The sequence below is a fragment of the Nocardia rosealba genome (assembly GCF_020216065.1).
Classification (GTDB): Bacteria; Actinomycetota; Actinomycetes; order Mycobacteriales; family Mycobacteriaceae; genus Nocardia; species Nocardia rosealba.
This window is the reverse complement of record NZ_JAIWNA010000002.1, coordinates 398,885-846,866: the sequence shown is the minus strand read 5'-3', so window position 1 is coordinate 846,866 and position 447,982 is coordinate 398,885. Positions and strand designations below refer to the sequence as shown.

The following is a 447,982-nucleotide window of genomic DNA, read 5'->3' as shown; positions in this document are numbered from 1 at the left end:
AGCCGAAACTGGGATCGTCCACAGTCCTGGACGCTCGACACCTATTCCAGCACAGGCGGTTACGAAGGTCTGCGGGCCGCGCTGCGGATGCAGCCCGACGACGTTATCCAAACGGTCAAGGACGCGGGTCTGCGCGGACGCGGAGGTGCGGGCTTCCCCACCGGGATGAAGTGGTCGTTCATCCCGCAGGGTCCGGGCCCCGACGGCACGACCAAACCGCACTACCTCGTCGTCAACGCCGACGAGTCCGAACCGGGCACCTGCAAAGACATTCCACTTATGCTCGCCACCCCGCACACTCTGATCGAGGGAGTGGTGATCGCCGCCTACGCCATCCGGGCGAACACCGCCTTCATCTACGTGCGTGGTGAAGTGGTTCCGGTGCTGCGCCGCCTGCAGGCCGCCGTCGCCGAGGCCTACGCCGTCGGCTTCCTCGGCAACAACATCCTCGGCTCGGATTTCGACCTGGAACTGATCGTGCACGCAGGTGCGGGCGCCTACATCTGCGGCGAGGAAACCGCCCTGCTCGATTCCCTCGAGGGCCGCCGCGGGCAGCCACGGTTGCGGCCACCGTTCCCCGCCGTCGCCGGTCTCTACGCCTGCCCGACGGTGGTCAACAATGTGGAATCGATCGCGTCGGTGCCCTCGATCCTGCGCAACGGCACCGATTGGTTCCGCTCGATGGGCAGTGAGAAGTCGCCCGGCTTCACCCTGTACTCGCTCTCGGGCCATGTCGCCCGCCCCGGCCAGTACGAGGCACCGCTCGGCATCACCCTGCGCGAACTGCTCGACTACGCAGGCGGTGTGCGCGCCGGGCACACCCTGAAGTTCTGGACACCGGGCGGTTCGTCGACACCGCTGTTCACCGCCGACCACCTCGATGTCGCCCTCGACTACGAAGGTGTCGCCGCCGCCGGTTCCATGTTGGGCACCAAGGCATTGCAGATCTTCGACGACACGACCTGTGTGGTGCGGGCGGTGCTGCGCTGGACCGAGTTCTATGCCCACGAGTCCTGCGGCAAATGCACACCGTGCCGCGAGGGCACCTACTGGTTGGTGCAACTGCTGCACCGACTCGAGGCGGGTCAGGGCACCGAGGCCGACCTCGACAAGCTCGCCGACATCGCCGACAACATCAACGGCAAATCGTTCTGCGCGCTCGGTGACGGCGCGGCCAGCCCGATCTTCTCCTCGCTGAAGTACTTCCGCGAGGAATACCTCGAGCATCAGCGTCGCGGCGGCTGCCCGTTCGACCCGGCTCGCGCCACGGCGTGGGCCTCAGGAAAGGCGACCCGATGACAGCGATCGCACCCGGCAACAACTCCGGCGTGGTACCCGCCGATCTGGTGAGCGTCACCATCGACGACACCACCATCCAGGTCCCCGCGGGCACCCTGGTGATCCGCGCGGCCGAACTGATCGGCGTGCAGATCCCCCGCTTCTGCGACCACCCACTGCTCGACCCCGTCGGCGCCTGCCGCCAGTGCATCGTCGAGGTCGAAGGCCAGCGGAAACCGGTGGCCTCCTGCACGATTCCGGTCACCGACGGCATGGTGGTGCGCACCCAGCTCAGCTCACCGGTCGCCGAGAAGGCTCAGCGCGGGGTGATGGAACTGCTGCTGATCAACCATCCGCTGGATTGCCCGGTGTGCGACAAGGGCGGCGAATGCCCGTTGCAGAACCAGGCCATGTCCACCGGCAGCGCCGAGTCCCGCTTCGAAGGTGAGAAACGCACCTACCCCAAGCCCATACCGCTGTCCTCGGCGGTGCTGCTCGACCGGGAACGGTGCGTGCTGTGCGCCCGGTGCACCCGGTTCTCCCAGCAGGTGGCCGGTGACCCGTTCATCGAACTGATGGATCGTGGTGCGCTGCAACAGGTCGGTATCGCCCAGGCCGAACCGCTCGACTCGTACTTCTCCGGCAACACCGTGCAGATCTGCCCGGTCGGCGCGCTCACCGGCACCTCCTACCGGTTCCGTGCCCGCCCCTTCGACCTGGTCTCCACACCCAGTGTGTGCGAGCACTGCGCGTCGGGCTGCGCGCAACGCACCGATCACCGGCGCGGGAAAGTGCTGCGGCGCTTGGCCGGTGACGACCCGCAGGTCAACGAGGAATGGAACTGCGACAAGGGCCGCTGGGCCTTCGCCTACGCCACCGAACGCGACCGCCTCACCACCCCACTCGTGCGTGGCTGGGACGGCGTGCTCGCCCCCGCCTCCTGGCCCCAGGCCCTGGCCGCCGCCGCGACCGGATTGCAGGCCGCCATCGGCAACGCCGGTGTGCTGGTCGGTGGGCGCGTCACCGAGGAAGAGGCCTACGCGTACAGCAAGTTCGCGCGAATGGTGCTGTCCACCAACGACATCGACTTCCGCGCGCGCGTGCACTCCGAGGAGGAGGAACGGTTCCTCGCCGCGTGCGTCGCCGGACGTGGCATCGACGTGGACTACACGGCACTGAGCAAAGCTCCCGCGGTGCTGCTGGTCGGTTTCGAACCCGAAGAGGAATCGCCGATCGTCTACCTGCGCCTGCGTAAAGCGGTGCGCAACCGAGGTCTGCGGGTGGTGTCGTTGGCGCCGTTCGCTGCTCGAGGGCTCGAACGACTCTCCGGTGCACTCATCCAGACCCCGCCGTGCGCCGAAGCCGATGTTCTCGATGCCGTGCGTACCGAAACCTCCCCGGACGCCGCCGAACTCATGGACCTGCTTCGGTCCCCCGGCGCGGTCATCATGGCAGGCGAACGGCTCGCCGGTAGCCCGGGCGCGTTGTCGGCGGTGGTCCGGTTGGCCGAGGCCACCGGCGCCGCGCTCGCCTGGGTGCCACGCCGAGCCGGTGAGCGCGGAGCGCTCGAAGCCGGCGCATTGCCCAGTCTGCTGCCCGGTGGCAGGCCCGTCATCGATCCGACCGCGCGCCAGCAGGTTCGTCACCGCTGGCAGAGTGGCGAACTGCCCGTCGGTCCCGGCCGCGACACCTCGGCGATCCTCGCGGGCGCGGCCCAGTTCGGCGCACTGGTGATCGGCGGCGTGGACCCCGCCGACCTGCCCGACCCGGCCGCGGCCCTGGCCGCGATCGACGCCGCCCGGTTCGTGGTGAGCCTCGAACAACGCCACAGCAGCGTCACCGAACGCGCCGACGTCGTGTTCCCCGTCGCCACCGTCGTCGAGAAGACGGGCACCTTCCGCACCTGGGAAGGCAGGCCGCGCCCGTTCGCGGCCACACCTCTGGACACCACCCGCCGCGTCGCCGCACCCCTGTCGGACCTGCGCGTATTACATTCTCTGGCCGCCGAAATGGGTGTCCCGATCGCACTGCCCGATGCCGCTGCGGCCCGGGCCGAACTCGACGCTCTCGGTGGTTGGAGCGGTGAGCCGATCACCGCGCCCGAATTCTCGAGCCGGACCAGACCCACACCCGGTCCCGGTACGGCGGTGCTGGCCGGGTGGCGGATGCTGCTCGACGCCGGTCGCCTGCAGGACGGCGAACCCCACCTCGCCGGGGTCGCGCGTCCACCGGTCGCCCGGCTCTCGGCCGCCACCGCCGCCGAGATCGAAGCCGACGAGGCCGACCACATCATCGTCGCCACCGACCGTGGCGAGATCACCGTGCCGCTGATGATCACCGACCTGCCCGACCGGGTGGTGTGGCTGCCGCTGCACTCACCCGGTTGCACGGTCGGTACCACCCTCGGCGTGACGCCCGGCGCCGTGGTGCGCCTGCGCCGCGCCGACGACAGGATGAAGGAACACCGCCATGAGTGATCGTGTGCTACTCCTCGCGGCCGACGCCGGGCCGGTCTTCGGCACCGACCCACTGTGGCTGGTCGTGGTCAAGGCGCTGGCGGTGTTCGTCTACCTGATGCTCGTGCCGCTGGTCGCGGTGTACGCCGAACGCAAGGTCGTCGCCTGGATGCAGATGCGGGTCGGCCCCAACCGGGTCGGGCCGGGCGGGATGTTCCAGTCGATCGCCGACGGCGTGAAGATGGCGCTCAAGGAAGACATCATCCCCGCCATCGTCGACAAGCCGATCTACGTGCTCGCGCCGATCATCTCGGTGATCCCGGCGTTCATGGCGTTCGCGGTGATCCCGTTCGGACCGGAGGTGTCGATCTTCGGCACCCGCACCGCGTTGCAGCTCACCGACATGCCCGTCGGTGTGCTCTACATCCTGGCCATCACCTCCATCGGCGTGTACGGCATCGTGCTGGCCGGCTGGTCGTCGAACTCGACGTATCCGCTGCTCGGCGGGCTGCGTTCGACCGCACAGGTCATCTCCTACGAGATCGCGATGGCACTGACCTTCGCCACGGTGTTCCTGCTCTCGGGCACCATGGCGACCTCCGGCATCGTCACCGCCCAGGAGGGCACCTGGTATGTCTTCCTGTTGCTGCCGTCGTTCCTGATCTACTGCGTGGCGATGGTCGGTGAGACCAACCGGGCACCGTTCGACCTGCCCGAAGCCGAGGGTGAGCTCGTCGGTGGCTTCCACACCGAGTACTCCTCGCTGAAGTTCGCGATGTTCATGCTCGCCGAATACGTCAACATGGCAACGGTTTCCGCGCTCGCCACCACCCTGTTCCTCGGTGGGTGGCGCGCACCGTTCCCGATCAGCCTGTGGGAGGGCGCCAACTCCGGGTGGTGGCCGGTGCTGTGGTTCACCGCCAAGGTGTGGACGTTCCTGTTCGTGTTCGTCTGGTTGCGCGGCACCCTGCCCCGTCTGCGCTACGACCAGTTCATGAACCTCGGCTGGAAACTGCTCATCCCCACCTCGCTGGTGTGGGTCATGGTCGTAGCCGGTGCGCGGGTGCTCGACATCGAGGGCATTCCCGGGCAGACACCCATCCTGGTCGGCACCGGCATCGTCGTCACCGTCGGGTTGATCGGCATGTTCGTGCGGGCAGGCCGGACGAAGGGGTTGCCGCCGCTGCCGGAGGAACCCGCGAGTTCGCCCGTGTTCCTCGGTTTCCCGGTGCCGCCGATTCCACCACGCACCGCCGACGCCGAACCGCGGATCGGTCTGCTCGATCCCTTCGCCGGGTTCGCCGTCACCGGGGCGACCATGTTCAAGAAGCCCAACACCGAGTTCTACCCCGAACAGAAGGTGCCGACCGCGCCGCGCTATCACGGCCGCCACCAGCTCAACCGCTACGCCGACGGCCTCGAGAAGTGCATCGGCTGCGAACTGTGCGCCTGGGCGTGCCCGGCCGACGCCATCTACGTCGAAGGCGGCGACAACACCGAGGACGAACGCTTCTCCCCCGGTGAACGCTACGGGCGGGTGTACCAGATCAACTACCTGCGCTGCATCGGCTGCGGCCTGTGCATCGAGGCCTGCCCCACCCGGGCGCTCACCATGACCAACGAATACGAACTCACCGACGACAACCGCGCCGACCTCATCTACGAGAAGGACCGGCTGCTTGCGCCGATGGAGCCCGGCATGGTCGCTCCGCCGCACGCGATGGCGCCCGGCACCGACGCCGCCGACTACTACCTCGGTCGCGTCGGACCCGCGGCGTCCGAAGAGGAGGTCCTGCGATGAGCACCCTGCTGGCCGCCGACATCGCCGCCACCTCCACCGGGGAAGCCGTGCTGTTCTGGGTGCTCGCCCCCATCGCCGTGCTCGGCGCGCTCGGCATGGTGACCGCGGCCAAGGCCGTGCACTCGGCACTGTGCCTGGCCGCGACCATGATCGCGCTCGCCGTGTTCTACATCGCCCAGGACGCCCTGTTCCTCGGTGTGGTGCAGATCGTGGTGTACACGGGCGCGGTGATGATGCTGTTCCTGTTCGTGCTGATGCTCGTCGGTGTCGACTCGGCCGAATCGCTGCGCGAAACCCTGCGCGGGCAACGCATCGCGGCCGCGATCGTCGGCCTCGGATTCGGTTTGCTGCTCATCGGCGGCATCGGGTCAGCGCTGAGCGGAGACGGTACCCGCTTCGCGGGCAACGGTTTCGGCGAACGAGATGTGATCGCCGAACTCGCCGAGCTGATCTTCCTGCGCTACGTCTGGGCGTTCGAACTCACCGGCGCCCTGCTGATCACCGCCACCATCGGCGCCATGGTGCTGGCCCACCGCGAACACTTCACGCCGCGCCGCGGTCAGCGCGAGATGTCACGTGACCGTTTCCGTACCGGCGGTGAACGCGCCACCCCGCAGCCGACACCGGGCGTCTTCGCCCGGCACAACGCCGTCGACAGCCCGGCCCTGCTGCCCGACGGCTCCTACGCCGAACACTCGGTGAGCACCATCCTGCGCCACCGCCGCACCCGCGCCCACGAAGAAGCGCTGTTCCTGGCGGCGGGCGCGGCACGCGGCGACAACCCGACGGCCGACGAGGAAGGCAAGCGGTGAACCCCCAGAACTACCTGTTCCTGTCCGCGCTGTTGTTCACCATCGGCGCCGCCGGAGTCCTGTTGCGGCGCAACGCGATCGTGGTGTTCATGTGCGTGGAGCTCATGCTCAACGCGGTGAACCTGGCCTTCGTCACCTTCGCCCGGCTGCACAGCGACCTCGACGGTCAGGTGATCGCTTTCTTCACCATGGTCGTGGCCGCCGCCGAGGTCGTCGTCGGTCTGGCGATCATCATGACGATCTTCCGTGCCCGCCGGTCGACCTCGGTCGACGCCGCCAACCTGCTGAAGTTCTGACATGGGTACCGCAACGTTGTGGCTGCTGCCCGCGATCCCCCTGGTCGGCGCGATCGTTCTGCTGTTGCTCGGGCGCCGCGCCGACGGCTGGGGGCACTACCTCGGTACGGCCGCCGCGCTCGCTTCGTTCGTCGTCGCGGTCGTCGCGTTCGTCGCCATGCTCGGTCGCGCCGACGCCGATCGCGCCCAGCATCTGGAGCTGTTCACCTGGGTGCCGGTGGCGCAGATGCAGGTCGCCTTCGGGCTGCAACTCGATCAGCTGTCGATCTGCTTCGCGCTGCTCATCACCGGCGTCGGCTCCCTGATCCACCTCTATTCGATCGGCTACATGAGCCACGATCCGGGCAGGCGCCGCTTCTTCGGCTACCTCAACCTGTTCCTGGCCGCCATGCTGGTGCTCGTCCTGGCCGACAACTTCCTCGTGCTGTACCTCGGCTGGGAAGGCGTGGGTCTCGCGTCGTACCTGCTGATCGGGTTCTGGTACGAGAAGCCCTCCGCCGCAACAGCCGCCAAGAAGGCGTTCGTGGTGAACCGAGTCGGAGACATGGGTCTGGCCATCGCCATGATGGTCATGTTCGCGACCTTCGGTTCCTTCGACTTCCGCACCGTGTTCGCGGCCGCACCGGGCGCGAGCGAGGGCACGCTCACCGTGATCGGGTTGATGTTGCTGCTCGCCGCGTGCGGTAAATCCGCGCAGGTGCCGCTGCAGTCCTGGCTCGGTGACGCGATGGAAGGCCCGACGCCGGTGTCGGCGCTCATCCACGCCGCGACCATGGTCACCGCCGGTGTGTACCTGATCGCGCGCGCCAACCCGGTCTACGATCTGGCCCCCGGCGCGCAGGCAGCGGTGCTCGCCGTCGGTGCGGTGACGTTGCTGTTCGGCGCGATCATCGGCTGCGCCAAAGACGACATCAAGAAGGCCCTGGCCGCCTCGACGATGAGCCAGATCGGCTACATGATCCTCGCCGTCGGTCTCGGCCCCGCCGGCTATGCCTTCGCGATCATGCACCTGCTCACCCACGGCTTCTTCAAAGCCGGGTTGTTCCTCGGTGCCGGCTCGGTGATGCACGCGATGAACGACGAAACCGATATGCGCCGCTACGGCGGCCTTCGCACCCTGATGCCGATCACCTTCGTCACCTTCGGGCTCGGCTACCTGGCGATCATCGGCGTGCCACCACTGTCGGGCTTCTTCTCCAAGGACAAGATCATCGAGGCCGCCTTCGACCACGGCGGCACCACCGGTGTTCTGCTCGGGGTGGTCACCCTGCTCGGCGCCGGGCTCACCGCGTTCTACATGACCCGCGTCATGCTGATGACGTTCTTCGGTGAACGCCGTTGGAAACCCGACACCCACCCGCACGAATCCCCCGCGGTGATGACCGGGCCGATGATCCTGCTCGCCCTCGGATCCGTGTTCGCCGGTGGACTGTTCGTATGGGGTTCGTCGCTGGTGCACTGGCTCGAACCCGTCGTCGGCTCGCACCACGCCGAACCCGTCGTCCCACCCATCGTCGTCACCGGGCTCGCGTTGACGGTGGTCGCGATCGGTGTCGCCGTGGCCTACCGCAAGTACGCCGAGTCGGCGGTACCCGAGGTCGCGCCGGAGCCGGTCACCGTGCTCACCCGCGCCGCACGCAAGGATCTCTACGGTGATGCCGTCAACGAAGCGGCGTTCGAACGTCCCGGCCGCTACCTCACCCGGGCGCTGGTATTCGTCGACGCCAAGGGTGTCGACGGGATCGTCAACGGCACGGCCGCCGCCATCGGTGGGCTGTCGGCCCGGACCCGGCGCGTGCAAACAGGTTTCGTCCGCTCGTATGCCCTGTCCATGTTCACCGGCGCGGCCCTGGTGGCCGCTGCCCTGCTCGCGGTGAGGTTCTGGTGAACTCGTTTCCCTGGCTGACGACGCTCTGGCTCGCCCCCGCGATCGGTGCCGTCGCGGTGCTCGCGGTCCCCGCCGCCCAGCGCACCCTGGCCCGCGCACTCGCCTTCGCGGTGTCGTTCGGTGTGTTCGTGCTCGCCGTCGTACTGACCGTGAAGTTCCAGCCCGGCGGTGAGCAGTACCAATTCGTCGAATCCCACGAGTGGATCCCGGCGTTCGGCGTGGGTTACACCCTCGGCCTCGACGGCATCGCCACCGCCCTGGTACTGCTCACCGCACTGCTCGTGCCGCTGCTGATCCTGGCGGGCTGGAACGACGACAGCGGCGACGGCCGCAAGAACGCCCACCTGTACATGGCGTTGATGCTGCTGGTCGAGTCGATGGTGCTGATCTCGTTCCTCGCCCTCGACATCCTGCTGTTCTACATCTTCTTCGAAGCCATGCTGATCCCGATGTACTTCCTCATCGGCGGCTTCGGCGCCCGGACCACCGACGCCGCCGTGCGCGCGCAACGCTCGCGCGCGGCGGTGAAGTTCCTGCTGTACAACCTGTTCGGTGGGTTGATCATGCTGGCCGCGGTGATCGGGTTGTACGTGCTCACCGCCCGCGCCGGTCTCGGTGAGGGCTCGGCGGGCACCTTCGATCTGCGGGTGGTGGTCGAAGCGGCCAACAACGGCGAGCTCGGCGGTAGTACGGCGGTCTTGAACGCCCTGTTCCTCGGGTTCATGTTCGCCTTCGCGGTGAAGGCTCCCCTGTGGCCGCTGCATACCTGGCTGCCCGATGCCGCCGTGTCGGCCACTCCCTCGAGTGCGGTGCTGATGATGGCGGTGGTCGACAAGGTCGGCACCTTCGGCATGCTGCGCTACTGCCTGCTGCTGTTCCCCCTCGCCTCCGACACCTTCGCCCCGCTCGTCATCACCCTCGCGGTGATCGGTGTGCTCTACGGTGCGCTGCTCGCGATCGGGCAGACCGACGTGATGCGCCTGATCGCCTACACCTCCATCTCGCACTTCGGGTTCATCATCCTCGGCATCTTCGCCATGACCTCCCAGGCCCAGTCCGGTGCCACGCTATACATGGTGAACCACGGATTGTCCACGGCCGCACTGTTTCTCATCGCCGGATTCCTCGTCAGCAGGCGTGGCAGCCGTATGATCGCCGATTTCGGCGGCGTGCAGAAGGTCGCCCCCGTGCTGGCGGGCACGTTCTTCATCGCCGGACTCGCGACGCTGTCGCTGCCCGGACTCGCTCCGTTCGTCAGCGAATTCCTGGTGCTGGTCGGCACATTCAGCCGGTACGAAGTGGCCGCGGTCGTGGCGACCGGTGCGCTGGTCCTCGCCGCGATCTACGTGCTGTGGCTCTACCAGCGACTGATGACCGGCCCGCTGCGGGAGGGCAACGAGAACCTGCGCGATCTGGTGCCGCGCGAACTCGCCGTGGTCGTCCCACTGCTCGTCGCCCTGCTGGTGCTCGGCCTGTACCCGAAGCCGATGCTCGATCTGGTGAATCCCGCAGTGGGACAGACCTTGTCGACCATCGGTAAGCAGGATCCGGCGCCGAAGGTCCCCGCTCCCGAAGCAGCCCCCACCGGCGGACACAAATGAGGACGGACTCCGTGACCATCAACGAGCTCGCGGCCCCGCTGACCGCGCCGAGCATCGAATACCACCTGCTCGCACCGATGCTGATCGTGTTCGCCGTCGGCGTCGTCGGTGTGCTGGTCGAGGCGTTCGCGCCCCGCGCCTACCGGTACGGCACCCATGTGGTGCTCGGCATCGCCGGTGTGCTCGCCGCACTGGTCGCCGTGGTGCTGCTGGCCGGCACCGAGGCCACCGCCGTGGTCGGCGCCGTCGCGATCGACGGCGTCACCTTGTATCTACAGGGCACCATTCTCGTGATCGGTCTGCTCGGACTGCTGCTGATCGCCGAGCGCGGTGCGGTACGGCGCGTGCGCAGCGGACCGGGCACCTGGAGCCGGGCCGCCGCCGTCCTCGAACGCGGCGTCGACGCCTTCACCCCCCAGGCATCGTCGGTGCCGGGCAGCGCCAACGAACTCGCCGCCGTGCGGGCGGGCGTCTCGACCACCGAGGTCTTCCCGCTGACCATGCTCGCCCTCGGCGGGTTGCTGCTGTTTCCCGCGTCCAACGATCTGCTCACCATGTTCGTCGCGCTCGAGGTGCTGTCGCTGCCGCTGTATCTGCTGTGCGGACTCGCCCGGCGCAGGCGGTTGCTGTCGCAGGAAGCGGCGCTGAAGTACTTCCTGCTCGGCGCCTTCTCCTCCGCGTTCTTCCTCTACGGTGTCGCCCTGCTCTACGGGCAGACCGGCACCGTCTCGCTGCCGGAAATCGGTGCGGCACTGGACAAGCAGGGCGACGATGCCACTCTCGCCCTGCTCGGTATCGCGATGCTGGCCGTTGGTCTGCTGTTCAAGATCGGTGCCGTGCCGTTCCAGGCGTGGGTGCCCGACGTGTATCAGGGCGCGCCGACCCCGATCACCGCGTTCATGGCGGCGGCGACCAAGATCGCCGCGGTCGGGGCGACCATGCGGGTGCTGATGGTGGGAACCGGTGCGCTCAGCGATGATTGGCGGCCCGTGCTCGCCGCCGTCGCGGTGGCGACGATGGTGGTCGGCGCGGTCATGGCGGTCACCCAGACCGATGTGAAGCGGATGCTCGCCTACTCCTCCATCGCGCACGCCGGGTTCCTGCTCGTCGGCATGACCGCCGCCGATTCCGCGGGCCTGGCGGCGGTGATGTTCTATCTGCTGGCCTACGGTCTCGGCACCGTCGGTGCGTTCGCGGTGGTCAGTCTGGTGCGCGACGGTTCCGGTGACGAGGCGACCGCCATGTCGCAGTGGGCCGGTCTCGGTAAGCGGTCCCCCTGGCTGGCCTCGGTTTTCGCGCTGCTGCTGCTCTCGTTCGCAGGTCTTCCGTTGACCAGCGGATTCGTCAGCAAGTTCGCGGTATTCGCCGCCGCATCCGGTGCCGGTTACATCTTCCTGGTCATCATCGGTGTCGTGTGCAGCGCCATCGCGGCGTTCTTCTACGTCCGCGTCATCGTGCTGATGTTTTTCACCGACCCGCCCGCCGACGCCCCGACCGCGACCTCGCCGTTCGCGACCGTCCTCGTCGTCGCCTTCACCGCGGGCGCGACCGTGCTCCTCGGCCTGTTCCCCCAGCCCGTTCTCGACCTGGCAGAACGGGCAGCCCACTTCATCCGCTGAGAGCGGATCGAAGCGTGCTTCACTCGGGAGTGGTCACCTCTCAGCGGGTGAGTTTGTGCAAGTGGGTGAGCTTTTCGGGGTTGGTGACCGAATAGATCCCGATCACGGTGTCGTCGGTGGCGACATCCAGTACCACCACCGCCAGGGGTGCGTCACCGTCGAAGACGACGGCGCACGGGTCACCGCTGACCGTGCGCCAACCCACGCGATAGCCGTCGAGCCCGGCCGCGGCGACGGCCATGAAGACCGCGGCGACGGCGGTCTTGCCGTGCACCGGCCGCAAGCTCGTCGCCGGTCCGGTGCCGCCGCCGTCGGTCCACAAGGTGACCTCCGGTGAGAGGATCGCCAGGAGCTCTTCGAGGTCACCGCCCATGGCCGCGGCAACGAAACGTTCGGTGACCGCCCGGCAGACGCGCGGGTCGACCTGGGTTCGGGGACGCCGCGCCCGAACGTGCGCGCGAGCGCGATGAGCGATCTGCCGGACGGCGGCGGGTGAACGGTCGACCATCTCGGCGATCTCGGTGTGCGGATAGGCGAAGACCTCGTTGAGGACGAAGACGGCCCGCTCGAGCGGAGTCAGCGATTCCAGGACGACAAGCATCGCCATCGAGAACGCTTCGGTGCGTTCCACGGTTGTCGCCCCGTCGGGCTCACCGTCGAGCAACGGTTCCGGAAGCCATTGCCCCACATAGTCTTCGCGGCGCCGGCTCAGCGTGGCGCGGCGGGCGAGGGCCTGGTTCACCGCCATCCGTGTGAGGTAGGCGCGGGGGTTGTCGACGGGTTCGCTGCTGCCGACCGACCGGGACTGCCAGGCCAACCACACTTCCTGCAGCACGTCCTCGGTGTCGGCGACACTGCCGAGCATGTTGTAGACCACCGAGAACAGCAGTTCGCGGTAGCCGACGAACAGCTCGGTGGCGTTGTCGATGTCAGCGGTCATGGTGTCCTCCGGTCCAACGGAAACAGGTCCTCCCACGAAGAGGCGGCCGGACCGCCTAAGTGTGACAGCCGCCTCGGAATCTGTGATCCATCGCACAGAAGGCTGGCGTGCTCGTCACATTCGGCGGCACGGCTGCCTCTTCGTCGGCGAATCCGTTTTCCACCAAGGAGGTTCCATGCGTACTCGAATCAGTGATGTCCGGGTTTTCGACGGCGAGCGGAGCGTCGATCGCACCAGCGTGCTCATCGAGGACGACCACATCGTGGTCGACGATCACGCCCCGGCCGAGGTGGAGGTCGACGGCACAGGTCGCACCTTGCTTCCGGGTTTGATCGACTGCCACACCCACATCTTCGACGGAGACCTGGCCCGCGCGCTCACCTTCGGAGTGACGACCGAACTCGACATGTTCTGCCTGCCCGAGGTGCTGCCCACCCAACGCGCGCTGGCCACCACCCGTGACGATGTGGCCGACTTCCTCAGCGCAGGCACACTGGCCACCGCGCCGGGTGGTCACCCCAGTCAGCTGCTCGCCGCGCCCGGTGTCGCCGAACTCGGACTCGCACCGTTCGACACCATCTCCGGCCCCGAACAGGCCGCGGACTTTGTGGGGGCCAGGCTGGCGGAAGGCGCGGACTACCTGAAGATCGTCGTCGACGACGGCGCCGTGCACGGGGCCGAGCTGCCGGTGCTGTCCGCCGCGACCGCGACCGCCCTGACCGAGGAGGCGCATCGGGCGGGTTTGCGGGTCATCGCGCACGCGATCACCGAGGGTGAGGTGCGCATCGCACTCGACGCGGGAGTCGACGGGCTGGCTCACGTCTGGACCGACATCTCGCCGCACACCGCCGACCTGGTCGAGCGGGTGGCCGCCGAGAACGTCTTCGTGGTGAGCACACTGGTCTACTTCGAAGCCCTCGGCGACCAGCACGAGAACGCGGCGGATTGTGCGCGTCCTGGTTCTTTCGAGGACGCTCTGCGGGTGGCCCGGGCGCTGTATCGCGCAGGTGCGCCGCTGCTTGCGGGCACCGATGCCAATCCGTTCGCGCCCACTCATGGTGCGAGCTTGCATCGGGAACTGGTCTTGCTGAGCGAGATCGGGTTGTCTCCGCTGGAGGTGCTGGCGGCGGCGACCAGCGGACCGGCGGATCGGTTCGGGTTGGCCGATCGTGGTCGGATCGTGCCCGGTTCGCGGGCCGACCTGCTGCTCGTCGAGGGCGACCCGACCGCCGATATCACCGCCACCGGCGCCATCGCCGACGTGTGGCGCCGTGGTGTGAGGCAGGTGCGCCGATGACCGCGGCGCACCCTCGGTGGCCGCTGCCGGTGTTCCGGGCGACGGTGACCGTCGCCGCCGCGCTGGTGTTCGCCCAGGCGGCACTGGCCGGCGGGTTTCTGGCCGGGCATTTCGAGGCCTTGGCGATGCACAGCCGCAACGGTGGGCTGGTCGGGGTGGTGTTCCTGGTGCAGGTGGTCGCATCGGTGTTGTTGTGGCGCAAGGGCAGTGGCCCGGCTTGGCCGGTGCGCACCGCGGTGATCCAGTTGCTGATCGCGGCGGCGCTGATCCCGCTCGGTGAGGAACGGGTGCTCGCCGTGCACATTCCCCTCGCCGTCGCCTTGTCGATCGGCACCGCGTTGCAGGTGAGCTGGGCGTGGCGGTGGCGGCGATGAGCATCAGCAGACGCGGGTTCCTGCGCGCGGGAATCGGGGTCGGCGCTGCCGTCGCCGTCGGGGCGGCGGTGCCACGGATCGCGCGACCTGGTCAGCCGGGACTGCTGCTACCGAGCGCGGCTCCGTTGCCCGTGCCGTTCCGGGCGCGGCTCCCGATTCCCCCGGAACTGGCGCCGATCCGGTCCGACGCGAACACCGACTACTACGAGATCACCCAGCGCACAGCGCAACTCGACATCCTGCCCGGCGTACGCACCGAGGCATGGACCTATCACGGCAGTTTCCCCGGACCGACGATCCGGGCACGGTCGGGTCGGGCGACCTCGGTGCGGCACCGCAATGAACTGCCGCACCCGACGGTGGTGCACCTGCACGGCGGACACACCCCCGCCGACAGCGACGGGTACCCGATGGATGTGATCCTGCCGGTCGGGGCAACAGCGGCGCCGCAGCACAGTGCCCACGGCCACGGTGCCGCGGCGACCACCGGCAACCTTGCCTACGGGGAACGCACCTACCTGTATCCGAACCGGCAACGCGCCGCGTCGCTGTGGTACCACGATCACCGGCACAGTTTCACCGGTCCCGCCGTGTGGCGGGGCTTGGCCGGTTTCCACCTCGTCGGCGACGAGATCGAGGATTCCTTGCCGCTGCCCCGCGGCGACCGTGACATTCCGCTGTTCATCTGCGACCGTTCTTTCGCCGAAGACGGTTCGTTCGCCTATCCGCTGATCGACCCCGCCCTGCACACCCCCGGGGTCACCGATCGCTACATGAACGGTGTGCTCGGCGATGTGGTCCTGGTCAACGGTGCACCGTGGCCACGGCTCGAGGTGTCACCGGTGCGATACCGGTTCCGGCTGCTCAACGGATCGAACGCGCGCCGCTACCGGCTGACACTCGAACCCGGTTCCAGCGCAGAGCCTTTCGTGCAGATCGGCAGCGACGGTGGCCTTTTGGATCGTCCACTGCCGCACGACCACATCGACATCTCCCCCGGCGAACGTTTCGATGTGGTCATCGATTTCGCCGCGTACCCGCCCGGCACGTCGGTGCGTCTCCGCAACATTTTCGGCACCGGCCCGGCCGCCGACATCCTCCGCTTCGACATCACCGGCCCGACCCTGCACGACGACACCGCCGTCCCGGACCGCCTGGCCCCGATCGAACGCCTCGACCCGGCGACCGCAGTCGCCGAGCGCACCTTCCTGTTCCAGCTCGGCCCGGGCGGCTGGTCCGTCAACGGCAGGCCTTACGAACCCGGCCGCGCACTGGCGGATCCGCGTCTCGGCACCGTCGAGATCTGGCGTTTCATCACCGATGTCCACCATCCCGTCCATGTCCATCTCGACCCGTTCCAGGTCGTCTCCCGTAACAACCGCCCGCCTGGGCCCTTCGATGCGGGCTGGAAGGACACCGTCGACGTCCGTCCCGCAGAGGCCGTGGAAGTCGCGGTCCGCTTCACCGACTATCCGGGCCCGTTCATGCTGCACTGCCACAACCTCGAACACGAGGACATGGCGATGATGGGAGATTTCGTGGTCAGGTAGGACGCGGCGCGTACATGATGATCGCGACGCCGAGCAGGCAGATGGCCGCCCCGATCGTGTCCCAGCGGTCGGGGCGGAAGCCGTCCAATGCCATGCCCCACAGCAGGGATCCGGCGACGAACACCCCGCCGTAGGCGGCCAGGATCCGTCCGAAATCGGCGTCGGGTTGCAGTGTGGCGACGAAACCGTAGAGGCCGAGGGCGATGACTCCGGCGCCGATCCATGCCACACCCTTGTGTTCGCGCACGCCCTGCCAGACCAGCCAGGCGCCGCCGATCTCGGCAACGGCGGCCAGGGCGAACAGCAGGATGGAACGCAACACGGTCATGGGCGCACATCCCGAATACCGATCCGCGACGGTGGCGAGGTTGCAGCGAATGCGAGTAAGCCGGTCCGCGCAGAGCTCACCCGGCCGCCCCGATCGCGGCCGAGGCGCGTGAGGCGAAGGCGTCGAGTACATCGACGTGGTTCGCCGGAACACCGACTCCCATCATCAAACCCTCCTCCTCGGCAGCGAAGTCGAAGGTGAAGAACGAGCAGCAGCGGCTCTCACGCCCGGCCAGCTCGCGCGCCACCGCCTCGGCACCCGGATCGAGGGCCACGTCGAGCCGCGTCCGATCGCGACGTCGGATTGTGCGTGCAGAGCTGTGAAAGAGCTGGTCGAACTCGGCGACCCGGATCGGTTGCTCCGCCGTGGGCAGGGTGCACGCCGGAGACACCCACTCGCCCTGATCTGGTTGAAGCTGCATTCTTCGACGGTAACCCGGTACCGCGGTACCGGAAACAACCTTCGCCGAGCGTTGCGAGTGGTCAGCCGCAGAGCCCGCTGGTGAGCCAGGCGCCCATGCCCGTGGCGGCCGGGGTGCCGGTGTAGGAGTAGGTGAAGGCGCGGCCCGCGGTGGTGGCGCCTGCGAGGGCGCTGAAGCCGCGGACGTTGCCGTTATGGCCGACGAAGCGGGTGCCGCAAGGGAGCTGGGCGTAGCCGATGCCGAGTCCGTAGGACATTCCGTTGCCTTCGCCCATGTCGACGCCGTCGAGCATGTCGCGCAACTGGGCGGGCGGAACCACCTGGCCCGACACCAGTGCGAGGTAGAAGCGGTTCAGGTCGGCGCCGGTACTGACCAGGGCGCCCGAGGCCCACGGCAGGGACGGTTCCATGAGGGTTTCGTCGGTGACGTTTCCGTCGACCGTGGTGTAGCCGGACAGGTGGGGTCGGCGCAGACCGGTTTCGCCGGTGGCGGGCAGGTAGGTGTGCGTCAGGCCGAGCGGGGTGATGATGCGGTCGGCGAGCTCGGTGGCGTACGAGCGTCCGGTGACGGCCTCGATCAACATCCCCGCCACCAGGTAGTTGGTGTTGTTGTACTGGAAGCGGGTGCCGGGGGCCGACTCGGCGGGCGACTGCAGGATGATCGCCATCTCCTCCTCCGGTGTGAAGGTGCGGCCGACGACGGCCGCCTGGTGCTCCGTCAGTTCGAACGAACGCGGAACCGGCAATCCGCTGCGGTGACCGAGGAGCTGACGAACCGTGATCGCCTGCCCGTCCACGCCGTCACCACGAAGCAAACCCGGCAGGTACTTCTCCACCTGCGCATCAAGCACCACCCACCCCTCGGCGACCAACTGCAACACCACCGCCGCCGTGAACGTCTTGGTGATGCTGCCGACCCGCACGTAATGCGGTCGATCATCAGGAATCGGTGCGCCCTCGACGAGATCGGCGACCCCGGCGCTCATCACCGCCGTCGCACCGTTGTCGGTCAGGGTCGCGACGGCGCCGACGGCTCCGGACTGCACCAATCCGGCAAGGTCGGCCCGCACCGAGTCCAGCCGTGCGGGCGCGACTGAGGGCACCTCCGCGGAGCTCGTAGTACAGCTCGTCAGCAACAAGGCGATGGTGCAGATCGGCAGGATCAACGTACGTGTCAGCATGAGCAGACAGTAGAAAGCCGTGGCACACAGGGACATTGGACTGCGGTACTACCCAGCTGTCAGACTGCCGTACCCCCGGGGAGGTGTCAGCAGGCGGTATAGACGAAGACCCGTGTTCCCGGCGGATACGGTGGGCGGCATGAAGGGTAAGGGGAGAATCTTGGCGGACGAAGTTGCGGGGATGTCCGTGCGGCAGCGGATGCGGACGTTGGCGGTCGAAGCTCGACGCTCGGCCGGGACCGCCGAGTCGACGAGGCTGCTCGACGAGATGGCGGCGCGGGGTCGTGCCGGGGCGCGGACGGCGAGTCTTCTGGCGGTCGTCGGTGAGCAGCGCGATTATCTTCTGGCACAGCTTGATTCGGCGGATCAGGAGATCGCGTCCCGCGCTCTGACGGGATTGATCCGCCTCGGGGTCGATCCCGAGGCGGTCGTCGACAGATTGCCGGAAGCCTCACAACGAACCCGCAAGAGCATCCGCCGGGCGCTCGCGCGCGGTGACCGCCGGGAAATCGCGGATGCGCTGATTCCCAGCGCTACGGACGTTGTACGGGGACGCGGAGGCGGCGCGGGTCCTGCCTTCGTGTTCGTCCGCTGTGGTCACCGAATGGCTGCGACGCTCGCGTACGCGGTAGCGAGCCGGACTACCTTGTCCGGCAAGCACATCGGTGTAGTCTTCGATTTCGTCGAGGCCCGGTCGGGGAAAGCAGACCGCGCCGAGTGGCGAGAACTGTGGGCATGGGTCACCGCGAGCCCGGTCGCCGCGGCAGATTACGCACCGGACCGATTGCTCGCCCTGGCCGCGGCAGCCATCGATTTCGTCCCGGTGACGACACTGAACCCGGTCGTCGGAAAACTCGCACGCCACGACCCGCGCGCAGTTCATCGACTGATGCTGCATCCGAGCGGGAACGGCCGCGCGCTGGCGGGCCCCGCGTTGTGGCGAGCAATGCGATCGCTGTCCGACGACGAACTGCGCCAGGCATATCTCGGCACCCGGTCGAAGCGCGAATTCCTGCGCGCACTTCCACCGTCGCGACGCGCCGCGATCGCCGGAGCCGACCTCGCGCGGCCGGGCTCGGCGCCCGCCGCGGTGGATCTCGCTCTGCTCGACATGATTCCCGGTCCAGCTCGGGCAGCGATCGCCCGCGAACTCCTGTCCCGGCCCGGCGGCACCGACATACCGGATGTCACCGACAGGCTCACCGCACGACTCACCTGGGCGGAAGCCGAACCGCCGCTGACCGCAGCCATCCGGCGCCCGACCGCCGACGAGCGTGCCACCGCCTACCCGCAACTCGTCACGGCGGCGGTGGGAAGTCGCGATCCATCGGTGATCACCGAACTGCTGTCTCTGTTGACGCGGTTGCGCAACGAACAGGATCCGGTCCGAACCAGCGCACTCGGCGCGGTCGCCGACATCCCGATGTCGCTGTTCACCACCGACCACCTGCCAGGCATCGAGCGACTCGCCACCGACGCACTGCAAGCACGCGACCGATCGTGGAATACCTCGAACGCGGTCGGCACCCTCGCACGCACACTGCTGCTGCACGGCGGTATCACCTCCGAACCGGCGTTCACCGAGGCCGCGCTCCGCATCATAGGCAGTCTCGCCGACCTGTCGATCGACCCGAATCTGTCCGGATTGCACCGCAATCTGCCCCGCGGGGCCGAACAGCGGATTCTCACGACGCTGCTCCCCCGGCTCGAATCCGAGGCGGAGCGGGAACGCTGGGGACTGTGCCTGAGTTTGGCCGACGGACTCGGACACCGCGCCTTCGACCTGCCCGAACTCCAACGGCTGATCCTGCGCGCCTGTTCCGCGTCCTCGGACACGACTGTCCGCCAGGCTGTTCGGCTCGCACTCGCCGCACCGGCCACCCGCGACAACCACCTCGACGAACTGCTCGCCCGCGATCGTTCCCTGATCACGCTGCCGCTGGTCCAGTCGCTGATCGGCGAGCGCCGCACCGATCTGCTCGACACCCTGCTCAACACCAGGACACCTGGCCGGTTCCTGTCGGGGAAAGTGGTGTTCGTGCCGATGTTCCTCACCGGGTTCCACCGGTGGTCACCGCACCACATCGACCGCTACGCCCGACTGCTCTACGACTACGCACGCGGCCGCAAGACCACGCCGTACGAGCGAGCCTCGGCGATCCGCCAGCTCGGCCGTCTGCCCGGCAGTCTCGCTCGGGTGACGTGGTTCGTCGACAACGGCGAACTCGTCGATGCCGAGGCCGCGCTCACCGCACTCGGCACCAGCGACGAGCCGGCAGCCGCCATCAGCGTCCTGGCCCGGCATGTGGGCGACGATCGCGCCCGCGTCGCGGTGAGCAGTATCGCGACCTGTGCGAAGTGGATAGCACCGGCTCGGTTGTCGAGCACCGTCGCACCGCTGCTCGAGTCGCCGAAGATCACCGCGCGCAAGGAAGCGATCAGGCTCCTCGCCGAATTGCGGGCCCCTGACGCGTTGCCGATCATCGCCGGGCTCGTTACCCGTCCCGATGCGCACCGCGACGTGCGACGCGCGGCCGTGTTCGCCACCCGATTCCTCCTCGACAACGACCAGACCTGGGCGCTGCTCGACGACGCCGCAGCCGATCCGGAGGTAGCAGGCGCCATACTCGACATCGGCCCCGCGGTGCTACCGGTCCCGCAGCGGCAACGGTTCGCCGCGCTCGTACGCGACCTGGCCGCCGCTGACGACCCTCGCGTGGCCGCCGCCGCGCTCAACGCACTGGGTTCGTGGCAGCGTTGGTGGGCGTCAGGCACCCGGGAGGTGATCGTCGACCGGCTTACCGACCTCGAAACGATCGGCACCTGGGTAGCCGCGATGCGCGCACTGATGGCTGGTGTCCGAACCGACGGCGACCCGGCAGCAGTGATCGAGACCGTCCACAGGCTGCGTAGCTCCGATTTCAGTGCCGTCGACCGGGATATTCCCGCGCACCAACGTCTTTCGAAGTTGCTGCACTGGTTCATGACGGTCGTCCGCAACCACCCCACGAGCCCGCGTGCGTTCTCCGCGCCGGTCGTCGCCGCATTGGCCGACGACCCGATCTGGCACGACCAGGTCATCGAACTGACCGTGGTGGCAATCCGCTGGACCGACCCCGCCGGTGTCCTCACGACCCTCGACGAGGTCGCCCGCTACGCCACCGGGGCCCTGGTCACCCGACCGGCCCATCACCTCGGCCAACGGCTCAACTCCGAACTCGACACCACTCCACCGACGACGTTTCTCACGATCAGCACCGAACCCGCCCGCAGCCAAGCACCTTCCATCGCATTGGCCGCACTCGCCATCGTCGACCGCTACGCAGGAAAGTTCGGCTGGTCACCGGAGTGGGCTCGATTGCTGACAGCATTGCGCGCCCACCCCGACCCCGATGTCCGTCGTACCGCCCACACTGTCTTCATGGCTCCGGAGTAGCCACGAAGCGAGGCTCATTCGGGTGAACAACCGTGCTCACGGCTCGTCGAGCACTTCTTGCAGGCGGGCGGCGAAAGTGGCTGGTTCGTTGACGAATCCGGTGTGGTCGCCGGGGAACAGGACCGGGTCGACGCCGAGCGCCGAGGCCAGTTGGCGGGCGGTGCGGTCGCAGAGCTGGCCGGTGGAGTCGGTGCCGATACCGACGATGGCGCGGGTGGGGATCGTGCGGAGCAGGGGCGGATCGGGCACCCATGCGGTGGTGTGGCGCAGTTCGTGGATGAGCCAGTAGCGTTCGCTCGCCACCTGGCGCGGGTCGCGCTCGGTACCGAACATCTGCTCGAGGACCGGGTCGGGAATCGGAATGTCGGCTTGGGCGAAGAACTTCCGCCACGCGCCGAGCACATCGCCGTCGGTGTAGGTGGCGATGATGTCGTCGGTACGGGCGCGCTGAGCGTCGGCGTCGGGGAGCAGTTCGCGCAGCGGGGGTTCGTGGGCGACGACCGTGGTGACCAGGTCGGGGTAGTTCTGGGCCAGGGCGAGCGCGGACACGGCGCCGCCGCTGGAACCGAACACCACCGCCGGGCCCGCGTCGAGATGGGTGACGAGCCGGGCCAGGTCGTCGGCGCGGGCCGCGACGGTGGAGTCCTGATCCGGGTTGTTCAGGACGCTGGCGTTGTGGCCGCGCGGGTCGGTGGTGAGGACCGTGTTGGTGGTGGCGAGCTGCTCGGCCAGCGGGGCGAACGCGGCGGCGTTCATCGGTGCGCCGACGAGCACCATCAGCGGTCCCGACCCCCTGACCTCGTAGTACAAGCGGGCATCAGGCACCACGAGGGTGCCGGTGGTGACGGCGGAACTGGCGGTCATGAGCCTCTCCCGGATCTCGGCCTACAGGTAGCACCCATAAAGACGGTGCCCACCGCCAGAACTCATCGCTGCCCGCGAAAAACTTTTTGTGAACTCAGTTGTAGGACTTCGCCACCCCGTCGAGCAGGTTCTCGAGCGTCTCGTACGCGGGGACGTCGACCACGTCGATCAGGTCGGCGGGAACCGGCACCTTGCGCTCGGCGGCCACGGCGGTGAACTGCGCGTTGTCGCCTGTGCGGAAACCGTGTTCGGCGGCGAGACGGCGCAGTTCGGCGTTCTCGGTGAGCAGCTTGCCGATACGGTCGCCGGTATCGGTGAACGGGACCAGCGTGTGGCTCGACAGCACGGTCGGTGTCGGATAGGCGAGAACCATGTCGTCGGTGATGCGTCCCTGCCCCGCGGCCTCGACGAACTGGGCCTCGTAGATGCACACCATGGGCGTCGGACCCATCCCGTTGGTCAGGTACTGGGTGAAGGGCCCTTCGCTGCTGTTATCGGTGTAGCCCTGGGCGAGGAACAGTTTCGACAGCGTCGGCAGCACATGCTGTTCGGCGGTGCCGCCGCGCACGATGGTGTGATCGTTGGCCACATAGCCGGCGATCGCCATGTACATCGCGGCGGAGTTCGAGGTACGCGGATCGGTGGTGGAGACCAGGATGTTCTTGGCCACCGGGTAGGTCGTGTTGCCGGGCAGGTCGTCCCACTGCACACCCTGGGCGGTGAGCTCGAGGTAGCGCTGCATGTCGAAGGTCGCAACGGGGCCGGGCTTGATCACGCCTGCCGCGGTGAGCAGGTCGGCGATCGGCCGGTAGGTGGCGATCGCGATCGGTGAGGAGAACGGCGTGTACCCGGCGGTGACGTTGCGCAACCGCTGAATGCGTTCGGCGGCGGGCTTGCTCGACGGAAACGCGAAATCGAAGCTCTCGAGGTTCACCTCGGTGGCGATCTGCCGCGATCCCGCGGGCTGCACCTCCACCCGGATCCCGTTGTCGGTGAGCACCTTGACGACCCGCTCGTCGGCGAAGAACGACATCTTCTCCGACCCGACCACACCGCGCACCACCGTGACCGCGCCGACCGGTGCGGCGGCCGGGCTTTCGGCGCTGCTGGGCCACAGCGTCATCCCGGCGGCCACGATCGCCACCGCCCCGACCGCACCGACCGACAGCGAAACGAGCTTCCGCCTGCTCACCGACGGCGCCGCGGGCTCCTCCTCGGCGACGACCGGTTCGGCCGGCTGCTCGGTGGCGGCAGGGCGCGCGGTGGGCGCGGGCACGCGCACGGTCGGGTCGGAATCGGCGAGTTCGTTGCGCACGATCCGCTCCACCAGGATCGGCACGAACTCACGGATCGGCTTGCCCTCGAAGCGGGTGTGCGCGGCACCGACGGCCGAGGTCACCTGCTCGACGGGCACATTGTCCGACAGATCTTCGACCAGGCTTTCGGTCATGCGCCGCATGGCCTGCTTCTCACGTTCGACGGCATCGGCAGCTACGCCGGGGATTACGCGCGACACCACAATTCTCCTGGTCATACTTCGGGCTGCGGACGCGGCGCGCGGCGACCTGCGCACGCCGCGGGCCACGCTACCGGCGCGCAGCACAGTTACCCCAGCTGTGAACGGCCCGGCACGCAGAGTTCAGCACCCGCTCCGCTTCCGGCAACGTCATGTTGTCCGGATGTTCGTCCACCGCCGCGAAAAGTGCACTGCGGGTGTGGGATTCGGGGTCAGCGGTCGGCGACGGCCTGTGTGTTCACCGTCGGTGCGGGCGCGGTGGCGGTGTGTGTGGCCCGCACGATACCGGCGGCGAGCAGGTCGAGCACGCCGATCACGATCAGTCCGCCGCCTGCCATCGTCGCCAGGCCGGTGACGGTCTTGAAGGTCATGGCGATGATCGTGATGCCGATCGCGAGGGTGCCGAGCCCGCAGAGCTCGGCCGTCCAGCTGTCGGCGCGATCGTCGTCCCACACCGCGACGAGTGCGAGCACGATCCCCCGCACCGTCCACCCGAGCCCGATCCACAGCGCGAGCAGTTCGATGTTTCCACCACTGAACGCCAGCACGGCCAGCACCGACGTGAGGGCGGCACTCACCAGTACCAGCACCCGAAGCAGGAACCCGATCCGCGCCCACAGTGCCAGGAACCCTTGCACGAGCGCGCTGATCACCAGGGCGATCCCGAAAATCAGTGCCAGCGTCGATTCGTCGCGCCCGGGCCACAGCAACGTCACCACCCCGAGCACGAACGACGCCCCGCCCGCGATCACCATCGCCTGCCGGGTCCCCCCGCTGTGCTGCCCCTCCCCGTCGGTCAAGGACATGCCGCCCACCCTATGCCCGTTGAGCCCCGGTGCGGCTCAACCACCGTGGCGTGGCGCCGCCTACGGGCGTCGTGCGTACTGATCCACCAGCGCGGCGCACCGACAACGCCCGTCACCTCGGACCGGCGTCCTGAACTATCGCTTCCTCGAGACGTGCATGGTGATCCTCGCGGTGACGAAGGCGTTGGCGTCGGCATCGAGGACGTCGACCGGGACGACGAGTTCGGTGGGGTCGTCGCCGAATTCGGGGATCGGGTCGAGGTGGGCGACGGCGGTGACGCCTGTGGTGGCCTTGGATTTGTATTCCACGGTCATCCCGACCGGGATCCAGCGGTGGGTGGCCGGAATGGTCGCGTCGGTCATCATGCCGCCGGCGAGTTCGGCCATATTGCAGGACGCGATGGCGTGGTAGGTGCCCAGGTGGTTGTGGACGCTGCGACGGTTGGGTGCGGTGACCCGGCACAGTCCGGGACGCAACTCCTGGATCAGGGGGTGCACGCTGCGGAAGTAGGGCGCTTTGAAACACAGCGCCTGCGTGAACAGCCAGTTGCCGAAAGGCAGGCGTCGCAGCGTGTTCCAGAGCGCGAGGTTGGTACTGGCCGCCTCGGTGGTCATGGTCGGCATCCTCCGGTCTCGTCTCAGCGCAGGGCCGCGGTGACGGCGGCGTACATGGTGTTCTTGATGGCGGCGAGAGTGCCGGGATTCTTGCCGAGGATCGGGGTGAGCTTGGCGGCGGAGTCGGCGACGAGCTCGGCTTCGGTGGCCGTGGCGTCGACGAGCCCGGCGGCGAGGGCATCCGGACCAGAGAAGCGGTGACCGGTGGTCATCGCCGTGACCGCGGCCTGCGGGCCGAGTTTGGCCTGGATGAGAGCGGCCATGCCGGGGGTGAAGGGGATGTTGATGTCGACCTCGGGGAAGCAGTAGTAGCCGCGGTCCGCACGCATGATCCGGAAGTCGTGGGCGATGGCCACCATGGCGCCCGCGCCGAAGGCATGGCCGTTGACGGCGGCGACGGTCGGCAGCGGGAACGTGAGGATGCGGGCGAACAGTTCCTGAACTCGGCCGACGTACCATTCGCCTCGGTCGCCGTTGGCCATCAGCCATTCCAGGTCGAGCCCGTTGGAGTAGAACTTGCCGCTGCCGACGGTGATCAGGCCCTGCGCTTCCTGCTCGATGGTGTCGAGCTGGGCGTTCACGCTGTCGATCCAGTCCGGGGAGAACCGGTTTTCGTTGTCACCGAGGGTGAGCACGGCGATCTTGTCCTCGTAATGCACTGTCGCGGTCATGGTGTTGCCTCTCATTTCTTGGGGGTGGAATCGTCAAGGGGCAGGGCGAGAACGGCGCGGACGGCGGCGGCAAGCCGTTGGCGCACTGCGGTTTCGGGTTCACGACGGCCACGCAGCAGCAGGGCGGTCGGCAGTTCGACCACGCAATCGCGGACAACGGTCACCGCTTCCCGATCACCTCGCCCGTAGACGCCGCGCGCCAAGTCGACCAGCAGTCCGGTGAGCAGGTCGTCGAGCCGTTGCAGTTCTTCGGCGATGTCGCCGGGGATCTCGCTCGATCCGAGCAGTTCCTGCCTGGACACGGTCAGCAGGAAACGCCCCGACACCGGGTGCTCGAGCAGGAATTCAGCCGGTGTATCGGCGGCCGCAACCACCGCTTCGATCGCATGTTCCGGCGCGGAACTGGTCGCCAACGCCCGGTCGACAGCTCGACGTTGCAGCTCGAGGAACCGTTGCGCGGCGCGCAGCCAGGTGCGGCCCAGCAGTCCGGCGCGCGACCCGAAGGCGTGATAGATCGCCCCGTTCGACACGCCGGTCGCCTCCGACAGTGCCCGCACAGTGACAGCAGTGGGACCGGAGTCGACGGCCATTGCTTCGGCGGCATCGAGCAGGTGATCGAGATCGTGTATCCGGGGGCGCGGCATGAACCGAGATTAACAGAGCATGCGCTCTGTAACAATCCACAAGGCAGTGGCCCCAAAGCTCCTTACGTGACAAAGACAAGGGGGCGGATAGAGAGCGATCACTCCGATATGGCCACTATCGACGCCTCGGCGTCGTTCTGATACATTTTGTTTCATAGTTGTGAAACAGCTTGTATCGAAAAACGGAGACGAATGAGACCACCCGATCCGCGCGTCGAGCGCAGCCGCAGTTCCGCCCTCGCGTCAGCGCGCGAACTGCTGGTGGAACAGGGCCTGGCGGGGCTCACTCACGGCGCGGTCGCGGCCCACAGCGGAGTCAGCCGCGCCACGCTGTACCGGCACTGGCCCGAACCGGCCGATCTCGTCCGCGATGCGGTTGCCGGGCATATCGCGGCGGTGCGGCCCGAACCGACCGGCGACCTACGCGCAGATCTGCTCGCCGTGCTTTCCGTGACGCGCGCGATGCTCCACGAACCGGTGATGGAACAGGCCATGCGCGTCATCATCGAAAGAGCCGGAGTGGACCCGCGTTTCGCGGAGGTCAAGGTGAGGCTGTACCGGTCCGGAACCGGAGCGGTTCGCGCGATCCTGGCCGATGCCATCGCTCGCGCCGAACTACCGGCGGGACTGGACATCGACCTCGCCGTCGATCAATTGCACGGCCCGTTGTTCTTCCGTCGGCTCGTAGCCCATCGAACGTTCGATCTCGATTACGTGCGTCGTGTCGTCGACGAATTCCTGCGCTCTCACCAGCCCCAAAGCCCACGCCTGCAAGGACACTCATGATCCCGCTCGGAAACGCCGCCCGCCTGCTCGCCGGAGTCGTCGCGCTCGCCACGATATTCGGGGCGCTACTCGCTGATTTCCTGATCCCGGCCGGCGCGGCACAACACCTGCGAAACGACGCCTGGCCCCCACACGCGAAGTTCCACGATGCCCAATACATCGTCATGTCGCTGTTGCTCGGCGTCATCGCACTGGTTCTGCTGATGCGACGGGGCGGCGACCGATTTCCCACGCTCGGCTGGGCCTGCGCGGTCCTCGCCGTTCCGTGGCTCGCGCTCCTCGGCGCACTGCTCTTCCCCGGCACGGCCATCCAGGACCCTGAGTTCGACAATCCGTCGGCACTCGGCCTGCACCCCCAGATACTCCTGTCGCTGATCCTGCTGGCCCTCCTGCTTGCTGCCGTTGCGCTCGCCGCCAGGCAACGACCGGGCGCGGCAGCGGAACCGAGGCGCGCTGACTCCGATCGAGGCGGATTCGGGGCGTGAGGGTTCAGAAGAACCAGCCCAGTTCGGGCGCGCGCGGTGTCGTGAAGGCTTCGGTGAAAGCGGCTAGGGCGGAGAGGTTTTCGGAGTGTAGGCGATGGGCGATGGCATAGGCGGTGGCTCGGTGGGCGCCGAAGTAGAGGCCGGCGAGAACGTTGATGTCGCACGTCAGGACGGGGCGGCGCGTGGTCGGGGCGCATTCGGCGTGACCGTCGCGGATGTGCAGGGCGAAGGTGCCGCCCGCGTCGCGGAAAGGATCGTGGACCGCGATGACCGTGTCGAGGTCGTGGCGGTAGGTGCGCGCGGTGAGGGCCGCGGGGATATCCATGAGGCGGGCCCACAGGGAATCGCCACGGCTGGTCAGCTGGACGGCGCGCGGGTTCGTCAAGAAATAGGGCAGCGGGTCGTCGTCGGCGACGTTGGCTTCGACGGTGTCGACGAGATCCATGCCGAGCAGGACCCGCCACAGTGCGATGTGGGCCTCCGTAGTGACGGCGCGCCATTCGGCGACGACGACGGCCGATTTGCCGTCGTCGTAGCGGCGGCGATACAGGACGTAGCCATCGGCGTGGAGCAGCACGAACAGGGAAGTGGCGTTCCCGCGATGGCGTTGCGGATCGGTGAAGACGAGGTCCCATTTCGCGTCGGGACGCCGCTGGGCACCGGGTGTGCGGGCTTGCCATCGGTCGTAGACGGCACGGATGTGGTCGGCGGCCTCGGCGAGGGTGCTGAGCACGACGCCACCGGGATCCGGTGTGCCGGGGCGGAACTCCGCCTTGCGCCGATCCACGACCACCGTGTTGTCGAAAATCGCCGTCTCGTACCCGAACCGGCCGTAGATCGAGCCTTCACTGGCCGTGAAGATCGTCAGCGGCAGCCCGTCCGCCTCGGTGCGTTCGTGTTGCGCCGCATACAGGGCGCGCAGGATGCCGCGCCGCCGATGCGTCGGCGCCACCGCCACGCCCGACACGCCGCAAGCCCGCACGCTGCGCTCCCCCGGCACCGTGACGCTCATGGTGATGTCGACCGTGTGCCCGACGATCCGATCGCCGTCGACCGCCACCAACGACCTTTCCGCCGGGAAGATCCGCAGCTTGTGCTCGAGCTCGGCCTCCTCGTACCGCATCCCGAACCCGGTCTCCTGCAACAGCACGATCGCCTCCGCGTCCGCGCGAGTAGCTTCCCGTACCCGAATCGTCTGCACCGAAGTCATGCACCGCACCCTCCCACGCCGGGCCGCCGATCACACCTGATTTTCCTCCGGCGCCGTTGCGCGCGTCCGCACGCTGACAACTTCCACCACCGAGCGACGCACTCCCGCAAGCACATACGGTGCGGCGACCGCACCCACCGCATCGGGCAGCGGGTCAACGGGGAGGCGATGGATGCGTAGCGTCAGGTCAGAAGACACCGGCAGGTCGGTGTGGGTGTCGGTGTCGATCGGCTGTACCGAGTTGTCCGGCAAGTCGACCCGACGCACCTGCACCGCGGAGTCGACGGTATCGCTGTAGTTCTGGGCCTGAGCGGTCGCCCGACCGGCGAGGAGGTCGACGACGGCGTTCACCGCCACCGGATCCCGGGTGGCGTCGTAAGCCCATCGCCGCCCGAGGACACCGTGTTCCATGGTGCCGACCAAGGCTTCGTCGGCGCCGTGCAGTGGCGCACCTCGGTACGTCAGCGGGACATGGTAGAGCTGCGGGCCGGTGGCCGAGTCGTCGATCAGGAGCAGGAATTCGATGCCGACCACGCCGTCGGGATCGTCGAGCCGGAAACCGCCCGCCTTGCTCAGGCGCGGGGTGGTGCCGCGATACCACCGTCGTGTCGGCAACCATGCTTCGAGCAGCTCGAGCTTGCTCGGGGTCAGGGTGGTCTGGTGAACGATCGCCATATCGCAGGCTACATCCGAGCCGTCATCGCGCGCAGGTCCGGCAGCGAGCCGATGCGCTGGGTGACAGGACGGCCGGGGGCCGCGGCCTGGGGTGAGCCGGTCGTGCGCAGCAGGGTGCGAACAGATTCCGGGGTGGCGCGGCCGGGGCCTGCGGACCGGATGCCCTGATAGGCGGCGATCGCGCCGACGACGATCGGTGACGCGCTCGAGGTGCCGCTGAACTCGTCGGTGTACCAGAGGTCTTCGTCGTCCCCGCCCTGCAGGTCCCCGTAGCCGGTGGTGGTCACCTCACGCCCCCAGCCCTGCACGTCGAGGCGGGCGCCGTAGTTGGAGAAGCCCAGGCGGGAGCGCGCCGGGCCGTGGTCGCGGCCGTGCAGTCCGGGCGGTGGTGCGCCGGCACCGACGATGATCGCGCCGGAATCGTTGTTACGGAACGGGTTTCGCCAATCGGTGGGAAAGTCGGCCGGTCGGGTGTCGTAGATCGGCGCGTCCAGGTCCTCCGCACCGTTGCCCGCCGCTTCCACCACGATCACGCCGCGCCCGACCGCGTAGTGAACGGCGGCGAAATCGTCGGGCCACCACTCGACGGCGATGTAGCCGCGCTGATCGGGGGTTGCCCGGTAGTCGAATCGGGGTCCTGGCCGGTGCAGTTCGATGAGCAGCACGTCACCGGGGTCGAGTGCGTCGGCGGCGGAACGGATGGCCGTCGCCGAACCGATCCCGAAGATCGAGATCGCCCGGATGTGCGCCTCGGGCGCGATACCGGTGATGCCGAACGGATTCAGATCGCCGCTGATCTCGCCTGCCACCGCCGTGCCGTGGTCGCGCCAACCCCGGTCCGTCGACGCCGTTCCGCCGATGATCCCGCCCTGGTTGTGGCGCAGATCCTCGTGGGTGAATCGCCACGCGCCCTCGATGTCGATGACCCGCACGCCGGTGCCGAGACCACCGGGGCGGGTATGCGCCCAGGTCGCGTCGATCCCGTTCGGCGCCGCGTCCAGGTACGCCTGCCTGCTGCGGAAGTCCGGAGTCACCGATGGTGCCTCCGTGGCGCGGGCAACGGTTGCGCCGGGTGCGAGCGGCGGTTCGGCGGCGGGTTTGACGTACGCCGCGGTGACGGTGTCTTCGGCGCGCAACCGGTCGGCCACCTCGGTCAAATCCCCGACCGCACCGACGACCCGGTGATAGCCGAGGTAGGAACCGGCCTGCGCGGCCTGCGGTGTATCGGCGAGTTTGCCCGCGAGCCGGTTGCCCGGCCCGAAGATCGGCACCAGATGCGCGTCGCCGGGCAGCAGGCCGTCGACGTGACCGCGTACCGCACTGGTCTCACGCAGAGCGGCCGGTGTCAGATCGGGCCCGGTCGGGGTGGTGACGACGATCAGTTCCGCAGGCGACACGGCGGGCGCGGGTGTCCCCGAGTTCCGCTGCCTACTGGATCGGGTGGAGGCCATGGCTACCAGTGAACAGGGCGTGCGCGCACACCGCCACCGTTGTGCCGCATCAACTTTCGCGACACGCCGATCACATGACCACGGCCACCGCTCCGGCCACCGCGATCGCACCCACATACAGCAGCACCAGGCGGGTATCGCGCAACCAGCACCGGCTGCGCCGCAGTCCGGCCCGCCATGCCCGCCAGTAACCGGCGAACGCCAGCGCACCGAACGCGGCGACCGCCCAGGGACCGAACAACCAGGTGAGCAGTGCGGCGGTCGCCACCACACACAGGGTCAGCGGGTCGTGCGGTGGACGCGCGCGCACCGCCTCGTCGTAGTAGACGCCACGCTGCGAGCTCACCGCACCTCCATCGGCAGCAGTTTGCGCCCGGCCGGGGCCGCCACCGGCAACCGCTGCCGGGACAGCGCAGGCCATGCCTGCACCGCGCAGAACGGGGCGCACTGGTCGGCCTCGGAACGGGTGCCGACGTGCACACAGCACTGGGTGAGCCGTTCCTCGATCATCGTCGAGATGTCCATGAACGGTTTCACCGTCACCCGCACGACTCGCTCCCCCAACAGCTTCCGCAGCCGTGCGCGCCGACCGGGCAGCGCCGAGGACGCCAGCGTCAGCAACGTCGACATCCCCAGGTCGCAGTGCTGACAGATGTTCTCCCACACCTTCCCGATCTCCGGATGCGACAGCGACGACTGCTCCGACAACAGCCCGAGCAGCGACTCACGCACCGCTACCCGCAGCTCGGCGGGCAGATCCGTATCGGCGATGCGGTTCGACACCAGTCCCAGTTGCGACTTCAACCTGTCGTGGCCGATCAGCGACACCAGCGAGCGCCACTGTCCGGCGTCGTCGCGCAGCAGGTAGCCGACCGAGCAGCAGTGCGGATGCGAACACGGCAGGGCGGTGAGGTCGCGCCAGGTGACCTGACCGCCGGTTTGCGGACCGAGCCTGCGCAACACACCGGTATGGGTTAGGCGGCGCAGCGGGTCGATGTCTCCGGAACGGCCGGAACCGAATTGGGGCTGGATCGACACGCCACCGACGAACGGGGTGTCCATCGCCGTACGCAGCACCGCACCGATCTCGTCGTCGTTCACGTCGAGCGCCACAGTCATCACCAGGGTCGTGAACACACCTGCTTCCGAAAGGCGGTCCAGTGCCTGCTGTTTACGCAGCCGCAGATCACCACCGCGATGATGACGTGAGGCCTGCGCCGATTCGCCGTCGTACTGCAAGTACACCTCGACCCGGTCGCGATGCGCACCGACCAGGGCGAGCAGCTCGTCGTCCACGGCCAGGCGAACACCGTTGGTATTGAGCAGGATCCGGGTGATCGGCCGGGCGGTCAGCTCGGCGAACAACCGGGGCAGCTCGGGATGCAGGGTGGGTTCGCCGCCGCTGAGCATCAGGACGTCCAGGCGCCCGTCTTCCCTGGCCAACCGCTGGTCGACATTGGCGAGGACATCCTCGACCGCGACGACTCCGCGCAGTTCCGGCGACGAATCGGCGAAACAGGTCGGGCAGCGCAGGTTGCAGCTGTCGATGATGTCCTCGAGCAGGATGCAGGTGTGCTGGGTCTGCATCTCGGGCAGACCGCGCAGATACGCCGCGGGCACCGGGTCGAAATTGCCCGGCACATCGGGACGGTGGGCCTTGGTCGGTGCGGTCCACTCCTCGAGATAGGCCAGGATCTCGGGATCTTCGTCGTAGAGAGTGCGCACCATGCCGTGACGCGGGCAACCGCGTTCGAGCCACACCTGGCCGTCGCGCTCGGCCAACCACCCCGACAACCGTGCGACCTCCGCCAGCGGACGGTCGTCGTGGCAGTGCGGGCAGAACGCGGTGACGTAGCGCAGGATGCGGTCGCCGCGCAGCGGCATCCCGGTCACGGCGCCATCCCGAACGTGTCGGTGTACAGGTAGGGATTGACCGCGGTGCAGAACCCGGCGGTGCACACTGTCGTCAACGCCCAGCCGATCATCAAGCCGAGCCCGAAGCCTTTCCACACGGGCTTACGCAATCGGATCAGCGCCCACCCGCCGCCGAACGCCGCCCCGGCACTCACCAGGGCGGCGAGGCCGAACAGCACGCGGGCGGCGGTGGCGTCGGCGGTCGAGGCGGCCAGCATCAGCACGACGAAGCCCGCCATGGCGTTGACACCGATGAACGACAGCGCACCGGCGGCCGCCATCGCGGCGACCTGGCCACCCTGTCCCGGCGGATTCGCCCCGGGCGGTGGCGGTGGTGGTGCGGGCGGATAGTTCATACCGCGACCTTTCGTCGGAGAACGCCCTCGTAGTACCCGCGCCGACAGCCGATGCTCAGACGCACCGCGACCAGGACGAGACCAGGGAGCAGAAACCATTGCGGGCGAGTCAGATCCAGCCACACCGTATCGTTGGCGCGGGTGAACTCGACGAGGAACCGGAAGACGGCATACGCGCCCACATAGAGCGTGAACAGCTCACCGGGCGTGGTGATGCGGTCACGTAGCCACCACAGCGTCACGAACGCGGTGAGCTGGAACAGGATTTCGTAGACGAAGCTCGGATGCATCGCCACGCCGGCCGCGCAGCCGGGACATTGCGGCACGGTGCCCGGAGCGTGGATGCCCCACGGCAATCGGGTCGGGCGACCGGGTGCCTCGGTGAGCAGGCAGCCCACACGCCCGACAGCCATCCCGAGCGCCACAGCGGGGGCGAACAGGTCTCCGGTGCGTTCGCGGTAGCCGATGATCCGTTTGGCGACGAGCACACCCACATAGGCGCCGAGCAGGCCACCGAGCACACTGCGCGCACCGAAGAGCCAGCTCTCGAGCGGATCGAGCGTTTCGGCCAGACTCGACAACCGCATGCCGATCGCCCCACCGACGAGCGCACCGGTCACCGCCACCAGTGATTCCTCGCGCAGCGCGTCACGGCGTCGGCATTCGGCGACGAAAACCACGGCCGCGACAGCGACGCCGAGCGCGACGAAGAACCCGTGCGTCGGGATCCCCCAGTACAGCTCTGGCACCATGGCGAAAGGTTAGCCGTCCGGTAGCGCAGCGTGGATGAGTGAAACTACGCGCGTCTAATCGGACCCGGATCTGGGTACTCCCCCGGCATCGGTGAATGAGGATGCCGCAGTGAGTGTTTCGATTAGAATCATTCCAGGGTGAGTTCCTCGGTCACCCCGTGCCGGTTGTCGGTACAAGCGTGAATCATCTCGGTAGTTCCACCATTTCCCGGAATTCCATCGGATACGCAGTCATGCAGGGGGTCATCATGTCTACCGCTGTCGATTTCGCGGCGCGGCTCATCAACCCGGCGGCCATCGCCGAAGCAGGTCATTCGGCTGTGCTCGCCTACGTGTCGCCGAGCAGACCCGGTGCGAATTTCGGGGCCAAACCGATCACCGCCGACTACGCCCGGGCCCTCGCGGCGGCGGGACTCGACATCGTGTCGATCTGGCAGTACGGCAAACCGGGTGACCCGACCCCCTCGGACTGGACCACCGGGTTCGACGGTGGCAGGCGCATGGCCGAACAGGCCCTTGCCACCCATCTGAGTCTCGGTGCACCACGCGAGGCACCGATCTTCTTCGCCGTCGACGAGGACATCTCGCTGGCGCAGTGGAACAACACCGCCGTCGAATTCTTCCGCGGGGTCAACGCGGTGCTCGGCGTGGCGTGGACCGGAATCTACGGGCACTCGCGGGTGTGCGCGTGGGCCGTCGAGGACGGGGTGATCGGCACCCGCGGCGAATTCAGCTGGGCCTGGCAGACGCGGGCGTGGTCGGGAACCGAACGCGAACCACGCGCGGTGCTGTACCAGCGGGTGATCGACACCCCGAGCAATCCCGGGCCGCTCATCGACGGCACCCACGTCGACGTCAACGACATTCTCGCCCCCGATTTCGGCCAGTGGAGTAAGGACCGTTCCGTGACGATTCCGCAGTTCACCGAGCTCGACCGCCTCGGCCCGTCGCACTCACCGCGCGACGGCGCACGCATCACCAACTTCCTGTTGCACACCCAGGAAGGCAACGGCACCGCCGAATCCCTTGCCGCCTATCTCAACAACCCGTCCAACGGGGTGTCGTACCACTACACGCTGCGCGACGGTGTGGTGGCGCGGGTGGTGCCCGAGGAGCTGGCCGCGTGGTCGGTGTTGTCGGCCAATCCGTTCACGGTGAATCTGTGTTTCGCGGGGAGCCGCGTCGCCTGGTCGCGCGAGCAGTGGCTGGCCATCGACGGTGACCTGCGGATCGCGGCCTACCTCGCCGTTCACAGCGCCCACCGCCACGGGTACTCCACTCAGGTGATCGCGCCGCCGTATCACGTGGCCGAGGGCATCAGCGACCACAACTATGTGACGAGGGCCCTCGGCATCGGCTCGCACACCGATGTGGGGCCGAACTTTCCGTGGGACGTCTTCGCCTCGCACGTGGCGGGTTTCGCGGGGGCGCGCCCCAATGCCATCGATGATCGAGCGGCGGCCTCGCCGTGGCTGGGTGCCCGGCGCACGGACGGCGAGATCGCCACACCGGACGGGCTCGGCCGCTTCGCGGAGTTCGAACACGGCTACGTGTACTGGCACCCGTCCACCGGCGCCTTCGCCATCCCGACCGCGATCATGACCAGATACGCCGAATCAGGCTGGGAGGCCGGGGTGCTCGGTTACCCGATCGCCGAACACGCTCAGTTGCCCGATCCGCGTGGCACGGGACCCGCTGTGGCACAGGCATTTCAGGGCGGCGCGATCTACCGGCGCGCCGGGCAGCCCGCCTACCGGGTGCACGGCGCGATCGGTGAACGCTGGCGGGCATCGGGTTTCGAGAACGGTGAACTCGGCTGGCCGGCGTCCGACGAGGTCACCCACGACGACGGCCGGTATCAGGAGTTCGAGTTCGGGCGCATCTATTGGGCGCCGCAGCAGATCATCGCGCTGCGGCACTCGGGGGATCCGGACACGCCGCTGGACCGGCCCGCGTAGCGCGGGCCGAGGTGTCGGCGGGGTCAGGCCAGAAGTAGCGCGAGGGTGGTGGCCGCGGCGCCGAGCAGTAGGGCCGCGACCACCACGATCGCGATGATTCTGGTGCGGGACGACGGTCCGGTGTAGGTGTCGTCGTCGTTCAACATGTCGGCGAGGTCGACGGCCGCGAATTCGCGGGTCGTCTCCAAGGGTCCGGGCTGCTCGGTCATGTGCGCTGACGCTAGTCGAGTGTGCTGATCGCCGCTGCCGATACCCCGGCCGTATCCGTGGACCGGGTGGCGGCGAGGAGTTCGTCGAGTTGGCGTTCGGCGCGTTCGGCGCGGGCCAGGGTTTGCGCGCGGGCGGCGTCGAGGGCGGCGAGGCGTTCGGCGGTTTCGGCTCTGACCCGCTCGAGTGCCGCTTCGGATTCGACGCGGCGGGCCTCGGCCTCGGTGGCGGTGGTGCGTCGCAGCTCCGCCAATTCGCTTCGGGTGCGGTCGAGTTCGGTACGGGTCGTCTCCAATTCCGCGCGGGCTCGACGCCACTCCTCACGGGCCTCGTTGGCGGCTTCGACCCGTTCGGCGGCGGCGAGTTCGGCCCGCTGGGTCGCCCGGTCGGCATCGGCGGCCCGCTGCACGGCGAGATCGCGTTCGGCATGGGCGGCGTTGATCCGGGCTTCGGCGTCGCGGCGCACCTGAGTGATCTCGGTGTCGGCGCGTTGCTCGGCGCGCGCCACCTCCTCGGCAGCTTCTTCGCGGATGCGTTCGATTCTTTCGGCAGCCTCGCGTTCGGCCTGACGCACCTGTGCTTCGGCGGCGCTGCGGGCGGCGAACACGTCGTCGGCGGCCTGCTTGGTGAGACGCTCCAGCTCGGCCAGCGCTTCGTCGCGAGCGGTCTGCGCGGCGGTGATGAGCTGCTCGGCTTGCTCGGCCACACTTGCCGCGTCCTCGGCGGCCGATTCCGCGGACGCCCGCGCTTCCTCCGCCTCCCGCCGCGCCTGTTCGGCGGCAACCACTTTCACGTCCGCCTCGGCAATCCGCTGCGCGGCATCCGCCTGCACTGCCTGGACCTGCGCCTCGGCGACCGACGGATCGCCGATCGTCGCCAGTTCCGCAACCGCGGCGTTCAGCGTGGTTCCCAGTTGCTCGGTCAACCCACGGAACTGTCCGAGCAACTCGTCGGCCCGCAACCGCGCGACGGTCACCGGCCCCTGCACAGCCGTCACAGTGACGGTTTCTCCCCCACCCATCGACTCTTGTTGCTGTCGTTGCCTTTCCCGCCACGCACGCCACCGGGTGTGGTCGGGGTGGTCGCAGTATTCCGACGGTCGGCCGGGGCCACCGTTGCGGGTGATGGGACGGGCACATCCTGGGTAGTTGCAGACGCTCGACACGAGAGAATCGTAGCGTTTGTTTCGTTGTTTAGTTACGTATTGCACGAAACGGAAACCGTGTCGTCCCGGGAAGACTCCGTTCTCCTGGCCGCCGTTCTGACCACCGATAAGTGAACATTATCGGCGGTCAGGAATCCGGTCCGCCCCTCGCGAGCTCGACTTTATTCCGTTTACGTTTGGTAGCAGTTGACGATACGTAACTGCGACGAAAGCGGCCGAAAACTGTGCGCGGTTGTACGGAGGTACCAATCGCGGCCATGTGCGGCGATTTTGGCGGCTCGGCATTTGAAGTGGCACACCGGTGGCGAGTTTCCGCCGACTGCCGGCAGCCTCGCGGATCGGCCGACGAGATTGTGGTTGCGCCTGCGGGCCACCACGGTGTAAGGTCCTGAACATGTTCAGTGAACATGTTCAGTCGCGGTCGGCGCAACAAGCAGCGACGCGTCAGAAGGTCTTGGCGGCAGCCGAACGGCTGTTCCGCGCCCAGGGCTTCAAGGCAACCACCATCCGACAGATCGCCGCCGAGGCGAACGTCAGTACCGGGACCGTTATGGCGGCCGGCGAAAAGGACGCGCTGCTCGTCTCGATCTTCGAGAACTGGATCACCTCGGTGCACACCAGCAGGCACACCGAACCCGCCCCGTCACCGACGACCGCGACCACCGAGGACGTGCTGAGGCTCTTCGAGCCCTTCGTCGGATACTTCGCGCTCGATTCCGAGCTCTCACGCGAGTATCTGGCGATCCTCGTCCGTGGAACCCACGAGTCGGTGATCTTCCGGGACCTCGCGCTGGCTCTGCTGGGTGAACTCGAAACCGTGCTCGCTCGGTCGGCGCTGCCCAGCAGCCAGGTCGGTCAGGGCGCCCGGACCATCTACCTCGCCTACCTCGGCTTGCTGATGACCGCTGCCAGCGGTGCCATCGCGATGCAAGAGGCGGCCGAGCAACTACGACAGACCATCGAATTCGTCATCACACACCCGCAAGGAAACCGATGATCCACGCTCCCCAACCATGGTGGCTACCAGCACTACTCGCGCTTTCCCTGTTCTCGGACGCGCTCATGTCCGTGCGTCCACCGATGTTCATCCAGCGATGCCTCGACGGCGTCCGCTTTCCCCGCGACTGGTGGTGGACGCTGATCACCATCAAGCTCGCGGCCACAGCCGGGCTCCTTGTCGGATTGAAGTATCCCGGTGCCGGGTTCGCCACCGCGGTCGCCGTGGTCGGCTATTTCGTGTGCGCCGCAATCGCCCACTACCGGGCCAGGTTCCTCGGATCGGAGTTCTGGATCAACTGCCTCGGCATGCTGGCCCTGTCGGTGGCGGCGGCGATCACATACGTGGTGTGAGGTGAAATCGAGGAATGAACAACCCCACCCGTTACGGCGCCATCGCATTCTCCGAGGCCAGCGCGCAACGCCAAAGCGCTACCGGCAGTATCAATTGGTACCGCGACCAGATGGCCGTCGGTGACAACACGGGCGAGCCCGAGGAATTGGACGGGCCGACGGCTGCGCTGATCCGGTCCACCGACTCGCTGTTCATCGCGACCGTCACGCCGTCGGGCTGGCCTTACCTGCAGCACCGGGGTGGCCCGCCCGGTTTCGTGAAGGTTCTCGATTCGTGGACGATCGCCTTGGGCGACTACTCCGGTAATCAGCAGTTCGTCACCCTCGGCAATCTCGATCACGACGACCGGGTGGCGCTGTTCTTCATCGACTACCCGACCCGCACCCGGGTGAAGGTGTTCGGTCGTGCCGAGATCATCGAGCGTGCCGACGATCCCGGGTTCATCGAACAGATGCTCACCACCGACGAGGGTGTCATCCGCACACGCTGTGACCGGGCGTTCCGGATCCGCGTCGAAGCCCTCGACCGCAACTGCATCAAGAACATCCCGGTGAAATACAGCAGTGAACGCATGGCCGAATCACTTCGCCTCGCCCGCGCACCACTGACCGAGGAGATCGAGCAGCTACGTCGGCGAAACCAGGAACTCGAGGACGAGATCGCACGCCTGCGCGAGCAATAACAGGGTCCAGAACAGAAGCCGCACCGCCACCTTCGTCCGCGCGCCGGTGTCACCGCAGCGGGCGTGTAACGCCTGTGAGCGTTCGCCGCTACAGCTTGGCGTTTCGCCCCTTCCACAGGGAATAGAGCGCCATTGTTGCCGAGGCCACCGGCACCAATGCCGTGGCCCCGGCGACCAGGTAGATCACCGAGAAGCCGATCATGATCGACATCAGCGCACCAAGGTCCAACATATGCGCTCCGTTTCCGAATCGGTTGCGGCGCTGCCGGATCGAGGATGCTGGGGACCTTCCCGGCCGGTTCGAACTCATGATCGACACAATGCCACCAGCTCTTCGATATGACCACCAAATTGAACGAGATTGAACACCACTGCAGAACCGGTTAGCCTGTGCATCAGCCTCCATCCGGGGGCAGCGCGAAGCGAGGAGCGGCAGTGGCCCGAACACCCCATCCAGCTCTCCAGCAGTTCAGCAGAGAGGTGAAGGAACGGTGGATCGAGGCGGGCAGTCCGGCCTATGCGCGGATCGCCAAGCTCACAGCCGAAGACGGAACCGCCATCTCCCAAGGCAGCATCAGTAACCTTCTGAGCGGCAAGAGCCGGCCGCGATGGGACACCGTCAGAGTTTTCGTACGCGCACTATCGCGATACGAGAACCCGCACTGCAATCCAGCTCTGCTCATGGCGGTGGTCCAGCGGTGGCGTACGCGGTGGGCGCAGTTGCAGAACGAACTGGCCAGCACTGTCGATCACCAACCCACCCACCCGACCCCGCCCACACGTCCCACCGACGAGCGGGCGCGCGATGGGAATTCGGTGATCGACCGAACTGACTCCGCTGATGCGGTCAGTGTCGAAGCGGCTCTGCGGCAGAAAATCTTCCGCCGTCTAAGAGAAACTGTTGACCAGCGGGGCGCTCTGAATCGGGCCGACTTGATAAATTTCACCATCGACGGCACTTCGCTCCCCCTCGTCGACCGCAATCGTGGAATCCGCAATCCACGCGGAATGCTCGCCACCCTGTCGGTGATGTCCCGCGGGGGCCGAGACTCCAGCGACGAGGAGTATGGCGACTCGGGGTTCGGTTACGCCTATCGGTCCGGAACGATCCACGGCGACAACCAGAAGCTGCGCAAGGCACTGGAACTGAAACTTCCGTTGATCCTGTTCCGGATGATCGGCCACGGGGCCTACGTGCCGATCTTTCCCGTCTATGTCGTCGCCGACGACATAGAACGTCGTCGATTCATGCTCGCCATCGACAACGACCTGCCGGATCAGATCGGTGCGCGGCTCCCCGACCGTGCCGAGTACACCCGAAATCGCGTTCACTCGGCCGAGTTCCGCGCGCGGTTGCTCCACGCGTACGGCATCCGTTGTGCCGTATGCGGTCTCGGTGTCGCACAACTGCTCGATGCCGTCCACATCGTCGGTGACGCACAGTCCGTTGACGACGGATCCGGTAGGAACCGCACCACATCGAGCCTCGAGAACGGACTGCTTCTCTGCAGCAACCACCACCGCGCTTTCGCTGCGAAACTCTTCGGAATCACTCCGGACTACACGATCCGCGTCGCCGATCGGCTGATGGCAGAAGGCGACGACGGGGCGCTGGGAGAACTTCGCGGTTTGAACGGACGCTCGTTGCTTCTACCGGACAATCGCGAAAGTCGGCCTTCCCCCGATCTGCTCGCCGTGGCGTTTGCGGCCTTTATCCGTGACGGCGCGGGCTAGTTCGAGATCGGTGGCATCCTCGCTGCCCTTGGGGTAGGAGTGGAGGTGAACAGAGGGGGAAGCCGTGGGGGAACGGATCAGTTCGTCGGAGGCACGTTCGCGGGTAGGCACGCGCCGGGTGCGATCGAGCCGGGAGTGGTTGGACCACTTCCACAGCAATGCCGCCAGGCAGCGGACGATTCCGTGGCAGGAGAACGGTATCGGTGCCGATGCTGCCGAGCTCGCGCCGATTCGCCGCTCATTACAGGGCTGGCAGCTCGGCGAGACTTCCGACGGCCGGCATCTGGCCGCGGCGGCCGATCGATTCGCCACCGAGACCGACGACCCTGCCTACCGTGAGGTCATCGCGCTGTTCATCCGTGAAGAGCAACGCCACGGCGCTCTGCTCGGGCGCATCCTCGACGACGCGGGAATCCCTCGCCGACAGGCCGACTGGGGCGACAGCCTGTTTCGTCGCCTGCGGTACAGCATCACGAATATCGAGGTGTGGACGACACCGGTCGTCATGGTCGAAACCCTCGCGATGATCTACTACAGCGCGATCCGGCGGGCTACCACGTCACCGGTTATCCGCGCGGTGTGCGCCCAGATCCTGGCCGACGAGGTGCCCCACGTCCAACTGCAATGCGAACGCCTGGCTATTTTGCTGGTCGAGCGCTCACGCACCCGGTTCCACCTCACCATGATCGGCCACCGCATCCTGTTCGCCGTCGTCATGGCGCTGGTGTGGGCCGGTCATCACCGCGCGCTGCGGGCCGGTGGATTCACCTGGAACTACTACCGCAAGGCGGCCTACGCCAAAATGAACCGCGCCTGGCATCGCATGGATCCCGAGCACTACGCATGGCCTGCGGAGACTCGGCCGTGAACCCGTCACCGATGAGTACGCGGCTCCCGTGTCGTCAATACCGACATGACGACACACAAGCTCGAACTCCCCGACGCAACACTCACCTACGACGTCCAGGGTCCACTGCCCACCGCTGATGGGCGGCCGCCGCTGCTGATGACCGGTCTCCCGATGGCCGCCGACGGTTTCACCGCGCTCGCCGCGCACTTCCCCGATCGCACGGTCGTCACCTACGACCCGCGCGGGCTGGGGCGCAGTGTGCGGTCCGACGGTGAGGTCGACAATGTGCCGACCGTGCATGCCGAGGACGTGCACGCCGTGATCGAGGCGCTCGGTGCCGGGCCGGTCGAGCTCTTCGCCAGCAGTGGCGGCGCGATCGTCGCGTTGGCGCTGGTGACCGCGCATCCCGAGGACGTGACCACTTTGATTGCGCACGAACCGCCGCTGCTGACCGTGCTGCCCGATGCCGCGGCTGCCGGGCGTGCGGCCGACGGGTATCGCGCTGCCTACGGGGCGAAAGGGTTCGGTGCGGGCATGGCGACCTTCATCGCGATGACCTCCTGGGAGGGCGAATTCACCGACGACTATTTCGCCGCGCCGGACGCCGATCCCGCGATGTTCGGCCTGCCGGTCGAGGACGACGGTGCCCGCGACCACCCGCTGTTGTCGGAGCGTTCCCGGCCGACCCTCGCCTACCGCGCCGATATCGCCGCGCTCACCGCGGCACCGACCCGCATCGTCATCGGCTACGGCGAGGAATCGTCGGGCACGGTCACCGAACGCACCTCGTCGGCGCTGGCCGACCAGCTCGGTGTGCAGCCGGTTGTCTTCCCCAGTCATCACGGCGGTTTCACCGGCCCCGAGTCCGGTTATCCGGGCCAGCCGGAGGCTTTCGCCCGAATTCTCCGGGAAGTCATCGACCCGCTCGGCTGAGCGGCGACGTGACTCACCGCAGCGGGCCGATACCCAACGACCCCTTCGACCAGGTCGCCGACTGTTCCTCCACCGCCTCCACATAACCTTCGGGGTCCTTGTCGACGGGGCGCACGCCCGCATAGTGGCGCGCCTCGTACGCGGCGAATTCGACGGCGAGCCGGTGACGTTCGCCGAGGCCGGCGAGGCGGCGGAAATCGGTGAGTCCCTCGCGTTCCTCCTCGGCCATGTGGTCGCCGTTCGCGGTGTTCGCCGCAGCGACAGCGGCGAACCACTCGGGTGATCCGACCTTGTGACGTGCCACCTCCCCCACCGCATCGCGGATGTCGTTGTGGTCACCGATCGCGTCGAGCGTCTCGTCCTCCACCCGGCGGGTACGGCGTGCGGAAATTCCGACCCGCAGCAGTTCCGGGTAGAAGATCTCCTCCTCGGCTTGGGCATGTAGTTCGAGAAAGGCCGCGAGCCGTTCCCAGATCGCCGCGAGAACATCGACCTCCTTGGGGTCGATCTGCTCGAGAATCGCGAACAACCGTCGTTGCTCACGATGGTCGTCGAGGATCAATTCGGTGATATCCACGCATTCCTCCTGGCTCGAATCAGGCAGTCATCGCAGGTCACTGGGCAATCGAACGCGGAGGCGGTCAAGGACCGCCGCTGTCGCCAACAATAGCCAGGTTGTCTGCGTTCGGTGTCGGATAGCGTGGCAGCGACCGTCCGGCGCGGACGTGCGCGATTTCTGGAGAGCTGTGCTGTGGTGTCCTTTTCCTTGCTCGTGGTCGCGGGTATCGAATTGCTGTGCGTCGGACTGCTGTGGATGCGGGCTGCGCGACGAATGCGCGTGCTCGTACTCGGCGTGGTCGGTGTCGGAATCGCTTATGATTCGGCCGTTTTCGGGATCGGTGTGCTGGTCGGTGAAGGAGCGGTGCTGCACGGGCTGAGTGTCGGCCGGTTCATCGGTCACGCGCTGCTCACACCGCTGCTGGTGTTGTGGGCCGTCGTCCGGGTGGGTGCCGGGGGCTGGTGGCGACGTGCCGCGTTTGTCCTCACCGGAGTACTGGTGGTGTGGGGTGTTTTCGGTGAGTTGGCTCATGTGCGGCTCGTGCCACGGACATTCGCCGACACCCTGCGCTACGGCTCGGAACAACCGGCGATACCGATCCCCGCGCTCGTGGTCTCCGCCGTGCTGTTCGCCGCGACGGTGTCGTTGTGGCGCGACGAGCGGTTGCGTTTCCCCCTGATCGGCATCGTCTTGCTGGTCGTGGCTTCCGGCGCGGCCGCGGCATGTCCCCCGCTGGGGAACGTCGGCGAGGCGATCATGATCGCGGCACTGACCGGAACCGAGTTGGTGCTGGTCGGCAGGGCAGTCGCCGACAGTCGGGCCATCGGCGGTTCCGCGCCGATTCAGGCTGGGCGGTGACGTGCTCTACACCTACCGGGTCAGCAAATACGACCCCGACGATAGAGACGAGCACGGCCGCTATCTCGGCGCCTAGGACACGGACAGCGACCACGGTGCGGTCGAATCCGCCTATCTCCGGGCAGTAGCCGCCTTCGCCGACGACACCGAGTCCGACGAGCTCGCAGCCCAGGTCGCCCGAGTACGGGCGGCGACTGCTTCTCGCACGCCGACGTGGTGAGCCCGCCGGTTGTGTCGGCTTGCGGCGCCTCGATACCCGCACGATGGAGCTCACGCGGATGTTCGTGCGCCCGGATGCGCGCGGAGAGGGCGGTGCCGTGGTGCTGCTCGACGTTGCCGAGGACACTGCTCGCCGTCTCGGCGCGCACAGGATTCGGCTCAATACGCGTGAAGATCTGGTCGAGGCCCGCAGGCTGTATGCCGCGCGCGGATACGCCGAAATTGCGGCTTATGGCGACGATCCGCTGGCGGACCACTGGTTCGAGAAGCGAATCCGAATAGATCCGCCAGGGCTGACGAACACCGGCATTGTGCTTGTCTGAGAGCGAACCGGGACGGTGGCGGCCTCTTTGCACTGGATGCATCGATACGCGCAGTGCAGGCCGCCACCGGGGTCAGCGAATGGACTGATCCTCCAAGGAGGTCGGCAGGGTGACGTCGAGGATCGACTCCTGCTTCGCCTCGCCCAGGGTTTTCACCACGGATGGCACAGGACTGACGAACACCTGCGGGTAGTCGATCTCGCCGAGCGTCGGATCGACGGGCCAGGCCAGTCGTTCCTCGGTGAGGGAGAACTCGGCGGTGATGCCCTCCTTGTTGCCCCGGGGGTCCTGACGGTGCCAACCACCCTCGAGGTAGACGGCGACCAGGCCGTGGAGAACGTGGCCGTCGTCGTCCGCGAGCTTTTGGTAGCACAGCCCGGTGGGGATGCCCGCGCTGCGCAGGATGGCGGTGAGGAGGTGGGACTTCGCGTAGCAGAGGCCGACTCGCTCGCGGGCGACCTCCCCGGCGGTCAGGGTCACCCGGGGGTCCTGGACGTCGTAGGAGTGGTCGACTTCGTCGCGGACCCAGTCGAAGGCCGCGCGGGCGAAGTCGACGTCTTCGGGGGCGTTTCGCCGCAGGTCGCGCACGATGGCAGTCACCGCGTCGTCGTCGAGTTGGATGATGGAGTCACCGTCGAGGTAGGCCTGCGGGTTCTGCGCCTCAGGAACCCAGGTTTGTTGTGTCACAGCGGAAATCTACTGCCCGCCGTTGTCTGTCGGCACCCCCATTTCGCGGCGGCGGGGATGGCGGTCGAGGTCGAGCGGGGTGGTCAGCGACGCCGCAGGGTGGCGTCGAGGATCGACGGTGGCGTGTCGTACTTCTCCTCGGCCGCGAGATCGACTCCCGGAGACACGATTTCGTCGATCTCGTCGAGGACCTCGGCCGGCAGGACGGTATCGGCGGCAGCGAGCTGCGAATGCAGATGCTCCATGGTTCGCGGGCCGATGATCGCGCTGGTCACCGCCCGGTGGGCGGTGACGAATCCGAGCGCCAGTTGAATCATGGTCAACCCGGCCCGGTCGGCGACCTTCGCCAGCTGCTCGACAGCCTCGAGTTTGGCCCGGTTGGCGGGCACATCGAGATCGAAACGATGGGGCATGAATCCGGAACGGTTGGTGGTTATCTCGCGGCCGGCGCGGATGGCGCCCGACAACCAACCCGAGGCCAGCGGGCTCCAGGCGAGCACACCGAGGCCGTATTCCTCGGTCACCGGAAGCACATGGGATTCGATACCGCGTTGCAGGATCGAATAGCAGGGTTGTTCGGTGACGTAGCGGCTGAGGTGATGCTCGCGGGCAGACCATTGCGCCTGCACGATGCGGTAGGCGGGGAAGGTCGAGGAGCCGAAATAGCGGATCTTCCCGGCCCGCTGCAGGTCGGTGAGTGCCGAGAGCGTCTCCTCGTCACTGGTGTTCGGATCCCACCGGTGAATCTGATAGAGGTCCACGTGATCGACGTCGAGGCGGCGCAGGCTGTCTTCCAGCGCGGTCACCAGCCAGCGGCGTGAGCTTCCCCGCCGGTTGGGGTCCCCGCCCATCGGCAGGTAGGCCTTGGTCGCGATGACCAGGTCGTCGCGGCGACCGGCGATGGCCTTACCGACCATTTCCTCGGATCGGCCGTCGCTGTAGGCGTCGGCGGTGTCGATCAGGTTGATTCCGGCCTCGATCGCGGCACCGATGATCGCGGTGGCCTCGTCCTGGCCGGTGTTGCCGATCCGGCCGAAGTTCATTGCGCCGAGCGCCAGGGTGCTGACCTGCACGCCGGTGCGGCCCAAGGTGCGGTACTGCATGGGTTTTCCTCTCCCGGAGGTATCCTGCACGAAGCGGAACATTGTTCCGATAATCAACATACGGAACAGTGTTCCGTTTTTCAAGCGATCCGATGGAGGGAACGCCAAGTGGCAGGCAAGGACACCGGAACGGCGAAGACTCCGCGCAAGCGCGCCGATGCCGAGCGAAACGAACGAACCCTGCTCGACGCGGCCGCCGCGACCTTCGTCGCCTCCGGAGTCGACGCCCCGGTGCGCGAGATCGCCGCCGCGGCCGGTGTCGGGGTCGGCACGATCTATCGGCACTTCCCGACCCGAGCCGACCTCATCGTCGCGGTCTATCGACATCAGGTCGAGGCCTGCGCACAGGCCGCACCGCAGCTCCTGGCGAGCACCGAGCCCTATGACGCGTTGACCAGGTGGATCGACCTGTTCACCGACTTCCTCGTCACCAAGCACGGTCTCGCCGCGGCATTGCAGTCCGACGACCCGACCTTCCAGGCCCTGCACGCCAATTTCCTCGACCGGCTCCTCCCCGCGTGCGGCGAGTTGCTCGATGCCGCCGCGGCGGCCGGTGAGATCCGCACCGACATCGACCCCTACCTGTTGCTGCGCGGCATCGGCAATGTGTGCATCGGCGCGGAAAGCGACCGGCGCTATGACGCGCGGCGCGTCGTCGAGTTCATTGTCGCCGGATTACGCCAGCGCAACTGAACCCGTTGCCCCGGGCAGCCCCGAGACATGACAAAGCCCGTGTGGGCCGCCGGATTCGGCGCCCCATACGGGCTTCGAGCAACTAGCGCGACAACGCGACTCGGTGCGCCTCACCCATCAGGGTGGCCAGCTCGGCACTCTCGGCCTCGGTGAGGACCGCGAAGAACGGAGAAACCAGTTCGTCGGTGAGCTTCTCGGCCGCCGCCCAGCGCTGCCGCATGTCGTCGGTGATCGGCTCGAAGGGTTCGGTCCAGCCGAGCCGCTGCGCATGAGTGGGGCCGTCGGCGATCGGGGAACCGGCGATCAGGACGGCCTGCAGCGGGGTGAGGCCCTGGGCGAGGACGGCGACCAGGTGCAGGCCGCCCCGCAGTTCACGCAGGACGTGGGTGAGCTGCAGGACCGCCGCGCGACCGTCGTCGGGCAGTGGCATGGCCCGCCAGCCCGCGAACAGGGGAACGGCGGTGGGCTCGGCCGCATCGGCGACCTTGCCGAGCAGTTCGGCGAGACGTTCGGATCGGTCGAAGCCGGCGAGTCTGCGGCGGCCGAATTCGTGACAGGCGGCGAGATAGCCGGCGGCCGCTTCGGCAGCGGGCAGGGGAACGGATTTCCATGCGGCACGGATACATTCGGGTTCGAAGAAGCCGAACGCGCCGATCACGACATCGGCGTCGACCTCCCCGAGCACCCCGCCGCGGCCGCGCGTGTAGGGGCCGTGGAACCCGGGCACCCCGACATCGGTCCCGAACTGGCGCGCCTCGCGCGACATCATGAACGCCCCACCGAGTTCGAGGACCTGCTGCTTGACTGCCGACATGATCTGACACCTTCCGCTGTTTCTGCTATCGCAGCAGACTTTAGTCTGCAATAGTCAGCGAGGGAAGGGATTTCGGGCGATGAGTTCGGCGTCCGGCTGCCGTCTGCATTGATAAAGCCGACACGACCCGAGGAGCCCACCATGAGCGCCACCTACACCTACGACGTGTTCTCCACCCTGGACGGCTTCGCCTCCACCAGCGGCGACTGGGGCGGATACTGGGGCAAACAGGGCCCCGAACTGCTCGATCACCGCCTCGACCTCTACCGCGACGAGCAGCGGATGATCTTCGGCGCCAACACCTATCGCGAGTTCACCGAACTGGTGGCCGGCGCCTCGGAGAACCCGGAGATCTTCGACCCGTGGGTCGTCCGGATGATGAACATGCCGCTGACCGTGGTGTCGAGCACGCTGCGCGAACCTCTCGACTGGCACGACGCGAACGTCGCCGCGGGCGATGCCGTCGATGTCGTCGCCCGGCTCAAAGCCGAATCCGACATCCCGCTGCGCTCGCACGGCAGCCTCTCGCTGAACCGGACGCTGATGGCAGCGGGCTTGGTCGACCGGGTTCAGGTGACGGTGTTCCCGGTCATCACCGGCAAGACCGGGCAGCGACCCATCTTCCAGAACGCCGCCGACTTCGACCTCGAACTGCTCGAGAGCCGCACCCTCGACGGCAACACCCAGGAACTCGTCTACGCGCCGACCCTGCACTCCTGAGCGGTGCACGACACCGCTCCCCCAGCAGCCGCTCGGCGCCGTCGATTGCACCGGCGTCCGGTGACGAGTTTGCTCGAATCGCGGTGCGAAGTGGCCGCGCGCTTCATGATCGAAGTCATCATCTCGTAGTTCGGCGGCCGATGTGAGCAGGCCCTCATCGGTTGCTGATTGGTTCCCTGCCGACGGGGCATTCGGCCCTCAGGACTGTGTTGTCCCTGCGAAAGGATGCGCTCGATGAACCAGCCAGACCACGAGTTCCCGGATGACTCACGCACCATCAGGCCGCACGCGGGCGAATCTATCGAGGACACGAGGAACTGGCCCGGCCTGATCTTGATCGGGGTCGGATTGGCACTGCTCGGCATCACCCTCACCGCCGCCGGCTACGGATTCGGCGGTTGGGCGATCATCGGCGGCGTAGCCTGCGTGGCCTGCCTGCTCGCGGGGACCGCGCTGGTCGTGGCCGAGCACCGGCGGGTGAAGGCGCAGAAATGATGATTCTCCGGGCGCCGGGTGTGTACCGACCCCAGGCCGATACATGGATGCTTGCCGAGGCGCTGCGCGCGGTCCCCCACCTGCGCAACGGCCGGGTACTCGAACTGTGCGCGGGCACCGGCGTCGTCACGCTGGCCGCGGCGAAAGCGGGGGCCGCGAGTGTGACGGCCGTCGACCTGTCGCGACGGGCGCTGATCTCGACCTGGCTGAACTGCCGCTTGCGCGGCGTGGCCGTGCAGTTGCTGCACGGTGACTTCTCGGCCGCGGCACGACTGCCGCGCTTCGACGTGGTGCTGGCGAACCCACCGTACGTGCCCGCCGAGCGCGAGGTCGGCCGCGGCCGGGCGCTGGCCTGGGACGCGGGCCCCACCGGGCGCAGCGTGCTCGACCGGCTGTGCACGACGCTGCCCGATCTGCTCACCGACAACGGGGTCGGCTTGATCGTGCACTCGGCGATCAGCGACCCCGACCGCAGCCTGGACCAGTTGCGGGCGGTCGGCGCCGAGGCGCAGGTGGTGGCCGTGGACAAGGTGCCGTTCGGACCGGTGTTGCGGTCGCGGGCGCGGCGGTTGGCGGCGCGTGGATTGATCGCGAAGGACCAGCGTGACGAGGAATTGGTGGTGATCCGTGTCGAACGAAACTACTGCCCCGCCGTCGGGGAGCCCGCCTGACCGCAGGCGGGTGGTCCTCACCGACGGGCCGGCCCTGATCGAAGGTCCGGTCGACCTGGTGACCCGTGAGGGAACAGTGCTGCACTGTGACCGTTTCCAGGTCGCGCTGTGCCTGTGCAAGCGCTCGGCCACCTACCCGCTGTGCGATACCAGCCACCGGCGCCGCCGCCGACGTAACAACGAAAGCAGCACCTGATGACCAGCACTGTCACCCTCGGGCGCGCCCTGCCTGCGCCCCGCGGCGAATTGTCGGCCGCCCTGGTCGAAACCCTCACGCACGCACCGGGTTCGGCTGTTCCGCCGGACCCCGGCACCGATCCCTACGGTGAGGACGCCGCGCTGGCGTTGCACACCTGCTACGAACTGCACTACCAAGGTTTCGCCGGTGTGGACGAGGACTGGGAGTGGGATCCGGGGCTGTTGGGCCTGCGCCGAGGTCTCGAACAGCGGTTCCTCGCTGCCATGCGGGCCGATGTGCCCGGCGGCGACGACGTGGACGCCGAACTCGACCGGTTGCTCGAGCCGTCGGCGCCCGGCGGTATCGCGGCCTACCTCGCCGAGCAGGGCACTGCCGAGCAGTTGCGCGAGTACTTCGTGCACCGCTCGATCTATCATCACATCGAGGCCGACCCCTACGCCTGGGTGATCCCACGCCTGCGTGGGCAGGCGAAAGCCGCGCTGGTCGCTGTCGAATTCGACGAATACGGTAGCGGCCACGGCGACCGTGTGCACGCGCGCCTCTACGCGGATCTGCTCGCGGGCGCCGGTCTGGAACCCGGCTATCTGCACTATCTCGACGAGGTGCCCGCTCCCATGCTGGTGCTGGTGAACATGATGTCGCTGTTCGGTCTGCACCGTGGTCTGCGTGCCGCGTCGGTGGGCCATTTCGCGGCCAACGAGATCACCTCCTCACCGGCGTCGGCCCGCCTGGCCGAGCTGGCCCGCACCCTGCTCCCCCACCCCGCCTGTATCGGCTTCTACACCGAGCACGTCGAAGCCGACGCCGTGCACGAGCAGGTGATGCGGCGCGATGTGATCGCCGAATTGCTGCGCACCGAACCCGATTCGGCGGCGAGCATCGTTTTCGGGATCCAGGCCACCGACCTGCTCGAGGACCGTTTCGCCGATCAGGTGCTCGAGTGCTGGCGAGCCGGGCGCAGTTCACTGCTCAGTGAATTGCGGGCACCCGCCGTACCCGGGTGAAGGTGATGGTGACCGGGAACCCGTCGAGCTCACCGCGATCGCGGTCCGAGCCGGTGCTCAGGTGATCGGTGATGCTGTGTAGCACGTTCCAGCCGAAGGCGTTCTCGTCGACCGGGTCGGGCTCCCCGCACAGTGCCTGCACGGCGATCCGCAGGCGGAAACCGTCGGCGTTGACATCGCAGTGCAGGCGGGTGTCGGGCACGGCGGCGAGGATCAGGCTGGTCGCCGCTTCGTCGACCGCGACCCGGATATCGGCGATTTCGTCGGGCGTGAACCCGGCCAGGTGGGCGGCCGTCTCGGCGACGGCCCGCACCATGACCAGTTGTCCGAGGTCGGCGTCGATCCGCAGGTGGGTCGAGGTCGCGTGGGCCGAATCCGCGACGGTCCGCTCGCTCGAAGCCACGACGTAGCCTCCTCACCGATGTCGGGTGGTACCGGGTGGGTCGATCCCACTGCGCCTACCCGCCGGTCGGCCGGTCAAACATCGACGGGGTGGTCGGAGGCATCGTCGACGCAGCTGTAGTGGCGGAACAACGGCCGCACGCCCGCCAGTTCGAGCGCGCGTTCCACCTCCAGCCCGCCGACGAGCAGTCGCAGCTCGACCCCGTGTTTCCAGGCGTTGGCTTTGGCCGGTCCGAGCAGCGCGGCCAGCCGGATACTGAGGAAATCGGTGCCGCGCAGGTCGAGCACCACCACTCGGGCTCCCGATCGCACCGCACGGTCGAGGAGTGCGCAGAATTGCGGCTGCCGGGCCGCGTCCAGTTCGCTTCCCGCCCGCAGTACCCAGCAGCCATGTCTGCCGGGATCGACGCGAAGCAGGGCTTCGTCGTGCGCCGCGGAGCCGCGGTACCAACGCAACCTGCTCGAGCGTCGCGGATCCGTGACGACAGACATAGAACCTCCTGGACGACAGGGGATTCCGGTTTCATGCCACCGCGCAACCGACGTTCCGGGTGTGGATAGCACAAAGACCGGGGTCGGCTGGAAGTCTCAACCTAAGGCAATTCTGGCACGCTCGGCCGCTGCTGTCACGGCACAGGTGTCTGCTCCGTGAGCGCCTGTTCGCGCAGCGAGCTCAAGGTGCGCGACAGGATGCGAGAGACCTGCATCTGGGAGACGCCGAGGTACTCGGCGATCTGGTTCTGGGTCTTGCACTCGAAGAACCGCATGATGAGCACGTCGCGTTCTTCCTCGGGCAGAGCCGCGATCAGCGGGCGCACCGCCATCGCGTCCTCGGTGAGCTCGTAGCAGTGTTCCTCGGCGCCGAGGGTCTCGGTGATCGGCTGCGAGGAGTTGTCGCGGTCGTCCTGGGTGACCCCGTCGATGGAGTTGGTCTGGTAGCCGTTGCCCGCGACCAGCGCGCGGGTGACCTCGACCAGTTCGACCTCGAGTTCGTCGGCGAGTTCGCGGGCGTTGGGCACGCGGCCGAGTCGCTGCGACAGTTCCTCGGTGGCCGGACCGATCCGCAGCTGGATCTCCTTGAGCCTGCGCGGGACGCGCACCGCCCAGGTGTGGTCGCGGAAATGCCTGCGAACCTCGCCCATGATGGTGGGGATCGCGAAGGAAAGGAACGAGGAGCCGCGGCTGACGTCATAGCGGTCGACCGCGAGCACCAGCCCTACGCGGGCGGTCTGCTCGAGGTCGTCGAAGAGTTCACCGCGCCCGGCGAATTTGCGGGCGATATGGTCGGCCAGGGGAAGGCACAGCCTGATCACCTCTTCGCGGAGGGGTTCACGCTGGGGGTCGTTCGGGGAAAGTGCCTGCAGCTTCTCGAACCACGGTTCGATGTTGTCGTAGCTGTCACCTTTTGAGTGGGAGCGTCGGACGGTCGAGTCGTTGGCTGTTGTCGCTTGAGCAGTCGTCATCACATGTGCCTCCGATTCCGTGGGGTCGGATGCTTCTGGATTACCCGATCTGTATGCGAAATAAGCCTACGCTTTCGATCCCGGTGTCCGCATCACCCCCCGACCGGCCCGTGCGAGCGGCGGATCCAGCCGAATTCGACGGTGGTCGGATAGCCGTTACGGGCCGCGTCGAACGGGCCGTATTCGGTGCGCAGCGCGTCGGTGAGGGTGGCCACGACATGCCAGCCGAAGGCATCCTCATCGATCGCTTCGTCGCTGCGCGCCACGGTCGAGACCCGCGCTCCGAGTGCCCCGCCGCCACCGGTGAACGCGCAATCGATCAGGGCCTCCGGTGCGGCGGCGAGGACGAGGGCGGTCACCACCTCGTCGAGCGCCAGCAGCAGATCAGTGACCTCGTCGAGCGCGAAACCGCCTACCAGCAGGACTGTTTCGGCCAGCGCGTGGACCATGGTGAGCTGCTCGAGCTCCGCCGGTACCTGAAACCCGACCGTTGTCGACCGGGGCGCGGTCTCGCGATCCTCCGCTCGCATGCCGCCTCCCTGTGTTGCCTGTCGTGGTCGCAGGTTACCCGACCGTGACGTCGTCTAGTCCGTGCCCTTCTCGCGCTGTTCGGCCCGTTCGTGGACGGTGAGCAGCAGATGATCGAAGCGGGTGCGCAGAACGCCGGACACATCGGTGAGCGAACCGAGTTCGGCGACCAGGCGCCCGGCCAGCGCACGGAGCTTGGTGTTGGTCTCCTGTGAGCGCCAGGTGAGTACGTCGAATGCCTGCTCGGCGCTGATCCCGTAGACGAGCATCACCGCGCCCTTGGCCTGTTCGATCACCGCTCGGGCCGCGTAGAGACTCGGCAGTTCGTCGTCGAGGGTTTCCTTGCGGCGCCGCTCGAGGGTGTCGGTGACATCGATGTAGTAGCCGGTGGTGCCGATGACGCTGCCCGCGTCGTCGACCATCTGATCGGCCACGACGATCACGTCGTGCACGACGCCTGCGGTGTCGAGGATGCGGTGGGTACTGCAGAACGGTTCGCCCTCGGTGACCGACTTCTCGATCATGGTGGCGACGTGGGCGCGGTCGTCGGGGTGCTTGTGCGACAACAACAGTGCGGTCGTGGGGTGGACGGTGCCCGGTTCGTATCCGTGGATGCGGGCGACCTCGTCGGACCACTCCCAGCGCTGATCGGCGAACCAGAACTTGAATCCGCCCGCGTCCTGCGCCCTGCCCTCGCCGAGCACGCGCCGCAGTGACTGCGCACCGCCCGTCGATAGACCCTCACTGTGCTTCATCCCTGAAGTATCTCGCGACCGGGACCCGGGTACGCACACAGTGCCCGATCGCGTCCGCTCACCCGGCGCGGCGCTCAACACGGCGCCGCCGCGCCCGGTTCGGGCAGTGGCTCCCCCGGTGTCGGAATCGGAGGAAACGGGTCGGGAACATCCGGGGGCGGTGGCTGTCCGGGGCCCGGCCCGGGTGGTGGGTCACCGGGCAGCGGGTGGCCCGGCTCCGGTGGCGGTGGCGGCCGACCGGGATCCGGCGGTGGTGCCGGATCGGGGGTGGGCGGAATCGGGTCTCGCGGTTCGGGAATGGGTGGGCTGGTCCACATCGGGGTGGTCATCGCAGCCTCCTCACGGGGTCGGAAACGCCGGTCGTCGGGCAGGTACCCCGTGCCGGGGCACCTACACAGCGTCGTTTCGGCCGCAACCGATCGGCTATTACCCCGGCATGGACCACAGCACAGCCCCGCTCGTCGCCGCGGTCGCCGACTACCGCAACAAACACCGGTACGGGTTCACCCCGCCCGGGCACCGACAGGGTCGCGGGGTGGACGACCGGGTTCTCGCGGCGCTCGGTGCCGATGCCTTCGCCGCCGATCTGCTGGCCAACGGCGGACTCGACGACCGGCTCGCACGCAACGGCTACCTCACCGAGGCCGAGGACCTGATGGCCGACGCCGTCGGCGCCGAGACGGCGTTCTTCTCCACCTGCGGCAGCTCGCTGTCGGTCAAGGCCGCGATGATGGCGGTGGCCGGCGGCAACGACGGCGGCCTGCTGGTGGCGCGCGACAGCCACAAGTCGATCGTCGCCGGCCTGATCTTCTCCGGCGTCCAGCCGCATTGGATCAGCCCGCGCTGGGACGCCGAACGCCACTTCTCCCATCCGCCGTCACCGGAGCAGGTGGAACAGGCGTGGCAGGAGCATCCGGACGCGGCGGGCGCGGTGATCGTGTGCCCGAGTCCGTATGGAACCTGTGCGGATCTGCGTGGCATCACCGAGGTGTGCCATGCGCGCGGCAAACCGGTCATCGTCGACGAGGCTTGGGGTGCGCACCTGCCGTTCCATCCCGAATTGCCCACGTGGGCGATGGATGTGGGCGCCGATGTGTGCGTGGTGAGCGTGCACAAGATGGGCATGGGTTTCGAACAGGGTTCGGTGTTCCACCTGCAGGGCGATCTCGTGGATCCGGGCCGTTTGCGCCGCTGCGCGGATCTGCTGATGACCACCAGCCCGAACGTCCTGATCTACGCCGCGCTCGACGGATGGCGAAGACAGATGGTCGAATTCGGGCACGACCTGCTGGGGCAGGCACTCGACCTGGCCAAACGCACCCGCGCCGAGATCGACCGGATCAGCGGCCTGACGGTGATGCACGACGAGCTGCTCGGCGTGGAGGCCTCGCACGATCTGGATCTGCTGCAGGTGCTCGTCGATGTCTCCGAGACCGGCGCCACCGGGTACGAGGCGGCGGACTGGTTGCGCGAGCATCACCACCTCGATGTGGGCCTCAGCGATCACCGCCGGATTCTGGCGACGATGTCGATGGCCGACGACGACACCTCCGCGGAGGCACTCATCGACGCGCTCGCGCTGTGGCGCCGGGCCGGTCTGGACCCCGCACCGCACCACATCACGCTGCCGTCCCCGCAGGATCTGCAGCTCGACACGGTGATGCTGCCGCGTGATGCCTTCTTCGCCCCCACCGAGATGGTGCCCATCGACAAGGCGCCGGGCCGGATCGCGGCCGAACAGCTCACGCCGTACCCGCCGGGCATTCCCGCGATCGTGCCGGGTGAGCGGATCGGTGACACGGTCGTGGAGTACCTGCGTTCCGGTGTCGAGGCGGGGATGAATGTGTCCGATGCCAGCGATCCGCAGTTGCACAACATCCGGGTTGTCCGCCAGTCCTGATCGTCGAGCGAGAGGAAGTGTTGTCGTGGCCGCCGAACAGTTGCGCGCAGTGGCGCTGGTCTGCACGTTGAAGCCGTCGCCCGCCGAATCCAGCAGTCAGCTCATGGCCGATCAGGTGCTGGCCGAGCTGGCCGCCAACGATGTGGCCGGGTCGACGGTGCGTATCGCCGATTTCGAGGTGCGACCGGGGGTGAGTGCCGACGAGGGCGAGGGCGACGAGTGGCCGCAGATCCGGCACCGCATCATCGACGCCGATATCGTCCTGATCGCGACGCCCACCTGGTTGGGTCATCTGTCCTCGGTGGCCCAGCGCGCGCTGGAACGTCTGGATGCCGAGCTGTCCGACACCGACGACGCGGGCAGGCCCGTCATGCTGGGCAAGGTCGGGATCGCGGCCGTCGTCGGGAACGAGGACGGTGCGCACAAGATCGTGGCCGACACCTTCCAGGCTCTCGACGACATCGGATTCACCATTCCGGCTCAGGGCTGCACCTACTGGAACGGGGAAGCGATGGGCGGCACCGATTTCAAGGATCTGCCCGACACCCCGGAGGCGGTGCGCACGACCACGGCGGCGATGGCGCGTAATGCCGCGCATCTGGCCCGGTTGCTGCGGGCGAACCAGTACCCGGCCTACCAGTGAGCCACCGGTAGGCCGGGCGAGGGGTCAGAGGATCGGGCGTCCGCCGGTGACAGCGAGGCGGGCGCCGGAGATGTAGCTGCCGTCGTCGGCGGCGAGCAGCACATAGGCGGGGGCCAGCTCCGCGGGTTGACCGGCCCGGCCGAGTGGGGTGTCGTCACCGAACTTGCTCACCTTCTCCGTGGGGAAGGTCGACGGGATCAGCGGTGTCCAGATCGGGCCCGGAGCCACGCTGTTGACCCGGATTCCCTTCTCCCCCAGCATCTGCGCCAGGCTGGCCGAGAAATTCGCGATGGCGGCCTTGGTGGCGGCATACGGTGCCAGCGTCGGGGAGGGCATGTCGGAGTTCACCGACGAGCTGCCGATGATCGACGAACCGGGACCCATATGGGGCAGCGCCGCCTTCACCAGGTGGAAGTAGGCACCGACATTGAGGGCGAACGTGTAGGCGAATTCCTCGTCGCTGATCTCGGTGATGTCGTCGTGCGACATCTGGAAGGCGGCATTGCTCACCAGCACATCGACTCGACCGAATTCCTCGACGGCCTTGTCGATCACCGCACGGCAGTGCGCGGCGTCCGACAGGTCACCGGCCATCAGCACGGCACGGCGGCCGGCCTTGGTCACCAGGTCGGCTACTTCTTTCGCGTCGTCGTGTTCGTCGAGATAGGAGATGAGGACATCGGCGCCTTCACGGGCGTACGCGATGGCGACCGCACGTCCGATTCCGCTGTCGGCACCGGTGACGACAGCGGCTTTGCCCGTCAATTTGCCCGATCCCTGGTAACTGTTCTCCCCACAATCGGGCACGGGGTCCATTTTCGATTGGATGCCGGGAACCTGCTGCTGCTGTTCGGGAAATCCCATGATCGAAGTCCTCCTCGCCGGGAACGGGGTCTCCGATCGGACTACCTCCCATCGGCATCGGCAAACAGGTCAGTGCCCGCACGGGTCGCGTAATCGCAACCCTTCGTGGGCTTTGATCCGGCGGTGTTCGGCGAGCACGATACCCACGCCGCCGAGCAGACACACCACGCACAGAATTCCGGCTATCACGGCCCAACCTTCGAAGCCGTATCCGGCTGCGGTGAGGGTGAGCGCCAGCAACACGACGCCGACGCCGATCAGGATCAACCCGGGCCAGTTCCAAGCGTCTTCGATGGATTCGCCGACATGCGAGCGGGTAGTGCGTTCGGTGTCGGGAAATTTGTGATGATGAGGGAGAGCGGCATCGTTCATGGCCGGGCCGTCCTTTCGATGGGATCCGCTGGTCTGCGCGTACCCCTGATCCGACAGCCCAATCGTGTGGTTTGCCGACTCCTCGAGGCGGTATCCGCCAGTAGGTGTTTTCCCGATGCGAGCACGTCGATCCAGGACAGAAGGGTTGCGCATAGATGACAGAGCAGCAGCACATTCCCCCGGAGTTCACGCGCCCGCCGGTGCCGCCGGACGAAGACGGCGGGCAGTGCGAGCCGCCCGGTCCGAAACCGGACCAACAGGGGCCGGAGCTGCGCAGTCCCACCGGCGCACCCATTGCGGGTGAGGCGAATATCCGGGCCCAGCAGGGTGACGCGCTCACCACTCCGCAAGGGCTGCGCCAAGCCGATACCGATCATCAGCTCAAAGCCGGGCCTCGTGGTCCGGTGCTGCTGCAGGATTTCCACCTGCGCGAGAAGATCACCCATTTCGACCACGAACGCATTCCGGAGCGGGCCGTGCACGCGCGCGGTGTCGGCGCGCACGGTGTCTTCGTGTCCAACGGTGCCGCCGCCTCGCTGACCCGGGCCAAATTCCTCGCCGCCGACGTTCGCACGCCGGTGTTCGTGCGATTCTCCACGGTGCTCGGTTCGCGTGGTTCGGCCGACACCGTGCGCGATACACGCGGTTTCGCGACGAAGTTCTACACCGAGGAAGGCGTATACGACCTCGTCGGCAACAACATTCCGGTGTTCTTCATCCAGGAGGCGATCAAGTTTCCCGATGTGGTGCACGCGGCCAAACCGCATCCGGACCGGGAGATCCCGCAGGCACAATCCGCGCACGACACGTTCTGGGATTTCGTCTCCCTGCACACCGAGGCCACCGCGCACACCTTCTGGAATATGTCCGACCGTGGGTTGCCGCGGTCGCTGCGGATGATGGAGGGATTCGGTGTCCACACCTTCCGGTTGGTCGCCGCCGACGGTGCCACGAGCCTGGTGAAGTTCCATTGGAAGCCGCGCCTGGGTGTGCATTCGATGTTGTGGGAGGAAACGCAGCTCACCGCCGGGTTCGACCCCGATTTCCATCGCCGCGATCTGGCGGACGCCATCGAGGCGGGCTATTTCCCGGAGTGGGATCTGGGTGTCCAGGTCTTTCCCGACACCCCCGAGCAGGTGTTCGAGGACATCGATCTGCTCGATCCGACCAAGCTCGTGCCGGAGGAATTGGTGCCGGTGCAGGTGATCGGCACCTTGCGGCTGACGGCGAATCCAGTGAATTTCTTCGCCGAGACCGAACAGGTGGCGTTCTGCCCGAGTCATCTGGTGCCCGGTATCGAGGTCACCGACGACCCGCTGTTGCAGGGCCGGTTGTTCTCCTACCTCGACACCCAGCTCAGCCGGCTCGGCGGACCGAATTTCGCGCAGTTGCCGATCAATACCCCCCACACCGCTGTCAACGACATGTTCCGCGACGGCATGCACCAGACCGCGGTGCACACCGGTCTGGCACCTTACAAACCGAATTCGCTCGACGGCGGGTGCCCGTACGCGGCCAGTTTCGCCGGTGAGGCGTATGTCGAATCGCCGACTCCGATTCCGCCGCCGCAGGCGAAGCTGCGCACCTCGGCGAACACCGACAAGGCGCAGGTGTCGTTCGCCGATCATTTCTCCCAGCCGCGCATGTTCTATCGCAGCCTCACCCCCGGTGAGCAGCACCGCCTGGCCGATGCCTTCTCGTTCGAGCTGGGCAAGTGCACGTCGGTGACGGTGCGCGAGCGCGCGGTGCAGATGCTGGTCAATGTCGACGAACAGCTGGCCGGGTATGTGGCGAATCAGCTGGGTGTCGATGTGCCCGCGCCGACGGCGAACACCGTCGATCTGGCGCCGAGTCCGGCGTTGTCGCAGAAGCGCGGTGCGTTCCCGGTCGACGGACGGACCGTGGCGGTGCTGGTGGACGAGACCAGTGCCGGTGGGGCGGTGCAGCAGGTGTGCGCCGATCTGGAACAGGCCAAGGTGCGGCCGTTGCTGGTCGCCGCACACGGCGGCGAGGTGGAGGGCCGCAAGGTCGACCGCACGTTCGCCACGATGCGCTCGATCGAGTTCGACGGGTTGATCGCGTTGGGCGCGCCGATCGATCCGCGGGTGGATGTGCTGGTCAACGAGATGTGGCGGCACGGGAAGGCGATCGCGGCGGTCGGTGCGGCGGCGAGTCTGCTGCAGCGCAACGGTGTCGATGCCGATGCGCCGGGTGTCGCGGTGGCCGAGGCGCCGCAGACCGTGACGCAGGTGGTCACCGATCTGGGTGAGCACCGCGCCTGGGATCGGATCGAACCGCGCGGATGAACCTGTCGTGCCCGGTCCGCGGTGCGGGCCGGGCGCGCTGGTGTCAGTCTCCGGGCACCTCGGTCTGCCGCTCGGGTGGGACGAGATAGGCGCGCAGATCGTCGATCTTGGATTCGATGCGTTCGGCGTTCTCGGCGTCGACCCGGAATATCCAATGTTTGGCCCCGAGCAGTAGCACGGCCTGGAAGACCAGCTGGAACCATTCGCTCTGCCAGTTCTCGAAGGTGCTGGCCAGGAACTCCGGCCAATACCCCGACCACTGGAATGGTTGCCCCTGCTGTTGCTGAGTGTTGCGATACTCGATGAGCTGGAACACGAACTGCGCGCCCCACGAGCCGATGAACAGCAACATCAGCAGGTAGACAGCTCCCCAGCGACGAAAATGTGCCATAAACGGCAGATACCCGGCAAACCGGTAGCGACACAACCAGGCCGTCCGCCCCCGGATGTCGTTCCCGATCCGCGCCGTCAGGGACTGCGCGCTGTTAGGTTCGGATGATGGTGCCGATCCCCCATGTGATCGCCTTCGCCGGTGCGGCGTTGCTCATCATCGTGATCCCCGGCCCGAATGTGCTGTTCGCGATCGGGCGCGCGCTGACGCTGGGGCGCAGACAGGCGCTGCTGTCGGTTCTCGGCTCGGTCGCCGGTTCCGTCATCCCCCTGGCCGTCGTGGCGCTCGGGCTCGGCGCTGTGCTGATGACCTCGACGATCCTGTTCACGGCGGTCAAGGTGATCGGCGCGCTCTATCTGATCTACCTGGGTGTCACGGCGATTCGTGACCGCAAGAAGCTGGTGCTCACCGCGAGCGCCGCCGGCGGTGGCCGGTCGATGCGGCAGGGGTTCATCGTCGGTGCCACCAACCCGAAGACGGCGGTGTTCTTCGGCGCGGTCCTGCCGCAGTTCACCGCCCCCGAGGCGGGACCGCTGCCGGTGCAGATGCTGATTCTCGGCGCGATCTTCCTGCTCATCCAGATGACCTGCGACGGTGTGTGGGCCGTCGCCGCGGCGACCGCGCGGGGGTGGTTCGCGCGGTCACCGCGACGGCTCGAGGCTGTGGGCGGTGTCGGTGGGGCGATGGTCGTCGGTGTCGGGGCCGGTGTCGCGTTCGCGCGCTGACCTGCGCGGTCAGTCGCGGGTGAGGATGAAGAAGTAGGGGTCGGGGAGGCGCCGGTAGTCCATGATGCCAAGGACCGTGGTGGGGTCGACACGTCGGAAGGTGTCGATGATGGGCAGATGGTCGTAGATCATCGCGGTGGTGACGGTGCCCCGGTGGTTGATCTCCCGCAGGCGGGCGCGATGCCGGGCGGTGCGCAGCGTGGGCGCGAACAGGTCGAGGCGTTTGCGGGTCTGCTCGACGAGTGCGGTGGGGATCTTGTCGACCAGTCCCAGGGGGATGCGTTTCGGGTCGACCGGGAAGATGTCGCCCTTGGGGGTCGCGAACAGCAGCGGGTGAACGTTGTCGGGGCCGTCGAATTGTTTGCCGTACCAACCGGAGGCCGCGAGCAGGCCGTCGAGCCGGTGGCCGGTGGCCAGTTCGCGGCCGTGCCAACGGCCGGTGAGGTCGGTGGGCGCGACGGGTGGGAGGCTGTCGAACAGGGCGAGCGCGTCGTCGCGGCGGCAGGCGGGTTCGAGTGCTGCCAGACGGTCGGCGGCGGACATGCGGGTTCCTCTCAGACGGGCAGGCGAAGGGCGCCGGGCGCATCCGCCGGTACGGCGGGACGGCTCGGCGCGACGGGGGCGATGCGCCGGTAGGCGGTCCCGAGCTCGGGGCGTGGATCGGGCTCACCCTTGTTGGGCCAGAACGCCATGGCGCGTTCGGCCTGGGCGGTGATGGTCAGTGACGGGTTCACGCCGAGGTTGGCGGTGATGGCGCTGCCGTCGGCGATGTGCAGCCCCGGGTACCCGTACACCCGCTGATAGGGGTCGATGACCCCGGTGTCGCGGGAATCGCCGATGGTGCAGCCGCCGATGTAGTGGGCGGTGGCGGGGATATTGAAGATGTCGGTGGCGATATTGCCCGTGATGGCATCGGATTTGCCGGCGTAACGGCGGGCGATGTCATGGGCGAGCGGTATCCATTCCGGATTGGGTTCTCCCGCACCCTGTTTGGTGACCAGCCGTCGCCCCTTCAGATACGAGGTGAGCGAGTTGTCCAGCGATTGCATCACCAGCAGGATCACCGACCGCTCCGAGGCACCGCGCGCGTTCTGTGAGCGCAGGAACTGCACCGGATGCAGCAGCATGGTCAGCAGCAATCGCAGGAACCGGAATGCCCCGCCGTCGACCATCGGCACAGTCTGCACGAACAGCGCGTTCTGCCCCTTGCCGTAGGTGCAGACCTCGACGTGGGTCTGAGGTTCGGGGTGGATCGAGGACGTGATGGCCACACCCTGGGCGAAGTCGCGCCGGGTCTTGCTGGTGACGCCGATGATCGCCTCGGAATTGCTGCGCGTCAGTTCACCGAGCCGCGAAGACAATTCGGGCAGGGCACCATTGCGGCGCAGGGTGTGCAGCAGCTTCTGGGTGCCGAGCGCGGCGGCCGCGAACACCACCTGTTCGGCGGTGAAGGTGCGGCGGTCCTTGCGCAGCAGGCCGTTGGAGCGCACGGTCTCCACCCGGTATCCGCCGGTGCCGTCGGGGGTCACCGAGGTGACCGTCGTCAGCGGATGCACCTGCGCGCCCTGGCTTTCGGCCAGGTGCAGGTAGTTCAGGGTGGTGGTGTTCTTGGCGTTGTGTTTGCAGCCGGTGAAGCATTCCGAGCAGTGGATGCAGCCCGCGCGGCGCGGTCCGGCACCACCGAAGTAGGGGTCCTCGACCTCGACCCCTTCGGCGCCTTCGTTGAAGAACACGCCCACGTGGGTGCGGTGGAAGGTCTCGGCCACCCCGAGATCGGTGGCGACCTGCAGCAGCACGTCGTCCTTGGGGCCCAGTTTCGGGTTCTCGACCACGCCGAGCATCCGTTTGGCCTGGTCGTAGTAGGGGGCGAGTTCGGATTTCCAGTCGGTGATGTGGGACCAGGCGCGGTCGCGGTAGAACTCGGGCAGCGGCTCGTAGAGGGTGTTGCCGTAGATGAGCGACCCACCGCCGACACCGGAACCGCTGAACACCAGGCACTTGCCGAGCGCACTGATGCGCTGTGGGCCGGTCAGCCCCAGGCGTGGTGCCCAGATCGCTTTGGGCACATTCCAGTTCGTCTTCGGGTAGTCCTCGGCGTTCCAGCGGCGCCCGGATTCGAGCACACCCACCCGGTAGCCCTTCTCGGTCAGGCGCAGGGCGGTCACGCTGCCGCCGAATCCGGAGCCGACGACGATCACGTCGTAGTCGTAGCTGGTCATGGAACCATCACCTCGTAATCGGCGGGATCGAACCGCGCCTGTTTGCGGTATTGGACTCCCAGCAGGGGCCAGTTGGTGGTGATGCGGCCGTCGGCCTGGCGGTACCAGGACGAACACCGGCTCCACACACTGTCTGCCAGGAGTTCCTGGATGCGAGCGTCGTAGGCCTTCTCCACCTCGGGGCGCACGGCGAGGGGCCGGCCGGTCGCCGCGAGATGGGCGACGTAGCGGCCCAGGTATTTCGCCTGTGCCTCGAGGAAGTAGATGATCGAGCCGCCACCGGTGTTGGTGTTGGGCCCGTACATGATGAACAGATTCGGGAACCGGGGCACGGTGACGCCGTAGTAGGCGCGCGCACCCGCCTGCCACTCCTGGCCGAGCGTGCGGCCGCCCGCTCCGGTGATCGTCATAGGTGCGAGGAACTCGGTGGTCTTGAACCCGGTCCCCCAGATGATGACGTCCACCGCGTGCTCACGTCCGTCGACGGTGCGGACGCCGGTGGGCGTGATCTCGCTGATCGTCTCGGTGCACAGTTCCACGTTCGGCTCGGTGAGCGCGGGAAGGTAGCTGTCGGAGAACAGGATTCGCTTGCATCCGACGTCGTAGCCGGGCCACACCTTCTCGAACAAGCCCGGCACCGCGCGGGTCTGGCGGCGCATGTGCCACTTCGACCAGGCTCGGATGGCGCGGGCCAGGGGCCGGGCGTAGACCCAGGCCAGGCTGAGCCCTTCGACGACGCCGTACCAGGTGCCGCGTTCGGCCAGCTCCGTGGCGGGCACCTTCTCGAACATCCGGTGGTGCAGGCGCCCGAATTCGCGGTCCGGTCGCGGGATGATGTAGGGCGCGGTGCGCTGGAAGACGGTCAGACTGCCCACGCGTGGCTGGATCTCGGGGACGAATTGGATCGCGCTGGCACCGGTACCGATCACCGCGACCCGTTTCCCGGTGAGGTCAACGTCGTGGTTCCACTGGGCGGAGTGGAAACTGCTGCCTGCGAAGGTCTCGCGGCCCGGGATGTCGGGCAGGGCCGGGCGCGAGAGCTGCCCGACGGCGGAGACCACGACGTCGACGATCACCGTTTCACCGCCGGCCAGCGACACCGTCCATTTGCCGGTCGCGTCGTCGTAGGCGGCGCCGAGCACCTCGGTGCCCAGGCGCAGGTGGCGGCGCACATCGTAGGTGTCCACGAGCCCGCGGATGTAGTCGAGGATCGCGGGTTGGCGCGAGAACCGGTGCGGCCAGCGCGGATTGGGCGCGAAGGAGAACGAGTAGAACGGCGAGGGCACGTCACAGGCGGCACCGGGATAGGTGTTGTCGCGCCAGACCCCGCCCACCTCGTCGGCTTTCTCGAAGACGACGATGTCGTCGAAGCCCCGCTTCTTCAGTTCGATGACGGCGGCCAGGCCGCCGAAACCGCTGCCGATGACCGCGATGGACGGTGTCATGCGTTCCTCTCGAGGATCAGACGCGCGCATTCGCGCGGCGCGTCGCTGAACGGCAGGTGCCCGCAGCCGGGCAGGTCGATGTGCCGGGCGAACGGGAGCACGGTGCGGGCGTGGGCGCTCTGGGTGCGGTGCACGAGGACCACATCGCGGGTACCCCAGGCGACCGTCACCGGGATGTCGGTGAGTGCGCCGAAGTCCTGGTCCGGTGACAGCACGTAGTTGTCGAAGTCGTCGCGGGCGGCGGTGAACGCGTCGGCTCCGGCGAGTCCGGCCAGGTCGAGCCGCGCGGCGGTCGGGGTGACCAGCGTCGGGCGGCCGAACATGGCCGAGAGCAGCAGCACCCGTCCGGCCCGGTGATCCACCGATCGGGCCAGGACCGGGCCCGCTGCCCGCGCGGCGCCGCGCATGCCGGTGAGCAGTGTCTTGGTCCATCGCAGTCCGGCTCGGTCGTAGAAACCGATCGGGGAGAACGCGGTGACCGCCGAGGCGATTCCGGTGCGACCCAGTTCCAGCGCGATACCGCCGCCCATCGAACTGCCCACCAAGTGGGGGCGTTCGATCTGGTTGTCGGACAGCCACTGCGTGAGCCAGGTCGCGTAGCCGCGTGGTCCCGGTGCCACGCCGGGAACGAGCGGCGACTCGCCGAAGCCGGGCAGGTCGAGCGCGATCACCTCGTGTTCGGCGGCCAGCGCGTCGATGATCGGGGCGAATACCTGCCATCGACTGCCGAGACCGTGCACCAGCACGATCGGTGTGCCGGTTCCGCGGCGGTGGTGGGAGATCTGCGTCATCGCAGCCCTTCGTGCAGGAAACAGTTACTGCGTACGGTTTCTTGATTTCACCAGCCCGGGACTCCCCCGTCAATAGCGAGTTATCGCCGGGTGTGTCGGAGACCGCGCTCACAGTATCGCGCAACTATTCGTCAGGGCGTACGATTTCTTGCGTGACCGAGCAACGCCCCCGCCGCACCCAGGCGCAACGCCGCGCCTCGACCCGGGCTCGCATTCTGGCCTGCACCGCCGAGTGCCTGCTCGAAAGCGGCTACGCGGCAACGACGGTGAGCGCCGTGCAGGAACGCGCCGGATTGGCGCGCGGCACCGTGCAGCACCACTTCCCCACCCGCGCCGAGCTGCTCGTCGCCGCCACCACCCAGGTGGTCGACCAGCGGCTCGAGCAGTTCCGTCGCGAGGCCGAACTGCTCCCGCCGGGCCGCGACCGGCTGCAGTCGGTGGTCGACCTGGCCTGGCGCGACCTGAACAGCCCGGCCTTCTTCACCGCCCTGGACCTGTGGGTGGCCGCGCGCACCGACGCCGAACTGCGCGACCGGCTCGTGCACGAGGAACAGCGGGTGTTCACCGAGATGCGCAGGCTCTACCTGGAGGTACTCGGCGAGCCCTATGCCGCCGACCCTCGCGCCGAGCTGCTGGTGGAGTTCACCATCGACCTACTCACCGGGCTGTCGATGACGGCCATGCTCACCGGCACCCTCGGCGAACGCGAAGCCGTGGTCCGTCGCTGGAAACGCGCACTCGCGGTGCTGGTCGGTCAGCTGCCCAGCGACGAACTGCTCGACGGCAGCCCGTTGCCGCTCACCGCGTCAGCGGGCTGAGCCCTTGGTGTCGCGGTTGACGACACCCACCGACGACAACCCGTGCCAGCACAGGGTCACGGTCATCTCGACGGCCTCGTGCTTGGGGATCGGGCGGCCCGCGTCGAGCCAGTGCCGTGCCGTGGAGTGGCTGGCGCCTACGAGGCTGAACGCGCAGGCGAAAGCGCGCACGTCGTCCATGCCCGCGGCGCGCAGCTCGGCGCTGACCAGGACCGCGCAGGTGTTCATGGCGTCGCGCACCCGCCACTGCACGCACGGTTCGCTCGGCACCGGTGATTCGAAGACCAGCGTGTGCCCGCCCGCGTCCTCGTCGACGAAATCGAAGTAGGCGCCGACCGCGCGGCGCACCTTCTGTTCGCCCTTGGTGCCTGCCAGTGCGTTGCGCACACCCTCGACCATGCGGTCGAGGTAGCGCTGCAGGACCGCCAGGTAGAGGTCGAGTTTGCTCGCGTAATGGGTGTAGAGGACCGGTTTGCTCATGCCCGCGCGGCTGCCGATGTCCTCCATGCTCGTGCCGTGGTAACCGTAGGCGACGAACACGTCACGGGCGGCGGCGAGCACCACCTGGCGCCGTTGGGCACGGGCGGCGTCCACACTCGCTGCGGGTTCGGTCGCGAGGTCTTCGCTGTGGAGAATCGTCATGCGTTGTCCTCGGTCTCGCGGGTCGGGCCGTTCACCATGTCAGCACCGGCTTGATGACCTTACCGGTGCGCTGATCGTGCAGAGCGGCGGCGATGTCGGAAGCGGGGTAGCGGCTGACGAGTCGATCGACCGGGAACCGGCCCTGCGCGTGCAGGTCCAGCAGGTGGGGAATGAAGGTGGCGGCGACGCTGTCGCCTTCGAGGCAGCCGCGAATCGCCTTGCCCTGCAAGACGATATCGCCGACATCGATGGGTGGGGCACCGCGGCCGAGACCGACGGCGACCACGGTGGCGCCGATACCGAGGGCGGCGACCGCGTCGCCGAGCACGGCCGGTATTCCCGTGGTGTCCACGGCGTGGGTCGCGCCGCCGCCGGTGAGCTCACGCACCCGCGCCGCCGTCGCTTCCCCCGCGGGGTCGACGGCGGCGCGCGCACCGAGCTCGAGGGCGAGTTCCCTGCGCGAGGAGGATGTTTCGACGACGACCACCTCGACGTCGGGCACCGTGCGCGCGGCGAGCAGGGCGGCCATGCCGACCGCGCCCGCACCGTAGACGACGAGGCGGGCGCCGGGTTCGGGGCGAAGCACGTTGAGGACCGCGCCCGCTCCGGTCTGGAATCCACACCCGAACGGCGCGGCCAGGGCCGGGTCGACGGCGGGGTCGACGACCACGGTGTTGTCCTCGCTGCTCAGCGCGTAGCCGGCCAGACTGGATTGGCCGAAGAACCCGGACATCACCGGTGACCCGTCGACCAGCACCCGAGGGGTGTCGTGCGCGCGGCGACCGAAGTTGTTCAGCGTGGTCGCGTGCAGGCAGTAGGCGGGTCGGCCCGCGCCACAGTTGGCGCAGTCGCCGCAGTGGCGGAAGGTGAGCACGACGTGGTCTCCGGGCCGGACGGCGCGCACTCCCGGCCCGACGGCCTCGACGACCCCGGCACCTTCGTGCCCGAGCAGGATCGGCCGGTCGGCCGCACCGGCGCGCCGGGTGGCCAGGTCGGTGTGGCAGATGCCGGTGGCGGCCATCCGGACCAGGATCTCCCCGGCGCGCGGCTCGTCGATCTCGACCGTCTCGACGGAGAAGTCCGCCGACGGATCGCGCGAGAGCACGGCCGTGGTGCGCATCAGCTGTCCCGTTCCAGCAGGAAGTAGAAGTACTGCCCGCCCGCGAGGACCAGTTCGGGGCGGCCGTTCATGATGCCCATCAGGGTGTTGTCGTCGAGCCATTTGAAGTGGTCGAACACCGGGCGACCGTCGTAGACCATCGTGGCGGTGACCTCACCGCGGAACTCGATGTTCCACAGCGTCGCCTCGCCCTGCCCCATCTCGACATTGGAGAACAGGGTGCCGTCCTCGGCGCGGCAGATCAGCGGTTTGGCGTCGTCGAGGGCCAGGAAGGTCTTGCCGTACCAGCGGCTGGCGGGCAGCGCTTTGCACAGCCGGTGACCGGTCTGGAAGGCGTCGCCGCGCCACTGCCCGAGGATGTCCTCGGCGCGCGCCGGGCGTAGCCGCGTCCAGATCTCGTCGAGTTCGGCGGTGGACACACCTTCGTTCTGTGCCCGGAGTTGTTGCCAGCGTGGCTGTTCGGCCATGGGTGTCCTCGTCTCGCCGTTACCCGAACCAGGTGGTTCGGGATTGACCATAGTTCCGAACCAGATGGTTCGGCAAGGGGTAACATCCAGCGCATGCGAGCGGCAGGTGAGGCAACCAGGGAGCGAATTCTCGCCGCGGCCAAGGCGGAATTCGCCGAATTCGGCATCGCGGGCGCGCGGATCAACCGGATCGCCGAGGCCGCACATGCCAGCAAGGACCGCCTCTACGCCTATTTCCCCGGCAAGAAGGAGCTCTACGCCGCCGTCACCGAACGCTGGGCCAGCGAAGCCTCCGCCCGCACCGCCATGCGCGCCGAGGATCTGCCCGGGTACGTCGGACGCCTCTTCGACCATTTCCTCGCCAATCCCGACGATGCCCGCTTGCAGGCCTGGGCGGATCTGGAACCGGCCGAGGAGGAGGTGGCGCGCGCGTTGCGCGAGATGGTTGCGAGCAAGCTGGCCGAGCTGCGGCGCGGGCAGCGCGAGGGGCTCGTGACCTCCGATATCCCGGCGGCGCTGCTGCTGCGCATGCTCACCGACCTGGCCCGCACCACCGCCGTCCATGCCGCCCAAGCCGGTGGTGAGCACGTGGCGACCCAGCGCGCGGCGACCGTGCTGGCGGCCGCGCGCATGGTGGCCCCCTAGACGCCGGGGACGGTTTCGACCTGCAGCAATTGACGGGCGATCAGGTCGGTGAGATGAGCTCGGGTGGTGTCGAATTCCCCGCGTAACCAGGCCGCGACGAGTTCGAGCGTTCCGCTGACCACCGTGTAGGCGGCCATGTCGGTGTCCAGCGGCGTCGAAATCGGTGACGGGTGCAGCTCGCGGCTGACCGCGGCCATGGCCCGGGCGATGGCGTGCTGGGTGGCGAGCCGGGCCCGCTGTAGAGCTTCGGTGCTGTGGGCGTTGAGCAGCAGCGCGTGGCGGCGTGGGTCGTCGAGCAGGAAGCCGAGCGCGGCATCGGCGGCGGCATGGACCTGGCTGTGGATGTCGGGTTCGGCCGCGTGGGTGGCCGCGACGACGGCGGCGATGCCCTCGGCGGTGAGCTCTTCGACGAGGGTGGTGAGCACGGCGTCACGATCGGCGAACTGTTCGTAGAAGTAGCGGTCGTTGAGCTTGGCTCGTGCGCAGACCGCGCGCTTGGTGACGGCGGGCGCACCCTCGGCGGCGAGCAGGTCGAGGGCGGCGTCGAGCAGGGCCGCGCGCCGGCGGGCGCGGCGTTCGTCGGCCGTCACTCCCCCGTAGGCGCGGGGGGACGTCGCGGTGTCCTCGCTCTTGACCATGACCCCATTGTGGTGCACGCTGACACCACACGAGTTTCTGGTGTCGCATGGCACCAGAATTGCGGAGGGGTGCCGACCGGGCCCATGCGGTCGCGGCGCCGGAACAAAGGAGTTCACCGATGACCTGTCCCGTGTCTCATCAGTCCGTGTCCACCGACGGTGTGCCGCACGATGTTTCGGCCGCTGTCGAGAGATTCGAGCGGGTGGGCGGTTCGGTGCTGTTCGGGCTGTTCGCCGTCGGGCTGTTCGACCAGCCGATGCTGCCACCGGTGTCGGCGGCGCTCGAGGCGACGGGACGGTCCAGGTATCAGCCGTGGGCGCGTGCGGTGCGCACCGCCGCCGCCGACCAGCTCATCTACCACGGCACCGAGGCCGACGCGGCCGCCGAGGCCGAGCGCCTGATGCTGCTGCACCGTGCGGTCAAGGGCGTCGCCCCCGACGGGCAACGTTATTCGGCATTCGAACCGCAGGCCTGGAACTGGATTCTGTACTCGACGTTCTTCGTTCAGCGCGGCGCCTATATCGCGTTGACCGGCACCGAGCCGACGGCCGCGCAGAACCAGGCCCTCTGGGATCACTACCGGCGCAAGACAACCGGACTGCACCTGCGCGGCCGCAACGCCCCGATCGAGGACTACCGCGAGCTGGTCGCCCACTACGAACGGATGGCCGCCGAGGAACTGCGGGTGACCCCGGCCCTCGAAGCGGCCACCGCGTCGGTGCGCCACGCACCGCGCCCGGACTTCCTGCCCGCGCTCACCGGTCCACTGTGGCGGGTGGGTTCGCCGGTGCTGAGCCATGTGGTGATGCTGCTCGGGTGCGGCATCATGCACCCGAAGGTGCGGGCCCGCATGCCGATCACCTGGACAGCCCGCCACGACACCGAGTTCCGGATGCTCACCGCGCTGCTGCGGACCGCGTTCGACCGGCTGCCCGCCACCGTCACCGATTCACCGATGGCTCGCAACCGCCGCCGCTACGAACGGCTGGTCGGCAAGTACCGCCGGGTCGGGCTCACCTCGTTCGCCCCCGACCCGGCGTTGCGGCCCGTCGGCTACGCCGAGACCGAGCCGGTGTCGAGCAGTCCGAGCTGAACCAGGTCGCGCACATACTTGCCGATCAGGTCGCGTCCCAGCTGCGGAATGTCCGGGACTCCGGCGATCTCGGCAGCCCGCACGGCGGCGCGGAAGCCGTCGGCGGGCAGCGCCGAGCCGGCCAGCGGGCGGGCCGGATGCCGGTAGGCGTGCAGCAACGGCAGCAGGGTGTGTTTACGTCGCGGTTCGGGCAGGGCGCGCAGGGCGGTGCTGAAGCGGTCGAACCATTCGTCGTAGTCGTCGATACGGTCGATGTGATGCCCGGCCTCGATCAGCCAGTCGACGAAGTCGTCGAGGCAGATGCCGTCGTCGTGGGGGTTCACGACATCGTAGGTGCGGTATCCGGCTGTCGGGGCCAGAGCGGTGACGGCGGCGGCGACGAAGTCGGCGGGCAGCCCGTCGTAGTGCGCACGACGGCGCCGCCCCTCGGAATCGGTGCGGTAGAACGACTTCGGTGCCAGGCCGGTGACGAGCACACTGAGCAGCAATCGGGTGAACACGTCGGGCACGTTGAGCTGACCACGGTAGCGGCGGTGGGCCAGGATCATGTCCGACCGGAACACCGCGACAGCCAGCCCGAACCGGTCGGCGGCTTCGCGCAGCAGCACCTCACCGGCCCATTTGCTGTTGCCGTAGCCGTTGGCGTAGCCGGTGTCGAGGCGGCGCACAGGGCTCATCGTCCGCACGTCACCGTCTTCGGCGAAGTCGGTGATCTGGGCGGCGACGGCCACCGTCGACAGGTAGCCGACCGGCTTGCGGGTGGTGGTCGCGGCCAACCGGATGATCTCGGCGGTGCCGACCACATTGGGTCCGAACAGCTGGTGGTAGGGCAGCATGTGGTTGACCAGCGCCGCCGAATGCACGATCAGGTCCACGTCGCGGGCCAGCCGCTGCCATACCTGTTGGGGCAGACAGAGTTCCGGTGCACCGATGTCACCGGGCAGTACCTCGAGGGCGCGGTCGGCCAGCGCCCGGAAGTGTTCGGTGAGGGTGGGGTCGCTGTCGTAGGCCGCGCCGAGTCGGGCGCGCGCCGAGTCGGCGTCGGCGCCGCGCACCACGCAGATCACGGTGCCACCGAGCGGGGCCACGCGTTCGAGCAGTTCCAGTAGCAGGAATCGGCCGAGGTAGCCGTTGGCGCCGGTGAGCAGCACGGTCCGCGCGGGCGTCGCGGCCCTCGGCAGGTCGGGGGCGGCGGCGATGGTGCCGGTGTCGAGGAATTTGTCCAGGGTCAGATCCGCTGCCCGGATCTCGGTGGCGCCGCGACCGTGGATCGCCTCGGCGTCGAGGGTCGCTGAGCCCGCGGTGATGTAGCCGGTGAGGGCGGCCAGAGTGCTGTCGGGGCCGAGTAGGACGTTGACGGGGAGGTCGACGTCGAGGAGTTCGCGCAGCAGTGTCGAATACGACAGCGCCGCAAGCGAATCACCGCCCAGGTCGGAGAATCGGGTGTCGGCGCGCAGGTCGGCGGGATCGCAGCCGAGTATCGCGCCCGCTGCCCGTGTGACGACCTCGGACACGGCGAGGCCGGGGGCGTCGGCACGTAACCGGCGCAGTTCGTCGTCTTGGCGTCCGGCCAGCTCGTCGTAGAGCTGTTCCAGGCGCTGCCCGTAGCGCTGTTTCAGCTTGGGGCGCAACAGCTTTCCCACCCCGGAGAGCAGTCCGTTGTCGACGGTGAACGGTTCGGGTTCGACGAGGAAGGCGCGCGGAATCTCGTACGGTTCCAGCTGTGCCCGCACTGCGGCCCGGTGCAGTGCGTCGCTGATCGCGGCCTTGGCCTGTTCGGCGGGCAGCGGGCGGGCGGGGACGACGACGGCGAGCAGGAACGCGCGGTCACTGCTGCCGTAGACATAGATCTGATGGATCGGATCCTCGCCGGCGAACACCGCTTCCAGACGCGAGACCGTCACGAACTCACCCTGCGACAGCTTGATGACGTTGTTGCGCCGGTCCACATAGGTCAGCCGGTCCGGGCCGAGTTCGGCGACGATGTCGCCGGTGCGGCAGAAACCGTCGGCGTCGAACACCTCGGCGGTGACCTCGGGGCGCCGGTAGTAACCGGCGATCATGGTCGTGGTCTTGAGCAGCAGTTCGCCACGCGGGTACGGCTTGTCGGTGCCGAAGTAGCCGAGTTCGGGGACGTCGACGAGCTTGTAGTCCAGCACCGGCGGACGCATGACCCGGGTGTCGAAGATGACGCCACCACCGGTCTCGGTCGACCCGTAGCCGTCGTGCAGACGCAGCTCGAGCACCGATTCGACGAACGCGCGCAGTTCCGGTGCGATGGGGGCGCTGCCACACGACACCGTCAGCAGGCGACCACCCAGCTGTTGTTCGCGCAGTGACGTTTTCACCTGGTCGTCGGTGAGTTCGGGGTGGTGTTCGCGGGTGCGGCGGTAGTGCTGCTGGATCATCTCGCACACGCGCGGGACGAGGAAGATCTCGGTGGGCCGCACCAGGGCGATGTCGTCGAACAGTGTCGAAGTATCCGGTGCCGCGGTGAAATAGGCGGTGCCACCCCGGGCGAGGGCAGCGTTGAGGGTGAGCCTGGCCGCGATGTGGCTCATCGGCAGGAAGTTCAGGTTGATGACCGCGTACGGGCGCACCGGCTGCCACCCCGCGGCGACGAGGCGGCGGGTGTACATCGCGCCCTTGGGTGTTCCGGTGCTGCCGGAGGTGTAGATCAGCAGAGCCAGCGCGTCGTCGTCGGGTTCCACGCGGGGGGCAGGCGCGGCGGCCAGCCCTTGTTCGACAGTGTCCGCGAGAGTGCGTATTCCGGGGAAGTCGTGGCGCGCTTCGTCGAGTAGCTCGCGATGCCGGTGGTCGTCGGCGAAGAAGTCGAACACCACGAGTGTCGGCGAGGCGGCACCCGGGGAGACCACCTCGACAGCTGTCCCGAGATACGCGATGTCGACCGCGAGGACCTTCGGTGTGGTCTCGTCGAGAATCGAACGCAGCTGGGTCGAGCTCGCCCCCGACTGCAGTGGCACGGCAACCGCTCCGAGGTGGATCACGGCCAGGTCGAGCACCGTGTAGTCGACCCCGGTGAATCCGAGCATCGCCACGAAGTCCCCGGCTCGCACCCCGTCGGCGTACCACGCCGCCGCCACCGCCCGCGCCCGGTCCCAGAGGGTGCGATAGGTGATCGTCTCGAAGTCGGGGACGATCCGCCGCACCGCTCCCCCGCAGGCGTCGGGCACGAGTTCGGTGCGCCGGAACCCGAGCGCGGGCCGGTCGGCGTACCCGGTCATCGCCGCCTCGACGATCTCACCGAGCGGCAATCCGGGTGTGGTGACGGTGGCGTGCACCTCGTCGGAGGGGCGCGCGGCCCTGACCTGCGGGTCCTCGGTGAGCAGTGCGGTGAGGCGCCGCGCACCGGTGTCCTGGTCGAGGGTCATCCGGCGTTCTCCGTCCTGGTCTGCCCGTCGGTCGGGGCGGCGATGCGCACGCCTTGCCACGCGCGGCGGATGGCCGGGTCGGGATCGATGAGGACGCGGGTGGGGTGGTCGAAGATCTGGGTGGCACGGTGGTCGGCGGTGTAGGCGGGCCAGGCGGGCAGGGGGCTGCCGGTGCGGGCGAAGCTGAGCCAGTTGTCCTGCATGGCGCGCTGGACGGCGAGGAACGCCCGGTACCCGCCTGCCGCGGTCATCATGCGCCCGACCGGGGTGTTCACCCAGCCGAAGACGGGGATCAGGTCGAGGGCGTGGGTGGCGCCGAAACCGGCCAATCGCAGTGCGCGCGGGGCGAAGTCGAAACGGTAGGCGTAGGTGGGTGCGTGGGGGCTGTGTCCTTCGAGGACCTCGAGGGTGGGGCGCAGGAACATGAAGTCCCCGCCGATGCGGACGGCGGTCGCCGGGCTCGGGTAGCCGGGGTAGCAGGCGGCGACACGTTCGAGGGCACCGGCTTCGCAGCGGGCGAAGGTTGTGGCCAGCTGGTCCTCGGTGTGCGGTACCGCTTTCACGAAACGCTGGAACAGGGTCGCCTCGTCGCGGTTGGTTCCGACGATCAGCGGCACCCGGTGGGCGCGGCCCGCGACGATCGCGTCCAGCGGCGCCTCGGGCAGGAACTCGCCGTCGGCGACCGGGGCGTAGGCGAAGCTGCCGGGTTCCCCGCGCATGGCCCGACCCAGGGCACGATCGGTGGCCCGGCACAGCGCGCTCGCCGAGGTGGTGGTGAGGGCGGCGACGGCGTCGGCCGGGTCGGCACCCAGTCGTTCGAGGCAGCGTCGGGCGAAACGGTGCGCGTCCTGGCGGGTCATCGTCCAGTCGGCGGGGGCGCTCTGGGCGATGGCGCGGTGGAACAGGCCGCGCGCGGCGGGGGTGGCCATCAGGCTCACCACGGCGTGCGCACCCGCCGATTCACCGAAGATGGTCACATTGGCGGGGTCGCCACCGAAGGCGGCGATATTGCGCTGCACCCATTCCAGCGCGGCCACCTGGTCGCGAAGTCCGAGGTTCGCGTCGAAAGGGCGCTCCGGCGTGGAGAATTCGCTGAAGTCGACATAGCCGAGACCACCGAGCCGGTAGTTCACCGATACCACGATCACGTCGCCACGGACCGCGAGGCGGGCGCCGGAGTACATGCTCGAGGTGCCGATGACATATCCGCCGCCGTGGATGAACACCATCACCGGACGCGGCGTGTCCGACGATGCCGCCGGGGCGGTGACGTTCAGGGTGAGACAGTCCTCGCCCACCGGTTGCCAGGTGCGCGGGCCGATGCGGGCCCCGCTGGGGTGCTGGGTCGCCGCGAAACGGAAGCGGTCGGCCGCGCGCACGCCGGTCCAGGGACGCACCGGCTGGGGTGCGCGCAGGCGCAGGTCGCCGACAGGAGGGGCCGCGTACGGTAGGGCGCGCCAGCGCACGACGCTGCGGCCCGCTCGACCGCGCACGACTCCGTCGGCGGTCACGATCTCGATGGGCATCATCCCTTCACAGTACGTGGTACCGCCGGTACCGCGTGGGTGGTTCGGTAGGACGGGTTACCGGATTTCCCACGACCTAGGATGGGACGATGGCCGCCGAACCGAGCGACCCGGAGCAGGCGCCGCTCGCGGCGGGCAATGCGGGCACCCTCGCCGAACTCGATGTGCTGGTGTCCTCGTGCCGGGCTTGTCCCCGCCTGGTGGCGTGGCGTGAGCAAGTGGCGCGCGAGAAACGGGCCGCGTTCCGCGACGAGGACTACTGGGGCAGGCCGGTGCCCGGTTTCGGCCCCGACGACGCCCGGATCCTGGTGGTCGGGTTGGCCCCGGCCGCGCACGGCGGCAACCGGACCGGGCGCATGTTCACCGGCGATGAGAGCGGCAATGTCCTGTTCGCGGCCCTGCACGCGGTCGGCCTGTCGACCGGTTCGCACCCGGTCCGCGCCGACGACGGCATCGAACTCATCGACCTGCGCGTCACCGCGCCCGTGCACTGCGCGCCGCCGCAGAACAAGCCGACCCGCGACGAAACGCTGCGCTGCGCACCGTATCTGAGCCGGGAGATGGAACTGCTCGCCACCACCTTGAAGGTGATCGTGGTCCTCGGCGCCTTCGGGTGGCAGGCGTTGTTCACCGTCCTCGCCGAAGGCGGCTGGACCATCCCCCGCCCGCGCCCCCGCTTCGGCCACGGCGCGCAGGTGGTCCTCACCCACCCGGACGGGCGAACGGTGACAGTACTCGGCTGCTACCACGTGAGCCAGCGCAACACCTTCACCGGCATGCTCACCCCCGCCATGGTGCGGGACGTGCTGCGGCAGGCCAAGGCGATCGCCGGCTCCTGACCGGCCACGACGCGAAATCCGGGCGGGGTGGTTCGGGTGGGGAAGCTCGGGTATGCGCGCGGTGTGAACAGCATTCGAGAGATCGCGGAAAGGCGCGGGCCCTTCGCTGTCGTGTACATGGATGCCTCACACGACACCGAGGACGCCGCGCATCAACTGGAGCTGCGTCGACGGTCCATCAGCGGTCGCCTGCGGGAAGCGGGAGCCAGCGCGGAGATGATCGCGCTGTTCGACCGGGCCGTCGCCGAGGGTCCGCCCGGGCGTGGGCGGGCCGGACGGGTGTTGATCATCGACGATCACACCGTCCATGCCGACGAGCTGCTGCCCGAACCACCGGCTCGAGAGGTCGTTCGGGTGTCACCGCTGCCCTATCTGCTGCCGTTGCTGCGCCACCACGAGGAACTGGTCCCGCATGTGGTCGCCGTGGTCGACAAGGTCGGCTGCGACCTGACCGTCGTCGACGAGAACGGGTCGGTCACCGAACGCAGCGTCGATCAGGACCCGTATCCGGTGCACAAAACCGGTGGTGGGGCATGGGCACACCGGTCCATGCAGCAGCGCGTCGAGGAAACGACCCGGCGGACCATCGACGAACTCGCCGAGCAGGTGAGCACCGAGGCCGAACAGGTGCATGCCGAGGTGATCGTGGTCGCCGGTGAGGTGAGCGCGCGCAACGCCCTGCATCACGCGCTGCCCGAACACGGGCCGACGGTGGTCGAGGTCGAGGCGGGCGCCCGCGCACGGGGCAGCGACCCGGGCGAACTGGAGAGCGCCGTCCACCGGGTGGTCGCCGAACAGGCCCGCCACGACATCGAGGAGGTCCTCGACACCGTCGCCGCCGAGATAGCCCGCCCCGAGGGGCTGGCCGTGTCCGGTCTGGACGCGACCGCCGAGGCGTTACGGATGGCGCGCGTGGACCGGTTGCTCATCGACCCGGACCGGCTCGGTGACCGCACCGTGCTGGTCGGCGCCGACCGGGCACAGGTGAGCGTGGACCTGCACGCCCCGGCCGGCTGGACCGGCAGCACCGCCCCACGACAGTCCTGCCGCGCCGACGAGGCACTGCCCGTCGCGGCGATCCTGACCGGTGCCGAGGTCATCGTCACCGGCGGTGTGCCGTCCGAGGACGGTGTCGCCGCCCTGGTCCGGCACCGCTGAAACGCACAAGGAGGCACGATGGTCATCGAACGAGGCAACACCAAGCACGGTCCGGCCCACGACGAGGAACTCGCGCACGAGCTGGACGGCACGATCAAGGGCAACCGGTCGAGCCGGGCCGAGGAGTGGCGCGACCCCGAGCCACCCGCCGACGACGATCCGGAAACCGGCATCCGCCCCGACACCCGAAACCGGTGACCTGGTTCGAGGACCGGATCGGGCAGCTGCTGCACAAGGTCGCGCCCACGGCGGGGGCCAGCGTGCACGCGGTGACGATCGCGCGCCCCCGCGCGGACGTCGAACAGTTCTGGCTCGATCCGGCGAACCTGTCCGCGGCGCTGGACGGCATCGCCCACGTGGAATCGACCGCCCCGGACCGGTTGACGTGGTCGTTCGTCGAGAACACCGCCGCTGCCGCGCAATGGGTGAGCCGCACCGTGCGCGCCCCCGGCGAGATCCGCTTCGTCGGCGGCCGCGACCCGGCCGGCCGTTCCCAGATCCGGCTGACCTTCGCCGACGCCCCCGGCGATCTGGGCACGGAGGTGACGATCCGGGTCACCAGTCCACTGCCAAAACAGCTCACCGGGCATGCCGCGTTCACCGCCCTCTACCGGGCGCGCGCGATTCTGCAGACCGGGGAGGCGCCGACCCTGACCCACAATCCGAGCGGACGCGAGCAGGAGGACTGATGCGAGCACTGTGCTGGAACGGCGTGAACGATCTGGCCGTGGAGACGGTGCCCGATCCGCGCCTGGTCAACCCGCACGATGTGATCGTCGCGGTCCGGTTGAGCACCACCTGCGGTTCGGATCTGCATTTCATCGACGGCTACCTGCCCGGTATGCGCGAAGGTGACGTGATCGGGCACGAATTCATGGGTGAGGTGCTCGAGGTCGGCGGCGCGGTGGAGCGGATCGCCGTCGGTGACCGGGTGGTCGTGCCGTCGTTCATCGGGTGCGGCGCGTGCTGGTACTGCGGGGCGCAGCGGTATTCGGCCTGTGACACCACCAACCCGAATGCCGCGGTGCAACAACCGATCCTGGGTTTCCCGTCCGGCGGGATCTACGGCTACACCCATCCCTTCGGCGGCTATCAGGGCTCGCACGCCGAATACATCCGTGTGCCTTTCGGCGATGTGAACTGTTTCCCGATTCCGGAGTCGATCACCGACGAGCAGGCCCTGTTCTGTTCCGACGCGCTGCCGACCGGGCTGATGGGCGCCGAATTCTGCGACATCTCCCCCGGTGACACCGTCGCGGTCTGGGGCAGCGGCGGCGTCGGGTTGATGGCCGCTCACACCAGCCGTCTGCTCGGCGCGGGCAGGGTGATCGTGATCGACCGCGTCCCCGAACGCCTCGAGCTGGCGCGCCGGCACGCGGGCGCCGACACCATCGACTACACCAGTGTCGACAGCGTCCCCGCGACCCTGCGCGAGATGACGGGCGGGCGCGGGCCCGACGCCTGCATCGACGCGGTCGGGATGGAAGCGCACGGCACCGGCGTGCAGCACCTCTACGACCGGGCCAAGCAGTTGCTGCGACTGGAAACCGATCGGGCCACCGCGTTGCGCGAGGCGATCATGTCGTGCCGCAAGACCGGGGTGGTGTCGGTGCTCGGCGTGTACGGCGTGACCGACAAATTCCCGATGGGTGTGCTCACCAACAAGGGGCTGACCCTGCGCACCGCCCAGCAGTCCGGTCAGCGCGATGTCTCACGCATGTTCGAGTTCATCACCACCGGGCAACTCGACCCGTCGTATCTGATCACCCATGATCTGCCGCTGTCGGACGCGGTCGCCGGATACGACATCTTCAAGAACGACAAGAGCGAATGCGTGCGCGCGGTCTTCCGGCCGTGACGTTCAGCGGTGGGCGTGGCGGGTGAGCTGGTCGACCGGGTCGTGTCCGCCGACGCCGGAGGCGAATTCGCGGTAGCGCAAGGCGCCGCCGGCGTCGGCGGCCAGCGGTGGGGTGTCACCGCCCGCGCCGTCGCCGAATCCGTGCAGCACCTCGGTGAGCGCGTCGGCGGCGCTGATCCTCGGTGTCCAGCCGAGTTCGGTACGGGCGCGGGTGGTGTCGAGCAGCGGTAGATGCATCATCGCGTCGAACAGTTCCGGAGTGGCCGGGACCAGCCGCAACCACCAGCCCACCGTGAGCGCGGCCTTCACCGCGCGGGGCGGGACGGGAAACGTCCTGGTGCGCAGGATGCGGGTGATGGCGTCGCGGTCGATGACGTCGTCGGCGGCGAGATTGAACGCACCGCGCACCTGCTTGGTCACCGCCATCGCGTAGGCGCGTCCCACATCGCTGCTGTGCAACGCCTGGAACCGCATTCCCCACGGATACGGCAGCACGGGCAGCACTCCGGGCCGGATCAACCGGTTGGGCAGCAGCGGTCCGACGAACAGGCGGCGCTGTTCGCTGGCCGAGTCGTACTGGAAGGTGAACGCCGGACGCATCCGCACCACCCGGATATCGGGATTGTCGCGTTCGAAGATGTCGAGAAGCCGCTCCACATAGGACTTCTCGGCCATATAGGCGGCGGCGGGCCAGCCCTCGGTCGGCCAGCTCTCGGTGACGGGTTCGTCGTCCTCGCGCGGTGCGTACGCCCCGACCGAGGACGCGTAGATCAGCGCGGGCACCTCCGCCTCGGCGACAGCGGCCAGCACCCGTTCGGTGCCGTCGACATTGGTGTGCCAGGTGTCGAGCGGCCGGTGCGTGGGCTGGAACACCCAGGCCAGGTGCACCACCGCGTCCGCACCGCGGAACAGCGAGACCAGATCGGCGTCGCGCACGTCTGCGCCGACCCAGTCCACCCCGGCGAGCCCACGGTCGGGTCTGCGCCGCGCCACTCCCAGCACCGACGTCACCGCCGGTGTGGTGGTCAGTGCGTCGACCACCGCCGTGCCGACATTGCCTGTCGCTCCCACCACGACCACACGCATCGCACACCTCCTCGGCTCGGTTCGCATCCTCGCCATACCCGCGCCGGTGCCGCCGACACCGATCCGCACCGATCTGTTTGACCCGCCGCGCACGTGGAATCGCTTCGACGACGACCACCGCCCGAGGGAGGACGCCCATGCCGTTCGACCGGACCGATCTAGGCTTCCGCGGACCAGGCCCCGAATCCGTCGATCACGTCGCCGCGCGCCGCCCGCGTGTCGTCGTCCTGGGTGATGCCGTCCTCGACGTGTGGAAATGGGGACGCTGCCACCGGTTGTGCCGGGAGGGCCCGGTGCCGGTGGTCGATGTGGCCGACACCGCGAAAGTGCCTGGGGCGGCGGCGAATACGGCGGCCAACCTGGCCGCGCTCGGCGCGCAGGTGCAGATGGTCGCCACGGTCGGTGACGACGACGCCGGCCACGACCTGCGCGACTCGTTGCGCCGCGCGGGAGTGGGTACCGACACCGTGGTCGCCGACCCGACCCGGAACACCGAGGTGAAGGTGCGGGTGATGGCCGACGAACAGATCCTGCTGCGCTACGACGAGGACTGTGCCCCGGTGCACACCGACACGACCGCACTGCTCGCCGCGCTCGACACCGCCCTCGCCGATGCCGACGCATTGCTGATCTGCGATTACGGCGTCACCCTCGACGACACGATCCGCGACGCCCTGTGCGCGCGCCGCGACAGCCTCCCGCTGCTGGTCCTCGACGCGCACGAACCGGCCCGCTGGCAGGCGCTGCGGCCCGACCTGGTGACACCCAACGCCGAGGAGGCCGCGGCCCTGCTCGACACGACGGCACACACCGATCACGCGCAACTGTTCATCGACCGCCGCGACGAACTGATGACCCGCACCGGGGCGGCCGCGGTGGTGGTCACCCTCGACAAGGACGGCACCGTTCTGCTGGTGGACGGCAAGCCCGCGCACCGGACCTGGGCGGTTGCGGTGCCGGAGAACCGGTCGGCCGGTGCCGGTGACACCTTCGTCGCCGCCCTCACCGCCGCGGTACTCGACGCGATGCCGCTGACGGGTGCGGTCGAATTCGCCCAGGCCGCCGCCGATGTGGTGTTGCGCAGCCCCGGTACCTCGGTGTGCCGGTGTCCCGATCTGCGTGCCCGCCTCGGTGGCGAGGGCTCCGGAGTCCTCTCGCGAGACCGGTTCATCGCGACCGTGCGCCGCGAGCGAGCCGAGGGCGCGCGGGTGGTGTTCACCAACGGCTGCTTCGATGTGCTGCACGCAGGTCACATCGCCTGCCTCAACGAGGCCAAGAGCCTGGGCGACATCCTGGTGGTCGCCGTGAACTCCGACAGCAGTGTGCGCCGCCTCAAGGGCCCCGAGCGGCCCGTGAACACCGCGGGCGACCGGTGCGCGGTACTGGCCGCCCTGAGCTGTGTGGACCATGTGACCGTCTTCGACGAGGACACCCCCGCCGAGTTGCTGCGCGCCACCGAGCCCCAGCTGTATGTCAAAGGCGGCGACTACAGACCCGACATGCTGCCCGAGACCGCTGTCGTCACCGAATACGGCGGTCAGGTCCGGGTTCTGAACTACCTCGCCGACCACTCCACGACGACGATGATCGACCGCATCCGCGGCCGCGTGGGAGATCGATGAGCGATGCCGGTACGGATCCACACCCGGCGCGCGGTACACCTGGAGTCATCGACGACGGTCCCCGACCGGGGCGTCGAGGCCTACGGTGTCGTGCCACCGCCGTTCCGGCCGCAGTGCGGTGACAATGCCGGCGGGGCCGAGGAATTCGTCGATCTCACGGCACACCTCCTCAACGGTGACCGTGGCGACGATCGAGTTGTCGTGTTCGCAGCGTGGGGCGCCTTCGTCGGTGAGGGTGGCACCGCAGAGCTGGCAGTGCGTGGTCCACGCGGTCAGCACCCGGTCGTTGGCGCGGTTGAGTGGTCCGGCGTTGACGAGGTTGCCGATCCAGAAGATCCCGACCGTCGGGATGCCGAGCGCTTTGGCCAGATGCCGTGGCCCGCTGTCGTTGCCCACGAAAACCGTTGTCCGCGTAATTAACCCGCAGAGCTCGGTCATGTCGGCATCGACGAGGCAGTGCACGTGGCGGGTGTCGCAACCGCCCACCCGGTCGAGGATTTCGCGCAGCAGCGGACGGTCGTCGTGGGTGCCGATCACATGAACGGTTGCCCCGCCGCGCACACAATGCTCGATGACCTCCGCGAATTTGCGCACGGGCCACCGCCTTCGGGGATCGGTCGCCGAGGGGTGAACCGTGACCACGGGCCTCGTCGCCTGCCCGACGAGCCGTTCGGCGGCGGCCTCGTCGTCGGGGGTGACGGCGATCCTCGGTTCGAGAGTGACCGGTGCCGCCCCGGCCAACCCGACCACCTCGAGCGCACGGATCATCTCGTGCTGGTAGTACCGGAACGGGATGGTCCTGGTGAGCTCGATGGCGCCGCCGGCGCGGGAACCGACCGTCCACCGAGCTCCCGTGCGGCGCAGGAACCGGTTCGACCAGGCGCCACCGCCGTGCAGTTGGATACCCAGATCGACACGCTCCCTTGTTGTTTCGTCGAGCAACGCGTCCTCGGCAGGTGAGTTCTTCGGTGGGAGCACCCGCACGTCGCGCACCGGTCCCGGCCGTGATCGGAGCAGCGCGGCATGCAGTGCCGAACCGAACAGGGTGATCCGCGCCGTCGGGTAGGTCGCGACCAGCGCCTCGATCGCCGGCAGGGCGAGCAACAAGTCGCCCAGGCCACCACCGCGCAACACCACGATGCGTTCGACATCGGGGAACGGCCGCGCGATCGGCCCGAAAACACTGTCGCCGGACGCGGTCGTCATCTCGGCACTCCTTACCCGATGTTCTGTGGTGGCGGTGATCGGCACCGCCGCAGTACCCCACCGGCGCACACCGAAACAGTCGGGCGAAACCGGCACGCCGCTGTTTGACCCACTTCTCCCCGGGCATAGCGCCCAGCGAGAACCGGTCCGCCCGCAGCGGTGCGTTCCACTGGCCACCGCTTGTCACGACGAACGGAGTCAGTCGTGAAGATCGCTATGGTTTCCGAACACGCGAGCCCGCTGGCCCCGCTCGGAGGCACCGACGCCGGGGGACAGAACGTCCACGTCGCAGCCCTCTCGGCCACCCTCGCCCAGCGCGGGCACGAGGTGATCGTCTACACCAGACACGACGGAACCCACTCCGAACGCACGATCCACACCGACGACGGCTACCGCGTCGTGCACGTCCCCGCCGGCCCACCGCGCCCCATCCCCAAGGACGAAATCCTCCCTCACCTGGGCGAATTCGCCGCGTTCCTGCGCGACGACTGGGCCCGCGAGCATCCCGATGTGATACACGCGCACTTCTGGATGTCGGGCATGGCCGCCGAGCTGGCCGCCCACGGCACCGGCATACCCGTCCTGGTCACCTTCCACGCGCTCGGCACCGTCAAACACCGATACCAGGGCCGCGCCGACACCAGCCCGCCCGCCCGCATCCGCATCGAACGCCTGGTCGCGTCGCGGGCGGCGCGGGTCATCGCCACCTGCTCCGACGAGGTCGGCGAACTCACCAAGATGGGGGTGCCACCGCATCACGTGTCGGTGGTTCCGTGCGGTGTGGACCTCGACCTGTTCACCCCCGACGGCCCGGTCGCCGAACGTGGCGCACCGCACCGCATCCTGTCGGTCGGGCGGATGGTGCCACGCAAAGGCTACGACCTGGCCATCGCCGCACTACGCGAGTTACCCGGCACCTACCTGGTCATCGCGGGCGGCGCCGACGACAAGGGCAAAACCCATGCCGAGGCGCGACGGCTGCGCGGTTGTGCGCAACGCATCGGCGTCGGCGACCGGGTGCACCTGCTCGGGTCGGTCGAGCACACCGCCATGCCCGAATTGATCCGCTCCGCCGATGTCGTGGCCTGCACACCCTGGTACGAGCCGTTCGGCATCGTGCCGCTCGAGGCGATGGGCTGCGCGCGACCCGTGGTCGCCACCGCTGTCGGCGGCATGCTCGACACCGTCGTCGACGGTGTCACCGGCGCCCTGGTGCCACCGAACTCCCCCGAGGCGCTGGCCGCCGCGATCCGCCCGCTGCTCGACAACCCGCACCTGGCCGCCTCCCGCGGCGCGGCCGGGCGACGTCGAGCCGAGAACTCCTACTCCTGGGAGCGGGTCGGCACCCGAACCCTCACCGCTTACCGCAAGGTATCCGCGCGCCGCGTCGACCGGGCCGCGATGTCGGCATGACCCCGCTGAAAGGAGTCCCATCCTCGTGAACCCGTCAACACGCCCGCTCGGCACCGTCCTCGTCACCGGCGGATCCTCAGGTCTCGGCGCCGCGACCGTCGCCGCGATCCGCGCCGCGGGCGGCACGCCCGTGGTGCTCGACCGCAATACCCCAGCCGACGGAATCGACTGGGAGCAAACAGATCTCGCCGACACCGCCGCCGCGACGGCCGCGGTCGAACGGGTACTCGACCGCACCGGTGGTCACCTCGACGCAGTGTTCACCGCCGCGGGTACCGACGCCTGCGGCCCGCTCGACGGCGTGTCGGCCGAGAAGTGGGAAAACGTGGTCAAGGTGAATCTGTTCGGCACCGCCGCCGTCGTCCGCGCGGCACTGCCCGCCCTGCGCGCGAGCAAGGGCACTGTCGTCACCTGCGCCTCCACTCTCGGCATGCGCGCGCTGCCCGACGCCACCGCCTACTGCGCGTCGAAATTCGGCGTCGTCGGCTTCACCCGCGCCCTGGCCGCCGAGACAGCGGGCGAGGTCGGAGTGACCCTGCTGGTGCCCGGCGGCATGGACACCGCGTTCTTCGACGACCGGACCCCGCAGTACCAGCCGCCGGCCGACGCGAAACTCAACCGGCCCGAAGACGTCGCCGCCGCAGTCGTTTTCGCGCTCTCCCAACCACCGGGCTGTCAGGTGCGCGAACTGATGGTGTGCCCGTCGACGGAGCCGTCGTGGCCATGACGACGATCCTCGCCTGGCATGTGCACGGGTCCTGGATGAGTTCGTTCGTCCAGGGACCCCACCGCTACCTGATCCCGCACGACCCACGCTGGGGCGGGTGGGCGCTCGGCCGGTGCGGGCGACCGTGGCCGGCAGGCGCCGAGGAGATCGCCCCCGAGGCGCTCGGCGACGAACACGTGGATGTCGTTGTGGCCCAACGCCCCCGCGAACTGGAACTGGCCCAACGCTGGCTCGGTCGCACCCCCGGCGTCGACGTCCCCCTGATCTACGTCGAACACAACACCCCGTCCGGGCACGCCGCGACCACCCGGCACCCCATGGCCGACCGCGACGACCTCACCCTGGTCCACGTCACCGAGTTCAACCGGTTGATGTGGGACAACGGGCACACCAGGGTGCGCGTCGTCCCCCACGGAGTCCTCGATCCCGGCCCCCTCTACACCGGCGAACTCGAGCGGGCCGCCACCATCGTCAACGAACCGGTGCGCCGCTGGCGCGTCACCGGCACCGACCTGCTCGCCGAACTCTGCGATACCACCCCGATCGATGTGTTCGGGATGGAAACCGACCACGTCCACACCGCCGTCGACCGGCCGAAAGATCGTGTGTGCGGGCACGGCGACCTGCGCCAGGACCGCCTGCACGCCGAAGTCTCGCGGCGGCGCGTATTCGTCCACACCCCACGCTGGACCTCGCTCGGCCTGTCGGTGCTCGAGGCCATGCATCTGGGGATGCCGGTTGTCGCCGTCGCCACCACCGAGGCGGCGGCCGCGATCCCGCCGGAGGCCGGAGTGGTCTCCACCGATGTGTCGGTCCTGGCCCGAGCGCTGCAGCGTTTCGTGGCCGAACCCGATCTGGCCCAGCTCGCCGGCAAGGCCGCACGGCAGTGGGCGCAGACCAATTTCGGCATCGACCAGTTCGTCGAACGCTGGAACGAACTGCTCACCGACACCGTGGACGGTGGGCGGCGGTGAGGCATGTGCTGGTGGCCCGACTCGACAGCGCGGGCGACGTGCTGCTCACCGGGCCCGCCGTCCGGGCGGTCGCGGCGGGGTCCGACAAGGTCACCTTCCTCGCCGGGCCACGCGGTGCGGCAGCGGCCCGCCTGCTGCCAGGAGTGGACGAGGTCGTCGAATTCCACGCCGGGTGGGTCGATTTCGACGCACCACCGGTCACCCAGGACGCCATCGACGCACTGCTCGAAACTCTGCGCGCCCTGGCACCGACCGAGGCCGTCATCTTCACCTCGTTCCACCAGTCGCCGCTGCCGTTGGCGCTGGTGCTGCGCATGGCCGGGGTCGGTCGTATCGCGGGCATCAGCATCGACTACCCGGGCTCACTGCTCGATCTGCGCGACACGCGCGACGAGGACCGGCCCGAACAGATCCGCAATCTGGCCCTGGCCGAAGCCGCCGGGTTCCCCGGTGACTCCGACGGGCTCCGGATCCGCGAGGACCTGCTGCCCGATGTCGGTACCCGCACCGGCGGACCCGGCTACATCGTCGTCCACCCCGGCGCCGCCGTACCCGCCCGCCGCCCGGCACCGGAACGTATGAGAACCCATGTGGCAGCCCTGGTCCGGGCCGGATACCGGGTGCTGGTCACCGGTGGTCCCGACGAGCACACCGCCTTCGTCGCCGACGGGCTGGCCACCGACCTCGGCGGCCGCACCGACCTCGCCACGCTGGCAGCGATCCTGCGCGACGCCGATGTCGTCATCGCCCCCAACACCGGGCCCGCGCACCTGGCCGTCGCGGTCGGCACACCCGTGGTCTCGCTGTTCGCACCGGTCGTCCCGGCCGCGCGATGGGCGCCCCACGGTGTGCCGGTCGTGGTGCTCGGCCGGCCCGCGGCGTGCGAGGGCACCAGAGCCCGCACCTGCCCGGTACCGGGACACCCGTGCCTCGACACCATCACCTCCGAAGAGATCGTCAACGCGGTGGACACACTGTGCGCCCGACCCGCCGACACGAGGCGGCCCGCATGAACACTCGGTCACTACCCACCACACGAACGAACGGATCCGGTCGAAACGGTCGATCGCGTTCCTGCGCTCCTGCAGCGGTGCTCTTCGATCGCGATGCGACGCTGATCGAGGACGTCCCCTACCTCGGCGACCCGGCACTGGTGCGCCCCGTGCCCGGTGCCGCCGACGCACTGGCCCGGCTACGCGCCGAAGGGATCCCGATCGGTGTGGTGAGCAACCAGTCCGGCATCGCCCGTGGCCTCATCACCCGCGCCCAGGTCCGTGCGGTCAACACCGCCGTCGAACAGCTACTCGGCCCGTTCGGCACCTGGCAGATCTGCCCGCACGGACCCGACGACGGCTGCGCCTGCCGCAAACCCGCCCCGGGCATGGTCTTTCGCGCCACCGAAGAACTCGGCGTCGCGCCCGCCGACTGTGTCCTGATCGGTGATATCGGCGCCGATATCGAGGCCGCTCAGGCCGCCGGATGCGCCGCGATCCTGGTGCCGACCCCCATCACCCGGCGTGCGGAGATCGACCACGCCCGCGCCACCGCCCTCCTCGCCCGGGACCTGCCGACCGCCGTCGCCCTCGCCATGACGGGCGCCGCACGAAAGGAATTCGCGCCATGAACAATCCACCCGGCACCCAGCACCTGGTCGCCGAGACCGGTGCGAACCTGGAACACCACTTCGGTGCGCTCGGCGCCGCCCTGGAACGCAACCGGACCGCCTCGATCCGGCGCATCTGGCCCTGGGGCGAACAACTCGCCGACATCTACCAACGCAACGGTCGACTGTTCACCTGCGGAAACGGTGGCAGCGCCGCCGAAGCCCAGCATCTCAGCGCCGAACTCACCGGCCGGTTCCGCACCGAACGCCGACCGTTGGCCGCGATCGCCCTGCACTGCGACACCTCCGCGACCACCGCCATCGTCAACGACTACGGCATCGAGGAGATGTTCGCCCGCCAGCTGCGCGCCCACGGCCGCCCCGGCGACGCCCTCGTCGTGCTCTCCACCAGCGGCAGCAGCCCCAACGTCGTCGCCACCGCCAAAGCCGCCCACGAAATGGGCATCACCACCTGGGCGCTGACCGGCCCACCACCGAACACCCTCGCCTCGGTCTGCGACGACGCGATCGCCGTCGAAGCCGACAGCGTCGCCACCGTGCAGGAAATGCATCTCGTGCTCGTCCACGCCCTGTGCACCGCCCTCGATGCCGCATTGGAGGCACTGTGACCGCCCATCCAGGACCGATCGTCGTGCTCGGTGACGTCTTCCTCGACATCGACGTCGACGGTCACTGCGAACGCTACAGCCAGGACGACGCCCCGATCGTCGATGTCACCACCACCCGCTACCGCCCCGGCGGTGCGGGTCTGGCCGCCCGCCTCGCCGCGGGCGACGCCGACGAGGTCGTCCTCGTCGGCGGTTTCGCCAACGACCACGCCGGGCAGCAGTTGCGCGCGCTGCTCGAACCGTACGTGCAGGTCATCGGTGTGCCGTTGCACGGGTCGACGGTGTGCAAGCAGCGGGTGCGCGCCGACGGACGCTGCACCGACGGCGAAGAGCCCGTCGTGATCGCCCGCTGCGATTCGGGCACCGGCAAGGTGGCACCGGGGCCGATCCCCACCGATATCGACAGCGTCCTTGCCCGCGCCTCGGGTGTACTGGTGTCGGACTACGGCCGCGGCATGACCTCGCACCCGCAGATCCGTGGTCTGCTGCGCACTCTCGCCCCACGGATCCCGGTGGTGTGGGACCCGCACCCACTGGGCTCGCTGCCGATTCCCGACACCGCCATCGTCACCCCGAACCGCAGCGAGGCATTGCGATTGCTCGATTCGGCCTCCTCGATCCGCGACACGAGCACCCTGGCCCGCCTGTGGTCGGCGCGCGCGGTCGCGGTCACCCTCGGGCCCGAGGGCGCCTACCTGTGCGGTACGGAATTCCCGGCCGGGATGCGGATCCAAGTGCCGCCGGGGCGCCGCGCACCCGAGGGCGCCGATATCTGCGGCGCCGGTGACCGATTCGCCGCGGCAGTCACCGTGGTGCTGGCCGAAGGCGAGTCGACCGAGCCCGCGGTACGCCACGCCGTGAGCGCGGCCGCCGAATTCGTGTGCAACGGTGCGGCGTCCTCGCTCGCCGAGTCCGAACCGGCCGTGGCCGACGCGATGGCGGATGTGGTCGGGTGGCGGTGACCCTCCCCCCACCGCTCAGGTCATCGAGGCCCTCGCCCCGCAACTCACCGAAACCTCAACGCGGGTTTACCACCGACACCAGCGGGCATGCGCCCGTCGTCCAGGCAAGCGGGCCGGGGACACCCGGCTCATCCGAAAGGAGCACGCCGTGTCCACACGTGTAGGCAGAACGGGTTCGGCCCGGTCACCGATCCAGCTGGCTTCGCTGGCCGTCGGCGCGGTCTTCCTGCTGGTCGGTGTCCTCGGCTTCATCCCCGGCATCACCACCGACTACGACCACCTGCAGTGGGCAGGCCACGAATCGCACGCGAAGCTGTTCGGCGTGTTCGCCGTGTCGGTTCTGCACAACATCGTGCACCTCGTCTTCGGTGTCCTCGGCCTGCTCGCCGCCGCGAGCGCCGCGACCGCGCGGACGTTCCTGATCGGCGGCGGTGTCGTCTATCTGGTCCTGTGGCTCTACGGGTTGCTGGTCGACGAGCACAGCGACGCCAACTTCGTCCCGCTCAACGACGCCGACAACTGGCTGCACCTCGGCCTCGGGCTCGGCATGATCGCCCTGGGCGCCCTGCTGCCCCGCACCGTCGCGACCACTGTGGACCGCCGCCGATGATCGACAAAGCGACCCTCACCGACATCCCGAACACCGTGGTACGCACCGCTTTCCAGGCCGGTGCCAAGGTCAGGCACGCGCGGGTGTTCCATCCGCGCGGCCTGCGCCTGGCCGGACGCTTCCACGCCGCCGCCGACTTCGTGCCCTGGTTCGGGCCGGGCGAACGCGCCGTCATCGGCAGACTCTCCAAAGGTATCGGCACCCCGACCGGCATCCCCGACGTACTCGGCCTGGCCTTCCGTGTCCTCGACCGCGACGATCACCCCTGGGACTTCGCCCTCGCCACCACCGGACGCGGCACACTCGGCCGATTCGTCATCACCGCCGCACGCGGCTGGGACCGCGCCTGCTTCGGTTCGTTGATGCCCTACCGCTTCGGCGACGACTCCCCGGTCTGGTTGTTCGCCGAACCCCTCGACGACCTGCCCGGCACCGCTTCCCTGCAAGCACTGCGCGACCACCTCGACAGCGATCACCTCCTGCGGTTCTCCCTCACCGCCGAACCTCTCGGCGGCGAACCGATCCCCGTCGGCGAACTCGACCTGCGCCGCGCCGAACCCGGCGAATACCGCACCGACTTCTTCGATCCGATCCTCAACCGCCCGTCCGGTGTCGCCCTGGTCCCGCACGCGCTCGACCGATTCCGCGAAAGCGCCTACACCGGAAGCCGGCGCGGCCGAACCGACGAAACCAGCCATCCCCCAACATGATTCCTGTTTCCCCGCCACCTACCGGGTATGCCGACCACATGACCACAACCACCGCACCCCCCACGACCTCCCCCGAGGACATCGCCGATGCGGTGCGCTCCGCGCGCGCCGCCCAACTCGGCTGGGCAAGCGTCCCACCCGCCGACCGCGCCGAGATGCTCCGCGCCGCGGCAGCGGCCGTGCGCGCCCACGCCGACGACCTCGCCACCACCCTCGAATCCGAAACCGGGCGCCCCGCCGCCTCCGGACGCGAGGGAGTCCTCGCGGGTGCCTCCACCCTCGACCAGTACGCGGAACTGGGCCCCCTGCATCGCGGCAAATCGCTGCAGGGCTCCCCCGAGGCCACCGACTTCATGATCCCGGAACCCCGCGGTGTGGTCGTCGCTCTCACCCCGTGGAACGACCCGGTCGCCATCGCCTGCGGGCTGCTCGGCGCCGCCGTCGTCACCGGAAACACGGTGCTGCACAAGCCGAGCGAACGGTGTCCCCGCACCGGCGAACTCCTCGGGCAGATCATGTCGCCCCACTTCCCCGACGCGGTCCTCGCCACGATCACCGGCGGCGCCGACATCGGTGCCCTGCTCGCGTCCTCCCCCGAGGCCGACGTGATCGCCCATGTCGGCAGCAGCGAGACCGGGCAGCGCATCGCCGCCGCGGCCGCCCGCACCGGCGCCAAGGTGCTGCTAGAGAACGGCGGCAACGACCCACTGCTCATCGACGCCGACGTCGACCCCGAATGGGCCGCCGAACAGGCCGCGCTCGGTGCCTTCGCCAACGCGGGCCAGATCTGCACCTCGGTCGAACGCATCTACGTCCACACCGCCGTCGCCCCCCGCTTCCTCGAGGCACTGTGCGCCCGCGCCGCCGCATGGAACGAAAACCCGCAACCACTCGTCGACGCCCGCCAACGCGCCCATGTGCACGATCACGTCGCCGACGCCGTCGACCACGGTGCGCGCGTCCTCATCGGCGGCCACATCCCCGACGGGCCCGGCGCGACCTACCCGGCCACCGTCCTCACCGACTGCCTGCCCCAGATGCGGGTGCTGCGCGAGGAAACCTTCGGCCCGGTCGCCCCGGTCCGGGTGGTCCCCGACTTCGACACCGGCCTCGACGAAGCCGCCACCGGTGAATACGGCCTCGCCGCCACCGTCCTGACAGGTTCCATGGACCACGCCCAAAGAGCCTGGCGCACTTTGCCTGTCGCGACCGTGAAGATCAACGCCGTCTTCGGCGGCGCGCCCGGCGGCGCCGCCCAACCTCGCGGCCGTTCCGGCAACGGCTTCGGCTACGGCCCCGAACTGCTCGACGAAATGACCACCGTGAAAGTCGTCCACGTGAGGAGTGCACCATGCCCCAGCAGCCACTGACCGGTAAGCGCGTCGCCATCCTGGCCACCGACGGCGTCGAACAGGTCGAACTCGTGCAACCCCGCGCCGCCGTCGAAGACGCGGGCGCCACCACCACCCTGCTCTCCCTGGAATCGGGCAGCATCCAGGCCATGAACCACGACGTGGAGAAGGGCGACACCTTCACCGTGGACCAGGTCGTGAGCCAGGCCAGCCCCGACGACTACGACGCCCTCATCCTGCCCGGCGGCACCACCAACCCCGACAAACTCCGCCAGGACTCCTCGGCCGTCGGCTTCGTGAAACAGTTCGCCGCGACCGGCAAACCGATCGGCGTCATCTGCCACGGCCCCTGGACCCTCGTCGAAGCCGACGCGGTACGCGGCCGCACCCTCACCGGCTACCCCAGTGTGCGCACCGACATCCGCAACGCGGGCGGCACCGTCGTCGACGAGGAGGTCGTCACCGACAACGGACTCGTCTCGAGCCGCAACCCCGACGACCTGCCCGCCTTCTGCGCCAAAATCGTCGAGGAATTCGCCGAAGGAAGACACTGACCCGTCTAGTCCTTCAGAGAGTCGGGCATGTGCGCGGTGAGCAGCACATAGTCCAGCCTGCTGCGCAGCTTCACCTCGTCACCGGCCACTTTCGGCAGCTCGGCGACCACCCGCTCGGCGATCGTGCGCAACTTGACATTGGTTTCCTGCGACCGCCACCGCAACACCCTGAACGCCTGGTCGGCACTGATCGCGTACACCAGCATCAACGCGCCCTTGGCCTGCTCGATCACCGTCCGCGCTTCGAGCACACCCGGTAACGTCGTGTCGAGAGCTTCCCGCCGGAACACCTCGGCAGTCTCGGTGACATCGATGTAATAGCCCGAGGTACCGATCACCGCCCCGCGCTCGTCGCGCCAGGGTTCGGACACCACGAGCACATCCCTGACCTGACCGTGAGTGTCGACGATGCGGTGATGACTCGAGTACGCGGCTGCGTCCCGAATTTCGGCATCGAGTCGGTCACAGTCCATGACAGCGGCGTACCGACGTGCTCAAATGGGTAGTACCAGCCGATCTTGAGGATCCAGGACCGGTCGGCGCAGCGCGCGAGGCCTGCCGGTGCCGAGGAAATCGAGTACTCGTGAACACCCATTCCAGCCACGTAGGACGATACGAACTACCCGCCTTCGACGGCGAACCACCCGATGTGTCGGCGCGCGTGAGTGCCGACCTCGAGACCCGATCGAACGCGATCGTCCTGTACGTGCGCGGCGACATCGACGCCTACACCATCACCCGCTGGCGCCGCGTCCTCGACGACGCCTTCCAGCGAGCATCGGGTGGCAGGCAACTGGTCGTCGACCTCGACGAAGTCACCTTCATGTCGTGCCGATCGATCCTCGACCTGGCGTCTCGCGCCCAGCAGCACGACACCATCCGGGTCAGCGTGGTCAAGGCCGCCCCCTCGGTCGTCGACCGCATCATCACCGCCGCCGGACTCGCCAAGTGGCTGACCCTGCACACAGACCTGGCCGACGTCATCCCGACGACGACCGATCCGCCCCGACCGCACCTGCGCGTGTGGACACACCGCGAACCCGGCCGGGGCACCCCAACACATCAGTGAAGAAGCAGTTCAGTTCTCTCGAGGAAGTTGTGCAATGCGCTATTCCGATCATCCTGTCTTCGACACCACCGAACCGGCGACCGAGCCGGACACCACCGTTGTCAGCTGGCCCGAACCCAGCCCACTGCAGTCGTGGTGGAACGACATCATGCAGGGCGTGAAGCCGCCGCGCACCCGAACCGGCGGCCAGAAATCCTCACGTCTGCCACAGAACTAGCCCGATCGGTGCCGCAGGGCCATCCGCCCTGCGGTGCCGTCCGGACTGGTCACCCGGTCACCGTGGTACCGGCGGAAATCATCAGATACGCGGTCATGAGGATGAACAGGAACCATCCGGCCCCCTGCCACACCCGCCACGATCGCCCGTCGCGATAACGCTGATAGGTGTGCACGAAAGCACCGATCCCACCGGCCAGCAGCACCAGCGACGGACCGATCATCACGGCAGCCTGTGCCGGGGTGTCACACAGATGTGTCTGCGCGCCCGCGCAATTCGTGCGCGTCGCGGCCCAGAAATTCACCGCGGCGAACACGAGCGCCGAGACGCCGATCACGCACACGCCGTAGAGCACAGCGCGGCTGTACGCGCGGTCGTCACCGCCGCCGGCGGTCATCTCAGGATCGAGCCCGCGCGGTCGCACGGCGGTTCGCCTTCTCGATCGCCTCGACCAGTTCCTCCTTGGTCATCCGCCACCTTCCGGTGATCGACAACCGCCCGGCGACATCGATGAGGTGACTCTTGGTCGCATTCGCGTTCACCCCTTCGGCGCTCTCGCCGCGCGGCGTCCGACCGCCGGAAGCAGCCCGCGAATCCGACGGCCCCCGGGTACCTTTCGGCTCCCAGTGATCACCGACCTTCTCGAAACTGTGCTTCAAAGCGCTGTAGGCGACACGATTGGCGCGTTCCTCGGTGCCGTACTCGTCCAGTGCCGCGTCGTGCGCCTTGGCGAACGTCCGCTGTGCCTTGGCGCTGGAACGCTGCAACGTACTCGGCAGCTCCGATGTCCGCGCCCGGCCCGAGCTCGTGGTCTTCGGCATCTCGACAGCCTTTCTCTCGCGGTCACTGTCGCGCTACCCAGGCCGGAGCAGCCCAAACCCGCACATCGAACCGAAAATAACGGTTTAGTAACCGCGGTTCCTGGCAACTATGAAGATATGACCCACTCACGTAATCGGACACCGAATACGACGAGTACGGATCTGACCAGCACCGCCATCATGTTGGCCACCTGCGTGTTCTTCTTGTTCGGTCTCACGACCCTCACCGGATCCCTAGCCATCGCCGTCCTCGGCGCACTCGGCCTGGCCGCCGCCATGGCCACCGCGACCAAGATGGTCGGCCTCAACCACCTCTGACCGACGTCTACTCGATCAGGTTCGCGCTCTTCAACCACTCGTAGGCGACATCGGCCGGGTCTTCCCCGTCGATGTCCACGCGACCGTTGAGCTCACGCATCAGATCGTCGGTCAGGCGCTCGGAGATAGCGCCGAGCAGCGGACGAAGCTGCGGATGCGCCTCGATCACCGCACCACGCACCACAGCGGTCCCGCTGTAGGGCAGAAAGAACTTCTTGTCGTCTTCCAGCACCACCAGACTCAGGTTCTTCACCCGGCCGTCAGTGGTGTAGACCATGCCGAACCGGCACGGCTCACCCTTGGCGGTCGCGGTGTAGACCACCCCCGCGTCCATCCTGGTGACATTGCCCGCGGGCACCCCGTTGGGATCGTTGTAGGGAATGCCGTACTTCGCCAGCATCGGAATGAAACCGTCCGAGCGACTGAAGAATTCGTCGTCGACACAGAATGTCCGCTCCGCCACCGGCAGCTGCGCCACCTCCGACAACGACCGCACCCCGAGCCGTTCGGCCGTCGGTGCCGAGGCCGCGAAAGCATAGGTGTCGTTGAAATTGGCAGGCGCCAACCACTCCAGATCGTGGTCGCGCTTCTCCACATCGTGCACCCGCTGCCACAACTCCTGCGGGTCGACGATCGTCTCGGTCTCGTTGTGGTAGTTCACCCACCCCGTACCCGTGTACTCCCACAGCACGTCCGCGTCGCCGTTGAGCTGCGCCTGCCGCGACGACGCCGACCCCGGCGCACCCGTCAGATCCGTGATCGACGCCCCCGCCGCGGCCAGATACGTGGCGGTGATCTTGCCCAGCAGCACACCCTCGGTGAAACTCTTCGACGTCACCGTCAGCTTCGCACCCTCGAGCGGCCGATCACCACCGGGCAGACTCGCGTCGTGGAACGTCCCCGACGAGCTCACCAACCCACACCCGGCGAGCAGCGAAACACTCGCCACCAGCGCGCACACCAGCCGTCTCATGAGATACCTCGCGGGGTCGCGGCCAGCTCCACGAGCCGACCGAGCCAGTCGATGATCAAGGCGAGCAACCCGACGAGCACCGCACCGGAGATGAGCAATTTCGGCAGGAACAAGGTGACACCGGTCGTGATGAGCGTCCCGAGACTGGTCGCACCGATGAACGTGCTCAAGGTCGCGGTACCGACCAGGATCACCAGCGCCGTGCGCACCCCGTTCAGGATCACCGGCACCGCCAGCGGCAACTCCACCTGCACCAATGTCCGCAGCCCGGAGAACCCGATCCCCCGCGACGCCTCGATCGTGCGCTGATCCACCTGTCGCAACCCGACGATCGTGTTCTGCAGAATCGGCAGGATCGCGTAGACCACCAAACCGACCACCGCCGTGCGGAACCCGGTCCCCAACCAGAACGTGAAGAGCACGAGCAGACCCACCGCCGGGGCGGCCTGCCCGATATTGGCGATGTTCACCGCCAACGGCTCGAGCCTGCGCAACGCAGGCCGGGTCAGCGCGATGCCGAGCGGAATCGCGACCACGACCACGATCAGCGTCGCCACCACGGTGAGCCGCACGTGTTCGACGATCGTCGTCCGCAGATTCGCCCAGCCCAGCGACGCCTGCTCGGTCGCGGTGAACGTCGACGCCCGGTACCACAGCAGGTACCCGATGCCGATCACCGCGATGATCAACGGTTCGAACCACACGTCGATCGGCAACGCGCGCAGCCGCTTCACGCCGGATCACCCGGCCCCGGCTCGGCGGCGACCACCGGTGTCGGCGTCGGATCCGAACCATCGACATAGGTCTCGTAGGACGTCTCGCCCTCAGCATTGTGCGCCTCGGCCAGCTTGGTCTGGATCACGTCGGTCACCGCACCGATACTGAGCGAACCGACCACCCTGCCCCGCCCGTCGGTCACCAGCGTGGCGCCCTGGCTCGCCGCGAGCATCGCATCGAGGGCGTCGTTGAGCGTGGAAGACTGCGCGACCACCGGCAGCCGCCGATCCAGGTAGTCCGACACCTCCGGCTTGCTCGACACCTCACGCAGCGACGGCCAGGAACGCGGCCGCCCAGCCGAATCGACCACGACCACCCAGGTATGGCCGGCACGGGTCGCGCGGCCGATCACCTCTTTGGCGGGCTCACCGATCCGCGCGGTGGTCACCGGATCGACCTCCACATCACCCACCCGGGACACCGTCAGGTACGCCAGTTTCGCGCCCGATCCGACGAACTCCTCCACGAACGGTGTCGCCGGATCGGTGAGGATCTCCTCGGGCCGCGCGTACTGCTCCACATGCCCACCCTCGGACAGGATCAGCACCCGGTCGCCGAGCTTGGTCGCCTCCTCGAAATCGTGGGTGACGACGACGATGGTCTTACCCAGCTCGTGCTGGATCGCGATCAGGCTGTCCTGCAGGCGAACTCGCGTGATCGGGTCGACGGCGCCGAACGGTTCGTCCATCAGCAGCACCGGCGGATCCGCGGCCAGCGCCCGCGCCACACCCACGCGCTGCTGCTGGCCGCCGGACATGTCCTTGGGCAGCCGGTCGGCGAAGGTCGCCGAGTCCAAACCCACCAGATCCAGCAGATATTCGGTGCGCTCGGCGATGCGCTTCTTGTCCCAGCCGAGCACCCGGGGAATCGCCCCGATATTCTTGGCCACCGACCAGTGCGGGAACAACCCACCGGACTGGATGACGTAACCGATGGACTGACGGAGCTTGTCCGGGTCCTCCCTGGTCACATCGCGTCCACCGATGAAGATCCGGCCCTCCGTCGGCTCGATCAACCGATTGATCATCTTCAGAGTCGTCGTCTTCCCGCATCCCGACGGCCCGACGAACGCGACGATCTCGCCCGCCTCGATCTCGAGGTCCAGCCGCTCGACGGCCGGCTTGTCCTGCCCCTTGTACCGCTTCACGACCGAGTCGAGGACAATGGACGCGCCGGTCACGTCACGTTCGGACGGGGTGGTCACCGTGGTCATGAGAGCCCCTTGGCAATGGTGAGTCGTCCGAGCAGGACGAGGAGCGCGTCGAACACCAACGCGACGACAACGATGAGAATGGTTCCGGTGAGCGCCATTTCGAGCGCGTTCGCACCGCCCAGCCGCGACAGCCCGTTGAAGATGAGCGACCCGAGTCCCGGACCGAGCACATAGGCGACGATGGCGGCGACGCCCACGATCATCTGCGTGGACACCCTGATGCCGGTGAGGATCACCGGCCAGGCGATCGGCAGCTCGACGGTGAGCAGAATCCGCCACCGCGACAACCCGATCCCCCGCGCCGACTCCACCACCGAGGCAGGCACCGAGCGCAGCCCGACGATCGCGTTACCGATCACCGGCAGCGCCGCGAAGAACGCCAGCATCAGAAACGACGGAACGACACCGAGCCCGAACGGCACCAGCAGCAGGGCCAACAGCGCCAGCGACGGAATCGTCAACGCCACCCGGCTCGACGTGAGCGTCAATGCCGACGCCAGCGGCAGCCGGTACACCGCCACCGCGATCAGCACCGCGACAACGGTTCCCACCAGCACGGTCTGGAAAGCCAGCGACGCGTGCTGATAGGTGAGAAAGGTCAGCACCTCGCCCCGACCCTGGACATAGCTCCACAAATTCACGGCATTCCCATCGTCGGGCTGGACCGATTCGCGCGCGATCGCCGGATATACCTGCGGTCGCAGACTAACCGATACCGCTCGCTCGACGGTGGATTCGCGTCAGGCCGCACGGTGTGACGCAGTGACATAGTCGCGCGCGTCGCCCGCGATCACCGTGCTCGGCCGCCCGTCGACACCGACCGGAACCGGCCCGCCGAGCGTGATCCGGGTGAGCCTGCGATGCGCGCCGTCGTAATCGTCCACGGCGTAGTGCTGGGTGGCCCGGTTGTCCCAGATCGCGACATCACCGAGCGACCAATCCCAGCGTGTCGTGTGCTCGAGGCGCGTCACCCGATCCTGGAACAGCCGGAACAACGCCCGCGATTCGCTACTGGAAAGGCCGACGATCTCCTTCACGAAGCAACCGAGCAGCAGGGCACGCTCACCGGTTTCCGGGTGCACCTCCACCACCGGATGCTCGGTCTCGAAATACGTCGACTCGAATTCGCGCCGATACGCGCGTTCGAAATCATCGGATCGGTCCACGACGTCGGCCGCGTAGTCGTAACGATTGGTGTGCCTGGCGCGCAGATTCTCCGCGAGCAATTTCAGCGAGGCAGGCAGCGAGTTGTACGCCGCGACGGTGGACGCCCAGGTGGTCGTGCCGCCGTACTCAGGCAGCGTCACCGCCCGCAGGATCGAGGCCTTCGGCACCCGGTCGACGAACGTGACATCGGTGTGCCACACATTCGACCTGGTCTGATGCGAATCGATCGCCAGGCTCTTCGCCCCCGCCGAGGTTACCGTGGGGTGCGGGGTGGTCGGCGCACCGAGTAGCTCGGCGAATTCGTACTGCCCGTCCTCGCTCAGATGCTCCTGACCACGGAAGAAGATCACCTTGTGTTCGGCGAGCGCGGCGCGAATGGTGTCGACCGAACGCACGTCGAGGTCACCACCGAGGCGGATACCGTCGACGCGGGCACCGATGTGGGCGCCGAGCTTCACCACACGCACGGCGTCGGCTGGAACAGACATTCGAGGGCCTTTCGATCGAACCTGCGCGAACAGGACCTACGAAACCAGTCGGCGGATACAGCGAACAGCATTCTGTTCATGCTGAGCCGAAGGTGGCTTGCGCCCCTCTCGTCCTGAGAAGGCCGGCGTAGCCGGTCGTTTTGTTAGGACAGTAGGGTGATTTATAAATAGATGCGCATATCTCGCTATCGGCATGTTATTTACCGAACCCAAGCCTGGTCCGAGGCGTGCACTGCTCCGGCAAGCACATCGACCGTCGGCCTAGGCCGCCCGAATCAACTTGCCTCCCAGACGAATAGATCGGGGCCGCGATAACCACTCCCCTCCCCCACCGCATGACTGGCAGGATCGGGACGTGACTACCGCCAACCTGACCCGCTCCGAGACCGCCGCGCGATCCGCCACGGTCACAGTGCGTGACTATCGTGTCGAACTCGATCTGTCCGGCGCACCCGACCACACTCGCCCGGGGTTCACCACCACGACGACGGTCACCTTCGACGCCACGGCGACCGAGACGTGGCTCGATTTCATCGGTCTCGCAGTCGAATCAGTCACCGTGAACGGGCAGGAGGTGGCGGTCGACTACGACGGCGCACGGATTGCCGTGACCGGGCTGTCCGCATCGAACGTCGTCGTTGTGCGGGCTGTCGGGGAGTACAGCCGGTCGGGTGAGGGTCTGCACCGGTTCCTCGATCCGGTCGACGGCAACACCTACCTCTACACCCAGTACGAGCCGGCAGACGCGCGCCGGGTTTTCGCCTGCTTCGAGCAGCCCGATATGAAGGCGCCGTTCACCTTTGCCGTCACGGCGCCCGACCGCTGGGAGGTGGTGTCGAACCGGCCCGCCGATACCGTGACGGTCGACGGCTCGAATCAGACGGTGGCGTTCTCACCGACCCTGCCGATTTCCACCTACATCACCGCGGTCGCGGCCGGTCCATATCACCGCGTCGAATCCTCCTGGAGCCGTGGGGAACTCACGATCCCGCTCGGTGTCCTGTGCCGCGCGTCGCTGGCCCACCACCTGGACGCGGACACAATTCTCGAGGTGACCCGCCAGGGGCTCGACTTCTTCGCCGCGCATTTCGCCTACCCGTACCCGTGGGGCAAATACGACCAGGTTTTCGTGCCCGAATACAACCTCGGCGCCATGGAGAACCCGGGGCTGGTCACCTTCACCGAGGCCTACGTGTTTCGTGGTGCGGCGACGGCGGCGCAGTACGAGGGCCGTGCGAATACGATCCTGCACGAGATGGCGCACATGTGGTTCGGCGATCTCGTCACCATGGTGTGGTGGGACGACCTGTGGCTCAAGGAGTCCTTCGCCGACTACATGGGCGCGCTGGCCAGTGCGGAGGCCACCGAGTGGGCCGACGCCTGGGTGGCGTTCGCCAACCGCCGTAAGGCGTGGGCATACCTGCAGGATCAGTTGCCGACCACGCATCCGATCGTCGCCGACATCACCGATCTCGAGGCTGCCAAACTCAATTTCGACGGCATCACCTACGCCAAGGGCGCGAGCGTGCTCAAGCAGCTCGTCGCCTATGTCGGCCGGGAGGCGTTCTTCGCGGGCGCCCGCCGCTATTTCCGGGCCCACGCGTTCGGCAACACGACCCTGGACGACCTGCTGACGGAGTTGTCCGCCGAGTCCGGCCGTGACCTGAACGAGTGGGCGCGGGCCTGGTTGCAGACCACCGGCGTCTCCACCGTGACGCTCGACGACGGCCACATCGTGCAGACCGACCCGCGTCCGCACCGGCTCGCGATCGGTCTCTACGACTTCGACGCCGACGGCGACCTCGTCCGCCGTGACCGGGTGGAAGTCGATATCGTCGAGGCACGCACTCCCGTCACCCTCTCCCCCGCTCCCCTGCGGCTGCTCAACGACGGCGATCTCACCTATGCGAAGGTGCGTCTCGACGCCGATTCCCTTGAAACCGTGCAGCGATCACTCGACCGCGTGGTCGATCCGCTGGCGCGCGGGCTGATCTGGTCGGCCCTGTGGAATGCCACGCGCGACGGCGAGCTCGCCGTCGGCCGCTACCTGACTATGGCCCGCGACTTCGCCCCCGCCGAGTCCAACATGGCCCTGCTCACGGCGGTGCTCGCGAACGCGTCCTTCGCCATCGGCCACTACCTGCCGACCGCCGAGCGCGACAGGTGGCGACGGGAGTGGCTCGAATCATGCTGGACGGCAATGTATTCCGCTGCGCCCGGTTCCGGCGAGCAGCTGGCGTTCGCCCGCGCGACCGCGGCCGCCGCCACCGCCGATGCGGCACGGACGGCCGATATCCGTGCCCTGTTGCTCGGCGAAACTCCCGCTCCGAAGGGCTTGGCCCTCGACCCTGATCTGCGGTGGGCCTTCTGGACGGCGCTGGCCGCGACCGGCGCCGCGACCGCCGACGACCTGACCGCCGAACTCACCCGCGACGACACCGCCTCGGGCCGCACTGCCCACCTGCACGCGCTGGCCGCCCGCCCGGACCGGGACGTGAAAGCCGCCGCGTGGACGCGCATCTTCGACGACACCGCGCTCACCAACGACCACCTCGACGCTGTGATCGACGGCTTCCGCGCAGGCGAGCGCCGCGATCTGATCGGCTCCTACGACGACGAGTACTTCACCCGACTGCGCCCGACCTGGGTGCAGCGCAGCATCGAGCTCGCCCGCCGCATCGTCGTCGGTCTCTTTCCCGCCACTGATTCCCTGGCAGCGGTGGACAACTGGCTCGCGACGAACACCGACGCCCCCGCCGCCCTGCGCCGCCTGGTCGTCGAGCAACGCGATCATCTCGCCCGCGCACTGCGGGTCCGCAACCTCGGGTGAGATCGACCGTCGGGATTGCCGTGTGGTCGAACCCGCCCGCGCAGCGAAGTCGTCGGTATACGGCATAGCTAGCCGTCGAGGAACTGGTCGGCGTTGGCTTTCACCCAGTCGCGGAAGGTGGTGGCCGGGCGGCCGGTGATGTCCTGGACGCTGGTGATCGGGAGGGAATCGGTCGGCGGGCTGTAGCCGAGCAGGACGTTGTCGACGTACCACTCGGTGTTGTCGCCCATGCTCGGCGCGAGGGCGGCAATGGTTTCGGCCCGATCGGAGCGGAGGAAGGTGATCTCGCGGCCGATGGCGTCGGCGATCTGGGCGACCTGCTCGGCGCGGGTGAGGACTTCGGGTCCTGCCAGTGGGTAGGCACGCCCGAGGTGGTCGTCGTCGAGCAGGGCGGTAGCGGCTACCGCGGCGATATCGTCCATCGCGACGGGTGCGGTGGCCATCTCGGGTCGCGGTTCGCGAACCGTACTCGTCGCGCGGATCTGCTGGGACCAGCTGACGCTGTTCTCCATGAAGTCGGCGGGCCACAGATGCGTCCACGCCAGCCCGCTTTCCTCGACGGCGTTGCTCACGGTCCCCCACCAGCTGTCGGGTTCGCCGGACAGATCGACGACGTGGCGGACGCCGGCCGCTGCCGCGCGCTCGAGTACCTCGCCGACAACTTCGGGTGCCGGGGCGAGATAGATCCGGTCCACGCCGTCGAATACCCCGTCCAGGCTGTCCGGCTTACGCAGGTTGCCCCGCACCGGCACCACCCCGGCGGGCAGCGCCGCCCGGTCCGGATTCACCGTCAACGCCCGGATATCGGAGACCCGGCGCGCGACCAACTGGTCCACGACCTTGCGTCCGACACTGCCCGTTGCTCCTGTCACCAGGATCGTCATGACGTTCCTTCCGCTCGATTCCCTGAATCCTCATCCTGCCGAGAAAATCCGGATCCGGCACATAGGAATTTCGACGGCATAGCGAAACCTACGGTGTGGCAATCTCATTCGGTGAATGCGCCCATTCGGTGATGTTTTTCCGGTATGACCGCTGGTGGGTTCACATCCGGTGGGGACAGTGTGAAGATGATCTCGGGCCGAGATCCGGTCCGGCAGAGGATGTTCCGCCGGACTCCGGCGGGCAGACTGGAGGGGCAAGATGAAGAAATTCTGCGCGGTCGCTGTCCTCGCGGTCGGGGCTGTCGGCCTCACCGCCACCACCAACGCTCACGCCGCACCGACGGCGGCCCCGGTCGTCCAGGGCACCGAGAACGGGGTGGCGTTCACCGCGGGCCCCTCGGCCGACGGTGCAGGGCTCACCACCTCGGTGGTCGACGGCACCTTCACCCTCGCGGGCGGCACCGTGACCCTTACCGATCGCGAGGGCCGTGCGGTCGCGTCCATTCCGACCCGAATCGCCTCGACCGCGGGCACCTTCGACCTGGCAGCGGCGATCGCAGCCGACGGCCGCTCGCTCACCCTGACTCCGGTGGGCGCACCGGCCGCCGTCACCGCCAATACGGCCGAGTTCGTCGACGAGGCCGCCGAGACCCAGGCCCGTAAGCAGCACAATGCGGGGATCGGCGCGCTCATCGGCGCCGGAATCGGTGCTGTTCTCGGCTTCTTCCTCGGCGGTGTCGGTGCGCTGGTGACCATCCCGATCGGTGCGGGCATCGGCGCACTGATCGGCTACTCGACGCCGTAGCGAGGCGGTGGTGGCCGGCCGGCGGGTCGGCCACCACGCTCAGCGGCGCAGTTCCTGCGCCTTCGACTTCACTCCCTGCACCAGCAGCCGCCACGCGCCCGGATCACCTTGCAGCACCGCGCGTCCCAGGTCCTTGACCTGGTCGGCGGTCGCGTGCGGCGGCAGGGGCGGCACCTCGGGATCGCAGCGGATGTCGAGCAGCACCGGGCGATCCGCCGCCAGCGCACGGTCCCAGGCCGGGCCGATGTCCTCGGACCTGTCCACGCTGATGCCGACCATGCCCGCGCAGCGCGCGATATCGGCGTAAGAGACGTCCGGAAGTGTTTGCGATTCCTCGAATTTCGGCGCACCACCCATGGCGCGAAGTTCCCAGGTGACCATATTGAGGTCGTTGTTGTGGAACACGCACACGATCAGCCGCTGATCGGGCCACAGATCCTGGTAGCGCTGGATGGTGAGCAGTTCGTTCAGACCGTTCATCTGCATGGCACCGTCACCGACGATGGCGATCACCGGCCGGTCCGGGTGCGCGAATTTGGCGCCGATCGCGTACGGCACGCCCGCGCCCATGCTCGCCAGCGTGCCCGACAGCGATCCGCGCATGGTGCCGCGCATGCGAAGGCAACGGGCGTACCAGGTGGTGGAGGAACCCGAGTCGGCGGTGACGATCGCGTCGTCGGGGATGCGCTGCGAGAGTTCCCATACGATCCGCATGGGATTGGCCGGTTCGGCATCGAGCATGGACTGGTTCTCCACGGTCTGCCACCATTGCGCCACATTCGCTTCGACCGTCTCGCGCCAGGAGCGGTCGTCCTTGCGTTGTAGTAGTGGGATGAGTTGGCGCAGTGTGGCTTTCGCGTCGCCGACCAGGTTCACCTCGGTCGGGTACCGCATTCCGATCAGGGCGCCGTCGAGGTCGATCTGCACCGCGCGGGCCTGATCGTATTCGGGCAGGAACTGGCTGTAGGGGAAGTTGGAGCCGACGATGAGCAGGGTGTCGCAGTCGCGCATCAGTTCGTAGCTGGGGCGGGTGCCGAGCAAGCCGATCGAGCCGGTGACGAACGGCAATTCGTCGCTGAGTACGTCTTTGCCGAGCAGTGCTTTGGCGATGCCCGCACCGGTCAGTTCCGCGATCTCGAGTACCTCGTCCGCCGCGTCGCGCGCGCCCTGCCCGATCAGCATGGCCACCTTGGTGCCCGCGTCGAGCACGGCCGCCGCCCGCTCCAGCTCGGATCGCGCCGGTACCGAGGTGGTCCGCGGTGCGCTCGGCGGACTGGACGGCACCTCCTTGAAAGCATGCGCAGGTGGTTCGTAGGGTTCCTCCTGCAGATCGGCCGGAATGATGACGGCTGTCGGCGCGCGGCGGGCGAGGGCAGTGCGAAATGCTCGATCCAAGGCGTTGGGCAGCTGATCGGCGACATTGACCTCGACCAGGTATTCGGATGCCACGTCCTTGAACAGCGCCTGCAGATCCACTTCCTGCTGATAGTTGCCGCCCATGGCGCTGCGCGCGGTCTGCCCGACGATCGCCACCACCGGCACGTGGTCGAGCTTGGCGTCGTAGAGACCGTTGAGCAGATGGATGGCGCCGGGGCCCGACGTCGCCGCGCACACGCCGACCCGGCCGCTGAACTTGGCATAACCCACCGCCTGGAACGCCGACATCTCCTCATGCCTGCTCTGCACGAAACGCGGTGTGTTGTCGGCCCGTCCGAAGGCGGCGATCAGGCCGTTGATGCCGTCGCCGGGGTATCCGAAGACCTGTTCGACGCCCCATTCCCGCAGCCGGCGCAGCAAGTAGTCGCCTACCTGTTCCGACATGGTTCTCCTGTCCTCGTCAGTCGGGCCACGTTCCGGTGAGCGACTTGTAGCCCGTGGCGCCTGCCCGGTCGACGGCGGCTTTCACGAGGCCGAAGATGGCGCCCTGGAGCGCGGCGGCCAGCAGCACTTCCCGCCAGGTCGCGTTGCGTGTGGTCGAGGTGGGCGGGTCGCCACCGTCGGCCACGGCGCCCCAGACGCGATTGAACACCGCGCTCGCGGCGATCCCGCCGACCACGCCGACGACCATGCCGAGCGGTTTGTACAGCGTCTTCATGCGCGCCGCCGCCGGGCGAGGAACCAGACCAGCAGCGCGGCGAACACCGCGGCCGCCGCGACCGGAACCTGGGGTTTGCGGGCGGCCAGGTCCGCGGCCTGCCTGCCTCGGTCGACCACGGGGTCGGGGACCGAGGACTCGACCTTGCCAACCACCTGTCCTGCTTTGTCCCGGGCCTTGTCGGCGGTGTAGAGCGCCTGGTATTTGGCGTCGGTGACGCGGTGTTTGGCCGCTTCGGTGGTCTCGTGGACCTTGTCCTTGGTGCGGGCGGGGACGTCGAATTTGTCGGTCAGCTCGGCGACGGTCTCGCCGAGCTCCCGGCGGGCCTGGTCACGGTCCCGGCGCAGTGCCTCCGGGTCGTCGGTCATCGTCTGCTCCCGTCCTTGATGATGTCGATGTCGTCCTTGATGCCGTGCACGGCTTCCTGCGGTACGGGCGGTGCGGCCGAACTGACGTTCTTCTTCCCGACGAGCGCCAGGATCGCGCCGATCACGACCAGGGCGGCGCCGACGATCAGCGCCGCCGCCCATTCGGGCAGTACCAGCGCCAGCGCGAAGATCGCCGCGACGGTCAGCGCGATGCCGCCGTAGAACGCGACGAGTCCGCCCGCTCCGGCGATACCGGCTCCGCGGGCGATTCCTTTTGTGCGGTCCTGCATTTCGACGCGGGCCAGCTGCAGTTCGTCGCGCACCAGGCGGGTGATCTGTTTCGTGGCGTCGTCGACGAGTTCGGTGACCGACCGGGTGTGCTGCGTGGGCGGGCCGGTCTGCGTGTGCGCCATCGCGTTACCTCCTGTCCGGGTTCTCCCGATCGTGGGCCGCTTACCCGGCACCGGAGCCGGTAAACAGTGGTTGTCGGACCCTGCTGACAGACTCTTCGCATGCGGTGGGCGGTGGTGGAGACGGGTGACGGTGGCGCTCGCCTGTGCCCGCTCGACCAGGACGGGCATCCGGCCGGTCCGGTGGTCACGGAGCCGTCGCTGGTCGAGGCGATCCGCGCACGTCCGCACGTGGGGCGGTGGGTGTGGCGGTCCACCGCCGAGATCTACCGGCCGCTGCTCGCCGCCGGCGTGCGCGTGGAACGCTGCTACGACGTGCAGGCGGCCGAGGCATTGCTGATCGGGTACGAGCAGGGGCAATCCGGTCAGCCTAGGTCGTTGGCGGCGGCTTGGGCGCGGTTGCGGAACCTGCCCGTTCCACCCGACGCACCCGCGCGCAGCGCCGAGACGCAACCCTCGCTGTTCGATTCGGGTCCGGTGCCGTTGCCGCCCGGCACCGACGAGCTCACCGCGCTGGTCGAGGTGTACGCGGGACAGCTCGCAAGGACCGAGCGGACCGAACATCCCGATCGAATGCGCTTGCTGATCGCGGCGGAATCGGCGGGCATGCTGGTGGCCAGCGAGATGTCGCGCGCCGGCATTCCCTGGCGAGCCGACGTGCACCGCGAACTGCTCGACACCATGCTCGGTGAACGATTTCCCGGTGGGGCGGAACCCCGGCGGATGGCAGAGCTCGCCGACGAAGTGTCGCGCGCCTTCGGCACCCGTGTGCGGCCCGATCTTCCCCAGGACATCATCCGGGCGTTCGCGCGGGCGGGAGTCGCACTGTCCTCCACGCGCAAATGGGAATTGCAGCGCGTCGACCATCCGGCTGTCGCACCCCTGCTGGCGTACAAGACGCTCTACCGCCTGCACACCGCGCACGGTTGGGCCTGGCTCGAGCAGTGGGTGCACGGTGGCCGATTCCGGCCCGAGTATCTGCCGGGCGGCACGGTGTCGGGCCGATGGACAACCAATGGTGGTGGCGCCCTGCAGATTCCGAAGGTGATCCGGCAGGCGATCCGCGCCGATCCCGGTTGGTGTCTGGTCGTGGCCGACGCCGATCAGATGGAGCCGCGCGTGCTGGCCGCCATCTCCCGTGATCGCGGCCTGATGGAGGTGGCCGGTCGCGGCGAGGACCTGTACGCGGATCTGGCGGCGCGTGGTTTCGGTGGCGACCGGGCCCAGGCCAAGCTCGCGCTGCTCGGCGCCATCTACGGCCAGACCTCCGGCGACGCGCTCACCCATCTCGCCGGTCTGCGGCGCCGATATCCGGCCGCGGTGGCCTATGTGGACGACGCGGCCTACGCCGGGGAAGAGGGTCGGCTGGTCCGTACCTGGTTGGGCCGGACCTGCCCGCCGGTGTCGGCCACTCCGGAAGAGGTCGATGTGCCACCTGCCGAGCGCAGCGGTTCGGCGGCGCGCGCCAGGGGCCGTTTCACCCGCAATTTCGTGGTGCAGGGCAGCGCGGCCGACTGGGCCCTGCTCGTGCTGGCCGCGTTACGGCAGGCGATCGCGCAGATGCGCGCCGAGCTGGTGTTCTTCCAGCACGACGAGGTGATCGTGCACTGCCCGGCCGAGGAGGCGCCGGTGGTGGCCGAGGCGATCGCGGCGGCGGCCGACCTCGCGGGCAGGCTCACGTTCGGGGAGACTCCGGTGCGTTTCCCCTTCACCACGGCGGTGGTGCAGTGCTACGGGGATGCCAAATAGTCAGGTCATTGGCTCGGTTCGGGCAGTTGGCATTCGCCGACTTTGGGGTTCATGCCGAGATAGTTCAGCGGACCCGCCGCCACGGTGAGCGCGATGGTCCCCCAGTCGCCGCAGTTGGTGGGTGTGTCGGTGAAGTAGTCCCGCTGGAACGCCGCGACCAGCCCGGCCAGCAGCCAGGCGAGTACCAGCAGCGAGAACAGTGACTTGACGGTCTGATGAGGTGGTCGGGCCTGGATTTCTCGTACTTCGCGTACTTCTCGATCACGGCGGTTACGTCGTCCGCGCATCGTCATCGCATCCTTCCCACTCAGGGGTACCACGCGGATACCCGGTGTGATCAGCGCCAACCCTGCACGTCACACCCGATCGCAGGCCTGGCGGAAGAACTCGATCTGATCGGCGACGACGCGGGTGCGCAGCGCCGGTTCGGTGTAGAAGGTGAAGTGAGTACCAGGGTAGACGCGCAACCTGCCGTCGGGTGCTCGTTCTGCCAGCTCGCGGCTGGTGTCGAGGGGTGTCTCCCGGTCGTCGGCGGCGGCGCACACGAGCAGCGGGCAGGTGAGGCGCGCGGCGGACTCGGCCGGGCGGTATCGCATCATCGACAGCAGGGCGCGCGGAGCGATGCTGTTGCGCCAGAGCGTTTCGCCGCCGCCGGTGAGGGTGGCGATGTGCCGCTCGGCGTCGGCGGAGGCGGTGACGGCGAGTTCGCCCGGTGCGCCGACCATCCGGATGTAGTAGGGCCGCATGCGGAGTTTGCCGCGCACGGTGTCCCAGATGATGGCGGCGAGCAGTGCCAGGTTGTCGGCGACCGTGCGGCCCTCGACCTTTTCGGGAAATCCGTTGAACGGGATCTGCGCGACCACTGCGGCGATGCGCGGGTCGGTGGCGGCGACGGTGATCGCGTGGGCGCCGCCGAGCGAGTTGCCCCACAGCAGGATGCGCTCGGGGTCGACGCGGTCGTGCGCGCGGGCGAAGGCGACCGCGGCGCGCAGATCGTCGAGTTGTCCGCCGATGTCGGGGACCTGCCGCGGCTCACCCTCGCTCTCGCCGAAGCTGCGGTAGTCGAAAACCAGTGTGGCCCAACCCGCTTCGGCGAAGTGTCGCGCGTGGTCGAACAGGCGGTCCATCGTCCCACTGAAACCGTGACACAGGACGACACAGGGCAGCGATCTCCCGCCCTCGGGGAGCTCCAGGTAGCCGACGCACCGGCTGTTTCCGGATGGGAAGGACACTCGTGTTCGCACAGGACTTGCTCCCGCCTCGCTAGACTGACTCTCGGTAAGTAATCGTAGCGTCCGGACTGACCCGAGGTAAGTGGTGCGATGACATCCGAGCGAATTCTGGCTGCCGCGCGTTCCCTGTTCGCCGCGCGCGGTTACCGGGCGACCTCGATGCAGGCCATCGCCGACGAGGTCGGCATCACCAAGGCCGCCCTCTACTACCACTTCGACTCCAAAGAGGCGATCCTGCACCAGCTCACCGTTCCCCTGCTGGACGAGTTGGAAGCGACCCTGGCCCAGGCGGAGGCCGGCACCGACCCCGAGGACGTACGGTGGCGGACCATCGAGGGGTATGTCGATGTGCATCTGCGGCACCGCCAGACACTCACCATGCTCGTCAAAGACATGAGCCTGCTCGTCCAGGCGCCGATCGCCGACCGTTTCCGGGCGGCGATCGCGCTGGCCAACGACCTCGTGGCGGGACCGGGAGCCGGGCTGGAACAGCGCGTGCGGGCATGTCAGGTCGTCGCCGGGCTCGCCGATCCGGTGGTGCTGTTCCGCGACGCACCGATCGAACGGCTGCGTGCCCTGATCCTGGACGGCGCGCGGGCCCTGCTCGGCGACAGGGATGTTCGGACGGCACGTGGCCCGGCACGTGGTCGCAACGGTGGGCGACCGGCGGCGCTCACGGCGGAACAGGCCGAGCAGGCGCGGCGGGCGCATGATTCCGGAGTCGGCGCCGAGGAACTCGCCCGACGTTTCGGGGTGTCGCGAGCAACTGTCTATCGCGTTCTCAGAAACTAATATTCTGAGACTAGATTCTGCGACTGCGAGCTTCTGGTGCACCGCTCGCTAGGCTGTCGGCGCCCCCGCGCGAAACCCGTGCGCGATCCACCCCGAGGAGCACCATGTGGCCGTCCGATTGGCCGTCGACTGCCCGCGCCATCGCGACCACTGTCGCGGCATCCGTCGCCGCCACGCGCACTCGCGACGTATCAGCCTTCCTCGAACACGCGGCCGATCTGGCCGACCTGCCCGCCGATCAGGTGACCATCGTCTTGTCGGCCGTCATCCGTGAACTCCTCGAGGCCGCCCATCCCGACGGCCTCGACGCCGACGACATCCGCGCCGTCCTCACAGACGTCCTCCGCCACTCGCTCCCCTGGCTTCCCACTCTCGACCCGACCACCGTAGCCACCGCCCTCACCGGCGCCCTCGGCATCGACGAACATCCCGACCGCCCACCGACGAACCCCTACCCCGCCGCCATCCTCCTGATCGCCCACCTCACCGATGCAACCCGGATCCCCACCGAAGCTGGCATCACCCGCGCCATCAATGAAGTCGCCCGCGCCGAAACCATCGAAATGCCCTGAGCCCCAATAGCTCTGGGCGATACTTCGCGCCTTCAGCGGCTGCGGATCAGGCGGGCGAGTTGGTCTCGGTCGGCTACGTCGAGTTTTATGCAGGCGCGGTAGATGTGGCCTTCGACGGTGCGGATGGAGACGCACAGGCGTTCGGCGATGGCTCGGTTCGACAGGCCTCGGGCGATCAGGGCGGCGATTTCGCGTTCGCGTTCGGTGATGGGGAGCGGGCGGGCGGCGGCGGTGACGGCGGGGGTTCCCGCGTCGTCGCAGCGGGCGGCGAGAGCCGAGGCGCGGGCGGCGGCCTCGGCGCTGGGGTGGCGTCGTCCGGCGTGGTCGTAGATGGGGACGGCTTGGGCGGCGGCGTCGGCGGCCGACAACAACAGGCCGGCGGCCTCGAGTTCCTCGCTCACCTCGGTGAGGGCGCCGGGGTCGGCCTTGGCCAGCGCGGTCGCGTGTCGCGCGTAGATGCCGGCGATCGGGCCCTGGACGCGGGCGGCTAGAGCCGTGAGCCGGGTGGCCACCGTACGGTCACCGAAGCGCGCCGCGTGGTGCAGTGCCTCGGCCTCCACGGCGAATTGGCCTGCGCGATGGGCGATATCGGCCGCCGTGCGGGCCAGCTCTACCGCCGCGTGGGGTCGGTGTTCGCCGGCCGCGAGCCAGGCGCGGGCGATGACGCGCTGCGGTTCGTGCAAGGCCATATGTGGCCCCCGGTGTTCATCGGCGTCACCGAGCACGCGCTCGGCGTTCTCCACCTCCCCCAGTGCCGCGTAGGCGCGGGCCAGCAGCAATCGCGCGGGCAGTTTCCACGGCAGCGAAGCCTCGGCATTGAGCGCGGCCAATGCCTGTTCGAAGGCGGTGATCGCGTCCCGGAACCGGCCGCGATAGGTGGCGACCACCCCGGCGGCGATGCGGGCCACCGCCCAGCCGGCGAATTGCCCGGCCGAGGAGAACTCCCGGTATTCGGTGGCCCGCTGTTCGGCGAGATCGAGGTCGCCGATGGTGGTGAGGGCGAGCACGTCGCCGTAGCGGACCATCACCCGGATGAGCCCGTCGGTCGCCTTCTGCTGAGCGCGGCTGCGAGCCGCGATGGTCGCGAAGTCGGCGCCCCGACCGGCGACCGGCAGGGCGAGGCCGAGCGCGAAGGCAGCGAAATCGACCGCCTGGCGCGGTGATTCGGGATCGGCGAGTACCCGCTGCGCGGCGTCGATGCCTTCGGCGATGTGGTTCTCGTGGACGGCCATCGCCGCCGCCGCGGCGTCGACGGTCAATCGCAGCGCGGGGTATTCGACCCGGGTTCGCAGTAGGTCGACGAGTTCGCGGGCGTGTTCGACATCGCCGAGCGACCAGAAGCGCAAGCTCGCTCGCAGCACTCCCCACTGGACCAGTTGCAGGGGGTCGAGCCGGTCGGGGTCGAAGCGGGCCAGGATCCGATCGGCCTCGCGTGGCCTGCCCTCCCACAGCAGCGCACGCGAGTGCAGTTCAGCGGCACGCAGCCCGCCGCCGCGTTCACAGGCGGCCCGGGCGAGCTGCTCGCCGAGCGGCAGATTCGCCAGGGCCACAGCGTCTTTGGCCGCGTCGACGAGCAGGTCGACGTCGATGGGCCGGTCGCTGTCGACACACAATCTGGCCAACCGGATGCGATGCGCGGGTGTGCTCAGATCCCGGTCGCGCAGCGTATCGACGAGGCGTCCGCGGCGGGCACGCGCGGCTGCGGTGCCGACGCGGCGGCGCACCACCTCGCCGAGCAGGGGGTGACTGAACCGCACATCGACGGCACCGTTGTGCCTGCACACCCGGATCAGCGCGGTCGATTCGGCCGCGTCGACCGCCTCGACACCCACCAGTTCGCTGAGGATGTCGATGTCGAGCGGCTCGTAGACGGCCAGCATCTCCAACACGTCGAGCACCGGTTTGCCTGCCCTGGTGAGTCGTTCGTCGAGCAACGCGACGAGCCCGGAGGGCACCGCGGTCGGCCCGCGCAGCTGCCAGACCCCGTTGACGTCGGTGAGGGTGCTCGCCTCGACCGCGCCCTCGACCATATTGCGCAGGAACAGCGGATTACCGCCGGACGACTCCCACATCACATCGGCGCTGAGCCCCTCGAGGGTTCCGCCGAGCACGGTCTGCACCAGGTCGGTGCACTGCTGTTTGGTGAACGGCGCCAGCTCGATTCGCTCGAGGTAGCCGTCTTTCCACAGCGAGGTGATCGCGTCGGGTACCGGTTCACCGCTGCGGACCGTGGCGACGACGCGCGCACCCCGGTCGACGGCGATCTGGTGCACGAGGGTGGCCGACAACGTGTCGAGCAGGTGGGCATCGTCCACGCCGAGCACGGTGCCGGGCCTGGTCAGCAGGTTCTCGCGCGCGGAATGCAGGAGTGCGAGCGGGTCGCGTGACGCCGAGGCGGCGATCCAGGGCGCGAAGGCGCCGAGTGGGATGGCTTGTGAGGAGGCGGTGCACGCCGCCCAGCGCACGGGGTCGGGAAGAGCGGCGGTGACGAGCCGGGCGAGGGTGGTCTTGCCGACGCCCGCCGCGCCGACGAGAACCACGCCACCGGTTTCGCCGCTCGTCAGCGCGCGGTGGACAGCCTCGTACTCGTTGGGGCGATCGAGCAGCTGCCACAGTCCGCCCATGGGCGAAAAGTGTAGTTGTCCTGCGACGACGCCACAACGAAACGCGCCGGGCGGTGACGCGGAACGGGTGGGAGCGGCGCTGCTCACGGCGGCAGCTCGGTGGCGTCGCGTGGTTCGATGCGTGGTGCGTTGCCCACGTCGTGGCGGTAGTTGCTCGATGCCTCGTATACCCGCTTCTTGAGCCGGTTGATCGAGCCGAGGGGCCGGTGCGCGTCGAGCCCGCGCCAGGAGTTGAACGAGAGCACCTCGTCGCCGTAGGCGCGGCGTTGCGGTGTGTAGGGATCCTGTCGATCGAAGCGCAGGGTCGCCACCGTTTCGTGCGCGGATTCGGTTTCGGGCCAGTCGACGGTGGCGTCTTCGATGGGCATGCTGGTGATGTTCGTGCACAGCTGGGCGCGTAGTTCGTAGGTGGCGCCGTGATTGGCGAAGAAGTCGATCACCGAGTTCTGGTGGGCATTCACGCCCGCCGATGTCGCGATCGGGCGGCCTTGCAGTGCAACGACTTCCGGCGACACCGGAGTGTAGAGCAGTTTGGCGACGTAGTCGCCGTGACGCAGCGGTGCCGAGGTGTAGAACGTCTCGCCGAGGATATGGGTGTTCGGGGCGACGAAGACGGCGAGGTTGGGCGGCACGCCCTTGCCGACGCGGCGCAGCACGTGGGTGTCGAGCGCGGCCATCAGGTCGCTGCCCGCCCGCAGAGCGGTATCGGGCAGCCGGGCGAGCACCCAGGCCGTCGGCATTCCCTTGGTGAGGTAGGCGTGCGCGTCGGCGAAGAGGAACTCCCGATGGGTGACCATGATGAAATCCTGGGTGGTGGCATCGTCGTCGGGCAGTGCGCGTGGGCCGTGCACACCGAGCACCTTGATGCCGAGCCCGCGTACGCCGCGCAACTGGTCGCTGCGGATGGCTCCGGAGGTGCTCGACAACCGGGCGATCACCGGATAGGTGGCGGGTCGGGCGAACATGCCCTGGGCCAGTTCGGATCGCAGGCCGGCATGGACGGTGAGTTCGCCGCGCAGGATGCCGTGGCTTTTGGCGTGCGCGTCGCGCAGGCCCCGCTTGTACTTGCGGAAAGCGCGTTCGTTGTTGGTGCGCAGTACCGCGATGATCCGGTCGATATCGCGTTCCTCGTCGGCACGTGGGTGTTCGAGATCGTCGCGGTAGCGCAGGTAGGTCGTCATCGGGACCTCCACGGGGCGAAGGGGTTCGCGACGCCGGTCAGGGCAGGGGCGAGGGTGGGGAAATGGCGCAGCAGCACGGTGCGCATCGTGTTGTCGCGCACCCAGGCCATGCCTGCCTCGGTGTAGATCTCGGGCCGGAAGTCGGTGGTGAAGAACCGGTCGGCCGAGAGCCTGCGCGAGGCCATCAGCACGAAGATCCGGAACGCGGTGTCGCCGAAGCCGAAGCCGGGTGGTTTGGGCTCGGCGTAGAGGCCGATCAGCAGGTCGACATCGTCGACGGTGTCGTACACCTCGGCGAGTTCACGCACCCAGCGCGGATCATCGGTGAGATCGTCGAACGAGCGCGCGGGGGTCAGGCGCAGGTGGCGCCGGAACTCGTTGTAGCGCGGCACGCCTCGTTCCCGGATACGGAGGATGTCGATCGTCGCAAGGTCCAGTGGCTGGTCCTCGCCCCGATCGAGGCGCCGCAGGTGCTCGGGGTAGTTGTGCAGGGTGAGCGCACCCGGGTTGGCCCGGCCGAAGGAATACAGCAACGTGTCCATCGGGGTTTCCGCGAGGCGCTGACGGATGTGGCGCACTCCGAGTGCGGGGAAGGGAAAGCGGGCGAGTTCCCTGTCGTCGGCGAGGCTGCGCACGGTCAGTTCGTCGGGGATCAGCGGATGCATCCGGTACACGGCGACGAATTCCTCGGTCAGCGAGTACGGGACGCCGTGGTCCTCGCGGGCCGAACCCGGTATGCCGCAGAGGACTTCGTTGTCGACGAGCCTGCCGAAGCGGCGCGCTATCCGTTCCCCGAGCAATCCGAACCAGTTGGCGCGCAGGGCCGCGACCGTGGTGGGGTGGGCGATCACGGCCGGTGTCCAGTCGACGGTGTGGATCTTGGCGATCAGGGCGGCATTGATGAGACGGGCCGTGTCGTAGAGCCACTGGTCGTCGCGGCGGTCCGGATAGCGGGCGACCAGGCGCTCACAGATCGCGTTGTGCTCGCGCAGGAACAGCGAATGCAGCAGCGCGAGCCCCACCCAGGCATTGGCGGCGGCGGGCGATCTGGCCACCAGGTTCTCCGCGTCCAGCGGTGGCAGTCCGAGTTCGTCGATGATGACCTGACCGAGTTTGCCCGAGCGCAGACGGACCGCCGCTTCGGCTGTGCCGCCGTAGATCTGGGAGGCGTCCCACCAGTGCGATTCGCCGGTGACGAAGGTCGGTGGGCCGGTGGGATCGGGTGCGGGCACGGTTGCGGTGCGCGCGATGGTCATCGTGGGTTCGGGCCGATCACCGTCGGCCACAGTGACCGTGAACGGTTCGGCATCGGCGGGTCGGTGGCTGAACCAGTCGTGTACTTCGAACTGGATCCACGCCGCGGCAAGCAGGTTCAAGGTAGTTGCGGGCCGGAACTCGTCGCGGGCGAGCAGCGCGGTGCTGACCGTGCGGGGGTTGGGGTCGAGGATCCGGGCGCTGTCCTCGGGGCGGGTGTGATCGAGGGGAATGTTGCGGCCGAATCGGCAGCCGATCGAACCCGCGCGCGGGTCGCCAGGGGTGTTGTAGGTGCCGTCCAGGGTGCGCGTGCGGTGCTCGTCGGGCCTGCCGGGTGGGAGGGGACCGTCGGGGTGCGGGCCGGTGTCGAAGAGGTTGCGAGCCCGCAGTCCGGCCCGCAATCCGACGAGCACGGCAAGACCGAGTGGTGTCGGCAAACGGGACCAGCCGACGCGGCGATCGAGGGCCTCTGCCGCCGCGACCAGGGCGTTCGTGATGCGTGACCGGCCGAGCGCGGTGTCACGCGCGCTGGTCTGGTGAGTGGCGTCGACCATCGGGAACCTCCACGAACTCCACGCGTACGGGACCGGATCGACCCAGTGTCCGCCGCACCCACCGGGCTGTCACGAGTAGTCGACTACTTCAGCGTTATGGGTGAGCGGAGCGCGCCGTGATGGGGTAGCGGACTACGCGCGCGCGGCCCGGCCGGGGTGGGCGACGCTGATCCGTGGACATCGCGTCGTGTCCGCTACCAGCGACCGAAGGGGCTCCGGGTGATCACGCCGATCGAAATCAAGGTCAACCTCGACACCGATGTCGCGCTTGCGCTGCGACACCTCGGCTGTGATTCGGCGGCGGCCGCTGTCCGCGACATCTGGTTCGCCGAACCCACCCTGGCCGGCTCACCGGACCTGTTGACCGGGCGGATGGTCATCCGGTTACGCAGCGGCGCCGACGACGACCTCACCGTGAAGCTGCGCCCGTGTTCGCCCGCCCAGTTGACCGGCCGCTGGGCACGCCCGTTCCTCGACGACGGGGTGCGGTACCGCATCGAACGCGATTGGTGCGGTACCCGGCGCATGTTGTCGGCGTCGGCGATCAGTGGGTGGCCTGCCGGTTCCGTCGGTGCTTTCGTGGATCGCAGGGTGGATGTCACCGAGGCCCTCGCCTCCGCGCAGCGACAGTTCCTGGTGAGTTGCACGCCACCGGGTGTCGCGGTCGACCGGCTGCGCGCGCGGGGCCCGGTGACCGCTCTGCGGTGGACCGGTGTCGCGCTGGGCGCCCTGTACGCCGATGTCGAGCGTTGGCAGACGGGTGACCTCGACCTGCTCGAGCTCGCGATGAAAATCAGCGCGGCACCCGGAGATTCGCCCGTCGACCTGCATCTGCGCGCCGCCGCCGCGCAACAGGCACTCGAGGACGCCGTACACGGGCTCGGCCTGGCGATCGCGACCGGCGCCACCAAGACCGAGCAGGTTCTCGCCGCATCGGCCCGAACACGACCGAGGTCCTAGACGGCAGGACGTCGTGGCCCGCCTGCGATCGACCTCGTTGTCGGCTACAAGCGCTGGCGCGACTGCCGCAGAACACCGGTGACCCGAAACCGACCACGCTGTCGGCCCGGCCCGGTGGACCGCGACACTGCCGGGTGTTCAATTCACGATGATGAAATTGAACAGCACCCTGATATTGCTGCTCCAGCCGACGTGATATCGCACCGAAATGGTGCCGTCGGCGTGCGGGACCACATTCAGCACCTGTGTGGTCGCCAATCCGAGAAACGGGGTGCCGTTGTTGTCCCGCTCGGTGAGGCTCACCGAGACCTGACTGTCGGCCCGTACCGTCGCATTCGGGAAACCGAATACCCAGGCGCCGGTGCCGTGGGTGAGCAACCCCTGTTGCGCCCAGAAGATCGAGGTGATGTTCGTTTCCCCGATGGCCCGGGTGCCCATCGCCTCGACGGCGGAGTATCCCGCTTTGGTCGACTCGAAATCCGCGTCTTCCACGGTGTCCGCGCTCGCCGCGACGACCGCGTCACTGCTGTCTTCCTGCAACATTTCTCTGCCCTTTCTCGGCGGGAAAATCTCTGTGCCTCAATGGTCGCGCGCGGACCCGGCCCGCCGAATGCGTAATCCACTACCCCACTGCGTCCCGCCGCATTCGGGTAGTCCGCCACGCTATCGGTGGCGGCGCCGCATCCCGAGGATGAGAAGCGCCGAATAATTCGGCGACTTTCGACAATTCCGGCTCGGATGGAGGAACGGCAGTGAGCGGATATTCGTTGCACATCGGTTTGAATCGGGTCGATCCCGCCGCCTATGGCGGTTGGGACGGCGCACTCGCGGGTTGCGTGAACGACGCGAATTCCATGGCGGCACTGGCCGCCGCACAAGGCTTCGCCACTTCGGTGACCTTGCTCGACAGCGCGGCCACCTCGTTCGCGATCATCGGCGAGATCGGTCAGCTCGCGACCAACGCGCAGCCGGGTGATCTCGTGCTGATCACCTATTCCGGGCACGGCGGTCAGGCGTGGGACGTCGACGGCGAGGAGGACGACAATCAGGACGAGACCTGGGTGGCCTTCGACCGCCAGATCGTCGACGACGAACTGTTCCAGATGTGGCGTCAGTTCGCGGCGGGTGTGCGGGTGGTGGTGTGCTCGGACAGCTGTCACAGCGGCACCGTGGTGCGCGACGCCTTCACCCGTGACAGCCGTGCGGCCATCGCCGACGTGGCCGAGCGCGCTTACGCCGACGCACCGGCCGCGCCCACGGTGGTGCAGGGCAGTCCGAAGGCGATGCCGCGAGAGGTGCAGTCCGAGGACAACAAGCGGCGCAGGCAGCTGTACTCGTTCGTGCAGCGTTTGAGCGGCCCGCAGTCACGCTCGGACCTGCGCGCGAGCGTGGTGCTGTTGTCGGGCTGCCAGGATTCGCAGCTGTCCTACGACGGGCCGGTCAACGGCCAGTTCACGGGGTCGCTGCTCGAGGTGTGGGCCAACGGTGCTTTCGCCGGCGGGTACACCCAGTTCCATCGGCAGATCATGAACATCATGCCGCCGGATCAGGTGCCGAACCTGTACCCGCTCAACGCGGGTGCCGATTTCCTCGAACAACGTCCGTTCACGCCGTGAGAAGTGGGAGGTGCGGGGTGGCGTCCGCACCCCTCTCACACTCGATACCACTCCGGGGGGATCATCATCGTGGCGACGAAGACTGTGCGCCTCCGCAATTCAGCGGGCACTTCCGCGGCTTCCGGTCCCACGAGGTTCTCGGTTTCCCACAGGCGAAGGCGCAGATGATCGGCGGTCGGGGGCAGCATCAGGGCCGCGATGCCGCCGTCCTCGGCCCGTTCGACCGACGAGCCGACCGGCCGCCACACCGCCAGGCCCTGCTGGTCGGCCGGATCGTCGACGACGAGGTCGACCGCCTCCGGTGTGAGGCCCGCTGGGCAGGATTCCAGGCGCAGCTCCAACCGGTTCAGCGGATTCGGTGACGTACCCGCCACACCGACGCGTAATTCGTTCCCCGACCGATCGACGACCACATGCCGGTCGGGCAGCAACGGCACCGTGTCGGTGACCACGACCGGTGACAAGCTCATTCCGTCGAGGCTGTGTCGCTGGTAGCGGGCGACCGCGAGCCGGATGAACGGGTGATAGGACTGATGTTCCTGTGGCACAGCGATCTCCACGTCGGCAAACCACCGGTCACCTCCGGGTGACACCGAATGTGGTGCGACAGCGACGAACTCACCGAGCTCGGGGATGATCACCTCCCCCGGTTCGACGGCCGCCGGGAACCACGAGAGCTGCGGGAACGAGGGCAGATCCGGTGTACCGAACAGCGGGTCGCGGCCGGCCCGGCTCACGGTGGCGGCCACCGTCGGAGTCGGATCCGTGGTCGGCGCGAGCACCACTGCCACTTGTTCCTCCTCGCCGGTTTCGTACCAGGGGCGAGCGAGCTCGACCCGGATGCGGCCGCTGTCCCTGCTGAATTCGAGTCGATCGGCGCCGGTCCTGGCGACGCGCGTCGCGAAGGCGGGGACGACCCCGAGCACCACCGGTGCCGTCGGTCGGGCGCTGGAGGCGACGACGACCGGGGCCTGCGCGCGGGCGACGGCGAAGTCGGCTTCGGGATCGGTGGCCGCGAAGTACTGCCGGTAACGGCTCACCGCCTCGAGGGTGTAGGTGATGGTGCGGTGGCGCGTGTCGCCGAATTCGTGCCGGAACCGCACCGTCGGCATCTCACCGGGCTCGACGACCTGGCTGTGGACATCGGTGAGTGTGGTCGGGGTGTGTGCGGTGGTTGCGAGGGTTCCGGCGTCGGTGACGTCGGTCCAGGCGGCGGAGAACCGGAGGCGGCCGGTGCTGTGCGGATCGAGACCGGTGTCGGTGAACATCGGGGTGAGCAACGCTGTCGGGTCGTTCGGTTCCCGATGGACCGCCTCCTCCGGCAGCTCCCAGACAGGCTCGCGCAGTGGACGTTTCACCGCGTGTACCACTTCGATGCGCACCGGGGGCGTGACGGCGGGATTGCGGCCGAGCTTGGTGCTGTCGGGCGAGATCGTCGGTTCCCCCGCACCGCCGGCGAGGGCGTCGCTGATGGCCAGATGATTGGACAGTTCGCCGTCCAGAGTGGAGCTCAGCTCGATCCTGGCCTGTTTGCCTTGGGCGAGCCCGACACTCAGCACGTCACCGTTCCAGCGCACGGTGATCGGTTCGGCACCCGGGTTGTCGTGCAGTTCCACTGTTTTGGGTGCGTACTGTGGCCATGCGGGCGACCAGGCGCTGTGGTCGCCGATGGGTGCGACCAGTCCCGCCTCGCCTGCCCGGACCTGGGCACGCACCCCGCTGGCGACCGGGTCGGGCAGGCCCGCGCCGCTACCGTCGGTGTCCATGGCCCGCTGGGCGAGCTGGAAGGACTCCTCGTCGGTGCGTTCGTCGAGCATGCGGTGCTGTTCGACCAGCGACAGCGCGGCGGTGGGTGCGCGCAGGACACGCGTGTCGCGGACCGGGTAGTCCGGGTTCTCGGCGTGCAGGTCGGCGACGCCGCGATCCGCATCGCTGCGGATGACCAGCCGGGTGACCGCCGCGCCTGCCGCGAGCGCGGCGGGCCCGTGCACCTGAGGCGGCGGCACCGGGTCGTGCCGCAGATAGCTCACCGCCGTGCTCGCCACGGTGGCGTCGTCCAGTTCGGCGGTGGTCAGCCCGCCACCGGCCATGTCGGCGATGCGCACCCGCACCTGGTACAGGTCGGCGAAACGCAGCGCGGGCATGCTGCGCGGCGGCACCGTGTAGTTCCAGGTGAAGTCGAAAGGCAAGGGCTGCGCGGGGTTACGCGCGGGCCCGCTCGTATCGCCGCGCAGGTTCGGCGACGGAAGCGCGAGGCTCCATCCGTCCCAACGCAACACCACCTCGTCGGCGCGCAGTTGCCCGTCCGCGCCGCGAACGGCGGCGAACGGTTTCACATGCCCCTCCTCGCGGCCCGCGACGATATCGACACCGTTCACGCGGTAGCCGGCATCGCGGGCGCACACCGACAGCCACGGGGCGCCCTCGCGCCGGATGTCGACGCGGTAGCCGAGCACGAGGTCCTCGGCGGTGAACACGGCGTCACCGAGGTCGCGGGATCGTCGCGCACCGGCGCCGCTACGAGCGCGGTACGCCCGGCCGCGGCCGGGCTGGAGCAGGGTGATGCCGCTGGAGCGGACCGGGGGCAACACCGGATTCGCCGGGGTGTTGGCGGCGAAGTCGTGGGCGGCCTGGCGGAAACCGTCGGCACCACCGTCGATGTCGAAAGTCGCGATGGCCCAGCCACGCTGCGTGGCGGGCGCGGCGGGGTCGGTGAGCGAGACCGAGTCCGACAGGTCGAGCATGCCCGCGCGGATGCCGGAGGACGCCGCGGGATCGGGCGCGGGCCGGAAGTCGGTCGCGGTGAGTTCGTATCGGGTCCACGGGGTGGTGACCAGGTTGCGCAGGAACGGCGGGTCGACGCAGCGCACACTCAGCAGCGCGCTGCCCTCGGGCAGGTCGGTCGCGGAACAGCGAAGTTCGAAGACGAGGCCGAGCTCGAGCAGTACCGCCGGGTGTTCGCGCAGGTTGGCGACCGTGCGGTGGAAGTCGGCGACGAGCGGCGGGGGCGGTTCGTTGTCGTCGGGGACGGGTGGGGTGGTGGTGCCGTCCCAGGTGGCGATCTGCTCGCGCACCGCCGCCTCGGTCTCCTCCGGTGGGCGTTCGGCGCCGGCGCGGGTGACGGTGCGCAAGGTCGCGGCGACCTTCGTCGCGGTCGCCGCCGTGTCGGACACCTGGGGCGGGCGCACCGTGCGCTCCTCCCACTGGCGCACGAAACCCGCTTCGCCACCGAAGAATTCGTGCCACAGCTCCGAACGGGCCCGCACGACCAGGCGCGGCGTCGCGGCGACGACCCGCTCCCCCGCATCGGTGCGCACGCGCAGTTCGAAACCGGTCTGATCGTTGAGCAGTGACGGCCAGTCCGCGAGTCCGAAGTCGACCAGGGTGCCTTCGGCGAGCCTCGGGACGACCAGTACCCGCAAGGCCAGTTCGGCGCCGTCCCGTCCGGAAGGCACTGCCACCCAGAGCATTTCACTCATGGTCCACCTCGTACACGCGCGCGACGTTGTCGGTACAGGCGCCGACGACCACCCGGCCGTCGGCACCTGCGGCCAGCCGGCTCATCGGCATGGGCTGCAGGAAACGGTCGATTTCTTGTCCACCGACCGGGTCGATCACGGCGACGACCGGGTCGTCGGCGGACACGATCAGGGTGCCGTTCGCCGCGAAGACCAGGTCGTTGACGGTGGCCCGCGCGGTGAGCCGGTGCACCAGGACCTCCCGCTCACCGTCGATACGCCACAGGTCGAGGACTTGCCCGCGCGCCGTGGCGAGCAGACCGGCATCGGGTGCGAGGGCGAGCACCGTCACCGGTCCCGGGTGCTCGATCCGCAGGCGCCGCACCCCAGTCGACACATCGATCACCAGGGTGCTGCCGTCCTCGCTCGCGGTGACGAGCGTGTTCGCGCGGGCACACAACCCCCGGATCTTGGCGTCGTGTTCGAACGGTGGATGTGCTTCGGTTCCGGTGGTCCCGGCCAGGAGTCGCACTTTGCGATCCAGGGCCACCGTGGCGACCCAGGCGGCCGCCGGACCGATCACCACATGGGTGACGGCGAGTGGATGCTGATGCGACCACAGCTCGGTGACATTCTCCGGGTCGGCACCCGGTACCCGGTCGAACAAGCGGGCCGTGCGGTCGGCGCTCGCGGTGGCGATTCGGGTTCCGTCGTCGCTGAAGGCCACCGCGTTGACCGCCCCGTTGTGGCGCGCGGTCCACCGGGCGCCGGTCAGGGTGTCGAAGTGTCTGCACCGGCCGTCGCTGCTGCCGGTGACTACACCGTGTCCGTCGGGACTCACCGCCACGGCGCCGATCGGACCGGGGTGGACCCGTTCGAGCATCAGCTCACCGGTCGCGGCGCGGAAGACGACGAGTTTCGCTTCGGCCGCGGCGGCGACGATTCCGGCCGCACCCGCACTGGCGGCCACGGCGCCGATGCGGGCGCCGCAGTCACGCCGGGACCGCGCCGGGGTGCCCAATTCGTAGACACGGACCGAACTCTCACCGCCGGTGACGAGCCCGGTGCCGTCACCGGTGACCGCGAGGTGCCACACGGTGCGCCCCGGATCCGACCAGATCACCGACTCGCCGGTGGTCTCGATGACGCTGACCCCGGCCGGGTCCGTCGCGGGCGGGATCGCGACGTTCACCGCGAGCCGCTCGCCGCGCGGCAGGAACGCACCGGCGAACGGACCGTTCCCCGGAACCGGCAGCGTCCTGCGCACGCCACCGTCGATCACCGACAGCAGAGCGATGTCGTTGTTGCCCACGCGCACAAGGGTTTCGCGACCGGGGCTGTAGAACAGGCTCTCGAACCAGGTGTTGATGTTCGCCAGTTCCGGTGCGTCGACGGCGCCGCGCGCGACAGCGGCGCCGGTCGCGTCGACCTCGAGTTCGTAGGTGGTGATGGTGCCCCAGGTGGCGCTCGCGAAGATCACGCCGTCACCGCCGGGGGTGAAGTCGGCGGCCGACGGAATGTTCGTGTGATCGCCGAGCTGCCACCGCGGCGTTGCCGTCGCCAGGTCGACCAGCGAGGGGCATCCTGTGCACAGCAGCGTCGAATCGGACCGGAATCGGGGCCGAGTCATGGAGTTTCCCTGCCGGTAGAGCACCGCGCCGCTCGCCGCGTCGAACACGATGTTCTGTGCGAACTCGCCGCCCGCGCCGTCGTCGAGTATCCCGATGAGGGCGAGTCGGGTGCCGTCCGGACTGAGTTCGAGGAAACCGCCACCCCGGTGCGACCACACCTCCTCGCCGCTCGCGGTGCGCAACAGCGACACCCACCGCTCCTCGGCGTCGTTCACACCCGTGAACACGAAGGACTCGCCGTCGGGTGTGAAGACCACATCGAAGCATCTGGCCCCCGCATTGCTCCAGAGCACCTGTCCCGTGGTTCCGTCGACCATGCTCGATCCCGGTGTGCCGCCGCCGTCGTTCCCGAACAGCGACCACCCTGTGCCCGCGAATACCCGCCGGCCGTCGCGGCTCACCGCAACCCGGCTCACCGGGTGGTTCAATGCCACATCGGCGACTACCCGGAAGTGCTCGGCTTCGTTCATTGCCCTACTCCTGCGAAGGCGGCCCGGTATTCGAGCCACTGAGCCAGTGCGGTGTCACGGTCGCGCAGTGCAGGCCTACGAGCCGCCCCGCCCGCGAGCACCCATTCGCCGCTGTCGATTTCCACGCTGTCGGACCAGAGGGTGAGGTCGACCTCGATCACCAGGGTGGCGCGGCCGACGAGGGCGTTGCGTTCGGATCGGTAGGTCAGCGACAGGCACAGTTCGATCGAGACGCTGATCAGCCCGAGGACCTCGACACAGCCGCCGATGCGCAGGTACCCGCACAGGGTGACCGCGCCGTCGGATTCGAGGGTGAACCGCACGCCGCCGAGCGCGTGCACCTCACCGGAGGCGACGACGAAGTCGACGGCGACGAACGCCCCGAATTCCAGGGCCGCCTCGAAGCGGCGCAGCCCGTCGCCGTCGAGCTGCATCTCGAGGTAGCCGCCACCACCGAACATCATCACCGCGAGCTGGAAGGGGTTCGCCCGGCTGGCGAACCCGAAGGTGAACCCGACCGGTCTGCCGTCGAACGGGATGTCGACGGCCGAGGTGAGGGCGATATTGCGCATCACGAACGCCCCGGCGGTGACCGGTGGCAACGGCAGGGCGTAGCGGACGGTGATGCCACGGGCGCTGACGTCGAGCATCTTGCCGGTGTCCCCCAGCTGCACCAGATCCTGGAGTTCCTTCAGCAGATTCAGGGCGCCGACGAACTCGACCCGGAGGCCGTCGACGGCGACCTCGGGTGCGGCGCCGCCGCGCTGGGTGAAGGTCAGAGCCGCGAAGCTCAGGCGCAGCACCCGCTTGGGGCCCGGCGGTAGTTCGAGGGCGAATTCCTTGACCGTGCACCGGGTTTCGTTTCGATCGGACGCTGCGACGATGGTCAGGTCAAGCCGGGTGCCCGGTCCGGCGACGAACGTGCCGACCGACCGGAGGGCGATATCGCGCCAGTTCATGTGGACTTCCGGTGGTGCGCCGACGCGTGGTACGGCGGTGATCTCTGGTGGTAGTCGCAGCTGGGTCACCAGGGTGCGTAACGGAAAGCCCAGCAGCTGGGCCTGATCCGAGGGGAACAGGGCAACCGGGTCGATGAGTCCGGTCGCCGGGTTGGGCAGTGCCCGCAGGTTCACCGGGCCGAGCGTGCGAGAGATAGCGTCGGCGACGTACTTGGGGGTGAGCAGACCACCCGAGCGTGCGGCGTCGCCGGCGAAGTCGATATCGCGGGCCTGGTCCGGCAGCATTTCCATGAGCACGTCGGCGGTGCCGTCGCGTAGGTAGTTCTCCGCCAGGCGAACCGACGTGCGGCGGTCGTCTCCGCGCAGCACCCGCAGGGCAGGCAGCGCGATGTCGAGCTGGGTGAGCCCGGCGCGGTACCCGGCGGCCGGGGAATGCTCGGCCAGGCCTGCGAGGGTCAAGCCGTGAACCTCGTGGATGTCGCCGCGACCACGGCCACCGGCCCCGGCCAGATCCAGCGGTGTCGGTGCGATCGACACCGAGACGGTGCCGTAGTCGTCATGAAGCCGTTGTGCGAGACCGGGATCGGTGAGCGAGGTGCCGGTACCCAGGTCGATCTCGGCGACGAACAGCAGCGGTACCCCGAACGTCACCACGCCCGTCGCGGTGACACACCGGATCGGGAACCGCACCGGCAACCCGGCCATCGTGGTCGGCAGGAAGTGCGTGGCCTGTTCACCCACCCCGGGCAGCCCCGTGAACTGCCAGCCCCCGGCATTCGGCGATTCGAGGTCGGTGAAGGTCGTCTGTGTTATCTCCACGGCGCCGAGCGGGAACCGGCGGCGCAGGGCAGGGTCGTCGGGCGGGTGACGTACCGGTTCGAGAACGGTGAGCACCCCGATCCGCCGCAGCACCGCCGCCCCACCGGTCGACGCGTCGAACTCCCTGGTCACGATCTCGAGGTACTCGGCACGATGCCCCAGCGGGTACAGCGCTCCTTCGAATCGGGTGCGCACCAGCATGTCCCGGCCGAGCACCGCGCGCTGCTCCCATTCGAACGCCGCCCAGGTGCCCTTGACGTGCAGGGTGGCACCGAGGGAGCTCAGTTCCAGGCGGGAGGCGTCGGCTGGGCTGGTCGCGGTCTCGGCCACCAGGCGGGTGCGCGTCGCGCGCGGGGTGCCGAGGGAGTTGTCGGGCCCGAAGTCGGGATCGAGGGTGTTCGCGATGTCGTGGTCGACCACGCGCACCGACAACCGGGCATCCGAAGGAGTCACTGCCTCTGTTGCTTCCGCGGCTACCAGCCTGGTGCGCCAGAGCCCACGCACTCCGTTCGGCGCGGTGGCACCGGTGTGTCTGCAGACGACCGAGTCGTCACCGGACCTACTCGGGCCACGACCGGCGAGCCCGGCGCTGCCTCTGTCTGGAGCGGTCGGGGAAGTTTCCGGCAGCGACCCCGTACTGGGTAGCGCCCCATCAGCTGGGGTCGCACGGCTGCGCGAAACCTCTCGCGCCATCCTGCCACCAGGCACGAGGACGGTGCGCCAGGGAACCTCTATGGCGGTTGCGCCCGGGTCGACGACCAAGGGCACGGTGGCCACCGCATCCAGAATCCCCTGGACAGTCAAGGGGATTCGTTGCCCCGATGGCACCCCCACGACGATCCGGCTCGGACCGGCGAGCACCCCGCGCCAACCGGGTACCGACGCCCCGGTCGTCCCCGCCGCCAGCACCAGTGGTGCGTCCGAGAACGGTGGCGAGCACTCCTCCCCCACGTGTTGCGGCGGGAACAGCACGGTCAGCCGGGCGTTGTCCCCGGCGGTGAGCATGCCGGTGCCGTCGGGGACGCATCCGGTCCAGCTCACCCCGAGCACCAGGTGATCCTCGGGACGGATCAGCAGCACGTATCGCATCGGTCGTCCCTTCGCAGACCCGTGCGCTAGCCGACCGGCACGGATTCGGCGGGGCCGGCCCTCATACCCTCGCCCGGCGCCGATCCGTCCTGGGAGAAGGTCACCGTCACCACCGACCCCGGCTCGGAAGTCTCGAGCGCGAGAAAGGTCTGGTACAGATCGACGCCGACATACTGGCCGCCGGGCGCACCGCCGATGATCTCCACCAGCGCGAGATGCAGATGCGGCGGAATACCGCCGAATCCGAGCACCGTGCCGAGGAAGTCGCCGCGCGAGATCGTCGAACCCGGTCCGAGACCCGCTGGCACATCGGTGAGGTGGGTGTAGAAACCACCCATCATGTCGTTGGGTGCACGCACGAAAATCTGTGCGCCGTAGACCTTTCCGCTGTCGGCGGCCGGGTTGTGCGGGGTGAAGCGGGTGATGTGACCGTCGAAGGCCGCGAACACCGGCGTGCCTGCCACGCCACCGAGGTCCATGCCGTACTCGATGTACCAGTTCGGTCCCTGATGCCCGCCCTGATGGGGGCCGCCGTGCGCCTGCGTGTACCCCGACGGGTCGACCGGGGCGGAGATGTCGACGGTGAACGCCCCGCGGGCGAGCGCACGGGGACGGCGGACCCGCCGGAACGCCGGCAACTCGGCGGCGATCTCGGGTGGTACCTCTTCCGAATCCCAGGCCAGGCTGGCACCGGGCACCGCGCCCTCGATCTCCTGGATCTTGTCCTGCACCACCCGCATCTGATCGTCGTCGAGATCTCCGAGGCGGGTGTCGACGGAGATGCCGAGCGCGTTCGCGACCGCTTGGGCGTAGGTGGCGGGATCGTTGCCGTCGGAGGCGGGAGCATAGCGGGCGAAACCGTCGAGGATCGACAGGTCGCGATACGACGCCGATCGCAGCAGCTGCGCGATCGCGAAATACCCGGCGCCCCAGGAGGGGAAGACCAGGAAATTGTGCCAGTTGAACTTGCCGGGATACTGGCCGTAGTCGGGGCCGCCCGGCGCACCGGTGATATTGCCGGGATTGTTGTTCAGCCAGGCGAAACTGCCCTCGTGATTACGCATATGTGGTCGGCCACGGGCGATTTCGTCGGCATGGATCACGTAGTGGAAGATCTCCTTGCCGTGCCCGCCGTAGTCGGTGGGGTCGTGCGGGTTCGTGCCGGGAAACCATTGCGCCCGCGGAATGTTCTTGTCCGTCGACATCCGGCCGTTCCAGTACCAGACGTGGTCGCCGAGTTCGAGTGTCATGGTGCACCTGCCTTCGTGAGAGTTATGCGGACAGCGCGCCGCCGATGGTGGCGGCGACGGCGGCGTGCGCGAGATATTCCGCGATGTCGTGCGCGCGTTCCTTGGGGTTCTCGACCGGAACCTCGCGCAGCCCGGCTCCCCACGCCCGGCTCAGCGGGCAGCCGATGGCGATGGGGTCGCCCGCGTACCAGGTGTTGAGCCACTCGCCGACGCGCTCGGGCCGGTTCGCCCCACCGGTGAGCAGCTTGCGGTACACCCCGTCGAGGCCGAGCGGGCTGCCCGCGGTGACCAGCATGCGCACGTTCACTTCCTGCGGCAGCTGGGTGAGCAGATCGAGGGCGACCACGGTACCGAGGCTGTGGCTCACCAGGACCAGCTCACCACCGCTCGGCACGTCGGCCAGCACCGCGTCGAGCACACTCTTGCGGACCCGTTCGTCGTCGAGATAGGCGGCGACGTCCTTGAAGATGGCGCCGATGAGCGCCGAATCGAGTCCGCTGCGGGCGGCGATCCAGCCGAGCTGGTCGTGCAAGCGGTCCAGCAGTACCGCACCGAAACCGCCGAACAGTTCACGGGTCTGCGGGTCGGCGGGCAGGTCGGTCGGCATCCCCGCGCGCTGGGCGGCCTCGGCGACCAGTTCTTCGTAGAGAGCGGGGCCGGTGTCGACGGCTTCGCGGGTGTCCATGCTCTCGACGAGCCGGTCACCGTAGAACGGAAAGTACGCGTCGGCGGGGTCGAGCGGGCCGAGGCCGGCGAGGGTGAGTCCCTTGTTCAGCCCGGCGGTCCAGGTGCGGCGCAGTTCGGCCGGGTCACGACCCTGCTGACCGCGACCGTGCAGGAACAGCACGCTGCGGCCGGCCGCCCCGACCGGTCGTCCGCGCAGCCCGCGAACGGTGCTCTCCCGTACCAGAACAGGCTGTGGCACAGACCTTGTCACGGTCTCGACGACAGGCAGAGCGGCGGTCGGCCCGAGTTCGTCGAGGAGGGCGCGCTGCGCGGGGTCGAAGCTGCGGGAGCCCAGGTCGCGCAGCAGCACGCTCACCCGGGTGCCCTCGTTGGCGATCCACTCGATGGCGTCGTCACCGTCGCCGCGCTGCCACAGCTTGCCGTCCTTGCGCAGCACGCGGCCCTTGTCGTCCTTCTTCGGCACGCCGGCGTGATGCAGGGCGACGATCTCCCACTGGTCGTTGAAGACCGGCGAACCGGAATTACCCGGTTCGGTGTCGGAGTGGTAGTGCAGGAAATGCTCGAGCTGCAGGTCGAGGCGGTTGTCGCGGATCGAGATCTCCTTGAGCCTGCCCGAGGGATGCCCGACGACGTTCATCGCCTCACCGATCACGATCTTGCCCGGCTCGGCGATCAACTTGTTCCAGCCGAACTCCCCACCCGCGAACGAACCGTCGGCATTCGGTGCGACCCGCACCAGGGTGTAGTCCAGGTGCTCGCTCGTGACGAACAGGTCCTCGGGCGCCAGCCGGTAGTGCACCGTGGGGCCCGGCACGTTGTTCGCCGCCACCTCGGCCCCGAACTCGACCACCACCGACGCGGCATCCGCCACCGTCGGCAACACGTGGTTGTTGGTGAGCAAAAGCTGCGGCGACACCATCGAGCCGGTGCCGACGGGGATCTGGCGGCCGTTGTCGTTCAGCGAGATCCGGGCCACCGCCTGCGCCGCGCGGGCCCCACGGGTCAGGAAGTTCACCGCCTGTAACTCGTTGGCGAAGCCGATCACCCGCTCGAGGGAGCCGATGCCGTCGACCGGGTCGTGCCTGCCCAATTCGATCACCGCGGTGGCGGGCACCTCCCCGGTGACGAGCAATCGGTCGGCGCGGGCCACGATCTGCTCTTTCGTGTCGACGACCACCGACTCGGTGGCGGCACGTCTGCGTTCCACCTCTTCGCGTTGCTCGGCAGTGTCGGCGAACCGCCGCGATGCGGCGTCCATCTGTTCGCGCCATGCGTCGGTGCGTTCGCTCTCGGTATCCATGGGGGTCACCTCGCCCGGGGAGTGTGTGCTGGTGTTGTCAGCGTGGGCGCCGAAGGTGGTGGTGGACACGAGTAGTGCACCACTCGAATTCCGCGCGCCCGCGGCTCAGCCGGGATAGATGGCGTGGACGGCGGCTACGTCGCCCGGTGAGAGCGCGGTGCGCTGGCCCATGCCGGTGCCCGGCGGCAACGGCACGCGCGCGACGATCGTCGGGCTGCCGTCGACGCTGAAAGCCGTTGGGGGGTAATGCATGATGGAGCCGAAGTCGTAGCCGCCGACATCGTCACCGTCGGTGATGTGCTGGGCGAAATTGTGGCGATGGGCGGGGTCGACGTGCGCGAGGCGCACCTCCACGAAGGCGTCGCGGTCCTGTCGGCTCTGTTCGTGCCAGAGTCCGAGCGCGTGGGCCATCTCGTGCACGACGGTGCCCACCGGGGCGGTGTCGGCGAGCTCGATCGTCTGCGGACCGCCCTGCCTGCCCACCGCCGAACGGCTCGCGGTGCTCGGGACGAAGCGTACGAAGTCCGGGTGCTGCGCGGTGCGTGGGACGAAGCGGATCCTGGTTCGCTCGTGCCACTGCGCGACCGCGTCGTGCACGCGGTGCGGGGCGGGCAGACCCAGATCGATCTCGAACGGCACCACCGCGCCCGGCCAGCGGAAGAACCCGCCGGTGACGACGATGCCTTCGAGTCTGCGGCGTTCGTCGATCTCGGCGAGGGTGCCGAGGACGATGTCGCCCTCGAAGACGGCCAGCTCGTCGACCGCCGCGTAGCGCAGTTCGCGCACACCGTGTCCGACACTGCCGATCGGGCTGGCGCCTGCCTCCGGGCCCGAGCGGAATTCGCCGGTGGCCTCGGTATGGGTGAAAGAGTTCTCGATAGTCATGCACTTCAGCGTGCGGCGGACTCACCGCCCTCGCGCGCGTAGCGCACTACCCGATCAACCGCCCGGGGCCGCGCCGTGCGGCCCCGTGCGGGAGGAATCAGAGGTTGACGCCGAAATCGCGGGCGATGCCCTCGAGGCCGGAGGCGTAGCCCTGGCCGATCGCGCGGAACTTCCATTCGGCGCCGTTGCGGTACAGCTCACCGAAGACCATGGCGGTTTCGGTCGAGGCGTCCTCGGACAGGTCGTAGCGGGCCAGTTCCTCGCCGTTGGCCTGGTCGACCACGCGGATGTAGGCGTTGCGGACCTGACCGAAGGACTGGTTGCGGGTGAGGCCGTCGTAGATCGAGACCGGGAAGACGATGCTCTCGATGGTCGGCGGGGTGTTGGCCAGGTCGACGTTGACGACCTCGTCATCGCCCTCGCCCTCACCGGTGCGGTTGTCACCGATGTGCTCGATCGCGCCCTCGGGGGACTTCAGGTTGTTGAAGAACACGAAGTGCTTGTCGGACACGACCTTCTTGTCGGCGCCGAGCGCGATGGCGCTGGCGTCGAGGTCGAAGTCCGTGCCGGTGGTGGTCCGCAGATCCCAGCCGAGACCGACCGCGACAGCGGTGAGGTTCGGCGCCGCCTTGGTCAGCGAAACGTTGCCACCCTTGGACAAACTGACACCCATACCGATTACTCCCATCGATCAACGCGGCACAGAGGGCGCCGACGATTCGCACACTAGCACTGAGTAGCGACGCGACGACGGCTCGCCGGGGACCCGAAAAAGTCTGGTATACAGCCTGATCCGGTACCGGATCAGGCCTGATCGACCCGTTCGTGCGCGGTCAGCAGCAGGTGGTCGAAGCGGGTGCGGCAACCCGGCACTTGAGGTTCGAGGCCGCGGGCGTCCTCGACGAGCTGGGCGGCGAGATCGCGGAGTTTGGTGTTCGTCTCCTGGGAGCGCCAGCGCAGCACTTTGAACGCCTGGTCGGGGCCGACGCCGTACATGAGGACGAGTACGCCCTTGGCTTGCTCGATGGCGGCGCGCGCCTCGATCAGTTCGGGCAGGGTCTCGTCGAGGGTCTCCTTGCGTTCCTCTTCCAGGCGCTGGGTGACGTCGATGTAGTAGCCGGTGGTGCCGATCACCGTGCCGTCGTCGTCGGTGAGGTGGTCGCCGACGATGATCACCTCGTGCTCGGTGCCTCGGGTGTCGATGATGCGGTGCCTGCCACACACCGGTTCGCCCGCGTCGATGGCGCAGGTGATCGCGGTGCCGAGGTCCTGCTGGTCGTCGGGGTGCTTGTGCGACAGCAGCAGCTCGGTGGTCGGCTCGACCTCACCGGGGCCGTAGCCGTAGATCTCGGCGAGCTCGTCGGACCATTCCCAGCGCCCGTCGGCGAACCAGAACTGGAACGAACCGATGCCCGAACAGGCCTCGGCGCCGATCACCTGGCTGATCGCGGTGACCGCGTCCGGTACTGATTGTTCACTCAACGTCACCTACGAAGTATCCCCTATCGCACCCGGTCAGGAAGCTATCGGGCCCGATTCCGCAGATTCGATACCCATACCCCCTAGGGGTTTACTTTCAGGCCGCGAAGTCGTACCTTCGGAGCATGATCACCTCGCTGTTCGCCAACCGCGACTACCTCCGGCTGTTCACCGCCCAGATGACGGCGCTGTTCGGCACCGGATTGACCACGGTCGCACTGGGTCTGCTCGCCTACGAACTGGCGGGCGCCGAGGCAGGGGCCGTGCTCGGCACCGCGCTCACCATCAAGATGCTGGTGTACGTGACCGTCGCCCCGATCGTCGCCGCCTACGCCGACCGGTTCCCGCGCAGGCTCTTCCTCGTCTCGCTCAACGCGGTGCGCGGTGCCGTGGTGCTCGCGCTGCCGTTCATCGACCAGATCTGGCACATCTACGTACTCATCGCCGTACTGCAGACCGCATCAGCGGCCTTCACTCCGACATATCAGGCGGTGATCCCCGACATCCTGCCCGACGAACGCGACTACACCCGGGCGCTGTCGGCGGCCCAGCTGGCCGCGACCATGGAGACGCTGCTGAGCCCGATGCTCGCGGCGGCGGCGCTCACCCTGATCAGCTTCCACTGGCTGTTCGTCGGCACTGCCATCGGCTTCGTGGTCTCGGCCGTCCTCGTGGTCTCCACCAGGATTCCCGACGCCGGTGCCACCACCGGTGGCAGTTTCCGGCAGCGGATCGCAGTGGGAATGCGGATCTTCGCCGCGACGCCCAGGCTGCGTGGGCTGCTCGGGTTGAACCTGGTAGTCGCGGCAGCGGGGTCGGTCATCATGGTCAACACCGTCAACTATGTGCGCGACACGCTCGGCGGTTCGCAGACCGGTGTCGCGATCCTGCTGGCCGCCAACGGTTTCGGCACCATAGTGGTGGCGCTGTCGTTGCCGCGGGTGCTCGACCGGGTCGGCCCCCGGCCGGTGATGCTGAGCGGTGCCACGACCCTGATGACCGGACTCGGCGCGGCCGTCGCGCTGTCGAATGCCGCGGCGGGACAGTGGCGCTGGATCGCGGCGGGCGCCGTGTGGGCGGTGATCGGGGCGGGCACTGCCGCCGTCCTGACCCCGACCGGGCAGATTCTGCGGCGGTCCTCACAACCCGCCGACCGGGCCGCGTTGTTCGCCGCGCAGTTCTCGCTGTCGCACCTGGCGTGGCTGCTCACCTATCCGATCGCCGGATGGCTCACCACCGCAGCCGGTTTCACGACCACCTGGCTGGTGCTGCTCGGTCTGGCCGCCCTCGGAACCATCGTCGCGCTGCGGTCCTGGCCCCGCCACGACCCGGCCGAGATCACCCACCTGCACGAGATCGGAACCATCGATCCGGCCCGCCTGGCCGACGCCGTTCGCATCACCGACCGGCTCTACCAGCACACCCATCCCTACGTCATCGACGCAGCACATCAGCGGTGGCCGCGCGACGCCCACGCCCTCGCCGCCTGAGACCTGCTCACGGACCTTCGCCACATCGCTGCCCGACGCTGCCCGGACCAGGGTTCGCTCGAACAGCGGTGTGGCGAAAGCTCTTGCCGCATAAGGTAGGGGTTCCGCGACGATCGGTGGTGCATGAACTCCTCGTTTCTTTCCACGGCGCTGCCGCCCGCGCTGGCCGTCATCATGTTCGGGCTCGGCCTGTCGTTGACCGGGGCCGATTTCACGCGGGTCGCCCGGGCGCCGAAGGCCGTCGCGGTGGCTCTGGTGTGTCAGGTGATCGTGTTGCCCGCGGTGGCGTTCGGGTTGGTGATGCTGTTCGACCTCGAGCCGTTGCTCGCGGTGGGGATGATGCTGCTCGCCGCCTCGCCGGGTGGGGCGACCGCGAATCTGTTCAGTCACCTGTTCCGTGGTGATGTGGCACTGAATGTGACGCTCACCGCGGTCAATTCGATGCTGTGTGTGGTGACCGTGCCGGTGGTCACCAATCTGGCCATCCACCAGTTCGCCGACAACGAGACCGGTCAGCTGGGGTTGCAGTTCGGCAAGACCGTGCAGGTGATCGCTATCGTGCTGATCCCGGTCCTGATCGGCATGCAGGTGCGGCGCCGGGCCCCGGAATTCGCGGGCCGGATGGATTTGCCGGTGCGGATCGCGTCGGTGCTGATCCTCGCGGTGATCGTGGCGGTCACGATGATCGCGGACCGGGCGGCGATCGGCGGCTACTTCCTCGATGTCGGCGCGATCACCATGGTGTTCTGCGTCATCAGCCTCACCACCGGTTACCTGGTGCCGCTCGCGTTCGGGGTGAGCCCGCCGCAGGCGATCGCGTCGTCGATGGAGGTCGGCGTGCACAACAGCGCGATCGCCATCACCCTGGCGATCACCGTCCTCGACAGTGCGCGCATCGCGGTGCCCGCCGCCGTGTACGCCGTGCTGATGACGCCGCTGGCCACGCTGTTCGGCGCGCTCATCAGCCGCCGGGCGGTGCACCGGGAGCCTGCCCCGGTCACGGCGTAGTCAGCGCATGTCGTTGGGCAGCACCACGGTGAACGTGGCGCCGCGACCGGGTGTGCTCTCGACACCGACGTGCCCGCCGTGGGCCGCCACCAGTGCCGCGACGATGGACAGCCCGAGGCCGGAGCCGCCGCTGGACCGGGTGCGGGAGTTGTCGGTGCGATAGAACCGTTCGAACACCCGCGACGCGGCTTCAGCCGGCAGGCCGGGCCCCTCGTCGACGACATCGAAGGCCACCTCGTCCTCACCCGGGCGCAAGCGCACGGTGACCGGGGTCCCGGGCGGGGTATGGGTGAGCGCGTTGCCCACCAGATTCGCCATGACCTGTCGCAGTCGTGCCTCGTCCCCGATCACAACCATCGCTCCGTCACCGGAGACTTCCAGCTCGATCGCGCGAGCGACGGGCTGTCCGGCCTCGCGGGCGTGGGCATCGCCGACCGCGTCCCGCGCCAGGGCCAGCAGGTCGACGGGTGTCCGCTCGAGGGGTCGGTTGGCGTCGAGATCGGCCAGCGTCAGCAGGTCACCGACCAGTCCGCCCATCCGGATGGACTCGGCCTCGATCCGGCCGAACAGGGTCTCGGGGTCGGTGCGGTGCCCGTGCCGGTACAGCTCGGCGAATCCCCGGATGGTGGTGAGCGGGGTGCGCAATTCATGGCTGGCGTCGGCGACGAACTCACGCATCCGCGCCTCGGAACGCCGCGCCGCCGCCTCGGAGGCCTCGGTCGCGACGACACCGTCCTGGATTCGGGTGAGCATCACGTTCAGTGAGCGGGCGAGATGGTCGACCTCGGTGTCGACATCGCGCACCGGAACACGGCGGTGCAGATCACCGTCGGCGATAGCGGCCGCTGTCTCCTCCACCGCCCGCAACGGGCGAAGACTCCACCGCACCACCAGATAGCCGACGATGCCGAGCAGCAGCAACGCGGCGACACCCGCGACGACCTGCACCAGAAGCAGGCCCATGATCGTCTGCCTGGTTTCCGACAACGACAGGCCGACGGTGACCGAGCCGTGGCCGTTCGTGGTGGTCAGCACCCGCCAGTCGGTGTCGGGACCGCTGCGGGATCCGACTGTGCGTGGGCCGCGCTCGTCACCGGTGACGTCCGGCAGCCCGGACGAGCCGTCGGTGGCGCCGGGCGACTCGAGATAGACCTCGCCGTCGGGTCCGGTGCGGATCTCGGCGAACCGGCGCGGCTGCTCCCCTTCCATCGGCATGGCGTTCGGTGCGTCGGCGGGCACCCAGCGGGTGTTGCCCGCCGAGTCGGTGACCTGCTTCATCGCTCTCGGCTGTGCCCAGGTCCGCGAGGCGTCGATGAGCTGTTCGTCGACCCGGTCGGTGAGCGAGTTCGACATCACCGAGGTCACCACTGCCCCCACCGCGGTGAGCACCACCGCCGCGAGCGCGAGCAGCACGAGCACCAGCCCGACGCGCAGCGGCACAGCGGCGAAACGCCTTGCGGCCCAGGCTGACACGCTCACCTCGGTTCCCGCAGCACGTAGCCGACGCTGCGCAGCGTGTGGATGAGTTTGGGTTCGGTGGTGTCGATCTTGCGCCGCAGATACGACACATACGACTCGACGATATTCGCGTCACCGCCGAAGTCGTAGTGCCACACGTGATCCAGGATCATCGGCTTGCTCAGCACCTTGCCCGCGTTGACCATGAAGTAGCGCAGGAGGGTGAATTCGGTCGGCGACAAGCTCACCGGCTCCCCCGCCTTCCACACTTCGTGGCTCTCGTCGTCGAGCTCGATGTCGGCGACACGCAGCCGGGGGTTGCGTTGCGGAGCGCCCGCGCCTGCACGCCGCAGGATCACCCTGATGCGGGCGATCACCTCCTCGAGGCTGAACGGTTTGGTCACGTAGTCGTCGGCGCCGAGACCGAGGCCGGTCAATTTGGCCTCGGTCTGGTCGCGGGCGGTCAAAAACAGCACGGGCGCCCCGACACCGTCGGCACGCAACCTGCGCAGCAGGGTGAAGCCGTCCATGCCGGGCATCATCACGTCCACCACCAGGGCATCCGGGCGGAAGCGGCGCACGGTGTCGAGCGCGGCCGCACCGTCGGCGGCCGTCGCCACCTCGAAGCCCTGGAATCGCAGGCTGGTGCTCAGCAGCTCGACGATCATCGGCTCGTCGTCGATGACGAGGATGCGGGCTTCGGGTGGTTCGACGGTCATGGATTCAGCATGGCTGGCCCACCGCACACGGACCTGGAAGGAAACTGGGCGTTTCCTGTGAACGGCTTTCAGCTGGTCAGGTCGTAGACGGTGACGCCGTCGACCTGCACGGCGGTGAAGTTCGCCGCCACCCAGGCGCTGATCGCACCGTCGTCCCGGGCTCCTGGGCCACCGCCGCCACCCGCGATGAAGTAGTGGATCCGGCCGTCGGCCACGTACCGTTCGAACTGAGCGAGCGTAGGGAACGGGTCGCTGCCGTTGAACCCGCCCAGCGACATCACCGGCAGTTCGGTGGCCAGTTGGTAGGTGGCGGCGGAGTTCGAGCCGGTGGCCGCCGCGATCCAGGTGTAATTGTCCGCGTCGGCGGTGAGCAGCGCGATCACCTTGTCGCTCACCTGGCTCGCGCCACCGAGGAAGCCACCGCCGTCGGCCCCGCCGTTCGGCCCAGCACTTCCACCAGCACCCCCATCGGGCGCAGCTGTCTCGGCCGTCCCGCTCGGTGCACCGACCCGACCGGAACCGTTGCCGGGATCTCCACCTGCGGGCACTCTGCTGCCCACTGGCGCGTTGTCACGACCTCCCATTCCGCCTCGCCCGTCCGGCATTTCGCCCCCGGGTCCTGGCATGCCCCGCCCGCCACGGATTTCCGGGCCCGCGCTGGGAATGGACCCGGCGTTGACCGAGGCGATGGTCTCGACGGTGTAGGCGGCGGGCCCGCTCAATGCGACAGTCCCGGCGAGCAGCGCCGCGAACGCGGACCGTTTCGGTGCGGGTGGCAACAGCAGCGCGAACGACGCTCCGAGGCCGCCGACCAGGATGACCCATCGCAGCCAGGGCACGAAATCGCTGGTGCGCGAAATCAATACCCAGGCCGTAGCCGTGGTCACCCCCATCGTCGCGGCGGCGCATATACGAGCCGTCATCCGGTCGCGATGCTGCCAGAGCAGGACAGCGCCGATCGCGGTGAGCGCGGCGACCGCAGGCGCGAGGGCGACCGTGTAGTACTGGTGGAAGATCCCCTTCATGAAACTGAAGACCAGCCCGGTCACGAGCAGCCAACCGCCCCAGAGCATTACCGATGCCCGTCGCAGATCGGTGCGTGGTGCACGGCCGTAGAAGACCAGGGCCACCACGGTGAGGATCAGCGCCGCAGGCAGCAACCACGCGATCTGCCCGCCCTGAGCGGAGTCGAACAAGCGGGTGATGCCGGTCTGCCCCCACATTCCGTTGCCACCGGCGGGAAGTTCACCACCGGGACCGACGCTGCCCGTCTCGTCACCACTGAGCCGACCGAGACCGTTGTAGCCGAGGGTCAGCTCGATGATCGAATTGTTCTGGGAACCACCGAAATACGGTCTCGAGTCGACCGGCCACAGCTGCGCGATCAGCACCCACCAGCCCGCACCCACGACCATCACCGCACCGGCGGCGAACAGTTGCAGCAGCCGGGTACCCAGCTTCGGCGGCCCCGCGAACAGGTACACCAGGACCAGCGCCGGGAGAACGAGCAACACCTGCAGCTGTTTGGCCAGGAACCCGAATCCCATGAACAGCCCGCACAGCACCAGCCAGCGCCAGCGCCCGGATTCGGTGGCGCGCAACATCGCCCAAGCCCCAGCGATCATCAGGAACACCAGCAGTGCGTCTGGGTTGTTGAAGCGGAACATCAACGCCGCCACCGGAGTCAGGGCAAGGGCGAGACCGGCGAGCAGACCGGCCGCCGCACCGTGGTAGCGGCGAACCGTCGCCCACAACAGCGCCACCGACGCGACGCCGAGCAGTACCTGCGGTGCCAGCATGCTCCAGCTGCCGAATCCGAATACTCGCGCCGACAATTCCATCGGCCACAGTGCGGCCGGGGTCTTGTCGACCGTGATCGCGTTCGCCGCGTCCGACGATCCGAAGAAGAACGCCTTCCACGATACCGAGCCGGCCTGCACGGCGGCCGCGTAGAACGAGTTGGCCCAGCCGTTTGCGGTCAGGTTGCACAGATAAGCCACCGCCGTGCCGATCAGCAGCGCGGCAAGAGCGGGAAACTCCCATCGTGGTCGTATCAACGAGTTCTCGACTACCGATTCGGCCTCCGGCTTCGTCGTCAGCGCGGTCATCGGCGATCACCCGCACCACGGAAAACCCAGCGCAGCCCGACGAAACGGGCGAGCGTGGCAACACAATTCGCGACGACCAGCACAGCCAGCTCCACCTGCACCGACGCGCCCGACGCCCACCGATGCAACGCGAACAGCGACCCACTGGTGATCAGGAGACCGAACAGGAAGATCAGCAGCCCCTGAACATGGTGCGCCGCACGCCTTTCCGGGCCACGGATGCCGAAGGTGAAGGCGCGGTTGGTCGCGGTGTTCGCCACCGCTGTCACCAGCAGGGCGAGCAGATTCGCCGCCTGCGCACCGACGGCCGGTTGCATCAGCAGATACAGCGCCACATAGGCCAGCGTCGACAACACACCGACGAGGGCGAAACGCACCAGCTGCCCGACCATGCCCACCGGCACACCGGGGACCAGTGGTTCTCGCCCGATGGCGGCCCGCAGCTCCGCGACCGGCAGGCGCCCACTCACCAGTTCCCGGCCGACCCGCCACATCCCCAGCAGATCTTTGCGCGCGGTGTCGAGGATGTCGACACGGCTGTCGGGATCATCGATCCAGTCGACGGGCACCTCGTGGATGCGCAGCCCCGCCCGCTCGGCCAGCACGAGCACTTCGGTGTCGAAGAACCACTCCCGATCGCGCACCAGCGGCAGCAGCTCACGGGCCACCTCGGCGCGCATCGCCTTGAAGCCGCATTGAGCATCGGAGAACCGCACCTGCAGGCAGGTGCGCAGCAGCAGGTTGTAGCCGCGGGAGATCAGCTCCCGTTTGGGCCCGCGCACCACCCGGGCCGACGTGGCGAGCCGGGAACCGATCGCGAGATCGGAATGCCCCGACATCAGCGGTGCGATGAGCGGCAACAGGGCATTGAGATCGGTCGACAGGTCGACGTCCATGTAGGCGACCACCCGGGCATCGGAGCCGCTCCACACCGCGTGCAGTGCCCGCCCCCGGCCCTTGCGGTCCAGGTGCACCACCCGCACACCGTCCAGTTCCGTCGCGAGGTGCTGGGCGATCACCAGCGTGTTGTCGGTGGAGGCGTTGTCGGCGATGGTGATGCGCGCGCTGAACGGGAACCCGTCATGCAGGAAGGCGTGCAGCCTGCGCACGCAGTCGGCCAGGTCGTTTTCCTCGTTGTGGACCGGGACGACCACGTCCACCCCGGGGGTGGTGATCACCTCGGCCACGGTTGCCGCGCAGGTGGCGGTCTCTGTGTCGGTCATGACACCGACGGTGACCGGCGCGACTGGAGCAGACCTGCGGCTGACCTGGGAATTTCCTGGACGCCTCGATCACGGGTCTGCCGAATGGCGAGGAGTGCCCGGAATCGGAGGGTTCAACCATCACGATTCGGGGTACAGAGAGCTGGATACCGCTCGCCGACCCGGCGCGCGGGACGTCAGACGGCGTTTTCACATACTGGGAGAACACAGTGCTGAAGTTGATCGAGCTCATCAGGGGAACCGGCGCGGCCGAGGACGCCGAAGGAGCACCCCGGTCCGCCGGGCACCTGCGCGCGGGTGACATCGTGCTCACCGCCAAACGCAGCTACCGGGTGGTGAGCACCAGCTTCGCCGACGACGCGCGGCGCGCCGGTCGCGTGGTCGCCGATACAGTCGACCTGGTCACCGGGCGGCTGCGCGTCCTCGACTACCCCAGCGCCGATACGGTGGTGACGGTCAAGACCGCCTGACCGCTCACACCGGGCGGTGCCGGATACCGCGCGTTCCGAACCCTCGGGTGTGCGCTCCCTCGGTGGGGACGACTTCTTCCTCCACGACGCGAGCCCGATCGTCGCCGACGACGCGGGTGCGTTCGGCGAAGGCGATGTCACGGGTGCTGCGCACCGACAGCCTGCCCAGCGAGCTCGCGGCGAAGAACAGGATCAGCGCGCCGAGCCCGTAGAAGAACGTCAGCTGCAGCAGTGCGCGCTTGACGTCCGATCCGGCCACGGGTTCACCCATGTCCCCGAGCCGGAACCAGGCGGCCAGGAACGGTCCGATCACGAACCAGGCGCCCGCCGCGACACCGAGCCAGGCGCCGAAGCTCGCGACCACCCGATTGCGGCTCATCAGCATGAGCAGGCCGCCCACGATGGCGACCACGCCGGGCAGCACCTGCAGCCAGCCGCGCGCCGTCGTCCAGACCCACGGTTCGTCCGGGGTGTAGGCGAAATCGAAGTACGGACCGATGAACGGTATGAGCGCGCCCCAGATACCGAGCAGCAGCACCGCCAGACCGCCCAGCGCGCCTCGGCTGCGCGGGATGTGCAGCTTACCGCCGCGCCCGGCCGCGCCTTTCTCGTCGACATTCACCATGACGCCTCCCATCATCGACAACAGAGGTGGGTGGCGTGTACCCCGCGCCGGACCGAATACGCACGCACCGAGCGATCACTACCCGGATACGACGATGGGCACCGACCCGTCGGATCGGTGCCCACCTGTGCAGATCACACGCTAGGCGTTGATCGTCACCGCGTCGTCGGCGATCGAGTAGCTGATCGAACCGTTCTCGAAGTGGCTGATCTTGCCACCCTCGATGTCCTGCTCGTCGGAGGTCGGGTAGCCGAGACGGCCGCCCGCGCCGCCCTCGGCCTCCCACGCCTGACGGATCGCGCCGTAGACGGTCTTGGCTCCGGTGGGGAGCTTGAAGTAGATGACGCCGCCGGTGAACTCCTGGTACTTGCCGCCGCCCGGGGCGTCCAGTTCGGCCGAGATCGGCTCACCGAGGGGGCTCGACGCGCCACCGGCCTCGTTGTAGTGGTCGCCGATCGCTCCCGTGGCCTCGAATCCCATGAATCCAATTCCTTTCACACAGACAATCATTGGCAAAGCAGCCGCTAAGTTACCGCATCGCGGACGTTTTTGGGGAAGACTCGTACGAAGACACGACTTCGACACGAAAACTGCTGCTGTCGGCTACTTGTCAGCATCGTGCTCGTCACATCCTGGCTACCCCAACGACATAAGCACGCTACCGCTGCCGATCAGGACGAATACGCCGGTGTATCCGCACTGTCGAGCTCGGTATCGCTGCGATGGTTCTTCGACGCCGTGGCCTTCGAGCACCCGCACGATCAGCGGGCCGGTGGGACATCTCATCCCTGCCACGGCACCACCGTAGCCGCCGTGGCCTGAAAATGGTGAGACATCTTGCGGCTGAACATTTCTCGTGTCGCGTATCGACGCCTCCCCCAGGCGGGCTGTCACGGTGTTCAACCGATCGATTCGTGCGCTACCCGCGCGGTTCAGCTGCTCGCCATGCCGACGCCGGACAGCGGCGATACGGTGCCGGACCCGGAGACGGTGTCCAGCAAGGGAGTCGAGTGGAACGGCGTGGCGACGGGATCAGCCGACGTCGGGTGCTGTGGGGTGCGGGCGCGGCGGTGGCGCTCACCGCCCTGGCCCAGCCGACCAGGACCGCGGCGATCACGCGCGGCGCTGCGGCCGTGCCCGGGGAGTGTGAGCGGCGCGCGGATCTGGCCGAGCGCGCGATCGTCGCGCGGCATGTGCGGTCGCTGTGGGGGCTGCCGCAGCGACAGCTCGGCACGCTGGTCTGGCCCGCGTCGCTCACCGATCAGTCGTTCGGGCGCTGGTGCTATTGGTGGCAGGCCCACCTGGTCGATTGTGCGATCGACGCCGCCCATCGCGCCCGCACCCCCGAGCGGGTCGACCGGGTGGTCGCGCTGGCACGCGGCATCCGGACCCGCAATGTCACCGGGTGGACGAACCGCTACTACGACGACATGGCGTGGTTGCTGATCGCGCTCGAACGTGCGCAACGGTTGCTCGATGTGCGGTTCGACGACGCGCTCGGCGACCTGCGCTCCGCGGTGGTCGACGGCTGGAATCCGGTGCTCGGCGCGGTGCCGTGGCGCTCCGGCGACGACTTCTACAACACGCCCGCGATCGGGCCGACAGGTATCGCGTTGGCCCGGCTCGGGGATCTCCCCCGCGCTGTGCGGCTCGCGGAGTTTCTGCACACCCGGCTGCGTGATACCGCCAGCGGGCTGATTCTCGACGGTGTGCACGAGCCGGGCGGCTCGATGGACCGCACGGTGCACACCTACTGCCAGGGTGTCGCGATCGGCCTCGATACCGAATTGTTCGCGCGGACAGGTGAATCTGTGTACCGCGAGCGTGCGCGGGACCTGGTGCGTGCCGTCGGCGAACTCCTCACCGACAACGGAGTGATCAGTGGTGCCACCGATGACGACTCCGGGTTGTTCATGGGTATCCTCGCGCGCTATCTCACCGAAACCGCGCTGGTGCTCGGCGATACGACCGCAGCGGGGATCGTGCATGCCTCCGCACGGGCGGCGTGGGAGCATCGCGCCGAGGTCGACGGACTGCCGCTGTTCGGATCGGACTGGTCTCGTCCGGTCGCGGTGCCTGCCCGGCTGAACCGGCTCGGTGACTACGGGACCGAGCCGCCCCAGGACCTCTCGATCCAGTTGAGCGCATGGATGGTGCTGGAAGCGGATTGCCGGTTGACAGCTGCCGGGGTCTGAGAATCCATCGGGGGCGACACCGTTCGGAGGCGAATCCCAGTTGCCGCCGCCCCGCTTCTCACCCAGGATGGTGGCGATGACAATCGAATTGAACGAAGCTCGCGAATTGCTCGCCCAGGGGGATCTCGGCGGGTCCGTGCGTTCGCTGCGGCCGGTCGCCGAGCAGCTTCCGCTCCCCGAACTCGTGACCTTCCTGATCGAGCTGGCCGACGCCGCCGAGCTGGAACCGCTGGCCACCAGCGCACGGGCGGCACTCCCCGACGCCACCGATGCACGCGCGCTCACGATGCTCGGCTACGACTGTGTGGAGTACGGCCTGTCGTTCGCCGCGGTTCCGGTTCTGCACGAAGCGTTGCGGGTGGATTCCACTGTGCGCCAGGCGCTCGCGGAGCTGGTCGCCGCGCTGGAGGACGAACACCGTCATGCCGAAGCCGTCGAGGTGTTGGGGCGGTATGCCTCGAGCCCGCGCGAGTGGGCGGAACACTATCTGCTGGTGTACAACTCGATCCTGGCGGGTGATCCGGCCACCGCCCGCGCCGAGTTCGCCGACCTGCCCGAACCCGACGACGACTGGGTGTTCGCCCGTGATCGGGTGAGCCGCATGCTGATTCGCGCCGATCGTGCGGCCGCCGTGAGCGCCCTGGACCATCGGGATCTGCGTGGCTGGCAGTTCACCCTGACCGGCGGCTACCTCGCGACGATGTCGCCGTACGGATTCGACGCCGGAATGACCGGGCGCTGGGCGTATCTGGGCGACAACGCCGCCCTGTGCCGATACAGCATCCACCGCGTGGGTCTCGCACTGTCGGCGGCCGACCGTGCGCCACGTACGGTGTCGCTGCTCCCCGATCGGGCGGATCGCATCCTCGGTCTCGCCACGGCCCGCGTCCTCGACCTCCCCACCCAGGACTACGAGCCCGGCGCCGAAGACACCCTCGTCGTCGCCTACGACCTGCGCACCGTCGACCCCGACCTCGTCGTCACCCTGCACGAGCGCGCCCCCGGTCAGATCCTGTTCGAACACGCCACCTGCTGGACTCAGCCTCCGCCGGTGACGGCCGACATCAGCGGCCTGCTCCACCAGACCGTCATCGCGCCCTGGGCACCCACACAGCGTGTCGGCGAGAACGGCCTCGAACCGGTGCCCGCGGACGCCCGCCCCGAATCGGAGATCGCCGCCGAGATCGCGGCCGCCGACCCCACCCCCGACGCCGGAGACGGCGAAACCCCACCCGACCTCGACCCCACCTTCACCACTTTCGTCACCACCACCGCCGACAGCTGGCTCCTCGGCCCCCGCACCCCCGTCCGCTCCCCCGGCCCTGTCCGCAGTTCCTTCTTCGGCTGAGCCGTTATCCGCACCGGCCCAGCCACCACCACCCGTCACCCAATTCGATGCTCGGACACAGCTGGTCCCCGAACACCTCGAACGGCTCGGCGGGTGGTTCACCGTCCAGGTGCGCGTAACCGACTGCGCCGTCGGGAATCCCGACATAGTCGGGCACGAAGCGCGCCGTGTGGTCGTCGGCGGTCCGCACCACGGCCACCTTGCAATTGGCCGACACCCAGCAGAGATGCGTGGGCAGGCCGGTCCCGTAGTAGTCGCGCACACTCAGATCCCTGGCCACCGCCGCGTCGAATGCGGGACGCTCGAGCTGAAACCGTGTCCACACCCGCGCTTGCGGCCAGAGGTAGAACATCACCGGCACACCGATACTCACGACGGCCGCGACACCGGTGACGACCTGTGGCCATCGCCGTCCACCCCTCGTCGTGCGCCACACCGCGGTCACCGCGACAACCACCACCGTCGACCAGAACGCGGCGAGCAACGGCAGCGCCAGAATCCACAGCACGGTCACGACCCATCCCGAATGCAGGCTCGTCACCACCGCCGCGATCATGACGCCGACGCTCACCACCGGCCACAGCCACACCCGTTTCGACTCGCTCACACCGGAAACCTATCCGGCCGATCCGCCGAAAACATGGGGAGAATGTAGCGATCCGTTGCGAATCCAGGTCCGTCGAGTGCCAGGATCGGTGTATGGCGAATAAAGTAGTCGACGTGGCGGCCACTCTGTCGGCGTTTTCGGAGCGGTGGTCGCCGAAAGTGGTCGCACGAGTCAACGATTATGAGATCAAGCTGGTGAAGCTCGAGGGTGAGTTCGTGTGGCACAAACACGACGAGACCGATGAGCTGTTCTTCGTCGTCGCGGGCGAACTGACTATTCGGATGCGAGACGGTGACGTCGTGCTGCGGTCGGGGCAGATGTTCGTGGTGCCGCGAGGGGTCGAGCACTGTCCGGTTGCGGACGGTGAGGTGCACGCGATGTTGATCGAGCCTGCGGGTGTTCGCAATACCGGTGATACAGCAGGGCCCCTCACCGCGCAGATGGACGACTCGTTCCTCTGAGGGGTCAGCCCTCGAGTGCGTGGATGCGGAGCACCGGGCGGGCGCGGGTTGTTGTGCCGGGAGCGGGGCGATCGGACAGGGCGGCTGTCCAAGGGGTGGGCAGGGCGCGGCGCATCTGGCCGAAGTTGCGCTGGAGAGGGGTGCTCGGAGCTCGGTGGGCGGTCATGGCCTCGTCCTTTCGGGGCGGGGAATGATGCGGTGCGACCGGGTCTGAGATCACTGTATGGGACGGATTTGCGCAGGTCATGGGTCGGCGCGAGGATTGGGGGTGCCTCGGCACGGAGTTAGGGGGACTAGGGGTTGGCGCCCAGGGCCTGCTGCTGTCGTTTGCGGGGTCGTTCGTCGACGGCGGTGAAGGCCGCGGCGGCGAGGATGAGGATCGCCGAGGCGAGCAGGGCCGCGTCGAGGCCTTGGTGGAAGGCCGCCTTGCCCGCGTCCATCACATCCCTGATGTAGGGCAGGTACTTGAACGGGTTGGCACCCTCGGGCAGGCGACCGCGTTCGACGGCCTCCACGGCATCGGGCTGCAGGGTCGTCGGCACGCCCAGTTCGGTCATCTTGGCCTTGAGGTCCGCGGAGAGGAACGAGCTCACGACCGCGCCGAGGATCGCCACCCCGAACGCGGAACCGACCTGGCGCATCGTATTCGTCACGGCCGCAGCCATTCCCGAGTGCTGCGGTGGCACGCCCGTCATCACCGCCGAGGTCAACGGCACGACGGCGATTCCGAACCCGATGCCCGCCACCGCCATCGCCGCCGCGATCGTCGGATCGTGCAGTGTTCCGCTCATCGCCTGACGGGTGAGCAGGATGCCACCGGCACCGACCACACAGCCGAGGATCATCGGCACGCGGGCACCCCGGCGCGACACCCAGAACCCGGCGGCCAGCGACCCGATCACGATGGTCCCGGCCATCGGCGCGAAGATCGCGGCCGTGCGCGCGGCCGAATACGACTGCGTCACCTGCAGATACATCGCGGTGAAGAAGAAGATCGAGAAGATCCCGAAATACACGGCGAACGCGACGACGAGCGCGCTGCGCACCACGGGCATCCGCAGATACTTCAGGTCGAGCATCGGTGCGCGAGCGCGGGTTTCGACGAAGACGAACGCCACAAGCGCCACGGCACCGAGCGCGAAGAAGCCCAGCACCGGCGGGGATGTGTACCCACGATCCTGACCGACGGTCGCGGCGTAGATCACCGCACCGAACGCGGTGGCACCGAGCACGGCACCCGCCCAATCGATGGGTTCGGGACTCGGGTCGGAGCTCTCGGGCACCGACCACAGCGCCGCGACGAGCGCCACCGCGCCGATCACCAGGTTGAACCAGAAGATCGACCGCCACCCGTACGCGTGCACGAGCACACCGCCGAGCACCGGCCCGGCCGCCAACGCCAAGCCCGATACCGCGGCCCACACACCGATCGCCTTCGCCCGGGCCCGGTCGTCGGGGAAGATGTGGCGCAGCACCGACAGGGTCCCCGGCTCCGAGGCCGCCGCGCCGAGTCCCATGATCGCCCGCCCGGCGATGAGCATGCCGACGGTACTCGCCATCGCCGAAACCACCGATCCCGCACAGAAGATCACCAGACCGGCGATCATCACCTTCTTGCGTCCGAACCGGTCACCGAGCGATCCGCCGGCGAGCATCAGCCCGGCGAAAACCACCGTGTAGGAGTTGACCACCCACTGCAGCAGTGTCACATCGGTGCCGAGTTCGGTCCGGATCGCGCCGAGCGCGACACTCACCACCGTCGTATCGAGGAAGGTTACGAACACCACCGCCACGACCGCGGCCAATGCCGTCTTCGGCCGAGCCGCGCCTTTGCCCAACGTGATCACGGGCAAAGGTTACTGGCGATCGTGCGACCGCGCCGACCCTCGCTCGGCCCTCAGCGCACGCCGATGGGCTCCAACACACTCAGGACGGGGTCGTAGGCCCAGTTCAGGATTCGGGTGGCGTCTTCGCGGGCGACCGCGCTGCTGGTGTCGGAACTGTGCAGCACCACCCCGATCAGCGGGATGCCCGCGCGCACCGTCTCGAACAGCAGGCAGTGCCCGGCCGCGTTGGTGTTGCCGGTCTTCAGGCCGATGGCCCCGGGGTATTCGTGCAGCAGCTTGTTCGTTGTCTCCCAATGGTGTTCACGGTTGTCGTGGTCGGCGGGGACGTGGTGGTCGCGTGCGGCGACGATCTCACGGAAGGCGGGCAGTGCCATCGCGCGCACGCCGAGCGCGACGAGCGCGGCCGGGGTGGAGTGCGTGGAATTGTCCGTCGGGTTGGGCAACCCGCTGGGATCGGTGAACTGAGTGGCGCCCAAGCCCATCACCCGGGCGGCGTCGTTCATGCGGCCGATGAAACCGGCCTGGCCGGGCCCGAAGGACTCGGCGATGGCATAGGCGGCGTCGCAACCCGAGGGCAGCAGCAGCGCGTAGAGGAGCTGGCGGGCGGTGAGCACCTCACCCGCGGTGAGTCCGGCGGTGCTGCCGTTGTGCTGGGCGCAGTAGGCGCCCGCCTCGGCCGGCACGGTGACCGGTCGTTCGAGGTCACCGGTGCTGATCGCGACCACGGCGGTCATCACCTTGGCGATACTGGCGATCGGGACCGGGGTGTTCGCCTCGCGACCCCACAGCACCGTGCCGGTGAATCCGTCGGCGAGCGCCGCTCCCGCGGCCTGCACGCCCTCGGGTCCGCCCGCCCACGGCGCCTCGGCGCTCCCGGACGGTGCGGCGCCCGCGACGCCGTGACCAGCCGCGACGACCAGCGCCCCGGCCACAACTGTGTGCAACACCCTGGCAAATGTCGGCATGCGCACAGTCTGGCGCACAAATCCCGCGACCTGCGGGATTTCCGCGCGTCGCGGTGTCTCTACATCGCGGCGATCACCCCGACGATCACGGCCGCGAACACGGCTACGAGCACCAGCGTGACGACCACGGCAGCGATCCCGGTGAGCGGGAAGTGGTGGCGGGTGCTCGGTTCCGGCGCCGACAAACCGGAGGTCTGCGGCGATTCCGGCGGGGTGGAGCCGGGCGGTACGCCCCCACCCGGCTCGAGGTCGGGGGTATTGCGCGGGTCGGGATCCATCGAGGTCATGGGGTCACCTGCCTTCCTGACACGGCGCGCTTACCCTGGGTCGGCGTCCTCAATCGCCGCTCAGGCGGGCCGTGGCTCCGGGAAGGGCCAACTGATGTCCCCACCGGGGATCGACAGCAGAAAGTCGGCGCCGAGCGCGTTCGCGGGGGTGTGCGCGCCGGGTGGAGCGGGCCGGGAGTGCAGGGTGATCGCCGCATGCACCATCGAACGCGCGGTGAAGGCGTAGGTGTTGGACACGTCGACGGCGAGCGAAAGGCCGCTGCCGTCGGCTCGGTAGACGCGGGCCCAACCGGTGCTGCGAGTGGCGTCGCGGGTCGCCTGATCGGGAACCGGAATACGGTCGATCACCAGGTCGGTGACGGTCCGACCGACCCCGCTGGCCGTGACGAACCGCAGCGGCGTGCTCAGCGCCCGCACCACCGGCGACAACGGAACGGCGGTGAACGTGGCCACCTCGGTGAGCCCGTAGCCGTAGCCCGCGCTGCACACATCGCCCAGTGGCGTACTCGCGACACCGACCGGACGACCTCGGCCCACATCGATCGTCAGGGCACGGTGCGCGTGCGGCACCGCGACCAGGTCACCGCCGGAACGCACCAGATTGCCGCGGGCGATGCCGTCGACCGCCGTACGCAACGTGCCCCGGCTGAAACCACCGCGGCTGATCATCGCCACGTCGGCGCCGACCGCGTCGGGCACGTCGCCGACCAGGCGAGCCACGAGATGGTCGGTCGGGACGATATCGAAGCCGACGCCGGGGATCACGGTGATCCCGGCACGCACCGCGTCGTCGTGGCGGGCGTAGATCGCGGCGAATACCTGCGTCTCGCCGGTCACGTCGAGATAGTTGGTTCCGCTGGCCAGACAGGCCTCGAGCATCGGTGCGTAGGTGTGGACGAACGGTCCGGCGCAGTGCAGCACGATGTCGACGTCGGCGAGTTGCGCGGCGGCGTTGTCGGCGTCGGCGAGGTCGAACGGGCGCGCGGTCAGGCCGTGCCGGGCGGCGACTTCACCGACCCGCTCGGCCGAGCGACCCGAGATCAGCGGCCGCAATCCGCGCGAGAGTGCTTCGGCGACAACGAGTTCACCGGTGTATCCGTAGGCGCCGTAGATGAGCACAGTCGGCTCGCCGTCCAGGTGTGACATAGGGGAACACTAAGCGCTCGATCAGCGTGTGGTCCAGTTCACTCGATCGCGCTGTCAGGAATTCGGGAGCTGTCTCGTTCAGGGTGTACGCGAACCAGACAGGAGCGAATCATGAAGCACCGCATCGTTGTTCTCGGGGCCGGATACGCCGGGGCCTTCAGCGCCGGTTTCCTTGCCCGCCAGTTGCACGGCGACGACGTCGAGATCACCGTCGTCAATGCCGAACCGGACTTCGTAGAGCGGTTGCGGCTGCATCAGCTCGCCGCCGGACACGACCTGCCGCATCGTCCGCTGACCGAGGTCTTCGCCGGCACCGGCCTCCGGTTGCGGGTGGCCAGGGTGACCGCCCTCGACGTCGACCGGCGGCGGGCTACCCTCGACGACGGCGGCCACCTCGGCTACGACACCCTGCTCTACACGCTCGGCAGCACCATCGCCGACCACGGCATCCCCGGCGTCGCCGAACACGCCTACAACGTGGCCGGACGACCCTCGGCGCTGCGACTACGCGCCCGCCTCGACGACTTGGGGGCGCACGGTGACGTGCTGGTCGTCGGCGGAAACCTCACCGCCATCGAGGCCGCGACGGAGATCGCCGAGGCCCGTCCCGGCCTGCGGGTCACTCTCGCCACCAGCGGCGAGGTGGGCGGTTGGCTCGGGCCGAAAGCGCGCAGGCATCTGCTGCGAGCCTTCGACCGGCTCGGCATCGCCGTGCACGAGCACACCACGGTCGAGCGCGTCGAACAGAGCGCGGCGTTCGCGGCCGACGGCACCGCCTTCGTCTCCGACGCGACGGTGTGGGCGGCCGGATTCGCCGTCCATCCGATCGCCGCCGCCAGTGGGCTCGCGGTGGAACCCAACGGGCAGATCACCGCGGATCGCGAGCTGCGGTCGGTGTCGCACCCGAACGTGTTCGTCGCGGGCGACAGCGCGTTCGTCATCGGCGGGAACGGTCAGCCGCTGCCGATGTCGTGCGCGTCGGCCGGGTTCACCGGACAGCAGGCCACGGCGACGATCATCGGCGAGCTCACCGGACGCGCGATCAAGCGGACCTCGCTGAGCTACGTCGGCAACCACGTGAGCCTCGGACGCAAGGACGCGATCTTCCAGTTCGTCGACGGCGATGCCCGCGCCAAGCCGGGCGCACTGTGCGGCAGGCCCGCCGCCTGGGTGAAGTCGGCCATCGTGGGGACCAGCGGCTGGGCGATCAGCCACCCGACGTTCGGCAAGCTCGACCACCACTACCGTGCGGCCGCGGGCGCACCGTCGCGCGGGGTCCTCGCCGCCTAGAGTCGTGCTCATGGACACCGCGACCGTCGCGCGTTTCGAGGCCAACCGCGACCGGTTGGCCTCGCTCGCGTACCGCCTGCTCGGGTCGGCCGCCGATGCCGAGGACACGGTGCAGGACGCCTTTCTGCGGTGGCAGGCCGCGGATCGCGACCATGTCGAGGTACCCGAGGCCTGGCTCACCAAGATCGTCACCAATCTGGCTCTCGACCGTCTGCGCTCCGCCAAAGTGCGTCGCGAACGGGCGGTGGGCGCGTGGATGCCCGAACCGCTGCTCGACGGCGACCCCATGCTCGGGCCCGCCGACACCGCCGAACAACGCGAGTCGGTGACGCTGGCGGTGCTCATGCTGCTCGAACAGCTGACACCGGTGGAACGCGCCGTTTATGTTCTGCGCGAAGCGTTCTCCTACAGCCATGCCGAGATCGCCGACATTCTCGGCATCAGCGAATCGGCCAGTCAGCAGCACGCGCATCGCGCCAAGCGCCGGATCACCGCCGCCCGCAACGGAACCGGCACCGACCATGTAGCGGCGCGACGCATCGTGGAGGCGTTCGTCGCGGCCGCGTCGTCGGGGCGCACCGAACAGCTCGTCGCCCTGCTCACCGCCGACGCCACGGGCACTTCCGACGGTGTGGGCGGAACCGCCCGCAAGCTCGTGCGGTTCAGCGGCCCATCGCGGCTGGCGATCGCCATGCGGGCGGGTTTACGGCCCGACACGATCAGACGCCACCTCGACGGTCGCGTGCCTGATCTCCACGCCGCCCTGGTCAACGGCTGCCCGGCCCTCGTGTTCACGCTCGACGACCGGATCCTCGGCATGGCGATCATGGAGGTACGCGACGACCGGATCGCGGGTCTGCGCGCCATCGCCAACCCGGCCCGGTTGGCCCGTTTCGCCCAGCGGTGGCAGCGCACCGACCACGACAGCCCACTCATCGAGGCTTGGTAGACCCGCTGGTGATCTGAGTCACATCGTGTCAGGATCTTCGCCCGTGCGGTGTCTTGTGCTCGAACCCCTCGGAGCGAAGGAGACACCATGAACACCAACCACGTGGTCGTGATCGGCGGCGGATACGCCGGGGTGATGGCGGCCAATCGGCTCAGCGCGCGCCAGGACGTGCGGATCACCGTGATCAACCCACGCCCCGTCTTCGTACCCCGGCTGCGCCTGCATCAGCTGGTCGGTGGAACCCACGACGCGATCGTCGACTACCGCGACGTGCTGGCCGAGGGTGTCTCGCTGGTCGTCGACAGTGTCACCGGGATCGATGCGGGCGCCCGCCGCGTCGCCCTGGCCGACGGCGCGGACCTCGACTTCGACTACCTCGTCTACGCCGCCGGTAGCGGCGCCGCGGAACCGCAGGTGCCCGGTGCCGCCGAATTCGCCTATCCCGTCGCCACTTTGGAGGCAGCGCAGCGGTTGCGGTCGATCCTGTTCGACCGGGCGATGTCGGCGCCGGTGACCGTGGTCGGCGGCGGCCCCACCGGGATCGAGACCGCGACCGAACTCGCCGAACAGGGCCGTTCGGTCACCCTGGTCTGCGGCGGCACGCTCGGCCCGTACCTGCATCCCCGGGCTCGGCGGACCGCCCGCAAGTACCTGACGAAACTGGGTGTCGGATTGCTCGAAGGCCCCGAATCGCTCGTCACCGAGGTAACGCAGACGTCGGTGCGGCTGGCGACCGGAACGGCCCTGCCCAGCGAGATCACCATCTGGGCAGCGGGTTTCGGGATACCGCAACTGGCGGCGCACAGTGGACTGCGTACCGATGCCGCCGGGCGGCTGCTCACCGACGAGTCCCTGACCAGCGTCGACGACGACCGGATCGTCGCGGCCGGTGACTCGTCGGCGCCCTCGGACCTGCCGTTCCGGATGAGCGCCTATGTGGCCGGTTGCCTCGGCGCGCACGCCGCCGACACCATCGCGCACCGCATCGACGGGACCGAACCCACCTCGATCGACCTGGCCTTCCAGGCCATGTGCATCAGCTTCGGCCGCCGAGCGGGAATCTTCCAGCTCGGCCACAAGGACGACACCGCGATGGGCCTGTACTTCACCGGCCCGGCCGGTCGCGCGCTCAAGGAGTTCTCGTGCGCGGCGAGCGTGAAGCACCTGGTCACCGAGGCGAACAAGCCCGGCTCGCATTCCTGGCCGAAGGACGGCAAACACCGTCCACAGGTGTTGCGCGACCGCCGCGCCGCGATCACCACAGCCTGAGCCACGGACAGGAGAACCGACGATGACCACTCCCGTCGACGCGACGGAAACCTTTGTGCAGCATCGCAATCTGCTGTTCACGGTGGCCTACGAGATGCTCGGCTCGGCGGCCGACGCCGAGGACGTACTGCAGGAGACCTGGCTGCGGTGGGTGAAGGCCGACCTGGAGCAGGTGACGGACCGGCGCGCGTATCTGGTGCGCATCACCACCCGCCAGGCGCTGAACCGGTTGCGCTCGCTCAAGCGGCGACGGGAGTCCTATGTCGGTTCGTGGCTGCCGGAACCGCTGCTCACCGCACCGGACGTCGCCGCCGATGTCGAACTCGCCGACAGCGTGTCGATGGGATTGATGCTGGTGCTCGAGACGTTGACCCCGACCGAACGCGCGGTGTTCGTGCTGCACGAGGCGTTCGGCATCAGCTACGCCGAGATCGCGGCGGCGGTCGACAAGTCGCCCGCCGCCGTGCACCAGATCGCCAGTCGCGCCCGCCGGCACGTGGAGGAACGCAGGCCACGGCGCACGGTGAGCGCGCAGCAGGCCGAAGCGACGATCGAAGCGTTCCAGCGAGCGCTGGAGACCCGTGACCTGCAAGGATTGCTCGATGTCCTCGCCCCGGACGTGGTTGCCGTCAGCGACGGAGGCGGGATCAAGCAGGCCAACCCGCGCCCGGTTGTCGGCGCCGACAAGGTGTCGCGCTTCATCGTCGGCGGCCTCACCAAGCACGCTGTCGACCTCGTCGTGGAGCCGACGCTGGTCAACGGCGGACCCGCGCTCGCGGTGTCCATCGACGGCGAGCGCGACGGTGTGCTCGCCGTACGCGTCGAGGACGACCGGATCACCGGCATCTACTACGTGCGCAACCCGCAGAAGCTGACGCACATCGACGCGACGACCCCGCTCACTCTGCGATGAGATGCACGTAGGCGTCGCCGCGCCGGGTGCTCAGTGCGGTGGCACGGTGCACGGATTCCTGCCGCAGCATGCACCCATCCACGACTCCCCCACACACGAATAGTGTGGCGGGCGGGTCGGCACCGCACTACCCGCACCACCCACTCCCTGGAGCCGGCCCGCCCGCTTTCGTTCTCGCGTGTTTTCGCACTCGCCGTGGGGGTACGCGGCGAACATCCAGCCCTTCTCTGTGAGGAGTGCGATGTCCGCCGACGATCGTTCGACCAGGCCGGCTCCAGCCGCGGCTCTCGCCCGCGCGCACGGCGCCTTCAACGTTGTCGGCGGCGTATGGCCGCTCCTCAGCAGACGCAGCTTCGAGGCGATCTTCGGCCAGAAGTACGACCGCTGGCTGCAGTTCACCGTCGCGGGACTGCTCGCGGGCAACGGCCTCGTGCAGCTGACGGCAGCGCGCACACCGGCAGGTCTGGCAAGCGCACGTCGGCTCGGTCTCACCACAGCGGGATGGTTGCTGACGATCGACTTGATCTATGTCCCCAAGGGCACGATCCGCAAGACCTACCTCATCGACGCGGCGATGGAGATCGGCTGGCTCGCCGCCTGGCAAGGGCGTTACGGCAGGATCGAATCGACGTAGCCGCCGTCGACGCGCAGGGCTCCGCCGGTCGTCGCCGATGCCAGCGGCGAACTCAGGTACACGACCATGTTCGCGATTTCCGACGGTTCGATCAGCCGCTGGATCAGGGACTGCGGGCGGTGCACGCGCATGAACTCGCGCTGCGCCTGGTCCCACGGCAACGACCGGTCGACCAGCTGGTACACGAACTCCTCCACGCCACCGGTGTGGGTGGGTCCGGCGATCACCGAATTCACCGTGACCCCGGTCCCCGCAGCATCTTTGGCGAAGCCACGGGTCACCGCGAGCAGCGCGGTCTTGGATACGCCGTAGTGGATCATCTCGGCGGGAGTGACCACGGCGGAATCGCTGGCGATCTGCAGGGCGCGACCCCACCCGCGCTCGGTCATGCCGGGCAGGTACGCCCGGATCAGCCGCACCGCCGACAACACATTCACCTCGAAGAACGACCGCCACTGCGCGTCGGTGATCTCGCGCGCGGGCACCGCCTCGAAGATGCCGAGGTTGTTCACCAGAATGTCGACGTCGGGCAGTTCGCGCAGCAGCTGCTCGACTCCCTCCTCGGTGGTGACATCGGCGGCGACACCGAGCGCGTCCCCACCGGTAGCGCGTATGTCGGCGACCGCCGCGTCCACCCGGTCGGCGGTGCGCCCGTTGACCACCACGCGGGCACCCGCGTCGGCGAGACCCTGTGCGATGGCCGCGCCGATGCCCTGGGTGGAGCCGGTGACCAACGCTGTCTTCCCGGTCAGATCGATTCGCACGCGCACCACTTCCTCAGAACGGTCCGGCGGCCACCGGACTCCGACAAGAAAGAACGCCGTGTGCACCTTATCCCCGTATCGGCGTCGCCACCCGACAGCACCGGCGCCGATTTCGCGGCCGAGTTCCTCGAACGACACGGCATCACCGACGCCCGGGTAGAAACGGTGTGGGACGCCATCGCGGGACACACCTCCGGCTTCAGCGACTCACCGGTCTTCCGTAGGCGCAGACCGGCCGAGATCTGGATCGCGGTGGAGGGCATCGGCATCGACATCGGTGGCGGCCCCGGGGATCTGCCGCCCGGCTACGCCGACGCCGTGCACGCCGCCTACCCGCGCCGCGGCGGAACCCCGGCGATCACCACGATCATGGAGGACCAGATCCTCGCGAACCCCGAAAGGCGTTCCAGGCCAGCCTCGGAACCGAGCTCGTGCGCCTGCACCACCCGGAGGTGCCGTTGCCGAACTGGGACAACCTGATGAGCCACAGCAGCTGGCAGGACTGACCCCCGACCGGGCAGGGCTGAGGCGACGGGGCGGCCACTTCGCGTCGGAATCTGCGGATCTGGTGGCCTCGGGGAAGGTCAGTCGGGGACGTCGGTTTCTTGGAGGGTCGACCAGCGCAATGATTCCCGCTCCGACCGCAGAACCGCGAGCACACGGCGTCGCGAAACCGTGCCCGCATGGTGGTGTGATTCCAGGAAGCGGACCACCGTGACGGCACCGTCACTCGACAGCACTTCGATCTCGCTGATGGCGATGCGCAACCCCGGCTGGGCATTACGCGCCGCGCGCAGCCCGGTCAGCAATTCGTCGCGGTGCAGGACCTGACCCGTTGTCGTCACCATGGAGAACGAAGGATCCTGCGCTGCGGCGAAGCGGTCGAAGACCGAATCCGGTGCCTCGGACCCGAGCCAGGCGGCCAGGTCGTCGTGCAGCGCTTGTATCGCATCCTCGAGATCCACGCTCAGTCCTCTCCTCACGATCACTGCCGTGCTCGGTCCACGAACTGCCCCGTGCGGCAAGGGCATTCAGGTCCATCCTATGGTCCTAGGGTGCGGGCCCAGGACGTCAGGGCGGCGAAGTCGTCCTCGACGAGACCGGCGGCCGGGTGGACGAATCGCAGGAGGGCGGGTGCGGCGTGGCGGGCATTGATGTACCGGCGATCCGGTGTCGTGATGTCGTCGTCGACCCAGGCGAACGGTCTACCCGCCGCGTGTTCGACCAGTTCGGCGGTCTTCCAGAACGTCCCCTCCGGACCCTGGCACCCGGGCGATTTCCACTCGACCACCGGTAACTCCGGCAAGCCGAGGACCGGGGCGATGTGGGTGTTCGCGTCGTGCTCCCATGTTGTCGCCCACCACAATTCGAAGTCCTCCGCCAGCTCGGTCAAGGTGCGGCCATGTGACGGGTTCAACCACACCCGCAATGGCTTCACCCGCCGCACGGGGATGTCGCGGTGCCGCGCGATCCACGACTGCGGCAGCAACCGGTGCGTCTCGTACCCACGCGGACGTTGCTCCGGTTTCGCGCGGTACGGGTTGAGCGGACCGTCGACATCGAGGTAGAGCAGGGGGCGGTCGACCATTGTCGCGTTCCCCGTCCCGCCGATTGCGAATCCTCTTGCCCGACAGCTTATCCGCTGCGTTCGGAGTGCGGTTGCTCGTCCTCTCCTTCGGCCTGACTCGGCTGCGGGGTGAAGCGGTCGGGTGGCTGGATCATTTCCGGGTCGGCGTCCGGGTCCTCGGCGGGGTCGTAGCGGTCACCGGACGGTTCCTTCGACGCGTGCATCAGGTCCTCCTTTCCTCTGCATCGCGCCTACCCGGTGTGGGGGCGGGAAAACGGCGAGCTCAGGCCGGCAAGGCGATCAGTTCGGCGAGGTGGGCGCGGTGCGTACCTGCCGTGCCGAAGGCGATCTGATCGGCCTTGGCTCGTTTGAGGTAGAGGTGGGTCGGGTGTTCCCAGGTCATACCCATGCCACCGTGCAGTTGCACCGCTTCCTCGGCCGCGAGCACGGCCAGGTCACTGCAATAGGCCTGCGCGACACCCGCCGCCACGGGGGCATCGGGGTCGGCGGCGGCGAGCGTGGCCGCGGCGTAGCGGGCGGTGGCGGTCGCCGATTCCACGCCCGTGTAGAGGTCGGCGAGCCGGTGCTTGATCGCCTGGAAGCCGCCGACCACCCGGCCGAACTGACGGCGTTCCTTCAGGTAGGCCACGGTTTCCTCGAGACACCACCGCGCCGACCCGCACTGTTCCGACGCCAGCAGCCCGGAACCGGCGAGCAGGGCGCGGCGAACTGCGGCTTCGCCGTCGGCGACGAGCGGCTGTCCCGCGAACCCGTCGAAGGTGATATCGGCGAGCTGACGGGTCATATCCAGCGACGCCACCGGGGTGATCCGTGCGGCGTCGGCCGCGACCGCGTGCAGTGCGATGCCCTCCGGACCGGCAACAGGAACCAGCAGAACATCCGCCTCGAGCGCCCCAGCGACACTGGTGACGGTGCCACCGTCGGCGACGGCCGGAATCGGCGCATGCGCGGCCGTGGAGAACGGAACGACAAGGGCTGCGGTCCGCTCCCCTGCCGCGAGCTCACCGAGCAACGAGCTAGCCGAGCCGAGCAGTGCGGTGGTGGCCACGACGGAACTGGTGAGGAACGGTACCGGTGCGACGAAACGCCCGAGCTCCTCGAGCACCACCGCGGCCTCCCGCGCCGACGCCCCCGCACCGCCGTGCTCCTCGGGGACGAGCAACCCCGCGAGACCCAGGTCGACAGCGATGTTCTTCCACAGCCCCGCGACCAGCGACCGGTCGCCGTCGTAGAGTGCGGTCACCGACGACGGGTCGCAGTGGGCGCTCAGCACTGCGCGCACGGTGGCGCGCAGGTCGTCCTCGACATCGGTGTAGAGCAGGTTCAGCTCGGTCATCGGGCGACCTCCTTCCAGGGGCGGTCCTTGTCGGTGCGCGCCTCGGCGGGCAACCCGAGAATGCGTTCGGCGACGATATTGCGCAGGATCTCCGAGGTGCCGCCCTCGATGGAATTGCCCTTCGCCCGCAGGTACCGGTAGCCGGCGTCGCGGCCGGTGAAGTCGACGTGATCGGGTCGGACCATGGTCCAGTCCGAATAGCGAAGGCCCTGCTCACCGAGCACCTCCACCTCCAGGCCGGACAGCTGCTGGGCCACGCGGGCGAAGATCAATTTCATCGCCGACCCCTCCGGGCCCGGCATACCCTTTGCCAGTTTCTGCTGCAACCGCACACCGGTCTGCCTGGCCACCTCGGCATCGACCCACAGCCGCAGGAGCCGATCGTGCAGCTCGGGGGTGCGCAGGTCGGGATTGTCGCGCCAGGTCCGGCTCACCACCCCGATCATTCCGGTCTCCCGGGCGGTGTCGCGGCCGCCGATCGCCACCCGCTCGGTGTTGAGCGTGGTGTTGGCGACCCGCCACCCGTCGCCCTCGGCGCCGAGGCGCTGGGTATCGGGAACCCTTGCCTCGGTGAGGAATACCTCGTTGAACTCGGCCTCACCGGTGATCTGGCGCAGCGGCCGCACCTCGACGCCGGGCTGGGTCATGTCGATGAGGAAGAACGTCAGGCCGCGGTGCTTGGGCACGCCCGGGTCGGTGCGGGCGAGCAGGATCGCGAACTGCGCCAGGTGAGCGCTCGACGTCCACACCTTCTGCCCGTCGACCACCCACTCGTCGCCGTCACGGACCGCGCGGGTGCTCACATTCGCCAGGTCCGATCCGGCGCCCGGTTCGCTGAACAGCTGGCACCAGATCTCCTCGCCCGTCCACAACGGACGCAGGAACCGCCGCTTCTGTTCCTCGGTACCGCACGCGAGGATCGTCGGCGCCGCCATGCCGAGGCCGATGGTGTTGGCGCCCGGGTTGTTGTCGGGCGCACCGGCTTCGGCGAACAGCCGCTGTACCTCGTCCTGCCATTCCCGGGGCAGCCCGAGCCCGCCCTGACCGGCCGGGTAGTGCACCCAGGCCAATCCCGCGTCGAAGCGCGCGCGCAGGAATTCCAGGCGGTCGGTGGTGTCCGGATCGTTGGCGGCGAGGAATTCCGCTACGGCACGGTGCAATTCGTCGCGCGTCACCGGGCCTCCCGCTGCTTGCGCAGCTCGCTCTTGGCCAACGCGTTCTTGTGTACTTCGTCGGGACCGTCGGCGAAACGCAGCGTGCGGATACCGGCGTAAGCGGCGGCGAGGGGGAAGTCCTGGGACAGCCCGCCCGCACCGTGCACCTGGATCGCCTTGTCCAGAATCCACTGCACCGTGGCCGGGGTGGCGATCTTGATGGCCTGGATCTCGGTGTGCGCGCCCTTGTTTCCGACGGTGTCCATCAGCCATGCGGTCTTGAGGACGAGCAGCCGCAGTTGCTCGAGCCGCACCCGCGACTCGGCGATCCAATCCCGGATCACGCCCTGGTCGGCGAGCGGCCTGCCGAACGCCACCCGGTCCTCGGCTCGCGCGCACATCAGTTCCACGGCGCGCTCGGCGACACCGATGGAGCGCATGCAGTGGTGGATGCGGCCCGGCCCCAGCCGTGCCTGGGCGATGGCGAAACCGGCGCCCTCCACCCCGATCAGGTTCGACGCGGGCACACGCGCGTCGGTGAACGTCATCTCGGCGTGGCCACCGTGGTCGTGGTCGTCGTAGCCGAAAACCTCCATGCCCCGGTGGATTTCGACGCCGGGGGTGTCACGGGGCACGAGGATCATCGACTGCTGCTGGTGCCTGCTCGCGGACGGGTCGGTCTTGCCCATCACGATGAAGATGCGGCAGTTGGGGTTCATCGCCCCGGTGATCCACCATTTGCGCCCGTTGAGCACGTAGTCGTCACCGTCGCGTTCGATGCGGGTGGCGATATTGGTGGCGTCCGAGGACGCCACATCCGGTTCGGTCATGGCGAACGCCGAGCGGATGGTCCCGTCGAGCAGCGGCTCGAGCCACTGTTTGCGCTGTTCCTCGGTGCCGAACTGGGCGAGTACCTCCATATTGCCGGTGTCGGGCGCGGCGCAGTTGAACACGGCGGGCGCGAGTCCCGCACTGCGCCCGGTGATCTCGGCCAGCGGCGCGTACTGCAGATTCGTCAGACCCGCGCCGTGTTCGCCCGGAAGGAACAGATTCCACAGCCCACGGCTTCGTGCCTCGGCGCGCAGTTCCGCCAGCACGGGAACCGAGTCCCAGGCCCAGCGGTTGTCCAGCTGCCCGAGCTGCGCACGGAATACCGCTTCGGCCGGATAGACGTGGCTGTCCATGAAGTCGAGCAGCGTGGCGCGCAGTTCTTCGGTGCGCGCGTCGTAGGCGAAGTCCATCAGGAATGCTCCTTCAGTGCGGTGAGGCCGGTTTCCAGCAGGGGCTCGATCGCCGAACCGATGACATCGAAGCCCTCGCCGACAGTCTGGCCCCGCAGGTAGCGGAAGTGGATGCCTTCCAGGATCGCGGCGAGTTTGAACGCGGCGAGCCCGAGGTAGAAGCCGAAGCGGGACATGTCGCGGTCACTGCGGGCGGTGTATCGGGCGATGATCTCGTCCTCGGTGAGGAAGCCGGGCGCCAGCGACGCGTCGGCCACGGCGACCTTGCCGTTCGGCAGGGCGGCGAGGCGGCCGTAGACGACCATCAGGGCCAGATCGGTGAGCGGGTCGCCCAGAGTCGCCATCTCCCAGTCGATGACGGCCGCGAGCCGGTCGGAGTCGTCGACGAGGACATTGTCGAGGCGGTAGTCACCGTGCACGATGCCAGCCGCCGACTCGACGGGGACGTCGGCGGCCAGACGCGCGTGCAGTTCGGTGGCCAGCGGCAGGTCACGGGTATGGGAGGCATCGAGTTGCTGCTTCCATCGACGCACCTGCCGTTCGAGGAATCCCTCCGGCCTGCCGAAATCGGCCAGTCCGACGGCCGCCGGGTCGACGGCGTGCAAGTCGGCGAGGGTGTCGACCAGGGCGGCCGAGATGCGCTGTGTCCGTTCCGGTCCCAGCTCGGCCAGGGCGGCCGCGTCCCGATAGGGCGTGCCCTCGACCCGTTCCATGACGTAGAACGGCGCACCGAGCACGTCGGTGTCCTCGCACAGCCCGTACATGGCAGGCACGGGTACCGAGGTCGGCGCGAGCGCGGCCATCACCCGGTACTCGCGGGCCATGTCGTGCGCGGTGGCCAGCACGTGCCCGAGCGGCGGGCGCCGCACGATCCACGACGACGCACCGTCGGTCACCGTGTAGGTGAGATTGGACTTGCCGCCGGCGATGAGCGTGGCGTCGAGGTCGGTGCCGACGCCGGGCAGCGTGGCCCGCAGCCAGTGCCCGAAGCGGTCGAGATCCAGACCGGGCACGGTCATTTCGCGACCGCCAGGGTGACCGTCTCCACCACACACACCGGCTTCTCACCGCCCTCGCGCTCGACGACGACGGTGTTGGTGATCAGGTGCCCACCGCCACCCGGCGCCACCGACCGCAACTCGAGACCCGCGCGCAGCCGCGACCCGACGGGCACGGGCGCCGGGAAGCGCACCTTGTTGGAGCCGTAGTTCACCGCCATCGCCAGGCCCTCGATCCGATACACCTGGGCGACGAGCATCGGGACCAGCGACAATGTCAGATACCCGTGGGCGATCGTCGTTCCGAAGGGCCCTTCGGCCGCGCGTACGGGGTCGACGTGGATCCACTGGTGGTCACCGGTCGCGTCGGCGAAGGTGTCGATCTGCTCCTGGGTCACCGTGTGCCACCCGGAGTAGCCGAGATGGGTGCCGACTGCCGCCTCCAGCTCGGCGATCCCCTGGAATGCCCTCATGCCTTCGGCCCGCCCGCCACGTACAGCACCTGCCCGGACACGAAGCCCGCGCCTTCGCTGACGAAGAACGACACGGCATGCGCGATATCGTCGGGCACCCCGGTGCGCGCCACCGGGATCTGCGACGCCACACCGGCTTTGAAATCCTCGAACGGAACTCCGAGCCGCTCGGCGGTCGCAGCGGTCATCTCGGTCTCGATGAAACCCGGGGCGATGGCGTTCGCGGTGACCCCGAACTTGCCAAGTTCCAGGGCCAGCGTCTTGGTGAAGCCCTGCACACCCGCCTTCGCGGCCGAGTAGTTGGCCTGGCCGCGGTTACCCAGCGCCGAGGTGCTCGACAGGTTGACGATGCGGCCGAACTTCGCCTCGGTCATGTGCTTCTGGACCGCGCGGGTCATCAGGAACGCCCCGCGCAGGTGCACGTTCATCACCGTGTCCCAGTCGTCGGTGCTCATCCGGAACAGCATGTTGTCGCGGATGACACCCGCGTTGTTGACCAGCACGGTCGGCGCACCGAGCTCGGCGACGATCCGCTCGACGGCCGACTCCACCGCGGCCTCGACCGCGACATTCGCCCCGACCGCGAGGGCCCGGCCACCGGCGGCCTCGATCTCGGCGACGACCGGCTTGCAGGCGTCCTCGTCGAGATCGAGGACGGCCACCGCCATCCCGTCGGCGGCGAGCTTCTTCGCGACGGCGGCACCGATTCCCCGGGCGGCGCCGGTGACGACAGCGGTTCTCGTCGTGTTCATAGTCTTCTCCTGAAAGTCTTGCGGCACAGTGTTTTACAATCCGCCGGTCAAGGTCACGCCACCGTCGACGACGAGCAGCTGACCAGTGACCCATGCGGCGTCGGGCGAGAGCAGAAACGTCACGGCACCGGCGATGTCCTCGGGCACACCGAGCCGCTTCATCGGGTAGGTATCGGCCACCTGCTTTTCGCGGCCTTCGTACAGCGCGGTGGCGAATTTCGTCTTCACCACGGCGGGCGCCACCGCGTTGACCCGGATGTCGGGGCCGAGTTCGACCGCGAGTTCCTGGGTGATGTGGATGAGCATCGCTTTGCTCGCACCGTAGAAGCCGATGCCTGGTGCGCTGCGGATCCCCGCGATCGAGGCGACGTTCACCACCGCGCCACCGTGTTCGGCCATCCAGCCCTTGTGGACCTGCTGCGTCCACGAGAGCGCGCCGAGGCAGTTGACCTCGACGATCTTGCGCGCGGCCTCGAGATCGAGGTCGATCATCGGACCGAAGACCGGATTGATGCCGGTGTTGTTGACCAGCAGGTCGGCGCTGCCGAAGGTGGTGATCGCGCGCTCGACGGTGTCGGCCTGGTGCTCGGTGTCGTCGGCGCGACCGGCCACGCCGAGGGCGTGCTCGGGGCCGCCGAGCTGGGCGACCGCCGCGTCGAGCGCGTCCTGTTTGCGGGCGGTGACAACGACTTTCGCGCCGTCGTCGACGAGGCGCTGCGCGATGCCGAGGCCGATGCCACGGCTGGCGCCGGTGACGATCGCGGTCTTGCCCGCGAAACGGCCGGTCACGAGAGCCGCTCCAGCACCATGGCCATACCCTGGCCGCCGCCGACGCACATGGTCTCCAAACCGAACTGCTTGTCGTGGAAACGCAAGGAGTTGATGAGCGTACTCGTGATGCGGGCGCCGGTCATGCCGAACGGATGGCCGACCGCGATCGCGCCACCGTTGACGTTCAGTTTGTCCTCGGGGATGCCGAGTTCGCGAGCCGAGCCGATCACCTGCACCGCGAATGCCTCGTTGATCTCGACCAGGTCGATGTCGTCGATGGTGAGACCGGCACGGCGCAATGCCTGCCGCGACGCCTCGATGGGGCCCAGGCCCATGATCTCCGGCGACAGGCCCGAGACACCGGTGCTGACGATCCGCGCCAGCGGGGTCAGGCCGAGCTCGCGCGCCTTGGTGTCGGACATGATCACCAGGGCGGCGGCGCCGTCGTTGAGCGGGCAGCAGTTGCCCGCGGTGACGGTGCCGTCGGGACGGAAGACCGGCTTCAGCTGACTCACCGCCTCGAGGGTGACACCGGCACGCGGGCCGTCGTCGGCACTGACCACCGTGCCGTCGGGCAGCGTCACCGGGGTGATGTCGGTGGCCCAGAAGCCGTTGGCGATGGCCTTCTCGGCGAGATTCTGCGAGCGGACACCGAATTCGTCCTGTTCGGCGCGGGTGATCCCTGTGTGCTGGGCGACATTCTCGGCGGTCTGCCCCATCGCGATGTACACATCGGGCAGGTCACCGGTCAGGCGCGGGTCCGTCCACACGGGGGCGCCCGCGTCGGCGCGCGCGGTGGTGCGGGCGAGCGCCTCGGCGAAGACGGGGTTCTTGGTGTCGGGCATGCCGTCGGCGCTGCCCTTGCCGAAGCGGCTCACCGTCTCGACTCCGGCCGAGATGAACACGTCGCCCTCGCCCGCCTTGATGGCATGCAGTGCCATTCGCGTGCTCTGCAAGCTCGACGAACAGTAGCGGTTCACCGTGGTCCCGGGCACCGCGTCCAGCCCGGCGAGCACCGCGACCACCCGGGCCATGTTGAAACCGGACTCTCCCGCCGGCTGCCCGCAGCCCAGGACCAGGTCCTCGATCTCGGTGGGGTCGAGGGCGGGTACCTGTGCCAGGGCCGCACGCACCATCTGAACGGTCAGGTCGTCGGGGCGGAGGTCTTTGAGCGACCCCTTGCCCGCCCGACCGATCGGGGAACGAGCGGCGGCGACGATCACGGCTTCCGGCATCGGAGCTCCTTTGCTGAATAAGCGCTTGCTTAGACGCATAGTGCTGTAGATCGCACGCCACCGTCAATAGAACACCGAGCGCGGAGCCTTGTTAGCCACATCACACAGCCCCACCACCGGGCGGAATTCGCCGAGGCGAGATAATGGCCCGGAAATGACCGAAACCATCGAGCCCCGCGGCGACGCCACCCGCGCACGCCTCCTCGAGGCCGCCATCGACGCGTTCGCCGAAAAGGGCTTCAACGGCACGACCACGCGCGATATCGCCTCGGCCGCGGGCATGAGCCCGGCAGCGGTCTACGTGCATCACAAGTCGAAAGAGGAACTGCTCTACGTGATCTCGCGCGCGGGGCACGAGCAGTCACTCGACCTGGTCCGCGCCGCCATCCGGTCCACCGAGGATCCCACGCTCGCCCTGCGCACCGTGGTCCACGATTTCGCGGCACACCATGTGCGCGGCCACACCAGGGCGCGAATCGTGAACTACGAGTTGTCCGCGCTCACCCCCGAGCACTACGCCGAGATCCGGGGTCTGCGCCGACAGATCGATCAGGAGATCCGCGATCTCGTCGAACGCGGCGTGGCGACCGGCGCGTTCGAGGTGCGCGACCCCCGCATGGCCGCGGTCGCCTTGCTCTCGCTCGGTATCGATATCGCCCGCTGGTATCGCGACGGCGGCGACTGGAGCCCCGAAGACATCGCCGAGGGCTACGCGGACATGGCGTTGCGCATCGTCGGCGCGCGCTGACACCGACCCGGTTACGGCCGGCCAGCCGACCGCCTGAGCAGCGGGGTCAGAACGGCTCTCTTTGCGCCCGCACACCGCCACGCCATGATCATCGCGGCGCCCACCCTGGCCAGTAATCCCTTGACGCGCAACGTGAACCACAGGGCGACGACCGAGACGATCACGACCGATGCCGCGACGATGCGCAAGCTGATCGCAGGTTTCGGATCAGCCGTGGGCGTCCCATGCGTCACCCAGCATTTCGGCGACGAGTTCGGGCGAGGCGTCCGCCAGCGTCACCTGCACCGCCGCGAGCTTTCTGCCCCACCACGACTCGGCACACCAGGTGGGTGATTCCGCGACCGCCTCACGAATGCCTTCCTCAGGGAGCATCACGCGCAGGTGTTCGTCGTCGGGAAGGGTCGCGAAAATGGTTCGCCTGCGAAACGAGGGGCGACCGTGGTGGTCTCGTTCGGTCGCGCCCTCGAATCCCAGCGCCAGTAGGCGGGCCTCGTCCGGCGTCATCCCGTGACGGCTCCGTGTGCCGCCGAGCTGACCAGCTTGCGGTACTTGGCGAGCACACCGGTGGTGTATTTGGGGGCCGCGGGTTGCCAGCCGACCTTGCGGGCGGCGAGGTCGGCCGGGTCGATTTCGACATCGAGGCGCCGGTTGGCGACATCGAGGACGATCGGGTCGCCGTCGCGGACGAACGCGATCGGACCGCCGTCGACCGCCTCCGGTGCGACGTGCCCGACGCACAAACCCGTTGTACCGCCGGAAAATCGGCCGTCGGTGAGCAGCAGGACATCTTTGCCGAGGCCAGCGCCCTTGATCGCCCCGGTGATGGCGAGCATTTCGCGCATTCCCGGACCGCCCTTGGGGCCTTCGTTGCGGATGACCACCACATCGCCTGCGACGATGCTGCCGTTCTCCAGCGCGTCCATCGCGGCGCGTTCCCCATCGAACACCCTTGCCGTTCCGGCGAATACATCGGAGTCGAAGCCCGCGCTCTTCACCACCGCCCCTTCGGGAGCCAGCGTGCCGTGCAGGATGGTGAGCCCGCCGGATCGGTGGATGGGCCGGTCGAGCGGCCGGATGACGTCGCCGTCGAGGCCGAGTTCGATGTCGGCGAGGTTCTCGGCCATGGTCTTGCCGGTGACGGTCATGACGTCGCCGTGCAGCAGGCCCGCGTCGAGCAGTGCCTTCATCACGACGGGGATCCCGCCGACCCGGTCCACATCGGTCATCACGTAGCGGCCGAACGGTTTGAGGTCGGCCAGATGCGGCACCTTGTCGCCGACCCGGTTGAAATCGGCGAGGGTGAGGTCCACTCCGGCCTCGCGGGCGATCGCCAGCAGGTGCAGCACCGCGTTGGTCGATCCGCCGAGTGCCATGACCACGGTGATGGCGTTCTCGAAGGCGGGCTTGGTCATGATGTCGCGCGCGGTGATCCCCTTGCGCAGCAACTCGACGACGGCCTCCCCGGACCGGTGCGCGAAGACGTCGCGCCGGCGGTCGGGGGCCGGCGGCGCCGCCGACCCGGGCAGGCTCATGCCGAGCGCTTCGGCTGCCGAGGCCATCGTGTTGGCGGTGTACATGCCGCCGCACGCCCCTTCGCCCGGACAGATCGCGCGCTCGATGCGGTCGACCTCTTCGCGGCTGATGAGTCCCTTGATGCAGGCGCCGACGGCTTCGAAGGCATCGATGATGGTGACGTCCTTGCCGTCGAGATTGCCCGGCAGCGTCGATCCCGCGTAGAGGAACACGCTGGCCAGGTCGAGCCGGGCGGCCGCCATCAGCATGCCGGGCAGGCTCTTGTCGCACCCGGCGAGCAGCACCGACCCGTCGAGGCGCTCGGCCATCATGACCGTCTCGACGGAGTCCGCGATGATCTCGCGGCTGACCAGCGAGAAGTGCATGCCCTCATGCCCCATCGAGATACCGTCGGACACCGAGATGGTCCCGAATTCGAGCGGGTACCCGCCGCCCGCGTGCACGCCTTCCTTCACGGCGTCGGCCAGCCGGTCGAGCGACAGGTTGCACGGGGTGATCTCGTTCCAACTCGACGCCACCCCGATCTGGGGCTTCACCCAGTCCTCGTCCCCCATGCCGACCGCGCGGAGCATGCCGCGGGCGGCTGTCTTCTCGAGCCCGTCGGTGACATCGCGCGAGCGGGGCTTGATATCGAACGATGAATCGGTGTCGGATGCCATGGCCCAAGCCTACGACTCACCAGCGAAAACGCCGACGCCCCGCCCGCGTGGCAATCTCCGGCGGAACTACCGGACAGGTCAGCGCGGTGCGGGGCACTGACCTTCGTAGCGGCTGAGGCCGAGGCCGTTGCTGGATTTGCTGCGGCCGACGGGGCCGTTCTTGGCGGCGCGGACCCAGGTGCCCGCAGTGTCGAGGACGGGCATGCGTTCGCTGAAAGCCCGGCTGTACCTGGTGGTTCCGTCGACGGTGAGGATGCCGTCGCGGACGTCGATGTGGGCGACGGTCGCCCAGAAGGAGTTCTTGCCGTTGCCGATGACGACGGTGATCTGATCCGCGTCGGGACCGGGCAGTCCGTCGGGCCCGGGGCGGCCGTAGCGCACCCGGACACGCGGGCGGCCGAAGGTATCGATGGCACCGGCACCGTTGTCGACGGACTGGTACACGTTGAGCAGCAGGTCACCGTTCTCGGTGGGACGGACGACCACCTGTTCGGTGGCGGGCAGGCCACCGGCCCCGGGGCCCCGGCTGTCGCCCTGGTGGTGGATGTGCGGCCAGATGTTCAGATCGCCCTGGTGCCCCTTCTCACCGCTGACCACGACATAGTCACCGGTGAGTTCGTTGCGGCAGAAGAAGTACACATCCAGGTCGCCGGTGCCGAACTCGGTCGGCTTGCCGTTGCTGTCGTATTTCGCGCCGCGCCCGTCCCATTCGAGGCCGACGGTGAGCACATGGCCCGCACCGCCTTTGCGGAGATCGATGGTGGCCCGCTTGTCCGGCGAATCCTTGGTGAGCACCACATCGACTTTGCGCAGATCGATGGTCGGGTTGTGCTGCGCCGCAACAGGTTGCGGTGAGGTGAGCGCAGGCGCGGAATCCTCCACCGCCTCCTCGTCGACCGTTATTCCGTGCTCGGTCGCGAAGGCCGCGAGACCCGCGCTGTAGCCCTGGCCGATCGCGTCCAGCCGCCACCCGCTCCCCCGCCGGTACAGTGCGACCGCCTGCAGGACGGTCTCGGAATCGAGCCCGGCTGGCGTGAAGCTCAGCGCCTGCCCGCTACCGTTCACCGACACCCGCAGCCCCGCCACCTCACCGAACCGGATACCCTGCGCCTCGGTACTTCCCGCGATGACCACCCGGTGGATCTCGGCCGGAATCGTCGAAAGGTCGACGGAGACAACGGCATCCGATTCGAGCTGGACACCGGGAGCGGACGGGTTGTTGAAGAAGACGAAGTCGGCGTCGGAGCGCACCTTCCCGTCGGCGGTCACCAGGACTGCGGACACGTCGACCGCACCCGCGGGGCCGTCGAGATCCAGGCGAACGGTGTAGCGTCCGTCGGTGAGATCGGTCTTCGATCCCTTCGCCACTTCGACCATCGTCGCACTCATGACGTCCGCTCCTCCACTCGCCGGTCGTCGCCGTCGACGGCGAACAGTCCAACCGTACCGGTCCGCGGCTCCGCGCTGTCCGTTTCACCAGCGACCCCGACCTCGGCGTTGGCTCCGGTCACAAGATGTCACCGCATCGCTGGCAGGCGCGCGGTCGCTGACGTTCACTGATCGATATGGACGTCCGTGAGCTCATCGACCGCAAGTCGGGTCGCCGGGTCTCGGTGGTTGTCCCCGCCCTGGACGACGAGGACACCGTGGCCGGGGTCGTGGCGTCGGTGCGACCACTGCTCGGTGGGCTGATCGACGAACTGATCGTGCTCGACGCCGGCTCGACCGATCACACCGTCGCCCGGGCGAGGGCGGCGGGCGCGGCCGCCTACACCCTCGAGGAGGCGATGCCGGGAGTGCCGCCCAGGCCCGGCAAAGGCGAGGTGGTGTGGCGCTCGCTCGCGGTGGCGACCGGCGATCTGCTGGTCTACCTCGACGCCGACCTCGTGGCACCCGATCCGCTGTTTGTGCCCGCCCTGCTGACCCCCCTGCTCACCGAACCCGGCATCGCGCTGGTGAAGGGCTTCTACCGGCGGCCGATCACCACCGGTGCCCAACTGGACGCCGACGGCGGCGGCCGCGTCACCCAACTGGTCGCGCGACCGCTGCTCACCGCGCTGGCACCTGCACTGGCCGAGATAGTGCAACCCCTGGGCGGCGAATACGCCGTCACCCGGGCCTTCCTCGGCGATGTGCCCCTCGCGGGTGGATACGGCGCCGAGATCGGGATCCTGCTCGACTGCTGGCAACGCCACGGTCTGTCCGCCATCGCCCAGGTCGACCTCGGCATCCGTGTGCACCGCAACCGCCCGACCCACGAACTGGCGGTGATGAGCCGTCAGGTGGTCGCCACCCTCCTCGACCGCCTCGGTATCCGCGACTCCGGCATCGGCCTGGTCCAGTTCCTGCCGAGCGAAACCGGCTGGCGCCGAACACCTTCGGAGGTCAGCCTGGTCGACCGCCCGCCCATGCGACGGGTCGTCACCGCGCACCGCGAGATCGCCTGAGCCCGGACACACCTGTGCCCCGGTCGACGAACCGACCGGGGCACGGGCGATTACGCCGCGACCAACCCGAAGTCGAGCTTCACCAGCTGATCGGCACAGTCGAAGTACCGGTCGTCGTGGGTGATCACGATGACGGTCTTCCCGCGCCGTTTCAGGTCGGTGAGGATCTCGCGGTAGAACACCTCACGGAACCTCGGTTCCTGATCGGCGGCCCACTCGTCGAACACGTAGATCTGCCGGTCCTCGAGCAGCGCGGTGAGCAGCGCCAGGCGTTTGCGCTGCCCCTGCGACAGGTCGACGGTCGACAGGCGCCCGCCCTCCACACTCACCTTGTGCGCGATCTGCAGCTCCTCGAGATACCGCCGCACCTCGGCGTCGATCCCCGGCCGGTCGAAGCCCAGGTAGTCCTCGAACAGATGGAAATCGGTGAACACCGCCGACGAGTTCTGCCGGAACCATTCGATGTTGTCGTGGTCGATCCTCTCCCCGTTGAGCGACAACGACCCCGTGCGCGGCACATACAGACCGGTGATGATCTTGGCCAGCGTCGACTTCCCGCTGCCGTTACCGCCGACGACGAAGGTGATCTGGCCCGGCTCGAAGACCAGGTCGATCGGCCCGAGCCGGAACCCGCCCTCACCGGACTCGTCGAGCTCGGGCGGCGGACCCAAGGGCACCGGACGCACATCGGTGGCGCCGTGGTCGACCCAGTTCTTACCGTTCACATCGGGACCGGCCGAGGGCCGCGCTCCCGGATGCGCCGGATGCGGACCACCGGGATGCCCGTTGCCCCCGCGCGGCGGAACACCGGGACGCGGCGGATGCGCCGGCATCCCGCCCGGGTGTGTGCCGGGCGGTGGTGGCACCGGCGACGGCGCCTCGGAGCGGTACACGTAGGTCACGTCCGACAGTTCGAGCTTGGCCTGTCCCACCGGCGGACGCTCGACGTAGGGCAGTTCGTCCTCGTTGTGCATCGTCGTCATCGACAGGTTCATCGCCCGGATCTTGGCCAGCGCCACGTCACCGCGCAGCAGATCGGGAATGCGGTGCATGAAGTTCTGCATCGGCATCGCCAGGAACGTGGTCACCAGCACGTACCCGAACATCGTCTCGCGCGGCAGGTCGAGCGCCGCGGCGAGGACGAACAGGATCAGGGCCATCGTCGCCAGCTGCAACGCCTGACCGAAACCCTGTGCGTAGGAGAACTTCGACCCGGCGTCGGTGTTCTGGTCGCGCAGGGTGCCCGCCGAACCGAGCAGATGCCGGTCCATGAAGTCGCGGCGGCGGCCACGGTGCAGCTTGAGTTCCTTGATGCCGAGCGTGACGGCCTGGAAGGAGCGCAGCAGCGCGTCCTCGTTCTCCCGAGCCTCACGGTAGATCCCGCGCACCCGCTTGAGAACCATTTCGACACAGGCGATCCCGACGAGGGTACCGGCCACGGTGACCGCGAAGATCGGTCCCGACACCACTGCCAGGAACACGAAGCAACCCACGATGGTCGCCACGTCGACGCAGATCGCCGGAATGGCGGTGACCGCCTGCGACAGCGAACGCACGTCCTCGGTGAGCGTCGCCATCAGGCGATGCATGCCGAGCCGTTCCAGATGTTCCAGTGGAGCGGCGACGATCCCGGAGCTCAGATCGCTGCGCAACCGATAGATGGCATCCTGCGACAGCCGGATCAACAGCACCTGCGACAGCACGCCGCTGACCAGGATCACCAGGCCGGTCAGCACGAATCGGGCGATCAGGTCGTCCGGGGGCGGTTTCGGCGAGACCGCCGCGTTGATCAACGTCACCAGATAGGTGTTGGCGACGCCGCAGATCAGGCCCGCGACCACCACGGCCGCGATCCTGGCCGGCGACAGCGCGGCGAGAAAACGGAGCAATTGCATGATGGACTCTCAGCTGCGGATGACATCGAACACGATGCCCTCGAGGGTGACACCGGGCGCGAACGAGAACGCTACCCCGGTGGAAATCGGTGCCGCCGAATCGGATTCGCGGATCATGCGTTCGAGCACGAAGATCAGCGACACACTCAGCATGTTGCCGTGCTCGGCGAGCACCGCCCAGCTCGGCGCGGCCGACTCCGGCGCGATACCCAACGACCGGGCCGACTCCTCGATGATGCGCGGACCGCCGGGGTGGATCGCCCACAGCTCGACATCGGCCTTGCCGAGACCGTTGCGCGCCAGCACCTGCGTCACCACCGGGTCGACGCCGCGGTAGATGTAGTCGGGCAGGCTCGCCGCGAGCTCGCAGGTGATGCCCGCGTCCTTCACCCCGAGCACGATGCCGTCCTCGGCGTCGTCGAAGAGGTGGCTGAAGCTGTCGCGGATCACGACACTGCCGGGCGCCAGCGGCTGATGCACCTGATTGGCGCCGATCACCACCGCACCGCACCCGTCGCCGAAGAGGCTGTGGGTGATCACGTCGTTGACGTCGTCGTCGAAAACCGCGTTGACCGAACTCAATTCGATGCACAGCACCATCGACTTCTTGTCCGGATGGGCTCGCACGAAGTCGACGGCGGTCCGGATGCCGTTCATCGCGGCGGCGCAGCCCATGAAGTTCACGATCATCCGGTTGACCGTCGGCGAGAGGCCGAGTTCCTTGACGACCGCGACGTCCACACCCGGGGCGATGAATCCGGTGCTGGTCACGAAGATCAGCTGACCGATGTCCTCGGCCGGGTTCGCCAAGCCGGCCACGGCGCGGCGCGCCACGTCGACCGCCAGCGGGGCCGCGTGCTCGAAGAAAAGATTCATCCGCTCCCGGATGGTGCCGGGGCGCCTGCTGAACTCGAGGAAATCGGGAGCGAGTGGATCGATCGCCAGATGTCGGGTGTCGATCCTGGTCTTCTCGTAGATCCGTGGAATGCGCTGCCGCTGAACGGGATCGGAGAACAGTTCCGCCACGCGTCCGGCGTTGACGGCCTGCTCGATCACTCGCCGCGGCGAGCCCGTCGCCACGGCCTCGATCACACCGACGGTGGTGGGCGGCGTCGGAGGTAGCAGATCGTGCCCGCGATCGACGTCGGCCGTCTTCAGCGGACCGTGTGGTCGACGCACACCTTCATCAATGGAAACAGACACGGGCACAATTCCTTTCGAGACAGAGAAGACGTGGCAGCGGCCGGGTCAGACGGTTCCGATGCCGGTGAAGCCCTGCACCGTGTAGGTGACGCAGGTCTTCAGCGCTGTGGGTGCGCAGTGTTCACGCACCAGTCCCCACCGGTTCTGCTTGGCCTCGTCCGAGGGCGCGAGCAGATAGGTCCGGCACAGCTTGGGAAGTCGATCACCGAAGAAGCTCTTCGCGGGCAGCCACTGCACCCCGAATTTCGCGGCTTCCTCACGCACCACGTCCTCGGTGGCGATATTGGCGAAACCGCTGCGCTGGAACGGAAGAACGTGATGGACGCGGTGCGAGCTCAAGCCCGCCGACAGGAAGCAGTCGACGTACTTGTTGCCCACCACGGTCAGGTCGTAGGCCTGTTCGAGCTGGTTGACACCCCAGTCCTCGGTCTCGGTGTGCAGTTCCTCGGTCGGCACCTCGAAGTCGTGGCTCGCGACCACCATGAAGGTGCTGATCCACAGGGTGATCACGAATTGCAGTGTCCAGGCGAGCAGGTCGCCCGCGATGGCGAAGGCCACGAACTCGGCGACCAGCAGGAACCGCATGCCGAACGACCCGATGAAGTGCGGCAGCGCACCACGCCAGGTGCCGTACATGTCCTTGATGCCCACCTTGCGGGTGAGCCGGCAGACATCGAGCAGGCGAATGATCATGCCCGTCAACAGATGCCCGAATTTGTGCACGGTGTGGATCGGCACCCGGTACAGGCGCGGGACCTGCATCATCATGGTGAAGACGTTCTTCTTGATGTCGACTTCACTCTGGGTGTGCGGGTGGTGCAGCAGGGCGTGGCCGTCGGCGGTGACGAAAGACAGTGCGACATAGTTCATGTCGAAGGCGTTCACCGCGTACTTGTTCCAGCCCTTCTGCGCGCGGTGGATCGCGTAGTGGCCGAAGCCGGCCAGCGAACTGCGCAGCAGCACCATCGCGATCACGAAGACCGGCAACGGCATCCAGCTGGTGTCGTAGAGCCGCAGGCCCTGCACCGCGATGTAGGCGAAGATCAGGAACGCGACGACGATGTCGAACGCGCGGTCCATGCGCTTCAACCGCGCGGCCAGCTCCGGTTCCTTGATCCGGGCCTTCACCGCGTGCAGCAGGTCGTTCTTGTCGTCGAACTTGTACTTCGGGGTGTCGTCCCAGCTGTTGAAGCCCTCTTTGAAGAGGAAGTCCGGGGCGTTGTTCTTCGGATGGATATCCTCGGGCGTGGCATTACGATTGAGGCTGTAACGCTCGATCATTCGCGCGATTTTTTCCGGATCACGATGGTAGGAACCGATGATCGAGGTGATGTCGCGGTTTTTCGTGCGGCCGATGAAGAATTCACCGCCCGGATGCTTGGAGATCCACTCGCTCAGGTCGTAGGCTTTGCCGTTATACACCCACACGTTGTTGACGGGCGGTCGCCCTCCGGGGCCGGGTGGTGGCGGGAGCTCGCGCTCCTGTTCATCAGGTCGATCATCGATCGTCATCAGTGCTTCCTTCGTGTCCGAACGGCGGTCGATGCGTGTGCCTGCCGACCAGCGTCCCGACACGTATAGTCCTTGCGGCGCCTTGCATCTCGCTGAAAGTTCTCTTATCGAGTGACCCAACGACACACCGGTCCGGGTCGGCGGAGCGGCACGGTGTGCCGGATTCCGCGATCCCGGACCGGTGTGGGCTGTCGGGTGCGTGTGCGGGTGAGGATCAGCCCGCGGGCTTGACGATGTTCACCGGCTTGGCCCAGTTCGACAGGCCGACGGTGACCTCGCCCTGGTCCTTCTTCACCACGGCGCGAACGAGATTGGGGCCCTCACCGGTGGAGGCGGCCTCCGACGGCTTGGTCGAATCCGAGGCGGGCGGGGCGACGTCCTGGATCCACACGGTGATCGGCATGGTTCCGGCGTTCTGGCCGACGCGGGGCACGATCGGGTCGATCACCGCGGCGTCGATGGTGCCGCTGACCTTGACGGTGTTGATGCCGTCGATGACCTCGCGGGCCTCGGCCTTGGGGTTCTGGATGTTGGCGATCACGTTCGCGATGCCCTTGTCCTTGTCCAGGATGACGCCCGGATCGTAGACCTTCTCGGCCGGACCGGCGGGCACGTAGCGACCGCTCACCTCGGTGTAGAGAACCTTGTCCACCACAAGGAATTTCGCCTCGGTGAACGGGTCCTCGGGCTTGATCTTGACCTTCGCCTCACCCATCGCGGCGCCCGTGCCCTGGGTCTCGTTGGTGACGTCGGCCGAGACGGTTTCCACCGGCAGGTCGGGCAGGTTCTTGACGTCGATGTTCAGGTGGACGGTGCGCAGGGTCTGGGTGGTCTTGGCCGACTCCTTCACGATCTGCGCACCGTCGGGCAGAGCGCCGGTCGGCGGAGCCGCGGTGGTGGTCGAGTCGTCGGTCGAGCAGCCGGTGACGAGGGCGGCGCACAGTGCGGCGGCCGCGACGACCGCGGTCACGGCGGACCGGCGACGCGGGGTGCGGTGCGGTGTGATGTCGATCAAGGTTCATCCCCTGGAGATGGTCGTAATTCGCTTGGTGAGGCAGCCGAAGCTGCCGTCGCCTGCGACATACTAAGCAGACCATCGGACATCTCGCGCTCCCCCGCGGTGATCGTACCCGAGGATTGCATTTTCGTGAGTTATCTAGTTGTGCTAACGATTTCGGGCTCGAACAGCTTCGCTGGAGTCCCAGGCGGAACGCGAATGCCCTGCGGGCTGTTACCGATCAGTTCTCGGCAGAGGTGAGGTGTCGGCGACGGTTTGCTTTCGCTCGCCGGACCCGACGCGACGTGGCATCATCTTCGGCCGGATGCCGCGAGGCGAATCACCGGACCGCTTCCGCCGCGACGCCGCGAGGTCGATGACATCGGCCTCATGTGCGGGGCTGCCGTCGCTCGAATGCTGCGGGTCGGTGTCGGCCGACCACGTCCCGGTCTCGGCTTGCAATTCCGCACGGGTGACCGGGCGGGTGGGCGCGGGGTCGTAGACGGGCGGCGAGTACCAGGGCCGACGGCGCGGATCGTTGACATCCTGCGGACTTTGTCGCGGCCGTCTGGGCAGCCGGACGACTTTCGCCGCCTCGCGTTCGCTCGAACCGGAGTTGCCCTCGGTGCCCTTCACATCTTCCTACTTCCGACGCAGCCGCTCGCCCGCGGCACATCGCCCGCATCCCTCACCGGCGACGCCCCGAGCCTACCTCGTCACGATGGCAAGCTCGCGCTCGCGTCTCGCACAAGGCACGTGTTTCCGCACGTCGGCGCATTACCCCGCACAGCTCGCCCTTTTGCGTGTCGAGCCGACGCGCGCGTTCCCCTCCTGCACCGCCAGCAGCAGGGACAGTGTCGCCTCCGATTCCGTGTCCGCCGGCGTGAAGACCTGAATCAAGGGTCCGTCGATGCCCGGCAGCGACTACCTGGGCAGCCGACAGCCCCGAGGATTGTCAGCCCGCTTGGGCGTGTGCTTGCCCCACCAATGCGACGAGTTCCTTTGCTGTTAGGTCGTTCCCCGCGATCGTGTGACGTGAACTCGAGTTATGTGCGGTGCCGTCCGAGTCGTAGACCACTCCACCGCTCTCGCGCACGATGACCGCACCTGCGGCGATGTCCCACGGATTGTTCGACAGAATGACGCATCCGTCCGTGCTGCCGTCGGCCACACAGGCGAGGTCGAAGGCAGCCGATCCGAACATCCTGATCCGCTCGGCGCGAGCGGCCAGCAGCGCCGTCAGCGAAAGTCGTGGACGGTTCCTCTGGGCCGCATCCTGCCCTACGGCATAGTCGCCGATCGAAATGATCGATTTTGAGAGTCGTGATGACGTCCCGACGTGGATACGTTCATCATTCCGATAGGCGCCCATTCCGGAAGCTGCATAGTATTCGCGATGAAACGTAGGCATGCTGATAACGCCGATCATCGGCTCATGGTTTTCGAACAGTGCAAGCGATACGCCGAAGAGTGGTATTCCGTGAATATAGTTAGAGGTTCCGTCTATCGGATCGAGAGCCCAGAAAGAGCTCTCGCCCAAACGGTGGTGTTGATGGTCACCCTCTTCACCGAGGAATGCTATGTGCGGAGCTTCCACGGCGAGAAACCGGCGAATATGTTCCTGTATCGCTACGTCCACATCTGTAACAAAGTCGCGGTCACCTTTCGACGAAACCGAACCCACCTTTTTCGACTCGAGAATCGATACACCGCCGGAGACTGCACGGCGTGCGATATCAAGCAGTGACTCCCTGGTTGTACTCAATTTCGGGTTCCGTTCCCTTTCTCCACATTTCCTCAAATACTGTTGCGAAAGTCTGGAAGGTTCCTTCGACTGCCCTTCTTTTGGACACAAATGTAGGCGATTCAAGGCCGCGAGCGAAAGGCAGGTATGGCTGCATCACGCATATTTCCGAGTCGATAATACACAAATTGAAGCGTACCGGTGCATCGTACACGCGGATTTCAATCCTACCGCCCGTCTCGGTTGTCCGGCTGGACCGAACTCGCTGCAACATATGAATGTTGAGTCTCGTCAGATGCACCAACGCACCTGACGCATGGCCTTCCTCATGTTCTCTTTCGGTGATATTCGACCCGTCCGGGTCGAGGAGCAAGCAGCGTATCGTGGTTCCATCCCGCATCATTCGTCGCACTTCGCTATCCGAACACTGTTGACAAAGGATGTTCAAGGAAAGGCCGGCGAGATCGATCGTTCGGGCTTCACGGAACAGCTCTTGCGGTGGAATCGCTTTCAAGAAGTCGGCGCGTCGCGTGAAGACGCTCTCGATGTCAGAGATTTGGCCGGTGCTGGAACTGGATGGTGGTGCGGCCGTCATCTTATGTGGGGACAGATCGGTCCCCTCCGTGTAACCAGAGAACAACTCTTCGATGCTCCACCCGGGAAACATCTCCTGAAGTACTCGACAATGATGCGGGTACGGCAGGGTCGAAATATTTCCCGACAGCCATCGGTAGAATTGCGCCTTCTTCGGTCCAGCACCGATGGCAGATGAGTCGATCTTCGAGGCTGCTGCGTCGTACTCGCGGTTGAATGCGGAAACCGTCTGGATGTGTCGTTGCTGAAGCAAAGCCTTGAGCACTGTCCCCACGCTATACCCCTCGTCATCCTGCGGCGGTTTGCGCTGATCGTAGCGGAGATGAGCCATAGAAGAAACCAGATTATACAAGCAAGGATGCAGATAAGACAGCGCAGGCGTCGACACCATACCGACCGGGCCGACAAAGTTGACACCGAGTTAGCGCCAACTACCGAAGTCATATGACCGACATCCCGGCTGCTAGCCGAATCTGAACGACACATCGGCCGCAAGGAGGACACGTATGCAGCAGCTCACCAACATCGGTCGCACTGACCTTATACCTGAATTTTTCAGGCGCTTCCGGCACCGATATGGACCGATGACTGACACTCTCGAAACTGATGTTCTCGCTTTGCTTCAGCCGGGCGGGATGTTGACTGCCGACACGATCGCTCACAATCTGAACGCACCGAAGTGGCGTGTCGTCCGCGTACTGAACACCTTGCGGGACAAAGGGGACGCCTTCCGCAACCAGCGCGGGGAGTGGCAGATTTCGGCCGGGAAACGCCGCCCAGAACGGCAGGTGATCCGATGAGCGGCCTCGCTCCGCCAACTCCCACGCGTCAGCCGGCTGTGGCCGACCTTGTGGCGTTGCTCGAGGCGATGCGGGAAGCCGGATGGGTCGCTACAGCACCGAGCCCGATCGAGGGCGCCATGCCAACCGGGGCGATCACCCGGCCCACTGACGCACCGAGTGGTCGCTCATTAACCAAATGCACTCTGCCCATTCGTCATTCGTTGAAACACCCCGCGCGCGATGCGAGTTCTATCGGCGCGTGTGCTCGCTGCCGACCGTGGTCGACCCCGAGACGGGTCGGATAACGATGCGAGCCGGAATGGTCGGCGCAGTGATGATGCCTGCCGATTTGGCACGACGAGTGAAAACCGCACTCGATATCCGTGGGGTCACACCGTTGCCGATCATCGGCCACCCCCGGGCTGGAATGTGGACATTCCTCGTGCGATCGGATATCCGACCTACCAGCGACCCCACCGAGGTCGCCCGGCTTTGGACCGCGCGCGTGGTCGTGATCCGTGAAGGTGACATCGCCTTGCCTTCCCCGGTTCCGGACGCACTGGTGGTCCGTACATGGATCTCACCGGCTATCAGCGCCTTCCGGCCGTCCGGAGCGGTTGTGATCGAATGCGCTCGTGCGTGCCTACCCGGGCGGCGGCACCCCCGATGAACACCGGCGGCAGGTCGCCACACCCTCATGAGCCCGATATCAGGCTTACGGTCCAGTTCGCCAGTGTACGAATAGCTTTCGTGGCTTGCCTGACCGCCGCCTTCGTGTTTGTTCAAGACATCGCCGTCCGCCGGTCTTGCACCGTCGCTGTCGACTCCGGCCGCTGCACCGGACTTCCGCGGCTTCCGAACGAACGCTTGTATCTACTGCCCTGACCTGCACGACCGCACCGAAACACCGACCGATCGAATGGCCTTCGCGCCGCCCCGGTGAGACCACATGACACTCACCCGGCCTGGCAGCACGAAGGCGGCCCCGGAATCGACCCCCGGTAATGCCGCAATCTCCGGGGCCCAAAACTTGCCGACCGCGCAGGAGGAAGCAACAACAAGTGAGCACCACAGACCGCCCACAGCGCGTCATGTGGGACCAGTCCAGTCCCAACAGCGCTCGCGTTCACTCCGCCTTGCTCGGCGGTAAGGACTACTACCCCGCCGATGACGTGATCGCCGAAAAACTTGCGGGCAACAAGATCACGCCCGCGATCACCGAATCCCGCCGATTCGCCCGCCGCGCCGTCACCCATCTCCTGAACCACCACCGGGTCACCCAGTTCGCCGAACTCGGGTGCGGGTTCCCACACACCCCGAATATCCACGACATCGCAGAAGATCACACCAGCAGCGCGCGCACGCTCTACATCGACAACGATCAGCTCGCGGCCAACCACGCCCGCGCCCTGATGGCGGGGCACCACGCCCGCACCGCCGAAGTCGACCTCACCGACACCACCGCCGTAGTCGAGGCCATTGCTACAACCTTCGACATGTCGGCACCGATAGCGTTGATACTGTCCGGCACTGCCGAACTCATCGATGACGCACCGTCGATGATCGCGGCGTTGACCCACGCGCTACCGGCCCCGACCTGGCTGGTGCTCACCCACATCACCGCCGACGTTTTCGGCCACGACATCACATCGGCCGCGCGGGCCCTGCGCGCAGCCGGGATCGCTTACCACCCACGCACGCATGACGACATCGCGTCGATGCTCACCTGCTACCACCTACACACACCAGGGTTGGTCGCCCCGCACCGGTGGCGACCCGAATCAATCGGATCGGACCGCTACGGTCACGCCACCGAACCACTCCACCCCGAAGCGTGGGACCTCAGCGCTTTCGCCGCCATCGGACAGCGGTGTCGGGCATGAGCCGACCCTCGTGAACGCGCGGGTCGCGGCAATAGCGGATGGTTCGACGTGCTACGTGCCGCTGCAGCGCCGCCTAACCTACGACGAATACGGTGTGCGCTCGGCGGCTCCGTGCGCCGTCAGCGATGGTCCGAGGACTGCGCTGCGTGTATCGCGGCTGCGACGGATGAAGCATGGAGATCAACCACCACATCTTTGCCGTCGCGGCGGCCACGTTCAGAGACTGCCAACCCGATCAGTGCCAGCTCCGCAGCGCGGTCGCGTAAAGCGTATTGGTCGGGGGTTTCCTCCCCGATCTCACCGCTTTCGTCTCGATTCCAGGCGGCCACGGCTGCCTCGGCCAACTCGAGGGGCAAACGAACGGAGACCGGCTGAACCCGAGGGGCGATCCATTCGCCAATAGCGGCAAGCACTTTCGAATCGTCGAGGTACCTGGTGTTCGGCTCTTGCCCGGTCATGAATGGGAGCGTATGCAGCTGATCTACAGCGTGTCCAACTTATCCTTTATCCGCCACCACCTCGGGCGATGTCGGCCCAAGCTCGCACATCGGCAACGACCGAATCCACCGCAGCCACGGCTCTGGCCCGGCCACACGTCGTCATAGGTTGACTGCGTCCGTCTCTGTGCGAGGCGATGGCCGCCGACGGGGGCGCTCCCGCAGCCAAGGTGCGACTACATCGGTTTCGGCAGCTGCGTCACCGCAGTGCGTGATGGTCTTTGCCGTGCCCCCAAGACTTGGGGCGGTCTCGAGTCCATGCGCTGCGGTATCTTCCATGCGATCGCCGCACCCTGGTCGGCGCGCAGAGGAAGCACGCCACATGTTCAACAAATCCCTTGCGGCCGCGGCGCTCTCGGTGAGCGCCGCTGCCGTTCTTGCGGCACCGCCCGCCACCGCCGACCCGGTCAACTGGGGCGCCATTTCCCTCAGCGTGTGGGGCAACGTCTACGCGTTTTCGATCAACCACCCGACGGAAGCCGACGCCATCCAAGCCGCCGACCGAGCGTGCAAGGGTCAAGGCATCATCGACTGCCGGATGATGGTGACGTTCGCGAACGGCTGCGGTGCAGTCGTGACGAGTCCGCTCGCGATCGTCGCCGGGTTCCCGATCGTGGGCTTCGGTAAGGGGGCGACCCCGGGAGAGGCATACGCAGACGCCACCCGCAACCTCCCCACCGGCACCGGAAGCGTCGGCTCGTTCGATCGCGAACATGCCTGCACCCAACCTTGATCCAGTTCCAGCACGGTCCTCGGCAAGAGCGATACTCGTGCGCTGGGGTGCTGTAGCGGTGTGAACCGGCCTGGGCGTGCACTATTCGCTCCAACGACGGGGAACCCCTCGAATCAGCCGAAAGTGCACACCCAGACCGGGTCCACTCCTGGCCGCTACGAACAGCGCGGCACGCGGCATGAGCGGATATTCCGCAAGCCTCAACGGTCAAGGCAACGCCTACTGCGGCGGATGCCCGTCGCCTCTCTCTAGCTGATCCGATTGGTATCGGGCTGCGCGAAGCGGGCGATGGCGCGGGCAACCGCCTCACCCATGGTGGGGCTGCCAGTGTGGCCGGAGTCGTCGATGACGTGCAGGCGGGCGTCCGGCCAGACTTTCGCGAGCTCCCACGCAGTTTCGAGTGGGGCGCTGAGATCGAGGCGGCCGTGGATCAGTTCGCCGGGGATTCCGGCCAGCCGCCCGGCCTCGCGCAGCAGCACGCCTTCCTCGAGCCACGCCGCGTGCGCGAAGTAGTGCGTGCAGATCCGGACGAAGGCGAGCATGGCGGTGTCCGGTTTGGCGCTGTACTGCCCGGGGCTTCCCGTGGATTCGTGCGCTATCACCGCGTCCTCCCAGCGACACCACTCGATCGCGGCGCTGCGGCGCACTCCCGGGTCCGGGTGTTCCAGTAGTTGCCGGTAGCCTTCGACCAGATCACCGTCGCCGGACAGCGCGGCCCGGAATCGCTCCCACTCGGCGGGTAGCAGCCGTGCGACACCCAGGTACAGCCAGTCGATTTCGCGGCGGCGGGTACTGGTGACGCCGACCAGCACGATTCCGGTGACCCGCTGCGGGTACCGCTGCGCGTAGGCGAGGATGAGCGTTGAACCCCAGGACCCGCCATACAGCAGCCAGCGGTCGATACTGAGGTGGATGCGCAGCCGTTCCATATCGGCGATCAGGTGCTCGGTGGTGTTCACCGCCATGTCGGTGCCCGGGTCGGCGGCGCTCGGAATGCTCCGTCCGCAACCGCGCTGATCGAACTGCACGATCCGAAAGGCGTTCGGATCGAACGCCTTCCGCGATCGCGGGCTGCTCCCGCTGCCCGGCCCGCCGTGCACCACCAGCGCCGGCCGCCCAGCGGGGTTGCCGCTGGCACACCAGTACACCTGGTTTCCGTCGCCGACCTCGAGCATCCCGTCGGCATACGGCTCGATGGGGGGAAAGGAGGTCGCCACGTTGCCGAGGTTAACTGCAGGGCGGCGGGATCGGGCAGGGGGCTGACGGTTGGCGACGCGTTGAAAGTCCAGACGGACGTCCTGGTTGCTGGTGAGGACGACGAAGTCCGAACTGGAGGAGCGTAGCTGCCCTCCGAGAAACGCCTGATAGAAGCGAGCAAATCGCGCGGGTCTGAGCAATCTACGGTGACGGCGAAAAGCCGTGCGGTAATGGCCGCTTCGACCTTCTTCCATCCGCGTAGCCAGGCAGCCATCCCAAAGGCGCCTCTGCGAGTTATCGGGCTACGACTCGGTTTCAGTCGCACGCAAATCGGCAATACGGTGCGTTGCCTAGCCGCGAAATGCCCACGGCCCGTTTCTCTTCGGCCGTAGCATGTGGTCGGTTCACTCAGTACGCCCAGCGGCATGTGCGTGCGGCGACATGTCGCAGCGGGCTGTGGCGATGCGCAACAGAGCCGCTATCCCACTCGCGCTGTGTCCATCCGCTCTAGATGACTGGGGACTGACCGGGATCAGACATCGCCCCCTAGCCGCCTGCTGGTACCTCCACACATCTGCATTACAGAATGCTTAGACGGGCACGGTGATAGCGATGTGGGCGCAGACGCAGACAGACCATCCGCAGTCCCCGCTTCGAGGAGCTGCTGCGATCCCCGGACATGCAAGCTGGCATCCTTCGCCTGCTCGATATCTATTGCGAAGCAGCCCAACTCGACATCGACCGGACCCGTCGTTGGACACAGTTCGGCGCGGTCCGGGAGGCAATGTGGGGCCGTCGACACGGCGACCCCGACTGGTTGATTCAAGCCACCGACCATCTCGCTGAGGTGCTTATCTGACTCCGAGCCAGCGCACCCGGATATCCGCTCATCGGCAGATGCGGACGTTCGAGACCGCCACAGCCAGCGGCATGGCGGGCGTTCGATATCACTCGAACTGAATTAGTTCGACAAAAACTCACCGACCAAGCGGCGAAGTTCAAGAGCCTGAGCTCCGTTCAGCTGATTTGCCATGGCATCCGCTCGCTGGGCTACGCGCCGTGCCCTGTCCAGCAGTCCGACGTGGTCCGACCAGTAGTCACGGCGAAGCCGCAGCGTGGCAACCAACAGGTCTCCCGGGTAGAAATCGCCCTCCGACAGCGGATTCTCCTCCAGCAGGTCGAGTATCCGAGGCAGGATCGCGACAGTTCCGACGCTCTGTGACACCATAATTCGTAGGTCTTCAATGCTCAGTTCCACGACTGGAACTCGACGCAATTGGTGGACTCTTCGGATCACGTAGGTGGCATCTGGTGCTGGCTCAGGCCAAGCCTCACCCTCGGTTTGTTCTACCGATTGTTGGTCCGACGGGTTGGCAGCCATGCGGACCACCGTATCCAACTCGAGCGCTTCTGCATTCTGCGCTGGTCATCGGCGCTATTGGTCGTTTGGTGGCCGCACGCCCATTCGGCATGTCAGGACATTCTCGACCGTGTCATCGCCTGGCCTCCCGGAGCGGAACTCGCATCGCCGGCAGGCCGTCGCGCAGCCAACGCCGTTCTGGATGCCGCTGGCGCCACCGCCTCACGTGCTGCAGTACCCCGATGGCCGCCCCTGCGGTCTTCGAACCACTCGAGCGCGTCGTATGCCGACCGCTATCGGGCAGGCCTACCCCACCTGCTCGACGGGTGAAACGACAAGCAGTATCAAGTCCCATCCATTCCCACGCAGCGTACTGGTGTGAATTCGAGAGCACTGCCGTGATCGCATTCGACCTCGCAATCAACGAGTACGGCCTGCTGAGAGCGCCTACGGGTCCGGGGCAGCTGCCCACGGTGAGAGCCTCCATCGAGCGCCAATCTGCGGGCCGGGGCACGCCGAACAACATAGGGGCCTGTTGGGTCAAATGAGCTGGCGGGCCCTGATCGGATACGGGTGGTAGTCGAGGAGCGCGCAGTGAGTCGCTCGGTCCTCGACGCTCGACTTCGCCGGCCGGCAGTGCCGCCGGACATAAGGTCCACAAAACGCACGATATCGCCGCCTCGTTCGGCGATGTGCGCCGGTGATAGCCATCTGCATCGAGTACTGGCCGAAAATCGTTGCGGGACCGACCTCGTGGAGGCGTTATGAGCACAGCTCTGATCATCGTCGACGTACAGAACGACTTCTGTGAGGGCGGCTCGGTGCCCGTCACGGGCGGAACCGCGCTGGCCGAAAGGATCAGCGAATATCTACACGCCAGCGAATATGCCGCGATCACCGCTACTCGCGACTACCACATCGACCCCGGCCCACACTTCTCCGACAACCCCGACTTCGTCGACTCGTGGCCGCCACACTGCCGGATCGACACGCCAGGCGCAGAGTTCCATCCGAACCTGGACACTGCGCCGATCGACGAGGTCTTCTTCAAAGGCGCCTACGCCGCCGCCTACTCCGGATTCCAGGGCACCACCGAGGACGGGACAGCCCTGGCGGACTGGTTGCGCGCCAAGGGTATAGACACCGTCGACGTCTGTGGCATCGCCACCGACCACTGTGTTCGCGCCACCGCCGCGGACGCTCGCACCGCCGGGTTCAACACCCGCGTACTGGTAAACCTGTCCGCAGGTGTTTCCCCCGCAGGCATCGAACGGGCCCTGGACGAACTCCGCGCCGCAGGCGTGGAAATCGTCGCAAGCACCGACAATTGACCGACGGTTCGCTGGGTCGTCCCGTCGTCACCCCTGGGTCCGGAAGACGCCGTAGTAAGTGTCGCGTGGTGCGATTCTTCGGCGGCGGCGTCCCGCCCAGGGGATGTCCGGAGTGGAGCGGCGTCGAGCTTTTGTGAACGGCCCGCAACTAGCGACGTCCCGAACGCCAGCATCTGCCGAAACGGCTACTTCGTGAGGTGAAAGACTTCCGCAGTGGACATGCGTAGAGTGCAGTCTCGTGCCGAGCGGTTGAGCGGGTACCGCCGCGTTCTGGAAACCCGGCACCCCGACACCCCGCCGGATAGGTTGCGCGAGCTTGCTGTCGACACGGTTCGGCCGGTGCGCCTGTGGACCGCACGAAATCCGAACACTCCACCGGATGCCCTGGCTCTCTTAGTGATTGATCAGGACGAACACGTTCGGTGGAATGCGATCCTCAACCCTGGCGTGCCGACCGACGCGCTGCGCCCTGCTGCGGAGCTCGAGGCCAGAATGCATGGAGATGCATCCTTTTTGTTCCGCGAGCGGGTTGCTCATCACCCGAATGTCAGCGATGAATTGGGTGCCGAGTTGATCGAGGCCGGAACGTGCCGTCGCCCTCGGGGGTGTCCGAAGCCGTGGTTCTACCGCAACTTCTTCGAAACCGCCCGAACCTGAGCATTGATCGCGGACCAGAGGCAGCGCGCCCGACCAGACTTCCAGGACTCCTCCAGATCAGCGACCGCCATACAACACACCCGGAAGCGCACGGGCGAACTTGCGTTGCAACCGGCGAAGTGTACGAACAGTCTCCTCGTCCCGGAGCCCGGTGGTGATCGACCACTCCACACCAGAACCGAAAACATCGCTCGCGAAGACGAACTCGGTCGCCAACAATGCGCGCCGCCAATCTCGCGCACTCAGCACTTCTCTCGCCTCCAACGCCAAACGCAATCGCCGCTCCTGTTCGAGTAGGTCGGCCACGCTTTCGAAGTCCATCGCGATCGCTAGATTCTCACTGCAGTTCGCCGGGCCGGACCACTCTCCTAGACCCCACCACAGCAGTCGGCGCTCGTCGGTCGATAGTTCAATCTCTACAAGGTCATCTGGTTCCACCGGTTAAGGGTGAACTACCTGCACCGGAACGGCCAAAACGCACGATAATCGGCATGTGCGTACGTTCGCCTTGCGCGATCATGGCAAGAGGCGCTACATCTCGCGTGTGGTTGCCGGTCAGGTCAGGACAGGCGGCACGTCGCGACGGATCACCCGAAGCTGAGCTGCTGCGATCACTCCTGGAAAGTAGTAATGGCCCTCCGGTGACAACACAAGATCATCGGTCCGGATTCCGCGGACTTCCCACACGTCCACGGGTCCTCCGGTGTTGTTCATGCGTACGAACCAGTCACACTCGAAGTCGTTGAGCGCAAGGAAGCAGCCAGCCTGCTCGGGTCGGTGGCTTCCGGCAATCCCCCGCGCTGCGCCCATACGCCGCCAGTCCAAACCGAATCTCGCGATGGAGGCGCGGTTCAAGACTGACGTCACGTGATAAGACGGCGGCACTCGCCGACCATAGCAACCGCCAGCCGGGCGTTGATCACCGCGACAAACACTGCACCTGCCGATTACGGGCAAGCCTTCTGGTGGATCGCTGCCGCCAGGGTCGTCGTCGCGGTCGTCGTGATGGCCGGTACCAGCGCATCACGACCAAGACGCGTAGGCGGTCAGTCCGGTCTGAGCAACCCCTGGAGCACTCGGCGCAGCACGAGTTCGAACATGTCATCCGGTGGGTCTCCGTCGCGGCCCGATTCCTCGAGTGCTGCCGCGAGAAACCGGTGGCCGCCCTGCTCGGCGGTCTTGTGGAGATAGGCCGCCTGGGAGATGCGCCGCGACCGGTCCGCGGTCCGGTCACCCACCTCGGCGCGAGCGAACTGTTGTGCGAGTGCGTTCAACACCGCGATTACCTGTAGTTTCACCGGCCCCGGCACGTCGATGCCCGACATGGCCCGCAGCGCGCACTCGAGGTAGGCGATCCCGCGTGGTCCCACCCGCAAGGACTCGACAGGGATGTCCAGTAGCCACGGATAGCTGACGTGGGCGGTCTTCGCGCGGACCGCCAAGGCTATGAGGTCGTCGATCACCGCACCACTGGGTGTCATGTCGAGATCGATCTGACCGGCAGCGAAATCGACCATGAGGTCGAGTACATCGTCACGACCCGACACGTAGCGGTACAGCGCCGACTGGCTCACGCCGAGCTTCTCGGCGATCCGACGAGTGGAGACAGCGGCCAGACCACCCTGGTCGGCCAGTTCGATCGCGGCGGCCGTGAGATCGTCCCGGCTGTGCGCCGGGGCCGGCCCGCGCCTGCCTTCCGCGCGTTCCCACACCGTCGGCGTCACTTTCGCGGACTGCGCCACTCGCTGTACCCCTATCGCCCGGTGTCCGTCATGTCCTATCTTAAACTGTGTTCACCGATCACAGTTTGGGAGGTTCGAGATGTCACCCGATGCGAAATGGGGACCGCGACGATGGGCGCACAACGGAGCGGTACGCCTGGCGTTCGACGAGTTCATGCCACACGCAGGCGGAGAACCGTTGCTTATCGCCACCGGGCTTGGCGCGAACCGGCACTGGCTTCCCGACGGGTTCTGCGCGCAATTGGCCGAATTCGGTTTCGCTGTAGCGCGATACGACCAGCGTGACGGCGGTGAATCGACACATCTGCCACCCACGGCAGTGCGGAACCCGATCACCGCGCTGCTGGCCCGGCGCGGTTCGGCCTACACCGCCGAAGATATGGCCGACGATGCCGTGGCGGTGCTCGACGAACTGGGCTGGAGTTCGGCGCATGTGCTCGGTGTCTCCCTCGGTGGTGCGGTCGCCCAGCGGGTCGCCCTTCGACACCCCGCCCGCGTACACACCCTCACCTCGGTCGGTGCCATCCCAGGGGATGTCATCGGACTGCGCGCACTGCGCTACATCCGGCTGGGCACGCTCGCGAAGTTCGCCCGGGTGAAGTTTCCCGACACCCGAGTGGGCGCGACCGACGCGGGCGTCACGGTGGCGAAACTCCTCGCCTCTCCCCGTCACGAATTCGACGAGGCGGCCGTGCGCACTCGACTGGAACACAATCCCGACAGCGGCATTCACGACCAGGAGGCACAGAGCCGGCAGATCGGGGCCCAGTGGAGCGGGCGGGCGATCACCGAGATCACCCGGCCGACCCTGGTCGTGCACGGCGAAGACGATCCGCTGATCAAAACCAACGCCGCTCATGCCATCGCGTCCCGGATTCCCGGCTCTCGGCTGCTCCTTCTTCCCCGAGTCGGACACGACCTACCCGAACACGCATGGAAATCACTGGCAGCGGCAATCCGCGAACTCGCGGATATCAACGCCTGACCACTCTGCCGCACAGAATGCCGAACCACATTCCTGGCGGCACTCGCGGCCACCATCATCGTTTCCGGAACGAGCATTGCTGGCAGAGAACGGTACCGGCGTTCCCGACGTCAATCTCCGACTGCCTTCCAGCGCGAACAGGCTGAAAACCGGGGCCTCCTCCAGCGGCTCCGGAAGGTAGCGGAGCGGTCCGCAGCGAGATGGGCCGAAACGGGTTCATTATGAACGATATTCGCGAAATGGACGGCGCGATTCGTGCTGACAAGGAGCAACCTATGAGACACGTCGGGATCTTGGCGCACAGCATCGAAGGAGCGTCGCTGTGCTTGCGGACCCTCTCCCAGGAGGGCGCCCGCGAACTCGGACCGCACCAGCACGCAGATGTGACCCTGGACTGCATCGCCATGGGCCGCAGCATGCCGGCCTGGGAAGCCGGCGACCACAGTGCGATTCGAAAGACCTTGGCTACCAGCGTCGACCGCCTCGCCAAGGCCGGGGCAGAGTTCTTCGTCTGCCCCGACAACACCGCGCACATGGCATTGGAGTCCGCCAGCGACGACCTGGCCCTGCCGGGCCTGCACATCGCGGAAATCGTCGCGGAAAAGGCGGCTGCGGAAGGCTACCTGCGAGTTGGAGTGTTAGGTACCAAGTACACGATGACCGGCCCGATGTACCCGCGCGTCTTCGCGGCCAAAGGGATCGCCGCCGAGATCCCCGACTCCGACGAACGCCGCTCGATCGACGACATCATCTTCACCGAACTCTGCGAGGGAGTGTTCACCACTGCATCCCGGCAGCGCTACCTCGATATCATCAACCGGCTGCACGGTCTGGGCTGCGACGCCGTCGCTCTGGTCTGCACCGAGATCCCCCTGTTGATAACCCCGGACGTATCCCCTCTACCCACACTGGATTCCACTCGCCTGCTCGCCGGGGCCGCCCACCAGGTCGCCGCCGGGGCACGCCCGCTTCCAACCTGGCACGGCGCCCCCTCGACTGAGTCGCATGGTCATCGCCCGTACGCAGTGGTGTCGCTCCAGCCGACAGACGCTGGCTGTACGATTTCGTCCGACGAGCTCTCCACCACCAGAAACGAACCATCAGCGAACGTGCCCCCAGCTAGGGGCTCCCGCGGCCAATCCGTGCGAATCCCGCTCGGCTGTACATTGAGCGCGGAGTACACCGTCTTCGGTGTCAATCCCCGGCTCAACAACCAGTTCGAAGTAGACCCCATCACGAACTCCACGCTCTCCATCCGTCGATGAGCACGCTACTGTGACGCTCCGACACGCAGGACAGACAGCCGCGAGTGGGCCGAGCTCTTGGGAGAAGACCACTTCAACACCGTGGAATCGGCATGAGCAGACATTCGACTGTCTGACAAGCCCTAGCTGCGCATCGAAGACGATCCGTCGAGGAGCGGCGATGTTGTCGTCTCGAACCCGATCCTGGTATCCAGGCGGCGCTGGTACCCGGATGGGTGGCTATGCCTATGACGATGGGGACAGTAGACTAGCCATGGCTCCCGTTCAGGGGTCCGTTGGGGGAACGATGACCGCAGCATTCTTCGCCGCGTTGGCCGGCCTGGTCGGAGTCATGATCGGGCGTTTGTGGGACACACGATCCGAATCGACTCGCTGGCGTCGTGATCAGAAGACTGCTAGTTATCAGCGTGTCATCGAACAGTTCCAAGTCACCTATGAAGCGGTTCGTGTCGTTGCCCTGACCGGCGCTGATGCCGCGTCGTTCCAAGCCCTCGTCGAGCACACTCGTTCAGGCGGGTTCGCGGCGTGGGATAGCGCAGTCGCCGCCGTGTGGCTCCACGGGTCTACCGATGTTGTCGTCGCGGTTACCCAACTGGACGAAGCTCTCGGCGCCCTGTTCACCGCCGCGACCGACCGCCGAATCCAAGACCGCACCGAGTGGAATCAGGCGCGCGAGCCGGCCGGAGCCGCATTCGAACAATTCGTCAGCGCGGCACGCAGCGAACTAGACCTGCCGCCAGTGCCTGTACGAGTGTTTCACTCGACACAGATGACTCCTACAACCGCGCACCAACCCGCGGAGATCAACGAACAGCGAGGAGCCTCTTGATGACCGCCGCACTGCTGGCGGCGTCAGCTGCTGTGGTCGGCATTGTGATCGGCCGCTTCTGGGACCAGCGTGCCGAAACCACCCGCTGGCAACGGGATAAACGCGCCGACAGCTACCAGCAACTCACCGGCGCCTTCCGCACCAGCTACGACACCATTCAACAGATTGCGCTGGCCGACACACCGGATGATCACATCGCAACGGTCGATAACCACGTCTGGCACGAAGCGCTCTGTAGTGTCTGGATTTACGGCACTCCAGAGGCTGTGCTGGCCGCCGCCCGCCTCGACAGAATCCTTACCCAGACGTTTACCGCCGCGAAGAACCGTCAACATAGCGCAAGCGAATGGGCAGTGGCTCGTGTGCCTGCGCGTCACGGATTCGAGCAATTCCTCGCCACTATCCGCGCTGAGGTCTCCCGCCAGGCGATACCCTCCACGTTCTACGACAACATATCTTCGATCGAACCACGCTAATTATTCGGCGAGGCATCAAATTCCGTTAGTTCAGCCTGCCGACAGCCACGCGACCAGATGCGCCGGACAGGCATGGGGCTGGTTGATCACCGAGCCGGCCCGCTCCCGCCAATGTCGCCAGATCGCTAGCCCTTCTGGCCGACGCCGCCGAGGATGCAGTGGCGGACGTCGGACAGAGGGGTGAGGTGGGGGCCGTCGGGCCACCAGTCGTCGCAGCGGACGAGGCCGGGTTCGATCAGGGTGGTGGTGCCGAACATGGCCTGGATTTCGGTGCGGGTGCGGAAGCGGCCGCTGCCCATGGGGCTGTGGATGAACTTCTCTTCCATCTTCTTGGCCAGTTCGCTGTAGTCAGGGGTTTCGGGGTCGTGGAAGTGGGCGATGGCGACGAAGGAGCCTGCGGGGAGGGCGTCGATGTAGGTCTGCATCAGGGTGGGGGCGTCTTCACCGAGGTAGTGGTGCAGGGTGCCGATGTGAAACAGCCCGATCGGGCGGGTGAAGTCGAGTTCTGTCCGCACGGTCTCGTTGCCGAGGACATCGAGGGGCGCGAAGATGTCGGCCTCGGCGATGTGGGTGCGGCTGTTGCTCGCCAGTAGTGCTTTCGCGTGCGTCAGCACCGACGGGTCGTTGTCGACATAGACCACGTGCGATTCGGGATTCACCCGCTGCACCACCTGATGGGTGTTTTCCGCCGTGGGTAATCCCGAGCCGAGATCGAGGTATTGGTCGATCCCCATTCTGGCGAGGAAGCGGCACACGCGGATGAGGAAATCGCGGTTGGCCCAGGCCAGGTCGTTCACCTGCGGCGCGACGGTGCGGACCTGGGCCAGCACGGCGCGGTCGACCTCGTAGTTGTCCTTGCCGTTGAGGGCGGCGTCGTACACGCGAGCGATACTCGCTCGAGTCGTATCGACTCCGACGGGCACGGAGCTGGGGTATGCGGCAGAAGCGTGCGACATCGGATTCCTCCGTGATTTCGGACGGGTGCCTTTCCGAAATCAGCCTAGATGATCTATTCGCTTGGTAGGGAACGTATCTCGACGGTGCGGTAGCGGGGTCCTGGGCGTCGGCCTCCGAGGTGGCGGTCCCTGAGCTAGGTTTGCAGGCATGCACGAGCTCAGGGCCGGGGACATTTTCGCCGGTTATCGGATCGAGCGGGTGCTCGGGTCGGGTGGGATGGGCAGTGTGTACGCGGCCGGGCACCCCCGGTTGCCGCGCCTGGTCGCGCTGAAATTGCTGCATTCCTCGTTCGCGGCGGATCCCGTTTTCCGCGCGCGGTTCGAGAGGGAGGCGGAGCTGGCGGGGCGGCTCGACCACCCGAATATCGTCGCCGTGCACGACCAGGGCAGCGACGGCGGGCGATTGTGGATCGCGATGCAGTACGTGGCGGGGTCCGACGCGGAAACCGTGTTGCGGGCGGGGCCGGTGGCGCCGGAGCACGCGCTGCACATCGCGCGGTCGACGGCGGCGGCACTCGACTACGCGCACGCGGCGGGATTGCTGCACCGCGATGTGAAACCCGCGAATATCCTTCTACGCGAAGGTGTTCCGGGAACGCAGCAGGTGTTGCTCACGGACTTCGGGATCGCCAAGGCGGTCGACGAGGCCACCGCGCTCACCCAGACCGGCGCGGTGGTGGCGACCCTGCGTTACGCCGCACCCGAGCACCTCGACGGGCGGGCGGCCGGTCCACGCGCGGACCAGTATTCTCTCGCCTGCACGCTGTTCCACCTGCTGACCGGACAGCCGCCCTACACCGCGACTACGGCGGGCGCACTGATCGGCGCACACTTGATGCAGCCGGTGCCGAGGGTTACCGAACGGGCGCCGGGCCTGCCGCCTGCGATGGATTCCGTCTTCGCCAGGGCGCTGGCGAAGGATCCTGGACAGCGGTTCGCCACCTGTACCGAGATGGTCGACGCCGCACAAGCAGCACTCAGTCGTGGTGTCGCCCCGTCAACCGATCCGAGTGCACAAAAGCGTCCCTATTTCAGCGGTACACCACTCGACGAAAACTCCGCACCGCATCTCCCCACACCCTTCCGTGATACCGGCACCACCCCGTTTGTCGGCGCACAACACTCTCCCCTGCCGACCGGCTCGAGCGCGTCTCCCGGCACATCCAGGCGGGCGCTCGTCGGATGGTCCGCCGCCGCGTTCGCGGTGATCGCCGCCGTCGTCGCCGGAGTCCTCTGGTCGTCCCGCGACACCACCGGCACCACCACACCGCCCAGCACCACCACCGCCGCGCCGACGACAACCACGACGGACTCCTGGGCGGCAGGTCGCCCCATCATCGCCCTGTTCCCCGATCTGCTCCCGGCCGGTCCGGACAACACCGGGTATCGGGACCTGCGGTGCAGTTTCGCGACGAAGAATCCAGATGCCTTGTGGGACAACGGGTTCAACTGCACCGACCGGGAGAAACTGGAGGTGCAGGTACTCGCCTACCCCGACGCCGCGACGGCGGACCGGTATGTCGCCTCCCTGCCGAGCGGCGCGAACGAACAGGTGCGGTCGCGGTACGGCAGGCCGGTGACCGTGCGGAAGTTCAACGGGTCCGACGGGCCGTGGCTGCTGGTGCAGTTCGACGCCGCACCTCATTCGAGCGTGTTACTCCAGGTGTACTGGCCAGGGCACACCCATCAGGAGATGATCGACCAATGGCTCGCCACCGCACCACTGTGACCACACGCGTCGCCCTCGGCGCGCTCGCCACCCTCCTCACCGGCTGCGCGACCGTCTCCGGCACCGCGACTCCCGGCGAACTCGACGTGCGCGGCCTCGACGTGGGCAGCTACACGACCACGCCCGCCGATGTGGAGATCGGTCGCACTGCGGCGGACGGCCCGATCCTCGAAGGATTGCGGATGGGCGGCGCGGTGGTGTTTCCCCAGGATCTCGATCCGGCGCTCACCTACAACTGGGGCACCGACGTGCTCGACACCCCGCGCCGCGTGGTCGACACATCGGCCGCCTCGAACGTCAATCTGCCCACGCTGGAACGACATCGGATGATCGTCGCGTTCGATATCGCCCAGGGCAGCCGGGCTTTCGACAAGAACGTGCCCGCCATCGACACCGACGCGAAGGTGACCCGGGTGGTCCTGATGCGGTTCCCCGGGAATAGCACGGCCGCCGATGCCGCACGCGATCTGGCCGCGACCGATTTCGCGGTGAGCCCGGACAACCGGCCGGTGCCGATTCCGGGATACCCCGGCGCACACGCACATTGGCGGCCGGGCATCAAGACGATCGGCGCGCTCTTCGCGCACGGTGAGATCGTGGTCAGCCTGTTCCTGCAGCACCCGACCCCCGATGTCGACGCGCTGGCCCGCCGGGTGGCCCAGGTCCTCGACGCGCAGGTGCCGCTGCTCGATGAGTTCACCCCGACCGCGCCCGAACAGCTCGCCGATCTGCCCCGCGACCCCGACGACCTGTTGCGCCGCACCCTGATTCCCGGTCCGCCGAACCAGCGCATCGCCATCTCCTCACGCGAATACGCGGCGTGGGCCGGCCGCGCGAGCAGGCACTACCGGGCGAGCGAACCGGCCGAACTGGCCGCCGCATGGGATCGGAGCGGCGTCGACAGCGTCGCCCACTCCTACACCACCACCCTGTTCCGCTTCCGGGACCAGGCGGGCGCGGGCGCCTTCGGCACGACCTGGCGCGACACACTCAGCGACGCCGCGCGGGAGATCTCGGGGCCGGACGCGGTGCCCGGTGCGTATTGCGCCGAGCGCCGGGCGTCCGGCAGCGCGCCCGCGGTGACTCGCTGCTACGTGAGTTACCGGAATTACGGCGGGTTCGTGAGCGGGCCGGAAGCGGGAACCGTGCGCAAGCAGGCGGCAGCGCAGTACGCGCTGCTCGCCAACGCGCAGTAGCTCAGAGCTGGGCTTCGACCGACCGCACGACCTCGGGGTCGTCCGGGGTGGTGCGCGGACGGAACCGCGCGGCCACCGAGCCGTCGCGGGCGATGAGGAACTTCTCGAAGTTCCACTGCACGTCACCGGCCGTACCCTCGGCGTCGGGGGTCTCGGTGAGCACCTGGTACAGCGGGTGCCGGTCGTCGCCGTTCACCGAGGTCTTCGCCAGCAGCGGGAAGTCGACACCGTAGGTGACCGAGCAGAATTCCTGGATCTCCTCGGCGCTGCCGGGTTCCTGGCCCATGAACTGGTTGCACGGCACACCGATCACGGTGAAACCGCGCTCGCCGTAGCTCTTCTGCAGTTCGACCAGGCCGCTGTACTGCGGGGTCAGCCCGCATTTCGAGGCCACGTTCACCAGCAGCACGGCCTTGTCGCCGGCCAGTTCGCCCAGCGTGGTCGGCTCGCCGGCCAGGGTCTCTACCGCGATGTCCCGAATGTTCGCGCTCACGTGTGCACCACCAGATTCTTCTCGACGTGGGTTCGATCGCCACCGTACCGGAGCCGCGGGCCGAAATCCGTGTCCCGCTGGACGGGAATTCTGTAACACGTTCTTGTTTTGTTGGCCTCCACGCGGCACCATTTCGGTACACACCCACCACCGGAGGCAGCCGTGACCGACAACAGCCCGCGTACCGACACCGTCCGGCCGCTGCGCGAGAACACCGTCGACCAGTGGGATTTCGAGGTCGACGTGGTCGTCGCCGGCTACGGCATCGCGGGAGTGTGTGCCGCCATCGAAGCCGCGCGCGCGGGCGCGAAGGTCCTGATCCTGGAACGCACCGGCGGCTGGGGTGGGGCCGCCGCACTCGCGGGCGGCTTCGTCTACCTCGGCGGCGGGACGGCGCTGCAGCGTGCGCTCGGCTTCGACGACACCCCCGAGAACATGGCCACCTTCCTGACGGCCGCGCTCGGCCCCGGTGTCGATGCGGCCAAGATCGCCGACTACTGCGCGGGCAGTGTCGAACACTACGACTGGCTCGTGGACTGCGGTGTGCCGTTCAAAGAGGAGTTCTGGGGCGAGCCGGGCTGGGAGCCGCCGCACGACGAGGGCCTGATGTATTCCGGCGGCGAGAACGCGGCGCCGTTCCTCGACATCGCCAAACCCGCACCGCGAGGGCATGTTCCGCAGCTGGCGAACAAGAAGATCGGCGAACGCAGCGGCGGCTACATGCTGATGAAGCCACTGGCCGACACCGTCGCCGAGCTCGGTGTCGCCGTCGAATACGACACCCGCATCCGGCGGCTGGTCGTCGACGCCGACGACCGGGTGGTCGGCCTGGTCGCGACCCGGTTCGGCAAGCCGATCACGGTCCGGGCTGCCCGCGGCGTGGTCCTGGCGACCGGCAGTTTCGCCTACGACACCGAGATGATCGACCGCTACACCCCGCAGCTGAGCGGACGCCCCGGCGCAGCCATCGAAGAGCACGACGGCATCGGCATCCGGTTGGCGCAGGCACTCGGCGCCGAACTGGCCCACATGGACGCCAGCGAGGTCGCGATCTTCGGTGACCCGCAGATGATGGCGCGCGGCATCCTCGTCAACGGACGCGGACAGCGCTACATCGCCGAGGACACCTACCCCGGCCGGATCGGACAAGCCACCCTGCTGCGGCAGGAGAACCAGGCCTTCCTGATCCTCGACGAACGTTCCCTCGAGGAGGCGCTCGCCACCGAGAGTTCGACCCCGTTCTTCCGGTTCCCGCCCAAGTGGGTCGCCGAGACGGTCGCCGAGCTCGAGGCCGAGATGGGTCTGCCCGAGCAGGCCCTGCAGACGACGATCGCCACCTACAACCGGCACGCCGCCAACGGCAGCGATCCCCTGCTCGGCAAGAAGCCCGAGTGGGTGCGCCCGATCGAGGGCTCGCTGGCCGGGTTCGATCTGCGCGGTTTCACCGCCGGATTCACCCTCGGCGGGCTGCGCACCGACCTGGATTCGCGGGTGCTGCACGTGAGCGGCGAGCCGATTCCGGGGCTGTTCGCCGCCGGTAGGTGCACGTCAGGGCTGTGCGCGGGCGGTTATGTCAGCGGGGCATCGCTCGGTGACGGCAGTTTCTACGGTCGCCGCGCGGGTCGTGCCGCGGCGGCCGGGACCTACTGAGTCCCACCGCACGCCGACTGTCAGTACGCTGCTTGCAGCACCCGGCCCGACGCCGAGTCAGGCTGTGCTCGCGGTGTTTTCACGCGGGCCTCGGGTGTATCCGTGTTGGCTACGACAGATGCAGTGCAGGATCGGAGTTGGACAGTGCAAGCAGGTGGGACGTCCGCGGATTACGTGATCGTCGGCTCCGGGTCAGCGGGGGCGGTGCTCGCGAACAGGCTCAGCGCCGACGCGGGCACCACGGTCGTACTGTTGGAGGCGGGGCCCGCCGACGACGACAAGTTCGCCCATATTCCGGCGGCGTTCTCGAAACTGTTCCGCAGCGAACGGGATTGGGACTACTCCACCGAACCGCAGGCCGCGCTCGGTGACCGCCGGATCTACTGGCCGCGCGGCAAGACCTTCGGCGGCTCGTCGTCGATGAACGCGATGATGTGGGTGCGCGGTTTCCGCGCCGACTACGAGGAATGGGGGCTGCTGGCGGGCGAGAAGTGGAACTTCGCTTCGGCCGTCGAACAGTTCCGCAAGATCGAGAACGTGCAGGACGCGCAGTTCCCCGACGAGGGCGCGAAGGGGCCGCTGCACGTGCAGCGCCAGCGCAGCCCGCGTGCCTCCACCCACGCCTTCCTCGAGGCGGCCCGGCAGGCGGGGCACAAACTCGAGGCCGCGAATCGTCCGGCGCCCGAAGGTTTCACCCAGACGATGGTGACCCAGCGCGACGGCAGGCGCTGGAGCACCGCCGACGCCTACCTGCGGCCCGCGATGAAGCGCGCCAACCTCACCGTGCGGGCCGAGGCTCTGGCCACCCGAGTGCTGTTCGAGGGCACCAAGGCCACCGGGGTCGAGTTCCTGCACGAGGGGCAAACCCATGTGGTGACCGCCGCGAAGGAAGTCATCCTGTGCGGCGGCGCGGTGAACAGCCCACAGCTGCTGCAGCTTTCGGGCATCGGTGACCGTGAACAGCTCACCGAGCACGGCATCGATGTGGTCGCCCACTCCCCCGAGGTCGGCGCCAATCTGCAGGACCACCTGATCGCCGCGCTCGGCTACAGCGTGGAGTCCGATTCGCTGTACACCGCCGAGAAGCCGCTGGAACTGCTGAACTACGTGGTGCGGCACCGGGGCATGCTCACCTCCAATGTCGGCGAGGCGTACGGCTTCGTGCGCAGCGAACCCGAGCTCGAGCACCCCGATCTCGAGCTGATCTACGCGCCCGCGCCGTTCTACCACGAGGGTCTCGTGGAGGCGACCGAGCACGGTGTGGTCCTCGGGTCCATCCTGTTGCGGCCGCGCAGCCGTGGCCGGATCGGTCTGGCCTCGGCCGACCCGACGGCCAAGCCGGTGATCGATCCGCGCTACCTGTCCGACCCCGACGGCGCCGACCTGGCCGCGCTGACCGCCGGTCTGCGGGTGTGCGCCGGGCTCGCGGGCCAGCCGGCGCTCAAGAGCACGCTCGGGCCGCTGATCTACCCGCCGCAGGCACCCGACGATCTCGAGGCCACGATCGCGCTGACCATCGAGAAGTTCTCGCACACCCTGTACCACCCGGTCGGCACCTGCCGGATGGGCACCGACGCGGCCAGCGTCGTCGGCCCGGATCTGAAGGTGCGCGGAGTCGAGGGTCTGCGCGTGGCCGACGCCTCGGTGATGCCGTTGATCATCCGTGGGCACACCAACGCGCCGGCGATCTTCATCGGCGAACAGGCCGCCGACTTCATCCTGGCGAGCGCCTGAGACGACGGTGGTGGCGCGCCGGCACGGCACGCCACCACCGGTCTCACGCCACGGCCAGCGTCAGCGAGGCGCCCGCGAGCAGCAGATACGGCAGCGGGTAGGCCACGTGCGAGTAGCAGCGGGTGAGCACCACGGTGATCTCGGCGCCGATGAAGTACAGCACCAGCCCGGCCGCGGCGGCCACGGCCAGTGGCCGATAGGCCAGCCCCGCGAGCAGACCGATACCGCCCGCGGCCTTGATGACGGCCAGCGGTGGCAGCGCCCAGGTGGGCAGCCCGTACTCGCGCATGTTCTCGCGCACCCAGTCGGCGCGGAACACGTCGATTCCCGAGGCGAGCAGAGCGGCCAGCGCGGCGAGCACGGTGACGACGACGTAAGCGGTGTTCATGGATTCCTCCGTTTTCGGCGGACGAGCGCCTCTGCCACAGTGGAGACAGCAAGGCGACGACGGCGAAGTGCCGTCTTTCCCGGTGACGACCGGCGAACCCGAAAGGTGACCGATGCGCGCGGATTCGCTCGCGCTGATGTTCGAGCAGCGCCGTGACCGGCTGCGCCGCCTCGCGCACCGGATGCTCGGTGCCACCGCCGAGGCCGAGGACGTGGTGCAGGAGGCGTGGTTGCGCCTGGCCAGGACCGAGGCGGTGATCGCCGACCTGGACGGCTGGCTCACCACCGTCGTGTCCCGGCTGTGCCTCGATCTGTTGCGGGCCCGTGCGCGCCGCCCCGAGACCCACGCCGACGAAGTGGAACTCCCGACCACCGATGCCGGTCCGGAAGCCGAAGCGCTACAAACGGATTCGGTGGAGCGTGCGGTACTGGTTGTGCTCGACGCGCTGGGTCCGGAGGAACGGGTGGCGTTCGTGTTGCACGACCTGTTCGCGGTCCCGTTCGCCGAGATCGCGCCGATACTCGGGCGCACCCCCGCGACGACCAAGAAGCTCGCCAGCCGGGCCCGGCACCGGGTCAACGCACCGGCCGCGATGAGCACGGCCGATCTCGTCGAGCAGCGCGCGGCCGTTGCCGCGTTCCTGCGGGCCGCGCGCGGCGGTGACCTCGTCGCGCTGCTCGAGATTCTCGCGCCCGATGTGGTCCGCACCGCCGATCCGGCGGCGCTCACACCGGGGATGGCCGCGGTGGTCCGCGGCGCCCGTGCGGTGGCCGAGGGCGCGGTCGCGCTGCGGCAACGCTCGCGCGAGGCGGTCCTGGTTCTCGTCGACGGCAGGCCCGGCCTGGTGCTGGCACGGGCGGGCAGGCCGGTCTTCGTGCTGACCTTCCAGGTGTGCGAGGGCCGAATCGCGGCCTACGACGTGTCCGCGACTCCGGAGCGGTTCACGCTGTCGCTGCTGGCCTCATGATTTCGGCAGTCGATGCACGCTTGCCGTCAGTGCGAAGTCCCGGATTTCCGCTGGTCAGAAGGCCGGAACCCGCTCGAACCCCAGTGGCGGTGTCGGCATCGGACCCGAACGCAGGTCGTGCCGGAAGTCGGGAAGCAGCGGCAGCATGTCGACATTGCGTGCCGCGTAGCAGCGCACCATCGGCAGCGAGCGCGAGACCTCGGCGCGCTCGACGGGTTCGGCGTCGATGAACGCCATGCCCTCGAGCCCGAGCCCAAGGGTGCCCGCGATCCGCACGATCGCGGCCGATTTGCGTCCCCAGCCGATCTCGACCGCCGAGAACATGTCGTGGAGCCCGTGCCGATACAGCGTGCGCATGGTGCGTGCGCGGTCGCCGCGGGCCGCGACGGCATGCAGCACGCCGCGGTCGCTCAGCATCGTCAACGTGCGCAACGCCGGTGGGCGTGGCGCGGCGCTGGTCCCGTCGTGGACCACACCGTCCCACAGGGTTTCGTCCAGTTCCCAGACCAGACAACGGACGGCAGGTCGCATGGTGGTGCCCCTATCGGTTCGTTCCGGCGCGCTGAACTCTACAACCTGTGATGCCACCGGGACCACCCTTGTGACGGCCCACCAACATCGGGTGGTGGACACGCGAACGTCACCCAGAACCCGGCGTTTCATTCCGGATCGGGCCTGCCTTGGCTAGGGTGAACAGGCTGGACAGCGGGGGGACAGCCGAAATCAGGCGAAGGGAACTTCAGATGTCCGTACACAATCCACCACGACAATCGCTCACGATCTCGGGGCGGCCGATGTCGTCTCCCCTCAAAGACGTCCGGGCGTTGTCACGGCAGATGGTAGGACATTTCGTCGAAAACGTCGCCCCGTGCGGCACGCTGCCGGGCGACGCGATCACCGGCGACGTCACGACCATCACCCGCATCTGCCTGGAATTCGCGGTCAGCATGCTCGACGGCCGCGATATACCGAGCACCTTGCAGCGACTGCAGGACGCCGCCAGCGGCTGGGCCCGCGAGGGCGTGCCGATCGACACCATCCACCACTCCATCGCCGAGGGCTTCAAGATGGGCCTGGACCTGGTGGTCTCGAGCGCGTCGGTGAAGGACTACGACAACCTCGTCGACGGCGTGAAGATGGTGATGGAAATGCTCGACACCATCACCTGCCAGGTCTCGCTGGCCTATGTGCGCGAATTGCGCGGTGTGGTCAGCGAGCATCACACGGCGGTGCACACCCTCACCTCCGCGCTGCTCGGCGGGCACAGCACCTCCACCATGGCCCGCGAATGCGGCATCGCCATCGCCGAGCAGTACGCCGTGCTCGCGCTGTCCATTCCGCCACACCGCGAAGAGGCGAACCCGGCCCTCGATCAGAAGGTGGTGGCCCGGCGCAAGCTGCGCCGCGTGCAGGCCGAACTGGCCAAGCGCTGCGGTGATACCGCGCTGTCGTTGCTCAGTGTCGACGGCGGCACCGTGCTCATCCCCGCCGACACCTTCGACCGCGACGGCCTCACCGCTCTGGTCGCCCAGCTCTCTCAGGCCGCACAAGTCGGCATCACGGCCGCGCTGGTCGAGACGAGCACCACCGGCATTCCCGATGCCGCCGATCAGGCCCACGAACTGCTCGACATGGTCCAGCGCCTCGAGGTCACCTCGGGTCTGTACCGCTTCGACGAACTCGCGCTCGAATACCAGCTCACCCGGCCGGGGCCGGGTCGCGAATTCCTCGGCTCGCTGCTCGACCCGCTCGACCAGTTCCCCGAACTGCTGGAAACCCTGCAGCGCCATATCGCCAACAACCTCAACCGGCAGCGCACCGCGCGGGTGTTGCACGTGCACACCAACACCGTCGACTACCGGCTCAAGCGCATCGGTCAGCTCACCGGTTTCGACCCCACCCAGCCGTCGGGACTGTGGTACCTGCGTTCGGCGCTGGTCGCGCGCAGCTACCGCACCACCGTCTGATCCACGAAAAAGGCGCTGCCCGGGGATGATTCCCCGGGCAGCGCCCGTTTCACCAGGGGTCAGAGGCTGCCGCCACCGCCGACCAGCCAGGGGTTGAAGGTGCACACGATCTGATGACCGGGATCGATGGCGTTGAGCGCGATCGACAGGGCGCGCGGCGAGTACATCATCGTGAGATGGTCGGACACGTCCTGCTCACAGCCTTCCTGCAGGGTGATGTTGCGGACGGTGGCGCCCGGGCCCTGCTTCAGGAAGGTCAGATCGTAGGGGTTGGTGACCTCGTCGTACCGGGTGCCGACGATGGTGTAGTCGATGCCGGGGACGGTGTCGCCGTTGGCGTTGAGCTGGTTGACGAAGTCCGAACCGATGGTCTGCTGGATACCGGCGTGCCCGACGAAGATCTCGATGAAGCCGAGGATGTCGATACCCAGGTTGTTGATCATGCGGCCCAGGGCGCCGATGCCGTCGAGGCTGGTGCCGTGGTGGGTGGCACCGTAGGTGATCAGGTTCTTCACCTTGTCGGCACCGCCGTCGAACTTGGTGTACCAGTTCGACATCGAACCACCCTGCGAGTGGGCGACGATGTCGACTTCGTCGGCACCGGTGGCCGCGAGGACCCGGTCGACGAACAGGGCCAGCTGATCGGCCGAGTCCTGGATGTAGCCGGTGCCCATCACGCCGGGCAGCACCGAACCGAGACCGCCACCTTCGATCAGGTTGGAGCGACCGTAGTTGAAGGTGAAGGTGCACAGCCCGGCGTTCTTGAACTCCGGGCCCATGAACGCGTAACCGTTGTAGGCGTTCATCCAGGTGCCGTGCACCATGACCAGCGGGCGGTCGCCGTCGGCGGGCTTGCAGTTCCAGTCGTTGGCGCCGGGAGGCGCCGCGTCACCGTTGCCCAGGCCGTAGGCGAAGGCCGCGAGGAACGAGGTCTGGGCCGGGCCGACGCCGACGGTGTCGCTGGAGTAGCCGCCCGAGGAACCCGAGCTGGAGCCCGAGCCGCCATAGCAGTCGCCGGAGCCGTTGCCCGAGCCGGTGCCGCTACCGGAGTTGCAGGCCGAGCCGCTGGGGCCGGCCACCGAGCGGCCCGCGGCGATGATCTCGGCGAGAGCCTGTTCGGTCGGCGCGTCGTTGGGGGCCGCGCCTGCCCCTGGGCCGGTGAGCGCCACGGCGAGCGCGCTGACGCCGGTGAGCATCGCTGTCTGCAGCGTGCGTCGGCGACTGGGAGATTTCATCGTTGGCGTATCTTCCTGTGCGATTCGATAATTCGTGTCCCCTTTTTCGATCGGGAATACGAATGGCTTGTCGAAACCGCACCGAACATAAGCCCGGGAATTCACGGCATTTCGTTTCTCCGTGGTGTTCTGGGTAGTTCACCACCTGTCCACGACGGGCCCCATGACGGCACACAGGAACTTTTCCCCACGACGATCCCGCAGGTCGGGACGCCAAACTGGCGAAATAGTGATACTTCCCAGAACATTCGGCCGTTCACACTGACCGAGCACTGAAACACCGACATTTCGGCCGGAAAAAGGGCCTCAGCATTCGTTGTGCGCGGGAATCCCCCGTAGCCGCTCGTCGAGCCACAGCATCGCCTCCGGATATCCCGTCACCGCACCGACGATGTGCTCGCCCAGCACCCCGCGATACACCGCCGTGGCGCCCAGTTCGCACTGTTCCTGATAGAGATTGCGCGCACCCTCGGCCGGGATCCAGAACTCCTGCTCCCCGTTGTAGACGTAGAGCGGTGTGGCCGAACGCATTCCCTCCATCCGGGTGACCTCGTAGATCCGGGCGGCCAGGTCCGAGTGCAGTGGGTCGGCGATATTGGCGCCGACATCGATGGGCAGGTGCAGGATTCCGGGTAGCGCGAAGATGCTCACGCACTGGTCCTTCATCGCCGAGGTCGCCACCCAGCGGCCGAGATTGTTCATGGCGGCCAGGATTTCGGGCCGCTCGCGCCCGACCGCGAGGGTCGCGGCCATGAAGATGCCCGAAGCCAGATTGGCGTTCATGCTGCGGGCGAGGATCTCGAAGTCGGCGGGCACGCCGCCGAGGGCGGCACCGACGATCACCTCGGCCAATTCCGGTGCGTAGGAGCCGATCAGCTTCGCCGCGCCGTGCGTGGCGATGGCACCGCCGGAGTATCCCGTCATCGCGAACGGGCTGGCACCGTAGGTGTGCGGCTCGACATTCCTGGTGGCCCGGATCGCGTCCAGCACTGCGTGTCCGGCGACATACGGTTCGGCGTAAGCCATTCGGGGGCCCTGATGGTCGGGGATCAGCACCGCGTATCCGCGGAGCACCGCCAGCTGGGTGGTCGGTGGCAGGAACTCGGTGGCGCTCGATTTCGGCGAAAGCCCGTGTGTGAACGTGTAACCGGGCGTGCAGGACAGGCCGAGCGCGTCGATGGGCAGGTTGTTCACCAACACCGGGCGGTCGCCGGGACCGGTCCACTCGGTGGCGGGCACGATCAGCGTCGCGGTCGCGAACGACGGGGCACCGTGGGCGTCGGAGGTGCGGAACTTGAGCAGATGCGCGGACCGCACGGGAAGCAGGGTCAGCGGGCCCGCGACGGCGGTGATGTCGCGCACCTCGACGAGGTCACCCGGCGCCAGCTCGGCCAGGCCGTCGGGCCAGTAATCGAAGGTGGGATCGCCCACGGGAGAGGGCATTACGGCCGCCCGCAAGGCGGCGAGCTCGGCGTCGGGGTCGGTGTCCGCACCGGACGGGATCGGCGAAGGCAGCACCTGATCGATCCAGCGTTGCAGATCGGGCAGGATTCCCGGCGCGGCCGGGGGCAGAGGTTCGGCGGTTGCGGTGCCGCCGGCGAGCGGACACAACAGCAGTAGCGAACAGAGCAGGACACGCACAGATCTCATGGCACTCACACGCCTTCGGGTGGCACATCGGACTCGTGACCTGACACCCGGCGATGCGGTACTCGTAGCCGCGGCGAAACCTCCCCTGCGCGCCGTCGTCAGTGTTCTCACGGTACGTCCCACCGCATCGGCGCACGGCCGTCGTTCCCGACTCGTGCACGCCCCGCGTCCGGATCGCAACAACCGCGCGTACTCGATACTTCGGAGAAAGTACCGGCTCCGGACCAGGCGGTTTGTGAATTCTCCAGCCGCGTCCGGAACATGTTCTCCTTCATGGTCGAGCGCCCTACCGTCGAGTAGCAAGGCGCCCACCAGCGCCGGGGCAGAAGGAGCACGCCATGATTCCCATCGACGCGAACATTGCCGCCGCCGGTCACCCCCTCGACCACACCGACATACCGACGCGGCGGATCACCGTCTACTTCGACGGGCCGACTCCGCAGGACGCGATGGTCCTCGAATACGCCGCAACCCAGTCCGAGGCTTGGGAATTCACCACCGCCGCCGTGCACGCGGGTCTGCTGGTGACGGTCGACGGACGAGTGGAACCCGGCCTGCGCCGGCTGCCGTGCCGTTCGCTGTGGCACTGAACCCTGGACCGTCGCACTAGGCTGGTGCGGCGGTCGTGTCCCGATCGCAGGGACACAGGAGGCGCGCGTGACACGGTGGCGGTACCCGGTCGCCGTGGCCGTCGCGGCACTGGCCGTGGCCGGTTGCGGTTCGCAGGAAGCCGAGCAGGCCGCGCCGACCACCGTCGCACCGACCACGACCGCCCAGCGCACCGCCGTCACCCTCGCACCGCCGACCACCACCGTCGACCCGTACGCCGGACTGCCGCTCATCGACGAGGTCCGCTGGACGAGCAATGTCGACGGCCCCCGCCTGCTCGTGTTCCCCACCGTGGCGGGTCGCAAGACCGCCGCACCCGGCACCGACGAGACGGCCTGGCAGGAAGTGCTCGCCCTCGACTCCTCCGCCGACTCGCCGGGAATGCGTGACCAGTTCCTGTGCCACTGGGTGTGGGCGAGGATGGTTGCGCCGGACAAGACGAGCTGGAACCTCGAACCGTGGCGACCGGCCGTCGGCTACTCGGCCACGGTCTCGGCGAACTGCAATCCCGGCGGCCCGGAACGCTGAGGTCCGCGCCGCGCGGCGAAAGGAGCACAGGTTATGCGCGTTGTCATCGCAGGCGGACACGGCAAGATCGCCCTGCTACTGGCCGGGCTACTCACCAGGGACGGCCATCAGGTGCACGCCCTCATCCGCGATCCCGCCCAGGCCGCCGACATCACCGCGACCGGCGGCGTCCCCGTGATCCACGATATGGAACGTGACGACCCGGCCGATCTCGTCGGCGCCGTCGCCGGGTCGGATGCGGTGGTGTTCGCCGCGGGCGCGGGGCCGGGCAGCGGCGTGGACCGCAAGTACACCGTCGACCTGGGCGGCTCGGTCCAGCTGGCCGACGCGGCAGACCGGGCCGGGGTGCGCCGGTTCGTGCAGATCTCGACGATGGGTGCCGGTCAGCCGCCCGCGCCGGGGACCGACGAGGTGTGGGCCGCCTATATCGATGCCAAGACCAAGGCCGAGGACGATCTGCGGGCCCGCGCGCTGGACTGGACCGTCGTGCGACCGGGCATGCTCACCGACGCCGAGGGCAACGGTCTGATCACGCTGGGACCACCGCCGGTCGGGCGCGCCGAGGTGCCGCGTGCCGATGTGGCCGCGACGCTCGCGTCGATCTTGGTCGCCGACAACACTTTTCGGCGCACCCTCGAGGTGGTTTCGGGGCAGGATCCGATCGAGGCGGCCGTCGCCGCGATTCATTAGCCGAAAATTAACCAGGTCAAGACTTTTCGGGCCGATGGGCGTGCAGGCCGGGTGCTGGGCACCGGCTGCCGCCCACCGGTACGCCGCCGAAGCGCCGGTCACGCCGCTGTTCGGCGCGGACGGTGTGCGAATCCGGTGGCGCCGAGCTGGATTCGCCGCCCAGAAGCCGGGGTGAGCACCGAATCGAGACCTAATCGATCGTGCAGATGTGCTTGCATCTGAAAGTGTCTCCGTCCTAAACTCAGGGCCGCAACACAATTCAGGGGATAGTCAGGGGAGGCCGCGAGCGGCACACCTGGGGCTATAGTTGCCTCGGGTTTGCCACTGCCTAGACACAGGGGCGTTCACATGAACCACACCACCGGCCGTTTCGGCCTCGCTGATCGCGCAGCGATCACCCACCCCTCGAGGGAAACCGCGGTCGCTTTCGTCATCGACGCCGTCGAATCCACCGGCGCCGCGACCCGCAACGATTTCGACATCGAGCGCATCGTCACCACGGCCCACGAACTGGCCGACGACTGGGACCTGCAGGTGCTGACCCCGGACACGTTCTGGCGTATCGCATCCGGCTGCATCCGCTACTGAGTCGGCCGGTCGCCGCTTCCGGCGAACGGAAGCGGCGCTGCGGCCCGCCTGGCGTACTCAGGCCCGCTCGGCGTACTCCCGCAGGATCTCGCGCGAGCGGTCCGGGTGCGCGGCCTGCACGCTGAGCTGGTCCATCACCGACAGGTACAGCGCGAGATCCTGCCTGCGCTCCAGGTAGAGGGCGCTGGTGAGTTGCTCCAGGTACACGATGTCGGGCAGCTCCGGCTCGGCGAAGCGAAGAATGCTGAACGAACTGCCCGCCGCCGCGTGCCCGCCCGCCGAGTACGGCAGCACCTGCACGGTGACGTTCGGCAGCAAAGACAGTTCGATCAGATGACGCAACTGATTCCGGTGCACCTCGCGCCCACCCACCGGCCGGTGTAGCACGGCCTCGTCGATCACCGCCCACACCACCGGCGGGTCGACCCGCCGCAGCACGTCCTGGCGCAGCTGACGAACCTGCACGCGCCGCTCGGTCTCGGCATCGTCGAGGCCGACGGTGACGATCGCCCGGGTGTACTCCGGGGTCTGCAGCAGGCCGGGTACCAATTGGGTCTCATAGGTGCGGATTTGGCTCGCGGCCTGTTCGAGCCCCAGGTAGGTACTGAACCATGACGGCAGCAGATCGCTGTAGCGGTGCCACCAGCCCGGCTCGTTGGCCTGCCTGGCCAGATCGAAGAACGCCTCACGATCTACGGGGTCGGTGACTCCGTAGAGCGTGAGCAGATCGCGGATATCGCGTTCCTTGAATCCGGTGCGGCCCAGCTCGAGTCGGCTGATCTTGGCGTGGGAGCCGCGGATCGCCTCCCCCGCGGCCTCGCGGGTGATGCCCTTACTCTCCCGCAACCTACGCAGTTGCCCACCGAGCGCGATGCGCAGCACAGTGGGACCACGGTCGACGATCGGTTGTACACGACCGATCTCGTGGGGTTCAGCCGTCATGACTCGCGATCTTACCGATCAGCAGGTCAAGTCGTCGAACTCTCCGGCCTTGGCGCCGCGGATGAATGCATCGATCTCCGGGCGTGTGTAGTAGATGACCGCGCCACGCGGGTCGCGCGAGTTGCGCACAGCTACCGACCCGTCGGACACGGCGGCAACCTCTACGCAATTGCCGCTGGCGTTGCTGTACGTGCTCTTGCGCCAGGCGTGGTCGGCGGGCCGTTCGCGCTGATCATGGTGCATTGCGGACATGCATTACTCCCTGTTCTCGTGTGATGTCCATCGGAGTGAAAGTTGCAGATGCACGCACAAACGTTCTTGCATCCGCTTCGCGCGATGCGGACATTAACACGCAGCCTGCGGTTGCGCACCGGTCGGTACTTACTCGCGCTCAGGGGACGGGTGGCGTTCGCAAAGTGACGTCCAGTCCCCTGAATTCGCAAGGGCCACAGAGCCATCGGCCGCCGCAACGCCCCGAATGAGATCTCCGATGTGCTTGCATCTGCAATCACCGCGCCCATAGACTCGGGGCAAGATCAACCCCGGGGCCCGCTCGTCAAGAGCTGGGGCAGGCCCGGGCCCACCGGACACGAGGGGCCTGCGATGAGCATTCCGTATCGACCACCCCGCCGGGTCTCGGCCGGCACCGCCGGGCTCGAGCTCCCGCGCAGCCTCGCGGCAGAGGTAGCGCCGGTTTCCGCGTGTAGCGACGAGCCCTACGGGCTCACCTATCGGCAGGCTCGCGAGATGCTGCGTCAACACGACATCCACGGCCCACAGTGCCGCCAATGGCTGGCCGCGGCGGCCTATCTGTCTGCGGGCCTGGACGACGAATAGCGCGGTCGTGACGTCTTCGTGCTGGTCACAGCCGTACAAGCGGGGCATGCTTGGAGACGGACGGTCGGCGCGAGCACAGGTGGCGGCGTATGCGGATTGCGGAGATTCTGCGAAGCAAGGGCACAGCGGTAGCGACGGTGCCACCGGACACCACCGTGCGCGCGCTGCTGACGGTGCTGGCCGACCGCAATATCGGTGCCGTGGTCGTCTCCCCCGACGGCGCGACGATCGAGGGCATCGTGTCCGAACGCGACGTGGTTCGCCGCCTCGCGGTGCACGGCGCCGAACTGCTCGACCGTCCGGTCGCCGAGATCATGACCGCCCGGGTACGCACCTGCGGGCCCGACGACCACGTGTCCTCGCTGCGTGATGTGATGACCGAGCACCGCATCCGGCACATGCCGGTGGTGAGCGAGGACCGGTTGATCGGCATCGTGAGCATCGGTGACGTGGTCAAGAGCGAGATCACGGAGCTGGCCACCGAACGCGAGCAGCTCGTCGACTACCTGCAGGGCCGGTACTGATCGTCGCGCTCGCGGCCGAAAACCGTTGTCCGCGCGTATCGTTGACGAGGTGCACCCCGCGCAGCAGTACGACCGCCGTGTCGCTTCGCAGGTCCTCGCCCGGCTCGCCGCGCCCGGAATCTTCACCGGCGTCGAGACCGCGCCGGTCCGGATCACCTTCCGCGCGCGGGCTTTACAGCCCGAGCCGGGCGGGCGGCTCACCCAGCCGCAGCGGATGTATCTCGAGCGCTTCATGCGCCCGTGCCGCCCGGAACAGGTGACCAGCGCGACGCATCGCATCACCTGGACCGACAGCGCGGGCATTCCCAATACTGCGTACTACCGCCGCGACGGCGCCGGACCGGAGCTGGCCGTGGTCGCCAGGGAAACCGTACTGGCACTGTGGGATTCATTGGCACGATCGGGTCTTCCGGAGCGTGCCGCCGAGCTGAGCGAGCACGAACGGTCGGTGCTGGCAGCCACCACCACCGACCACGAACCGCACGAGATCTTCCGGGTCGGCGTCGAAGCCGCCGGGCGGGCCCTGGTCCAGCACGGCCTCCTCGCCGCCGACACCCCATATCGCGACATCACCGAATTCGCGTGTGGAATGCGCGATTCGGGAATCTTCGCGGCGGTGGCGACCCGGTGGTTCTGGGAGTTGCAGGCCTCGACCTATCGGCGGGGCATGATCCCGGTCCGCTTCACCACCTCGCCCGACGGCACCGTGCGGTACACACCCGAGTCGGTGGCGGTACTGCGGGCGATGAAGGAGGCGACCATCGCCGACGCGCACGCGGTGATGCGCAAGGCGACCACCGAGGAGGGCCTCGATGTCGAGCAGGCGGTGGCCAAGTACCACGACGACCTCGATCTGATCTCGCGGCAGTACGCGCTGCTGCCGCCCGGGACCGGGCCGACGTGTCTCGCGGCGCCACCGGCAGCGGACGGGTCGTCGGTGCTTGGCGCGGTCGCGAATCAGTTCGTCGAGACGTTCGTGGCGCTCACGAGTCTCGTGGAGGCCGTCGAGGACGTCACCGAGGTACCGGTCGGCAACGAACCGCTCGCCGACGACAGTGTGTTCGCGGTGCCGGACATGAGTTGCCGCCACTGTGTGCGGACCATCGGCGCCCTGCTCGAGTCGATGGACGTTGCGGTGATCGACATCGATCTGGCTTCCAAACGGGTGATCGCCCGGATTCGCAGCCCGCGCCATCGGTTACGGGTGTTCGAGGCGTTGCGCGACGGCGGGTACAACCCCGTCGACGAGGTGCCCTCGCCCGGCACACCGGTGGAATGACCCCGCCTGCCGTTCCCGCTGCCCTGCACCCGGTCGTGGCGGCGTTCCTGGAGGACCGGGCGGCGGTGCACGCGGCGCTGGAGCGGTTCGGCTCACCGCTGCACCTGGTCTTCCCGCAGGTGTTCGACGACAATCTCGCCGCGCTCACGGGGGTGCTGGACAGGGCACGGTGCAGGTCTCGGATCTACTACGCGCACAAGGTGAATCGGTCCGCGGCCTTCGTCCGCTCGGCCGCGCGGACGGGGATCGGGATCGACGTCGCGTCCGGGGCGGAGTTGCGGTCGGCGCTGGACGCGGGCTTCGCGCCCGACCGAATCGAGATCACCGGGCCCAAAGGGTTGTCACTGTTGCGGGCGGCCGTCGCGGCGGGAGTGACGCTCAATGTCGACAACCTGTGGGAGTTGGCACGTATCGCCGACATCACGGATACGCAAGTGCCGGTGCTGCTGCGTCTTTCGGGGTTTCCGGGAAGTGCGCCGAGCCGGTTCGGCATCGATCTCGGCCAAGTGGGCGAGGCGTTCGATCTGCTCGCCCGGCACCCCGATCGGCTGGCACTGCTCGGGGTGGCCTTCCACCTCGATACCGCGTCCACACAGGAACGGGTACGGGCCGTCGGTGAGTGCCTGACGGTGATCGAACGGGCCTACGCGCGCGGGTTCACACCGTCGGTGCTCGATATCGGCGGCGGGTTACGTCAGGTCTTCGTGGCCGACCCGGCCGCCTACGACGCCTACGACCAGGCGCTGCGGGCCGGACTGCTCGGCCAGGGGCCTGCCCTGCACTGGGGCACGGGCAGTTTCGGCTATCACGTCGCCGACGGTGTCGCACACGGCACACCGGTGTTCCACAAATACGCCAATACGGAATCGGCCACCGACATCCTGACCGAACTCCTCGACGCACCCCTGCCGGGGCACGGCGGCCGGGCGCTGAGCGCGGTGCTGGCGGACAACCTCCTGGACCTGTGGCTGGAACCCGGCAAGGCGCTGGCCGATCGCGCGGGGATCACCGTGGCCCGGGTCGAATTCGTGAAGCGGGCGGGGACCGGGGCGACGCTGGTACACCTGGATCTGAGCCGCGACACCGTCACCGCCGCCGACCAGGAGGTGCTCATCGATCCCCTCGTGCTGTCCGAGTCCGGCGAATCCGCGCCCGCCGGAGTGTTCTTCGCCGGGCATCTGTGTTTGGAACGTGACCTGGTGACCCAGCGGCAGGTGCGGGTGCCGCGGATCCCCGTCCCCGGCGACCCGGTGGTGTTCCCCAATACCGGCGCCTACCACATGGATCTGTCGGCAGCCAACGCCGCCATGCACCCCACGCCACCGAAAGTGGCTGTGCTGCATCGTGACAGCCGATTCGAGCTGTGCGGCGACGAGGTGTGGCGATGATCTACTCCCACATCACCGAGCTGATCGGCAACACTCCCCTACTCCGCCTCGACCCGCGGGTGCACGGGCTCGCTGGGGTCGAGCTGTATGCGAAGCTGGAGTCGCACAACCCGTTCGGGTCGGTGAAGGACCGCATCGCCTGGTCCATGATCCGCGACGACATCGAGGCGGTGGCGGCAGGCGGGCAGTCGTTCATCGAGGCATCCAGCGGCAATACCGCCAAGGCGCTGCGGGTGCTCGGCGCGCTGCACGGAGTTCCCTTGCGTGCGGTCACCAACCGTATCCGGGTCACCGAGGTACGCCAGTTGCTGCAGTTGCTCGGCACCGACATCGTGGAGCTACCCGGTCTGTCCGAATGCCCGGATCCGCATGCGGCCGATGATGTTTCGGCGGTCATCGAGCACACCACCGGGCAGGCGCCCGAGCGCTGGTACCACCCGTCCCAGTACACCAACGAGCGCAATGTCGAGGCGCACCGCGACGGTACGGGCGCCGAGATCGCCGCCGACCTGGCCGCCGCGGGCATCGAACACCTCGACTACCTCGTGGGTGGGCTCGGCACCACCGGGTCCACCCGTGGCACCGCCACCGCCCTGCTGGCCGCCCACCCGGCGCTGCGCACGATCGGCGTGGTGTCGGACCGGTTCGATTTCATTCCCGGCATCCGCTCCGAACGCGAGATGTGGGACGTGGGCCTGTTCCGCCCGGATTTCTACCACGACATCGTCACCGTCGACTCCGCCACCGCCATCGATGCCACGCTCGATCTGGTGCGCGGATACGGCGTACTCGCGGGTCCGACCAGCGGTGCGGGCTATGCCGCCGCTCTGCGTACGCTCGCCGACGCTCCACGCCCCGAGGACCGCCCGCTGGTCGCCGTGCTCGTCGTCTGCGACCGGCTCGAGCCGTACCTGTCCTATTTCGCCAAGCGCCGACCCGACCTGTTCGGTGCGCCCGAGGCCCCACCAGCACCGGACACCGGCTCCGCACCGGCGCTGACGCCTGCGGAGCTGGCCGAACTCGACCGCATCGGCCGCCCGATGGTCGTCGATACGCGCGGCGCGATGGCGTACCGGGTGGGCCACATACCGGGCGCCGTCAACCTGCGCGACGACCAGCTCGACGACATGCTCGGCCAAGGGATGCCGTTCCCGCGCTCACGGCCGATCGTGTTCGTGTGTCCGGTCGGTGAGGCGTCGCTGCGTTTCGCGGCCCTGACCCGGCAGGCCGGATACGAGGCCTTCAGCCTGGCAGGTGGGATCGTCGCCTGGCGCGACGCGGGACTGCCGCTCGAACGTGGCTGATCACACCAGCGCCCGCATCGCCCGGCGCGGCGACGGTGCCCGCCTGCCGGTGGTCGCCAGCAGCGGCGGCAACGGGCCACGGTAGCCGTCGGCGAGCAGCGCGACCACCGCGCGGAACCGGTCGACGAAACGCGCGGCGACGGCCGGGTCGAAGCGAGCGAGGGGATACAGGAAAGACCCGTCGATCCCGGCCGGAGCGCCGTGGGTTTCATAGTGCGCGGTGAGGCCGAACTCGAGATCGTGCTTGGCGCGCACCACCCCGGTCGGCACATCCGTGATCGAGAACGCCTGCGCGGCGGATGGTTTTGTTCGCGTCGACTTCTGCAGGATGAGCGTCGCCTGGAACAGCGGCAGCGCGGCGTCCTGCGGCAGGCACCGCTTCAGTCGCGGATTCGGAGTGTCGGGGTGGGCGTAGGCGGCCAGTGCGACCCGGCGGACCTGGTCGATGAGTTCGTCGATGTCGGCCGCACGGTCCAGGCGCACCCGCATCAACACATCATCGGAGAAGTTGCCGACGAGGTCGTCGAGCAGTCGGTGGTCACGGCCCGAAACCGCCGTCGCGACAGTCACATCGGCACAGCGCGCGAACGCGCCGACGGTCACCGCGAACGCCGCCTGCAGCACCATGAACAGGCTCGCCCGCCGATCCTGGGCCAGCCGCAGCAGACCCGCGTGGGTGGTGGCGTCGAAGGCGAGGGGAATCAGCGCGCCGACGGCGGGGTCGGCCGGCGGCGCCGGCTGTGGCCGCGCCGGGAATTCGAGCGATGCGGGTCGGCCTGCCAAAGCGTTGGCCCAGTACCGCAATTGGTGGGTGGCCCGGCTCCACTCGTCGGTGAACTCGCCGAGCTGGGCGTGTTTCCACAGCGTGTAGTCGGTGTAGGTGACCGGCAGCGGCTCCCAGCGCGGGGCCGTGCCGGTGTGGCAGGCCAGGTAGGCGGTCACGAGGTCGCGGGTCAGCGGGGCCATCGACCGTCCGTCGACCGAAATGTGGTGCACCACAAGGGCGAGGACGACGTCGTCGGGAGCGAGGACGAACAGCCGGGCCCGGAGAGGCAGATCGCGGGCCAGGTCGAACGGCCGCGCCGCCAGGTCGGCGATCTCGGCGCCGACGGCATCCTCGCCGACGTGTCGCACCGCGATGTCGAGCACGACCTCGGCCGGGTCGAGCACCTGCTGGGCCGGCCCGTGCTCGGTCACCGGGTAGCGGGTCCGCAACGGTTCGTGCCGCGCGACCAGCAGCGCGAGGGCGTCGCGCAGAGCGCCCACATCGATATCGGCGCCACGAATGCGCAAGGCGCGGGCCACATTCCAGTCCGCGGAACGTCCCTGTCCTGCCGCATGCCACATGCGCTCCTGCGCGGGCGCCAGCGGCACGTGCGCGGGTCGGAGGCGTGGCTCGAGCGTCACCACGGGCGGCGCCGGGAAACACACCGCCTCGGCCCGCGTCGTCGCCACCGCGACACCACGACCGAAGCCCCCCGACCTGATCCCCACACCGGGATCCACCACAGACCGCCAACCTCCACCCGTCTCGAAACAGATGTGGGACGCTAACGAGCCGATGTGAACAAACAGTTACCGCATCGTGACCAGGCCTGGGCCACCCCGCACCGGGCCGTCGCCGACTATCCACTTTCCGGAGAAAACACCCAAAAGCCGCGTTAGAGTGGGCGACGGGAAAGCGGAGCGAGGAGCTGGTCGGTGTCTGTCGGGAAATTGGTGTCTTTCGATGGTTCGCGGGGTTTCGGGTTCATCCGCCCCGAAGACGGTGGGCCCGATGTGTTCGTCCACGTCAACGACATCGGTCTGGACGAGGACGAACTGCGCCAGGGCAGGCTTTTCGAATTCGAGGTCACCGAGGGCGATCGCGGCCCCAAAGCCGTCAACCTGACCGCCGCCGGGCACAGTGCCCCGAGCGCCCGTAGTCGCAAGGGCGGAGGCGATCGGCTCGGGTCCGAGGAAATGCGCAGGCAGATCACCGAACTCCTGCTCGAGGCATCGCCCGCCCTCACCGCCGCCGAGATCATCACCATTCGCGACCGGTTCACCACCTTCGCCGACGAACACGGCTGGCTCGACAGCTGATCCGAACGCGCTGATCACGATCCGCGTGTGTGTCGGTCCCCCGGCCTACGATCGCATGGCACCGATGAATCGGGTGCGCTCGCGACGTCGATACGGGTGACAGGAACCCGCGAGGAGGATCGGATGGATCTACCGGTGATGCCGCCAGTGCGCCCGATGCTGGCCAAATCCACACCGTCGCTGCCCCGCGAACCCGGGCTGAGCTACGAACCCAAATGGGACGGCTTCCGCTGCATCGTCTTCCGCGACGGCGACGAACTCGAACTGGGTTCGCGCAATGATCGTCCGCTCACCCGGTATTTCCCCGAATTGGTCGACCTGCTCAAAGCGGCACTGCCGCAACGGTGTGTGATCGACGGTGAGATCGTGGTCGTCACCGAGAACGGTTTGGATTTCGACACACTCCAGCAGCGCCTGCACCCGGCCGCCTCGCGGGTGAACAAGCTCGCCGTCGAGACCCCGGCCAGTTTCGTCGCCTTCGACCTGCTCGCCAACGGCGATCGCGACCTCACCGGTGAGCCGTTCTCCGAACGGCGCCGGGAACTGGAAACGCTGCTGCAAGCCGCACCCGGCCGCATCCATCTCACCCCCATCACCCAGGACCCGGACACGGCTCAGGACTGGTTCACCCGGTTCGAGGGCGCGGGTTTCGACGGAGTGATGGCCAAGGCCGACGACCTCGCGTACATGCAGGACAAGCGGGTGATGCTCAAGATCAAACACGAACGCACCGCCGATTGCGTGGTCGCCGGCTACCGGATGCACAAGGACGGCGAAGGGGTCGGCTCGCTGCTGCTCGGCCTCTTCGACGACAAGGGCAACCTCCACCACGTGGGCGTCGCGTCGAGTTTCACCGCCGCCCGGCGCCGCGAATTGCTCGGTGAGCTGGCACCGTTACGCGAGAACGCGCTGGTGGACCATCCGTGGCGTGACTGGGCCGACGCGGTGGCCCAGGCCAATGCCGACGGCAAGATGCCCGGCGGGGTGAGCCGGTGGACCGGCGGCAAAGACCTGTCCTGGGAGCCGTTGCGGCCCGAACTGGTCGCCGAGGTGCGCTACGAACACGTGCAGTCGGGGCGGTTCCGGCACGGCGGGCGGCTGGTGAGGTTCCGGCCCGACCGCACACCCGAATCGTGCACATACGCCCAGCTCGACGAGGTGGCTCCGGCCGAACTGGACGCGATCTTCGGGGTGCGGTCATGAGCGCGGGGGTCGAGATCGAGGTCGACGGGCGCACGCTGACCATCAGTCATCCCGACAAGGTGTACTTCAGCAAACGCGGTGAGACGAAGCTCGACCTGGTGCGCTACTACCAGGCCGTGGCCGAACCCCTGCTCGGCGTCATCGGTGACCGGCCGCTGCTGCTCGAACGCTATCCCGACGGTGCGTCCGGCAAATCGTGGTTCCAGAAGCGCGTCCCCAAGACCGCGCCGGACTGGTTGCAGACCGTCGAGGTCACCACCCCGAACGGCACGACGAGCGACGCGCTGGTCGCCCACGATCTGGCACACGTGCTGTGGGCGGTGAACCAGGGCTGTCTCGGTTTCCACGTGTGGCCCAACCACGTGCCCGACCTGCGGATCGCCGACGAACTACGCATCGACCTCGACCCCTCGCCCGGCATCACCTTCGACGATCTGCGCGGCGCCGCCGTGCGCACCCGCGAACTGCTCGCCGAGCTCGGCATCGATGCCCTGGTCAAGACGTCCGGCTCACGCGGCCTGCACATCTACGCGATGCTCGAACCCCGATGGGACGGCTACCAGGTGCGGGCCGCGGCCGTGGCTCTCGCCCGCGAACTCGAGCGCCGCTTCCCCGAGGAGATCACCGCCCAGTGGTGGAAGGAGGAACGCGGCAGCCGGGTCTTCGTCGACTACAACCAGAACGCACCCCACAAAACCGTGTTCGGCGCCTGGTCCGTACGCCCCAAGGTGGGCGGCCAGGTCTCGACCCCCATCGCCTGGGACGAACTCGACACCATCATCCCCGACGAACTCACCCTCGCCACCGTCCCCACCCGACTGGCCGAACGCGGCGACCCCTGGGCCGACCGCACCCCACAGTCGATCGAACCACTCCTCACCATGTCCGACAAGGACATGGCCGCAGGCCTGATGGACGCCCCCTGGCCACCCCAATACCCGAAAATGCCCAACGAACCACCCCGCGTCCAGCCCAGCCGAGCAAAGAAGGACTGACCTATTCGGTGGGCGCGGATCAGCTTCACAACGTGAATCAGTTCGCTGGAATGGTGCATTCTGCGGCCGGCCTGGGGTCATCGGGACCAGTACAGATGTAAATCCATTCGCCTTGCTCGTCTGTGTAAGTTTGCGGTGCTTTCGAACCGTTCACACACTTCGGATCCCCGTACTGGTAGCCGCCTGCGTCGTAAATTCCTACAGTTCCGTCGCAGTAGAGGAAAGCCGCAGGCGTCGAGGTAGGCGGCGGATAGGGCTGCCAGGTCGAGCCACAAAGTGCGTCGCCTTCGGCGCCCATCGCCTCACGCCATGCAGCATCGCTGCACGAATATTCCAGCGGCTGCTCCGATCGAGAAGGCACGGGCGCGATTACGGAGGGTTGGGGCACGACAGGTTCGACTGCCGGCGGAATATCCGGCCCCTCGGCTGGGGGCGCTGGCGGTGATTGCGGAGTGGGCGTGAGACTGGAAGCCGGGGCAACCGCCGATGTGGAATTGGGCAGACGCTCTTGCCGATCGTCGCTTTGACAGGCGAAGAGCAGCAACGCGAAGCCGAAAACTGCAGAGATGAGAAAAATACGCTTCATCATCGCGAGGCCGCCTTCGAAGTGTGGGCGAAGCTACCTGTGATGTCGTAATGCCATGGCAGTTCGTTTCCTCGGAGTCGTGCGGCTACGGACCGAAACCGACCTACTCGGTCCAGGGGACCCAGGTGCCGGTGTTCGCTTTGCCTTCGCAGACCAGGGCGTGGTTGTCGGTGGTGCGGCCGGTTTTGTCGACCGATGGGTCGCAGGGCTCCCCCTCGGTGTAGTAGGAGCCTGCTACGCGGTGCGGGCCCGACCAGGTGTGGCCCTTGTCGGAGCGCAGGCACAGCAGGGTGGCGCCGTCGGCGGCGACGCCGAGCAGGCCGACCTGTTCGGCTTGGCAGGGTGTGCCTTTTTGCACCACACTCGCGGCGGGCTGGCTCAGGACCGGGGTGGATCCGACCGATGTCGGCGCACCGACCGACGGCACCGCCTCGGTGGTGGTCACCGCGACCGGTGTGGTCGCCGCCTTGCTCGCCAACGCAGGCATCTCGAGTTCCAGTCCGCCGAAGAGCACCATTCCGGCCACCGCCACCGCGGCGACCTCGGCGATACCGAGCAGCAGTGCGAGCATCGCGATCCCCCGCCCACGCGGATGCCCGTACGACAGCAGCGCGAAGACGATCGCGATCGGGAACAGCAGGACGAGGGCCGCGGCCAGCGCCACCATCGCGTACGGATTCACCCGTGGCTGGTCGTCGCGCGCGGAGTCCTCCGCGGTGGCGTGCGGCCAACGCTGACCGTTCCAGCGCCGGTCCTCGAACTCCTCATCGGGGTCGTCGTTCCACTGCTCGTATCGTGCCATCAACCCCGGGTCCCTCTCGATCTCCCCGGCCGCGGAAACGAAACAGCGTGCGGCGCGGGGTTACGCGAAGAGGATAGGGACTCGCGCGCCGCCGGGCAGCGCAACCGGGAAAGAGTGGGCTAACTCCTAATCGGCTGAGGACGACTTCACATGGGGAATCGTGCGATCGATGAGGGTGAGCAGGGTGTCGGTGAGCAGCCGGTGCACCTGGGGGCGGGTGAGCGTGCCACGGGTGAGCCATTCGCGCCCGGCCACTTTCACCATGCCCGCGTAGGAAACGACCAGTGCGCGCAATTGTGCATCGTCTGCCATATCGGAGCGGCCGATCATCAGCAGCATGCGCTCGGCGGCGGCGTCGTCGGCCTGGTCGAGGATCTGCTGCACCTCGGGGTCGTCGCCCACACCTTCGTGGCTGGTCACCTTCACCCAGGTGCTGCCATGTTCGGCGATGGTGTCGAGCAACCACGACACGATGGCATCGACGCGTTCGACCGGGCTGCCCTGCGGAATGGACACCTTCTCGAGGCGGGGCAGCGTGACCATCCGGCGGACAACGGCCAGGTACAGATCACGCTTGTTGCCGAAGTAGTGGTTGATGAGCCCGCGCGCGACCCCGGCACGCTGGGCGAGTTCCGCGGTCGACACCGCCGCGTACGGGCGTTCACCGAACATCTCGATGGCACATGCCAAAATCTGCGCCCGACGCTCGTCGGGTTCGAGCCGGCGCCTGCGCGGCGGGTCTGCTGTGTCGGTGTCGAACGGGGAAATCGGGGCGCTCCGTCGGGTTCTGCGGCCGCCGCAGGGTTGCGGAGGCGGTGCACAACGATACCCAGCGGGTCCGTCGCACGGCTAATGAGACAATATTTCCGACCACCGCTCCCGCACGAAGGAATGCCGCACTCCCCGATGACCGAGAAGACGATCGATCCGGACGAGTTGGCGACCTGCCTGCGGGTGCTCGAACAGGCCGGGCAGCTGGAAAAGGAACACCCCGATTCGATCGCGGTGCAGCGCGCGGTTGGCCACATGTTCAAAAAGCTCAAGCAGCGCCGCCGGATCGAGGCCAGGCAGCAGGTCGCCGAAGCCGACCGCGCCGTGATCGCCTCGACCGCGACCGGTTCGCCGCAGCGCATCGACGACGAGACCGCGGGCATCCCGATCAAGTCCGCCGCCGACGGCGAAACCGCGGGAACGCTGGTGCGGGCACGTCCCTGCTACATCTGTAAGCAGCGCTACACCCAGGTCGACGCCTTCTATCACCAGCTGTGCCCCGAGTGCGCGGCGTCGAGCCACGCCAAGCGCGATGCCCGCACCGACCTGTCCGGCAAGCGCGCGCTGCTCACCGGCGGCCGCGCCAAGATCGGCATGTACATCGCGCTGCGGCTGCTGCGCGACGGCGCCCACACCACCATCACCACCCGGTTCCCCAACGACGCCATCCGCCGCTTCGCCGCGATGGAGGACAGCGGCGACTGGCTGCACCGGCTGCGCATCGTCGGGATCGACCTGCGTGACCCGGCCCAGGTGGTCGCCCTCGCCGACGATGTCGCGGCGCAGGGCCCGCTCGACATCCTGATCAACAACGCCGCCCAGACCGTTCGCCGTTCGGCCGGTGCCTACAGCGCGCTGGTCGAGGCCGAGTCCGCGCCGCTGCCCGTCGGGATGCTGCCGGAGATGGTCACCTTCGGCAAGACGATGCAGGCGCATCCGACGGCGCTCACCGCCTCGCTCACACCGTCGTTGTCGGCCGTCGACGTGGCCGAACTGGCCTTGGTCGCGGGTTCGGCGACGCCGGAGCGGATCGCGGCGGGCGTGGCCATCGACGCCGGTGGGCTCGTGCCCGATCTGGCGCACACCAACAGTTGGGTGCAGACCGTCGGCGAGGTGGACGCCACCGAACTGCTCGAGGTGCAACTGTGCAATTCGGTGGCACCGTTCATCCTGGTGTCGCGGTTGCGGCCGGCGATGGCGGCGGCGCCGGGCAGGCGCAAGTACGTGGTGAACGTGTCGGCGATGGAAGGCCAGTTCAGTCGCGGCTACAAGGGCCCCGGTCACCCGCACACGAACATGGCCAAGGCCGCGTTGAACATGCTCACCCGCACCAGCGCGCTCGAGATGTTCGAGTCCGATTCGATCCTGATGACCGCGGTCGACACCGGGTGGATCACCGACGAACGTCCGCACTACACCAAGGTCCGCCTGGCCGAGGAGGGCTTCCACGCACCCCTCGATCTGGTCGACGGCGCCGCCCGCGTCTACGACCCGATCGTGCAGGGCGAGAATGGCGTCGACCTCTACGGATGCTTCCTGAAGGACTACCGGCCGTCACCCTGGTGATCACCTGGTCGATGCCGAACCGGAATGTTGATCATGATTCCGATCGGCGGGCGGCCGCTTAATCTGGATATGTGCCGTTCCGGGTGTTGGCCGATCTGATCGCCGTCACCCACGTCGCGTTCATCGCGTACGTGGTCGCCGGCGGTTTCGTGGCGTGGCGGTGGCCGCGCACCATCGGGGCTCACCTGCTCGCCGCGTCCTGGGGTTTCGGCACCATCCTCATCGGTTTCGACTGTCCCCTGACCTACGCCGAGAACTGGGCCCGCGCCCGCGCGGGCGTTTCCGGCCTCCCTGAAGCCGGCTTCATCGACCATTACCTCACCGGCGTGATCTATCCCGACAGCGCCCTCGGACTGGTCCGGGCCGTGGCCGCGACCGCCGTCCTGGTCTCCTGGCTCGGCTACCTGCGTCTGCACCACCGCTCGTTCACGTCAGACACCGCGTGAGCTGCTCGGCGACCGCGCCGGGATCGCCGTCGAAGTAGAAGTGCCCGCCGGGGAAGGTGTGCAGGCTGAACGGTCCATCGGTCACCGTCTGCCACTGCTCGGCCTGAGCTCGGCTCGTGGTGGGATCCTCGGTGCTGACGAAGGCGGCCACCGGGCAATCGAGAACCGGGCCCGGCCGGTGGCGATAGGTCTCGACGGCCTGGTAATCGGCCCGGACACCGGGTAGAACCAGGTCGGCCAGGCTCGGCTCGGTGCGCAGCAGCCGCACCGGCACCGGATCGGCGGCCAGGCGCTCGAGGTTGTCGATGAGGTCGGCGTCGGAGGCCTTGTGCAGGAGTCCCGTCTCGACGAAATCCGGCGCGGGACGGCCGGAGACGATCAGTTCCAGCACCGGTTGCCCGCCGGCCGCGAGTCGCCGCGCCACCTCGTAGGCGACGGTGGCGCCCATGCTGTGACCGAACAGGGCACGCGGAGCGGGTGGCTGCCGCAGCAGATCGGCGGCGATGCGATCGGCCAGCTCGTGCAGGTCGGTGATGAGCGGGTCGCCGAAGCGGTCCTGGCGCCCCGGGTACTGCGCGGCGAGGACCTCGATGCCGGGACCGAGGTGGCGGGCGAGGTCACGATAGAACGCGGCGGACGCACCACCGGGCGGTAGGCAGACCAACTGCCTGCGCCGGGCCGCATCGAGACGTAGAGCCCGAATCCATTGCGTTGCAGCAGTGTTCACTCGCACTGTTCCCTTTCCCCGGTCAGCTGCCTGCGAGGGCACGCACGGCGGTCGACAGCTGGTCGCCGTCGAGAAGAGTTTCGCCGGGTTTCAACAGCCACAGCACACCGAGGCCCTGCGCGAGGACGAAATACAGGCGGCCGATGGCTTCGGCCTGCGCTTCGTCGAGGTCGGGATGGGCGGCCCGGAGATCGGCCGCCAGATCACGGTAGGCCTCGTCGAGCTGGTCGCCGAGCTGGGAGCGCGCTTCCTCGGAGCGCACGATGCGAACGATGTTCTCGAGACTGGCCAGCATCGCCTCGTGGTTGTCGGCGAAGACCGCAGGCATGCCGTTCCACAGGCGGGCGAGACCGGACAGCGGTGAGCCGCCCGCACCCTCCTCGATGAGTCCGCGCATCCCCTCCCCCAGCGCGTCGCCGAGCGCCTCACTGAGCGCCTCGGTGACCAGACGATCCTTGGAGCCGAAGTGATAGCCGATGGCGGCCAGGCTCACCCCGGCGGCGGCGGCGATATCGCGTGCGGTCGCCTTGGCCACCCCGCGCTCCATGATCACTTTGCGCGCCCCGGCCAGCAGATCTTCTCGGTTGCCCATGACGGCGAGACTACCCGACCGTCTTAGACATTTGTACTAGACATCCGTGCAAACCTCTGTTAGACATTGGTCTAAGACATTCGTTCAACTTCTCGAGGCGGACATACTATGACCACCACTGCACTGCACGTTCTGGTCGCCGGCGGCGGCATCGCGGGCAACACGGTCGCACTCCAGTTGCTGCGCAAGGGCATTCGCACCACGGTCGTGGAACGGGCGGCGGTCCCCCGGCCCGGCGGGCAGGCGGTGGATCTGCGCGGACCGAGCAAGGAAGCGGTCGAACGCATGGGGCTGATGGAGGGCATCCGCAAGTACCAGCTCGACGAACGCGGTATGGCCTACGTCGACGGTGACGGCCGGGTCTATGCCCGTATGGCGATGGAGGACTTCGACGGCAAGGGCGCCGTCGCCGACATCGAGATCACCCGTGGCGATCTCAATCAGGTATTGCTCGACGCGGTGACCGCAGCCGACGACGGTCACCTCGACTACCGATACGGTGACTGGATCGAGCGCGTCGAGCAGGACGACACCGGCGTCGAGGTCACCTTCGCCTCGGGCGCGACCGGGCGCTTCGATCTGGTGATCGGCGCCGACGGTGTGCATTCGGCGACCCGCCGCCTGGTGTTCGGCCCGGAAGACCGGTTCGTCACCAACCTCGGCGCCTACGGCGCGTTCTTCACGATGCCGACCCCCGCCGACGCCGAACCCGGTTGGTTCGCCATGCGCCTGCTGCCCGGAGCGATGCTCGGCATCCGGCCCGACGGTGACCCTGCCACCGCGAAGGCCATCATCATGGTGCGCACCGACATCGATCCCGCCCTGCGCCGCGACCCCGAAGCCCAACGCGCGCTCCTGCGAGGAGCCCTGCGTGACGCGGGCTGGCGGGCCCCGGAGATCCTGGCCGCGATGGAGACGACGCCGGACTTCTACTTCGACGACCTCGCCCGCGTCGACGTGCCCGAACTGGCCGTCGGCCGGGTCACGCTGGTCGGCGACGCCGGGTATTGCGGTTCTCCGCTGACGGGCATGGGTACCGCGATGGCGATCGTCGGCGGGTATGTGCTGGCCGCCGAGATCGCCGCCACTCCGCATGATCTGCCTGCGGCACTGCGCCGCTACCAGGACGCGATCACCCCATTCCTATCCAAGGCCAAGGAGATTCCTGGTGGCGGCATCGACATGATGGTTCCGCGCAGTGCCCTGATGACCCGGCTGATGCGGGTCAGTGTGCGGCTGCTGACATCGCGGCCGATGCGCCCGATCACCGCGAAGCTGTTCTTCGCCGACAACGAGGACTTCGCCCTGCCGCGCTACTGAGTGCGGGCGCCTGGTTACTCTCGAAACGTGGCGCAGCCGATCATCCTCGACGTCGATACCGGAATCGACGACTCCCTGGCCATGCTCTATCTGCTCGCCTCACCGGAGGCCGAGATCCTCGGGATCGCGGCCACGGCGGGCAATGTGCCTGCCGCGCAGGTGGCGGCCAATACGCTCGCCGTGCTGGATCTCGGCCGGGCACCCGAAATCGAAGTGGCACTAGGCGCGGCCGAGCCGCTGGCGATACCGCTGCGCACCACCGAGGACACGCACGGTCCGCAGGGACTCGGGTACGCGGTCCTGCCGCTGTCGCCACGCGAGGTTTCGGAGCGGTCGGCGGCGCGGATGTGGGTGGAGCTGGCGCGCGCGAATCCCGGTGCGGCGATCGGGTTGTGCACCGGCCCGCTCACCAACCTGGCGTTGGCCTTGCGGATGGAACCCGAGCTGCCCCGGTTGTTGCGCAGGCTGGTCGTGATGGGTGGGGCGTTCAATCACCCCGGCAATACGACGCCGACCAACGAGTGGAACATCCACGTCGATCCGGAAGCGGCCAAGGAGGTGTTCGACGCCTTCTCCGCCGCGCCACCGGATCGTCGCCCGCTGGTGTGCGCGCTCGACATCACCGAGAGAATCGAGATGCGGCCCGAGCATCTCGTCCTGCTGGCCGAGGCCGCGGGTAGTACCTCGCCGGATCTGGTCGCGGCGGGTCATCCGGCCGAATGGCGTTCGGCCGCAACCAATCCGATCGTGCGGTACCTCACCGACGCGGTGCGTTTCTATTTCGACTTCCACCACCAGTACGACCTGGGGTACCTCGCGCACATGCACGACCCGTTCGCCGCCGCCGTCGCGCTCGACCCCACCCTGGCGACCACCAGGCCCGCGACCGTGGACGTGGAGCTGGCCGGCACCATCACCCGGGCCACGACCGTCGCCGACTGGGCGGGCATGTGGGGCCGGGAACCCAACGCCGACATAGTGATCGGCACCGACCCTGCCGTGTTCTTCGACCGTCTCGTCACCCGCGTCGGAGCGTTCGCGCGACGCCTGTACCCGGAGCACTCATGACCATCGACACCGTCACCTATCTCGCCGATTTCCGCCGCAGGCTGGAGCTTCCCGCGATCGTCGACGTGCACACCCACTTCATGCCCGATCAGGTGATGCGCAAGGTGTGGGCCTACTTCGACACGGCCGGCCCCCTCACCGGCCGCCCCTGGCCGATCACCTATCGCGACGACGAACAGGTGCGTCTGAAAACGTTGCGCGACTTCGGTGTTCGTGCGTTCACCTCCTTGGTGTACCCGCACAAACCGAATATGGGTGAGTGGCTCAACGAGTGGACCGCCGAGTTCGCCGCCCGTACCCCCGATTGCCTGCACACCGCAACCTTCTACCCCGAACCCGACGCACCACGCTATGTGGCCGAGGCGATCGAGCGCGGTGCGCGAATCTTCAAGGTGCACATCCAGGTCGGCGGGTTCTCCCCGCTCGACCCGCTACTCGACCCGGTCTGGTCGATCCTCGCCGACAGCGGCGTCCCTGTCCTCATCCACTGTGGTTCGGGCCCCGCCCCCGGCGAGTTCACCGGCCCCGCCCCCATCGCCGAACTCCTGCGTCGCTTCCCCGCCCTGTGCTTGATCATCGCCCACATGGGCACCCCCGAATACCGCGAGTTCCTCGATCTCGCCGAGCAATACCCCCGGCTCTACCTCGACACCACCATGGTCTGGACCGACTTCAGCGAAGCAGGCGCCCCCTTCCCCGCCGACCAACGCGACCGTCTCCTCGCCTTCGGCCCCCGCATCCTTTTCGGCAGCGACTTCCCCAACATCCCCTACCCGTACGCCGAGGCAGTCGCCGCCCTCGAACGCCTCGACCTCGGCCCCGACTGGCTCCGAAAGGTGTGCCACGACAACGCCGCCCACCTCTTCGACCTCGACGCGCCTTAAGGATTGTCTCCCGCCTGTTGACCGCCGACTACCCGCTCTGACGGCGCCTCACCACAGGTGCAGGAAGGTTTCGTCGGCGAGCGGTTGGGGCGATCACAGTTTTTCGCACCGGTCAGGTTGCTGTCGCCCGCCCGCCGATACTGGAGGTCCCGATCTCCGTTCTGAGCATTGTGGGTAGCGCAGGTCAGCCCATTTTGGAGGCGTAGACCGCGAGGCGGACGCGGTTGTCGGTGCCGGTTTTGTCGAGCAGGTTGGTGATGTGGGTTTTGACGGTGCTCACGCCGAGGTGGAGGCGGTCGGCGATTTCCTGGTTGCCGTGGCCTTCGGCTACCAGGTGCAGAACGTCGCGTTCGCGGGCGGTGAGATCGGGTGGGGGTGAAGGGGTTTCGGGCGGGGTTGTCAGTGCTCGGGTGATGAGCCTGCGGAGCAGGGTGGGTGAGAAGAGGAGGTCGCCTTCGACGGTGCGGCGGATGGCGTCGAGGAGGACGGTGGGGTCGGTGTCTTTCACGAAATAGCCTGTGGCGCCTGCGGACAGGGCCGGAAACAGGTGTTCGTCGTCGTCGAAGGTGGTCAGCACCAGGACCTTCGACCGGGGGTCGGTGGCGAGAATCTGCCGGGTGGCGCCTATGCCGTCGAGGCCTGGCATGCGCAGGTCCATGATCACCAGGTCGGGACGTAGTTCGGTGTACAGGCGGACCGCTTCGACGCCGTCGGCGGCCTCTCCGGCGACGGCGATGTCGTCGGTGTCTTCGATGAGCATCCGCAGTCCGGCCCGGATCAGGCGTTGGTCGTCGGCGAGTAGTACGCGGATCATTCTTGTCCTCCTCGGGGCCGGTCCGGAAGGTGGGCGCGCACGACCCAGCGCTGGTCCTCGGCGGTGGCGGTCAGTGTGCCGCCGGCGAGTTCGGTGCGCTCACGCATGCCGACGATGCCGTGGCCGGGCGTTGTCGCGGCATGGTCGGCGCCGCTGACGACGGTCAGGGTGATGCCGTTGTCGTCCCGGTCGATCGTGAATCGCACCGGCACAGCGTGATTCGCGTGCTTCATCACATTGGTGAGCGATTCCTGCACCAGCCGGAGCAGGGTGAGCCTTCGAATGGCATCGAGCCCACTCAGGTCACCGACTGTCGACTCGACAGTGAATCCGGCGGCTCGTACGCGTGCGACGGCGTCGTCGATCTCCGCACCGACGGCGTCGGGCTCGACCAGCGCCACCTCCCCCAGCGCGGGATCGCGGAGGACCGCGAGCAGTCTCCGGATGTCGCCCAGCGCGTCGGCCGCTGTGGCTCGGACATCGTCGAGGACCGCCGTGATCCGCGGATCCGCTTGCCGGACAACGTGACCGGCCACCGAGATCCGCAGGATGATCGAGGCCATGTGATGGGCGACGACGTCGTGCAGTTCCCTGGCCATCGCCGCTCGCTCGTCGAGGCGGGTGCGTGCCTCGGCGTCGGCGGCGCGCAGGCGCAGATTGTCGGCCAGCTCTCGTTGCCCGCGCAGGTACAACCCCAGCAGCAGCGGCAACCCGACGTAGGCGACGCCCTCGACGAGGGTGGAAGCGCGACCGATGGATGTGTCGTGCAGCCCGATCCACCCGAGGACAACCGCTGCCGCCCACCCGACGGTCGCGAGTACGACGGTCAGGCGCCGGTCGGTCCGGGCGACGACATCGACCAGCGCCACGGCCCCGAGGTACGGCACCAGACCGGCCACACCCCACGCCTCGGTACGAAACATGGGAACCGCCAGAGCCGACAGTATGAGCGACACCGCCAACGGCCACCGCCGCCCCACCGCGAACACCACCGCGGCGCTCATCGCGAGCACCCAATAGTGCACAGGCACTCGGAACTGACCCGGGTATGTGCTGGCCGCCAGCAGCACCGGGACCACAGCCAGCGGCAGCCACCGCAGCAGGCGGCGCGGGTCAGGGCGCACATCGATCACGTTCCCACCGTATGCGTCGACCGGGGAAGGCCCGACCGCCCGCAACCCCGACACACCGGACCATCCGCCGCCGCGTGCCTGCGACGCTGTAGCGCGGCGTGCAGGCCGATCGCCCAGTGTCGCTATGGTCGGCCCGGAACGGCCGCCGCCGGGCATGGCCGGGTTACACGCCGCTCGCGCCGACCCGGGTACATCAGGGGAGTGCGCCGCTCCGACGCGGAACGTCGGCTCGGTCCGAGCGCCGCGCTTGCGTACCCCGCCAGGATTGCGCCCCGTCACCGTCGTTGCGGGCAGCGGGAGTGACGCCGCGAAGTTCGTTCGTCCTTTCCGAATCCCGGGCCCAGCGGGGCTCGCGACTTTCCTGGCCGCCGCGGCTTCGCGCCGCTGGGGTTCGGCTGCGAGCGGCGGCCCCTCGGGCGCCCGGAGGCATCGCCTAACGGAGGCCAGGATCTTCCGCGATACCCACTAGCAGCTCACAGGAAGGTGCGCAAGGGTCGGGCGGGCGGAATTTTCGGGCGGTGGTCGGGCCGGTGGGCTGAGCCGGGTGCGCAGGAACCGGGCGAAGCTGGGGGTTCCCACTCAGAGATGGAGTTACCTGTGGTTTCGCGACGAGGTTTCCTCGCCGGCTTGGCGCTGGCCCCGGTGGTGTACGCGGCCGGGTGTTCGGTTCAACCGTCCGTTTCGGCCGCGAACGGCACCCGTCCGCTGCCGATCCCGCCGCTCGCGCCGTCGACCGTCGGTGCTGACGGTGTCCGGCGGTTCACCCTGCGAGCCCAGGCGGGCACGACCGAGATGTTGCGCGGGGTCACGACCGCTACCTGGGGTTACAGCGGGTCGGTGCTCGGCCCGACGGTGCGGGCGCGGCGGGGTGAGCGGGTCGAGTTCGCGATCAGCAATGCCCTGTCCGAGGCGACGTCGGTGCATTGGCACGGCATGCACCTGCCCGCGAAGTTCGACGGTGGGCCGCACCAGATGATCGCGCCGGGCGCGGTGTGGACGCCGAACTGGACGGTGCAGCAGCAGGCCGCGACCCTCTGGTATCACCCGCATCCGCACGGTGCGACGGAAAAGCATGTGCACCGGGGTCTGTCCGGCTTCTTCCTCATCGATGACGTTGCCGCCGATGCGCTGCCCCTGCCCAAAGAGTATGGGGTGGACGATATTCCGCTGGTGATCCAGGACCGCCGGTTCACCGCCGACGGCGCCGTGGACGAGTCCGATCCCACCGATGTAGGCCTGCTGGGCGACACCATCGTCACCAACGGCATCGCGGGCGCGCACCTGCGGGTCACCACCGAACGGGTGCGTTTGCGCGTCCTCAACGGCTCCTCGGGCCGCCTCTACAACCTCTCCCTCGCCGACGGCCGGGTTTTCCACCTGATCGGCACGGACGGCGGGCTACTACCGAAACCCGTTGCGCTGGAACAGCTCCAGCTCAGCCCCGGCGAGCGCGCCGAGATCGTGATCGCACTGCGTCCCGGCGAGAACACCACGCTGCGGTCGCTGCCGATCACCGACCGCGCGGGCATCGACCGTGCCGCCGAGTTCGGCTTCGACGACACTTTCGACATCCTTGCCCTCCAGGCCGCCGAAACCCTCCGCCCCAGCGCACCCCTACCCGCGTCTTTGATCCCGATGACCGCGCTCGCCGCCGCGACGACCCCGGCGACACGGTCCTTCGACCTGCAGTGGTTCATGATCAACAACCAGCGCATGGACATGAACCGCATCGACATGACCATCCCCGTGGACACCACCGAGGTGTGGTCGGTGCGCAACAAGGACAACTGGCCGCACAACTTCCATGTCCACGATGTGCAGTTCCAGGTCCTCACCGTCGACGGAAAGACCCCTCCCCCAGCACTATCCGGGTGGAAAGACACCGTCTACACCAGCTCCGGCTCGACCTACACCCTGGCCATGCGCTTCGCCGACCACACCGACCCCACCTACCCCTACATGTTCCACTGCCACCTGCTCCACCACGAGGATCAGGGGATGATGGGCCAGTTCCTGGTCCTCGCCCCGGGACAGCGGCCCGCGCCGATGGCCATGGACATGGGCGCGAAGGGCCATCACTGAACCTAGGCGGCGGCAAGGTAACGGACGAGGTTCTCGACCAGTTCGCGAGTACCCTCTTCCCGCTGTGCGCCGGTGTCGAAACCGTCCAGGTGAGCACCGAATTCGACGAGGGTGAGCTTGGTGCCCGCCGCGGTCGGTTCGAATTCCCAGGTGGCGACCGAGGTGGAGATGTGGTCGCCGTTGATCCACATGTCGTAGGTGTAGACGAGACGCTCGTCGTCGATGATGTCGGTGTAGGTGGCGACGAAGCGGGAGGTCATCTTCCCCTCGAAGGTGCCCTCGTTGACCTCCTGGCCGCCGACACGGAAGTCCATGGAGACCTCACCCTGCTCCCAGCCTTCCTCGCCACCGAACCAGCGACTCTTGATCGCGGGGTCGGCGAAGGCCCCGAAGGCGACGGACGGCGCGACGGGCACCTCCCGCTCGATGGTGAACTGGGCGTGCTTGACGGAACGGGTCACGGTGTTCATTGTTGTTCTCCTTCTGAGGATTTCGCTGTTTCGGTGAGCAATGCGGTCAGCCTGTCGAGCTGTCTTTCGGCGGGTGGACGCTGGCGCCCCAGCCAGTCGATCGCGGCCCCGAAGGCGCCGGGAACCAACTGGTAGGTGCGCACGCGCCCGACCTTGGCCGAGGCGACGATCCGCCCCGCTTCCAGGGCTTTGAGGTGCTGCACGATCGTCGGCATCGCGACGTCGAAAGGCGCCGCGAGTTCGGACACCGACGCGGGTCCCCGCGTCAGCCGTTCGACGATCGCCCGCCGAGTCGGATCCATGAGCGCCCGGAAGACATCGTCGAGTCTCCCGTCCGCTTCACCGCTCGAATACTTAGGCACATACCTAAGTATTCATATAGACGCCCCCTCGCGCAACCCCCGGACAAGAAAAACCCACTGCGGTCCGCGCTGTGGGTTTTGAAAGATCCTTGTCGAGCCAGGTCAGGCGAGTCGGGCCATGAAGAGCCCACAGAGTGCGATGGCGCTGTTCAGCCGCTTCCACAAGCGCACCATCGCGAGCTCGAGGATGATGCCGATGCGATCGGCGCAGGTAGTGGCCTCGGCCAGCGCCATCCGGTCGTAGACCAGATCCGGGTCGCTGAGAATCTCATCCAGGCGCAGTCCCGATACCGCCTGATCAGTCGTGAGGCCGAATTCCGGCAACCAGGTGAGCCGCCACCGGCCATCTCCCCCGAGAACCGCCTGCTCGGGGGTCTTGTCGCTACCCATGATCCGATTCGTGCGGTAGATCGCCATCACTACCTCCTCGGCAGTCGCTTGCGGCGTCTACCTTCCAGCATCCACGGAAATCGACGCAGACAACAGCTGGCGAATGGAGCGGCAACGGAATATCATCCGCGAACTTCGAGGTGAAAAACCATGAACCCCAGCGGACGCCGACGCGATAGGCAAGCCTTACCACGGCCAGCTATTGCGGGGCGATCGTCAACTCCGGTCGAATGCCGTGAGAATTTCCTCGGCGGCGAGAGCAGGGGTGAGCTCTCCGGCGCGAACAGCCGATTCCACCTGCGCGCGAACCTCTTTCACGCGCGGATTGTCGGTCAGGCGGCGCAGGATCTGGTCGTGCACCATGGTCCAGGTCCAGTCGACCTGCTGACGGCGCCGCTTCTCGGCGAACTCCCCCGCCTCGGTGAGCACCCGCCGATGTTCGAGCACGGTGTCCCAGAACTTGTCCAGGCCAAGACCTTCCAGCCCGCTCATGGTGAGCACCGGAGGTTTCCACAGGGCGTCGTGCGGGTGGATCAGCCGCAGCGCGCCGGAGAGTTCCCGCGCGGCGCTCTTGGCTTCCATCTCGTGCTTGCCGTCGGCCTTGTTGACCGCGACCACCTCGGCCAGCTCGAGCACACCCTTCTTGATGCCCTGCAACTGATCGCCGGTGCGGGCCAGGGTGAGGAAGCAGAACACGTCGACCATGTTGGCGACGGTCACCTCGGACTGGCCGACGCCGACTGTCTCCACCAGGATCACGTCGTAGCCGGCCGCTTCGAGCAGCACGATCGTTTCGCGGGTGGCCTTGGCGACGCCGCCGAGCGTGCCCGCCGTCGGCGAGGGCCGGATGAACGCGTCGGCTTCCAGCGACAACCGTGCCATCCGGGTCTTGTCACCGAGGATCGACCCACCGGTACGGGTCGAGGACGGGTCGACGGCCAGCACCGCGACCCGATGCCCCTTGCCGAGCAGGTACATGCCGAGCGCGTCGATGAACGTCGACTTGCCGACCCCGGGCACACCAGTGATGCCGACCCGGTTCGAGACCACCGCACCGGGTTCACCGCTCACCCGCAACAACAACTGCTGGGCGAGTTCGCGGTGATCGGACCTGGTCGACTCGACCAGCGTGATCGCCCGGGCCAGCGCGGCACGCTGACCGGCGCGGATACCGTCGGCGAGCGCATCGACGTCGATGGTGCGCGGTGTCGGCGCCACGGCTCGTTCGCCGTTGCGGGGTGCCCCGACACCCGCCGTGGTGCCCAGGCGTGGATGCCCGCCCTGTGCGGCCTCGTTCATGTCCGTGTCCCTCCGACCGGCACCGGCCCGCGCTGCCGCCGACCCGGTGCCTCCACCGTGTGCCCGTCACCCACCCACACGGGCAGGCCCGAACCCGCTGCGCCGCAGGCACATTCGTCCATGACGCAGCGGGCCGGCCACATCATGCCGGGCCGCCGCCACCGATCTCGTGGCCGAGCGAGGCACCGAGCTTGCGCAGCAGGTCGATCGCCGCGTCGGCGATCACGGTGCCGGGTGGGAAGATCGCCGCCGCGCCCGCTTCGTAGAGCTCGTCGAAGTCACCGGGCGGGATGACGCCGCCGACGATGACCATGATGTCGGGGCGACCGACCGAGGCCAGCGCGTGCCGCAGGGCGGGCACCAGCGTGAGGTGACCCGCGGCCAGCGAGGAGACACCGACGATGTGGACGTCGTTGTCGGCCGCCTGGCGCGCCACCTCTTCGGGGGTCTGGAACAGCGGGCCCACGTCGACGTCCATGCCGAGGTCGGCGAACGCGGTCGCGATCACCTTCTGACCGCGGTCGTGCCCGTCCTGACCCATCTTGGCGACCAGGATGCGGGGGCGACGGCCCTCGGCCTCGGCGAATTCCTCGACCAGCGCGATGGCGGCACCGATGTTGGATGCCTTGCCTGCTTCGTCACGGTACACACCGGACAGGGTACGGATCTCGGCCTGATGGCGGCCGTACACCTTCTCCAGCGCGTCGGAGATCTCACCGACCGTGGCCTTGGCGCGGGCCGCGTCGATGGCCAGCGCCAGGAGGTTGTTCTCCATGCCACCCTCGGAAGAGGCTGCCGCACGGGTCAATTCGGCCAGAGCGTGTTCGACCGCCACCGAATCGCGTTCGGCGCGCAGGCGTTCCAGCTTCTCGATCTGCTCGGCACGCACCCGCGAGTTCTCGACCTTGAGGACCTCGACCTCGTGGTCCTCTTCGACCTGGTACTTGTTGACGCCGATCACCGGCTGCTGCCCGGTGTCGATGCGCGCCTGGGTGCGGGCGGCGGCCTCTTCGATGCGCAGCTTCGGAATGCCTTCCGAAATCGCCTGCGCCATACCGCCGTGCGCCTCCACCTCGGCGATGTGGGCGCGCGCCCGCTCGGCGAGCTGGTGGGTGAGCCACTCGACGTAGTACGAACCGCCCCACGGGTCGATCGGGCGGGTGGTGTTGGACTCCTGCTGGATCAGCAGCTGGGTGTTGCGGGCGATGCGGGCGGAGAAGTCCGTCGGCAGCGCCAGTGCCTCGTCGAGCGCGTTGGTGTGCAACGACTGGGTGTGGCCCTGGGTCGCGGCCATCGCCTCGATGCAGGTGCGCGCCACATTGTTGTAGGCGTCCTGCGCGGTCAGCGACCAGCCGGAGGTCTGCGAATGAGTGCGCAGTGACAGCGATTTCGCGCTCTTGGGCTCGAACTTCGACACCAGTTCGCTCCACAGCAGGCGCCCGGCGCGCAGCTTGGCGACCTCCATGAAGAAGTTCATGCCGATGGCCCAGAAGAACGACAGGCGCGGGGCGAACTTGTCGACGTCCATGCCCGCCGCGATGCCCGCCCGGATGTACTCCACACCGTCGGCCAGGGTGTAGGCCAGCTCGAGATCGGCGGTCGCACCTGCCTCTTGGATGTGGTACCCCGAGATGGAGATCGAGTTGAACTTCGGCATCTTCGCGCTGGTGAAGGCGAAGATGTCGGAGATGATCCGCATCGAGGGCTTGGGCGGGTAGATGTAGGTGTTGCGGACCATGAACTCTTTCAGAATGTCGTTCTGAATGGTTCCGGCCAGCTGCTCGGGCGTCACACCCTGTTCCTCGGCGGCGACGACGTAGAGCGCCAGGATCGGCAGCACCGCGCCGTTCATGGTCATCGACACCGACACCTGATCCAGTGGGATCTGGTCGAAGAGCTGACGCATGTCCAGGATCGAGTCGATCGCCACACCGGCCATGCCGACGTCACCTTGTACGCGCGGGTGATCGGAGTCGTAGCCACGGTGGGTGGCGAGGTCGAACGCGACCGACAGACCCTTCTGGCCCGCCTGCAGATTGCGGCGGTAGAAGGCGTTGGAATCCGCGGCGGTGGAGAAGCCCGCGTACTGGCGGATCGTCCACGGCTGGTTCACGTACATGGTCGGGTAGGGACCACGAAGGAACGGCGCGACGCCGGGCACCGTGTCGAGCGGATAGCCCTGTGCGACAACGGCGTCACGGTCGGCCTTGGTGAACACCGGCGGTACGTCGATGCCCTCCGGGGTGGCCCAGGTGAGCTGGTCGGCGGTGGTGTGGTTGGCCGCGGCCGCCTCGGCCACGAACTCCCGCACCTGATCCGCGTCCACGGCGGCGGGCTCGGGCGCCCGCTCGGTGAGCGGCACCTCGGCGAAACTGCCGATGCGGTGCTCGATATCGGATGTGGTCATCAGGCTCCCACCTTCTCCAGCAGCTGCGACAGGACCGCGACCGCGTCGATGCGCAGACTCAGGAATCCGTCGGGACGCTGCGTTCCGCTGTACTGCTCGACGGCCTTCTCCGGCCCGGCCAGCAGCACCGTCTCGATCCCGGCGCCGCGCAGCGCCTCGACCGCCGCGCCCGCTTCCTCGCCGTAGCGCTTGTCCGCACCGCACAGCACCGCGATGCGCGCACCGGAACCGGCTGCGGCAGCGGCGATTCCCTCGACGGCGAGCGGTCCGGGGTTCACCGACTCGATGCCGCCGGAGGCAAGCACGTTCGCGGTGAAGATGGTGCGCGCGTTGTGTTCGGCCACCGGGCCGAGCGCCACGATCAGCGCCTTGGGCCGCTCACCGTTCACCGCGAGGTAGGCGTCCGAGCGGTTGCGCAGGGCCTCGAACGCGGCACCGTAGCGCACCAGCGACGCCTGTTCGCGCGCCTGCTCCGACAGCGGCGCCTCGGCGAGGTTCGGGAACTCGTTGACACCGGTGACGGCGGTCTTGCGATGCGCGATGTCGGCGGCGCGCGCGGCGGCGGTCTCGGCGACTCGGGCGGCGATCAGGCCGGTGTCGAGCGCGGCCGGGTAACCACCTGCGGCCTCGATCTCCTGCATGAATTCCCAGGCCTTGGCAGCGAGTTCGTCGGTGAGCGACTCGACGTACCACGAACCGGCACCGGGATCCTGCACATGCCCCAGGTGGGATTCCTCGAGCAGCAGCAGCTGGATATTGCGAGCCATGCGCTCCGAGAACGACTGTGACACACCGAGTTCGCCCGCGGGCAGGGCGGAGTCGAACGGCTGCACGGTGACCGAATCGGCCCCGCCGACACCGGCACCGAACGCGGCGAGGGTGGTGCGGAGCAGGTTCACCCACGGATCGCGCTGAGTCATCATGGCCGAGGAGGTGACCGCGTGCTGCGGGGCGGCACCGAAGGCGGGCGCACCACACACCTGGGCGACGCGGGCCCAGAGACGGCGGGCGGCGCGGAACTTCACGATGGTGGCGAACTGGTCGTCGGTGGCCGCGTAGCGGAACTCGAGCTGACCGAACGCATCGGCGATGTCGACGCCCGCACCCGTCAGTGCGCGCAAGTAGGCCAGACCGGCGGCGATCGAGGCGCCGAGCTCCTGTGCGTCGGCGGCACCGGCGTTGTGGAAGGCGGTGCCGTCGACGGTGATCGCGCGCACCGCTTCGGGACGGGCGATCGCGCGGCGAGCCAAGGCGACGGCCTGCTCGACATCGAGGTCGGCGTGACCGGCGAAGGCGTCGGTGAGCGGCGCGGCGCCCAGGCCGACCCGGATCTGGGTGCGGTCCTCGAGCTGGTAGCCGTCGAGCACCTCGAACACCTGCTCGGCGGCCGCGCTCACCTCGGCACCCGCGACCAGCGACAGCGGGGCGAGTTCGAACAGCACCCCGGACAGGGCGGTCGCGATCTGGGTGACCGGCACGCCGTGGGCGCCGACCCCGAGCAAGACCGCGCTGACGCCGTTCTCGAGCCCGGTGAGGATGGCGCGGTTGGTACTCGCGGCGTCGGCCGAACCGGCGAAGGCACCGACGAACCAGCCGCGCTGCGGGTCGCGAGTGGCGTCGCCGCCGCGCACGAACGGGAAGGTGCCGGGCAGCGGCTGCTCGGGCAGCTCGTCGCGGCGGGTGTAGAGCGGGGCGATGGTGAGCCCGTCATAGGTGGTCTCGTCGAGCAGATGCTCGGGCTCGGTGGGCAGCTCGGCGACATCGACCCGTCGCGCCTTGGCCAGCACGCCTGCCACACCCTTGCGCCAGGCGGCGTACTCGGGCACCGGATCCGGTGCGAGACCTGCCCCTGCCTCTGAACCAATCGGCATAGCTGCTGTTCTCTCCTCCGTCACGGCGAACCGGGATGTGTCCGGTTCGCCTCCGATGCTATCTGTGACATCGTGTCCACCCACTGGGGCCATCCCCTACCGACCGGTACGCTGTCGCGGTGCTCCAGCTGATCCGCTCCCCCCGACTGCTGCTGACCCTGACTGGGTTGGCGGCCCTGTTCGTGGTGGCGACGCTGGTTCCGTTGCCGGGCCCACAGCAGGTCAGGGACTGGGCAGGCGGCGTGGGACCGCTGCTTCCCCTGCTGTTCTTCCTCTTCTATTCCCTCGTCGCGGTCGCGCCGGTGCCGCGCACCGTACTGACAGTCACCAGTGGGGTGCTGTTCGGTCCGCTGCTCGGGTCGGTGATCGCGCTCGGGGCCACGGGCGTGAGTGCCGGTCTCGCTCTGCTCGGGGTGCGGGCGATCGGCCGCGCGCGGGTCGCCGAGCACCTCACCCATCCGGCGGTGCGGGCGGTCGACCTGCGGCTGGCGCAGCGCGGGTGGCTCGCGGTGGCCGCGCTGCGGCTCATCGCTTTCGCGCCGTTCTCGGTGGTGAACTACTGCTGCGGGTTGTCCTCGGTGCGATTCGCTCCGTACCTGCTCGCGACGGTGGTCGGCTCGGCGCCGGGGACCATCGCGACGGTCGTGCTGGCCGACGCGCTGACCGGCGGCACGCATCCGGCCGCGATCGCGGTGTCGCTGGTGTGTCTGGCCTTCGGGTTGCTCGGCCTGATCGTCGACGCACGGATGCCGGTCGTCGCCCCGGAAACCGATGCCCCCTACTCCAGGGGCATGGTGTCGCGCCGGTGATCGATCACAATTGAGAAAGTGATCTTCTTCACATCTGGAAGTTGTGACTAAGCCGTCTTTCAGAATTCTCACAGAGTTATAGACTCCGGATAGCCCAGGGTTCGCCAGCTACATCCGGTGCGGGATCCAGAGCAACACCCGGTGTCGCGTCCCGTCTTCACCGCTTCCATTCACCGCCGTTCTCGGCACGTTCTTCCACCATGAGGTGACCCGGCATGGAATACACCCATCTCTCCGATTTCCGCATCCGATCCGGCGATCTGTCGATCTGGACCCCTGAGCTGATCTCGCCCGACTCCTGGCACGACGACGAACGGCCGCTGGCCAGCGTCCACGCCCAGTACCTCGGTTTCCTCGATCCCGACGACCCGCAGCCCGGCCGTGGCCGCTGGATCGGCACCATCTTCGAGATGGACGCCCCGCTCGACGCGCGCGCCTGGGCACGGACCCTCGAGCTGTGGCACGACCGCCACGAGGGTTTCCGCACCACCGTCGCACCCACCAGCGACGGCGACTACCACCGCATCACCACCGAACCGGGTACCGTGCGCGTCACCTCCGCCCCGGTCGCCGATCTCACCGACGGTGAACAGATCAACGAATTCCTCTGCGATGTCCTGGAATTGCGGCTCTCGGCACTGGTGTGGCCGCACCTGCTGGTCGCGACGGTCGCCCACGACACCGACGACTTCACCGTGCTGGTCGGTGCCGACCACTCCGTACTCGACGCCTACTCCCAGGCCGTGCTGATCCTGGAATTACGCACCCTCTACACCGCCGTCACCACCGGCGGCGAGATCCGCGACTCCTCGACATTCGGCAGTCCCGCCGATTTCGCGGCCGTCGAGCGCGCCGCCGCCGAGGAACTCACCCCCGACTCCCCCGCCGTGGCGGTGTGGCGGGATTTTCTCGGCGCCCCCGGCTCCCCGATGCCGCGTTTCGGCGCGGGCATGGTGGCCGAGCTCGACGGTGAGCACGCCCAGCCGAGCGTGTCGCGCACCTTGCTGACCATCGCCGAACTCGAGGAGGTGGAGGCCCGGCTTGATCAGCTCAAGCACCGGCTGTCGGTCACGGTGTTCGCCGCGCTCGCCGTGGCCTGGCGAGAGGTGTTCGGCCAGGACCGGTTCCGCACCGTGATGCCGATCGCCACCCGGCCCGACCTGACCTGGCTCGAGTCGATGGGCTGGTTCGTCAATGTCGTACCCGTCGACATCACCCTGCCCTCGGGCGCCGACATGGCCGCCGCGCTCACCGCCACCCGTGCCTCGCTCAAACGCGCCCATATCTGCAACGACGCCTCGTGGGGTCGCTCGCTGGCCATGGTCGGTGCGATGGAAGGCCCGACCTTCGGCGCGTCGTTCCTCGACATCCGGATGCTGCCCGACTACGAACTCGTCGCCGACCTGCGCGGACGGACCCTGCGCGCGGTTTCGTACTCGACCGAGGAGGTGTACTTCTGGGTGGTGCGCGGCCCCGAGGGCCTCTATGTCTCCACCCGGTATCCGGCCGGCCTGCCCGCCGAGGTGATGGACCGCTACCTCACCGAATTCGCCCGGGCCATGTACGCGGTGACCACGATCGCCGCGCCTGCCGCGGCCACCCCGGTCGCCGACGTGCCGGCGGCATTGAGCGCGAGCTGACCATGCGTGCGCTGCTGGCCTTCACCGGAAGCAGGGGCGATGCCCAGCCCGGCATCCTGCTCGCCCGCGAGCTCATCGCTCGCGGGCACGCGGTGACGCTCGCGCTGTCGCCCAATCTCGTCGAGTTCGCCACCGGCCACGGCATCGCCGCGGTCGGGTTCGGGTGTGACAGCGCCGAACTGTTGCGCACCCAGCACGCCGACCGGCGCTTCCGTAGCGCGAGTCCGCGTCAGCGGATGCGCGCGGTGCTGGATCTGCAGCGACGCGGTGTCGCCGAGGCGGTGCGTGACCTGCTCGCGCTCGCCCCGGGACACGATGTGCTCGTCACCGGCATGGCGGGCGAGGAGGCGGCGGAGAAGGCGGCGCGCCACGTCGGATTGCCGTTGGCGGCAGTGCATTTCTTCCCGATCCACCCCAGCCGGTCGGTACCGGTGGTGCCGACCGGCTGGGGGCGGCGGGTGCCCGGTGCGCTCAACCGCCGGATCTGGTCGGGTCTGCGGTGGGCGCGTGACGCCGCCCTGGCCGAGCCGCTGTCCGAGTCCGGGATCGTCGACCATCCGCTGCCCGATCGGGTGTCGGTCCAGGCCTACGACACCGACCTGTTTCCCGGGCTGGCTGCCGAGCTGCCCGAACGGCACCCGGTCACCGGGTTCATCGTGGACAGCGACGGATTCCTCGGCGCCCCGGCCGATCCCGCGCTGGCGGCCTGGCTGGTGGCGGGACCAGCCCCGATCTATGTCGGCTTCGGGTCGATGACCGTCGATGATCCGGTCGCTCTGGTCCAGATGCTGCGCACCGTGTGTGCGCGGCGCGGGCGGCGACTGCTGCTCGCGGCGGGCTGGGCCGGGATCGAGCCGGAGCTCTCGCCCGAGGTGGCCGTCGTCGAGCAGGTCGACCACGCGACGGTGTTCCCGCGCTGCCTGGCGGCCGTGCACCACGGTGGCGCCGGGACCACCGCCGCCGCGTTGAGAGCCGGTGTGCCGCAGGTCATCTGCGCGATCCAGGCCGATCAGCCCTACTGGGGCACGGCGTTGTCACGGCTCGGTCTGGCTGCGACGACCCGCGCCGCCGCGCTGGACGCCGATCGACTCGACGCGCTGCTCGACGCAGTCGCCGACCCACACGTGGTGGCCCGGGCCGCCGCCTACGCCGTCGGCTTCCGCGACGACGGCCTGGCCCGCGCCGTCGACGAGGTGGAAGCCCTTGTCCCCCTGACTGTTCCGACACCACAGTTCGACCACGCCGGGAGGCCGCAGTGAGCACCGACATCGCCGTCCGCACCAGCGGTCTCGGCAAGTCCTACGGTGACTTCACCGCCGTGGGCGCCATCGATCTCAGCATCGCGGCCGGCTCGGTGTTCGCCATGCTCGGCCCCAACGGGGCGGGCAAGACCACCACGGTGCGCATGCTGGCCACCCTGCTGCGTCCCGATCGCGGCAGCGCCGAAGTGTTCGGCTACGACGTGGTGCGCGATGCCACGGCCGTCCGGTCGATGATCGGGCTCACCGGCCAGTACGCCTCCGTCGACGAAACCCTCACCGCCGCCGAGAATCTGCGCCTGTTCGGCCGGCTGTTCGGGCTGTCGCGGCGGGCCGCCGCCGCTCGCTGCGACGAACTGCTCGAGGAGTTCGAGTTGTCGGCGGTGGCGCGGCGCAGCGTCAGCGCGTTCTCCGGTGGCATGCGCAGACGCCTGGATCTGGCGGCCACGCTCATCACCGTGCCCCCGCTGATCTTCCTCGACGAACCGACCACCGGCCTGGACCCACACACCCGTGACCGCATGTGGGGCATCGTGCGCGGGCTCGTCGAGCGCGGCGCGACGGTGCTGCTGACCACCCAGTACCTGGAGGAGGCCGACGCGCTGGCCGACCGGATCGCGGTGATCGATCGCGGCAGCCTCGTCGCGGAAGGCACTGCGGCCGAACTCAAGTCGTCCATCGGCGAGCAGGTACTTCGCCTCGACATCCCCGATACCGCCGACCTGCGCCGGGCCGAGGCGCTGATCTGCGAGCTCACCGGTGAGGTGCCCGAGGGGTCCTCCACCGGGACGCTCACCGTCGCCCTGCCGGAGGTGGGAACGGGCGCCGACATCGTCGCCGCCTGCCGCGCCGCGGGCATCGAGCTACGCGGATTCGCCGTCGACCGGCCCGACCTCAACGAGGTGTTCCTGTCGTTGACCGGCCACGCGACCACCCCCGACGCGGCATGACCGCCCTTCGTGAAAGCACCGCAATGACTCTCACCACCGAGAAGACGACCACCCAGGTCGTGCGCGCACCGCGCGTCACCAGGGTGAGCCCGTTCGCCGCGCTGCAGCATTCGCTGATGATGGCCTGGCGTGGGTTGCTCACCTTCCGGCACAGCCCGCAATTGCTCTACGACGCACTGCTGTTGCCGATCGTGGGGCCGGTGCTGTTCGGCAACATCTTCGGCACCGCCATCGCGGGCAGCATGGCGGCGTATCTGCCGATCATGATTCCGGGTGTGCTGGTGCAGATCGTGCTCACCTCCTCGGTGGCCACGGGCGTGCAGCTGTCCGAGGACATCCATTCGGGTGTGTTCGACCGGTTCGTCGCCATGCCGATCGCCCGCTCGGCACCGGTTGCGGGCGCATTGCTGGCGGGCACGGTGCGCTACCTGCTGGCCGCGACGACGGTCGTGGTCGTCGGCTTCGCCATGGGCTACCGGCCCGAGCACACGGCCGGTTTCCTCGCGGGTGCGGTGCTCGTCGTCTTCGCCACTACCGCCATCAGCTGGCTGTTCGCCTTCATCGGCGCGACCATCGCCCGCCCGGCCGCGGTGCAGGGCATGTGCATGCTGGTGCTCACCTTCCTCGGTTTCGCGTCCAACGCGCTGGTGCCCGAGGAGGCGATGCCCACCTGGATGCGCCACGTCTCGGATCTGAATCCGGTGTCCTACCTGGTGTCGGCGGTGCGGACACTGGCCGCCGAGGGCACGATCGGCGCCGACGCCTGGTGGTCACTGGTGGCCTCGGTGGTCGTGGTCGCTGTTTTCGCGCCGCTCACCGTGCGCACCCTGCGTTCCCGCTGATCAGGAGATTCCCCCGATGACCGTCACCTCGCCCGTCGTTCCGGTGGCCACCACCGGCCTCAACCGGATCACCGCCGACGACGACCTGTTCTTCAAACTTCACAGCCTCTACCCCAACGCCCTGGTCAACCAGCTGGCCTACCGGTTCGACACCGCCGTCGGCCGGGAGTCGTTGCAGCGCTGGCACGCTCATCTGGCCACGGGTTTCATCGCCCGCCGCGTGCGTACCACCCGTTTCCCGATCGCGCGCGCCCACTGGGAACCCGCCACCGAGTCGCTGCCGCTGCGGTGGTCGGACACCCCGATCCCCGACGACGCCGTGCTCGACTGGTTCCTCGAGCAGGCCGCGGTGGAATTCGACCCGGCTCGGGGGCTGGTGTGGCAACTGGCCGGTGCCCCGACCGAATCCGGTGGCACGGTGGTCACCCTCGTCGCCTCCCATGTCGCCTGTGACGGCGGCGGCATGATGCACGCGATCGTCGACTCGCTCGACCGCCTCGGACGCGGTGAGCGGCCCGATCGCGACGCGAGCGCGGGCAGGCTGGTCGGGCCGGTGGCCGGGCCCGGCCGGTTGGCCGCCGACCTCGCCGACGCGCGCGCCCAGCTACGCGCCGTGGCACGAGGTGTACGAGCGGCGCGACGGGCGCGTGGTGTGAGCGAACCGGCCCGCAATCCGCGTCCGGCCCAGCCCCGGCTGCCGCATGCCGACACCTGGCAGGCCGCCGACGCGATCGTCCAGCTCGACCTGGCCGAGTGGGACGCCGTCGCCGCGGCGCACGGTGGCACAACCAACGGCCTGCTGATCGGCGTCGCCGTCGGTCTGCTCGGTCGCAGCGGCCGCATCGCCGACGGAGCGCAAGTGCGCGTGGACATTCCGCACTCGATGCGCGAGGCCGACGACCCCCGCGCCAACGCGACCACCGGCCTGCCGATCAGCGTCGCCTACCGCGCCGGCGCCCGCACCGACCTGCCCGAGGTTCGTGCGTCGCTCAAGGCCGCCGCCCTCGCCTACCGCGATCCGGCGACGATTCCGCCGATCCAACACCTGCAGCCGGTGCAGATGCTGCTGCCGAAGGTGGTGCTGCACAAATTCGCCCGCACCGCCAAGGCACCGGAATGCCTGTGCACCAACATGGGTCGCACCGCGCAGAACATCGCGGTGCTCGACGGTCATCGCGCCCGCGACGTGATCATGCGCCCGGTGGTGAATCCCGGCCCGGTGGAGTTGTTCCGCCAGGTCGAGGTCGGCGTGAACCTGGCGTTCTCCTGCGACGACGACACCGTCACCCTGGTGGTCACCGGCGCCGACCCGGACCGTTTCCCGAACCGGGCCGCATTGCGCGAGCTGCTCGCCGCCGAATTCGCCGATTGGTCGTTGACACCCCGCTTCTGGTGAGCGGGAAGGGTTCAGGAGGCCTCGTCGACCAGTTCCGCGGCTTCGGGCTTGCTGATGCGCAGCGTGAAGCGGAAACCGCAGTCGGATTCGAGTGAGCCGGATTGTCGTCCGGTTCGCACCGCGCTGCGCACCTCGATGCCGACATCGAGGTCCTCGAAGCCGGCGTAGAAGTCGCCCGCCATCCAGAACTCGGTGTGCGCGGCGGTGCGACCGGCGAGGACATCGTCGGCGCCGGGGCAGAATTCGGTGCGGCGCAAGCAGATCGGGCTGCAGCCGTCTGTGCCGGGAGCCAGGTAGAGCACCACGGGGCCGTGCATCGCGGTGAGCAGCGCGAGCACATCGCCGGCTTCGCCGGTGGCCTCGATCGCGCGATGACGGTGACTTCCCCAGTGGGCGTGGAGATCTCGGTCGCGGTGTACGGACCCGGCACGGTTACCCATGGTGCGCTCCTTGCATGTCTCGACGGTGTTCGGTGCACACTATCGGTGCGCAAGGTTGGTCCAACGTTGGTACGCCCCGAACCTTGCCGAACGAGTGCCCTCACCGCCGGCCACCCACCCGCGATTCCGCCGAGTCCATCAGTGACTGCCATTCTTCCGCGACCATTCCGCGAAGCGGAATTCGGGCGATGTTCGCGAAACCAAAATCACCTCCGGTGTTTTCGGCGCGGGAAACAAATTCCGAAACAGCAGCGGCCATTCCGTCACCCGCACCGACGTGAGGTCCCTCACGCCACACCTGACAGCCCGGGTGCCCCGAATCGTCGGCTTCCACACCGCCCGATCGATAGCTGACAACTTGCCGACAAGCACCTGCGCCGAGCCGCTGATGTCGAAAGATTGAGGAATATCGGCAGACTCGGCGCATTTGCTGTGTAACTTCACCATTGCCACCGGCAGATGTCTGGATGGGACCCAGCCCGGCTCGCGCCGCGAGCCAACCCTCCGCGACCGCCGACGCCGCCCCGCGAAACCCGGTTACTTTCCGGTAGTGTCCGCTCGCATCGGCCCCCACCACGGTCACCGGCGACCCTTTTCGACTGTCAGGAGTTTTCGTGTCGCATTCGCGTTTCGAATCCATCGGTGCGTATCTTCCGTCGAATATCGTCTCGACCGAGGAATTACTTTCCCGGCTCGCCACGCCGCCCGCTTTCGACCTCGAAAAGATCACCGGCATCAAAGAGCGCCGGTTCCGCGACACCCGTCCGGACAGCCTCGAGGACTCCTTCACGCTCGCCGTGAACGCGGCCCGCGACTGTCTCGAGCGCTCACGCTACGGGGCGGGCGAGCTCGAGGTGATCATCTCCTGCTCGATCACCCGCAGCAACGAGGGCACCCGCATGTACATGGAGCCCTCCTTCGCCTCGACCATCGCCAAGGAGCTCGGCGCCGAGCGGGCCATCACTTTCGACGTGTCCAATGCCTGCGCCGGCATGCTCACCGGCACCTACCTGCTCGACCGGATGATCCGGGCGGGTGTGGTGCGCAACGGAATGGTGGTCAGCGGGGAGTCCATCACCCCGATCGCCGAGACCGCGGTCAACGAAATCTCCGAGAAGTACGACCTGCAGTTCGCGTCGCTCTCGGTGGGCGACTCCGGATGCGCGGTCGTGCTCGACCAGGCCGTCGACGACGCCGACAAGATCCATTACATCGAATTGCTCACGGCTGCAGAGCATTCCCACCTGTGCCTCGGCATGCCGAGCGACAAGACCTCGGGTGTGGCGCTCTACACCGACAACCGCAAGATGCACAACGAGGCCAGGTTCCAGCTGTGGCCCGACGCCCAGGGCGAGTTCCTCGCCGCCCAGGGCCGCACCTTCGCCGACGAGGAATTCGACTACATCATCCACCACCAGTTCGGCGCCGCGGCCGTGCCTTTCATCAACGCGGTGGCCGCCCGCGAGTTCGGCGCGCCCATCCCGCCGGACCTCAATGTGATCGAGAAGTACGGAAACACTTCGACTACTTCGCATTTCATCGTGCTGCACGATCAGCTCGAACAGGACGGCATCGAGGCAGGCGCGAAGGTTCTCATGGTCCCGGCCGCCTCGGGCGTTGTCGCGGGTTTCCTGTCCACCACCATCTCCTCCCTGAAGGTCTGAGGTTCGTCATGGGCGTGCGTATCCGAGCCACCGGTACCAGTCGGTCGACCGACACCCACAGCATCGTCGAGCACAGCGGGCGCGCGGCCCGTCACTGCCTGGAGCAGGCCGGAATCCGGCCCGATCAGGTCGGTGTGCTCATCAACACCGGCGTCTTCCGCGATTCCAACACCGTGGAACCCGCCGTCGCCGCGATGATCCAGAAGGCCGCGGGTATCGGCCTGGACTACGGCAAGAACGACCCGCGCACCTTCTCCTTCGACCTGATGAACGGTGCGACCGGCGTGGTCAACGCGGTGCAGGTCGCGGGCGCGAACCTGGCGACGGGCACCGAGCACGTGCTGATCGTCGCAGGCGACACCCATCCCTCGCTCACCCGTTCGCGCGCGGATGCCGAATTCCCCTATGCCACAGCCGGTGCCGCGTTGCTGCTCGAGCACGTCGAGGGCGCGGAGGGCTTCGGACCCGTGCACACCGTCACCGCACCCGGCACACCGGCCGGACAGGCCTACGTCGACACCGCGACGATGGGCACCGTCGGCCGCGGCCTCATGACGGTGGAACGCGAGCCTGATTTCGAGGACCGGGTGCTGGCGGTGGCGGCCGAGGCGGGTCGCGCGGCGCTGGCCGAGGCGCCGGACGCTCGCGTCGCACTCATCGCCTCCACCCCGAGCGCGCACTTCCCCAAGCGCCTGGCCGACGCCCTCGGCCTGGACCAGAATGCCGTGCGCACACCGGATCTCACCGACGGCGACCCACACACCGCCGCGCTGCCCCTGGCCTACGCGCGCGCCACCGAGGATGCCTCGCTCGGTGGGTTCACCCACATCCTGTTCGTCGGTGCCGGCGCCGGTCCGTCGGCCGCGGCGACCCTCTACCGGCTGCCCGAGGAGCACCTCGCGTGACCACCGCGACCTACTGGGCCACGATCGACCGCTTCCGCGAATTCGCCCGTACCGAACCCGATCGCCCGGCGGTGATCTACCCCGACGGCACCACCGCCGACGGCATGCCGGACTATCGGCGGATCACCTACCACGATCTCGACCGGTGGTCCGACGCCATCGCCGAACACCTGACCAGTTCCGGTGTCGGCAGCGGCACCCGCACCATCGTGCTGGTGCTGCCGAGCCCGGAGCTGTACGCGATCCTGTTCGCGCTGTTGAAGATCGGTGCGGTGCCGGTGGTGATCGACCCGGGCATGGGTGTGCGCCGCATGGTGCACTGCCTGCGCGCGGTCGAGGCCGAGGCGTTCATCGGGATCCCGCAGGCACACGCGCTGCGAGTGCTGTTCCCGCGCAGCTTCCGCCGGGTGCGCACCACCCTGACGGTCGGCCGCCGCTGGTTCTGGGGCGGCCCCACCCTGCAATCGTGGGGCCGCACTCCGGCGGGTCTGCTGCCCGACCGTGCGCCCGCCGCCGAGGACGACCTGCTCATCATCGGTTTCACCACCGGAAGCACGGGCCCGGCCAAGGCGGTCGAACTCACCCACGGCAATCTCGCCGCCATGGTCGAGCAGGTGCACGCCGCCCGCGGCCACACGCCGCCGGAGTCCTCGCTGGTCACCCTGCCGCTGGTCGGCGTGCTCGACTTGCTGCTCGGCTCCCGGTGCGTGCTGCCGCCGCTGATTCCCAGCAAGGTCGGTTCCACCGATCCGGCGCATGTGGTCGACGCGATCACCAAGTTCGGGGTGCGCACGATGTTCGCGTCCCCGGCTGTGCTGATCCCGCTGCTCGCCCACCTGCGGTCGCACCCGGTCGAACTCGACACCCTTGGCAGCATCTTCTCCGGAGGTGCGCCGGTGCCCGCGTGGTGCATCGCCGGACTGCGCGAGGTCTTGCGTCCCGATGTCGAGATCTTCGCGGGCTACGGTTCCACCGAGGCGCTGCCGATGACGACGATCGAATCGCGGGAATTGCTCGACGGCCTGGTCGAACGGGCGGCACACGGTGAGGGCACCTGCATCGGACGTCCCACCGACGATGTCGAGGTGCGGCTCGTCGCCGTCACCGACGCCCCGATCGCGAATCTCGCCGACGCCGAGCCCACCGACCGGATCGGCGAGATCATCGTCGCCGGACCCAATGTGAGCACCCGCTACTACTGGCCCGCCGAGGCCAACGCGCTGGGCAAGATCCACGACGGTGACCGCGTCTGGCACCGCACCGGTGACCTGGGCTGGATCGACGAGCAGGGCCGCGTGTGGTTCTGCGGTCGCAAGAGTCAGCGGTTGAGCACCGCCGCGGGACCGATGTTCACCGTGCAGGTCGAGCAGGTCTTCAACGCGGTACGTGGCGTTTCGCGCACGGCGCTGGTCGGTGTCGGCCAACCCGGTGCGCACCGGCCGGTGCTGTGTGTAGAACTGGAGCCGGGTGCCGATGCGGTGGCCGTCGACCTGCGCCTGCGCGACCGTGCCGCCGCGTTCGACACCGCCGTACCGATCACCGATTTCCTCATCCACCCCGGTTTCCCGGTCGACATCCGGCACAACGCCAAGATCGGCCGCGAAGAACTCGCCCGTTGGGCAACGAAGAAGCTGAACTCATGAAGATCCTCGTCACCGGCGCGTCCGGATTCCTCGGCGGCGCCATCGTGCGCGCCCTGGTGGCCGACGGCACACACGACGTGTCGATCCTGGTGCGGCGCACCAGCGTGCTCGACGACCTCGGCACCGCACGCGCGGCCGTCACGATCGTCGAAGGCGACCTGACCGACGCCGACTCGCTGCGCCGCGCCGCCGACGGGGTGGACGCGGTGATCCACAGCGCGGCCCGCGTCGACGAACGCGGCACCCGGGCCCAGTTCTGGGTGGAGAACGTGCGCGCCACCGAACTGCTGCTCGAGGCCGCCCGTCGCGGCGGTGCACACCGATTCGTGTTCATCTCCAGCCCCAGTGCCCTGATGGACCGTGACGGCGGCGACCAGATCGACGTCGACGAATCGCTGCCCTATCCGCGCCGCTACCTCAATCACTATTCCGAGACCAAGGCGACGGCCGAACAGGCCGTGCTCGCCGCGAACACCACCGAATTCAGCACCGTGGCGTTGCGTCCGCGCGCGATCTGGGGTGCCGGTGACCGGTCGGGCCCGATCGTGCGGTTGCTCGCCCGCACTGCCGACGGCGCCCTGCCCGACCTGTCGTACGGCCGGACAATCGAGGCGTCGCTGTGCCACGTGGACAACATCGTCCACGCCTGCCTGCTCGCGCTGAGTGCCCAGAACATCGGTGGCAAGGCGTATTTCATCGCCGATGCCGAGAAGACCGATGTGTGGGGGTTTCTCGGCGAGGTCGCCGAGGGGCTCGGCCTCCAGCGGCCGACGCGCAGGCCGAATCCGCGTGTCCTCGCCGCCGTTGTCGCGGCCATCGAGGCGGTGTGGCGGATTCCGGCCGTGGCACGGCGCTGGTCGCCGCCGCTGTCGCGCTACGCCGTCGCCCTGATGACCCGCACCGCCACCTACGACACCGGCGCGGCCCGCGCCGACCTGGGCTACCACCCCGTCGTCGACCGCGACACAGGCCTGTCCACCTTCTTGGTCTGGCTCGAGGCCCAGGGCGGCATCGAGTCGCTCGCCGGGCACCTGCGGTAACACTCCGAGAGGCAATCATGAACGGCGACACCGTCTTCCGTCGGCCCGTGACGACCACCGAACGCATGTACTTCCCCATGCGCACCCTCGCCCCGCCCTTCCTCATGCAGCTCGTCGTGCCGGGTGTGGGCGCGATCGACCCGCAGCGGTTGCGCACCGCGGTTGCCGCGGCGGCCGAAGTCACACCGGGCGCGCGGCTGCGCAGGCAGGGCGACATCTGGGTGGACAGCGGCATCGTCCCCGCCGTCCGGGTGGTGGATGGCCACGAATTCGGTTATCCCGCATTGGAATCCGATCCGGTCCTCACCGGCGATATCGGGCCGACCGCGGATGCCACCGTCGAGGTCCTGCTGCTCACCGCAAATACACCGACCCTGGTATTCCGCGTCTTCCACGGCGTGATGGACGGTATGGGCATGGTGCTGTGGGCGACCAATGTGCTGCGCGCGCTGCGTGGCGACGACCCTGTACCCCAGCCGGCCCCGGTGGCCGATCAGCAACTCGTCGATCGGGTCGGTGCGCCGGGCAAGCCGACCCCGATGATTCCGCGCTACCGCAGCGCGGTGGGGCGCGGCAGGCAGCGGCGCGGCACCGCCCGGCATCTGTTGCGGCACCGGCGCGTGCAGGCCGCCGGACCCGGTGCGCTGGCACGCGTCTGCGCCCTGCTGGCCGCCGAAACTCCGGGAACTTCGCGGATCATGATGCCCGTCGACCTGCGCCGTCACGATCCGGCGCTGCGCTCGACCGCCAACCTCGCGCTGCCGCTGTTCCTCGACATCGCACCGGGCCAGGACTGGACGCAGATCAAAGACGACATCAAAGCCGGGCTCGCGCAGCGGCGGGAACTGAATCAGCTGGCCAATACCCGCATCACCCTGGTCCCTGACCCGGTCAATCGGGGTGTGCTGCGGACGACGAACTGGCTCGGCGCGCGGCTGGGCCGCAACCTGGCCTCGGCGACCGTCTCCCACATGGGCCGATTCACCTCCGACGACCTCGCGGTCCCCGGCTTCCGGCCCACCGGACTGTTCGTGCTCCCCCAGCACAGCGTCGCCATGCCGTTGCTGTTCGGCCTCACCGAATTCGACGGCCACACCGAGCTCACCGTGTCGGCCCGCAACGGCGCCGGAATCGAAGCACGGCTCGAAGCCCTGCTCGACCGGATCGTCACGATGTTGGAAGCCGAACTACCCGTGGTGGATTCGGCGCGGTGACCACACTCGCCCGGTTCGTCACGGCCCGGCCGCGCACCGTCCTCGCCGTGGTCGTGGTGTTCATCGGGTTGTGCGCCGCATACGGTGCGACGGTGACCGAACGCCTCAGCGCGGGCGGGTTCGTCGACGGCGGCAGTGAATCCGCCTTGGTCGACCGCTTCGTCACCGAACAGCTCGGCCCGCAGAGCCCCGACGTGGTCGCGCTCTACACCGCACCCGAGGGTCGCACGATCGACGAGATCGGCCCGCAGGTGCGCGCCGCCCTCGACCGCGTCGACCCGGCGCTGCTCGCCCGGCCCGTGGAGAGTTACTGGTCGGCGGTGGTGCCGCGCAAGAACTTCCTGGTGTCCGAGGACCGCAGGCACGCGGTGGCCGTGGTGTACACCGCCGGTGACGACACCGCCCGCATCGCCGCGTATCCCGCCGTCGCCGAGGCGCTGCGCGTGCCCGGTGTCGAAACCCGGCTGTCGGGCTACAGCGCCCTCAATGCCGAGATCATCGACCGGTCCCAGCGTGATCTCGTTGTGGCCGAGTCGATTTCGCTGCCGTTGACACTGCTGGTTCTCGTCCTGGTGTTCGGGGGCATCGCGGCGGGCGCGTTGCCGGTGGTGGTCGGCATGCTCGCCGTCGGTGGTGCGCTCGGCGCCATCCGGTTGCTGACCGAGGTCACCGAGGTCACCACCTTCGCGGTCAATATCGCGTCCCTGCTGGGGCTCGGCATGGCCATCGACTACGGGCTGTTCCTGGTGAACCGGTTCCGGGAGGAATACGGTGCGGGCGGGGATATCGGCGGCGCGGTCGACCGGACGATGGCCAGTGCCGGGCGCACGGTCGCCGTGTCGGCGGCGCTGCTGATCTGCGCGTTCGCGGGCACCTTCGTCTTCCCGCAGGCCGTGCTCCGCTCACTCGGTATCGGCGCGGTGGCGGCCGTCGCGTTGGCGGCGGGCCTGTCGCTCACGGTGCTGCCGGCATTGCTCGTGCTTTTCGGCGCCCGCATCGGACGCGCGAAACCGACCACACGCACCGAACACTTCTGGGGCCGGGTGGTCGACGCGGTGCTGCGCAGGCCGGGAACGGTGACGATCGCCGTCGGCGCGGTCCTGCTCGTCCTCGCCGCACCGCTGGCCGGTATCCGACTCGGCGAGATCGACCACCGCGCGTTGCCCGCCGACAGTCCGATGCGCCACACGGTCGATGAGCTCACCGCTCAGTTCCCCGCGGCCGCGAGCGGGGCGACGGTGCTGCTGCGCGGTCTCGACGGCCCACCGCAATCGGCGGCCGTGTCGGGCGTGCTCGACGCGATCGGTGACGTTGCGGGTGTCGACGATGTCGTCCAGGTGGGACGCGACGACGACTTCGTCGTCCTGCACGTCTTCCTCACCCACGCCGACCGCAGCGAGCAGGCCACCGCCGCCGTCCGCGCCATCCGCGCACTACCCGCACCGGGTGCCACCACGGTCGAGGTGGGCGGTGACACCGCGGCCACCCTCGACAGCGTGGACGCGACGCTGGACCGGCTGCCGCTGATGATCGCCGTGATGGTGCTGGTCACGATGGTGCTGCTCACCGTGGCGTTCCGCTCGGTGGTCCTGCCGCTCAAAGCCGTGGCCATGGCGTTTCTCAGCCTGGCCGCCACCTTCGGGGTGCTCACCTGGATCTTCGTCGGCGGTCACGGTGCGAGCCTGCTCGGCATCAGCCACGGACCGCTCCCGGCAGGCATGACGGTGCTCATCATCGCGGTGGTTTTCGGGTTGTCCACCGATTACGAGGTGTTCCTGCTGTCGCGAATGGCCGAGGCCCACCGTGCGGGCGCGGACACGGCGACGGCGGTGCGCGTCGGGACCGTGCGGACGGCCCGGGTCATCACCGCCGCCGCCGTGCTGCTGGTTCTGGTCACCGGCGCGTTCGCGCTGTCACCCCTCACGCCCATGCGGCTGCTCGGCATCGGCATGATCATCGCCCTGATCCTCGATGCCACCCTGGTGCGCATGCTGCTGGTTCCCGCCCTGGTCCAGCTCATGGGACCGGCGAACTGGTGGTTACCGCGACTATCGTGGGGGCGTGGGCATCATGGGTGAAATGTTTCCTGGCAAGAAGCTGCAGCACGAAGGCAGCGGTGACAGCGACGGCCAGGCACGCGAACCCCACCTCGATCTCGACCTCGACGCCGGTGTCGTCCGCCTGACGCCACCCGACGTCAGGCCGACCGAGGACTAGCGGGGCGAACCGGCCAGCGCGGTTCCCGCACCGAGGCGTTCGAGCAGCGGATGCGGGTCGCGCAGCAACTCGGCGGACACCACTTCCGACCAGTCGTATCGACCGTTCTCACACACCAACTCGACCAGCGACAGCGACGACACCGTGTCGTCGAGGGTGAAGTCGGCGAATCCGTCGGCGGCGAGCGCGGCCTCGATCTCGCCCACCGGCACCGGTGTCTTCGTGTAGGCCAGCGCCAGGTACGGGAGCAACGGCTCACCGAATTCGGGCACGCGCTCGCGGATCCAGACATCGGTCAACGCGCGGGTGAGATCCTCACGGACGCGCAGCAACTCCTCGGGTAACGCGATGGGTAATCGCACCCCGTCGGCGGCGACCACCGGCGGGCCGAAGGTGATGGGAAACGGCGCGTGCTCGGCGAGCAGGATGCGCGAACCCTCGACCAGACGGGCCAGATCGACGCCCTTCACCCCGTCGACGAAGCCCACACCCTGCACTTCCACCCGCAGACGCGGCGCGTCGACTTGTTCGAGGCCGGGCACCCGCGCCACAGTAGGGGCGAAGATCTCCACGAGCTTGTCGGCGACGGGCTGCGTCGGCATCACCTGCCAGTCGTAGAAGGAACGGCCCGGGGTCCACCCCGGCCGCCACCACCAGCGACTCGCCGTCGTCATCGCGCTCATGTCCATGTGTCGCACCTCCGCCTGCGATGCCTGGCTACCTCTCGGTCAAGAACTACCCCGCCGAGATCACGGACCAACCCGACGAGACCGATCCGTTGCCGGTTCGAATCCCGATTACACTCATCGCATGTCTGTTCGACGGCGGATCACGCTCCTCGCGTTCGCCCTGCTGCTCCCCCTCTCCGCCACCGCCTGTACCGTCACCGGGCCAGGAACCACCTCCGAATGCACCGTCAGCGGTTGCACCGTGACCTTCGACCGAGGCGTGAACGCCAAGGCGTCGGTACTCGGCATCGACGCCGAACTCGTCGCCGTGAACGGCAACATCGTCACCCTGCGCATCGGCGGTCAGGAAGTGACCGTGCCCGCCGGGGAATCACAGCCCGCGCAAGGGATGGACGTGCGCGTCAGCGAGGTCACCGACCAGAAGGTCGTCGTCGTGCTCTCCACCGGCCTGAACCAGAACTGACGCATCGGAAACCGTTGTGCGCCATGCTCATCCGAGTACGTTGGGTTGATCGAGGATCCAGCGCCACGTCCCGTCGGGCTGTCTACGGGCCACTTCGACGGTCGCCCCGGTACCGCCGGGCAGGCGGGAGGACGTGAGCGCGAGATCGCCCGCGCGTAATGCCGGTGCCTGCGGGCCCGGCTGGAACACCGGGCGGTCGGCGACGAGCCGGGCGTAGGCGGCCCTGATCTCCTCGACCCCGGTGGCGACCACACCGTCGGGCAACGCGAGCACCGCGTCGCTCTCGTAGAGCTCGACCAGGCCGTCCACATCGCCGGCGTTCAACCGTTCGACCACCAGTCTGCTCAGATCCTCCGGGCGCCTCGCCCGTTCCCTGGCACCCTCGATACTGTCGGTCATCGTCACCCTCCTCGACTCGGGTTGTGCGCCAACGGTAGCGCCGGGGTACGACACGAACCCGGCACCGGCCCCGCCCCGGAAACCACGAAACCCCCGAAAACCCAGGGGCGTTCGGAGGTTTCGCGGACAAATATGGTGTCAGCCGATCACAGCGGCGGGAACCCCGACGATCCGGTCGCCATCCAGTTCCAGAACTCCGCAGCGCGGTTCGTCACCAAAGCGATGACGTCGAGGACAGTGCTTCCCATTGTCTTCCTTCATCCGAACGAACACTCTTGCGCCCTCACCATAGCAACCGGCTTCGAGTGCACAACGTTGTGATAACGGACAGATGACAGCCCACTTTCGCTGAACAACATCAAGACGACCGCATCCGGCCACGCAAACGTCGCGGCCGGATGCCGTGTGGCACAGTGCGACTCAGCGCGGGGCCATTCGGATGGCGCCGTCGAGGCGGATGGTTTCGCCGTTGAGCATCGGGTTCTCCACGATGTGGCGGGCCAGTGCGGCGAACTCGGTCGGCTGACCGAGGCGGGAGGGGTGCGGGACCTGGGCGCCGAGGGACTGCAAGGCCTCCTCGGGCAGCGTCTCGAACAGCGGCGTGCGGAACAGGCCGGGTGCGATGGTGACGACGCGGATCTTGAAGCTCGCCAGGTCGCGCGCGACCGGCAGGGTCAGGCCGACGATGCCGCCCTTGGACGCCGAGTAGGCGGCCTGGCCGATCTGGCCGTCGTAGGCGGCGACCGAGGCGGTGTTGATGATGACGCCGCGCTCCTCACCGACAGGTTCGGTGGCCGACATGCGTTCGGCGGCCAGCCGGATCACATTGAAGGTGCCGACGAGGTTCACGTTGATCACCTTGGTGAAGTCGGCGAGCGGGAAGGCGCCCTTCTTGCCGACCGTCTTGATCGCGTTGCCGATTCCGGCGCAGTTCACGGCGATCCGCAGCGGGGCCAGCGATTCGGCGACATCGAGCGCCGCGACCACCGCCGATTCATCGGTCACATCCGCGGCCGCGAAAGCCGCGCCATCGCCGAGTTCCTTGGCGATGGCCGCGCCGTTGGACGAGGGCAGGTCGACGATGACGACCTTGGCGCCCTTGGCGTGCAGTTCCTGCACGGTCGCCAAGCCGAGGCCCGACGCGCCGCCCGTGACGATCGCGGACGAGTTGACGAAATCCATACTTTTCTCCTGTTTCGGTGACGGCCCACCGATATTGACACACTTCGCCAAAACTGTTTGGCTTTCGCCGTGACCCAGCCTGCCCGCCGTCCCGGCCGTCCCTCCGTGCTGGACACCGCGGCCGTGTCCGCCGGTGCGCTGCGGTTGTGGACCGAGCGCGGGTTCGCCGCCACCGGCTGGAACGAGCTCGCCGAGGCCACGGGCGTGAGCACACGAACCCTGTTGCGGCACTTCTCGTCCCGCTCCGATATCGCCTGGATCGGTGTCGCACCGGCGACGGAGCGGCTGCGCGCGACACTCGCCGGGGCCGCCGCCGAGGAGTCGCCCGCGGTGGTGGTCAGGACCGCGATCGTCGAGTCGGTGTCGCGCGATCCGCGGATCCAAGAGCTGGCGCCGGATTGGCTGCGGCTGATCTCGTCGGAGCCGGAACTCGCCGCGACCGCACCACGGATCTATCGACCGTGGATCGATACGCTCTCGGCCTACCTCGCCGATCGGCTGCCGAACTCCCCCGCTGCGATCTGCCGGGCCATGGCGACCGCCTACCAGTCCGCTACCTTCGCCGCGCTGATCGGATGGGCCGAGTCGGGGGCGCACGGTGACTGCGCGGATTCGGTGGATCGGATGCTGCGCTGGATGGACCCGCACCTGCCGCGGTCTGCGCCGAACTGACCTGCTCGCGAGGAGGAAAACAGCGCGGGGGCCTGCGCCACCGGTGCCGACGTGCCGTCGATCAGGATTCGCGGGCGGCGATCGCGGCCTGGATGCGGCGCAGTGTGCGCAGCCCCTTCTTCGCGGCGACACTCACCATGCCGTCGAACACCGTCGAGCCGCGGTCGGTGGCCATCAGCCGTTCCAGTGCCGGCACCGCGCTGTCGTCGCCGGTCGAGCCGAGGGCGACGGCCGCCCAGTAGCGCTGGTCGGCGTCCTCGCTCGAAGCCGCTTCGATCAGTCGCGGAATGATGTCCGGCGCGAATACCGACAGTGCGCTGGCGATGTAGCCGATGCGGTAGTAGCGGCGGTTCTCGAACTCGTCCCAGAGGGCGGCAAGCGCCGCATCGCCACCGATCATGCCGAGGGCTTCGGCGGCACGCTCGCGCATACCGCTGTTCGAGTCCCCCAGCAGGGGCACGAGGGCCGGAACCACCGATTCGTCGCCGAGCACACCCAGCGCGACGATCGCCTGGTCGCGGGCTATGTCCTGCGGGTGGTCGAGCATCGCGACCAGGCCCGGGACCGCGTCGTGGAAGCCGAGGGCGGCACAGCCCATCGCCGCCCATGCCTGGCAGTTGTAGCGGGTGTCGGCAAGCGAGGCGAGCAGCGGCTCGCGCAGCGTGTCGTCGCCGAAGAGTCCAGCCCGATTCAGCGCCCGGCTGTACAGCGTCCGGTGGTAGTCGGGATAGTCCCGCACGAGCGCACGCAGAGCTTCCGCCGCCGATGCGTCGCCCTCCTCGGTTCGCAGCAGCAGCTGCCGCAGGTTTTCCTCGCGAGTCTCGAGGTCACCGTCTTTGAGGAGTCGCGCGTCGGCTGGATTCACCGCCCAACGGTACCCGGTGACAAGCCCCTCCTGAGACCACCGGACCGCCACACGTATCTCGCGAACCCCTTGCTCGTCGGCCCGCCTGTCATGGTTGTTCGAGCGGACCCCAGTCCAGGGCGTCGACCGCTGCGCGATCACCTTCGAGCCAGGCCCAGAGGATCTCGACGGGTTTCGCCTCGTCCCGGATGGCGGTGTGCCTGGCATCAGGGGGTGCATCCGACAATTCGAGGTCGTAGTCGGCGCCTGCCTTACCGCGCGGCCGAGATGGCCGGGGGTCCGGCGGAATTCGCATGGACAGGTAGCGGACGAAGTCAGTCGTGCACGATCGGTGTGCTGAAGTGGTACCAGTTCGGGGCGAAGCGGTCGTACACGTGTGCGTAGGGGCGCGGCGGTCCGCTCGGCGGTGTCGATCCGGGAGCGAAGTAGGCGACGCCGCCGTCGGTCGGGTAGATCGCGAAGAGGCACCCGCCGTCGTATGGATAGATGCCGTCGACGTGCATCACACCGAACCAGGCCGCATCACCCTTCGCGCACACCTGCGCGGCACGCGTGAACGAGTCTGCGGACAGCCACCAGGCGAGCCGGTCCGGTACCCCCGAAAACACCAGCGCGACACCGATTCCCACCACGATCGGAGCGATCATGACTGCCCGGAACTCGCGATACTTCGCGCAACCGATCGGCGCGAGAACCATCCACGCCACCCCGGCTGCGAGCAGAACGGCACCTGCCAGCAGCAGAGCCGTCAAGGTGTAGTCGGTGACCACCTCGAACAGCAACACCGCAGTCCCGAAGCACGACGCCACAGTTGTCGCGCGCATGGCGTACTGCCATGTTCGCGATATCTCGACCGCCTCCGACGACACCCCCGACTTCGTCATACTCGACAGCCTAGACACGCCGATGCGCCGGCTACGTCGAGGTCTTCGTGAACCAGCGGTGCGACGAGCTCGTTTAGGCTGATCGGGTGCAGGAATCGCCGACCGACACCCATCCGCACGAACCCCATACCGAGGGCCTGGCCTCCCGGCTGAACTGGCTGCGCGCCGGGGTACTCGGCGCCAACGACGGCATCGTCTCCACCGCCGGTCTGGTGGTCGGTGTCGCGGCGACGACGAACGACAGCACGACGATCCTCGCGGCGGGCGTGGCCGGGCTCGTCGCGGGCGCGATCTCCATGGCGGCCGGTGAGTACGTATCGGTGAGCACTCAACGCGATTCCGAGAAAGCGCTGCTGGCCAAGGAACGACGGGAACTGGCCGCCTTCCCCGACTACGAACTGGCCGAGCTCACCGAGATCTACCAGGCCAAGGGCCTGAGCCCGGCGACCGCGCGCCAGGTGGCCGAGGAACTGACCGCCCACGACGCCTTCACCGCCCACGCCGAAGCCGAACTCAAACTCGACCCGGACGAACTCACCAATCCATGGGCCGCCGCCGGCTCCTCGGCGATCGCGTTCACCTGCGGAGCGCTGCTCCCGCTGCTGGCGATCGTGTTGCCGCCGGCACAGTGGCGGGTGCCGGTGACCTTCGTGGCGGTACTCGTAGCGCTCGCGCTCACCGGGTCGCTGAGCGCGCGACTCGGCGGAAGCGCGCGAGGCAGAGCAGTGCTACGGGTCGTCGTCGGCGGTGCGCTTGCCATGGCGGTGACCTACGCGATCGGCACGCTCACCGACACCCTCGGCGGATGAGCGGTCAGGGGTTGGGCCGAGATCGGGTCGCCGTGTAACCCGGTCGACGGTATCGGGCGGGACTACCCGGTTCCAGGCGCGGCGAGACGCGTGACGTGGATACAAGCAGATCCGGGTCCTGCCGTGCCCTGGGATCTTCTTGGTGGAAGCCTTCAGGTGGCAGCCCTCCCACCGCGCCGACCCCGCCCATCAATGGCTGCGCTCGGCGCTGCGCGATCAGTCACCCGCAGCGGATGGGCCCCAAATGCCCGAACCGACAACGCCGTTCATGCGTCGTGACCGGCCACCGTCCGGCCGCGTGGATTTCGGTCCTCGCCCCATTTCAGGCAATCGCCGCCGTAACTAGACTTGCCGACGCTGAGATCGCGGCTGGACTCGAGGAGGGTGTGGGTGCCGCCCAAATCGACCAACCGACGGCGCCCCACTCAGGACCGTGCCAAGGCAACACGCGAGGACATACTCGATGCCGCCGCGGCACTGTTCGGCGAACGCGGCATCACCGATACCTCCACCAACCGCATCGCCGCTGCCGCCGGGGTGAGCATCGGAACCGTCTACCGATACTTCCCCGACCGAGCAACGATCGTCGAAGAACTACTCACCCGTATCCAGAACAACATCGAACGACGATTCACCGAACGTGCCCACGACCTCTCGGACACTCCCGTGCAGCAACTGGTTTCGGGCGTCTTGGAAGCCATCGTCGACGAGATGGTCACCGACGTCCCACTCGTACGCGCACTGATAGCCGGGTTGGACTTCTACAGCAGCGGCATGCCCGAGCTCGAAGTACGCCTGCGACTGCTGGTCAAAATGCAGATCATCCAGATCCTCGGACCCGGCGCCGACGACGAATACGACGTACTGACCATCACCATCATCAGTGCGTGTTTCGGCATAGTCCTACGCGCCGCCGTACTCGAAGACAGGCACGTACGCGACGAGGTGATCGCGACGACTGCCCGCCTTGTAGCGGCATTCGCCGACAACGAGATCCAAGCCCGCACAACCGGCGAGAATCACACCCGCCACTCGCCTGCTGCACCATAGATATGACATTCGGAACCGTCACCCGAACAGCGGCTGGTGGCATGGCCGGAACGGATCAGTTCAATTCGGCAGCGAACCGAGCAGCCAACCGCCGGGGCCGTCAAGCGACTCGTCGAAGTAGTAGCCGCGGATCGCCTGCAGGATCTCGTCGGTGCCGACCAGACCGTCGCCGTCGGTATCCAGACGCGGATGCACTGCGCGGGCATCGGATTCGGGCAGGTTCATCAACGCACCCGTCCAGCGAATGTACTCGTCGAGATTCAGCTGCCCGTCGCCGTCGGTGTCGGCCACCGCCATGATCGCTTCCAGGAACGGTCGGTACCCCGCTTCGAAGGACTCCTCGGTGACGAGCAGACCTGCGGTGAACGCCCGCTTGTACTCGCCGAGGTCGATAGTTCCGTCACTGTCGGCGTCGGCGGCCGACACCAACCGCTCCCACAGTCCGAGACTCAATTCGAGCAGTCGCTCACGTGCGGGCGCGCCTGGGGCACGGCCGAACTCGTCGGCGAGGCGGATGGCCGAGTTTTCGAAATCCCGGCGTTCGATTCGACCGTTGTTGTCGACATCGAACGTCTGGAAACGTCGAGTCAACTTACGGTCGAGGATATCGTCGTTCGTCAAAGCGGTGGCCCTCCTGTTGCTGCGATGTCGGACAGTCATCGTTCGGGACTCGCGTGATGCTCGATCAGTATAGGCATCCTCTGCGAATCACTTTGGCGACAAGGCGCTTTCGCGATTCGAAAGCCATGGGAGGACACGTTCGACGGTTTCATCGGACCGATCGATTTCGAGATACGCGATCTGGTGATCACCGTGGGCGACGACATGGCCTTCAGCCGGAGCCTGAACCGGATGATGGGCACCATGGCAGACGGGCAGAAGACCGACTTCTGGTTCCGCTGGACGGCCTGTTTCCAGAAGATCGGCGGCAGGTGGCTCATCGTGCACGATCACACCTCGGTCCCGACCGACTTCGGTACCGGGACAGCAGTATTGGATCTTGCGCCGTAGGAAAGCCGAAGACGATGGCTCGACTACTTCCGCCGGAACGTACCGCAACCGCAACCACCCGGGCACCGCCGCACACAGCGCCAATGGAGTGCCGGGCGTACTACCGAAGCTGTGGCCGGCCAACGAGGTACCACCTCCGCCCGGTTTGATATCCGTTCTCGCAGTAGGGTGTGATTCGTGACCACTGTGACAGAGGCGGACAGACCCTAGCCACCGGTCCCCCGGTGGCTGCCCCGAGTCGGCGACACCGCGCCCTGACGGCGCGGAAACTCGCGCTGCTCTGAAGTCCACCGGCTGGACCCGCTGTCGTCCGCGCGGCCGTCCCGTTTCCTCGGATGTGCCGTCCGCTTCGCACTCAGTGGGAGTACCCCTATGCCCAAGTGGTTGGCGGCGCTGTTCGCCGCCTCGTTCGTGTTCTATACCGACGACTATGTGATCGCCGGTGTCCTGCCCGAGATCGCCCGCGATCTGGGCGTGAGCCAGGCCGCCGCCGGTCAGCTCATCACCGTGTTCGCCGTGACCGTCGCCCTGGTGGCGCCAGTCGCCGCCGTCGTCCTGGCCCGCGCCCCTCGACGCGTGCTGCTGGTGGCGAGCCTGTGCGCGTTCGTCGCCGCCAACGCGGCCGCGGCGGGTACGCCGTCGTTCACCGTCCTGTTGATCCTGCGCGTCGCTGCGGCGGCAGCCGCTGCGGTCGCGACCCCGGCGCTGTTCGCCACCGCGGTCCAGCAGGCCCCCGCCGCGAAGGTCGGCCGCTATGTCGCGGTGGTGGCGCTTGGCGTCACCGGGTCGATCGCGGTCGGTGTGCCGATCGGCACCTGGATCGGTGGCGTATTCGGCTGGCGCGCGGTATTCGCCACCATGGCGGTGTGCGGCGTGCTCGCCCTCGCCGGTCTGCTGATCACGTTGCCGCGCAAAACGTTCGGCGATCCCGCACCCGACTGGCGGGCCCAGCTACGCAGCCTGGGGCGGCGGCCGGTGACCTTCGGTCTGTTGGCCAACATGTCACTGATGACCGGCTCGATGATGATGCTCACCTACCTCGCGCCGTTCCTCACCGATGTCGCCGGGGCGGCCGTCGATGCCCGTGCCCTCTCCTTCGGGCTGGCCGGTATCGCAGGAACCCTCGGCATGTGGGGTGGCGGCGCGATGACCGACCGGTGCGGCCCGGACCGCGCTCTGCTGATCGGTATGGGTGCCGTCGCCGGGTCCATGGCAGGCCTGTGGCTGCTGTGGGGCATGCGCCCGGTCCCGATCACAGCCGTGCTGCCGGTGCTCGCCGTGTGGGGTGCGGCCGCCTTCTGGAACTCACCCGCGATCCAAGCCCGGCTCGCCGCCCTGTCCGGCGTCCTCGCCCCACAGGCGCTGGCGCTCAACACCTCCGGCACGTACCTGGGTGTCTCCCTCGGCGGTCTGCTCGGCGGTCTCACCCTGGCCAGGTGGGGTTCGGGCGCACTGCCACCGCTCGCGGTCGCCTGCACCGTTCTCGCGCTGATGCTGCTGTCCAACGCGAGCGAAACCGCCCGTAAAACGCAGGCTCGCAAGTAGACAGCCGAGCCGCCGGTGCGGTATCCACCCGGATCGGCATCCGGGCGTCACCGCCAGTGGTCGCCCAACGCGCGAATTCCCGCCAGTCCCAGGCGTCGCCGCTGGAGAGGCCAGGGATGATCTGCATGACGTGCCCGCCACTCGGCTCTGGTCTCGCCGCCGCGTCGCGGTTCGAATCTCTCGTCATGATCCTGCGCACTCGATTCGCGGGACGGACCAACAGTTTCAAACATCCGGGCGTGATCCGGTCGAAACCGATGAACTGAACGGGAGGGACATGTGCTCGGCGAAGTCGCCGACCAGCTCCCGATGAGTTCGGGCGCCAACGATCCGGTCACGCACCTCGCCGTACACGAATATCAGAATGGTGGGTAGCGCGGTGATCCGATGCTCCTCGACAACCCTCGACCAGTCGTCGTACTCCATTGTCGCGCACGAAATCGCCCGCCCCTCGGTCCTGGCGAATTGTTCGAATACCGGTTTGATCTTGTGCGAATTCGGGTCTCGACCGCCGTGAAACAGCACCGCGAGCAGCGGGGCTCGACGTTGCACGACCCGGCTGAATCCGGTTGCGTCGGCAATTGTTTCGATCATTGCGCCCATACTCCATTTGCCGGTCATTGCTTACCCTCGACCGGATGACTGCCGTTCTTCTCCAGCTCGACTGGAAAGACGGGTCCGGAGACGACGATCGGCTCCGGACCCGTCTGGACGCTGGCTTCGTGACAGGGCCGGAGCGCCGGACCCGCGCGATCCCACGCCCATGCCACCGAATCACGAGTTCAGCGAACAATCACAGGCAGAAGCTGACCTCGAGCGGGCCCAAATGAATGGGCAGGCACACTTCCACCGAGCCGGACACCGGAGCCACCGTCGGAGCCTCGGCCGCGGCCACGCCGGCGCCCAGCGCGGTCGCCGACATCGCGATCGCCACCGCCGCTAGCGGCCGAAAGATTCTGGAACTCATACTACCATCCTCATTAGTGCGATTGTGATGCGTCCCATGAGCGGGACCGGTCACATCAGATCACGACCCGCGAGTAATGTCACGCTTACGGAAATAATTCACATTGCCGGGCCGGGTATATGCAGCTCGTTCGACCAGAAGCCGGTCACAGGCTAATTTCTCAGCCAGAACTCACTTGAACGCGGAGGCGTGTGCTCGAATTTTCACGGTACGAGCCGTCCTCAAATATTTCGATATGAATCCATAAGCTTTCATCGGAACCGTTGTAGGTTTCTCCATGGGTAAATCACCACGACGGAATAGCGATGTCCGAATATACAAAGTTGCAGTCGACCTGTTCATGCGGTCGACCAACGAAATCGGATGATGCCCCGCGGACAGTCACGCGCAGGCGCCTTGGTGTCCTGCTCGCAGAATGCGCCGGTCACGTACTCCGGCTCCGCAACTAGCGGTTCAGCTGTCGGACCTGGTCCAGGTCCGGTACTCGGCCTCGCGGGACGGGGTGCCGTTCCATGGATGGTCCGGGAAGTCCTCGTCGCGCACTTCGGTTCGTCTCGGGAGGTGGGCGCAGACGCAGGTGATGGTCAATGTGGCTGTGCGGGAGCCGAGTTCGTCGGCTTTGAGGTCGTGAGCCAGGTCGGTGGCGACCGGGAGGAGATCGTTCATCGTCGCCGTGCCGGGCAGACAGAGCTCGAGGTACAAGTCGACCGAGCCCGGTCGCTTGGGCGACAACGCCGATCTTCCTGCCGCAATGCGGACATCCGGTGGGAGGCGGGTGCGCTGCATGAACTTCGACAGGTCGAGTCCGGCGATCGTCTGTGGGCCGGTCACGAATTTGCCCTGGCACGCCAGAACGGTCTGCGGTGGCTCGACTGGGGTGGTCTCGTCGGGCGTTCGACAGGCGGCGGCCAGCGTCGCCGCGGCGATCGAGATCAAGGCTGTCGCGCGTCTCATCGGGAATCAGACTAGCTGTTGAAGACAGTCGCGACCCGACACAATCGCGCCTGGGTCGACGCGTCATCAAAGGCGGGTCGCACCTGTGCGCACCGAACTATTGCCGTCGGTACCGCCCCGCGGCCAGGATGGCTCAAACCATCGACACCTCGACCTCGCACCTGGGTTTCCGCCTCGTGATTCGGCCCTGATCGTCGTCTTCACACCGTCAACCGGCCGACAGGCTTTCCTGCACCGATGTGCCCAGCACCTCCCCCGCTTCACCCGAAACGGGGGAACCGAGTTTCCATCGGTGGCCATAGCGTCGAAACCATGACCACCACCTCACACCCGGTCCGCCAAGGCTTGGCCGCGAGTATCACCATGCTCGCCGCGATCATGCTCCTGGTGGCAGGCACCCTCGGCATATTGCGCGGGATCGCCGGTATCACCAAGGACGAGCTGTTCCTGATCCCGAGCGAATACACCTACCAGTTCGACGTCAGCACCTGGGGCTGGATCCACCTCGCGCTCGGATTGCTTTTCGTAGCGGTCGCCATCGGAATGATGGTCACAGCGACGTGGGCCCGAATCTTCGCCTACTGCTTGGCCGCATTGTCGATCATCGCCAACTTCCTGTCCCTGCCGTACTACCCATGGTGGTCGATGATCATGGTGGGCATCGACCTCGTCATCATCTGGGCGATCTCGACCTGGAATCCTGACCGAGTCTGATCCTCGATCACCGAGACGAAGCCACTCGTTCCTGGTGTCGACTCGACAGGTGCGCGGCAAGAGTCGACCCGGCACCGTGTAAGACGATGCTTCCCAGCACCGTCATGACCATGATCGTCAAAACGTGCTCGCCGTACGCCTCGGGCAGCAGGTTGAAGGCAAGCAATCCGAAGATGATGGACGGTGTACCACGCGGCGCCATCCAGCCCAGAAGCAGCGTTTCATGCCACGAAACATCGGTCCCCAGAAGGGAACAGCGACGGGGACCATGCGGACAACGGTGAGCGCCGCCGCGCAGAACACCACCGATCGCCAGGTGACATCGCCGGCCAGAGCAAGGACGGCGGCGGCTCCGAAGACGAACCACATCTGGGTGGTCAGCAGGAAACCCACGTCGTCGATCAGCCGGCGACCTTCGGCGAAACGCTCGGACCGGCGACGCAGGTGATGGAACAGCACGCCGCACACGAACGGGGCGACGAATTCGTTGGCGCCCACGGCGTGTGCCACCGCGAACACCAACAGGGGGACGGCCACGACGGCCATGCGTTCGGACTGTGTGGTCATCCACCCACGCTCTTCCGCCGCGTTGACCCCCGCTCCGAAAAGCAGCCCGAGCGCCGCCCCGACCATGATCGCCAGGGCAACGGCCAATGCCACGTCGGCGAGCGCCCCGAGCACGGACCTCGAACGGTCGGTACCCGCGGCGAGAGTGATACCGAAGAACAAGACCGGTGCCAGGACTCCGTCTTTGTAGCCTGCTTCGATATTGAGCACATCGCGAACTCGGCGGGGCACTCGCTCGTCACGCAAGATCGTCGAGGCGGGCGAGAAATCGGTGGGGACCACCACGCACGCGATGACAAGCAGCAGCGCCCACCCGGCCATGGGAAACAGCCAGGAGCCGACAAGCACGGCCGCGAGAACGCTCAACGGCAACGCGACGACCATCATCCGAATGACGAGTCCGGGGCTGCCTCCGAGCAACCGCCCTCGTGCCTCGGAGGAATCGACGAAGAGCAGCACCGCGAGGATGATCTCGGCGACCTCGAGCGCCGCGTGCGCGTCCAGGACGTCGCCGACTCGGCCGTGGGCCGCCACACCGGCGGCGATCCCCGCGGCGACCACGACCATCGGCGCGGTAATGCGGTGACGTTCGAGCCAACCGGCCAGCATCGCCCACAGCAGCAGCGCCGACGACACCGCGAGAATCGCTCCGGTCATCACGCCAGCCTGCCAGAACGATTCGTGCACGCAAGGGTGCCACGGCTGCGATCCGAGGGTTTACGCGCCGGATGGCGGAGGGTTTTCGTCGCCCTTCGTGCCGGGGTCGTGGCCGCCGGGAACGTCGATGATGCTCGCGGGGGCATGCAGGGCGATTCGCCGTGTCGATGGTGGCGCCACCGACACCTTCTCAGGTGCGTCGTCGGGAAGGCCGGTCGCCCATCGCCCGTAACGGGCGGCCAGTGGTGCTGCACTGAGGCCGTGGACCACGATCGACAGCACCACCGTCACCGCGGCGATGTCGACCACCTGGTCGACGAGTGCGACCGTACCCAGTTCCTCGGGGAACACCACGTAGGCGAGCACGGTGCCCGCCACCAGTGTCAGCGGCAATCCGATCAGCAACAGGCGCAACGCAGGTCCGCGATCGCCGCTGACATCTCGCAGCCGAAGATGTGAGGCGTCGGAGAAGAGCAACAACGCCAAGGTGATCTCCGCGACATTCAGCAACTAATGCGCATCCGGTGTGGCGTGGGCCAGCCCTAGCCCGGTGCCCCCGGCGAGCACTCCCACGGCTACGAACACCATCGGCGCGGTGACATTCGCGCGACCGAGCCGGGTTGCCACCAGGGAGTACATGAGCACAGTACCCAGCACCAAGGGAATCGCCGTGGGCACCGCGTGGTCGTCCATCGCTCCTCGTCCCGCCGGCTGGGCTGTCGAATTCGGTACGAGTGAACCGTAGGTGAGCGACGGCGAATCCGGCTCACCCGTTCCGGGTGACAGCGAAGACTCGTCCGCGCCGTCGCGCGGCACGCTACCCGGCTTGTTCGGAGATCGGATAGGCGCCGCGCAGACGGTGCATCGTCGCCGTTACGACGGCGCGGATGTCGGCTTCCCGCAACGGGGATTTTGTCGACGTATTCCTTTGCATCCCGGCCGAGGGCAGGACAAGACGTGAGCGACTGGAGCGAACCCGGGGACAGTGCGTCGCGGCCGGGCTCACCCGCGGATCGACAAAGGAAGCGCACGCCGATGAGGACCCGAACGCGGTCGGCGGACCAACCTTCCGGTCACAGTTGACCAGACGTCGTGGCGCGGTAGCTGCGGGCGACGAGGGCAGAACGCATGTACCACAGGCCGACCGGTTGGGTGGGGTCGAAGCCGGTGAGTTGGCCGATGCGCTTGAGCCGGTAGTCGACGGTGTTGGTGTGCACGTGCAGGAGGCGGGCGGTGCGTTGGCGGTTGAGGTTGTTGGCGATATGGCGTTGCAGGGTTTCGAGGAGTTCGGGGAACGGGTCGAGGGGGTCGAGCAACGAGCCGAGGAATTCGCGGCCGGGGCCGGGGCGGGTGAGCTGGTATTCGAGGGCGAGTTCGTCGAAGCGGTAGAGCCCGGAGGTGACGTCGAGGCGTTGGACCATGTCGAGGAGTTCGTGGGCTTGGTCGGCGGCGTCGGGGATGCCGACGGTGCTGGTTTCGACGAGGGCGGCGGTGATTCCGACCTGCGCGGCATGGGAGAGTTGGGCGACGAGGGCGGCCCAGCCGTCGCGGTCGAAGGTGTCAGCCGGGATGAGCACGGTGCCGCCGTCGACGCTGAGCAGCGACAGCGCCGAATCGCCACAGCGTTTCGCCAATTCGGCTTGCACACGACGCAATTTGCGCCGGGCCACGACCTTCTGGTCGAGAGCGGGAATGCTTTCTTGAGCGTGCGGCGGGAATGACAAGGCGAGCACGGCGTATTGCTCGGCGATGGCGATGCCGCATTCCCGGGCCATGGTCGAGGTGCTGTGGCCGCCGAGCAACGCCGAGGTGAGTGTGTGCACCGCGGTGTGATGTTCGCTGATGACACTGCGCAATTCACGCACATAGGCGAGGGACACCTGGGCGGTGATCGTGTCGAGCATCTCGACCACCATTTTCGCCCCGTCGATGAGGCTGTCGTAATCCTTCACCGATGCGCTCGACACCACCAGATCCAGGCCCATCTTGAAGCCTTCGGCGATCGAGTGGTGGATCGTGTCGATCGGGACTCCTTCGCGGGCCCAGCCACCCGCCGCGTCCTGCAACCGCTGCAATTGGCCCGGAATATCACGGCCGTCGAGCATTCCGACGGCGAATTCCAGGCAAATGCGGGTGATGGTGGTGACATCACCCGCGATCGCCTCGCCGGGCAGAGTGCCGCACGGGATGACGTTGGCGACGAAATGTCCGACCATCTGCCGGGAAAGATTGCGGACATCCTTGAGTGGAGACGATGCCGGTTTGCCGGAGATGGTCAGCGATTCTCTGGCGAGATTCTCGACGGACATCTGTTGTTCCCTTCGCCCGGGCTCGGCTCCACTGTGCGGCTCTGCAGCCAGAGCGAGCCCGCTGGTTCTCTGCGGTTGCACGGCGACGAATTCGTTCGGCCAAGCGGTGGAGATCAGATCTGTAGGTATAGCCAAACCTGCACGGTCACGGTGTGTCTACGCGGCGATGGTTGGAGAACGTCACGGTTGGACACCAGGCGTGTGTGTTGCTCTTCCCTAAGACGCCTGCTGTTTGCAGCCGATCATGATCGACAGCGGGTCGGTGCGGGTTCGCCGCGGAATCGGGCCTCGATGAAGTTCCAGGCTTCGGGCAGACCGGCCACCGCGGTCGTCATGTGCTCGGCGATCTGGTACCGGGAGAACGTGAGCGCTACCCCTGCCGCGCAGTAGCGCCCGGCGACGTCGGCGACGGCATCGAAGGGGGTGAGTGCGTCGAATTCGCCTTGCCAGAGCATCGTAGGTGTCTGGGGCAGGCCCGGATAGTGCCGCAAACTGTTCTCCCGCAGCACCGCGCGCGCTTCGGGATCGTCCATCAGGGACCTCGTCGCCGCGAGTTGTTCGGCGCTGCGGAGCACGCCGTGGAACAGCAGGAAACGGCGGCATTCGTCGGCGGTGAAGTCGCGGAACCACCGACCCTCGGCGTTGAGCTGGTCGGAAATGGGCAGCCGCTGCGGGTATTCGCGTTCCAAGCCCATCGCCGCTGCCCAGGCGAGGCCGAAGCCGGGATGGTTCCCGAAACCGATGCCGAGGGCCATCTGTTCGAGGTCGGCGGGAATACCGCCCGCGGCGACGCCGGCAAGGGTGAGCTCGGGTGCGTAGGTCGGCTGCATGGCGGCGGCCCAAGCCGTCGCCAGTCCTCCGCCCGAGTAGCCGGCCAGGGCGATCGGGGACTGGCCCAGGCCGAGTTCAGGGGCGCGCTGGAGTGCGCGCACGCTGTCGAGGGTCACCATGCCGCTGAGTTTGGCGGCCCCATAGGCGACATTCGGGCCGAGGTAGTCCGGCAGGGCGACGGCCCAGCCGCGTGCCAGCGGCAGCGCCGCGCCGAACGCGTCCGGAGTTTCGTCGTTGACGAGCGAGTGAGAAGGATTGCACTTGGTGCCGAGCGAATTGATCAGCGCCTGATACGAGACCAGCGGCGGATTAGGCACGCCCGTCGGGATCAGTACCGTGGTGACGCCCATGATCGGGTCGCCCGCGGAGTTGGTCGAGCGGAAGGCGACGTGCCAGATGTCGGTGCCCTGGTACGGGCCCAGGTCGAATTTCCGTTGCCGCACCACATCACCGGGAGCGAAATCGCCGATCTCGGGCGGTGCTGTGAAGAACGGGTCGGCTTCCGGGGTGGGATATCGCGGCTCGGAGGTCGCTACCGGGGCGAAGACACTCGCGGTGACGGCATAGAACAGCACAGCCAGTACGGCCGGCCAGATGCGGCGCATGGTCGATCCTCGATCTTTGGGAGAGTTGGGTCAGCAGTTGCTCGGCGCGGGCTCACCGCGGAACCGAGCGTCGAGCCAGTCGACCGCGGACGGGAAGCCGAGCACCGCGGTGGCCAGGTGGTCAGGGCTCGGATAGAGCTCCGATCGCACCGGTGTGCCGGCTGCGCAGTAGCGCCGGGTGGTGCGATCGATGGCGTCGACGGGGATCAGCGGATCGATCGGGGTGTGCCATTCGAACACGGGCATGGTCGGCACGCCGTCGAACAATTCGAGGCTGTTCGCGTCGCTCACTTCCCAGACGCGCGGGTCGTCGATCAGCGAGACGGTGGACGCGAGGTCGGCGGCGCTGTGCATGGCACCGGCGGCGATCAGTTCGACGGTGCAGCCGTTGGCCATCGCGTCGCGGACAGCCAATCCGGTGTCGTTGAGTTGCGCGCTGATCGGGAGGCGGTCGGGATATTCGCGTTCGAGCCCGAGCGCAGCGGCCATCGCCAGTCCGAACATGGGATGCGGTGCGAGGCCGAGCGTGCGGGCCATCGTGGTGATGTTCATCGGCACACCGCCCTGCGCGGCGCCGACCAGGCGGAGTTCGGGTGCGTACCGCGGGGCGAGCGCGGCTGCCCAGCCGGTGGCCATCCCACCGCCGGAGTAGCCGAGCAGGGCGGCCGGGCTGTCCGCGAGTCCGAGTTCAGGGACCCTGGTCGCGGCGCGGATGCCGTCGAGGGTGAGCTGTCCGCCGAGCCTGGCCGCACCGTAGGCGGCATTCGGACCGAGATGATCGGGTAGAGCGATGCTCCAGCCACGCAACAGCATCGTGTTCAGCAGCGGCACAGCACGATAGAGCAGATTGGGATCGTAGGCGTAGAGCGCGCGCGAGACCGCGCACTGGGTGCCGAGGCCGTTGATGATGTGCTGATAGGACAGCAGCGGGGCGCCGGGGCGATGGTCGCGGGGTGTGAGGATCGTGGTGGTCGCCGCGATCGGGCGGCCGTGTGAGTCGGCGGAACGGAACTTCACCAATGTGACGGTGGCCGTGGGGAAATACGGCAGCGGTTCCTGCACGCGGACCGCGAGCACCGCACCAGGGTCGGCGGCGGCGATGTCGGCGGGTGCGGCGTAGAACGGGTCGGGGTCCGGGATCGGAAACACCGGCGGCGATCCGGCCGCGGAGTGTGTTCCCGACGCCGCGCACACACCGATCACCGCCGCAAAGGCAAGGGCGCGAACGCTAATCCCCATGCGTCACCGCCGCTGTGGGGTAGCGAACTCCGGTCGCTTGTTCGGACGCCGTCCACAACTGCTGCCACAGGGTGCGATCTCGCGACAACGCGCTCGACGGGCACGCACCGACCGGTCCGCGGGTGTTGAACAACCTGGTCGGACCCCAGTAGATGTCGGGGTCGGCCGCCGGTGCGGTGGCAGCGTAGAGCGTGGATTGCGCGGCGGCGGTGCGGGATTGGCCGACCAGCCGGATGAAGGGCTCGGCGACGTAGTCGAGCGGAGTCTGGGTCCTGGCGACGAGCCCGGTCGGGGCCACGCCGGGGTGCACGGCGTAGGAGCGCAGCGTCGACCCGGTTTCGCGAAGTCTGCGCTGCAATTCACGGCCGAATATCAGCGTCGACAGTTTTGATTCGGCATAGGCAGTCGAACGATGGTATCGGCGCCGTTCGAAACGCAGATCGTCGAGTGGGAGCGATTTCGTCCAGCCGTGCGAAATACTCGACAAGGACACGATCCGGTCCCGCACCTTGTCCAGCAGAAGGCCGGTGAGTGCGAAATGTCCGAGGTGGTTGACTCCGAACTGCATTTCGAATCCATCGACGGTGCGGGCGAACGGTACGTTCATCAACCCGGCATTGTTGACGAGGACGTCGAATTCGCCGCATTCCTGTGCGAACCGCCGCACATCGGCCAGATCGGCCAGGTCGAGAGCGGCCACGGTGACATCGCCCGCTATCCGGTCGGCGACCGCACGCCCGCTTTCCGGGTCGCGACACGCCATGACCACCGTTGCACCACGGTCGGCGAGGGTGCGCGTCACGATCGCACCGAGGCCACCGTTGGCGCCCGTGACAACGAATCGCCTGCCGTGTTGATCCGGTACCGGTTCGGGAGTTCTGACCATGGCGCATGACCTTACGAATCCCGACAAAGCCGTGGCAATACGTTTGGAAAATGTCAGGGCCCACGGCCGGACCGTTGGTCGTTTCCCAAAGCCGTTCGCGGCGCGGCTGATTCGGGCCGCGTTGTCGTAGCGTGAGGCCGTGAGTGTTGCCGAGTAGATCGCCGGCAGAATGCCCGATCCCGTTGCACTACTCGTTTCTGTCACATTCCGCCCACCGAGGAGTCCTGCTCAATGGCCCGCGAAGACGAACTGCGCACATACATGAAGAAGGCGATCCGGGAATTGCAGACCACCCGGACGCGCCTCGACGAGATCGAAGCGCAGGCGTGTGAACCGATTGCCATTGTCGGAATGGCGTGCCGGTATCCGGGTGGGATCAGTTCGCCCGAGCAGCTGTGGCAGGCGGTGCTGGATGGGCGTGACCTGGTGACCGAATGGCCGACCGATCGGGGCTGGGATGTGGCAGGGCTGTTCGATCCCGAACCGGGGGTCGCGGGCAGATCGTATGTGCGCACGGGTGGCTTCGTCGCGGGCGCCACCGCGTTCGACGCGAACTTCTTCGGTATCAGCCCGCGCGAAGCACTGGCGATGGACCCGCAGCAACGATTGATACTCGAGACCGCGTGGGAGACCTTCGAACGGGCGGGCATCGACCCGACCACGGTGCGCGGAAGCGACACCGGTGTGTATGTCGGCCTCATGCCGGATGTGCAGGGCCCGTCTTCGCGCGATCTCGACGATCGGGTGCGCGAGCGCATCGAGAACTTCCTGATGACCGGGCAGGCCTCGAGCATCGCCTCGGGGCGGGTGGCCTATGTCCTCGGTTTGGAGGGTCCCGCTGTCACGTTCGATACAGCCTGCTCGTCGTCGCTGGTCGCGATCCATCAGGCCGTGCGGTCGCTGCGCGCCGGTGAGACGACGCTGGCGCTGGCCGGCGGTGTCACCGTGATGACCACCCCGGCGGCGTTCGTCGCGTTCTCCGCCCAGCGGGCGCTGGCGGCCGACGGTCGATGCAAATCCTTCGCGGCGGGGGCGGACGGCACAGCGTGGGGCGAGGGTGTCGGGATGCTGCTGCTCGAGCGGGTATCCGAGGCCCGCAGGAACGGACACCGGATCCTGGGGCTGGTCCGCGGTACGGCGGTGAACTCCGACGGTGCGTCCAACGGTCTCACCGCACCGAACGGACGATCGCAGCAGCGGGTGATCCGCGCGGCGCTGGCGGACGCGGGTCTGCGCACCGACGAGGTGGATGTGGTCGAGGCGCACGGAACCGGCACGCGCCTCGGTGATCCGATCGAGGCGGAGGCGTTGCTCGCGACCTACGGGGCGGAACGCGACGACGAGCAGGCGCTGCTGCTGGGGTCGCTCAAGTCGAATATGGGGCACACGCAGGCCGCCGCGGGAGTAGGCGGGTTGATCAAGATGGTGATGGCGATGCGGCACGGCACGGTGCCGCCGACGTTGAATGTCGACGAACCGACCCCACACGCGGACTGGTCGTCGGGGGCAGTCCGGTTGGTGACCGAGGTCCGGCCGTGGCCTGCGACGGGTCGTCCGCCGCGCGCCGCGGTGTCGTCGTTCGGCATCAGCGGCACCAACGCCCATGTGGTGATCGAACGGGGTGAGTACCCGGTCCAGCCGGCACGGGATGTCGTCCCGCCACCGGTAATTCCGTGGGTGGTCACCGCCCGGTCCGCGGATGCCGTTGCCGCCCAGGCCGCTGCCCTGCTCGACCAGCTCGCGACGGACCCTGCGGTCGAGCCCGTCGATATCGGGTTGTCGCTGCTCGATACGCGCGCTCGGTTCGACCACCGAGCCGTCATCGCCGGGCGGAACCACGAGGAATTGACCGAGGGGCTGCGGGCGGTCGCGCGGGGCGGCGACGCGCGGAATGTGGTGCGCGGCAGTGCCCATGCGGCCGTGTCTGCGGTGATGTTCCCTGGGCAGGGCACCCAGCGGACGGGGATGGGGCGGGAGCTGTACGACGGCTATGCGGCCTATCGCGCAGCGTTCGACGCCGTTTGCGTCGAATTCGGCAACCACTGCGCGATTCCGGTGCGCGAACTGGTGCTCACCGAGGGCTCCGGTGCGGCGCTCGACAGCACCGAGGTCGCGCAGATGGCACTGTTCGCCACCGAGGTGGCGATGTACCGGCTGGCCGAATCATGGGGGCTACGACCGGCTTTCGTCATGGGGCACTCCATCGGCGAGATCACTGCGGCCTATGTCGCCGGGGTCTGGTCCCTGGCCGATGCCTGCGCCTTGGTGGCCGCGCGGGGCAGGCTCATGCAGTCCGCTCCCGTGGGCGGTGCGATGGTGGCGGTCGCCGCGGATCCGGAGACCGTCGCCGATCTGGTCCGCCGCTACGACGATGTCGGTATTGCGGCGGTGAACGGGCCTGCATCAGTAGTGGTTTCGGGCGCGGAGGCTGTGGTGTCCGCTCTCGCGGAACAGGTGGCCGCCGACGGTATCCGCACCACCCGGCTGCGGGTGAGCCACGCGTTCCACTCGCCACACATGGATGCCGTCCTCCCCGAATTCGCCGCGGTCTGCCGAGGGTTGACCTATCACCCACCGACTGTCCCGGTGATCTCGGCGCTCACCGGCAAGGTCGCCGAGGCGGCACAGTTGTGCTCCCCCGAGTACTGGGTGAGCCATCTCCGCGAACCGGTCCGATATCTGGACGCGGTGCGGTGGGCCCGGGAGCAGGGCGGCGTGAGTTGTTTCGCCGAGATGGGACCGGGCGCCGCGCTGACGGCGATGGTGCACGAGATCGCCGACGACGACACGGCGCTCACGGCGGCCGCGTTGCAGCGCCCGGGTATCGCCGGTGATCTCGCGTTCGTGGTGGGGTTGGCCGCGCTGCACTGCCAGGGCGCAGCCCTGGACCTGACCACACTGTTCGACGGCGCAGGCGCCCGCCCGGTGGATCTGCCCACCTACGCCTTCCAACGCGACCGGTTCTGGCTCGAGGTGGGCGAGCGCGGGAATGTCCGCGGCGCCGGGCTCGACGACGCCGAGCATCCGCTGCTCGGGGCGCAGGTCGGTCTCGCCGCCGACGGCGGGCTGCTGCTCACCGGGCAGCTGTCCGTGCGCACACACCCGTGGTTGTCCGGGCACCGGATCGCCGGATCGGTGCTGCTTCCGGGTACCGCGTTCATCGAACTCGCCTGGTACGCGGGCCGATCGGTGCAATGCCCGGTGGTCGGTGAACTCGTCCTCGAATCCCCGCTCGTGATTCCCGATACCGGGGCGGTGGACGTGCAAGTGCAGGTCGGACCGGCGGAGCAGTCCGGGCATCGGACGCTCACCGTTTCCTCTCGTCCTCGAACGACATCGGCGCAAGAGCTGCCGTGGACCGGGCACGCCACGGGCACGCTGCAACCGGCGGAAGCCGTGGCTTCGGAGACGAAGGGGCCGTGGCCGCCCGTCGGCGCGGTCCTGGTCACCACGCACGACCCGTACGACGCGATGGCGACCGCAGGCTACGAATACGGCCCGGCTTTCCGCGGTCTCGGCCGGATCTGGCGGCACGGTGAGGAGGTGCTCGCCGAAGTAGCCCTGCCCGAATCAGCCGCTGCCGACGCCACCGACTTCGGCCTGCACCCGGCGCTGCTCGATGCCGCACTGCACGCGATGATCGCGACGGGCACGGTCGGGCCCACCGAGTCCGGTGCGGTGAAGCTGCCGTTCGCGTGGGAAGGCGTCGCACTGCACGCGGTGGGCGCCTCATCGCTGCGTGTTCGTCTCACACCGGTCGGTACCGACCGGATCCGTCTCGAGGTCAGCGACACGGCGGGCAAGCCGGTGGCCACCGCCCAATCGCTGGCCTTGCGCGCGATCCCGTCGGCAGCGCTGGGCCGACGCCCGGCCTCGGACGGCGGACTCTACGAAGTGAACTGGGTCGGTGTTGCCGCACCCGAACCCGATGCAGCCCAAGGGAACTGGGCCCCCGTGGACACGGCGCGCGGTGTTGTGGCCGAGCACTGTGCGGGTAGCGAGCTGGTCGTCGTCCGGCTCGATCCGGCCGACCGATCCCAGCCGGTCGCCGAGCAGGTGAGCAATGTGCAGACCGCAGTGCGCGCCCTGCTCCTCGACGACCAATTCTCCGGGGCACTGATCGTCTTCGTCACCAGCGGCGCGGTCGCGGTCCACGGCGCCGAGGACGTCGACGACCTGGTAGGCGCCGCGGTGTGGGGTCTGCTGCGCACCGCGCAGAACGAACATCCCGGCAGGATCGCGCTGCTGGATCTCGACGACCCCGACGGCTACCGGGATGCCGCACGCCTGGCCGCCGGATCGACTACCGAGCCGCAGCTGGCCATCCGGCACGGCGAACTACAGGCACCACGTCTGGTTCGCGCCGGGGCGGACACGGTCGGGTCCACCGAGGCACTCCTTGAGGGTCGATGGCAGCTCGTCGACCGTGGGCGCGGCACGCTGCACGGCGACAACATGGTGCTGGCCGCACAGCCCGAGAGCGTGCCGCTCGAGCCCGGCCAGCTGCGGATCGCGGTACGGGCGGCGGGCGTCAACTTCCGTGATGTGCTGATCGTGCTCGGGATGTATCCGATCCCCGATACCGCGATCGGTGGCGAGGGGGCGGGTGTGGTTGTCGAAATCGGCCCCGGCGTCACCGATTTCGCAGTCGGCGACGCGGTGATGGGCATCTTCACCGGCATCGGCGCGACGGCGGTGGCCGATCGGCGCACCGTGGTTCCGATGCCGACCGGCTGGTCCTTCCAGCAGGCGGCGGCCGCGCCCATCGTGTTCGCCACCGCGTACTATTCGCTGGTCGATCTGGCCGAAGCGCGAGCGGGCGAGTCGCTGCTCATCCACGCCGCCACCGGTGGTGTCGGTATGGCCGCGGTGCAGCTCGCCCGGCATCTCGGACTTGACCTGTATGTCACCGCCAGCCCAGGCAAGTGGAATGCGTTGCGCGCGAACGGTTTCACCGACGACCGTATCGCCAGCACCCGAACCACCGAGTTCAAGGACAAATTCCTCGAAGCGACCTGCGGGCGCGGCGTCGACGTCGTCCTCGATTCGCTGGCGGGCGACAAGGTGGACGCCTCGCTCGACCTGCTGCCGCGCGGTGGCCGGTTCATCGAGATGGGCCTGACCGACCTGCGGGACGCCGACGAGGTCGCCCTCACCCACCCCGGCGTCCGGTACCGCAACTTCCTGCTGATGGACGCCGGACCCGACCGCCTGCGCGAGATCCTGACCGAACTGCACACCCTGTTCGAATCCGGTGTCCTGCGGCCGCTTCCGGTGACCTCCTGGGATGTGCGGCGAGCGCCCGAAGCATTCCGGCAGCTCAGCCAGGCCCGCCACATCGGTAAGTACGTGCTGACGGTGCCCATCCCACTCGACCGTGACGGCACAGTCCTGGTGACCGGCGGCACCGGCGGACTCGGCGCACTTGCCGCCCGTCACCTGGTGTCCGGGTACGGCGCTCGGCGCCTGCTGCTGACCAGCCGGCGTGGCCCCGACGCCGACGGCGCCGCCGAACTCGCCGCCGAACTGTCCGCGCTCGGCGCCCACGTCGACATCACCGCGTGCGATGTGAGCGACCGCGACGCGCTCACCGCCCTGATCGCCGCGATCCCCCCAGCGCATCCGCTGACCGCGGTGGTGCACACCGCAGGCGTCGTCGACGACGCGTTGTTCGCCGCTCAGACCCCCGAGCACCTCGCGAAGGTGTTCGGCCCGAAGGCCGACGCGGCCTGGCTACTGCACGAGGTGACCGAGGGCCGACCTCTGTCGATGTTCGTCATGTACTCCTCGATCGCGGGGCTGCTCGGCAATCCCGGTCAAGCGAACTATGCCGCGGCCAACGGCTTCCTCGACGCGCTGGCCCAGCACCGCAGACACCATGGCCTGCCCGCCACCGCCCTCGCGTGGGGGTTGTGGGAGCGCGGCACCGGAATCACCGGCCACCTCACCGAACGGGATCTGCGCCGGATGCGCCGGGACGGACTCGTGCCGCTCACCGACGACGACGGGCTGGCGCTGTTCGACAGCGCGGTGGCGACCGGCAGAGCGCTGGCGGTGCCCGCGCGGCTCGACCTCACCGCGCTCGGCTCGGTCGGTGACGACGAGTTGCCCGCGATGCTGCGGTCACTGCCACGCGGTCCGCGCCGCGCGGCCGGCGGTGGGTCCGACGAATCGGCGGCCCTGGTCACGAGCCTGTCCGGTCTGGACGCCGCCGAACAGGAGCGAGTGGTGCTCGGCGTGATCCGTGCACACGCCGCAGCGGTGCTCGGGCACGTCTCGGCGGAGGCGGTGCCGGCCGACACCGCCTTCACCGACCTGGGTTTCGACTCGCTGGGCGCGGTGGAATTCCGCAACCGCCTCGAAGCAGCCACCGGCGTGCGGCTGCGCACGACCATCGTCTTCGACTACCCCAATGCCGCGGCACTGGCCGAGTACCTGCGCACCGAGATCGCGCCGCTGGACGACCCGGTCGAACGGATCGCCGCGCAGCTCGACGCGCTCGCCGCGGGGTGGGCGGGCGTGGACCTGCCGCAGGACCGGGTCGGTGAACTGCTCGACCGGATCGAGGTGCTCGCGCGCACCCTACGCGGCGGCGCGCACAGCGTGGTCGACAACATCGACGGCGCCGACGACGACGCCCTGTTCGACCTGATCGATCAGGTTCGCTCGGTCTGAGCCGAGGAGAAAGCGAGGATCCGATGGCCAACGAAGCGGAACTGCGCGCGTATCTCAAGCGCGCCACTCGGCAATTGCAGCAGACTCGTCAGGAGCTCGCCGACGAGCGGGCACGAACAACGGAACCGATCGCGATCGTCGGCATGTCGTGCCGGTTCCCCGGCGGAATCGACTCACCGGACGATCTGTGGCATGCACTGCTCGACGGGCATGACCTGATCTCGGACTTCCCGGCCGACCGGGGCTGGGACATCGACGCGTTCTACGATCCCGACCCCGACAAGTTCGCCAAATCCTCTGTGCGCGAGGGTGGTTTCCTGACCGAGGCGGGCGAATTCGACGCCGGGTTTTTCGGGATAAGTCCGCGCGAGGCCGAAGCGATGGACCCGCAGCAACGCCTGCTGCTCGAGCTGGCCTGGGAATCGGTCGAGCACGCTCGCATGGACCCGATGTCGTTGCGCGGCAGCGATACCGGCGTCTTCGCCGGCTTCAGCGACCAGGGATACGGGTTCGGCGCCAGTCAGGCCTGGGACGGCGCCGAGACCTACTACTTCACCGGCAACCACGCCTCGATGGCGGCGGGCCGGGTGGCCTATCTACTGGGGCTGGAAGGGCCTGCGGTGACCGTCGACACGGCCTGTTCGTCCTCGGCGGTCGCGATCCACCAGGCGATGCAGTCGTTGCGGCTGCGGGAATGCGCGATGGCCCTGGCCGGGGGTGTCACGGTGATGTCGACACCGATGCCGTTCGCGCTGTTCTCGCGTCAACGTGCGCTGGCACCGAACGGCAGGTGCAAATCCTTCGCCGCAGGCGCGGACGGCACCGCGTGGGGCGAGGGTGTCGGCTTCGTTGTGCTGGAACGCCTTTCGGACGCCCAGCGGGAGGGCCACCGGATCCTGGCTGTGCTGCGCGGGTCCGCGGTGAACAGCGACGGCGCGTCCAACGGCCTCACCGCGCCGCGCGGAACCGCGCAACAGCGCGTGATCCGGGCGGCGTTGTCGAACGCCGGGGTCGGCGCCGCCGAGGTCGACGTGGTCGAAGGGCACGGTACCGGCACCGTATTGGGCGACCCGGTGGAGGCCCAAGCCCTCCTCGCCACCTACGGCGCGCGTGACGGTGCGCCACCACTGCTGCTCGGTTCGGTGAAATCCAATATGGGACACACCCAGTCGGCGGCCGGGGTGGCCGGGCTGATCAAGATGGTGCAGGCGATCCGGCACGGCGTCGTCCCACCCACCCTGCACGTCGACGCACCGACCCCACATGCCGACTGGAACGGGGACCGGATCCGGCTCGCGCTGCGGCCACACCCCTGGCCGAGCACCGGACACGCGCGCCGAGCCGGGGTCTCCTCCTTCGGCATCAGCGGCACCAACGTCCATCTGATCGTCGAACAGGCACCCGAATCCGTAGCAGTACAGACCGTTTCGGCACGGATGGAACCGGCGGTCGTGCCGTGGCTGCTGTCGGCTCGCACCGCGGGTGCTCTGCGGGATCAGGCGGCTCGGTTACGCGCGGCCGTGACCGATTCCGCCCAGGACATCACCGACATCGCTTATTCGCTGGCGACCACCCGGGCGAGATTCGACCACCGCGCCGTCGTCGTGGCAGACAGCCGAGAAGGCCTGCTGGACGGCCTTGCCGTGGTCGCGGGTGAGCGCACCGGCGGTTCGGCGGTCATCGCCCGCCGCTCCCCCAGCGGGAAACTGGCGATGATGTTCTCCGGCCAGGGCGGACAGCTCGCGGGCAGTGGCCGTGAACTCTACGACACCTTCCCGGTGTTCGCGGCGGCGTTCGACACGGTGTGCGCCGGTTTCGACACTCACCTGGACCGTTCGCTGCGCGCGGTGCTGTTCGACGGTGAGGACCTGCTCCCCCGCACCGACTACACCCAGCCCGCGGTGTTCGCACTCCAGGTCGCGCTGTTCCGCCTGCTCGAATCCTGGGGCACGACACCGGATTACGTCGTCGGACACTCCATCGGAGAACTCTCGGCGGCGCACGTAGCCGGGGTGTTGTCACTGGCGGACGCGGTCACCGTGGTCGCGGCACGCGGCCGGCTGATGCAACAGATGACGCCGGGAGCGATGGTGTCCGTGCGAGCGTCCTACGCCGAGGTGCTGGCCTCGATCGCCGGACGGGAGCACGAAGTGTCGATCGCGGCGGCCAACGGACCCAACGCCACTGTGCTGGCAGGCGATATCGCCGCGGTCGGGGAACTCGGCCGACAGTGGCGCACCCGCGGGCGTCGCGTCACCCGGCTCGCCGTGGACCGCGGGTTCCATTCACCCCACGTCGCCGCGATCGTCGACGAGTTCCGCGCTGTCCTCGCGACGGTGCAGCTCCACGAGCCGCGTATCCCGTTGATCTCCACGTCGACAGGGACCGCGGCCGAACCGGGGCAGCTCACTTCGATCGAGCACTGGGTCCGTCAGGCCCGTGAGCCGGTGCGCTTCCACGACAGTGTGTTGCACCTGAACGACGCCGGTGTCGTCACCTATCTCGAACTCGGCGCCGGTGACACGCTGGCCGGACTGGTCTACGAGGTGCTCGCAGACACCGGCTGCACCGCCGTGCCGTTGCTGCGGCCCGGCGCCAGTGAAACTTTCTCGGTGGTGAAAGCCCTCGGCACGGCCTGGGTTTCCGGCGCCGAGGTCGGATGGGAGGCACTGTGCGGGGATGGTGACGCGGCCACAGTCGACCTGCCGACCTACCCGTTCCAGCATCGCCGCTACTGGGTCGACACCGACAGCTCCGAGCTCGAACGCATGATCGGCGCGGCCGGCGCCGACATCGCGGGACAAAGCGCCCTCGGCCGTCACGACGCGCTCACGAGAACTCCCGGACCCGGGCGCCCGGACTTGCCGACCGTCCCCGAGAATCAGCGCACCGACTTCGCGACGCGCCTGGTGGTCGAGCAGATCCGCGAAATCCTCGTCGACCGCGCCGAAGACGAGCTCGACCTGGACGCGACCGTACTCACGCTCGGGCTGACGTCGTTGTCGACCCTGGAGTTGCGCAGCCGTATCAACACCGCCGCCGCAGTGCATCTTTCGCTCGAAGATCTCTTCACCCATCCGACACCGAGGATGCTCGGCGTGCTGCTCGCCGAACGCATCTGGAGTACGGTCCCTGCTCACGAGGCGGTACTCGCGTGACAAGTCCCCTGTGGCCGGTGCGCGGCACGCTCGGCTTCGAACAACTCGTCCCCGCCGCATTGGCGCATCGACGAGGTCTCGCCGAGGTCTATGTCGCCGATACGGCCGTTGTCGGCGGCTCCGAATTCCTTGCCGCGGTACAGATTCCGCGCGCACATTCGCTGTGGTTCGATCGACTGGTCGCCTACCACGACCCTCTCTGCGCCGTCGAGGCCGTGCGCCAAGCACTTCTCGTCGTCGGGCAACGTCACCTCGGTGTGCCCGCCGACGCCCCGGCGAGCTTGCAGCGCATGGCATTCATGGTGGAAGACCTCAGCGCGTTCCGCGACAGCGAACGCTACCCGTTGGAGGGGCTCGTGCGGGTACGTCCGGGCGCCCTGGCCACCGGGCGCGATTACTACCAGGACGTGCCCTTCGATGCCATCTTCACCGTCGACGGTGCGCTGGCGATGACGTTGTCGGGCAGCGGGATCACCTTCCCCCGTGAGGACTACGACGAGTTCCGCGAACTGCAACGCCGCAACCGTGCGCAAGCTGCCGAGCCTGCACCGGATCCGGTGCGGCCTCTCCCACCTGAGCTCGTCGGGCGCCGCGACCCACGCAACGTCGTCCTCGGCCGGACCCCAACGCCCGAGCTGGTCGTCGTAGTCGACCGGAGTCATCCCAGCTTCTTCGACCACCAGTACGACCACGTCCCGGGTCCGCTGTTGCTCGAGGTCTTCCGGCAGGCGGCCGTCCTGGCCGCGAGCGAGGCCGGACTGCTCGATTCGCCGGCGGCCGCGGTGCTCGGCGTCGAGGCCCATTTCACCGATTTCGCCGAACTGGACGCGCCCATCACCTGCACCACCACCACTGCCGACACCGGACTCGACGGCATCGGCGTCGAGGTCACCCTGCACCAGCGCGGCGCCCGGATCGCTGTCGCGCTCGTCGAACTGGCGCCCTACCCCGTGCCGCCGGAACAGGAGCACAACCGATCATGAGCACGCCACAGAAGTTCGCGGTCGTCGGCGGCGGCCTGTCCGGCATCGGCGCCGCGTTCGCCCTGCACCGCGCCGGTCACACCGTGGAACTGCTCGAGCAGGACTCGACGCTCGGTGGACGCTGCGGTTTCGGCACGCTCGGTGGGACTCCGATCATGCTGGGCGGCAAAAATATCGGCCGTCGCTACCACGAGCTGCGCGCGTTCATCACCGCATCCGGCGAACGTGCGTACGAGCCGTTCGGGATCAACAGCTCCCAGGTCGTCGACGGTCGGCTGGTGACGCTCGACAACCCGGGCATCGCCCGCTTCCTCCGCCATCTCCTGCGCACCGGATCGCCCATCGACGCGGCCCGCATGCTCTACTACGGTGCGCGCGTACGATTCGACGAACGCAACCGTTACCTCGACTCCGACTACTTCGGTCGCCTGGGCACTGCCGAAGACAGCGCCGCCCTCAGCACTCGATTCGGTCAACAGTTCAGCCGTACCGTCCTGCGCCCGTTGACCGTACGGCTCAATGCCGCAGAGCCGGACGAGGTGTATCTCGGCGCTTTCGGGGTGAGCCTGGGCATGGTGCAGGATCGCTACGACCAACTCGTCGACGGAATGCAACCGGTACTGGACTGGTTCGCCGGCCAGGTACCGGTTCGCCTCCACACGCGAGTCGAACGCGTGGCGCTGCGCGAAGGCCGGGTGGTCGGGCTGGAAACCATGGAAAACGACGGTAGGACCACGTTTTCCAGCTATGACGGTGTCGTCCTCGCGACACCTGCGCACGCGTCCGCACGGCTGCTGGGCGAAGGTGCTCCCGCGCTCGGCAAGATGTTGAGCGAGGTCACCTATTATCCGTCGACGGTCGCAGTGGTGCAGTACGCGCGACCATTGTTCAGCAGTACCGTGCGATCGATCGCGTTCGATTCCGGGCCCTGCAGCGCGGCAGGGGTCTACGGCGTCAACGATCTCGACATCGTCCGCTACACCTTCAGTGGACGCGAGGCGCGGCCGCTGCCCGACCCAGCACAACTGGCGCGGTGGGTCGACGACGCCGAGGCCAAGGTGTGCGGCCTGCTCGGCGGCCCGACCATCGAGCGACTACGCACCGAAACCCGCAGCTGGGCAGCAGCCCACTGCGCTTACCTACCCGACCACGCCGGATTCCGCGCCGGGCTGCGCGAACAGCTGCGCGCCGTCCCGGGGCTGCAACTGGCCGGTGACTATCTGCTCGGCGCCCAACTCGAAGCCTGTTACCGATCCGGGGTCGACGCGGCCCGTGCCCTGACGACGCGGTAGGCGGGCTTCAGGCAGCGCCCCGGGTGTGCACGAGATCATCGGCCAGCAGCGCGATGCGGGCCCGCAGAATTCCCTCCGCTGTCGTCAGATCGAGGTCGGTCAGGCTGCTCACCCGCCGCAACCGGTAATCGATGGTGTTGGGGTGCACATTGATCCGGCGGGCCGCAGCCTTGCGGTTGAGGCCCGTCGCCATATAGACCTTCAACGTTTCCAGCAATTCCGGGTAGTCGGTGAGCGGGGCGATCACAGCGGCGAGATGGTTGCGCGCGGGTCCGGGCCGGGTGAGCTGGTACTCGATCGCCAGATCCGAAAGCTCGTACAGCCCAGCCGGTTTGGCGATGCCACGCACCAAATCGAGCAGCTCGTGCGCTTCCTCGGTGGCGGTGGGAATCCGCTCGGTCGTGGTATGCACCAGGGTCGCGGTGAGTTCCATACCGGCCAGGGCGCCGATCTCGGCCAGTACGGCGGCGGTCATCCGCGGCGAGTCCGGTTCGTCGGCCGGGATCAGCAAAGTCCCGCCCTTGGTACTCAGCAACGCCAGCGCCCGCGAGGCGAACACATCAGCCAGCGCCGCCTGCACCCGGCGCAATTTGCGGCGCGCGACCACCTGGGCGTCGACGTTCGGGTCGAACTCCTCGGCCAGATCGGGAATCATCAGTGCGACAACCTGATACGAGCCGGCCACCCTGATTCCGGTCTGCCGGGTGAGCGCGCCGACGCCGTGCCCGCTCAGCAATGCCGAGACCACCGTCTGCGCACTGGTCTGATGCTCCTTGGCGACCTGACGTTGCTCGTCGAGGTAGGCACTGGTCACCGTCGCGTTGATCATCTCGAGTGTCCGCAACAGCAGCCGGGTGCCCTCGACGAGCTCGGTCAGGTCCGCCGGGGTGACGTGCTCGGTGACGAGTTCGAAGCCGATCCTGAAGCCCTCGGCATAGGCACGGAGCAGGGTCCCCACCGGCACACCCTCCCGGGCGTACTGCGCTGCGGATGCCCGCAGCGCGGCCAACTGCTGTTCGGACGGAGACGCCCGCTTGTCCAGCATTTCCATCGCCAGGGCCAGGCAGTGCCGGGTGAATTCTGTGACGTCGCCGCGGATGGCCTCGCTCGGCAGCGTCATACACGGCATGAAATGCTCGGTGAAATAGGTGACCAGCCGCGGCACCAACTCGTCCGCGCTCCCCAGGAAACTCGATACCGGCCGACCGTCTGCAGTGAAAGGGTTGTGGGCCTGATCGATAGTTGAAGGGGTCATCGAGCACTCCGTTGTAACAGTCGGCAATGGACGATCGCGGGTTCTGTGTGAATCGCAACATAGCCACGCCTCAGCTGTGGTTACCGTACCCAGCAAATGCTCTGGTGGGCTCACGATGCCCCGGTATACCGTTTGTGTGGCTTCACAGACTGTCTTGTACCGCAGCACAATGCACCGGTTCGAGCGCGGCCTCGACGGGTATGTAGGCTGTCGCGGCGCGTTTTGCCGAGCACTTGCTCGATTCGCGCTCGCGTCGGCGGTTCAGGAAACGACCAGCCGTTGTTGACGGCGCTGGTAGGACGGCGGATCCGTCGTGATCAGATCGCACCGGGTTCGCACCCATGCCGGGTTGTTCTGAATATGTCGATACGTGGGAGTGATGGCCACGGCGATCTGGTGGGTCTCGATGTAGTCGAGCAACGACTCGAGGTCCACATCGGGTTCGACGATGGTGTGCACGATCCGGAGACCGTGCGCGGTGGCGATGTCGAGCGCTCTGGCACGGGCGGCGCTCAGGATGCCGGCGAGTTGCAGCCGGTCGACGACGAAGACGGCACTGTCGTTCATTCGATCCTCCTCGCGGTTCCCGCCGTACGGGCCTGGCAACATCGGAGTTTCCAGATGGCGGGTCAATCCAGTAGACGCCGCTTCGATCGCTCGGAAAACTTTGTCTGGAAACTCCACAGCTTCGAGGAAAAATTCTTGAGAATATCCCAGCGCCTACCGGGCAATTACACTTTCGCCCGCACCATCCCCCGCGGATCATGTTCGCGATCGGATTCGATTCAGAGACAAAGCAAGGGCTGATCCGATGTGAACTCTCGCAATATACGGATCAGGTCACCTGCAACAACCCGCACGATTCGTATCGTCACAGACGCAGCCTTCGGGCGGCCGGTACCAACACCGCGAACAGACTCGTCCGCAGCACGGATCGCCCTTCCATCCTGCGGGCGGGTTTGTCCGACGCCGCACAAGGGTCGCGGTCACGCTGTCTGCTGCTCAGCGAGTGAACGGTTTCGCGAGTTGGGCGAGATAGCCGCTGGGGTAGTCGGGTTCGGCCGCCATACCGAGATCGGCGCTGGAAAATCGTCGGCCCGGGTCGTAGCTGTAGGTGCGCAGCAGGTGATCCCAGACGAGGGTGAACAGCCCGAAGTTGACGTCACCGATGCCTGCCCATTTGAGGTGGTGGAAGCGGTGGCCTTCGTTGAGCGCCAGAACGTATTTCAAGGGGCCGACGCGATAGTCGGCATTGGAGTGTTGCAGCAGCAGTTGCACCGCCACCGCCAGTGACAATGCCGCCGCGACCGGGACGGGGATCCCTGCCAGCAGCAGCGGGGTGACTCCGGCGGTCATCTCGATGGTTTGATGCAACGGGTGTTTCATGAGGCCGTTGAGCCCGTAGAACCGTTGCACACTGTGGTGTACCGCGTGGAAGCGCCACAGGATCGCGATCTTGTGACTCGCGTAGTGCGCCAGAGTGATCCCGAAGTCGGCGACTAGGATCGCCATCAGCACCTGAGCGACGAAAGGCCAACTGCCAGGCCAGATCCCGTCGCCAGGGATCAGCGCGGCGAGCACCGGGATAGCGGCGACGCTGCCCAGGACCAGGGTTTCGTTGACGACACCGTGCGCGGTGTCACGGCCGAAATCACCGTGGGAGGTATTCCAATCCGCCCGGTAGGGCAGGACCGCCTCGGCGGTGAACGACACAGCGACAGCGATGCCGAGCAGGGCGAGCAGCCAGAGTTTGTGGGCGCCGGTGGCGGCCACGGCGATACCCGCCCCGTTGATGCCGATCAGCATCAACGGGGCGTAGCCGTAGCGGATGAGTGAAGCAACGAGTGCGGACATGGATTCAGCGTCGCGGCCTGGTACCTGTCTCGGCTTGAAGAAATCAGCTGACCTGTGCCGGTGGCGGACGCCATCCGGTGGCGATGAGTGCTTCGGTCGGGGTGATACCGATCAACTCCCGACACGTACGGGTCAGGTGTGCGCTGTCGGCGAACCCGGCCGCATGGGCGGCCTCGGTCAGCGAACCGCCCTCGCGCACAACCGTGAAACCGCGTTGCAGCCGAGTCCAGCGCCGCCACGCCGAATATCCCGAGCCGACCTCGGCGGTGAACACATGCGCGAGCCGACTCGCCGATATCCCCACCCGGGCAGCGAGTTCGACCAACGACGGTGGTCCCCCTGGCCAACCGGCCGCGACGCGCAGCGCGTCGGCGACCGCCGGATGCGAGCGCCGCCGTGCAGCGCCGAGCGAATCGAGCGGGCTCTCGGGTGAACGCGGGGATGTCGCTGTGACCCAACTGGTGGCGGCTTCACCGGGCAAGCCGGCCAAGCGGGCCAGCGCGGCGCGCGCGGTGGCGGAGTCGGGATCGAGGAAGGCCGCGAACCCGGATGTTCCGGGTTCCGCGGTGACCTGGTGGACAACACCGGGCGGGATGATCGCCGCCGTTGCGTGCGTTGCCTGCCCCTGCGCGTCGGTGAGAACGAGGCCACCACGGGCGACGAACAACACCTGAACCGCGGCATGAGCGTGTCGGTCGGCGTCGCCGATCCGGCCGGTGAACGCCATGAATCCGGGCGTGAACACCGCATCACCGCGCCACCGCGCAGCCGAATCCGAGGCGTGCGGCGGCGCGGTGACCCCTGCCATGATTCTCTCCGTCAGCGCGGTGACGGCCCGGGGCGTCCACCGGTCAGTGTTCGCAGGAGAGCAGCGAAAGCGTCATCGATCGCGTGAGGTTGTGGTCGGCCCGACGGCGCCAGGGTGTTCCAGCGCTGGAGATTCAGCGCGACGGAGGCTTGGCGGGTTCGGTCGGCGCTGGTCAGGGAGATGGCACCGCCACCCCAGACCGACCCGTCGTGACCCCAGAAGGTGCCACGGCCGGGAACCTCCATCCGGTGCAGGCCGAGCCCGTAGTCGACGGTCTTGCCTTCGAAGGAGATCACCGCGACGGTGCGCTGCATCCGTTCCAGCATCGCGCGACTGATGATCTCACCGGCGAGGAGCAGATCGAAGAACCGGTTGAGGTCGGCGACGGTCGAGATCAGGGAAGCCGACGGGCCTACCCACGACATGTCGTAAACGCTGTAGTCGCGCGGCGGGTCGATCATGCCGAACCACGATTCGTAATGGTGGGAATGTGGTCCATCGATCTCGGGACCAGTGGGCAGTTCGGTATCGCGCAGACCGGCACGTTCGATGACATTTCGGGTGATGACCTTCTCCACCGAAGTCGCCGTGACCGACTCGATCAGCCGACACAGCAGCAGGTAATTGGTGTTCGAGTACACCCCCGGCGGCTTGCCGGGGACGCCGACGGCCGGGGCGGCGACGCCCAACTCGATCAGCTCGTCCCAGTTGAACTTGCTGAACCTGTTGTCGTCCAAGCTTTCCGGTGTCGTCCTCGCCAGATCGGGGAACGCGGCCAGCGACGGGTAGGCGTGTGGGAGGTATTCGGCGAGACCACTGGTGTGGTTGATCAGCATCTCGACCGTGATCGCCGCACCGCGCTCGCCGGGGACCAGCTGCGGCAGATAGTGGCCGATCGGTGTGTCGAGCCCGATCTCGCCGGCTTCGACCAGCTGCAGCACGGCCGCGGCGGTGAACGTCTTGGTGATACTGCCGACACGGTGTCGCATATCGGCCGTGACCGGACGGCCGGTGGCCAGGTCGGCGACCCCGGCAGCGCCGCGCCAGATCTGCTCACCGGCTCGCGCTTCGGCGAACACTCCCGGCACTCCGGCGCGATGCACCGACTCGAGTGCGGCCTGTAGTTCGTCGGGATCAAAGGAATTACTCACGGCAGATGTCCTCTCGCGGTCGTCGCCTCGGCTGAGGCGAGCACCACTATCGGCCGAGCTGACCCGTCGAGTATTGAGAAAATGTTCCCCAGGCCCGGTGGCGGTAGCGCGCGATATCGGGCAGATAGCGCGTCGCGAGCACCCCGGGTGTGCTGCCCGCGAAGATGGACACATCCCGGTGCAGATGCGCCTGATCTGCGTAGCCGCCGTCCGCGGCGACTTCGGCGGCGGATCGACCCGCCAGCAAACCGTCTACCGCACAACGGAATCGGACCAGCATCGCCGCACGTTTGGGGGTCAAGCCGATCTGCGACTCGAACCTGGACCAGAGACGTTTGCGGCTCCACCCGCACGACTGGGCGAGGTCGGAGACGCGTACCTGCCCCCGGGCGGCGAGTATGTCGTTCCAACAGGCGACCACCTCCGAATCCGGCACGCGGCGCAGATCACTGTGTGTCAGAAACGATTTCGTCAGAGCGAACCGCTCATCCCAGTCCGCGGCAGCGGCCAGTGCGGCCCGCAGACGGCGAGCCGGTCCACCCCACAATTCCTCTGCTCCGACCACGCCTGAACCCAGATCACGCGGGCTGACGCCCAAGAGCGAATAGGCGCGCACCGGCGACATGCGGATCTCGATGCACTCGGCTCGCGCGCAACGAACGCGCATCGCCGCGAGCGCGGGTCCGGCGACGAGTCCGGTCAACCTCTGCCGCCCGACGCCATCGTCGGCCACGAGCTCGGTATCGCCGAAATTGATCACCACGGTGACCGCCGGCGCCGCCGCGACGCGCAGGTCCAGGCCCTGCCCGATACGGAAGCCGAGGATCGCTGCTCCCACCCGCCCACCCTCGGACGGCCGCGCAAAATCCCATCCGGTGCCACCGAACTCCATTGCTCCCACCCAACCCAGGCTAGTGACGTCCACGACCATCTGGTCGGTCCACCCGATCGCCGATCCCCGCGACGGACTCCTAGCCGGCACTGCACAAGGCGGATGCGCAGTTGCCACAGACCTCGATCACCTGCGCCTGTACGAACTCCTGGGGCTCGGGCGGGAGGAACCGAGATCTTCTACGCTCTGAGCCATCCGGACAGCGCCCGCGTATTGTCCGAGCCGTTCCAGAGGAGGCCGGATGCCGGACAAGATGCCAACGCGCGCGATTACGGGATGGACCGTCGCACTGTGGAGCTTCACGGCGGTGGCCGGTGGGGTGATCGTCGGAGGGCTTCTGCACGAGCCGGAACCCGAGCTCACCACCGCACCGCCCACCACCACCGTTTCCGTCACGCCCGAGGCAGAGCCGCCGACGCCGGTCCGGGTTCGTCCGTCCGTGACGTTCCCGACGCAGATTCCCGGCTGTTCGAGCGTCGAAGCACCGTCGTCCGACGAGACGTACGGCGCGGTCTTCGGCCCCGGCGAATACGACAATCCGGCCTATCCGTGGTTCTCGGGGCGGAAGGCTGTCGCGATGTCGACGGCACTGCGTGCCGCGCTCCCGACCGACGTGACGCTCGAATTCGGGTCACCCGACCGATCACTGCTGTTCGAACCGATCCTCGGGGACCCCAACAGCCCGTTCGGCGGATTCACCGATGCGGGAGCGGACCTACGGCGCGGTGCGGGTGCCGGGTCGCTGTGGGTGACTGTCGAGCAGTCCGCAGAACCGGTCCCGGCGTGCACGGCGGGTTGGCTCGACGAGCGCCGAACCATGCCGGACGGTTCGACCGTCGACCTGCACGACACCTGGGAGGAACTCGACGGTATCCGGACATTGTCACGCAGCGCCCGGGCCTACCGTCCCGACGGCAGCCGGATCATGGTCGTCTCCACCGACGCGCCGTCCGGGTCGATGCCGACCGGAACCGTGCCGCTCACCAAGGACGAACTGGTCGCGATCGTGCTCGCCGACGGGCTCGGTGTCGGCGATCCGATTCCGCCGGGCACGATCGAACCGCCGCCGCCTTGCCATGTGCGAGTAGACAATTCGCCGGTACTGGACGAAGCAGTGGCAGCACGGGTGAACGCGGCGCTGGCCGGCGCGCTCGACGGGATCAGCACGGACCGCCCGCTCGGCGATGTGCGACCCGACGACTTCGGTCGGGGCGGGCTGTGTCAGGCGGTTCGGGTCACCACGCCGGGGCAGCCCGCCACACTGACCGTGTCGATCGCCGCAGGACAACCGATGCCGAACGCTGAACCCGAGCACGGCGGTTCCGCACGGACCGGCGCCGACGGCGCCGTGATCGAAACCCGCGAGGAGTACTTCACCACCGCCGATCAATCCGGGCGCACCGCAGAAGAATTCGTGCGGACCGTCGTTCTCACCAAACCGGACGGCACCCGCATCGACGTCACCTGTCGCGCAGAAAGGCCGTCGTCACCGATGTCGTTCGAACAACTCGAGCAGATCGCTCTCGCACCGGGTTCGGTGACGCCGTGACGACGCCGGGACTACGTGGGCTCATCGTCGCCACTGTCGCCGCGCTCGCCACCGGCATCGGGGCGGTGGTGGTGTTGTCGCAACCCGCAGATACCACTCGCAAGATCACCGGAACCAACAGTGCCGCACCGGGTCTGGCCTGGTCGGTGAGCGCGGCCGAGTTGTCCGGGTCGGCAGATGCGGTCTTCCGTTCGCCGGTGTTCGGCACCGAATTCGATTCGGGTAGTACAGGTTTCGTCTCGACCGACGACATCCTGGTGACCGTGGTCGGCACCGGGGACGCCTCGACCCTGTACGGCATCGATGCGTACGACGGGAGCATCCGCTGGCGTGCGCCCGCCGCCGATCTCGGTGGCTGCGCCGACGTGCCCGTCGACGGGCACCTGGTGTGCTTCACCGGGTTCGGCGCCGACGGTACGGCCGTGGTCGGCTACGACCTGTCCACGGGACAATCGACACGCACCCCGATCGACTGGTCTCCTTTCGCTATCGCCGCCACCCAGGACCGGGTGTATCTGGTGGAGGGCAACGCCGAAGACGATGACGTGCGGGTGCGAGCGGGCACGCTGCAGGACCCGGATCGGTTCTGGACCACGCAGTTCGCGCTGGGCGGCGCCTGGGAGGACGTGCTGATGGACATCATCATCGACGTCACGCACGGCCAGGGCGTGCTCACGCTCAGCAGTGACCTGGCAGGCTTCGACCTCGACACCGGTGCGCCCACCTGGACCACCACCCGCACCGGCTGCGGCTGGTCGAGCGCCCTCACGGGTGCGCTGGTGCGGCGCGTCTCCTGCGACACCGGCACCGACATCCTCGACCAAACCGGCAAGCCACTGGCGACGACCGAAACCCCCGGCCGCACCCTGCTCGATCACCCCGCCGACGACACGATCCCCGTCGTCCTCGGCAACCACGCCTACGACCGCCGCACGGGCGCCACCGTGTGGACCTCCCCCGACCTGGAGGCCACTTCCACCTCGACCCTCGTGGCCGTCGTCGATGACACTGCCCTCCTGGCCGACCCGGAAGCCCAAACGCTGACAGCCCTCGACATGCACACCGGCCACCGCCGCTGGCAACACCCCCACTCCACCCCCATCGAAACCGTCGCCACCACCACCGACTCGATCGTCATCACCCACCCCAGCGGCCTCACCGCCCTCGACCCCACCACCGGCGAACCACTCTGGGACATCCCCTTCCGCGCCGTCCACCCAGACCCCCACGCCCTCACCGCGGACGGCACGCCACTCCCCCAGCCCGACGACCGCCTCGTCTACGTCAGCGCCCGAACAGCCATCGGCCTACGCCCCCTGCCCTGACACCACAGATCCCAAGCGAGCAGGGTCGCGGGTGGTTGCAGCTGTCGGGTCACGCCGCGCCCGATCAGTCGCCGGGTCGCGCCGAAGGACGAAACGCGGGCATGGTTATGAATTCAGCAGGTTTGCGCCAACTCGTTCCCGGGTGCAGTCGAAATCCGTATGCTGGCCGCCTGCCGCAAGCCGGGTCATACAAGGGGCCAACCATGTTCGAGCAAGGACCACAGCCGCCCACGCACCCGCGATATGTGTCAGCACCACCCAACGCACCGAACCGGAATCCCTGGTGGGCGGCCGTACTCATCGGTATGTTCGCCATCTTCGTGCTCACCCGCGACGGCAGCAGTACGAGCGGCGCGCTGACCGCAATGCTCATACTCGGTGTCCCACTCGTCCTTGTGGTGCTGATCGTGCGCGCGCTGTATCGAGTAGGCGAACCACGGCCTGCACCAATCACTTTCGTCACATCCTCCGTGCCACCGGACACCCGGTCCGCGCCGCCGCCGGGTTGGTACAACAACCCGGACGGTGCCGACGAACGCTGGTGGGACGGGCGCGACTGGACCGCACACACGCGTCGGCCGAACTAGGGCGACCTGGGCAGGGACGACCCGAACTCGTGCGCCGCGGATTCGATGGCTCGGCGGATGGTGTCGCCGGCGTCCCAGCCGTCAGGGATGGGGAGGTAACCGAGGAAGGCCTCCGAGTTCTAGTGATTCATCTGTGGCCTTATCGGCGGGTCGTCGGCCCAGGCGAGCTTGGTTCCGCTCGGTACGCTGCGACCCGTATTGCGACATCGGCCTCGCCTGGCACGGCTAGGCCGCGCGACGGTGCATTCGCCATACGGACAGGCCACCGTCGAGGGTGATGTGGTCGACCACCGAGAACCCGAACCGTTGGTACAGCGGGAGGTTTCGTTCGGTCGAGGTATCCAGCCAACAGGCATGCCCGGCTCGATCGAGTTCGGTCAGGCCATGTTTCATCAGGGCCGTGCCGAGGCCGGTTCCTCTGGATTGTGGTGTAGTACCGATGGTGGCCAGCAGCCAGGCGCCGTCGAGCACCGGCAGCGCCGACAGTCGTTCCTCGGCCACCATCAGGTGATCTAGTCGGTCGCCGTGCAGGTCCGCGATTTCGGCCGACACCGACGCGCTCGGCGCTGGGGCGTCGGGCGGTAGGAAAGCGATCACGCCATGGCCGGTGGTGTCGATGTAGGCCCTCCCGTACGGAAGCGCCATGTGTTCGAGATAGATGCGCTGTAGCGATGAGATGCGTTGTAGGTGAGCGTCTTTCGCGACGCACCAATTCGTCCAGGGGTAGTCGACGAAGGCCTCGCCGAGTACTTGCGCGGCACGGTCGAGGTCTGGGGTGGACAAGGTTCGGATTGCAGTGGGCACAGTCAATTTGTACCCATGTACAAATTGGCTGTCCAGTCTATTTCCCGCTCGCGTACGATCGCACCTTGGCGTTCGGTGTCCGAGGCCGAACGAAACGTGCGTTGGAGAGATCGATGGCTTATCTGGCCCGCGCCGCGCGCCGTCATTCGATCGTCGAGGCGGCAGCCACGGTGGTGGCACGAGACGGACTGAGCGCGGTGACGGCGCGCACCGTCGCGAGCGAGCTCGGCGGCTCACAAGGACAGATTCACCATCACTTCTCCTCGACCGATGAACTCGCCGCGGATGCGTGGCGGCAGTACGCGGCCCGCGAGATAGCCACCTACCAGCACGCGGCCCTCGACCTCGAGCCGGCGGCCGCGCTTGCACTGTTCTTCTCCGACCTGGTCGGCGACGGCGAGGGGCACGCACTGGCTCGTTGGGCCGAGGCCGGCGCGCACGCCCAACTGCGCGGCCCGGTCGCGAGCAGCTATGTCGAAACCCTCACGCAATTGACCGACGTCCTCACCGCCGTGATGTCCCGTGCCGTCGCCGATGCGACCCAGGCGCGAGCGGCTGCCGCTCGCCTGTTGATGCTCGGTGTCGGCCTCGCCGGAATTACCCGCATCACCGATGACCCGCCAGTGCCGGTCCGGACGGTCATGGCTTCCGCGATTCGCGCCGAAATCCCCTGACAGATACCTCGAGGCGTCGCCGTTAGGGGCTCCTGTCCGTCGCGAGTTGATGTGACGCAGTGACTTGGTCGTTGAACTGGGATGCGTCAGGTTTGTGGCAGCTATTGCCGTCGGTGTTCTGCCGGATTGCTGGCGGTTGGTCCCGTCGATGCGGTGGTAACGTTCAGTAGTCCTTCACGGACGAATCCGCAAGCGTTGCAGACGGTTTGAGAGACTGTGTTGCCGAGGCCGTACCTCGGTATCGGATCGAGGTACCACCGGGGAATGATGCGCTCGCGGACGGGGCGTTCGTAGCCTGACTCGCATGTCCACAGTCTCGAGGATCGCCGCGGTGATCGCTCTCGTCGGAACCGTCACCGGCACCGGAATCGTGCTCGGCTCAGCAGGTTACGCGCCCGCGCAGACAATGCAGCGGGTAGCGGTGATCGGTCTCGGCGGCACCATCGCCGGTACTTCCGACCGGCGCACGGATTTCGAAACCTATCGGCCAGGCACCCGCCCGATCGCCGAGCTCGTCGACTCCCTCCGTCCCGAGGTCGGCGATCTCGCGATGCTGTCGACCGAGGATTTCGGGCAGAAGGGGTCCGGCGACTACACCGTGGGCGACCTCTACGATCTGGCACGGCTGGTCGAACGCCGTCTCGAAGATCACGACTCCGCCGTCATCAGCACCGGTTCGGCCACCATGGAGGAACTGAGCTACTTCCTCGACCTGACCGTCCGCAGCACGAAACCGGTCGTGGTGACCGGCGCGATGCGCCCCTGGTCCGCGCTCGGTAGCGACGGTCCGGCCAACCTGTACAACGCGATTCGCCTGGCGGCGAGCAACCGGACCACCTGTTTCGGCACGGTCGTCACCCTCAACGACCAGATCTTCCCGGCCCGCGACGCCACGAAGACCGATTCGGCGCGGGTGAACACCTTCACCACCCGCGAGTACGGCGACCTCGGCACCATCGATCAAGCGGGTATCCGCCTGCAACGCGCCCCGGCCCGCGTCCGACACTGCGCCGATCCCGCCAACTGGGCCACGCCGTTCGACCTGACCATGATGGACGGCGACGCCCTCCCCCGTGTCGATATCGCCCACAGCTATCTCGGTGCTCCCGCCGCACCCATCACCGCGGCCGTCGCGGCGGGCGCCAAGGGCATCGTCTTCGCGGGCACGCCCGCACCCGACCAGGCGACCGCTGCGATGGCGACCGAGGGCGTCACTTTGGTCGCCACCAACGCCTACGGCTCCGGCGCGGTCACCGTCGACCCGAAGATCGGCGTCGTCAGCGGTGGCGACCTCGCCCCCAAGAAGGCGCGCGTACTGCTCCTGCTGATCCTGGCCAGAACTGCCGACCACGATCAGATCACGGCCTGGTTCCACGCGTACGGCAACCAACAGTTCTGAGCGCCTCCGGGAATGGAGTTCCTCGGTCGGTCGCTACCTGATTCCGGAGGACGCCTAATCACCTGTCGGCTCGGTTCGGTGACCGGCTTTGTCGGTCGTCGTCACCAGCGGCAAAAATTGACGTCATAGCGCATCTGGTCTCGGCCCCGTAGGCCCGTGTGGGACACGAAATCAAGCTGCGTTTCGATGAGCCGGCTGACAGGATGCCAGGATGGCGGATCTGCAGTGGGACGAAGTCAAGAACTTCTTCGACCCGCACCTGATGGGGACACTTCCGGACGTGTCCGTCGCTTCCACCTCGGCCGAGGATTGGCAGGCGGTGTTCGACATGGTCCGGTCGGAGGGCTGGGCCTGGGAGTACTCCGAGGGCGATATTGCGCGGCGGTTGCCGTCCGGCGCTGAATTCTTGTCGCGTCCTGCTGATGCGGAGATAGCCCAACTGCGCGTCTGGCCCACCCCAGATGTGCTGGTGATCTTTCGTCCGTGGTCTGCGACGGAGATCGACTTCGACGTCGACCTCCGCCAGCTGCAGGGCCAGGCGGGAGTGGACACCCTGTGCGGCTTCCTGTGCGCGGTCGGCCGGCGACTGGGCAAACCGGTGTTGATGAGCGCAGAGGGCGGCTCCCCACCTCCGGTGCTCGGTTTCGACCCGGCCGCCGATCGCGTGGTACTGCTGGCCGATCCAGAGTTCACCTGAATTTCGTTCTGCACGAACCGGGTTCACGCACACGAATCAGTTCACCGCAACAGAGATTCCGACGTCAGCATTCATCGATCAGTGACGTCGCAGATTACCGACCACCCGGTTCTGGCGGCGCTCGTGGTGGCAGATGTGGTGGTCACCGCAACCCACGACCTATCGGTCGGACGGCAAGACCGCGTTGATCAGGGCGCGGGCTGCGTGGCCAGTGCGTTCCCGGTCGCCCGTGATCACACGGTCTTGAATGATGCCCCGCAGTCCCGAGACCAGAAGCGTCGCCACCACTTCAGGCTCTCGAGCCAATCCGGTCCTGCGCAGCGCCGCTGCGAGTTCGCCGACAAAGGTCGCGATCGCGGAATTCGCATAGTCGTGGTACGGCGATTCCGGCGCACACGCGGCACCGAGCACCTGCAACAGCACCCGTACGCTGTCCGCCTCCGCGCCGTCGGAATTCAGGTCGAAGAAGCCGACGAGCCGATCGCGTAGCTGCGCGGGTTCGACCACGTCGGCGAATACCGCGGCCAGGTCTGGTCGCTGTGTGGCCAGAGCCTGGACCAGTAATTCTTCCTTGGTGTCGAAGTAGTAGATCAGCATCCGCGAACTGGTCCCGAGTGCGGCGGCCAGCGGGCGCAGGGACAGTTCGGTCAAACCGTGCGAAGCGATATACGCGACGACGCCGGCCAACAGCTCAGCGCGTTTGCGGTGGTCGAGGGGACGGGCCATAGGTTGACTGTACCGACTGCTACAGGTATTCATGACGGCATGAATGTACCGATCGCTTCAGAAACCGCGGAAGGCGTGGTGGTGACCGCGTATGCGGCAACCACCGCACTCGCCGACACCATGGACGAGACCTGGTCACGTCTGCTGCGCGGCGAGAGCGGCATCCGTGCACTGCCTGCGGAGTTCCTCGCCGAGCACGATCTGCCGGTGCGGATCGGCGGACCACTGGTCACCTCACCCGATACCGAGCTGACGCGAATCGAACAGCGTAGGAATTCCTACGTCGAACGCATGGCTCTCGTCCTAGGAAGGCAGGTCTGGCAGGCAGCGGGCGCCCCGGACGTCGACCGCGAGCGCCTCGCTGTCGCCATCGGCACCGGCCTCGGCGGCGGTGACGCGCTGATCGATGCCGTCGACGCGATGCGGGCTGGCGGCTACCGCAAGGTCTCTCCGCTGGCCGTACCGATGGTGATGCCCAACGGCCCTGCCGCCACCGTCGGGCTCGAAATCGGAGCGCAGGGTGGTGTTTTCGCACCGGTCTCAGCCTGCTCGTCGGGATCGGAAGCGATCGCGCACGCATGGCGGCTGATCCGCACCGGTGAGGCCGACGTGGTGGTCACCGGTGGCGTCGAAGGACACATCGACCCTGTCCCCATCGCGGGCTTCGCGATGATGCGGGCGATGAGTACCCGCAACAACGAGCCCGAGTGCGCCTCCCGGCCCTTCGATCGCGACCGTGACGGCTTCGTCTTCGGGGAAGCGGGCGCGCTGCTCGTGCTCGAATCCGAGCGGCACGCGAAAGCACGAGGCGCGCAGATCCATGCCAAGGTGCTCGGTGCTGGCATCACCTCCGACGCCTTCCACATCGTCGCCTCCGACCCCACCGGGACCGGAGCCGCACGGGCGATGCGCAAAGCGATTCACACTGCCGGACTCCGTGTTTCCGATATCGACCACGTGAACGCGCATGCGACGTCGACACCGATCGGTGACGCCTCCGAAGCAGCCGCCATCACCGCCGTCACTCCTGATGCGTCGGTGTATGCACCGAAATCAGCGCTAGGGCATTCGATCGGCGCGGTCGGCGCGGTCGAATCGGTCCTCACGATCCTGACCTTGCGTGAGCAAATCGTCCCGGCCACCCTGAACTTCGAAAATCCCGACCCGGCGATCGATCTCGACATCGTCGCGGGCGCGCCACGATCACAGCGAATCGACTACGCACTCAACAACTCATTCGGATTCGGCGGCCACAACGTCGCGCTCGCATTCGGCAAACCATAGTGGAAGTGGGCGCGGTGGCTGCGCCGCCCAGCGTCGTGTCGATGTCGCGCAGCCTTTCGACCGTGCTGACCAAGTAGATGATCTGTTCGAGCCGGACCATTCCGCGGCGGTCTCGCGTCGGACCGGCGTGCGGGTGCGCTATCGCTGTCAGGCGAACCGTCGACCGATGGCGTGCAAGCTGACCCGAGAAGTCAGGGAAACCCGGTTCCAAGTGAATGTTCTTGCCGCGCATGTACCTTCGGAGCATGGGGAGTAGAGCCGGAGCGGTGCGCCGGTTACGCGGTCCGCTCACGGTGGTGATCGCGACGGTGGTCGCGATTTCGGTCGTGTGTGTGCTGCCGGGATGGTGGTGCGGCCGGGACGCGGACGGGTGGTATCGAGGTGACACCGCGTTGCTGCGCGGACTCGCCGAGGAGATGGTGGCCTTCGAAGCCGCCGACGATCATCGGCGAGCCTCCGGCGGTGGGGACGGGATCGCAGGCATGTGGGGGTTGCTCGCCCATCAGATGACGGCACAGGGTTTGGCGCAAGCGTGTCTGGAACATCCCGAATGGCGGGAGCGGTATGCCCCGGTCATCACTCGCGCCGCGGTCAAAAGTCTTTTGCCCCAGATGCGTTCGGAGTTCACGTCGGCATGGCAGGGCCGCGACGGACTCGCCGATCTCGACAGCGCCGACGGTCACGCCTATCTCTCCTATCCGGCCCTCGCGCTCGGGATGGCCCGGTGGATCGATCCAGCCTTTCCTGCCGACCTTGCCGTTCAGCACGATGCACTGATCACCGCCCTCGAGCGGCGGCTGCTCGCTTCGCCGACCGGGCTGCTCGACACCTTTCCCGGCAGGGCGTATCCCACCGATGTCGCGGCGGTCGCGGCGGCGATCGCGGTGCACGGCAGGGTGACGGGTGTCGATCACACGGCGGTCATCGCGCATTGGGCGCGCCAGGTGCGCACGGTTCAGATCGATCGGGACACCGGACTGGTGATCCAGCGTATGGGCACCGATGGCCGGGCCCAGGACGTACCACGCGCTTCGGGAACCGGTTTGGCGGCCTATTTCGCCGGCTTCGCGGACCGATCGCTCGCCCAAGAATTGGCAGCAGGGCTGTTCGGACAGGAAAGAACTCTCCTCGGATTCAGCGCGATCGATGAGTACGGCGATGGCTACAGCGGCCCCGGCGATATGGACAGTGGCCCCTTGGTACTCGGAATATCGGTGTCGGCCACCGGTTTCGCACTCGCTCCCGCCCGCGCCTTCGGCCACCGCGAAACCTTCACCCGCCTGTTCCGCACAGCCGACCTCTTCGGACTATCGCTACAGAGCGGAACCCGCACACGATTCGCGACCGGCGGCGTGATCGGCAACGCGCTCATGCTCGCGTTCCTGTCTTCGGGACCGGAGCTGGCCCGATGAAGGTCCCGCACGCAGTGTCGACCGTGTGGCGCCTGTTCCGCATTCCGCTGGTCCTGGTGGTGGTCTACCTCGCTCTGCATGCGGCTCTGGCGGCGTCGTCGGCTCGGCACGGGTATGGGTCACCCGATGGCCTCGGCGCAGGCTTCGTGACACTCGCCGTTGTCGTGGTGGCGCTGCGCCTCGCGCTGATCATCGTCGTCCCAGCGGTTCTCGCCTACCGCGTCGTGACACTGGTCCTGGCAGAGATCCAACCACTTGACACGCGATAGGCGGCTACGGGGTCCTTCGCCAGGATCTCGAAGCGACGTCACGATCCGTTGCGACAACGCCTGCCTCTGTCAGCGGGTTGTCCGCCGGATCGGGTCGGTGCGGCGGCGGCACGAGGAACCGAACGCTCCACGATTGTCTGCTCATCGTCAGCAGATGCGCACCGATGCCGGCGCCAACCGCGTTCATCAGCACATCGTCCACTGATGACACCCGTCCGATATTCAGGACATATTGGGCGAGTTCGAGTGTCGCCGACAGCGCGGCACCGAGTACGAGCATCCGCCATATGCCGGTGAAGCGAGGGAATCGCAAGGGCAGCAGGAAACCCAATGGGACGAATATCGCGGTGTTCGCGCCGATCTGCACGATGGTCTCGAAGGAGAACTCGCTCAGCGTCGCGGCGAGATCGCGCAGCGGAACCGCGCTGACCGTCCTGGTGCCGCCGGTCGGTGTCAGGATCATCCACACCCAGGGCAACGTCCCGGCGACAATCCCCACTTCGGTCAGGCTGCGCAGCAACGCGATCGGCCGTTCGATTCCCGCACGGGCCCGCCACCAGAGCAGCAGCGCCACGATGAGGGGAATCGCTGTGACTCCGATCCCCCATGCCACCAGCACCGGCCCCCAGGCCTCCCATACTCGCCCCACACACGAAACTTACGTGGTTGCCATGGTCTCGCCTCGGCCGCCTAGATCTCCATATCGAAGATCAACATCGTTGACACCTGCGGGACTACGGCGTTGACTTGGTCCATAGAGCGAGGAAAATGCCATGAGTACGAGTAAGAAGATCGCGAATTCCGTCGAGGCCACCAAGGGGCGGGTGAAGAAGGTGATCGGGCGGGCTACGGGTAACCGGCGGCTCGAGGCGCAAGGGCGGGCCGAGCAGGTCAAGGGCAACCTGAAGCAGTCCGGTGCCAAGATCAGGGACGCCTTCAAGAACTAGTTGCGCCGAACGAGACCTCGCAGTAGATCCTGCGCCGACCGTCGCGGAACGACCTCGACGGATCAACGACACGCAGGGTGATCAGCATGCCGAACCACACCAACTCATCGTCGTACGAGAATTCGTCCACTGCCGTGGCCCGGGTGGCCCAGAACAGTATCTTCGAACGATTCGCCCGCGCGGGGTTGGTGATGAGCGGCATCGTGCACCTGATCATCGGCTACATCGCCATCCGGCTCGCCCTCGGTGGCGGGGCGGGTACGGCCGATCAATCGGGTGCTATGACCGAACTGGCTGCCAAGCCGGGCGGTGTTTTCGCGCTCTGGGCCGGCGTCGTCGCGTTCACGCTGATGGCGTTGTGGCGGCTGGCCGAAGCGGCGCTCGGCAGCTCGTCCGAACCTGACTCCGAGAGCAAGAAGTCGGAGGCCGTCAACAGGGTGAAGGCGTTCTCGTTGGCGGTGGTCTATCTCGCTTTCGCCATCTCCGCCTTCGGATTCGCGCGGGGCGCAGGCACATCCAGTAGCGCACAGAGCACCGGGATCACAGCTGAGATGATGCAATCCACCGTGGGCACGGTTGCTCTCGTGATCGCCGGGCTGATCATCATCGCGATCGGCGGCTATCACATCTACAAGGGGGCGACCCAGCGCTTCCTCGCCGACCTGCAAGGCGACACGAGCACCCTGGTTCGCAGGTTGGGCACCGTGGGTTACGTCGCGAAGGGATTGGCCGTCGCGGCAATCGGATTGCTGGTCATACTGGCGGTCGGCCGATCCGATCCCGGCGAAGCCACCGGACTCGACGGTGCGTTCAAAACCCTTGGGGCACAGCCCTTCGGAGCCGCCTTGTTGATCGCTGCGGGCGCGGGCATCATCGCTTACGGTCTCTACAGTTTCGCCATGGCGCGCTACACCAAGATGTAGCCGACCTCGGCATCACGGTCTTCGCCAGGCCCGACCGCCTGAACGCACCCCTTCGACCACCGGAATGGCCTTGGCACGAGGCCCGGTCCCGGACCCATGCCGTCTACGGCGAAGGCGCCCGAGCGATCCTCGACCTGGCGTTGGCCGGACAGGCCGGTCTCGGAGGTGATGGTCTCATTTGTTGAATGCTTCCCGTCGCAGCAGTTGCGCCATACTCGGATTGTCGGTGACGGTGACGACCGATACGACTTCACGCACGAATTGCTCCTCCTCGGCCAAGCGCAACAGGCTTGCCGCAAGATCGACACGAGCTGTGAACCGTCGGTCTATATGCCCCGCCGCCATCGTGTAGTCGGTGACGGTCGGCAAGTCGTACAGCCCACTCGGTCGCACGATGGTCCAGTCCAGATCGCTGCCCTCGACCAGGGTTTCCATCCGCCGCATGTCGTCATACAGGGTTCGGCCGAGCACCCGCGCCACGTAGGGCTGAAGGATCCGGTTGAACAGGATTCCAGCGTCGGAATAGGGCTTCGGGTCGACCGCGCTCGAGGAGACCACCACGAGGCGGCGCACGCCGTGCCGGTGCATGGCGGCCAAGATGTTGGCCGATCCCGCCGAGTACGTGGTGATCTCGCGCTTGCCGAAAGGTACTCCGAGTGTGGACAGCACAGCATCCGCGCCCGCGATCGCCGAGTCGACCGCGTCCGGTCGCAACACATCCCCTTCGAAGACCGTCAGGCGGTCATGTGCGAGCGGGAATTCAAAGGGCTTGCGGGTGACGGCGACGACGTCGTGCCCGTGGCCGAGAGCTTGCTCTGTGAGCAGGCGGCCCGTGGGACCGTTGGCCCCGAAAACGATGATGCGCATGACTTCCTCGAGGTGTCGTTCCGGCACCAACCCTTCCGGGTGCCGTATGTTACGAGAACAATATCATCTGTTTTGGAAGTCATACAATATGCATTCGGTACTCAATCAACGGCAGGTCGTCCACGGGCAAGGCCGCCATGAGGCGGGCAATGTCAGCGAGCGGCGGCTACCGTCGCGGCTACCCACTCTGCGAAGGACGGACCGGCCAGTGTGGCGTGCGGGGACGGCAACAGGGTGCCGTTTTCGAATTGCTCGCGGTCGGGGTTGGCATCATCGGAGGTCTCGATGATCTGCAGGGCGTCGCCACGAGCAGCTATCAGCGCCGCAGCGGCAGAAGCCATCGTTTCCGGCTGCGGACCCGCGATCTCGGGGAACGGAATATCCTCGGCGGCAATCGGACTCATCGCCAGATCGACCAACGCTTCGGCGACGGTCCGCGCGGCGACCAACTGGGTGCGCATGCCCTGGACGTAAGCAACATCGCCCTGGGTGCCCCACCCGACCATCACCTCGACGAGTTCATGGAACTGCGCCGCACGCAGAATCTGCACCGGCAGCGCACCTTTGAGCAATTCCTGCTCGTGCGCGAGCTTGGCGGCGTTGTACCCGGCGAGCGAGCCGTCGATCCCGATGATGGACACCACGACCAACCGCTCGACCCCGGCACGCTCTCCCGCCGCGTGCAGGTTCCGCGCGGAAGCGGTGAAGAACTCCGTGGCCACCTGCTGATCGGCCGATGGGGTGCTCGACGCGTCGATAACGATGTCGACCCCAGACAAAGCCTCATCGAGGCCGGCTCCGCTCTCGATGTCGACACCGTTGGCCCGGGAGAACGCGACAACCTCATGCCCACGCTCGACCAGCACATCCACCACGTGCCGCCCCAGCCGACCGGTCGCCCCAGCCACCGCAATCTTCTTCTGCTCCACCATGGTCCGCTCCTTCATCGCGATTTCGACGTTCACAGAGTCGACGGAGCAGCCAACCGAAGTGTGACATCGCCTGGTCAGGAGGTTTCGAGACTCCCTCTCTCGACACGCCAATCCTGCCCGGCTGCTCGCACACGCTCTGCCTCGGCGACCTGCGATCGGTATCGTTCCGATGGGCCGATGACGGTGCCTCGGTTCCGGCGGGCCAACGTTCGACGGCGTCGCAGACCGCTAAAAGAGAAAAATCAAGAACCCGAACCAGGCCACTCCTACACACAGGAGGACCAGCAACAAAGCAGCGATGAACACCGAGGAGCAGACGAGCACCCGGACAAGCCGAGACTTGCGATGCGCTTCTGGTCGAACCCCATTCCCTTGGCCGGGGGGAACCTCTGTTCCGGCGGCATCCACCGTGCTGCCCGCAATCCTCTCGAGGATCGCATCGGTTCCCCCACCATGCCCGACCTGGTCACGCTCGCCCACGCCACCAGAGTGCCACAGAGCAAGGACCCTGGCGCCTGACGTAAAGGTGGGCTATTGCCACGCCACCACTGGATCAGCATGCTGATGGGTCGGGCTTCCTATGCTCAGATGATGCATCTGGAGCTGGTAGCGATCGTGGTCGAGGAGTATGACCCGGCCATCGAGTTCTTCGTCTCGGTGTTGAGGTTCGAACTGATCGAGGACGTGCCGTCGCTGACCGACGACGGCCGACCCAAGCGGTGGGTGGTGGTTCGCCCGCCGGGTGCGCAAACCGGGATTCTGCTGGCGCGGGCGGATGGTGAACGGCAGGCAGCTGTAGTCGGTAGCCAGGTTGCCGGTCGCGTGGGATTCTTCCTGCGGGTCGATGACTTTCAGTCAGAATATGCCCGGTTGGTCGCAGCGGGCGTCGAATTCGTGACGCAACCGCGGTCCGAGCCGTATGGCTGTGTCGCGGTCTTTTTGGACATTGCCGGCAACCGGTGGGATCTACTGGGCCCTGCCTAGCGAGGCGTATGCGTGAATCGTGCGAGCGGGTGACGAGCACACCAAAGTTGCGGTAGCGCAGCCGCGAAATCAGGCGGCTGACCGCTATCGCACCGACATCGTTCGTACGCGCGTAGCACTTTGCCTCCAACGCGAAGTCGATTGCGACCCGATCCGCCGCAAGACACCCGTGCCTGAGCCGCGCAATAGGACAGGGTGCACGTGTCCACGAGCAGACTCGCCGCCAGCGCGCGGACGGCGGCGCCCTCGTCGGCCAGCCCGGATTCCGAGACGGGGTGCACGGTGAGATAGACCCCCCGACCCGAAACAGGCGCGCCTCGGCCCGGGCGACGCGATCCGACAGATCAGCAGCGTCCTCAACAGCGACGTCGACCTGCGGGGCGGCGTTCGCGGAGTACGGGCGGATCGCGAAGACCGAGCACCTGCTGCGAGTCGTCGACCCGGTGGACCGTCGGCAGATGAACCGGCAGCTCACGTGGAGGAGTCCCGCCACAAGCCGGCGCCCGGCGCCCACTGCGCGACCCGGATGCCCCAGAGCTGGACGAGGACGAGACCGGGCGGAATGAATCCGGCGCGGTCCGGGACAGGCTCGCCCGGTCGATCAGAGGAAGGCGCCGCCGGAGACCTCGATGCGCTGGGCGGTCATCCAGCGCAGGCCCTCCGACGCCAGCGTGGCGATGGCGTCGCCGATCTCCTCGGGTTCGCCGACGCGGCCGAGGGCGGTCTGCCCGGCGAGACCCTGGCGCATCTGGGTGTCATCGCGCATGGCACCGCCGTTGAAGTCGGTGGCGGTCGGCCCCGGGGCAATGGAGTTGACTCGGATGCCGCGGGGGCCGAGTTCTGCGGCCAGAGTGCGGCTCAGGGCCTCGACGGCGGCCTTCGAGGCGGAGTAGACCGAGGTCGCGGGACTGGTGTGACGAGTCAACGACGACGAGACGTTGATGACGCGGGCACCCTGCGCCAGCAACGGCACAAGCGACTGGATAAGGAAGAACGTGCCACGCACGTTCGTGCCGAACACCGTGTCGAAGTCGACGGCCGTGACCGCTTCCAGCGGGCCGAAGACACCCACCCCCGCGTTGTTGACCACGATATCGAGCCGCGAAACCCCCCACCGCTCGAGCAGTCCGCTCAACTCGGAAGTGAAGACTCCGAAAGAGGAGACGTCGCTGATGTCGAGACGCACGACAGCGGCAGTCCCGCCCGCAGCGTGCACTTGCTGCGTCGTCTCCTCTGCCCCGGCCGCATCACCGCGATGGGTGACCACGACCCGCACTCCGCGCGCCGCCAGGGCAAGAGCCGTACTCCGACCCAGGCCACGGTTCGCACCGGTCACCAAAGCGATCCTGTCGACTGTCATCAGTTGCTCCCTCATTGCACGGCATTCGAGAGACGGCGGGCGCCGCAATCAGATACGAGTCGAGTGACTCGCCTTTCATCGACTGTAGGCAGACCAAAGGAGGTGAGTCAAGTGACTCGCCTCGGAGTTGGGGCATACTGCACGCATGGCAGCAGAGCTCTCCACACATCACCGCCGCCTCGCCCAGCAAAAGCGTGAGGCGATCATCTCCGCAGCCACGGACCTTTTCCTCAACCGCGGTTACGACGGCACTTCCCTCGCCCGCATTGCCGAAGGGGCGGCAGTCTCGAAGTCCACCCTGTTCAAGCAGTTCCCCACCAAGGCAGCCCTTTTCGAGGCCATCGTCACCGAGTCCTGGCAGCGCGACGCCGGAGGCGCCGTCGCACCGCCTCAGGCCGGAGACCTGCGTTCCGGCCTGACCTCCATCGGCCATCGCTACGCCGACCTGATCGGCCGGCCCGGCATGACAGCCCTGTTCCGCATCGTCATCGCCGAGCTGCCCCGCTTCCCCGAACTGGGGCGGATGCAGTTCCAGCTCGGCAAGCTGCCCTACTTCACCTCGGTCCAGCACTACCTCGAGTCGGAGCACGAGGCCGGTAACGCCTACGTCCCGGACGCCGAGAGCGCCGCCAACCAGTTCCTCGGAATGATCGCCAACTACGTCCTGTGGCCCCGCATGCTGCTGACCGACTGGGACCCCTCAGCCTCTGACATCCGCTACGCCGTCGAGCAGGCGGTTGAGACCGCGCTCGCCCGGTACGCCTCCGATCAACCAGGCTGACCCGAAGCTGGAATTCGTACGCAGGGCTGGACGACGCGAAGCCGTCAGTCGAGAGCGTGGGCGCGACAGGTCCGCAGAATCTCGTCGGACAGTTCGGGCTGGACGTGGCTCACTGCGCGGGCGAGAGCCATCGCCCCTACGAGTCGGCTGAGCAGCAGCACCGCGCGCTCCCGCGCCTCCTGTGAGGTGATCTCCCCTTCGTGCTCGCGGGCGAACTCCTCGGCGAAGCCGGTGAGGTACCCCTCCACGCCGGCTGCGTAGGCGCTCTGGACCGTGTCGCTGTGCCGTCCGGCGTCGGTGACCAGGGAGGCGGAGGGACAGCCGCCGTCCAGGGCGTCGCGGTGGGCGGCCGAAAGATAGTTGTCCACCACTCGCTTCAGCGGTGGGCCGGTGAGATCGTCGCCTTCCCCGAGGATGTGATCCAGGGAGCACAGAGAGGCTTGGAACGAGGCACTGCATGCCTCGGCGGCCAGGTCCCCTTTGGACGCGAAATGGTTGTAGAAGCCGCCGTGGGTCAGGCCCGCTTCCTTCATCAGTTCGGCGATCCCTACGGCATCGATGCCCTGCGAGCGGAACATGCGCCCGGCCGCCTCGACGATGTTCTGCCGGTTCCTGGCCTTGTCTTCCCTGGTGATCCGCGGCATGGCCGCCCTCCTGTGTCGGCAGTGTTTGACGTTTTCAAGGTTACCCCTCATCATTATCTTTAATGATGACCATCATTAAAGAAGAGGTGGAGGCGCCGATGCGCACCCTGGAGCACACGCGGCAAGGGGACGCCGCACAGGTACTGACCCTGAGGGAGGAACGCCACCGGCCGAGTCCCGGCGTCGGAGAGGTTCTGGTCCGCATGCTGGTCCGGCCCATCCATCCAGGGGACCTGATCGGTGTGGAGGGTCTACCGGGGCAGCCGGAACAGCAGTGGGGGCCTCGGACTCCCGGAGTGGAGGGGATGGGCGTCGTCGAGAGCGTCGGAGCAAACGTCCGTGCACCGCTCCTGGGGCGGCGGGTGGCGGTTTTCCCGGCGCCGGGAACGTGGAGCGACTTCGTCGTGGTCCCAGCCGATCTGGCGGTGCCGGTGCCGGACGGAGTCAGCGACGAGACCGCAGCCCTGATGCTGGTCAACCCGCTGACGGTGCGCATGCTGTACCGCGCGGTGGAGAAGGCCCTGCGCGGGCAGACGGGTCCGGTCCTTCAGACCGCCGCCGGTTCGTCCATCGGCAGGTTGGTCAGCGCGGCCGCGGCCAGGCACAACCTGCGGTTGATCAACCTCGTGCGCAGCACCTCCGGTGCCGAGAAGGTGGGGACCTTATACCCCTCCCAGCCCGTGATCGCGACATGCGATGACGACTGGCAGCAACAAGTCCGCCGCCATGCCGGCGAGCGGGGCGTCCATGTGGTCCTCGACTGTGTCGGCGGTGCCATGACTCAGCACCTCGCCGAACTGCTCGCCGACGGTGGCACTCTGATCTCCTACGGACATCTGAGTTCCGGCACGACACCGCTCGAGGCGCTGCCTCTCATCGCGCGGGAGCTGACGGTGCGGGGAGTGTCGATACTGCACTGGATGAGCCGAACCCCCAGGGAGCGGGCTGAGGATGTCGCCTTCGCCCAGGATCTGGCGCAGCGCAGGCCGGACCTGCTCGAAGTCGCCGCCGGCTACGATCTCGCCGACTTCAACGCGGCCGTCGAGCACGCCCGTCGCCCCGCCAAGAGCGGGACCGTCCTGCTCACCACACTGCGGGCGGCCGGCTCCGGACAGGGGGCGGGACGATGAAGATCGGAATGCTCGGAGCTGGAGAAGTCGCACAGGCCATCGCCCGGCATGCGATCCGTCACGGCCACGAGGTCGTGCTCAGCAACAGCCGAGGGCCTGCCTCCCTGGCCCCGCTGGTCAAGGACCTCGGCGCGCTCGCGACGGCCGCAACCCCTGCGGAGGCCGCCGTCGCGGACCTCGTCGTGCTCGCGGTTCCCTGGCCGCAGATCCCTGACGCCGTCGCCGGGCTCCCCCGCCTGGACAGGACCGTCGTCATCGACACCACCAACCAGTTCGCCTCCCTGTCCCCGACCCCGGAGATCGCCGATCTGGGCGACCTCACCGGGAGCGAATACGTAGCCTCCCTGCTTCCCGGCGCACGCGTGGTCAAGGCGTTCAACGCCCTCTACGCGCAGTTCATCGCACCCGATCCCCGCCACGAGGCAGGGCGGCAGGTGCTGTTCCTCGCCGGCGACGACGCCGATGCCAAGAACACCGTGAGAAACCTGACCTCCGAGTTCGGCTTCGCCCCCGTCGACCTCGGAACGCTGCGTGAGGGAGGACGCCTCATCCAGCTCGGCGGCCCCCTGTCCGCCCTCCACGCCCTCCAGCAGGACTGATCCCCCAACCCGCTTGTGCTCCTCGAGCCCACGAGGAGCACCTTCCATCACGAAAGAGATCCTCATGTCCGACCTGACCTCAGTACCCGGCACCCAGCCCCTCCTGCAGCCTGTTCAACTGGGCGCGCTCGAGCTGCCCAACCGCGTCGTCATGGCTCCCATGACACGCGCTCGGGCCAGCAACGAAGAACTGGCCCCTACCGCCCTGCACGCCACCTACTACGCGCAGCGCGCCGGCGCCGGCCTGATCATCAGCGAAGGGACCTGGGTCAGCACGGACGCGATCGGGTTCATCAACGTCCCAGGCATATACACCGACGCCCAGACCGCCGGCTGGGCCGAGGTCACCGAAGCCGTGCACGCCGCGGGAGGCAGGATCGTCTCGCAACTCGGTCACGCCGGCGCCGCCTCCCACCCGGATCACCACGGTGGCAGGCTCCCCGCCGGCCCGTCGGCAATCAATCCCCACGAGATGTCCTTCACCCCCGACGGTCCGAAGGACTCACTCACCCCACGCGCTCTGAGCGCCGCAGAGATCGCCACCACGATCGGCACCTACCAGCAGGCAGCCGCCAACGCCCTGCGCGCCGGATTCGACGGCCTGGAGATCCACGCGCAGGTGTCCCACCTCGTGGCCCAGTTCCTCAACCCACGGCTCAACCAGCGCACCGACGCCTACGGCGGCAACAGCGAGAAGCGAGCCCAGTTCCTCCTCGACATCGTCGACGCCGTCACCAGCGTGTGGGACAGCGACCGCATCGGAATCAAACTCTCGCCCTACTGGAATCACGGGCCCGCCTTTACAGCGGACGCCGAGACGCTGGACGAGTACGACCAGCTCCTCGAGCACCTCGACGACAGCAACCTCGCCTACCTCCACCTCCTCGGCCCGGAACCCGACACAGGAACCGACACCCTCACCGCATTCACCCGCTACCGCGCCCACTACCGCGGCGCCGTCATCGCCAACCTCGGCTTTACGCAAGCGAGCGGCAACGAGCTACTCGAACGGCAGCTGGCCGAGGCGGTTTCCTTCGGGGCCCCCTTCATCGCCAATCCAGACCTCGTCGATCGATTCACGCACGGCCACCCTCTCGCCGCCGGCAACCGCGACACGTACTTCGCGGGTGACGCCGCGGGATATACGGACTACCCCGCGGTGACCGGCTCCTACTAAGTCCGTCGTTTGGATCATGCGGCAGGTCGCGGGTTATGGCAGGCACAATTGCGGCGTTGTCGTCGGTTGCTGACGTCCCCCAGCCTTCGGCAGGGGGCGCCCCCAGCGCGTTGGATGCCGACCCGGTGCGCGACATCGCGGTCCTCACCGCACCGGATCGGCACTTACGTCACGTGATCCACGGCGATACCGTCACCGATATCGCGACGGCCGTGCCGTCAGTCCACTGAGAGCAGGTCCTTGACCAGCTTACCGTCCTTCATGATGATCACCAGGTTCTTCTCTGGATCGGTGAGCACCCTGATATCAGCCACGGGGTCGCCGTCGATGAGCAGCAGGTCGGCCCACGCACCTTCCTTGATGACGCCGAGCGGCGCGGGATAGGGATTGCGTGGGCCCGCCAGGGCGAGCATCCGGCCGTTGTTGCCGGTGGCCTGGGCGAGAACCTCACCATTGGTGAACCACTTGGTCCGGTGGACGAACTCGTCGCCGATATCGGCAATCGCCTGGGGATTGGTGATGATGTCCCGGAATCTGGTCGCCACCGCCTGCCGATCGCCGCTCCCGCACCATTCACCACCGTCGGGCAACAACACCTGGCTTCCAATAGTTGTCAGTACCAGGGCTTTTCGCGAATTGCCGTCAGCCGACGGCACAGTTCAGTCATCACTACACGCGGGTATTCCACTCCACGCCGTCTCGGGACTCGCCGAATCCAGGATCTCCGACCAGTCGAGCTATAGGCCGTCGCGCGCACAGATTTCGAGGGACCGTACGAGCCGTTCTGCTCTCGCGCGGATGGAATGGAGGCCCGCCGAGCTCTGTCCTGTCATCGGGCAACCTCCGCGTGACTGGCCGTTGGCGACATCGTCCTGTTCCACAACAGGGCCGCCAGAGCCCCTGCCGCGGCAACCAGACACATGACTGCGGTGCCTGCATCGAAGAGGAGCGCGCCGAGGCTGTTGCCCAGGGCGATTCCCACGTACAGCGCTGAGGCGTTCGTTCCGATGGCGACAGAACCGATTGTCGGCATCGCATCGAGCAGGCGGTGCTGCTGCGGTGGCGTCTGCGCCCAACTGGCGGCACCCCAGATCGCGGCAGCGAGGACCAGCACTATCGCCGGTGGACCGACAGCCATTGCGAGGAAGGCTGCCGCCATGAGTGCGTAGGCGATGGCGAGGGTGCGGGTCGGGCCGAGTATGTCTGTCAGGCTTCCGCTGGTCAGCGATCCGACGACTGCACCGATGCCGTAAGCGGTGAGGATCGCGACGAACCATCCGCTGTGCCCGTCCGGGGACAGCTTCGCAATGTAGGCGTACGGAACATACGCAGCGGCCATACCCAGCACGGTCAAGGCGAGAATGGACAAGGCGCGCGGTTCCGTCAGCGGGACCAGTCGGTCCGCGATGCGGTGAGGTGACCCCGCGGGTGGGTTCGGCGCCGTGGTGTGAATCAAGATCGCTGCGACGAGGGCCAGTCCCGCGATCGCGAACAGCGCCCCCCGCCAGCTCGTGGTGGCCGCCAGCACATGACCGACCGGCACACCGAGAGCGGTCGCGATGGTCAGCCCCGCGATCACCAGGGCAAGCGCGCGTCCACGGTGTCGTTCATCGGCGACACGCGTGGCGAGCACACCTGCGGCGGGGGTGACGACCGAGGCCGCAAGAGCGGCGATGATCCGCCCCGCCAGAAACAGCGCGAACCCCGTACTCACGGCACAGACGACATTGGCCAGGGCGAGGATCAGCAAGGCGACCGCGATCACCACACGCGGCCGGGCCGAACTCGTCACCGCCGCCAGGACCGGCGCGCCGAGTGCGTATGACGCGGCGAAAACTGTCACGGAAAGGCCGGCCGTAGCGGTGGACACGCCCATGTCGGCGGCCAGTGCGGGCAGGAATCCGGCGACGACCCAGGTGTCGGTGCCCACCGCGATCGTCGCGGCCAGCAAAGGTAACAGCCGGGGCCACCATCGCCTCGAATTGTCGATATCCATTGTCCACAATCTTTCGATGATCGTATGCTTCAAACCGTTTCGGGATTTCAGAACCAGCTCAGGTCAGCGCGTCGATGGTGCGGTCTCGCACGTCCGGCCCAGTTTCTTCGGCTAGGTCGCCGATGGTCTGCTCGGCCAGGGCGGACCGGTACGACAGCTCAGCGCGAGACATGGCGCGCGCGATGGCACACTGTCCTGAACGGGGACCGATTGCGCCGGACCGGCCGTCGAGACGAATTTCCTCGCAGCGAAACGCGGGCTCGCGCCCCTCGACAGCCGCTACGACATCCATGAGAGTGATCGACGAGGCGGACCGTGCGAGCGTGAATCCGCCGGCCTGACCACGAACCGCCTCGACGATCCCATCCGACACCAGGCTTCGCAGGGTCTTCTGCAGGTATGCCGGTGGCAGACCGAAGAATTCGGCGAGCCGAGAAGATGTCACGGGCGCGCCGTCGAGCCAGTGCAGCACCAAGCAGCAGTGAAGGGCCGCCTCGACTCCTTTGCCCATTCTCATAGTGGATACAAAATATCCACTATGGCCGGATCGGTCAACATCTCCGACAGACCCGAAGGTCGCCGGAACGGTCATCCGACGAACATCCGTGCAGATCTTGCACCCTCGAAGTGTGTCGACTCCACTTCTCGGATATGAGGATTCGAGTCATGACCACATTCGATGGGCTGACGAAGTCCTCCGGCTCGAGAATCTACTCGTCGACAGGTGACGGATGCGGCATGGCGGCCACGGGAGACCCCGTGGCCGCCATGCCGTGTGGGAACTATTGTGTCGCTGCTTGTTTCGCGGGTTTGACGAAGGCGGTTGTCGCCAGGGCGAGAACGAGAAGCCCGGCGCACAGGTAGCTCGCCACTTCGATCCCTGCCGCCATGGCCGCACGAGCTGCTTCCGCGACGGGGAGCGTCTCGGGGTTCTCGGCGAGGGTTGGAATCACCGAGCCCGCGCTGTCGGTGACGGTGGACGACAGCTGGTCGACCTCGGGTTCGGGCAGCCCCGCGTCGGTCAGGCGGTCGCCCAGGTCGGCGCCGAGAGTGCTGAAATACAGTGTGGTGAGGACGGCGATGCCGAGTGCCGATCCGAGTTCGCGTGCGGCGCTCTGAATTCCCGAGCCCTGTCCCACGCTTTCGCCGGGCACGTCGGCGAGCACCACATTGGTGACCTGGGCGGTCGCGAAGCCGACGCCGACGCCGTAGACGAACAGGGCGAGCGCGATCGACCACCAACTGCTGTCCGCCGCGGCGAACACACCGAGCATCGCCAAGCCGAGCGCTTCGAGGAGCAGGCCGATCCGCACCTGCCCCAAGGCCGAAACCGACGCTGTCAGTGAGAAACTCGCACCACTGGCGACGAAACTGCCGATCGCCAACGGCACCAACGCGAGTCCGGCCTGGAACGCGGTGTAGTCGAGGGCGAACTGCATCCACAGGGGCAGCACCGCGATGATCCCGAACTCGCCGAGCCCCACGATCAGCGTCACCACATTGCCCCTGCGGAACGAATCGATGGAGAACAACCGCACATCCACCAGGGGATCGCCACCGGCGCGGCCGAGCATCGCCTGTCTGCGCCAGAACAACCCGAGCGCGAGTGCGGCGGCGACGAACGCAACGAGAACCGGCGAAGGCCCACTGCGCCAAACGAATTCACCGACCTGCATCGGTTCGGTCACCATCAGCCAGCCGTGGTGTCGCCCCTCGATCGTGGCGAATGAGAGCAGGCCGAGGCCGAGTGCGGACTGGGCGGCCCCGAGCCAATCGACACGACCGGTGGTGGTCGCGGCGGCGGGCAGGTAGACCAGCACGGCGACCATGATCAGCGCGACCGCGGGGATGTTGATGCCGAAGGCCCAGCGCCACGAGAAGTCGGCGAGCCACCCCCCGAGCAACGGGCCTACCGCCGCGGCCGCGCCGATCGTGGATCCCCAGATCGCGAAGGCCTGCCCGCGAGCCTTGCCGGTGAACGCCGCGTTCACCAGGGCGAGGGAGGTCGGCAGGATCATCGCCCCGCCCACGCCCTGGAGGAAGCGGGCCGCGATCAGCAGGGCGCCGTTCGGGGCGAGCGCGGCGAGCAGACTGGTGGCGCCGAACACGACCAACCCGATCAGGAACAACTTGCGCGCGCCGTAGAGATCGCTCAGTCGACCGGCGACCAAAAGCAGTGCCGCGAAAACGATCGCGTAGGACTCCTGGATCCACTGGGCCTGGATCGAGGTGATCCCCAAGTCGTCGACGATCGGCGCCAGGATCACGTTCACGATCGTCAGGTCGACCACGATCAGGGCGACGCCGAGCGAGACGGCGATCAACCCCAACCACAAGCGCAGTGATGGAGTCTCGGTTTCTGTCCGCACTATACCTCCGTCATAAAGTGACTTTACGATGAAGGTAAATGTTGGGCGGTAAGTTGTCAATCGAGCGGTCGACGAGAGGACGAGATGGTGGAGCAGACATCCGATGTCGCGATGCGACGGCAGCGGCTCGCCGCGGGTCTCCTCGACTACGGCGCGAGCTTCACCGAGCTGGGCCGCCGGTTCGCCGAAACCCTCGGCGTGCACTCCACCGACGCCTTCGCGCTGATGGAGATCGCGGCCGCCGAACAGGCCGCCGAGCCGCTGTCGCCCGCACTGTTGAGCAAGCGGGTCACGCTGACGTCGGGCGCGATGACGACTCTGTTGAACCGACTGGAACAGGCCGGATACATCACCCGCAGCCGCGAGCACACCGATCGGCGGGTCGTGACACTGCGGTGCAGCGAGCACGCGCGACGGCTGGCCGAGGAGTTCTTCCACTCGGTCAATACCGAGCAGGACGCGATCCTGGCCGAGTACGAGCCCGCCCAGCTCGCGGAGTTCGAGCGGTTGCTCGGGAGGTTGCGCGGGGCGATGGACAGGGAAGGCGCCCCGTAGTCGAGACGCTCCTCTGGTGTCAGGCCGCGCGTACCTTGCGAGGTCCCGACAACTGGGACAACCGTCAGCCGAGGCCGTCTGGAACGATGCGCAGCTTGTGCGCGATGCGGGCGAGGGCTTTCTGATCCGTCGTGTTGAGCGAGTCGAGGACGATGCGGCGCACCGACTGCAGGTGTGTAGGTGCTGCCAGACGCACGACGTCGAAGCCGACGTCGGTGAGTTCGGCGAGGGTGTAGCGGCCGTCGGTCGGGTCGGGCGTTCGGACGATCCACCCGCGCTGCTCACAGCGCTTGGTGACGTTGGACAGGCGCGAGAGCGATCCACTGGCGAGGACAGCCAGTTCCCCCATGCGCAGCTTGCGTTCCGGCGCCTCGGAGAGGTGACTGAGCACGAGGTATTCGAACAGTGTGAGGTCGTGCTCCGCCCGCAGCGGTGACTCCAGCTTGCCCGGCAGCAGCAGCACCAGGGAGATCAATCCGGTCCACGCAGCCTTCTCCTGCTCGTCGAGCCAGCGGCCTTCTCCGTCGTTCTCGTCGTCGCTCATACACATCTCCAAATGACTTCAAGTTTGAAATATTAACGCCCTGCGGTTAGTTTATGCGTGAAGTCATACATCGGGGAACTCCCTCCACAGGAATGAGCATCATGAGCACTGTCAGTTTCGGCATCACTCCGGGCTCCGGCGAGAAGCTGCACCACGCACTCGGCTACAGCAGTGCGGTTCGCGTCGGCGACCGGGTCGAAACATCCGGCCAGGCGGGAGTGGATGACGACCTGGTGATCCCCGACGCACTGGAAGACGAGATCATCCAGGCTTTCGACAACGTGGAACGCACGCTCGCCACGGTCGGCGCCACCTGGAAGGACGTCATCCACGTCAACTCCTACCACAAGGTCGAACCCGGAAACGACGCCATCGGCGACGATCACAACAGGGTGATGGCCGAGCAGTTCCGTCAGCGCCTCGGCGGTCGCGCACCGATCTGGACCGAAACCGGGGTGACCGTGCTCGGCCTGGCCGCCATGCGCGTGGAGATCCGAGTTACCGCCATCGTCGGTTCCGGGAACTGAACGACACGATCAGTAGCCGGTAGTACCGAGCCGGCGGGAGCGCCGCCGATCCGCGTAACCGCCTGCTCGTCACCGAGCATCCGAACCATCCGACGGGAACCGCTGGTTCAGGGTCGGCACACCGGAGGTCGTGTCAGCCGACGTCGACCGAGTCGACCAATGTCTCGCGATGGCGGCGGTTGGTCATGACGACCGCGTCCAGGGCGTCACGCGCTTGGAGCAATTCCGTGATCTGTGCGTCGAGGCGTGCACGTTCCTCCAGCAAGCGCACCCAGGTCTCGTCGGACTGCTCCGCACTGGGAGAATCCACACACGGGAGCAGCTCGGCGATGGTGCGGCTCGACAGCCCTGCGGCATACAGGCGCCGCAGCAAACGGACCCGTTCCACAGCACCGTCGCGATAGGTCCGTTGACCACTGGGACTACGCGAACTGACCAGCAGTCCCTGTTCCTCGTAGTAGCGCAGCGAGCGGACACTCACACCTGCTTGTTCTGCCAGCTCACCGATCCGCACTGTGACCTCCATCGCAAACCCTTGCCTCTGACGTCAATGGTAGGTCTTACCGTCGAGGCATGACAAACCAGACAGCACTGTTCGACCCCTATAACCTTGCAGGACTTCGTCTTCCGAACCGGATCGCGATGGCACCCATGTCCCGCGTGCGATCCGACGCCGCCGGTTTGGCGACAGCGTCGATGGCCACGTACTACGCACAGCGTGCGAGCGCGGGGCTGATCATCTCCGAAGGCATCCAGCCCAGCCTCATCGGCCAGTCCAACCCGTCGACACCCGGGCTCCACACCGACGAGCAGGTCGAGTCCTGGCGACACGTCACCTCGGCAATCCATGCCAACGGCGGGCGAATCTACGCGCAGATCATGCACGGTGGCCGCATCAGCCACCCGGACACTACCGGCCACCAGCCGGTCGGCCCCTCCGCTGTCGCCGCGCGGGACGCTATGGTCTTCACCCCGACCGGCCCGCAACCAGCCCCGGTGCCCCGCGCGCTCGAGACTGCCGAAGTCGCTGCCGAGGCCCGCTCGTACGCGACTGCGGCGAGCAGGGCGATCGAGGCAGGTTTCGACGGCGTCGAGTTGCACGGCGCCAACGGATACCTGATCGGGCAATTCCTCTCCAGCAACGCCAACCAGCGAACCGACCGATACGGCGGCTCGATCACCGGCCGGATCCGCTTCGCTGTCGAGGCGGTCGAAGCCGCCGTAGCCGCGATCGGCGGCAGCCGGGTCGGCATTCGACTCAGCCCCGGCGCGGGAATCTGGGACGCGATCGAGGAAGACGTCCCCCAGCTTTACAGCGCGCTCCTGGCCGAGCTCACCCGAAACGACCTGGCTTACGTGCACCTGGAGGCAACTACCGACGAGGAGGTCCTGGTCGGGCTCCGCCGAGAATGGCCCGGCACCATGATCGTCAACCCCTCGAACCCATTGGGCGCCACCCCTACCGACCGCAAGGCAGCCGACCACTGGCTAGACCTCGGCGCAGACTTGATCAGCTTCGGACGGGCGTTCCTGGCCAACCCTGACCTGGTCGAGCGCCTGCGGGCCGACCTGCCCATCGACGAGGCCGACGAAGCCACGTATTACACCGGCGGCGACAAGGGGTACATCGATTACTCCACCTACCGGCACCACATGGGATGAGTCGGCACTTGTGCGCGAAGCCTTCCGATCACCGTCGCGGCGGGCCGAGTCCGCCGAACGAACGCGGCGTCATAGATATTCGGCCTAGGCGTCACCGGACTCGCCCACGGCGCCGATGACGGCTTCGGCTCCCGCCAACAGAAGATCGGAATGAGCCGCAGTCAACGCACCGAGCAGGTCGGGGTACACCGGTAGCATTTCAGCCAAGCCGGTGACCGCCATGACTCGACCCGTCACCGCGTACGGTCTGGCCTCGACCACGCTGATCGCTACACCGCGCCGACAGCCTTGCCGGGCCAGTTCTGCCAGCGTGAAGATCGTGCGAAGGGACAGGAAATCGACCTTGGTGAGGTCGATGATCAGGTGCCGACCGCCATCCATCGCGGTCGTGCCGAGCGCCGATTCCAGCACCCACTGCCACCGGGTGAGTGTGTAAGCGTCGACGATGCCGCGCACATGCAGGATCGAGGCCCGGCCGTAGGGCTCGAACTCGGCGAGAAGGAGTCGAGTCGGGTCGGGCTGCTCGAGTGTGGCGGTGTTCGTCCAGTGCCGGGTTCGGCGAGTGGTGTTCATCGAGTACTTCCATTCCTCGGCACCTGCAGACCAGTTGTCCCTCCCCCGAATCCGAGCTACTCACATGAGCGATCGGCTGAGCCCATTCCAACACAGGGTTCGATGACCTCGACTTATCGTGATCTACCTGTTGTCGTCTGTACGGTGAAATCGATGACTCGACAGTGTGCCTCCGTACACGTCGAAGCCAGTCTCGAAACGCCGCCAGATTCGACTACTCAGACCGTCGGCGAGCAGCTATCCGATCGACACCACGCGGACGTTCCGCCAGCGCACTTCGGCACTACATCATCGAAGCCCGCAGCCCAAGCTCGCGCCACCGACCGGCCGGTTCGACTCACTTCAGCAACATTCCAACATCGAAGATCCGCCACTGACACTGAACCACGCAGGGGACGGCACCAGATATGGTCCACGATCAGAGCCCGAGCGTCGCCGCGGCCCTCCCCTGCTGTCTATCCACGCGCTAACGCGTGTCCCGGTACTCGCCCTACACCGCTCCACTGGACTGATCGCCGGGAGGAATTTCCGGAGTCGGAGCCTCAGCGATTCACGCGCCTCGCGTCAGCACGGCTTGGCGTGGTTTGCAAGCCTCTGAGACTGATGTTCAATATATTTCATGCCTATCCCGCAAGATGCCGGCGTGGTCGACCGGCGGCTGCTTCGCGATGACGTGTACCACCGCCTCCGGGACGCGATCGTCAATGGCACCCTCGCGCCCGGCGAACAGTTGCGGGACGTCGATCTCGCCACCTGGCTCGGCGTCAGCCGCACCCCGGTCCGCGAGGCGCTGCTGCGACTCGCCGAGGCAGGATTGGTGTCGACACAACCGGGCCGTTCCACCGTGGTGACTCCACTGAACCTGCGCGATGTCCGCGAGGCCCGCGATGTCGTCGCGGCCATGCACCAGCTCGCCGTCCGGGAGGCTGTCGACAGCCTCACCGACGCCGATCTCGACGCGATGCGCGAGGCGGGCGACCGCTTCCGTGTGGCGATCGACAACGGCGATGTCGAGGCGGCACTCAGTGCGGACGAGGATCTCCATGCCGTGCCGGTCAGGGTCGCGGCCAACCGCTCACTGACCTCGGTGCTCGACCAGTTCACGCCGGTCCTGAGCCGGGCCGTGCGGCTTCGGTTCTCGACGCTGGGCGGACGGGATTCGGTGACTCGGCACGACGAGCTGATCAGGCTGTGCGCGGCCGGTGACGTCGAGGCCGCGGCAGGCCTGGCCTTCGCCACCTGGCGCACCCTGCCCACCGCACCCGAATCCACTCCTTGATCGAGACGGTTGCGATACCTCGGCGAGGAACTCCGGCCGGATTCCGTCAGGCGGGGGTGACCTCCAGCCGCTCGATGACGTCGGCGAGGGTGAAGTGGAAGACGAACGGCAATGGGCCCCCGGGGAAGTCTCCGTTCGCGTCGGCGGTCAGCGCCTGGCTCGAGGGGTCGTAGTCGACGACGGTCAGCGTGATCTTCGGAGCGATCTGGTGGTCCTGGATCCACTGGGCGATCCGCGTGGCGCCGCGGTACTCGGTGTTGTCGTCGACCACTACCGATTCCGGACCGAAGAGGTCGGCCAGCGCTTCGGCTTCGTGATTGTTGGTCGCCTCGACGAACGAAGTGATCAGAGACTGGGTGACAGCTGCATTCATGGTGTTGCCTTCCTTGGGAACTTTCTCCGATTTTTATGTCCTTCTGGACACTATAACGTGTCGCTTAGGACAGCACATTCCTGCGTTGAGCGAAAACATTCGATAGGCTGCGGAAATGGCTGCACCTGTCGATCCGTCGTCGCGGAGACTGCGCGAGGCGGGCGATTTCCCGTATCGGTCGGAATTGCTTGCGAGCTTGAGCGCGCTGATCCTGTTGTGGGAGTCGCCCGGCCTGCAGAGCGAGATCCTCACCGCGAGCGGTGAGCCGATCGATCAACCGGCCCACTCGGCACTGCGGCATCTGGCAGCCGGTCAGCCGATGCGACCGAGCGATCTCGCCCAAGCCATGGGAACTGGCCCTTCGAATATCAGCAAGATCCTCAAGCGCCTCGATGCCGCCGGATTTATCGACCGCGACCCCGATCCCGACGACACCCGCTCGACCTTGATCACGCTGACGCCCGAGGGGCAGGCGGCCGCGCGGCACATCTACGACCTCGGCGACGCCATGATCGCCCAGGTGCTCGCCACCTGGTCGCCACGCGACATCGCCCGGTACACCGAGCTGACGAAACGCTTCACCGCTGACGCGATCGCGGCCGCCGAGGTCATGCGACGCGAGGGCCTCAGCCACCCGCGCTGACCGGATTCACCCAGGAAAATCGGCGCCGCGCGAGAGGGCTTCATTGGCGCGGATATCGGCGAGGGTCGACTCCAGGGTGTCGACGACGGCATCGAATCCGCCGCTACCGAGCACCAGGCGATGCGGCGGAGACTCCAGGTCCATCGCCTGAAGCACGGCCTGCACGCCACGCTCCGGATCGCCGGGCTGGTGACCGTTCTGGTCGATCATGGCTTTGCGGATGACGTCCAATTGCGGCAGGTAGGCGTCCACGGTCTCGCTCACCGGCTCGTCGGCAAAGTTCGAGTACGCCCCGGTACGGAAGGCGCCCGGCTCGACGGCCAGCACCTTGATGCCGAACTCGGCAACCTCCGCACGCAGCACCTCGGTGACCGCTTCGACTGCGAACTTCGCCGCCGAGTAGTAGCCGAAGCCCTCGATCCCCCGCAGGCCCGCCACCGAAGACATGTTCACGACCCAGCCGGCGCCCCGGGCCCGCATTCCCGGCAGGACGGCTCGGGTCACCTCCAGCACGGCGAAGAAGTTCAGCTCCATCACTCGCCGCACAGCCTCGGACGGCATGCCCTCGATCGACCCATACCAGCCCCGGCCGGCGTTGTTCACGAGCACATCGATCCCACCGAACTGCTTCTCGGCTGCCGCAACCCCAGCTCGCACCTGACCGGCATCGGTCACATCGAGCTCGAGCACCAGGACTCTCTCGCCGTGTGGAGCAGCCCATTCGGCCAGCTCTGCAGGGCGCCTCGAGGTGATCGCCAGCCGGTCACCCCGTGCAAGCACAGCGTCGGCGAACACCAACCCGAAGCCCCCAGGGGTCCCACCAGTGATGAACCAAGTCCTCATGCCACTCCTCTTCGATCAGCCAACTCGAACCACCAAATACTGTCTACACAGACACTATACATTGTCCTTAGCGACAGTATCTTAGGATCAAAATTCGGGCGTCGGACTTCTCCTACAGGATCTTGCCCTAGTGTTCTGCATGCAATATATTGGATGTCGGGACGGCGGCCGCCGGGCTCACAGAATCCGCTCGGGGGCTCCCGGTGCGGGAAGAGAGGAACCAGCTCATGAGCACCGACCAGCAGATCAGGAACGTCGTTCTGGTGCACGGCGCGTTCGCCGATGGCTCGGGATGGCGAGGCGTGTACGAGAATCTGACGGCGCGCGGCTATCGGGTGACGGTCGTGCAGAACCCACTCACCTCGCTCGAGGACGACGTCGCGGCCACCACCCGCGTCCTGGACCGCCAGGACGGCCCCGCGATTCTCGTCGGCCATTCCTGGGGCGGCACGGTGATCACCGAGGCCGGCCTCCACCCGAACGTCGCCGGCCTGGTCTACGTCTCCGCGCTGGCACCCGATGCCGGCGAGACCACGGCCCAGCAGTACGAGGGCTTCGCGGCGACGCCGGACTTCGTGATCGATGTCGGTGAGGACGGCTACGGCTTCATCGACCACGACAAGTTCAAAGCAGGCTTCGCCCACGACGCGAGCGACGCGGACGCGGCCTTCCTGCGGGACTCGCAGGTTCCGATCAACATGTCGGCCTTCGGTGCGGCGGTGAAGAACGCAGCCTGGCGCGACAAGCCCACCTGGGCCGTCATCGCCACGGAAGACAAGGCCTTCGACCAGGCAATGCTGCAACACATGGCGACCCGCAGCGGCGCCGAGATCACCAACGTGTCCGCCAGCCACGCCCTGTTCATGACACAGGCCGGTGTCGTCGCCGACACCATCGATACCGCAGCGAAGAACGCCGCCCAGTGAACCGCTGATTCATGAATCACTGATCCCGCTCGACCATAGGGGCCGGCCCGCGCAGACCGCGCGTGGGCCGGCCCCTGTCTCTCTGGAGGACGGCATGTTCATCACCATCACCCCGTTCCAGGTGACGCTCTGGATCGAACTCCTGGCCGCCGGACTCGGCGGCCTCCAAGGAGCACTCATCGCCGCAGGCGCCCGGTCTCGCCGCATCGACGTACTCGGCGTCCTCGTGATCGGACTCGCCGTCTCGCTCGGCGGAAGCCTGCTCCGCGACGTGGTGCTCAACCAACCCCCCGTCGTGATCTGGAGCAACTGGTACCTGACCGTGGCCGGTGCCTCCGCGATCCTCGGCATGATGTTGCGCCCTGTCCTGGCACGAGCGGACTGGCTCATCACCGTGCTCCTCGACGCCGTCGTGATGGGCTTGTTCGGAGCCATCGGGGCCTCGAAGGCGCTGTCCCTCGGCGTCGGTGCTGCCGGCGCGCTGGTAGTCGGTGTCATCGGCGCCATCGGCGGCGGGATGCTGCGCGACGTCATCATGGGCCAGCCGTTCTCCTTCCTTCACGTCGGCACCCTGTATGCCGTCGCGGCCGGCGTCGGCGTCGGAGCGCTCGTCTTCCTCGCCGAGCTCGGCACACCCATCCCGATCGCAGGATCGGTCTGCGTGGTGCTGACCACCCTCATGCGCCTGACCGCCGTCCGCTTCGAATGGACCTTCCCGGAACAATTCGCGATACGCCGGTGGTGAGGCCGGTTCCGGCGACACGAGTCACCCGCTGGCGGACCTCGATCGGGTCACAGCGACTGCCTGCGCTATCGGTCCGCGGTGAAGGGGCCCGTGGCCGGGCAGGATGATGTCGGCGTCGAGACGTTCCAGCTCGCCCAGGGCGGCCAGCAGCTCTTCCCGCCCGGCGTGCTGGAACATCGCGGGCAGCAATTGGGGGCCCGCTACTCGCGAGGTCGGGTGACCTGTCACCAGGCTGTCGCCCGTGATCACCGCGCCGACCGACGGAATGTGGAAGGCACTGTGGCCCGAGGTGTGCCCATGGGTCTGCACCGGAAGAGGTGCGCCGGGCAAGTCGAGTGCTCCCGGGGAGGGGAAGGGTTGCGCGTGCGGCGTCGCGACATCATGGGTCGCACCGTTGCGCACGATCCGCATCGCCCACGGCAGGACACCCGGGCGCCAGAGGTTGGCCAGCAGCTTCGCCGGTGTCAACTGCTCGAGATGGTCACGACGGGCATGGCTCACTTCGGCGGCGTCGAGATAGACCGGGGTGCCGTAGCGGCGGTGGAACGGGTTGACCGCTCCCAGATGGTCCACATGGGCATGGGTGATCAAGATGGCCTGCACATCTTCCGGCCGCCGCCCGATTGCCCGGATCGACGCTTCCACGTCGTCCAGGTCGCCCGGGTAGCCTCCGTCGATCATGGTCAGGTCGGTGCCCTCTCGCAGCAGCACCCAGTTGACCGCCGACCCGCGGACCAAGAAGACATCCTTGGCCGCCTCTACCACCCGATCGTCTTTCATCGAATCTCCTCAGATGCCTCAGGCATCGGTCCCTCTGTTCTTGTTGCCGGTGTCTGATGATGCGCGCTGCCGCAGCTCGGAACGAGGGGTCGACGACAAGAAGGCGAGTTCTTGCCAGGCGCTTCCCGGCTCACGGCCGCGCGACTTAGGCTCCGAGCGGCCGCCCGCGCCGACGTCGACAACTCGTCCCGATGCGCAGGCTCGGCTGGAAGACGGCGGATCATCGCGGGTGAGGAGTGACTGGTGGAGCTCGACTGGAGTCTTGGACGATACGAACCGACGGCGGAGTTACTGCTGCTCATCTCCGAGCGGGTCGTGACGATGTCCGAGCCGCTCGCCGGTAAACACGTCGTCGACCTGGGCTGCGGCACCGGGAACGCCGCACTTCTCGCGGCCGAGCGCGGCGCCGTTGTCACCGGCGTCGATCCGGCCGCGCGACTGCTCGCGGTTGCCCGCAAGCGCGCCGCCGAGCGAGGGCTGCAGGTCGAGTTCGCCGCCGGTGACAGCGCGTCGATCCCGGTCGAGGACGGTGCGGCGGATCTGTTGCTCTCGGTCTTCGCGGTGATCTTCGCGCCGGATGCCGAGGCGGCGATCGCGGAGATGATGCGGGCAACCGCGGCCGAGGGGCTGATCCGGCTGACCTCGTGGATCCCGGGCGGATCGATGACGGCGATCAACCGGACCGCCGGACAGTTCATGGCCGAAATGTTCGGCGGCGAGTCTTCGGGTCCCGGTACGGCCGCCCCGTTCGCCTGGCACGACGAAGCAGCGCTGCAGCAGGCTTTTGCCGCGCACGGGTTCACGGTCGAGTTGGAGCGGCACTCGATGCAGCTCCGCGCGACGTCGCCCGAGGCGTATCTGGAGGAATCCGCGCAGCACCCGATGGCGGTGAGCGGGGCTCAGGCTTTGGCGTCACGGTCGGACAGCGAAGAGCTGCAGGCCGAACTCGACCGCCGTCTGCTGGCTGCGGTACGGGAAGTCAACGAGGATCCAGCGGCGTTCCAGGCCTCCAACGAGTACGTGATCGTCACCGCCCGCCGCTCCGAGGCCTGAGGCGGCCGCTTCAACCCGCGGCGATGTCGTGGACGATGGTGCCCACGCCGTCGATGGTGAGTTTCAGGTGGTCGCCAGGGACCAGCAGGCGGCCGTTCTCCAGACCCGAACAGCCGGGAAGCGTTCCCGTCGCGAGCAGCTCGCCCGCATACAACTGCTCCCCGCGAGAGGCGTGCGCGACCGCCGCTCCAATCGAGTGTCGCATTCCCGCGGAGCTGCTGCGCACGATTTCCTGCCCGTTGATCTCGACCCGAGCCGTGAGCGCGGCGGGATCCGGGATCATGCTCGCCGAGACGAGTTCGAGTGAAAGGGAGCTGATGAAGTGCTTGGCTTTCTGCGGACCGAAACCACTGCGCATCTCGGCCAACTGCACGTTGCGCGCCGAGACGTCGTTCAGGACGACATACCCGGCGATCGCTGCCATGGCTTCCTCCGGAGTGGCGTCGCGGAGCGGTCGGCCGAGGACGAAGCCGAGCTCGAGCTCGTAGTCCAAGGCAGTGGCATAGGTCGGAGCGACTATCGGCACACCACTCGGTACGAAGGTCAGCGCGTTGCCCATGTAATAGATGGGCTGCTCGTACCACAGCGGTGCCGGCTTGAATCGCGGGAACGTACGACCGGTGAGCCGCTCGAAGAGCGATGCCGCTCGGTAAGCGGACGGCAGGTAGGCCCGCGCCATTGCCCGGGAGGCGTCGATCACGTGCTGCTCGTAGAGCATGAAGTCTCGGAACGAGACAGGTGCGAAAGGCAATAGATCACCATCGGCCCGATCTCGCCATGCCGGGACCTCCGGTAGACCCAGCGGCATCCCATCGGACGCCGACCATGACTGCCACTCACCGTCGACCCGTACCTCGACGAGCGGGGCACCTCCGGCCCTCCTGCGGCGAACTGCCTCGACCATCCATACTCCTCAGCGAGAATTCCAGGACTGATATATTGCATATCGTACCCCTCCGAGCTCAGGTGCGCAGCCCACGGAAGGGCAGTCGATCTCCGGAAAGGACGGGCCGTTCATGCCCACCGGCTCACCTCGTGCTCGTCGGCACCGAACGGCCGACCACGTCCCCAAGCCGCCTGTCCGCGACCAGGACTCTCGAGCCGTGGCGACCACTCACGCCGACGAGCTGCAGGAAGAGCAGCGCCGACTGCTTCTCCTGATGGCCCAGGGCGTGCCGGATACGACAATCGCCCGCCAACTGTCGCTAGGGCAACGAACGCTGGCCCGCCGAATAGCGAACCTGTACGCCCTTCTAGGGGTGGAGACACGGTTCCAGGCCGGCGTCGTCGCCGAGCGGCTGGGCCTGCTGGACCCCTGCCCGCCCGATGCCGCCGCCTCGCCATCTGTCCAGCACCGCAGGCACCGCCCGACGGAAGGTCGACTGAACGGCGCCGCCCACCGATGAGGAATGGACCGTTTCGGTGCCATGCAATATGCAATATACTGCCCGTGTACTTGCTCACCACGACCGCACTGAACGGATTCTCCGATGACGACAGATGTCCACCCGCTCGACCTGACTCGCTCCCTCCATTCGGACACGGCCCGGCTCCGGGCGGCAGGCCCGGCCGTTCGAGTCGAGCTGCCGGGCGGAGTGATCGCCTGGTCGGTGACGCGCTACGAGAAGCTGCGCGAGTTGACCGAGGATGGTCGGCTGTCGCGCGACGCCCAGCAGCACTGGCCGGGACTGGCCGACGTACCGGAAAGCTGGCCACTGACCCCCTTCTTGATCCAGCCGTCGGTACTCAACGCGTACGGCGCAGACCACCGCCGGTTGCGCGGCATCATGGACACCGCGTTCACCGCAGATCGCCTGGCGAAGCTGGCCGACAATTTGGGCGACAGGTTGCCCACGCTCCTGGTGGCCTTCGGTGCGCCGGGTTCCGGCCGGATCATCGACATCCGGCAGGACTTCGCCCAGGTGATCGCCGCTGAGACGTTGTGCGATCTGTTCGGCATACCCAAGGAACAGTGGCACGAGGCGAGGCAGGCGATGCTCGAACTCCTGAACCCGTCCAGTGAGCCTGAAACGGCAGCTGTCCAGCTGAAAAACGCGACAGATCTGCTGGCCGGCCTGATCTCCAGCAAGCAGCAGGCTCCAGGCTCCGACCTGGCCACCATATTGAGTCAGGACCCGAGCCTGACCGACGAGGAGCGCGTACTCGCCTTGGTCGTCACGATCGCCGGCGGTCTTCCGGCACCAACCGACCTCATCACGAATGCGGTCGTCAACTTGCTGTCGAATCCCGCGCAACTCACCGCGCTACTGGATGGTGCGGTGGAATGGTCGGAGGCGGTCGAGGAGACGTTGCGGTTCGATTCCCCGGTGCAGCACATGCCGCTGCGCTATGCCGTCCACGACATCGACCTCGGCGACGGTGTCGTGATCCGCCGAGGAGACCCGGTGATCATGGGTTTCGGGGCCGGTGGTCGGGACCCGCAAGTCCACGGCGACACCGCTGAAACCTTCGATGTGCATCGACTGAACAAGGCACACGTAGCACTCGGGCACGGAGTGCACTACTGCATCGGCGCACCACTCGGCCTCCTCACCGCAAGGCTCGCACTGGCCGCCCTGTTCCAACACTTTCCCCACCTGAAACTGGCAGAGCCGGTCGATGCGATGTCACCGCTCCCGACGTTCATCTTCAACGGCAAGACGCGGGTTCCCGTGCTCCTGTAAGCCGATCGACCAGGACCGAGTACGAGCGCCACGCGGTGATGGCGCTTTACCCGTGTGGCTCCGCCGTGAAAGGGGGTCCTACTCCGATGCTGGCGGTTCCACACTGACCAGCACTTACCCTCGGAGGAGGCCCGCTTTTCCATGAGGAAGACGACGTGGGTGCCCTGCCGTGAGCACCTCGCCGACGGCGTTTTGGTCGCGGCTTGCCCTGTGCACCAACAGTTCCCGTACTTCGGCTGCAACGCCCGACCTGGCATCCCCGCTCGGACATCGCGCCGGATCGCGCGCACTGATCGTCGGAATCGCCCAGCCGCTGTGGGTGCGCGATTCCTGATCTGATCAGCGACGTTCGCGCACCCACCGCCGCTATCGGGTGACGACGGGCTCGACCATCTCGGCGTCGTCTTCCCTCGCCGGATCCTGGCTCTTCGGGCCGCGGAGGGCGACGTAGACGAACAGAACGCCCATGACGGCGACGCTTGCCCACATGGCCTGCTGCCAACCTGCGACGAAGGACTGCTGGGCGGCGTGGACCAGGTCTTGTGCGTGCGAGCCTGCGCTGTCCGCTGTCTCGATGGCGTTGGCGATGCCTTCGCGCGCGGTGTCGGCGGTGTCTTGCGGGATGCCGTCGAGCTTGTTGTCGATGGTGTTGCGGTAGCCGGTCGCGACGAGCGCGCCGAGCAGGGCGACACCGAGTGCGGTGCCGAACTCTCGGGTGACATCGTTGAGTGCGGAAGCGACGCCCTGCTTCTCGCGTGGCAGGGAGCTGGTGATCGCTTCGGTGGACGGTGTCATCGACAGCCCCATACCGATGCCCATGGCGACCATGCCGGGCAGGACGGACAGGTAGCCACCGTCGACGGAGACGATCGCGGCCAGCAGCGCAAGACCGGCGCCGGTCAGCAGAATGCCGGTGGCCATAGTCGCTCGGGCGCCGATACGTGCAGCCAGCAGTGGAGCGAGTCCGGAGGTCGCCATCATCATCACGGCCATCGGCATCATCGCCACCGTGGACAACAGTCCCGACCAGCCGAGCACGGCCTGGAAGAACGGGAACAGGACCACCCCGATACCCGCCTGCACACCGAAGACCACCAACAGCGTGAGTGAGCCGCCGGCCAAGCCGGGCTCACGGAACAGTCGCACGTCCAGCAGCGATGCGTCCCGGCGGTGCAGCTCCCAGCCCACGAAACCGACGGTGGCGAGGAAACCGACAATAAGACTGATCAGTATCGCGGGCGCGGTCCAGCCGCGCTCCGGTCCCTCCTGCAGGACGAAGATGAGCCCGACCACCGCGACGGTCGATACCAACGCGCCGACGGTGTCGAAGGAGTGAGCGGCCCGCTCGCGGGAGTTGGGAACCGACTTCAGCGTCAAGGCCAGGGCTACGACGACCAGGACCACGGGCAGGGCGAACAGCCAGCGCCAGTCCGCGACGTCGACGAGGAGGGCGGAGAGGAACATGCCGAGGATACCGCCGCCGCCGGCGACACCTGTCCACACACCGATCGCCTTTCCGCGCTGCTCTTCGGGGAAGGTGGAGGTGATGACAGCAAGAGTGATGGGCATGATCATCGCCGCGCCGATGCCGCTTGCCACCCGTGCCGACAGCATTACCGCAACCGACGGGGCCAGCGCCGCCGCGACATTCGAGGTGCCGAAGATGAGCAGCCCGGTAAGCAGCATGGGCTTGCGGCCCAGGCGGTCACCGATAGCGCCGAGCGGCAGCAGTAGCGCGGCCAGGGCGAGGGTGTAGATATTGATGATCCACAGCACTGCGTTCTGTGAGGCGCTGAATTCGACGGCCATATGAGTCTGGGCGACGTTCAGACCGGAAACCGAAGCGATGACGGCCATCAGTGCGATGGAGACGGCGATCAGGATCGTGCGCAGCTCACGCGCATCCGGAACACCCCCGCCGCCGTCGGCGGCCGCCACCTGTGAAAGCTGGTTGGTCATGGATTCCTCTCGAAAATGGGCATGGAGAATCAGCGCCGGAGCATGGCCGGTCGTTGAGTGAACGGAGGTGGGAGGCCCGGCGACTACGCGCGCTGCTCAGTGCGGGCAGAGGGCCAGCGCGGGTTCGGGCATCAGGGGGTGGTGTTTTCGCCCTGCGCTGCGGCCAGCGCCGCGTCGGTATCGGCAGCGGCCAAGAGGGCGTTGATATGGGCGCCGGCTGCGGCCGAGGCACCCACCTGGGCGCTCAGGTCCGTGGCGTTGCCGGCGACCCACACGCCTGGCACCTCGGTGGTGCCCGCCATGCCGGAGGCAAAGCGGCGACCCATGTTGTCGGGCAGGTCTTCCATCGGCAGCCTCAGCCCATCCAGCCCCTCGGTACGAGCCTGCATGTACGTGGCGACCGCGAGGACACGGCGAGCGATGAGCTGTCCGTCGGCCAAACGCACACCCGCGAGCGTGCCGTCCTCGGCAGCAACGATCTGGTCCACCTGGGTGTCGATGACGCGGATGCCTCGGGCGGCGAAACGCGCGCGGGTGGCCTCATCCACTTCGGTGCCGCTAGCGAAATAGATCAAATCGTCGGTCAACTGACGGAACAGCAACGCGTGGTGGATCGAATTGTGGCCGCTGGCGAGGACACCGATCGGCTCATCGCGCACCTCCCAACCGTGGCAATACGGGCAGTGCACCACAGCGTGCCCCCAATGCCGCGCCAAGCCGGGCACATCGGGCAACACATCGCGCAGACCGGTGGCCACCAGCACACGGCGTGCTGTCAGGGTGCGGCCGTCAACGAGAGTGACGGTGAAACGCAGGTCTCCCTCGACCGATGAGTCCGCAGGCTCGGCGGAGCTCACCGCACCGACGACGACCCGTCCGCCGTAGTCGCGCACCTGTGCCCGGCCCCGCTCGAGAAGTTCGGTGGGCGGCATGCCATCCAGCCCGATGAAGCCGCGTACGGCCTCGGCGAGCGCGTTGCGGGGACTGCCGCTGTCGATCACGACAACCGAGCGGCGGGAACGGGCGAGCATCAGCGCACCGTTCAAACCCGCAGGTCCCCCGCCGATCACCACGACGTCGACGGTCTCATCGGGCAGTGTGTCGGTCGCGTACACGGGAATCGGCTCAGCCATATCCTCATAGCCCTTCGTGAGTAGCCCAGCCGTTCTGGACACCTGTCGGCGACCATAACCCCGTCTTGCATCACTGGCATACAATCTTGCCTATGACGCAAACAGATGGCGAGTTGGACAGCCTCGTACGCAAACGCATCCGAGCCCTACGCGTGGCACAAGGCTGGTCCCTGGAGGAGCTGGCAACCCGTGCTCATGTCAGTCAGTCCACCCTTTCGCGTATCGAGAACGGTCAACGCCGCCTCGCGCTCGATCAGCTGGTCACTCTCGCTCGCGCTCTGGACACATCCCTGGACCAGCTGGTGGAGACCGCCGCCGACGATGTCGTCGTCAGCCCGATGATCGACGCGGCGCACGGGCTGATGCGCTGGCCGATGAAGGGCGAGCCCGGCATGAGCGTCGTGCGCCAGCGGATGACCGAACCGCCACCGGACAACCCCGCACGCATGCGCGCACACCCCGGCCGGGAGTGGCTCGTCGTCCTGTCCGGTACCGCGATCCTCATGTTGGGCCACCGACGCTTCCGCGTCGAGACGAACCAGGCCGCCGAGTTCCCCACCATGCTCCCGCACGCCATCGGCGCCGAGGGCGGCCCGTGCGAAATCTTGGGCATCTTCGACCGCGACGCCCAACGCGGCCACCGGCGCGACAACAGCAGCGTGCCTGCCGAATGCGACTACATGTCGGATGGCGCCTGCACGTGACCCGCCGCCGCCATGTCGAGTGAATCAGCTACTGGCACAACCTGTTTCAACATCAGGTGGCGTTTATTCCCATGTCGCGATGCCCGTTCGGCAGGAGGTCCCGTTCCGTACGAGGATCACGGGATGACTGACCTGCGATGCGAAGATGTCCCGCTGAGATGCAGGTCTGGATCGACGTGCAGAGAAAGCACTTCACTACTGCAGATCTCGAACCGGGGCCCTGGACGATCCGCGGGTGAAGAACACAACAAGGGTTACCCGATCGGGGTCGGCTGGGCTGGTGCGCTGGGCGGGTGCCGGGATCCCTGTGCCCGCACACATTCCAGGCGACCTGCTCGCAAAGCGATCACGTGACCGCCTAGGCGGGCTACTTCCCCCAACGAGGGCTCACCGGCGCACCCCTAGCCTCCCGCTCGATTTCAGACGACAGGCCGCGACACCGATCTTTAACACAGACCCTACTGCCAGCAAGTCTCCGGACTGCCACGCAACGCACGCCCGTTCTACGTGCGGTTCGTAGTTCGAACAAACTCTTGGCCGCCCTCCGCGCCGAGCCTACCCCGCGTGGTTAGCTATTCGTTTGCTGATCGCTGAAACTTCCCCGCGTGTCGTACTCCGACACGCCGACGGCCAAGCGACGGCACGGCGAGCGTCGACATGTAATCACCTGAGCATCGACAACTCCATGAAGCAGCCCAGTGGAGAAAACCGGTACCCACAAGACCACGCCCGATCACGGCAAGATGAGCCAAAGACGCAATGCGAATCCGCTGGTGGACAGCTCGCGTGGACGCTGTCAGTGCCTTCGTTGTGTGACCGTTTTTGTGACCGTTTTGAGCGTGACACGCCGGTATCCCGAGGTGATTTCCGGTGACGACAGCGGCCCCACCTCGGAGGTCTCCGAGACGGGGCCGCACGTGAAAAGCGCTGCTATGAGCTACTTTTCAATCACTCGTCATCACTTGCTGTGCGCAGCCTTGAACTCGCGACGACGCCGGTGCAGGATCGGCTCGGTGTAGCCGTTGGGCTGCTTGGTGCCTTCCAGGACCAGTTCCTTGGCGGCCTGGAACGCGATCGAGGCGTCGAAGTTCGGTGCCATCGGGCGGTAGTTCTTGTCGCCGGCGTTCTGGCGGTCGACCACGGGGGCCATCCGCTCGAGGCTGGCGATCACGTCGGCCTCGGAGACGATGCCGTGGCGCAGCCAGTTGGCGACCAGCTGGCTCGAGATGCGCAGGGTGGCACGGTCTTCCATCAGGCCGATGTCGTTGATGTCGGGCACCTTGGAGCAGCCGACGCCGTGGTCGATCCAGCGCACGACGTAGCCCAGGATGCCCTGGGAGTTGTTGTCGAGCTCCTGGCGCTTCTCCTCGTCGGACCAGTCGGTGGACTGGGCCAGCGGGATCTCGAGGATCTGGTCGACGGTGGCGCGGGGGCCGCCCTTGGCGATCTCGGACTGGCGCTTGAACACGTCCACCTGGTGGTAGTGGGTGGCGTGCAGGGTGGCGGCGGTCGGCGAGGGCACCCATGCGGTGTTGGCGCCGGCCTTGGGGTGGCCGATCTTCTGCTCGAGCATGCCTGCCATCAGGTCGGGCATGGCCCACATGCCCTTGCCGATCTGGGCCTTGCCGGGCAGGCCCTTGGCCAGGCCGGTGTCGACGTTCCAGTCCTCGTAGGAGGTGATCCAGGTCTGGGTCTTCATCTCGGCCTTGCGGACCATCGGCCCGGCCTCCATGGAGGTGTGGATCTCGTCGCCGGTGCGGTCGAGGAAGCCGGTGTTGATGAACACCACGCGGTCCTTGGCGGCCTCGATCGACGCGGCGAGGTTGACCGTGGTGCGGCGCTCCTCGTCCATGATGCCGACCTTGAGGGTGTTGCGGGTCAGACCGAGGACGTCCTCGATCCGGCCGAACAGCTCGTTGGTGAACGCGGCCTCGTCGGGGCCGTGCATCTTCGGCTTCACGATGTAGACCGAGCCGGTGCGGGTGTTGGCCAGCTCGGCGGTGCCGTTGAGCGAGTGCACGGCGATCAGCGAGGTGATCAGGCCGTCCATGATGCCCTCGGGCACCTCGTTGCCCTCGGCGTCGATGATGGCGTCGGAGGTCATCAGGTGGCCGACGTTGCGCACGAACAGCAGCGAGCGACCGTGCAGCACCAGCTCGGAACCGTCGAGCGCGGTGAACACGCGGTCGGGGTTCATGGTGCGGGTGAAGGTCTTGCCGTTCTTGGTGACCTCTTCGGCGAGGGTGCCCTTCATCAGGCCCAGCCAGTTGCGGTAACAGACGACCTTGTCCTCGGCGTCGACCGCGGCGACCGAGTCCTCGAAGTCCATGATCGTGGTGAGCGCGGACTCGAGCACGATGTCCTTGACGCCCGCGGAGTCGGTGGAACCGATGGGCGAGTTCGGATCGATCTGGATCTCGATGTGCAGGCCGTTGTGCTTGAGCAGCACCGAGGTCGGCGCCTCGGGGTCACCGAGGTAGCCGACCAGCTGCGACGGATCGGCCAGGCCGATGTCGGTGCCGTCTTCCAGGCCGACCTCGAGCTCACCGTCGACGATCTTGTAGTACGACGAACCGATGTGCGAACCGGTGATGAGGGTGACGGCGTCGTCGAGGAAGTTACGGCCCCACTCGATGACCTTGTCGCCGCGCACGCGGTTGTAACCGGTGCCCTTCTCGGCGCCGTTGGCCTCGGAGATGGCGTCGGTGCCGTAGAGCGCGTCGTAGAGCGAACCCCAGCGCGCGTTGGCGGCGTTGATCGCGAAACGCGCGTTCATCACCGGAACCACCAGCTGCGGGCCTGCGGTGGTGGCGATCTCGGCGTCGACGTTGCCGGTGCCGATCTGGAACGGCGCGGGCTCGGGGCGCAGGTACCCGATCTCGGCGAGGAACTTCTTGTAGGCGGCCTTGTCGTAGCCGGCGCCGGGGTTCTCGCCGTGCCAGGCGTCGAGCTTGCCCTGGATCTCGTCGCGTTCGGCCAGCAGGGCACGGTTGCGCGGCGCGAGGTCGTTGATGACCTGTTCGGCGCCTGCCCAGAACGCGGCGGAATCTACGCCGGTACCGGGAAGCGCCTCGTTCTCGATGAAATCGTGGAGAACGCTCGCCACCTGGAGCCCGCCGACCTGAATCCGCTCTGTCATCTACTGCCTCACTTCGGTTGAAAACCGGCTGGAAAAAGTCGATGTCATGTTACCCGTGGGTATTGCCGACATCGCGTGTGGGTGGAACGCCCGGCGGGCGTCACGCATTCCGCCACGCCGAATCGTCGGGTGCCGACGGCTGGGCGTGGCGAACCACTTCTCGATTGTAGGTTCCCGTCGACGGCCGTCGTACGGGCTCGAACACGGGCGCAGCAACCACCGGATGTCCACAAAAGGACGAGGTGGAGGAACTAGCCTTCGTCGCATGGGTGCCCCCAGCAATCCCGGCGACAACAGCACACCTGTCGGGGCGACGCAGGTGCCGTTGCACCCGGTGGCCGACAAGCGGTCGGTGAACAAGCCCGTGTTCCTCACCGCCGCCGGGCTCGTGCTGGCCTTCGCGGTCTGGGCGCTGGCCTCACCGGCGAGTGCCGAAAGCGTCGTCGGCGAGGTGAAGACCTTCATCTCCACCTGGTTCGGCTGGTGGTATTTCGTGCTGGCCACCGTGATCCTCGGGCTCGTCGTGTTCCTCGGTGCGGGCCGCTACGGCCGGTATCGCCTCGGTCCGGAGGAGTCGCGCCCGGAATACAGCCTGTTCTCCTGGACGTCGATGTTGTTCGCCGCGGGCATCGGTATCGACCTGATGTTCTTCTCCGTCGCCGAACCGGTCTACAACTACCTGCACCCGCCGGAGGGACCCGCCCAGACCGATCACACCGCCCGCGAGGCGGTGACCTGGACGATTTTCCATTACGGCATCACCGGGTGGGCGATGTACGCGCTGATGGGCGGGGCGCTGGCGTATTTCGCGTTCCGGCACAACCTGCCGCTGACGATTCGCGCCGCTCTCTACCCGATCTTCGGCAAGCGGGTGCACGGGCGCTGGGGTGACGCCATCGATGTGGCGGCGGTGCTCGGCACCATCTTCGGTATCGCCACCTCGCTCGGCATCGGCATCGTCCAGCTCAACTACGGTCTGCACGAACTGTTCGGCGTCCCGCAGGGCAAGGCGGCCCAGATCGGTTTGATCGCGTTGTCGGTGGCCATCACCACCATTTCCGCGACCACCGGGGTCGACAAGGGCATCCGGCGCTTGTCCGAACTCAATGTCATCATGGCCATCGCCCTGCTGATCTACATCCTGGTGGCCGGTCGCACGTCGTTCCTGCTCAACGGGCTCACCCAGAACGCGGGCGACTACCTGTCGACGTTTCTGGACCGCACGCTGAACACCTTTGCCTGGGAACGCAATCCGGAGACGGCGAATCAGCCGTCGACGTGGCTCGACAGCTGGACACTGTTCTTCTGGGCGTGGTGGGTGGCCTGGGCGCCGTTCGTCGGACTGTTCCTCGCGCGCATTTCGCGCGGACGCACCCTGCGCCAGTTCATCTTCGGTGTGCTCGTCGTGCCGTTCAGCTTCACCCTGCTGTGGATCTCGGTGTTCGGCAACAGCGCCTTGCAGGTGGCGCGCGACGACCAGCAGTTCGCCGAACAGACCGCGGCCCGAGCCGAATTGGGTTTCTACTCGCTACTCGAGCAGTACCCCGGGGCCACTTTCCTGCTCGGCATCGCCACCATCACCGGGCTGCTGTTCTACGTGACGAGCGCCGATTCCGGTTCGCTCGTGATGGGCAATTTCACCTCGAAACTGCCCGACCCGATGGCGGATTGCGCGCGTGGCACCCGGATCTTCTGGTCGGCCGCGATCGGTCTGCTCACGCTGTCGATGCTGTTCGCGGGGGCGGGCGGATCGATCATCACCCTGCAGAACGCGACGATCATCATGGGCCTGCCGTTCTCGTTCGTGCTGGCGCTGATCGGGATCGCCATGCTGCGCGCGGTGCGCAACGAGTCGTTCAAGATCGACAGCTACCGGGCGGCGCTGCCCAATGCCATCGCGGCCGGGCGCGGACCGAGCGAGCACGGCAGCTGGCGGCGCAGGCTGCTGGCCACCGTCCACTACCCCGGCCCGGCCTCGACCCGGAAGTTCTTGAACAACACCGTGATTCCGGCCATGCGTGAGGTTTCCGAGGAGCTGGCCAGGATGGGACTCACCGCGCACGTCGACGAATCGGGCACCCACGAGGGGCTGCCGTATCCGAGGCTGATCGTCGATCAGGGGACCGAGACCGGCTTCGAATATGGTGTGTGGCCGGTCTCGGCGCCCGCCCCCTCCTACGCGGTCCTGGCCCAGCGCTCCGGTGACCGCTATTTCCGCTGCGAGGTGTATCTGGCCGAGGGCTCGCAGGGGTACGCCCTCAACGGATACAGCCGTGAGCAGGTGATCGGCGACATCCTCGACCAGTACGAACGTCATCTCGGTTATCTCTATCTGCGCCGCTCCGCCACCGATCACCACGAACCCGAAGCCGTCGACACCGACGAATCGTGAAGGGACAACCATGAGCCAGACCCTCTACATCGATGGCACCTGGCGCGCGGCCGCGTCCGGGCTGACCCGCGAGATCCGCTGTCCGGCGGACAATTCCGTGGTCGGCACCGTCGCCGAGGCGGGCGCGGAGGACACCGAGGCCGCCATCGCCGCCGCCCGGCGCGCCTTCGACGACGGACCGTGGCGCAGCACCACTGCCGGTGAACGCGGCGATCTGCTGCTCGACATCGCCGACGCGATCGAGGGCAGACGCGAGCAGTTCGTGGGCGCCGAGACCTTGGACACTGGCAAACGCCCCTACGAGTCCGAGATCGACATGACCGACATCGAGAACTGCTTCCGGTACTTCGGCAAGCTCGCCGCCGAGGATGCGGGCCGGGTGGTCGACGCGGGCAATGCCGATATCGACTCGCGCATCGTCTACGAACCGGTCGGGGTGTGCGGGCTCATCACGCCGTGGAACTATCCGCTGCTGCAGGCCGCGTGGAAGGTGGCACCGGCGCTGGCCGCGGGCAACACCTTCGTGCTCAAGCCCGCCGAACTCACCCCGCACACCGCGATCCTGCTGATGACCGTCCTCGACGACCTCGGGGTGCCGCCGGGCGTGGCCAATCTCGTTCTCGGCGCCGGTCCGACCGCGGGCGCTCCCCTGTCGGCCCATCCCGATGTGGACCTCGTCTCCTTCACCGGCGGGCTGTCCACGGGCCGGGTCATCGCCCGCGAGGCAGCGGCGACGGTGAAGAAAGTGGCCCTCGAGCTGGGCGGCAAGAACCCGAACATCATCTTCGCCGACGCCTGCGACACCGACGAACGCCTCAGTGCCTGCGTCGACAACGCCCTCAACGCCGCGTTCCTGCACTCCGGCCAGGTGTGCTCGGCCGGGGCGCGGCTGGTGATCGAGGAGTCGGCGCACGACCGGTTCGTCGACGAGCTGGTCCGCCGCGCCCGCCGGATCCGCCTCGGGCTGCCGTTCGCCGACGGCACCGAGACCGGTCCGCTGATCTCGTCGGCGCACCGCGACAAGGTGCACGCCTATGTGGAACAGGCCCGCGCGGATGGGGCCGATATCCGCACCGGCGGTACCTTCGCCGTCGGCGACCAGGGCTCCGGCAATCTCGACGACGGCTGGTTCTACCTGCCGACCGTCATCGATCGCGCGAACCGCACCATGGCGTGCGTGCACGACGAGGCATTCGGCCCGACGGTCACGGTCGAGACGTTCACCACCGAGGAAGAGGCGATCTCCATCGCCAACGACACCGAGTACGGCCTGGCGGGCGCGGTGTGGTCCAGCGATTCCGCGCGGGCGCGGCGAGTGGCGGCCCGGGTGCGCGCGGGGACGGTGTGGGTCAACGACTTCGGGCCGTATCTGCCGCAGGCGGAGTGGGGCGGGTTCGGCCGCTCAGGTGTCGGCCGTGAACTCGGTCCGTCCGGGTTGCACGAGTATCGCGAGGCTAAGCACGTGTACGAGAACCTCCGGCCGGCGGTCACCGGCTGGTTCGAGCTGCGGGAGGACCAGCGGTGAATACCTACGACTATGTGATCGTCGGCGCCGGTTCGGCCGGCGCGGCGGTGGCCGCTCGCCTCTCGGAGGACCCGTCGGTGACGGTGTGCCTGCTCGAGGCAGGTCCGTCCGATGTGGACGACCCGGCGATCCTTCGCCTGGATCGCTGGATGGAACTGCTGGAATCGGGTTACGACTGGGACTATCCGATCGAGCCGCAGGAGAACGGCAATTCGTTCATGCGCCATGCCAGGGCCAAGGTGCTCGGTGGCTGTTCGTCGCACAACAGCTGCATCGCGTTCTGGGCGCCGCGCGAGGACCTGGACAGCTGGGAACGCGAGCACGGCGCGACCGGTTGGGGCGCGGACTCGGTGTACCGGCTCTACAGCCGGATCGAAACCAACGATGCTCCCGGCGAGCACCACGGGCGCAGCGGCCCGGTGAACATCATGACGGTGCCACCGAACGACCCCTGCGGTGTGGCGGTGCTCGACGCCTGCGCGGAGGTCGGGATTCCGCGTGCGGAGTTCAATGCTGATCGCACGGTTGTCAACGGCGCCAACTTCTTCCAGATCAACAGCCGCACCGACGGCACCCGTTCCTCGTCGTCGGTGAGCTACCTGCACCCGATCCTGGACCGGCCGAATCTCACCATCCGGACGGGTGCGTGGGCCAAGCGGATCCTCATCGAGGACGGGCGCGCGGTCGGTGTGGAGTACACCGACAACGCCTTCGGGCGGGCCACCCGGGTCACCGCCGAGCGGGAGGTGATCGTCTCGGCCGGGGCCATCGATTCGCCGAAGCTGCTGATGCTCTCGGGTATCGGTCCGGCGGATCATCTGCGCGAGAACGGAATCGACGTCGTGGTCGACTCCCCCGGCGTCGGTGCGCACCTGCAGGACCACCCCGAGGGGGTGATCGGGTTCGAGACGAAACAGCCGATGGTGCGCAGTTCGACGCAATGGTGGGAGGCGGGCATCTTCACCACCACCGTCGACGGGCTCGACCGGCCCGACCTGATGATGCACTACGGCAGCGTCCCCTTCGACATGCATACCCTGCGCCAGGGTTACCCGACGGCCGAGAACACCTTCTGCCTCACCCCCAATGTCACCCACGCCCGTTCGCGCGGCACCGTGCGGTTGCGCTCGCGCGATTTCCGCGACAAGCCGCGCGTGGACCCGCGCTACTTCACCGACGCCGAGGGCCACGACATGCGGGTGATGATCGCCGGCCTGCGCAAGGCCCGCGAGATCGCTTCCGCCGCAGCGCTTTCGGAATGGGTGGAACGCGAACTGTATCCGGGTCCGCAGGCCGAGACCGATGCCGAACTGGCCGACTACATCCGCCGCACCCACAACACCGTGTACCACCCCGTCGGCACCGTGCGGATGGGCGCACCGGACGATCCGATGAGCCCGCTCGACCCGGAACTGCGAGTCAAGGGCATCGAGGGACTGCGTGTGGCCGACGCGTCGGTGTTCCCGGCCCACACCACGGTGAATCCGAACATCACCGTCATGCTGGTCGGCGAACGCTGCGCGGAGCTGGTGGCCGCCGACCGAAAGTAGTTCACCCGCAGTCCACTCGCCGCACTTCGGTGGTTGCGGCGGTGACGACCGCGCCCGCCCGATTGCGCGGGCGTAGTTCGGCGAGTGGCCGGCCGTCACGGTCCACGAGCGTCGAGCGGGGCTCGTCCTCGGCGAAGGCATGACTCTCCCCCCACTGCCGCAGCGCGACGACGACGGTGAACAGGTCCCGCCCCGCCGGCGTCAACTCGTAGACGTACCGTTTGCCGCTCGCGGTCGCGCTGGTGCCGAGGATGCCCTCGTCGACGAGTCGGCGGAGGCGGTCGGCGAGGATGTTGCGCGCGATCCCGAGCCGCTGCCGCAACTCGGTGAACGACGCCGGTCCGTCCATGGCGTCCCGCACGATGAGCAGACTCCACCGATCACCCACCAGGTCGACAGTTCGCGCCACCGGGCAGGTGGCATCGGTCCATTCGCGGTCGGCACGGACCGTCGGAGCCATGGGCCACCTCCTAATAGGTTGCAATTCGAAACCATTATTGCCTACCTTTGATTTGGTTTCATTTTGCTACTCTTTGGAGGTCCGGTGGGTACACGACTGACGCGAGCACAACGGGTGATGCTGGCGGTGGTGTGCGCCGCGGCAGTCTCCACGATCTACGCGATCCAGCCGGTTCTCACAGTGGCGGGTGCGGAATTGGGGTTGTCGCCGCAGTCGTCCGGCGTCCTCATCGCCGCCGGGCAGATCGGGTATTTCGCCGGACTGATTCTGCTGGTCCCACTCGGTGACCTGGTGAACCGCCGTCGGCTCATCGGCGGCATGCTCGCGCTCACCTCGGTCGGGGCCGCGATCACCGCCGTCGCGCCCACCGGTGTCGTCGCGGTCGCCGGGCTCGCGGTCGCCGGGGTGTTCGCGGTCGTCGTCCAGGTGACCGTGGCATATGTCGCCGCCGTTTCCGCACCCCGTGAACGGGGCCGCAATATCGGCGCCGTCACCTCCGGTGTGGTGATCGGCATCCTCGGGGTCCGAGTCGTCGCGGGTCTGCTGGGTGACACGCTCGGCTGGCGGGCGGCCTATGCGGCGCTCGCGGTGCTCTGCGCGACGCTCGCCGTCCTCACCCGGAAGGTTTTGAGTCCGGACGTCAGAACCCGCGACGATCGGTACACCCAGGTGCTGCGGTCCACGGGACGGCTGGTGACCACGGACCGGCTGTTTCTGAGCCGGGGATCGATCACCTTCTTCGTCTTCGCGTCCTTCGGATCGCTGTGGAGCGGCCTCGCGCTCCCCCTCGCCGCGCACCCCTGGTCGTTGGGCACGACCGAGATCGGGCTGTTCGGGTTGTTCGGTCTCGCGGGCGCCCTCGGCGCGGGCCGGGCCGGCCGGTGGGCCGATTCCGGTCACGCGCAGCGGGTCACCGGCTCGGCCCTGCTGGTGCTCGCCGTGTCCTGGTTGTTCATCGCGCGGACCGGGACAGCGGTACTGCTCGTCGTCGGCATCGTGCTGCTCGATTTCGCCGTCCAGGCTGTGCACGTGAGCAGTCAGCATGTGCTGACCACCGCACATCCCGACCGCGCGGGCAGCGTCATCGGTGCCTACATGGCCTTCTACTCACTGGGCTCCGCGCTCGGCGCGGTCACCACGACGTGGGCTTACACCGTGTGGGGATGGTGGGCGTCCTGCCTGTTCGGCGCGCTCTACGCCCTGGCCGGGTTCGCCGTGTGGGCGGCGGCCCAGCTCTCACGCGTCGGCGTCACGGCCACGCCGGAATCACCCTTGGTGCCGGTGGGATGCGCTGTCGCCCACCGAAAATAAATGAGCCGACATTCCGGACACGGTGTGTCACCATGATTCTCACGACGGTGTATCGCGTCAGGCGAGACCGGCAGAGCACGTAGAGAGGAGGAGACGACCGTGAAACCAGCTGTACGACAGCATGATTCGAAGCCCGGATACCAGAGCACCGGCCACCGCGGCGCCGAGATGCGCGAAGCCGGTCGTCTCCCCATCGCGCACTGAGCGCACCCCACCTCTCCCTTCCGCTCGCTTCTTCGAAACATGGTGATTCCGATGATGATTCGTCATGCCGTCGTCCCGACGGCTCCCGCCGCCGACAACTGGATACACAGCCGCGTGCTGGTGCTCAACGCCAGCTACGAGGCGCTCGACGAGATCACCGCCGATCGCGCGGTGACACTGCTGCTCAGCGGCGCCGCCGAATCGGTCATCGACCGGGTACCGCGCTTCCCGATCCGCTCCCAGCGGCTCGAGGTGGCGTTGCCGGAGACCATCCGGTTGCTGCGCTACGTGTACCTGGCGCATGTGCGGCCGGTCGGCGAGGACAGCCGCGCCACCCTGGCCGGTGTGCTGCGCCGCGACAAGCACCGCTGCGGCTACTGCGCGAACTGGGCGGCCACCGTCGACCACATTCGCCCGCGCAGCCGAGGCGGCCCCAACACCTGGGGCAACCTCGTGGCCTGCTGCGCACCCTGCAATACGACCAAGGCCGACCGCACCCCAGAAGAGGCGGGGATGCGGTTGCTGTGGGAGCCCAAGGCACCCGACCCGCTCGCCCGCACACAGCGCCGGATCTGGAAGGAGTACGCGCCGTGACCACCGCATTGACCGACCTGCTCACCCTGTCCGATTCCGGGCGGTGGCATCGTGCCGCCTGCCGGGGCGACCCCAACCACGAGGCGTGGTTTCCGTACCCGTCGCAGGATTTCGACTACGCCCGCCGCATCTGCGCCGGTTGCCCGTTGCTCGCGGGGTGCACCGAGTACGCGGCGCGGACCGGTCAGTCCGGGGTGTGGGGTGGTCGTGAATACGACCGCGGCCGCGTGATCCGCGAATGACCGACCGGGGGCCGGGCGTCGACCACGACGCCCGACCGCCGGCTGTGAGCTGCGACGATGCGCCGGGGGATGCGCGGTGCGCCGCCCCGGCAACGAGTCCTTAAACTTGCCGCGTGGGTACACATCGCAGCGGGACCAGATCTCGACGTATCAGCAAAGGTCCGGTTATCGCGGCATCGGTGCTCGTGCTCGTACTCGTGGCCGTGTTCGCCTGGTTCCAGCTGCGCGATCGTGCCGCCGAATCCGATGTGGCCGCCGCGGCGGAATGTGTGGAGGGGCCCGCCGCCCTCGATGTCACCGTCGACCCGGCCGTGGCCGGTCCGGTGCGTGCGGCCGCGGAACGGTTCAACGCGACCAAGCCACGCGTGCGTGACCACTGCGCGCGCGTCGAGGTGACGGCCCGGCCCTCGGCGGCGCTCGGCGGCGCGCTCGCCGACACCAGCACCTGGGAACCCGGTCTCGGCCCGAAGCCCGGGCTGTGGATCGCCGACTCGAGCCGCTCGATCGAGCTGGTCCGAGTGCCCGGCTTGATCGAGGGCACCCCGGCCTCCATCGCGACCAGTCCCATCGTGCTCGCGGTGCCCGATCCGCTGCGGCAGGCACTCGAACAGCACCAGATCACCTGGGCCGACCTGCCCCGATTGCAGCAGGGTTCGCTCGACGAGATCGGGTTGACCGGCTGGGGTGGGCTGCGGATGGCGCTGCCCCCGGGTGACGCGACCACCGCGGCCGCCGCCGCGATCGGGTCTGCGGTGTCGGGCACCGACCCGCTCACCGAGCAGGCCGCCGCGTCCGGGCAGGTGGTCGCCGCCATTTCGGGACTCGCCGCCGCCGCCGAGAAACCGGCCGACCTGACTACGGCGATGGCCGCGATCAGCGCGGATCCGGCCGCGAACGAGATCCACGCGGTGGCCGCTACCGCTCAGCAACTGAGGACCGGTGGGCTCACCGCGTTCCGTCCGGCGGGCACCGCTCCGCTGGCGGACTATCCGGCGGCGGTGCTGTCGGGTCCGTGGGTCGACAAGATCCAGAACCTCATCGCCTCGCGCTTCATCGACTTCCTGCGGGCTCCCGAGCAGGCGGCCGCTTTCGCCGCCGACGGTTTCGGCCCGGCCATCGGTTCCGCGCCCGCCAATCCTGGCAAGGCGGCGCTCGAGAAGGTGCGCGCCACCATCGACAACCCGGTGCTCGGTGTGAATGCGACTGTGCTGCTCGATGTCTCGTCGTCGATGGGCACCACCGACGGCTCGATGACGCGCCTCGCCACCTCGGGCGCCGCGCTCGCCTCGACCCTGCAGGTGATGCCGCCCGACTTCGGGCTCGGCCTGTGGACGTTCGGCAAGAATCTCGATGGAACCAATCCGTACCAGGTGAATGTGGCTACCGGCCTGCTCACCGACACCCAGCGTAATGCCGTGGGATCGGCGGTGACCTCACTGAAGCCGAGCACGGTGAGTACCGACCAGGCTTATCCGAGTCTGCTCGCCGCCTATCGCGCGGCGGTAGCGAACTACTCCCCCGGCCGCACCAATTCGATTCTGCTCATCACCGACGGACCGGACGACGATTCCTCGCTGACCGGCGCCGACCTGCTCGCCCAGATCGCGGCGGCCAACCAGTCGGGTAAGCCGGTGCGGGTGGACGTCATCGTGGTCGGTGGCGAAGGCACCCAGACCTTGCAGGAGCTGTCCGCGCAGACGGGCGGCACCTATACCCGGATGCCGACCAGCAACGATATCGGCTTCGGAACGGCCGTGGTCAAGGCGTTGACCACCCCGTAGTCAGTCGCCCCAGAGGGCCCGTAATGGGTCGAGTGCCTCGTCGACATAGGCGGCGACGGGTCGGTCACCGCCGTCGAGGAACCACTGTTCCAAGGCGGCGAGGTAGCCGAAGATGAGCGCGTTGGTCGCCACCTTGGCCTGCGCCTCGGAGAAACGGCCTGTCGAGGCGAGCAGCGGTGACAGCCGCTGGCTCGTGCGGTCGGCCGAGGCGTAGGCCGCGCGCCGAACCGACGGTTCGGTGAAGTGATAGCGCAGGCTGCGCCGCCACGGACCGGGTTCGGAGCCAGATTCGTTCGTGCCCGTGTCGTACTCGCGCACGGATCGGATGAGGCTGCCGATCGGATCGTGCGGGTCGACCACCTTCGCGAGCTGTTCGTCGCTGAGGTTGTCGAACTCGTCGGCGACGATGATGCCCTCCTTGGTGCCGAAGAGCCGGTAGACCGTCGAGGGTGAGACCTCGGCCGCGGCGGCGATCTCCTCGATGGTGACCGCGGCGAAGCCCTTCGCGTCGAACAGGTCGAGCGCGCGTTCCTGAACGGTGTGCATGGCGTTGAGCCGCCAGCGTTCGCGTAGTCCAGCCATGTGGCCAGGTTATCAGGAAGTCACTATCTGCTGACTGCCACTTTCATTCAGACATTGACTGTCTGTAAGGACGCTCGTACAGTCGCTGTCTAGAGACAGTGACTTTCTGAATCGAGTGTGCGATGACGATGACAATCGAACGGGGCGGGGCGGAGCCGCCGCCGAGCCTGGCGAGTTCGGTCCGCCCCTATGCCCCCGGGTTCGCCGCCGTGATGATCGCGCAGGTCATCGGCTCGCTCGCCGGGTTGGCGCCGTTGCTCGCGGTGGTCGAGGTGGGCCGGGTGCTCTTGTCGGCCGGGCCGGTGGATCACGACCATGTGTGGCTCGCGGTGCTGGTCGGGGCGGTCGGTCTGCTGGTGCGGCTGGTGTTCACCGGTACGGCGGCCGGGCTCGGCCATGTTCTCGACGGCCGGGTACAGCTGGGGTTCCGGCGCCGGCTCGCCGCCCAGCTGGGGCGCGTGCCGATCGGCTGGTTCTCGGGCCGCCGAACCGGTGAGCTGGCCAAGGTGGTCGGCGACGACGTGAGCGCGGTGCATCCGGTGCTCGCGCACGCGCCGGGTGAGCTGGTGTCGGCATTCGTGGTGCCATTGGTTTCGCTGGCGTATCTGTGCACGGTGGACTGGCAGCTCACGCTCATCACACTCGTCCCGGTCCTGCTCGCACTGCTGCACGTGCCGCTGCTCCTGCTGCCGGCGAGGGAACGCGAACAGCGGGAGTTCGACGCCGCGATGGGTCGCATCGCCGATGCGGTGGTGGAGTTCGTGCAGGGCATCGCGGTGGTCAAGGCCTTCGGCGATGGCGATCGGGCACATCGGCGATTCCGCACGGCCGCAGACGAATTCGCCGATACATTCCTGCGTTTCGTCCGCGGTCTCGCCCCGGTGGCAGCCGGGATGCAGCTGGCGTTGTCGCCGCCGTTCGTGCTGCTGGTGATTCTGAGCGGTGGCACCTTCCTGCTGACCCGTGGCGAGCTGATCGCCGCCGATCTGCTGCCGTTCCTGCTGCTCGGGCTCGGCCTGACCGCGCCGGTCGCGGCGCTGCAACACGGTTTCGACGATCTGCAGGCGGCCGGTCACGCGATCGGCCGGATCAACGAGGTACTCGCCGTGCGGCCACTGCCCGAACCCGCACAACCCGTGGCACCGCGCGGGCACCGAGTCGAGCTGCGAGACGTGCGATTCGGCTACGACGACCGGGAGGTGCTGCGCGGGATCGATCTGGTCCTCGAGCCGGGTACCGTCACCGCACTGGTCGGACCGTCGGGCAGCGGCAAATCGACACTGGCGCAACTACTTCTGCGATTCTTCGACCCGAGTCACGGCAGCGTCGTCCTCGGTGGCGCCGATCTGCGTGACATCGGCAGCGATCGGCTCTACCGGTCGGTGTCGTTCGTCTTCCAGGATGTGCGACTGCTGCGCGCCTCGGTCGCCGACAATATCGCGCTCGCCGTGCCACACGCCGACCGTGAACGGGTGATCGAGGCCGCCCGGCTGGCCGGGATCCACGAACGGATCCTCGACCTGCCGCACGGGTACGACACCGTTCTCGGCGAACAGGCCGGACTCTCCGGCGGTGAGGCACAACGACTTTCGCTCGCCCGCGCCCTGCTGGCCGACACCCCTGTACTGGTGCTCGACGAGGCGACTGCCTTCGCCGACCCGCAGACCGAGCGGGCGTTACGCCAGGCCATGGCGAACCTGCGCGGTGACCGCACGGTGCTCGTCATCGCCCATCGACACGAAACCATCGCCGACGCCGACACGGTCGTCCTGCTGCGGGACGGCGTGATCGTCGAGCGCGGCGCACCCACCCGACTGCTGGCCGAGGGCGGCGCGTTCGCCGCGTTCTGGCGGGCCGAACAAGGAAGCGAGCTGTCATGATCCGCACACTGTTACGGGTGCTCGGTCATCAGTACGCGGGCCCGGTTCGCCGGACCGTGGTGTTGATGAGTGTCACCGCCGTGCTCGAAGGGTTGTCCTATCTGCTGCTCGTTCCCGTGTTGCGTGAGCTGTTCGGCAGCGAACCCGCGCGGGCCTGGCCGTGGCTGATCGGGTTCGGTTGCGCGGTCGCGGGGTACGCCGTGTTGCGTTATGTCAGCGATCTGTCGGGTTTCCGGTCGGGCACCACACTGCTGCGCGGGACCTACCACCGCGTCGGCGACCACCTGGCGCGGTTGCCGGTCGGCTGGTTCGGGCCGGACCGGGTGGGTGAGGTGTCGGTGCTGGCCAGCCGGGGTGTGCTCGAGGCGATGGGCGTGATCGCGCATCTGCTCAGCCCGTTCATCACCGCGACGCTGACGCCGGCGACCATCGTGGTGGTGATCGCGGTGTTCGATTGGCGGCTCGGACTGGCCGCGCTGGTCGCCGTCCCCCTGGTGGCCGTGGTGCAGATCCGGGCGAGTCGTGCACTGGCGGCCACCGATGCCGACCGGCACGCCCGCGACCACGAGGCTGCGGGCCGCGTGATCGAATATCTGCGGGCCCAGCCCGTGTTGCGCGCCGGTGGCCGAAGCACCGAACGGTTCGGTCTGCTCGACGACGCGCTGCGCGAGTTGCAGCGAGCCACTCATCGGTCGGTGCGCACCGCGCTGCCGGGGATGGTCGGTCTCACGCTCGTCGTCCAGACCGCATTCACCGTGCTGCTAGCGCTCGGCGCCTACCTCGCGCTCGGCGGACGGATCGGTGCGGCCGAGCTGCTGGCGATCTTGGTGCTCGCCGCCCGTTGCGCCGAACCGTTGCTGTCACTGGCCGATCTGGGTGGCAAGCTGCGTAGCGCACATTCCCAGCTCACCCGGCTGGACGACCTGCTCAGCACCGAACCGCTTCCCGAGCCGCGCGATCCGGTCCGCCCGAGCCGCCACGATCTGGAATTCGACGCCGTCGGCTTCGCGCGCGACGGTCGCACAGTGCTGGCCGGGCTGACATTCCAGGTGCCGCAGGGTCGGCGGTTCGCGATCGTCGGCCCCTCCGGCGCCGGGAAATCCACGGTGCTCCAATTGCTCGCCCGGTTCCACGATGTCGACGCGGGCGCGGTGCGTATCGGCGGTGTCGATGTACGCGACATCGACACCGCGACCCTGATGTCGTCCCTCGCGATCGTCTTCCAGGATGTGTACCTGTTCGACGGCACGATCGAGGACAACATTCGCCTCGGCCGCCCCGACGCCACCGACACCGAGGTGCGGGCGGCGGCGACCGCGGCCGGGCTGGACGAGGTGGTCGACCGGCTGCCCGGTGGCTGGTCGGCCGCCGTCGGCGAGGGCGGTGCGCTGCTGTCCGGTGGTGAGCGCCAACGTGTTTCGATCGCCCGCGCCCTCCTGAAGGACGCACCCATCGTGCTGCTCGACGAAGTCACCTCGGCACTCGACCCCACCAACGAAGCAGCCGTCCACCGTGGCATCGAACGCCTGATGGCCGGGCGAACCGTCATCGTCGTCGCCCACCGCCTGCGCACGGTCCGAACCGCCGACCGCGTCCTCTTCCTGGACAAGGGAAGTGTCGTGGAGCAGGGCACCCACCACGAACTCGTCGAAAAGGGCGGGCGCTACGCAGATTTCGTGGAGATCACCGACGCTGCGGTCACCACCAGTTGATGACCGCAGCAGTACCCAACCTGGCGTGGCAGAGGTGCCCCAGGGGTCAGCCTGGTGAAACCTCGACCAGCGCCCCGGATTCCATGGCCACCCAGAGGTGACCGGTGGAATCCACCGTGAGTCCGTGGGGCTCGGCGCCGGGGAGGGTGAGGTGGTCGATCTTGCCGTCGGTGTCGATCCGGCCCAGGTTCCCGCTGGCCCATTCGGTGAACCAGAGCGCGCCGTCGGGGCCCGTGACGATTGCGTGTGGGCGTGAATCACGGTCCGGCAGGGCGTATTCGGTGACGGTGCCCGCGCTGTCGATCCGGCCGATCGCGCCCACGCCGATCTCGGTGAACCACACCGCACCGTCCGGCCCGGAGGTGATGCCGACCGGCGCCGCCTCCTGGGTGGGCAGGGGGTGCAGGGTCACCGTGAGGGCGGTGTCGATGCGGCCGATCGCGTTGCCCTGGTTCACCGTGAACCACACCGCACCGTCGGAGCCCGCGGTGATCATCGACGGCATGCCGTCGACCGCGACCCCCTCGATCTTGCCGTCGCCCGCGATCCGGCCGACCCGACCGGCCTGCAATTCGGTGAACCACATGCCGCCGGGCCCAGCGCACACACCGTAGGGCCCGTCCATCGGCAGACTGCTCACCGCGCCGTCGAGGGTGATCCGGCCCAGCCTGCCACCGTGGAACTCGGTGAACCACAAAGCGTTATCGTTCCCCGCCACGATCACCGTGGGTTGGCCACCGACGGGGTCGAGGGCAAAGGTGTCGACCTGTCCCTCGGCATACCGCCCGATGGCACCCTGGGTCACCAATGTGAACCACAACGCGCCGTCCGGTCCGACGGTGACCCCGTACGGTGCTCCGGCTACCTCGATCTCGCGCACTATCTCGCCGATACTCAACGATTCGATCCCCTCCTGGTCATGGGAACATCCCGCCCCATCCGCCACCGTACCGACCGCGCCCACGCCGGGCAGCCCACCGGGTGCCCGAATTCGGGGCCGTGAACGAATCCGGGCCCCGCCGAACAGCATCGGCGGGGCCCGGATCAGCGGGGATCAGTCCTGATACGCGGCGAGCGGCGGGCAGGAGCACACGAGATTGCGGTCGCCGAACGCGCCATCGATGCGCCGCACGGCAGGCCAGATCTTCGGCCGGGCGTGTCCCACGCCGCGCGGGTAGACGGCGGTTTCCCGGCTGTAGGGGTGGTTCCACTCGCCGACGAGGCAGGCCGCGGTGTGCGGTGCACCGCGCAGTGGGTTGTCGGTGACGGGCCAGACACCGGCGGCGACCTGGTCGATCTCACCGCGGATGGCGATCATGGCGTCGATGAAGGCGTCGAGTTCCTCGAGATTCTCGCTCTCGGTCGGCTCGACCATCAGCGTGCCGGCGACCGGGAAACTCATGGTCGGCGCGTGGAAACCGTAGTCCGCCAGTCGCTTTGCCACATCGTCGACGGTGACACCGGTCTGCTTGGTGATCTCGCGCAGATCCAGGATGCACTCGTGGGCGACCATCCCGTTCTCGCCGGTGTAGAGCACCGGGAAGGAGGCGTCGAGGCGGCGGGCGATGTAGTTGGCCGACGCGATGGCCGTCAGCGTGGCCGCGCGCAACCCCTCGGCGCCCATCATCCGGATGTAGGCCCAGGTGATCGGCAGGATCGAGGCCGAACCGTAGTTGGCGGCCGACACCGCGTGCGAACCGTTCTCGAGCGGATCACCCGGCAGGTACTGCGCCAGGTGTGAGCGCACCGCCACGGGGCCCACGCCCGGACCGCCACCACCGTGCGGGATGCAGAAGGTCTTGTGCAGGTTCAGGTGGCTCACGTCGCCGCCGAACCGGCCCGGACGGGCAAGTCCGACAAGGGCATTCAGGTTCGCACCGTCCACGTACACCTGACCGCCCGCGTCGTGCACCAGCGCGCAAAGCTCGGCGACCTCGTGCTCGTACACGCCGTGGGTGGACGGGTAGGTGATCATGATGCAGGCCAGCCGCTCGGCGTGGTCGGCGATCTTGGCGCGCAGGTCGTCGAGGTCGATGTCGCCGTTCTCCCGGCACTTCACCACCTCGACCCGCATGCCGACCATGGCCGCCGAGGCGGCGTTGGTGCCGTGCGCGCTCGACGGGATCAGGCAGGTGTCGCGGTGGTCGTCGCCGCGGTCCAGGTGGTAGCGGCGGATCGCGAGCAGTCCCGCGTACTCGCCCTGGCTACCGGCGTTGGGCTGCAGGCTCACCGCGTCGTAGCCGGTGATCTCGCACAGCCACTGCTCGAGGTCGGCCACGAGCTTGCGGATGCCGGGCGAGTCCTCGGTGGGGGCGAAGGGGTGCAGCCGGGCGAAACCGGGCCAGGTGATGGCCTCCATCTCGGCGGTCGCGTTGAGCTTCATGGTGCAGGAACCGAGCGGGATCATGCTGCGGTCCAGGGCGATGTCCTTGTCCGAGAGCGAACGCAGGTAGCGCAGCATGGCGGTCTCGGTGTGGTGGCGGGTGAACGCCGGATGCGTCAGGTACTCCGAGGTGCGGGTCTCGATGCCGACCGGTTCGGCGCCGGCGCCGGACTCGGGCGTCAGTGCGGTGCCGAACGATTCGACGACGGCGGCGACATGGGCTTCGGTGGTCGCCTCGTCGCAGGCGATGGAGACGTGGTCGGCGTCGACCAGTCGCAGGTTGATCCCCTTCGACTTCGCCTTGGCGACAACGGCTTCCGCACCACCGGGCACGTGCGCGAGCACCGTGTCGAAGAAGGCGCCGTGCACCACCGCACCGCCGAGACCGGTCGCGACGGCGGCGGCGTGCTCGTGCACCCGGCGCGCGATGGCCCGCAGTCCGTTGGCACCGTGGTAGCTCGCGTACATGGCGGCGACGATGGCCAGCAGCACCTGGGCGGTACAGATGTTGGAGGTGGCCTTCTCGCGGCGGATGTGCTGCTCACGGGTCTGCAGCGCCAGGCGGTAGGCCGGGGCGCCGTCGGCGTCGACCGACACACCGACCAGGCGGCCCGGCAGCTGACGGGCGAACGCGGTGCGCACGGCGAGGTACCCGGCGTGCGGGCCACCGAAGCCCATGGGGACACCGAAACGCTGGGTGGTCCCGAAGCACACGTCGGCGCCCTGTTCGCCGGGCGGGGTCACCAGGGTCATCGCCAGCAGGTCGGCACCGGCGGCGACCAGCGCGCCGCGCTCGTGGGCGGCGGTGAACACCTCGGTCCAGTCGACGATGCGACCCGACGCGCCGGGGGTCTGCACGATCACGCCGAAGAAGTCGCCCTCGGGCAGCACCCCGGTGGACAGGTCGGCCTCGACGAGTTCGATGCCGAGCGGCTCGGCGCGGGTGCCGATGATGGTCTTGGTCTGCGGGAACAGATCGGTGTCGAGCAGCAGCCGGTTCGACTTGGACTTGCCCGCGCGGCGCAGCAACGTCATCGCCTCGGCGGCGGCGGTCGCCTCGTCCAGCATCGAGGCGTTGGCCACGTCCATGCCGGTCAGGTCCGACACCATGGTCTGGAAGTTGAGCAGCGCCTCGAGCCTGCCCTGGCTGATCTCGGGCTGGTACGGGGTGTAGGCGGTGTACCAGGCGGGGTTCTCGAGCAGGTTGCGCACCAGCACGGGCGGGGTGAGCGTGTCGTAGTAGCCGAGCCCGATCATCGAGGTGGCGACGGTGTTGGCCTGGGCCAGACCGGCCAGCTCGGCGAGTACCTCGTGTTCGCTCGCGGGCGCGGGCAGCGCGGCGAGGCCGGACTCGTCGAGGATGGTGGCGGGCAACGCCGTGGTCGCGAGCGCGTCGACGGACTCGACACCGATGGTCGCGAGGATCCGGGCGAGTTCGTCGGAATCGGGTCCGATGTGGCGGTCGGCAAACGAACGGGTCACGGCAGCTCCAGGTCGGGCGGGTCGGCCTCGTGGCCGACGGGTACCAGCCCTCCCCCTCTGTCTGTGCGCCTGAGAGATTCGGTAGCCGGTCGAGACCGTGCCCCTTTCCCCGTGGGCGGGCAGCCGGATGCCACCGCTTTCCAGAGGCGTCGAATCACCGCGCGGTCCCTGTTGCCTGAGAGATTGACGGGGAGGTGCTGCTCCTTCGGCGCCCGGACTCTTGCGATCCCAGGACTCTCCCGCACGACGGCGACGCACCCCCGAGTCTAGAGGCAGCAAACCCCCGGTCGCGCCACCAGGGCCCGCCGGGGGTGTAGTGCTCGTCACTCCCCCACCGTGCCGAGGAGACGTTTCGATCCCCCTGCGCGCAACCGGTGAATCCGGCAGCCCGCTGCGCGATCGTTGGGGCATGACTTCCACCACCGCGTCCGCGATCACAGATTCCGAGCTCGATGCCGTCTTCGCCCCGATCTTCGACCGGATCGCCGCCGGTGCGGTGGCGAGAGAGGTCGACCGCAGATTGCCCTTCGACGAGGTCACCTGGCTGAAGGAGGCCCGGTTCGGTGCCCTGCGGGTACCGGTCGAGTTCGGCGGCTACGGTGCGAGCGTACGCCAGCTGTTCCGGCTGCTCATCGACCTGGCGGCCGCCGAGTCGAACCTGCCGCAGGCGCTGCGGGTGCACTGGTCGTTCGTGGAGGATCAGCGGCTGGCCGAGCCGGGCCCGCAGCGGGAGCGGTGGTTGCGGGCGGTGGCCGCGGGCACCCTGGTCGGCAATGCGATCACCGAACCCGGGGTGGGCGCCGTCGACCGGTATCGCACCCGGCTCACCGAGGACGGCGACCGGCTGCTCCTCAACGGGGTGAAGTACTACAGCACCGGTTCGCTGTTCGCCGATCACATCCTGGTCGCCGCCGATCGTGACGGTGAGCGCCTCGGCGTGCTGGTCGACGCGAACGCCGAGGGTGTGGTGCAGCACGACGACTGGGACGGTTTCGGGCAGCGGCTCACCGCCAGCGGTACCACCGAGTTCACCGATGTCGTGGTGGCGCCCGATCGCGTCCTCGGGCCCGGCTACGGTGTCGCGGGCCCCACCTACGGCACCGCCTACCTGCAGTTGGTGCAGCTCGCGGTGCTCGCCGGGATCGCCGCCCGCGCCGAGCGCGACGCCAGGGAATGGGTGAGCGCGCGCACCCGCACCTACACGCACGCCTCGGCCGATCTGCCGCGCGAGGACCCCCTCGTCCAGCAGGTGATCGGCAAGTTGTCGGCGGCGGCGTTCACCGCTCGCGCGACCGTCCTGGCCGTCGCGGACATTCTCGACCGCGTCCTCGACGCCGGAGCGAAGGACCACGGCGACCTCGCCGCCGCCGAACTCGCGGCCGCGCAGGCACAACTCGCGGTGATCGATATCGTCCTTGCGGCCACGACCCAGCTGTTCGAGCTCGGTGGGGCGTCCATCGTGTCCGAACAGCTGCGCCTGGACCGGCACTGGCGCAACGCGCGCACCGTCTCCGTGCACAACCCGGCGATCTTCAAAGCCCGGGCCGTCGGTGACTACCTGCTCAACGGCACCGAGTTGCCGTTCGGTTGGAGCGCGGGCGAGCGCCGCACGGAGGTTGCGCGATGAGCAGGCCGATCCGATTCAACGCGTTCGACATGAACTGCGTGGCCCACCAGTCACCGGGACTGTGGCGTCACCCGCTCGACCAGTCCGACCGCTACACCGATATCGGCTACTGGACCGAGCTGGCGAAACTGCTGGAACGCGGACGGTTCGACGGCATCTTCATCGCCGATGTCCTCGGCACCTACGACGTGTACGGCGGCGACGACGCCGCCGCGCTGCGCCAGGGGGCGCAGACACCCGTCGCCGACCCGCTGCTGCTGGTGTCGGCGATGGCGGCGGTGACCGAGCATCTGGGCTTCGGCATCACCACCGGCACCGGGTTCGAGCATCCGTTCCCATTCGCGCGCCGTATGTCGACCCTCGACCACCTCACGCGCGGGCGCCTCGGCTGGAATGTGGTGACGGGTTATCTGCCTTCGGCGGCAAGGAATTTCGGTGATGCCGATCAGCTCGATCACGACGAACGCTACGACCGGGCCGACGAGTACCTCGAGGTGCTCTACAAGCTCTGGGAGGGCTCGTGGGAGGACGACGCGGTGATCCGCGATGCCGACCGCGGCGTCTACACCGATCCGGCGAAGGTGCACCACATCGGTCATTACGGCAAGCACTACACCGTGCCCGGAATTCACGTGTCGGAGCCGTCACCGCAGCGCACGCCGGTGATCTATCAGGCGGGCGCCTCACCGCGCGGGGTACAGTTCGCGGCCGAGAACGCCGAGGCGATCTTCATCGCAGGTCCCTCCAAACGCGTGCTGGCCCAGACCGTTTCGCGAGTTCGCGACGCCTTGGAGGCGGCGGGACGTGGGCGGTACGAGGCCAGAATCTACGCGCTGGCCACCATCATCACCGACGAGACGGACGAGGCGGCACGGGCCAAACACGAGGAATACCTGTCCTACGCGAGCGTCGAGGGCGGGCTGGTGTTCATGTCGGGCTGGATGGGAATCGACCTGTCGCGCTACGACCTCGACGACCCGATCGGTGAGGTGCACAGCAACGCCATCCAGTCCGCGGTGGCGGCGTTCCAGGAATTCGACGACGACGGCCGCGAATGGACGGTGCGCGACATCGGGCGCTGGGCGGGCATCGGCGGCATGGGGCCGGTGTTCACCGGTTCCGGCGAAACCGTCGCCGACCTGCTGCAGGAGTGGGTCGCCGACACCGATCTCGACGGATTCAACCTCGCCTACGCCATCACCCCCGGCACGTTCGAGGACATCGTGAACCATGTCGTTCCGGTGTTGACCGAACGCGGTGTGTACCGCACCGAATACGAGCCGGGGACCTTGCGCAACGCCCTCTTCGGGGCCGGTGATCGGCTGCCCGCCCACCATCGTGGTGCCGGATATCGCGTCGGTGGTCCGCGTTCCACCGTGCTGCCGCACGCGGTGTCACGGCCCGGATCGGTGAACGAACCGGCGGGCGCGTAGGAATGAATTCGCGCTGATCGCAACACTCTTCATCGGGTGCAGGTCAGCGCAGTATTCCGGTATGACATCGCAGACTCCCGCTTCCCGCTCCACTCGTTCGGCCGCGGTAATCGGCGCCGGCCAAACCGGCGTCACTGCGGCGCTAGGACTACTCGACGCCGGTTTCACCGTCACCCTCTACAGCGACCGAGATCAACGCGCACTGCGCGACGAGGTGCCCGCCACCGGGACCGCCCTCGAATTCGGCGAAACCCAGCAGGCCGAAGCCGCGCTCGGGCTCGACAGCTACACCGGCCGCGCACCCCGCCACACCGGACTCAGTGTCCGCATCGCCGGACCGGAGAACGCCGAACTGATCGCCTTCGACGGCACCTTCGACGGGTATGTCGGGGTCGCGGTCGACACCCGGCTCAAGGCCGACGAACGACTCACCGCCTTCCGTGCGCGCGGCGGCGAGTTCGTGGTCGACAACGTGACACCGCAGTCGCTGGACGCGATCGCCGCCGCCAACGACCTCACCCTGGTCGCCACCGGTCGCGGCGGGTTGTCCGACCTCTTCCCGATCGATACCACCCGCACCGTCTACGACAAGCCGCAGCGCTCGCTGCTCACCGTCACAGTGACCGGTCTCGGCTACGACTCCGGTGTGTTCGCACACCGGAGCCCGGCAGGCGGTGCGCACAGCCTGTTCTCCATCCTGGCCGAACAGGGCGAAGCGTGGTGGGGCCCGTACCTGCACAAGGATGTGGGCCCGAGCTGGGCGTTCCTCGGCTGGGCGCGTCCCGGTAGTGACTGGGAGACCCGATTCGCCGCGGCCGATTCCGCCGAGTCGGCGTTGCGCATCGTGAAGGACCTGTACCGCGACTACATCGACTGGGACCTGCCGGAGGTCCAAGCCACCCAGGTGATCGCCGAAGACCCGCACTCCTGGCTCAAAGGCGCGGTGCGCCCGGTCGTGCGGGCGGGTGTGGGACGCACCGAGGGTGGCCACCCGGTCGCCGCCCTGGGAGACACCGCGGTCGCCTACGACCCGGTCGCCGGGCAGGGCGCCCAGAGCGGGTTGATCCAGGCCCAGCGCCTGGTCGCGGCCGCCGCCGTGCACGACGGGCCCTTCGACGAGCAGTGGATCGGCGAGCAGTACGCCGCGTTCCTGGCCGCCCGCAGCGATGCCGCCGCCAAGGTGACCCGGCTGTTCCTCAGCGACCCCGAGTTCGCCGACATCGGTGGCCAGTTCTTCGCCACCGCCGCCGTCGACCCGCGCTTCGCCTCGGCACTGGTCGCGCTGCTGCACCGGCCGCAGCCGTTCCTCGCCATCGACACTCCCGAGGACGCCGCCGCCTATATCACCCAGGTCACCGGTGTGGACGCGGGCGAACTGCTGGCGAAGTTCGCACCGGCGGGCCGCTTCGCACGCTCGACCTTCGCCCCGGTCGCCGTCGGATAGCGACAGCCAACCCACTCCCGCACGAACCTCTGGAGCAGCTATGACAACCGAGCGGATCACCGATCAGATCCAGTTCGCCTACTGGGTGCCGAATGTGAGCGGTGGCCTCGTCACCAGCGATATCGAACAGCGCACCAGCTGGGATTACGAGTACAACAAGAAGCTCGCGCAGACCGCCGAACGCAACGGCTTCGACTACGCCCTCTCACAGGTGCGCTACACCGCCTCCTACGGTGCCGAATTCCAGCACGAATCCACGTCCTTCAGCCTGGCATTGTTGCTGGCCACCGAACGGCTGAAGGTGATCGCCGCCATTCATCCCGGGCTGTGGCATCCGGCAGTGCTCGCGAAGTTCGGCGCGACTGCCGATCATCTCTCGAACGGCCGGTTCGCGATCAATGTGGTGTCGGGCTGGTTCGCGGGTGAATTCCAAGCTCTCGGCGAACCCTGGCTCGAGCACGACGAACGGTATCGGCGCAGCGGCGAATTCCTCGAGGTGATCCGCAAGATCTGGACCGAGGACGAGGTGAACTACGGCGGCGATTTCTACCGCATTCGCGATTTCACCTTGAAGCCGAAACCGCTGAACACCCCGGAGCGGCCCAATCCCGAACTGTTCCAGGGTGGTAACTCGACGGCTGCCCGGCGCAACGGCGGCCGCTACGCCGACTGGTATTTCTCCAACGGCAAGGACTTCGACGGCGTCACCGAACAGCTCGACGATCTGCGAGCCGTCGCCCGGGAGAACGACCGCGAGGTGAAGTTCGGGCTCAACGGGTTCATCATCGCCCGCGACACCGAGAAGGAAGCGCGCGATACGTTGCGCGAGATCATCGAGAAGGCGAACAAGCCCGCGGTCGAGGGTTTCCGCGACGCGGTGCAGCAGGCGGGTGCCTCCACCAGCGACCGCAAGGGTATGTGGGCGGATTCGTCGTTCGAAGATCTCGTGCAGTACAACGACGGATTCCGCACGCAGCTGATCGGCACCCCCGAGCAGGTGGCCGAGCGGATCGTCGCCTATCGCGATCTCGGGGTGGACTTGATTCTCGGTGGATTCCTGCATTTCCAGGAGGACATCGAGTATTTCGGGGCCAAGGTGCTGCCGTTGGTCCGTGAACTCGAGGCGGCCCGGGTTCCCGCGACGGTGGTCGGCTGATGACCGCGGCCACCGCCCAGCTCATCACCTCCGCCGATCAGGCCGTGTCCGTCGCGGCCGAGCTCGCCCGCGAGTTCGCGCCCGGCGCCGCCGCCCGTGATCGCGACCGCGAACTGCCGTACGCGCAGCTGGATCGGCTGGCGTCCTCCGGCCTGCTCGCGATCACGGTTCCCGCCGAATTCGGTGGGGCCGATCTGGCGCCGAGCGTGGTCACGGAAGTGGTGCGGCTGCTGGCGGTGGCCGATCCGAACATCGCGCAGATTCCGCACAGTCATTTCGTCTATCTGAACTTGTTGCGCCTGGCCGGCACGGACGGACAGCGACGCGAATACTTTCGAGCGGTGCTCGACGGTGCGCGCATCGCCAATGCCCAATCCGAACGCGGTGGCCGGACCATCACCGACATCTCGACCACGCTGCGTCCGGTGGACGACGAATTCCGGATCGACGGCACGAAATACTATTGCACCGGCTCGCTGTTCGCGGACCTGCTGGCCGTGCTCACCCGGCTCCACGACCCGGACGCGCGCAGCGGCCTGCCCGCGGGCGAATACATCGCCTACCTACCGGCCCGAACGCAGGGCGTCCGGATCGTGGACGACTGGAACGGCCTCGGTCAGCGCACCACCGGCAGCGGCACCGTCGAATTGGACGATGTGCGGGTGCGCGCCGAGCAACTCGTTCCCCGGGCGAAAGCCCTCGCTGGGCCCACCGCCTACGGCGCGTACGCCCAGCTTCTGCACGCCGCGATAGACACGGGCATCGCACGCGGAGCCCTCAGCGCCGCAACGGAATTCGCGCGGAGCCAGGCCCGACCGTGGTTCGAGGCCGGTGTCGACCGCGCCATCGACGACCCGCTGCTGATCCAGCGATTCGGCGAGTTGGTGGTGACGGTGGCGACGGCCGAAGCGACGCTGACTGCCGCGGCGACCGCCGTCGATTCGGCGATCCGGGGCACGCTGCCGGGCACCGACGAACAGACCGCCGCCGGCCAGGCATCCCTGGCCGTCGCGACGGCCAAGATCGTCGCCGACCGCGCGGCCGTCGACGTGTCGGCCGCACTGTTCGAGGTGAGCGGAACCCGCAGTGCCGCAGCGGATCTCAACCTGCACCACTTCTGGCGCAACGCGAGGACGCACACACTGCACGACCCGGTCCGCTGGAAATACCATCACCTCGGCCGTGCTCTACTCCACGGCACTCCGCCGCCCGCCCACGGCACCTTCTGACTGCTCGACCGACAGCTGAACGACACCCCGCACACGTGATCGCGAATCGCGCGTACACGGAGACTCCGTGTACGCGCGAGATCACCGCGCGCCGCTAACCGGTCTTGCGGTTCTCCCTGACCTTGCGGCGGTAGGACAGCTCGTCCTCCGGGCGGTCGGTGATGGCGGTGGCTCGCTCGGCGGGGAAGTCGGCGATGGCGCCGGTCAGTTCCCGCATGGCGCCGCTGACCGCGATTCCGAAGACGCCCTGCCCGCCCTGCAGTAAATCGACGACTTCCTCGGGTGAGGTGCATTCGTACACCGAGGTGCCGTCGGAGAACAGGGTGATCCCGGCCAGATCGCCGACGCCACGACTGCGCAGGTGATCGACGGCGATCCGGATGTTCTGTAAAGAGATGCCCGCGTCCAGCAGGCGCTTCACGATCTTGAGGACAAGGATGTCCTTGAACGAGTACAGCCGCTGGCTCCCAGATCCCGCGGCGCCCCGGATCGACGGGACGACCAACCCGGTCCGCGCCCAGTAGTCGAGCTGACGGTAGGTGATTCCCGCGACCTGACACGCGCTCGGCACCCGGTAACCGACCAGATCATCCGGAACCGAGTCGTCCGGGAACAAGCCAGGCTGCACTACATCCTGCGTTTGCTCTTCCACTGACCGCTCCTTGCTCTGCCGACGTTCTCGAGTACCGGAGTCACGACGGATGTTGCCCGACTTTCGAGGTTACTCCTGTCATTGTCGGACCCATACGGTCATCGGACCAAGCACCGTGAGCGGCGATTCCCTCGACCTCTACTTCAGGGTCAGAAAAAAGTCCGGCCCTAGCTGTCGGTCGCCTTGAAGTCGTCGGGGGACACCGAGTCGAGGAACTCCTTGAACTTCTCGACCTCGTCCTCGCGCTCGTCGGGCATCACCAGCCCGGCCTCGGCGAGCACCGGCTCCTCGGCGAAGATCGGGCATCCCACGCGCAACGCGATGGCTACCGAGTCCGATGGTCTGGCCGAGACCCGCAGGTCGCCGTCGAAGACCAGATCGGCGTAGAAGGTGCCCTCCTGCAGATCGACGATCCGCACTTCCTTGAGGGTGTGTCCGAGTTCGGTGATGAGAATCTTGATCAGATCGTGCGTGAGCGGACGGATCGGGGTGACCCCTTCCTGCTCGAGCACGATCGCGGTGGCCTCGGCCTGCCCGATCCAGATCGGCAGATACCGCTCGCCCGCCGCCTCCCGCAGCAGCAGCACGGGCTGGTTCTGTGGCTGCTCGACACGGATGCCGATAACGCGCATCTCACTCATGCTGTTACACCTCGCATGCTCGGGCGGCCTCCGTGGTTACGCTCCGCTGCCGCCTCCGGCCGCTGACCTCTCATGCGTAGTCCTGCCTCCCATACTCGCCGCCGACGGCACGACCGCTGCCCCGCCCGGTATCACGAGTCTAGGCGAATCCGGCCACCCGGCGCTCGCGCGCGTCAGCTACCCAACGCGTTGCGCACTGCGGCTTTCACCAGTGCCGCATGCAGGTTCAGTGACAACGCGGCCAATTCGCGAACTGTTTCCTCGGCGCGGGCCCGCGCGTCGGCGTCGCGGCTCTTCGCGATCGGTGCGGCGATCTGGGCGACCAGCGCCGCCTCACGGTCGGCGGCCAGCTTGAACGCGCGCAGATGCCGTGCCTCCAAACCGAATTCGGCCATCGCCTTGGCCGCGCGCGCCAGCGTCACCGCATCGGCTTCGAAGAACCCACCCGCGCCAGGGACGATGAGTCCGGCGCGGAGCAGGTCGTCGAGGAAACGCTCCTCGATGCCCGCCTTGGCGAGCAGATCGGCGCGGGTGAGCCGCACCGCGACATCGAACCGTAATTCTTCGGGCGTGATCTCCCCCGGAACGACACCGAGGCGGCGCGGCGCGGCGGGCGCGTCGTCCTCGGTGTACTCCTTGACCCCACGCAGGGAGTGCGCGCGGGCTCGCGCCTCACGCACACCCAACGTCGCAGCACCGCTGTCGATCGCTTCCAACTGCTCCTTGATCACCTTCAACGGCAGGTACTGATCGCGCTGTGCGGTGAGCACGAAACGCAGCCGTTCGTAGTCGGCCACCGAGAACCGCCGGTATCCCGACGGTGTCCGTTCCGGCCGGATCAGGCCCTCCGATTCGAGGAACCTGATCTTGGAGATGGTGATGTCGGGAAAATCTGGTCGCAGCAGGTCGAGCACGGAGCCGATCGACATCCCTCCGCGCGCCCACTGCGCCGCCCCGGTCACAGCACTGCGCCCTTCGCGAGCACCAGCACCGGACGGGTCATCGCGAACCCGCGCCCGTCGACGACTCGGTGGCCTGCGCGCGCGGCCCCGTCAGGAAGACCAGCCGGAACTTGCCGATCTGGACTTCGTCGCCGTTCTGCAGCTCCGAGGAGTCCACCGGCTCCCGGTTGACGTAGGTGCCGTTGAGGCTGCCCACGTCCACCACCTGGAACGAGTCGTCGTCCTGCCGGAACTCGGCGTGCCGACGGCTGACGGTGACGTCGTCGAGAAAGATGTCACTGTCGGGGTGGCGACCGGCCGACGTGGTCGGCTGGTCGAGCAGAAAGCGCGACCCCGCGTTCGGGCCTCGCTTGACCACCAGGAGGGCGGCACCGACCGGCAGGCCCTCGACGCCCTGCACCGGCTGTTCGCCGGCCGGCTCTCCGGAGCGCGACGAATCGACCTCGTTGAGGAAATCCGCGCGGAAGACCGATGTCGTCTCGGCCGCGGTCTCCCCGTAACCCGGGTCCCTGTTCTCGCTCACCGTTTCTCTCCTCCTCGAACCTGATTATCCATGCAAGCAGGTGCTGTCTTCGGCATTGACCGTACCCTGCCGGGGCGTGCCCGTGCAGGGAGAACTGTGAAGGCTGCGTCAGCCCCCGATAACTCCTTGATAACCCGCCGCATCCAGCAGTTCGGCGAGCGCCGCGTCCAGGCTCGCCGCGTCGTCGAAGGCGAGCTCGAACAACCAGCCCGCCTCGTAGGGGTCGCTGTTGAGCGTCTCCGGGGCCTGGACCAGATCCTCGTTCACCGCAACGACTTTGCCGCTGAGCGGGGCGTAGATGTCGGACACGCTCTTGGTCGATTCGACCTCGGCGATGCTCTCGCCCGCCGTGACGTCGGCATCGGCGTCGGGCAGTTGGACGAACACCACGTCACCGAGCTGTGACTGGGCGTAGTCGGTGATACCGACGCGGACCGCTGTGGGGCTGGTCCGCCGCACCCATTCGTGCTCCTCGGTGTAGTGCAGATCCTCAGGGGTCCGGGTCACAGGACGTCCTTTCGTCGTGAACGTTGCACGCAACAGTAACGGCTAGCTCCCTCGGTGCGGCACAGGCGGTATCGATCGTGCGACCGCGACCGCCAGCCCCACGTAGAGCACGCCCGTCCACACGTACAGTGCGGTGCCCCAGATCAACAGTGCCCAACCGAAGGCCCAGCCGAAACCCGCCCCCACCCAGTCCATTTCCCCGGTGAGCAGCCACGGCAGACCCGACATCAGCGCGAAGGTCGCCGCTTTGCCCAGGTAGATCACTTCCGGCGCGGGCAGCTCACGCCGTTTGTACACCGACAGGGTCACGGTGAGAACAAGGTCGCGAGCGATCAAGATCACTGCCAGCCACCACGGAATCAGGTCGCGCAGCACGAAGGCGGCCAGTGTCGTCAGCAGATACAAGCGGTCGACGAACGGGTCGAGCAGAGCGCCCAGGCGCGAGGACTGATCGAGCAGTCTGGCCAGTTTGCCGTCCAGGAAATCGGTGAAGCCGCTGGCGATCAGCAGGGCGAAGGCCCAGCCGTCGGCATGTTCGACCAGCATCAACCACAGGAAGAGGGGGATGCCGATGAGGCGGAGCACGCTCAGGGCGTTGGGCACGGTCAGGATGCGGTCGCTGAACACGCCACCGCCGTCGGTGTCGCTCGTGCCAGGCGTTCCCGATTCGGTTGCCACGCCCCTGCTTACCGCACCGACCCCCCGACGCGCCATCCGGCCACGCCGAAACCCGCGCCCATTTCGTGGCAGGTGATTCGGTCGTGGCACTGTCGGGCCGCCGAACCGCTAACCTCGACAGTCGTGTCCGACAGTGGTATCGATCTGCGCTCCTCCGTCTCCCCCGAGCAGGCCCGCGCCCGTGGCCGTGCCGCCGCCACGAAGGTGCCGGTGACCGAGCGCGATCGCCCGGCCGAGAGCCCCGACCGACCGGGGGTGCTCGAGTTCGTCGAGGCCAGCAACCAGGGCAGGCTGCCACACCTGATCCCGTTGCGCATCGGCAGGATGGCGGCCTCGCCGTTCAGCTTCTTCCGCGGCGCGGCGGGCCTGATGGCCGCCGATCTCGCGGCCGGTCCGGACAGTGGTCTGCCCGCCCAGATCTGTGGCGACGCGCACGCCGCCAACTTCGGCCTCTACGGCACCCAGCGGGGCGAGATCGTGATGGATATCAACGATTTCGACGAGACGATTCTCGGGCCGTGGGAATGGGATCTCGAACGCCTCGCCGCGAGCCTCGTCCTGGCCGGACGCGAGAGCGGTGCCGACGCCGACGACTGCCTGCGCGCGGCCCGCGATGCCGCGGCCTCCTACCGCCGGACCGTCGCCGGCCTCGCCGAGCTGCCGTTCCTGCAGTCCTGGACCGATCTGCACGACGAGTCGATTCTCACCAAGGCCAAGGCCCAGGACCTGCACGACGACTTCAAGAAGGCCGCCAAGAAGGCGCGCAAGAACACCAGTGCGAAAGTGGTCGCGAAACTGACCGAGCACATCGACGATCACGAGGCCGGCATCCGCAAGCACTGCTTCATCAGTGATCCGCCGGTCCTCACCGCGGTCGACGAGCAGGTCCGTGAGGCTGTGATCGACGGGCTGGAACGCTACGCGGGCACCATCCGGGAGTCGCGGCGCACGCTGCTGTCGCGGTTCGCGGTCTCCGATGTCGCGTTCCGGATCGTCGGCACCGGCAGCGTGGGGCTGCACAGTTACGTGGTGCTGCTGCACGGCAACGACGGCGAGTCGCTGGTGCTGCAGGCCAAACAGGCCAAGCCCTCGGCGCTCGCACCGTTCCTTCCCGCGACCACCCACCGGCACGAGGGTGAGCGCATCGTCGCCGGGGCGCGCAGCGTGCAGTCCGACACCGACATCCTGCTCGGCTGGACGACCATCGAGTTCGACACGCCACTGCCGTTCATCGTGCGTCAGTTCCGCAACTTCAAGGGCGCCATCGACCCGGCCGCGTTGTCCGCCGACGATCTCGACGACTACGGCAGGCTGGCGGGTGCCCTGCTGGCACGGGCGCACGCGCGCTCGCTCGACCCGCGCACGCTGGCCGGATACCTGGACGGCGACGGTGCCGACGACGACCGCTTCGAGGAGGCCGTGGCACGCTTCGCGGTGCGCTACGCCGACCGCACCGAAGCCGATCACGCGCAGCTCGTCGCCGCCGTCGAGGCGGGCGAGCTCGCCGCCGAGCCCAGCTGAGCCGCGCGGCGCCGACCAGGCACCGGCCGCATCCTGACCGGCATCGGCACGTCGGCGAGCTACGATGTACGCCAACGGTTCTCGGCTTGCGGCGCCACCGACCAAGAAGGGCGGACCTCCATGCTCGTGCGCGTGCAGAATGCGGCAGGCACCGATGCCGAGCGGGCACTGATCAATTGGCTGCGCACCTGGAAGGACCCGTCGAGTCCGCACGGTGTCGCCACCATCAACTGCAGCCTGTTCCACAACGATCGGCTGCACCAGTTCGACGCGGTGGTGTGGACACCGACCAGCTGTGTGGTGATCGAGGCCGAAACGTTCACCGCCACCCAGCACGGTGTCCTCGAGATCCCACTCAACGGCCCGTGGATGGTCTCCGGTGAACTCGCGCAGTTCGCCGGTGATGAGAAGTCGACGCCGCTGGAACGCTCCAGGGAGCACACCTTCGCGCTGCAGGACTACCTCGCCGCGCGTGGGCTCGGGCAGCGTGCGGTGCACGGACTCGGCTTGATCGTGCCGCAGCCCGGCGCCGACATCGACATCCATCAGGGTTGGCACGACCCGAGTTTCGACGTCGTCGTCACCGACGACCCCTACCGGCTCGAGCAGTATTTCGAGGTGCTCGCCGAAAAGGAACACAACCGGTGGACGGCCAACGACATCGCCATCGCTTTCCGTGGCCTCGGCATCCTGCCGTACCTACCCGCCCCGCAGGACCTGCTCAACGAGGGCTTCCTAGGGCCGATCGATGTGACGCTGTGGCACGGTGGGCCCACCCAGGCCCAGGCCGAGGCGTACGCGGAGGAGCAGGCACGGCTCGAGCAGGAGGCGCAGTCGCGGCGCGGTCTCGTCGCACCCTGGTACAGCCCGTGGAAGCTGTACCCCCGGGTCGGTGGCGATCTCGATTTCGGGCGCGCGTTCCTGCGGATCACCCTCGCCGTCGGCATGATCATCGCGATCGTGTGGGTGCTGTGGTTCGTGGTCACCGCCGTGCTCACCTACGGGCCGGCCTGAACCGGACGCTATCGTCGGGGCCGTGATCCACCCCGGCCAGGCACTTCGCACAACCGTCCTCGCGGCCTGCGCGAGCGTCACCGCCCTGATCCCGCTGACGTTTCCGGCCGACGACGGGGCGACCGATATCGACCGGGCGATAGCCGAACCGGTGCAGCGTTCGGTCTCCCCCGAATGGGGCTCGATTCTGGTGTCGCCGAGCAACAGCGCGACCGTACTCATCGGGTTGCTGGGGTTTTGCTGCTGGTTCCTGGTGCGGCGCCAGTGGTGGCGCGCGGCGACGATGCTCGTCGTCCCGGAGGTCGCGGTGACGATCAATACGTGGTTGTTGAAGCCTTTGTGGGACAGGCAGTTACACGACTATCTGGCCTACCCGAGCGGCCACACCGTCCACTTGGTCGCGGTCGCAACGACATTCGCGTGTCTGGTGACGAGCGCCCGGGCGCGGCTCGTGGTCGTCGCGCTCACCGCGCTGGCGCTCGTCCCGGTCACCCTGGGGATGATCGAGCGGGGCTACCACCACGCCACCGATGTCCTCGGCGGCGCGGCGGCAGCGGTCACCCTCGCCGTCGCGGGGGTGTGGGCTGTCAGCTGCGGTCGAAAACGCTGGCGTCGTGCAGCATCTCGGCCCGCAGCATCGACTCCGGCACCCCCATCGCCTCCACCAGCGTGAGCGCGTCGGGACGCAGCCGGTCGACGAGCTCGTTCACTCCGCGCCGAACCGCCTTGGCCCGCTCCACCGACATGAACCGGTGCATGATGTACCAGGCCAGGTTCTCCTCCAGCGAGGAATACACGTAGAGGTCGCAGACGGTTTCGGCCAGCGCCCTGGCATCGGGATCCTCGATGGCGGCGATCCCGTCGACGAATTCCTCCAGCACCAGCCGGTCGATGTGGGCGGCGCCGGCAGAGAGAATGTGGTCCTGGGCGTTGTTGAACGCCTCGAACGGACCGGTGTCCTCGGCACGGGCCCGCAGCCGGTGCGCGGCGGTGCGCAGCAGGTAGTCCTCGCGGTCGGCGAACAACTGCAGCTGCACATCACGCTTGGACAGGTCACCCTCGTCGACCGATTCGTCGTTTCGGTCGCGCAGCGTCTGAATGAGTTGGCGCACACCGGTATTGCGGCGGACCACGTCGCCCGCCATCGTCGCGGCGAAGCGCACCCAGCCGAGTGCGTCCAGGTCGCGGACCTCGTCGGCGTAGGCGGTGAGCAGTTCCTTGGCGACCAGCTGGGTGAGGACCACATTGTCACCCTCGAAGGTGGTGAACACGTCGGTGTCGGCCTTGAGCGTCACGAGACGATTCTCGGTGAGATACCCGGCGCCGCCGCAGGCTTCGCGGCATTCTTGGATGGCGCGGGTGGCGTGCCGGGTCTGGGCGACCTTCAGACCCGCGGCGCGCTTCTCCAGCGAACGCTGCGCGCCGGGCTCGATCTCGGCGCCACGCTGAACGAGGTCCATCCGGCGCACCAGGTCGTTCTGCGCGAAGGCCAGCGCGAACGACTTCGCGACCAGCGGCAGCAGCCTGCGCTGGTGGCTGCGGTAGTCCAGCAGCAGGGTTTCCGCACCGGTGTCGGGGTCGGCGAACTGACGCCGGGCAAGGGCGTAGCGCACCGCGATGCTCAGCGCCACGCGCGCACCCGCCGCGGCGGCGCCACCGACGCTCACCCGTCCGCGCACCAATGTGCCGAGCGTCGTGAAGAAGCGCCTGCTCGGGTTCTCGATCTCGGAGGTGTAGGTGCCGTCCGGCGCGACATCGGCGTAGCGGTTGAGCAGGTTCTCGCGCGGGATGCGCACGTTGTCGAACACGATGCGCCCGTTGTCGACACCGGGCAGACCACCCTTGCGGCCGTCGTCGGAGGTGGTGACGCCGGGCAGGTCGGCGCCGTTCTCGTCACGGATGGGCACCAGGAAGCAGTGCACACCCTGGCTCTTCCCGTCGGTGACGAGCTGGGCGAACACCGCCGCCATCCGGGCGTGCTCGGCGGCGCCACCGATGTAGTCCTTGCGCGCCGACGGCGTCGGGGTGTCGACCACGAATTCCTGAGTGGCCGGGTCATAGGTGGCCGTGGTCTCGAGAACCGCGACATCGCTGCCGTGCCCGGACTCGGTCATCGCGAAACAGCCGAGCAGGTCGAGGGAGATGAGTCGCTTGATGTAGTCGCGGTGGCGCTCGGTGCCGAGGTTTTCCACCGCGCCGCCGAAAAGGCCCCACTGGACGCCGGATTTCACCCACAGCGAGAGGTCGGCGTAGGCCAGCATCTCGAGACCGGTGACCGCGCCGCCCGGGTCCCCGGTGCCCCCGTTCTCGGGGCGGAACCCACGCTCGGGGTAACCCATTCCCGCGATGACCCGCATCTGCTCGAGCACCCGTGCGCGGGCGGCCTTCAGATCGAGGTCGGGATCGCCGGTGAAGCGGTCGTCGGCGAGCTGGGTGCGTGCCTGTTCCCTGACCGCGCGCCACGGTCCGTCCAGCGCTGCGCGGAGGTGTTCTGCCGTCGTCGATGTGCCGGTAGCCATGCCTTCGACCATAGCCCGGTCGGCGGCGTACCGGCGGCGGTGAAACTCCTTCCGGCTACCTCTTGTGGACGGATTGAACACTCGTTTAGTATATTGAACATGTGTTTAACCAACAGCCCGTTTCGCAAGGATCCCCCACCGACCTGAGCACCGCCGCGCGCATCCGTGACGCCGCGATCGACCTGTTCGGAGAGCAGGGATTCGGTGTCGGCGTGCGTGCCATCGCCACCGCCGCCGGGGTGTCACCGGGCTTGGTCAATCACCACTTCGGGTCCAAGGACGGCCTGCGCGCGGCGTGCGACGAACGAGTGATCGAGATCATCCGCGACGAGAAGTTGCGGGCCATCCGCGCCACCGGTCCGACCGGGATGCTCGACGCGTTGGCCGAGATCGAGATCTATGCCCCCTTGGTGGCCTACATGCTCCGCAGCTTCCAGGCCGGCGGACCGCTTGCCGAGTCGCTGCTCGAGCACATGATCGACGACGCCGTGCAGTACACCCAGACCGCCGTCGACGAAGGCCGCATCAAACCGAGCCACGATCCCGTGGCCCGTGCCCGCTATCTGGTGCTCTGCCATGTCGGAGCCATGAACCTCTATCTGCAGATGCGTAGTCAGCGCGAGGGAAAACTCGACTACCGCAAGGCGATTCGCGAGCTGTCCACCGAACTCACCTTCCCGGCCGTCGAGCTCTACACCCAGGGCATGCTGACCGACCCGTCTCTGCTCGACTCTCTCCTCGAGGAGTAGCAATGTCGTCTCCCACCCAGCAGGTCGTCGAAACCCAGGGCCTGCGCAAAACTTTCGGCCGCTTCACCGCTCTCGACGGGCTGGACCTCCAGGTCGGGCCCGGTGAGATCCACGGGTTCCTCGGACCCAACGGTGCGGGCAAGTCCACCACCATCCGCATTCTGCTCGGCGTGCTGCGAGCCACCGACGGTTCGGCGCTGCTGTTCGGCCGCGATCCATGGGCCGACGCGGTGTCGCTGCACGAGCGGATCGCTTATGTGCCAGGCGATGTCACGCTGTGGCCGTCGCTGTCGGGCGGGGAGACCATCGACCTGCTCGCCCGCATGCGCGGTGGGCTCGATCAGGCACGCCGGGCCGAGTTGATCGAGCGCTTCGAACTCGACCCGACCAAGAAGGCACGCACCTACTCCAAGGGCAACCGGCAGAAGGTGGCGCTGGTCTCGGCGTTCTCCGCCGAGGCCGACCTGCTCATCCTCGACGAACCGACCTCGGGCCTGGATCCGTTGATGGAGCAGGTCTTTCAGGAATGTGTGCGAGACGCCGCCGCGCGCGGCGCGACGGTACTGCTGTCGAGCCACATCCTCTCGGAGGTGGAGCACCTGTGCGACCGGGTGACCATCATCCGGGCGGGGCGCACCGTCGAGTCCGGTTCGCTGAGCGAACTGCGGCACCTGAGCCGCACCGCGATCACGGCCGAATTGATCGGCGACCCAGGCGATCTGAGCACGCTGGCCGGCGTCGAGGACGTGGAGCGTGACGGTTCGACCCTGCGCTGCCAGGTCGACGCCGACAACCTGGGCGCGCTCATCCGGGTACTCGGCGACACCGGCGTCCGAAGCCTGACCAGCACTCCCCCGACGCTGGAAGACCTGTTCCTGCGCCACTACCACGTCGATCAGCCCGAGAAGGTGCGCGCATGAGCACGCTCGCCGCCACCGGTCGATTCACCGGAACATCCCGCGCCGCAGACGAATTCACCGGCACGGGGCAAATGCTGCGGCTCGCGCTGCGCCGTGACCGGGTGGTCGCCCCACTGTGGGCATTGCTGATCGGGCTGATGCCGGCGATCCAGGTGGTGTCGATCAAGGATCTCTACACGACACAGGAACAGCTCGACAGTTTCGCCACGACGACGGCCGCCAGCCCGGCGCTGGTCGCCATGTACGGCCCGGTGTTCAGTTCGGCCCTCGGCTCGATCGGCACCTGGAAGGCCGGGGCCATGTACGCGCTCATCGCGATCGCGGCCGTGCTCACCGTGATCCGGCATACCCGGGTCGAGGAGGAGACCGGGCGCGCGGAACTGGTCGGCGCGACGAGCATCGGCCGGTTCGCCGGCCTCACCGGCGCGCTCCTGCTCACCTACGGCGCGTCGGCGATCGCCGGTATCGCCTGTGCGGCTTCACTGCTCGCGACAGACCTGCCCCTCGCCGGGTCGGTCGCGTTCGGTGCGGCACTGGCCGGCTCCGGTGTCGTCTGGGGCGCGGTGGCCGCGGTCGCCGCGCAGTTGAGCACGGGTGCAAGGATCGCGCGTGGCATCGCCCTGGGATCTCTGGGTGCGGCGTTCGCCGTGCGTGCCGTCGGTGACGCGGGAAACGGTGTGCTGTCGTGGTTTTCGCCGGTGGGCTGGTGCCTGCAGATCCGGCCGTTCGCCCAGGAGCGCTGGTGGGTGCTCGTGCCGCTGCTAGCCCTCGGCGCCGGTGCGACGCTGCTCGCCTACCAGCTGCTGCGTACCCGTGACCTCGGCGCAGGCCTGTTGGCCGACCGACCGGGACCGGCTACCGCGGGCGCCGGACTTTCGGGGCCCTTCGGACTGGCCTGGCGGCTACAACGCGGGTCACTGCTCGCGTGGACGACCGGTTTCGCCCTCTACGGTCTGCTCATCGGTGGCGCGGTGACCGGCATCGGCGACATGCTCGACGGCAGCGAATCGCTGCGTGATGTCATCACCTCGCTCGGCGGTTCGGACGATCTGGAGAAGTCGTTCATCGCCTACGCGATCGCGATGCTCGCGGCAGCCGCGTCGGCCTACTCGGTGTCGGCGGTGCTGCGACTGCACGAGGAGGAGAACACCGGTCGCACCGAAAGCGTGCTGGCGGCCGCTGTCGGCCGGATCCGGTACACGGGCAGCCATCTGTTGTTCGCCCTCGGCGGTCCGGCGGTGGGCCTGCTGGCCGCCGGGCTGGCGATCGGTGTGGTCTGGGGCGCGACCGGTGGCGACCCGGCAAGCAAGATCGGCCAGGCGCTCGCCGCGGCGGCCGTGCAACTGCCCGCCGTGTGGGTGGTCACCGCCGTCGCGGTGCTGCTCGTCGGCGCCCTGCCCCGATTCGCGCCGCTGAGCTGGGGTGTGTTGAGCGCGATGGTCGTTGGGTTCCTGCTCGGCTCACTGGGCAGCTTCCCGCAGGGGGTGCTCGATCTCGTGCCGTTCGTACATCCACCGAAGCTGCCGGGTGCGGAGTTCACCGCCACCCCGATCGCCTGGCTGCTCGCGGTCGCGGGCACCGGCATCGCAGTGGGCTTGTTCGCCTACCGTCGCCGCGATCTGCGCTGAAACGGGCTGGGCCGGTGCGTGTTCGGCGCACCGGCTCAGTACGCGCCCTCGCCCCGGGTGACCACCCCGATGGTTCGTGCGATGAGGGCGACATCCAGCACCATCGACCAGTTCTCCACGTACGACAGGTCCAGGCGCACCGAATCCTCCGGTGACAGGTCCGAGCGGCCACTCACCTGCCACAGCCCGGTGAGCCCCGGCTTCACCAGCAGCCGCCTGCGCATCTCGCCGTCGTAGGTGTCTACCTCACGCTGCACCTGCGGCCTCGGCCCGACCACGCTCATCTCACCGCGCAGCACATTGAAGAACTGCGGCAGCTCGTCGAGACTGTATTTGCGCAGGAAGCGGCCGACCGGCGTCACCCGTGGATCGTCTTTGACCTTGAAGAACACCGGGTTTCCGCCGTGCTCGGCGATGAGTTCGTCGACGGCGGTGTCGGCATCCGGGCGCATACTGCGGAACTTGATCATCCGGAACGGCACGCCGTCGCGGCCGATCCGCTCCGACAGGTAGAACACCGGGCCGGGGCTGCTCAGCTTCACCGCCAGCGCGATGGCGAGCAGCACCGGTGCGCTGAGCAGCACCACCATGGCCGCGAAACAGAAGTCGAACAGCGCCTTGCGGGTGGACTTGGCCCGTCCGTAGCGCGGCCGGTCGATGTGCAGCATCGGCATCCCGGCCACCAGCCGGTGATTGAGGCGCACACCGGCGATGTCCACCACACCCGGTGCCACGATCAGATCGACGCCGAGCGGGTCGAGTTCCCATGCCATGCGCCGCAATTCGGCCGGGCCGAGATGGTCGGTCGCGGCCACGGCCACCGAGCCGGCCCCGCTGCGGCGCACGGCATCGAGTACGGAGCGGTCGTCACCGAGAACCGATGCGCCACCGAGAGTTTCGACGCGCTCCCCCGGTCCGGTAGGCACGCACACCCCGACCACCCGGTATCCGGAGGCCGGGTCGTCGGTGAATGCTGTAGCCATGGCGTGGGCGGCTTCGGGCGAGCCGACGACGAGCACCGCGGTGTGGCAGCGGCCTTCGGCCCGCAGGCTGCGCAACTGCCTGCGCCAGGCCAGTCGCCCGGCGATCAGGCCGAAGAGTCCGGCGGGCAGGGCGATGGCCAGGTAGCCGCGGGCGAATTCGATGCGGAACAGCAGCGCGAGGATGGCGAGGACACCGAACAGGCGCAGGCTCGCCGACACCAGCCTGCGGAATTCCTCGCTGCCGGTGCCGATCACCTGAGGTGCGCGGGTGCCGTACCCGTGCAGTAGCGCGAGCCAGCCGAGCGCGAGGGCGAGCGACACCGCGGAGTAGCCGATGTCGTACGGCAAGGGCCAGGCCAGCGTCGAGTCGACGGGTCCGTCGAAACGCAGCGCCTGCGCGGTACCGACGGCACCCACGACAGCGACGGCATCGGTGACGATCAGGCGCCGCACGAATGCGGTCTGCCAGCTTTCCCGTCGCAAGTCGCGCACCGCGTGCACGCCGGTGACGGCATCCATCTCGCCACTACTGGTGAGCTCGTAGCTCATGAACCGACACACCTCCCCTATCGGGAGTCGAACCCTTCCGATCGCCGGCGACCAGAACGCGACCAATGCGATGGCCGCTACGCCCCTCGATTCGAAACCCGTGGGACGATCGTTACACATCGCCGAAATTCCTCCACATCGAAGCGCAAGCGCCACAACGCGATCCAGAGATTAGCTCAGCAAGGTGGCGAGCGGTGGACGAGATCACGGAAAGTCCATGGCATTTCGACATGAAAGCAGGAAAACCGATTTCCCGAGTGGGTGACATCACATTCATCGCAGGAATGGTCGTCTTCGCCGAAAATTAGCCGATCGCGGTTTCACCTGGCCTGATCCCCGATATGGGCACCGCGGTGTTTTCCGGGTCGCAACATTTTCCGGCGGCTATGGCCCGGGCCGCGCTGTAACGTCTCGTCCCGCAGGACCGACGTCCGGCATGTCCGGCATCGGCCGCGACAATTCTCGCGTCTGATGAAGGTGGACCCGTTGCAATGTCGGCTGTGTGATTCCGGGCAGCTCACGAGCGTGCTCGACCTGGGCGCCACCCCGGCGTGTGAGAGCTTCCTCGACAGCGAGCGGCTCGAGTCACCCGAAATGACCTATCCGCTGCATCTGCGACTGTGTGAACAATGCCTGCTGTTGCAGATCCCGGCACTGATCACCCCCGAGGACACCTTCACCGAGTACGCCTATTTCTCGTCGTTCTCCGACAGCTGGGTGCGTCATGCCGAGGACTTCGTCGACACCGCGGTGCGGCGTCTGGGACTCGGGGCCGAATCGTTCGTCGTCGAGGTGGCGAGCAACGACGGGTATCTGCTGCGGCACGCGGTGGCGCGCGGTATCCCGTGTCTCGGCGTCGAGCCGTCGGTCAATGTCGGTGCCGCCGCCCGCGCGGTCGGTGTGCCGACGGAAACCGCGTTCCTGCACGAGGATTCGGCCGCGCGGGTGCGAGCCGAGCACGGACCGGCCGATCTGGTCGTCGCCAACAACGTCTATGCCCACATCCCCGATCTGCGCGGTTTCACCCGGGCGCTGCGCACCCTGCTCAGTGACGACGGCTGGCTCAGCATCGAGGTGCACCACGCGCTGAACCTGGTGCGCCACGGCCAGTTCGACACCATCTATCACGAGCACTTCCAGTACTACACCGTGTATTCGGCGCAGCGCGCGCTCGCGGTGGGCGGCCTGACGGTCGTGGACGTGGAGTTGCTCGACACCCACGGCGGTTCGCTGCGGCTGTGGGCGCGCCCGGACGCCGTCGCCGAACCCGGTCCGCGGGTCGCCGAAGTGCTCGACCTCGAACGCGAAGCCGGGCTGCACACCCCCGTCGGATATCTGGACCTGGCGCCGCGCGCGGAGGCGGTGCGCCAGGAGCTGCTGCGCTTCCTGCTCGACTGCCGCGCGCAGGGCAAGCGGGTCGTCGGCTACGGTGCTCCCGGCAAGGGCAACACCCTGCTCAACTACTGCGGCATCCGACCCGACCTGCTCGAGTACACCGTCGACCGCAACCCCTACAAACACGGGCGCTACACCCCGGGCACCCGTATCCCGATCCATCCGCCGGAGCGCATCGACGCGGACCGGCCCGACGTGGTGCTCGTGCTGCCCTGGAATCTCGAAACCGAGATCAGCGCACAGCTGCGCCACGTGGGCGAATGGGGCGGCGAACTGGTCTACCCGCTGCCGGTGCTGCACCGCGGCGAGCTGGAAACGAGAGTGAATCGATGAAGGTCGTGTTGTTCTGCGGCGGGTACGGCATGCGCATGCGCGGCGGGTCCGACGACATCGTGCCCAAGCCGATGCAGCTGGTCGGTCCGCGACCGCTGCTGTGGCACGTGATGCGGTACTACGCGCACTTCGGGCACAAGGAGTTCATCCTGTGCCTCGGCTACGGCGCCGAACACATCAAGAACTTCTTCCTGACCTACCAGGAGACAGCGTCCAACGACTTCGTCATCCGCGACGGAAAGGTCGAACTGCTCGGCACCGATATCAGCGACTGGTCGATCACCTTCGTCGACACCGGGGTGGAATCGGCGATCGGTGAGCGGTTGCGCCGGGTGCGCGAGCATCTCGACGGTGACGAGTTCTTCCTGGCCAATTACGCCGACGTGCTCACCGACGCACCGCTCGACACCATGATCGAGCGTTTTCACGCCTCGGGGGCGGCGGCGTCGATGATGGTCGTTCCCCCGCAGTCCTCGTTCCACTGTGTGGACATCACCGACAGCGGCGAGGTGAAGGACATCATGCCGGTGGCGCGGATGCCGCTGTGGGAGAACGGCGGGTTCTTCGTGCTCAGCCAGGAGATCTTCGATCTGTTGCCGCCCGGGGGCGATCTGGTGGCCGACGCGTGCGGCACGCTGGCCGGGCAGGGCCGCCTGTTCGGGTACCGGCACCTGGGTTTCTGGAAGCCCGCCGACACGTTCAAGGAGCGCGCCGAACTCGACGACGCCTACCGCAACGGTTCGCGGCCGTGGATGGTGTGGGAGTCGGCGTGATCGGTTTGTTCACCCGTCCGCCGAAGCGGATCGCGGTGCTCGGCGCGCACTGTGACGATATCGCCATCGGCATGGGTGCCACCCTGCTCGCGCTCACTGCCGCCGACCCCGAGGTCGAGGTGCGGGCACTGGTGCTCTCCGGCGGGGGCACCGCGCGCGAGGACGAGGAACGCGCGGCGCTCACCGCCTTCTGCTCCGGGATGAAACCCGAGCTCGAGGTGCTCGACGTGCCGGACGGGCGCGCGCCCGCGCACTGGGACCGGATCAAGGACGCGCTCGCCGCGTTCCGCCGCGGCGGTGAACCGGAGGTGGTGTTCGCGCCGCATCGGGGTGACGCTCACCAGGATCACCGGTTGCTCGCCGAGCTGGTGCCCACCGAGTTCCGTGACCACCTGACCCTCGGCTACGAGATCCTCAAGTGGGAGACCGACACTCCGGCGCCCACGCTGTACCACCCGATGGATGCCGAACTGCTGCACCGCAAGTCGCGGTTGCTGCACGAGCACTATCCGTCGCAGACGGGCCGTGACTGGTTCGACGAACAGGCCTTCCTCGGGCTGGCCCGGATGCGTGGCGTGCAGTGTCACGCGCCCTATGCCGAGGCGTTCGTGCTCGACAAAGCGATCATCAGATGGGAACAGACGTGAACATGCGGGTACTTGTCACCGGGCATCAAGGGTACCTCGGCACAGTGATGGTCCCGATGCTCCAGGCGGCGGGCCACGAGGTCACGGGTCTGGACATCGGGTACTTCGCCGAGTGTGTGCTCGGCGAATTCGCCGGTGACCCAGCGGGTCTCGCCGTGGATCTGCGGGAGGTGACGGTCGAGCAGTTGCGCGGATTCGACGCGGTGATCCACCTGGCGGCCCTGTCGAACGATCCGCTCGGCGCGCTGGCGCCCGAGATCACCTACGACATCAACCATTACGCCTCGGTCCGGTTGGCACGCCTGGCCAAGGAAGCAGGGGTGCGCCGGTTCCTGTACGCCTCCACGTGTTCGGTGTACGGCGCGGCGGGCGAGGAGCTGGTCACCGAACAGGCACCGCTGCGCCCGATCACGCCGTACGCCGAGAGCAAGGTGCGGGTCGAAGACGATGTGGCGGCGCTGGCCGACGACGACTTCGTCCCGGTATTCCTGCGCAACGCAACGGCTTTCGGGTTCTCGCCGCGACTGCGTGCCGATATCGTGCTCAACAACCTGGTCGGGTACGCGGTGCTCACCGGTGAGGTGAAGGTGCTCTCCGACGGCACGCCGTGGCGCCCGCTGGTGCACGCCGCCGATATCGCGACCGCGTTCGCGATGTGCCTGACCGCGCCGGCGGCCGACGTCTCGTGCCGCGCGTTCAATATCGGTACCGAGGTCAACAACCTCACTGTCGCCGAGATCGCGGGGGCCGTGGTGGACGCGGTGCCGGGTTCGCGGTTGGTGATCACCGGTGAGAGCGGTGCCGATCCGCGCTCGTATCGGGTCGACTTCTCGGCCGCGCGCGAGGTTCTCGGCTTCGAGGCTGGGTGGACGGTGCCCGCCGGTGCCGAGGAGCTGTTCACCGAATACACCACGCGCGGACTCACGTCCGAGGCGTTCTTCCAGCGTTTCACCCGGCTGCCGCACCTGCGTGGGCTGTGCGAGGCGGGTGTGCTCGACGAGCGGTTGCGCCGGATCAGTGCGCGGGCGTCAGCGTAGCGCGCAGCCGCGCCCAGCTGCCCGCGCGCGCGTCGCGCTCGGAGACCACGGTCACCGGCAGCGGCCAGTCGATGTCCAGGTCGGGGTCGTCGTAGGCGACCCCGAGGTCTTCGGCGGGGTCGTGTGGGCGGTCGATGCGGTAGCACACGTCGGCGACCTCGGTGAGCGCCTGGAAGCCGTGCAGGAAGCCCGGCGGCACGTACAGGTGGTGGAACAGCTCGTCGTCGAGGCGGAAGGCTTGCCGCGCACCGAAAGTGGGCGAACCGGGGCGGATGTCGACGAGTACGTCGTGCACCGCGCCGTGCGCGCAACGCACCAGTTTGGCCTCGCCACGACCGCCGCGCCCGTGCATGCCCCTGACCACCCCGCGCTTGGACCGCGACTGCGAGTCCTGTACGAATCTCGCTGCGGCACCGTCGATTCCGAGATGGGCATCGAATTCTTGGGCGTCGAAGGTGCGGGTGAACAGGCCGCGGTCGTCGCGGAACGGCTCGGGGACGAGCACAACCACGTCGGCCAGTTCGGTCGCTTCGATACGCACGAGGACATCCTGCCATGACCCGCCGCTGCCGAGGTTGCGGTGACACCGCGCTGCGCACCCTGCTCGACCTGGGCACGGTGCCCGCCGCCGACCACTTCCCATCTCGGGATTCCCCGGTCCAGCCTGCCGAGTCCGGGCATCCGCTGCGGATGGACCGGTGCACGGCGTGCGGTCTGGCGCAGCTCGCCGACGACGACACAGTCACCGCCGAACCGCGCGGGATCGAACCGCAGGCGCTGCGCGATCAGGCGGCCGACGCGATCGACCGGGTGCGGGCGGCCGGTCTGCTCGCCGGCGCGACCGTGACCGAGTTCGGCAGTCCGCACGGCGGTACCTGGTTGCCGCTGCCCGGTTTCACCGAAGCCACCGGGCCCGCCGATGTGGTCCTCGACTGTTTCGGCATCATGCACGAACCCGACCAGCGCGCCGCCTTCGCCGCCCGCGCCGCCGCGACCGCACCCGCGGGCGTGCTGCTCGTGCAATTCCACTCGCTGGCCGCCATCGTGGCGCAGGGGCAGTGGAATGCGTTGCGGCACGGCCACTTCGCCTACTACTCCCTCGCCTCCCTGCGTACCCTTCTCGCCGCGGCGGGGATGAGCGTCGTGACGGCATGGGAGTTCGACCTCTACGGCGGCACGGTGCTGGTCGCCGCGCGTCACGGTTCGCATCCCGCCGACCGGGCTGTCGAGGAGTTGCTGGCAGCCGAGGAGGAGGTGTTAGCGGCGGCCGGCGGACTGCAGCAGGTGGTGGATCGCCACGTCGACGCTCTCCACGAATGGCTGGAAGACCGTGCCGCCCAGGGTCTTCGGACCTTCGCCTACGGCGCCGCCTCCCGCGCTGTCGCCCTCCTGGCGATGGCGGGCGCGCACCGGGAACTCCTCGCCGGGGTGGCGGACGCCTCGCCCGGGAAGCAGGGCCGACGTATGCCAGGAACCGACGTCCCCATCATCTCCCCCGCCGACCTGGTGGCGGCCGAACCCGACGCTGTCCTGCTCACGCTCCCCGACCTCCTCCGCGAAGTCCGAACTTCCCTACCGCAACTCGACGGCCGCTGGTTCGTCGACGACCCCCTCCGCCCGCGAAAGGTCGACCGGTAGCCGATTCTCGGCAACTCGTCGTCCCCTATCCGCACGACCTGCCGGAAACCCACTGGCCAGCGCACGGCTGATGGGGCCCACCCATCGAAGGACGGCCGGTACGCCCGGACCACCCGACGTCCGACCTGCGCACCGCAGGGTTCACGGTGAGCCCGGCGCTGCCGACGTCGAGTTCCCGGGCGGTGTCGACATCGCTCGGTTCCCGTCGCCGACCACCCTGTCGAACATGTGCGGGCGAGTCCGGGTGCGGTTGTGGCGGGTGGCGATCTTCGCGAGTCCCGCTTCGCGGAGCCGAGCGCGCAGGGCGTGGTCTGCGGTGATCCGGCTCAGCGCCTCGCGCAGGGCGTGCGGGTCGTCGGGGCGGACGCATACCGCGACGTCGGTGCTCACATTGCCGCCGTGGTCGGTGGCGACCACGGGGACGCCGACGCTCATCGCCTCGAGCACCACCAGTGGTCCCGCTTCGGGGAGGACGCTGGCCGAAACGAGAACGTCCCAGCCTCGGATGGTGGGCAGTGGGTCGACGTGGCCGAGGAAGTGCACACGGCCGGCGAGGTCGGGCTGGGCCGCGCGGTCACGCAGGCGCGCCAGATACGGTTCGTCGCCGGGCAGGGCCTTTCCCGCGATCTCGACGCTCACTTCGGGCAGGGCCGCGACGGCTTCCAGCAGCACGTGGTGGCCCTTCCACTCGGTGATCACGCCGAGGATGCCGACCACGGGGTGCGAGCGAACCACTACGGGTGCGGGCTCGACCGGCCACGGCACCCCGAGCCACGCCACCTCGGTCTCGATCCCGAGCGCACGCACCGGGGCCGCCGCCCGTTCGGACACCGCGACGGCCCGTGCCAGCGCCAGCCGACCGATCCGCGCCACCGCGAATTGTCTTGTGCTGGCAAGGATGTCGTGTACCAACCAGACGGTGTCACGGCGCCGGGGCACCGACATCGCCACGGCGGGCAGGGCCATCGTCGAGTTCACCACCAGCCGCGCCCGGCCACCGCGCGAGGCCTTTCGCAACGCGGCGGCGGCCAGGACCCAGTGCCACAGCATCACCAGTGCGGCCGCGAACCGCGCACCGCCCTGCTGACCCGACAAGCCGAGTTCCGGGATCGCCACATGCCCCACCGAGCCGGGCAGCCGCAGGCTGAGCGCGCCGACCGGACACGCCACCCGCACGCGGTACCCGCGCGCGACGGCCACCTCGATCAGATCGAGCATCACCTTCTCGGCACCGGAGGCCTGCGCACTGTGGGCGACGAACAGCAGGTCCCGGTCAGCGCCCGGCACGCAGCACCTCCGCGTGGTTGCGCACCACGGTCACCGCCGGTTTCTCGGAGTAGTCGCGGCGCAGCAGCCCGAAGTTGTCCTCGAGGTCGTGCGGGTCGCCGCCCGCGTCGACCAGCGAGTAGACGAACACGGGGCCGATATCGTGGATGGCGGCGACCATGCCGAGCCCCTGATCGATGATCTGGGCCTGCACGTCCTCGCTCACGGCCCGCGCGCCCGCACCGGTCGGCGCACCGAACTCGGTGGGCCACAACTGCATGGTGGTGTCGTGGTTGGCGTCCATGATCCGCCGGATCCGCATGAGGTTGCCGAAGGCGTTGTACCAGCTCTGCGATTCGGGTAGTTCGGGATAGGAGTACGGGTGCACGGCGACGGCGTCGAAGTCGGCGCCCGCGCCGATGGCGTAGAGCGCTTCGACGAAGGTGGCGGGGGCGATGTCGCGGCCGTCGTCGGCGGCAGGTGCCAGGCCGCCGACGATGATCTGCCCGTGCGGCTGGCGTGCGCGCACCGCGAGCGCGGCTTGCCGCAGCAGGTGCGCGTAGGTGGCGACATCGGGCTTCGGCGCGAAGAACGCGGTCACATTCGGTTCGTTCCAGACCTCCCAGTGCGAGATCTGGTCGCGATAATGCTCCACCGCGTCACCGACGAACCGCCCGAACAACACCGGTTGCGGTGCGGTCTTGCTGCCGCCGTCACCGCCGTGTGGGCCGGCCCAGGCGGGCGCGTAGGTGAGGATCGCGAGCACCGAAAGGTTGTGGGCGCGCGCGGCCCGCACCGCGCGATCGGTGGCCGACCAGTCCTGTTCGCCGCGAACGGGTTCGATCACCGACCAGTCGATGTCGATGCGCACCCAGGTGGCGCCGGTCTGCGCCACGATGCCCATCTGCCGATCCAGTTCGGCGGCGTCGAGCTGCAGCCAGGTGTGTCCGCCCGAGATACCCAGACCGCCGCGCACCACCGGTTCAGTGCTCGCCGTCGGCTCCGGTGCGCACCCGAGGACTGTCGCCATGACGACCACGGCGGTCAGTCCCGCCCGAGCGATTCGCCACAGTGTCATCGGTTTCCGGTCCTCGCAAGCTTCGTATGGTCAATCCCTCGGTCCTTCGCATGATGCTTCCGGCGATGAGAACGTATATCAGGCAGGCCGGAGCGCAGGTGAGAATCCACGGGGGCGCCCAGTGCCGTTGAGCCAGGCTCGCGGCGACGACGACGGCTCCGGCCACACCGGTGAGTGCGGCCACCGTCGCGACCGGGAGCAGCCGCCGCAGCCGGACTGTCGCGAGCACCGCGATCCACACCGAGATCAGCAGCACCACCTGGGCGATCAGTCCGGCGATCGCGGCGCCCTCGTAGGACATCCGGTCGATCAACGGCCACGCGACGCCCAGGTTCACCGCGAGCGCCAGGGCGGCGATCCACGGGATCAGGGTGTTGCGTCCGGTCGCCATCAGCGCGACCAGGCCGAGATTCGCGACGGCGCCCAGCAGACCGGCTGCCACCTGGATGCGGCCCGCGTCCGCCGCCTCGACGAAGTTCTCGCCGAACAGCAACCCGATCACCTGGCCTGCGACCGGCCAGAACGCCACGAGCGCGAGCAGACCGAGGGCGATCAACGCGACGTTCGCCTGCCGGAAATAGCGCCGGAAGCGGGCCGGGTCGTCGGGCCACAGCGCGATCAGCAGGGTCGTCAGCGGCGCGACGACCGAGACGGCGGCGGTGTCGAGCAGATCGGCGAATTTCATACCGACGGCGAACAGACCGACGGCTTCGAAGCTGTCGGCGTGCCCGAGCAACAGCAGCCCGACCTTCTGCAACATGATGATCAGTGCCAGACCGATGCTCAACGGCAACGCCTCGCGCAACATCGGCCCCCACCAGCGCAGCTCGATACGCCGTGCCGGAACGGACCCGCCGAGGCCGCGCGTCACCGCGACGATCTTCACCGCGACCGCGACGGCCTCGTAGGCGATGGCAGGCACCACGACCCACAGCAGCGTCGGCGCCCACAGCACCGCGGCGACCGTGAGCGCCAATTGGACGCAGCGCGCGAGGGATTCGGCGGCGGCGACCAGGGTCAGGCGCATCGTCGACTGGAACAGGATGGTCAGCGCGTGGCTCGGGGTGGCGATCACCACCACCAGCCCGGCGAGCGCCGTGGCCGCGACAACCGGTGTGGGGCACCGCATCACGAGGACATAGCCGATGGCGAGCCCGTACCCGACCAGGCCGAGGACGGTGCGCAGCACGATGAACGAGGCGGCCACCTCGGAGGCCTCGGTGGGGTCGCCGTGCACGAGTTTGCCGATGACAGCCCGGCCGACACCCAGGTCGGTGACGATCGCCAGCATGCCGAGCAGCCCGAAAACGAAGGAGAAATAGCCCCATTCGACCGTCGGCAGCGACCGCGCGATGAGGGTGGTGCCGAGCAGGCCTAGCGCGGCGGCGAATATCCGGGCGGCCAGCATGGCGGCGGTGTTGTTGGCCGCGGCGCGACCCGATTGGGCGCGGCGCCTGCCCTCGGCTTGCTCGTCGAGGGCGGCGGTCTGCTCGCTCACGGCAGGAGTCCGGCCGTGCGATAGGCGGCGACGGTGGCCTCGGCGGTGGCCTGCCAGCTCAGTTTCGTCATCGCGACCAGGCCACGGTCGCGCAGTTCACGATTGGCGGCCTCGTCGTGCAGCAGCGGACGCATCGCCCGGACCCACGCCTCGGGGTTCGTGCCCTCGACCAGGACCGCACCGTCACCGCAGACCTGCGGTAGCGCGCCGACCGCGCTGGCGACGACCGCGCCACCGCAGGCCATGGCCTCCACCGGCGGCAGCCCGAACCCCTCGTATTCCGAGCAGTAGGCAACCACGGTCGCGGCCGCGTACAGGGCGGGCAGGTCGGCGAGGTCCACGTAGCCGAGCCCGATCGCCGAGGCCGGTGCCTGCGGGCCGTCGGATCCGGCGCCCGCCAGCACGAGCGGGATGTCGAGGTCGCCCGCGACCTGCGCCAGCATCGCGACCTGCTTGCGTGGTTCGACGGTGCCGACCTGCAGCACGAAGCGTGGCGGCAAGGCGTACCGGGCGCGCACCCGGTCCACGGCGGCCTCGTCGGGCACCGTCGCCCAGGCGGCCGGGGCGAGCGGGACGACGACGGCCTCACGCCCGAAGCGGTCCGCGATGCGCTGGGCGGTGAATTCGGAGACGGCGATGAGCAGGTCGGCGCGGGTCAGCGACATCCGCAGCAAGAGTTGCTCGCCGCGGGCCCGGTAGCGGCTGAACGCCCACGGTACGTCGAACACCGACAGGTCGTGCACGGTGCTGACCGTGGCCCTCGGGCCGGTGAGCGGGATGTCGACATCGAGTCCGTGGAACACGTCGGCACCGCGCTGCGGGGCGATGCCGTGCCAGGCCCGGCGCGCCCCCGCCGCCACCGGTCGCGTCACCGGGGCGATGCCCTCGGGCAGCACGGGCGCGGCATCGGCCTGGACGAGCGCCGACAGCGCGGTTCCCGGCATCAGCCCGGCCATCCTCGCCAGCAGTTCGCGCTGGTAGGTGGCGACGCCCGCCCCGTTCGGCCGGAACGCCAGCGCACCGAAACACACTGCGCTACTGGAGGATTCATTCATGACGGCACCTGTTCGGGGACAGAGTTCGGGTCGGCGGACACCGGCTCGGGTCGGCGTTGCGTGACGGCACACCCGACGACCGCGGCGAGCAGCCAGAAATAGAAGTCGGTCGGGAAGATCTCGAAGTAGCTCGAGGCCACCGCCGCGACCGCGCTGGCGAGCACGGACGCCGCGACACCGAGCGCCAGGGCCGAGTCCGGGCCGCGCAGCGCACGGGCACCACGAAACGCGAGCAAGAAGATCACGACGAGGATGGCGCAGAACAGCCACACCCCGATCGGGCCGAGCTCGATGAGCAGCTTCACGTAGTAGTTGTCGGGTTGATAGGGACGCCCGTAGATCTGGACCTCGCCGGTGGCGTACGGCATCTCCCCCGCCATCGGCCCGAGTTCCTCGACGAGCAGCCGCGCCGCCGCCGCACCGGTGGAACCGAGTCCGTCACCGAAGGGATGGCTGCCGACCGTGCGCATCACGGTGTTCCAGCCGGTACTGCGGTCGGCCAGGCTCGACGAGGAGAACAGCGAACTACTGGCCTGCGACGACACCGCGATCCCACCGACGACGACCACCGCGACGGACCCGAGGATCACCGGCATCAACTGACGGCGATACCGCACGACCGCCAGCAGCAACGCCCCGACGAGCAAGCCGGCCAGCGCCGCCCGCACCACGCTCGCGGCGGCACCGAGCACCAGGATCGGGGTGGTCATCAGGAACACCCGGTTGCGGGCGCGCCGAGGATCGGCCAGCGCCACCGAACCACCCACCAGCAACACCGTCACCAGGTAGAAGGCATAGGGAAACGGCTGATTGAACGTGCTGAAGGAGCGGAGCAGACCACCGGCGAAGCGGATCGTCTCGTTGTACTCGTAGCCCATCTTCGCCAGCCCGGCACCGCCGATCACCTGTTGGGCCAGGCCGAACAACGCGATACCCACCGATTCGACCATCATGATCGTCACCAGCAGATCGCGGTCGCGGGGGGTGAAGGGCCGCAGGTAGAGGATCAGCGGGATCACGACGAAGTAGAAGAACGTGATCTTGATGGCGAACAGCCCGAGCGTTCCGGCTGTGACGAACGCCGACACCACACCGAACACACACAGCGCGGCACCGAACGGCACCCACGGCAGCGTCGGACGCGGCTCGGTCAGCCGGTGCGGCACGAACAGCGCCACGGCGAGCGTCAGACACAGCAGCGCCTCTTTCCACCCCGCCACCTGCATCCAGCCCGGAGCGATCTCGAGCAGACCGTTGAACGGGACGAGCGCGGCCACCAGCAGCACCCCGCGCTGCGGCCGGAAACGAATCCAGCGCAGGAAGACCCAGCCCACCGGGACGGCGGCCAGGTACAGCAGCGAGCTCATCGCGCCTCAGCCCCGCCCGGCCAGCTGCCTGGCCCGCGCGCCGAGGCGGACCAGCGCCTGCCGGACCACGGTGGCATCGCCGGCGAGCACGTCGACCGGGCGCACCAGATCCCGGTATTCGCGGCGCGCGTGATGATTGAACCGCAACACGTCGGAGAACTTGCTCAGGGTCGAGGTAGTGGAGGAATGGTTGAAGATCGACGCCCGGTTCACCGCGAGCGGACGGTTGTGGCCGTAGAAGCCACCGTGCGCGCACAACCGGGCGATCAGGTCGATGTCCATGGCATAGAAGAAATCGGTGCGGAAGCCGCCGGTCGCCTCGAACTCGCGGCGCCGGAACAGGAACGCGGCGGTGGGGCACAGGTCGTCGGGCAGCCTGCGTACGAAGGTGCGTACCGCCGCTCGCGAGGACTTGCGCCCGATCAACCCGGTCAGCCCACGAGCTCTGGCCAGGACGGTGCCGTTGTCGTCGATGATGTCGAATTTCGCGCCCGCGACGGCGATTCGTGGGTCGCGCAACGTCTCCACCTGTGCCGACAGGCAATCCGGGGTGATGAGGTCGTCGGCGCAGACCAGTTTCACCAGCTCGCCACCGGCGAGGCTCATCACCCGGTTCCAGTTCTCGGTCATCGGGAGCACGGTGTCGTTGGTGTGCAGCCGGATCCGTTCGTCGTCGATGGATCGGACCAGTTCACCGGTGCCGTCGGTGCTGGCGTTGTCGAGGACGACGATCTCGAAATCCCCGAACTCCTGGGCACGGATCGAATCGATGGTCTCGGTGATGGTGCGCGCCGCGTTGAATGCCGGGACACAGACCGATACGGGCAGCCCCACCACAGCACATCCTCCAAGCATTCAGCAGGCCCGCGTCGCGCGTCGGGTGCCCGTTTGCGTGCACAGTACCCGCCGAGCAATCGACATTCACATCGAGCGGACGGGCGATAATGTTTCACGATTCCCAGTACGGGTACTCATGACGCTCGCCACAGTGCTCAGAGTTCGCTAGACAGCGGAACCCCAGCTAACATCGCTGCACAAGATCGGCGAAATGTGGGGACAGCGTGAGCGAGACCGACCCGGCGGACACGGGCGCCGATTCCCCCGCCATGTCCGGGGTGAACATCGCCGACCATCTGCGCAAGCTGCTGCGCGCCCTGCCGATCGCTCTGGTCGTCGCCGCGATCGTCGGTGGTGTGGTGTGGGTGGTGCGCGACGGCAGTCCACGCACCTATGAGGCCAGCCTGACCGCGCAGATCTCGCAGCAGTCGATCGGCGCGGTCTTCAACGAACTCACCCAGCCCTACATCGTGCTCGTCACCGAGAGCCGGGTGCTCTCGGATGTGGTGAAGAACGGGCTCGCGCCGTCGGAACAGGATCTGCGGCCACGGGTTTCGGCCATGACCGGTCCCGCGCCCTCGCTGTTGATCATCAAGGCGCAGGCGGGGTCGCCCGAGCAAGCCGAGAAGCTGGTCTTCGCGGTGCAGCAGTCCCTGGACAGTGTCGCCTCGCAGATGCGTACCGAGGCCATCGCCCGTTCGGCGGCCGACCTCGAGACGCATCGGCGCGCGGTGGAGGACACCTTCACCAAACGCCTCTCCGACGACCCGCTGCGCCCCGAACTGAGTTTCGATGCCAGGGATGTGGCCCGCGAGATGGAATTCCGGCAGGTGCTGGGTATGCCGCGCCTGACGGTGGTGGCGAACCCCCGCTCGGAACTCGTCGCCCCGCATCCGGTGCAGGAGGGCCTGTTCGCAGCGCTGGCCACGTTGATCATCGTCGCGGAGTCGGTGGTGCTTGCTCGCGGCGCGATCGTCCGGCGTGGTGGTCTCCGTCGCGGCGGGGCGAAGCCGGATCCGGCGCAGGCCTCGCCGACACCGGATCCGAAGAAGCCGGAACCCGTTGAGTCACAGCCCGCCACGCCGACGCCACCGGCGCGCACCGACACCGCGACTGTGCCGCACGTGACCGGCAGCCCGAGTGTCCACTACGACCCCGAGACGACGGTGCTGCCACGGCAATGGCCGGTGCGGGCGGCACCGGTGCCGAAGTCCTCCGGTCCGCGCGAGAACTGAGGCGCAGTGTCGCGCACGACCACCGAGGCGCCGATCGCGATGCCGAGCCTGACCTTCGGCCCGGTTCGCCACGGCGACAGCCTCGTTCGCCTGCGCCCGCCGCGACTGTCGGACTTCGGCCGGTGGCGTGAGATCAGGTTGCGTGACCGGGCCTGGATCGAACCGCACTGGGGCACCTCACCGCTGAGCTGGGAGCAGCGGCACACGTCACGGATCTGGGCGCGCGAGTGCCTGGTGGCCTGGGCCGATATGCGGGCCGGTCGCCGGTTCGTCGGCGTGATCGAGGTCGACGGGCGGTTCGCCGGGCAGGTCGAGTACACGATCATCGACGCCGATTCGGCAACGGCGGAGGCCGGTGCCTGGATCGATGCCCGCGCGGCCCGTCGCGGGCTGATCGGCTGTGCCCTGTTGCTTTTGTGCGACTACATGTTCCGCGTGCACGGTGTGGCGCGGGTGCTCGCCCCGGTGTCCACCGACAACGACCCAGCGCTGCGCTGCCTACGGGGACTGGGCTTCCGGCACGAGGCGACGATGGCCCGGGCCTACGACGCGGGTGGTGCGCGCAAGGACCACACGCTGTGGGCACTCACCCCCGCCGATTTGGCCGCCGCGCAGCTGCCGCCGCTCGTTCCGGTCGATCCAGCGGACGTTCCCCTCGTGGAGCCGAGGACTTCCAGATCGGCCGCCCGGGCGACCTACCCGCCGAGCACCGCACCGGGCGCAGGCTCGGCGAATAGCGGCGTACCGCGCACGGTGGTCGCGCTGGCCGCCCTGCGATGGTCGGTGTGGTCTGTACGGGAGAAGCTGCGGCGCTACCGTCCCGCCGCCCCGGTTGCGCTGATCGTCCGGGAGCGTCCGAACACGGTGGTGCGCACCCTGACTCGCATGGACAGGGGGCAGTGGACTCAGGTGGGACGCACAAGGGTGACGGCAACGAGCTCGTTCCCCCGGTCCAGGCAGGAGCGGCTCGGCACCGAGGAAGGTCCCTCGGCCGGGCAAGACCGATCGAAGAGCCGCGCCCAGTGGTATCGCACACTGTGGCACAGCCGATTCGGCCTGCGATCACCGAGCGGACTGCGCCTCGTGCTCGACGTGAACGGTGCCTACGCAGGCGAATTCCACCTCTACGATTCACCACTGCCGTGCCAGGCCACCGGGCTCTACATCTGGGTCGATCCACTCCGGGTCGAACCCGAACTGTGGGCGGCAGCTCTGCGTAAGGTCATCGAGCACGCCTTCACGGAGCTGGGCGTGCAGCGGATGGCGGCCGAGATTCCCGTCGGCGACACCGTCACCGCCGCGGTGGTCGCCGCCGCCGGTTTCGCCAACGAGGGGCTGCTCAGGGCCCATCGCGGGCCGAGCGGTCCGAGTGCCGATCACGACCTCTGGGGGCTCACCTGATGCGCGACTTCACCCGCAGCACCGAAATCCAGGCGCGTCTGCACGACCTCGTTCCCGGCGGCGCCCATACCTACGCCCGTGGCGCCGATCAGTACCCCGAGTCGATGGCGCCGGTATTGGTGCGCGGCAAGGGTGCTCGCGTCTGGGATGCCGACGGCAACGAGTTCGTGGAATACGGAATGGGATTGCGGTCGGTCACCCTCGGCCACGGATATGAACCGGTGCTGCGCGCGGCCGTCGAGGCCGCCGCCGACGGCATGAGCTTCTCGCGGCCCACCGAATTGGAACTGCTTGCCGCACAGGACTTCCTTGACCTGGTGCCGGGCGCCGACATGGTGAAGTTCGCCAAGAACGGTTCCGACGCCACCACGGCGGCCGTTCGCCTCGCCCGTGCGGTCACCGGTCGCACCACCGTCGCGGTCTGCGCACAGCCGTTCTTCTCCGTCGACGACTGGTTCATCGGCACAACCGAGATGTCCGGCGGCATCCCAGCCGTCGACACCGTGACATTCCCCTACAACGATCTCGACGCCCTCGCGGCGGTCCTGGCGGGCGACACGGTGGCGGCGGTCTTCCTCGAGGCGGCGACCGCGCTGGCCGAGCCGCTACCCGGATTTCTGGAAGGTGTTCGCGCACTGTGCGATCGGCACGGGACGCTGCTGGTGTTCGACGAGATGATCACCGGCTTCCGGTGGTCGGCCGGCGGCGCCCAAGCGGTCTACGGGGTGACACCCGATCTGTCGTGCTGGGGCAAGGCGATGGGCAACGGATTCCCGCTGTCCGCACTCGCGGGCAAACGCGAGTACATGGAACTCGGCGGCCTGCGCACCGATCGCGACCGGGTGTTCCTGCTCTCCACCACCCACGGCCCCGAAACCGCCTCACTCGCCGCGTTCCGCGCCGTGGTGCACGCCTACCGCACCGAGGACCCGATCGCCCGCATGGAAGAGGCGGGCCGGACCCTGGCCGACAGAGTGAACGCCGTCGCCGCCGAGCACGGCATCACCGACCATCTCCAGGTGCGCGGGCGCCCGTCGTGCCTGATCTTCCGCACCCTCGACGCCGAAGGCCTGCCGTCGCAGGCGTTTCGGACCCTGTTTCTCCAGGAACTGCTCGAGCACGGCGTGCTCGGACAGTCCTTCGTCACCTCTGCCGCCCACGACGCCGAGGCCGTCGACGACACGGTCTCCGCGTGCGCAAGGGCCGCCGAGGTGTATCGCCGCGCGATCGAGCGCGGCTCCGTCGACGGGCTGCTGCGTGGCCGCCCGGTCGCGCCCGCGTTGCGCCGCACCGCCGCACCCCGCCAGATCGAAACGAGAACCTCCCCATGACCCGTGTCGCCATCGTCCACGAACGATTCACCGAATTCGGCGGCTCGGAGGCCGTGGTCGGCGAATTCGTCGAAACCTGGCCCGACGCCGAGGTTTTCGCGCCCATCGTGGCGCCCGGCGGGTTGCGCGAGCCGGTGCGCGCGGTGCACGACACCTGGCTCAGCCGGGCCCACACCGTCACCGGCGGCAGGCACGCTCCCCTGCTACCGCTGGTGCCGCGGGCGTTGCGGCGCATGCCGCTCGGCGACTTCGACGTGGTCGTGGTGAGCCACCATGCCTTCGCCACCCAGGCCGCGCTCGCCACCGACGCACCCGTCGTCGCCTATGTGCACAGCCCGGCACGGTGGGCGTGGGATCGGGAATTCCGCGCCCAGGAGGCGGGCGGCCGGTTGGGTCAGCTCGCCCTCGGAGCCCTCGGAACACTCGCTCGCCGTGGCGAATTGCGCGCCGCACCTCGGCTCACCCATGTGATCGCCAACTCGCACGCCGTCGCCGAGCGGGTACGGGACTGGTGGGGTCTGCCCGCCTCTGTCGTGAATCCGCCGGTGCAGGTCGCCCGCTTCACGCCCGATCCGGGGGTCGCGCGGGAGGACTTCTTCCTGTGCGCAGGCAGGCTCGTGCCCTACAAGCGCGCGGATCTGGCGATCCGCGCCGCCCAGCGCGCGGGCGTGCGGCTGGTCGTCCTCGGCGAAGGCCGGTTCCGGGACCAACTCGAAGAGCTCGCCGGGCCGGAGACCACGTTCCTCGGAGCCACCTCCGCCGACGTCCTGCAGGACATGTACCGGCGCTGCCGTGCCCTGCTGATGCCGGGCATCGAGGACTTCGGCATCGTCCCCGTGGAGGCCATGGCCTGTGGAACGCCGGTGCTCGCGGTCGGTGCGGGCGGCTCGCTCGACACGGTGCGACCCGGCGTGACCGGCGAATACGTACCACCCGGCCACGACGACGCGGTCGTCGCCGCCCTCGCCGAACGGATGCGCGACTTCGATTCGGGCACCTACGATTCCGCGAAGATCCGCGCGCACGCCGACAGCTTCGCTCCCGACAAATTCCGGGCCAGGATGGCCGACACGGTCGCCGGAGTACTCGCCGCGCACCGTTAGCGAGAAGTTGCCCGAAACTCGGAGTTACGGAAATCAACTGTCACACATACCCTTTGACCTGCGACGACGGGTGACAATTCCCACACGGTGACAGACACCCCGCCGCTTGCCCCCTTTGTTACCGACGAGTACGGTTAGCCGCACCCGGACGACGATGTTCCCGGGTTCCCGTGATCCCCACATCCACCGCCGCATGCCGGATCACTTTTGCGCACACCGTGTTTCGAGACATTTTCAGGAGGGGCGATGGTTTCCTACATCGTGACGGGCGGTACCGGTTTTCTCGGTCGGCGAGTGGTACGTGAGTTGCTCGCCGCCGACCCGGCCGCGATCGTGCACGTGCTGGTGCGCGCCGAGTCGCTGGCCAAGTTCACCGCGCTCAATGCGCAGCACCCCGACGGCGATCGCGTATTCGCGCTGGTCGGCGACCTGACCGCCGAGGGACTCGGCTTGGGCGACGAGCCGCCGCGCGCCGACCATGTGCTGCACCTCGGCGCGGTCTACGACATGACCGCCGACGAGGAGTCCGCCCACGCGGCCAATGTGAACGGCACCCGCGCGGTGATCGAGCTGGCGCGCAGGCTCGGTGCGGTCCTGCACCACGTGTCCTCGGTGGCGGTGGCAGGCGATCATCACGGCAAGTTCTTCGAGGAGGATTTCGACCTCGGCCAGAACCTCACCTCGCCGTACCACCGCACCAAGTTCGCGGCCGAGAAGCTGGTCCGCGAGGCCGGCGATGTGCGGTGGCGGGTGTATCGCCCCGCGATCGTGGTCGGCGATTCGCGTACCGGCGAGATGGACAAGATCGACGGCCCGTACTACTTCTTCCCGGCGATCGCGGCGCTGTCGGACCTGCCCGCCGAACTGCCGCTGCCGCTGCCCGATCTGGGTGCCACCAATGTGGTTCCGGTCGACTACGTGGCCGAGGCGATGGTTCGCCTGGTGCGCCGCCCGGGGCTGGACGGGCGCACATTCCACCTGGTCAACCCGGAGCCGCAGCCGTTCGGCGAGATCTACCGTGCGCTGGCTAGCGCGGCGGGTGGGCCGACCGGGATCGGGACCGTGCCGGGCAGTGCGTTCGCGCTGCGCGGCCTCGGACAGGTGCCCGGCGCACACGCGGTGCGCGACTTCCTGTTCGAGCAGGCGGGCATCCCCGCCGAGGTAGCCCCGCATGTCGGTTTCACCGCCGAGTTCGTTTCGGACTCCACGCGGGCGCTGCTGCCCGGGCTCGTGGTGCCCGCCTTCGAGACCTACGCCGCCCGGCTGTGGGAATTCTGGCGGGCCAACCTCGATCCGCAGCGTGGCCGTGTCGAGTCCGGGGCGCATCCGCTCTCGGGCCGCACGGTGCTCATCACCGGCGCCTCGTCGGGCATCGGCCTGGCCACCGCGCATGCTGTCGCGCGTCGTGGCGCGGTGGTGCTGATGGTCGCGCGCGGTGTCGAAGACCTCACTGCCGCAGCGGAATCCATTCGTGCCGACGGTGGGTCGGCTTTCGCCTACCCGTGCGATATCACCGATGCCACGGCCGTCGGCGCGCTGGTGCAGACGGTGCTCACCGAGCACGGCCACGTCGACTACCTGGTGAACAACGCGGGCCGTTCGATCCGGCGCTCGGTGGCCAATTCGGTGGACCGCATGCACGATTTCGAGCGGACCATGGCGGTGAACTACTTCGGGGCGGTGCGGCTCATCCTCGCGCTGCTGCCGTCGATGCGGGAACGCCACTTCGGCCACATCGTGAACATCTCCTCGATCGCCGTGCAGACCAAGGTGCCGCGCTTCGCCGCGTACGCCGCGAGCAAGTCGGCGCTGGACAACTTCAGTGACATCGCCGCGGTCGAAAACCGTGACGCGGGAATCACTTTCACCTCCATCCGGATGCCGCTGGTCCGCACGCCCATGATCGCGCCGACCGAGCTCTACCGCGCGCTGCCGCTGCCGGATCCGGAGCGGGCGGCGGGCATCGTGGTCCGCGCCCTGCTCGAACGCCCCGACCGCATCGACACACCTGTCGGCACGTTCTCGCAGGCGGTCGAGATGTTCCTGCCGTCGCTGAAACGGACCATCATGCACACCGGGTACCGCCTGTTCGGTGAATCGACCGCCGCGCAGGGCAAGCAGGAACCGGTCATCGCGGAACCCGCCGAGACCACCGAACCGTCGCGCGGACCGCTCACGGTCCTCGGACCGGTCCTCGCCCCGCTGATGGTCGTTCCGAGTCCCGCCGCGCGGATGAGCCGGATGCTGCCCGGCGTTCACTGGTGACCTGAGTCCCGGTCACGACACTCGCTTTTGTCGGGGAGTGTCGTGACCGGGTCGGGTCGGGTCGGCCACACATCCCGCAGCCTCGCCCACGTCGTGTGGGGGCGGGACAACCCGGGGTGATCAGCGCAGCTGACGGCAAACCCACTCGGCCAAAGTCGTCGGCGTGGTGGTGAGCAGGGTTCGGGGGTCCTCCGGGATGTAGTCCGTGCTGAGACCCGCTGCCATTCCGGCGATTCCGTCGATCTGGCCGTCACCGAGCCCCGCTGATCGCAGGGCGTTCCGGAACTCCCGGTCGGAGAGGTGGATCGGGGTGACGTCGCGCCCGAGTTGTGCGCCGAGGATCTCGGCCACGCGCGCGAAGGTGAGATCCTCGGGTCCGTGGACCGCCTGGACTACCCGGCCCGACCAGTCGTCGGACAGCAAGCGCAGCGCGGCGACCTCACCGATATCGCGCGGATCGACCCACGGCATGGCATGGTCCAGCTGCCACGGCGTGGACAGCGTGCCCGCTTGGATCTCGTCGAGTTGGGGCAGCAGGTTCGTGAAGAAGTACCCGCATCGCAGATGCAGCACATCCGCACCGGTGGCGTCGAGAAGCTCCTCGGTGCGTGCGAGCCCGTCGATCTCTCCTGCGCCGGTACGTTTCTCGGCTCCCCCGCTGCTGAGGAACACCGTCTTCTCGATGCCGTTCTCGACTACGGCCCGCGCCGCCGAGGCGCCCATCAGCGCGTAACCGGCTACCGGATCACCGTCCACCAGCGCAGGTGGGTCGACCCAGAACAACCGATCGGCCCCCTCGGTGGCCCGCACCACGGCGTCCGCGTCCCCCTGGTCGACCTGCACCACGTCGACCAGCTCCCGAACCGCATCGTCGAGCCGCCCCGGGTGCCGCATCAGCACCCGCGGCCGAACTCCCGCCTGCACCAACAGCCGCACCACCCGCGACCCCACATGCCCCGCGGGAGTGGTGACCACGATCCTCTTCGTTCGATTTCCCATAACCGCACGATAGAAGCCCTCGCGGTCACTTTCCGTCCGCGAATGCCGGTGTCACCACGTGCGTAGGACCGACGCCTTGGGACCGGCCACCAGGCTCCGCTCCGGCACGTCGTCACCGACCACCGCGCCGGCCGCGATCACCGAGTCGCGTCCGATACTGACGCCGGGCAGAATTGTCGCCCCGGCGCCGATCCAGACATTCTCGGCCACATCGATCGGCCCGCCGGTGAGAAACCGGCGCCGTTCCTCGGGGTCGACCGGGTGCCCCATGGTGATGAAGGTGGCCTTGGGACCGATCATCACCCCGGAGCCCAGCCGGATCCCCGCGTAGTCGAGGAACGTGCATCCCTGGTTGACGAAGACCCGTTCCCCGATGTCGAGACCGAGTCCATGGTCGGTGTAGAAGGGCGGGTAGATGGTGAGTTTCGGGGGCAGCGGACGCCCGAGGATCTGCTCGAGCAGTTCCGCCTTTCTCGTTTCGTCGTCGAAGGGCAACGCGTTGAGCCGGGAAGTCATCGCGGTCACCGCGAGCACCCGCTCGTGCATCGCCCGGAACTCCTCGCCCAGCACCCGCTCCCCCTGCTCCAGCAACTCGGGATCGTGGATCAGCATCATGTTCTCGCTCGCCATCTCCCGATTCTGGACCACCGGTCGCCGACCCCGGCGGTCGACTTCACAGCCGGGCGTTCACCTGTCCCGCCGCGTCGGCGAAGGCCCATTCGTAGGTGCCGTGAGCGGCGGGGAAGATGCCGCCCGCGCACACCGGATCACCTGCGGCGCAATAGTTCTGCGTGCGATCCGCGTACCACGGGTGGACCGTTCCGCCGACGAGGCGGAGTGGGTCGCCGAACAGCAGCACCGCGAGGACACGGTGTGACAGCTCGGGCGGGAGGGTCCACATGCCCGGGAGCACCAGTGCGGCAGGCGAACCCAGCACACCGTGGGTGACCACCGCACCCTGTGAATAGCCGACCAGAATGAAACGCTGGTCGGGGCAGGCGGCCGAGCGGGCGACGAGATGCCCGGTCATGGCGCGGGTTCCGTCGCTCACCGAGGACGGCACCAACAGATCGGCGGGATATTCCACACGGTGCGCACTGGAGTCCACTGCCAGGTGCTCGCGCAGGACCGCGTAGAGCGGGTCCCCGACGGCGGCCCCTAGATATCCGGGCTCTGTTGTGCCACGGGCGATTACGACGTCCACCGCGGCACAACCCTGTGCCCACGCCGTAGGTCCGGGCGATATCGCCGAACCGATTCCCGTGGCGAGAAGCAACACCGACAGCATTGTCGCTGTGCGCTTCCAACCGATACGCATTACCTTCCGATAGGCCATGGGGACCACCTGCTCACGCCGTTGTGAGGAATAGAGAACCGAGCAGTTACCGTCTGCCTCAACGGCATTCGGCGTGCTCAGAGGTGGAATACCCGGTCAACGGCATCGGCACGGCATGCGTTGCGCATCCCTTGCGCCACGGTTGCGTCTCGGATCGCCTGCGGCACAGGGCCGCCAAGGAAATTTACTTCTTCTTGGACTTCTTTTTGTACTTCGGCTTGTCGTTGTCGGGTTCCCACTCGTAGCCGGGGGTGTTCTTCTCGCAGTAGGAGTCGGCCACGTGCACATCGCCGAGGTCGCGTTCGCACCAGCGTGACTTGCCACAAGAGGTGGCGCCGAGGGACGCCAGCACGGCGAGCGCGAGCACGGCGGCGCCCGCGCGGATCCGGACCTTCATGGTTTCTCGAACCTTTCTTCGGTGAACTTCGCTGGTCAGGTGAATTCCAGGACTCCCCCCGGTCACCGTCGCAGCAATGCTAGCTTTCCTACATGTCGAGCGCAGCACCCCAGCCCACCGATGATTTCTCCCCCGACGCGATCGTGGTCGGCTCCGGGCTCGCGGGCCTGGTCGCCACCCACGAGCTGGTGCTGGCCGGACGCAAGGTGCTCGTGGTCGATCAGGAGAACCGCGCCAATCTGGGCGGACAGGCGTTCTGGTCGCTGGGTGGGCTGTTCCTGGTCGACACCCCCGAGCAGCGCCGCCTCGGCATCAAGGATTCCTACGACCTCGCCCTGCAGGACTGGATGGGGTCGGCCGGTTTCGATCGCCTCGACGGCGAGGACAGCATGGCCGTGGAGTGGGCACGCGCCTACGTGCGCTTCGCGACCGACGAGAAGCGGGACTACCTGCACGCCTTGGGTTTACGCATCACACCGATCGTCGGCTGGGCCGAACGCGGCGGTTCCCTCGCCGACGGCCACGGCAATTCGGTTCCCCGTTTCCACCTCACCTGGGGTACCGGTCCGGAGGTCCTGCGGGTGTTCCTCGAGCCCGTGCTGGCCGGTGAGGCCAAGGGCCTGGTGCGGTTCGCGTTCCGCCACCGGGTCGACGAACTGGTGGTCACCGACGGCGCGGTCACCGGTGTGCGCGGCAGCGTGCTCGCGCCGAGCGACACCGAGCGTGGTGTCGCCTCGAACCGGGAAGTGGTTGGCGACTTCGACTTCCAGGCGCCGGCGGTGCTGGTGAGCACAGGCGGCATCGGGCACGCGCACGACATCATCCGACGCAACTGGCCGACCGAGCGCCTCGGCCCGTGCCCGGAGACGATGATCTCGGGCGTACCCGCCTACGTCGACGGGCGGATGCTCGGCATCTCCGAGAGCGCGGGCGCGGCGCTGGTGAACCGTGATCGCATGTGGCACTACACCGAGGGCATCAACAACTGGGACCCGGTGTGGCCCGATCACGCCATCCGCATCCTGCCCGGTCCCTCGCCGCTGTGGTTCGACGCGAACGGCCGACGCATGCCCGCACCGTGCTTCCCCGGCTTCGACACCAATGCCACGATGCGCCAGATCCTGTCGACCGGCTACGACTACTCCTGGTTCGTGCTGAACCAGACCATCATCGAGAAGGAGTTCGCCCTCTCCGGCTCGGAGCAGAACCCCGACATCACCGGCAAGGACTGGAAGCTCACGCTGCGCAGCCGCCTGGCCAAGGGTGCACCGGGTCCGGTCGAGGCGTTCAAGCAGCACGGTGTGGACTTCGTGGTCGCCGACTCGCTCCCCGCCCTGGTGGACGGCATGAACGAGATCGCGCGCGGCCCCAAGCTCGATGCCGCCGAACTGGAACGGCAGATCGTCGCTCGCGATCGCGAGGTGACCAACCCCTTCACCAAGGACGCGCAGATCGCGGCGATCACCGCCGCCCGCAAGTACATCGGCGACAAGTTGCAGCGGGTGGTCTCCCCGCATCGCATCCTCGATCCGGCCCACGGCCCGCTGATCGCGGTGCGGCTCAATGTGCTGACCCGCAAGACGTTGGGCGGCTTGCAGACCGACCTCGACTCGCAGGTGCTGCGCCCGGACGGTTCGGTGTTCGACGGCCTGTACGCCGCTGGTGAGGTCGCCGGGTTCGGCGGTGGCGGTGTGCACGGGTACAACGCGCTCGAGGGCACGTTCCTCGGCGGCTGCATCTTCTCCGGCCGCGCCGCGGGCCGGGCGATGGCGCGCCGGAGTTAGTCAGCCGCGCCCGTGCCGGGGTGTCAGCGCGCGCGATGCCTCGTTGGCTACCTCGGCGAGGGCGCGCGCCAGGCGAGCGGTGTCGAGGGCGGCGCGGTCGCCGTTCACGGTGCCCGACAACGAAATCGCGGCTACCGCTACCCCTCGGCCACGGATCGGCACCGCGACACAGCCCACGCCGGGCAGTGATTCCTCGGTGTCGACGGCAACGCCCTGACGGTGCCGGATGCGGGCCAGTTCTCGGTGCAGTTCCACCCGGTCGATGATGGTGCGGGCCGTGCGGGCGACGGTGTTGCCGCGCAGTGAAGCCTCGGCGATGCCGGGTTCGAGCGTGGCCAGCAGCGCTTTGCCGAGGGCCGTACAGTGCGCAGGCAACCGGCCGCCGATGCGGGTGGGGATCGCCACCTGCCCGCGCCTGCCCGCGCGGTCGAGGAACAGCACCTCGCGGCCGTCGAGCACGGCGAGGTGCCCGACCAGGCCGGTGCGCTGGCTGAGGTCGTAGAGCAGCGGGCCGACCACTTCACGCAGTTCGTTGTGCTCGGCGGCGAGTCCGCCGAGTTCGAGCACTCGCAGCCCGAGGCGGTAACCGCCGGGAGTGTGTGCGAGCCAACGCAATCGGATCATCTGATCGAGGATGCGATGCACCGTTGACCTGGGCAGGCCGGTGCGCTCGGCCAGACCGAGCAGAGTGAGGGTCGGGGTGGTCGCGTCGAAGGCGTCGAGGATGAGTGTCATCCGCTCGATCATCGACGTGGGCGGTGCCCCGGCCGGCCGGGCCGATCCGGTCCACAGTTCCTCCGTCGCCGGTTCGGTCACGATGTCGACCGTCATAGATCCAACCTCCACAGTGTGTAGCGAATACAGCCTAGAGCTGTCCGCGCCGACGACGCACCATTTCGCTGGACCGAGCGGTACACACCGGCCGAATTCGCTAGCGGCGGGCCGCTTCGAGGCGGGCGGCGCGCTCGACGAGGAGCTCGGCGGGGCCGGTCGGTGGGCTGGTACGCCGCCAGATCGCCCGGAACTTGCGGGTGAGGCGAGTGGCATCGGTCGAGGAGACCTCGACCAGGGCACCGGTGGCCAGGTCGGGTGCGGCGATCAGGCGGCTCAGTACCGCCGGGGCCATCCCGGTTCGCGCGGCGGCGACGATGGCCGCTGCCGAGCCGAGTTCGGCGGCCGGGCCCGCCGGTGCGCCCTCGCTGCTGAGCAGGTCCCAGACGGTGTCGCGGGTACCGGAGCCGGGTTCACGCCAGAGCAGGGCGGTGCCGGCGAGCTCGGCGAGCGTCACGGGGGACTTCCGGCGCGCCCACGGGTGATCACGCGCCACGACGACGACCAGTTCGTCGGCGCCGAGCACCCGGCTGCCCAGCCCGGCGGGCGGGTGCGGACCCTCGACGAAACCCACGTCGGCGGCGCCGTCGCGGACCAGGGCGGCGACCTGTGTGGAATTCTCGACGTCCAGGGCGACGACGACCTCGGGGTGGTCGGTGCGCAAGGCCGCCAGCCAATGCGGAATGCGATGATCGGCAATGGTTTTCGATGCGGCGATCCGCAGGCGCGTGGCCTGGGCGGCTCGCAGCCGGTCGATGTCGTCGACGAGGTCGCGCACGGCCGCGAGCACCGGGCGCGCGTGCTCGACGACGGCGCGGCCCGCGTCCGTGAGTTCCGACCCGGTCGGCCCGCGGTCGAGCAGTTTGACCCGCATTCGTCGTTCCAGGGCGCTGATGCGCATGCTCGCGGCGGGCTGGGTGATGCCGTGTCGGCGCGCGGCGGCGCCGAGACTACCCAGCTCGGCGACCGACACCAGCAGATCGAGAACGTCGAGGTCGGGGGTTCCCGGTGGCAGCATCACGCACCGGTCACCGGTGTGCGGCGCAGGTTCTTCGCGACCCCGTAGAGCGCGATCACCGGTTTGAGCGGCATCCATTCCCCGAATCGGTAGTCGCGTCCGCGCACCAGACGGGTGGCGAGCTCGGGACTCTGCTCCGCGAGATAGCGGCGTGCGACGGCGGCGTGCGTGGGCAGGGAGACGATCTTGATCCGATCGACGTCCTTCAGGAACGGGAGGGCGAAGGCGATGTTCTCCCAGGTGGATCGGCTGTTCTCCTCGAGCACGAGCTCTCCGGTGTACCCGCGTTCGCGTGCGTAGCGGGCCAGCAGCGATGCCTCGGTGTCGGGCCCCGCGCAGGCACCGCCGCACAGGACCAGCCGCGATTCGCTCGCCCCTGGGTCGAGGGAACGCAGACCCGCGCGCACTCGCCATCGGTTCATGGCGTTGGCGCTGCGACCGGCGTTGCGGTATCCGAGCACGACCACCGCTTCCGATCCGCCGGTGTCGGGGCGCGTCTCGGTTCGGGACGCACGCCAGTTCACCCACTCGCCCCACAGCATGGCGCCGAGGGCGGCGGCGGCGATCCGGCTTCGTGTGCGCACCTCTCCAGCAAACCACGATGATCTCGCCCGGGCGGCGATTGCGCACCTGACCTCAGGTTTCAGCACCAGCCGGTGAGCGCCATCAGCGCCAGGCTCGAGGTGCCGAGCACCACACCGATGGCGCCGCCGAGGAGCAGCGGACGTGGACCCGCGGACCGCAGGCGGTCCAGGCTCAGGGACGTACCGATGGCGGCCAGGACGGCGGTGATCAACCAGCCACTCGTCGCGGCGAGTGGCTCGGTGAGAGCCGAGGGCAGGATCCCGGTGGCGGCGACAATGGAGGCCGCCACGAACATCACGACGAACAACGGGAAGCTCTCGCGCAGGGAGCCGGGCGATGTGCCCGTTCGCTCGGCCAGCCGTCGGCGCCCCAGATGCAGGCCGAGGCAGAGCGGGACGATCGCCAGACTGCGGACCAGCTTCACCACGACGGCGAATTGCGCGGCGCCCGCCCCGAACACCACACCGGCGGCCAGCACCGAGGAGGTGTCGTTGATGGCGGTGCCCGCCCAGAGGCCGAACGCCTGCGGCGACATCCCGATCGCCCGGCCCAGCGGCGGATAGACGAGTACCGCAACGACATTGAAGACGAAGATGGTGCCGAGCGCGTAGGCCACCCGTTGCCGATCGGGTCGGAGCACCGCCGTCGCGGCCGCGATGGCGGAGGCACCGCAGATGGTCGACCCGGCGGCGATCAGAGTGGCCGACTCACGATCCACGGCGAGCATCCGCCCGACGACGAACGCGGCGACGGCACCGGCGACGAGGGTGCCGACCAGTACGACAGCGGTCTCACGCCCCACACCGAGCACCGAACCCATCGGCAGACCGAGACCGATCAGCACGATGGCCCACCCGAGCACCCGCTGCCTGGCCACGTCGAGGCCCGGCTCGAACCTCGCACTCCCCCGGCGCCGCATCCACATTCCGGTCACCGCACCGGCGATCAGGGCCACCACCGGCGCTCCGGCCATCGGCAGCGCCTTGCCCACCGGGGTGGCGACGGCGGCCAGCAGCAGTGCCAGGGCCAGGCCCGGCACGACAGTTCCTACGCGATTCACCTTCCCACCATCGCCGGGCCGCGCATTCCCGGGTAGATCCTGATCCACGACGAGCACATAAGCGTGTCTTATGTCGCGACACGACAGCGCCGGCGTGCTTGGACGAGCGGTCGGTGGGTAAGGCGGAGGCAGAATCGAGCCGGCATGGAGTGCCGTCGAAGACAGGAGGATGTTGTGAGAGCTGGTTACCGGGTCGTCACCGCCGTGGCCGTCGCGGGTGCCTTCGCGCTGAGCTCGGCCGCAGTGGCGAACGCCGAGGAACCCGAAGCGCCGAAGACCCCGCTGGTCCAGTACATCGAGTCCTGGCCACCTGCACCGGAGAACTGCAACCGGGTGTGGGATCCCATCGAGGACGCGGTCGAAGACTCCGTCCCACCCCAGTTCGAGGCCGAGTTCGAGGCGTTCGACGACTGGTGCGAGGGCGACGAGGACTGACGGGAGGGTCGCCGCGGGTTCGTCACCGCGGCGACCTTTCCGCCGTCACCCGTCGTCGAAATCCGGTTCGGCGGTAAGTAGTTCGTCGGCTCGGGCGAGCGCCGCGTCGAGGTCGTCGGCGACGCTGTCGAGCAGCGACATGCCGTCGAGCATGTCGGTGAGTTCGGCGCGGAGGGCGTCGATTTCGGCGAGGGCGGGGTCGACGGTCGTCCAGGCGACGGTGTCCGACCACCAGGTGTCGCGCTGGATCCAGGACCAGACGACATCGCGCACCAGCACCGCGTCGGTGGTGAACAGGTGACGGTGGTCGGTGCCCGCGATGTGTTCGATCTCGTAGGTGCCGTCGGGCAGGTAGCGGGCCTGGATGTGGTCCGGTCCCCGGGTGAGCAGGAGGAAAGGGTGGTCGGGGGCCGGGTTCACGGCGTCGGCCCCGGGCCGGGCGGGGTCGACGGCGCGTGGCGCGCCCGAACCGTCACCGACGTGGACCACGACCTCGGGCTGGTCGACATGCTCGGCACCCATCCGGCCAGTGTGCCGGACTGCGCGCCGAGACCCGTGACCGGCATCGTCGCGGTAATCGGACTGCGCGATCGGACGACGGCGACTAGCCTCGCACCCATGACCTGGCAGGCGCCCGAACTCGTGCCGACCCGCACCCTGGTCGGCGCCGACGAACGCCCGATGTTGCAGTCCTGGTTGGACTTCCACCGTCAGACGTTGCTCAACAAATGCGGTGGGCTAGATGCGGCGCAGCTGGCGAAACGTTCGGTTCCGCCGTCGAATCTGTCGCTGCTCGGGCTGGTTCGTCATCTCACCGAGGTCGAACGCGGCTGGTTCCGGGTCTCGGCCGCCGGCGAGGACATCGGCCCGGTGTACGCCTCCGAACTCGAACCCGACGCCGACTTCGACGACCTGGACTCGCGCCCGGCACCGGAGGTCTTCGACCTGTTCCACGCCGAAGTCGCCGCCTGCGACGCCGCGGTCGCCGACCTCCCCCTCGACCATGTGTTCCAGGTGCCGTGGCGCTCCGACGGCTACACGCTGCGCTGGGTGTATCTGCACATGATCGAGGAGTACGCCCGCCACAACGGGCACGCCGACCTGCTGCGCGAACGCATCGACGGTGTCACCGGCAGTTTCTGATCAACCGGTGATCACGTCGGCGGTGAGCTGATCGAGACCGTCGATGACCACCTCGGCCTGGGCGAGTGCCTCGGCCGAGGCCGGAAATTCGGGGCGCGGCACCGCGATCACCCGCATCCCCGCAGCGTGCGCGGATCGCAGACCGTTGGTCGAATCCTCCACCGCCGTACAGTGGTTCGGGTCGACTCCCAACCGCTGTGCGACGGTGAGGTACACGTCGGGCGCGGGCTTGCCGCGTCCCACCTCCTCGGTGGACAGCACGACCGCGAAACTCTGCATCAACCCCGCCTTCTCCAAGACGAGCGCGATCAGGGAGGCAGGAGAAGAACTGGCGAGCCCGAGCTTCCAGGAATCCGCGCAGCGCCGCACGGCGTCGACAGCGCCGGGCAGCAGCGGCAGGTGCTGGGCGTACTCGTCGGCCATCAGATCGATGACGTCGGCGGCGACCTTGTCGGCCGGTTGAGCGACACCGAGGTCGTCGGCCAGATACGACGACCACTCCACGGTCGACATGCCCATCATGCGCTGCTGCGAATCCGGTTGCCAGCGACCACCATTGACGGTGACGTAATCTTTGCGGACCTTTTCCCAGACGGGCTCGGAGTCGATCAGCACACCGTCCATGTCGAACACAACCGCCGCGATACTCATGCCAAGCCTCTCGCCGTCGATGATGATCGGCATCGAGCCTAACCGACCGGCGGCGGTCCCCCGCGCGAACGCCCAGCTCGGAAACGATAACGTGTTGCATATGGACGAGAAGAACGTCGGCGACTCGCGGCCCGACCAGACGCATCACGAGGGCGGCTTCCGGCCGATGGCCGAGCTCATCGAAGCGCGCGCGAGCGAAAGCGACACCCTGATCGGCGGACCGCACTACGGCGAGTTCATCGAGCAGGTGCGCGAGCTGATGGACCGCGCGCGACTGGCGAACCCGTCCGACGAGCTGGCCAAGGAGACGATCGTCGCACTCGAGCAGCTCAATGCCCGCTTGGACGAGGCCGTGGTCGACGAGTGGTCCTCGCCGAGCTGGACGCGCACCGATCTACCCGCGCGCGGCAACATCACCCTGCCGCCGTACACGGTGGTCAGCGGTGACCGCGACGGGGTGACCGCGAAGGTCACCTTCCGTACCTTCCATCTGGGCGGCAATCAGGCCGCGCACGGCGGGCACATCTCGCTCGCCTTCGACGACATCCTCGGCATGACCGCCGCCCTGGCCACCGGCGCGGTGACCCGCACGGCCTCGCTCACCGTCGACTACCGGTCTGTCACCCCGCTCGAGCACGAACTCACCGTGCGCGCCCATGCCGAACGGCGCGACGGCCGCAAGGTGTACCTGAAGGCGACCATGCACGACGGTGACCGCCTCTGCGCCGAGGCCAGCGGCCTGTTCATCGTGCTCAAGCCGGGCCAGCCCTGACATTACGATCGGCCTGATTCCAAGGCCGTCCTAGTGGCGCCGGGTGGCGCAATACCCGGAGCGGGCCGGGTTCGCGCAGGTCGCGCGAGTAGCCACCCGGCGCAAACACATCGGCACGATTTCGTGCCGATCCGCGCGCCGCGGGCACCGGCGTAATCGCCACTATCGTCGCTGTTCATGCAGGTCAGCGAGAGAACAGGCACCAAAGAGCCGGGGCACGACCGGCGCGCCGATCGGGCCCGTCGCGTCGCCGACGTGGTGCGCCACCAGATCCTGTCGGGCGTGCTCGACGGCACGGTGCCCGGCGAGCAGGAGTTGGCCGCCGAACACGGCGCCTCCCGCAACACCGTCCGCGCGGCGCTGGCGCTGCTGCGCGACGAGGGACTCATCGACCGTGCCCCGAAGGTGGGCACCCGGGTGGCGGCCCGCAAGTTCGACCACGGACTCGACGTGCTGCTCGGTTTGCAGGAAACCCTCGCCGAGCACGGCACGGTGCGCAACGAAGTGCGCGTGGCGGGCACCGTCACCGCGCCGCCCGCCGTGGCCCGCAAGCTCGGGCTCACACCGGGCGAGCAGGTGGTCTACATCGAGCGGCTGCGCTTCCTCGCCGACCTGCCGCTGAGCCTGGACCTCACCTACCTGGTCCCGGACATCGGCGCCGAGGTGCTGGCCCACGATCTCGCGAGCACCGATGTGTTCGTCCTGCTCGAGCAGATCACCGGCCGCTCGCTCGGTGACGCCGAGATCGCCCTCGAGGCGGTGGCCGCCGACCCGCACACCGCCGTCACCCTCGACGCCCCGGCCGGTGCTCCGCTGCTGATGCTCGAGCGACTCACCCGCCTCGACGACGGCAGACCCGTCGATCTCGAATACATCCGCATGCGCGGCGATCGAATCACCATGCGCGGCAGCCTCGTGCGCAGCGCACCCGAATGGAAGGTCCGTTAGATGGCCCTCGTACCCCAGCGCGCCGACGTCCCCGTGACGATCGACGAATCCCTGTGCATCACCGGCTGCACGTTGTGCGTCGACATGTGCCCACTCGATTCCCTTGCCATTCACGAGGATTCGGGCAAGGCCTACATGCATGTCGACGAGTGCTGGTACTGCGGCCCGTGCGCCGCACGCTGCCCCACCGGCGCCGTCACCGTCAACATGCCCTACCTGCTCCGCTGAACCCGGGAACCCCACGCATGAAGATCACTCGTTTGCTGCCCGTCGCCCTTGCCGTCGCCCTCGCCGCGGCCGGGTGCTCACTCGAAAGTTCCACCGCCGCACCGGCAGGCACCGTCAAGGTTGTCATCGGCTATCAGTCCAAGACCATCAACACCGTCACCGCGGGCACGCTGCTGCGCGCACAGGGCTATCTCGAACGGCGGCTGCAGCAGATCACCGACGCGGGTGGCGCGAAGTATCAGGTGGAGTGGCAGGACTACGACACCGGTGCGCCGATCACCGCCCAGATGGTGGCGGAGAAGATCGATATCGGGTCGATGGGTGACTACCCGTTGCTTATCAACGGCTCACGCACCCAGGCCGCCGAGCGTTCCCGCACCGAGCTGGTGTCGATCACCGGCTACAACCCCAAGGGTGCGCTGAACATGGTTGTGGTGCCGCAGGATTCGCCTGCGCGCTCGCTGACCGACCTGGCCGGGCAGAAGATCTCGGCCAGTGTGGGTTCGGCGGGTCACGGCACCCTGGTGCAGGCGCTGAGCCGGGCGGGAATCGATCCGGCGAAGGGCGTGGAGGTGCTCAACCAGCAACCCCAGGTCGGAGCGACGGCACTGGAATCGCATCAGGTGAGCGCGCTGTCGCAGTTCGTGGCCTGGCCGGGTCTGCTGGTGCAGCAGAACAAGGCCAAGCTGCTCTACGACGGTGCCGAGCTGAATGTGCCGACTTTCCACGGGGTGGTCGCCCGGCGGGCGTACGCGGCCGAGCATCCCGAAGTGCTGCAGGCGTTCCTGGCCGCACAGCTGGACGCGACCGCCTTCCTCAACGAAAAGCCGTTCGAGGCCGCGGATCTCGTCGCGAAGGGGTCCGGGCTGCCGCAGGAGGTCGTGTACCTCTACAACGGACCCGGCGGCACGAGCTTCGACACGACCCTCAAGGCGAAGCTGATCGCGGCGTTCAAGGACGACGTGAACTATCTGAAGTCGATCGGTGACTTCGCCGACCTCGACATCGACGCGTTCGTCGAGGACGGGCCGCTGCGGCAGGCATTCGCCGAGACCGGCCGCGATTACGACGCGACCCTGGCCGAGTCGACCAACCCCAGCAAGGTCACCGGCACCGACCCGGTGTGCGCTGTGCCCGTGACTGATCCGGCCCTGGCCGGCGAGGTGTGGGTCGAGGGCGCCGACAAACCGCAGCCCGCCGCGAATCCCGACTGCCTGCTGCGGGCAGTCCAAGCCGCCGAGGCGCAGGGCAAGACCGTTCGCGCGGCGTATGTTCCCGATGCCGAGCTGGGCACCCGCTGGTTCGCGGACAAGGCGATCTGGTTGCGTGAGGGCACCCGGTACCTGCCCTTCACCACCCAGGCCGCAGCCGACCGGTATCGGGGTACCCACCCGGCGGCCACCGCTGTCACCTACGACCAGGCCGTCACGGAGGTCCGCGGATGACCCCCACCGCCCGCGCTGCCGCGGCACCCACCCCGACCATCGAGGCCACGGCGGCTCCCGCATCGCCGGAAACGCCGGTCGGCACACTGTCAACCACTGGAAGTGACGTAACCACCGCCGACTCCTCGGGGTGGACTTCGCGGTTGATCCGGGTCGGGTCGGTGGTGGCGGCGATCGGGTTGTGGCAGGTGCTCACCGCAGGCGATGTGCGGGCCGGACTGCGGTTCGACACCCTGCCGACGGTGACCGAGATCGTCGCCGAATTCGGGGAGCACCTGGGCAGCGGACAGTACTACCTGGATGTGGCGCAGTCGCTGATCCGGATCGTCACCGGGTTCGGGCTGGCCGCGGTCGTCGGGGTGCTGGCGGGCATCGGCCTTGGCCGGTCGCGGTTGCTGGCCGATGTGTTCGGTCCGCTGGCCGAACTGGTGCGGCCGATTCCGGCGATCGCGCTGGTCCCGGTGGCGATCCTGCTGTTTCCCAGCGACGAGTCGGGCATCGTCTTCATCACCTTCACCGCCTCGTTGTTCCCGGTACTGGTGAGCACCCGGCACGCGACGCGCGCGTTGCCGACCATCTGGGAGGACGCGGTCCGCACCCTCGGCGCGTCGCGGCGTGAGGTGCTCACCAGGGTGGTGGTACCCGGGATCCTGCCCGGCGTGTTCAGCGGATTGTCGGTGGGTATGGGGGTGGCCTGGATCTGCCTGATCTCCGCGGAGATGATCTCCGGTCGCCTCGGTATCGGCTACCGCACCTGGCAGTCCTACACCATCGTGGACTACCCGGCCGTGTTCGTCGGCATGATCACCATCGGCGTGCTCGGCTTCCTCACCTCCGGAATCGTCGAACTGGCCGGCCGGCGGGCCACCCGCTGGCTGCCGAGAGAGGTCGCCTCATGACCATCGCCACCGCCGTCTCGACCGGCATGCGCCTCGATCTGGAATCGGTGCGCGTCGGCTACGGCACCAGAACCGTTGTCCGCGAACTGGATCTGTCGATCGGTGCCGGGGAGATCCTCGTCCTGGTCGGCAAGTCCGGCTGCGGCAAGTCCACCCTGCTGCGTGCGATCGCCGGACTGCGCGAGCCGAGCGGGGGGACGATCCGGGCCGACGGTGATGTCGTCACCCGGCCGTCGGCGGACCGGGCACTGGTCTTCCAGGACGACGCGCTGCTGCCGTGGCGCACGGCTCGCGCCAATGTCGAACTGGCGCTGCGTCTTCGCGGTGTCGCGCGAGCGGAGCGCCGGGAACAGGCGTTGCGCTGGCTCGGCGAGGTCGGGCTCACCGGGCACGCCGAATACCTGCCTCGCGATCTGTCGGGCGGGATGCGTCAGCGTGTGCAACTCGCCCGCAGCCTGGCCGGTTCGCCGCGCGCGGTGCTGATGGACGAGCCCTTCGGCGCGCTCGACAGCCAGACCCGCGCCGAGATGCAGCGCCTGCTCGTCGACACCTGGCGCGCACATCCCACCACGATCGTTTTCGTCACCCACGACCTCGACGAAGCGCTGCGCCTCGCCGACCGGATCGCCGTGCTCGGCGCGGGCACGCTGCGGGCGGTCGTCGAGGTCCCCGACCCGCGCGAACCGGTCGACCGGAGCGCGCTGAGGTCCCGAATCCTGGAGTCGCTGTGAACATTCCCGATCTGGACGACCGCGTCCGCCTCGACTGCGATGTGCTCGTGATCGGTGGCGGAACGGCGGGCACCATGGCCGCGCTCACCGCCGCCGAATCCGGTGCGAACGTGCTGCTGCTCGAGAAAGCGCATGTGCGCCACTCCGGTGCGCTGGCCATGGGAATGGACGGCGTGAACAACGCCGTCATCCCCGGCAAGGCCGAACCGGAGGACTACGTCGCCGAGATCACCCGCGCCAACGACGGCATCGTCGACCAGCGCACCGTGTATCAAACGGCGACAAGAGGTTTCGCCATGGTGCAGCGACTCGAACGCTACGGGGTGAAGTTCGAGAAGGACGAGTACGGCGAATACGCGGTACGTCGGGTGCACCGCTCGGGCTCGTATGTGTTGCCGATGCCCGAGGGCAAGGACGTGAAGAAGGCGCTGTACCGGGTGCTGCGTCAGCGCAAAATGCGGGAGCGGATCCGGATCGAGAACCGGCTCATGCCGGTGCGGGTGCTGACCGCCGAGGGCCGCGCGGTCGGTGCGGCCGCGTTGAATACGCGCACCGGCGAATTCGTCGAGGTGGCGGCGAAAGCGGTGATCCTGGCGACGGGTCCGTGCGGCAGGCTCGGGCTGCCTGCCTCGGGTTACCTCTACGGCACCTACGAGAACCCGACCAATGCGGGCGACGGGTACTCAATGGCCTATCACGCCGGCGCCGAACTCTCCGGCATCGAGTGCTTTCAGATCAACCCGCTGATCAAGGATTACAACGGCCCGGCCTGCGCGTATGTGGCCAACCCGTTCGGCGGCTATCAGGTCAATGCCGAGGGTGAACGGTTCGTGGACTCGGACTACTGGTCGGGCCAGATGATGGCCGAAGTGAAGCAGGAGATCGAATCCGCGCGCGGCCCCATCTATCTCAAGGTGTCGCACCTGCCCGACGAGACGCTGTCCACCCTCGAATCGATCCTGCACACGACCGAACGCCCCACTCGCGGGACGTTCCACGCCAACCGCGGTCACGACTACCGCACCCACGACATCGAGATGCACATCTCCGAAATCGGTTTGTGCAGTGGCCATTCGGCGTCGGGTGTGTGGGTGGACGAGAACGCGCGCACCACGGTGCCCGGGTTGTATGCGGCCGGTGACCTGGCGTGCGTGCCGCACAACTACATGATCGGCGCGTTCGTCTACGGCGACCTCGCGGGTGCGCACGCGGCGTCCACGCTGGCCGAGGTCGAGGCACCGAGTTCGCTGCCCGTCGATCAGCTCGCCGAGGCACACGAACTCGTCTACCGCCCGTTGCGGCAGCCCGAGGGTCCGCCGCAGACCCAGGTCGAGTACAAGCTGCGCCGGTTCGTGAACGACTACGTGGCGCCACCGAAGACGGCGGCGAAACTGTCGATCGCGGTGGAGACCTTCGAGCGGATGCGCGCCGAGGTCGACGGGATCGGTGCGACCACACCGCACGAGCTGATGCGCGCGGTGGAGGTCCAGTTCATCCGCGACTGCGCCGAGATGGCCTCGCGCAGTTCGCTGACGCGCACGGAATCGCGGTGGGGGCTCTACCACGATCGCGCCGACCTGCCAGACCGCGACGACGAGTCGTGGAATTTCCACCTGAATCTGCGCAAGACCGCCGACGGGGAGATGGAGTTCGTCAAACGGTCGGTGGCGCCCTATCTGGTGCCGGTGCCCGGCCTCGACGACGTGCCGTCGGCCGAGCCGATCGTCGAGGTGATCGCCCAGCCGGAACTGGTCGGCACCCGGGCACCTCAGCGTGCGGCGCCTGCCCGCACCGTAGCCGCGCCGGTGTCGCCGTCCTCGCCCCGGCTGGTCACCCTGCTGGCGCTGGATTCGCCTGTACTCGAAGATGTTTCGAGCTTCCTGACCGATCCTGATCCGGTCGTCCGTGTCGCGGCGCTGTCGGTGCTCACCGAGAACACCCCCGACGGTTTCGCCGACGAGTTGGTGCGCGCCCTCGGTGACGAGGGCGCATCGGTGCGCCGGGCCGCCACCGAGAGCTTGCGGGAACTGGTGGAGGTGCTGCCGGGGCCCGGTGCGCTGGCGGAATACCTCAGCTCCCCGGATCCGCTGGTGCGCGCCACGGTCGTCGACCTGTTGCGTGCGCTACGGGCCGGGTCCGCCACGGCATTCCGTGCGGCACTACGCGATCCGGATCACCGGGTGCGGATCGAAGCGGTGCGGGCGCTTGTCTCGCTCGACGACGCCGACGCCGTCGCCTCGATCGCCGGTGACGCCAACCGGGAGGTGCGCATCGCGGTCGCCCAAGGGCTGGCCTCGATCGGCGCGGGTGGACACGAAGTGATCCGGACACTGGTCACCGACCCGGACCCCCTGGTCCGTGCGGCCGCGCTCACCGCCTATGCCGCCCTCGGCACCGACGACCTCACCGAACTGGTTGCGGCCCTGGGCCACTCGGCCTGGCAGGTGCGCGTCGGCGCCGCCAAGGGCCTAGCGGGTGCCAGCCCGGACCTTGCGGTGGAACCGCTGCGCGCGGCGTTGTCCGATCGCCACCTCGATGTCCGCAAGGCAGCGGTCCTGTCACTGTCCACCTGGCCGGACAGCGGCACTGCGCTCGACGCCCTCGAGTCCGCGGTAGAAGACCCCGACGCCGACGTCCGCGCGTACGCCCGTCGGGCGGTCACAGCGGCGGGCCGGACTCCCGGTGCCGACGCGCTCCCGGCCGACGCTGTCGCCTGACAACCCCCCACGTCGGCCGACGTTGCCCGGCTGGTCGACGGTGGCGCAGGCGGCGACGGTGGTCGCCACCAACTCGTCGACCTGCGCCGCGCCGACTGCTCGCTCACCGCGGGTGGTATCGGCCGATACGAACGCCAGGAAACCGCGCACCCGGCGATGTCGGTCGAGGCCGCGCCAGCACTCCTTGTCCTTCGCGTCCTCGATCAGATGTACTCGCTCCGCACCGGTCATGTCCTCCACCGAGGCAGCAGGCAGGGCGATGACCGCGCCCTTCGCCCAGGCAGATCTCTGACGCGCACGCTGCCCTGGCTGACGGAGGCGGGACTGTAGCCGGCGTCGGTAGGCTGGCCCGATGAACGCACTCGCTGGCACATTGGTGCAGGTTGCCGATGATCTGGACTCGGTGACGACGATCGGGCACGAGGACGACCCCGCCGATGCGGGGTCATCGCGGGCCGATGTCGAGGCACTGTGGTCGTCGGTGCGGGCGTGGTATTCGATGGGGACCACCCCGGCGATCCAGGTGTGTCTGCGCCGCAACGGCAAGATCGTGCTGAATCGAGCCATCGGGCACGGCTGGGGCAATACACCGCGAGAGCAGCCGGACGCGGAGAAGATCCTCGTCACCCCCGACACCCCGTTCTGCGGATTCTCGACCGCCAAGGGCGTGGCCGCGACGGTGGTGTCGATGCTCATCGAGCAGGGTGCGTTCGCGGCGGACGACGCGGTGTGCGACTACATCCCGGAGTTCGCGGCGCACCGCAAGGGTGTGATCACCATCGGCGACGTGCTCTCGCATTCGGCGGGCATCCCGTTCATCACCCCGCCGTACCAGGGGGCGGAGCTGGTGATCGACGAGGATCTCGCGCTCGAGGCGCTCACCGCGCTGGTCCCCAGCTGGCCGCCGGGCCGCTTCCGCGTCTATCACGCGCTGACCAGCGGGCTCGTCCAGCGGTTGCTCGTGCAGCGGGCGACGGGCAAAAGGATGCGCGAGCATCTCGCCGAGCAGGTGCTCGAACCGTTGGGTTTCCGGTGGAACAACTTCGGCGTCGACCCGGCCGATGTCGACAAAGTGGTGCCGAGCGTGAAGACCGGTCCCCCGCCGTCCCGGCTGATGCTGTTCCTGACGAACAAGGCGGTCGGCGGGCGGATGGACAAGGCCTCCAAGGCGACCAACGACGCCTTCCTCACCGCCGAACTGCCCTCGGGCAATCTCGTGACCACCGCGTACGAGCTGTCGCGGTTCTACGAGATCCTCGCCCGCGGCGGCGAATTGGACGGAGTGCGGATCATGGACCCCGACACCGTACGCACCGCGATCGGGCAGGCCGACCGGATGCCGGGACTCGCGGGCCGGGTCAGCCGGGCTGGTTTCGAATTGGGCGCTCGCCGTTCCAAATTCGGGCCGGACACCACCCACCATTTCGGCCGCAGCGGGCTGACCACCCAGTACGGGTGGGCAGACCCCGATCGCGGCCTGTCCGGCGCGATCCTCACCAGCGGCAAAGCCTCAACCGACACCGATCGGCCGTGGCAACTGGTCGCCCAGGTATCGAAAACCCTGCGCCCGCTCGCTCCGACCGAGCGACTCTTCCGGCCCTGAATCAGCAGGTCAGATCATGCCGCCCAGGGAGGTTCCCCCGCTGCTGCCGCTGCTCGGCGGGGAGGGGTAGCTGCGGCCGCTCGACGAGCCGGCGTGCCCGGAGCCGTGTCCGGTCTGTGGCCGGGTCTGTCGATACCGCCGGGCGCGGACAGCTTCCGCGCGCCACTCCCGCTTCGCCCGAAACCACATCATCACCGCGGCAACGGCGCCGGCGAGCAGGATGAGGAGGACCACGCAGACGCCGATCAGGAACCACTCCATCCGTCCACGGTACGGTCGGCTTCTTCTCCGGAAACAGAGGCTTCCGGCCCTCAGTGTTGTGTCAGGCTCCGATGACGGCGTTCATGATGGTGCCCGCGCTGGTGGCGACCGCGCCGCCCGCCATCGCGCTGGCGATCATCTTGGGTGACTGCAGGCCGCCGCCGTTCCACTTCTCCCAGGCGAAGCGGCCGCCGCCGTAGGTGATGGCGGTGACGCCGGACAGCAGGATCATCCAGGTGAAGTACCGGCCGAGCTGCAGCACCTTGTCGGCCATGGGCGGCGCCTCCGGCGTCGGGTTGCCCACCTGCGCGAGAACGATGCCATAGGTGTCGTGCACAGCGGCCAGGATCATGCTCACGATCGTTGCTCCTTCGTCGGTTGTTCGTGGTGACGCCGATGTCGAGAACGCGTGACGCGGTAGAGCCAGATCTATTGAATATTCAACCTCAGGCGGGTCGGGTGGCGTGCACGACACTCCGCAGGCCACCTGGGCGCCCTGACATGGGTATTGAACCGGCGTGCCCGTTTCAAACGGCACGATATGGCGTCACGGAAATTCGAGACCGACCTGTGCCGCGATGACGGCGGCCTGCACGCGTGATTGCACGCCGAGCTTGCTCAGCACCCGCGAGACGTGCGTTTTCACCGTCGCCTCGCCGATCCGCAGGCGGGTGCCGATCTGCATGTTGGACAGGCCGGCGCCGAGACCGGCCAGCACCTGCCGTTCGCGGTCGGTGAGGGCCGAGAGGTCGGGTGGGGTGGTTTCCTCGGTGCGTGGGAGGGCGGCGATCACGGCACGGGTCACCTTGGGGTCGAGTACCGCGTCGCCGTCGGCCACCGCTTGGACGGCGCGGACCAGGTCGTCGCCGCCCACCGATTTCAGCAGGAACCCGCTGGCGCCTGCCGACAGCGCGCCGAGCACGTAGTCATCGATGGCGAAGGTGGTGAGGACCAGGACTTTGGCGCTGGTCTCGGCGACGACGGCCGCCGTGGCCGCCAGGCCGTCGACGCGGGGCATGCGCACGTCCATCAGGACGACGTCGGGGCTCAGTGCCTTGGCCTGGCGGACGGCCGCGGCACCGTCGGCCGCTTCACCGACCACCCGCACCTCGCCGGTGGCCTCGAGCAGCATCTTCAGGCCGGCGCGGATCGCGGCGTGATCGTCGGCCACCAGCACGGTCACCGTCATCTGGCCTCCAGGGGGATCCGGACCCGAACATGCCACCGGCTGTCGCGGGCGCCCGCCGTCGCGGTGCCGTCCACCGATTCGGCGCGGAACATCATGTTGCGCAACCCGTTTCCGTGACCTGCCGCCGCCTCGGAGCGGAGCGGATTGCTCGCCTCGACCACCAATGCCGTGCCCTCCCGGCGCAGGTCGATGTCCAAGGGTGCGCCCGGTGCGTGTTTAGTCGCGTTGGTGATGGTCTCGCCGAGGATCCGGGTGACCACGGCCTCGATCGCCAGCGGCATCGACAGGTCGTCGGGCCGCCGCAGCGACACCGACCCACCTGCCGCCTCGGCCGCCTCGATCAGGCCGTCCAGCGAGGCCAGCCGGGTCGTGACGGCGCTGTCATCGGGTCCGGTGAGCAGTTCGATGGTGGTGCGCATCTCTTCCATGGCGGCCAGGCTGCTCGACCGGATCGTTTGCAGGACACCGATATTGCCCGGGTCGCGCTGCGCGACCTCGGCGAGGATGGCGACGGCCGAGACGTGACCGGCGACCGCGTCGTGCAGATCGCGGGCCAGGCGCCTGCGCTCCTCCCCGATGGCGGCGGAGCGTTCGGCGTCGCGCGCGGCGAGTTCGGCGCGACCGGCGTCGCGTTCGGCGTCGACCATCCGCCGGGAGGCTCGCACGGCCCGGCCGTAACCCAGGGGCGACCAGGTGAGCGCCACCCCGATCAGACCGGCGTAGAGCCCGGCACGCACCCCGAGCAGTGCCAGGGCGAGCAGCGCCCCACCGACGGTCACCAGGAACGCGAACCAGCCGACCACCACCGACAGACGGGCCGACCCGGTGCTCACGGCCAGGAAGATCACATCGGTGAGCGCGATCCACAGCGGCAACGAGGGCCCGAAGACGAAGTCGCCTGCCAGCAACGCGATCATCAGCCCGAATGCGAGGGCGGGCCTGCGTTGCGCGGTGAGCTGGATGGCGAGGGCGGCGAACAGCAGTGCCAGTTTCGCGGCGGGCGGATAGAGATCGCGGTCGGCGACGATGGACCAGCCACCGACTCCCCACAGCAGCAACCCGACGAGGAAGACCCCGACGGCCGCGGAGGTGGCGCTGTCGAACGCCTCCACGAGCCGGTCCATGGGCGCGCGGACGGTGGGCATCTGCTCATTCCAGCACATCGGGCGGTGGTAGACGTCCCCCGAAGGACGGACCCGCCCGCGACCGGAAGCCGGATGTGTCACCCGGACCCGGTTCGGCACCCTGAGGTACATGAACGAACTGACGAATCCGGTCCTGCTCACGATCGCGGGGTGTGAGATCGGCTTCTGGGTGCTGGTGGTGGGCGGGTTGGCTCTGCGCTACCTGCTGCGGTTGCGCCGCGCCAGCACCGTCACCCTGGCGCTGGTCCCGGCGCTGGACGTGGTGCTGGTGGTCGCGGTGGCGATCGATCTGCACCGGGGTGGCGAAGTGACGTTCGCGCACCGGATCGCCGGGATCTACCTCGGCTGCACGGTGATGTTCGGACCGCGCATGATCCGGTGGCTGGACGAGCGCTTCGCCCACCGCTTCGCCGGCGGCCCCGCACCGGTTCGGGTGCCGAAATACGGGCCCGAACGCACCCGCAAGGAGTGGGCCGATTTCGCCCGCTGGCTCGGCGCCGCGGCCATCGCGGGCGCGCTCACCCTGGCGCTGAGCTACACCGTGGCCGACGCCGAGCAGCGCGAACAGCTGATGGGGATCTTCGGTTCGCTCGGCGTGATCACGGTGATCTGGCTGCTGACCGGACCGGTGTGGGTCACGGGGTCGCGGCGGAGTTGATCCGGGGCTCAGACCGTGGTGGTGGCCTGTTCGTCGATCAGCTCCCCGATCCACGGGAGCACCGCCGATCGGACCTCGATCGCGCGCGGGAGCAGCCCGTTCGCGGCGAGCAGGTCGGCGGCGCGCTGCTGTTCGTCGAGGAAGTCCTCGCTCACGGGGTGTACGCCGAACGGTCGGCCGCGCAGGGCCGCTTCCCAGGCGTCCAGGTCGGCGGGGATCCCGTGGCGAAGCGCGTCGTCGACGAAATACTGCGCCGCGGCCCGCGGGTTCTCGGCGATCCAGGCGTCGGATTCGCGCAGCGCCGCCAGCACCGCCTCCACGGTGTCTGGATCGCCTTCGGCCAGGTCGCGGCGGGTGAACCACAGGGACGGGTGGCTGAAGACCGAGGCGGTGTCGACCAGTGTGACGAGTTCGGTGGCAGCCTCGATCTCGTGCAGACCGGGGTAGGTGCCGACCCAGGCATCGAGCTCACCGGCCAGCAGTGCCGCGCCGCCGCCGCGCACGTCCACGTCGATCGGTTCGACATCGGCCCAGGTCAGGCCGACCTTGTCGAGAGCGAACAGCAGCAACGTGGTCTGCCAGGAGCCGTGCGCGATGCCGACCCGCTTGCCGCGCAGATCGGCGGCGGAGGTGATGCCGCTCGCGGCGGTCGCGACCAGCCTGCCGTTCTCCACCCGCGGGCCCGAGATGCCGAGGTAGACGATGTCGCGCTGGTTGGCCAGCGCCGTGAGTGGTGGGGTGAAGCCGGTGCCGATGATGTCGTAGCCGCCCTCGGTGAACAACCAGTCCGAATGTTCGCCGGGCAGTGCGGTTTTCGGGTCGACCCGGGCGGGCCGGGGCAGTTCGCGCAGGTCGACCCATTCGACCTCGGGCAGCAGCCGTTCGAGAATGCCACGGTGGCGCAGGACGAACAGGGAATTGTTGTGCGGGAAGTAGCCGACCCGGATGCTCATCGCGCGTCTCCGATCAGGCCGAGGCGGCGGGCTTCGTCGGCCAGCCCGCTGCGCTGCCACTGCACCGCCAGGTTGGACGGATCGAATTCGACCGAGCCGCCGAGCGTTTCGGCGATCGCCTGATACTGCGCGCCCTCCTCGAGCAGCACCACGAATTTCGCCAGTTCCAACAGGCCGGCACGGCCGATCACGTTGGCCCCGCCGTTCGCCTCGAAGATGGCTGCCAGGTGCGGGTCGGTCTCGAGCTTGCTCAGGATGAACTCGCCCGCCCCGATGGTGCGGTCGATGTGCGGCGGGATCTCGCGCGACAGGGTGAGCCGCTGGGAGGCGGCGTAGCGGATGGGCAGGGTGCGGTGGGTCTGGGCCCAGCCACCCAGCCACGGCGTGTGGATGTGCACGACCGAGGTGATCTCCGGGTGCGCGCGGAAGACCTTCGCGTAGCCGGTGACGAACCCGGCGGATCCCTTGCCGGACAGCACTTCTCCGTCGAAGGTCGCCACGACGGGCTCGACCGTGCGGTCGGTGGCCCAGGGGCCGGGTTCGTTGAGGGCGACGGCGATCTCGGTACCTGGCACGCGCTCGACGAAGTTGACGGTGCCGTTGCCGGTGACGGTTCCGGTTTCCCGGAAGACCCGGAACGCGGTCTCGGCGTCGCGGGTGGCCGCCGCGACGAAGGCTGTCACGGTCTCCGTCAGCAGGGTTTCGGTGGTGGTCATAGGGACTCCTGTGGTTATCGGGCCGTCGCGAGGACGGTGTCGGTGGGCGGGGCGGTGAGCCGGGCGCGGCCGAGCAGCGGCAGTACTTCCTCGCCGACCCGATAGGCCTCTTCCAGATGCGGGTTGCCCGCGAGGATGAAGGCGTCGACGCCGAGGTCGATCAATTCGTCGAGCCGCTGGGCTACCTGTTCGTAGCTACCGACCAGGCCGAACGCCGGGCCGCCCCGGATCAGGCTGAAACCGCACCAGACATTGGGCTGTACTTCCAGATCGCGGTAGCCGGTGATGTTCTCGGGCACCCAGCCCTTGATCCGGGCAGCGCCGAACGAGTCGCCCTGGGCCGCGCGGTTGGCGGCGTCGCGGTCGACGAAAGCCCAGCCCTTCTCGATCTCGGCCCACGCGGCTTCCTCGGTGTGGCGGGCGACGATGTCGATGCGGACGGCGAACTTCGGTGTGCGCCCGGTGGTTTCGGCGTTGCGGCGGACACCGTCGAACTTGGCGCGCAGGTCGGCGTAGGGCTCGAGCCAGGACAGGTAGTAGTCGGCGTGGCGGCCCGCGGCGGCCACGGCGGCACCCGACGAACCGGAGAAGTACACCTCGGGGAAGGGTTGCCCGGCCAGGCCCGGTGGCAGTGCGGCGCCTTCGGTGCGGAAGAAGCGGCCGTCGTGATCGAAGGGCTCACCATCCCAGACGCCGCGCAGCACGTCGAGGAACTCGCTCGTGCGCGCGTAGCGGTCGTCGTGGGAAACCTTGTCGCCCCACCACAATTGGGCCGGACCGCCACCTCCGCTGATGATGTTGTAGACCAGCCGCCCGCCCGTGGCGCGCTGCAGGCTCGCCGACATGCGTGCCGCCTGCACCGGGTGCAGGAAGCCGGGCTGGAAGGCGACCATGAAGCGGTAGGTGGTGGTCTCGGCGGCCAGCGCGGCGGCGAAGGCCCACGGGTCGTCGGTCACCGGGAACGACGGCAGCAACCCGCCGAGGAACCCCGCCGATTCCGTGGCCTTGGCGACCGCGGCGACGTGATCGAGGTAGGTGTACTCGTCGAGCGCGCCGTTCCGCACGGCCGGGGCGATATTGCCCGGGCCGTAGCCACCCGCGTTGCCCCGGTTGTAGCGGCGTGGGGTCCGCAGCGAGGCGTGATCGCCTTCCATGCCGATGCGCCAGTAGACGTCGATGGTCATGCGGTGACCTCCTGAGCGAGAGTGCGGGCCGTCGGGTCGGCGAGGAACAGCAGGTGCTCGCCCGCGCGATGGATTTCCTCGACAGCGGGGTGGCCCGACAGCACGAATGTCTGCACGCCTGCGGCCGCGTAATCGGAAAGGTGTTGTGCCACCTGCTCGTAGCTGCCGACGAGGCCGATGCGCTGGTCGTAGCCGAACGCGTGGAACCCGGACCAGCGTCCCTCACCGAGGGTGTGGTCGGCGACGTTGTCGGGTCGGTCGAGTTCGGCCCACTGCCGATGCACCCTGGCCCAGGCTTCGGCCTCGGTCTCTCTGGCGATGATCGGCAATTCGAGGCCGACGCGCACGCGGCGCCCGGACGCGGCGGCCCGCTCCCCCAATTCGGTGACCGCACCGGTGATTCCGTCTTCCTGCTCGGCGAACAGGTGGACATCACCGTGTGCGGCGGAGAGCGCCAGCGCGGCGGGTGTGGTCCCGCTCAGATGCACCACCGGGAACGGCAGGCCGGACAGGATGCCACGGAAGCCACCGTCGACCACGTCGTAATAGCGACCCGCGTAATCGAAACCGGTGCCCGCGAATCCCGCTGCATCGACCTCGTTCTCGTTCCAGACCCCGCGTGCCACGGTGAGGAATTCCGCGGCACGGTCGTAGCGCTCGTCACCGGTGACCCGGTCACCGCGCGTGCGCGCCTCGGCTTCATCGGTGTCGACGGCCAACCGCCAGTTCAGCCGCCCCGCCGAGTGCCGCTGCAGGGTCGCCGACACCTTGGCCGCGTACACCGGGGTGCCGAACGCGGGCTGGAATTCGACCGTTACCCGCGTGTAGCGGGTGGCGCGCAGGGCCGCGGCCGCCACGATCCAGGATTCCTCGCCGAGCGGGTCGTAGGGTGCGAGCACGCCGTCGAAGCCGGTGAGTTCGGCGGCGTCGACGATCTGGGCGAGGTCGTCGAACGGGCCGAAGCGACCCGGCCGCAAATCGGTGGTCTCGACAACGGGGTTCGGCGGTCCGAACCCGCCGCGGCCACGCAGCGCCGGATCGGCGCGTCGTCCGTCACCACGGCTGGGCAGCCGCCACAGGAAATCGGTCATGCCGGCACCCGCTCGGCAGCGACGATCTCACGCGCACGGGCCAACGGCTCAGGGGCGACCCAGGATTCGAGATCGAAATCGGCGGCCAGGAAGCCGTGGGTGTAGAGGAACTGCTTCTGCACACCGAGCAGTTCGATCCGTTCGTCGGTGAGCGAGGGATGCAGGCCGCGGTGGAACTCGGCGCCGTAGGCAGCGACGACACCGGCCGGGCCGGACAGCGTTTCGCGCTGGAGCACAGCGCGGACACCGTCGAGGTCACCGGCGGCCCAGTCGGCCGCGCGCAGGCTCTGCGCGAGGAAGCCGACGACGACCTCGGGCCGGGATTCGAGCAGGTCGGCGTGGACCGTGATCGGGCGCGGGGTGCCGTTGTTGACCCGCAGGTGCTTGGTGGCCGAGGCGTCGAGGTCGACCGCCACGCGCAGACCGTTCTCGGCCGCCACCTCCTTGGCGCGAGCGCCCTTGACGTAGATCGCGTCGACCCTACCGTCGAGGAGTTCGTCCACACCCCAGGTCGTCGAGCGACGAGCGCTCTGGATCTCGGTGCGCACCTGCGGATCCCGCTCGACCGCCAGCTCGACGACGCGCACATCGGCCAGGGTCAGCCCGGCCGGGCGCAGGGCGTTGGCGAAGCCGTGCAGCGCCATCGCTCGCGGGAAGCTACGGGCCTGGTCCTGCGCCCAGGCGGGGACGCCGATGCGCAGCCCGGCCAGCCCGGCGGCGTCGGTGACCGGCGAATCGGGGCCGACCAGGATCGCCTGGGACTCGTCGATCCAGGTGAGCCCGATCAGGCGGGTCGGTGAGCCCTGTGCGCGTGCGGCCAGGGCCGGCACATTTCCGCCCTCGCGGATCAGGCCGGACAGGTCGTGCAGGAAGTGGTGCCCGGCGAGTTCGGGGCCCGCGTCCTGCAGCACGCCGAATTCGAGGCCCGCGTTCGCGGCGGTCTCACCGAGCCAGCCGAGGCTGTGCGCCAGGCCGCTCGCGGTGGGCACGGGGCAGCGGGTGTACCACAGGGTTTCGGTCATGACAGGCTCCTTGCATGTGGTCCGACACCGAGTTGGGCGAGGAATCGCGTTCGGTAGCCGAGGGTTTCGGGTGCCGCGTGATCGCGCGGGTGGGGTAGGTCGACGGTCTCGTCGACGGCGAAACGGCCGCGGTCGAGGATGATCACCCGGTCGGCGAGCCGGATCGCCTCGTCGACATCGTGGGTGACCATGAGCACGGCGGGCCGGTGACGCGCGACCAGATCGCCGACCAGGTCCTGCATGCGCAGCCGGGTCAGCGCGTCCAGCGCCGCGAACGGCTCGTCGAGCAGCAGCAGTTCCGGTTCGCGCACCAGGGCCCTGGCCAGGGCGGCGCGCTGCGCCTCGCCACCGGACAGGGTGGCGGGCCACTGCCCCGCCTTGCCGTCTAGGTGCACTTCGGTCAACGCGCGCAGGCCGGCTTCGCGCTGCGCTCTGCCGCGCCGCAGGCCGACGATCACGTTGGCCAGCACCCGCTTCGACGGGATCAGGCGCGGTTCCTGATATACGGTCGTGCGGCGCGGCGGTACGAGAACCTCACCGGCGTCCGGTGTTTCGAGCCCGGTGAGCAGGCGTAGCAGCGTGGTCTTGCCGGTGCCGCTCGGGCCGAGCAGTACCACGAATTCGCCGCGGCGGATGGTGAGGTCGACGCCGTCGAGCACGGTCTTGTCCCCGAAGGCCTTGTGCAGTCCGGTGATCGACACCGCCACCGGGTTCGCCGCTACCTCGATCGGGGCGGCTGCTGTTGTCGTCATCGGATCGCCACCTGCTTGCGCCAGGGCATCGCGTACCGTTCCGCGAGCCGTACGAGTGCGTCGAACACCAGACCGAGCAGCGCGTAGAGGACCACGCACAGCACCATGTAGTCGGTGCGGTTGTATTCCTGGGCCAGCGTCACCAGGTAGCCGACGCCCTGCTGGGTGCCGACTTGTTCGGCGGCGATCAGCGCGGTGATGCTGATCGACAAGCACACCCGCAGCGCCATCAGGATGCCGGGCAGCGCGGCGGGCACGATCACCTCGACGACGAGCCGGGTTCCGGTGAGCCCGAAGCTGCGCGCCGCCTCGACCATCTTCCGGTCGACATTGCGCACGCCCAGGTAGGTGTAGGCGTACATCGGGGCGGTGGTCGCCACCGCGATCAGCAGCACCTTGTAGAGCTCGTCGATGCCGAACCAGGCGATGAACAACGGAACCAGTGCCAGGAACGGCACCGCACGCACGATCTGCATGGTCGAGTCGACGAGTTCCTCGCCGAGCGCGGACAGCCCCGACAGCAGCCCGAGCACCAGTCCGACGCCGACCCCGATCGCCACCCCGGCGGCTGCCCGGCCGAACGAGGCGAGTGCGAAGTCGAGCAGTTGACCGCTCCCCGCCAGCTCGACCAGTGCCGACCAGACGGCACCGGGTCCGGCGATCACCCGCGGCGAGATCGCACCGCTTGCCGAACCCGCCCACCAGGCGAGCACGATGAGGACGGGTAGCAGCGCGCGCAGACCGAGCGACAACCAGCGTGGCCGCTCCCGGGTGCGCCGGACACGAGGCGGGGCGAGGACGAGAGTGCTCACCTCACTTGTCCTTCAGCGCGGCGAGCTGTTCGGGGGTCAGCTTGGACTTCAGGTCGTAGAAGATGTCGGCGGCGGTGATACGGCGGTCGATGACACCGTTGTCGGCGAAGGTGTTCACCACATCGGCCAGGTCGGTGGCGTCGGAGTCGACGGGCAACCGGGGCACGGAGGCCTGCGCGCCCACCCGGACGGCGTCGGCCAGGCGCTCACCGGTGAGCGCGCGTGGACCGGACTTGTCGAAGACGTTCTCGAAGTCGGCCGGTGCGGCCTTCTGCTTCGCGGTGAGGCCTTGCAGGACTTCCAGATACTTCGCGGCCACGTCCGGGCGCTCGTCGAGGATCTCGGTGCGGAACACCACCACGGAGTTGTCCTTGGAGCCGATCTGCTTCTCGGTGACGATCTCCACCGCGCCCGCGGCCTTGGCCTCCTGGTACGGCACCAGGAACGACGCCCACGCGTCGACCTTGCCGGTCGCGAACGCCGAGGCGGCATCCTTCTGCTGCAACGGGACCCGGGTGACCTGATCGGCCGGAATACCTGCCTGGGCAAGGGCTTTGAGCGTGATGTACTCGCCCTTACCCGCCGGGTTCACCGCGATCCGCTTGCCCGCCAGGCCGGCCACCGAGGTCACCCCCGACTCCGGCCGGACGACGATGCCGCTCTGATCCTGGCCCGCCGGATCGGCCACCGCGACGATCTTCACGCCGACGGCCTTGGACAGCGCGCCGACCACGGGGCTGAAGGCCGCGCCGGACACGTCGAGTTCGCCGGTGTTGAACAGCTTCAGCATGGAGCTGAAACCCGGTGTGGTGCTGACCCATTGGATCTTGGCGCCCAGCGGTGCGAGGGCCGCGTCGAAGGTGCCGTCGCGTTTGCCGACGGCCAGCGGACCGCTGTTGCCCGGGTCGGTGACCTTGAGGATGTAGGGGGCGCCCGCCCCCTGTTCCGGCGTCGAGCCGGAGCCACATGCCGCGACGAGGGCGACGACGGGGGCGATCGCGAGCGCGATCCGCGAGAAGGCCGACAGCCTGCGGGACATTCGGGGCTCCTGTTCGGGACGGGGTCGATGCCCTCGGAGCGTATGAGCGCGCATCGTGCGAAACGAGGTATGCCTTTCCGTGGATCGGAAAGCTTGACACGAAGGCATTCGCAGATTTATGGCAATTGCACGGTCTTCACGCCGCGATGCTTTCCATATACCGGAATACACCCACAGGCTTGCGCACAATGCCTGTGTTACCTTCGGTTCGTGGAGACCTCCAGCGTGCAGACTGTCACCCGAGCCCTGTCTGTACTCGACTGCTTCCGCGGTGGCGAGGAACGCGGTGTCTCGGAAGTCGCACGCGCACAAGGACTTGCGGTCAGCACCACGCACCGGTTGCTCGGCGCGCTGGTACAGGCGGGCTTCCTGGAGAAGGACGCCGAGTCCAGCCGGTATCGCATGGGCGGGGCACTGGCCGAGTACGGCCAGATCGCCTACCGCCAGCACAAGATCTACCTCGCCGAGCCCTGCCTCGAACAGCTCGCCGCCACCACCGGGGCGACCGGCTCGGTCGCCACCCGCCACGGAATCCACGCCGTCCTGCTCGGTACCAGCCGGTGGCGCGAGAGCGACGGGCACAAGCTGCAGGGTGTCCGGCTGCCGCTGCACGCCAGCGCGCTCGGCAAAGCACTGCTCGCCTGGTCCGACGTCGATGACGACGAGTTGCGTTCGCTGCCCTACGAAGAAGGCACCGAACGGTCCGTGACCGGACCCGAAGAACTGCGCGCCGAACTCGTCACCACCCGCGAACGCGGCTACGCGTTCAACGACCGCGAACTCGACCCCGGATTCCGCACCATCGGCCTACCGATCCTCGACCCCGAGGGCCGCTGCCGATTCGCGCTCGGCCTGCGCGGACCCGTCACGCTGATGATCGACGAACGGGTGCCGTTCTTCGTGGAGTTGGCCAAGGTCACCGCGGCCGAGATCGCCGCCAAGTTCGCGGCGGCCTGACCCGGCCCGTCCGGCACGGAAATCCCCGCGCGCGAACGCGGGCGCGCCGGATACCGTGGACCGATTGGTTAGTCGAGGAAAGGACCGCAGTGGCGACCGATACGGCGGACACGGCTGTCGGGTTGCGATCCGAACGGGGTGCGGTACTCGCCTCGCTCATGCTCTCGACCTCGTTGATCGCGCTCGACTCCACCATCATCGCCACGGCGGTGCTCACCATCACCGACTCGCTCGGTGGATTCGCGATGTTCCCGTGGTTGTTCTCGATCTACCTGCTGGCACAGGCGGTGACGGTGCCGATCTACGGCAAGCTCGCCGACATGGTGGGGCGTAAGCCGGTGATCCTGTTCGGGATCGCCGTGTTCGCGGTCGGCTCGCTGCTGTGCGGGCTGGCCTCGAGCATGCTGGCGCTCATCGTCTTTCGTGCCATCCAGGGAATCGGCGCCGGCGCGATCCAGCCGATGACGATGGTCATCGCCAGCGACCTCTACAACCTGACCGAACGGGCCAAGGTTCAGGGGTACATGGCGGGCGTGTGGGCCGGGTCGGCGGTGCTCGGTCCGCTGCTGGGTGGGCTGCTCTCCGATCACGCGGACTGGCGGTGGATCTTCCTGATCAACCTGCCGCTGTGCGCGGTCGCGGCGTGGATGTTGGTGCGGCACTTCGCCGAATCGGCGCCGCGGACCCGTCAGCGGATCGACTACCTCGGGGCGGTGCTGCTCACGCTCGGCGCGGGGGCGCTGATCCTGGCGCTGCTCGAAGGCGGGCAGGCGTGGGCGTGGGGTTCGCCGGTGTCGATCGCTCTGTTCGCGGGCAGCGCGGTGGTGCTCGCGCTGTTCGCCGTCGTCGAACTGCGGGTGCCCAATCCGGTCCTGCCGCTGTGGGTTTTCACGCGGCGGATCGTGATCGCCAGCAGTACGGTGTCGCTGCTCGTCGGTGCGGTGGTGCTCGGATTGACTTCCTACGTCCCGACTTTCGCCCAGGGAGTGCTCGGCACCACCGCCCTCGTCGCCGGGCTCACCGTCGGCGGACTCACCCTCGGCTGGCCGCTGGCGGCGACACTGTCGGGCCGGTTGTACCTGCGCTGGGGATTCCGCATCGCCGGTCTGCTCGGCAGCACACTCGCCGTCATCGGTTGCGCGACAACACTGTTCATCGATGCCGGGACCAGCCCGTGGCAGATCGCGGGTTCGTGCTTCCTGATCGGCGGCGGCATGGGCCTGGTCGCCTCCCCCACCCTCATCGCGGCGCAGAACAGCGCCCCCTGGCAGGAACGGGGCGTGGTGACCTCGGCCAACATGTTCGCCCGCTCCCTCGGCAGCGCCCTCGGAGTCGCGGTGTTCGGCGCCATCGTCAACACCGGCATCACCGACCCCGACCACCCGACTCCCACCGAACTGGCCTCCGGCATCCACCTGGTGTTCGCCGCCATCCTGACCATGGCGGTGATCATGTTCGCGGCGGCCGCCACCATGCCCGGACGTACCGCCGCCGACTGACGGACCACCGCGGCGGCACCCGACATCCGGTCACACGCGGACCGACGGCTGCCCGCGCCGAGGCGTCACCGGTGTCGCGCACGCGGCGGTTGTGGGGCACCGCCGATACCAGGGTGTCCGGTCGACGCCCGCCGCGAGCGTCGGTTCGTGGTCGCGGTCAGGCGGATCGTTGCTCGGTGTGCCGCACCACCTCGACCCGCTCCTGCGGCCCGAACTCGACGACACGACGGATCCGCGAGTTCGCGACGGGCGCGAGGTCGACGGTGACCGGAGCGCCCGCGCCCGCGCGAGCGATCGCGATGATGCGGTCCTGGAGGAACCCGTCGGGAACCGGCACCCTGATGATGTCGCCCACCGCCAGCGCCTCCGCGGCGACCTCACCACCGCCGCCCACCGCGGCGAACTCACCGCACCGAGTCGGTCCGGAGCTCGCGCCGAGCCCGCGTTCGGCGATGGTCCACCACACCGACTCGCGGGCATCGCCCGGCCCGGACGACGCCGCGGCGTCGCCATCGGCACGCGCCTGCCGATGCGGCCGGGCCGTCTCGGCGAGGTCGCCGACGCTGGGCAGAGCCGCGGCGCCTTGGTCCGAATGCGCCGACCGATGCGACCGGTCCGCCGGTGCGGGTGCGGCTGCGGGTGCGGGTGCGGGTGCGCCATGGTCACGCAGGGCTGTCGTGTCGCCGTATGTGTACGGGCTGTCGATGTCCTGTTCGGTTGGCGGCCCGCTACGCCGAGCCGAGGCGGTGAGGCGCTGGTGCCAGGCGAGGATGCGGTCGCGTTCGGCTTCGGCGGCGGCGCGGGTCTCGTGCAGGGAGATGTGGCGGCGGGTCGGCGCGTTGCGGGGGTGGGTCGTTCCCGCGGCGCCGTCGACCACCAGAATCCAGCGGGCGCCGACGGCGCGGTCGCGGCGGGCCGAAACCCGTTCGGCCAGCGCGTGTCCCGGGGTGGCGCCGAGTCGGTCGGCGGCTTCCTCGATGCTCTCTACGAGGCCGAGTGAGCGCAGCAACTCGGCGGCCGAGAGTTCCGAGGTGTCGAGTTCCTGGGCGAGCGCGGGCATGGGTGTCTTACGGCGCCAGCCGATCCGGGCACAGTGTTCGTGGCGGGTGAACCACAAGCGGCTGCCGGAGCGGCGGTGCTGGTCGATCACCACGGCCCACCAGTCCCATTCGGGTTCGGCGACCAGGCGCGTGCGTACCCACCGTTCTCGTTCGGCGGTGGAGACCCGTTCCTCGGGTGGGACGAAGTTGCGCAGCGCGGTGCGGATCGCCGATTCCGTGCGCCCGAGCGTGCGGGCGGTGTTGGCCAGGTCGGCCCCTGCCCGCAGGTCGTCGGCGAGGATCCGGTATTCCGATTCGCGCCAGGTGGTTCCGTGCCTGCGTGGTGGACGCAGATCGCCGCGGAAGTCGTCACTCATGTCGTGCCCCCGTTCTCGCACCGCCCGGCAACACTCGCCGGGCCAGTTGTGTGACACTTCGACGATACCGATGGGGTATGACAGAAATCGCTTGTCTGCCAGCGGCTTTCCAGCAAACGGGGCCGACGGACTCAGCGGGTGTGCGCGGCCCCCTTGCGGCCGAAGGTGTAGTAGCCGACGCACACCAGCGCAGCCCACACTGCACCGACGACCAGGGCGGTGCGCCCACCGTCGGTCCACAGCAGCAGGATCACGACCAGGCCGAGGAAACCGAGAGCCGCCCAGGTGGTCACGGGCGCGCCGGGCAGGCGGTAGTCGCTGGCGGGCAGTTCCCCGGCGCGAACCTTGGCGCGATACTTCAAGTGGCACACCAGGATCACGCTCCACACCACGATGATGCCGACCGTGCTCACCGAGGTGATGTAGGCGAAAGCCTTGTCCGGCGAGATCACGTTCACCACCACACCGATCACCATCGCCGCCGCCGAGGCGCAGATACCGGTGAACGGCACCGACTGCTTGCTCAGCTTCGCGAACGGGCCGGGCGCCTCGTCGCGCAACGCGAGACTGCGCAGCATCCGGCCGGTCGAGTAGATGCCGGAGTTGCACGACGACAGCGCGGCGGTGAGCAGCACGAAGTTGATGATGCCCGCCGCGGCCGGGATGCCGATCTGCTCGAACACCTCGACGAACGGGCTGCGCCCGGCATGGAAGCTGCGCCAGCTCGCCACCGACATGATGACCACGAGCGCGCCCACATAGAATAGCCCGATGCGGAAGGGCAGGGTGTTGATCGCCTTGCGCAGGGTGGTCTTCGGGTCACGGGCCTCCCCCGCCGTCACGCCGACCAATTCGACACCGACATAAGCGAAGACGACGATCTGCAATACCAGCAGGGTCTGTCCGAAGCCGTGCGGGAACACCCCGCCGTCGGCCCACAGGTTGGTGACCGTCGGATCGGCGGCGTGCCCGAACCCGAACACCAGCACGCCGATGCCGATCAGGATCATCGCCAGGATCGCGGTCACCTTGATCGCCGAGAACCAGAACTCGCCCTCACCGAAGATCCGCACCGAGATCAGGTTGGCGGTGAACAGCACCGCAAGCACCACCAGCGCGGTCACCCACTGCGGAATGTCGAACCAGTACTGCACGTAGTGCCCGGCGACGGTGATCTCGGCCATACAGGTCGACACCCACACCGCCCAGTAGGACCACCCCGTGGCGAATCCGGCGAACCGGCCGAGGAACTCGTGCGCGTACTCGGCGAAGCTGCCCGACACCGGACGGTAGGTGAGCAGCTCACCGAGCGCGCGCATGATGACGAAGATCGCCAGTCCGGCGGCGAGGTAGGCCAGGATCAGCGAGGGGCCCGCCTGCTCGATCGCCGCACCGGAGCCGTAGAAGAGGCCGGTGCCGATGGCGCCGCCGATGGCGATCATCTGGATCGTGCGCGGATTGAGCCCGCGCGCGTAACCCTCTTCCGACGGAGCGGTGGGGGCTTCGGTCGGCGCGGCGGTGGGTAGGCCGGGACCGTCAGCGGACATGGCGGGATCCTTCCTTCGTGTCGAACAGTCCTGCACGCTACCGCGCCGCAACCGTGCCGCCGATCACCCCTACCGCTCGCGCGGAAATACCGGAGCCGCCGTGCCGGTTGGCCTACTGAGGGGATTTTCACGCGAAGGAGACTCATGAGCCCGGTCACGCTGTCGGTTCTCGATCTGGCACCGGTGCAGGCCGACGCGACGGCAGGCGAGGCCCTGCACGCGACGACCCGCTTCGCCCAGCGCGCCGAGGAGCTGGGAATGCGCCGTTTCTGGGTGGCCGAGCACCACAACATGCCCGGCATCGCCAGTTCGGCGCCTGCCGTTGTACTGGCGCATCTCGCCGCGTCGACCTCGCGCATCCGGGTCGGCTCGGGTGGCGTGATGCTGCCCAACCACGCTCCGCTGGTCGTCGCCGAACAGTTCGGCACCCTCGAGGCGCTGCATCCAGGCCGCGTCGATCTCGGTATCGGTCGCGCGCCCGGCACCGATCCGGCTACCGCTCGCGCGCTGCGCAGGCACGCCGAAGGTCTCGGCGCCGAATCGTTTCCCCGTGAGCTGACCGCCCTGATGGGATATTTCGGTGGCACCGATGCGGACGGCATCGTCGCCACCCCTGGTCGCGGTACACAGCCCGAGATGTGGTTGCTCGGCTCGAGCGGGTACAGCGCGCAGGTCGCGGCGGTGCTGGGGTTGCCGTTCGCGTTCGCGCACCACTTCGCCGGCGAGAACACCGCTGCCGCGCTCGCGCTCTACCGGGACAACTTCCGGCCGTCGGCGATCCTGGCCGAGCCGTACAGCATGGTCGCGGTCTCGGCGATCTGCGCCGACACCGATGCCGAGGCCGACCGACTCGCCGCACCCCGTGACCTGGCCTTCGTCAATCTGCGCGCCGGCCGCCCGCAGGCGCTGGCCACCCCCGAGCAGGCCGACGGGTTCCCCGGCAGCGATGCCGAACGCCACTTCGCCGCACAGCGCAAGGCAGGCCAACTGCAGGGTTCGCCGGAGACGGTGCGCGCCCAGGCAGCCCAGCTCATCGAGGACACCCGTCCCGACGAGTTGATGCTCACCACCCTCGTCTACGACATCGACACCCGCATCCGCTCCCTGGAACTCACCGCCGAGGCGATCAACGGCTGAACCGCCTCAGCGGAGCCGGAATCCCATGGCCACCAGGGACTCCCGGAGCCGGTGCCGGCCGTTGAGCGAGGCTTCGGAGCCGAGCCGGGCCAGTACCCGCTCGGTCCAGGAGAACGGGAGGCCCTGGTCGCCGTAGACCGCGCCGATCCGCTGCTCGTACTCGGCGACCGGTCCGCGCTGACGCGGCAGGTCGTAGGTCTCCTGGTGCAGCACGGCCGCTTGCGGCAGTCGCGGCTTGACCCGGGTGCCCTCCGCCGGATCCGGGTGCCCGACCACCAGCCCGAAGATGGGGAACACGTGGGCGGGCAGGTTCAGTTCCGCTGCGACCCGCTCGGGGTCGTTGCGCAACGCACCGATGTAGACGGTGCCCAGCCCGAGCGATTCGGCGGCGATCACGGCGTTCTGGGCGGCGAGCGCGGCATCGACCACGCCGACGTAACTGGATTCCAGATAGTCGGCGCCGTCGAGGGGCGCGCGGTGATCGTCGGCGAGCTGACGCAATCGCGCAAAGTCGACGGTCCAGACCAACAGCACCGGCGCCTGCTCGATGTGCGCCTGACCGCCTGCCACCGCCGCCAGCCGGGCCCGCCGCGCCGGATCACGGACCTCGATCACGCTCCATGCCTGCAGGTTCGACGAGGTCGGGGCCGACTGGGCCGCCGAAACCAGGAGCCGGATCGTTTCCGGTTCGACCGGATCGGGCAGGTAGCGCCGGACCGATTTGTGTTCGTGCAACACCTGCAGCACAGAGTTCCACTGCGCGGGAACGACGGCGGCCGGGTCCGCGTAGCGCTGCTGGACAGGGTGGGGAGCGGTCTGCGTCATGGCCCCATCGTCGGTCACCACCATGGGCGCCGTCTGCGATAACTCTCACCGTGAATCCAACGTCGCGGTCGATACACTCGACCACGGGGAGCTCGCCGCCCGGCGGGACCGGAAAGTGCGTCATGGCCAAGGTGTTCGACCGGATCGACGACAAATTACGGGCATTCATCGCCGACCAGCCGATGTACTTCGTGGGGACCGCACCCTCCTCCGGCGGTCATATCAATGTGTCCCCCAAGGGATACCGTGACACCTTCGCCGTCCTCGACGACCACACCGTCGCCTACCTCGATCTGTTCGGCAGCGGGTCGGAGACGATCGCGCACCTGCGCGACAACGGCCGCATCACCGTGATGTTCTGCTCGTTCTCCCGCGTCGCCCGCATTCTGCGCCTGCTGGGCACCGGGCGGGTCGTGCGGCCCGACTCCCCCGAATTCGACACGCTGCGTGCGCGATTCGGCACCGAGCATCCCGGTATCCGCGCGGTGATCGTGGTCTCGGTCGACCGCATCGCCGATTCGTGCGGCTGGTCGGTGCCGAGGATGGACCTGGTCGAGGAGCGTTCCGTTCTCGACGAGGCCCACACCCGCCGCACCGACGCGGACTTCGCGCGGCGCATCGCGGGCGACAACTCCGCCAGCATCGACGGTCTGCCCGCGCTGGAACCCGACCACCCGCTGCCGTCCACCGTCCGGGCTACCCGCGAGAGCGCGAGATGAAGCGCCGCAACAGTTCCCGCGGCACCGGCACCGACTCACGACGGCCGAGTTCGGCCAGCATGTCCGCCTCGCTCGGGTCGAAATAGCCCGCGTGCCGGTAGGCCTCGATCCGCACGGCCAGCCCGGTGCCGTCGAGTTCGGGATGGAACTGGGTGGCGTACACATTGCGCCCCACCCGGATCATCTGCACGGGGCAACCCTCGGAACCGGCGAGCAGCACCGCGCCCGGCGGCACGTCCTGGCAGGCCTCTTTGTGACCGACGAAGGCGCGGAACGAACGCGGGATGCCGGTGAGCAAGGGGTCCTCGGCGCCGTCGACCAACACGACCGTACTCGCGCCGACAGCTTCGCCGTAGCGGTCGGGGCCGACCTCACCGCCGAGCACGTCGGCCAGGATGCCCAGGCCGTAGCAGGCGCCGAAGTACGGAAAATCCCGGTCGACGATCTCGGTGAGCAGCGCGCGCAGCGGCGGTTCGAACCGCCGCTGGTAGTCGTACTTGTCCTGCTCCGGCGCGCTCACATTGCTCGGCCCGCCGCCGACGATCACGGCGCAGAAGTCGTCCAGGTCGAGCTCGGGAAGCCCCCGATCCATCTCTATGCGCACCACCTCGTCGTCGGTGAGTTCGGCCGCGCGTAGCAGCGCGGCGTACTCGTCGTCGGACGCGGCACGTTCGGGACGAAGCTGAAGCAACAGGCAGGGCTTGGACATCGTCGAGCCATCCCTCCGCAGTCTCATCGGGTCGGCTACCGACGATACTGCGCACGTCACGGCACCGCGCTCACCCCGAGGGCCGATTCGGAAAGACTGCCGAGATACAGGGTGCCCTGGTGCTCGATCACCGAGGTGACCATCGCGAAATCGTCGCCCGCCCGTTGCAGGTCGTGCACCACCGTGCCGTCCAGGTCGAGCGCGATCACCCACGCGGAGCGGGCGGGCGCCGGGCGGAGCCACTCGGGCAGCGCCCAGGTCAGGCGCCGGAAGATGCCCGGCAGGGCCAGCATCCGGTCCAGCAGCGGGTTGCGTGGTGCCACCATCCCGACCCAGACCAGACCGTCGCTGCCGAGGAGCATGTTGTCCGGCGAACCGGGCAGGTTCTCGACGAGACGATCGACGGTGCCCGCGCGCGGACCCGACAGCCAATACCGGGTGATCCGGTAGGCGCCGGTCTCGGCGACCAGCACACAGGACCGGTCCGGCGCCAGCACCACCCCGTTGCCGAACTGCAGTCCGTCGATCAGCACCTCCACCCGTCCCGCCGGGTCACGGCGGACCAGCCTGCCGCTGCCGGAATGCTCGAGGATGTCACCCATCCACTGCTCGAACGGCCAGCGTCGCGACGAGATCGAGAAGTAGACGGTGCCGTCGTCGTCGCGCACCACATTGCTGGGGAAGATGATGCGTTCCCCGTCCACTTCGGTGATCACCGGTTCGAGTTCGGCACCGGCCCGGGCCAGTCGGAGTACGCCATGGCCTGCGACGCAGATCAGCAGCGAACCGTCGGCGTCCGCGTGCATTCCCAGCGGCCTGCCCGCCGCTTGCGCGATCTTCTCGACGGTGCCGTCCGTCGGGTCGATGCGCCAGATGGCACCGTCCTCGGTGCCGGTGACCACGTGTCCGTCGGCCGTCAGCACGACATCTTCCGGTCCCTGACCAGGGAGCGGTATCAGCCGAACCGCAGGCAGCGCGGGGGTGCTCTGTGTCTGTGCGGCCCGGGCGGTCGCGCGGGGCGGGGTCCATCGGTGCGGTCGCATCTGCATGCCCTTTGCTACCACGCGCGGACGCGGTTGTTGCCCGGAAAGCATTGCGCGAACACGGTATCGGCGCATCATGTGGTGACCGGGGCGTGGGCGTGGCGAATCGCGGCTACAGTGCGGCGGTGGACACCGGATCGGTCAGCTCTTCGTTCGAACGTTTACTCGCACCGCAACCCGCGCCGCCGTGGTGGCTGGTGCTCGTCACCGCGGCGCTGGCGCTGATCCTGGTCGGATACCGGCCGCTGTGGCGGATCACCCGGGCCGCCGTCACGGTGGCGCACGAGGGTGGGCACGCGCTGTTCGCGCTGCTCACCGGGCGCAGGTTGCATGCCATCACGCTGCACACCGACACCTCGGGTCTCACGGTGTCCAGTGGCAAACCCACCGGTCCCGGCATGATCCTCACCGCGATGGCCGGATATCCGGCGCCCGCGCTGCTCGGCGCGGGCTACGCGGCGCTGCTGGGTTCCGGCCGGGTGTCGGTGATGCTGTGGGCCACCCTCGCGATGCTGGTGGCGGTGCTGGTGAAGGTGCGCAATGTGTACGGTCTGCTGACCGTGCTCGTGCTCGGCGCGCTGGTGTTCGGGGTGTCTTGGTACGGCAGCGATCTGCTCCAGGCCGGGTTCGCGTACCTGGCCGCGTGGTTCCTGCTGGCCGCCGCCGTCCGTCCGGTGCTCGAGCTGCAGCGCGGCAGGCGCAGACAACCCGGGCGCACCGATTCCGATGCCGATCAGCTGGCCCGTCTCACGCACCTGCCCGCGCTGCTGTGGGTCGCGTTCTTCGCGCTGGTGTGCCTGGCGGCGGCCGTGATCGGCGGGTGGTTGATGCTCGCGCCTGTCGAGCAACTGCATCCGCTGTTTCAGCGGTGATCGGCTCTCCACTTCTCGACCGCCTCGGTGACGAGCACCCCGGGCGGCTGTAGCGCGTTGAGGGCGACACCGGCTTCGTCCTGCTCGAGCGGTTCGAGCGTGGCCAATTGCGAGTCGAGCAGGATGGTCGGCATGAAATGGCCGAGGCGACCGGTCATCCGGCGCATCAACTCCACCCGGGTGGCGGCCAGATGCACGAAGTACGTGTCGGGCGCTTTGGCCCGGAGCCGGTCGCGGTACACCCGGCGCAGCGCCGAGCAGCTGGCCACCCCGCCCGTCTCGCTGTGCTCGTGCAGCCAGGTGGCGACCGTGTCGAGCCACGGCCACCGGTCCTCGTCGGTGAGCGGGATCCCGGCCGCCATCTTCTCGATATTGGCCAGCGGGTGGAAGTCGTCGCCCTCGGCGTAGGGCACGTCGAGGCGGTCGGCGAGCAGGGCCCCGACTGTCGTCTTACCGCACCCGGAGACGCCCATGACGACAATGACAGGTTCTCCCACCGCATCCTCCTCCGCCGAGCCGTTGCCCCTACAGCCTCACACACCCACGCGCGTCTCGGGCACGATGGTGATCATGGACCTCCGCATCTTCACCGAACCGCAGCAGGGCGCCGACTACGACACGCTGCTCGCCGTGGCGCGCGCCGCCGAGGATCTCGACTTCGACGCCTTCTTCCGCTCCGACCACTATCTGGCCATGGGCGATGCCGACGGCCTGCCCGGCCCCACCGACGCCTGGATCACCCTGGCGGGCCTGGCCCGCGACACCTCCCGCATCCGCCTGGGCACCCTGGTCACCGCCGCGACGTTCCGGCTGCCCGGGCCGCTGGCCATCCAGGTAGCCCAGGTCGACCAGATGTCGGGTGGCCGCGTGGAGCTCGGGCTCGGCAGCGGCTGGTTCGCCGCCGAACACGCCGCCTACGGAATTCCCTTCCCCGACAACAGGTTCGGCCTGCTCGAAGAACAGCTCGCGATCATCACGGGGCTGTGGTCGACCAAGCTCGGCGATACCTTCTCCTTCGACGGCGAGCACTACCAGCTCACCGACTCCCCCGCACTGCCCAAACCGGTGCAGGATCCCGTGCCGGTGGTGATCGGCGGCAACGGCAAGGTCCGCACCCCACGCCTGGCCGCCCGTTACGCCACCGAATTCAATATGCCCTTCGCCTCGGTGGCCGACAGCGCCGCCCAGTTCGACCGGGTCCGCGACGCCGTGCGCGCGGCCGGGCGCACCGACGAAATCGTCTACTCCAACGCGCTCGTGGCCTGCGTCGGGCGCACCGACGCCGAGGTGGCGCGCCGGGCCGCGGCGATCGGTCGTGAGGTCGACGAGCTGAAGACCAACGGGCTGGCCGGCTCGCCCGCCGAGGTGGTGGACAAGATCGCCCGCTACCGCGAGATCGATGCGAGCCGGATCTACCTGCAGATCCTCGACCTGGCCGATCTCGACCACCTCGAACTCATCGCCGCCGAGGTGAAATCGCAGCTCTGAGTACGCCTCACGGGATCGGCTTGTCGGTGGGCAGGTTGACGAAGCTCGGTGCCGCCGGGTCGAGGCGCACCTGCTGCGGTTCCAGCCCGGAGGCGTCGAGCATCGGGCGGAACGGCAGCGCCTTGGGCGCGTTACCCGCGTACACGTCGATCCGCACGCGGTGCCCCGGCGCGAGCACGGCCTGGGTCGGGATGACGGCGATGTCGATCTCGGTCGGCGCACCGGGGACCACGGGCAGCAACCGGTCGAGGGTGAGCGGGTTGAACGGTGCGGTGAGATCCCCGTTCACCGACCGCGCGCTGCGCCGTTCGTCGATGGCGCGCATGGAGGCGGTGAGCTGACCGGTGGTCAGCACGGTCGAGGTGCCGTCGGGAGCGACATCGTTGACGGTGACGTTCCAGAATCCGTCGCTGCCGGTGTGCACCGTGTTGAGCCGCACATTGATCGGACCCGAGATCACCGTCTCCTCGGCGACCGGAGCGCTGGTGAAGGTGAGCGCGTTGCGCTCGGCGATGCGCGAGTCCTTGGCGCAGGCGTCGAGCGCGGCGGTCATCCCGGCCGAACCCTGCGCCGCGTCCCGCGAGCAGACCGTACTCAAACCCGGTGCCACCGTCAGGTTTTCGACCGCGCCGGGGCCCGTGGGACGCAGTGAACCGTCGTGCAGGCTGTCCTCGGTTGACCCGCTCGGATCGGCCGACAGGTACACCCGCCGATGCGTGACACCCGGCTGCGGCCACTCACGCAGCGTGACCCAGCCGCCACCCTGCTGTTTCACCGTCACCGGGCCGAATGCCTCGACACCGCTGTCGATGTCCTTGAGCCACTTGTCGAACCAGGCGCGCTGCAGCACGTCCAGCCGCGGCGGCGCCCCCGGAACACCGGTTCCCGCACCGGGATTGGCGTGATAGGTGTCGCCCACGACCAGTTGCTTGCGGCCCGGTGGCAGCGGGAGCTGTTCGTAGAGTTTGGTCGCGCTGTTGGCGAAGATGTCGTGCCAGCCGCCGTAGACGAACGTCGGCACGTTCACCTTCTCCGGGTGACCCATGATCGCCTCGCGGAACGCGGAGGTCTCGTCGAGCGCACCGTCGAGAGCGGGCGGCATGTCCTCGAGCGACGGGGTGAGCAGGGCCTGGGCGAGCAGGTCGAAATTGGTCGTCGGGTCGGCGATGCGATCGTTGAACCAAGTCCAGTCGAAGGTGCCCTGGATCATCGACGCCACATCGGGCACGAGTTTGAGCTGGTTGACCGAATTGAGCCACAGCGGAAGGAACGTCGTGCCGACGCCGCCGCCGGGCGCGACGACGTCGCGCATCAGATCGCTGCCGGGTTCCACCGGGAAGATGGCCTGCAGCGCGGCGGGCGCGTCTTCGGCCGCCCGCAGCTGGTTGATGCCCGAATACGAGCCGCCGCTCATGCCGATGCGGCCGTTGGACCACGGCTGGGCGGCCGCCCACTCGATCACCTCACGGGTGTCGAGCTGTTCGCGGGCGCCGAGGGTATCCCACTTGCCCTGCGACTGACCGGTTCCGCGCACATCGGCGACCACGACGGTGTAACCGCTGCCGATGAGTTTGCGGTCGACGCCGAGCATGGTCTGGATCATGCCGCCGTCCAGTGCCTGCATCAGATCGCCGAAACCGCTGATGGGTGTGCTCGACAGGTTCAGGCGGCGCACGATGTCGACGGCGGTCGACTGCAGACCGGGCGTTGCGGCGGCCGCCTCGATCAGGCCGGTCATGAGCTTGGAGTAGGGCGTGAGGCTCACGATCGTCGGCAGCGGCTTCTGCTCGATCACCCCTGCCGCGTCGGCGGGGCGGTACACGTCGGCCTTGAGGACCACGCCGTCGCTCATGGTGATGTGCACGCCGCGCTCCACGCGCACTTCCGGATAGGTGCCCGGCGCGTCGTGCTGGGCGGTCCAGCGCACGCCGGGCACGTCGCCGCCCGGCTTGCCCGACACCTGGCCCGCACCGCAGGCGAGCACCGCTGTGATCGCGAGAATCGCCGTCAGCACACGGACGAGCCCACGTTCGGAACCTCTCAACGTCATCGAGTCGCTCCCGACCGGTTCGTTCATCGTTGACCTAGCCACCGCAGATCGGCGCCGAAACTGTAACAGTGGTAACGACTTGCGGCGGGCAGCGCCGGACCGCTCGGAGGGTCGCAGTGAACACGTATCGTTCCAGTTCAGGGCGTTATCCTCCGCGACGGACGTGTCGGTGGGCAGTGGTTGACTTGGCGCGTGCCGACCGACCCGGCCGGTGTCATTCATCGACGAGGAGGACGTTCGACAATGCCGACACGTGACGAACCATGGCCCCAGGGCACGCCGTGCTGGGTCGACTGTCAGGTCGACGACCCCGCCGCCGCCCGCACGTTCTACAGCGCGCTCTTCGGTTGGGACATCCAGGACGCGGGCGGGGGTGGGTATCTCATGGCGATGCTCGACGGTAGGCCCGCGGCGGGCATCGGACCCAAACCCGACGCCATGCGGCAGATGCCGTCGGTATGGACCACCTACTTCGCGGCCGAACGGGCCGACGAGATCGCCGAGCGCGTCACGAAGGCCGGCGGCGAGGTGTTCGTGCCGCCGTTCGACGTCCTCGACGTGGGCCGGATGTTCGTCGCCGCCGACCCGACCGGCGGCGCCTTCGGTGTCTGGGAAGCCAAGCGCCACATCGGTGCCGGGGTGTTCAACCAGCACGGCGCCTACTGCTGGAACGAGCTGCACACCCCCGGCTACGACCAGGCACACGAGTTCTACAACAGCGTGTTCGGCTGGAACTACACCGAGATCGGTGACGGCGTGAACTTCACGTACTCCACCTTCTCGCTGCCCGGCGACAAGCACGAGGTCGGTGGGATGATGGACGCCTCGTCGTTCGGCAATCCGCCGTACTGGCTCACCTGGATCCAGGTCGACGACGCCGACGGCGCACTGAACAAGGCGACCGAACTGGGCGCGAAGGTGATCATGGGGCCCGACGACAGCCCCTTCGGGCGCATGGGAATCCTGGCGGCACCCCAGGGCGAGGTGCTCGGTGTGATCGACCCGGCGAAAGCCGTCGGGGAGGTTCCGACTGGAGCGTGACGACGCGGTTCGGCGTGGCGCGGGGGCGGTTCGTCACGCGCGCGGTGGGCAGGCGGCGAGCTGGATTTCCAGAAGCAGGCGGTCGTCGGGGTCGTCGAGGTCGATGCCGAGGATGGATTCCACGCGGCGCAGGCGGTAGCGCAAGGTGTTGGGGTGGACGCGCAGGGCGGCGGCCGCCGTGCTCACCTCGCCGTGGGCGCGCAGGTAGGCGCGGGTGGAGGCGCGCAGGTCGGCGCCGTGGTCGCGGTCGTAGGCGTCGAGGGCGGCCAGTCGCGGGTCGTGCAGGTGGGGGTGGTCGCGGATCAGCTCGACGATCTCGGTGAGCAGCACCGCCGTTCTCGCCTCGGCCAGGGTGGTCACGCGGCTGCCCTCGGTGGTGGGGGCGGGGCTGTCCAGCACGCGGTCGACCTCACCGCGGGCTCCGGCGACGGCCGTCAGCCCGGCCACGGGCGCGGCCACCGCCGCCCGGACCACCAGCCCACGCGCCTGCTCGAGCTGTGCCACCAGCTCACGCACCCACGACCCGACGCCGTGTTCGGAGTGATAGGAGGGCAGCAGCACATACACCCGCTCACCGATCGCCTCGGTGACCGAATCACCACGAAAAGCACTGGCGTGCAACCGGATCAGGCCGCTGGACGCGGCGAGTTCGGCGGCCGGACCGAGCGCGGCGAAACCGATCACCGCGGCGGGACCCGCTTCGGGCAGACGCAGGGCGGCCGCCACCGACGGCACGTCGACTCCTTCGCCGTGCGCGCCGAACAGCCTGCGCACCAGCACGGCCTCGGTCGACGGTGCGTCCAGTGCCCGCGCGATGATGCGCGCCGCCACCGCCGACGCACCGCTCAGTACCTGAGCGGCGTCCGGGCGCAGTGGCCGGTCGCCCTGCTGCAACCAGATCGTGCCGAGCATCCGGTCCTCGGCGCCGACGGTGGCCCGCCGGATACCAACCACCAGCCTGCGGCGGATCCCGAGTTCGGGGTGGTCGGGGACGTCGACCACCTCGTCGGTGCGGCGCACCCGGTCGAACACGCCCCACTCGCGCAGTATCCGCAGGTAGTCGGCCGGACCCTCGCGGCCGAGGATCGAGCGGATGCGCAACTGGTCGGCGGCGGCGTCGGAGGCCGAATAGGCGAGCACGTGCGAGTGCGGGTCCTCGATGCTCACCATGCCGCCTGTTTCGGCCGCCACCACCTGCGCCAACCCGAACAGGTCGGTGTCGGGAGCGAGCAGGTCGGGTTCACCGGCCTCGGTCCGGCCGCCGGGCGCGCGGGTGAGCATGCGGCGGACGAGGCCGAACACCTGGTCCCAGCGGGCATGCCGGTGCACCTGCACCAGCGCGATCCCGGCCGCATGGGCGGCCGCACGCACTGCCGGTGAGTCGTCGGCACGCTTGGTCATCAACAGTCGCGGCCGCTGCGCGAGCGGGCGGGCACCGACACCCCGCAGCCACCGTACGGTCTGCTCGGAATCGACGCCGACCAGCAGATACACCTGCGCCAACACACCGTCGGCCTCGAGGTGTTCGGCCAGGTCGGCGGGCTCGGCGAGGGCGACAGTGCGCACGACCACCTGCTCCCCCGCCGGTGCGTCGACCAGCGTGGCCACGGTGTGGTCGAGCGCGCCGAGCAGCTCGGCCAGTGTCGTCTCCATACGCGCGCTCCATTGTCCGATCGGACTAAACATTGAGCAGAACTTCGTCCGATCAGCCGATTATGACCGATGCCGAGGGGTGTTGACTACGTCACATCCCGCTACCGCCTTACGACGCAGGAGAGGCACTCATGGACGCCATTGCGACCACCCCGCCGCCGGTGAACGAGCCTGTCGGCACCTTCGCGCCGGGCACACCCGAACGCACCCGGCTGCAGACCGCACTCACCGAACTGGCCGCCACCCCGACCGAGATCTGCCACGTGATCGGCGGTCGCCACCTACGCGGCGACGGACCGGTGTTCGAGGTCGTCCAACCACACCGCCACAGCGCCGTACTCGGCACCCTGCACGACGCGACCGCCGCCGAGGCCGCCGCTGCCGTGGAAGCCGCCACCGAGGCCGCACCCGCCTGGCGGGCGATGTCGTTCGACGACCGCGCCTCGGTGTTCCTGCGCGCGGCCGATCTGCTCGCCGGTCCGTGGCGCGAAAAGATCTGTGCGGCAACGATGCTCGGTCAGTCCAAGTCGCCGTATCAGGCCGAGATCGACGCACCGTGCGAACTGGTCGACTTCTGGCGGTTCAATGTGTCGTTCGCGCGCAAGATCATCGCCGAACAGCCGCTGTCCTCGCGCGGGGTGTGGAACCGCATGCAGTACCGCTCGCTGGAGGGCTTCGTCTACGCGGTGACCCCGTTCAACTTCACCGCCATCGCAGGCAATCTGCCGACCGCGCCCGCGCTGATGGGCAACACGGTGGTGTGGAAGCCCGCGCGTTCGCAGGCGGTGGCCGCGTATCTGACGATGTGCCTGCTCGAGGAGGCAGGTCTGCCGCCCGGTGTCATCAACCTCGTGCACGGTGCCGGGCCCGAGGTCTCGGAGGTGGTGCTGCCCGATCGGCGCCTGGCCGGTGTGCACTTCACGGGGTCGACCGCCACCTTCCAGCATCTGTGGCGGGAAGTGGCGACGAACCTGG

At 68.0% G+C, this 447,982-nt stretch carries 441 protein-coding genes, 3 pseudogenes and 1 riboswitch (2 of these 445 cut by a window edge); of the genes and pseudogenes, 215 read left to right on the top strand and 229 right to left on the bottom strand.

Annotated elements, in window-relative coordinates; all coding sequences use genetic code 11:
• The 8 genes in view from nuoF to nuoN are tightly spaced (at most 11 nt apart) and all read left to right on the top strand, a layout consistent with a single transcriptional unit that may run on beyond the window.
• On the top strand, positions 1 to 1,299 hold the 3' portion of the coding sequence (gene nuoF, locus LDL21_RS10885; RefSeq protein ID WP_225279887.1) for an NADH-quinone oxidoreductase subunit NuoF. It extends 24 nt beyond the left edge of the window; the window shows 1,299 of its 1,323 coding nt (coding positions 25-1,323); its start codon lies off the left edge, out of view; it ends in the stop codon at positions 1,297 to 1,299.
• Complete coding sequence (locus tag LDL21_RS10880) at positions 1,296 to 3,755, top strand: NADH-quinone oxidoreductase subunit G (RefSeq protein ID WP_225279886.1); 2,460 nt, start codon at positions 1,296 to 1,298, stop codon at positions 3,753 to 3,755. The genes nuoF and LDL21_RS10880 overlap by 4 nt, the downstream gene beginning before the upstream one ends.
• Positions 3,748 to 5,535 (top strand): NADH-quinone oxidoreductase subunit NuoH, encoded by a 1,788-nt coding sequence (gene nuoH, locus LDL21_RS10875; RefSeq protein ID WP_225279885.1) that lies wholly within the window; start codon positions 3,748 to 3,750, stop codon positions 5,533 to 5,535. The genes LDL21_RS10880 and nuoH overlap by 8 nt, the downstream gene beginning before the upstream one ends.
• On the top strand, positions 5,532 to 6,347 hold the full coding sequence (locus LDL21_RS10870) for an NADH-quinone oxidoreductase subunit J (protein WP_225279884.1): 816 nt from the start codon (positions 5,532 to 5,534) through the stop codon (positions 6,345 to 6,347). Before nuoH ends, LDL21_RS10870 begins: the two co-directional genes overlap by 4 nt.
• Positions 6,344 to 6,643 carry an NADH-quinone oxidoreductase subunit NuoK gene (gene nuoK / locus LDL21_RS10865; RefSeq protein WP_067489925.1) on the top strand — a complete coding sequence of 100 codons (300 nt, stop codon included), beginning with the start codon at positions 6,344 to 6,346 and terminating at the stop codon, positions 6,641 to 6,643. The genes LDL21_RS10870 and nuoK overlap by 4 nt, the downstream gene beginning before the upstream one ends.
• A gap of 1 nt (position 6,644) precedes the next feature.
• Positions 6,645 to 8,531 (top strand): NADH-quinone oxidoreductase subunit L, encoded by a 1,887-nt coding sequence (gene nuoL / locus LDL21_RS10860; protein ID WP_225279883.1) that lies wholly within the window; start codon positions 6,645 to 6,647, stop codon positions 8,529 to 8,531.
• On the top strand, positions 8,528 to 10,132 hold the full coding sequence (locus LDL21_RS10855; protein WP_225279882.1) for an NADH-quinone oxidoreductase subunit M: 1,605 nt from the start codon (positions 8,528 to 8,530) through the stop codon (positions 10,130 to 10,132). Before nuoL ends, LDL21_RS10855 begins: the two co-directional genes overlap by 4 nt.
• An 11-nt stretch (positions 10,133 to 10,143) precedes the next feature.
• Positions 10,144 to 11,751 (top strand): NADH-quinone oxidoreductase subunit NuoN, encoded by a 1,608-nt coding sequence (gene nuoN / locus LDL21_RS10850; RefSeq protein ID WP_225279881.1) that lies wholly within the window; start codon positions 10,144 to 10,146, stop codon positions 11,749 to 11,751.
• Positions 11,752 to 11,791: 40 nt separating this feature from the next.
• On the opposite strand, the gene sigJ is transcribed toward nuoN, so the two are convergent.
• Positions 11,792 to 12,691 carry an RNA polymerase sigma factor SigJ gene (sigJ, locus tag LDL21_RS10845; protein WP_225279880.1) on the bottom strand — a complete coding sequence of 300 codons (900 nt, stop codon included), beginning with the start codon at positions 12,689 to 12,691 and terminating at the stop codon, positions 11,792 to 11,794.
• Positions 12,692 to 12,866: 175 nt separating this feature from the next.
• On the opposite strand from sigJ, the gene LDL21_RS10840 reads away from it, so the two are divergent.
• From LDL21_RS10840 to LDL21_RS10830, 3 genes are read left to right on the top strand one after another with little or no spacing between them, the layout of a single operon-like run.
• Positions 12,867 to 13,988 (top strand): amidohydrolase family protein, encoded by a 1,122-nt coding sequence (locus tag LDL21_RS10840; protein ID WP_225279879.1) that lies wholly within the window; start codon positions 12,867 to 12,869, stop codon positions 13,986 to 13,988.
• On the top strand, positions 13,985 to 14,362 hold the full coding sequence (locus LDL21_RS10835) for a hypothetical protein (RefSeq protein ID WP_225279878.1): 378 nt from the start codon (positions 13,985 to 13,987) through the stop codon (positions 14,360 to 14,362). The genes LDL21_RS10840 and LDL21_RS10835 overlap by 4 nt, the downstream gene beginning before the upstream one ends.
• Positions 14,359 to 15,912 (top strand): multicopper oxidase family protein, encoded by a 1,554-nt coding sequence (locus tag LDL21_RS10830; RefSeq protein WP_225279877.1) that lies wholly within the window; start codon positions 14,359 to 14,361, stop codon positions 15,910 to 15,912. Before LDL21_RS10835 ends, LDL21_RS10830 begins: the two co-directional genes overlap by 4 nt.
• On the opposite strand, the gene LDL21_RS10825 is transcribed toward LDL21_RS10830, so the two are convergent.
• From LDL21_RS10825 to LDL21_RS10815, 3 genes are all read right to left on the bottom strand, one after another.
• Positions 15,905 to 16,240 carry a YnfA family protein gene (locus LDL21_RS10825; RefSeq protein WP_225279876.1) on the bottom strand — a complete coding sequence of 112 codons (336 nt, stop codon included), beginning with the start codon at positions 16,238 to 16,240 and terminating at the stop codon, positions 15,905 to 15,907. The two genes, LDL21_RS10830 and LDL21_RS10825, sit on opposite strands and share 8 nt — an antisense overlap.
• 76 nt (positions 16,241 to 16,316) lie before the next feature.
• The gene (locus tag LDL21_RS10820; protein ID WP_225279875.1) at positions 16,317 to 16,661 is read right to left on the bottom strand and encodes a hypothetical protein; all 345 of its coding nucleotides are present in this window, start codon (positions 16,659 to 16,661) and stop codon (positions 16,317 to 16,319) included.
• A gap of 61 nt (positions 16,662 to 16,722) precedes the next feature.
• Entirely contained in the window at positions 16,723 to 17,841 is a 1,119-nt protein-coding gene (locus LDL21_RS10815) for a serine hydrolase domain-containing protein (RefSeq protein ID WP_225279874.1), read from the bottom strand.
• Positions 17,842 to 18,445: 604 nt separating this feature from the next.
• On the opposite strand from LDL21_RS10815, the gene LDL21_RS10810 reads away from it, so the two are divergent.
• Positions 18,446 to 21,277 carry a hypothetical protein gene (locus tag LDL21_RS10810; protein WP_225279873.1) on the top strand — a complete coding sequence of 944 codons (2,832 nt, stop codon included), beginning with the start codon at positions 18,446 to 18,448 and terminating at the stop codon, positions 21,275 to 21,277.
• A 36-nt stretch (positions 21,278 to 21,313) separates the two neighbouring features.
• Here LDL21_RS10810 and LDL21_RS10805 read toward each other — a convergent pair whose 3' ends face one another.
• The 6 genes from LDL21_RS10805 to LDL21_RS10780 form a co-directional block, all read right to left on the bottom strand.
• Complete coding sequence (locus LDL21_RS10805; protein WP_225279872.1) at positions 21,314 to 22,141, bottom strand: alpha/beta fold hydrolase; 828 nt, start codon at positions 22,139 to 22,141, stop codon at positions 21,314 to 21,316.
• A 94-nt stretch (positions 22,142 to 22,235) separates the two neighbouring features.
• On the bottom strand, positions 22,236 to 23,657 hold the full coding sequence (locus tag LDL21_RS10800; protein ID WP_225279871.1) for a three-helix bundle dimerization domain-containing protein: 1,422 nt from the start codon (positions 23,655 to 23,657) through the stop codon (positions 22,236 to 22,238).
• A 212-nt stretch (positions 23,658 to 23,869) separates the two neighbouring features.
• On the bottom strand, positions 23,870 to 24,463 hold the full coding sequence (locus tag LDL21_RS10795) for a DUF308 domain-containing protein (protein ID WP_181697228.1): 594 nt from the start codon (positions 24,461 to 24,463) through the stop codon (positions 23,870 to 23,872).
• Between the two features lie 135 nt (positions 24,464 to 24,598).
• Positions 24,599 to 25,087, bottom strand: a complete 489-nt coding sequence (locus tag LDL21_RS10790; RefSeq protein ID WP_225279870.1) for a hotdog fold domain-containing protein — start codon at positions 25,085 to 25,087, stop codon at positions 24,599 to 24,601.
• 14 nt (positions 25,088 to 25,101) lie between these two features.
• On the bottom strand, positions 25,102 to 25,749 hold the full coding sequence (locus LDL21_RS10785) for an enoyl-CoA hydratase-related protein (RefSeq protein ID WP_225279869.1): 648 nt from the start codon (positions 25,747 to 25,749) through the stop codon (positions 25,102 to 25,104).
• 11 nt (positions 25,750 to 25,760) lie between these two features.
• Complete coding sequence (locus LDL21_RS10780; protein WP_225279868.1) at positions 25,761 to 26,393, bottom strand: TetR/AcrR family transcriptional regulator; 633 nt, start codon at positions 26,391 to 26,393, stop codon at positions 25,761 to 25,763.
• A gap of 192 nt (positions 26,394 to 26,585) precedes the next feature.
• Between LDL21_RS10780 and LDL21_RS10775 the strand changes: the two genes are divergently transcribed.
• Together LDL21_RS10775 and LDL21_RS10770 are read left to right on the top strand one after the other, a co-directional pair.
• Positions 26,586 to 27,179, top strand: a complete 594-nt coding sequence (locus LDL21_RS10775; RefSeq protein WP_181697224.1) for a TetR/AcrR family transcriptional regulator — start codon at positions 26,586 to 26,588, stop codon at positions 27,177 to 27,179.
• Positions 27,176 to 27,664: a DUF6640 family protein gene (locus tag LDL21_RS10770; RefSeq protein ID WP_225279867.1), complete on the top strand. Its 489-nt coding sequence runs from the start codon at positions 27,176 to 27,178 to the stop codon at positions 27,662 to 27,664. Before LDL21_RS10775 ends, LDL21_RS10770 begins: the two co-directional genes overlap by 4 nt.
• 4 nt (positions 27,665 to 27,668) lie before the next feature.
• On the opposite strand, the gene LDL21_RS10765 is transcribed toward LDL21_RS10770, so the two are convergent.
• From LDL21_RS10765 to LDL21_RS10735, 7 genes are all read right to left on the bottom strand, one after another.
• A complete protein-coding gene (locus LDL21_RS10765; protein ID WP_225279866.1) occupies positions 27,669 to 28,874 on the bottom strand; it encodes a GNAT family N-acetyltransferase in 1,206 nt (401 codons plus the stop codon).
• 30 nt (positions 28,875 to 28,904) lie between these two features.
• Positions 28,905 to 29,549 carry a maltokinase N-terminal cap-like domain-containing protein gene (locus LDL21_RS10760; protein WP_225279865.1) on the bottom strand — a complete coding sequence of 215 codons (645 nt, stop codon included), beginning with the start codon at positions 29,547 to 29,549 and terminating at the stop codon, positions 28,905 to 28,907.
• An 8-nt stretch (positions 29,550 to 29,557) separates the two neighbouring features.
• Entirely contained in the window at positions 29,558 to 31,000 is a 1,443-nt protein-coding gene (locus LDL21_RS10755) for a S8 family serine peptidase (protein ID WP_225279864.1), read from the bottom strand.
• 70 nt (positions 31,001 to 31,070) lie between these two features.
• Positions 31,071 to 31,346, bottom strand: a complete 276-nt coding sequence (locus tag LDL21_RS10750) for a hypothetical protein (protein WP_225279863.1) — start codon at positions 31,344 to 31,346, stop codon at positions 31,071 to 31,073.
• Positions 31,343 to 32,884 carry a radical SAM protein gene (locus LDL21_RS10745; protein WP_225280337.1) on the bottom strand — a complete coding sequence of 514 codons (1,542 nt, stop codon included), beginning with the start codon at positions 32,882 to 32,884 and terminating at the stop codon, positions 31,343 to 31,345. Before LDL21_RS10745 ends, LDL21_RS10750 begins: the two co-directional genes overlap by 4 nt.
• A gap of 5 nt (positions 32,885 to 32,889) precedes the next feature.
• A complete protein-coding gene (locus LDL21_RS10740) occupies positions 32,890 to 33,270 on the bottom strand; it encodes a hypothetical protein (RefSeq protein ID WP_181697219.1) in 381 nt (126 codons plus the stop codon).
• Complete coding sequence (locus LDL21_RS10735; protein WP_225279862.1) at positions 33,267 to 34,022, bottom strand: prolipoprotein diacylglyceryl transferase; 756 nt, start codon at positions 34,020 to 34,022, stop codon at positions 33,267 to 33,269. Before LDL21_RS10735 ends, LDL21_RS10740 begins: the two co-directional genes overlap by 4 nt.
• A gap of 233 nt (positions 34,023 to 34,255) precedes the next feature.
• On the opposite strand from LDL21_RS10735, the pseudogene LDL21_RS30155 reads away from it, so the two are divergent.
• Positions 34,256 to 34,924: pseudogene (locus LDL21_RS30155) on the top strand (DUF1906 domain-containing protein); the annotation flags it as partial.
• A gap of 3 nt (positions 34,925 to 34,927) precedes the next feature.
• On the top strand, positions 34,928 to 35,980 hold the full coding sequence (locus LDL21_RS30150) for an N-acetylmuramoyl-L-alanine amidase (RefSeq protein ID WP_372462172.1): 1,053 nt from the start codon (positions 34,928 to 34,930) through the stop codon (positions 35,978 to 35,980).
• A 23-nt stretch (positions 35,981 to 36,003) separates the two neighbouring features.
• On the opposite strand, the gene LDL21_RS10725 is transcribed toward LDL21_RS30150, so the two are convergent.
• Complete coding sequence (locus LDL21_RS10725) at positions 36,004 to 36,189, bottom strand: hypothetical protein (protein WP_067489870.1); 186 nt, start codon at positions 36,187 to 36,189, stop codon at positions 36,004 to 36,006.
• A gap of 11 nt (positions 36,190 to 36,200) precedes the next feature.
• Positions 36,201 to 37,184 (bottom strand): coiled-coil domain-containing protein, encoded by a 984-nt coding sequence (locus tag LDL21_RS10720; protein WP_225279860.1) that lies wholly within the window; start codon positions 37,182 to 37,184, stop codon positions 36,201 to 36,203.
• A 562-nt stretch (positions 37,185 to 37,746) separates the two neighbouring features.
• Between LDL21_RS10720 and LDL21_RS10715 the strand changes: the two genes are divergently transcribed.
• The 3 genes from LDL21_RS10715 to LDL21_RS10705 are packed head-to-tail and all read left to right on the top strand — an operon-like array spanning position 37,747 to position 39,385.
• Positions 37,747 to 38,349, top strand: a complete 603-nt coding sequence (locus LDL21_RS10715) for a TetR/AcrR family transcriptional regulator (RefSeq protein ID WP_225279859.1) — start codon at positions 37,747 to 37,749, stop codon at positions 38,347 to 38,349.
• Complete coding sequence (locus tag LDL21_RS10710) at positions 38,346 to 38,702, top strand: DoxX family protein (RefSeq protein ID WP_225279858.1); 357 nt, start codon at positions 38,346 to 38,348, stop codon at positions 38,700 to 38,702. The genes LDL21_RS10715 and LDL21_RS10710 overlap by 4 nt, the downstream gene beginning before the upstream one ends.
• A 14-nt stretch (positions 38,703 to 38,716) precedes the next feature.
• Positions 38,717 to 39,385 carry a pyridoxamine 5'-phosphate oxidase family protein gene (locus LDL21_RS10705; protein ID WP_225279857.1) on the top strand — a complete coding sequence of 223 codons (669 nt, stop codon included), beginning with the start codon at positions 38,717 to 38,719 and terminating at the stop codon, positions 39,383 to 39,385.
• Positions 39,386 to 39,473: 88 nt separating this feature from the next.
• Here LDL21_RS10705 and LDL21_RS10700 read toward each other — a convergent pair whose 3' ends face one another.
• Entirely contained in the window at positions 39,474 to 39,617 is a 144-nt protein-coding gene (locus LDL21_RS10700) for a hypothetical protein (RefSeq protein WP_181697213.1), read from the bottom strand.
• 203 nt (positions 39,618 to 39,820) lie between these two features.
• Between LDL21_RS10700 and LDL21_RS30030 the strand changes: the two genes are divergently transcribed.
• From LDL21_RS30030 to LDL21_RS10685, 3 genes are all read left to right on the top strand, one after another.
• Positions 39,821 to 41,119: an HNH endonuclease gene (locus LDL21_RS30030; protein WP_225279856.1), complete on the top strand. Its 1,299-nt coding sequence runs from the start codon at positions 39,821 to 39,823 to the stop codon at positions 41,117 to 41,119.
• A 118-nt stretch (positions 41,120 to 41,237) separates the two neighbouring features.
• Positions 41,238 to 41,987 (top strand): ferritin-like domain-containing protein, encoded by a 750-nt coding sequence (locus LDL21_RS10690; protein ID WP_225279855.1) that lies wholly within the window; start codon positions 41,238 to 41,240, stop codon positions 41,985 to 41,987.
• A gap of 45 nt (positions 41,988 to 42,032) precedes the next feature.
• The gene (locus tag LDL21_RS10685) at positions 42,033 to 42,902 is read left to right on the top strand and encodes an alpha/beta fold hydrolase (protein WP_225279854.1); all 870 of its coding nucleotides are present in this window, start codon (positions 42,033 to 42,035) and stop codon (positions 42,900 to 42,902) included.
• Positions 42,903 to 42,915: 13 nt separating this feature from the next.
• Here LDL21_RS10685 and LDL21_RS10680 read toward each other — a convergent pair whose 3' ends face one another.
• Complete coding sequence (locus LDL21_RS10680) at positions 42,916 to 43,479, bottom strand: hemerythrin domain-containing protein (protein WP_225279853.1); 564 nt, start codon at positions 43,477 to 43,479, stop codon at positions 42,916 to 42,918.
• Between the two features lie 174 nt (positions 43,480 to 43,653).
• Between LDL21_RS10680 and LDL21_RS10675 the strand changes: the two genes are divergently transcribed.
• A complete protein-coding gene (locus tag LDL21_RS10675) occupies positions 43,654 to 44,319 on the top strand; it encodes a hypothetical protein (protein WP_225279852.1) in 666 nt (221 codons plus the stop codon).
• Positions 44,320 to 44,513: 194 nt separating this feature from the next.
• Positions 44,514 to 44,861, top strand: a complete 348-nt coding sequence (locus tag LDL21_RS10670) for a GNAT family N-acetyltransferase (RefSeq protein ID WP_225280336.1) — start codon at positions 44,514 to 44,516, stop codon at positions 44,859 to 44,861.
• A 72-nt stretch (positions 44,862 to 44,933) separates the two neighbouring features.
• Here LDL21_RS10670 and LDL21_RS10665 read toward each other — a convergent pair whose 3' ends face one another.
• Positions 44,934 to 45,548, bottom strand: coding sequence for a transglutaminase-like domain-containing protein (locus LDL21_RS10665; RefSeq protein WP_225279851.1), 615 nt, complete (start codon positions 45,546 to 45,548; stop codon positions 44,934 to 44,936).
• A gap of 83 nt (positions 45,549 to 45,631) precedes the next feature.
• Positions 45,632 to 46,651, bottom strand: coding sequence for an aldo/keto reductase (locus LDL21_RS10660; protein WP_225279850.1), 1,020 nt, complete (start codon positions 46,649 to 46,651; stop codon positions 45,632 to 45,634).
• A 108-nt stretch (positions 46,652 to 46,759) separates the two neighbouring features.
• On the opposite strand from LDL21_RS10660, the gene LDL21_RS10655 reads away from it, so the two are divergent.
• On the top strand, positions 46,760 to 47,344 hold the full coding sequence (locus LDL21_RS10655) for a TetR/AcrR family transcriptional regulator (RefSeq protein WP_225279849.1): 585 nt from the start codon (positions 46,760 to 46,762) through the stop codon (positions 47,342 to 47,344).
• A gap of 82 nt (positions 47,345 to 47,426) precedes the next feature.
• Here the strand turns inward: LDL21_RS10655 and LDL21_RS10650 are convergent, their stop codons facing one another.
• Positions 47,427 to 48,158, bottom strand: a complete 732-nt coding sequence (locus LDL21_RS10650; protein ID WP_225279848.1) for an SCO6745 family protein — start codon at positions 48,156 to 48,158, stop codon at positions 47,427 to 47,429.
• A 141-nt stretch (positions 48,159 to 48,299) separates the two neighbouring features.
• Between LDL21_RS10650 and LDL21_RS10645 the strand changes: the two genes are divergently transcribed.
• From LDL21_RS10645 to LDL21_RS10625, 5 genes are all read left to right on the top strand, one after another.
• Positions 48,300 to 48,878: a dihydrofolate reductase family protein gene (locus LDL21_RS10645; protein ID WP_225279847.1), complete on the top strand. Its 579-nt coding sequence runs from the start codon at positions 48,300 to 48,302 to the stop codon at positions 48,876 to 48,878.
• A 234-nt stretch (positions 48,879 to 49,112) separates the two neighbouring features.
• Entirely contained in the window at positions 49,113 to 49,373 is a 261-nt protein-coding gene (locus LDL21_RS10640) for a hypothetical protein (protein WP_372462162.1), read from the top strand.
• A complete protein-coding gene (locus LDL21_RS10635) occupies positions 49,370 to 50,044 on the top strand; it encodes a HemK2/MTQ2 family protein methyltransferase (RefSeq protein ID WP_225279845.1) in 675 nt (224 codons plus the stop codon). Before LDL21_RS10640 ends, LDL21_RS10635 begins: the two co-directional genes overlap by 4 nt.
• Before the next feature lie 10 nt (positions 50,045 to 50,054).
• Positions 50,055 to 50,240 carry a CDGSH iron-sulfur domain-containing protein gene (locus tag LDL21_RS10630; protein ID WP_225279844.1) on the top strand — a complete coding sequence of 62 codons (186 nt, stop codon included), beginning with the start codon at positions 50,055 to 50,057 and terminating at the stop codon, positions 50,238 to 50,240.
• Positions 50,240 to 51,247 (top strand): iron-containing redox enzyme family protein, encoded by a 1,008-nt coding sequence (locus LDL21_RS10625; RefSeq protein ID WP_181697196.1) that lies wholly within the window; start codon positions 50,240 to 50,242, stop codon positions 51,245 to 51,247. The genes LDL21_RS10630 and LDL21_RS10625 overlap by 1 nt, the downstream gene beginning before the upstream one ends.
• Here the strand turns inward: LDL21_RS10625 and LDL21_RS10620 are convergent.
• From LDL21_RS10620 to LDL21_RS10600, 5 genes are all read right to left on the bottom strand, one after another.
• Positions 51,213 to 51,650 carry an ATP-binding protein gene (locus LDL21_RS10620; RefSeq protein WP_181697195.1) on the bottom strand — a complete coding sequence of 146 codons (438 nt, stop codon included), beginning with the start codon at positions 51,648 to 51,650 and terminating at the stop codon, positions 51,213 to 51,215. The genes LDL21_RS10625 and LDL21_RS10620 overlap by 35 nt on opposite strands.
• Positions 51,651 to 51,724: 74 nt before the next feature.
• Positions 51,725 to 52,141 (bottom strand): STAS domain-containing protein, encoded by a 417-nt coding sequence (locus LDL21_RS10615; protein WP_225279843.1) that lies wholly within the window; start codon positions 52,139 to 52,141, stop codon positions 51,725 to 51,727.
• A 134-nt stretch (positions 52,142 to 52,275) separates the two neighbouring features.
• Positions 52,276 to 53,112 (bottom strand): RNA polymerase sigma factor SigF, encoded by an 837-nt coding sequence (locus tag LDL21_RS10610; protein ID WP_225279842.1) that lies wholly within the window; start codon positions 53,110 to 53,112, stop codon positions 52,276 to 52,278.
• Between the two features lie 92 nt (positions 53,113 to 53,204).
• Entirely contained in the window at positions 53,205 to 53,642 is a 438-nt protein-coding gene (locus LDL21_RS10605; RefSeq protein WP_181697192.1) for an anti-sigma factor, read from the bottom strand.
• Positions 53,643 to 53,696: 54 nt separating this feature from the next.
• Complete coding sequence (locus tag LDL21_RS10600) at positions 53,697 to 54,395, bottom strand: PAS and ANTAR domain-containing protein (protein ID WP_181697191.1); 699 nt, start codon at positions 54,393 to 54,395, stop codon at positions 53,697 to 53,699.
• A 436-nt stretch (positions 54,396 to 54,831) separates the two neighbouring features.
• On the opposite strand from LDL21_RS10600, the gene LDL21_RS10595 reads away from it, so the two are divergent.
• Both LDL21_RS10595 and LDL21_RS10590 read left to right on the top strand, forming a co-directional pair.
• The gene (locus tag LDL21_RS10595; protein WP_225279841.1) at positions 54,832 to 56,295 is read left to right on the top strand and encodes an aminotransferase class I/II-fold pyridoxal phosphate-dependent enzyme; all 1,464 of its coding nucleotides are present in this window, start codon (positions 54,832 to 54,834) and stop codon (positions 56,293 to 56,295) included.
• Between the two features lie 25 nt (positions 56,296 to 56,320).
• The gene (locus tag LDL21_RS10590) at positions 56,321 to 56,938 is read left to right on the top strand and encodes a flavodoxin family protein (protein WP_225279840.1); all 618 of its coding nucleotides are present in this window, start codon (positions 56,321 to 56,323) and stop codon (positions 56,936 to 56,938) included.
• Positions 56,939 to 56,962: 24 nt separating this feature from the next.
• On the opposite strand, the gene LDL21_RS10585 is transcribed toward LDL21_RS10590, so the two are convergent.
• Positions 56,963 to 57,802 (bottom strand): SDR family oxidoreductase, encoded by an 840-nt coding sequence (locus tag LDL21_RS10585; protein ID WP_181697187.1) that lies wholly within the window; start codon positions 57,800 to 57,802, stop codon positions 56,963 to 56,965.
• Between the two features lie 69 nt (positions 57,803 to 57,871).
• Positions 57,872 to 58,174 (bottom strand): hypothetical protein, encoded by a 303-nt coding sequence (locus LDL21_RS10580; RefSeq protein WP_181697186.1) that lies wholly within the window; start codon positions 58,172 to 58,174, stop codon positions 57,872 to 57,874.
• A gap of 155 nt (positions 58,175 to 58,329) precedes the next feature.
• Here LDL21_RS10580 and LDL21_RS10575 point away from each other — a divergent pair, with 155 nt between their 5' ends.
• Positions 58,330 to 60,480: a catalase gene (locus tag LDL21_RS10575; RefSeq protein WP_305082680.1), complete on the top strand. Its 2,151-nt coding sequence runs from the start codon at positions 58,330 to 58,332 to the stop codon at positions 60,478 to 60,480.
• Between the two features lie 43 nt (positions 60,481 to 60,523).
• On the opposite strand, the gene LDL21_RS10570 is transcribed toward LDL21_RS10575, so the two are convergent.
• A complete protein-coding gene (locus LDL21_RS10570) occupies positions 60,524 to 60,871 on the bottom strand; it encodes a DUF6766 family protein (protein WP_067638546.1) in 348 nt (115 codons plus the stop codon).
• A gap of 107 nt (positions 60,872 to 60,978) precedes the next feature.
• Between LDL21_RS10570 and LDL21_RS10565 the strand changes: the two genes are divergently transcribed.
• Complete coding sequence (locus tag LDL21_RS10565; RefSeq protein ID WP_225280335.1) at positions 60,979 to 61,596, top strand: LysE family translocator; 618 nt, start codon at positions 60,979 to 60,981, stop codon at positions 61,594 to 61,596.
• Between the two features lie 9 nt (positions 61,597 to 61,605).
• Here the strand turns inward: LDL21_RS10565 and LDL21_RS10560 are convergent, their stop codons facing one another.
• From LDL21_RS10560 to LDL21_RS10545, 4 genes are read right to left on the bottom strand one after another with little or no spacing between them, the layout of a single operon-like run.
• Positions 61,606 to 62,139: a DUF4334 domain-containing protein gene (locus LDL21_RS10560; protein ID WP_225279839.1), complete on the bottom strand. Its 534-nt coding sequence runs from the start codon at positions 62,137 to 62,139 to the stop codon at positions 61,606 to 61,608.
• Positions 62,140 to 62,150: 11 nt separating this feature from the next.
• Positions 62,151 to 63,815: a GMC oxidoreductase gene (locus LDL21_RS10555; RefSeq protein ID WP_225279838.1), complete on the bottom strand. Its 1,665-nt coding sequence runs from the start codon at positions 63,813 to 63,815 to the stop codon at positions 62,151 to 62,153.
• A complete protein-coding gene (locus tag LDL21_RS10550) occupies positions 63,812 to 65,260 on the bottom strand; it encodes a flavin-containing monooxygenase (RefSeq protein WP_225279837.1) in 1,449 nt (482 codons plus the stop codon). Before LDL21_RS10550 ends, LDL21_RS10555 begins: the two co-directional genes overlap by 4 nt.
• Complete coding sequence (locus tag LDL21_RS10545; protein WP_225279836.1) at positions 65,257 to 66,051, bottom strand: alpha/beta fold hydrolase; 795 nt, start codon at positions 66,049 to 66,051, stop codon at positions 65,257 to 65,259. The genes LDL21_RS10550 and LDL21_RS10545 overlap by 4 nt, the downstream gene beginning before the upstream one ends.
• 152 nt (positions 66,052 to 66,203) lie before the next feature.
• Here LDL21_RS10545 and LDL21_RS10540 point away from each other — a divergent pair, with 152 nt between their 5' ends.
• On the top strand, positions 66,204 to 66,869 hold the full coding sequence (locus LDL21_RS10540; protein WP_067489773.1) for a TetR/AcrR family transcriptional regulator: 666 nt from the start codon (positions 66,204 to 66,206) through the stop codon (positions 66,867 to 66,869).
• Here the strand turns inward: LDL21_RS10540 and LDL21_RS10535 are convergent.
• The 3 genes from LDL21_RS10535 to LDL21_RS10525 are packed head-to-tail and all read right to left on the bottom strand — an operon-like array spanning position 66,858 to position 69,098.
• Positions 66,858 to 67,511, bottom strand: coding sequence for a TetR/AcrR family transcriptional regulator (locus LDL21_RS10535; RefSeq protein ID WP_225279835.1), 654 nt, complete (start codon positions 67,509 to 67,511; stop codon positions 66,858 to 66,860). The two genes, LDL21_RS10540 and LDL21_RS10535, sit on opposite strands and share 12 nt — an antisense overlap.
• 31 nt (positions 67,512 to 67,542) lie before the next feature.
• A complete protein-coding gene (locus tag LDL21_RS10530) occupies positions 67,543 to 68,631 on the bottom strand; it encodes an NAD(P)-dependent alcohol dehydrogenase (protein ID WP_225279834.1) in 1,089 nt (362 codons plus the stop codon).
• Entirely contained in the window at positions 68,631 to 69,098 is a 468-nt protein-coding gene (locus LDL21_RS10525; RefSeq protein ID WP_067489764.1) for a DUF4334 domain-containing protein, read from the bottom strand. The genes LDL21_RS10530 and LDL21_RS10525 overlap by 1 nt, the downstream gene beginning before the upstream one ends.
• Positions 69,099 to 69,191: 93 nt before the next feature.
• Here LDL21_RS10525 and LDL21_RS10520 point away from each other — a divergent pair, with 93 nt between their 5' ends.
• On the top strand, positions 69,192 to 69,743 hold the full coding sequence (locus LDL21_RS10520; protein WP_225279833.1) for a TetR family transcriptional regulator: 552 nt from the start codon (positions 69,192 to 69,194) through the stop codon (positions 69,741 to 69,743).
• Here the strand turns inward: LDL21_RS10520 and LDL21_RS10515 are convergent.
• The gene (locus LDL21_RS10515) at positions 69,740 to 70,381 is read right to left on the bottom strand and encodes a TetR family transcriptional regulator (protein ID WP_225279832.1); all 642 of its coding nucleotides are present in this window, start codon (positions 70,379 to 70,381) and stop codon (positions 69,740 to 69,742) included. The genes LDL21_RS10520 and LDL21_RS10515 overlap by 4 nt on opposite strands.
• Positions 70,382 to 70,500: 119 nt before the next feature.
• Between LDL21_RS10515 and LDL21_RS10510 the strand changes: the two genes are divergently transcribed.
• A complete protein-coding gene (locus LDL21_RS10510) occupies positions 70,501 to 71,475 on the top strand; it encodes an oxygenase MpaB family protein (RefSeq protein WP_225279831.1) in 975 nt (324 codons plus the stop codon).
• Here LDL21_RS10510 and car read toward each other — a convergent pair.
• Positions 71,436 to 74,867 (bottom strand): carboxylic acid reductase, encoded by a 3,432-nt coding sequence (car, locus tag LDL21_RS10505; RefSeq protein ID WP_225279830.1) that lies wholly within the window; start codon positions 74,865 to 74,867, stop codon positions 71,436 to 71,438. The two genes, LDL21_RS10510 and car, sit on opposite strands and share 40 nt — an antisense overlap.
• Positions 74,864 to 76,396 carry a carboxylesterase/lipase family protein gene (locus tag LDL21_RS10500; protein WP_225279829.1) on the bottom strand — a complete coding sequence of 511 codons (1,533 nt, stop codon included), beginning with the start codon at positions 76,394 to 76,396 and terminating at the stop codon, positions 74,864 to 74,866. The genes car and LDL21_RS10500 overlap by 4 nt, the downstream gene beginning before the upstream one ends.
• An 86-nt stretch (positions 76,397 to 76,482) precedes the next feature.
• On the opposite strand from LDL21_RS10500, the gene LDL21_RS10495 reads away from it, so the two are divergent.
• From LDL21_RS10495 to LDL21_RS10475, 5 genes are all read left to right on the top strand, one after another.
• Complete coding sequence (locus LDL21_RS10495; RefSeq protein WP_225279828.1) at positions 76,483 to 77,232, top strand: uracil-DNA glycosylase; 750 nt, start codon at positions 76,483 to 76,485, stop codon at positions 77,230 to 77,232.
• Positions 77,233 to 77,295: 63 nt separating this feature from the next.
• Positions 77,296 to 78,390 carry an Rv2629 family ribosome hibernation factor gene (locus tag LDL21_RS10490; protein WP_225279827.1) on the top strand — a complete coding sequence of 365 codons (1,095 nt, stop codon included), beginning with the start codon at positions 77,296 to 77,298 and terminating at the stop codon, positions 78,388 to 78,390.
• Between the two features lie 18 nt (positions 78,391 to 78,408).
• On the top strand, positions 78,409 to 78,588 hold the full coding sequence (locus LDL21_RS10485; protein ID WP_225279826.1) for a hypothetical protein: 180 nt from the start codon (positions 78,409 to 78,411) through the stop codon (positions 78,586 to 78,588).
• Complete coding sequence (locus LDL21_RS10480; RefSeq protein WP_225279825.1) at positions 78,585 to 79,079, top strand: SRPBCC family protein; 495 nt, start codon at positions 78,585 to 78,587, stop codon at positions 79,077 to 79,079. The genes LDL21_RS10485 and LDL21_RS10480 overlap by 4 nt, the downstream gene beginning before the upstream one ends.
• A complete protein-coding gene (locus tag LDL21_RS10475) occupies positions 79,079 to 80,248 on the top strand; it encodes a zinc-dependent alcohol dehydrogenase (RefSeq protein ID WP_225279824.1) in 1,170 nt (389 codons plus the stop codon). Before LDL21_RS10480 ends, LDL21_RS10475 begins: the two co-directional genes overlap by 1 nt.
• 3 nt (positions 80,249 to 80,251) lie before the next feature.
• Here the strand turns inward: LDL21_RS10475 and LDL21_RS10470 are convergent, their stop codons facing one another.
• A complete protein-coding gene (locus tag LDL21_RS10470; protein ID WP_225279823.1) occupies positions 80,252 to 81,334 on the bottom strand; it encodes an NAD-dependent epimerase/dehydratase family protein in 1,083 nt (360 codons plus the stop codon).
• 137 nt (positions 81,335 to 81,471) lie between these two features.
• Here LDL21_RS10470 and rfaE2 point away from each other — a divergent pair, with 137 nt between their 5' ends.
• Positions 81,472 to 82,956, top strand: coding sequence for a D-glycero-beta-D-manno-heptose 1-phosphate adenylyltransferase (gene rfaE2 / locus LDL21_RS10465; RefSeq protein WP_225279822.1), 1,485 nt, complete (start codon positions 81,472 to 81,474; stop codon positions 82,954 to 82,956).
• A 45-nt stretch (positions 82,957 to 83,001) separates the two neighbouring features.
• On the opposite strand, the gene LDL21_RS10460 is transcribed toward rfaE2, so the two are convergent.
• Positions 83,002 to 84,162, bottom strand: coding sequence for a glycosyltransferase family 9 protein (locus tag LDL21_RS10460; RefSeq protein ID WP_225279821.1), 1,161 nt, complete (start codon positions 84,160 to 84,162; stop codon positions 83,002 to 83,004).
• Between the two features lie 204 nt (positions 84,163 to 84,366).
• Here LDL21_RS10460 and LDL21_RS10455 point away from each other — a divergent pair, with 204 nt between their 5' ends.
• The 11 genes from LDL21_RS10455 (at position 84,367) to LDL21_RS10405 (ending at position 93,696) form a co-directional block, all read left to right on the top strand.
• On the top strand, positions 84,367 to 85,575 hold the full coding sequence (locus LDL21_RS10455; protein ID WP_225279820.1) for a glycosyltransferase: 1,209 nt from the start codon (positions 84,367 to 84,369) through the stop codon (positions 85,573 to 85,575).
• 19 nt (positions 85,576 to 85,594) lie between these two features.
• Positions 85,595 to 86,302, top strand: coding sequence for an SDR family oxidoreductase (locus LDL21_RS10450; protein ID WP_370465713.1), 708 nt, complete (start codon positions 85,595 to 85,597; stop codon positions 86,300 to 86,302).
• Positions 86,299 to 87,276, top strand: coding sequence for a glycosyltransferase (locus tag LDL21_RS10445; protein ID WP_225279819.1), 978 nt, complete (start codon positions 86,299 to 86,301; stop codon positions 87,274 to 87,276). Before LDL21_RS10450 ends, LDL21_RS10445 begins: the two co-directional genes overlap by 4 nt.
• Positions 87,273 to 88,289, top strand: coding sequence for a glycosyltransferase family 9 protein (locus tag LDL21_RS10440; RefSeq protein WP_225279818.1), 1,017 nt, complete (start codon positions 87,273 to 87,275; stop codon positions 88,287 to 88,289). Before LDL21_RS10445 ends, LDL21_RS10440 begins: the two co-directional genes overlap by 4 nt.
• A 77-nt stretch (positions 88,290 to 88,366) precedes the next feature.
• Positions 88,367 to 88,900: an HAD family hydrolase gene (locus LDL21_RS10435; RefSeq protein ID WP_225279817.1), complete on the top strand. Its 534-nt coding sequence runs from the start codon at positions 88,367 to 88,369 to the stop codon at positions 88,898 to 88,900.
• A complete protein-coding gene (locus tag LDL21_RS10430; protein ID WP_225279816.1) occupies positions 88,897 to 89,508 on the top strand; it encodes a D-sedoheptulose-7-phosphate isomerase in 612 nt (203 codons plus the stop codon). Before LDL21_RS10435 ends, LDL21_RS10430 begins: the two co-directional genes overlap by 4 nt.
• Positions 89,505 to 90,470 carry a PfkB family carbohydrate kinase gene (locus LDL21_RS30025; RefSeq protein ID WP_225279815.1) on the top strand — a complete coding sequence of 322 codons (966 nt, stop codon included), beginning with the start codon at positions 89,505 to 89,507 and terminating at the stop codon, positions 90,468 to 90,470. Before LDL21_RS10430 ends, LDL21_RS30025 begins: the two co-directional genes overlap by 4 nt.
• Positions 90,471 to 90,618: 148 nt before the next feature.
• Positions 90,619 to 91,080, top strand: a complete 462-nt coding sequence (locus LDL21_RS10420; RefSeq protein ID WP_181697159.1) for a DUF4383 domain-containing protein — start codon at positions 90,619 to 90,621, stop codon at positions 91,078 to 91,080.
• Positions 91,077 to 91,790 carry a phosphodiesterase gene (locus LDL21_RS10415; RefSeq protein ID WP_225279814.1) on the top strand — a complete coding sequence of 238 codons (714 nt, stop codon included), beginning with the start codon at positions 91,077 to 91,079 and terminating at the stop codon, positions 91,788 to 91,790. Before LDL21_RS10420 ends, LDL21_RS10415 begins: the two co-directional genes overlap by 4 nt.
• Before the next feature lie 38 nt (positions 91,791 to 91,828).
• Positions 91,829 to 93,160, top strand: coding sequence for an aldehyde dehydrogenase family protein (locus tag LDL21_RS10410; protein ID WP_225279813.1), 1,332 nt, complete (start codon positions 91,829 to 91,831; stop codon positions 93,158 to 93,160).
• Positions 93,142 to 93,696 carry a type 1 glutamine amidotransferase domain-containing protein gene (locus LDL21_RS10405; protein ID WP_067638597.1) on the top strand — a complete coding sequence of 185 codons (555 nt, stop codon included), beginning with the start codon at positions 93,142 to 93,144 and terminating at the stop codon, positions 93,694 to 93,696. Before LDL21_RS10410 ends, LDL21_RS10405 begins: the two co-directional genes overlap by 19 nt.
• 5 nt (positions 93,697 to 93,701) lie before the next feature.
• Here LDL21_RS10405 and LDL21_RS10400 read toward each other — a convergent pair whose 3' ends face one another.
• On the bottom strand, positions 93,702 to 94,169 hold the full coding sequence (locus tag LDL21_RS10400; protein ID WP_225279812.1) for an ANTAR domain-containing protein: 468 nt from the start codon (positions 94,167 to 94,169) through the stop codon (positions 93,702 to 93,704).
• A 110-nt stretch (positions 94,170 to 94,279) separates the two neighbouring features.
• Here LDL21_RS10400 and LDL21_RS10395 point away from each other — a divergent pair, with 110 nt between their 5' ends.
• Together LDL21_RS10395 and LDL21_RS10390 are read left to right on the top strand one after the other, a co-directional pair.
• The gene (locus LDL21_RS10395; protein WP_181697154.1) at positions 94,280 to 94,765 is read left to right on the top strand and encodes an anti-sigma factor antagonist; all 486 of its coding nucleotides are present in this window, start codon (positions 94,280 to 94,282) and stop codon (positions 94,763 to 94,765) included.
• A gap of 34 nt (positions 94,766 to 94,799) precedes the next feature.
• Positions 94,800 to 94,982 (top strand): hypothetical protein, encoded by a 183-nt coding sequence (locus tag LDL21_RS10390; RefSeq protein WP_225279811.1) that lies wholly within the window; start codon positions 94,800 to 94,802, stop codon positions 94,980 to 94,982.
• Positions 94,983 to 95,031: 49 nt separating this feature from the next.
• Here the strand turns inward: LDL21_RS10390 and LDL21_RS10385 are convergent, their stop codons facing one another.
• The gene (locus LDL21_RS10385; RefSeq protein ID WP_181697152.1) at positions 95,032 to 95,379 is read right to left on the bottom strand and encodes a hypothetical protein; all 348 of its coding nucleotides are present in this window, start codon (positions 95,377 to 95,379) and stop codon (positions 95,032 to 95,034) included.
• Between the two features lies 1 nt (position 95,380).
• A complete protein-coding gene (locus tag LDL21_RS10380; RefSeq protein ID WP_067489684.1) occupies positions 95,381 to 95,803 on the bottom strand; it encodes a ChaB family protein in 423 nt (140 codons plus the stop codon).
• Between the two features lie 117 nt (positions 95,804 to 95,920).
• Between LDL21_RS10380 and LDL21_RS10375 the strand changes: the two genes are divergently transcribed.
• The gene (locus LDL21_RS10375) at positions 95,921 to 96,121 is read left to right on the top strand and encodes a hypothetical protein (protein WP_181697150.1); all 201 of its coding nucleotides are present in this window, start codon (positions 95,921 to 95,923) and stop codon (positions 96,119 to 96,121) included.
• A gap of 7 nt (positions 96,122 to 96,128) precedes the next feature.
• Here LDL21_RS10375 and LDL21_RS10370 read toward each other — a convergent pair whose 3' ends face one another.
• The 5 genes from LDL21_RS10370 to LDL21_RS10350 all read right to left on the bottom strand — a co-directional run bounded on the left by LDL21_RS10370 (position 96,129) and on the right by LDL21_RS10350 (position 100,739).
• Entirely contained in the window at positions 96,129 to 97,094 is a 966-nt protein-coding gene (locus LDL21_RS10370) for a glycine betaine ABC transporter substrate-binding protein (protein ID WP_225279810.1), read from the bottom strand.
• A complete protein-coding gene (locus LDL21_RS10365) occupies positions 97,091 to 97,828 on the bottom strand; it encodes an ABC transporter permease (protein WP_181697148.1) in 738 nt (245 codons plus the stop codon). Before LDL21_RS10365 ends, LDL21_RS10370 begins: the two co-directional genes overlap by 4 nt.
• The gene (locus LDL21_RS10360; protein WP_067489678.1) at positions 97,825 to 99,084 is read right to left on the bottom strand and encodes an ABC transporter ATP-binding protein; all 1,260 of its coding nucleotides are present in this window, start codon (positions 99,082 to 99,084) and stop codon (positions 97,825 to 97,827) included. The genes LDL21_RS10365 and LDL21_RS10360 overlap by 4 nt, the downstream gene beginning before the upstream one ends.
• A complete protein-coding gene (locus tag LDL21_RS10355) occupies positions 99,081 to 99,725 on the bottom strand; it encodes an ABC transporter permease (RefSeq protein ID WP_181697146.1) in 645 nt (214 codons plus the stop codon). The genes LDL21_RS10360 and LDL21_RS10355 overlap by 4 nt, the downstream gene beginning before the upstream one ends.
• A 99-nt stretch (positions 99,726 to 99,824) precedes the next feature.
• Complete coding sequence (locus tag LDL21_RS10350) at positions 99,825 to 100,739, bottom strand: TauD/TfdA dioxygenase family protein (protein ID WP_225279809.1); 915 nt, start codon at positions 100,737 to 100,739, stop codon at positions 99,825 to 99,827.
• Positions 100,740 to 101,094: 355 nt separating this feature from the next.
• Here LDL21_RS10350 and pepN point away from each other — a divergent pair, with 355 nt between their 5' ends.
• A complete protein-coding gene (gene pepN / locus LDL21_RS10345) occupies positions 101,095 to 103,569 on the top strand; it encodes an aminopeptidase N (RefSeq protein WP_225279808.1) in 2,475 nt (824 codons plus the stop codon).
• A gap of 68 nt (positions 103,570 to 103,637) precedes the next feature.
• Here the strand turns inward: pepN and LDL21_RS10340 are convergent, their stop codons facing one another.
• Positions 103,638 to 104,453: an SDR family oxidoreductase gene (locus LDL21_RS10340; protein ID WP_225279807.1), complete on the bottom strand. Its 816-nt coding sequence runs from the start codon at positions 104,451 to 104,453 to the stop codon at positions 103,638 to 103,640.
• A 259-nt stretch (positions 104,454 to 104,712) separates the two neighbouring features.
• On the opposite strand from LDL21_RS10340, the gene LDL21_RS10335 reads away from it, so the two are divergent.
• Positions 104,713 to 105,258: a DUF8020 domain-containing protein gene (locus LDL21_RS10335; protein ID WP_225279806.1), complete on the top strand. Its 546-nt coding sequence runs from the start codon at positions 104,713 to 104,715 to the stop codon at positions 105,256 to 105,258.
• A gap of 39 nt (positions 105,259 to 105,297) precedes the next feature.
• On the opposite strand, the gene LDL21_RS10330 is transcribed toward LDL21_RS10335, so the two are convergent.
• Genes LDL21_RS10330 through LDL21_RS10315 form a run of 4 tightly spaced genes read right to left on the bottom strand, consistent with a single transcriptional unit; the run spans position 105,298 to position 108,134 of the window.
• Entirely contained in the window at positions 105,298 to 107,079 is a 1,782-nt protein-coding gene (locus LDL21_RS10330) for a thiamine pyrophosphate-requiring protein (protein WP_225279805.1), read from the bottom strand.
• Between the two features lie 16 nt (positions 107,080 to 107,095).
• The gene (locus LDL21_RS10325) at positions 107,096 to 107,353 is read right to left on the bottom strand and encodes a DUF4235 domain-containing protein (RefSeq protein ID WP_225279804.1); all 258 of its coding nucleotides are present in this window, start codon (positions 107,351 to 107,353) and stop codon (positions 107,096 to 107,098) included.
• On the bottom strand, positions 107,350 to 107,721 hold the full coding sequence (locus LDL21_RS10320) for a DUF3618 domain-containing protein (RefSeq protein WP_225279803.1): 372 nt from the start codon (positions 107,719 to 107,721) through the stop codon (positions 107,350 to 107,352). Before LDL21_RS10320 ends, LDL21_RS10325 begins: the two co-directional genes overlap by 4 nt.
• Positions 107,718 to 108,134 (bottom strand): phage holin family protein, encoded by a 417-nt coding sequence (locus LDL21_RS10315; RefSeq protein ID WP_225279802.1) that lies wholly within the window; start codon positions 108,132 to 108,134, stop codon positions 107,718 to 107,720. The genes LDL21_RS10320 and LDL21_RS10315 overlap by 4 nt, the downstream gene beginning before the upstream one ends.
• Positions 108,135 to 108,233: 99 nt before the next feature.
• Between LDL21_RS10315 and LDL21_RS10310 the strand changes: the two genes are divergently transcribed.
• Positions 108,234 to 109,880, top strand: coding sequence for a bifunctional 3'-5' exonuclease/DNA polymerase (locus tag LDL21_RS10310; RefSeq protein ID WP_225279801.1), 1,647 nt, complete (start codon positions 108,234 to 108,236; stop codon positions 109,878 to 109,880).
• Positions 109,881 to 109,885: 5 nt separating this feature from the next.
• Here the strand turns inward: LDL21_RS10310 and LDL21_RS10305 are convergent, their stop codons facing one another.
• Positions 109,886 to 110,167, bottom strand: a complete 282-nt coding sequence (locus tag LDL21_RS10305) for a hypothetical protein (protein ID WP_370465704.1) — start codon at positions 110,165 to 110,167, stop codon at positions 109,886 to 109,888.
• 69 nt (positions 110,168 to 110,236) lie between these two features.
• Positions 110,237 to 111,112 (bottom strand): alpha/beta hydrolase, encoded by an 876-nt coding sequence (locus LDL21_RS10300; RefSeq protein ID WP_225280334.1) that lies wholly within the window; start codon positions 111,110 to 111,112, stop codon positions 110,237 to 110,239.
• Positions 111,113 to 111,202: 90 nt separating this feature from the next.
• On the opposite strand from LDL21_RS10300, the gene LDL21_RS10295 reads away from it, so the two are divergent.
• Together LDL21_RS10295 and LDL21_RS10290 are read left to right on the top strand one after the other, a co-directional pair.
• Positions 111,203 to 111,904: a TetR family transcriptional regulator gene (locus LDL21_RS10295; RefSeq protein WP_225279800.1), complete on the top strand. Its 702-nt coding sequence runs from the start codon at positions 111,203 to 111,205 to the stop codon at positions 111,902 to 111,904.
• Between the two features lie 104 nt (positions 111,905 to 112,008).
• On the top strand, positions 112,009 to 112,476 hold the full coding sequence (locus LDL21_RS10290; protein WP_225279799.1) for a hypothetical protein: 468 nt from the start codon (positions 112,009 to 112,011) through the stop codon (positions 112,474 to 112,476).
• A 32-nt stretch (positions 112,477 to 112,508) separates the two neighbouring features.
• On the opposite strand, the gene LDL21_RS10285 is transcribed toward LDL21_RS10290, so the two are convergent.
• From LDL21_RS10285 to LDL21_RS10275, 3 genes are all read right to left on the bottom strand, one after another.
• A complete protein-coding gene (locus LDL21_RS10285) occupies positions 112,509 to 115,100 on the bottom strand; it encodes a helix-turn-helix transcriptional regulator (RefSeq protein ID WP_225279798.1) in 2,592 nt (863 codons plus the stop codon).
• A gap of 83 nt (positions 115,101 to 115,183) precedes the next feature.
• Complete coding sequence (locus LDL21_RS10280; protein ID WP_181697133.1) at positions 115,184 to 116,281, bottom strand: catalase family protein; 1,098 nt, start codon at positions 116,279 to 116,281, stop codon at positions 115,184 to 115,186.
• Positions 116,278 to 118,089 carry a peroxidase family protein gene (locus tag LDL21_RS10275; protein ID WP_225279797.1) on the bottom strand — a complete coding sequence of 604 codons (1,812 nt, stop codon included), beginning with the start codon at positions 118,087 to 118,089 and terminating at the stop codon, positions 116,278 to 116,280. The genes LDL21_RS10280 and LDL21_RS10275 overlap by 4 nt, the downstream gene beginning before the upstream one ends.
• A 219-nt stretch (positions 118,090 to 118,308) precedes the next feature.
• On the opposite strand from LDL21_RS10275, the gene LDL21_RS10270 reads away from it, so the two are divergent.
• Positions 118,309 to 119,049, top strand: a complete 741-nt coding sequence (locus LDL21_RS10270) for a hypothetical protein (RefSeq protein ID WP_225279796.1) — start codon at positions 118,309 to 118,311, stop codon at positions 119,047 to 119,049.
• Between the two features lie 138 nt (positions 119,050 to 119,187).
• Here the strand turns inward: LDL21_RS10270 and LDL21_RS10265 are convergent, their stop codons facing one another.
• The gene (locus LDL21_RS10265; protein WP_181697130.1) at positions 119,188 to 119,592 is read right to left on the bottom strand and encodes a hypothetical protein; all 405 of its coding nucleotides are present in this window, start codon (positions 119,590 to 119,592) and stop codon (positions 119,188 to 119,190) included.
• A 209-nt stretch (positions 119,593 to 119,801) separates the two neighbouring features.
• On the opposite strand from LDL21_RS10265, the gene LDL21_RS10260 reads away from it, so the two are divergent.
• The gene (locus LDL21_RS10260; protein WP_225279795.1) at positions 119,802 to 120,665 is read left to right on the top strand and encodes a caspase family protein; all 864 of its coding nucleotides are present in this window, start codon (positions 119,802 to 119,804) and stop codon (positions 120,663 to 120,665) included.
• 35 nt (positions 120,666 to 120,700) lie between these two features.
• Here LDL21_RS10260 and LDL21_RS10255 read toward each other — a convergent pair whose 3' ends face one another.
• The 8 genes from LDL21_RS10255 to LDL21_RS10220 form a co-directional block, all read right to left on the bottom strand.
• The gene (locus LDL21_RS10255; protein WP_225279794.1) at positions 120,701 to 124,144 is read right to left on the bottom strand and encodes a hypothetical protein; all 3,444 of its coding nucleotides are present in this window, start codon (positions 124,142 to 124,144) and stop codon (positions 120,701 to 120,703) included.
• Complete coding sequence (locus LDL21_RS10250) at positions 124,137 to 126,224, bottom strand: WD40 repeat domain-containing protein (protein WP_225279793.1); 2,088 nt, start codon at positions 126,222 to 126,224, stop codon at positions 124,137 to 124,139. The genes LDL21_RS10255 and LDL21_RS10250 overlap by 8 nt, the downstream gene beginning before the upstream one ends.
• Positions 126,221 to 129,091, bottom strand: a complete 2,871-nt coding sequence (locus LDL21_RS10245; RefSeq protein WP_225279792.1) for a hypothetical protein — start codon at positions 129,089 to 129,091, stop codon at positions 126,221 to 126,223. Before LDL21_RS10245 ends, LDL21_RS10250 begins: the two co-directional genes overlap by 4 nt.
• Before the next feature lie 26 nt (positions 129,092 to 129,117).
• Complete coding sequence (locus tag LDL21_RS10240) at positions 129,118 to 130,341, bottom strand: peptidoglycan DD-metalloendopeptidase family protein (RefSeq protein ID WP_225279791.1); 1,224 nt, start codon at positions 130,339 to 130,341, stop codon at positions 129,118 to 129,120.
• Positions 130,342 to 130,363: 22 nt separating this feature from the next.
• Positions 130,364 to 132,328, bottom strand: a complete 1,965-nt coding sequence (locus LDL21_RS10235) for a trypsin-like serine peptidase (RefSeq protein WP_225279790.1) — start codon at positions 132,326 to 132,328, stop codon at positions 130,364 to 130,366.
• A 105-nt stretch (positions 132,329 to 132,433) separates the two neighbouring features.
• Entirely contained in the window at positions 132,434 to 133,213 is a 780-nt protein-coding gene (locus LDL21_RS10230; protein WP_225279789.1) for a M12 family metallopeptidase, read from the bottom strand.
• 97 nt (positions 133,214 to 133,310) lie between these two features.
• Positions 133,311 to 133,886 carry a TerD family protein gene (locus tag LDL21_RS10225; RefSeq protein WP_067489596.1) on the bottom strand — a complete coding sequence of 192 codons (576 nt, stop codon included), beginning with the start codon at positions 133,884 to 133,886 and terminating at the stop codon, positions 133,311 to 133,313.
• Between the two features lie 131 nt (positions 133,887 to 134,017).
• Entirely contained in the window at positions 134,018 to 134,701 is a 684-nt protein-coding gene (locus LDL21_RS10220) for a PAS and ANTAR domain-containing protein (protein WP_225279788.1), read from the bottom strand.
• A gap of 116 nt (positions 134,702 to 134,817) precedes the next feature.
• On the opposite strand from LDL21_RS10220, the gene LDL21_RS10215 reads away from it, so the two are divergent.
• Together LDL21_RS10215 and LDL21_RS10210 are read left to right on the top strand one after the other, a co-directional pair.
• Positions 134,818 to 136,182, top strand: a complete 1,365-nt coding sequence (locus LDL21_RS10215) for an MFS transporter (protein WP_255674522.1) — start codon at positions 134,818 to 134,820, stop codon at positions 136,180 to 136,182.
• A gap of 123 nt (positions 136,183 to 136,305) precedes the next feature.
• A complete protein-coding gene (locus LDL21_RS10210; RefSeq protein ID WP_225279787.1) occupies positions 136,306 to 137,190 on the top strand; it encodes a bile acid:sodium symporter family protein in 885 nt (294 codons plus the stop codon).
• Here LDL21_RS10210 and LDL21_RS10205 read toward each other — a convergent pair whose 3' ends face one another.
• The 4 genes from LDL21_RS10205 to LDL21_RS10190 form a co-directional block, all read right to left on the bottom strand.
• Entirely contained in the window at positions 137,191 to 138,669 is a 1,479-nt protein-coding gene (locus LDL21_RS10205) for a sensor histidine kinase (RefSeq protein ID WP_225279786.1), read from the bottom strand.
• A complete protein-coding gene (locus LDL21_RS10200; protein WP_225279785.1) occupies positions 138,666 to 139,367 on the bottom strand; it encodes a response regulator transcription factor in 702 nt (233 codons plus the stop codon). Before LDL21_RS10200 ends, LDL21_RS10205 begins: the two co-directional genes overlap by 4 nt.
• Positions 139,368 to 139,435: 68 nt before the next feature.
• Entirely contained in the window at positions 139,436 to 141,475 is a 2,040-nt protein-coding gene (locus LDL21_RS10195; RefSeq protein ID WP_225279784.1) for an ArnT family glycosyltransferase, read from the bottom strand.
• The gene (locus LDL21_RS10190; RefSeq protein ID WP_225279783.1) at positions 141,472 to 142,698 is read right to left on the bottom strand and encodes a bifunctional glycosyltransferase family 2/GtrA family protein; all 1,227 of its coding nucleotides are present in this window, start codon (positions 142,696 to 142,698) and stop codon (positions 141,472 to 141,474) included. Before LDL21_RS10190 ends, LDL21_RS10195 begins: the two co-directional genes overlap by 4 nt.
• Positions 142,699 to 142,907: 209 nt before the next feature.
• On the opposite strand from LDL21_RS10190, the gene LDL21_RS10185 reads away from it, so the two are divergent.
• The gene (locus LDL21_RS10185; RefSeq protein ID WP_181697118.1) at positions 142,908 to 143,168 is read left to right on the top strand and encodes a hypothetical protein; all 261 of its coding nucleotides are present in this window, start codon (positions 142,908 to 142,910) and stop codon (positions 143,166 to 143,168) included.
• 4 nt (positions 143,169 to 143,172) lie between these two features.
• On the opposite strand, the gene LDL21_RS10180 is transcribed toward LDL21_RS10185, so the two are convergent.
• Positions 143,173 to 143,793, bottom strand: a complete 621-nt coding sequence (locus LDL21_RS10180) for a hypothetical protein (RefSeq protein ID WP_181697117.1) — start codon at positions 143,791 to 143,793, stop codon at positions 143,173 to 143,175.
• Between the two features lie 141 nt (positions 143,794 to 143,934).
• Positions 143,935 to 144,273 (bottom strand): LGFP repeat-containing protein, encoded by a 339-nt coding sequence (locus LDL21_RS10175; RefSeq protein WP_067489573.1) that lies wholly within the window; start codon positions 144,271 to 144,273, stop codon positions 143,935 to 143,937.
• A gap of 530 nt (positions 144,274 to 144,803) precedes the next feature.
• Here LDL21_RS10175 and LDL21_RS10170 point away from each other — a divergent pair.
• Positions 144,804 to 145,988, top strand: coding sequence for a glycoside hydrolase family 76 protein (locus tag LDL21_RS10170; protein ID WP_225279782.1), 1,185 nt, complete (start codon positions 144,804 to 144,806; stop codon positions 145,986 to 145,988).
• A 76-nt stretch (positions 145,989 to 146,064) separates the two neighbouring features.
• Complete coding sequence (locus LDL21_RS10165) at positions 146,065 to 147,336, top strand: tetratricopeptide repeat protein (RefSeq protein ID WP_225279781.1); 1,272 nt, start codon at positions 146,065 to 146,067, stop codon at positions 147,334 to 147,336.
• A 4-nt stretch (positions 147,337 to 147,340) separates the two neighbouring features.
• Here the strand turns inward: LDL21_RS10165 and LDL21_RS10160 are convergent, their stop codons facing one another.
• Positions 147,341 to 147,943, bottom strand: a complete 603-nt coding sequence (locus LDL21_RS10160) for a hypothetical protein (RefSeq protein WP_225279780.1) — start codon at positions 147,941 to 147,943, stop codon at positions 147,341 to 147,343.
• Between the two features lie 92 nt (positions 147,944 to 148,035).
• Here LDL21_RS10160 and LDL21_RS10155 point away from each other — a divergent pair, with 92 nt between their 5' ends.
• Positions 148,036 to 148,404, top strand: a complete 369-nt coding sequence (locus LDL21_RS10155) for a cupin domain-containing protein (RefSeq protein WP_225279779.1) — start codon at positions 148,036 to 148,038, stop codon at positions 148,402 to 148,404.
• 4 nt (positions 148,405 to 148,408) lie between these two features.
• Here LDL21_RS10155 and LDL21_RS10150 read toward each other — a convergent pair whose 3' ends face one another.
• The 5 genes from LDL21_RS10150 to LDL21_RS10130 all read right to left on the bottom strand — a co-directional run bounded on the left by LDL21_RS10150 (position 148,409) and on the right by LDL21_RS10130 (position 152,649).
• Positions 148,409 to 148,570, bottom strand: a complete 162-nt coding sequence (locus tag LDL21_RS10150; RefSeq protein ID WP_181697111.1) for a hypothetical protein — start codon at positions 148,568 to 148,570, stop codon at positions 148,409 to 148,411.
• Between the two features lie 127 nt (positions 148,571 to 148,697).
• A complete protein-coding gene (locus LDL21_RS10145) occupies positions 148,698 to 150,251 on the bottom strand; it encodes an MFS transporter (protein ID WP_225279778.1) in 1,554 nt (517 codons plus the stop codon).
• Between the two features lie 50 nt (positions 150,252 to 150,301).
• On the bottom strand, positions 150,302 to 151,198 hold the full coding sequence (locus tag LDL21_RS10140) for a D-alanyl-D-alanine carboxypeptidase family protein (RefSeq protein ID WP_181697110.1): 897 nt from the start codon (positions 151,196 to 151,198) through the stop codon (positions 150,302 to 150,304).
• 77 nt (positions 151,199 to 151,275) lie between these two features.
• Entirely contained in the window at positions 151,276 to 151,503 is a 228-nt protein-coding gene (locus LDL21_RS10135; RefSeq protein WP_067638667.1) for a DUF6480 family protein, read from the bottom strand.
• Between the two features lie 60 nt (positions 151,504 to 151,563).
• Positions 151,564 to 152,649, bottom strand: coding sequence for a saccharopine dehydrogenase family protein (locus LDL21_RS10130; RefSeq protein ID WP_225279777.1), 1,086 nt, complete (start codon positions 152,647 to 152,649; stop codon positions 151,564 to 151,566).
• A gap of 111 nt (positions 152,650 to 152,760) precedes the next feature.
• Here LDL21_RS10130 and LDL21_RS10125 point away from each other — a divergent pair, with 111 nt between their 5' ends.
• The 5 genes from LDL21_RS10125 to LDL21_RS10105 all read left to right on the top strand — a co-directional run bounded on the left by LDL21_RS10125 (position 152,761) and on the right by LDL21_RS10105 (position 157,704).
• Positions 152,761 to 153,939 (top strand): NAD(P)/FAD-dependent oxidoreductase, encoded by a 1,179-nt coding sequence (locus LDL21_RS10125; protein ID WP_225279776.1) that lies wholly within the window; start codon positions 152,761 to 152,763, stop codon positions 153,937 to 153,939.
• A gap of 10 nt (positions 153,940 to 153,949) precedes the next feature.
• Positions 153,950 to 154,888, top strand: coding sequence for a sigma-70 family RNA polymerase sigma factor (locus tag LDL21_RS10120; protein ID WP_225279775.1), 939 nt, complete (start codon positions 153,950 to 153,952; stop codon positions 154,886 to 154,888).
• An 87-nt stretch (positions 154,889 to 154,975) separates the two neighbouring features.
• Entirely contained in the window at positions 154,976 to 156,157 is a 1,182-nt protein-coding gene (locus LDL21_RS10115) for an NAD(P)/FAD-dependent oxidoreductase (RefSeq protein WP_225279774.1), read from the top strand.
• 22 nt (positions 156,158 to 156,179) lie between these two features.
• Positions 156,180 to 157,070 carry an RNA polymerase sigma-70 factor gene (locus LDL21_RS10110; protein ID WP_225279773.1) on the top strand — a complete coding sequence of 297 codons (891 nt, stop codon included), beginning with the start codon at positions 156,180 to 156,182 and terminating at the stop codon, positions 157,068 to 157,070.
• Positions 157,071 to 157,311: 241 nt separating this feature from the next.
• The gene (locus LDL21_RS10105) at positions 157,312 to 157,704 is read left to right on the top strand and encodes a hypothetical protein (RefSeq protein ID WP_225279772.1); all 393 of its coding nucleotides are present in this window, start codon (positions 157,312 to 157,314) and stop codon (positions 157,702 to 157,704) included.
• Here the strand turns inward: LDL21_RS10105 and LDL21_RS10100 are convergent.
• The gene (locus LDL21_RS10100; RefSeq protein ID WP_225279771.1) at positions 157,680 to 158,468 is read right to left on the bottom strand and encodes an SDR family NAD(P)-dependent oxidoreductase; all 789 of its coding nucleotides are present in this window, start codon (positions 158,466 to 158,468) and stop codon (positions 157,680 to 157,682) included. The two genes, LDL21_RS10105 and LDL21_RS10100, sit on opposite strands and share 25 nt — an antisense overlap.
• A gap of 60 nt (positions 158,469 to 158,528) precedes the next feature.
• On the opposite strand from LDL21_RS10100, the gene LDL21_RS10095 reads away from it, so the two are divergent.
• The gene (locus LDL21_RS10095; RefSeq protein ID WP_225279770.1) at positions 158,529 to 158,948 is read left to right on the top strand and encodes a hypothetical protein; all 420 of its coding nucleotides are present in this window, start codon (positions 158,529 to 158,531) and stop codon (positions 158,946 to 158,948) included.
• 104 nt (positions 158,949 to 159,052) lie between these two features.
• On the opposite strand, the gene LDL21_RS10090 is transcribed toward LDL21_RS10095, so the two are convergent.
• The 11 genes from LDL21_RS10090 to LDL21_RS10040 all read right to left on the bottom strand — a co-directional run bounded on the left by LDL21_RS10090 (position 159,053) and on the right by LDL21_RS10040 (position 168,016).
• A complete protein-coding gene (locus LDL21_RS10090) occupies positions 159,053 to 159,433 on the bottom strand; it encodes a DUF4440 domain-containing protein (RefSeq protein WP_225279769.1) in 381 nt (126 codons plus the stop codon).
• Between the two features lie 77 nt (positions 159,434 to 159,510).
• Complete coding sequence (locus tag LDL21_RS10085; protein ID WP_225279768.1) at positions 159,511 to 160,056, bottom strand: HAD domain-containing protein; 546 nt, start codon at positions 160,054 to 160,056, stop codon at positions 159,511 to 159,513.
• A gap of 47 nt (positions 160,057 to 160,103) precedes the next feature.
• Positions 160,104 to 160,259 carry a hypothetical protein gene (locus tag LDL21_RS10080; RefSeq protein ID WP_225279767.1) on the bottom strand — a complete coding sequence of 52 codons (156 nt, stop codon included), beginning with the start codon at positions 160,257 to 160,259 and terminating at the stop codon, positions 160,104 to 160,106.
• A 59-nt stretch (positions 160,260 to 160,318) separates the two neighbouring features.
• Positions 160,319 to 161,392 carry an acyl-CoA dehydrogenase family protein gene (locus LDL21_RS10075; RefSeq protein WP_225279766.1) on the bottom strand — a complete coding sequence of 358 codons (1,074 nt, stop codon included), beginning with the start codon at positions 161,390 to 161,392 and terminating at the stop codon, positions 160,319 to 160,321.
• The gene (locus LDL21_RS10070) at positions 161,389 to 162,567 is read right to left on the bottom strand and encodes an acyl-CoA dehydrogenase family protein (protein WP_225279765.1); all 1,179 of its coding nucleotides are present in this window, start codon (positions 162,565 to 162,567) and stop codon (positions 161,389 to 161,391) included. Before LDL21_RS10070 ends, LDL21_RS10075 begins: the two co-directional genes overlap by 4 nt.
• Positions 162,564 to 163,787, bottom strand: coding sequence for an acyl-CoA dehydrogenase family protein (locus tag LDL21_RS10065; protein ID WP_225279764.1), 1,224 nt, complete (start codon positions 163,785 to 163,787; stop codon positions 162,564 to 162,566). The genes LDL21_RS10070 and LDL21_RS10065 overlap by 4 nt, the downstream gene beginning before the upstream one ends.
• Positions 163,787 to 164,806, bottom strand: coding sequence for a phosphotransferase family protein (locus LDL21_RS10060; RefSeq protein WP_225279763.1), 1,020 nt, complete (start codon positions 164,804 to 164,806; stop codon positions 163,787 to 163,789). The genes LDL21_RS10065 and LDL21_RS10060 overlap by 1 nt, the downstream gene beginning before the upstream one ends.
• Positions 164,803 to 165,258, bottom strand: a complete 456-nt coding sequence (locus tag LDL21_RS10055) for a MaoC family dehydratase (RefSeq protein WP_225279762.1) — start codon at positions 165,256 to 165,258, stop codon at positions 164,803 to 164,805. The genes LDL21_RS10060 and LDL21_RS10055 overlap by 4 nt, the downstream gene beginning before the upstream one ends.
• On the bottom strand, positions 165,255 to 166,010 hold the full coding sequence (locus LDL21_RS10050) for an SDR family oxidoreductase (protein WP_181697094.1): 756 nt from the start codon (positions 166,008 to 166,010) through the stop codon (positions 165,255 to 165,257). Before LDL21_RS10050 ends, LDL21_RS10055 begins: the two co-directional genes overlap by 4 nt.
• A 33-nt stretch (positions 166,011 to 166,043) precedes the next feature.
• Positions 166,044 to 166,799 (bottom strand): SDR family oxidoreductase, encoded by a 756-nt coding sequence (locus tag LDL21_RS10045; protein ID WP_225279761.1) that lies wholly within the window; start codon positions 166,797 to 166,799, stop codon positions 166,044 to 166,046.
• Positions 166,796 to 168,016, bottom strand: coding sequence for an acetyl-CoA C-acetyltransferase (locus LDL21_RS10040; protein WP_225279760.1), 1,221 nt, complete (start codon positions 168,014 to 168,016; stop codon positions 166,796 to 166,798). Before LDL21_RS10040 ends, LDL21_RS10045 begins: the two co-directional genes overlap by 4 nt.
• Before the next feature lie 154 nt (positions 168,017 to 168,170).
• Between LDL21_RS10040 and LDL21_RS10035 the strand changes: the two genes are divergently transcribed.
• On the top strand, positions 168,171 to 168,764 hold the full coding sequence (locus LDL21_RS10035) for a TetR/AcrR family transcriptional regulator (RefSeq protein WP_181697091.1): 594 nt from the start codon (positions 168,171 to 168,173) through the stop codon (positions 168,762 to 168,764).
• Positions 168,765 to 168,971: 207 nt separating this feature from the next.
• Here the strand turns inward: LDL21_RS10035 and LDL21_RS10030 are convergent, their stop codons facing one another.
• The 3 genes from LDL21_RS10030 to LDL21_RS10020 form a co-directional block, all read right to left on the bottom strand.
• A complete protein-coding gene (locus LDL21_RS10030; RefSeq protein ID WP_225279759.1) occupies positions 168,972 to 169,268 on the bottom strand; it encodes an MmcQ/YjbR family DNA-binding protein in 297 nt (98 codons plus the stop codon).
• Positions 169,265 to 170,956 carry a dihydroxy-acid dehydratase gene (gene ilvD / locus LDL21_RS10025; protein WP_225279758.1) on the bottom strand — a complete coding sequence of 564 codons (1,692 nt, stop codon included), beginning with the start codon at positions 170,954 to 170,956 and terminating at the stop codon, positions 169,265 to 169,267. The genes LDL21_RS10030 and ilvD overlap by 4 nt, the downstream gene beginning before the upstream one ends.
• 78 nt (positions 170,957 to 171,034) lie before the next feature.
• On the bottom strand, positions 171,035 to 172,345 hold the full coding sequence (locus LDL21_RS10020) for a TerD family protein (RefSeq protein WP_225279757.1): 1,311 nt from the start codon (positions 172,343 to 172,345) through the stop codon (positions 171,035 to 171,037).
• 176 nt (positions 172,346 to 172,521) lie between these two features.
• Between LDL21_RS10020 and LDL21_RS10015 the strand changes: the two genes are divergently transcribed.
• Positions 172,522 to 173,403 (top strand): glucosyl-3-phosphoglycerate synthase, encoded by an 882-nt coding sequence (locus LDL21_RS10015; RefSeq protein ID WP_181697088.1) that lies wholly within the window; start codon positions 172,522 to 172,524, stop codon positions 173,401 to 173,403.
• 50 nt (positions 173,404 to 173,453) lie between these two features.
• Here LDL21_RS10015 and LDL21_RS10010 read toward each other — a convergent pair whose 3' ends face one another.
• The 7 genes from LDL21_RS10010 to LDL21_RS09980 all read right to left on the bottom strand — a co-directional run bounded on the left by LDL21_RS10010 (position 173,454) and on the right by LDL21_RS09980 (position 181,679).
• Entirely contained in the window at positions 173,454 to 175,298 is a 1,845-nt protein-coding gene (locus tag LDL21_RS10010) for an ATP-binding cassette domain-containing protein (protein WP_225279756.1), read from the bottom strand.
• Between the two features lie 9 nt (positions 175,299 to 175,307).
• On the bottom strand, positions 175,308 to 176,501 hold the full coding sequence (locus LDL21_RS10005) for a type III polyketide synthase (protein WP_372462161.1): 1,194 nt from the start codon (positions 176,499 to 176,501) through the stop codon (positions 175,308 to 175,310).
• 45 nt (positions 176,502 to 176,546) lie between these two features.
• Complete coding sequence (locus LDL21_RS10000; RefSeq protein ID WP_225279755.1) at positions 176,547 to 178,013, bottom strand: fatty acid desaturase; 1,467 nt, start codon at positions 178,011 to 178,013, stop codon at positions 176,547 to 176,549.
• A gap of 214 nt (positions 178,014 to 178,227) precedes the next feature.
• Complete coding sequence (locus LDL21_RS09995; RefSeq protein ID WP_225280331.1) at positions 178,228 to 179,019, bottom strand: LppX_LprAFG lipoprotein; 792 nt, start codon at positions 179,017 to 179,019, stop codon at positions 178,228 to 178,230.
• Positions 179,020 to 179,244: 225 nt separating this feature from the next.
• Positions 179,245 to 179,646 carry a hypothetical protein gene (locus tag LDL21_RS09990; RefSeq protein ID WP_225279754.1) on the bottom strand — a complete coding sequence of 134 codons (402 nt, stop codon included), beginning with the start codon at positions 179,644 to 179,646 and terminating at the stop codon, positions 179,245 to 179,247.
• Positions 179,647 to 179,965: 319 nt separating this feature from the next.
• Complete coding sequence (locus LDL21_RS09985) at positions 179,966 to 180,775, bottom strand: inositol monophosphatase family protein (protein ID WP_225279753.1); 810 nt, start codon at positions 180,773 to 180,775, stop codon at positions 179,966 to 179,968.
• The gene (locus LDL21_RS09980; protein ID WP_225279752.1) at positions 180,747 to 181,679 is read right to left on the bottom strand and encodes a DUF5919 domain-containing protein; all 933 of its coding nucleotides are present in this window, start codon (positions 181,677 to 181,679) and stop codon (positions 180,747 to 180,749) included. The genes LDL21_RS09985 and LDL21_RS09980 overlap by 29 nt, the downstream gene beginning before the upstream one ends.
• Positions 181,680 to 181,854: 175 nt before the next feature.
• Between LDL21_RS09980 and LDL21_RS09975 the strand changes: the two genes are divergently transcribed.
• A complete protein-coding gene (locus tag LDL21_RS09975) occupies positions 181,855 to 182,148 on the top strand; it encodes a hypothetical protein (RefSeq protein ID WP_225279751.1) in 294 nt (97 codons plus the stop codon).
• A 1,043-nt stretch (positions 182,149 to 183,191) separates the two neighbouring features.
• The gene (locus LDL21_RS09970) at positions 183,192 to 184,013 is read left to right on the top strand and encodes an SAM-dependent methyltransferase (protein WP_225279750.1); all 822 of its coding nucleotides are present in this window, start codon (positions 183,192 to 183,194) and stop codon (positions 184,011 to 184,013) included.
• Positions 184,014 to 184,132: 119 nt separating this feature from the next.
• Here the strand turns inward: LDL21_RS09970 and LDL21_RS09965 are convergent, their stop codons facing one another.
• On the bottom strand, positions 184,133 to 184,471 hold the full coding sequence (locus LDL21_RS09965) for a hypothetical protein (protein WP_225279749.1): 339 nt from the start codon (positions 184,469 to 184,471) through the stop codon (positions 184,133 to 184,135).
• Positions 184,472 to 184,832: 361 nt separating this feature from the next.
• Between LDL21_RS09965 and LDL21_RS09960 the strand changes: the two genes are divergently transcribed.
• Positions 184,833 to 185,243: a DUF4189 domain-containing protein gene (locus LDL21_RS09960; protein ID WP_225279748.1), complete on the top strand. Its 411-nt coding sequence runs from the start codon at positions 184,833 to 184,835 to the stop codon at positions 185,241 to 185,243.
• Between the two features lie 248 nt (positions 185,244 to 185,491).
• Here the strand turns inward: LDL21_RS09960 and pip are convergent, their stop codons facing one another.
• The gene (gene pip, locus LDL21_RS09955; protein WP_225279747.1) at positions 185,492 to 186,460 is read right to left on the bottom strand and encodes a prolyl aminopeptidase; all 969 of its coding nucleotides are present in this window, start codon (positions 186,458 to 186,460) and stop codon (positions 185,492 to 185,494) included.
• A 941-nt stretch (positions 186,461 to 187,401) separates the two neighbouring features.
• On the bottom strand, positions 187,402 to 187,821 hold the full coding sequence (locus LDL21_RS09950) for a contact-dependent growth inhibition system immunity protein (protein ID WP_225279746.1): 420 nt from the start codon (positions 187,819 to 187,821) through the stop codon (positions 187,402 to 187,404).
• Between the two features lie 743 nt (positions 187,822 to 188,564).
• On the opposite strand from LDL21_RS09950, the gene LDL21_RS09945 reads away from it, so the two are divergent.
• The gene (locus tag LDL21_RS09945) at positions 188,565 to 189,131 is read left to right on the top strand and encodes an isochorismatase family protein (protein ID WP_225279745.1); all 567 of its coding nucleotides are present in this window, start codon (positions 188,565 to 188,567) and stop codon (positions 189,129 to 189,131) included.
• A gap of 228 nt (positions 189,132 to 189,359) precedes the next feature.
• Complete coding sequence (locus tag LDL21_RS09940; protein ID WP_225279744.1) at positions 189,360 to 189,788, top strand: hypothetical protein; 429 nt, start codon at positions 189,360 to 189,362, stop codon at positions 189,786 to 189,788.
• Positions 189,789 to 189,845: 57 nt separating this feature from the next.
• On the opposite strand, the gene LDL21_RS09935 is transcribed toward LDL21_RS09940, so the two are convergent.
• Both LDL21_RS09935 and LDL21_RS30020 read right to left on the bottom strand, forming a co-directional pair.
• Positions 189,846 to 190,226 carry a hypothetical protein gene (locus LDL21_RS09935; protein ID WP_225279743.1) on the bottom strand — a complete coding sequence of 127 codons (381 nt, stop codon included), beginning with the start codon at positions 190,224 to 190,226 and terminating at the stop codon, positions 189,846 to 189,848.
• A 608-nt stretch (positions 190,227 to 190,834) separates the two neighbouring features.
• Positions 190,835 to 191,530: a TetR/AcrR family transcriptional regulator gene (locus tag LDL21_RS30020; protein ID WP_225279742.1), complete on the bottom strand. Its 696-nt coding sequence runs from the start codon at positions 191,528 to 191,530 to the stop codon at positions 190,835 to 190,837.
• Positions 191,531 to 191,609: 79 nt separating this feature from the next.
• On the opposite strand from LDL21_RS30020, the gene LDL21_RS09925 reads away from it, so the two are divergent.
• The 4 genes from LDL21_RS09925 to LDL21_RS09910 all read left to right on the top strand — a co-directional run bounded on the left by LDL21_RS09925 (position 191,610) and on the right by LDL21_RS09910 (position 195,085).
• A complete protein-coding gene (locus LDL21_RS09925; RefSeq protein ID WP_225279741.1) occupies positions 191,610 to 192,515 on the top strand; it encodes an alpha/beta fold hydrolase in 906 nt (301 codons plus the stop codon).
• A gap of 221 nt (positions 192,516 to 192,736) precedes the next feature.
• Positions 192,737 to 193,780, top strand: coding sequence for an aspartate/glutamate racemase family protein (locus LDL21_RS09920; RefSeq protein ID WP_225279740.1), 1,044 nt, complete (start codon positions 192,737 to 192,739; stop codon positions 193,778 to 193,780).
• Positions 193,781 to 194,066: 286 nt separating this feature from the next.
• A complete protein-coding gene (locus tag LDL21_RS09915; RefSeq protein WP_225279739.1) occupies positions 194,067 to 194,609 on the top strand; it encodes a hypothetical protein in 543 nt (180 codons plus the stop codon).
• Entirely contained in the window at positions 194,609 to 195,085 is a 477-nt protein-coding gene (locus tag LDL21_RS09910) for a hypothetical protein (RefSeq protein ID WP_225279738.1), read from the top strand. Before LDL21_RS09915 ends, LDL21_RS09910 begins: the two co-directional genes overlap by 1 nt.
• Before the next feature lie 125 nt (positions 195,086 to 195,210).
• Here LDL21_RS09910 and LDL21_RS09905 read toward each other — a convergent pair whose 3' ends face one another.
• Complete coding sequence (locus LDL21_RS09905; protein ID WP_225279737.1) at positions 195,211 to 196,041, bottom strand: SAM-dependent methyltransferase; 831 nt, start codon at positions 196,039 to 196,041, stop codon at positions 195,211 to 195,213.
• A 148-nt stretch (positions 196,042 to 196,189) separates the two neighbouring features.
• On the opposite strand from LDL21_RS09905, the gene LDL21_RS09900 reads away from it, so the two are divergent.
• Together LDL21_RS09900 and LDL21_RS09895 are read left to right on the top strand one after the other, a co-directional pair.
• Positions 196,190 to 197,770 (top strand): serine/threonine-protein kinase, encoded by a 1,581-nt coding sequence (locus tag LDL21_RS09900; RefSeq protein WP_225279736.1) that lies wholly within the window; start codon positions 196,190 to 196,192, stop codon positions 197,768 to 197,770.
• The gene (locus LDL21_RS09895) at positions 197,767 to 198,966 is read left to right on the top strand and encodes a DUF7373 family lipoprotein (RefSeq protein ID WP_225279735.1); all 1,200 of its coding nucleotides are present in this window, start codon (positions 197,767 to 197,769) and stop codon (positions 198,964 to 198,966) included. Before LDL21_RS09900 ends, LDL21_RS09895 begins: the two co-directional genes overlap by 4 nt.
• A gap of 1 nt (position 198,967) precedes the next feature.
• Here the strand turns inward: LDL21_RS09895 and LDL21_RS09890 are convergent, their stop codons facing one another.
• On the bottom strand, positions 198,968 to 199,459 hold the full coding sequence (locus tag LDL21_RS09890) for a glutathione peroxidase (RefSeq protein ID WP_225279734.1): 492 nt from the start codon (positions 199,457 to 199,459) through the stop codon (positions 198,968 to 198,970).
• Between the two features lie 162 nt (positions 199,460 to 199,621).
• Here LDL21_RS09890 and LDL21_RS09885 point away from each other — a divergent pair, with 162 nt between their 5' ends.
• Both LDL21_RS09885 and LDL21_RS09880 read left to right on the top strand, forming a co-directional pair.
• Positions 199,622 to 201,109: an FAD-dependent oxidoreductase gene (locus LDL21_RS09885; RefSeq protein WP_225279733.1), complete on the top strand. Its 1,488-nt coding sequence runs from the start codon at positions 199,622 to 199,624 to the stop codon at positions 201,107 to 201,109.
• Positions 201,110 to 201,253: 144 nt separating this feature from the next.
• On the top strand, positions 201,254 to 202,843 hold the full coding sequence (locus tag LDL21_RS09880; RefSeq protein ID WP_225279732.1) for a GMC family oxidoreductase: 1,590 nt from the start codon (positions 201,254 to 201,256) through the stop codon (positions 202,841 to 202,843).
• Between the two features lie 43 nt (positions 202,844 to 202,886).
• Here the strand turns inward: LDL21_RS09880 and LDL21_RS09875 are convergent, their stop codons facing one another.
• On the bottom strand, positions 202,887 to 203,231 hold the full coding sequence (locus tag LDL21_RS09875) for a DoxX family protein (RefSeq protein WP_225279731.1): 345 nt from the start codon (positions 203,229 to 203,231) through the stop codon (positions 202,887 to 202,889).
• A gap of 112 nt (positions 203,232 to 203,343) precedes the next feature.
• Between LDL21_RS09875 and LDL21_RS09870 the strand changes: the two genes are divergently transcribed.
• Positions 203,344 to 204,198 (top strand): sigma-70 family RNA polymerase sigma factor, encoded by an 855-nt coding sequence (locus LDL21_RS09870; protein WP_225279730.1) that lies wholly within the window; start codon positions 203,344 to 203,346, stop codon positions 204,196 to 204,198.
• Between the two features lie 54 nt (positions 204,199 to 204,252).
• On the opposite strand, the gene LDL21_RS09865 is transcribed toward LDL21_RS09870, so the two are convergent.
• Positions 204,253 to 204,729: an HAD-IIIC family phosphatase gene (locus tag LDL21_RS09865; RefSeq protein ID WP_181697062.1), complete on the bottom strand. Its 477-nt coding sequence runs from the start codon at positions 204,727 to 204,729 to the stop codon at positions 204,253 to 204,255.
• Between the two features lie 263 nt (positions 204,730 to 204,992).
• Here LDL21_RS09865 and LDL21_RS09860 point away from each other — a divergent pair, with 263 nt between their 5' ends.
• Entirely contained in the window at positions 204,993 to 206,165 is a 1,173-nt protein-coding gene (locus LDL21_RS09860) for a PucR family transcriptional regulator (protein WP_372462160.1), read from the top strand.
• Between the two features lie 59 nt (positions 206,166 to 206,224).
• On the opposite strand, the gene LDL21_RS09855 is transcribed toward LDL21_RS09860, so the two are convergent.
• Together LDL21_RS09855 and LDL21_RS09850 are read right to left on the bottom strand one after the other, a co-directional pair.
• Positions 206,225 to 207,400, bottom strand: a complete 1,176-nt coding sequence (locus LDL21_RS09855; RefSeq protein ID WP_225279729.1) for an esterase/lipase family protein — start codon at positions 207,398 to 207,400, stop codon at positions 206,225 to 206,227.
• Between the two features lie 306 nt (positions 207,401 to 207,706).
• Positions 207,707 to 209,050: a lipase family protein gene (locus tag LDL21_RS09850; protein ID WP_225279728.1), complete on the bottom strand. Its 1,344-nt coding sequence runs from the start codon at positions 209,048 to 209,050 to the stop codon at positions 207,707 to 207,709.
• A 338-nt stretch (positions 209,051 to 209,388) separates the two neighbouring features.
• Between LDL21_RS09850 and LDL21_RS09845 the strand changes: the two genes are divergently transcribed.
• From LDL21_RS09845 to LDL21_RS09830, 4 genes are all read left to right on the top strand, one after another.
• Complete coding sequence (locus tag LDL21_RS09845; RefSeq protein WP_067638753.1) at positions 209,389 to 209,640, top strand: hypothetical protein; 252 nt, start codon at positions 209,389 to 209,391, stop codon at positions 209,638 to 209,640.
• Between the two features lie 67 nt (positions 209,641 to 209,707).
• Entirely contained in the window at positions 209,708 to 210,187 is a 480-nt protein-coding gene (locus LDL21_RS09840) for a DUF2599 domain-containing protein (protein ID WP_225279727.1), read from the top strand.
• A gap of 33 nt (positions 210,188 to 210,220) precedes the next feature.
• Entirely contained in the window at positions 210,221 to 210,877 is a 657-nt protein-coding gene (locus LDL21_RS09835; protein WP_225279726.1) for an SDR family oxidoreductase, read from the top strand.
• 348 nt (positions 210,878 to 211,225) lie between these two features.
• A complete protein-coding gene (locus tag LDL21_RS09830) occupies positions 211,226 to 211,465 on the top strand; it encodes a hypothetical protein (RefSeq protein ID WP_067638759.1) in 240 nt (79 codons plus the stop codon).
• A 57-nt stretch (positions 211,466 to 211,522) separates the two neighbouring features.
• On the opposite strand, the gene LDL21_RS09825 is transcribed toward LDL21_RS09830, so the two are convergent.
• Positions 211,523 to 212,407 carry a Sco1979 family transcriptional regulator gene (locus LDL21_RS09825; protein ID WP_181697057.1) on the bottom strand — a complete coding sequence of 295 codons (885 nt, stop codon included), beginning with the start codon at positions 212,405 to 212,407 and terminating at the stop codon, positions 211,523 to 211,525.
• Positions 212,408 to 212,425: 18 nt separating this feature from the next.
• Positions 212,426 to 212,659, bottom strand: coding sequence for a DUF397 domain-containing protein (locus LDL21_RS09820; RefSeq protein WP_370465698.1), 234 nt, complete (start codon positions 212,657 to 212,659; stop codon positions 212,426 to 212,428).
• Between the two features lie 351 nt (positions 212,660 to 213,010).
• On the opposite strand from LDL21_RS09820, the gene LDL21_RS09815 reads away from it, so the two are divergent.
• From LDL21_RS09815 to LDL21_RS09795, 5 genes are all read left to right on the top strand, one after another.
• Positions 213,011 to 213,244: a hypothetical protein gene (locus LDL21_RS09815; RefSeq protein WP_067638762.1), complete on the top strand. Its 234-nt coding sequence runs from the start codon at positions 213,011 to 213,013 to the stop codon at positions 213,242 to 213,244.
• An 89-nt stretch (positions 213,245 to 213,333) separates the two neighbouring features.
• Positions 213,334 to 213,768 carry a CBS domain-containing protein gene (locus tag LDL21_RS09810; protein WP_225279725.1) on the top strand — a complete coding sequence of 145 codons (435 nt, stop codon included), beginning with the start codon at positions 213,334 to 213,336 and terminating at the stop codon, positions 213,766 to 213,768.
• Between the two features lie 49 nt (positions 213,769 to 213,817).
• Positions 213,818 to 215,047 (top strand): heavy-metal-associated domain-containing protein, encoded by a 1,230-nt coding sequence (locus tag LDL21_RS09805; RefSeq protein ID WP_225279724.1) that lies wholly within the window; start codon positions 213,818 to 213,820, stop codon positions 215,045 to 215,047.
• The gene (locus LDL21_RS09800) at positions 215,044 to 216,435 is read left to right on the top strand and encodes a type III PLP-dependent enzyme domain-containing protein (protein ID WP_225279723.1); all 1,392 of its coding nucleotides are present in this window, start codon (positions 215,044 to 215,046) and stop codon (positions 216,433 to 216,435) included. Before LDL21_RS09805 ends, LDL21_RS09800 begins: the two co-directional genes overlap by 4 nt.
• The gene (locus tag LDL21_RS09795; protein ID WP_225279722.1) at positions 216,432 to 217,739 is read left to right on the top strand and encodes a pyridoxal-phosphate dependent enzyme; all 1,308 of its coding nucleotides are present in this window, start codon (positions 216,432 to 216,434) and stop codon (positions 217,737 to 217,739) included. The genes LDL21_RS09800 and LDL21_RS09795 overlap by 4 nt, the downstream gene beginning before the upstream one ends.
• Here LDL21_RS09795 and LDL21_RS09790 read toward each other — a convergent pair whose 3' ends face one another.
• On the bottom strand, positions 217,740 to 219,233 hold the full coding sequence (locus LDL21_RS09790) for a condensation domain-containing protein (protein WP_225279721.1): 1,494 nt from the start codon (positions 219,231 to 219,233) through the stop codon (positions 217,740 to 217,742). It lies immediately after the preceding gene.
• A 207-nt stretch (positions 219,234 to 219,440) separates the two neighbouring features.
• On the opposite strand from LDL21_RS09790, the gene LDL21_RS09785 reads away from it, so the two are divergent.
• The 3 genes from LDL21_RS09785 (at position 219,441) to ligD (ending at position 222,022) form a co-directional block, all read left to right on the top strand.
• The gene (locus LDL21_RS09785; RefSeq protein WP_225279720.1) at positions 219,441 to 219,824 is read left to right on the top strand and encodes a cold-shock protein; all 384 of its coding nucleotides are present in this window, start codon (positions 219,441 to 219,443) and stop codon (positions 219,822 to 219,824) included.
• Between the two features lie 123 nt (positions 219,825 to 219,947).
• Positions 219,948 to 221,027: an ATP-dependent DNA ligase gene (locus LDL21_RS09780; RefSeq protein WP_181697051.1), complete on the top strand. Its 1,080-nt coding sequence runs from the start codon at positions 219,948 to 219,950 to the stop codon at positions 221,025 to 221,027.
• Positions 221,024 to 222,022, top strand: a complete 999-nt coding sequence (gene ligD, locus LDL21_RS09775) for a non-homologous end-joining DNA ligase (protein WP_225279719.1) — start codon at positions 221,024 to 221,026, stop codon at positions 222,020 to 222,022. Before LDL21_RS09780 ends, ligD begins: the two co-directional genes overlap by 4 nt.
• A gap of 37 nt (positions 222,023 to 222,059) precedes the next feature.
• Here ligD and LDL21_RS09770 read toward each other — a convergent pair whose 3' ends face one another.
• The 3 genes from LDL21_RS09770 to LDL21_RS09760 form a co-directional block, all read right to left on the bottom strand.
• Positions 222,060 to 222,611 (bottom strand): hypothetical protein, encoded by a 552-nt coding sequence (locus tag LDL21_RS09770; protein WP_225279718.1) that lies wholly within the window; start codon positions 222,609 to 222,611, stop codon positions 222,060 to 222,062.
• A gap of 100 nt (positions 222,612 to 222,711) precedes the next feature.
• Positions 222,712 to 223,410: a hypothetical protein gene (locus tag LDL21_RS09765; protein ID WP_225279717.1), complete on the bottom strand. Its 699-nt coding sequence runs from the start codon at positions 223,408 to 223,410 to the stop codon at positions 222,712 to 222,714.
• Positions 223,411 to 223,536: 126 nt separating this feature from the next.
• Positions 223,537 to 224,082 (bottom strand): TetR/AcrR family transcriptional regulator, encoded by a 546-nt coding sequence (locus tag LDL21_RS09760; protein ID WP_255495028.1) that lies wholly within the window; start codon positions 224,080 to 224,082, stop codon positions 223,537 to 223,539.
• Positions 224,083 to 224,316: 234 nt separating this feature from the next.
• Here LDL21_RS09760 and LDL21_RS09755 point away from each other — a divergent pair, with 234 nt between their 5' ends.
• Positions 224,317 to 225,747 (top strand): SDR family oxidoreductase, encoded by a 1,431-nt coding sequence (locus LDL21_RS09755; protein ID WP_181697048.1) that lies wholly within the window; start codon positions 224,317 to 224,319, stop codon positions 225,745 to 225,747.
• A 71-nt stretch (positions 225,748 to 225,818) separates the two neighbouring features.
• The gene (locus LDL21_RS09750; RefSeq protein WP_225279716.1) at positions 225,819 to 226,193 is read left to right on the top strand and encodes a DUF2784 domain-containing protein; all 375 of its coding nucleotides are present in this window, start codon (positions 225,819 to 225,821) and stop codon (positions 226,191 to 226,193) included.
• Here LDL21_RS09750 and LDL21_RS09745 read toward each other — a convergent pair.
• Positions 226,174 to 226,920 (bottom strand): thioesterase II family protein, encoded by a 747-nt coding sequence (locus LDL21_RS09745; RefSeq protein WP_225279715.1) that lies wholly within the window; start codon positions 226,918 to 226,920, stop codon positions 226,174 to 226,176. The genes LDL21_RS09750 and LDL21_RS09745 overlap by 20 nt on opposite strands.
• A 22-nt stretch (positions 226,921 to 226,942) precedes the next feature.
• Positions 226,943 to 227,512, bottom strand: coding sequence for a TetR family transcriptional regulator (locus LDL21_RS09740; RefSeq protein ID WP_067638776.1), 570 nt, complete (start codon positions 227,510 to 227,512; stop codon positions 226,943 to 226,945).
• A gap of 108 nt (positions 227,513 to 227,620) precedes the next feature.
• Here LDL21_RS09740 and LDL21_RS09735 point away from each other — a divergent pair, with 108 nt between their 5' ends.
• From LDL21_RS09735 to LDL21_RS09725, 3 genes are read left to right on the top strand one after another with little or no spacing between them, the layout of a single operon-like run.
• Positions 227,621 to 228,832: an FAD-dependent monooxygenase gene (locus tag LDL21_RS09735; RefSeq protein ID WP_225279714.1), complete on the top strand. Its 1,212-nt coding sequence runs from the start codon at positions 227,621 to 227,623 to the stop codon at positions 228,830 to 228,832.
• A 27-nt stretch (positions 228,833 to 228,859) separates the two neighbouring features.
• Positions 228,860 to 229,900 (top strand): nucleoside hydrolase, encoded by a 1,041-nt coding sequence (locus tag LDL21_RS09730; protein WP_225279713.1) that lies wholly within the window; start codon positions 228,860 to 228,862, stop codon positions 229,898 to 229,900.
• On the top strand, positions 229,897 to 230,784 hold the full coding sequence (locus LDL21_RS09725) for an amidohydrolase family protein (RefSeq protein WP_225279712.1): 888 nt from the start codon (positions 229,897 to 229,899) through the stop codon (positions 230,782 to 230,784). The genes LDL21_RS09730 and LDL21_RS09725 overlap by 4 nt, the downstream gene beginning before the upstream one ends.
• Positions 230,785 to 230,968: 184 nt before the next feature.
• Here LDL21_RS09725 and LDL21_RS09720 read toward each other — a convergent pair whose 3' ends face one another.
• Together LDL21_RS09720 and LDL21_RS09715 are read right to left on the bottom strand one after the other, a co-directional pair.
• The gene (locus LDL21_RS09720; protein ID WP_225279711.1) at positions 230,969 to 231,598 is read right to left on the bottom strand and encodes a response regulator; all 630 of its coding nucleotides are present in this window, start codon (positions 231,596 to 231,598) and stop codon (positions 230,969 to 230,971) included.
• On the bottom strand, positions 231,595 to 232,731 hold the full coding sequence (locus tag LDL21_RS09715; RefSeq protein WP_225279710.1) for a sensor histidine kinase: 1,137 nt from the start codon (positions 232,729 to 232,731) through the stop codon (positions 231,595 to 231,597). The genes LDL21_RS09720 and LDL21_RS09715 overlap by 4 nt, the downstream gene beginning before the upstream one ends.
• Positions 232,732 to 233,316: 585 nt before the next feature.
• On the opposite strand from LDL21_RS09715, the gene LDL21_RS09710 reads away from it, so the two are divergent.
• The gene (locus LDL21_RS09710) at positions 233,317 to 234,813 is read left to right on the top strand and encodes a multicopper oxidase family protein (protein WP_225279709.1); all 1,497 of its coding nucleotides are present in this window, start codon (positions 233,317 to 233,319) and stop codon (positions 234,811 to 234,813) included.
• A gap of 2 nt (positions 234,814 to 234,815) precedes the next feature.
• Here LDL21_RS09710 and LDL21_RS09705 read toward each other — a convergent pair whose 3' ends face one another.
• The 6 genes from LDL21_RS09705 to LDL21_RS09680 form a co-directional block, all read right to left on the bottom strand.
• A complete protein-coding gene (locus LDL21_RS09705; RefSeq protein ID WP_225279708.1) occupies positions 234,816 to 235,283 on the bottom strand; it encodes an SRPBCC domain-containing protein in 468 nt (155 codons plus the stop codon).
• The gene (locus LDL21_RS09700) at positions 235,280 to 235,645 is read right to left on the bottom strand and encodes an ArsR/SmtB family transcription factor (RefSeq protein WP_181699640.1); all 366 of its coding nucleotides are present in this window, start codon (positions 235,643 to 235,645) and stop codon (positions 235,280 to 235,282) included. Before LDL21_RS09700 ends, LDL21_RS09705 begins: the two co-directional genes overlap by 4 nt.
• A gap of 102 nt (positions 235,646 to 235,747) precedes the next feature.
• A complete protein-coding gene (locus LDL21_RS09695; RefSeq protein ID WP_181699642.1) occupies positions 235,748 to 236,062 on the bottom strand; it encodes a hypothetical protein in 315 nt (104 codons plus the stop codon).
• A gap of 189 nt (positions 236,063 to 236,251) precedes the next feature.
• Positions 236,252 to 237,334 carry a methylmalonyl Co-A mutase-associated GTPase MeaB gene (meaB, locus tag LDL21_RS09690; RefSeq protein WP_225279707.1) on the bottom strand — a complete coding sequence of 361 codons (1,083 nt, stop codon included), beginning with the start codon at positions 237,332 to 237,334 and terminating at the stop codon, positions 236,252 to 236,254.
• A gap of 142 nt (positions 237,335 to 237,476) precedes the next feature.
• On the bottom strand, positions 237,477 to 239,741 hold the full coding sequence (gene scpA, locus LDL21_RS09685; RefSeq protein WP_225279706.1) for a methylmalonyl-CoA mutase: 2,265 nt from the start codon (positions 239,739 to 239,741) through the stop codon (positions 237,477 to 237,479).
• The gene (locus LDL21_RS09680; protein ID WP_225279705.1) at positions 239,741 to 241,612 is read right to left on the bottom strand and encodes a methylmalonyl-CoA mutase family protein; all 1,872 of its coding nucleotides are present in this window, start codon (positions 241,610 to 241,612) and stop codon (positions 239,741 to 239,743) included. The genes scpA and LDL21_RS09680 overlap by 1 nt, the downstream gene beginning before the upstream one ends.
• Positions 241,613 to 241,731: 119 nt before the next feature.
• Here LDL21_RS09680 and LDL21_RS09675 point away from each other — a divergent pair, with 119 nt between their 5' ends.
• The 6 genes from LDL21_RS09675 to LDL21_RS09650 all read left to right on the top strand — a co-directional run bounded on the left by LDL21_RS09675 (position 241,732) and on the right by LDL21_RS09650 (position 248,508).
• On the top strand, positions 241,732 to 242,421 hold the full coding sequence (locus LDL21_RS09675) for a TVP38/TMEM64 family protein (RefSeq protein WP_225279704.1): 690 nt from the start codon (positions 241,732 to 241,734) through the stop codon (positions 242,419 to 242,421).
• A gap of 215 nt (positions 242,422 to 242,636) precedes the next feature.
• Positions 242,637 to 244,061 (top strand): condensation domain-containing protein, encoded by a 1,425-nt coding sequence (locus tag LDL21_RS09670; protein WP_225279703.1) that lies wholly within the window; start codon positions 242,637 to 242,639, stop codon positions 244,059 to 244,061.
• A 2-nt stretch (positions 244,062 to 244,063) separates the two neighbouring features.
• Positions 244,064 to 245,320 carry a glycosyltransferase gene (locus tag LDL21_RS09665; RefSeq protein WP_225279702.1) on the top strand — a complete coding sequence of 419 codons (1,257 nt, stop codon included), beginning with the start codon at positions 244,064 to 244,066 and terminating at the stop codon, positions 245,318 to 245,320.
• Positions 245,317 to 246,270, top strand: coding sequence for an ATP-binding cassette domain-containing protein (locus tag LDL21_RS09660; RefSeq protein WP_225279701.1), 954 nt, complete (start codon positions 245,317 to 245,319; stop codon positions 246,268 to 246,270). The genes LDL21_RS09665 and LDL21_RS09660 overlap by 4 nt, the downstream gene beginning before the upstream one ends.
• Positions 246,271 to 246,293: 23 nt before the next feature.
• Entirely contained in the window at positions 246,294 to 247,112 is an 819-nt protein-coding gene (locus tag LDL21_RS09655; protein WP_225279700.1) for an ABC transporter permease, read from the top strand.
• A 16-nt stretch (positions 247,113 to 247,128) separates the two neighbouring features.
• On the top strand, positions 247,129 to 248,508 hold the full coding sequence (locus LDL21_RS09650; protein ID WP_225279699.1) for a hypothetical protein: 1,380 nt from the start codon (positions 247,129 to 247,131) through the stop codon (positions 248,506 to 248,508).
• A gap of 11 nt (positions 248,509 to 248,519) precedes the next feature.
• Here LDL21_RS09650 and LDL21_RS09645 read toward each other — a convergent pair whose 3' ends face one another.
• Complete coding sequence (locus tag LDL21_RS09645) at positions 248,520 to 248,948, bottom strand: DUF779 domain-containing protein (protein ID WP_225279698.1); 429 nt, start codon at positions 248,946 to 248,948, stop codon at positions 248,520 to 248,522.
• A gap of 138 nt (positions 248,949 to 249,086) precedes the next feature.
• Positions 249,087 to 249,401 (bottom strand): hypothetical protein, encoded by a 315-nt coding sequence (locus LDL21_RS09640; protein ID WP_225279697.1) that lies wholly within the window; start codon positions 249,399 to 249,401, stop codon positions 249,087 to 249,089.
• A gap of 161 nt (positions 249,402 to 249,562) precedes the next feature.
• Here LDL21_RS09640 and LDL21_RS09635 point away from each other — a divergent pair, with 161 nt between their 5' ends.
• From LDL21_RS09635 to LDL21_RS09605, 7 genes are read left to right on the top strand one after another with little or no spacing between them, the layout of a single operon-like run.
• Positions 249,563 to 250,612, top strand: a complete 1,050-nt coding sequence (locus LDL21_RS09635) for a 3-oxoacyl-ACP synthase III family protein (RefSeq protein ID WP_181699662.1) — start codon at positions 249,563 to 249,565, stop codon at positions 250,610 to 250,612.
• An 8-nt stretch (positions 250,613 to 250,620) separates the two neighbouring features.
• Complete coding sequence (locus tag LDL21_RS09630; RefSeq protein ID WP_225279696.1) at positions 250,621 to 251,517, top strand: beta-ketoacyl-[acyl-carrier-protein] synthase family protein; 897 nt, start codon at positions 250,621 to 250,623, stop codon at positions 251,515 to 251,517.
• A complete protein-coding gene (locus LDL21_RS09625) occupies positions 251,514 to 253,160 on the top strand; it encodes a fatty acid CoA ligase family protein (protein ID WP_225279695.1) in 1,647 nt (548 codons plus the stop codon). The genes LDL21_RS09630 and LDL21_RS09625 overlap by 4 nt, the downstream gene beginning before the upstream one ends.
• Positions 253,157 to 254,200: an NAD-dependent epimerase/dehydratase family protein gene (locus LDL21_RS09620; protein ID WP_225279694.1), complete on the top strand. Its 1,044-nt coding sequence runs from the start codon at positions 253,157 to 253,159 to the stop codon at positions 254,198 to 254,200. The genes LDL21_RS09625 and LDL21_RS09620 overlap by 4 nt, the downstream gene beginning before the upstream one ends.
• A 17-nt stretch (positions 254,201 to 254,217) precedes the next feature.
• Positions 254,218 to 255,414 (top strand): peptide synthetase, encoded by a 1,197-nt coding sequence (locus LDL21_RS09615; RefSeq protein WP_225279693.1) that lies wholly within the window; start codon positions 254,218 to 254,220, stop codon positions 255,412 to 255,414.
• Entirely contained in the window at positions 255,411 to 257,492 is a 2,082-nt protein-coding gene (locus LDL21_RS09610; protein WP_225279692.1) for an MMPL family transporter, read from the top strand. The genes LDL21_RS09615 and LDL21_RS09610 overlap by 4 nt, the downstream gene beginning before the upstream one ends.
• Entirely contained in the window at positions 257,476 to 257,631 is a 156-nt protein-coding gene (locus tag LDL21_RS09605) for a hypothetical protein (RefSeq protein ID WP_225280356.1), read from the top strand. Before LDL21_RS09610 ends, LDL21_RS09605 begins: the two co-directional genes overlap by 17 nt.
• Here LDL21_RS09605 and LDL21_RS09600 read toward each other — a convergent pair.
• Positions 257,628 to 258,320, bottom strand: a complete 693-nt coding sequence (locus tag LDL21_RS09600; protein ID WP_225279691.1) for a 2'-5' RNA ligase family protein — start codon at positions 258,318 to 258,320, stop codon at positions 257,628 to 257,630. The two genes, LDL21_RS09605 and LDL21_RS09600, sit on opposite strands and share 4 nt — an antisense overlap.
• Before the next feature lie 121 nt (positions 258,321 to 258,441).
• On the opposite strand from LDL21_RS09600, the gene LDL21_RS09595 reads away from it, so the two are divergent.
• Positions 258,442 to 258,783, top strand: coding sequence for a hypothetical protein (locus LDL21_RS09595; RefSeq protein WP_225279690.1), 342 nt, complete (start codon positions 258,442 to 258,444; stop codon positions 258,781 to 258,783).
• Between the two features lie 27 nt (positions 258,784 to 258,810).
• Here the strand turns inward: LDL21_RS09595 and LDL21_RS09590 are convergent, their stop codons facing one another.
• Positions 258,811 to 259,182, bottom strand: coding sequence for a YybH family protein (locus tag LDL21_RS09590; RefSeq protein ID WP_225279689.1), 372 nt, complete (start codon positions 259,180 to 259,182; stop codon positions 258,811 to 258,813).
• Positions 259,183 to 259,602: 420 nt separating this feature from the next.
• Positions 259,603 to 260,364, bottom strand: coding sequence for a 3-hydroxyacyl-CoA dehydrogenase (locus LDL21_RS09585; protein ID WP_225279688.1), 762 nt, complete (start codon positions 260,362 to 260,364; stop codon positions 259,603 to 259,605).
• A gap of 69 nt (positions 260,365 to 260,433) precedes the next feature.
• Here LDL21_RS09585 and LDL21_RS09580 point away from each other — a divergent pair, with 69 nt between their 5' ends.
• The gene (locus LDL21_RS09580) at positions 260,434 to 261,036 is read left to right on the top strand and encodes a TetR/AcrR family transcriptional regulator (RefSeq protein WP_225279687.1); all 603 of its coding nucleotides are present in this window, start codon (positions 260,434 to 260,436) and stop codon (positions 261,034 to 261,036) included.
• 61 nt (positions 261,037 to 261,097) lie between these two features.
• Here LDL21_RS09580 and LDL21_RS09575 read toward each other — a convergent pair whose 3' ends face one another.
• From LDL21_RS09575 to LDL21_RS09565, 3 genes are all read right to left on the bottom strand, one after another.
• A complete protein-coding gene (locus tag LDL21_RS09575; protein ID WP_225279686.1) occupies positions 261,098 to 261,901 on the bottom strand; it encodes a HEAT repeat domain-containing protein in 804 nt (267 codons plus the stop codon).
• A gap of 88 nt (positions 261,902 to 261,989) precedes the next feature.
• On the bottom strand, positions 261,990 to 262,196 hold the full coding sequence (locus LDL21_RS09570; protein ID WP_225279685.1) for a hypothetical protein: 207 nt from the start codon (positions 262,194 to 262,196) through the stop codon (positions 261,990 to 261,992).
• A gap of 19 nt (positions 262,197 to 262,215) precedes the next feature.
• Positions 262,216 to 262,785: a hypothetical protein gene (locus LDL21_RS09565; RefSeq protein WP_225279684.1), complete on the bottom strand. Its 570-nt coding sequence runs from the start codon at positions 262,783 to 262,785 to the stop codon at positions 262,216 to 262,218.
• 86 nt (positions 262,786 to 262,871) lie between these two features.
• Here LDL21_RS09565 and LDL21_RS09560 point away from each other — a divergent pair, with 86 nt between their 5' ends.
• Together LDL21_RS09560 and LDL21_RS09555 are read left to right on the top strand one after the other, a co-directional pair.
• Positions 262,872 to 263,594: a VIT1/CCC1 transporter family protein gene (locus LDL21_RS09560; RefSeq protein ID WP_225279683.1), complete on the top strand. Its 723-nt coding sequence runs from the start codon at positions 262,872 to 262,874 to the stop codon at positions 263,592 to 263,594.
• 390 nt (positions 263,595 to 263,984) lie between these two features.
• On the top strand, positions 263,985 to 264,644 hold the full coding sequence (locus LDL21_RS09555) for a TetR/AcrR family transcriptional regulator (protein ID WP_225279682.1): 660 nt from the start codon (positions 263,985 to 263,987) through the stop codon (positions 264,642 to 264,644).
• Between the two features lie 60 nt (positions 264,645 to 264,704).
• On the opposite strand, the gene LDL21_RS09550 is transcribed toward LDL21_RS09555, so the two are convergent.
• Positions 264,705 to 265,265 (bottom strand): EF-hand domain-containing protein, encoded by a 561-nt coding sequence (locus LDL21_RS09550; protein WP_225279681.1) that lies wholly within the window; start codon positions 265,263 to 265,265, stop codon positions 264,705 to 264,707.
• Between the two features lie 63 nt (positions 265,266 to 265,328).
• Here LDL21_RS09550 and LDL21_RS09545 point away from each other — a divergent pair, with 63 nt between their 5' ends.
• Positions 265,329 to 265,655, top strand: coding sequence for a YybH family protein (locus LDL21_RS09545; protein ID WP_308017129.1), 327 nt, complete (start codon positions 265,329 to 265,331; stop codon positions 265,653 to 265,655).
• Positions 265,656 to 266,027: 372 nt separating this feature from the next.
• On the top strand, positions 266,028 to 267,200 hold the full coding sequence (locus LDL21_RS09540; RefSeq protein ID WP_225279680.1) for an MFS transporter: 1,173 nt from the start codon (positions 266,028 to 266,030) through the stop codon (positions 267,198 to 267,200).
• A 225-nt stretch (positions 267,201 to 267,425) separates the two neighbouring features.
• Here the strand turns inward: LDL21_RS09540 and LDL21_RS09535 are convergent, their stop codons facing one another.
• From LDL21_RS09535 to LDL21_RS09525, 3 genes are all read right to left on the bottom strand, one after another.
• A complete protein-coding gene (locus tag LDL21_RS09535) occupies positions 267,426 to 267,794 on the bottom strand; it encodes a thioredoxin family protein (RefSeq protein ID WP_225279679.1) in 369 nt (122 codons plus the stop codon).
• A gap of 199 nt (positions 267,795 to 267,993) precedes the next feature.
• Positions 267,994 to 268,167, bottom strand: coding sequence for a hypothetical protein (locus tag LDL21_RS09530; protein ID WP_181699701.1), 174 nt, complete (start codon positions 268,165 to 268,167; stop codon positions 267,994 to 267,996).
• Positions 268,168 to 268,620: 453 nt separating this feature from the next.
• Positions 268,621 to 269,121, bottom strand: coding sequence for a hypothetical protein (locus tag LDL21_RS09525; protein WP_225280355.1), 501 nt, complete (start codon positions 269,119 to 269,121; stop codon positions 268,621 to 268,623).
• Positions 269,122 to 269,174: 53 nt separating this feature from the next.
• Here LDL21_RS09525 and LDL21_RS30280 point away from each other — a divergent pair.
• Positions 269,175 to 269,312: pseudogene (locus tag LDL21_RS30280) on the top strand (SUMF1/EgtB/PvdO family nonheme iron enzyme); the annotation flags it as partial.
• Positions 269,313 to 269,433: 121 nt separating this feature from the next.
• Positions 269,434 to 269,835, top strand: coding sequence for a DUF7144 family membrane protein (locus tag LDL21_RS09515; RefSeq protein WP_225279678.1), 402 nt, complete (start codon positions 269,434 to 269,436; stop codon positions 269,833 to 269,835).
• Positions 269,836 to 269,952: 117 nt separating this feature from the next.
• Here the strand turns inward: LDL21_RS09515 and LDL21_RS09510 are convergent, their stop codons facing one another.
• The 7 genes from LDL21_RS09510 to LDL21_RS09480 all read right to left on the bottom strand — a co-directional run bounded on the left by LDL21_RS09510 (position 269,953) and on the right by LDL21_RS09480 (position 276,929).
• A complete protein-coding gene (locus LDL21_RS09510) occupies positions 269,953 to 271,059 on the bottom strand; it encodes a cation:proton antiporter domain-containing protein (protein WP_225279677.1) in 1,107 nt (368 codons plus the stop codon).
• A gap of 60 nt (positions 271,060 to 271,119) precedes the next feature.
• Positions 271,120 to 271,569, bottom strand: coding sequence for a hypothetical protein (locus LDL21_RS09505; protein WP_225279676.1), 450 nt, complete (start codon positions 271,567 to 271,569; stop codon positions 271,120 to 271,122).
• Positions 271,570 to 271,752 carry a hypothetical protein gene (locus LDL21_RS09500; protein ID WP_225279675.1) on the bottom strand — a complete coding sequence of 61 codons (183 nt, stop codon included), beginning with the start codon at positions 271,750 to 271,752 and terminating at the stop codon, positions 271,570 to 271,572. It lies immediately after the preceding gene.
• 380 nt (positions 271,753 to 272,132) lie between these two features.
• Positions 272,133 to 273,368: a PucR family transcriptional regulator gene (locus LDL21_RS09495; protein WP_225279674.1), complete on the bottom strand. Its 1,236-nt coding sequence runs from the start codon at positions 273,366 to 273,368 to the stop codon at positions 272,133 to 272,135.
• A gap of 242 nt (positions 273,369 to 273,610) precedes the next feature.
• On the bottom strand, positions 273,611 to 274,804 hold the full coding sequence (locus tag LDL21_RS09490) for a lipase family protein (RefSeq protein ID WP_225279673.1): 1,194 nt from the start codon (positions 274,802 to 274,804) through the stop codon (positions 273,611 to 273,613).
• A gap of 30 nt (positions 274,805 to 274,834) precedes the next feature.
• A complete protein-coding gene (locus tag LDL21_RS09485; RefSeq protein ID WP_225279672.1) occupies positions 274,835 to 276,043 on the bottom strand; it encodes a lipase family protein in 1,209 nt (402 codons plus the stop codon).
• Positions 276,033 to 276,929 carry an oxidoreductase gene (locus tag LDL21_RS09480; protein ID WP_225279671.1) on the bottom strand — a complete coding sequence of 299 codons (897 nt, stop codon included), beginning with the start codon at positions 276,927 to 276,929 and terminating at the stop codon, positions 276,033 to 276,035. The genes LDL21_RS09485 and LDL21_RS09480 overlap by 11 nt, the downstream gene beginning before the upstream one ends.
• 231 nt (positions 276,930 to 277,160) lie before the next feature.
• Here LDL21_RS09480 and LDL21_RS09475 point away from each other — a divergent pair, with 231 nt between their 5' ends.
• From LDL21_RS09475 to LDL21_RS09460, 4 genes are read left to right on the top strand one after another with little or no spacing between them, the layout of a single operon-like run.
• Entirely contained in the window at positions 277,161 to 283,604 is a 6,444-nt protein-coding gene (locus LDL21_RS09475; protein ID WP_225279670.1) for a type I polyketide synthase, read from the top strand.
• A gap of 23 nt (positions 283,605 to 283,627) precedes the next feature.
• Positions 283,628 to 286,762, top strand: a complete 3,135-nt coding sequence (locus tag LDL21_RS09470; protein ID WP_225279669.1) for a type I polyketide synthase — start codon at positions 283,628 to 283,630, stop codon at positions 286,760 to 286,762.
• Complete coding sequence (locus LDL21_RS09465; RefSeq protein ID WP_181699726.1) at positions 286,759 to 287,745, top strand: AfsA-related hotdog domain-containing protein; 987 nt, start codon at positions 286,759 to 286,761, stop codon at positions 287,743 to 287,745. Before LDL21_RS09470 ends, LDL21_RS09465 begins: the two co-directional genes overlap by 4 nt.
• A complete protein-coding gene (locus LDL21_RS09460; protein WP_225279668.1) occupies positions 287,742 to 289,037 on the top strand; it encodes a protoporphyrinogen/coproporphyrinogen oxidase in 1,296 nt (431 codons plus the stop codon). Before LDL21_RS09465 ends, LDL21_RS09460 begins: the two co-directional genes overlap by 4 nt.
• Positions 289,038 to 289,044: 7 nt before the next feature.
• Here the strand turns inward: LDL21_RS09460 and LDL21_RS09455 are convergent, their stop codons facing one another.
• The 6 genes from LDL21_RS09455 to LDL21_RS09430 all read right to left on the bottom strand — a co-directional run bounded on the left by LDL21_RS09455 (position 289,045) and on the right by LDL21_RS09430 (position 294,997).
• Positions 289,045 to 290,292: a PucR family transcriptional regulator gene (locus tag LDL21_RS09455; protein ID WP_225279667.1), complete on the bottom strand. Its 1,248-nt coding sequence runs from the start codon at positions 290,290 to 290,292 to the stop codon at positions 289,045 to 289,047.
• Between the two features lie 261 nt (positions 290,293 to 290,553).
• On the bottom strand, positions 290,554 to 290,859 hold the full coding sequence (locus LDL21_RS09450; protein ID WP_181699732.1) for a hypothetical protein: 306 nt from the start codon (positions 290,857 to 290,859) through the stop codon (positions 290,554 to 290,556).
• 435 nt (positions 290,860 to 291,294) lie between these two features.
• Positions 291,295 to 292,146 carry a sterol desaturase family protein gene (locus LDL21_RS09445; protein ID WP_225279666.1) on the bottom strand — a complete coding sequence of 284 codons (852 nt, stop codon included), beginning with the start codon at positions 292,144 to 292,146 and terminating at the stop codon, positions 291,295 to 291,297.
• Between the two features lie 43 nt (positions 292,147 to 292,189).
• A complete protein-coding gene (locus LDL21_RS09440; RefSeq protein ID WP_225279665.1) occupies positions 292,190 to 292,954 on the bottom strand; it encodes a helix-turn-helix transcriptional regulator in 765 nt (254 codons plus the stop codon).
• 11 nt (positions 292,955 to 292,965) lie between these two features.
• Positions 292,966 to 294,105, bottom strand: a complete 1,140-nt coding sequence (locus tag LDL21_RS09435) for a serine hydrolase domain-containing protein (RefSeq protein WP_225279664.1) — start codon at positions 294,103 to 294,105, stop codon at positions 292,966 to 292,968.
• Between the two features lie 46 nt (positions 294,106 to 294,151).
• Positions 294,152 to 294,997, bottom strand: a complete 846-nt coding sequence (locus LDL21_RS09430) for a helix-turn-helix domain-containing protein (protein ID WP_225279663.1) — start codon at positions 294,995 to 294,997, stop codon at positions 294,152 to 294,154.
• Positions 294,998 to 295,238: 241 nt separating this feature from the next.
• On the opposite strand from LDL21_RS09430, the gene LDL21_RS09425 reads away from it, so the two are divergent.
• From LDL21_RS09425 to LDL21_RS30015, 3 genes are all read left to right on the top strand, one after another.
• Entirely contained in the window at positions 295,239 to 296,546 is a 1,308-nt protein-coding gene (locus LDL21_RS09425; protein WP_225279662.1) for a hypothetical protein, read from the top strand.
• The gene (locus LDL21_RS09420; protein ID WP_225279661.1) at positions 296,543 to 297,871 is read left to right on the top strand and encodes an outer membrane protein assembly factor BamB family protein; all 1,329 of its coding nucleotides are present in this window, start codon (positions 296,543 to 296,545) and stop codon (positions 297,869 to 297,871) included. The genes LDL21_RS09425 and LDL21_RS09420 overlap by 4 nt, the downstream gene beginning before the upstream one ends.
• Before the next feature lie 245 nt (positions 297,872 to 298,116).
• A complete protein-coding gene (locus LDL21_RS30015; protein ID WP_225279660.1) occupies positions 298,117 to 298,458 on the top strand; it encodes a DUF2510 domain-containing protein in 342 nt (113 codons plus the stop codon).
• 225 nt (positions 298,459 to 298,683) lie between these two features.
• Here LDL21_RS30015 and LDL21_RS09410 read toward each other — a convergent pair whose 3' ends face one another.
• Positions 298,684 to 299,262, bottom strand: a complete 579-nt coding sequence (locus LDL21_RS09410) for a GNAT family N-acetyltransferase (RefSeq protein ID WP_225279659.1) — start codon at positions 299,260 to 299,262, stop codon at positions 298,684 to 298,686.
• Positions 299,263 to 299,375: 113 nt separating this feature from the next.
• On the opposite strand from LDL21_RS09410, the gene LDL21_RS09405 reads away from it, so the two are divergent.
• The 3 genes from LDL21_RS09405 to LDL21_RS09395 all read left to right on the top strand — a co-directional run bounded on the left by LDL21_RS09405 (position 299,376) and on the right by LDL21_RS09395 (position 302,032).
• Positions 299,376 to 299,936, top strand: coding sequence for a TetR/AcrR family transcriptional regulator (locus tag LDL21_RS09405; RefSeq protein WP_225279658.1), 561 nt, complete (start codon positions 299,376 to 299,378; stop codon positions 299,934 to 299,936).
• A 304-nt stretch (positions 299,937 to 300,240) separates the two neighbouring features.
• Positions 300,241 to 301,335 carry an asparaginase gene (locus LDL21_RS09400; RefSeq protein WP_225279657.1) on the top strand — a complete coding sequence of 365 codons (1,095 nt, stop codon included), beginning with the start codon at positions 300,241 to 300,243 and terminating at the stop codon, positions 301,333 to 301,335.
• A 211-nt stretch (positions 301,336 to 301,546) separates the two neighbouring features.
• Complete coding sequence (locus LDL21_RS09395; protein WP_225279656.1) at positions 301,547 to 302,032, top strand: hypothetical protein; 486 nt, start codon at positions 301,547 to 301,549, stop codon at positions 302,030 to 302,032.
• Positions 302,033 to 302,191: 159 nt separating this feature from the next.
• On the opposite strand, the gene LDL21_RS09390 is transcribed toward LDL21_RS09395, so the two are convergent.
• Positions 302,192 to 302,758 carry a TetR/AcrR family transcriptional regulator gene (locus tag LDL21_RS09390; RefSeq protein WP_225279655.1) on the bottom strand — a complete coding sequence of 189 codons (567 nt, stop codon included), beginning with the start codon at positions 302,756 to 302,758 and terminating at the stop codon, positions 302,192 to 302,194.
• Between the two features lie 39 nt (positions 302,759 to 302,797).
• Here LDL21_RS09390 and LDL21_RS09385 point away from each other — a divergent pair, with 39 nt between their 5' ends.
• From LDL21_RS09385 to LDL21_RS09375, 3 genes are all read left to right on the top strand, one after another.
• On the top strand, positions 302,798 to 304,042 hold the full coding sequence (locus tag LDL21_RS09385) for a KasA/KasB family beta-ketoacyl-ACP synthase (RefSeq protein WP_225279654.1): 1,245 nt from the start codon (positions 302,798 to 302,800) through the stop codon (positions 304,040 to 304,042).
• 245 nt (positions 304,043 to 304,287) lie between these two features.
• Positions 304,288 to 305,454, top strand: coding sequence for a hypothetical protein (locus tag LDL21_RS09380; RefSeq protein ID WP_225279653.1), 1,167 nt, complete (start codon positions 304,288 to 304,290; stop codon positions 305,452 to 305,454).
• On the top strand, positions 305,451 to 305,723 hold the full coding sequence (locus tag LDL21_RS09375) for a hypothetical protein (protein ID WP_225279652.1): 273 nt from the start codon (positions 305,451 to 305,453) through the stop codon (positions 305,721 to 305,723). Before LDL21_RS09380 ends, LDL21_RS09375 begins: the two co-directional genes overlap by 4 nt.
• Positions 305,724 to 305,727: 4 nt before the next feature.
• Here the strand turns inward: LDL21_RS09375 and LDL21_RS09370 are convergent, their stop codons facing one another.
• Complete coding sequence (locus LDL21_RS09370) at positions 305,728 to 306,372, bottom strand: VanZ family protein (RefSeq protein WP_225279651.1); 645 nt, start codon at positions 306,370 to 306,372, stop codon at positions 305,728 to 305,730.
• A gap of 124 nt (positions 306,373 to 306,496) precedes the next feature.
• Here LDL21_RS09370 and LDL21_RS09365 point away from each other — a divergent pair, with 124 nt between their 5' ends.
• Entirely contained in the window at positions 306,497 to 306,670 is a 174-nt protein-coding gene (locus LDL21_RS09365; protein WP_225279650.1) for a CsbD family protein, read from the top strand.
• On the opposite strand, the gene LDL21_RS09360 is transcribed toward LDL21_RS09365, so the two are convergent.
• Complete coding sequence (locus LDL21_RS09360) at positions 306,660 to 306,872, bottom strand: hypothetical protein (protein ID WP_225279649.1); 213 nt, start codon at positions 306,870 to 306,872, stop codon at positions 306,660 to 306,662. The two genes, LDL21_RS09365 and LDL21_RS09360, sit on opposite strands and share 11 nt — an antisense overlap.
• On the opposite strand from LDL21_RS09360, the gene LDL21_RS09355 reads away from it, so the two are divergent.
• Positions 306,862 to 307,593 (top strand): DUF1206 domain-containing protein, encoded by a 732-nt coding sequence (locus LDL21_RS09355; RefSeq protein WP_225279648.1) that lies wholly within the window; start codon positions 306,862 to 306,864, stop codon positions 307,591 to 307,593. The genes LDL21_RS09360 and LDL21_RS09355 overlap by 11 nt on opposite strands.
• 174 nt (positions 307,594 to 307,767) lie before the next feature.
• Here LDL21_RS09355 and LDL21_RS09350 read toward each other — a convergent pair whose 3' ends face one another.
• The 3 genes from LDL21_RS09350 to LDL21_RS09340 form a co-directional block, all read right to left on the bottom strand.
• A complete protein-coding gene (locus LDL21_RS09350) occupies positions 307,768 to 308,460 on the bottom strand; it encodes an NAD(P)-dependent oxidoreductase (protein ID WP_225279647.1) in 693 nt (230 codons plus the stop codon).
• A 152-nt stretch (positions 308,461 to 308,612) separates the two neighbouring features.
• On the bottom strand, positions 308,613 to 309,425 hold the full coding sequence (locus tag LDL21_RS09345; protein ID WP_225279646.1) for an SDR family oxidoreductase: 813 nt from the start codon (positions 309,423 to 309,425) through the stop codon (positions 308,613 to 308,615).
• A gap of 195 nt (positions 309,426 to 309,620) precedes the next feature.
• The gene (locus tag LDL21_RS09340) at positions 309,621 to 309,872 is read right to left on the bottom strand and encodes a hypothetical protein (protein ID WP_225279645.1); all 252 of its coding nucleotides are present in this window, start codon (positions 309,870 to 309,872) and stop codon (positions 309,621 to 309,623) included.
• Positions 309,873 to 309,983: 111 nt separating this feature from the next.
• On the opposite strand from LDL21_RS09340, the gene LDL21_RS09335 reads away from it, so the two are divergent.
• Together LDL21_RS09335 and LDL21_RS30240 are read left to right on the top strand one after the other, a co-directional pair.
• Positions 309,984 to 310,376, top strand: coding sequence for a VOC family protein (locus LDL21_RS09335; protein WP_225279644.1), 393 nt, complete (start codon positions 309,984 to 309,986; stop codon positions 310,374 to 310,376).
• Positions 310,377 to 310,738: 362 nt separating this feature from the next.
• Positions 310,739 to 310,878, top strand: a pseudogene (locus LDL21_RS30240) (Tn3 family transposase); the annotation flags it as partial.
• A gap of 99 nt (positions 310,879 to 310,977) precedes the next feature.
• On the opposite strand, the gene LDL21_RS09330 reads toward LDL21_RS30240, so the two are convergent.
• Positions 310,978 to 311,736 (bottom strand): SDR family NAD(P)-dependent oxidoreductase, encoded by a 759-nt coding sequence (locus tag LDL21_RS09330; RefSeq protein WP_225279643.1) that lies wholly within the window; start codon positions 311,734 to 311,736, stop codon positions 310,978 to 310,980.
• 145 nt (positions 311,737 to 311,881) lie between these two features.
• Here LDL21_RS09330 and LDL21_RS09325 point away from each other — a divergent pair, with 145 nt between their 5' ends.
• Positions 311,882 to 312,517, top strand: coding sequence for a TetR/AcrR family transcriptional regulator (locus tag LDL21_RS09325; protein ID WP_225279642.1), 636 nt, complete (start codon positions 311,882 to 311,884; stop codon positions 312,515 to 312,517).
• Between the two features lie 44 nt (positions 312,518 to 312,561).
• On the opposite strand, the gene LDL21_RS09320 is transcribed toward LDL21_RS09325, so the two are convergent.
• Positions 312,562 to 313,161: a TetR/AcrR family transcriptional regulator gene (locus LDL21_RS09320; RefSeq protein WP_225279641.1), complete on the bottom strand. Its 600-nt coding sequence runs from the start codon at positions 313,159 to 313,161 to the stop codon at positions 312,562 to 312,564.
• A 65-nt stretch (positions 313,162 to 313,226) separates the two neighbouring features.
• Between LDL21_RS09320 and LDL21_RS09315 the strand changes: the two genes are divergently transcribed.
• The 4 genes from LDL21_RS09315 (at position 313,227) to LDL21_RS09300 (ending at position 316,297) form a co-directional block, all read left to right on the top strand.
• Complete coding sequence (locus tag LDL21_RS09315) at positions 313,227 to 314,291, top strand: zinc-binding dehydrogenase (protein ID WP_225279640.1); 1,065 nt, start codon at positions 313,227 to 313,229, stop codon at positions 314,289 to 314,291.
• On the top strand, positions 314,288 to 314,890 hold the full coding sequence (locus tag LDL21_RS09310; RefSeq protein ID WP_225279639.1) for an NADPH-dependent F420 reductase: 603 nt from the start codon (positions 314,288 to 314,290) through the stop codon (positions 314,888 to 314,890). The genes LDL21_RS09315 and LDL21_RS09310 overlap by 4 nt, the downstream gene beginning before the upstream one ends.
• A 64-nt stretch (positions 314,891 to 314,954) precedes the next feature.
• Positions 314,955 to 316,067 (top strand): alkene reductase, encoded by a 1,113-nt coding sequence (locus LDL21_RS09305; RefSeq protein WP_225279638.1) that lies wholly within the window; start codon positions 314,955 to 314,957, stop codon positions 316,065 to 316,067.
• Positions 316,068 to 316,102: 35 nt separating this feature from the next.
• The gene (locus tag LDL21_RS09300; protein WP_225279637.1) at positions 316,103 to 316,297 is read left to right on the top strand and encodes a hypothetical protein; all 195 of its coding nucleotides are present in this window, start codon (positions 316,103 to 316,105) and stop codon (positions 316,295 to 316,297) included.
• Here LDL21_RS09300 and LDL21_RS09295 read toward each other — a convergent pair.
• The 4 genes from LDL21_RS09295 to LDL21_RS09280 all read right to left on the bottom strand — a co-directional run bounded on the left by LDL21_RS09295 (position 316,286) and on the right by LDL21_RS09280 (position 320,432).
• Positions 316,286 to 316,663 carry a hypothetical protein gene (locus LDL21_RS09295; RefSeq protein WP_225279636.1) on the bottom strand — a complete coding sequence of 126 codons (378 nt, stop codon included), beginning with the start codon at positions 316,661 to 316,663 and terminating at the stop codon, positions 316,286 to 316,288. The genes LDL21_RS09300 and LDL21_RS09295 overlap by 12 nt on opposite strands.
• A 233-nt stretch (positions 316,664 to 316,896) precedes the next feature.
• Entirely contained in the window at positions 316,897 to 318,063 is a 1,167-nt protein-coding gene (locus LDL21_RS09290) for an MFS transporter (protein WP_225279635.1), read from the bottom strand.
• A 58-nt stretch (positions 318,064 to 318,121) separates the two neighbouring features.
• Positions 318,122 to 318,574 (bottom strand): RrF2 family transcriptional regulator, encoded by a 453-nt coding sequence (locus tag LDL21_RS09285; RefSeq protein WP_225279634.1) that lies wholly within the window; start codon positions 318,572 to 318,574, stop codon positions 318,122 to 318,124.
• 271 nt (positions 318,575 to 318,845) lie between these two features.
• Positions 318,846 to 320,432 carry a DHA2 family efflux MFS transporter permease subunit gene (locus tag LDL21_RS09280; protein ID WP_225279633.1) on the bottom strand — a complete coding sequence of 529 codons (1,587 nt, stop codon included), beginning with the start codon at positions 320,430 to 320,432 and terminating at the stop codon, positions 318,846 to 318,848.
• 84 nt (positions 320,433 to 320,516) lie between these two features.
• Here LDL21_RS09280 and LDL21_RS09275 point away from each other — a divergent pair, with 84 nt between their 5' ends.
• The gene (locus LDL21_RS09275; RefSeq protein WP_181698904.1) at positions 320,517 to 320,987 is read left to right on the top strand and encodes a MarR family winged helix-turn-helix transcriptional regulator; all 471 of its coding nucleotides are present in this window, start codon (positions 320,517 to 320,519) and stop codon (positions 320,985 to 320,987) included.
• A gap of 64 nt (positions 320,988 to 321,051) precedes the next feature.
• On the opposite strand, the gene LDL21_RS09270 is transcribed toward LDL21_RS09275, so the two are convergent.
• On the bottom strand, positions 321,052 to 321,531 hold the full coding sequence (locus LDL21_RS09270; RefSeq protein WP_225279632.1) for a MarR family winged helix-turn-helix transcriptional regulator: 480 nt from the start codon (positions 321,529 to 321,531) through the stop codon (positions 321,052 to 321,054).
• Positions 321,532 to 321,632: 101 nt separating this feature from the next.
• Here LDL21_RS09270 and LDL21_RS09265 point away from each other — a divergent pair, with 101 nt between their 5' ends.
• On the top strand, positions 321,633 to 322,058 hold the full coding sequence (locus LDL21_RS09265) for a Rid family hydrolase (protein WP_225279631.1): 426 nt from the start codon (positions 321,633 to 321,635) through the stop codon (positions 322,056 to 322,058).
• Between the two features lie 133 nt (positions 322,059 to 322,191).
• On the opposite strand, the gene LDL21_RS09260 is transcribed toward LDL21_RS09265, so the two are convergent.
• A complete protein-coding gene (locus LDL21_RS09260; RefSeq protein ID WP_225279630.1) occupies positions 322,192 to 322,584 on the bottom strand; it encodes a MerR family transcriptional regulator in 393 nt (130 codons plus the stop codon).
• A gap of 47 nt (positions 322,585 to 322,631) precedes the next feature.
• On the opposite strand from LDL21_RS09260, the gene LDL21_RS09255 reads away from it, so the two are divergent.
• Positions 322,632 to 323,720 (top strand): alkene reductase, encoded by a 1,089-nt coding sequence (locus LDL21_RS09255; protein WP_225279629.1) that lies wholly within the window; start codon positions 322,632 to 322,634, stop codon positions 323,718 to 323,720.
• Between the two features lie 84 nt (positions 323,721 to 323,804).
• On the opposite strand, the gene LDL21_RS09250 is transcribed toward LDL21_RS09255, so the two are convergent.
• Positions 323,805 to 324,293, bottom strand: a complete 489-nt coding sequence (locus tag LDL21_RS09250) for an STAS domain-containing protein (RefSeq protein WP_225279628.1) — start codon at positions 324,291 to 324,293, stop codon at positions 323,805 to 323,807.
• 619 nt (positions 324,294 to 324,912) lie between these two features.
• Between LDL21_RS09250 and LDL21_RS09245 the strand changes: the two genes are divergently transcribed.
• Complete coding sequence (locus tag LDL21_RS09245) at positions 324,913 to 325,572, top strand: GntR family transcriptional regulator (protein WP_225279627.1); 660 nt, start codon at positions 324,913 to 324,915, stop codon at positions 325,570 to 325,572.
• 46 nt (positions 325,573 to 325,618) lie between these two features.
• Here LDL21_RS09245 and LDL21_RS09240 read toward each other — a convergent pair whose 3' ends face one another.
• Positions 325,619 to 325,945 (bottom strand): nuclear transport factor 2 family protein, encoded by a 327-nt coding sequence (locus LDL21_RS09240; RefSeq protein WP_225279626.1) that lies wholly within the window; start codon positions 325,943 to 325,945, stop codon positions 325,619 to 325,621.
• Positions 325,946 to 326,060: 115 nt separating this feature from the next.
• Between LDL21_RS09240 and LDL21_RS09235 the strand changes: the two genes are divergently transcribed.
• Entirely contained in the window at positions 326,061 to 326,588 is a 528-nt protein-coding gene (locus LDL21_RS09235; RefSeq protein ID WP_225279625.1) for a MarR family winged helix-turn-helix transcriptional regulator, read from the top strand.
• Positions 326,589 to 326,594: 6 nt separating this feature from the next.
• Here the strand turns inward: LDL21_RS09235 and LDL21_RS09230 are convergent, their stop codons facing one another.
• Complete coding sequence (locus tag LDL21_RS09230; protein WP_225279624.1) at positions 326,595 to 327,431, bottom strand: SDR family NAD(P)-dependent oxidoreductase; 837 nt, start codon at positions 327,429 to 327,431, stop codon at positions 326,595 to 326,597.
• Positions 327,432 to 327,658: 227 nt separating this feature from the next.
• On the opposite strand from LDL21_RS09230, the gene LDL21_RS09225 reads away from it, so the two are divergent.
• Both LDL21_RS09225 and LDL21_RS09220 read left to right on the top strand, forming a co-directional pair.
• Positions 327,659 to 328,357 (top strand): alpha/beta fold hydrolase, encoded by a 699-nt coding sequence (locus LDL21_RS09225; protein ID WP_225279623.1) that lies wholly within the window; start codon positions 327,659 to 327,661, stop codon positions 328,355 to 328,357.
• A gap of 94 nt (positions 328,358 to 328,451) precedes the next feature.
• The gene (locus LDL21_RS09220) at positions 328,452 to 329,102 is read left to right on the top strand and encodes a trimeric intracellular cation channel family protein (protein ID WP_225279622.1); all 651 of its coding nucleotides are present in this window, start codon (positions 328,452 to 328,454) and stop codon (positions 329,100 to 329,102) included.
• 21 nt (positions 329,103 to 329,123) lie between these two features.
• Here LDL21_RS09220 and LDL21_RS09215 read toward each other — a convergent pair whose 3' ends face one another.
• Positions 329,124 to 329,882: an MBL fold metallo-hydrolase gene (locus LDL21_RS09215; protein ID WP_225279621.1), complete on the bottom strand. Its 759-nt coding sequence runs from the start codon at positions 329,880 to 329,882 to the stop codon at positions 329,124 to 329,126.
• Positions 329,883 to 330,125: 243 nt separating this feature from the next.
• Between LDL21_RS09215 and LDL21_RS09210 the strand changes: the two genes are divergently transcribed.
• The gene (locus tag LDL21_RS09210; RefSeq protein WP_225279620.1) at positions 330,126 to 330,935 is read left to right on the top strand and encodes a class I SAM-dependent methyltransferase; all 810 of its coding nucleotides are present in this window, start codon (positions 330,126 to 330,128) and stop codon (positions 330,933 to 330,935) included.
• A gap of 10 nt (positions 330,936 to 330,945) precedes the next feature.
• On the opposite strand, the gene LDL21_RS09205 is transcribed toward LDL21_RS09210, so the two are convergent.
• Positions 330,946 to 331,653 carry a fumarylacetoacetate hydrolase family protein gene (locus LDL21_RS09205; protein WP_225279619.1) on the bottom strand — a complete coding sequence of 236 codons (708 nt, stop codon included), beginning with the start codon at positions 331,651 to 331,653 and terminating at the stop codon, positions 330,946 to 330,948.
• A gap of 385 nt (positions 331,654 to 332,038) precedes the next feature.
• Here LDL21_RS09205 and LDL21_RS09200 point away from each other — a divergent pair, with 385 nt between their 5' ends.
• Together LDL21_RS09200 and LDL21_RS30010 are read left to right on the top strand one after the other, a co-directional pair.
• The gene (locus LDL21_RS09200) at positions 332,039 to 332,341 is read left to right on the top strand and encodes a helix-turn-helix domain-containing protein (RefSeq protein ID WP_225279618.1); all 303 of its coding nucleotides are present in this window, start codon (positions 332,039 to 332,041) and stop codon (positions 332,339 to 332,341) included.
• 189 nt (positions 332,342 to 332,530) lie between these two features.
• Positions 332,531 to 333,619: a cytochrome P450 gene (locus LDL21_RS30010; protein ID WP_225279617.1), complete on the top strand. Its 1,089-nt coding sequence runs from the start codon at positions 332,531 to 332,533 to the stop codon at positions 333,617 to 333,619.
• 366 nt (positions 333,620 to 333,985) lie between these two features.
• Here LDL21_RS30010 and LDL21_RS09190 read toward each other — a convergent pair whose 3' ends face one another.
• A complete protein-coding gene (locus LDL21_RS09190) occupies positions 333,986 to 335,578 on the bottom strand; it encodes an MFS transporter (protein ID WP_225279616.1) in 1,593 nt (530 codons plus the stop codon).
• Between the two features lie 131 nt (positions 335,579 to 335,709).
• Positions 335,710 to 336,711 carry an NAD(P)/FAD-dependent oxidoreductase gene (locus LDL21_RS09185; RefSeq protein WP_225280329.1) on the bottom strand — a complete coding sequence of 334 codons (1,002 nt, stop codon included), beginning with the start codon at positions 336,709 to 336,711 and terminating at the stop codon, positions 335,710 to 335,712.
• Positions 336,712 to 336,803: 92 nt separating this feature from the next.
• On the opposite strand from LDL21_RS09185, the gene LDL21_RS09180 reads away from it, so the two are divergent.
• The gene (locus LDL21_RS09180; RefSeq protein WP_225279615.1) at positions 336,804 to 337,415 is read left to right on the top strand and encodes a helix-turn-helix domain-containing protein; all 612 of its coding nucleotides are present in this window, start codon (positions 336,804 to 336,806) and stop codon (positions 337,413 to 337,415) included.
• A 958-nt stretch (positions 337,416 to 338,373) separates the two neighbouring features.
• Here LDL21_RS09180 and LDL21_RS09175 read toward each other — a convergent pair.
• Positions 338,374 to 340,554 (bottom strand): malate synthase G, encoded by a 2,181-nt coding sequence (locus LDL21_RS09175; protein WP_225279614.1) that lies wholly within the window; start codon positions 340,552 to 340,554, stop codon positions 338,374 to 338,376.
• Between the two features lie 265 nt (positions 340,555 to 340,819).
• Between LDL21_RS09175 and betT the strand changes: the two genes are divergently transcribed.
• From betT to LDL21_RS09160, 3 genes are read left to right on the top strand one after another with little or no spacing between them, the layout of a single operon-like run.
• Positions 340,820 to 342,946: a choline BCCT transporter BetT gene (gene betT, locus LDL21_RS09170; RefSeq protein WP_225279613.1), complete on the top strand. Its 2,127-nt coding sequence runs from the start codon at positions 340,820 to 340,822 to the stop codon at positions 342,944 to 342,946.
• Positions 342,947 to 342,956: 10 nt separating this feature from the next.
• Positions 342,957 to 344,471: an aldehyde dehydrogenase family protein gene (locus tag LDL21_RS09165; RefSeq protein ID WP_225279612.1), complete on the top strand. Its 1,515-nt coding sequence runs from the start codon at positions 342,957 to 342,959 to the stop codon at positions 344,469 to 344,471.
• Entirely contained in the window at positions 344,468 to 346,021 is a 1,554-nt protein-coding gene (locus tag LDL21_RS09160) for a GMC family oxidoreductase (RefSeq protein ID WP_225279611.1), read from the top strand. The genes LDL21_RS09165 and LDL21_RS09160 overlap by 4 nt, the downstream gene beginning before the upstream one ends.
• A 1-nt stretch (position 346,022) precedes the next feature.
• Here LDL21_RS09160 and LDL21_RS09155 read toward each other — a convergent pair whose 3' ends face one another.
• Complete coding sequence (locus LDL21_RS09155) at positions 346,023 to 346,481, bottom strand: winged helix-turn-helix transcriptional regulator (RefSeq protein WP_225279610.1); 459 nt, start codon at positions 346,479 to 346,481, stop codon at positions 346,023 to 346,025.
• Between the two features lie 84 nt (positions 346,482 to 346,565).
• On the opposite strand from LDL21_RS09155, the gene LDL21_RS09150 reads away from it, so the two are divergent.
• From LDL21_RS09150 to LDL21_RS09135, 4 genes are all read left to right on the top strand, one after another.
• Positions 346,566 to 347,792 carry an MFS transporter gene (locus tag LDL21_RS09150; RefSeq protein ID WP_225279609.1) on the top strand — a complete coding sequence of 409 codons (1,227 nt, stop codon included), beginning with the start codon at positions 346,566 to 346,568 and terminating at the stop codon, positions 347,790 to 347,792.
• A gap of 255 nt (positions 347,793 to 348,047) precedes the next feature.
• A complete protein-coding gene (locus LDL21_RS09145) occupies positions 348,048 to 348,590 on the top strand; it encodes an HNH endonuclease (RefSeq protein ID WP_067489111.1) in 543 nt (180 codons plus the stop codon).
• Entirely contained in the window at positions 348,587 to 348,832 is a 246-nt protein-coding gene (locus tag LDL21_RS09140; protein ID WP_067488664.1) for a WhiB family transcriptional regulator, read from the top strand. Before LDL21_RS09145 ends, LDL21_RS09140 begins: the two co-directional genes overlap by 4 nt.
• Positions 348,833 to 348,945: 113 nt before the next feature.
• The gene (locus LDL21_RS09135; RefSeq protein WP_225279608.1) at positions 348,946 to 350,613 is read left to right on the top strand and encodes a substrate-binding domain-containing protein; all 1,668 of its coding nucleotides are present in this window, start codon (positions 348,946 to 348,948) and stop codon (positions 350,611 to 350,613) included.
• Here LDL21_RS09135 and LDL21_RS09130 read toward each other — a convergent pair whose 3' ends face one another.
• Positions 350,614 to 351,195 carry a TetR/AcrR family transcriptional regulator gene (locus LDL21_RS09130; RefSeq protein WP_225279607.1) on the bottom strand — a complete coding sequence of 194 codons (582 nt, stop codon included), beginning with the start codon at positions 351,193 to 351,195 and terminating at the stop codon, positions 350,614 to 350,616. It lies immediately after the preceding gene.
• Between the two features lie 122 nt (positions 351,196 to 351,317).
• Here LDL21_RS09130 and LDL21_RS09125 point away from each other — a divergent pair, with 122 nt between their 5' ends.
• Together LDL21_RS09125 and LDL21_RS09120 are read left to right on the top strand one after the other, a co-directional pair.
• The gene (locus LDL21_RS09125; RefSeq protein ID WP_225279606.1) at positions 351,318 to 353,075 is read left to right on the top strand and encodes an ABC transporter ATP-binding protein; all 1,758 of its coding nucleotides are present in this window, start codon (positions 351,318 to 351,320) and stop codon (positions 353,073 to 353,075) included.
• Positions 353,072 to 354,787, top strand: coding sequence for an ABC transporter ATP-binding protein (locus LDL21_RS09120; RefSeq protein WP_225279605.1), 1,716 nt, complete (start codon positions 353,072 to 353,074; stop codon positions 354,785 to 354,787). The genes LDL21_RS09125 and LDL21_RS09120 overlap by 4 nt, the downstream gene beginning before the upstream one ends.
• A gap of 46 nt (positions 354,788 to 354,833) precedes the next feature.
• On the opposite strand, the gene LDL21_RS09115 is transcribed toward LDL21_RS09120, so the two are convergent.
• Positions 354,834 to 355,685 (bottom strand): Vgb family protein, encoded by an 852-nt coding sequence (locus LDL21_RS09115; RefSeq protein WP_255674487.1) that lies wholly within the window; start codon positions 355,683 to 355,685, stop codon positions 354,834 to 354,836.
• Positions 355,686 to 355,841: 156 nt separating this feature from the next.
• Positions 355,842 to 358,652: an aminomethyl-transferring glycine dehydrogenase gene (gene gcvP, locus LDL21_RS09110; RefSeq protein WP_225279604.1), complete on the bottom strand. Its 2,811-nt coding sequence runs from the start codon at positions 358,650 to 358,652 to the stop codon at positions 355,842 to 355,844.
• Between the two features lie 152 nt (positions 358,653 to 358,804).
• Positions 358,805 to 358,904: riboswitch (glycine riboswitch) on the bottom strand.
• Positions 358,905 to 359,061: 157 nt separating this feature from the next.
• Here gcvP and LDL21_RS09105 point away from each other — a divergent pair.
• From LDL21_RS09105 to LDL21_RS09085, 5 genes are all read left to right on the top strand, one after another.
• The gene (locus tag LDL21_RS09105) at positions 359,062 to 360,279 is read left to right on the top strand and encodes an acyl-CoA dehydrogenase family protein (protein ID WP_225279603.1); all 1,218 of its coding nucleotides are present in this window, start codon (positions 359,062 to 359,064) and stop codon (positions 360,277 to 360,279) included.
• A complete protein-coding gene (locus tag LDL21_RS09100) occupies positions 360,276 to 361,712 on the top strand; it encodes an LLM class flavin-dependent oxidoreductase (RefSeq protein ID WP_225279602.1) in 1,437 nt (478 codons plus the stop codon). The genes LDL21_RS09105 and LDL21_RS09100 overlap by 4 nt, the downstream gene beginning before the upstream one ends.
• Positions 361,713 to 361,773: 61 nt before the next feature.
• Entirely contained in the window at positions 361,774 to 363,156 is a 1,383-nt protein-coding gene (locus tag LDL21_RS09095) for a styrene monooxygenase/indole monooxygenase family protein (protein WP_181698872.1), read from the top strand.
• A gap of 40 nt (positions 363,157 to 363,196) precedes the next feature.
• Positions 363,197 to 364,312 (top strand): dimethylsulfone monooxygenase SfnG, encoded by a 1,116-nt coding sequence (gene sfnG / locus LDL21_RS09090; protein WP_181698871.1) that lies wholly within the window; start codon positions 363,197 to 363,199, stop codon positions 364,310 to 364,312.
• Positions 364,312 to 365,541: an SfnB family sulfur acquisition oxidoreductase gene (locus tag LDL21_RS09085; RefSeq protein ID WP_225279601.1), complete on the top strand. Its 1,230-nt coding sequence runs from the start codon at positions 364,312 to 364,314 to the stop codon at positions 365,539 to 365,541. Before sfnG ends, LDL21_RS09085 begins: the two co-directional genes overlap by 1 nt.
• A 94-nt stretch (positions 365,542 to 365,635) precedes the next feature.
• Here LDL21_RS09085 and LDL21_RS09080 read toward each other — a convergent pair whose 3' ends face one another.
• From LDL21_RS09080 to LDL21_RS09055, 6 genes are all read right to left on the bottom strand, one after another.
• On the bottom strand, positions 365,636 to 366,193 hold the full coding sequence (locus tag LDL21_RS09080) for a MerR family transcriptional regulator (RefSeq protein ID WP_181698869.1): 558 nt from the start codon (positions 366,191 to 366,193) through the stop codon (positions 365,636 to 365,638).
• A gap of 167 nt (positions 366,194 to 366,360) precedes the next feature.
• Positions 366,361 to 366,834, bottom strand: a complete 474-nt coding sequence (locus LDL21_RS09075) for a bifunctional nuclease family protein (protein ID WP_067488679.1) — start codon at positions 366,832 to 366,834, stop codon at positions 366,361 to 366,363.
• A gap of 173 nt (positions 366,835 to 367,007) precedes the next feature.
• The gene (gene ftsR, locus LDL21_RS09070; RefSeq protein ID WP_084476286.1) at positions 367,008 to 367,763 is read right to left on the bottom strand and encodes a transcriptional regulator FtsR; all 756 of its coding nucleotides are present in this window, start codon (positions 367,761 to 367,763) and stop codon (positions 367,008 to 367,010) included.
• Between the two features lie 70 nt (positions 367,764 to 367,833).
• Complete coding sequence (gene odhI, locus LDL21_RS09065; RefSeq protein ID WP_067488683.1) at positions 367,834 to 368,319, bottom strand: oxoglutarate dehydrogenase inhibitor Odhl; 486 nt, start codon at positions 368,317 to 368,319, stop codon at positions 367,834 to 367,836.
• A 108-nt stretch (positions 368,320 to 368,427) separates the two neighbouring features.
• Positions 368,428 to 368,826 (bottom strand): glycine cleavage system protein GcvH, encoded by a 399-nt coding sequence (gcvH, locus tag LDL21_RS09060; protein WP_067488684.1) that lies wholly within the window; start codon positions 368,824 to 368,826, stop codon positions 368,428 to 368,430.
• A 42-nt stretch (positions 368,827 to 368,868) separates the two neighbouring features.
• Complete coding sequence (locus LDL21_RS09055) at positions 368,869 to 369,504, bottom strand: CDP-alcohol phosphatidyltransferase family protein (protein WP_225279600.1); 636 nt, start codon at positions 369,502 to 369,504, stop codon at positions 368,869 to 368,871.
• Between the two features lie 123 nt (positions 369,505 to 369,627).
• On the opposite strand from LDL21_RS09055, the gene LDL21_RS09050 reads away from it, so the two are divergent.
• The 3 genes from LDL21_RS09050 to LDL21_RS09040 all read left to right on the top strand — a co-directional run bounded on the left by LDL21_RS09050 (position 369,628) and on the right by LDL21_RS09040 (position 372,712).
• Positions 369,628 to 371,025 (top strand): DUF2252 domain-containing protein, encoded by a 1,398-nt coding sequence (locus LDL21_RS09050; RefSeq protein WP_225279599.1) that lies wholly within the window; start codon positions 369,628 to 369,630, stop codon positions 371,023 to 371,025.
• Positions 371,026 to 371,157: 132 nt separating this feature from the next.
• Positions 371,158 to 372,039 (top strand): nuclease-related domain-containing protein, encoded by an 882-nt coding sequence (locus LDL21_RS09045; RefSeq protein WP_225279598.1) that lies wholly within the window; start codon positions 371,158 to 371,160, stop codon positions 372,037 to 372,039.
• Between the two features lie 22 nt (positions 372,040 to 372,061).
• Positions 372,062 to 372,712 carry a phosphatase PAP2 family protein gene (locus LDL21_RS09040; protein WP_225279597.1) on the top strand — a complete coding sequence of 217 codons (651 nt, stop codon included), beginning with the start codon at positions 372,062 to 372,064 and terminating at the stop codon, positions 372,710 to 372,712.
• Here the strand turns inward: LDL21_RS09040 and LDL21_RS09035 are convergent.
• The gene (locus tag LDL21_RS09035) at positions 372,627 to 374,558 is read right to left on the bottom strand and encodes an acyl-CoA dehydrogenase family protein (RefSeq protein WP_225279596.1); all 1,932 of its coding nucleotides are present in this window, start codon (positions 374,556 to 374,558) and stop codon (positions 372,627 to 372,629) included. The two genes, LDL21_RS09040 and LDL21_RS09035, sit on opposite strands and share 86 nt — an antisense overlap.
• Positions 374,559 to 374,659: 101 nt before the next feature.
• On the opposite strand from LDL21_RS09035, the gene LDL21_RS09030 reads away from it, so the two are divergent.
• The 3 genes from LDL21_RS09030 to LDL21_RS09020 are packed head-to-tail and all read left to right on the top strand — an operon-like array spanning position 374,660 to position 377,855.
• A complete protein-coding gene (locus LDL21_RS09030; RefSeq protein ID WP_181698864.1) occupies positions 374,660 to 375,307 on the top strand; it encodes a TetR/AcrR family transcriptional regulator in 648 nt (215 codons plus the stop codon).
• 2 nt (positions 375,308 to 375,309) lie between these two features.
• Positions 375,310 to 376,227, top strand: a complete 918-nt coding sequence (locus tag LDL21_RS09025; protein ID WP_225279595.1) for an ABC transporter ATP-binding protein — start codon at positions 375,310 to 375,312, stop codon at positions 376,225 to 376,227.
• Positions 376,224 to 377,855, top strand: a complete 1,632-nt coding sequence (locus tag LDL21_RS09020; protein ID WP_225279594.1) for an ABC transporter permease — start codon at positions 376,224 to 376,226, stop codon at positions 377,853 to 377,855. The genes LDL21_RS09025 and LDL21_RS09020 overlap by 4 nt, the downstream gene beginning before the upstream one ends.
• A 35-nt stretch (positions 377,856 to 377,890) precedes the next feature.
• Here the strand turns inward: LDL21_RS09020 and LDL21_RS09015 are convergent, their stop codons facing one another.
• A complete protein-coding gene (locus LDL21_RS09015) occupies positions 377,891 to 379,387 on the bottom strand; it encodes a sugar transferase (RefSeq protein WP_181698861.1) in 1,497 nt (498 codons plus the stop codon).
• 486 nt (positions 379,388 to 379,873) lie between these two features.
• Between LDL21_RS09015 and LDL21_RS09010 the strand changes: the two genes are divergently transcribed.
• The 4 genes from LDL21_RS09010 to LDL21_RS08995 are packed head-to-tail and all read left to right on the top strand — an operon-like array spanning position 379,874 to position 383,572.
• Positions 379,874 to 381,115: a class I SAM-dependent methyltransferase gene (locus LDL21_RS09010; protein ID WP_225280326.1), complete on the top strand. Its 1,242-nt coding sequence runs from the start codon at positions 379,874 to 379,876 to the stop codon at positions 381,113 to 381,115.
• On the top strand, positions 381,112 to 381,888 hold the full coding sequence (locus LDL21_RS09005; RefSeq protein ID WP_181698860.1) for a glycosyltransferase family protein: 777 nt from the start codon (positions 381,112 to 381,114) through the stop codon (positions 381,886 to 381,888). Before LDL21_RS09010 ends, LDL21_RS09005 begins: the two co-directional genes overlap by 4 nt.
• Positions 381,885 to 382,535, top strand: a complete 651-nt coding sequence (locus LDL21_RS09000) for a PIG-L deacetylase family protein (RefSeq protein WP_225279593.1) — start codon at positions 381,885 to 381,887, stop codon at positions 382,533 to 382,535. The genes LDL21_RS09005 and LDL21_RS09000 overlap by 4 nt, the downstream gene beginning before the upstream one ends.
• Before the next feature lie 2 nt (positions 382,536 to 382,537).
• Positions 382,538 to 383,572, top strand: a complete 1,035-nt coding sequence (locus LDL21_RS08995) for an NAD-dependent epimerase/dehydratase family protein (protein WP_225280325.1) — start codon at positions 382,538 to 382,540, stop codon at positions 383,570 to 383,572.
• On the opposite strand, the gene rfbC is transcribed toward LDL21_RS08995, so the two are convergent.
• Positions 383,550 to 384,113, bottom strand: coding sequence for a dTDP-4-dehydrorhamnose 3,5-epimerase (gene rfbC / locus LDL21_RS08990; RefSeq protein WP_181698859.1), 564 nt, complete (start codon positions 384,111 to 384,113; stop codon positions 383,550 to 383,552). The two genes, LDL21_RS08995 and rfbC, sit on opposite strands and share 23 nt — an antisense overlap.
• Before the next feature lie 14 nt (positions 384,114 to 384,127).
• Between rfbC and LDL21_RS08985 the strand changes: the two genes are divergently transcribed.
• Entirely contained in the window at positions 384,128 to 385,210 is a 1,083-nt protein-coding gene (locus tag LDL21_RS08985) for a class I SAM-dependent methyltransferase (RefSeq protein ID WP_225279592.1), read from the top strand.
• Between the two features lie 141 nt (positions 385,211 to 385,351).
• Here LDL21_RS08985 and LDL21_RS08980 read toward each other — a convergent pair whose 3' ends face one another.
• From LDL21_RS08980 to LDL21_RS08955, 6 genes are read right to left on the bottom strand one after another with little or no spacing between them, the layout of a single operon-like run.
• On the bottom strand, positions 385,352 to 386,497 hold the full coding sequence (locus LDL21_RS08980) for a glycosyltransferase family 4 protein (RefSeq protein WP_225279591.1): 1,146 nt from the start codon (positions 386,495 to 386,497) through the stop codon (positions 385,352 to 385,354).
• Positions 386,484 to 387,506: a glycoside hydrolase 5 family protein gene (locus tag LDL21_RS08975; protein WP_225279590.1), complete on the bottom strand. Its 1,023-nt coding sequence runs from the start codon at positions 387,504 to 387,506 to the stop codon at positions 386,484 to 386,486. Before LDL21_RS08975 ends, LDL21_RS08980 begins: the two co-directional genes overlap by 14 nt.
• Complete coding sequence (locus LDL21_RS08970) at positions 387,460 to 389,052, bottom strand: oligosaccharide flippase family protein (protein ID WP_225279589.1); 1,593 nt, start codon at positions 389,050 to 389,052, stop codon at positions 387,460 to 387,462. The genes LDL21_RS08975 and LDL21_RS08970 overlap by 47 nt, the downstream gene beginning before the upstream one ends.
• Entirely contained in the window at positions 389,049 to 390,107 is a 1,059-nt protein-coding gene (locus tag LDL21_RS08965) for a glycosyltransferase family 4 protein (RefSeq protein ID WP_225279588.1), read from the bottom strand. The genes LDL21_RS08970 and LDL21_RS08965 overlap by 4 nt, the downstream gene beginning before the upstream one ends.
• The gene (locus tag LDL21_RS08960; protein ID WP_225279587.1) at positions 390,104 to 391,474 is read right to left on the bottom strand and encodes an O-antigen ligase family protein; all 1,371 of its coding nucleotides are present in this window, start codon (positions 391,472 to 391,474) and stop codon (positions 390,104 to 390,106) included. The genes LDL21_RS08965 and LDL21_RS08960 overlap by 4 nt, the downstream gene beginning before the upstream one ends.
• A gap of 6 nt (positions 391,475 to 391,480) precedes the next feature.
• Positions 391,481 to 392,308, bottom strand: a complete 828-nt coding sequence (locus LDL21_RS08955) for a glycosyltransferase family 2 protein (protein ID WP_225279586.1) — start codon at positions 392,306 to 392,308, stop codon at positions 391,481 to 391,483.
• Between the two features lie 227 nt (positions 392,309 to 392,535).
• On the opposite strand from LDL21_RS08955, the gene LDL21_RS08950 reads away from it, so the two are divergent.
• The 5 genes from LDL21_RS08950 (at position 392,536) to LDL21_RS08930 (ending at position 399,646) form a co-directional block, all read left to right on the top strand.
• The gene (locus tag LDL21_RS08950) at positions 392,536 to 393,546 is read left to right on the top strand and encodes a hypothetical protein (RefSeq protein WP_225279585.1); all 1,011 of its coding nucleotides are present in this window, start codon (positions 392,536 to 392,538) and stop codon (positions 393,544 to 393,546) included.
• A 6-nt stretch (positions 393,547 to 393,552) separates the two neighbouring features.
• On the top strand, positions 393,553 to 394,947 hold the full coding sequence (locus LDL21_RS08945; RefSeq protein ID WP_225279584.1) for a GNAT family N-acetyltransferase: 1,395 nt from the start codon (positions 393,553 to 393,555) through the stop codon (positions 394,945 to 394,947).
• Positions 394,947 to 396,278 (top strand): glutamate-1-semialdehyde 2,1-aminomutase, encoded by a 1,332-nt coding sequence (locus tag LDL21_RS08940; RefSeq protein ID WP_225279583.1) that lies wholly within the window; start codon positions 394,947 to 394,949, stop codon positions 396,276 to 396,278. Before LDL21_RS08945 ends, LDL21_RS08940 begins: the two co-directional genes overlap by 1 nt.
• Positions 396,275 to 397,381 carry a glycosyltransferase gene (locus LDL21_RS08935; RefSeq protein WP_225279582.1) on the top strand — a complete coding sequence of 369 codons (1,107 nt, stop codon included), beginning with the start codon at positions 396,275 to 396,277 and terminating at the stop codon, positions 397,379 to 397,381. Before LDL21_RS08940 ends, LDL21_RS08935 begins: the two co-directional genes overlap by 4 nt.
• A 246-nt stretch (positions 397,382 to 397,627) precedes the next feature.
• Positions 397,628 to 399,646 carry an SDR family oxidoreductase gene (locus LDL21_RS08930; RefSeq protein ID WP_225279581.1) on the top strand — a complete coding sequence of 673 codons (2,019 nt, stop codon included), beginning with the start codon at positions 397,628 to 397,630 and terminating at the stop codon, positions 399,644 to 399,646.
• A 120-nt stretch (positions 399,647 to 399,766) separates the two neighbouring features.
• Here LDL21_RS08930 and LDL21_RS08925 read toward each other — a convergent pair whose 3' ends face one another.
• From LDL21_RS08925 to LDL21_RS08910, 4 genes are all read right to left on the bottom strand, one after another.
• A complete protein-coding gene (locus LDL21_RS08925) occupies positions 399,767 to 400,645 on the bottom strand; it encodes an NmrA family NAD(P)-binding protein (RefSeq protein WP_225279580.1) in 879 nt (292 codons plus the stop codon).
• Positions 400,646 to 400,696: 51 nt separating this feature from the next.
• Entirely contained in the window at positions 400,697 to 401,275 is a 579-nt protein-coding gene (locus LDL21_RS08920; RefSeq protein WP_225279579.1) for a sugar O-acetyltransferase, read from the bottom strand.
• Positions 401,276 to 401,318: 43 nt separating this feature from the next.
• Positions 401,319 to 401,849, bottom strand: a complete 531-nt coding sequence (locus LDL21_RS08915) for a cutinase family protein (protein ID WP_308017121.1) — start codon at positions 401,847 to 401,849, stop codon at positions 401,319 to 401,321.
• A 316-nt stretch (positions 401,850 to 402,165) separates the two neighbouring features.
• The gene (locus LDL21_RS08910; RefSeq protein WP_067488734.1) at positions 402,166 to 402,378 is read right to left on the bottom strand and encodes a hypothetical protein; all 213 of its coding nucleotides are present in this window, start codon (positions 402,376 to 402,378) and stop codon (positions 402,166 to 402,168) included.
• Positions 402,379 to 402,470: 92 nt separating this feature from the next.
• On the opposite strand from LDL21_RS08910, the gene LDL21_RS08905 reads away from it, so the two are divergent.
• Positions 402,471 to 404,162 carry an FAD-binding dehydrogenase gene (locus LDL21_RS08905; RefSeq protein ID WP_225279578.1) on the top strand — a complete coding sequence of 564 codons (1,692 nt, stop codon included), beginning with the start codon at positions 402,471 to 402,473 and terminating at the stop codon, positions 404,160 to 404,162.
• Here LDL21_RS08905 and LDL21_RS08900 read toward each other — a convergent pair whose 3' ends face one another.
• The 4 genes from LDL21_RS08900 to LDL21_RS08885 form a co-directional block, all read right to left on the bottom strand.
• On the bottom strand, positions 404,163 to 404,993 hold the full coding sequence (locus LDL21_RS08900; RefSeq protein ID WP_181697438.1) for an IclR family transcriptional regulator: 831 nt from the start codon (positions 404,991 to 404,993) through the stop codon (positions 404,163 to 404,165).
• Positions 404,994 to 405,093: 100 nt separating this feature from the next.
• Entirely contained in the window at positions 405,094 to 406,014 is a 921-nt protein-coding gene (locus tag LDL21_RS08895; RefSeq protein ID WP_225279577.1) for a LysR family transcriptional regulator, read from the bottom strand.
• On the bottom strand, positions 406,011 to 406,595 hold the full coding sequence (locus LDL21_RS08890) for a YdcF family protein (protein ID WP_225279576.1): 585 nt from the start codon (positions 406,593 to 406,595) through the stop codon (positions 406,011 to 406,013). The genes LDL21_RS08895 and LDL21_RS08890 overlap by 4 nt, the downstream gene beginning before the upstream one ends.
• 59 nt (positions 406,596 to 406,654) lie before the next feature.
• A complete protein-coding gene (locus LDL21_RS08885) occupies positions 406,655 to 407,656 on the bottom strand; it encodes a YeiH family protein (RefSeq protein ID WP_225279575.1) in 1,002 nt (333 codons plus the stop codon).
• A 174-nt stretch (positions 407,657 to 407,830) separates the two neighbouring features.
• Between LDL21_RS08885 and LDL21_RS08880 the strand changes: the two genes are divergently transcribed.
• Positions 407,831 to 408,091 (top strand): hypothetical protein, encoded by a 261-nt coding sequence (locus LDL21_RS08880; protein ID WP_225279574.1) that lies wholly within the window; start codon positions 407,831 to 407,833, stop codon positions 408,089 to 408,091.
• A 45-nt stretch (positions 408,092 to 408,136) separates the two neighbouring features.
• Here the strand turns inward: LDL21_RS08880 and LDL21_RS08875 are convergent, their stop codons facing one another.
• A complete protein-coding gene (locus LDL21_RS08875) occupies positions 408,137 to 408,613 on the bottom strand; it encodes a hypothetical protein (protein WP_225279573.1) in 477 nt (158 codons plus the stop codon).
• A gap of 96 nt (positions 408,614 to 408,709) precedes the next feature.
• Here LDL21_RS08875 and LDL21_RS08870 point away from each other — a divergent pair, with 96 nt between their 5' ends.
• Positions 408,710 to 409,234, top strand: a complete 525-nt coding sequence (locus LDL21_RS08870; protein ID WP_225279572.1) for a DinB family protein — start codon at positions 408,710 to 408,712, stop codon at positions 409,232 to 409,234.
• Here LDL21_RS08870 and LDL21_RS08865 read toward each other — a convergent pair whose 3' ends face one another.
• Positions 409,235 to 409,918, bottom strand: a complete 684-nt coding sequence (locus tag LDL21_RS08865; RefSeq protein ID WP_308017120.1) for an HAD family hydrolase — start codon at positions 409,916 to 409,918, stop codon at positions 409,235 to 409,237.
• A gap of 67 nt (positions 409,919 to 409,985) precedes the next feature.
• Between LDL21_RS08865 and LDL21_RS08860 the strand changes: the two genes are divergently transcribed.
• The 8 genes from LDL21_RS08860 (at position 409,986) to LDL21_RS08825 (ending at position 419,228) form a co-directional block, all read left to right on the top strand.
• Positions 409,986 to 410,657 carry a PaaI family thioesterase gene (locus LDL21_RS08860; RefSeq protein WP_225279571.1) on the top strand — a complete coding sequence of 224 codons (672 nt, stop codon included), beginning with the start codon at positions 409,986 to 409,988 and terminating at the stop codon, positions 410,655 to 410,657.
• 177 nt (positions 410,658 to 410,834) lie between these two features.
• Complete coding sequence (locus tag LDL21_RS08855) at positions 410,835 to 411,605, top strand: GntR family transcriptional regulator (protein WP_225279570.1); 771 nt, start codon at positions 410,835 to 410,837, stop codon at positions 411,603 to 411,605.
• Positions 411,606 to 411,833, top strand: a complete 228-nt coding sequence (locus tag LDL21_RS08850) for a 4Fe-4S dicluster domain-containing protein (protein WP_019046727.1) — start codon at positions 411,606 to 411,608, stop codon at positions 411,831 to 411,833.
• Positions 411,834 to 411,850: 17 nt separating this feature from the next.
• Positions 411,851 to 413,278 carry an ABC transporter substrate-binding protein gene (locus tag LDL21_RS08845; protein ID WP_225279569.1) on the top strand — a complete coding sequence of 476 codons (1,428 nt, stop codon included), beginning with the start codon at positions 411,851 to 411,853 and terminating at the stop codon, positions 413,276 to 413,278.
• Positions 413,275 to 414,177 carry an ABC transporter permease gene (locus LDL21_RS08840; RefSeq protein WP_225279568.1) on the top strand — a complete coding sequence of 301 codons (903 nt, stop codon included), beginning with the start codon at positions 413,275 to 413,277 and terminating at the stop codon, positions 414,175 to 414,177. Before LDL21_RS08845 ends, LDL21_RS08840 begins: the two co-directional genes overlap by 4 nt.
• Complete coding sequence (locus LDL21_RS08835; protein ID WP_225279567.1) at positions 414,174 to 414,908, top strand: ABC transporter ATP-binding protein; 735 nt, start codon at positions 414,174 to 414,176, stop codon at positions 414,906 to 414,908. The genes LDL21_RS08840 and LDL21_RS08835 overlap by 4 nt, the downstream gene beginning before the upstream one ends.
• The gene (locus LDL21_RS08830; protein WP_225279566.1) at positions 414,905 to 417,625 is read left to right on the top strand and encodes a fumarate reductase/succinate dehydrogenase flavoprotein subunit; all 2,721 of its coding nucleotides are present in this window, start codon (positions 414,905 to 414,907) and stop codon (positions 417,623 to 417,625) included. Before LDL21_RS08835 ends, LDL21_RS08830 begins: the two co-directional genes overlap by 4 nt.
• A gap of 352 nt (positions 417,626 to 417,977) precedes the next feature.
• Positions 417,978 to 419,228, top strand: a complete 1,251-nt coding sequence (locus LDL21_RS08825) for a serine hydrolase (protein ID WP_225279565.1) — start codon at positions 417,978 to 417,980, stop codon at positions 419,226 to 419,228.
• A 9-nt stretch (positions 419,229 to 419,237) separates the two neighbouring features.
• Here the strand turns inward: LDL21_RS08825 and LDL21_RS08820 are convergent, their stop codons facing one another.
• The 4 genes from LDL21_RS08820 to LDL21_RS08805 form a co-directional block, all read right to left on the bottom strand.
• The gene (locus tag LDL21_RS08820; protein ID WP_225279564.1) at positions 419,238 to 419,489 is read right to left on the bottom strand and encodes a hypothetical protein; all 252 of its coding nucleotides are present in this window, start codon (positions 419,487 to 419,489) and stop codon (positions 419,238 to 419,240) included.
• A gap of 61 nt (positions 419,490 to 419,550) precedes the next feature.
• On the bottom strand, positions 419,551 to 419,841 hold the full coding sequence (locus tag LDL21_RS08815; protein WP_174550258.1) for a hypothetical protein: 291 nt from the start codon (positions 419,839 to 419,841) through the stop codon (positions 419,551 to 419,553).
• A gap of 195 nt (positions 419,842 to 420,036) precedes the next feature.
• Positions 420,037 to 420,678: a response regulator gene (locus LDL21_RS08810; protein ID WP_181697425.1), complete on the bottom strand. Its 642-nt coding sequence runs from the start codon at positions 420,676 to 420,678 to the stop codon at positions 420,037 to 420,039.
• Positions 420,675 to 421,823 (bottom strand): sensor histidine kinase, encoded by a 1,149-nt coding sequence (locus LDL21_RS08805; protein ID WP_225279563.1) that lies wholly within the window; start codon positions 421,821 to 421,823, stop codon positions 420,675 to 420,677. The genes LDL21_RS08810 and LDL21_RS08805 overlap by 4 nt, the downstream gene beginning before the upstream one ends.
• Positions 421,824 to 421,932: 109 nt before the next feature.
• Between LDL21_RS08805 and LDL21_RS08800 the strand changes: the two genes are divergently transcribed.
• The gene (locus tag LDL21_RS08800) at positions 421,933 to 422,481 is read left to right on the top strand and encodes a hypothetical protein (protein WP_181697424.1); all 549 of its coding nucleotides are present in this window, start codon (positions 421,933 to 421,935) and stop codon (positions 422,479 to 422,481) included.
• 8 nt (positions 422,482 to 422,489) lie between these two features.
• Here the strand turns inward: LDL21_RS08800 and LDL21_RS08795 are convergent, their stop codons facing one another.
• Genes LDL21_RS08795 through LDL21_RS08760 form a run of 8 tightly spaced genes read right to left on the bottom strand, consistent with a single transcriptional unit; the run spans position 422,490 to position 430,050 of the window.
• The gene (locus tag LDL21_RS08795; RefSeq protein WP_225279562.1) at positions 422,490 to 423,434 is read right to left on the bottom strand and encodes an ABC transporter substrate-binding protein; all 945 of its coding nucleotides are present in this window, start codon (positions 423,432 to 423,434) and stop codon (positions 422,490 to 422,492) included.
• Positions 423,431 to 424,150 (bottom strand): class II aldolase/adducin family protein, encoded by a 720-nt coding sequence (locus LDL21_RS08790; RefSeq protein WP_225279561.1) that lies wholly within the window; start codon positions 424,148 to 424,150, stop codon positions 423,431 to 423,433. The genes LDL21_RS08795 and LDL21_RS08790 overlap by 4 nt, the downstream gene beginning before the upstream one ends.
• A gap of 14 nt (positions 424,151 to 424,164) precedes the next feature.
• Entirely contained in the window at positions 424,165 to 425,334 is a 1,170-nt protein-coding gene (locus tag LDL21_RS08785; protein WP_225279560.1) for an LLM class flavin-dependent oxidoreductase, read from the bottom strand.
• A complete protein-coding gene (locus tag LDL21_RS08780) occupies positions 425,331 to 426,425 on the bottom strand; it encodes an LLM class flavin-dependent oxidoreductase (RefSeq protein ID WP_225279559.1) in 1,095 nt (364 codons plus the stop codon). Before LDL21_RS08780 ends, LDL21_RS08785 begins: the two co-directional genes overlap by 4 nt.
• Positions 426,422 to 427,447 (bottom strand): ABC transporter substrate-binding protein, encoded by a 1,026-nt coding sequence (locus LDL21_RS08775; RefSeq protein WP_225279558.1) that lies wholly within the window; start codon positions 427,445 to 427,447, stop codon positions 426,422 to 426,424. Before LDL21_RS08775 ends, LDL21_RS08780 begins: the two co-directional genes overlap by 4 nt.
• Positions 427,444 to 428,199: an ABC transporter ATP-binding protein gene (locus LDL21_RS08770; RefSeq protein ID WP_225279557.1), complete on the bottom strand. Its 756-nt coding sequence runs from the start codon at positions 428,197 to 428,199 to the stop codon at positions 427,444 to 427,446. Before LDL21_RS08770 ends, LDL21_RS08775 begins: the two co-directional genes overlap by 4 nt.
• Positions 428,196 to 429,011 (bottom strand): ABC transporter permease, encoded by an 816-nt coding sequence (locus LDL21_RS08765; protein WP_225279556.1) that lies wholly within the window; start codon positions 429,009 to 429,011, stop codon positions 428,196 to 428,198. The genes LDL21_RS08770 and LDL21_RS08765 overlap by 4 nt, the downstream gene beginning before the upstream one ends.
• A gap of 1 nt (position 429,012) precedes the next feature.
• Positions 429,013 to 430,050, bottom strand: coding sequence for an NrtA/SsuA/CpmA family ABC transporter substrate-binding protein (locus tag LDL21_RS08760; protein WP_225279555.1), 1,038 nt, complete (start codon positions 430,048 to 430,050; stop codon positions 429,013 to 429,015).
• Positions 430,051 to 430,260: 210 nt separating this feature from the next.
• Between LDL21_RS08760 and LDL21_RS08755 the strand changes: the two genes are divergently transcribed.
• The gene (locus tag LDL21_RS08755) at positions 430,261 to 431,007 is read left to right on the top strand and encodes an IclR family transcriptional regulator (protein ID WP_181697415.1); all 747 of its coding nucleotides are present in this window, start codon (positions 430,261 to 430,263) and stop codon (positions 431,005 to 431,007) included.
• Positions 431,008 to 431,096: 89 nt separating this feature from the next.
• Complete coding sequence (locus LDL21_RS08750; protein WP_181697414.1) at positions 431,097 to 432,506, top strand: MFS transporter; 1,410 nt, start codon at positions 431,097 to 431,099, stop codon at positions 432,504 to 432,506.
• Positions 432,507 to 432,663: 157 nt separating this feature from the next.
• Here the strand turns inward: LDL21_RS08750 and LDL21_RS08745 are convergent, their stop codons facing one another.
• Positions 432,664 to 433,923 carry a hypothetical protein gene (locus LDL21_RS08745; RefSeq protein ID WP_225279554.1) on the bottom strand — a complete coding sequence of 420 codons (1,260 nt, stop codon included), beginning with the start codon at positions 433,921 to 433,923 and terminating at the stop codon, positions 432,664 to 432,666.
• Positions 433,924 to 434,054: 131 nt separating this feature from the next.
• Complete coding sequence (locus LDL21_RS08740; protein ID WP_225279553.1) at positions 434,055 to 435,470, bottom strand: amino acid permease; 1,416 nt, start codon at positions 435,468 to 435,470, stop codon at positions 434,055 to 434,057.
• A gap of 144 nt (positions 435,471 to 435,614) precedes the next feature.
• On the opposite strand from LDL21_RS08740, the gene LDL21_RS08735 reads away from it, so the two are divergent.
• Positions 435,615 to 436,607 carry an LLM class flavin-dependent oxidoreductase gene (locus tag LDL21_RS08735; RefSeq protein WP_225279552.1) on the top strand — a complete coding sequence of 331 codons (993 nt, stop codon included), beginning with the start codon at positions 435,615 to 435,617 and terminating at the stop codon, positions 436,605 to 436,607.
• A gap of 6 nt (positions 436,608 to 436,613) precedes the next feature.
• Here LDL21_RS08735 and LDL21_RS08730 read toward each other — a convergent pair whose 3' ends face one another.
• Positions 436,614 to 437,432 (bottom strand): NADPH-dependent oxidoreductase, encoded by an 819-nt coding sequence (locus tag LDL21_RS08730; protein ID WP_181697410.1) that lies wholly within the window; start codon positions 437,430 to 437,432, stop codon positions 436,614 to 436,616.
• A gap of 122 nt (positions 437,433 to 437,554) precedes the next feature.
• On the opposite strand from LDL21_RS08730, the gene LDL21_RS08725 reads away from it, so the two are divergent.
• Entirely contained in the window at positions 437,555 to 438,151 is a 597-nt protein-coding gene (locus tag LDL21_RS08725; RefSeq protein ID WP_225279551.1) for a pyridoxamine 5'-phosphate oxidase family protein, read from the top strand.
• Here LDL21_RS08725 and LDL21_RS08720 read toward each other — a convergent pair.
• Both LDL21_RS08720 and LDL21_RS08715 read right to left on the bottom strand, forming a co-directional pair.
• The gene (locus LDL21_RS08720) at positions 438,129 to 438,860 is read right to left on the bottom strand and encodes a glutamine amidotransferase (protein WP_225279550.1); all 732 of its coding nucleotides are present in this window, start codon (positions 438,858 to 438,860) and stop codon (positions 438,129 to 438,131) included. The two genes, LDL21_RS08725 and LDL21_RS08720, sit on opposite strands and share 23 nt — an antisense overlap.
• A 56-nt stretch (positions 438,861 to 438,916) precedes the next feature.
• Positions 438,917 to 439,834, bottom strand: a complete 918-nt coding sequence (locus tag LDL21_RS08715; RefSeq protein WP_372462171.1) for an SMP-30/gluconolactonase/LRE family protein — start codon at positions 439,832 to 439,834, stop codon at positions 438,917 to 438,919.
• 194 nt (positions 439,835 to 440,028) lie between these two features.
• On the opposite strand from LDL21_RS08715, the gene LDL21_RS08710 reads away from it, so the two are divergent.
• Positions 440,029 to 440,775 carry a M50 family metallopeptidase gene (locus tag LDL21_RS08710; protein ID WP_225279548.1) on the top strand — a complete coding sequence of 249 codons (747 nt, stop codon included), beginning with the start codon at positions 440,029 to 440,031 and terminating at the stop codon, positions 440,773 to 440,775.
• Here the strand turns inward: LDL21_RS08710 and LDL21_RS08705 are convergent.
• On the bottom strand, positions 440,766 to 441,248 hold the full coding sequence (locus LDL21_RS08705; RefSeq protein ID WP_225280322.1) for a gluconokinase: 483 nt from the start codon (positions 441,246 to 441,248) through the stop codon (positions 440,766 to 440,768). The genes LDL21_RS08710 and LDL21_RS08705 overlap by 10 nt on opposite strands.
• Positions 441,249 to 441,345: 97 nt before the next feature.
• On the opposite strand from LDL21_RS08705, the gene LDL21_RS08700 reads away from it, so the two are divergent.
• A complete protein-coding gene (locus LDL21_RS08700) occupies positions 441,346 to 442,263 on the top strand; it encodes an LLM class F420-dependent oxidoreductase (RefSeq protein WP_225279547.1) in 918 nt (305 codons plus the stop codon).
• Between the two features lie 7 nt (positions 442,264 to 442,270).
• On the opposite strand, the gene LDL21_RS08695 is transcribed toward LDL21_RS08700, so the two are convergent.
• Positions 442,271 to 444,313: a CocE/NonD family hydrolase gene (locus tag LDL21_RS08695; protein WP_225279546.1), complete on the bottom strand. Its 2,043-nt coding sequence runs from the start codon at positions 444,311 to 444,313 to the stop codon at positions 442,271 to 442,273.
• A 243-nt stretch (positions 444,314 to 444,556) separates the two neighbouring features.
• Here LDL21_RS08695 and LDL21_RS08690 point away from each other — a divergent pair, with 243 nt between their 5' ends.
• Positions 444,557 to 445,354, top strand: a complete 798-nt coding sequence (locus LDL21_RS08690; protein ID WP_225279545.1) for a VOC family protein — start codon at positions 444,557 to 444,559, stop codon at positions 445,352 to 445,354.
• 33 nt (positions 445,355 to 445,387) lie between these two features.
• On the opposite strand, the gene LDL21_RS08685 is transcribed toward LDL21_RS08690, so the two are convergent.
• Complete coding sequence (locus tag LDL21_RS08685) at positions 445,388 to 447,007, bottom strand: PucR family transcriptional regulator (protein WP_225279544.1); 1,620 nt, start codon at positions 447,005 to 447,007, stop codon at positions 445,388 to 445,390.
• A gap of 131 nt (positions 447,008 to 447,138) precedes the next feature.
• On the opposite strand from LDL21_RS08685, the gene pruA reads away from it, so the two are divergent.
• A protein-coding gene (gene pruA, locus LDL21_RS08680; RefSeq protein ID WP_225279543.1) for an L-glutamate gamma-semialdehyde dehydrogenase crosses the window boundary here: on the top strand, positions 447,139 to 447,982 show its 5' portion. The gene runs 800 nt beyond the window's last position; 844 of the gene's 1,644 nt are visible here — the first part of the coding sequence; it begins with the start codon at positions 447,139 to 447,141; its stop codon lies off the right edge, out of view.

What these genes read in the sequence shown, in the direction of transcription:
- LDL21_RS10880 (WP_225279886.1), top strand. Translation starts at nt 1,296, where the DNA reads ATGACAGCGATCGCACCCGGCAACAACTCCGGCGTGGTACCCGCCGAT.
- nuoH (WP_225279885.1), top strand. Translation starts at nt 3,748, where the DNA reads ATGAGTGATCGTGTGCTACTCCTCGCGGCCGACGCCGGGCCGGTCTTC.
- LDL21_RS10870 (WP_225279884.1), top strand. Translation starts at nt 5,532, where the DNA reads ATGAGCACCCTGCTGGCCGCCGACATCGCCGCCACCTCCACCGGGGAA.
- nuoL (WP_225279883.1), top strand. Translation starts at nt 6,645, where the DNA reads ATGGGTACCGCAACGTTGTGGCTGCTGCCCGCGATCCCCCTGGTCGGC.
- sigJ (WP_225279880.1), bottom strand. Translation starts at nt 12,691, where the DNA reads ATGACCGCTGACATCGACAACGCCACCGAGCTGTTCGTCGGCTACCGC.
- LDL21_RS10840 (WP_225279879.1), top strand. Translation starts at nt 12,867, where the DNA reads ATGCGTACTCGAATCAGTGATGTCCGGGTTTTCGACGGCGAGCGGAGC.
- LDL21_RS10835 (WP_225279878.1), top strand. Translation starts at nt 13,985, where the DNA reads ATGACCGCGGCGCACCCTCGGTGGCCGCTGCCGGTGTTCCGGGCGACG.
- LDL21_RS10830 (WP_225279877.1), top strand. Translation starts at nt 14,359, where the DNA reads ATGAGCATCAGCAGACGCGGGTTCCTGCGCGCGGGAATCGGGGTCGGC.
- LDL21_RS10825 (WP_225279876.1), bottom strand. Translation starts at nt 16,240, where the DNA reads ATGACCGTGTTGCGTTCCATCCTGCTGTTCGCCCTGGCCGCCGTTGCC.
- LDL21_RS10820 (WP_225279875.1), bottom strand. Translation starts at nt 16,661, where the DNA reads ATGCAGCTTCAACCAGATCAGGGCGAGTGGGTGTCTCCGGCGTGCACC.
- LDL21_RS10815 (WP_225279874.1), bottom strand. Translation starts at nt 17,841, where the DNA reads ATGCTGACACGTACGTTGATCCTGCCGATCTGCACCATCGCCTTGTTG.
- LDL21_RS10810 (WP_225279873.1), top strand. Translation starts at nt 18,446, where the DNA reads ATGGCTGCGACGCTCGCGTACGCGGTAGCGAGCCGGACTACCTTGTCC.
- LDL21_RS10805 (WP_225279872.1), bottom strand. Translation starts at nt 22,141, where the DNA reads ATGACCGCCAGTTCCGCCGTCACCACCGGCACCCTCGTGGTGCCTGAT.
- LDL21_RS10795 (WP_181697228.1), bottom strand. Translation starts at nt 24,463, where the DNA reads ATGTCCTTGACCGACGGGGAGGGGCAGCACAGCGGGGGGACCCGGCAG.
- LDL21_RS10790 (WP_225279870.1), bottom strand. Translation starts at nt 25,087, where the DNA reads ATGCCGACCATGACCACCGAGGCGGCCAGTACCAACCTCGCGCTCTGG.
- LDL21_RS10785 (WP_225279869.1), bottom strand. Translation starts at nt 25,749, where the DNA reads ATGACCGCGACAGTGCATTACGAGGACAAGATCGCCGTGCTCACCCTC.
- LDL21_RS10780 (WP_225279868.1), bottom strand. Translation starts at nt 26,393, where the DNA reads ATGCCGCGCCCCCGGATACACGATCTCGATCACCTGCTCGATGCCGCC.
- LDL21_RS10775 (WP_181697224.1), top strand. Translation starts at nt 26,586, where the DNA reads ATGAGACCACCCGATCCGCGCGTCGAGCGCAGCCGCAGTTCCGCCCTC.
- LDL21_RS10770 (WP_225279867.1), top strand. Translation starts at nt 27,176, where the DNA reads ATGATCCCGCTCGGAAACGCCGCCCGCCTGCTCGCCGGAGTCGTCGCG.
- LDL21_RS10765 (WP_225279866.1), bottom strand. Translation starts at nt 28,874, where the DNA reads ATGACTTCGGTGCAGACGATTCGGGTACGGGAAGCTACTCGCGCGGAC.
- LDL21_RS10760 (WP_225279865.1), bottom strand. Translation starts at nt 29,549, where the DNA reads ATGGCGATCGTTCACCAGACCACCCTGACCCCGAGCAAGCTCGAGCTG.
- LDL21_RS10755 (WP_225279864.1), bottom strand. Translation starts at nt 31,000, where the DNA reads ATGGCCTCCACCCGATCCAGTAGGCAGCGGAACTCGGGGACACCCGCG.
- LDL21_RS10745 (WP_225280337.1), bottom strand. Translation starts at nt 32,884, where the DNA reads ATGCCGCTGCGCGGCGACCGCATCCTGCGCTACGTCACCGCGTTCTGC.
- LDL21_RS10740 (WP_181697219.1), bottom strand. Translation starts at nt 33,270, where the DNA reads ATGAACTATCCGCCCGCACCACCACCGCCACCGCCCGGGGCGAATCCG.
- LDL21_RS10735 (WP_225279862.1), bottom strand. Translation starts at nt 34,022, where the DNA reads ATGGTGCCAGAGCTGTACTGGGGGATCCCGACGCACGGGTTCTTCGTC.
- LDL21_RS10725 (WP_067489870.1), bottom strand. Translation starts at nt 36,189, where the DNA reads ATGACCGAGCAGCCCGGACCCTTGGAGACGACCCGCGAATTCGCGGCC.
- LDL21_RS10715 (WP_225279859.1), top strand. Translation starts at nt 37,747, where the DNA reads ATGTTCAGTGAACATGTTCAGTCGCGGTCGGCGCAACAAGCAGCGACG.
- LDL21_RS10710 (WP_225279858.1), top strand. Translation starts at nt 38,346, where the DNA reads ATGATCCACGCTCCCCAACCATGGTGGCTACCAGCACTACTCGCGCTT.
- LDL21_RS10705 (WP_225279857.1), top strand. Translation starts at nt 38,717, where the DNA reads ATGAACAACCCCACCCGTTACGGCGCCATCGCATTCTCCGAGGCCAGC.
- LDL21_RS10700 (WP_181697213.1), bottom strand. Translation starts at nt 39,617, where the DNA reads ATGTTGGACCTTGGTGCGCTGATGTCGATCATGATCGGCTTCTCGGTG.
- LDL21_RS10685 (WP_225279854.1), top strand. Translation starts at nt 42,033, where the DNA reads ATGACGACACACAAGCTCGAACTCCCCGACGCAACACTCACCTACGAC.
- LDL21_RS10660 (WP_225279850.1), bottom strand. Translation starts at nt 46,651, where the DNA reads ATGCAGTACCGCACCTTGGGCCGCACCGGCGTGCAGGTCAGCACCCTG.
- LDL21_RS10650 (WP_225279848.1), bottom strand. Translation starts at nt 48,158, where the DNA reads ATGTCGGCAGTCAAGCAGCAGGTCCTCGAACTCGGTGGGGCGTTCATG.
- LDL21_RS10645 (WP_225279847.1), top strand. Translation starts at nt 48,300, where the DNA reads ATGAGCGCCACCTACACCTACGACGTGTTCTCCACCCTGGACGGCTTC.
- LDL21_RS10640 (WP_372462162.1), top strand. Translation starts at nt 49,113, where the DNA reads ATGAACCAGCCAGACCACGAGTTCCCGGATGACTCACGCACCATCAGG.
- LDL21_RS10635 (WP_225279845.1), top strand. Translation starts at nt 49,370, where the DNA reads ATGATGATTCTCCGGGCGCCGGGTGTGTACCGACCCCAGGCCGATACA.
- LDL21_RS10625 (WP_181697196.1), top strand. Translation starts at nt 50,240, where the DNA reads ATGACCAGCACTGTCACCCTCGGGCGCGCCCTGCCTGCGCCCCGCGGC.
- LDL21_RS10615 (WP_225279843.1), bottom strand. Translation starts at nt 52,141, where the DNA reads ATGTCTGTCGTCACGGATCCGCGACGCTCGAGCAGGTTGCGTTGGTAC.
- LDL21_RS10610 (WP_225279842.1), bottom strand. Translation starts at nt 53,112, where the DNA reads ATGACGACTGCTCAAGCGACAACAGCCAACGACTCGACCGTCCGACGC.
- LDL21_RS10605 (WP_181697192.1), bottom strand. Translation starts at nt 53,642, where the DNA reads ATGCGAGCGGAGGATCGCGAGACCGCGCCCCGGTCGACAACGGTCGGG.
- LDL21_RS10600 (WP_181697191.1), bottom strand. Translation starts at nt 54,395, where the DNA reads ATGAAGCACAGTGAGGGTCTATCGACGGGCGGTGCGCAGTCACTGCGG.
- LDL21_RS10595 (WP_225279841.1), top strand. Translation starts at nt 54,832, where the DNA reads ATGGACCACAGCACAGCCCCGCTCGTCGCCGCGGTCGCCGACTACCGC.
- LDL21_RS10585 (WP_181697187.1), bottom strand. Translation starts at nt 57,802, where the DNA reads ATGGGATTTCCCGAACAGCAGCAGCAGGTTCCCGGCATCCAATCGAAA.
- LDL21_RS10580 (WP_181697186.1), bottom strand. Translation starts at nt 58,174, where the DNA reads ATGAACGATGCCGCTCTCCCTCATCATCACAAATTTCCCGACACCGAA.
- LDL21_RS10575 (WP_305082680.1), top strand. Translation starts at nt 58,330, where the DNA reads ATGACAGAGCAGCAGCACATTCCCCCGGAGTTCACGCGCCCGCCGGTG.
- LDL21_RS10570 (WP_067638546.1), bottom strand. Translation starts at nt 60,871, where the DNA reads ATGGCACATTTTCGTCGCTGGGGAGCTGTCTACCTGCTGATGTTGCTG.
- LDL21_RS10565 (WP_225280335.1), top strand. Translation starts at nt 60,979, where the DNA reads ATGGTGCCGATCCCCCATGTGATCGCCTTCGCCGGTGCGGCGTTGCTC.
- LDL21_RS10560 (WP_225279839.1), bottom strand. Translation starts at nt 62,139, where the DNA reads ATGTCCGCCGCCGACCGTCTGGCAGCACTCGAACCCGCCTGCCGCCGC.
- LDL21_RS10555 (WP_225279838.1), bottom strand. Translation starts at nt 63,815, where the DNA reads ATGACCAGCTACGACTACGACGTGATCGTCGTCGGCTCCGGATTCGGC.
- LDL21_RS10550 (WP_225279837.1), bottom strand. Translation starts at nt 65,260, where the DNA reads ATGACACCGTCCATCGCGGTCATCGGCAGCGGTTTCGGCGGCCTGGCC.
- LDL21_RS10545 (WP_225279836.1), bottom strand. Translation starts at nt 66,051, where the DNA reads ATGACGCAGATCTCCCACCACCGCCGCGGAACCGGCACACCGATCGTG.
- LDL21_RS10535 (WP_225279835.1), bottom strand. Translation starts at nt 67,511, where the DNA reads ATGACGATTCTCCACAGCGAAGACCTCGCGACCGAACCCGCAGCGAGT.
- LDL21_RS10530 (WP_225279834.1), bottom strand. Translation starts at nt 68,631, where the DNA reads ATGCGCACCACGGCCGTGCTCTCGCGCGATCCGTCGGCGGACTTCTCC.
- LDL21_RS10525 (WP_067489764.1), bottom strand. Translation starts at nt 69,098, where the DNA reads ATGGCCGAACAGCCACGCTGGCAACAACTCCGGGCACAGAACGAAGGT.
- LDL21_RS10520 (WP_225279833.1), top strand. Translation starts at nt 69,192, where the DNA reads ATGCGAGCGGCAGGTGAGGCAACCAGGGAGCGAATTCTCGCCGCGGCC.
- LDL21_RS10515 (WP_225279832.1), bottom strand. Translation starts at nt 70,381, where the DNA reads ATGGTCAAGAGCGAGGACACCGCGACGTCCCCCCGCGCCTACGGGGGA.
- LDL21_RS10510 (WP_225279831.1), top strand. Translation starts at nt 70,501, where the DNA reads ATGACCTGTCCCGTGTCTCATCAGTCCGTGTCCACCGACGGTGTGCCG.
- car (WP_225279830.1), bottom strand. Translation starts at nt 74,867, where the DNA reads ATGACCCTCGACCAGGACACCGGTGCGCGGCGCCTCACCGCACTGCTC.
- LDL21_RS10500 (WP_225279829.1), bottom strand. Translation starts at nt 76,396, where the DNA reads ATGATGCCCATCGAGATCGTGACCGCCGACGGAGTCGTGCGCGGTCGA.
- LDL21_RS10495 (WP_225279828.1), top strand. Translation starts at nt 76,483, where the DNA reads ATGGCCGCCGAACCGAGCGACCCGGAGCAGGCGCCGCTCGCGGCGGGC.
- LDL21_RS10485 (WP_225279826.1), top strand. Translation starts at nt 78,409, where the DNA reads ATGGTCATCGAACGAGGCAACACCAAGCACGGTCCGGCCCACGACGAG.
- LDL21_RS10475 (WP_225279824.1), top strand. Translation starts at nt 79,079, where the DNA reads ATGCGAGCACTGTGCTGGAACGGCGTGAACGATCTGGCCGTGGAGACG.
- LDL21_RS10470 (WP_225279823.1), bottom strand. Translation starts at nt 81,334, where the DNA reads ATGCGTGTGGTCGTGGTGGGAGCGACAGGCAATGTCGGCACGGCGGTG.
- rfaE2 (WP_225279822.1), top strand. Translation starts at nt 81,472, where the DNA reads ATGCCGTTCGACCGGACCGATCTAGGCTTCCGCGGACCAGGCCCCGAA.
- LDL21_RS10460 (WP_225279821.1), bottom strand. Translation starts at nt 84,162, where the DNA reads ATGACGACCGCGTCCGGCGACAGTGTTTTCGGGCCGATCGCGCGGCCG.
- LDL21_RS10445 (WP_225279819.1), top strand. Translation starts at nt 86,299, where the DNA reads ATGACGACGATCCTCGCCTGGCATGTGCACGGGTCCTGGATGAGTTCG.
- LDL21_RS10430 (WP_225279816.1), top strand. Translation starts at nt 88,897, where the DNA reads ATGAACAATCCACCCGGCACCCAGCACCTGGTCGCCGAGACCGGTGCG.
- LDL21_RS10415 (WP_225279814.1), top strand. Translation starts at nt 91,077, where the DNA reads ATGATCGACAAAGCGACCCTCACCGACATCCCGAACACCGTGGTACGC.
- LDL21_RS10410 (WP_225279813.1), top strand. Translation starts at nt 91,829, where the DNA reads ATGACCACAACCACCGCACCCCCCACGACCTCCCCCGAGGACATCGCC.
- LDL21_RS10405 (WP_067638597.1), top strand. Translation starts at nt 93,142, where the DNA reads ATGCCCCAGCAGCCACTGACCGGTAAGCGCGTCGCCATCCTGGCCACC.
- LDL21_RS10400 (WP_225279812.1), bottom strand. Translation starts at nt 94,169, where the DNA reads ATGGACTGTGACCGACTCGATGCCGAAATTCGGGACGCAGCCGCGTAC.
- LDL21_RS10390 (WP_225279811.1), top strand. Translation starts at nt 94,800, where the DNA reads ATGCGCTATTCCGATCATCCTGTCTTCGACACCACCGAACCGGCGACC.
- LDL21_RS10385 (WP_181697152.1), bottom strand. Translation starts at nt 95,379, where the DNA reads ATGACCGCCGGCGGCGGTGACGACCGCGCGTACAGCCGCGCTGTGCTC.
- LDL21_RS10380 (WP_067489684.1), bottom strand. Translation starts at nt 95,803, where the DNA reads ATGCCGAAGACCACGAGCTCGGGCCGGGCGCGGACATCGGAGCTGCCG.
- LDL21_RS10375 (WP_181697150.1), top strand. Translation starts at nt 95,921, where the DNA reads ATGACCCACTCACGTAATCGGACACCGAATACGACGAGTACGGATCTG.
- LDL21_RS10370 (WP_225279810.1), bottom strand. Translation starts at nt 97,094, where the DNA reads ATGAGACGGCTGGTGTGCGCGCTGGTGGCGAGTGTTTCGCTGCTCGCC.
- LDL21_RS10360 (WP_067489678.1), bottom strand. Translation starts at nt 99,084, where the DNA reads ATGACCACGGTGACCACCCCGTCCGAACGTGACGTGACCGGCGCGTCC.
- LDL21_RS10350 (WP_225279809.1), bottom strand. Translation starts at nt 100,739, where the DNA reads ATGTCTGTTCCAGCCGACGCCGTGCGTGTGGTGAAGCTCGGCGCCCAC.
- LDL21_RS10340 (WP_225279807.1), bottom strand. Translation starts at nt 104,453, where the DNA reads ATGACGATCCTGGTGACAGGAGCAACGGGCAGTGTCGGACGCAAGGTC.
- LDL21_RS10335 (WP_225279806.1), top strand. Translation starts at nt 104,713, where the DNA reads ATGAAGAAATTCTGCGCGGTCGCTGTCCTCGCGGTCGGGGCTGTCGGC.
- LDL21_RS10330 (WP_225279805.1), bottom strand. Translation starts at nt 107,079, where the DNA reads ATGTCGGAACAGGTAGGCGACTACTTGCTGCGCCGGCTGCGGGAATGG.
- LDL21_RS10325 (WP_225279804.1), bottom strand. Translation starts at nt 107,353, where the DNA reads ATGAAGACGCTGTACAAACCGCTCGGCATGGTCGTCGGCGTGGTCGGC.
- LDL21_RS10320 (WP_225279803.1), bottom strand. Translation starts at nt 107,721, where the DNA reads ATGACCGACGACCCGGAGGCACTGCGCCGGGACCGTGACCAGGCCCGC.
- LDL21_RS10315 (WP_225279802.1), bottom strand. Translation starts at nt 108,134, where the DNA reads ATGGCGCACACGCAGACCGGCCCGCCCACGCAGCACACCCGGTCGGTC.
- LDL21_RS10310 (WP_225279801.1), top strand. Translation starts at nt 108,234, where the DNA reads ATGCGGTGGGCGGTGGTGGAGACGGGTGACGGTGGCGCTCGCCTGTGC.
- LDL21_RS10305 (WP_370465704.1), bottom strand. Translation starts at nt 110,167, where the DNA reads ATGCGCGGACGACGTAACCGCCGTGATCGAGAAGTACGCGAAGTACGA.
- LDL21_RS10295 (WP_225279800.1), top strand. Translation starts at nt 111,203, where the DNA reads ATGACATCCGAGCGAATTCTGGCTGCCGCGCGTTCCCTGTTCGCCGCG.
- LDL21_RS10290 (WP_225279799.1), top strand. Translation starts at nt 112,009, where the DNA reads ATGTGGCCGTCCGATTGGCCGTCGACTGCCCGCGCCATCGCGACCACT.
- LDL21_RS10285 (WP_225279798.1), bottom strand. Translation starts at nt 115,100, where the DNA reads ATGGGCGGACTGTGGCAGCTGCTCGATCGCCCCAACGAGTACGAGGCT.
- LDL21_RS10280 (WP_181697133.1), bottom strand. Translation starts at nt 116,281, where the DNA reads ATGACGACCTACCTGCGCTACCGCGACGATCTCGAACACCCACGTGCC.
- LDL21_RS10275 (WP_225279797.1), bottom strand. Translation starts at nt 118,089, where the DNA reads ATGGTCGACGCCACTCACCAGACCAGCGCGCGTGACACCGCGCTCGGC.
- LDL21_RS10265 (WP_181697130.1), bottom strand. Translation starts at nt 119,592, where the DNA reads ATGTTGCAGGAAGACAGCAGTGACGCGGTCGTCGCGGCGAGCGCGGAC.
- LDL21_RS10255 (WP_225279794.1), bottom strand. Translation starts at nt 124,144, where the DNA reads ATGAGTGAAATGCTCTGGGTGGCAGTGCCTTCCGGACGGGACGGCGCC.
- LDL21_RS10250 (WP_225279793.1), bottom strand. Translation starts at nt 126,224, where the DNA reads ATGAACGAAGCCGAGCACTTCCGGGTAGTCGCCGATGTGGCATTGAAC.
- LDL21_RS10245 (WP_225279792.1), bottom strand. Translation starts at nt 129,091, where the DNA reads ATGCGATACGTGCTGCTGATCCGTCCCGAGGATCACCTGGTGCTCGGG.
- LDL21_RS10240 (WP_225279791.1), bottom strand. Translation starts at nt 130,341, where the DNA reads ATGACACTCGAACTCGGCGACCACGTCTGGTACTGGAACGGCCGGATG.
- LDL21_RS10235 (WP_225279790.1), bottom strand. Translation starts at nt 132,328, where the DNA reads ATGGATACCGAGAGCGAACGCACCGACGCATGGCGCGAACAGATGGAC.
- LDL21_RS10230 (WP_225279789.1), bottom strand. Translation starts at nt 133,213, where the DNA reads ATGACTATCGAGAACTCTTTCACCCATACCGAGGCCACCGGCGAATTC.
- LDL21_RS10225 (WP_067489596.1), bottom strand. Translation starts at nt 133,886, where the DNA reads ATGGGTGTCAGTTTGTCCAAGGGTGGCAACGTTTCGCTGACCAAGGCG.
- LDL21_RS10215 (WP_255674522.1), top strand. Translation starts at nt 134,818, where the DNA reads ATGATCACCTCGCTGTTCGCCAACCGCGACTACCTCCGGCTGTTCACC.
- LDL21_RS10210 (WP_225279787.1), top strand. Translation starts at nt 136,306, where the DNA reads ATGAACTCCTCGTTTCTTTCCACGGCGCTGCCGCCCGCGCTGGCCGTC.
- LDL21_RS10200 (WP_225279785.1), bottom strand. Translation starts at nt 139,367, where the DNA reads ATGACCGTCGAACCACCCGAAGCCCGCATCCTCGTCATCGACGACGAG.
- LDL21_RS10195 (WP_225279784.1), bottom strand. Translation starts at nt 141,475, where the DNA reads ATGACCGCGCTGACGACGAAGCCGGAGGCCGAATCGGTAGTCGAGAAC.
- LDL21_RS10190 (WP_225279783.1), bottom strand. Translation starts at nt 142,698, where the DNA reads ATGACCGACACAGAGACCGCCACCTGCGCGGCAACCGTGGCCGAGGTG.
- LDL21_RS10180 (WP_181697117.1), bottom strand. Translation starts at nt 143,793, where the DNA reads ATGGTGAATGTCGACGAGAAAGGCGCGGCCGGGCGCGGCGGTAAGCTG.
- LDL21_RS10175 (WP_067489573.1), bottom strand. Translation starts at nt 144,273, where the DNA reads ATGGGATTCGAGGCCACGGGAGCGATCGGCGACCACTACAACGAGGCC.
- LDL21_RS10165 (WP_225279781.1), top strand. Translation starts at nt 146,065, where the DNA reads ATGACAATCGAATTGAACGAAGCTCGCGAATTGCTCGCCCAGGGGGAT.
- LDL21_RS10155 (WP_225279779.1), top strand. Translation starts at nt 148,036, where the DNA reads ATGGCGAATAAAGTAGTCGACGTGGCGGCCACTCTGTCGGCGTTTTCG.
- LDL21_RS10150 (WP_181697111.1), bottom strand. Translation starts at nt 148,570, where the DNA reads ATGACCGCCCACCGAGCTCCGAGCACCCCTCTCCAGCGCAACTTCGGC.
- LDL21_RS10135 (WP_067638667.1), bottom strand. Translation starts at nt 151,503, where the DNA reads ATGACCTCGATGGATCCCGACCCGCGCAATACCCCCGACCTCGAGCCG.
- LDL21_RS10130 (WP_225279777.1), bottom strand. Translation starts at nt 152,649, where the DNA reads ATGTCACACCTGGACGGCGAGCCGACTGTGCTCATCTACGGCGCCTAC.
- LDL21_RS10125 (WP_225279776.1), top strand. Translation starts at nt 152,761, where the DNA reads ATGAAGCACCGCATCGTTGTTCTCGGGGCCGGATACGCCGGGGCCTTC.
- LDL21_RS10120 (WP_225279775.1), top strand. Translation starts at nt 153,950, where the DNA reads ATGGACACCGCGACCGTCGCGCGTTTCGAGGCCAACCGCGACCGGTTG.
- LDL21_RS10115 (WP_225279774.1), top strand. Translation starts at nt 154,976, where the DNA reads ATGAACACCAACCACGTGGTCGTGATCGGCGGCGGATACGCCGGGGTG.
- LDL21_RS10110 (WP_225279773.1), top strand. Translation starts at nt 156,180, where the DNA reads ATGACCACTCCCGTCGACGCGACGGAAACCTTTGTGCAGCATCGCAAT.
- LDL21_RS10105 (WP_225279772.1), top strand. Translation starts at nt 157,312, where the DNA reads ATGTCCGCCGACGATCGTTCGACCAGGCCGGCTCCAGCCGCGGCTCTC.
- LDL21_RS10085 (WP_225279768.1), bottom strand. Translation starts at nt 160,056, where the DNA reads ATGGTCGACCGCCCCCTGCTCTACCTCGATGTCGACGGTCCGCTCAAC.
- LDL21_RS10080 (WP_225279767.1), bottom strand. Translation starts at nt 160,259, where the DNA reads ATGCACGCGTCGAAGGAACCGTCCGGTGACCGCTACGACCCCGCCGAG.
- LDL21_RS10075 (WP_225279766.1), bottom strand. Translation starts at nt 161,392, where the DNA reads ATGACCGAGCTGAACCTGCTCTACACCGATGTCGAGGACGACCTGCGC.
- LDL21_RS10065 (WP_225279764.1), bottom strand. Translation starts at nt 163,787, where the DNA reads ATGGACTTCGCCTACGACGCGCGCACCGAAGAACTGCGCGCCACGCTG.
- LDL21_RS10060 (WP_225279763.1), bottom strand. Translation starts at nt 164,806, where the DNA reads ATGACCGTGCCCGGTCTGGATCTCGACCGCTTCGGGCACTGGCTGCGG.
- LDL21_RS10055 (WP_225279762.1), bottom strand. Translation starts at nt 165,258, where the DNA reads ATGAGGGCATTCCAGGGGATCGCCGAGCTGGAGGCGGCAGTCGGCACC.
- LDL21_RS10050 (WP_181697094.1), bottom strand. Translation starts at nt 166,010, where the DNA reads ATGAACACGACGAGAACCGCTGTCGTCACCGGCGCCGCCCGGGGAATC.
- LDL21_RS10040 (WP_225279760.1), bottom strand. Translation starts at nt 168,016, where the DNA reads ATGCCGGAAGCCGTGATCGTCGCCGCCGCTCGTTCCCCGATCGGTCGG.
- LDL21_RS10035 (WP_181697091.1), top strand. Translation starts at nt 168,171, where the DNA reads ATGACCGAAACCATCGAGCCCCGCGGCGACGCCACCCGCGCACGCCTC.
- LDL21_RS10030 (WP_225279759.1), bottom strand. Translation starts at nt 169,268, where the DNA reads ATGACGCCGGACGAGGCCCGCCTACTGGCGCTGGGATTCGAGGGCGCG.
- ilvD (WP_225279758.1), bottom strand. Translation starts at nt 170,956, where the DNA reads ATGGCATCCGACACCGATTCATCGTTCGATATCAAGCCCCGCTCGCGC.
- LDL21_RS10020 (WP_225279757.1), bottom strand. Translation starts at nt 172,345, where the DNA reads ATGAGTGCGACGATGGTCGAAGTGGCGAAGGGATCGAAGACCGATCTC.
- LDL21_RS10015 (WP_181697088.1), top strand. Translation starts at nt 172,522, where the DNA reads ATGGACGTCCGTGAGCTCATCGACCGCAAGTCGGGTCGCCGGGTCTCG.
- LDL21_RS10010 (WP_225279756.1), bottom strand. Translation starts at nt 175,298, where the DNA reads ATGCAATTGCTCCGTTTTCTCGCCGCGCTGTCGCCGGCCAGGATCGCG.
- LDL21_RS10000 (WP_225279755.1), bottom strand. Translation starts at nt 178,013, where the DNA reads ATGACGATCGATGATCGACCTGATGAACAGGAGCGCGAGCTCCCGCCA.
- LDL21_RS09980 (WP_225279752.1), bottom strand. Translation starts at nt 181,679, where the DNA reads ATGGCTCATCTCCGCTACGATCAGCGCAAACCGCCGCAGGATGACGAG.
- LDL21_RS09975 (WP_225279751.1), top strand. Translation starts at nt 181,855, where the DNA reads ATGCAGCAGCTCACCAACATCGGTCGCACTGACCTTATACCTGAATTT.
- LDL21_RS09965 (WP_225279749.1), bottom strand. Translation starts at nt 184,471, where the DNA reads ATGACCGGGCAAGAGCCGAACACCAGGTACCTCGACGATTCGAAAGTG.
- LDL21_RS09960 (WP_225279748.1), top strand. Translation starts at nt 184,833, where the DNA reads ATGTTCAACAAATCCCTTGCGGCCGCGGCGCTCTCGGTGAGCGCCGCT.
- LDL21_RS09950 (WP_225279746.1), bottom strand. Translation starts at nt 187,821, where the DNA reads ATGGCTGCCAACCCGTCGGACCAACAATCGGTAGAACAAACCGAGGGT.
- LDL21_RS09945 (WP_225279745.1), top strand. Translation starts at nt 188,565, where the DNA reads ATGAGCACAGCTCTGATCATCGTCGACGTACAGAACGACTTCTGTGAG.
- LDL21_RS09925 (WP_225279741.1), top strand. Translation starts at nt 191,610, where the DNA reads ATGTCACCCGATGCGAAATGGGGACCGCGACGATGGGCGCACAACGGA.
- LDL21_RS09920 (WP_225279740.1), top strand. Translation starts at nt 192,737, where the DNA reads ATGAACGATATTCGCGAAATGGACGGCGCGATTCGTGCTGACAAGGAG.
- LDL21_RS09915 (WP_225279739.1), top strand. Translation starts at nt 194,067, where the DNA reads ATGACCGCAGCATTCTTCGCCGCGTTGGCCGGCCTGGTCGGAGTCATG.
- LDL21_RS09910 (WP_225279738.1), top strand. Translation starts at nt 194,609, where the DNA reads ATGACCGCCGCACTGCTGGCGGCGTCAGCTGCTGTGGTCGGCATTGTG.
- LDL21_RS09905 (WP_225279737.1), bottom strand. Translation starts at nt 196,041, where the DNA reads ATGTCGCACGCTTCTGCCGCATACCCCAGCTCCGTGCCCGTCGGAGTC.
- LDL21_RS09900 (WP_225279736.1), top strand. Translation starts at nt 196,190, where the DNA reads ATGCACGAGCTCAGGGCCGGGGACATTTTCGCCGGTTATCGGATCGAG.
- LDL21_RS09875 (WP_225279731.1), bottom strand. Translation starts at nt 203,231, where the DNA reads ATGAACACCGCTTACGTCGTCGTCACCGTGCTCGCCGCGCTGGCCGCT.
- LDL21_RS09870 (WP_225279730.1), top strand. Translation starts at nt 203,344, where the DNA reads ATGCGCGCGGATTCGCTCGCGCTGATGTTCGAGCAGCGCCGTGACCGG.
- LDL21_RS09865 (WP_181697062.1), bottom strand. Translation starts at nt 204,729, where the DNA reads ATGCGACCTGCCGTCCGTTGTCTGGTCTGGGAACTGGACGAAACCCTG.
- LDL21_RS09860 (WP_372462160.1), top strand. Translation starts at nt 204,993, where the DNA reads ATGTCGTCTCCCCTCAAAGACGTCCGGGCGTTGTCACGGCAGATGGTA.
- LDL21_RS09855 (WP_225279729.1), bottom strand. Translation starts at nt 207,400, where the DNA reads ATGAAATCTCCCAGTCGCCGACGCACGCTGCAGACAGCGATGCTCACC.
- LDL21_RS09850 (WP_225279728.1), bottom strand. Translation starts at nt 209,050, where the DNA reads ATGAGATCTGTGCGTGTCCTGCTCTGTTCGCTACTGCTGTTGTGTCCG.
- LDL21_RS09845 (WP_067638753.1), top strand. Translation starts at nt 209,389, where the DNA reads ATGATTCCCATCGACGCGAACATTGCCGCCGCCGGTCACCCCCTCGAC.
- LDL21_RS09835 (WP_225279726.1), top strand. Translation starts at nt 210,221, where the DNA reads ATGCGCGTTGTCATCGCAGGCGGACACGGCAAGATCGCCCTGCTACTG.
- LDL21_RS09830 (WP_067638759.1), top strand. Translation starts at nt 211,226, where the DNA reads ATGAACCACACCACCGGCCGTTTCGGCCTCGCTGATCGCGCAGCGATC.
- LDL21_RS09825 (WP_181697057.1), bottom strand. Translation starts at nt 212,407, where the DNA reads ATGACGGCTGAACCCCACGAGATCGGTCGTGTACAACCGATCGTCGAC.
- LDL21_RS09820 (WP_370465698.1), bottom strand. Translation starts at nt 212,659, where the DNA reads ATGTCCGCAATGCACCATGATCAGCGCGAACGGCCCGCCGACCACGCC.
- LDL21_RS09815 (WP_067638762.1), top strand. Translation starts at nt 213,011, where the DNA reads ATGAGCATTCCGTATCGACCACCCCGCCGGGTCTCGGCCGGCACCGCC.
- LDL21_RS09810 (WP_225279725.1), top strand. Translation starts at nt 213,334, where the DNA reads ATGCGGATTGCGGAGATTCTGCGAAGCAAGGGCACAGCGGTAGCGACG.
- LDL21_RS09800 (WP_225279723.1), top strand. Translation starts at nt 215,044, where the DNA reads ATGACCCCGCCTGCCGTTCCCGCTGCCCTGCACCCGGTCGTGGCGGCG.
- LDL21_RS09795 (WP_225279722.1), top strand. Translation starts at nt 216,432, where the DNA reads ATGATCTACTCCCACATCACCGAGCTGATCGGCAACACTCCCCTACTC.
- LDL21_RS09780 (WP_181697051.1), top strand. Translation starts at nt 219,948, where the DNA reads ATGGATCTACCGGTGATGCCGCCAGTGCGCCCGATGCTGGCCAAATCC.
- ligD (WP_225279719.1), top strand. Translation starts at nt 221,024, where the DNA reads ATGAGCGCGGGGGTCGAGATCGAGGTCGACGGGCGCACGCTGACCATC.
- LDL21_RS09770 (WP_225279718.1), bottom strand. Translation starts at nt 222,611, where the DNA reads ATGATGAAGCGTATTTTTCTCATCTCTGCAGTTTTCGGCTTCGCGTTG.
- LDL21_RS09765 (WP_225279717.1), bottom strand. Translation starts at nt 223,410, where the DNA reads ATGGCACGATACGAGCAGTGGAACGACGACCCCGATGAGGAGTTCGAG.
- LDL21_RS09760 (WP_255495028.1), bottom strand. Translation starts at nt 224,082, where the DNA reads ATGTTCGGTGAACGCCCGTACGCGGCGGTGTCGACCGCGGAACTCGCC.
- LDL21_RS09755 (WP_181697048.1), top strand. Translation starts at nt 224,317, where the DNA reads ATGACCGAGAAGACGATCGATCCGGACGAGTTGGCGACCTGCCTGCGG.
- LDL21_RS09740 (WP_067638776.1), bottom strand. Translation starts at nt 227,512, where the DNA reads ATGGGCAACCGAGAAGATCTGCTGGCCGGGGCGCGCAAAGTGATCATG.
- LDL21_RS09735 (WP_225279714.1), top strand. Translation starts at nt 227,621, where the DNA reads ATGACCACCACTGCACTGCACGTTCTGGTCGCCGGCGGCGGCATCGCG.
- LDL21_RS09725 (WP_225279712.1), top strand. Translation starts at nt 229,897, where the DNA reads ATGACCATCGACACCGTCACCTATCTCGCCGATTTCCGCCGCAGGCTG.
- LDL21_RS09720 (WP_225279711.1), bottom strand. Translation starts at nt 231,598, where the DNA reads ATGATCCGCGTACTACTCGCCGACGACCAACGCCTGATCCGGGCCGGA.
- LDL21_RS09710 (WP_225279709.1), top strand. Translation starts at nt 233,317, where the DNA reads ATGGAGTTACCTGTGGTTTCGCGACGAGGTTTCCTCGCCGGCTTGGCG.
- LDL21_RS09705 (WP_225279708.1), bottom strand. Translation starts at nt 235,283, where the DNA reads ATGAACACCGTGACCCGTTCCGTCAAGCACGCCCAGTTCACCATCGAG.
- LDL21_RS09695 (WP_181699642.1), bottom strand. Translation starts at nt 236,062, where the DNA reads ATGGCGATCTACCGCACGAATCGGATCATGGGTAGCGACAAGACCCCC.
- meaB (WP_225279707.1), bottom strand. Translation starts at nt 237,334, where the DNA reads ATGAACGAGGCCGCACAGGGCGGGCATCCACGCCTGGGCACCACGGCG.
- scpA (WP_225279706.1), bottom strand. Translation starts at nt 239,741, where the DNA reads ATGACCACATCCGATATCGAGCACCGCATCGGCAGTTTCGCCGAGGTG.
- LDL21_RS09680 (WP_225279705.1), bottom strand. Translation starts at nt 241,612, where the DNA reads ATGCCGATTGGTTCAGAGGCAGGGGCAGGTCTCGCACCGGATCCGGTG.
- LDL21_RS09670 (WP_225279703.1), top strand. Translation starts at nt 242,637, where the DNA reads ATGGAATACACCCATCTCTCCGATTTCCGCATCCGATCCGGCGATCTG.
- LDL21_RS09665 (WP_225279702.1), top strand. Translation starts at nt 244,064, where the DNA reads ATGCGTGCGCTGCTGGCCTTCACCGGAAGCAGGGGCGATGCCCAGCCC.
- LDL21_RS09655 (WP_225279700.1), top strand. Translation starts at nt 246,294, where the DNA reads ATGACTCTCACCACCGAGAAGACGACCACCCAGGTCGTGCGCGCACCG.
- LDL21_RS09650 (WP_225279699.1), top strand. Translation starts at nt 247,129, where the DNA reads ATGACCGTCACCTCGCCCGTCGTTCCGGTGGCCACCACCGGCCTCAAC.
- LDL21_RS09645 (WP_225279698.1), bottom strand. Translation starts at nt 248,948, where the DNA reads ATGGGTAACCGTGCCGGGTCCGTACACCGCGACCGAGATCTCCACGCC.
- LDL21_RS09630 (WP_225279696.1), top strand. Translation starts at nt 250,621, where the DNA reads ATGGGCGTGCGTATCCGAGCCACCGGTACCAGTCGGTCGACCGACACC.
- LDL21_RS09620 (WP_225279694.1), top strand. Translation starts at nt 253,157, where the DNA reads ATGAAGATCCTCGTCACCGGCGCGTCCGGATTCCTCGGCGGCGCCATC.
- LDL21_RS09615 (WP_225279693.1), top strand. Translation starts at nt 254,218, where the DNA reads ATGAACGGCGACACCGTCTTCCGTCGGCCCGTGACGACCACCGAACGC.
- LDL21_RS09600 (WP_225279691.1), bottom strand. Translation starts at nt 258,320, where the DNA reads ATGGACATGAGCGCGATGACGACGGCGAGTCGCTGGTGGTGGCGGCCG.
- LDL21_RS09595 (WP_225279690.1), top strand. Translation starts at nt 258,442, where the DNA reads ATGTCTGTTCGACGGCGGATCACGCTCCTCGCGTTCGCCCTGCTGCTC.
- LDL21_RS09590 (WP_225279689.1), bottom strand. Translation starts at nt 259,182, where the DNA reads ATGACCGACAGTATCGAGGGTGCCAGGGAACGGGCGAGGCGCCCGGAG.
- LDL21_RS09585 (WP_225279688.1), bottom strand. Translation starts at nt 260,364, where the DNA reads ATGGATTTCGTCAACTCGTCCGCGATCGTCACGGGCGGCGCGTCGGGC.
- LDL21_RS09570 (WP_225279685.1), bottom strand. Translation starts at nt 262,196, where the DNA reads ATGCGAATTCCGCCGGACCCCCGGCCATCTCGGCCGCGCGGTAAGGCA.
- LDL21_RS09565 (WP_225279684.1), bottom strand. Translation starts at nt 262,785, where the DNA reads ATGACGAAGTCGGGGGTGTCGTCGGAGGCGGTCGAGATATCGCGAACA.
- LDL21_RS09540 (WP_225279680.1), top strand. Translation starts at nt 266,028, where the DNA reads ATGCCCAAGTGGTTGGCGGCGCTGTTCGCCGCCTCGTTCGTGTTCTAT.
- LDL21_RS09535 (WP_225279679.1), bottom strand. Translation starts at nt 267,794, where the DNA reads ATGATCGAAACAATTGCCGACGCAACCGGATTCAGCCGGGTCGTGCAA.
- LDL21_RS09530 (WP_181699701.1), bottom strand. Translation starts at nt 268,167, where the DNA reads ATGAGTTCCAGAATCTTTCGGCCGCTAGCGGCGGTGGCGATCGCGATG.
- LDL21_RS09525 (WP_225280355.1), bottom strand. Translation starts at nt 269,121, where the DNA reads ATGAGACGCGCGACAGCCTTGATCTCGATCGCCGCGGCGACGCTGGCC.
- LDL21_RS09515 (WP_225279678.1), top strand. Translation starts at nt 269,434, where the DNA reads ATGACCACCACCTCACACCCGGTCCGCCAAGGCTTGGCCGCGAGTATC.
- LDL21_RS09510 (WP_225279677.1), bottom strand. Translation starts at nt 271,059, where the DNA reads ATGACCGGAGCGATTCTCGCGGTGTCGTCGGCGCTGCTGCTGTGGGCG.
- LDL21_RS09500 (WP_225279675.1), bottom strand. Translation starts at nt 271,752, where the DNA reads ATGGACGACCACGCGGTGCCCACGGCGATTCCCTTGGTGCTGGGTACT.
- LDL21_RS09495 (WP_225279674.1), bottom strand. Translation starts at nt 273,368, where the DNA reads ATGTCCGTCGAGAATCTCGCCAGAGAATCGCTGACCATCTCCGGCAAA.
- LDL21_RS09490 (WP_225279673.1), bottom strand. Translation starts at nt 274,804, where the DNA reads ATGCGCCGCATCTGGCCGGCCGTACTGGCTGTGCTGTTCTATGCCGTC.
- LDL21_RS09485 (WP_225279672.1), bottom strand. Translation starts at nt 276,043, where the DNA reads ATGGGGATTAGCGTTCGCGCCCTTGCCTTTGCGGCGGTGATCGGTGTG.
- LDL21_RS09480 (WP_225279671.1), bottom strand. Translation starts at nt 276,929, where the DNA reads ATGGTCAGAACTCCCGAACCGGTACCGGATCAACACGGCAGGCGATTC.
- LDL21_RS09475 (WP_225279670.1), top strand. Translation starts at nt 277,161, where the DNA reads ATGGCCCGCGAAGACGAACTGCGCACATACATGAAGAAGGCGATCCGG.
- LDL21_RS09470 (WP_225279669.1), top strand. Translation starts at nt 283,628, where the DNA reads ATGGCCAACGAAGCGGAACTGCGCGCGTATCTCAAGCGCGCCACTCGG.
- LDL21_RS09460 (WP_225279668.1), top strand. Translation starts at nt 287,742, where the DNA reads ATGAGCACGCCACAGAAGTTCGCGGTCGTCGGCGGCGGCCTGTCCGGC.
- LDL21_RS09455 (WP_225279667.1), bottom strand. Translation starts at nt 290,292, where the DNA reads ATGACCCCTTCAACTATCGATCAGGCCCACAACCCTTTCACTGCAGAC.
- LDL21_RS09450 (WP_181699732.1), bottom strand. Translation starts at nt 290,859, where the DNA reads ATGAACGACAGTGCCGTCTTCGTCGTCGACCGGCTGCAACTCGCCGGC.
- LDL21_RS09445 (WP_225279666.1), bottom strand. Translation starts at nt 292,146, where the DNA reads ATGTCCGCACTCGTTGCTTCACTCATCCGCTACGGCTACGCCCCGTTG.
- LDL21_RS09440 (WP_225279665.1), bottom strand. Translation starts at nt 292,954, where the DNA reads ATGGCAGGGGTCACCGCGCCGCCGCACGCCTCGGATTCGGCTGCGCGG.
- LDL21_RS09430 (WP_225279663.1), bottom strand. Translation starts at nt 294,997, where the DNA reads ATGGAGTTCGGTGGCACCGGATGGGATTTTGCGCGGCCGTCCGAGGGT.
- LDL21_RS09425 (WP_225279662.1), top strand. Translation starts at nt 295,239, where the DNA reads ATGCCGGACAAGATGCCAACGCGCGCGATTACGGGATGGACCGTCGCA.
- LDL21_RS09405 (WP_225279658.1), top strand. Translation starts at nt 299,376, where the DNA reads ATGGCTTATCTGGCCCGCGCCGCGCGCCGTCATTCGATCGTCGAGGCG.
- LDL21_RS09400 (WP_225279657.1), top strand. Translation starts at nt 300,241, where the DNA reads ATGTCCACAGTCTCGAGGATCGCCGCGGTGATCGCTCTCGTCGGAACC.
- LDL21_RS09395 (WP_225279656.1), top strand. Translation starts at nt 301,547, where the DNA reads ATGGCGGATCTGCAGTGGGACGAAGTCAAGAACTTCTTCGACCCGCAC.
- LDL21_RS09390 (WP_225279655.1), bottom strand. Translation starts at nt 302,758, where the DNA reads ATGGCCCGTCCCCTCGACCACCGCAAACGCGCTGAGCTGTTGGCCGGC.
- LDL21_RS09385 (WP_225279654.1), top strand. Translation starts at nt 302,798, where the DNA reads ATGAATGTACCGATCGCTTCAGAAACCGCGGAAGGCGTGGTGGTGACC.
- LDL21_RS09380 (WP_225279653.1), top strand. Translation starts at nt 304,288, where the DNA reads ATGGGGAGTAGAGCCGGAGCGGTGCGCCGGTTACGCGGTCCGCTCACG.
- LDL21_RS09375 (WP_225279652.1), top strand. Translation starts at nt 305,451, where the DNA reads ATGAAGGTCCCGCACGCAGTGTCGACCGTGTGGCGCCTGTTCCGCATT.
- LDL21_RS09365 (WP_225279650.1), top strand. Translation starts at nt 306,497, where the DNA reads ATGAGTACGAGTAAGAAGATCGCGAATTCCGTCGAGGCCACCAAGGGG.
- LDL21_RS09355 (WP_225279648.1), top strand. Translation starts at nt 306,862, where the DNA reads ATGAGCGGCATCGTGCACCTGATCATCGGCTACATCGCCATCCGGCTC.
- LDL21_RS09360 (WP_225279649.1), bottom strand. Translation starts at nt 306,872, where the DNA reads ATGCCGCTCATCACCAACCCCGCGCGGGCGAATCGTTCGAAGATACTG.
- LDL21_RS09350 (WP_225279647.1), bottom strand. Translation starts at nt 308,460, where the DNA reads ATGCGCATCATCGTTTTCGGGGCCAACGGTCCCACGGGCCGCCTGCTC.
- LDL21_RS09335 (WP_225279644.1), top strand. Translation starts at nt 309,984, where the DNA reads ATGCATCTGGAGCTGGTAGCGATCGTGGTCGAGGAGTATGACCCGGCC.
- LDL21_RS09330 (WP_225279643.1), bottom strand. Translation starts at nt 311,736, where the DNA reads ATGACAGTCGACAGGATCGCTTTGGTGACCGGTGCGAACCGTGGCCTG.
- LDL21_RS09325 (WP_225279642.1), top strand. Translation starts at nt 311,882, where the DNA reads ATGGCAGCAGAGCTCTCCACACATCACCGCCGCCTCGCCCAGCAAAAG.
- LDL21_RS09320 (WP_225279641.1), bottom strand. Translation starts at nt 313,161, where the DNA reads ATGCCGCGGATCACCAGGGAAGACAAGGCCAGGAACCGGCAGAACATC.
- LDL21_RS09315 (WP_225279640.1), top strand. Translation starts at nt 313,227, where the DNA reads ATGACCATCATTAAAGAAGAGGTGGAGGCGCCGATGCGCACCCTGGAG.
- LDL21_RS09310 (WP_225279639.1), top strand. Translation starts at nt 314,288, where the DNA reads ATGAAGATCGGAATGCTCGGAGCTGGAGAAGTCGCACAGGCCATCGCC.
- LDL21_RS09305 (WP_225279638.1), top strand. Translation starts at nt 314,955, where the DNA reads ATGTCCGACCTGACCTCAGTACCCGGCACCCAGCCCCTCCTGCAGCCT.
- LDL21_RS09300 (WP_225279637.1), top strand. Translation starts at nt 316,103, where the DNA reads ATGGCAGGCACAATTGCGGCGTTGTCGTCGGTTGCTGACGTCCCCCAG.
- LDL21_RS09290 (WP_225279635.1), bottom strand. Translation starts at nt 318,063, where the DNA reads ATGGATATCGACAATTCGAGGCGATGGTGGCCCCGGCTGTTACCTTTG.
- LDL21_RS09285 (WP_225279634.1), bottom strand. Translation starts at nt 318,574, where the DNA reads ATGGGCAAAGGAGTCGAGGCGGCCCTTCACTGCTGCTTGGTGCTGCAC.
- LDL21_RS09275 (WP_181698904.1), top strand. Translation starts at nt 320,517, where the DNA reads ATGGTGGAGCAGACATCCGATGTCGCGATGCGACGGCAGCGGCTCGCC.
- LDL21_RS09270 (WP_225279632.1), bottom strand. Translation starts at nt 321,531, where the DNA reads ATGAGCGACGACGAGAACGACGGAGAAGGCCGCTGGCTCGACGAGCAG.
- LDL21_RS09265 (WP_225279631.1), top strand. Translation starts at nt 321,633, where the DNA reads ATGAGCACTGTCAGTTTCGGCATCACTCCGGGCTCCGGCGAGAAGCTG.
- LDL21_RS09260 (WP_225279630.1), bottom strand. Translation starts at nt 322,584, where the DNA reads ATGGAGGTCACAGTGCGGATCGGTGAGCTGGCAGAACAAGCAGGTGTG.
- LDL21_RS09255 (WP_225279629.1), top strand. Translation starts at nt 322,632, where the DNA reads ATGACAAACCAGACAGCACTGTTCGACCCCTATAACCTTGCAGGACTT.
- LDL21_RS09250 (WP_225279628.1), bottom strand. Translation starts at nt 324,293, where the DNA reads ATGAACACCACTCGCCGAACCCGGCACTGGACGAACACCGCCACACTC.
- LDL21_RS09245 (WP_225279627.1), top strand. Translation starts at nt 324,913, where the DNA reads ATGCCTATCCCGCAAGATGCCGGCGTGGTCGACCGGCGGCTGCTTCGC.
- LDL21_RS09240 (WP_225279626.1), bottom strand. Translation starts at nt 325,945, where the DNA reads ATGAATGCAGCTGTCACCCAGTCTCTGATCACTTCGTTCGTCGAGGCG.
- LDL21_RS09235 (WP_225279625.1), top strand. Translation starts at nt 326,061, where the DNA reads ATGGCTGCACCTGTCGATCCGTCGTCGCGGAGACTGCGCGAGGCGGGC.
- LDL21_RS09230 (WP_225279624.1), bottom strand. Translation starts at nt 327,431, where the DNA reads ATGAGGACTTGGTTCATCACTGGTGGGACCCCTGGGGGCTTCGGGTTG.
- LDL21_RS09225 (WP_225279623.1), top strand. Translation starts at nt 327,659, where the DNA reads ATGAGCACCGACCAGCAGATCAGGAACGTCGTTCTGGTGCACGGCGCG.
- LDL21_RS09220 (WP_225279622.1), top strand. Translation starts at nt 328,452, where the DNA reads ATGTTCATCACCATCACCCCGTTCCAGGTGACGCTCTGGATCGAACTC.
- LDL21_RS09215 (WP_225279621.1), bottom strand. Translation starts at nt 329,882, where the DNA reads ATGAAAGACGATCGGGTGGTAGAGGCGGCCAAGGATGTCTTCTTGGTC.
- LDL21_RS09205 (WP_225279619.1), bottom strand. Translation starts at nt 331,653, where the DNA reads ATGCTCTACGAGCAGCACGTGATCGACGCCTCCCGGGCAATGGCGCGG.
- LDL21_RS09190 (WP_225279616.1), bottom strand. Translation starts at nt 335,578, where the DNA reads ATGACCAACCAGCTTTCACAGGTGGCGGCCGCCGACGGCGGCGGGGGT.
- LDL21_RS09185 (WP_225280329.1), bottom strand. Translation starts at nt 336,711, where the DNA reads ATGGCTGAGCCGATTCCCGTGTACGCGACCGACACACTGCCCGATGAG.
- LDL21_RS09180 (WP_225279615.1), top strand. Translation starts at nt 336,804, where the DNA reads ATGACGCAAACAGATGGCGAGTTGGACAGCCTCGTACGCAAACGCATC.
- LDL21_RS09175 (WP_225279614.1), bottom strand. Translation starts at nt 340,554, where the DNA reads ATGACAGAGCGGATTCAGGTCGGCGGGCTCCAGGTGGCGAGCGTTCTC.
- betT (WP_225279613.1), top strand. Translation starts at nt 340,820, where the DNA reads ATGGGTGCCCCCAGCAATCCCGGCGACAACAGCACACCTGTCGGGGCG.
- LDL21_RS09165 (WP_225279612.1), top strand. Translation starts at nt 342,957, where the DNA reads ATGAGCCAGACCCTCTACATCGATGGCACCTGGCGCGCGGCCGCGTCC.
- LDL21_RS09155 (WP_225279610.1), bottom strand. Translation starts at nt 346,481, where the DNA reads ATGGCTCCGACGGTCCGTGCCGACCGCGAATGGACCGATGCCACCTGC.
- LDL21_RS09145 (WP_067489111.1), top strand. Translation starts at nt 348,048, where the DNA reads ATGATGATTCGTCATGCCGTCGTCCCGACGGCTCCCGCCGCCGACAAC.
- LDL21_RS09130 (WP_225279607.1), bottom strand. Translation starts at nt 351,195, where the DNA reads ATGGCTGGACTACGCGAACGCTGGCGGCTCAACGCCATGCACACCGTT.
- LDL21_RS09125 (WP_225279606.1), top strand. Translation starts at nt 351,318, where the DNA reads ATGACGATGACAATCGAACGGGGCGGGGCGGAGCCGCCGCCGAGCCTG.
- LDL21_RS09120 (WP_225279605.1), top strand. Translation starts at nt 353,072, where the DNA reads ATGATCCGCACACTGTTACGGGTGCTCGGTCATCAGTACGCGGGCCCG.
- LDL21_RS09105 (WP_225279603.1), top strand. Translation starts at nt 359,062, where the DNA reads ATGACTTCCACCACCGCGTCCGCGATCACAGATTCCGAGCTCGATGCC.
- LDL21_RS09100 (WP_225279602.1), top strand. Translation starts at nt 360,276, where the DNA reads ATGAGCAGGCCGATCCGATTCAACGCGTTCGACATGAACTGCGTGGCC.
- LDL21_RS09095 (WP_181698872.1), top strand. Translation starts at nt 361,774, where the DNA reads ATGACATCGCAGACTCCCGCTTCCCGCTCCACTCGTTCGGCCGCGGTA.
- sfnG (WP_181698871.1), top strand. Translation starts at nt 363,197, where the DNA reads ATGACAACCGAGCGGATCACCGATCAGATCCAGTTCGCCTACTGGGTG.
- LDL21_RS09085 (WP_225279601.1), top strand. Translation starts at nt 364,312, where the DNA reads ATGACCGCGGCCACCGCCCAGCTCATCACCTCCGCCGATCAGGCCGTG.
- LDL21_RS09075 (WP_067488679.1), bottom strand. Translation starts at nt 366,834, where the DNA reads ATGAGTGAGATGCGCGTTATCGGCATCCGTGTCGAGCAGCCACAGAAC.
- ftsR (WP_084476286.1), bottom strand. Translation starts at nt 367,763, where the DNA reads ATGTCGATCGGCTCCGTGCTCGACCTGCTGCGACCAGATTTTCCCGAC.
- LDL21_RS09035 (WP_225279596.1), bottom strand. Translation starts at nt 374,558, where the DNA reads ATGGCTACCGGCACATCGACGACGGCAGAACACCTCCGCGCAGCGCTG.
- LDL21_RS09025 (WP_225279595.1), top strand. Translation starts at nt 375,310, where the DNA reads ATGTCGTCTCCCACCCAGCAGGTCGTCGAAACCCAGGGCCTGCGCAAA.
- LDL21_RS09020 (WP_225279594.1), top strand. Translation starts at nt 376,224, where the DNA reads ATGAGCACGCTCGCCGCCACCGGTCGATTCACCGGAACATCCCGCGCC.
- LDL21_RS09015 (WP_181698861.1), bottom strand. Translation starts at nt 379,387, where the DNA reads ATGAGCTACGAGCTCACCAGTAGTGGCGAGATGGATGCCGTCACCGGC.
- LDL21_RS09005 (WP_181698860.1), top strand. Translation starts at nt 381,112, where the DNA reads ATGAAGGTCGTGTTGTTCTGCGGCGGGTACGGCATGCGCATGCGCGGC.
- LDL21_RS08995 (WP_225280325.1), top strand. Translation starts at nt 382,538, where the DNA reads ATGCGGGTACTTGTCACCGGGCATCAAGGGTACCTCGGCACAGTGATG.
- LDL21_RS08985 (WP_225279592.1), top strand. Translation starts at nt 384,128, where the DNA reads ATGACCCGCCGCTGCCGAGGTTGCGGTGACACCGCGCTGCGCACCCTG.
- LDL21_RS08975 (WP_225279590.1), bottom strand. Translation starts at nt 387,506, where the DNA reads ATGGCGACAGTCCTCGGGTGCGCACCGGAGCCGACGGCGAGCACTGAA.
- LDL21_RS08965 (WP_225279588.1), bottom strand. Translation starts at nt 390,107, where the DNA reads ATGAATGAATCCTCCAGTAGCGCAGTGTGTTTCGGTGCGCTGGCGTTC.
- LDL21_RS08960 (WP_225279587.1), bottom strand. Translation starts at nt 391,474, where the DNA reads ATGAGCTCGCTGCTGTACCTGGCCGCCGTCCCGGTGGGCTGGGTCTTC.
- LDL21_RS08940 (WP_225279583.1), top strand. Translation starts at nt 394,947, where the DNA reads ATGCGCGACTTCACCCGCAGCACCGAAATCCAGGCGCGTCTGCACGAC.
- LDL21_RS08935 (WP_225279582.1), top strand. Translation starts at nt 396,275, where the DNA reads ATGACCCGTGTCGCCATCGTCCACGAACGATTCACCGAATTCGGCGGC.
- LDL21_RS08930 (WP_225279581.1), top strand. Translation starts at nt 397,628, where the DNA reads ATGGTTTCCTACATCGTGACGGGCGGTACCGGTTTTCTCGGTCGGCGA.
- LDL21_RS08925 (WP_225279580.1), bottom strand. Translation starts at nt 400,645, where the DNA reads ATGGGAAATCGAACGAAGAGGATCGTGGTCACCACTCCCGCGGGGCAT.
- LDL21_RS08920 (WP_225279579.1), bottom strand. Translation starts at nt 401,275, where the DNA reads ATGGCGAGCGAGAACATGATGCTGATCCACGATCCCGAGTTGCTGGAG.
- LDL21_RS08910 (WP_067488734.1), bottom strand. Translation starts at nt 402,378, where the DNA reads ATGAAGGTCCGGATCCGCGCGGGCGCCGCCGTGCTCGCGCTCGCCGTG.
- LDL21_RS08905 (WP_225279578.1), top strand. Translation starts at nt 402,471, where the DNA reads ATGTCGAGCGCAGCACCCCAGCCCACCGATGATTTCTCCCCCGACGCG.
- LDL21_RS08900 (WP_181697438.1), bottom strand. Translation starts at nt 404,993, where the DNA reads ATGACGGTCGACATCGTGACCGAACCGGCGACGGAGGAACTGTGGACC.
- LDL21_RS08875 (WP_225279573.1), bottom strand. Translation starts at nt 408,613, where the DNA reads ATGGGTGCCGAGCATGTCGACCAGCCCGAGGTCGTGGTCCACGTCGGT.
- LDL21_RS08870 (WP_225279572.1), top strand. Translation starts at nt 408,710, where the DNA reads ATGACCTGGCAGGCGCCCGAACTCGTGCCGACCCGCACCCTGGTCGGC.
- LDL21_RS08865 (WP_308017120.1), bottom strand. Translation starts at nt 409,918, where the DNA reads ATGCCGATCATCATCGACGGCGAGAGGCTTGGCATGAGTATCGCGGCG.
- LDL21_RS08860 (WP_225279571.1), top strand. Translation starts at nt 409,986, where the DNA reads ATGGACGAGAAGAACGTCGGCGACTCGCGGCCCGACCAGACGCATCAC.
- LDL21_RS08855 (WP_225279570.1), top strand. Translation starts at nt 410,835, where the DNA reads ATGCAGGTCAGCGAGAGAACAGGCACCAAAGAGCCGGGGCACGACCGG.
- LDL21_RS08850 (WP_019046727.1), top strand. Translation starts at nt 411,606, where the DNA reads ATGGCCCTCGTACCCCAGCGCGCCGACGTCCCCGTGACGATCGACGAA.
- LDL21_RS08845 (WP_225279569.1), top strand. Translation starts at nt 411,851, where the DNA reads ATGAAGATCACTCGTTTGCTGCCCGTCGCCCTTGCCGTCGCCCTCGCC.
- LDL21_RS08840 (WP_225279568.1), top strand. Translation starts at nt 413,275, where the DNA reads ATGACCCCCACCGCCCGCGCTGCCGCGGCACCCACCCCGACCATCGAG.
- LDL21_RS08835 (WP_225279567.1), top strand. Translation starts at nt 414,174, where the DNA reads ATGACCATCGCCACCGCCGTCTCGACCGGCATGCGCCTCGATCTGGAA.
- LDL21_RS08825 (WP_225279565.1), top strand. Translation starts at nt 417,978, where the DNA reads ATGAACGCACTCGCTGGCACATTGGTGCAGGTTGCCGATGATCTGGAC.
- LDL21_RS08820 (WP_225279564.1), bottom strand. Translation starts at nt 419,489, where the DNA reads ATGGAGTGGTTCCTGATCGGCGTCTGCGTGGTCCTCCTCATCCTGCTC.
- LDL21_RS08815 (WP_174550258.1), bottom strand. Translation starts at nt 419,841, where the DNA reads ATGATCCTGGCCGCTGTGCACGACACCTATGGCATCGTTCTCGCGCAG.
- LDL21_RS08810 (WP_181697425.1), bottom strand. Translation starts at nt 420,678, where the DNA reads ATGACGGTGACCGTGCTGGTGGCCGACGATCACGCCGCGATCCGCGCC.
- LDL21_RS08805 (WP_225279563.1), bottom strand. Translation starts at nt 421,823, where the DNA reads ATGCCCACCGTCCGCGCGCCCATGGACCGGCTCGTGGAGGCGTTCGAC.
- LDL21_RS08800 (WP_181697424.1), top strand. Translation starts at nt 421,933, where the DNA reads ATGAACGAACTGACGAATCCGGTCCTGCTCACGATCGCGGGGTGTGAG.
- LDL21_RS08795 (WP_225279562.1), bottom strand. Translation starts at nt 423,434, where the DNA reads ATGAGCATCCGGGTCGGCTACTTCCCGCACAACAATTCCCTGTTCGTC.
- LDL21_RS08790 (WP_225279561.1), bottom strand. Translation starts at nt 424,150, where the DNA reads ATGACCACCACCGAAACCCTGCTGACGGAGACCGTGACAGCCTTCGTC.
- LDL21_RS08785 (WP_225279560.1), bottom strand. Translation starts at nt 425,334, where the DNA reads ATGACCATCGACGTCTACTGGCGCATCGGCATGGAAGGCGATCACGCC.
- LDL21_RS08780 (WP_225279559.1), bottom strand. Translation starts at nt 426,425, where the DNA reads ATGACCGATTTCCTGTGGCGGCTGCCCAGCCGTGGTGACGGACGACGC.
- LDL21_RS08775 (WP_225279558.1), bottom strand. Translation starts at nt 427,447, where the DNA reads ATGACCGAAACCCTGTGGTACACCCGCTGCCCCGTGCCCACCGCGAGC.
- LDL21_RS08770 (WP_225279557.1), bottom strand. Translation starts at nt 428,199, where the DNA reads ATGACGACAACAGCAGCCGCCCCGATCGAGGTAGCGGCGAACCCGGTG.
- LDL21_RS08760 (WP_225279555.1), bottom strand. Translation starts at nt 430,050, where the DNA reads ATGTCCCGCAGGCTGTCGGCCTTCTCGCGGATCGCGCTCGCGATCGCC.
- LDL21_RS08745 (WP_225279554.1), bottom strand. Translation starts at nt 433,923, where the DNA reads ATGAGTGACGACTTCCGCGGCGATCTGCGTCCACCACGCAGGCACGGA.
- LDL21_RS08740 (WP_225279553.1), bottom strand. Translation starts at nt 435,470, where the DNA reads ATGTCCGCTGACGGTCCCGGCCTACCCACCGCCGCGCCGACCGAAGCC.
- LDL21_RS08735 (WP_225279552.1), top strand. Translation starts at nt 435,615, where the DNA reads ATGAGCCCGGTCACGCTGTCGGTTCTCGATCTGGCACCGGTGCAGGCC.
- LDL21_RS08730 (WP_181697410.1), bottom strand. Translation starts at nt 437,432, where the DNA reads ATGACGCAGACCGCTCCCCACCCTGTCCAGCAGCGCTACGCGGACCCG.
- LDL21_RS08725 (WP_225279551.1), top strand. Translation starts at nt 437,555, where the DNA reads ATGGCCAAGGTGTTCGACCGGATCGACGACAAATTACGGGCATTCATC.
- LDL21_RS08720 (WP_225279550.1), bottom strand. Translation starts at nt 438,860, where the DNA reads ATGTCCAAGCCCTGCCTGTTGCTTCAGCTTCGTCCCGAACGTGCCGCG.
- LDL21_RS08705 (WP_225280322.1), bottom strand. Translation starts at nt 441,248, where the DNA reads ATGGGCGTCTCCGGGTGCGGTAAGACGACAGTCGGGGCCCTGCTCGCC.
- LDL21_RS08700 (WP_225279547.1), top strand. Translation starts at nt 441,346, where the DNA reads ATGGACCTCCGCATCTTCACCGAACCGCAGCAGGGCGCCGACTACGAC.
- LDL21_RS08695 (WP_225279546.1), bottom strand. Translation starts at nt 444,313, where the DNA reads ATGACGTTGAGAGGTTCCGAACGTGGGCTCGTCCGTGTGCTGACGGCG.
- LDL21_RS08690 (WP_225279545.1), top strand. Translation starts at nt 444,557, where the DNA reads ATGCCGACACGTGACGAACCATGGCCCCAGGGCACGCCGTGCTGGGTC.
- LDL21_RS08685 (WP_225279544.1), bottom strand. Translation starts at nt 447,007, where the DNA reads ATGGAGACGACACTGGCCGAGCTGCTCGGCGCGCTCGACCACACCGTG.